429 protein-coding genes, 10 tRNA genes, 6 rRNA genes, 1 other RNA gene, 10 pseudogenes and 1 riboswitch (2 of these 457 cut by a window edge) are annotated in these 445,141 nt (G+C 67.9%); of the genes and pseudogenes, 164 read left to right on the top strand and 292 right to left on the bottom strand.

From position 1 onward, the window contains the following. Window positions 1-465: the 3' portion of a DUF6436 domain-containing protein gene (locus SK095_RS16755; RefSeq protein ID WP_320546883.1), read on the top strand. The gene continues 102 nt to the left of window position 1, outside the view; only the last 465 of its 567 coding nucleotides appear in the window; its start codon lies beyond the left edge, outside the window; the stop codon is at window positions 463-465. Between the two features lie 63 nt (window positions 466-528). Here SK095_RS16755 and SK095_RS16750 read toward each other — a convergent pair whose 3' ends face one another. Next, a complete protein-coding gene (locus SK095_RS16750; RefSeq protein ID WP_320546882.1) occupies window positions 529-1,908 on the bottom strand; it encodes an acyltransferase in 1,380 nt (459 codons plus the stop codon). Between SK095_RS16750 and SK095_RS16745 the strand changes: the two genes are divergently transcribed. Next, window positions 1,907-2,359, top strand: a complete 453-nt coding sequence (locus SK095_RS16745; protein ID WP_320546881.1) for an isoprenylcysteine carboxylmethyltransferase family protein — start codon at window positions 1,907-1,909, stop codon at window positions 2,357-2,359. The genes SK095_RS16750 and SK095_RS16745 overlap by 2 nt on opposite strands. Window positions 2,360-2,369: 10 nt before the next feature. Here SK095_RS16745 and SK095_RS16740 read toward each other — a convergent pair whose 3' ends face one another. The 11 genes from SK095_RS16740 to nrdR all read right to left on the bottom strand — a co-directional run bounded on the left by SK095_RS16740 (window position 2,370) and on the right by nrdR (window position 11,853). Beyond that, window positions 2,370-3,272 carry a ribose-phosphate diphosphokinase gene (locus SK095_RS16740; RefSeq protein ID WP_320546880.1) on the bottom strand — a complete coding sequence of 301 codons (903 nt, stop codon included), beginning with the start codon at window positions 3,270-3,272 and terminating at the stop codon, window positions 2,370-2,372. A gap of 11 nt (window positions 3,273-3,283) precedes the next feature. Further along, on the bottom strand, window positions 3,284-4,849 hold the full coding sequence (locus SK095_RS16735) for a thymidine phosphorylase family protein (RefSeq protein WP_320546879.1): 1,566 nt from the start codon (window positions 4,847-4,849) through the stop codon (window positions 3,284-3,286). Between the two features lie 69 nt (window positions 4,850-4,918). Further along, window positions 4,919-5,563: a TIGR02281 family clan AA aspartic protease gene (locus SK095_RS16730; RefSeq protein ID WP_136488711.1), complete on the bottom strand. Its 645-nt coding sequence runs from the start codon at window positions 5,561-5,563 to the stop codon at window positions 4,919-4,921. Window positions 5,564-5,617: 54 nt separating this feature from the next. After that, window positions 5,618-6,112: a phosphatidylglycerophosphatase A gene (locus tag SK095_RS16725; RefSeq protein ID WP_320546878.1), complete on the bottom strand. Its 495-nt coding sequence runs from the start codon at window positions 6,110-6,112 to the stop codon at window positions 5,618-5,620. Then, the gene (gene thiL, locus SK095_RS16720; protein WP_320546877.1) at window positions 6,099-7,079 is read right to left on the bottom strand and encodes a thiamine-phosphate kinase; all 981 of its coding nucleotides are present in this window, start codon (window positions 7,077-7,079) and stop codon (window positions 6,099-6,101) included. The genes SK095_RS16725 and thiL overlap by 14 nt, the downstream gene beginning before the upstream one ends. 10 nt (window positions 7,080-7,089) lie before the next feature. Further along, a complete protein-coding gene (nusB, locus tag SK095_RS16715) occupies window positions 7,090-7,512 on the bottom strand; it encodes a transcription antitermination factor NusB (RefSeq protein WP_320548916.1) in 423 nt (140 codons plus the stop codon). A 50-nt stretch (window positions 7,513-7,562) separates the two neighbouring features. Further along, complete coding sequence (gene ribE / locus SK095_RS16710) at window positions 7,563-8,039, bottom strand: 6,7-dimethyl-8-ribityllumazine synthase (protein WP_090306466.1); 477 nt, start codon at window positions 8,037-8,039, stop codon at window positions 7,563-7,565. A gap of 65 nt (window positions 8,040-8,104) precedes the next feature. Continuing rightward, complete coding sequence (gene ribBA / locus SK095_RS16705; protein WP_136491301.1) at window positions 8,105-9,196, bottom strand: bifunctional 3,4-dihydroxy-2-butanone-4-phosphate synthase/GTP cyclohydrolase II; 1,092 nt, start codon at window positions 9,194-9,196, stop codon at window positions 8,105-8,107. Window positions 9,197-9,232: 36 nt separating this feature from the next. After that, window positions 9,233-9,895: a riboflavin synthase gene (locus SK095_RS16700; protein WP_136491300.1), complete on the bottom strand. Its 663-nt coding sequence runs from the start codon at window positions 9,893-9,895 to the stop codon at window positions 9,233-9,235. Between the two features lie 121 nt (window positions 9,896-10,016). Next, window positions 10,017-10,174, bottom strand: a riboswitch (FMN riboswitch). 85 nt (window positions 10,175-10,259) lie between these two features. Further along, window positions 10,260-11,384, bottom strand: coding sequence for a bifunctional diaminohydroxyphosphoribosylaminopyrimidine deaminase/5-amino-6-(5-phosphoribosylamino)uracil reductase RibD (gene ribD / locus SK095_RS16695; RefSeq protein WP_320546876.1), 1,125 nt, complete (start codon window positions 11,382-11,384; stop codon window positions 10,260-10,262). Window positions 11,385-11,388: 4 nt separating this feature from the next. Then, window positions 11,389-11,853, bottom strand: coding sequence for a transcriptional regulator NrdR (nrdR, locus tag SK095_RS16690; protein ID WP_136491299.1), 465 nt, complete (start codon window positions 11,851-11,853; stop codon window positions 11,389-11,391). A gap of 111 nt (window positions 11,854-11,964) precedes the next feature. Here nrdR and SK095_RS16685 point away from each other — a divergent pair, with 111 nt between their 5' ends. From SK095_RS16685 to trxA (SK095_RS16675), 3 genes are all read left to right on the top strand, one after another. Then, complete coding sequence (locus SK095_RS16685) at window positions 11,965-12,639, top strand: class I SAM-dependent methyltransferase (RefSeq protein ID WP_320546875.1); 675 nt, start codon at window positions 11,965-11,967, stop codon at window positions 12,637-12,639. A gap of 62 nt (window positions 12,640-12,701) precedes the next feature. Further along, entirely contained in the window at window positions 12,702-13,253 is a 552-nt protein-coding gene (gene thpR / locus SK095_RS16680; protein ID WP_320546874.1) for an RNA 2',3'-cyclic phosphodiesterase, read from the top strand. Between the two features lie 100 nt (window positions 13,254-13,353). Beyond that, window positions 13,354-14,223, top strand: coding sequence for a thioredoxin (gene trxA, locus SK095_RS16675; RefSeq protein ID WP_320546873.1), 870 nt, complete (start codon window positions 13,354-13,356; stop codon window positions 14,221-14,223). Here the strand turns inward: trxA (SK095_RS16675) and SK095_RS16670 are convergent. Next, window positions 14,217-14,582, bottom strand: coding sequence for a hypothetical protein (locus SK095_RS16670; protein WP_320546872.1), 366 nt, complete (start codon window positions 14,580-14,582; stop codon window positions 14,217-14,219). The two genes, trxA (SK095_RS16675) and SK095_RS16670, sit on opposite strands and share 7 nt — an antisense overlap. A gap of 126 nt (window positions 14,583-14,708) precedes the next feature. Here SK095_RS16670 and SK095_RS16665 point away from each other — a divergent pair, with 126 nt between their 5' ends. From SK095_RS16665 to SK095_RS16645, 5 genes are all read left to right on the top strand, one after another. Beyond that, window positions 14,709-15,269 carry a DUF2796 domain-containing protein gene (locus SK095_RS16665; protein ID WP_320546871.1) on the top strand — a complete coding sequence of 187 codons (561 nt, stop codon included), beginning with the start codon at window positions 14,709-14,711 and terminating at the stop codon, window positions 15,267-15,269. Between the two features lie 70 nt (window positions 15,270-15,339). Further along, entirely contained in the window at window positions 15,340-16,044 is a 705-nt protein-coding gene (locus SK095_RS16660) for an ATP-binding cassette domain-containing protein (RefSeq protein ID WP_320546870.1), read from the top strand. 3 nt (window positions 16,045-16,047) lie between these two features. Further along, a complete protein-coding gene (locus SK095_RS16655; protein ID WP_320546869.1) occupies window positions 16,048-17,310 on the top strand; it encodes an ABC transporter permease in 1,263 nt (420 codons plus the stop codon). Between the two features lie 20 nt (window positions 17,311-17,330). Further along, a complete protein-coding gene (locus SK095_RS16650) occupies window positions 17,331-17,849 on the top strand; it encodes a DUF3299 domain-containing protein (protein ID WP_201487798.1) in 519 nt (172 codons plus the stop codon). Between the two features lie 114 nt (window positions 17,850-17,963). After that, entirely contained in the window at window positions 17,964-18,632 is a 669-nt protein-coding gene (locus SK095_RS16645) for an OmpW/AlkL family protein (protein WP_136491290.1), read from the top strand. Window positions 18,633-18,737: 105 nt separating this feature from the next. On the opposite strand, the gene SK095_RS16640 is transcribed toward SK095_RS16645, so the two are convergent. Genes SK095_RS16640 through SK095_RS16625 form a run of 4 tightly spaced genes read right to left on the bottom strand, consistent with a single transcriptional unit; the run spans window position 18,738 to window position 22,470 of the window. Continuing rightward, window positions 18,738-19,667, bottom strand: a complete 930-nt coding sequence (locus SK095_RS16640) for an NAD-dependent epimerase/dehydratase family protein (protein ID WP_320546868.1) — start codon at window positions 19,665-19,667, stop codon at window positions 18,738-18,740. Next, on the bottom strand, window positions 19,660-20,544 hold the full coding sequence (locus tag SK095_RS16635; protein WP_320546867.1) for a sugar nucleotide-binding protein: 885 nt from the start codon (window positions 20,542-20,544) through the stop codon (window positions 19,660-19,662). The genes SK095_RS16640 and SK095_RS16635 overlap by 8 nt, the downstream gene beginning before the upstream one ends. A 19-nt stretch (window positions 20,545-20,563) precedes the next feature. Continuing rightward, window positions 20,564-21,067, bottom strand: a complete 504-nt coding sequence (locus tag SK095_RS16630; protein WP_320546866.1) for a single-stranded DNA-binding protein — start codon at window positions 21,065-21,067, stop codon at window positions 20,564-20,566. 17 nt (window positions 21,068-21,084) lie between these two features. Continuing rightward, a complete protein-coding gene (locus tag SK095_RS16625) occupies window positions 21,085-22,470 on the bottom strand; it encodes an MFS transporter (RefSeq protein ID WP_136491015.1) in 1,386 nt (461 codons plus the stop codon). Between the two features lie 129 nt (window positions 22,471-22,599). Between SK095_RS16625 and uvrA the strand changes: the two genes are divergently transcribed. Further along, the gene (uvrA, locus tag SK095_RS16620) at window positions 22,600-25,434 is read left to right on the top strand and encodes an excinuclease ABC subunit UvrA (RefSeq protein WP_320546865.1); all 2,835 of its coding nucleotides are present in this window, start codon (window positions 22,600-22,602) and stop codon (window positions 25,432-25,434) included. Between the two features lie 155 nt (window positions 25,435-25,589). Here the strand turns inward: uvrA and rplQ are convergent, their stop codons facing one another. The 54 genes from rplQ to tyrS form a co-directional block, all read right to left on the bottom strand. Further along, complete coding sequence (gene rplQ / locus SK095_RS16615; protein ID WP_090350156.1) at window positions 25,590-25,979, bottom strand: 50S ribosomal protein L17; 390 nt, start codon at window positions 25,977-25,979, stop codon at window positions 25,590-25,592. A gap of 45 nt (window positions 25,980-26,024) precedes the next feature. Beyond that, entirely contained in the window at window positions 26,025-27,026 is a 1,002-nt protein-coding gene (locus SK095_RS16610) for a DNA-directed RNA polymerase subunit alpha (RefSeq protein WP_136491013.1), read from the bottom strand. 22 nt (window positions 27,027-27,048) lie between these two features. Then, on the bottom strand, window positions 27,049-27,669 hold the full coding sequence (gene rpsD / locus SK095_RS16605) for a 30S ribosomal protein S4 (RefSeq protein ID WP_136491012.1): 621 nt from the start codon (window positions 27,667-27,669) through the stop codon (window positions 27,049-27,051). Window positions 27,670-27,685: 16 nt separating this feature from the next. Further along, window positions 27,686-28,075 (bottom strand): 30S ribosomal protein S11, encoded by a 390-nt coding sequence (rpsK, locus tag SK095_RS16600; protein ID WP_003093689.1) that lies wholly within the window; start codon window positions 28,073-28,075, stop codon window positions 27,686-27,688. Window positions 28,076-28,105: 30 nt separating this feature from the next. Further along, window positions 28,106-28,462 carry a 30S ribosomal protein S13 gene (gene rpsM, locus SK095_RS16595; RefSeq protein ID WP_136491011.1) on the bottom strand — a complete coding sequence of 119 codons (357 nt, stop codon included), beginning with the start codon at window positions 28,460-28,462 and terminating at the stop codon, window positions 28,106-28,108. Between the two features lie 128 nt (window positions 28,463-28,590). Then, window positions 28,591-28,707: a 50S ribosomal protein L36 gene (rpmJ, locus tag SK095_RS16590; RefSeq protein WP_014854209.1), complete on the bottom strand. Its 117-nt coding sequence runs from the start codon at window positions 28,705-28,707 to the stop codon at window positions 28,591-28,593. Window positions 28,708-28,735: 28 nt separating this feature from the next. Next, window positions 28,736-30,064 carry a preprotein translocase subunit SecY gene (gene secY, locus SK095_RS16585; protein WP_136491010.1) on the bottom strand — a complete coding sequence of 443 codons (1,329 nt, stop codon included), beginning with the start codon at window positions 30,062-30,064 and terminating at the stop codon, window positions 28,736-28,738. After that, on the bottom strand, window positions 30,065-30,499 hold the full coding sequence (gene rplO / locus SK095_RS16580; RefSeq protein WP_136491009.1) for a 50S ribosomal protein L15: 435 nt from the start codon (window positions 30,497-30,499) through the stop codon (window positions 30,065-30,067). A gap of 3 nt (window positions 30,500-30,502) precedes the next feature. Next, a complete protein-coding gene (gene rpmD / locus SK095_RS16575) occupies window positions 30,503-30,685 on the bottom strand; it encodes a 50S ribosomal protein L30 (protein ID WP_090213051.1) in 183 nt (60 codons plus the stop codon). A 2-nt stretch (window positions 30,686-30,687) separates the two neighbouring features. Beyond that, window positions 30,688-31,188: a 30S ribosomal protein S5 gene (gene rpsE, locus SK095_RS16570; protein ID WP_136491008.1), complete on the bottom strand. Its 501-nt coding sequence runs from the start codon at window positions 31,186-31,188 to the stop codon at window positions 30,688-30,690. Window positions 31,189-31,191: 3 nt separating this feature from the next. Further along, window positions 31,192-31,542, bottom strand: a complete 351-nt coding sequence (gene rplR, locus SK095_RS16565) for a 50S ribosomal protein L18 (RefSeq protein ID WP_090306395.1) — start codon at window positions 31,540-31,542, stop codon at window positions 31,192-31,194. A gap of 10 nt (window positions 31,543-31,552) precedes the next feature. Continuing rightward, complete coding sequence (gene rplF, locus SK095_RS16560) at window positions 31,553-32,086, bottom strand: 50S ribosomal protein L6 (RefSeq protein WP_136491007.1); 534 nt, start codon at window positions 32,084-32,086, stop codon at window positions 31,553-31,555. Window positions 32,087-32,098: 12 nt separating this feature from the next. Beyond that, window positions 32,099-32,491 (bottom strand): 30S ribosomal protein S8, encoded by a 393-nt coding sequence (gene rpsH, locus SK095_RS16555; RefSeq protein WP_136491006.1) that lies wholly within the window; start codon window positions 32,489-32,491, stop codon window positions 32,099-32,101. Window positions 32,492-32,669: 178 nt separating this feature from the next. After that, window positions 32,670-32,975 (bottom strand): 30S ribosomal protein S14, encoded by a 306-nt coding sequence (rpsN, locus tag SK095_RS16550; protein WP_090350184.1) that lies wholly within the window; start codon window positions 32,973-32,975, stop codon window positions 32,670-32,672. A gap of 13 nt (window positions 32,976-32,988) precedes the next feature. After that, window positions 32,989-33,528 (bottom strand): 50S ribosomal protein L5, encoded by a 540-nt coding sequence (gene rplE / locus SK095_RS16545; protein WP_136491005.1) that lies wholly within the window; start codon window positions 33,526-33,528, stop codon window positions 32,989-32,991. Window positions 33,529-33,547: 19 nt separating this feature from the next. Next, window positions 33,548-33,862 (bottom strand): 50S ribosomal protein L24, encoded by a 315-nt coding sequence (gene rplX / locus SK095_RS16540; protein WP_136491004.1) that lies wholly within the window; start codon window positions 33,860-33,862, stop codon window positions 33,548-33,550. A gap of 12 nt (window positions 33,863-33,874) precedes the next feature. Continuing rightward, on the bottom strand, window positions 33,875-34,243 hold the full coding sequence (rplN, locus tag SK095_RS16535; protein WP_090306378.1) for a 50S ribosomal protein L14: 369 nt from the start codon (window positions 34,241-34,243) through the stop codon (window positions 33,875-33,877). A gap of 22 nt (window positions 34,244-34,265) precedes the next feature. Next, window positions 34,266-34,532 (bottom strand): 30S ribosomal protein S17, encoded by a 267-nt coding sequence (gene rpsQ / locus SK095_RS16530; RefSeq protein WP_136491003.1) that lies wholly within the window; start codon window positions 34,530-34,532, stop codon window positions 34,266-34,268. 2 nt (window positions 34,533-34,534) lie between these two features. Beyond that, complete coding sequence (gene rpmC / locus SK095_RS16525; RefSeq protein ID WP_003093720.1) at window positions 34,535-34,726, bottom strand: 50S ribosomal protein L29; 192 nt, start codon at window positions 34,724-34,726, stop codon at window positions 34,535-34,537. Beyond that, complete coding sequence (rplP, locus tag SK095_RS16520) at window positions 34,726-35,139, bottom strand: 50S ribosomal protein L16 (protein ID WP_136491002.1); 414 nt, start codon at window positions 35,137-35,139, stop codon at window positions 34,726-34,728. The genes rpmC and rplP overlap by 1 nt, the downstream gene beginning before the upstream one ends. A 14-nt stretch (window positions 35,140-35,153) precedes the next feature. Then, window positions 35,154-35,840 carry a 30S ribosomal protein S3 gene (rpsC, locus tag SK095_RS16515; protein WP_136491001.1) on the bottom strand — a complete coding sequence of 229 codons (687 nt, stop codon included), beginning with the start codon at window positions 35,838-35,840 and terminating at the stop codon, window positions 35,154-35,156. 13 nt (window positions 35,841-35,853) lie between these two features. Beyond that, a complete protein-coding gene (gene rplV / locus SK095_RS16510) occupies window positions 35,854-36,186 on the bottom strand; it encodes a 50S ribosomal protein L22 (RefSeq protein WP_136491000.1) in 333 nt (110 codons plus the stop codon). 11 nt (window positions 36,187-36,197) lie between these two features. Further along, a complete protein-coding gene (gene rpsS / locus SK095_RS16505) occupies window positions 36,198-36,473 on the bottom strand; it encodes a 30S ribosomal protein S19 (RefSeq protein ID WP_136490999.1) in 276 nt (91 codons plus the stop codon). 17 nt (window positions 36,474-36,490) lie between these two features. Next, entirely contained in the window at window positions 36,491-37,312 is an 822-nt protein-coding gene (rplB, locus tag SK095_RS16500) for a 50S ribosomal protein L2 (RefSeq protein ID WP_136490998.1), read from the bottom strand. A gap of 14 nt (window positions 37,313-37,326) precedes the next feature. Further along, window positions 37,327-37,629, bottom strand: a complete 303-nt coding sequence (gene rplW / locus SK095_RS16495) for a 50S ribosomal protein L23 (protein ID WP_136490997.1) — start codon at window positions 37,627-37,629, stop codon at window positions 37,327-37,329. Further along, the gene (gene rplD, locus SK095_RS16490) at window positions 37,626-38,228 is read right to left on the bottom strand and encodes a 50S ribosomal protein L4 (RefSeq protein ID WP_320546864.1); all 603 of its coding nucleotides are present in this window, start codon (window positions 38,226-38,228) and stop codon (window positions 37,626-37,628) included. The genes rplW and rplD overlap by 4 nt, the downstream gene beginning before the upstream one ends. A gap of 15 nt (window positions 38,229-38,243) precedes the next feature. After that, on the bottom strand, window positions 38,244-38,873 hold the full coding sequence (gene rplC / locus SK095_RS16485) for a 50S ribosomal protein L3 (RefSeq protein ID WP_136490995.1): 630 nt from the start codon (window positions 38,871-38,873) through the stop codon (window positions 38,244-38,246). Window positions 38,874-38,960: 87 nt separating this feature from the next. Beyond that, window positions 38,961-39,272 (bottom strand): 30S ribosomal protein S10, encoded by a 312-nt coding sequence (gene rpsJ / locus SK095_RS16480; protein WP_003103876.1) that lies wholly within the window; start codon window positions 39,270-39,272, stop codon window positions 38,961-38,963. A 154-nt stretch (window positions 39,273-39,426) separates the two neighbouring features. Beyond that, window positions 39,427-40,620, bottom strand: coding sequence for an elongation factor Tu (gene tuf, locus SK095_RS16475; RefSeq protein ID WP_201487805.1), 1,194 nt, complete (start codon window positions 40,618-40,620; stop codon window positions 39,427-39,429). A 30-nt stretch (window positions 40,621-40,650) separates the two neighbouring features. Next, window positions 40,651-42,771: an elongation factor G gene (fusA, locus tag SK095_RS16470; RefSeq protein ID WP_320546863.1), complete on the bottom strand. Its 2,121-nt coding sequence runs from the start codon at window positions 42,769-42,771 to the stop codon at window positions 40,651-40,653. A 30-nt stretch (window positions 42,772-42,801) separates the two neighbouring features. After that, window positions 42,802-43,272: a 30S ribosomal protein S7 gene (rpsG, locus tag SK095_RS16465; RefSeq protein WP_090313836.1), complete on the bottom strand. Its 471-nt coding sequence runs from the start codon at window positions 43,270-43,272 to the stop codon at window positions 42,802-42,804. 85 nt (window positions 43,273-43,357) lie between these two features. Continuing rightward, complete coding sequence (gene rpsL / locus SK095_RS16460) at window positions 43,358-43,729, bottom strand: 30S ribosomal protein S12 (RefSeq protein WP_090350228.1); 372 nt, start codon at window positions 43,727-43,729, stop codon at window positions 43,358-43,360. A 141-nt stretch (window positions 43,730-43,870) separates the two neighbouring features. Next, window positions 43,871-48,076, bottom strand: a complete 4,206-nt coding sequence (gene rpoC, locus SK095_RS16455) for a DNA-directed RNA polymerase subunit beta' (RefSeq protein WP_136491184.1) — start codon at window positions 48,074-48,076, stop codon at window positions 43,871-43,873. A 59-nt stretch (window positions 48,077-48,135) separates the two neighbouring features. Then, the gene (rpoB, locus tag SK095_RS16450; RefSeq protein WP_201487806.1) at window positions 48,136-52,212 is read right to left on the bottom strand and encodes a DNA-directed RNA polymerase subunit beta; all 4,077 of its coding nucleotides are present in this window, start codon (window positions 52,210-52,212) and stop codon (window positions 48,136-48,138) included. A gap of 221 nt (window positions 52,213-52,433) precedes the next feature. After that, a complete protein-coding gene (gene rplL, locus SK095_RS16445) occupies window positions 52,434-52,802 on the bottom strand; it encodes a 50S ribosomal protein L7/L12 (RefSeq protein ID WP_136491182.1) in 369 nt (122 codons plus the stop codon). Between the two features lie 76 nt (window positions 52,803-52,878). Continuing rightward, window positions 52,879-53,379 (bottom strand): 50S ribosomal protein L10, encoded by a 501-nt coding sequence (gene rplJ, locus SK095_RS16440; RefSeq protein WP_136491181.1) that lies wholly within the window; start codon window positions 53,377-53,379, stop codon window positions 52,879-52,881. A 196-nt stretch (window positions 53,380-53,575) separates the two neighbouring features. Beyond that, window positions 53,576-54,274 carry a 50S ribosomal protein L1 gene (gene rplA / locus SK095_RS16435; RefSeq protein WP_136491180.1) on the bottom strand — a complete coding sequence of 233 codons (699 nt, stop codon included), beginning with the start codon at window positions 54,272-54,274 and terminating at the stop codon, window positions 53,576-53,578. Continuing rightward, window positions 54,274-54,705, bottom strand: a complete 432-nt coding sequence (gene rplK, locus SK095_RS16430; RefSeq protein WP_320546862.1) for a 50S ribosomal protein L11 — start codon at window positions 54,703-54,705, stop codon at window positions 54,274-54,276. Before rplK ends, rplA begins: the two co-directional genes overlap by 1 nt. Before the next feature lie 115 nt (window positions 54,706-54,820). Then, entirely contained in the window at window positions 54,821-55,354 is a 534-nt protein-coding gene (gene nusG, locus SK095_RS16425) for a transcription termination/antitermination protein NusG (protein ID WP_136491178.1), read from the bottom strand. A gap of 9 nt (window positions 55,355-55,363) precedes the next feature. Continuing rightward, window positions 55,364-55,732 (bottom strand): preprotein translocase subunit SecE, encoded by a 369-nt coding sequence (gene secE / locus SK095_RS16420; protein WP_136491177.1) that lies wholly within the window; start codon window positions 55,730-55,732, stop codon window positions 55,364-55,366. A 39-nt stretch (window positions 55,733-55,771) separates the two neighbouring features. Then, a tRNA-Trp gene (locus tag SK095_RS16415) sits at window positions 55,772-55,847 on the bottom strand. 53 nt (window positions 55,848-55,900) lie between these two features. Next, complete coding sequence (tuf, locus tag SK095_RS16410) at window positions 55,901-57,094, bottom strand: elongation factor Tu (RefSeq protein ID WP_320546861.1); 1,194 nt, start codon at window positions 57,092-57,094, stop codon at window positions 55,901-55,903. An 82-nt stretch (window positions 57,095-57,176) separates the two neighbouring features. Further along, window positions 57,177-57,252 (bottom strand) — tRNA-Thr (locus SK095_RS16405). A gap of 26 nt (window positions 57,253-57,278) precedes the next feature. Then, window positions 57,279-57,352: transfer RNA gene (locus tag SK095_RS16400), tRNA-Gly, on the bottom strand. A gap of 24 nt (window positions 57,353-57,376) precedes the next feature. Beyond that, window positions 57,377-57,461: transfer RNA gene (locus SK095_RS16395), tRNA-Tyr, on the bottom strand. 119 nt (window positions 57,462-57,580) lie between these two features. Then, the gene (locus SK095_RS16390) at window positions 57,581-58,276 is read right to left on the bottom strand and encodes an SPOR domain-containing protein (RefSeq protein WP_136491527.1); all 696 of its coding nucleotides are present in this window, start codon (window positions 58,274-58,276) and stop codon (window positions 57,581-57,583) included. A 4-nt stretch (window positions 58,277-58,280) separates the two neighbouring features. Continuing rightward, window positions 58,281-59,036, bottom strand: coding sequence for a type III pantothenate kinase (locus tag SK095_RS16385; protein WP_136491526.1), 756 nt, complete (start codon window positions 59,034-59,036; stop codon window positions 58,281-58,283). Next, window positions 59,026-59,976 carry a bifunctional biotin--[acetyl-CoA-carboxylase] ligase/biotin operon repressor BirA gene (birA, locus tag SK095_RS16380; protein ID WP_320548915.1) on the bottom strand — a complete coding sequence of 317 codons (951 nt, stop codon included), beginning with the start codon at window positions 59,974-59,976 and terminating at the stop codon, window positions 59,026-59,028. Before birA ends, SK095_RS16385 begins: the two co-directional genes overlap by 11 nt. A 117-nt stretch (window positions 59,977-60,093) precedes the next feature. Then, window positions 60,094-60,209: ribosomal RNA gene (gene rrf, locus SK095_RS16375) — 5S ribosomal RNA — on the bottom strand. Between the two features lie 141 nt (window positions 60,210-60,350). Next, window positions 60,351-63,241 (bottom strand): 23S ribosomal RNA (locus SK095_RS16370). 247 nt (window positions 63,242-63,488) lie between these two features. Continuing rightward, window positions 63,489-63,564, bottom strand: a tRNA-Ala gene (locus SK095_RS16365). Between the two features lie 31 nt (window positions 63,565-63,595). Then, a tRNA-Ile gene (locus SK095_RS16360) sits at window positions 63,596-63,672 on the bottom strand. 66 nt (window positions 63,673-63,738) lie between these two features. Then, window positions 63,739-65,275: ribosomal RNA gene (locus SK095_RS16355) — 16S ribosomal RNA — on the bottom strand. The 16S, 23S and 5S rRNA genes sit together here with 2 tRNA genes alongside, the layout of an rRNA operon. Before the next feature lie 526 nt (window positions 65,276-65,801). Continuing rightward, entirely contained in the window at window positions 65,802-67,001 is a 1,200-nt protein-coding gene (gene tyrS, locus SK095_RS16350; protein ID WP_320546860.1) for a tyrosine--tRNA ligase, read from the bottom strand. Window positions 67,002-67,178: 177 nt separating this feature from the next. Between tyrS and SK095_RS16345 the strand changes: the two genes are divergently transcribed. After that, on the top strand, window positions 67,179-68,552 hold the full coding sequence (locus SK095_RS16345) for a peptidoglycan DD-metalloendopeptidase family protein (RefSeq protein ID WP_320546859.1): 1,374 nt from the start codon (window positions 67,179-67,181) through the stop codon (window positions 68,550-68,552). 3 nt (window positions 68,553-68,555) lie between these two features. After that, window positions 68,556-69,644: an anhydro-N-acetylmuramic acid kinase gene (locus tag SK095_RS16340; RefSeq protein WP_320546858.1), complete on the top strand. Its 1,089-nt coding sequence runs from the start codon at window positions 68,556-68,558 to the stop codon at window positions 69,642-69,644. A gap of 54 nt (window positions 69,645-69,698) precedes the next feature. Here SK095_RS16340 and erpA read toward each other — a convergent pair whose 3' ends face one another. The 3 genes from erpA to argC all read right to left on the bottom strand — a co-directional run bounded on the left by erpA (window position 69,699) and on the right by argC (window position 71,944). Further along, the gene (erpA, locus tag SK095_RS16335) at window positions 69,699-70,049 is read right to left on the bottom strand and encodes an iron-sulfur cluster insertion protein ErpA (protein ID WP_136491579.1); all 351 of its coding nucleotides are present in this window, start codon (window positions 70,047-70,049) and stop codon (window positions 69,699-69,701) included. Between the two features lie 147 nt (window positions 70,050-70,196). Further along, on the bottom strand, window positions 70,197-70,874 hold the full coding sequence (locus tag SK095_RS16330; protein WP_136491580.1) for a DUF6776 family protein: 678 nt from the start codon (window positions 70,872-70,874) through the stop codon (window positions 70,197-70,199). Window positions 70,875-70,909: 35 nt separating this feature from the next. Beyond that, window positions 70,910-71,944 (bottom strand): N-acetyl-gamma-glutamyl-phosphate reductase, encoded by a 1,035-nt coding sequence (gene argC, locus SK095_RS16325; RefSeq protein WP_320546857.1) that lies wholly within the window; start codon window positions 71,942-71,944, stop codon window positions 70,910-70,912. Window positions 71,945-72,082: 138 nt separating this feature from the next. Between argC and hemJ the strand changes: the two genes are divergently transcribed. Further along, window positions 72,083-72,511, top strand: a complete 429-nt coding sequence (hemJ, locus tag SK095_RS16320) for a protoporphyrinogen oxidase HemJ (protein WP_136491582.1) — start codon at window positions 72,083-72,085, stop codon at window positions 72,509-72,511. A gap of 74 nt (window positions 72,512-72,585) precedes the next feature. Further along, window positions 72,586-73,374 carry an SDR family NAD(P)-dependent oxidoreductase gene (locus SK095_RS16315; RefSeq protein WP_201487226.1) on the top strand — a complete coding sequence of 263 codons (789 nt, stop codon included), beginning with the start codon at window positions 72,586-72,588 and terminating at the stop codon, window positions 73,372-73,374. On the opposite strand, the gene SK095_RS16310 is transcribed toward SK095_RS16315, so the two are convergent. Then, window positions 73,371-74,852, bottom strand: a complete 1,482-nt coding sequence (locus SK095_RS16310; protein WP_320546856.1) for an AAA family ATPase — start codon at window positions 74,850-74,852, stop codon at window positions 73,371-73,373. The two genes, SK095_RS16315 and SK095_RS16310, sit on opposite strands and share 4 nt — an antisense overlap. 77 nt (window positions 74,853-74,929) lie before the next feature. Between SK095_RS16310 and SK095_RS16305 the strand changes: the two genes are divergently transcribed. After that, window positions 74,930-75,268: a histidine triad nucleotide-binding protein gene (locus SK095_RS16305; RefSeq protein WP_136489556.1), complete on the top strand. Its 339-nt coding sequence runs from the start codon at window positions 74,930-74,932 to the stop codon at window positions 75,266-75,268. Between the two features lie 83 nt (window positions 75,269-75,351). Continuing rightward, complete coding sequence (gene coq7 / locus SK095_RS16300) at window positions 75,352-75,999, top strand: 2-polyprenyl-3-methyl-6-methoxy-1,4-benzoquinone monooxygenase (protein WP_136489557.1); 648 nt, start codon at window positions 75,352-75,354, stop codon at window positions 75,997-75,999. 63 nt (window positions 76,000-76,062) lie between these two features. Here the strand turns inward: coq7 and speD are convergent, their stop codons facing one another. Together speD and SK095_RS16290 are read right to left on the bottom strand one after the other, a co-directional pair. Next, window positions 76,063-76,857 carry an adenosylmethionine decarboxylase gene (speD, locus tag SK095_RS16295; protein ID WP_136489558.1) on the bottom strand — a complete coding sequence of 265 codons (795 nt, stop codon included), beginning with the start codon at window positions 76,855-76,857 and terminating at the stop codon, window positions 76,063-76,065. Window positions 76,858-77,091: 234 nt separating this feature from the next. Continuing rightward, a complete protein-coding gene (locus tag SK095_RS16290) occupies window positions 77,092-77,517 on the bottom strand; it encodes an OsmC family protein (RefSeq protein WP_136489559.1) in 426 nt (141 codons plus the stop codon). Window positions 77,518-77,739: 222 nt separating this feature from the next. Here SK095_RS16290 and crp point away from each other — a divergent pair, with 222 nt between their 5' ends. Beyond that, a complete protein-coding gene (gene crp, locus SK095_RS16285; protein ID WP_136489560.1) occupies window positions 77,740-78,384 on the top strand; it encodes a cAMP-activated global transcriptional regulator CRP in 645 nt (214 codons plus the stop codon). A 63-nt stretch (window positions 78,385-78,447) separates the two neighbouring features. On the opposite strand, the gene trpC is transcribed toward crp, so the two are convergent. The 16 genes from trpC to SK095_RS16205 form a co-directional block, all read right to left on the bottom strand. Further along, the gene (gene trpC, locus SK095_RS16280; RefSeq protein WP_320546855.1) at window positions 78,448-79,251 is read right to left on the bottom strand and encodes an indole-3-glycerol phosphate synthase TrpC; all 804 of its coding nucleotides are present in this window, start codon (window positions 79,249-79,251) and stop codon (window positions 78,448-78,450) included. Continuing rightward, entirely contained in the window at window positions 79,248-80,294 is a 1,047-nt protein-coding gene (gene trpD / locus SK095_RS16275; protein ID WP_201487229.1) for an anthranilate phosphoribosyltransferase, read from the bottom strand. Before trpD ends, trpC begins: the two co-directional genes overlap by 4 nt. Next, on the bottom strand, window positions 80,294-80,887 hold the full coding sequence (locus tag SK095_RS16270) for an aminodeoxychorismate/anthranilate synthase component II (protein ID WP_320546854.1): 594 nt from the start codon (window positions 80,885-80,887) through the stop codon (window positions 80,294-80,296). Before SK095_RS16270 ends, trpD begins: the two co-directional genes overlap by 1 nt. A 12-nt stretch (window positions 80,888-80,899) precedes the next feature. After that, window positions 80,900-82,378 carry an anthranilate synthase component I gene (gene trpE / locus SK095_RS16265; RefSeq protein ID WP_320546853.1) on the bottom strand — a complete coding sequence of 493 codons (1,479 nt, stop codon included), beginning with the start codon at window positions 82,376-82,378 and terminating at the stop codon, window positions 80,900-80,902. A 262-nt stretch (window positions 82,379-82,640) separates the two neighbouring features. Next, window positions 82,641-83,321: a phosphoglycolate phosphatase gene (locus SK095_RS16260; protein WP_320546852.1), complete on the bottom strand. Its 681-nt coding sequence runs from the start codon at window positions 83,319-83,321 to the stop codon at window positions 82,641-82,643. An 11-nt stretch (window positions 83,322-83,332) separates the two neighbouring features. After that, window positions 83,333-84,007 carry a ribulose-phosphate 3-epimerase gene (gene rpe, locus SK095_RS16255; protein ID WP_320546851.1) on the bottom strand — a complete coding sequence of 225 codons (675 nt, stop codon included), beginning with the start codon at window positions 84,005-84,007 and terminating at the stop codon, window positions 83,333-83,335. 97 nt (window positions 84,008-84,104) lie between these two features. Further along, on the bottom strand, window positions 84,105-85,139 hold the full coding sequence (locus SK095_RS16250; RefSeq protein ID WP_320546850.1) for an ABC transporter substrate-binding protein: 1,035 nt from the start codon (window positions 85,137-85,139) through the stop codon (window positions 84,105-84,107). Window positions 85,140-85,168: 29 nt separating this feature from the next. After that, on the bottom strand, window positions 85,169-85,996 hold the full coding sequence (locus SK095_RS16245) for an ABC transporter permease (protein ID WP_201487234.1): 828 nt from the start codon (window positions 85,994-85,996) through the stop codon (window positions 85,169-85,171). 13 nt (window positions 85,997-86,009) lie between these two features. Then, window positions 86,010-87,260 (bottom strand): ABC transporter permease, encoded by a 1,251-nt coding sequence (locus tag SK095_RS16240; protein WP_136489594.1) that lies wholly within the window; start codon window positions 87,258-87,260, stop codon window positions 86,010-86,012. A gap of 102 nt (window positions 87,261-87,362) precedes the next feature. Beyond that, window positions 87,363-88,394, bottom strand: coding sequence for an ABC transporter substrate-binding protein (locus SK095_RS16235; protein WP_201487235.1), 1,032 nt, complete (start codon window positions 88,392-88,394; stop codon window positions 87,363-87,365). A 57-nt stretch (window positions 88,395-88,451) separates the two neighbouring features. After that, window positions 88,452-89,561, bottom strand: coding sequence for an ABC transporter ATP-binding protein (locus SK095_RS16230; RefSeq protein WP_136489590.1), 1,110 nt, complete (start codon window positions 89,559-89,561; stop codon window positions 88,452-88,454). Between the two features lie 159 nt (window positions 89,562-89,720). Further along, window positions 89,721-90,350, bottom strand: coding sequence for a response regulator transcription factor (locus SK095_RS16225; RefSeq protein WP_136489591.1), 630 nt, complete (start codon window positions 90,348-90,350; stop codon window positions 89,721-89,723). Continuing rightward, window positions 90,347-92,770 (bottom strand): PAS domain S-box protein, encoded by a 2,424-nt coding sequence (locus SK095_RS16220; protein ID WP_320546849.1) that lies wholly within the window; start codon window positions 92,768-92,770, stop codon window positions 90,347-90,349. Before SK095_RS16220 ends, SK095_RS16225 begins: the two co-directional genes overlap by 4 nt. Before the next feature lie 76 nt (window positions 92,771-92,846). Further along, window positions 92,847-93,599: a DnaJ domain-containing protein gene (locus tag SK095_RS16215; RefSeq protein WP_320546848.1), complete on the bottom strand. Its 753-nt coding sequence runs from the start codon at window positions 93,597-93,599 to the stop codon at window positions 92,847-92,849. After that, window positions 93,599-94,282 carry an N-acetylmuramate alpha-1-phosphate uridylyltransferase MurU gene (murU, locus tag SK095_RS16210; protein ID WP_320546847.1) on the bottom strand — a complete coding sequence of 228 codons (684 nt, stop codon included), beginning with the start codon at window positions 94,280-94,282 and terminating at the stop codon, window positions 93,599-93,601. Before murU ends, SK095_RS16215 begins: the two co-directional genes overlap by 1 nt. Beyond that, the gene (locus tag SK095_RS16205) at window positions 94,279-95,295 is read right to left on the bottom strand and encodes an aminoglycoside phosphotransferase family protein (RefSeq protein WP_320546846.1); all 1,017 of its coding nucleotides are present in this window, start codon (window positions 95,293-95,295) and stop codon (window positions 94,279-94,281) included. The genes murU and SK095_RS16205 overlap by 4 nt, the downstream gene beginning before the upstream one ends. Window positions 95,296-95,424: 129 nt before the next feature. On the opposite strand from SK095_RS16205, the gene SK095_RS16200 reads away from it, so the two are divergent. The 11 genes from SK095_RS16200 (at window position 95,425) to SK095_RS16150 (ending at window position 109,386) form a co-directional block, all read left to right on the top strand. Continuing rightward, complete coding sequence (locus SK095_RS16200; RefSeq protein WP_320546845.1) at window positions 95,425-98,160, top strand: LPS-assembly protein LptD; 2,736 nt, start codon at window positions 95,425-95,427, stop codon at window positions 98,158-98,160. Continuing rightward, window positions 98,138-99,433, top strand: a complete 1,296-nt coding sequence (locus SK095_RS16195) for a peptidylprolyl isomerase (RefSeq protein ID WP_320546844.1) — start codon at window positions 98,138-98,140, stop codon at window positions 99,431-99,433. The genes SK095_RS16200 and SK095_RS16195 overlap by 23 nt, the downstream gene beginning before the upstream one ends. Continuing rightward, a complete protein-coding gene (pdxA, locus tag SK095_RS16190; RefSeq protein ID WP_320546843.1) occupies window positions 99,430-100,422 on the top strand; it encodes a 4-hydroxythreonine-4-phosphate dehydrogenase PdxA in 993 nt (330 codons plus the stop codon). The genes SK095_RS16195 and pdxA overlap by 4 nt, the downstream gene beginning before the upstream one ends. A gap of 161 nt (window positions 100,423-100,583) precedes the next feature. Then, window positions 100,584-101,390: a 16S rRNA (adenine(1518)-N(6)/adenine(1519)-N(6))-dimethyltransferase RsmA gene (gene rsmA, locus SK095_RS16185; RefSeq protein ID WP_136490406.1), complete on the top strand. Its 807-nt coding sequence runs from the start codon at window positions 100,584-100,586 to the stop codon at window positions 101,388-101,390. A gap of 43 nt (window positions 101,391-101,433) precedes the next feature. Next, window positions 101,434-101,820, top strand: coding sequence for a Co2+/Mg2+ efflux protein ApaG (apaG, locus tag SK095_RS16180; protein ID WP_136490405.1), 387 nt, complete (start codon window positions 101,434-101,436; stop codon window positions 101,818-101,820). After that, window positions 101,820-102,644: a symmetrical bis(5'-nucleosyl)-tetraphosphatase gene (locus tag SK095_RS16175; RefSeq protein ID WP_136490404.1), complete on the top strand. Its 825-nt coding sequence runs from the start codon at window positions 101,820-101,822 to the stop codon at window positions 102,642-102,644. Before apaG ends, SK095_RS16175 begins: the two co-directional genes overlap by 1 nt. After that, the gene (gene glpE / locus SK095_RS16170) at window positions 102,641-102,970 is read left to right on the top strand and encodes a thiosulfate sulfurtransferase GlpE (RefSeq protein ID WP_136490403.1); all 330 of its coding nucleotides are present in this window, start codon (window positions 102,641-102,643) and stop codon (window positions 102,968-102,970) included. Before SK095_RS16175 ends, glpE begins: the two co-directional genes overlap by 4 nt. 240 nt (window positions 102,971-103,210) lie before the next feature. Continuing rightward, on the top strand, window positions 103,211-105,133 hold the full coding sequence (locus SK095_RS16165) for a PrkA family serine protein kinase (RefSeq protein WP_136490402.1): 1,923 nt from the start codon (window positions 103,211-103,213) through the stop codon (window positions 105,131-105,133). Window positions 105,134-105,222: 89 nt separating this feature from the next. After that, window positions 105,223-106,497: a YeaH/YhbH family protein gene (locus tag SK095_RS16160; RefSeq protein ID WP_136490401.1), complete on the top strand. Its 1,275-nt coding sequence runs from the start codon at window positions 105,223-105,225 to the stop codon at window positions 106,495-106,497. Then, a complete protein-coding gene (locus SK095_RS16155; protein WP_136490400.1) occupies window positions 106,494-108,053 on the top strand; it encodes a SpoVR family protein in 1,560 nt (519 codons plus the stop codon). The genes SK095_RS16160 and SK095_RS16155 overlap by 4 nt, the downstream gene beginning before the upstream one ends. 94 nt (window positions 108,054-108,147) lie before the next feature. Beyond that, window positions 108,148-109,386 (top strand): multifunctional CCA addition/repair protein, encoded by a 1,239-nt coding sequence (locus tag SK095_RS16150; RefSeq protein ID WP_136490399.1) that lies wholly within the window; start codon window positions 108,148-108,150, stop codon window positions 109,384-109,386. A 54-nt stretch (window positions 109,387-109,440) separates the two neighbouring features. Here SK095_RS16150 and folK read toward each other — a convergent pair whose 3' ends face one another. Both folK and folB read right to left on the bottom strand, forming a co-directional pair. Further along, on the bottom strand, window positions 109,441-109,983 hold the full coding sequence (folK, locus tag SK095_RS16145) for a 2-amino-4-hydroxy-6-hydroxymethyldihydropteridine diphosphokinase (protein WP_201486690.1): 543 nt from the start codon (window positions 109,981-109,983) through the stop codon (window positions 109,441-109,443). After that, on the bottom strand, window positions 109,974-110,330 hold the full coding sequence (gene folB, locus SK095_RS16140) for a dihydroneopterin aldolase (protein WP_201486691.1): 357 nt from the start codon (window positions 110,328-110,330) through the stop codon (window positions 109,974-109,976). Before folB ends, folK begins: the two co-directional genes overlap by 10 nt. Window positions 110,331-110,404: 74 nt before the next feature. On the opposite strand from folB, the gene plsY reads away from it, so the two are divergent. Next, window positions 110,405-110,974, top strand: a complete 570-nt coding sequence (plsY, locus tag SK095_RS16135) for a glycerol-3-phosphate 1-O-acyltransferase PlsY (protein WP_136490396.1) — start codon at window positions 110,405-110,407, stop codon at window positions 110,972-110,974. Here plsY and tsaD read toward each other — a convergent pair. Further along, on the bottom strand, window positions 110,971-111,996 hold the full coding sequence (tsaD, locus tag SK095_RS16130) for a tRNA (adenosine(37)-N6)-threonylcarbamoyltransferase complex transferase subunit TsaD (protein WP_136490395.1): 1,026 nt from the start codon (window positions 111,994-111,996) through the stop codon (window positions 110,971-110,973). The two genes, plsY and tsaD, sit on opposite strands and share 4 nt — an antisense overlap. A 230-nt stretch (window positions 111,997-112,226) precedes the next feature. On the opposite strand from tsaD, the gene rpsU reads away from it, so the two are divergent. The 5 genes from rpsU (at window position 112,227) to SK095_RS16105 (ending at window position 117,225) form a co-directional block, all read left to right on the top strand. Next, on the top strand, window positions 112,227-112,442 hold the full coding sequence (gene rpsU / locus SK095_RS16125) for a 30S ribosomal protein S21 (protein WP_003085057.1): 216 nt from the start codon (window positions 112,227-112,229) through the stop codon (window positions 112,440-112,442). Window positions 112,443-112,587: 145 nt separating this feature from the next. After that, on the top strand, window positions 112,588-114,498 hold the full coding sequence (dnaG, locus tag SK095_RS16120) for a DNA primase (RefSeq protein WP_320546842.1): 1,911 nt from the start codon (window positions 112,588-112,590) through the stop codon (window positions 114,496-114,498). Window positions 114,499-114,589: 91 nt separating this feature from the next. Beyond that, window positions 114,590-116,446 carry an RNA polymerase sigma factor RpoD gene (gene rpoD / locus SK095_RS16115; protein WP_201486693.1) on the top strand — a complete coding sequence of 619 codons (1,857 nt, stop codon included), beginning with the start codon at window positions 114,590-114,592 and terminating at the stop codon, window positions 116,444-116,446. 192 nt (window positions 116,447-116,638) lie between these two features. Beyond that, window positions 116,639-116,715, top strand: a tRNA-Ile gene (locus tag SK095_RS16110). Between the two features lie 174 nt (window positions 116,716-116,889). Next, window positions 116,890-117,225, top strand: coding sequence for a DUF2388 domain-containing protein (locus SK095_RS16105; protein ID WP_136490392.1), 336 nt, complete (start codon window positions 116,890-116,892; stop codon window positions 117,223-117,225). A 57-nt stretch (window positions 117,226-117,282) separates the two neighbouring features. Here SK095_RS16105 and gcvP read toward each other — a convergent pair whose 3' ends face one another. The 9 genes from gcvP to SK095_RS16060 all read right to left on the bottom strand — a co-directional run bounded on the left by gcvP (window position 117,283) and on the right by SK095_RS16060 (window position 129,167). After that, entirely contained in the window at window positions 117,283-120,153 is a 2,871-nt protein-coding gene (gene gcvP, locus SK095_RS16100; RefSeq protein WP_320546841.1) for an aminomethyl-transferring glycine dehydrogenase, read from the bottom strand. A 106-nt stretch (window positions 120,154-120,259) separates the two neighbouring features. Next, window positions 120,260-120,643, bottom strand: a complete 384-nt coding sequence (gcvH, locus tag SK095_RS16095; protein ID WP_136490390.1) for a glycine cleavage system protein GcvH — start codon at window positions 120,641-120,643, stop codon at window positions 120,260-120,262. Between the two features lie 99 nt (window positions 120,644-120,742). Further along, window positions 120,743-121,828 carry a glycine cleavage system aminomethyltransferase GcvT gene (gcvT, locus tag SK095_RS16090; RefSeq protein ID WP_136490389.1) on the bottom strand — a complete coding sequence of 362 codons (1,086 nt, stop codon included), beginning with the start codon at window positions 121,826-121,828 and terminating at the stop codon, window positions 120,743-120,745. Window positions 121,829-121,917: 89 nt separating this feature from the next. Next, entirely contained in the window at window positions 121,918-123,534 is a 1,617-nt protein-coding gene (locus SK095_RS16085) for an ABC transporter permease (protein WP_136490388.1), read from the bottom strand. A gap of 139 nt (window positions 123,535-123,673) precedes the next feature. After that, window positions 123,674-124,675 carry an extracellular solute-binding protein gene (locus SK095_RS16080; protein ID WP_136490387.1) on the bottom strand — a complete coding sequence of 334 codons (1,002 nt, stop codon included), beginning with the start codon at window positions 124,673-124,675 and terminating at the stop codon, window positions 123,674-123,676. A gap of 76 nt (window positions 124,676-124,751) precedes the next feature. Next, a complete protein-coding gene (locus SK095_RS16075; RefSeq protein ID WP_320546840.1) occupies window positions 124,752-126,002 on the bottom strand; it encodes a 2-octaprenyl-3-methyl-6-methoxy-1,4-benzoquinol hydroxylase in 1,251 nt (416 codons plus the stop codon). Between the two features lie 49 nt (window positions 126,003-126,051). Continuing rightward, complete coding sequence (gene ubiH / locus SK095_RS16070; protein WP_320546839.1) at window positions 126,052-127,248, bottom strand: 2-octaprenyl-6-methoxyphenyl hydroxylase; 1,197 nt, start codon at window positions 127,246-127,248, stop codon at window positions 126,052-126,054. Between the two features lies 1 nt (window position 127,249). Next, a complete protein-coding gene (pepP, locus tag SK095_RS16065; RefSeq protein WP_320546838.1) occupies window positions 127,250-128,584 on the bottom strand; it encodes a Xaa-Pro aminopeptidase in 1,335 nt (444 codons plus the stop codon). 19 nt (window positions 128,585-128,603) lie between these two features. Continuing rightward, window positions 128,604-129,167 carry a UPF0149 family protein gene (locus tag SK095_RS16060; RefSeq protein ID WP_320546837.1) on the bottom strand — a complete coding sequence of 188 codons (564 nt, stop codon included), beginning with the start codon at window positions 129,165-129,167 and terminating at the stop codon, window positions 128,604-128,606. 147 nt (window positions 129,168-129,314) lie between these two features. On the opposite strand from SK095_RS16060, the gene SK095_RS16055 reads away from it, so the two are divergent. The 4 genes from SK095_RS16055 to SK095_RS16040 all read left to right on the top strand — a co-directional run bounded on the left by SK095_RS16055 (window position 129,315) and on the right by SK095_RS16040 (window position 130,819). Then, entirely contained in the window at window positions 129,315-129,524 is a 210-nt protein-coding gene (locus SK095_RS16055; RefSeq protein ID WP_136490382.1) for a TIGR02449 family protein, read from the top strand. Beyond that, complete coding sequence (locus SK095_RS16050; protein ID WP_320546836.1) at window positions 129,521-129,841, top strand: cell division protein ZapA; 321 nt, start codon at window positions 129,521-129,523, stop codon at window positions 129,839-129,841. The genes SK095_RS16055 and SK095_RS16050 overlap by 4 nt, the downstream gene beginning before the upstream one ends. Before the next feature lie 31 nt (window positions 129,842-129,872). Next, window positions 129,873-130,050, top strand: a non-coding RNA gene (gene ssrS / locus SK095_RS16045) — 6S RNA. A 112-nt stretch (window positions 130,051-130,162) separates the two neighbouring features. Then, window positions 130,163-130,819 carry a 5-formyltetrahydrofolate cyclo-ligase gene (locus tag SK095_RS16040; protein WP_201486701.1) on the top strand — a complete coding sequence of 219 codons (657 nt, stop codon included), beginning with the start codon at window positions 130,163-130,165 and terminating at the stop codon, window positions 130,817-130,819. 327 nt (window positions 130,820-131,146) lie between these two features. Here the strand turns inward: SK095_RS16040 and SK095_RS16035 are convergent, their stop codons facing one another. The 4 genes from SK095_RS16035 to trxA (SK095_RS16020) form a co-directional block, all read right to left on the bottom strand. Continuing rightward, window positions 131,147-132,127, bottom strand: coding sequence for a CDP-6-deoxy-delta-3,4-glucoseen reductase (locus tag SK095_RS16035; protein ID WP_201486702.1), 981 nt, complete (start codon window positions 132,125-132,127; stop codon window positions 131,147-131,149). A 94-nt stretch (window positions 132,128-132,221) separates the two neighbouring features. Then, a complete protein-coding gene (gene ubiD / locus SK095_RS16030) occupies window positions 132,222-133,688 on the bottom strand; it encodes a 4-hydroxy-3-polyprenylbenzoate decarboxylase (protein WP_201486703.1) in 1,467 nt (488 codons plus the stop codon). A gap of 112 nt (window positions 133,689-133,800) precedes the next feature. Then, entirely contained in the window at window positions 133,801-135,060 is a 1,260-nt protein-coding gene (rho, locus tag SK095_RS16025; protein ID WP_136491241.1) for a transcription termination factor Rho, read from the bottom strand. 232 nt (window positions 135,061-135,292) lie between these two features. Then, window positions 135,293-135,619: a thioredoxin TrxA gene (gene trxA / locus SK095_RS16020; RefSeq protein WP_136491240.1), complete on the bottom strand. Its 327-nt coding sequence runs from the start codon at window positions 135,617-135,619 to the stop codon at window positions 135,293-135,295. Between the two features lie 211 nt (window positions 135,620-135,830). Here trxA (SK095_RS16020) and ppx point away from each other — a divergent pair, with 211 nt between their 5' ends. Further along, on the top strand, window positions 135,831-137,333 hold the full coding sequence (gene ppx / locus SK095_RS16015; RefSeq protein ID WP_320546835.1) for an exopolyphosphatase: 1,503 nt from the start codon (window positions 135,831-135,833) through the stop codon (window positions 137,331-137,333). 67 nt (window positions 137,334-137,400) lie between these two features. On the opposite strand, the gene ppk1 is transcribed toward ppx, so the two are convergent. Then, window positions 137,401-139,617, bottom strand: coding sequence for a polyphosphate kinase 1 (gene ppk1 / locus SK095_RS16010; protein ID WP_136491238.1), 2,217 nt, complete (start codon window positions 139,615-139,617; stop codon window positions 137,401-137,403). Between the two features lie 20 nt (window positions 139,618-139,637). Continuing rightward, window positions 139,638-140,648, bottom strand: coding sequence for a porphobilinogen synthase (gene hemB, locus SK095_RS16005; RefSeq protein ID WP_136491237.1), 1,011 nt, complete (start codon window positions 140,646-140,648; stop codon window positions 139,638-139,640). A gap of 250 nt (window positions 140,649-140,898) precedes the next feature. Between hemB and elbB the strand changes: the two genes are divergently transcribed. Next, window positions 140,899-141,552, top strand: a complete 654-nt coding sequence (gene elbB / locus SK095_RS16000) for an isoprenoid biosynthesis glyoxalase ElbB (RefSeq protein ID WP_320546834.1) — start codon at window positions 140,899-140,901, stop codon at window positions 141,550-141,552. A 58-nt stretch (window positions 141,553-141,610) separates the two neighbouring features. On the opposite strand, the gene SK095_RS15995 is transcribed toward elbB, so the two are convergent. Next, window positions 141,611-142,063, bottom strand: a complete 453-nt coding sequence (locus SK095_RS15995) for a YaiI/YqxD family protein (protein ID WP_136491244.1) — start codon at window positions 142,061-142,063, stop codon at window positions 141,611-141,613. A 229-nt stretch (window positions 142,064-142,292) separates the two neighbouring features. On the opposite strand from SK095_RS15995, the gene SK095_RS15990 reads away from it, so the two are divergent. The 4 genes from SK095_RS15990 to SK095_RS15975 are packed head-to-tail and all read left to right on the top strand — an operon-like array spanning window position 142,293 to window position 145,418. Beyond that, window positions 142,293-143,660, top strand: coding sequence for a COG3014 family protein (locus SK095_RS15990; RefSeq protein ID WP_201486706.1), 1,368 nt, complete (start codon window positions 142,293-142,295; stop codon window positions 143,658-143,660). 9 nt (window positions 143,661-143,669) lie between these two features. Next, on the top strand, window positions 143,670-144,062 hold the full coding sequence (locus SK095_RS15985; protein WP_136491234.1) for a YcfL family protein: 393 nt from the start codon (window positions 143,670-143,672) through the stop codon (window positions 144,060-144,062). 12 nt (window positions 144,063-144,074) lie between these two features. Next, the gene (gene lpoB / locus SK095_RS15980) at window positions 144,075-144,668 is read left to right on the top strand and encodes a penicillin-binding protein activator LpoB (RefSeq protein WP_136491233.1); all 594 of its coding nucleotides are present in this window, start codon (window positions 144,075-144,077) and stop codon (window positions 144,666-144,668) included. 3 nt (window positions 144,669-144,671) lie between these two features. Beyond that, window positions 144,672-145,418, top strand: coding sequence for a penicillin-binding protein activator LpoB (locus SK095_RS15975; protein WP_320546833.1), 747 nt, complete (start codon window positions 144,672-144,674; stop codon window positions 145,416-145,418). A 70-nt stretch (window positions 145,419-145,488) separates the two neighbouring features. Here the strand turns inward: SK095_RS15975 and SK095_RS15970 are convergent, their stop codons facing one another. The 5 genes from SK095_RS15970 to SK095_RS15950 form a co-directional block, all read right to left on the bottom strand. Next, the gene (locus tag SK095_RS15970; RefSeq protein ID WP_320546832.1) at window positions 145,489-147,378 is read right to left on the bottom strand and encodes an FTR1 family protein; all 1,890 of its coding nucleotides are present in this window, start codon (window positions 147,376-147,378) and stop codon (window positions 145,489-145,491) included. 107 nt (window positions 147,379-147,485) lie between these two features. Then, window positions 147,486-148,118 (bottom strand): LysE family transporter, encoded by a 633-nt coding sequence (locus tag SK095_RS15965; protein ID WP_136491701.1) that lies wholly within the window; start codon window positions 148,116-148,118, stop codon window positions 147,486-147,488. Between the two features lie 104 nt (window positions 148,119-148,222). Then, entirely contained in the window at window positions 148,223-148,981 is a 759-nt protein-coding gene (locus SK095_RS15960) for a TerC family protein (protein ID WP_320546831.1), read from the bottom strand. 6 nt (window positions 148,982-148,987) lie between these two features. Next, entirely contained in the window at window positions 148,988-149,575 is a 588-nt protein-coding gene (locus SK095_RS15955) for a mechanosensitive ion channel domain-containing protein (protein ID WP_136491699.1), read from the bottom strand. After that, entirely contained in the window at window positions 149,572-151,482 is a 1,911-nt protein-coding gene (locus SK095_RS15950) for an ATP-binding cassette domain-containing protein (protein WP_320546830.1), read from the bottom strand. Before SK095_RS15950 ends, SK095_RS15955 begins: the two co-directional genes overlap by 4 nt. Window positions 151,483-151,550: 68 nt before the next feature. Between SK095_RS15950 and SK095_RS15945 the strand changes: the two genes are divergently transcribed. Continuing rightward, a complete protein-coding gene (locus SK095_RS15945) occupies window positions 151,551-152,012 on the top strand; it encodes a TIGR02444 family protein (protein ID WP_320546829.1) in 462 nt (153 codons plus the stop codon). Here the strand turns inward: SK095_RS15945 and SK095_RS15940 are convergent. The 9 genes from SK095_RS15940 to SK095_RS15900 all read right to left on the bottom strand — a co-directional run bounded on the left by SK095_RS15940 (window position 152,003) and on the right by SK095_RS15900 (window position 160,205). Next, window positions 152,003-152,746: an AlgP family protein gene (locus tag SK095_RS15940; RefSeq protein ID WP_320546828.1), complete on the bottom strand. Its 744-nt coding sequence runs from the start codon at window positions 152,744-152,746 to the stop codon at window positions 152,003-152,005. The genes SK095_RS15945 and SK095_RS15940 overlap by 10 nt on opposite strands. An 81-nt stretch (window positions 152,747-152,827) precedes the next feature. Beyond that, entirely contained in the window at window positions 152,828-153,301 is a 474-nt protein-coding gene (gene rsd, locus SK095_RS15935; protein WP_136491803.1) for a sigma D regulator, read from the bottom strand. A gap of 197 nt (window positions 153,302-153,498) precedes the next feature. Next, on the bottom strand, window positions 153,499-153,990 hold the full coding sequence (locus SK095_RS15930) for a disulfide bond formation protein B (RefSeq protein ID WP_136491802.1): 492 nt from the start codon (window positions 153,988-153,990) through the stop codon (window positions 153,499-153,501). Window positions 153,991-154,121: 131 nt separating this feature from the next. After that, window positions 154,122-155,342, bottom strand: coding sequence for a heme biosynthesis HemY N-terminal domain-containing protein (locus tag SK095_RS15925; protein ID WP_136491801.1), 1,221 nt, complete (start codon window positions 155,340-155,342; stop codon window positions 154,122-154,124). Then, window positions 155,339-156,511 carry a uroporphyrinogen-III C-methyltransferase gene (locus SK095_RS15920; RefSeq protein WP_201485273.1) on the bottom strand — a complete coding sequence of 391 codons (1,173 nt, stop codon included), beginning with the start codon at window positions 156,509-156,511 and terminating at the stop codon, window positions 155,339-155,341. Before SK095_RS15920 ends, SK095_RS15925 begins: the two co-directional genes overlap by 4 nt. Window positions 156,512-156,562: 51 nt before the next feature. After that, window positions 156,563-157,336: a uroporphyrinogen-III synthase gene (locus tag SK095_RS15915; protein WP_320546827.1), complete on the bottom strand. Its 774-nt coding sequence runs from the start codon at window positions 157,334-157,336 to the stop codon at window positions 156,563-156,565. After that, the gene (gene hemC, locus SK095_RS15910) at window positions 157,333-158,271 is read right to left on the bottom strand and encodes a hydroxymethylbilane synthase (protein ID WP_320546826.1); all 939 of its coding nucleotides are present in this window, start codon (window positions 158,269-158,271) and stop codon (window positions 157,333-157,335) included. The genes SK095_RS15915 and hemC overlap by 4 nt, the downstream gene beginning before the upstream one ends. 114 nt (window positions 158,272-158,385) lie before the next feature. Next, window positions 158,386-159,129: a LytR/AlgR family response regulator transcription factor gene (locus SK095_RS15905; protein WP_136491441.1), complete on the bottom strand. Its 744-nt coding sequence runs from the start codon at window positions 159,127-159,129 to the stop codon at window positions 158,386-158,388. Beyond that, entirely contained in the window at window positions 159,126-160,205 is a 1,080-nt protein-coding gene (locus SK095_RS15900; protein WP_320546825.1) for a sensor histidine kinase, read from the bottom strand. The genes SK095_RS15905 and SK095_RS15900 overlap by 4 nt, the downstream gene beginning before the upstream one ends. A 152-nt stretch (window positions 160,206-160,357) precedes the next feature. On the opposite strand from SK095_RS15900, the gene argH reads away from it, so the two are divergent. The 3 genes from argH to SK095_RS15885 all read left to right on the top strand — a co-directional run bounded on the left by argH (window position 160,358) and on the right by SK095_RS15885 (window position 162,582). Beyond that, a complete protein-coding gene (gene argH / locus SK095_RS15895) occupies window positions 160,358-161,752 on the top strand; it encodes an argininosuccinate lyase (protein ID WP_320546824.1) in 1,395 nt (464 codons plus the stop codon). A gap of 92 nt (window positions 161,753-161,844) precedes the next feature. Then, on the top strand, window positions 161,845-162,300 hold the full coding sequence (locus SK095_RS15890; protein ID WP_178084098.1) for a hypothetical protein: 456 nt from the start codon (window positions 161,845-161,847) through the stop codon (window positions 162,298-162,300). 45 nt (window positions 162,301-162,345) lie between these two features. Beyond that, on the top strand, window positions 162,346-162,582 hold the full coding sequence (locus tag SK095_RS15885; protein WP_136491444.1) for a TIGR02647 family protein: 237 nt from the start codon (window positions 162,346-162,348) through the stop codon (window positions 162,580-162,582). A gap of 180 nt (window positions 162,583-162,762) precedes the next feature. On the opposite strand, the gene rnk is transcribed toward SK095_RS15885, so the two are convergent. Both rnk and cyaY read right to left on the bottom strand, forming a co-directional pair. Further along, entirely contained in the window at window positions 162,763-163,167 is a 405-nt protein-coding gene (gene rnk / locus SK095_RS15880) for a nucleoside diphosphate kinase regulator (RefSeq protein WP_136491445.1), read from the bottom strand. A gap of 295 nt (window positions 163,168-163,462) precedes the next feature. Beyond that, window positions 163,463-163,795: an iron donor protein CyaY gene (gene cyaY, locus SK095_RS15875; RefSeq protein ID WP_320546823.1), complete on the bottom strand. Its 333-nt coding sequence runs from the start codon at window positions 163,793-163,795 to the stop codon at window positions 163,463-163,465. A gap of 139 nt (window positions 163,796-163,934) precedes the next feature. Between cyaY and lptM the strand changes: the two genes are divergently transcribed. From lptM to SK095_RS15840, 7 genes are read left to right on the top strand one after another with little or no spacing between them, the layout of a single operon-like run. After that, entirely contained in the window at window positions 163,935-164,069 is a 135-nt protein-coding gene (gene lptM, locus SK095_RS15870; RefSeq protein ID WP_136491447.1) for an LPS translocon maturation chaperone LptM, read from the top strand. Window positions 164,070-164,113: 44 nt separating this feature from the next. After that, window positions 164,114-165,361 carry a diaminopimelate decarboxylase gene (lysA, locus tag SK095_RS15865; protein WP_320546822.1) on the top strand — a complete coding sequence of 416 codons (1,248 nt, stop codon included), beginning with the start codon at window positions 164,114-164,116 and terminating at the stop codon, window positions 165,359-165,361. Between the two features lie 13 nt (window positions 165,362-165,374). Further along, the gene (gene dapF, locus SK095_RS15860) at window positions 165,375-166,205 is read left to right on the top strand and encodes a diaminopimelate epimerase (protein ID WP_320546821.1); all 831 of its coding nucleotides are present in this window, start codon (window positions 165,375-165,377) and stop codon (window positions 166,203-166,205) included. Then, window positions 166,202-166,888 carry a DUF484 family protein gene (locus SK095_RS15855; protein WP_320546820.1) on the top strand — a complete coding sequence of 229 codons (687 nt, stop codon included), beginning with the start codon at window positions 166,202-166,204 and terminating at the stop codon, window positions 166,886-166,888. Before dapF ends, SK095_RS15855 begins: the two co-directional genes overlap by 4 nt. Window positions 166,889-166,939: 51 nt before the next feature. Beyond that, entirely contained in the window at window positions 166,940-167,452 is a 513-nt protein-coding gene (locus tag SK095_RS15850; RefSeq protein ID WP_320546819.1) for a tyrosine-type recombinase/integrase, read from the top strand. A 58-nt stretch (window positions 167,453-167,510) separates the two neighbouring features. Then, a complete protein-coding gene (locus SK095_RS15845; RefSeq protein ID WP_320546818.1) occupies window positions 167,511-168,212 on the top strand; it encodes an HAD family hydrolase in 702 nt (233 codons plus the stop codon). Further along, window positions 168,212-168,985 (top strand): CPBP family intramembrane glutamic endopeptidase, encoded by a 774-nt coding sequence (locus SK095_RS15840; protein WP_320546817.1) that lies wholly within the window; start codon window positions 168,212-168,214, stop codon window positions 168,983-168,985. The genes SK095_RS15845 and SK095_RS15840 overlap by 1 nt, the downstream gene beginning before the upstream one ends. 64 nt (window positions 168,986-169,049) lie before the next feature. Here the strand turns inward: SK095_RS15840 and sutA are convergent, their stop codons facing one another. The 4 genes from sutA to glnK form a co-directional block, all read right to left on the bottom strand. Further along, window positions 169,050-169,361, bottom strand: a complete 312-nt coding sequence (gene sutA, locus SK095_RS15835; RefSeq protein WP_136491713.1) for a transcriptional regulator SutA — start codon at window positions 169,359-169,361, stop codon at window positions 169,050-169,052. A gap of 221 nt (window positions 169,362-169,582) precedes the next feature. Further along, window positions 169,583-170,836, bottom strand: a complete 1,254-nt coding sequence (locus SK095_RS15830) for an ammonium transporter (protein ID WP_136491712.1) — start codon at window positions 170,834-170,836, stop codon at window positions 169,583-169,585. Between the two features lie 74 nt (window positions 170,837-170,910). Beyond that, entirely contained in the window at window positions 170,911-172,230 is a 1,320-nt protein-coding gene (locus tag SK095_RS15825; protein ID WP_136491711.1) for an ammonium transporter, read from the bottom strand. A gap of 53 nt (window positions 172,231-172,283) precedes the next feature. Beyond that, window positions 172,284-172,622, bottom strand: a complete 339-nt coding sequence (gene glnK / locus SK095_RS15820; protein WP_136491710.1) for a P-II family nitrogen regulator — start codon at window positions 172,620-172,622, stop codon at window positions 172,284-172,286. Between the two features lie 490 nt (window positions 172,623-173,112). On the opposite strand from glnK, the gene SK095_RS15815 reads away from it, so the two are divergent. From SK095_RS15815 to nhaA, 6 genes are all read left to right on the top strand, one after another. Next, complete coding sequence (locus tag SK095_RS15815; protein WP_136491709.1) at window positions 173,113-173,373, top strand: accessory factor UbiK family protein; 261 nt, start codon at window positions 173,113-173,115, stop codon at window positions 173,371-173,373. Between the two features lie 34 nt (window positions 173,374-173,407). Further along, the gene (locus SK095_RS15810; RefSeq protein ID WP_201485288.1) at window positions 173,408-174,904 is read left to right on the top strand and encodes a YifB family Mg chelatase-like AAA ATPase; all 1,497 of its coding nucleotides are present in this window, start codon (window positions 173,408-173,410) and stop codon (window positions 174,902-174,904) included. 195 nt (window positions 174,905-175,099) lie between these two features. After that, on the top strand, window positions 175,100-177,061 hold the full coding sequence (locus SK095_RS15805) for a choline BCCT transporter BetT (RefSeq protein WP_320546816.1): 1,962 nt from the start codon (window positions 175,100-175,102) through the stop codon (window positions 177,059-177,061). Between the two features lie 96 nt (window positions 177,062-177,157). Beyond that, the gene (rep, locus tag SK095_RS15800; RefSeq protein WP_320546815.1) at window positions 177,158-179,167 is read left to right on the top strand and encodes a DNA helicase Rep; all 2,010 of its coding nucleotides are present in this window, start codon (window positions 177,158-177,160) and stop codon (window positions 179,165-179,167) included. Between the two features lie 231 nt (window positions 179,168-179,398). After that, complete coding sequence (locus tag SK095_RS15795) at window positions 179,399-179,968, top strand: bacteriohemerythrin (protein ID WP_136490658.1); 570 nt, start codon at window positions 179,399-179,401, stop codon at window positions 179,966-179,968. A 354-nt stretch (window positions 179,969-180,322) separates the two neighbouring features. Next, on the top strand, window positions 180,323-181,723 hold the full coding sequence (gene nhaA, locus SK095_RS15790; RefSeq protein ID WP_320546814.1) for a Na+/H+ antiporter NhaA: 1,401 nt from the start codon (window positions 180,323-180,325) through the stop codon (window positions 181,721-181,723). 7 nt (window positions 181,724-181,730) lie between these two features. Here the strand turns inward: nhaA and SK095_RS15785 are convergent, their stop codons facing one another. Together SK095_RS15785 and SK095_RS15780 are read right to left on the bottom strand one after the other, a co-directional pair. Then, window positions 181,731-182,084 carry a group II truncated hemoglobin gene (locus SK095_RS15785; RefSeq protein ID WP_320548914.1) on the bottom strand — a complete coding sequence of 118 codons (354 nt, stop codon included), beginning with the start codon at window positions 182,082-182,084 and terminating at the stop codon, window positions 181,731-181,733. 30 nt (window positions 182,085-182,114) lie between these two features. After that, complete coding sequence (locus tag SK095_RS15780) at window positions 182,115-182,534, bottom strand: group II truncated hemoglobin (RefSeq protein ID WP_320546813.1); 420 nt, start codon at window positions 182,532-182,534, stop codon at window positions 182,115-182,117. A gap of 113 nt (window positions 182,535-182,647) precedes the next feature. Between SK095_RS15780 and SK095_RS15775 the strand changes: the two genes are divergently transcribed. Beyond that, window positions 182,648-183,586 (top strand): class I SAM-dependent methyltransferase, encoded by a 939-nt coding sequence (locus SK095_RS15775; protein ID WP_320548913.1) that lies wholly within the window; start codon window positions 182,648-182,650, stop codon window positions 183,584-183,586. 62 nt (window positions 183,587-183,648) lie between these two features. On the opposite strand, the gene SK095_RS15770 is transcribed toward SK095_RS15775, so the two are convergent. Next, window positions 183,649-189,702: a peroxidase family protein gene (locus SK095_RS15770; RefSeq protein ID WP_320546812.1), complete on the bottom strand. Its 6,054-nt coding sequence runs from the start codon at window positions 189,700-189,702 to the stop codon at window positions 183,649-183,651. A gap of 274 nt (window positions 189,703-189,976) precedes the next feature. Between SK095_RS15770 and SK095_RS15765 the strand changes: the two genes are divergently transcribed. Beyond that, window positions 189,977-191,473 carry a sensor histidine kinase gene (locus tag SK095_RS15765; RefSeq protein ID WP_136490661.1) on the top strand — a complete coding sequence of 499 codons (1,497 nt, stop codon included), beginning with the start codon at window positions 189,977-189,979 and terminating at the stop codon, window positions 191,471-191,473. A 22-nt stretch (window positions 191,474-191,495) separates the two neighbouring features. On the opposite strand, the gene SK095_RS15760 is transcribed toward SK095_RS15765, so the two are convergent. Further along, complete coding sequence (locus SK095_RS15760) at window positions 191,496-192,179, bottom strand: response regulator (RefSeq protein WP_136490662.1); 684 nt, start codon at window positions 192,177-192,179, stop codon at window positions 191,496-191,498. A gap of 475 nt (window positions 192,180-192,654) precedes the next feature. Here SK095_RS15760 and SK095_RS15755 point away from each other — a divergent pair, with 475 nt between their 5' ends. The 4 genes from SK095_RS15755 to SK095_RS15740 all read left to right on the top strand — a co-directional run bounded on the left by SK095_RS15755 (window position 192,655) and on the right by SK095_RS15740 (window position 198,221). Further along, entirely contained in the window at window positions 192,655-194,385 is a 1,731-nt protein-coding gene (locus SK095_RS15755) for a type I secretion system permease/ATPase (protein WP_201485295.1), read from the top strand. Continuing rightward, window positions 194,385-195,722, top strand: coding sequence for an HlyD family type I secretion periplasmic adaptor subunit (locus tag SK095_RS15750; RefSeq protein WP_320546811.1), 1,338 nt, complete (start codon window positions 194,385-194,387; stop codon window positions 195,720-195,722). The genes SK095_RS15755 and SK095_RS15750 overlap by 1 nt, the downstream gene beginning before the upstream one ends. 1 nt (window position 195,723) lies before the next feature. Next, the gene (locus SK095_RS15745; protein ID WP_320546810.1) at window positions 195,724-197,067 is read left to right on the top strand and encodes a TolC family outer membrane protein; all 1,344 of its coding nucleotides are present in this window, start codon (window positions 195,724-195,726) and stop codon (window positions 197,065-197,067) included. Between the two features lie 152 nt (window positions 197,068-197,219). Next, window positions 197,220-198,221: a TerC family protein gene (locus SK095_RS15740; RefSeq protein ID WP_320546809.1), complete on the top strand. Its 1,002-nt coding sequence runs from the start codon at window positions 197,220-197,222 to the stop codon at window positions 198,219-198,221. On the opposite strand, the gene SK095_RS15735 is transcribed toward SK095_RS15740, so the two are convergent. Further along, window positions 198,208-199,512: a PAS domain-containing methyl-accepting chemotaxis protein gene (locus tag SK095_RS15735; RefSeq protein WP_320546808.1), complete on the bottom strand. Its 1,305-nt coding sequence runs from the start codon at window positions 199,510-199,512 to the stop codon at window positions 198,208-198,210. The two genes, SK095_RS15740 and SK095_RS15735, sit on opposite strands and share 14 nt — an antisense overlap. Before the next feature lie 246 nt (window positions 199,513-199,758). On the opposite strand from SK095_RS15735, the gene SK095_RS15730 reads away from it, so the two are divergent. Then, complete coding sequence (locus SK095_RS15730) at window positions 199,759-200,787, top strand: RNA methyltransferase (RefSeq protein ID WP_320546807.1); 1,029 nt, start codon at window positions 199,759-199,761, stop codon at window positions 200,785-200,787. Between the two features lie 25 nt (window positions 200,788-200,812). Here SK095_RS15730 and SK095_RS15725 read toward each other — a convergent pair whose 3' ends face one another. After that, window positions 200,813-201,550 carry a DUF2780 domain-containing protein gene (locus SK095_RS15725; protein WP_320546806.1) on the bottom strand — a complete coding sequence of 246 codons (738 nt, stop codon included), beginning with the start codon at window positions 201,548-201,550 and terminating at the stop codon, window positions 200,813-200,815. Window positions 201,551-201,716: 166 nt separating this feature from the next. Between SK095_RS15725 and SK095_RS15720 the strand changes: the two genes are divergently transcribed. Continuing rightward, window positions 201,717-202,289: a xanthine phosphoribosyltransferase gene (locus SK095_RS15720; protein WP_320546805.1), complete on the top strand. Its 573-nt coding sequence runs from the start codon at window positions 201,717-201,719 to the stop codon at window positions 202,287-202,289. A 64-nt stretch (window positions 202,290-202,353) separates the two neighbouring features. Here the strand turns inward: SK095_RS15720 and SK095_RS15715 are convergent, their stop codons facing one another. From SK095_RS15715 to dadA, 5 genes are all read right to left on the bottom strand, one after another. Continuing rightward, on the bottom strand, window positions 202,354-202,776 hold the full coding sequence (locus SK095_RS15715) for a c-type cytochrome (RefSeq protein ID WP_201485303.1): 423 nt from the start codon (window positions 202,774-202,776) through the stop codon (window positions 202,354-202,356). A gap of 145 nt (window positions 202,777-202,921) precedes the next feature. After that, window positions 202,922-203,470, bottom strand: coding sequence for a cupin domain-containing protein (locus SK095_RS15710; RefSeq protein ID WP_136491455.1), 549 nt, complete (start codon window positions 203,468-203,470; stop codon window positions 202,922-202,924). A gap of 156 nt (window positions 203,471-203,626) precedes the next feature. Continuing rightward, window positions 203,627-204,703, bottom strand: coding sequence for an alanine racemase (alr, locus tag SK095_RS15705; protein ID WP_320546804.1), 1,077 nt, complete (start codon window positions 204,701-204,703; stop codon window positions 203,627-203,629). 57 nt (window positions 204,704-204,760) lie between these two features. Beyond that, window positions 204,761-205,111, bottom strand: coding sequence for a RidA family protein (locus SK095_RS15700; protein WP_320546803.1), 351 nt, complete (start codon window positions 205,109-205,111; stop codon window positions 204,761-204,763). After that, window positions 205,086-206,384 carry a D-amino acid dehydrogenase gene (dadA, locus tag SK095_RS15695; RefSeq protein ID WP_320546802.1) on the bottom strand — a complete coding sequence of 433 codons (1,299 nt, stop codon included), beginning with the start codon at window positions 206,382-206,384 and terminating at the stop codon, window positions 205,086-205,088. Before dadA ends, SK095_RS15700 begins: the two co-directional genes overlap by 26 nt. Before the next feature lie 154 nt (window positions 206,385-206,538). On the opposite strand from dadA, the gene SK095_RS15690 reads away from it, so the two are divergent. Beyond that, a complete protein-coding gene (locus SK095_RS15690; protein ID WP_136491459.1) occupies window positions 206,539-207,030 on the top strand; it encodes an Lrp/AsnC ligand binding domain-containing protein in 492 nt (163 codons plus the stop codon). A 69-nt stretch (window positions 207,031-207,099) separates the two neighbouring features. Here SK095_RS15690 and SK095_RS15685 read toward each other — a convergent pair whose 3' ends face one another. After that, entirely contained in the window at window positions 207,100-208,470 is a 1,371-nt protein-coding gene (locus SK095_RS15685; RefSeq protein WP_136491460.1) for an alanine/glycine:cation symporter family protein, read from the bottom strand. A gap of 335 nt (window positions 208,471-208,805) precedes the next feature. Here SK095_RS15685 and SK095_RS15680 point away from each other — a divergent pair, with 335 nt between their 5' ends. Further along, window positions 208,806-210,101 (top strand): FAD-binding oxidoreductase, encoded by a 1,296-nt coding sequence (locus tag SK095_RS15680; protein ID WP_320546801.1) that lies wholly within the window; start codon window positions 208,806-208,808, stop codon window positions 210,099-210,101. A gap of 50 nt (window positions 210,102-210,151) precedes the next feature. On the opposite strand, the gene SK095_RS15675 is transcribed toward SK095_RS15680, so the two are convergent. The 5 genes from SK095_RS15675 to radC all read right to left on the bottom strand — a co-directional run bounded on the left by SK095_RS15675 (window position 210,152) and on the right by radC (window position 214,299). Then, window positions 210,152-211,288 (bottom strand): MFS transporter, encoded by a 1,137-nt coding sequence (locus tag SK095_RS15675; RefSeq protein WP_320546800.1) that lies wholly within the window; start codon window positions 211,286-211,288, stop codon window positions 210,152-210,154. An 83-nt stretch (window positions 211,289-211,371) separates the two neighbouring features. After that, window positions 211,372-212,865, bottom strand: a complete 1,494-nt coding sequence (locus tag SK095_RS15670; protein WP_320546799.1) for an aldehyde dehydrogenase — start codon at window positions 212,863-212,865, stop codon at window positions 211,372-211,374. A 135-nt stretch (window positions 212,866-213,000) separates the two neighbouring features. After that, window positions 213,001-213,156: a 50S ribosomal protein L33 gene (rpmG, locus tag SK095_RS15665; protein WP_090350581.1), complete on the bottom strand. Its 156-nt coding sequence runs from the start codon at window positions 213,154-213,156 to the stop codon at window positions 213,001-213,003. A gap of 11 nt (window positions 213,157-213,167) precedes the next feature. Continuing rightward, entirely contained in the window at window positions 213,168-213,404 is a 237-nt protein-coding gene (gene rpmB, locus SK095_RS15660) for a 50S ribosomal protein L28 (protein WP_090350585.1), read from the bottom strand. Between the two features lie 220 nt (window positions 213,405-213,624). Continuing rightward, window positions 213,625-214,299: a RadC family protein gene (radC, locus tag SK095_RS15655; RefSeq protein WP_136491663.1), complete on the bottom strand. Its 675-nt coding sequence runs from the start codon at window positions 214,297-214,299 to the stop codon at window positions 213,625-213,627. 180 nt (window positions 214,300-214,479) lie between these two features. Here radC and coaBC point away from each other — a divergent pair, with 180 nt between their 5' ends. The 4 genes from coaBC to argB are packed head-to-tail and all read left to right on the top strand — an operon-like array spanning window position 214,480 to window position 219,523. Further along, window positions 214,480-215,688 carry a bifunctional phosphopantothenoylcysteine decarboxylase/phosphopantothenate--cysteine ligase CoaBC gene (gene coaBC, locus SK095_RS15650; protein WP_320546798.1) on the top strand — a complete coding sequence of 403 codons (1,209 nt, stop codon included), beginning with the start codon at window positions 214,480-214,482 and terminating at the stop codon, window positions 215,686-215,688. 6 nt (window positions 215,689-215,694) lie between these two features. After that, entirely contained in the window at window positions 215,695-216,150 is a 456-nt protein-coding gene (dut, locus tag SK095_RS15645; RefSeq protein WP_136491661.1) for a dUTP diphosphatase, read from the top strand. A 32-nt stretch (window positions 216,151-216,182) separates the two neighbouring features. Beyond that, window positions 216,183-218,600 carry a phosphomannomutase/phosphoglucomutase gene (locus tag SK095_RS21785; RefSeq protein WP_414153854.1) on the top strand — a complete coding sequence of 806 codons (2,418 nt, stop codon included), beginning with the start codon at window positions 216,183-216,185 and terminating at the stop codon, window positions 218,598-218,600. 17 nt (window positions 218,601-218,617) lie between these two features. Next, window positions 218,618-219,523, top strand: a complete 906-nt coding sequence (gene argB, locus SK095_RS15635) for an acetylglutamate kinase (RefSeq protein ID WP_136491273.1) — start codon at window positions 218,618-218,620, stop codon at window positions 219,521-219,523. Window positions 219,524-219,567: 44 nt separating this feature from the next. Here the strand turns inward: argB and SK095_RS15630 are convergent, their stop codons facing one another. The 3 genes from SK095_RS15630 to pyrE all read right to left on the bottom strand — a co-directional run bounded on the left by SK095_RS15630 (window position 219,568) and on the right by pyrE (window position 222,643). Further along, window positions 219,568-220,146 carry a DUF4124 domain-containing protein gene (locus SK095_RS15630; protein ID WP_372239893.1) on the bottom strand — a complete coding sequence of 193 codons (579 nt, stop codon included), beginning with the start codon at window positions 220,144-220,146 and terminating at the stop codon, window positions 219,568-219,570. 191 nt (window positions 220,147-220,337) lie between these two features. Continuing rightward, window positions 220,338-221,813 (bottom strand): DUF3360 family protein, encoded by a 1,476-nt coding sequence (locus SK095_RS15625; protein ID WP_320546797.1) that lies wholly within the window; start codon window positions 221,811-221,813, stop codon window positions 220,338-220,340. Window positions 221,814-222,001: 188 nt separating this feature from the next. Further along, entirely contained in the window at window positions 222,002-222,643 is a 642-nt protein-coding gene (pyrE, locus tag SK095_RS15620) for an orotate phosphoribosyltransferase (protein ID WP_136491276.1), read from the bottom strand. Between the two features lie 70 nt (window positions 222,644-222,713). On the opposite strand from pyrE, the gene SK095_RS15615 reads away from it, so the two are divergent. Next, on the top strand, window positions 222,714-223,493 hold the full coding sequence (locus SK095_RS15615; protein ID WP_136491277.1) for an exodeoxyribonuclease III: 780 nt from the start codon (window positions 222,714-222,716) through the stop codon (window positions 223,491-223,493). A 51-nt stretch (window positions 223,494-223,544) separates the two neighbouring features. Here the strand turns inward: SK095_RS15615 and SK095_RS15610 are convergent, their stop codons facing one another. Further along, a complete protein-coding gene (locus SK095_RS15610) occupies window positions 223,545-223,913 on the bottom strand; it encodes a DUF4870 domain-containing protein (RefSeq protein ID WP_136491278.1) in 369 nt (122 codons plus the stop codon). Window positions 223,914-223,956: 43 nt separating this feature from the next. Continuing rightward, entirely contained in the window at window positions 223,957-224,676 is a 720-nt protein-coding gene (rph, locus tag SK095_RS15605; protein ID WP_136491279.1) for a ribonuclease PH, read from the bottom strand. Between the two features lie 163 nt (window positions 224,677-224,839). Here rph and SK095_RS15600 point away from each other — a divergent pair, with 163 nt between their 5' ends. From SK095_RS15600 to SK095_RS15575, 6 genes are all read left to right on the top strand, one after another. Beyond that, complete coding sequence (locus SK095_RS15600) at window positions 224,840-225,703, top strand: YicC/YloC family endoribonuclease (protein WP_136491280.1); 864 nt, start codon at window positions 224,840-224,842, stop codon at window positions 225,701-225,703. A 23-nt stretch (window positions 225,704-225,726) separates the two neighbouring features. Further along, complete coding sequence (gene gmk / locus SK095_RS15595; RefSeq protein ID WP_136491281.1) at window positions 225,727-226,347, top strand: guanylate kinase; 621 nt, start codon at window positions 225,727-225,729, stop codon at window positions 226,345-226,347. A 102-nt stretch (window positions 226,348-226,449) separates the two neighbouring features. Then, complete coding sequence (gene rpoZ / locus SK095_RS15590; protein ID WP_136491282.1) at window positions 226,450-226,713, top strand: DNA-directed RNA polymerase subunit omega; 264 nt, start codon at window positions 226,450-226,452, stop codon at window positions 226,711-226,713. Window positions 226,714-226,772: 59 nt separating this feature from the next. After that, window positions 226,773-228,884 carry a bifunctional GTP diphosphokinase/guanosine-3',5'-bis pyrophosphate 3'-pyrophosphohydrolase gene (gene spoT, locus SK095_RS15585; RefSeq protein ID WP_320546796.1) on the top strand — a complete coding sequence of 704 codons (2,112 nt, stop codon included), beginning with the start codon at window positions 226,773-226,775 and terminating at the stop codon, window positions 228,882-228,884. 79 nt (window positions 228,885-228,963) lie between these two features. After that, a complete protein-coding gene (locus SK095_RS15580) occupies window positions 228,964-229,344 on the top strand; it encodes a RidA family protein (protein WP_320546795.1) in 381 nt (126 codons plus the stop codon). Window positions 229,345-229,412: 68 nt separating this feature from the next. Continuing rightward, window positions 229,413-230,147, top strand: coding sequence for a hypothetical protein (locus tag SK095_RS15575; RefSeq protein WP_320546794.1), 735 nt, complete (start codon window positions 229,413-229,415; stop codon window positions 230,145-230,147). A gap of 7 nt (window positions 230,148-230,154) precedes the next feature. On the opposite strand, the gene SK095_RS15570 is transcribed toward SK095_RS15575, so the two are convergent. Beyond that, entirely contained in the window at window positions 230,155-231,015 is an 861-nt protein-coding gene (locus tag SK095_RS15570) for an SDR family oxidoreductase (RefSeq protein ID WP_320546793.1), read from the bottom strand. 198 nt (window positions 231,016-231,213) lie between these two features. Here SK095_RS15570 and exbB point away from each other — a divergent pair, with 198 nt between their 5' ends. The 5 genes from exbB to recG all read left to right on the top strand — a co-directional run bounded on the left by exbB (window position 231,214) and on the right by recG (window position 236,406). Next, entirely contained in the window at window positions 231,214-232,131 is a 918-nt protein-coding gene (gene exbB, locus SK095_RS15565) for a tonB-system energizer ExbB (RefSeq protein ID WP_414153853.1), read from the top strand. Window positions 232,132-232,134: 3 nt separating this feature from the next. After that, a complete protein-coding gene (gene exbD, locus SK095_RS15560; RefSeq protein ID WP_320546792.1) occupies window positions 232,135-232,560 on the top strand; it encodes a TonB system transport protein ExbD in 426 nt (141 codons plus the stop codon). Next, window positions 232,557-233,306 carry an energy transducer TonB gene (locus SK095_RS15555; RefSeq protein ID WP_320546791.1) on the top strand — a complete coding sequence of 250 codons (750 nt, stop codon included), beginning with the start codon at window positions 232,557-232,559 and terminating at the stop codon, window positions 233,304-233,306. Before exbD ends, SK095_RS15555 begins: the two co-directional genes overlap by 4 nt. Window positions 233,307-233,392: 86 nt before the next feature. Next, complete coding sequence (locus tag SK095_RS15550) at window positions 233,393-234,331, top strand: hydrogen peroxide-inducible genes activator (RefSeq protein ID WP_136491345.1); 939 nt, start codon at window positions 233,393-233,395, stop codon at window positions 234,329-234,331. After that, window positions 234,328-236,406: an ATP-dependent DNA helicase RecG gene (recG, locus tag SK095_RS15545; RefSeq protein WP_320546790.1), complete on the top strand. Its 2,079-nt coding sequence runs from the start codon at window positions 234,328-234,330 to the stop codon at window positions 236,404-236,406. Before SK095_RS15550 ends, recG begins: the two co-directional genes overlap by 4 nt. A gap of 79 nt (window positions 236,407-236,485) precedes the next feature. Here the strand turns inward: recG and SK095_RS15540 are convergent, their stop codons facing one another. The 4 genes from SK095_RS15540 to SK095_RS15525 all read right to left on the bottom strand — a co-directional run bounded on the left by SK095_RS15540 (window position 236,486) and on the right by SK095_RS15525 (window position 238,031). Beyond that, a complete protein-coding gene (locus tag SK095_RS15540; RefSeq protein WP_320546789.1) occupies window positions 236,486-236,809 on the bottom strand; it encodes a DUF190 domain-containing protein in 324 nt (107 codons plus the stop codon). Between the two features lie 16 nt (window positions 236,810-236,825). Next, window positions 236,826-237,209, bottom strand: a complete 384-nt coding sequence (gene crcB, locus SK095_RS15535) for a fluoride efflux transporter CrcB (protein WP_136491348.1) — start codon at window positions 237,207-237,209, stop codon at window positions 236,826-236,828. An 85-nt stretch (window positions 237,210-237,294) separates the two neighbouring features. Beyond that, complete coding sequence (locus tag SK095_RS15530; protein WP_201485314.1) at window positions 237,295-237,675, bottom strand: helicase; 381 nt, start codon at window positions 237,673-237,675, stop codon at window positions 237,295-237,297. Between the two features lie 83 nt (window positions 237,676-237,758). Continuing rightward, a complete protein-coding gene (locus tag SK095_RS15525; RefSeq protein WP_136491350.1) occupies window positions 237,759-238,031 on the bottom strand; it encodes an HU family DNA-binding protein in 273 nt (90 codons plus the stop codon). Window positions 238,032-238,261: 230 nt separating this feature from the next. On the opposite strand from SK095_RS15525, the gene SK095_RS15520 reads away from it, so the two are divergent. After that, the gene (locus tag SK095_RS15520; protein ID WP_414153852.1) at window positions 238,262-238,813 is read left to right on the top strand and encodes a chorismate--pyruvate lyase family protein; all 552 of its coding nucleotides are present in this window, start codon (window positions 238,262-238,264) and stop codon (window positions 238,811-238,813) included. 97 nt (window positions 238,814-238,910) lie between these two features. Continuing rightward, window positions 238,911-239,801, top strand: coding sequence for a 4-hydroxybenzoate octaprenyltransferase (gene ubiA, locus SK095_RS15515; RefSeq protein WP_320546788.1), 891 nt, complete (start codon window positions 238,911-238,913; stop codon window positions 239,799-239,801). 36 nt (window positions 239,802-239,837) lie between these two features. Here ubiA and SK095_RS15510 read toward each other — a convergent pair whose 3' ends face one another. Next, complete coding sequence (locus tag SK095_RS15510; protein WP_320546787.1) at window positions 239,838-240,227, bottom strand: hypothetical protein; 390 nt, start codon at window positions 240,225-240,227, stop codon at window positions 239,838-239,840. A 207-nt stretch (window positions 240,228-240,434) separates the two neighbouring features. Between SK095_RS15510 and phoB the strand changes: the two genes are divergently transcribed. The 3 genes from phoB (at window position 240,435) to SK095_RS15495 (ending at window position 243,887) form a co-directional block, all read left to right on the top strand. Next, window positions 240,435-241,124 (top strand): phosphate regulon transcriptional regulator PhoB, encoded by a 690-nt coding sequence (phoB, locus tag SK095_RS15505; RefSeq protein ID WP_136491354.1) that lies wholly within the window; start codon window positions 240,435-240,437, stop codon window positions 241,122-241,124. Between the two features lie 63 nt (window positions 241,125-241,187). Further along, window positions 241,188-242,480: a phosphate regulon sensor histidine kinase PhoR gene (phoR, locus tag SK095_RS15500; RefSeq protein ID WP_320546786.1), complete on the top strand. Its 1,293-nt coding sequence runs from the start codon at window positions 241,188-241,190 to the stop codon at window positions 242,478-242,480. Between the two features lie 72 nt (window positions 242,481-242,552). After that, entirely contained in the window at window positions 242,553-243,887 is a 1,335-nt protein-coding gene (locus SK095_RS15495) for a hemolysin family protein (RefSeq protein WP_320546785.1), read from the top strand. Between the two features lie 77 nt (window positions 243,888-243,964). Here the strand turns inward: SK095_RS15495 and SK095_RS15490 are convergent, their stop codons facing one another. The 6 genes from SK095_RS15490 to SK095_RS15465 all read right to left on the bottom strand — a co-directional run bounded on the left by SK095_RS15490 (window position 243,965) and on the right by SK095_RS15465 (window position 251,885). Continuing rightward, a complete protein-coding gene (locus SK095_RS15490) occupies window positions 243,965-244,894 on the bottom strand; it encodes a peptidoglycan DD-metalloendopeptidase family protein (protein WP_201485317.1) in 930 nt (309 codons plus the stop codon). A gap of 128 nt (window positions 244,895-245,022) precedes the next feature. Then, the gene (gene phoU, locus SK095_RS15485) at window positions 245,023-245,739 is read right to left on the bottom strand and encodes a phosphate signaling complex protein PhoU (RefSeq protein WP_136490157.1); all 717 of its coding nucleotides are present in this window, start codon (window positions 245,737-245,739) and stop codon (window positions 245,023-245,025) included. A 145-nt stretch (window positions 245,740-245,884) separates the two neighbouring features. Beyond that, entirely contained in the window at window positions 245,885-246,715 is an 831-nt protein-coding gene (gene pstB, locus SK095_RS15480; RefSeq protein WP_136490156.1) for a phosphate ABC transporter ATP-binding protein PstB, read from the bottom strand. A 76-nt stretch (window positions 246,716-246,791) separates the two neighbouring features. Beyond that, window positions 246,792-248,408 (bottom strand): phosphate ABC transporter permease PstA, encoded by a 1,617-nt coding sequence (pstA, locus tag SK095_RS15475; protein WP_414153895.1) that lies wholly within the window; start codon window positions 248,406-248,408, stop codon window positions 246,792-246,794. An 82-nt stretch (window positions 248,409-248,490) separates the two neighbouring features. Next, window positions 248,491-250,776 (bottom strand): ABC transporter permease subunit, encoded by a 2,286-nt coding sequence (locus tag SK095_RS15470; protein WP_201485319.1) that lies wholly within the window; start codon window positions 250,774-250,776, stop codon window positions 248,491-248,493. Between the two features lie 140 nt (window positions 250,777-250,916). After that, window positions 250,917-251,885: a phosphate ABC transporter substrate-binding protein PstS family protein gene (locus SK095_RS15465; protein ID WP_136490153.1), complete on the bottom strand. Its 969-nt coding sequence runs from the start codon at window positions 251,883-251,885 to the stop codon at window positions 250,917-250,919. A gap of 214 nt (window positions 251,886-252,099) precedes the next feature. Between SK095_RS15465 and SK095_RS15460 the strand changes: the two genes are divergently transcribed. Beyond that, a complete protein-coding gene (locus tag SK095_RS15460; RefSeq protein ID WP_136490152.1) occupies window positions 252,100-252,501 on the top strand; it encodes an acyl-CoA thioesterase in 402 nt (133 codons plus the stop codon). Between the two features lie 69 nt (window positions 252,502-252,570). On the opposite strand, the gene SK095_RS15455 is transcribed toward SK095_RS15460, so the two are convergent. Next, window positions 252,571-253,668 (bottom strand): TRAP transporter substrate-binding protein, encoded by a 1,098-nt coding sequence (locus tag SK095_RS15455; protein WP_136490151.1) that lies wholly within the window; start codon window positions 253,666-253,668, stop codon window positions 252,571-252,573. Window positions 253,669-253,872: 204 nt separating this feature from the next. Here SK095_RS15455 and SK095_RS15450 point away from each other — a divergent pair, with 204 nt between their 5' ends. The 3 genes from SK095_RS15450 to SK095_RS15440 all read left to right on the top strand — a co-directional run bounded on the left by SK095_RS15450 (window position 253,873) and on the right by SK095_RS15440 (window position 256,467). Further along, a complete protein-coding gene (locus SK095_RS15450; RefSeq protein WP_201485321.1) occupies window positions 253,873-254,418 on the top strand; it encodes a TRAP transporter small permease subunit in 546 nt (181 codons plus the stop codon). After that, the gene (locus SK095_RS15445; RefSeq protein WP_320546783.1) at window positions 254,411-255,787 is read left to right on the top strand and encodes a TRAP transporter large permease subunit; all 1,377 of its coding nucleotides are present in this window, start codon (window positions 254,411-254,413) and stop codon (window positions 255,785-255,787) included. Before SK095_RS15450 ends, SK095_RS15445 begins: the two co-directional genes overlap by 8 nt. Before the next feature lie 206 nt (window positions 255,788-255,993). After that, complete coding sequence (locus SK095_RS15440; protein ID WP_320546782.1) at window positions 255,994-256,467, top strand: 2TM domain-containing protein; 474 nt, start codon at window positions 255,994-255,996, stop codon at window positions 256,465-256,467. Window positions 256,468-256,823: 356 nt separating this feature from the next. On the opposite strand, the gene aguA is transcribed toward SK095_RS15440, so the two are convergent. The 3 genes from aguA to SK095_RS15425 all read right to left on the bottom strand — a co-directional run bounded on the left by aguA (window position 256,824) and on the right by SK095_RS15425 (window position 260,444). Continuing rightward, the gene (aguA, locus tag SK095_RS15435) at window positions 256,824-257,966 is read right to left on the bottom strand and encodes an agmatine deiminase (RefSeq protein ID WP_320546781.1); all 1,143 of its coding nucleotides are present in this window, start codon (window positions 257,964-257,966) and stop codon (window positions 256,824-256,826) included. Between the two features lie 86 nt (window positions 257,967-258,052). Continuing rightward, window positions 258,053-258,934, bottom strand: a complete 882-nt coding sequence (gene aguB / locus SK095_RS15430; protein WP_320546780.1) for an N-carbamoylputrescine amidase — start codon at window positions 258,932-258,934, stop codon at window positions 258,053-258,055. Window positions 258,935-259,067: 133 nt separating this feature from the next. Further along, the gene (locus SK095_RS15425) at window positions 259,068-260,444 is read right to left on the bottom strand and encodes a glutamine synthetase family protein (protein WP_136490145.1); all 1,377 of its coding nucleotides are present in this window, start codon (window positions 260,442-260,444) and stop codon (window positions 259,068-259,070) included. A gap of 267 nt (window positions 260,445-260,711) precedes the next feature. Here SK095_RS15425 and SK095_RS15420 point away from each other — a divergent pair, with 267 nt between their 5' ends. The 8 genes from SK095_RS15420 to SK095_RS15385 all read left to right on the top strand — a co-directional run bounded on the left by SK095_RS15420 (window position 260,712) and on the right by SK095_RS15385 (window position 269,848). Next, window positions 260,712-261,464 (top strand): gamma-glutamyl-gamma-aminobutyrate hydrolase family protein, encoded by a 753-nt coding sequence (locus tag SK095_RS15420; RefSeq protein WP_320546779.1) that lies wholly within the window; start codon window positions 260,712-260,714, stop codon window positions 261,462-261,464. A 45-nt stretch (window positions 261,465-261,509) separates the two neighbouring features. Next, window positions 261,510-262,868 carry a glutamine synthetase family protein gene (locus SK095_RS15415; protein ID WP_320546778.1) on the top strand — a complete coding sequence of 453 codons (1,359 nt, stop codon included), beginning with the start codon at window positions 261,510-261,512 and terminating at the stop codon, window positions 262,866-262,868. Between the two features lie 41 nt (window positions 262,869-262,909). Then, entirely contained in the window at window positions 262,910-264,268 is a 1,359-nt protein-coding gene (locus SK095_RS15410) for an aspartate aminotransferase family protein (protein WP_320546777.1), read from the top strand. A 229-nt stretch (window positions 264,269-264,497) separates the two neighbouring features. Continuing rightward, window positions 264,498-265,595 carry a polyamine ABC transporter substrate-binding protein gene (locus SK095_RS15405; RefSeq protein ID WP_136490141.1) on the top strand — a complete coding sequence of 366 codons (1,098 nt, stop codon included), beginning with the start codon at window positions 264,498-264,500 and terminating at the stop codon, window positions 265,593-265,595. A gap of 139 nt (window positions 265,596-265,734) precedes the next feature. Continuing rightward, window positions 265,735-266,826 carry a polyamine ABC transporter substrate-binding protein gene (locus SK095_RS15400; protein WP_320546776.1) on the top strand — a complete coding sequence of 364 codons (1,092 nt, stop codon included), beginning with the start codon at window positions 265,735-265,737 and terminating at the stop codon, window positions 266,824-266,826. Window positions 266,827-266,881: 55 nt separating this feature from the next. After that, entirely contained in the window at window positions 266,882-268,033 is a 1,152-nt protein-coding gene (potA, locus tag SK095_RS15395; RefSeq protein WP_320546775.1) for a polyamine ABC transporter ATP-binding protein, read from the top strand. A 14-nt stretch (window positions 268,034-268,047) separates the two neighbouring features. Then, window positions 268,048-268,929 (top strand): ABC transporter permease subunit, encoded by an 882-nt coding sequence (locus SK095_RS15390; protein ID WP_320548909.1) that lies wholly within the window; start codon window positions 268,048-268,050, stop codon window positions 268,927-268,929. A gap of 73 nt (window positions 268,930-269,002) precedes the next feature. Beyond that, on the top strand, window positions 269,003-269,848 hold the full coding sequence (locus SK095_RS15385) for an ABC transporter permease subunit (protein WP_136490137.1): 846 nt from the start codon (window positions 269,003-269,005) through the stop codon (window positions 269,846-269,848). Window positions 269,849-269,979: 131 nt separating this feature from the next. Here the strand turns inward: SK095_RS15385 and SK095_RS15380 are convergent, their stop codons facing one another. From SK095_RS15380 to coxB, 9 genes are all read right to left on the bottom strand, one after another. Beyond that, entirely contained in the window at window positions 269,980-270,612 is a 633-nt protein-coding gene (locus tag SK095_RS15380; protein WP_136490136.1) for an SCO family protein, read from the bottom strand. Window positions 270,613-270,629: 17 nt separating this feature from the next. Further along, the gene (gene cyoE / locus SK095_RS15375; RefSeq protein ID WP_320546774.1) at window positions 270,630-271,532 is read right to left on the bottom strand and encodes a heme o synthase; all 903 of its coding nucleotides are present in this window, start codon (window positions 271,530-271,532) and stop codon (window positions 270,630-270,632) included. Window positions 271,533-271,572: 40 nt separating this feature from the next. Beyond that, complete coding sequence (locus SK095_RS15370; RefSeq protein ID WP_201485333.1) at window positions 271,573-272,640, bottom strand: COX15/CtaA family protein; 1,068 nt, start codon at window positions 272,638-272,640, stop codon at window positions 271,573-271,575. Window positions 272,641-272,728: 88 nt separating this feature from the next. Then, the gene (locus SK095_RS15365) at window positions 272,729-273,313 is read right to left on the bottom strand and encodes a hypothetical protein (protein ID WP_320546773.1); all 585 of its coding nucleotides are present in this window, start codon (window positions 273,311-273,313) and stop codon (window positions 272,729-272,731) included. Then, window positions 273,291-274,046, bottom strand: a complete 756-nt coding sequence (locus SK095_RS15360; RefSeq protein ID WP_320546772.1) for an SURF1 family protein — start codon at window positions 274,044-274,046, stop codon at window positions 273,291-273,293. Before SK095_RS15360 ends, SK095_RS15365 begins: the two co-directional genes overlap by 23 nt. A 10-nt stretch (window positions 274,047-274,056) precedes the next feature. Then, window positions 274,057-274,944: a cytochrome c oxidase subunit 3 gene (locus SK095_RS15355; RefSeq protein WP_136490131.1), complete on the bottom strand. Its 888-nt coding sequence runs from the start codon at window positions 274,942-274,944 to the stop codon at window positions 274,057-274,059. Window positions 274,945-275,002: 58 nt separating this feature from the next. Beyond that, complete coding sequence (locus SK095_RS15350; protein WP_201485334.1) at window positions 275,003-275,554, bottom strand: cytochrome c oxidase assembly protein; 552 nt, start codon at window positions 275,552-275,554, stop codon at window positions 275,003-275,005. A 25-nt stretch (window positions 275,555-275,579) separates the two neighbouring features. After that, window positions 275,580-277,181, bottom strand: coding sequence for a cytochrome c oxidase subunit I (gene ctaD / locus SK095_RS15345; RefSeq protein WP_136490129.1), 1,602 nt, complete (start codon window positions 277,179-277,181; stop codon window positions 275,580-275,582). Between the two features lie 5 nt (window positions 277,182-277,186). Beyond that, a complete protein-coding gene (gene coxB, locus SK095_RS15340) occupies window positions 277,187-278,311 on the bottom strand; it encodes a cytochrome c oxidase subunit II (protein WP_136490128.1) in 1,125 nt (374 codons plus the stop codon). A gap of 304 nt (window positions 278,312-278,615) precedes the next feature. Here coxB and SK095_RS15335 point away from each other — a divergent pair, with 304 nt between their 5' ends. Then, entirely contained in the window at window positions 278,616-279,257 is a 642-nt protein-coding gene (locus SK095_RS15335; protein WP_136490127.1) for a hypothetical protein, read from the top strand. A 46-nt stretch (window positions 279,258-279,303) separates the two neighbouring features. Here SK095_RS15335 and SK095_RS15330 read toward each other — a convergent pair. The 5 genes and pseudogenes from SK095_RS15330 to SK095_RS15310 all read right to left on the bottom strand — a co-directional run. Next, window positions 279,304-280,021: pseudogene (locus SK095_RS15330) on the bottom strand (carbonic anhydrase); the annotation flags it as partial. Between the two features lie 132 nt (window positions 280,022-280,153). Continuing rightward, entirely contained in the window at window positions 280,154-281,350 is a 1,197-nt protein-coding gene (locus SK095_RS15325) for an ABC transporter permease (RefSeq protein WP_320546771.1), read from the bottom strand. Beyond that, window positions 281,350-282,561 (bottom strand): ABC transporter permease, encoded by a 1,212-nt coding sequence (locus SK095_RS15320; RefSeq protein WP_320546770.1) that lies wholly within the window; start codon window positions 282,559-282,561, stop codon window positions 281,350-281,352. The genes SK095_RS15325 and SK095_RS15320 overlap by 1 nt, the downstream gene beginning before the upstream one ends. Then, window positions 282,561-283,247, bottom strand: a complete 687-nt coding sequence (locus SK095_RS15315; RefSeq protein ID WP_320546769.1) for an ABC transporter ATP-binding protein — start codon at window positions 283,245-283,247, stop codon at window positions 282,561-282,563. The genes SK095_RS15320 and SK095_RS15315 overlap by 1 nt, the downstream gene beginning before the upstream one ends. Further along, a complete protein-coding gene (locus SK095_RS15310) occupies window positions 283,244-284,392 on the bottom strand; it encodes an efflux RND transporter periplasmic adaptor subunit (protein WP_320546768.1) in 1,149 nt (382 codons plus the stop codon). The genes SK095_RS15315 and SK095_RS15310 overlap by 4 nt, the downstream gene beginning before the upstream one ends. Before the next feature lie 106 nt (window positions 284,393-284,498). Between SK095_RS15310 and SK095_RS15305 the strand changes: the two genes are divergently transcribed. Next, window positions 284,499-285,413: a D-hexose-6-phosphate mutarotase gene (locus tag SK095_RS15305; RefSeq protein ID WP_236574605.1), complete on the top strand. Its 915-nt coding sequence runs from the start codon at window positions 284,499-284,501 to the stop codon at window positions 285,411-285,413. Between the two features lie 111 nt (window positions 285,414-285,524). On the opposite strand, the gene rrf (SK095_RS15300) is transcribed toward SK095_RS15305, so the two are convergent. The 5 genes from rrf (SK095_RS15300) to SK095_RS15280 form a co-directional block, all read right to left on the bottom strand. Continuing rightward, window positions 285,525-285,640: ribosomal RNA gene (gene rrf / locus SK095_RS15300) — 5S ribosomal RNA — on the bottom strand. Window positions 285,641-285,781: 141 nt separating this feature from the next. Continuing rightward, a 23S ribosomal RNA gene (locus tag SK095_RS15295) occupies window positions 285,782-288,672 on the bottom strand. A 247-nt stretch (window positions 288,673-288,919) separates the two neighbouring features. Beyond that, a tRNA-Ala gene (locus tag SK095_RS15290) sits at window positions 288,920-288,995 on the bottom strand. 31 nt (window positions 288,996-289,026) lie between these two features. Beyond that, window positions 289,027-289,103, bottom strand: a tRNA-Ile gene (locus SK095_RS15285). A gap of 66 nt (window positions 289,104-289,169) precedes the next feature. Continuing rightward, window positions 289,170-290,706: ribosomal RNA gene (locus SK095_RS15280) — 16S ribosomal RNA — on the bottom strand. 312 nt (window positions 290,707-291,018) lie between these two features. Between SK095_RS15280 and SK095_RS15275 the strand changes: the two genes are divergently transcribed. Then, window positions 291,019-291,231, top strand: a complete 213-nt coding sequence (locus SK095_RS15275) for a hypothetical protein (RefSeq protein WP_320546767.1) — start codon at window positions 291,019-291,021, stop codon at window positions 291,229-291,231. 163 nt (window positions 291,232-291,394) lie between these two features. Here SK095_RS15275 and SK095_RS15270 read toward each other — a convergent pair. Further along, window positions 291,395-291,471, bottom strand: a tRNA-Arg gene (locus SK095_RS15270). A gap of 244 nt (window positions 291,472-291,715) precedes the next feature. Between SK095_RS15270 and gabD the strand changes: the two genes are divergently transcribed. Further along, window positions 291,716-293,170, top strand: a complete 1,455-nt coding sequence (gabD, locus tag SK095_RS15265; protein WP_136491430.1) for an NADP-dependent succinate-semialdehyde dehydrogenase — start codon at window positions 291,716-291,718, stop codon at window positions 293,168-293,170. A gap of 144 nt (window positions 293,171-293,314) precedes the next feature. Continuing rightward, window positions 293,315-294,595: a 4-aminobutyrate--2-oxoglutarate transaminase gene (gabT, locus tag SK095_RS15260; protein ID WP_320546766.1), complete on the top strand. Its 1,281-nt coding sequence runs from the start codon at window positions 293,315-293,317 to the stop codon at window positions 294,593-294,595. Between the two features lie 121 nt (window positions 294,596-294,716). On the opposite strand, the gene siaD is transcribed toward gabT, so the two are convergent. The 21 genes and pseudogenes from siaD to SK095_RS15160 all read right to left on the bottom strand — a co-directional run. Then, window positions 294,717-295,535, bottom strand: coding sequence for a biofilm regulation diguanylate cyclase SiaD (gene siaD, locus SK095_RS15255; protein WP_136490694.1), 819 nt, complete (start codon window positions 295,533-295,535; stop codon window positions 294,717-294,719). Window positions 295,536-295,541: 6 nt separating this feature from the next. Then, on the bottom strand, window positions 295,542-295,922 hold the full coding sequence (gene siaC, locus SK095_RS15250) for a biofilm regulation phosphoprotein SiaC (RefSeq protein ID WP_136490695.1): 381 nt from the start codon (window positions 295,920-295,922) through the stop codon (window positions 295,542-295,544). Window positions 295,923-295,943: 21 nt separating this feature from the next. Continuing rightward, window positions 295,944-296,486 (bottom strand): biofilm regulation protein kinase SiaB, encoded by a 543-nt coding sequence (siaB, locus tag SK095_RS15245; RefSeq protein WP_136490696.1) that lies wholly within the window; start codon window positions 296,484-296,486, stop codon window positions 295,944-295,946. Window positions 296,487-296,507: 21 nt separating this feature from the next. Further along, window positions 296,508-298,499 carry a biofilm regulation protein phosphatase SiaA gene (gene siaA, locus SK095_RS15240; protein ID WP_320546765.1) on the bottom strand — a complete coding sequence of 664 codons (1,992 nt, stop codon included), beginning with the start codon at window positions 298,497-298,499 and terminating at the stop codon, window positions 296,508-296,510. Between the two features lie 140 nt (window positions 298,500-298,639). Continuing rightward, window positions 298,640-299,680: an NADP(H)-dependent aldo-keto reductase gene (locus SK095_RS15235; RefSeq protein ID WP_320546764.1), complete on the bottom strand. Its 1,041-nt coding sequence runs from the start codon at window positions 299,678-299,680 to the stop codon at window positions 298,640-298,642. A gap of 62 nt (window positions 299,681-299,742) precedes the next feature. Continuing rightward, entirely contained in the window at window positions 299,743-302,658 is a 2,916-nt protein-coding gene (locus tag SK095_RS15230; RefSeq protein WP_320546763.1) for an EAL domain-containing protein, read from the bottom strand. A gap of 223 nt (window positions 302,659-302,881) precedes the next feature. Next, window positions 302,882-304,066 carry a C17 cyclopropane fatty acid synthase CfaB gene (gene cfaB, locus SK095_RS15225; protein WP_320546762.1) on the bottom strand — a complete coding sequence of 395 codons (1,185 nt, stop codon included), beginning with the start codon at window positions 304,064-304,066 and terminating at the stop codon, window positions 302,882-302,884. Between the two features lie 651 nt (window positions 304,067-304,717). Further along, window positions 304,718-305,869, bottom strand: coding sequence for a S1C family serine protease (locus SK095_RS15220; protein WP_003116645.1), 1,152 nt, complete (start codon window positions 305,867-305,869; stop codon window positions 304,718-304,720). Between the two features lie 19 nt (window positions 305,870-305,888). After that, the gene (locus tag SK095_RS15215) at window positions 305,889-306,851 is read right to left on the bottom strand and encodes a zinc metalloprotease HtpX (RefSeq protein WP_013984524.1); all 963 of its coding nucleotides are present in this window, start codon (window positions 306,849-306,851) and stop codon (window positions 305,889-305,891) included. Further along, entirely contained in the window at window positions 306,838-307,326 is a 489-nt protein-coding gene (locus SK095_RS15210) for a phosphate-starvation-inducible PsiE family protein (RefSeq protein WP_004152114.1), read from the bottom strand. Before SK095_RS15210 ends, SK095_RS15215 begins: the two co-directional genes overlap by 14 nt. Window positions 307,327-307,337: 11 nt before the next feature. Beyond that, on the bottom strand, window positions 307,338-308,366 hold the full coding sequence (locus tag SK095_RS15205; protein WP_232095202.1) for a GGDEF domain-containing protein: 1,029 nt from the start codon (window positions 308,364-308,366) through the stop codon (window positions 307,338-307,340). Then, window positions 308,363-308,983 (bottom strand): NAD(P)-binding protein, encoded by a 621-nt coding sequence (locus SK095_RS15200; protein WP_320546761.1) that lies wholly within the window; start codon window positions 308,981-308,983, stop codon window positions 308,363-308,365. The genes SK095_RS15205 and SK095_RS15200 overlap by 4 nt, the downstream gene beginning before the upstream one ends. A 4-nt stretch (window positions 308,984-308,987) precedes the next feature. Beyond that, complete coding sequence (yfdX1, locus tag SK095_RS15195) at window positions 308,988-309,896, bottom strand: heat resistance protein YfdX1 (RefSeq protein WP_021567662.1); 909 nt, start codon at window positions 309,894-309,896, stop codon at window positions 308,988-308,990. Window positions 309,897-309,917: 21 nt separating this feature from the next. After that, window positions 309,918-310,376, bottom strand: coding sequence for a small heat shock protein sHSP20-GI (hsp20-GI, locus tag SK095_RS15190; protein WP_023383117.1), 459 nt, complete (start codon window positions 310,374-310,376; stop codon window positions 309,918-309,920). An 88-nt stretch (window positions 310,377-310,464) separates the two neighbouring features. Next, window positions 310,465-312,279 (bottom strand): annotated as a pseudogene (ftsH, locus tag SK095_RS15185) (ATP-dependent zinc metalloprotease FtsH); the annotation flags it as partial. 60 nt (window positions 312,280-312,339) lie between these two features. Beyond that, window positions 312,340-312,531 (bottom strand): hypothetical protein, encoded by a 192-nt coding sequence (locus tag SK095_RS15180; RefSeq protein WP_023383119.1) that lies wholly within the window; start codon window positions 312,529-312,531, stop codon window positions 312,340-312,342. Then, window positions 312,531-315,380 (bottom strand): heat shock survival AAA family ATPase ClpK, encoded by a 2,850-nt coding sequence (gene clpK / locus SK095_RS15175; protein ID WP_182816814.1) that lies wholly within the window; start codon window positions 315,378-315,380, stop codon window positions 312,531-312,533. Before clpK ends, SK095_RS15180 begins: the two co-directional genes overlap by 1 nt. Before the next feature lie 96 nt (window positions 315,381-315,476). Next, the gene (hsp20, locus tag SK095_RS15170) at window positions 315,477-316,046 is read right to left on the bottom strand and encodes a small heat shock protein sHSP20 (RefSeq protein ID WP_182816816.1); all 570 of its coding nucleotides are present in this window, start codon (window positions 316,044-316,046) and stop codon (window positions 315,477-315,479) included. Between the two features lie 204 nt (window positions 316,047-316,250). Beyond that, window positions 316,251-316,360, bottom strand: a pseudogene (locus tag SK095_RS21780) (helix-turn-helix transcriptional regulator); the annotation flags it as partial. A 223-nt stretch (window positions 316,361-316,583) separates the two neighbouring features. Next, the gene (locus SK095_RS21775; RefSeq protein ID WP_414153894.1) at window positions 316,584-316,847 is read right to left on the bottom strand and encodes a hypothetical protein; all 264 of its coding nucleotides are present in this window, start codon (window positions 316,845-316,847) and stop codon (window positions 316,584-316,586) included. After that, window positions 316,839-317,396, bottom strand: a pseudogene (locus SK095_RS15160) (IS256-like element ISPa46 family transposase); the annotation flags it as partial. The gene SK095_RS21775 and the pseudogene SK095_RS15160, both read right to left, overlap by 9 nt. A 204-nt stretch (window positions 317,397-317,600) precedes the next feature. Here SK095_RS15160 and istA point away from each other — a divergent pair. Both istA and istB read left to right on the top strand, forming a co-directional pair. After that, a complete protein-coding gene (istA, locus tag SK095_RS15155; protein WP_320546760.1) occupies window positions 317,601-319,115 on the top strand; it encodes an IS21 family transposase in 1,515 nt (504 codons plus the stop codon). 17 nt (window positions 319,116-319,132) lie between these two features. Next, on the top strand, window positions 319,133-319,888 hold the full coding sequence (gene istB, locus SK095_RS15150) for an IS21-like element helper ATPase IstB (protein ID WP_320546759.1): 756 nt from the start codon (window positions 319,133-319,135) through the stop codon (window positions 319,886-319,888). 109 nt (window positions 319,889-319,997) lie between these two features. Here the strand turns inward: istB and SK095_RS15145 are convergent. Continuing rightward, a pseudogene (locus tag SK095_RS15145) lies at window positions 319,998-320,213 on the bottom strand (MerR family transcriptional regulator); the annotation flags it as partial. Between the two features lie 348 nt (window positions 320,214-320,561). Between SK095_RS15145 and SK095_RS15140 the strand changes: the two are divergent. The 3 genes from SK095_RS15140 to SK095_RS15130 all read left to right on the top strand — a co-directional run bounded on the left by SK095_RS15140 (window position 320,562) and on the right by SK095_RS15130 (window position 323,179). Beyond that, on the top strand, window positions 320,562-321,686 hold the full coding sequence (locus SK095_RS15140; RefSeq protein WP_320546758.1) for an alkene reductase: 1,125 nt from the start codon (window positions 320,562-320,564) through the stop codon (window positions 321,684-321,686). A 66-nt stretch (window positions 321,687-321,752) separates the two neighbouring features. Continuing rightward, window positions 321,753-322,736: an LLM class oxidoreductase gene (locus SK095_RS15135; RefSeq protein WP_320546757.1), complete on the top strand. Its 984-nt coding sequence runs from the start codon at window positions 321,753-321,755 to the stop codon at window positions 322,734-322,736. A 137-nt stretch (window positions 322,737-322,873) separates the two neighbouring features. Beyond that, a complete protein-coding gene (locus tag SK095_RS15130; RefSeq protein WP_090504762.1) occupies window positions 322,874-323,179 on the top strand; it encodes an ArsR/SmtB family transcription factor in 306 nt (101 codons plus the stop codon). Here SK095_RS15130 and SK095_RS15125 read toward each other — a convergent pair. Together SK095_RS15125 and SK095_RS15120 are read right to left on the bottom strand one after the other, a co-directional pair. After that, a pseudogene (locus SK095_RS15125) lies at window positions 323,176-323,586 on the bottom strand (IS5 family transposase); the annotation flags it as partial. The gene SK095_RS15130 and the pseudogene SK095_RS15125 overlap by 4 nt on opposite strands. A gap of 8 nt (window positions 323,587-323,594) precedes the next feature. Beyond that, window positions 323,595-324,569, bottom strand: a complete 975-nt coding sequence (locus tag SK095_RS15120) for a LysR family transcriptional regulator (RefSeq protein WP_320546756.1) — start codon at window positions 324,567-324,569, stop codon at window positions 323,595-323,597. A gap of 109 nt (window positions 324,570-324,678) precedes the next feature. Here SK095_RS15120 and SK095_RS15115 point away from each other — a divergent pair, with 109 nt between their 5' ends. Together SK095_RS15115 and SK095_RS15110 are read left to right on the top strand one after the other, a co-directional pair. Continuing rightward, window positions 324,679-325,686, top strand: coding sequence for a zinc-binding alcohol dehydrogenase family protein (locus SK095_RS15115; protein WP_320546755.1), 1,008 nt, complete (start codon window positions 324,679-324,681; stop codon window positions 325,684-325,686). A gap of 84 nt (window positions 325,687-325,770) precedes the next feature. Beyond that, window positions 325,771-326,079: a putative quinol monooxygenase gene (locus SK095_RS15110; RefSeq protein ID WP_320546754.1), complete on the top strand. Its 309-nt coding sequence runs from the start codon at window positions 325,771-325,773 to the stop codon at window positions 326,077-326,079. Window positions 326,080-326,127: 48 nt separating this feature from the next. Here SK095_RS15110 and SK095_RS15105 read toward each other — a convergent pair whose 3' ends face one another. Further along, window positions 326,128-327,033 (bottom strand): LysR family transcriptional regulator, encoded by a 906-nt coding sequence (locus tag SK095_RS15105; RefSeq protein ID WP_320546753.1) that lies wholly within the window; start codon window positions 327,031-327,033, stop codon window positions 326,128-326,130. A gap of 140 nt (window positions 327,034-327,173) precedes the next feature. Between SK095_RS15105 and SK095_RS15100 the strand changes: the two genes are divergently transcribed. Then, window positions 327,174-327,917: an SDR family oxidoreductase gene (locus SK095_RS15100; protein ID WP_090504810.1), complete on the top strand. Its 744-nt coding sequence runs from the start codon at window positions 327,174-327,176 to the stop codon at window positions 327,915-327,917. 236 nt (window positions 327,918-328,153) lie between these two features. Here the strand turns inward: SK095_RS15100 and SK095_RS15095 are convergent. Next, window positions 328,154-328,339 (bottom strand): annotated as a pseudogene (locus tag SK095_RS15095) (ISL3 family transposase); the annotation flags it as partial. 178 nt (window positions 328,340-328,517) lie between these two features. Between SK095_RS15095 and SK095_RS15090 the strand changes: the two are divergent. Next, window positions 328,518-329,507, top strand: coding sequence for a zinc-dependent alcohol dehydrogenase family protein (locus SK095_RS15090; RefSeq protein WP_320546752.1), 990 nt, complete (start codon window positions 328,518-328,520; stop codon window positions 329,505-329,507). Between the two features lie 15 nt (window positions 329,508-329,522). Continuing rightward, a pseudogene (locus SK095_RS15085) lies at window positions 329,523-329,657 on the top strand (transposase domain-containing protein); the annotation flags it as partial. Window positions 329,658-329,947: 290 nt separating this feature from the next. Here the strand turns inward: SK095_RS15085 and SK095_RS15080 are convergent. From SK095_RS15080 to rpmH, 27 genes and pseudogenes are all read right to left on the bottom strand, one after another. Beyond that, window positions 329,948-330,049, bottom strand: a pseudogene (locus SK095_RS15080) (ATP-binding protein); the annotation flags it as partial. 91 nt (window positions 330,050-330,140) lie between these two features. Then, window positions 330,141-331,763: a Tn7-like element transposition protein TnsE gene (locus tag SK095_RS15075; protein WP_182816818.1), complete on the bottom strand. Its 1,623-nt coding sequence runs from the start codon at window positions 331,761-331,763 to the stop codon at window positions 330,141-330,143. Continuing rightward, complete coding sequence (locus tag SK095_RS15070; RefSeq protein WP_000273849.1) at window positions 331,756-333,258, bottom strand: TnsD family Tn7-like transposition protein; 1,503 nt, start codon at window positions 333,256-333,258, stop codon at window positions 331,756-331,758. The genes SK095_RS15075 and SK095_RS15070 overlap by 8 nt, the downstream gene beginning before the upstream one ends. Window position 333,259: 1 nt before the next feature. Further along, window positions 333,260-334,870: an ATP-binding protein gene (locus SK095_RS15065; RefSeq protein WP_016782883.1), complete on the bottom strand. Its 1,611-nt coding sequence runs from the start codon at window positions 334,868-334,870 to the stop codon at window positions 333,260-333,262. Further along, entirely contained in the window at window positions 334,863-336,923 is a 2,061-nt protein-coding gene (locus SK095_RS15060) for a Mu transposase C-terminal domain-containing protein (RefSeq protein ID WP_182819149.1), read from the bottom strand. Before SK095_RS15060 ends, SK095_RS15065 begins: the two co-directional genes overlap by 8 nt. Before the next feature lie 13 nt (window positions 336,924-336,936). After that, entirely contained in the window at window positions 336,937-337,764 is an 828-nt protein-coding gene (locus SK095_RS15055; protein ID WP_000017067.1) for a heteromeric transposase endonuclease subunit TnsA, read from the bottom strand. A 144-nt stretch (window positions 337,765-337,908) separates the two neighbouring features. Beyond that, window positions 337,909-339,744: a glutamine--fructose-6-phosphate transaminase (isomerizing) gene (gene glmS / locus SK095_RS15050; RefSeq protein WP_320546751.1), complete on the bottom strand. Its 1,836-nt coding sequence runs from the start codon at window positions 339,742-339,744 to the stop codon at window positions 337,909-337,911. Window positions 339,745-339,762: 18 nt separating this feature from the next. Next, on the bottom strand, window positions 339,763-340,536 hold the full coding sequence (locus SK095_RS15045) for a DeoR family transcriptional regulator (RefSeq protein ID WP_201485430.1): 774 nt from the start codon (window positions 340,534-340,536) through the stop codon (window positions 339,763-339,765). Window positions 340,537-340,831: 295 nt separating this feature from the next. After that, window positions 340,832-342,199 (bottom strand): bifunctional UDP-N-acetylglucosamine diphosphorylase/glucosamine-1-phosphate N-acetyltransferase GlmU, encoded by a 1,368-nt coding sequence (gene glmU / locus SK095_RS15040; RefSeq protein WP_320546750.1) that lies wholly within the window; start codon window positions 342,197-342,199, stop codon window positions 340,832-340,834. Between the two features lie 162 nt (window positions 342,200-342,361). Then, complete coding sequence (locus SK095_RS15035) at window positions 342,362-342,796, bottom strand: F0F1 ATP synthase subunit epsilon (protein ID WP_136489670.1); 435 nt, start codon at window positions 342,794-342,796, stop codon at window positions 342,362-342,364. A 74-nt stretch (window positions 342,797-342,870) separates the two neighbouring features. Next, window positions 342,871-344,247 carry a F0F1 ATP synthase subunit beta gene (atpD, locus tag SK095_RS15030; RefSeq protein ID WP_201485433.1) on the bottom strand — a complete coding sequence of 459 codons (1,377 nt, stop codon included), beginning with the start codon at window positions 344,245-344,247 and terminating at the stop codon, window positions 342,871-342,873. 29 nt (window positions 344,248-344,276) lie between these two features. Next, on the bottom strand, window positions 344,277-345,146 hold the full coding sequence (gene atpG, locus SK095_RS15025; protein ID WP_136489672.1) for a F0F1 ATP synthase subunit gamma: 870 nt from the start codon (window positions 345,144-345,146) through the stop codon (window positions 344,277-344,279). A gap of 50 nt (window positions 345,147-345,196) precedes the next feature. Further along, window positions 345,197-346,741, bottom strand: a complete 1,545-nt coding sequence (gene atpA, locus SK095_RS15020) for a F0F1 ATP synthase subunit alpha (protein ID WP_320546749.1) — start codon at window positions 346,739-346,741, stop codon at window positions 345,197-345,199. Between the two features lie 15 nt (window positions 346,742-346,756). Then, on the bottom strand, window positions 346,757-347,293 hold the full coding sequence (locus SK095_RS15015) for a F0F1 ATP synthase subunit delta (protein WP_136489674.1): 537 nt from the start codon (window positions 347,291-347,293) through the stop codon (window positions 346,757-346,759). Between the two features lie 12 nt (window positions 347,294-347,305). Next, window positions 347,306-347,776, bottom strand: coding sequence for a F0F1 ATP synthase subunit B (locus SK095_RS15010; RefSeq protein ID WP_136489675.1), 471 nt, complete (start codon window positions 347,774-347,776; stop codon window positions 347,306-347,308). A gap of 102 nt (window positions 347,777-347,878) precedes the next feature. After that, window positions 347,879-348,106, bottom strand: coding sequence for a F0F1 ATP synthase subunit C (gene atpE / locus SK095_RS15005; protein ID WP_072325766.1), 228 nt, complete (start codon window positions 348,104-348,106; stop codon window positions 347,879-347,881). Window positions 348,107-348,170: 64 nt separating this feature from the next. Continuing rightward, window positions 348,171-348,989 (bottom strand): F0F1 ATP synthase subunit A, encoded by an 819-nt coding sequence (gene atpB, locus SK095_RS15000; RefSeq protein WP_201485435.1) that lies wholly within the window; start codon window positions 348,987-348,989, stop codon window positions 348,171-348,173. 15 nt (window positions 348,990-349,004) lie between these two features. After that, a complete protein-coding gene (locus SK095_RS14995; protein WP_201485436.1) occupies window positions 349,005-349,403 on the bottom strand; it encodes a F0F1 ATP synthase subunit I in 399 nt (132 codons plus the stop codon). 144 nt (window positions 349,404-349,547) lie between these two features. After that, complete coding sequence (locus tag SK095_RS14990; RefSeq protein ID WP_201485437.1) at window positions 349,548-350,417, bottom strand: ParB/RepB/Spo0J family partition protein; 870 nt, start codon at window positions 350,415-350,417, stop codon at window positions 349,548-349,550. Between the two features lie 10 nt (window positions 350,418-350,427). Then, a complete protein-coding gene (locus SK095_RS14985) occupies window positions 350,428-351,219 on the bottom strand; it encodes a ParA family protein (protein ID WP_136489679.1) in 792 nt (263 codons plus the stop codon). Window positions 351,220-351,236: 17 nt separating this feature from the next. Next, window positions 351,237-351,884, bottom strand: a complete 648-nt coding sequence (rsmG, locus tag SK095_RS14980) for a 16S rRNA (guanine(527)-N(7))-methyltransferase RsmG (protein ID WP_320546748.1) — start codon at window positions 351,882-351,884, stop codon at window positions 351,237-351,239. Further along, entirely contained in the window at window positions 351,884-353,776 is a 1,893-nt protein-coding gene (gene mnmG, locus SK095_RS14975) for a tRNA uridine-5-carboxymethylaminomethyl(34) synthesis enzyme MnmG (RefSeq protein WP_320546747.1), read from the bottom strand. Before mnmG ends, rsmG begins: the two co-directional genes overlap by 1 nt. A gap of 548 nt (window positions 353,777-354,324) precedes the next feature. Beyond that, window positions 354,325-355,692 carry a tRNA uridine-5-carboxymethylaminomethyl(34) synthesis GTPase MnmE gene (mnmE, locus tag SK095_RS14970; RefSeq protein ID WP_320546746.1) on the bottom strand — a complete coding sequence of 456 codons (1,368 nt, stop codon included), beginning with the start codon at window positions 355,690-355,692 and terminating at the stop codon, window positions 354,325-354,327. A gap of 64 nt (window positions 355,693-355,756) precedes the next feature. Next, entirely contained in the window at window positions 355,757-357,412 is a 1,656-nt protein-coding gene (gene yidC, locus SK095_RS14965; protein ID WP_320546745.1) for a membrane protein insertase YidC, read from the bottom strand. Window positions 357,413-357,416: 4 nt separating this feature from the next. Then, complete coding sequence (gene yidD / locus SK095_RS14960) at window positions 357,417-357,662, bottom strand: membrane protein insertion efficiency factor YidD (RefSeq protein ID WP_136489684.1); 246 nt, start codon at window positions 357,660-357,662, stop codon at window positions 357,417-357,419. Next, complete coding sequence (gene rnpA, locus SK095_RS14955; protein ID WP_136489685.1) at window positions 357,655-358,059, bottom strand: ribonuclease P protein component; 405 nt, start codon at window positions 358,057-358,059, stop codon at window positions 357,655-357,657. The genes yidD and rnpA overlap by 8 nt, the downstream gene beginning before the upstream one ends. Window positions 358,060-358,072: 13 nt before the next feature. Then, a complete protein-coding gene (gene rpmH / locus SK095_RS14950) occupies window positions 358,073-358,210 on the bottom strand; it encodes a 50S ribosomal protein L34 (RefSeq protein ID WP_090313513.1) in 138 nt (45 codons plus the stop codon). A gap of 668 nt (window positions 358,211-358,878) precedes the next feature. Between rpmH and dnaA the strand changes: the two genes are divergently transcribed. From dnaA to SK095_RS14925, 5 genes are all read left to right on the top strand, one after another. Further along, a complete protein-coding gene (dnaA, locus tag SK095_RS14945; RefSeq protein WP_201485443.1) occupies window positions 358,879-360,327 on the top strand; it encodes a chromosomal replication initiator protein DnaA in 1,449 nt (482 codons plus the stop codon). Between the two features lie 30 nt (window positions 360,328-360,357). Beyond that, complete coding sequence (dnaN, locus tag SK095_RS14940; RefSeq protein ID WP_320546744.1) at window positions 360,358-361,461, top strand: DNA polymerase III subunit beta; 1,104 nt, start codon at window positions 360,358-360,360, stop codon at window positions 361,459-361,461. A 152-nt stretch (window positions 361,462-361,613) separates the two neighbouring features. After that, on the top strand, window positions 361,614-362,714 hold the full coding sequence (gene recF / locus SK095_RS14935) for a DNA replication/repair protein RecF (protein WP_136490003.1): 1,101 nt from the start codon (window positions 361,614-361,616) through the stop codon (window positions 362,712-362,714). After that, window positions 362,711-365,131, top strand: coding sequence for a DNA topoisomerase (ATP-hydrolyzing) subunit B (gene gyrB / locus SK095_RS14930; protein WP_136490004.1), 2,421 nt, complete (start codon window positions 362,711-362,713; stop codon window positions 365,129-365,131). The genes recF and gyrB overlap by 4 nt, the downstream gene beginning before the upstream one ends. Before the next feature lie 160 nt (window positions 365,132-365,291). Continuing rightward, window positions 365,292-365,549, top strand: a complete 258-nt coding sequence (locus tag SK095_RS14925) for a hypothetical protein (protein WP_136490005.1) — start codon at window positions 365,292-365,294, stop codon at window positions 365,547-365,549. A gap of 513 nt (window positions 365,550-366,062) precedes the next feature. Here SK095_RS14925 and SK095_RS14920 read toward each other — a convergent pair. The 4 genes from SK095_RS14920 to SK095_RS14905 all read right to left on the bottom strand — a co-directional run bounded on the left by SK095_RS14920 (window position 366,063) and on the right by SK095_RS14905 (window position 369,653). Beyond that, window positions 366,063-367,382 carry a hypothetical protein gene (locus SK095_RS14920; RefSeq protein ID WP_320546743.1) on the bottom strand — a complete coding sequence of 440 codons (1,320 nt, stop codon included), beginning with the start codon at window positions 367,380-367,382 and terminating at the stop codon, window positions 366,063-366,065. A 117-nt stretch (window positions 367,383-367,499) separates the two neighbouring features. Then, complete coding sequence (locus tag SK095_RS14915) at window positions 367,500-368,366, bottom strand: Dyp-type peroxidase (RefSeq protein ID WP_136490007.1); 867 nt, start codon at window positions 368,364-368,366, stop codon at window positions 367,500-367,502. A 37-nt stretch (window positions 368,367-368,403) separates the two neighbouring features. Beyond that, entirely contained in the window at window positions 368,404-368,757 is a 354-nt protein-coding gene (locus SK095_RS14910; RefSeq protein WP_136490008.1) for a cupin domain-containing protein, read from the bottom strand. 11 nt (window positions 368,758-368,768) lie between these two features. Next, window positions 368,769-369,653, bottom strand: coding sequence for a pseudouridine synthase (locus tag SK095_RS14905; RefSeq protein ID WP_136490009.1), 885 nt, complete (start codon window positions 369,651-369,653; stop codon window positions 368,769-368,771). Between the two features lie 137 nt (window positions 369,654-369,790). Between SK095_RS14905 and ald the strand changes: the two genes are divergently transcribed. Further along, complete coding sequence (gene ald, locus SK095_RS14900) at window positions 369,791-370,915, top strand: alanine dehydrogenase (RefSeq protein WP_320546742.1); 1,125 nt, start codon at window positions 369,791-369,793, stop codon at window positions 370,913-370,915. A 28-nt stretch (window positions 370,916-370,943) separates the two neighbouring features. Here ald and SK095_RS14895 read toward each other — a convergent pair whose 3' ends face one another. Then, the gene (locus SK095_RS14895) at window positions 370,944-372,647 is read right to left on the bottom strand and encodes a sigma-54-dependent Fis family transcriptional regulator (RefSeq protein WP_136490011.1); all 1,704 of its coding nucleotides are present in this window, start codon (window positions 372,645-372,647) and stop codon (window positions 370,944-370,946) included. 56 nt (window positions 372,648-372,703) lie between these two features. Then, entirely contained in the window at window positions 372,704-373,084 is a 381-nt protein-coding gene (locus tag SK095_RS14890; protein WP_320546741.1) for a hypothetical protein, read from the bottom strand. Here SK095_RS14890 and SK095_RS14885 point away from each other — a divergent pair. The 10 genes from SK095_RS14885 to SK095_RS14840 are packed head-to-tail and all read left to right on the top strand — an operon-like array spanning window position 373,083 to window position 380,698. Continuing rightward, the gene (locus SK095_RS14885) at window positions 373,083-373,229 is read left to right on the top strand and encodes a hypothetical protein (RefSeq protein WP_320546740.1); all 147 of its coding nucleotides are present in this window, start codon (window positions 373,083-373,085) and stop codon (window positions 373,227-373,229) included. The genes SK095_RS14890 and SK095_RS14885 overlap by 2 nt on opposite strands. Before the next feature lie 8 nt (window positions 373,230-373,237). After that, window positions 373,238-373,555 (top strand): 2Fe-2S iron-sulfur cluster-binding protein, encoded by a 318-nt coding sequence (locus tag SK095_RS14880; protein WP_320546739.1) that lies wholly within the window; start codon window positions 373,238-373,240, stop codon window positions 373,553-373,555. Window positions 373,556-373,603: 48 nt separating this feature from the next. Then, window positions 373,604-374,527 carry a catechol 2,3-dioxygenase gene (locus SK095_RS14875; protein WP_320546738.1) on the top strand — a complete coding sequence of 308 codons (924 nt, stop codon included), beginning with the start codon at window positions 373,604-373,606 and terminating at the stop codon, window positions 374,525-374,527. A gap of 26 nt (window positions 374,528-374,553) precedes the next feature. Next, window positions 374,554-376,014 carry a 2-hydroxymuconic semialdehyde dehydrogenase gene (locus SK095_RS14870; protein WP_320546737.1) on the top strand — a complete coding sequence of 487 codons (1,461 nt, stop codon included), beginning with the start codon at window positions 374,554-374,556 and terminating at the stop codon, window positions 376,012-376,014. A 7-nt stretch (window positions 376,015-376,021) separates the two neighbouring features. Beyond that, entirely contained in the window at window positions 376,022-376,888 is an 867-nt protein-coding gene (locus SK095_RS14865; RefSeq protein WP_320546736.1) for an alpha/beta hydrolase, read from the top strand. Further along, window positions 376,885-377,667 carry a 2-oxopent-4-enoate hydratase gene (dmpE, locus tag SK095_RS14860; protein WP_136490017.1) on the top strand — a complete coding sequence of 261 codons (783 nt, stop codon included), beginning with the start codon at window positions 376,885-376,887 and terminating at the stop codon, window positions 377,665-377,667. The genes SK095_RS14865 and dmpE overlap by 4 nt, the downstream gene beginning before the upstream one ends. A 14-nt stretch (window positions 377,668-377,681) precedes the next feature. Continuing rightward, window positions 377,682-378,605, top strand: coding sequence for an acetaldehyde dehydrogenase (acetylating) (locus SK095_RS14855; protein ID WP_136490018.1), 924 nt, complete (start codon window positions 377,682-377,684; stop codon window positions 378,603-378,605). 13 nt (window positions 378,606-378,618) lie between these two features. Beyond that, window positions 378,619-379,659: a 4-hydroxy-2-oxovalerate aldolase gene (dmpG, locus tag SK095_RS14850; RefSeq protein WP_320546735.1), complete on the top strand. Its 1,041-nt coding sequence runs from the start codon at window positions 378,619-378,621 to the stop codon at window positions 379,657-379,659. Then, entirely contained in the window at window positions 379,656-380,450 is a 795-nt protein-coding gene (gene dmpH, locus SK095_RS14845) for a 2-oxo-3-hexenedioate decarboxylase (RefSeq protein WP_136490020.1), read from the top strand. The genes dmpG and dmpH overlap by 4 nt, the downstream gene beginning before the upstream one ends. A gap of 23 nt (window positions 380,451-380,473) precedes the next feature. Next, on the top strand, window positions 380,474-380,698 hold the full coding sequence (locus SK095_RS14840) for a 4-oxalocrotonate tautomerase (protein WP_320548908.1): 225 nt from the start codon (window positions 380,474-380,476) through the stop codon (window positions 380,696-380,698). Between the two features lie 117 nt (window positions 380,699-380,815). Here the strand turns inward: SK095_RS14840 and SK095_RS14835 are convergent, their stop codons facing one another. The 9 genes from SK095_RS14835 to glyQ form a co-directional block, all read right to left on the bottom strand. Continuing rightward, window positions 380,816-381,316: a rod shape-determining protein gene (locus SK095_RS14835; RefSeq protein WP_320546734.1), complete on the bottom strand. Its 501-nt coding sequence runs from the start codon at window positions 381,314-381,316 to the stop codon at window positions 380,816-380,818. 15 nt (window positions 381,317-381,331) lie between these two features. Next, entirely contained in the window at window positions 381,332-381,829 is a 498-nt protein-coding gene (locus tag SK095_RS14830) for a hypothetical protein (RefSeq protein ID WP_320546733.1), read from the bottom strand. A gap of 85 nt (window positions 381,830-381,914) precedes the next feature. Then, the gene (locus SK095_RS14825; protein ID WP_320546732.1) at window positions 381,915-382,397 is read right to left on the bottom strand and encodes a GNAT family N-acetyltransferase; all 483 of its coding nucleotides are present in this window, start codon (window positions 382,395-382,397) and stop codon (window positions 381,915-381,917) included. A gap of 102 nt (window positions 382,398-382,499) precedes the next feature. After that, window positions 382,500-383,675 carry a Fic family protein gene (locus SK095_RS14820; RefSeq protein WP_320546731.1) on the bottom strand — a complete coding sequence of 392 codons (1,176 nt, stop codon included), beginning with the start codon at window positions 383,673-383,675 and terminating at the stop codon, window positions 382,500-382,502. Between the two features lie 139 nt (window positions 383,676-383,814). Then, a complete protein-coding gene (locus SK095_RS14815; RefSeq protein ID WP_320546730.1) occupies window positions 383,815-384,936 on the bottom strand; it encodes a PilT/PilU family type 4a pilus ATPase in 1,122 nt (373 codons plus the stop codon). Window positions 384,937-385,005: 69 nt separating this feature from the next. Further along, window positions 385,006-385,740, bottom strand: coding sequence for a lysophospholipid acyltransferase family protein (locus SK095_RS14810; protein ID WP_136490029.1), 735 nt, complete (start codon window positions 385,738-385,740; stop codon window positions 385,006-385,008). Further along, complete coding sequence (gene gmhB / locus SK095_RS14805; RefSeq protein WP_320546729.1) at window positions 385,737-386,282, bottom strand: D-glycero-beta-D-manno-heptose 1,7-bisphosphate 7-phosphatase; 546 nt, start codon at window positions 386,280-386,282, stop codon at window positions 385,737-385,739. The genes SK095_RS14810 and gmhB overlap by 4 nt, the downstream gene beginning before the upstream one ends. Before the next feature lie 189 nt (window positions 386,283-386,471). Then, window positions 386,472-388,562, bottom strand: coding sequence for a glycine--tRNA ligase subunit beta (glyS, locus tag SK095_RS14800; RefSeq protein ID WP_320546728.1), 2,091 nt, complete (start codon window positions 388,560-388,562; stop codon window positions 386,472-386,474). Next, window positions 388,559-389,509 (bottom strand): glycine--tRNA ligase subunit alpha, encoded by a 951-nt coding sequence (glyQ, locus tag SK095_RS14795; RefSeq protein ID WP_320546727.1) that lies wholly within the window; start codon window positions 389,507-389,509, stop codon window positions 388,559-388,561. Before glyQ ends, glyS begins: the two co-directional genes overlap by 4 nt. A gap of 205 nt (window positions 389,510-389,714) precedes the next feature. On the opposite strand from glyQ, the gene SK095_RS14790 reads away from it, so the two are divergent. Together SK095_RS14790 and SK095_RS14785 are read left to right on the top strand one after the other, a co-directional pair. Then, on the top strand, window positions 389,715-390,602 hold the full coding sequence (locus tag SK095_RS14790) for a lysophospholipid acyltransferase (protein ID WP_320546726.1): 888 nt from the start codon (window positions 389,715-389,717) through the stop codon (window positions 390,600-390,602). 76 nt (window positions 390,603-390,678) lie between these two features. After that, a complete protein-coding gene (locus tag SK095_RS14785; RefSeq protein ID WP_136490034.1) occupies window positions 390,679-390,945 on the top strand; it encodes a PilZ domain-containing protein in 267 nt (88 codons plus the stop codon). A gap of 128 nt (window positions 390,946-391,073) precedes the next feature. On the opposite strand, the gene SK095_RS21770 is transcribed toward SK095_RS14785, so the two are convergent. The 9 genes and pseudogenes from SK095_RS21770 to def all read right to left on the bottom strand — a co-directional run bounded on the left by SK095_RS21770 (window position 391,074) and on the right by def (window position 399,425). Next, entirely contained in the window at window positions 391,074-391,787 is a 714-nt protein-coding gene (locus SK095_RS21770; RefSeq protein WP_414153893.1) for a methyl-accepting chemotaxis protein, read from the bottom strand. Between the two features lie 411 nt (window positions 391,788-392,198). Continuing rightward, window positions 392,199-392,729 (bottom strand): annotated as a pseudogene (locus tag SK095_RS21765) (MCP four helix bundle domain-containing protein); the annotation flags it as partial. 188 nt (window positions 392,730-392,917) lie between these two features. Continuing rightward, complete coding sequence (locus tag SK095_RS14775; RefSeq protein ID WP_136490036.1) at window positions 392,918-393,271, bottom strand: YkgJ family cysteine cluster protein; 354 nt, start codon at window positions 393,269-393,271, stop codon at window positions 392,918-392,920. Window positions 393,272-393,301: 30 nt separating this feature from the next. Continuing rightward, a complete protein-coding gene (locus tag SK095_RS14770; RefSeq protein WP_136490037.1) occupies window positions 393,302-393,625 on the bottom strand; it encodes a tetratricopeptide repeat protein in 324 nt (107 codons plus the stop codon). An 82-nt stretch (window positions 393,626-393,707) separates the two neighbouring features. Then, a complete protein-coding gene (locus tag SK095_RS14765) occupies window positions 393,708-395,159 on the bottom strand; it encodes a TrkH family potassium uptake protein (RefSeq protein ID WP_136490038.1) in 1,452 nt (483 codons plus the stop codon). 57 nt (window positions 395,160-395,216) lie between these two features. Then, window positions 395,217-396,590: a Trk system potassium transporter TrkA gene (gene trkA / locus SK095_RS14760; protein ID WP_136490039.1), complete on the bottom strand. Its 1,374-nt coding sequence runs from the start codon at window positions 396,588-396,590 to the stop codon at window positions 395,217-395,219. Further along, the gene (gene rsmB / locus SK095_RS14755; protein ID WP_320546724.1) at window positions 396,587-397,924 is read right to left on the bottom strand and encodes a 16S rRNA (cytosine(967)-C(5))-methyltransferase RsmB; all 1,338 of its coding nucleotides are present in this window, start codon (window positions 397,922-397,924) and stop codon (window positions 396,587-396,589) included. Before rsmB ends, trkA begins: the two co-directional genes overlap by 4 nt. Beyond that, on the bottom strand, window positions 397,924-398,865 hold the full coding sequence (fmt, locus tag SK095_RS14750; RefSeq protein WP_320546723.1) for a methionyl-tRNA formyltransferase: 942 nt from the start codon (window positions 398,863-398,865) through the stop codon (window positions 397,924-397,926). The genes rsmB and fmt overlap by 1 nt, the downstream gene beginning before the upstream one ends. Window positions 398,866-398,915: 50 nt before the next feature. After that, window positions 398,916-399,425, bottom strand: coding sequence for a peptide deformylase (gene def, locus SK095_RS14745; RefSeq protein WP_136490042.1), 510 nt, complete (start codon window positions 399,423-399,425; stop codon window positions 398,916-398,918). 140 nt (window positions 399,426-399,565) lie between these two features. Here def and SK095_RS14740 point away from each other — a divergent pair, with 140 nt between their 5' ends. From SK095_RS14740 to SK095_RS14725, 4 genes are all read left to right on the top strand, one after another. Beyond that, window positions 399,566-400,588 (top strand): LysM peptidoglycan-binding domain-containing protein, encoded by a 1,023-nt coding sequence (locus tag SK095_RS14740; protein WP_136490043.1) that lies wholly within the window; start codon window positions 399,566-399,568, stop codon window positions 400,586-400,588. 100 nt (window positions 400,589-400,688) lie between these two features. Beyond that, on the top strand, window positions 400,689-401,801 hold the full coding sequence (gene dprA, locus SK095_RS14735; protein ID WP_320546722.1) for a DNA-processing protein DprA: 1,113 nt from the start codon (window positions 400,689-400,691) through the stop codon (window positions 401,799-401,801). A gap of 81 nt (window positions 401,802-401,882) precedes the next feature. Further along, the gene (locus SK095_RS14730) at window positions 401,883-402,440 is read left to right on the top strand and encodes an L-threonylcarbamoyladenylate synthase (protein WP_136491370.1); all 558 of its coding nucleotides are present in this window, start codon (window positions 401,883-401,885) and stop codon (window positions 402,438-402,440) included. A 69-nt stretch (window positions 402,441-402,509) separates the two neighbouring features. Beyond that, complete coding sequence (locus SK095_RS14725; RefSeq protein WP_168772556.1) at window positions 402,510-403,352, top strand: helix-turn-helix domain-containing protein; 843 nt, start codon at window positions 402,510-402,512, stop codon at window positions 403,350-403,352. On the opposite strand, the gene SK095_RS14720 is transcribed toward SK095_RS14725, so the two are convergent. Beyond that, window positions 403,353-403,565: a hypothetical protein gene (locus SK095_RS14720; protein WP_136491372.1), complete on the bottom strand. Its 213-nt coding sequence runs from the start codon at window positions 403,563-403,565 to the stop codon at window positions 403,353-403,355. 155 nt (window positions 403,566-403,720) lie between these two features. Further along, window positions 403,721-404,695 carry an NADPH:quinone reductase gene (locus tag SK095_RS14715; RefSeq protein WP_320546721.1) on the bottom strand — a complete coding sequence of 325 codons (975 nt, stop codon included), beginning with the start codon at window positions 404,693-404,695 and terminating at the stop codon, window positions 403,721-403,723. 156 nt (window positions 404,696-404,851) lie between these two features. Here SK095_RS14715 and hemF point away from each other — a divergent pair, with 156 nt between their 5' ends. Together hemF and aroE are read left to right on the top strand one after the other, a co-directional pair. Then, entirely contained in the window at window positions 404,852-405,760 is a 909-nt protein-coding gene (gene hemF / locus SK095_RS14710) for an oxygen-dependent coproporphyrinogen oxidase (protein ID WP_320546720.1), read from the top strand. A gap of 85 nt (window positions 405,761-405,845) precedes the next feature. Then, window positions 405,846-406,664 (top strand): shikimate dehydrogenase, encoded by an 819-nt coding sequence (gene aroE, locus SK095_RS14705; RefSeq protein WP_320546719.1) that lies wholly within the window; start codon window positions 405,846-405,848, stop codon window positions 406,662-406,664. A 34-nt stretch (window positions 406,665-406,698) separates the two neighbouring features. Here aroE and SK095_RS14700 read toward each other — a convergent pair whose 3' ends face one another. Then, window positions 406,699-408,258, bottom strand: a complete 1,560-nt coding sequence (locus SK095_RS14700) for a SulP family inorganic anion transporter (protein ID WP_320546718.1) — start codon at window positions 408,256-408,258, stop codon at window positions 406,699-406,701. A gap of 109 nt (window positions 408,259-408,367) precedes the next feature. On the opposite strand from SK095_RS14700, the gene SK095_RS14695 reads away from it, so the two are divergent. Next, window positions 408,368-408,739 (top strand): DOPA 4,5-dioxygenase family protein, encoded by a 372-nt coding sequence (locus SK095_RS14695; RefSeq protein ID WP_320546717.1) that lies wholly within the window; start codon window positions 408,368-408,370, stop codon window positions 408,737-408,739. A gap of 57 nt (window positions 408,740-408,796) precedes the next feature. Here SK095_RS14695 and SK095_RS14690 read toward each other — a convergent pair whose 3' ends face one another. Both SK095_RS14690 and SK095_RS14685 read right to left on the bottom strand, forming a co-directional pair. Then, complete coding sequence (locus tag SK095_RS14690; protein WP_320546716.1) at window positions 408,797-410,020, bottom strand: CaiB/BaiF CoA-transferase family protein; 1,224 nt, start codon at window positions 410,018-410,020, stop codon at window positions 408,797-408,799. 94 nt (window positions 410,021-410,114) lie between these two features. Further along, window positions 410,115-411,296 carry an acyl-CoA dehydrogenase gene (locus tag SK095_RS14685; protein WP_201485474.1) on the bottom strand — a complete coding sequence of 394 codons (1,182 nt, stop codon included), beginning with the start codon at window positions 411,294-411,296 and terminating at the stop codon, window positions 410,115-410,117. A gap of 165 nt (window positions 411,297-411,461) precedes the next feature. On the opposite strand from SK095_RS14685, the gene SK095_RS14680 reads away from it, so the two are divergent. From SK095_RS14680 to SK095_RS14670, 3 genes are read left to right on the top strand one after another with little or no spacing between them, the layout of a single operon-like run. After that, entirely contained in the window at window positions 411,462-412,370 is a 909-nt protein-coding gene (locus tag SK095_RS14680) for a LysR family transcriptional regulator (RefSeq protein WP_320546715.1), read from the top strand. A 2-nt stretch (window positions 412,371-412,372) separates the two neighbouring features. Beyond that, entirely contained in the window at window positions 412,373-414,154 is a 1,782-nt protein-coding gene (locus SK095_RS14675; protein ID WP_320546714.1) for a sensor histidine kinase, read from the top strand. A 2-nt stretch (window positions 414,155-414,156) separates the two neighbouring features. Next, the gene (locus tag SK095_RS14670) at window positions 414,157-415,497 is read left to right on the top strand and encodes a sigma-54 dependent transcriptional regulator (protein ID WP_320546713.1); all 1,341 of its coding nucleotides are present in this window, start codon (window positions 414,157-414,159) and stop codon (window positions 415,495-415,497) included. A gap of 66 nt (window positions 415,498-415,563) precedes the next feature. On the opposite strand, the gene SK095_RS14665 is transcribed toward SK095_RS14670, so the two are convergent. After that, the gene (locus SK095_RS14665; RefSeq protein WP_320546712.1) at window positions 415,564-416,076 is read right to left on the bottom strand and encodes a hypothetical protein; all 513 of its coding nucleotides are present in this window, start codon (window positions 416,074-416,076) and stop codon (window positions 415,564-415,566) included. A gap of 185 nt (window positions 416,077-416,261) precedes the next feature. Between SK095_RS14665 and SK095_RS14660 the strand changes: the two genes are divergently transcribed. Continuing rightward, window positions 416,262-416,642 (top strand): gamma-glutamylcyclotransferase family protein, encoded by a 381-nt coding sequence (locus SK095_RS14660; protein ID WP_320546711.1) that lies wholly within the window; start codon window positions 416,262-416,264, stop codon window positions 416,640-416,642. Between the two features lie 43 nt (window positions 416,643-416,685). On the opposite strand, the gene SK095_RS14655 is transcribed toward SK095_RS14660, so the two are convergent. Continuing rightward, a complete protein-coding gene (locus SK095_RS14655) occupies window positions 416,686-417,084 on the bottom strand; it encodes a lysozyme inhibitor LprI family protein (protein WP_320546710.1) in 399 nt (132 codons plus the stop codon). Between the two features lie 344 nt (window positions 417,085-417,428). Here SK095_RS14655 and SK095_RS14650 point away from each other — a divergent pair, with 344 nt between their 5' ends. The 12 genes from SK095_RS14650 (at window position 417,429) to SK095_RS14595 (ending at window position 427,504) form a co-directional block, all read left to right on the top strand. Beyond that, on the top strand, window positions 417,429-418,385 hold the full coding sequence (locus SK095_RS14650; RefSeq protein ID WP_320546709.1) for a TAXI family TRAP transporter solute-binding subunit: 957 nt from the start codon (window positions 417,429-417,431) through the stop codon (window positions 418,383-418,385). Between the two features lie 165 nt (window positions 418,386-418,550). After that, the gene (locus SK095_RS14645) at window positions 418,551-420,575 is read left to right on the top strand and encodes a TRAP transporter permease (RefSeq protein ID WP_320546708.1); all 2,025 of its coding nucleotides are present in this window, start codon (window positions 418,551-418,553) and stop codon (window positions 420,573-420,575) included. Continuing rightward, window positions 420,572-420,964: a DUF1850 domain-containing protein gene (locus SK095_RS14640; RefSeq protein ID WP_320546707.1), complete on the top strand. Its 393-nt coding sequence runs from the start codon at window positions 420,572-420,574 to the stop codon at window positions 420,962-420,964. The genes SK095_RS14645 and SK095_RS14640 overlap by 4 nt, the downstream gene beginning before the upstream one ends. Before the next feature lie 90 nt (window positions 420,965-421,054). Next, window positions 421,055-422,473: a F0F1 ATP synthase subunit beta gene (atpD, locus tag SK095_RS14635; RefSeq protein WP_320546706.1), complete on the top strand. Its 1,419-nt coding sequence runs from the start codon at window positions 421,055-421,057 to the stop codon at window positions 422,471-422,473. Then, entirely contained in the window at window positions 422,466-422,903 is a 438-nt protein-coding gene (locus tag SK095_RS14630; protein WP_320546705.1) for a F0F1 ATP synthase subunit epsilon, read from the top strand. Before atpD (SK095_RS14635) ends, SK095_RS14630 begins: the two co-directional genes overlap by 8 nt. Further along, window positions 422,903-423,187: an AtpZ/AtpI family protein gene (locus SK095_RS14625; RefSeq protein ID WP_320546704.1), complete on the top strand. Its 285-nt coding sequence runs from the start codon at window positions 422,903-422,905 to the stop codon at window positions 423,185-423,187. Before SK095_RS14630 ends, SK095_RS14625 begins: the two co-directional genes overlap by 1 nt. Beyond that, window positions 423,184-423,462 (top strand): ATP synthase subunit I, encoded by a 279-nt coding sequence (locus tag SK095_RS14620; RefSeq protein ID WP_320546703.1) that lies wholly within the window; start codon window positions 423,184-423,186, stop codon window positions 423,460-423,462. Before SK095_RS14625 ends, SK095_RS14620 begins: the two co-directional genes overlap by 4 nt. After that, the gene (locus SK095_RS14615; RefSeq protein WP_320546702.1) at window positions 423,459-424,145 is read left to right on the top strand and encodes a F0F1 ATP synthase subunit A; all 687 of its coding nucleotides are present in this window, start codon (window positions 423,459-423,461) and stop codon (window positions 424,143-424,145) included. Before SK095_RS14620 ends, SK095_RS14615 begins: the two co-directional genes overlap by 4 nt. Before the next feature lie 4 nt (window positions 424,146-424,149). Further along, the gene (locus SK095_RS14610; RefSeq protein ID WP_090312305.1) at window positions 424,150-424,398 is read left to right on the top strand and encodes a F0F1 ATP synthase subunit C; all 249 of its coding nucleotides are present in this window, start codon (window positions 424,150-424,152) and stop codon (window positions 424,396-424,398) included. Window positions 424,399-424,408: 10 nt separating this feature from the next. Next, window positions 424,409-425,158 carry a F0F1 ATP synthase subunit delta gene (locus SK095_RS14605; protein ID WP_320546701.1) on the top strand — a complete coding sequence of 250 codons (750 nt, stop codon included), beginning with the start codon at window positions 424,409-424,411 and terminating at the stop codon, window positions 425,156-425,158. Next, window positions 425,139-426,674, top strand: coding sequence for a F0F1 ATP synthase subunit alpha (locus tag SK095_RS14600; protein WP_320546700.1), 1,536 nt, complete (start codon window positions 425,139-425,141; stop codon window positions 426,672-426,674). The genes SK095_RS14605 and SK095_RS14600 overlap by 20 nt, the downstream gene beginning before the upstream one ends. Next, window positions 426,671-427,504: a F0F1 ATP synthase subunit gamma gene (locus tag SK095_RS14595; protein WP_320546699.1), complete on the top strand. Its 834-nt coding sequence runs from the start codon at window positions 426,671-426,673 to the stop codon at window positions 427,502-427,504. Before SK095_RS14600 ends, SK095_RS14595 begins: the two co-directional genes overlap by 4 nt. A 2-nt stretch (window positions 427,505-427,506) precedes the next feature. On the opposite strand, the gene SK095_RS14590 is transcribed toward SK095_RS14595, so the two are convergent. The 14 genes from SK095_RS14590 to folE2 all read right to left on the bottom strand — a co-directional run bounded on the left by SK095_RS14590 (window position 427,507) and on the right by folE2 (window position 438,269). After that, on the bottom strand, window positions 427,507-427,809 hold the full coding sequence (locus tag SK095_RS14590; RefSeq protein WP_320546698.1) for a cyd operon YbgE family protein: 303 nt from the start codon (window positions 427,807-427,809) through the stop codon (window positions 427,507-427,509). Beyond that, window positions 427,793-427,909, bottom strand: coding sequence for a cytochrome bd-I oxidase subunit CydX (gene cydX / locus SK095_RS14585; RefSeq protein WP_320546697.1), 117 nt, complete (start codon window positions 427,907-427,909; stop codon window positions 427,793-427,795). Before cydX ends, SK095_RS14590 begins: the two co-directional genes overlap by 17 nt. 237 nt (window positions 427,910-428,146) lie before the next feature. After that, window positions 428,147-429,289, bottom strand: coding sequence for a cytochrome d ubiquinol oxidase subunit II (gene cydB, locus SK095_RS14580; protein ID WP_320546696.1), 1,143 nt, complete (start codon window positions 429,287-429,289; stop codon window positions 428,147-428,149). Window positions 429,290-429,301: 12 nt separating this feature from the next. Then, complete coding sequence (locus tag SK095_RS14575) at window positions 429,302-430,876, bottom strand: cytochrome ubiquinol oxidase subunit I (RefSeq protein WP_320546695.1); 1,575 nt, start codon at window positions 430,874-430,876, stop codon at window positions 429,302-429,304. Next, window positions 430,873-431,088, bottom strand: coding sequence for a cytochrome oxidase putative small subunit CydP (gene cydP / locus SK095_RS14570; protein WP_136491084.1), 216 nt, complete (start codon window positions 431,086-431,088; stop codon window positions 430,873-430,875). The genes SK095_RS14575 and cydP overlap by 4 nt, the downstream gene beginning before the upstream one ends. A 364-nt stretch (window positions 431,089-431,452) precedes the next feature. Continuing rightward, window positions 431,453-431,995, bottom strand: coding sequence for a putative natural product biosynthesis protein (locus tag SK095_RS14565; RefSeq protein WP_320546694.1), 543 nt, complete (start codon window positions 431,993-431,995; stop codon window positions 431,453-431,455). 73 nt (window positions 431,996-432,068) lie between these two features. Continuing rightward, a complete protein-coding gene (locus tag SK095_RS14560; protein ID WP_320546693.1) occupies window positions 432,069-432,437 on the bottom strand; it encodes a DUF2946 family protein in 369 nt (122 codons plus the stop codon). Window positions 432,438-432,445: 8 nt separating this feature from the next. After that, window positions 432,446-432,898 (bottom strand): bacteriohemerythrin, encoded by a 453-nt coding sequence (locus SK095_RS14555; RefSeq protein ID WP_320546692.1) that lies wholly within the window; start codon window positions 432,896-432,898, stop codon window positions 432,446-432,448. Between the two features lie 148 nt (window positions 432,899-433,046). Beyond that, window positions 433,047-433,631 carry a 6-carboxytetrahydropterin synthase gene (locus SK095_RS14550; protein ID WP_320546691.1) on the bottom strand — a complete coding sequence of 195 codons (585 nt, stop codon included), beginning with the start codon at window positions 433,629-433,631 and terminating at the stop codon, window positions 433,047-433,049. After that, window positions 433,625-434,971, bottom strand: a complete 1,347-nt coding sequence (locus tag SK095_RS14545) for a dihydroorotase (protein WP_320546690.1) — start codon at window positions 434,969-434,971, stop codon at window positions 433,625-433,627. The genes SK095_RS14550 and SK095_RS14545 overlap by 7 nt, the downstream gene beginning before the upstream one ends. After that, window positions 434,968-435,840, bottom strand: a complete 873-nt coding sequence (locus SK095_RS14540; protein WP_320546689.1) for a metal ABC transporter solute-binding protein, Zn/Mn family — start codon at window positions 435,838-435,840, stop codon at window positions 434,968-434,970. The genes SK095_RS14545 and SK095_RS14540 overlap by 4 nt, the downstream gene beginning before the upstream one ends. 10 nt (window positions 435,841-435,850) lie before the next feature. Then, the gene (locus SK095_RS14535; RefSeq protein WP_320546688.1) at window positions 435,851-436,711 is read right to left on the bottom strand and encodes a metal ABC transporter permease; all 861 of its coding nucleotides are present in this window, start codon (window positions 436,709-436,711) and stop codon (window positions 435,851-435,853) included. Next, the gene (locus SK095_RS14530; RefSeq protein ID WP_320546687.1) at window positions 436,711-437,376 is read right to left on the bottom strand and encodes a metal ABC transporter ATP-binding protein; all 666 of its coding nucleotides are present in this window, start codon (window positions 437,374-437,376) and stop codon (window positions 436,711-436,713) included. Before SK095_RS14530 ends, SK095_RS14535 begins: the two co-directional genes overlap by 1 nt. Then, the gene (folE2, locus tag SK095_RS14525; RefSeq protein ID WP_136491075.1) at window positions 437,373-438,269 is read right to left on the bottom strand and encodes a GTP cyclohydrolase FolE2; all 897 of its coding nucleotides are present in this window, start codon (window positions 438,267-438,269) and stop codon (window positions 437,373-437,375) included. The genes SK095_RS14530 and folE2 overlap by 4 nt, the downstream gene beginning before the upstream one ends. Before the next feature lie 91 nt (window positions 438,270-438,360). Between folE2 and zigA the strand changes: the two genes are divergently transcribed. Next, window positions 438,361-439,566: a zinc metallochaperone GTPase ZigA gene (gene zigA / locus SK095_RS14520; RefSeq protein WP_136491074.1), complete on the top strand. Its 1,206-nt coding sequence runs from the start codon at window positions 438,361-438,363 to the stop codon at window positions 439,564-439,566. Between the two features lie 3 nt (window positions 439,567-439,569). Here zigA and SK095_RS14515 read toward each other — a convergent pair whose 3' ends face one another. After that, window positions 439,570-439,923 carry an NADH:ubiquinone oxidoreductase gene (locus SK095_RS14515; RefSeq protein ID WP_136491073.1) on the bottom strand — a complete coding sequence of 118 codons (354 nt, stop codon included), beginning with the start codon at window positions 439,921-439,923 and terminating at the stop codon, window positions 439,570-439,572. A 161-nt stretch (window positions 439,924-440,084) separates the two neighbouring features. Here SK095_RS14515 and SK095_RS14510 point away from each other — a divergent pair, with 161 nt between their 5' ends. Continuing rightward, on the top strand, window positions 440,085-441,053 hold the full coding sequence (locus tag SK095_RS14510) for a CobW family GTP-binding protein (protein WP_136491072.1): 969 nt from the start codon (window positions 440,085-440,087) through the stop codon (window positions 441,051-441,053). A 126-nt stretch (window positions 441,054-441,179) separates the two neighbouring features. Here SK095_RS14510 and SK095_RS14505 read toward each other — a convergent pair whose 3' ends face one another. After that, complete coding sequence (locus SK095_RS14505; protein ID WP_136491071.1) at window positions 441,180-441,464, bottom strand: YheV family putative zinc ribbon protein; 285 nt, start codon at window positions 441,462-441,464, stop codon at window positions 441,180-441,182. Beyond that, window positions 441,461-443,545, bottom strand: coding sequence for an oligopeptidase A (gene prlC, locus SK095_RS14500; RefSeq protein WP_168772546.1), 2,085 nt, complete (start codon window positions 443,543-443,545; stop codon window positions 441,461-441,463). The genes SK095_RS14505 and prlC overlap by 4 nt, the downstream gene beginning before the upstream one ends. A 130-nt stretch (window positions 443,546-443,675) precedes the next feature. On the opposite strand from prlC, the gene SK095_RS14495 reads away from it, so the two are divergent. Continuing rightward, the gene (locus SK095_RS14495; RefSeq protein ID WP_320546686.1) at window positions 443,676-444,218 is read left to right on the top strand and encodes a gamma carbonic anhydrase family protein; all 543 of its coding nucleotides are present in this window, start codon (window positions 443,676-443,678) and stop codon (window positions 444,216-444,218) included. Window positions 444,219-444,311: 93 nt separating this feature from the next. Here the strand turns inward: SK095_RS14495 and SK095_RS14490 are convergent, their stop codons facing one another. Beyond that, window positions 444,312-445,141, bottom strand: partial view of an MDR family oxidoreductase gene (locus SK095_RS14490; protein WP_136491068.1) — the 3' portion only. It continues 154 nt past the right edge of the window; only the last 830 of its 984 coding nucleotides appear in the window; the start codon falls outside the window, past its right edge; its stop codon occupies window positions 444,312-444,314.

Below are 445,141 nucleotides of genomic sequence, written 5' to 3'. Positions count from 1 at the left end.
TTCAGCGAAACCACCGTGCTGTTCGACGCCGCCGGCCTGCGCCTGCCGGCCGAACTGGCCGGCCCGGGGACGATCCGCGTGGTGCACCTGTGGGACCCGCCCTGCCCGTGCAACGTCGGCAACCAGCAGCACCTGGCCGAACTGGTGCAGCGCTTCGCCGGCCAGGAGGTGAGCTTCCACGTCTGGCAGAAGCCCGGCAGCCGCGGCCAGCTGCCGGAGACGCTCAAGGCCCTGCAGCCGCTGCGCGAGCTGCCCGGCGCGGAACGACTGCCGGCCAGCCCGGCGGTGGCGATCTGGGATCGGGATGGCCGGCTGGCCTACGTCGGGCCGTACAGCGAGGGGGCGGTGTGCACCTCGAGCAACAGCTTCATCGAGCCGGTGCTCGAGGCGCTGCTCGCCGGCCGGCCGGTGCAGAGCACGGGCAGCCTGGCGGTGGGGTGCTATTGTCCGTGGACGAGCGAGTGATCCCGGACGCTGCCGGCGAACCGCGGAGCACGGCGCCCCGGGAACCGGCAGGGCCGCTCCGCGTCAGGCCGCCGGCGCCTTCTTGAATCTCTTCCGATAGTTGTCGAACGGCAGTTCGACATGCCGATACAGCAGATAGGCGAAGCCGATCACTATCAGCAATGCCAGCAGGGTGCCTGGCAGGGTTCCCTTCAGATAGAGCTTCCAGCCCGGCAGTTTCGAAACCCACTTCAGCACGACAAGGTGGCAGCAATAGACCGGATAGGAAAGATTGCCCACGAAGTTGTCCAGCGAAACATCCTTGGTCATGTTGAAGACCAGCGGAATGGCGGCCGCGAGAAGAACATAGAGGGCAATCTTCTTCTGCCATACCTCCAGCGGAACGAACGAGAAGACCAGGATGAACAGGGTGATCAGCGCCAGCAGGAAAAGGGCCAGCCCTTGGTGGTCCGGCAACCAGCCCGATTCCTTCATCTTCTGGCTGAACTTGTAGGACAGGCTGCCGAGCAGGAACAAGGCCAGCTCCGTCGGGAAGAATCGGTAGGACCAGGGATCATGGGACAGACCATAGTGCATGAGCACGGCTCGGAGCGCCAACGACAGGAGAAGCAGGGCGACCAGATAGAGCGGCCTGTGGATGATGAATGGCGCGATCAGGTAGAACGAGATCTCGAGCCCCAGCGACCACGCCTGCGGCACGATGAGATATTGCGCCAATGGCGCCAGCGAGGAGGCGAAGTCCGGCGTGAAGGCAACGGCGCCGTCCCGCACCTCCAGGAACAGGGTGACATCCTGGAACAGCAGGGTGCTGTTTGTCAGGGCGACCACGAGCCCGCCCAATGGCGGCAGGGCGAGCAGATTCTGCAACGACTCCAGGGGATGACCGAACGCGAAGAGCCCGCAGAACAGATAGACCGGATAAAGCCTGAAGAACCGGGACTTCCAGAAGCTGGTCGCATTCTGATAGTTTCCCGGAAAAATCATCGCGATATAGAATCCGGATATGATGAAGAAGGCCTGAACCGCCGTATCGCCACCCACGAACTTCAGGAAGGGGTGGGCAGAAAAGTGTGCCGAAACGACGGAAAGTGCCAACAATATTCTGATCAAACCCATATCGACACCCGAACTTCCCCGTATCGCGAAATGAAAAACAGGCTGTGCTCGCCTCATGCGCGCCGGTGACCTGCGGTCGGCCCGACGAGGCAGCGGCCCCACGAGAAAACCGTCGTGCGGGCGAATTGCACGCCACCGACCTTCGCCCTGCCCCGCCCTGCAGAGCCACGCATTATCCTGCAGCGTGCCGACGACTGTCAGTACCGGACGAGCATTTCCCCACGGCCGAACCTCCGCCCCCGCCCCCGCCCCAGGGCCTGACCGGGAGCCGCTGCAGGGTGCTGCACGGTCGAGAATGAACGAGACTTCACGGAGGTTGCCCACCATGCCCCTGCCGATCCCTCCGCCCGTGCTGGTGGTGCTGTTCGCCGCCGCCATGTGGCAGATCGCCGAGCACCTGCCGTTCGGCGGCTTCGCCTTCGCCGGCCAGCGACCGCTGGCGGCTCTGCTGCTGCTCGCCGGCGTCGCGCTGATGGCCGCTGCGGCCTGGACCATGCTCCGCGTTCGCACCACGGTCAATCCGCTCAGGCCCGAGCGGGCCAGCCGCCTGGTGACCGGCGGGGTATTCGCCTTCTCGCGCAACCCGATCTACCTGGGCGATGCGCTGATCCTGCTGGCCCTGGCGCTGGGCTTCGGCAACGCGATCAGCTTCCTGCTGCTGCCGCTGTTCGTTGCCGTCCTCGGGCGCTGGCAGATCGGCCCCGAGGAGCAGGCGCTCGAGCGCCTGTTCGGCGCCGCCTACCGCGACTACTGCGCGCGGGTGCGCCGCTGGCTGTAGCCCGCCGCCCTCAGCCCGGCACGCCCAGGCGGGCCAGCGCCCCGGCCAGCAGCGGCGCCACGCTCACCGCATTGCTCGGGTGGCGGATGCAGTCGCTGCTCCACACGTGGCGCACGCCGGCGGCGCGGACGCTGTCCAGCGCATCGGCGGCGAACAGCGCGTGGGTCACCGCCACGTCCACCGAGGCAGCGCCGGCGGCGAGAAGCAGCTCGGCAGCACGCGCCAGGGTGCGCCCGGAGCTGGCCACGTCGTCGAGCAGCACCACCGCGCGGCCGCGCACCTCGACCCCGGGCAGGGCGATGTCGACCTGGTGATCGCCGTGGCGCACCTTGCTGCACACGCCGCAGTCGAAGCCGTGGCCGGCGGCAGCGGCCTCGATCCACTGCCGCGACTCGGCGTCCGGGCCGATCAGCAGCGGATTCTCCAGCCGCTCGGCGATCAGCCCGGCGAGCAGCGGCGCGCCGGACAGGCTGACGGCCTCGCCGCGCGGGATCGCCTCGGACAGCGCGGCGATGCGGTGCAGGTGCGGGTCGACGGTGAGCACCGCGTCGAAATGCTCGGCGAGGAAGGCGCCGACGATCCGCTGGCTGACCACCTCGCCGGGGTGGAAGGCGATGTCCTGGCGCATGTAGGCCAGATAGGGCGCCACCAGCAGCAGGCGGCGCGCGCCGAGACGGCGCGCCTCGCCGGCGACCAGCAGCAGCTCGACCAGCTTCTCGTTGGGCCGGTCGAGGCTGCGGTACAGCACCAGGGTCTCGGCCAGCGCCCCGGCGTCCGTCAGCGGCAGGCGCAGGCGCAGCTCGTCGTCGGGGAAGCGGTGGCGCTCGATCTCGGCGCAGGACAGGCCGGCCGCGGCGGCCAGGCGACCGGCAGCCTCGCGCTCGTCGGCGAAATGCAGCAGCAGTACGCTCATCGGCGGTCTCCTCAGAATTCGACGAACAGGTGCGACAGTTCCTCGGCGCTGCCGAGGGTGAAGCCGGAGCTGCGCCGGCTGGCCTCGCGGGCGAACTCCAGGTCGGCGGAGTAGGCGGCGTAGACCCGGTACAGCGGCGCGCCGGCGGCGACCCGCTCGCCGAGCTTGAACAGCAGGTCGACCCCGGCGCCCTGCACCTTGGGCGCGCCGGCCAGGCGGGCGATGCGCGCCAGCTGCAGGTTGTCGATGGCCACCACCACGCCGCCTTCCGCCGCGGTCACCTCGAAGGACAGCGGTGCCAGCGCCGGGGCGTTGTGATCGAACGGCTTGTGGCCCTGGGCGGCGATCAGCGCCTGCATGCGCGCCAGGGCGCGACCGGAGTCGAGGATGTCGCGGGCGATGGCGTAGCCGTCACCGCCGCGCACGTCGGGATCGAACTCGAGCATGCGCCCGGCCAGGCGCAGGGCCTTCTGGCGCAGGTCGTTTGGCGCGCGCGGGTCGTTCTCCAGCACGCGCATCACGTCGCGCGCCTCCAGTACCGGACCGATGCCGCTGCCCACCGGCTGGCGACCGTCGGTGATCACCACGTCGATGGTCAGGCCCATGCGCCCGGCGACGAACTCGAACAGCTTGCGCAGGCGCTGCGCCTCGGGCATCGAGCGCACCTTGGCGGTCGGCCCGACCGGGATATCCAGCACCAGATGGGTGGAGCCGGCGGCGAGCTTCTTGGACAGGATCGAGGCGACCATCTGCCCCGGCGAGTCGATCGACAGCGGGCGCTCGACGGCGATCAGCACGTCGTCGGCCGGCGACAGCTCGCTGGTGCCGCCCCAGGCCAGGCAGCCGCGGTACTCGCGGACGATCTCCTCGAGGCGCTCGAACGGCAGCTCGACGTTGGCCAGCACCTCCATGGTATCGGCGGTGCCGGCCGGCGAGGTGATCGCCCGCGACGAGGTCTTCGGGCAGAGCATGCCGTGGGCGGCGACGATCGGCACCACCAGCATCGAGGTGCGGTTGCCGGGGATGCCGCCGATGCAGTGCTTGTCGACCACCGGGTGCTCGTGCCAGTCGAGGCGGCGGCCGACGCCGGTCATGGCGTCGGTGAGGAAGTACACCTCCTCGCGGTCCAGTTCGCCCTGGTTGCAGGCGACCACGAAGGCGGTCAGCTCGATCTTCGAGTAGCGGTGCTCGGCGATGTCGCGGACGATGGCGCGGAAGTCCTCGCGCCCCAGCCGCTCGCCGGCGATCTTGCGGTGCAGGGCCGGGATCGACGACGGCGGCTCGGCCTGGGAGATGGTCGCCGGATGGCCGTTGGCCACGCCGAGCTGGGCGAAGGCGTCCTGGGACAGGCCCAGCTCGCCGCAGTCGACGATGGCCGGGTCGTCGACCACGTTGAGGCTGGCGAGGATGCGCCGGCCGTTGGCGCGGATCTCCACCTTGGACAGCGCCTGGAAGCCCTCGGCGCGGTACACCGCACAGTCGCGGTTGAGGTAGGCGACGTTCTCGCGGTAGGTGTCGATGGCGACGCGGCGCAGCTGCAGGTTCGCGGCGCCGCAGGGGGCCGGGGTCTTCTTCATGGGGCGCTTCCGGGGGCAGACGATCCGCGGACTATGCCGCCGCGCGGTCGCCGCCGGCAAGGGCGGCGATCAGTGCTTGGCCTCCAGGCGCAGCACGCCCTGCTCCTCGCGCCAGCCGACCCGGTTGAGGAAGCTCATGCCCAGCAGCACCTCGCTGGGCGAGCCGCCGGCGACGATCGCCGCCTCGACGCCGAGCAGCTCGATGCTGCCGACCTTGACCCGGTCGAGGCTCATCCGCCAGGCCGGCACGGTGCCGCCGGCGGTGTTGACCTGCATCGGCTGGCCGCGGGTCTGGTAGTCGAGACCGAGGCGCCTGGCCTGGGCCTCGTTCATCGCCACCGAGGTGGCGCCGGTATCGACCAGGAACTGCACGCCCTGGCCGTTGACCGAGCCGGCCACCCAGTAGTGGCCGCCCAGGCCGCGGGCGATGCTCAGCTGCTGGCGCTGCGGCTCGGCGTAGCCGGCGGCGCTGTACTCGCGGGTCAGGGCGAAACTGCGCTCGACGCCGTCGACGCGCAGCACCGCGCCGCGGGCATCGGCACTGACCAGGGTGACGCCGGCCGGGCCGCTCTGCCCCGCCTTGAGCAACTGGCGCTGGCCGTCGACGGTGACCACCGCGGCGCCGGGGAACAGACCGACCACCTGCACCTGCGGCGCGGCGGCCAGCGGGCCGGCCAGCAGCAGGCCGGCGCACAGGGCGAGCAATGAACGCATGACAGAACTCCTTTTCGTCGCGGCCCCGCCGGCGGGCGGGACGTGGTTGAGGGCTCAGCCGAGCAGCCAGACCAGCCCTTGCAGCAGCCCCCAGGCGCCGATCCCGGCGAGCAGGTCGTCGAGCATGATGCCGGTGCCGCCGTGCACGTGGCGGTCGACCCAGCTGATCGGCCAGGGCTTGAGGATGTCCAGCAGGCGGAACAGCGCGAAGCCGGCTAGCAGCCAGAGCCAGCCGGGCGGTGCCAGCCAGCAGGTGATCCAGATGCCGACGATCTCGTCCCAGACGATGCCGCCGTGATCGTGCACGCCGAGGTCGCGGGATACCTTGCCACACAGCCAGCAGCCGAACAGCGACGCGAGCAGCAGGATCGCCGCGTAGCCCCAGTCCGGCAGCAGCTGCAGCAGCGGCACGAACAGCAGGCCGACCAGGGTGCCCCAGGTGCCCGGCGCCTTGCGCATGGCCCCGGAGCCGAAGCCGAAGGCGATGAACTGCCAGGGATCGCGCCAGATCGAGTCCGGCGCCAGCTCCGGGCGCTCAGGCTTGCTCATCGCCGCCTCCGAAATGCTGGTAGCCGCCGGCGGCGGGGGTGATGTCGCGACCGGCAGGGTCGAGCAGGTGCACGCCGCGGCCTTCCGCGACCCGGCCGACCACATGGAAGGCATGGCCGCTGGCCGCGAGGGCCGGCAGCGCGGCCGGCGCCACGGTGAAGGCCAGCACGTAGTCGTCGCCGCCGCTCAGCGCCAGCTGCAGCGCCCGTTCGCCCGCGGCTTCTTGCAGGGCGCCGGTCAGCGGTACCAGCGCGGCGTCGATGAGCAGCGCCACCTGCGACTCCTCGGCGATGTGCCCGCAGTCGGCGAGCAGGCCGTCGGAGACGTCCAGCGCCGCGCTGGCCAGCCCGCGCAGTGCCTGGCCGAGGGCCAGCTGCGGCTGCGGCGTCCAGTACTGCGCCAGCAGCTGCGCATCCGCAGCGCCGCGCGGCTCGCGCTCGCCGAGCACCAGCGGCAGCGCCGCGGCGGCCTCGCCGGTCGGCCCGCCGATGCACAGCAGGTCGCCGGGCCGCGCGCCCGAGCGCAGCAGGGCCTGCCCGGCGGGCAGGGAGCCGAACACGGTGACGTTGATGTTGAGCGGACCGCGGGTGGTGTCGCCGCCGATCAGGGCCAGCTGGCAGGCGCGCGCCATGGTGTCGAGGCCGCGGGCGAAGCCCTCCAGCCAGACGGGATCGGCGACGGGCAGGGTCAGCGCCAGGGTGAAGCCGAGAGGCGCGGCGCCCATCGCGGCGAGGTCGCTGGCCGCGGCGGCCAGCACGCGCTGGGCGAGCAGGAAGGGATCATGCTGTGCGGGGAAGTGCACCCCGGCGACCTGGGTGTCGGTGGACACCGCCAGCTGCTCGCCGGGCGGCAGCTGCAGCAGCGCGCAGTCGTCGCCGATGCCGCGCGCCACGCCGGCGGCCGGCGCGGCGCAGGCGGCCGCGGCGAAGAACTGACGGATCAGCGCGAATTCGCCGAGACCGGCCATGGGCGAGGGATCAGCTGCGCTTGCCGCGCACTTCGGCGCCGCGCAGGCGCGGGGCCAGCTTGTCGAGCACGCCGTTGACGAACTTGTGGCCGTCGGTGGCGCCGTAGACCTTGGCCAGCTCGATGCCTTCGTTGATCACCACGCGATAGGGCACGTCGACGCGGTTGCGCAGCTCGTAGGTGGACAGGCGCAGGATCGCCAGCTCGACCGGATCGATTTCCTCCAGCGGGCGGTCGAGGCAGGGTGCGAAGGCCTCGTCCAGCTCGCCCTTCAGGCGCGGCACGCCATGCAGGATCTCGTGGAAGTAGGCGCCGTCGACATCGCTGAAGTCGTTGTCGGTGCGGAACTGCGCTTCGATCTCGTTGAGCGACTGGCCGGCCATCTGCCAGGAGTACAGGGCCTGCAGGGCCAGGCTGCGCGCCTTCTGGCGCATGGCGATCTTGTTCGGCTTGGCGGGCTTGCCTGCCGGCTTGTCGTGCTCGCTCACTTGGCCTCCAGCTGCGCCAGCAGGCTGACCATTTCCAGGGCGGACAGCGCGGCTTCGGCGCCCTTGTTGCCGGCCTTGGTGCCGGAGCGCTCGATGGCCTGCTCGATGGAGTCGACGGTCAGCACGCCGAAGGCGACCGGCACGCCGAACTGCAGGGACACCTGGGCCAGGCCCTTGGTGCACTCGCCGGCGACGTATTCGAAGTGCGGAGTACCGCCGCGGATCACCGCGCCGAGGGCGATGATGGCGTCGAACTCGCCGCGCTGGGCGACCTTCTGGGCGACCAGCGGGATCTCGAAGGCGCCCGGCGCGCGGATGATGGTCAGCTCGCTCTCGCTGACACCGTGACGCACCAGGGCGTCGATGGCGCCCTGCACCAGGCTCTCGACGACGAAGCTGTTGAAGCGGCCGACCACCAGGGCGTAACGGCCTTTGGGGGCGATGAAGGTACCTTCGATGGTCTTCAGGGTCATGGGACGGATTCCAGATAAAGAGCCGGGGCGCCAGTGCGCCCCGAGAGGATGTGCGTTGATCGCGTTCAGTCGCAGGTCACGTATTCTACAACTTCCAGATCGAAGCCGGATATCGCGTTGAACTTCACCGGCGAGCTGAGCAGGCGCATCTTGCGCACGCCCAGGTCGCGGAGGATCTGCGAGCCGGCGCCGACGGTGCTGTAGGTGGTCGGCTCGGCCGGCTTGGCCTCGCCGAGCTGCTGCTCGACCAGCTCGAGCAGCTCGTTGCCGCTGATCGCGTGGTTGAGCAGCAGGACCACGCCGCTGCCCTGCTCGGCGACCGTCTGCATGGCCGCGCGCAGGCTCCAGCGCCCCGGGCGCTTGACGCACAGCAGGTCGCGCAGCGGGTCCATGTTGTGCACGCGCACCAGGGTCGGCTCGTCGGCCTTGATCTCGCCCTTGAGCAGCGCCAGGTGCACCTGGCCCTCGACCTCGTCGCGGTAGGTGATCAGCTTGAACTGGCCCAGCTCGCTGTCCAGCGCCCGCTCGGAGACGCGCTCGACGGTGCGCTCGTGGACCAGGCGGTAGTGGATCAGGTCGGCGATGGTGCCGATCCTGATGCCGTGCTCGGCGGCGAACTTCTCCAGCTCCGGGCGACGGGCCATGCTGCCGTCGTCGTTCATGATCTCGCAGATCACCCCGCTGGCGCCGAAGCCGGCCATGCGCGCCAGGTCGCAGGCCGCCTCGGTGTGGCCGGCGCGCGCCAGCACGCCGCCGGGCTGGGCCATCAGCGGGAAGATGTGGCCGGGGCTGACGATGTCCTCGGCCTTGGCGTCGCGGGCGGCGGCGGCCTGCACGGTGCGCGCGCGGTCGGCGGCGGAGATGCCGGTGGTCACCCCCTCGGCGGCCTCGATGGACACGGTGAACTTGGTGCCGAAACCCGAGCCGTTGCGCTGCACCATCAGCGGCAGGCCGAGGCGCTCGCAGCGCGCGCGGTCCATCGGCATGCAGATCAGGCCGCGGGCGTGCTTGGCCATGAAGTTGATGTCCTCGGCGCGCACGCATTCGGCGGCCATGATCAGGTCGCCCTCGTTCTCGCGGTCCTCGTCATCCATGAGGATGACCATCTTGCCCTGGCGGATGTCTTCGATCAGATCGGCGATGTTGTCGAGTGCCACGGGCACCCCCTTGTCAATGCTGTGGTGGAAGGGCTCTCAGCCCTTGAGGAAGCCGTGTTCGGCGAGGAACGCCTCGGTGATGCCGGCGGCGGCCGGCTCGGCGGCCTTGTCGCCGAGCAGCAGGCGCTCCAGGTAGCGCGCCAGCAGGTCGACCTCGAGGTTGACCCGGCGCCCGGCCTGGTAGTCGGCCATGATGGTTTCCTGCAGGGTGTGCGGCACGATGGTCAGCTCGAACTCGGCGCCATCCACCGCGTTGACCGTCAGGCTCACGCCGTCGACGGTGATCGAGCCCTTGAGGGCGATGTACCTGGCCAGCTCGCGCGGCGCACGCACGCGGAACTGGATGGCGCGGGCGTTATCGGCGCGCGAGACGATCTCGCCGACGCCGTCGACGTGACCGCTGACCAGGTGGCCGCCGAGGCGGGTGGTCGGGGTCAGCGCCTTCTCCAGGTTGACCCGGCTGCCGACCTTGAGGTCGACGAAGGCGGTGCGGGTGATGGTCTCGCGGCTGACGTCGGCCCAGAAGCCGTCGCCGGGCAGTTCCACCGCGGTCAGGCAGGTGCCGTTGACCGCGATGCTGTCGCCGAGCTTGACGTCGGCAAGGTCGAGCTTGCCGGTGGCGACGTAGACGCGCACGTCGCCACCCTTGGGGGTCATGGCGCGGATGCTGCCGATGGCTTCGATGATTCCGGTGAACATCAGGCCTCCCGCACCGCGCTGGGGGTATTCGCTTGCATGGTCGAACTCCTGTTTTGGTCAAAACAGGGCGCTGGACAGAAAGGGATCGCGCGGGTGCGGCCGGGCCGCCCCGTGGCAGGAATCCCGCTCTCTCTCATCCGGACTGTCACCGTCGGCTCCGGAATCGCACCGGATCTGCTGACCCTGCCGTCCCCGGTCGGGGCAAGGCAGGCGCTCGCGGGCTGGGCGCTGCGCGCCATCACCGCCGGTGGGGAATTGCACCCCGCCCTGAGAACGTCGCGGCCGTTGGCGGCCGCGCGGGACTTTGTACCACATTTTCGCCGCGGCGGAGCACGTCTGGATCGGGGATGACGCCGGCTGGCGATCAGGCCGGCACCGCGATGATCCGCCAGTCGCGGCCCACCGCGCGGATGTCGCGGATGGCCAGCTGCGGCGCCTCGGCCATGCGCTCCAGCGGCCAGTCGAGCAGCGGCCGGGCGCCGGAGCCGAGCAGCTGCGGCGCCATGAATATCTGGTACTCGTCGACCAGCCCTTCGCGGGCGAAGGCGCCGGCCAGGCGCGGGCCGGCCTCGACCAGCACCTCGTTGGCACCGGCGGCGGCCAGCTCGGCGAGCAGCAGGCGCAGGTCGACGTGGCCGTCACCGCGCGGCAGGCGCAGCAGCGCATGGCCGGCGGCGCGGTATTCGTCGGCGCGGCCGTCGTCGTCGCAGCAGGCCACCATCGCCGGGCCGGCCTGGAAGAAGGCGGCGGACAGCGGCACGCGCAGCTGGCCGTCGATCAGTACGCGCAGCGGCGGCCGGGCGGCGGCCAGCGCCGCCTGCTCGGCGTCCACCTCCAGTTCGTCGGGACGCACGGTGAGGCGCGCGTTGTCGGCCAGCACGGTGTCGGCGCCGCTGATGATCACGCTGGAGCGCGCGCGCAGGCGCTGCACCGCGGCGCGGGCGGGCGCGCCGGTGATCCACTGGCTCTCGCCGCTGGCCATGGCGGTGCGGCCGTCCAGGCTCATCGCCAGCTTGACCCGCACCAGCGGCAGGCCCTGCTCCATGCGCCTGACGAAGCCGGCATTCAGATCGCGGGCCTCCTGCTCGAGCACGCCGCTGGCCACCTCGATGCCGGCCGCGCGCAGCAGCGCCAGGCCGCGCCCGCCCACCAGCGGATTGGGGTCCTGCATCGCCGCCACCACGCGGCCGACGCCGGCCCTGACCAGCGCCTCGGCGCACGGCGGAGTGCGGCCGTGGTGACTGCACGGCTCGAGGGTGACGTAGGCGGTGGCGCCGCTCGCGCGCTCGCCGGCCTGGCGCAGGGCGTGCACTTCGGCGTGCGGCTCGCCGGCGCGCACATGCCAGCCTTCGCCGACGATCTCGCCGCCGGCGGCGACTAGCACGCAGCCGACGCGCGGGTTGGGATGGGTGGAGAACAGGCCACGGCGCGCCAGCTCGAGCGCGCGCGCCATGTAGGCCTGGTCGCAGGCCCTTGCAGCATCTTGCATGGAATCAACCCTTGCTGGGTTCGCGGGACAGGCGCTCGATTTCCTCGCGGAACTGGTCGAGGTCCTGGAAGTGGCGGTAGACCGAGGCGAAGCGGATGTAGGCCACCTCGTCGAGGCGGCGCAGCTCGTCCATCACCAGTTCGCCGACCACCCGCGACCTGACCTCGCGCTCGCCGGTGGCGCGCAGCTTGTGCTTGATGTGGGCGATCGCCTCCTCGAGGCGCTCGACGCTGACCGGGCGCTTCTCCAGCGCGCGCTGCATGCCGGCGCGCAGCTTGTCCTCGTCGAACGGCTGGCGGGTGCCGTCGGACTTGATCAGCCGCGGCATCACCAGCTCGGCGGTCTCGAAGGTGGTGAAGCGCTCCTGGCAGGCCAGGCACTCGCGACGCCGGCGCACCTGCTGGCCCTCGGCGACCAGTCGCGAGTCGATGACCTTGGTGTCGTGGGCGCCGCAGAAGGGACAGTGCATGGTGGTTCGGCCAGCGGATGGATGTGGCGGTCATGGTAACCGATGGCATCGCCAAGACAAGCCGCCGCCGGCGGGTTATAAGGGCGCCCGACCAACCGCCCGGAGCCGCCCATGCCCGTCCCGCCCGCCGAACTGCTCGACCCGCTGCGCGCCCTGCTCGGCGCCGCGCGCCTCACCGCCACCGCGCTGCCGGGCAGCGACCTGCCGGGCAGCGATCTGCGCCTGTGGCTGATCGACCCCGCCAACATGGACCGCGCCTTCGACGCCGAGGAGACCCGGCGCATCCTCGAGGAGCCGCCGTACTGGTGCTTCTGCTGGGCGAGCGGCCTGGCGCTGGCGCGCTGGCTGGCCGAACGACCCGAGTGGGTGCGCGGCCGCCGCGTGCTCGACTTCGGCGCCGGCTCCGGGGTGGCCGGCATCGCCGCGGCGCGGGCCGGCGCGGCCGAGGTGGTGGCCTGCGACCTCGACCCGCTGGCCCTGGCCGCCTGCCGCGCCAACGCCGAACTCAACGGCGTGGAGCTGGGCTACTCGACGGACTTCTTCGCCGAGGCGGACCGCTTCGACCTGATCCTGGTCGCCGACGTGCTCTACGACCGCGCCAACCTGCCGCTGCTGGACGCCTTCCTGTCGCGCGGCCGCGAGGCGCTGGTCGCCGACTCGCGGGTGCGCGACTTCCAGCATCCGCTGTACCGGCGCCTGGCGGTGCTGGATGCCTGCACCCTGCCGGATCTCGCCGAGCCCCACGAGTTCCGCAAGGTCAGCCTGTATCACGCGCAGCGCGGCTGAACGGCGGGCAGGCCGCGCTGCGCAGGGCGATACTCAGGGGACCGCCTCCCGGGAGCGCCGCCATGCCGACCGACACCCTGCGCCTGTTCTTCGCCCTGCCCTGCCAGCGTGACACCGCCGAGGCCATCTGCACCTGGCGCGACGGCCTGGGTCTGGGCGGCAAGCCGGTGGCGGCGGAGAACCTGCACCTGACCCTGGCCTTCCTCGGCCAGCAGCCGAGCGCACGCCTGGAGGAACTGCAGCTGCTCGCCGCCGCCATCGAGGCGCCTCCCTTCGAGCTGCGCCTCGACCGTCTCGGCGGTGGCCGCCAGGGCCTGCTGTGGCTGGAGCCGAGCCGGATGCCCGAGGAGCTGCCGGCGCTGGCCGGCGAACTGCAGCGGCGCCTGCTGGCCAGCGGCATCGCCCTCGACACCCGGCCGCTGCGCGCCCACCTGACCCTGGTGCGGCATGCCGGCGCCCGCCCGCGCGAGGCGCACCCCGACTTCGCCTGGCCGGTCGAGCGCTTCGTCCTCTACGCCTCGGAGAACACGCCGCGCGGCGTGCGCTACCTCGGGCTGGGCAACTGGCCGCTGGTGCCCGGGCTGCGACTGCCGCGCTTCCGGCCGCCGCACTGAGCCGTGCCCCCCGCCCTTGCTTCCCGCCGCGCGCGCCCCCACTTACCATGCACGCACTTTTCCCGTGCCTGCGCGGCAGGCACCCGCTGCGAGAGTCCCGATGAGCGCAACCCCGTACATCTTCGACGTCACCACCGCCAGCTTCGAGCAGCTGGTGATCGAAAACTCCTTCCACAAGCCGGTGCTGGTGGACTTCTGGGCCGAGTGGTGCGCGCCGTGCAAGGCGCTGATGCCACTGCTGGCGAAGATCGCCGAGGGCTACCAGGGCGAGCTGCTGCTGGCCAAGGTCAACTGCGACGTCGAGCAGGACATCGTCATGCGCTTCGGCATCCGCAGCCTGCCCACCGTGGTGCTGTTCAAGGATGGCCAGCCGGTCGACGGTTTCGCCGGCGCCCAGCCGGAATCGGCGATCCGCGCCATGCTCGAGCCGCACGTGCAGGAGCCGGCCGCGCCGCAGGCCGACCTGCTGGACAGCGCCCGCGCCCAGTACGCCGCCGGGCAGATCGCCGCCGCCGAACAGCTGCTGCAGCAGCTGCTGACCGAGGACAACCAGAACGCCGCGGCGCTGATCCTCTACGCGCGCTGCCTGGCCGAGCGCGGCGCGCTGGACGAGGCGCAGGCGGTGCTGGATGCGGTGAAGGGCGACGAGCACAGGCAGGAGCTGGCCGGCGCCAGCGCCCAGCTGACCTTCCTGCGCCAGGTCGCCAGCCTGCCCGAGGCCGCCGAGCTGAAGAGCCGCCTGGCCCAGGACGCCGGCGACGACGAGGCGGCCTACCAGCTGGCCATCCACCAGCTCGCCCGCCAGCAGTACGAGACCGCGCTGGACGGCCTGCTGCGCCTGTTCATGCGCAACCGCGGCTACGGGGACGACCTGCCGCGCAAGACCCTGGTGCAGGTGTTCGACCTGCTCGGCAAGGAACACCCGCTGGTGATCACCTACCGCCGCAAGCTGTACCAGGCGCTCTACTGATCGGCCGCCGCGCCGGTCCAGCGGTAGACCGGCGCATCGCCAGCGGCCTGTACCTCGACCTGCGGGCAGTGGCGCAGGCGCACCAGCAGGCGCTTGCCCGCCTCCTCGCCGCCGGCCAGGGCGCTCAGCTCGGCGAACAGCTGCGGACCGTCCAGCGCCCCGGCGCGGCGCAGCAGTTCCTGGGCCAGCGCCCACAGCCGGTCGCCGGCGCTGGCGGACGGCGCGGTCGCCGGCGCGGCGACCGGGTACGCCTCGTCCACCGCAGCTACCGGCAACCCGCGCAACTGCGCCCATTCCGCGCCGTCCAGCTCCACCGTCAGGTCCACCGGCCAGTCGCCGATCCGCCCGTGAATTCGCATTGCCCGCCTCCTCATGCCGATGGCGGCATGCTCCCATGCCGGCCCGTCCCCGCCAAGCGGCGCTGGCCCGCCAGGCGCAAAACTTGTTATAACGTAACCATCCTTCGAGCACCGAGAGAGAACCCCATGCGTCTGCTGCTGGTCCTGCCCTTCCTCCTGTCGCCGCTGGCGATCGCCGGCGAGCACGAACACGAGCATGCCCACGCCCATGCCAGCCTGGATCGCCACGAGCATGGCGTCGCCGCGCTGGACGTCGCGCTGGAGGGCGCAACCCTCGAACTCGAGCTGCGCAGCCCGGCGGCCAACCTGCTGGGCTTCGAGCACGCCCCGCGTAGCGCCGAGGAGCGCCAGCGTCTCGCCCGCCTGCAGGAACAGCTGGGCCGCCCCCAGGCGCTGTTCGCCCTGCCCGCCGCCGCCGACTGCCGACTGACCGGGCAGCAGCTGGACAGCCCGCTGTTCGCCGCCACCGACCATGCCCATGCGCACGATGAGCACGGCGGCAGCCACAGCGACATCAGCGTCCACTACCGCTTCGCCTGTCGCGCGCCCGCGGCCCTCGACGGCCTCGACGCGGCCCCGCTGTTCCGCGCGTTCCCCGCCACCACCCGGCTGCAGGTGCAGCTGATCGGCCCGCACGGCCAGCAGGGGGGCGAGCTGCGCGCCGGCGCCAGCCGCCTGGCGCTGTGAGCGGCCGTGGCTTGACGGCTGCGTCCCGCGCCAGTAAGCAGTCCGCTCTGTCCGCCATCCTCCGCCCCCGATGAATCCTGCGCTGATCGAGCTCGTCGACCTCGGCTTCGCCTGGCCCGGCCAGGCCGAGCTGCTGGACATCCCGGCCTTCCGCCTGGAGGCCGGCGAACGCCTGTTCCTGCACGGCCCGAGCGGCAGCGGCAAGACCACCCTGCTCGGCCTGCTCGGCGGGGTGCAGCTGCCGCAGCGCGGCAGCGTGCGCCTGCTCGGCCAGGATCTGGCGCGCCTGTCGGCCGGCGCCCGCGACCGCTTCCGCGTCGACCACAGCGGCTACATCTTCCAGCAGTTCAACCTGCTGCCCTTCCTGCCGGTGCGCGACAACGTCGCCCTGCCCTGCCGCTTCTCCGCCCTGCGCGCCGAGCGGGCCCGGCGCCGCCACGGCAGCGTCGGCGCCGCCGCCGGCAGCCTGCTCGAGCACCTGGGCCTCGACGCCAGGCTGCACGGCCGCCGCGCCGACCAGCTGTCGATCGGCCAGCAGCAGCGGGTGGCCGCCGCCCGCGCGCTGATCGGCCAGCCGGAGCTGGTGATCGCCGACGAGCCGACCTCGGCGCTGGACGCCGACGCCCGCGCGGCCTTCCTCGAGCTGCTGTTCGCCGAATGCCGCGCCGCCGGCACCAGCCTGCTGTTCGTCAGCCACGACCGCAGCCTGGCACCGCTGTTCGACCGCGAGCTGGCGCTGCAGCAGCTCAACCGCGCCAGCCACAGGGAGGACTGAGCCATGCACCTGCTGCGCCTGGCCCTGGCCAGCCTGGCCAACCGCCGCGCCACCGCCCTGCTCACCGTGCTGGTGATCGCCCTGTCGGTGGGCCTGCTGCTCGCCGTCGAGCGGGTGCGCACGGAAACCCGCAGCAGCTTCGCCAGCACCATCAGCGGCACCGACCTGATCGTCGGCGCCCGCTCCGGCTCGGTGAACCTGCTGCTCTACTCGGTGTTCCGCATCGGCAACGCCACCAACAACATCCGCTGGGACAGCTACCAGCAGATCGCCGCGCTGCCGCGGGTCAAGTGGGCCATCCCGCTGTCGCTGGGCGACTCGCACCGCGGCTACCGGGTGCTCGGCACCACGACCGACTACTTCACGCACTACCGCTACGGCCAGGACCGCGCCCTGCAGTTGGCCGCGGGCCGGCCGTTCGCCGACCTGTTCGAGGTGGTGCTCGGCGCCGAGGTGGCGCGCGCCCTCGGCTACCGGCTCGGCGACGAGATCGTGCTGGCCCACGGCGTCGGCGCGATCAGCCTGACCCGCCACGACGACAAGCCGTTCCGCGTGGCCGGCATCCTGGCGCGCACCGGCACCCCGGTGGATCGCACCCTGCACATCTCCCTGGCCGGCATGGAGGCGCTGCACGTCGACTGGCAGGGCGGCATGCCGGCGCGCGGCGCGGCGCGCATCGACGCCGACCGGGCGCGCCGGCTCGACCTCAGGCCCCAGGCGATCACCGCCGTGCTGCTCGGCCTCGACAACCGCATCGCCACCTTCGCCGTGCAGCGGGCGCTCAACGAGTATCGCGGCGAGCCGCTGCTGGCGATCCTGCCCGGAGTCGCCCTGCAGGAGCTATGGAGCCTGATGGGCACCGCCGAGCAGGCGCTGCTGGCGGTGTCGGCCTGCGTGGTGCTGGTCGGCCTGGTCGGCATGCTCACCGCGCTGCTGGCCAGCCTCAACGAGCGCCGCCGCGAGATGGCCATCCTGCGCTCGGTCGGCGCCCGCCCCTGGCAGATCGCCGCCCTGCTGCTGGCCGAGGCCCTGGTGCTGACCCTGGCGGGCCTGCTGCTCGGCCTGGCCCTGCTGTACCTGGCCATCGCCCTCGGCCAGGACTTCCTGCAGGCGCGCCACGGCCTGTTCCTGCCCCTCGCCGCCCCGAGCCCGCGCGAGTGGCTGCTGCTCGCCGCCAGCCTCGCCGCCGCCCTGCTGCTCGGCCTGCTGCCGGCCTGGCGCGCCTACCGGCAGTCGCTGGTCGACGGCCTGAGCATCCGTCTGTGACCCCCTCCTGGAGATTCGCCATGCTGCGCGCGCTGCTGCTGTCCCTGGCCCTGCTGGCCACCCCGCTGCTGGCCGAGCCGCTGCGCACCCTGAGCTGGCAGGAGCTGATCCCCGAAGGCGCGCCGCCGCCCCCGCCGCCGCAGGCCTTCCACGACCTCTCGCAGCTGGCCGACGCGCTGGCGGCGGAAAGCGGCCCGGCGGCCGCCCAGCAGTCGCCAGCCGCCCCGGTGGTCGAGGCGCTGGACGGCCAGCGGGTGCGCATCCCCGGCTACGTGGTGCCGCTGGACCTCGACGCCGCCGGTCGGGTGCGCGAGTTCCTCCTGGTGCCCTGGTTCGGTGCCTGCATCCACGTGCCGCCGCCGCCCTCCAACCAGATCGTCCACGTGCGCACCACCCAGGAGCTGGCACTCGACGACCTCTGGCAGCCGTTCTGGATCGAGGGAACGCTGCGCGTCGCGCACAGCAGCAGCGAGCTGGCCGAGGCCGGCTACCAGCTGCAGGCCGAGCGCATCCGCCCGTATGAACTGCCGCAAGAATGAGGCAACGCGTTGATATTCCTGTAGACCATTGTTGAGCTGGATCAACGCAGCCACTGCTGGCCGGCCGCTAGCATAGGCACCAGTCGATACAGAACATCTGGATGGAGTTCTCCCATGATCCGCAAGACTCTCACCGCTTCCCTGCTGGCCCTGGCCGTCGCTGCTCCCTTTGCCCAGGCTTTCGAGGCTGGTGACATCATCGCCCGCGCTGGTGCCATCACCGTCGACCCGAACGAAGACAGCTCTGCTGTGAAGCTGAATGGAGCTCCGCTCGGTGGTCAGGCCACTCTGGACAGCGACACCCAGCTGGGCCTGAACTTCGTCTACATGGTCACCGACAAGGTCGGCATCGAGCTGCTGGCCGCCACTCCGTTCGAACACAGCGTAGGCCTGAAAGGTCTGGGTGGTCTCGATGGCAGCTTCGCCGACGTCAAGCACCTGCCGCCGACCCTCAGCGCCGTCTACTACCCGCTGGACAGCAAGTCCACCGTGCAGCCCTATGTCGGCCTGGGCATCAACTACACCACCTTCTTCGACGAAGACCTGAACAGCACTCGTACCGGCCAAGGCTTCAGCAACCTCGAGCTGGACGACTCCTGGGGCCTGGCAGCCCAGGTCGGCGCCGACTTCATGCTGAGCGACAACATCATGCTCAACGCCCAGCTGCGCTGGATCGACATCGACACCGAAGCCACTGCCGATCTGGCAGGTGCTGGCAAGGTCAGCGTCGACGTCGACATCGACCCGTGGGTCTACATGGTCGGCCTCGGCTACAAGTTCTGATCCCGTCACCCCAGCGGCGATAGAAACGACAAAGGCACCGCAAGGTGCCTTTGTCGTTTCTGCCATCCCGCCCACCCGCTGCAACAGGCGCCGGACAACACCAGCTCAGCGGCCGAGCAGCCGCGCCAGCCCGTCGCGCAGCGGTGTCGGCTCGGAGAAGACGAAGCGCGCCAGCAGGCGCCGGTTGTCCGCCCGCGAGTGGCGGATATCGCCGGCACGCGCCTCGCCATGGGTCACCGGCGGCAGGTTACCGAGGATGTCCGCCAGCGCCGCCAGCAGCTGGTTGAGGCTGGTGGCGCGATCGAGGCCGACGTTCACCGCCCCCGCTTCCACCTGCGGCGCCTCCAGCGCCTGCACCAGCAGCGTCACCAGGTCGGCAACGTAGACGAAGTCGCGGGTCTGCTCGCCGTCGCCGAACACGCTGATCGGCAGGCCGGCCAGCGCGCGCTCGGCGAAGATGCTGATCACCCCGGAATACGGCGAGGACGGATCCTGGCGCGGGCCGAAGATGTTGAAGAAGCGGAAGATCGCCGGTTCCAGGCCATGCTGGCGGCGGTAGAAGTCGAGGTAATGCTCGCTGGCCAGCTTGTCCGCGGCGTAGGGGGTCAGCGGCGCCTTGGGGGTGTCCTCGTCGATGGCCGTGCCTTCGCCGTTCTGCCCGTACACCGCCGCGCTGGAGGCGAACAGCACCCGGCGCACGCCCTGCTCGCGCATGGCCTCGCACAGGTTGAGGGTGCCGATGAAGTTGCTCTGGTGGGTGCCGACCGGATCGTCCACCGAGGCCTGCACCGAGGCCACCGCCGCCAGGTGGGCCACCGCGGTGCAACCAGCCAGCGCCGCCCGCACCGCCCCGATGTCGGCCACGTCGCCCTCGACCAGCTCGAGGCGCGGGTTGTCCAGCGGCAGGTTGGCGCGCTTGCCGGTGGACAGGTTGTCCAGCACGCGCACGCGGTGGCCGCGCGCCAGCAGGGCATCGGCCAGGTGCGAGCCGATGAAGCCGGCGCCGCCGGTGACCAGGATCAGGGTATCAGACATGACGGTAGTAGCGGTCCACGACGGCCGGCAGGGCGGCGCGCCAGGCGCGCGGCTTGATGCCGAAGGTGTTGAGGATCTTCCGGCAGGCGAGCACCGCATGCTGCGGTTCTTCCGGCGCGTCGGGACGCTCGGCGTGGGCCTGCGGGGTGAAGTCCTGGGGGATGTCCGGGCGATGGCGGCGCGCCTCGGCCAGGGTGGCCTGGCCCATGGCCAGGCTGGTGGTCGCCTCGATGCCGCCATAGTGGTAGGTGCCCCACAGCGGCGCATTGCAGTCGAGCTGCTTGAGCACCGCGAGGATCACCCGCGCGGCGTCGTCCACCGGGGTCGGGTTGCCGCGTCGGTCGTCGGCGAGGCACAGCGGCTCGCCGCTCTCCGCCCACCGGAGCAGACGGCCCATGCGCCCCTCCGGACTCTCGTCGAGCAGCCAGCCGAAACGCAGCAGGATGTGCCGCGGGCAGATGGCCCGCACGCTCTGCTCGAAGTGCCATAGCGCCTGGCCGCGCAGGCTCAGCGGGTGGATGTCGTCCTTCTCGCTGTAGGCGGTGGCGCGGGCGCCGTCGAACACCTTGTAGCTGGACGGCTGCAGCAGGACGATCTCGTGGTGCAGGCACAGCTCGGCCAGGCGGTCGATGGCGCGCTCCTGGACGAACAGCCGTTCGGCCTCGATCTGCTCGGCCTGGAACCAGTCGTGGTAGTAGGCCAAGTTGACCAGCGCGTCCGGGCGCTGCTCGTCGAGCAGCACGGTCAGGCTGGCCGGGTCCCAGCCCTGCGGCGGCGGCACCGGGGCGAGGAACTCGACGTTCTCTTCAGCCCCCTGGCGCAGCAGCGCCTGTCCCAGGGCATTACCGCCGCCCAGCAGCATCAGGCGCATGCGCATGGTGATGGACTGCCTCGGCTCAGAACGGGATATCGTCGTCGAAGCTGTCGTAGTCCGGCGCCGGCTGGGCGGCCGGCTGCTGCGGGGCCGGACGCGACTCGCGCGGCGCCTGCTGCTGCGGCTCGCGCTGCGGGCGCGCCGGACGCTGGGCGTAGTCACCGCCCTCGGCGTTGCCGCCGCGGCTGCCGAGCAGCTGCATCTGGCCGCCCATGTCGACCACGATCTCGGTGGTGTAGCGGTCCTGGCCGGACTGGTCCTGCCACTTGCGGGTCTGCAGGCGGCCCTCGACGTAGACCTGGGAGCCCTTGCGCAGGTACTCGCCGGCGATCTCGGCGACCTTGCCGAAGAACACCACCCGGTGCCACTCGGTGCGCTCCTGCAGCTGGCCGGTCTGCTTGTCCTTCCAGCTGTCGCTGGTGGCCAGGGTGATGTTGGTCACTGCATTGCCGTTGGGCAGGTAACGGGTTTCCGGGTCGCCCCCGACGTTACCCACCAGAATGACTTTGTTGACTCCGCGAGCCATGACTTTCTCCTAAGGCTTCAGCACGTCGGCGCCGGATTGACCAGGCGCTCGATGGACGTGCGATCCACTTGTTGGGCATCCAGCTTGACATACAGGGCGGCCTCCTCGGCCACCACGACAGCATCGGCCACGCCGGGCACTGCCTTCAGACGCTCTACCAGCCCCGCCTCGCGCAGCGCTTCGGGCGACAGCGACAGGCGCAGACTGGTCACATACGGCGGTTCGCGCATAGTAGCAGCAAACCCCAGCCACAGGGCAGCGAGCAGCGCACAGCCGAGGAACACGGCGGCCACCCCGCCCTGCTGGAACAGCCAGCCGCCGAGCAGGCCGCCGAGGGCGGCGCCGAGGAACTGGCTGGTGGAATACACGCCCATCGCCGTGCCCTTGCCGCCGGCCGGTGCCATCTTGCTGATCAGCGACGGCAGCGAGGCCTCCAGCAGGTTGAAGGCGGTGAAGAACACCAGGGTGCCGATCACCAGCGCGACCAGGCTGTTGCCGAGCTGCCAGAAGAACAGCTCGCAGAGCAGCAGCACGCCGACCGCACCGACCAGCACGCGGCGCATCTGCCGGCGCTTCTCGCCGTAGATGATGAACGGAATCATGGCGAAGAAGCCGACCAGCAGGCCGACCAGGTAGACCCACCAGTGCTCCTCCTTCGGCAGCCCGCCCTGCTCGACCAGCGCCAGCGGCAGGGCGACGAAGCTGGCCATCAGGATGGCGTGCAGCGCGGCGATGCCGAAGTCCAGGCGCAGCAGCTGGCCATCGCGCAAGGTCGGCCACAGCGCCTGGCGGGCCACGCCGGACTCGCGGTGCTGCAGGGCGCTCTGCGGCCTGGGCACCAGCACGGCGATGATCAGGATGCCGAACAGGGCCATGCCGGCGGTGACCCAGAACAGCCCGGCCAGACCGAAGGCGCGGGTCAGCAGCGGGCCGATGACCATGGCGGCGGCGAACGACAGGCCGATGCTCATGCCGATCATGGCCATGGCCTTGGTGCGGTGCTGCTCGCGGGTGAGATCGGAGAGCAGCGCCATCACCGCCGCCGAGATGGCGCCGGCGCCCTGCAGCACCCGGCCGGCGATCACCCCCCAGATGGAGTCGGCGCTGGCCGCCAGCGCCGCGCCGGCGGCGAAGATCAGCAGGCCGACGTAGATCACCGGCAGGCGGCCGATGCGGTCGGAGAGGATGCCGAAGGGGATCTGCAGCACGGCCTGGGTCAGGCCGTAGGCGCCGATGGCCAGGCCGATCAGCAACGGCGTGGCACCGGCCAGATCCTGGCCGTAGGTCGCCAGCACCGGCAGCACCATGAACATGCCGAGCATGCGGAAGGCGAATACCGAGGCCAGACCGGCAGCCGCACGCTGCTCGGTCGGACTCATGCGCTCGGAGTGCGGATCGTGCATGACTTCACCTCGAAAAACGGGGGCGCAATTCTAGCAGCACCGCCGCCGCCGGCACAGGCGCGGCGCTTTGCCGCCCGGCAGACGGCAGCCGTATACTCCGGGCTTTTCCGCCCGCCATGCGAGGCTGCAGTGGACCAGATCCTGATCCGTGGGGCGCGCACCCACAACCTGAAGAACATCGACCTCACCCTGCCGCGCGACAAGCTGATCGTCATCACCGGCCTGTCCGGCTCGGGCAAGTCGTCGCTGGCCTTCGATACCCTGTACGCCGAGGGCCAGCGCCGCTACGTGGAATCGCTGTCGGCCTACGCCCGCCAGTTCCTGTCGATGATGGAGAAGCCCGACGTCGACACCATCGAGGGCCTGTCGCCGGCGATCTCCATCGAGCAGAAGTCCACCTCGCACAACCCGCGCTCGACGGTCGGCACCATCACCGAGATCTACGACTACCTGCGCCTGCTCTACGCCCGCGTCGGCACCCCGCGCTGCCCGGAGCACGACGTGCCGCTGGAGGCGCAGACGGTCAGCCAGATGGTCGACCAGGTGCTGGCCCTCGCCGAAGGCAGCAAGCTGATGCTGCTGGCTCCGGTGATCCGCGAGCGCAAGGGCGAGCACCTGTCGGTGTTCGAGGAGCTGCGCGCCCAGGGATTCGTGCGCGCACGAGTCGACGGCAGGCTCTTTGAGCTGGACGAGCTGCCCAGGCTCGACAAGCAGAAGAAGCACAGCATCGACGTGGTGGTCGACCGCTTCAAGGTGCGCGGCGACCTGCAGCAGCGCCTGGCCGAATCCTTCGAGACCGCCCTCAAGCTGGCCGACGGCATCGCCCTGGTCGCCCCGATGGAGGGGGAGAACGGCACGGAGATCATCTTCTCGGCGCGCTTCGCCTGCCCGCACTGCGGCCACTCGATCGGCGAGCTGGAGCCCAAACTGTTCTCCTTCAACAACCCGGCCGGCGCCTGCCCGAGCTGCGACGGCCTGGGCGTGAAGCAGTTCTTCGACCCGCGCCGGCTGGTCAACGGCGAGCTGAGCCTGGCCGAGGGCGCGATCCGCGGCTGGGACCGGCGCAACGTCTACTACTTCCAGATGCTCGGCTCGCTGGCCGCGCACTACGGCTTCAGCCTCGAAGAGCCGTTCGACGCGCTGCCGGTGGCGGTGCAGAAGCTGCTGCTGCATGGCAGCGGCCGCGAGGAGGTGGAGTTCCGCTACCTCAACGACCGCGGGGACATCGTCCGGCGCGCCCACCCGTTCGAGGGCATCGTGCCCAACCTGGAGCGCCGCTACCGCGAGACCGAGTCGAGCAGCGTGCGCGAGGAGCTGGCCAAGCTGCTCAGCACCCAGCCCTGCCCGGACTGCCGTGGCACCCGCCTGCGCCGCGAGGCGCGCCACGTGTGGGTCGGCGAGCGGACCCTGCCGGCGGTCACCGCGCTGCCGGTGGGCGACGCCTGCAACTACTTCGCCGATCTCAGCCTGAGCGGCCGGCGCGGCGAGATCGCCGCGAAGATCCTCAAGGAGATCCGCGAGCGCCTGCAGTTCCTGGTCAACGTCGGCCTCGACTACCTGACCCTGGAGCGCAGCGCCGACACCCTGTCCGGCGGCGAGGCGCAGCGCATCCGCCTGGCCAGCCAGATCGGCGCCGGCCTGGTCGGGGTGATGTACATCCTCGACGAGCCGTCGATCGGCCTGCACCAGCGCGACAACGAGCGCCTGCTGGCCACCCTCACCCACCTGCGCAACCTCGGCAACACGGTGATCGTGGTCGAGCACGACGAGGACGCCATCCGCCTGGCCGACTACGTGGTCGACATCGGCCCGGGCGCCGGCGTGCACGGCGGCCGCATCGTCGCCCAGGGCACCCCGGCCGAGGTGATGGCCCACCCCGAGTCGCTGACCGGCAAGTACCTGTCCGGCCGCGCGAAGATCCGCTACCCGGCCGAGCGCACGCCCGTCGACCGCAACAAGCTGCTGCGGCTCAAGGGCGCGCGCGGCAACAACCTGCGCAGCGTCGACCTGGAGATCCCGCTCGGCCTGTTCACCTGCGTCACCGGCGTGTCCGGTTCGGGCAAGTCGACGCTGATCAACAACACCCTGTTCCCGCTGGCCGCCCATGCGCTGAACGGTGCCGAGTCGCAGGAGGCGGCGCCTTACGCCAGCCTCGACGGCCTGCAGCACCTCGACAAGGTAGTCGACATCGACCAGAGCCCGATCGGCCGCACGCCGCGCTCCAACCCGGCCACCTACACCGGACTGTTCACCCCGATCCGCGAGCTGTTCGCCGGGGTGCCGGAGTCGCGCTCGCGCGGCTACGGCCCGGGGCGCTTCTCCTTCAACGTCAAGGGCGGGCGCTGCGAGGCCTGCCAGGGCGACGGGGTGATCAAGGTGGAGATGCACTTCCTGCCGGACATCTACGTGCCGTGCGACGTGTGCAAGGGCAAGCGCTACAACCGCGAGACCCTCGAGGTGAAGTACAAGGGCCGGAACATCCACGAGGTGCTGGAGATGACCATCGAGGAAGCGCGCGAATTCTTCGATGCGGTGCCGGCGGTGGCGCGCAAGCTGCAAACGCTGATCGACGTGGGCCTCTCGTACATCAAGCTGGGGCAGAGCGCCACCACCCTGTCCGGCGGCGAGGCGCAGCGGGTCAAGCTGAGCCGCGAGCTGTCCAAGCGCGATACCGGCAAGACCCTGTACATCCTCGACGAACCGACCACCGGCCTGCACTTCGCCGACATCCAGCAACTGCTCGACGTGCTGCACCGCCTGCGCGACCACGGCAACACCGTGGTGGTGATCGAGCACAACCTCGACGTGATCAAGACCGCCGACTGGCTGGTCGACCTCGGCCCCGAGGGCGGCTCGCGCGGCGGGCAGATCATCGCCACGGGCACGCCTGAGCAGGTCGCCGCCATGCCGCAATCGCACACCGGGCGCTTCCTCGGCCCGCTGCTGGAGCGCGACCGGGCGTAGCTCCTGCGCGGAACGCCAGCCGTACACGACAAGGCCGGGCATCAAGCCCGGCCTTGTCGCATCCGCAAGCCGCGCGCGCCGGCTCTGCCCCGGGCAGAAAACGCGGGCAACAAAAAGCCGGGCACTGGGCCCGGCTTCTTGTGAATCACCCGAACTTACTCGGCAGCTGCTTCCACAGCACCGGCAACCGGACGATCAACCAGCTCGACGTACGCCATGGGCGCGTTGTCGCCAGCGCGGAAACCGCACTTGAGGATGCGCAGGTAGCCGCCCGGACGGTTGGCGTAGCGCTTGCCCAGCTCGTTGAACAGCTTGCCGACAGCAGCCTTGGAGCGGGTGCGGTCGAAAGCCAGACGACGGTTGGCGACGCTGTCTTCCTTGGCCAGGGTGATCAGCGGCTCGGCAACGCGACGCAGCTCCTTCGCCTTGGGCAGGGTGGTCTTGATCAGCTCGTGTTCGAACAGCGACACCGCCATGTTCTGGAACATGGCATTGCGGTGTGCGCTGGTGCGGCTCAGGTGACGGCCACTTTTACGATGACGCATGATTGAAATTCCTTACCAAACCTTGAGTTCGGTTATCAGGGACGATCAGGCAGTCGCCTTGTCATCCTTTTTCAGACTTGCCGGCGGCCAGTTGTCGAGGCGCATGCCGAGGGAAAGACCGCGGGAAGCCAGAACGTCCTTGATCTCGGTCAGGGACTTCTTGCCCAGGTTCGGCGTCTTGAGCAGCTCCACTTCGGTGCGCTGGATCAGGTCACCGATGTAGTAGATGTTCTCCGCCTTCAGGCAGTTGGCCGAACGCACGGTCAGTTCCAGATCATCGACGGGGCGCAGCAGGATCGGGTCGATCTCGTCTTCCTGCTCTTCCACCACCGGAGCGCTGTCACCCTTGAGGTCGACGAACGCGGCCAGCTGCTGCTGCAGGATGGTCGCGGCACGACGGATGGCCTCTTCGGGATCCAGGGTACCGTTGGTTTCCAGGTCGAGGACCAGCTTGTCCAGGTTGGTACGCTGCTCGACACGGGCGCTTTCCACCACGTAGGCCAGGCGACGGACCGGGCTGAACGAGGCGTCGAGCTGGAGGCGGCCGATCGAACGGCTCTCGTCCTCGTCGCTCTGGCGGGCGTCGGCGGGCTCATAGCCACGGCCGCGCGCCACTTTCAGACGCATGTTCAGGGCACCGTTGTCCGCCAGGTTGGCGATGACGTGGTCACCGTTCACGATCTCGACATCGTGATCCAGCTGAATATCGGCAGCGGTGACCGCACCCGGACCCTTCTTGGAAAGGGTCAGCGTCACTTCATCACGACCGTGCAGCTTGATGGCCAGGCCTTTCAGGTTGAGCAGGATCTCGATCACATCTTCCTGCACACCCTCGATGGCGCTGTACTCGTGGAGTACGCCATCGATTTCAGCCTCAACCACTGCGCAGCCAGGCATGGAGGACAACAGGATGCGACGCAGCGCGTTGCCCAGTGTGTGACCAAAACCGCGCTCGAGAGGCTCGAGCGTGATCTTGGCGCGGGTCGGGCTGACCACCTGAACGTCGATGTGACGGGGGGTCAGAAACTCATTTACCGAACTCTGCATGGATGCACCTATTTTCTAGCTCTTACTTGGAGTAGAGCTCGACAATCAGGTTTTCGTTGATGTCAGCGGACAGATCGCTGCGAGCCGGCACGCTCTTGAACAGGCCGGACTTCTTCTCGGCATCAACTTCCACCCACTCAACGCGGCCACGCTGGGCGCACAGCTCGAGAGCCTGGGCGATACGCAGCTGGTTCTTGGCCTTTTCACGGACAGCGACGACGTCGCCAGCCTTGACCTGGTAAGACGGGATGTTGACGGTCTGACCGTTGACGGTGATGGCCTTGTGCGAAACCAGCTGGCGGGATTCGGCACGGGTGGCACCGAAGCCCATGCGGTAGACGACGTTGTCCAGGCGGCACTCGAGCAGTTGCAGCAGGTTCTCGCCGGTCGAACCCTTGCGACGGGTTGCTTCCTTGTAGTAACCGCTGAACTGACGCTCCAGCACGCCGTAGATGCGGCGGACCTTCTGCTTCTCGCGCAGCTGGGTGCCGTACTCGGACAGGCGACCACGGCGCTGGCCATGGATACCGGGGGCCGCTTCGATATTGCACTTGGATTCCAGAGCGCGGGCGCCGCTCTTCAGGAACAGGTCAGTGCCTTCGCGACGGGACAGTTTGCATTTCGGACCAATGTAACGAGCCATTCTTCACTGTCTCCTATTACACGCGACGCTTCTTCGGCGGACGGCACCCGTTGTGCGGGATCGGCGTCACGTCGGTGATGCTGGCAATCTTGTAGCCGCAGGCGTTCAGGGCACGCACGGCGGATTCACGACCCGGACCCGGACCCTTGACGTTGACGTCGAGGTTCTTCAGGCCGTACTCCAGAGCGGCCTGACCGGCGCGCTCGGCCGCCACCTGGGCAGCGAACGGAGTGCTCTTGCGCGAGCCGCGGAAACCGGAACCACCGGAAGTCGCCCAGCTCAGAGCGTTGCCCTGACGGTCGGTGATGGTCACGATGGTGTTGTTGAAGGACGCGTGGATGTGGGCGATGCCATCAACCACCGTCTTTTTGACTTTCTTACGAGGACGAGCAGCAGGTTTTGCCATGACTATATTCCTGTCGATTCGCGGATGCGATTACTTGCGGATCGGCTTGCGCGGACCCTTGCGGGTACGGGCGTTGGTCTTGGTGCGCTGACCATGAACCGGCAGGCCGCGACGGTGACGCAGGCCGCGGTAGCAGCCGAGGTCCATCAGGCGCTTGATGTTCATGTTGATTTCGCGGCGCAGGTCACCTTCGGTGGTGAGCTTGGCGACTTCGCCACGCAGCTGCTCGATCTGCTCGTCGCTCAGATCCTTGATTTTCGCCGCCGGGTTGACGCCGGTGGCGGCGCAGATGTTCTGCGCGGTGGTGCGACCGACACCATAGATGTAGGTCAGCGAGATAACAGTGTGTTTGTTATCCGGAATGTTGACGCCTGCAATACGGGCCATTCAGAAAAACTCCAATTGACAGCTATCCGCGCCCCGGAAGCCAAGAAAAGGGCGTGGATATTAACGCTGTAATAACAAATAATCAACCCGGCAGCGCACTAGCTGCCGGGCTGGTTCGCAGATCACACTCAGCCTTGGCGCTGCTTGTGGCGCGGCTCCGCGCTGCAGATCACGCGAACGACGCCTTCACGGCGCACGATCTTGCAGTTGCGGCACAGCTTCTTGACCGATGCACGAACTTTCATCACCAACTCCTCGAACCTTACGGGACGGTCAGCGCAGCATGCCGCTGCCGTAGCCCTTCAGGTTGGCTTTCTTCATCAGGGAATCGTACTGGTGCGAAACGAGGTGCGATTGTACTTGGGACATGAAGTCCATCACAACGACCACGACGATCAGCAACGAGGTCCCGCCAAGGTAGAACGGCACATTGGCCGCCACCACCAGGAACTGGGGCAGCAGGCATACGGCCGTCATGTACAGAGCACCGAACATGGTCAAGCGGGTCAGAACGCCATCGATGTAGCGCGCCGACTGCTCGCCGGGACGGATACCCGGAATGAAGGCACCGGACTTCTTCAGGTTTTCCGCCACGTCCTTCGGGTTGAACATCAGCGCCGTGTAGAAGAAGCAGAAGAAAATGATCCCTGCACTAAACAGCAGAATGTTCAACGGCTGACCGGGCGCGATCGCCTGCGCGATGTCCTGCATCCAGCCCATGCCTTCACCCTGACCGAACCAGGCACCCAGGGAGGCCGGGAACAGCAGGATGCTGCTGGCGAAGATCGCCGGAATGACGCCGGCCATGTTCACCTTCAGCGGCAGGTGGCTGGTCTGCGCCGCGAAGACCTTACGGCCCTGTTGACGCTTGGCATAGTGCACCGCGATGCGACGCTGGCCACGCTCGATGAACACCACGAAACCGATGATCGCGACGGCCAGCAGACCGATGGCAATCAGGGCGAAGATGTTGATATCACCCTGACGGGCAGACTCGAAGGACTGCCCGATCGCCGACGGCAGGCCGGCCACGATACCGGCAAAGATCAGCATCGAGATGCCGTTGCCGATGCCGCGTTCGGTGATCTGCTCGCCCAGCCACATCATGAACATCGCCCCCGCCACGAAGGTGGTGACCGCCACGAAGTGGAAACCGAAATCGGTGCTGAAGGCCACACCCTGACTGGCCAGACCAACGGACATGCCGGTGGCCTGGACCAGCGCCAGGGCAACAGTGCCGTAGCGGGTGTACTGGCTGATCTTGCGTCGACCAGCCTCACCTTCCTTCTTCAACTGCTCCAGTTGCGGACTGACCGCCGTCATCAGCTGCATGATGATCGATGCCGAGATGTACGGCATGATCCCCAGTGCAAAGATGCTCATGCGCTCCAGCGCGCCACCGGAAAACATGTTGAACAGGCTAAGAATGGTCCCCTCGTTCTGCCGGAACAGCTCGGCCAGCCGGTCAGGGTTGATGCCGGGCACCGGGATGTGCGCGCCGATCCGGTAGACGATGATCGCCATGAACAGGAAACGCAAACGAGCCCAGAGCTCGGACAGCCCGCCATTGCTGAGCGCGGAGAGAGCACCTTGCTTAGCCATTTAGTCCTCGATTTTGCCGCCAGCTGCTTCGATGGCCGCACGTGCACCCTTGGTGACGGCGATGCCCTTCAGGGTGACCGCACGTGCAACATCACCGGACAGCATGACTTTTACACGCTGCACGTTTTCGTTGATCACGTTGGCATCCTTCAGCGCCTGCAGGGTGACGACGTCGCCTTCCACCTTGGCCAGCTCGGAGGTGCGCACTTCTGCGCGATCCATGGCCTTCAGGGAGGTGAAGCCGAACTTCGGCAGACGGCGGTGCAGCGGCTGCTGGCCGCCCTCGAAGCCCGGGGCAATCTTGCCGCCGGTACGCGAGGTCTGGCCCTTGTGGCCGCGGCCACCGGTCTTGCCCAGGCCGCTACCGATACCACGGCCCGGACGCAGCTTCTCGCGACGGGCACCCGGCGCGGAACGCAGATCGTTCAGTTGCATGGATTAACCCTCCACACGCAGCAGGTAGTAGGCCTTGTTGATCATCCCGCGATTCTCGGGGGTGTCCAGGACCTCTACGGTGTGGTTGATGCGACGCAGGCCGAGGCCCTTGACGCACGCCTTGTGGTTGGCCAGACGGCCGTTCACGCTCTTGATCAGCGTGACCTTGATCTTGGCATTCGACATGATCAGAGAATCTCCTCGACGCTCTTGCCACGCTTGGCCGCCACGGAGTCCGGAGACTGCATGCTCTTCAGACCCTTGAAGGTGGCGTACACCACGTTCACCGGGTTGGTCGAGCCGTAGCACTTGGCCAGAACGTTGTGCACACCGGCCACTTCCAGGACGGCGCGCATGGCACCGCCGGCGATCACACCGGTACCTTCCGAAGCCGGCTGCATGTACACCTTGGAGGCGCCATGGGCGGACTTGATCGGGTACTGCAGGGTGGTGCCGTTCAGATCGACCTGGATCATGTTGCGGCGCGCAGCTTCCATGGCCTTCTGGATCGCAGCCGGAACTTCGCGGGACTTGCCACGACCGAAACCGACGCGACCCTTGCCATCACCCACCACGGTCAGCGCGGTGAAGGTGAAGATGCGGCCGCCCTTGACGGTCTTGGCAACGCGGTTAACCTGAACCAGCTTCTCGATGTAGCCTTCGTCGCGCTTCTGCTCGTTGTTCGCCATAACTTAGAACTCCAGCCCGCCTTCACGAGCAGCATCGGCCAGTGCCTTCACACGACCGTGGTACTTGAAGCCAGAACGGTCGAATGCCACCTGGGTGACACCGGCGGCTTTCGCGCGCTCGGCGACCAGCAGGCCAACCTTCTTGGCAGCTTCGACGTTGCCGGTGGCAGCGCCACGCAGCTCCGCGTCCAGAGTCGAGGCGCTGGCCAGGACCTTGCCGCCGTCGGCCGAGATGACCTGGGCGTACATGTGCTGGGAAGAGCGGTACACGCAAAGGCGTACGGCCTCCAGCTCGCGCATCTTCAGGCGTGCCTGGCGAGCGCGACGCAGACGGATAACTTTCTTGTCGCTCATTTGCTATGCCCTACTTCTTCTTGGCTTCTTTACGACGGACAACTTCGTCGGCGTAACGCACACCCTTACCTTTGTAAGGCTCCGGACGACGGAAGTCGCGGATCTCGGCAGCCACCTGACCAACCACCTGCTTGTCGACACCCTTGATCAGGATCTCGGTCTGGCTCGGGGTTTCGGCAGTGACGCCTTCCGGCAGTTCGTACTCGATCGGATGCGAGAAGCCGAGGGCCAGCGACAGGGTCTGACCTTTGGCCTGAGCACGGTAGCCGACGCCAACCAGCTGCAGCTTGCGCTGGAAGCCTTCGCTGACACCAACAACCATGTTGTTGACCAGGGCGCGGGTGGTACCGGCCATGGCGCGGGTCTGCTGGTCGCCGTTGCGGGCAGCGAAACGCAGCTCACCTTCTTCCTGAATCACTTCCACCGAAGGATGCACCTTCAGTTCCAGAGCGCCCTTGGCACCCTTCACCGAAAGCTGCTGACCGGCCAGCTTGATTTCGACGCCGGCGGGCAGCTTGACGGGGTTCTTAGCAACGCGAGACATGCTGACTCCCCCTTAGAACACGGTGCACAGTACTTCGCCGCCGACACCGGCAGCGCGAGCAGCGCGATCCGTCATCACACCCTTGTTGGTGGAGACGATGGAAACGCCGAGACCGCCGCGAACTTTCGGCAGCTGCTCGACAGCCTTGTACTGACGCAGACCGGGACGGCTTACGCGCTTGAGCTCTTCGATGACCGGCTTGCCTTCGAAATACTTCAGCTCGATGGACAGCTGCTGCTTGATGTCGCCGCTGACCTGGTAATCCGCGATGTAGCCTTCGTCCTTCAGAACCTTGGCGACTGCTGCCTTCAGCTTGGAAGACGGCATGCTCACCACAGTCTTCTCAGCCATCTGGGCATTACGGATACGAGTTAGCATGTCCGCTAACGGGTCCTGCATACTCATGGGCTTGATGCTCCTGAAACAAAAAAAAGCCTTTCGGCTGTATTAGCCCGCGCTCGGGCACGAATGCCGGACTCAGGCGAGCCAGACATTCTAGAGACTGATCAAAAACGAATCAAGCCCCAGAGGGGCTTGATTCGCTTGACCGGGCTCCCGGGCGGACCCGGGAGCCTTGTCTGTCTTACCAGCTGGCCTTGACCAGACCCGGCACATCACCACGCATGGCGGCTTCACGCAGCTTGTTACGGCTCAGGCCGAACTTGCGGTAGAAGCCGTGCGGACGACCGGTGATGCGGCAGCGGTTGCGCAGACGGCTGGCCGACGCATCGCGCGGCTGCTTCTGCAGGGCTACCAGGGCTTCCCAGCGCTGCTCCGGAGTGGAGTTCGGGCTGGCAATGACAGCTTTCAGCTCGGCACGCTTCTTGGCGTACTTCGCGACCGTTTGCTGACGCTTCAGCTCACGGTTCTTCATGCTCATTTTGGCCATGTTCCTACTCCAATCAGTTGCGGAACGGGAATTTGAAGGCGCGCAGCAGGGCGCGGCCTTCGTCATCGGTACGGGCGGTGGTGGTCAGGGTGATGTCCATCCCACGCAGCGCATCGATCTTGTCGTAATCGATTTCCGGGAAGATGATCTGCTCTTTCACGCCCATGCTGTAGTTGCCACGACCGTCGAAGGACTTGGCATTCAGGCCGCGGAAGTCACGCACGCGCGGCAGGGAGATGGTGATCAGACGATCCAGGAATTCGTACATGCGATCGCCACGCAGAGTCACCTTGATACCGATCGGCCAGCCCTCGCGGACCTTGAAACCAGCGATGGACTTGCGAGCATAGGTGACCACCGGCTTCTGGCCAGCGATCTTCTCCATGTCGCCCAGCGCGTTCTCGATGACCTTCTTGTCACCGATCGCTTCGCCGAGACCCATGTTCAGGGTGATTTTGGTGATGCGCGGAATTTCCATCACGTTCGCCAGCTGCAGGTCTTCCTTCAGCTTGGGAGCGATTTCGTTCCGGTAAATATCTTTCAATCGTGCCATGGTGTTTTACCTATGCTTCTCAAGCGCCAACCGGCTTCTGGGTGGACTTGAAGACACGAATTTTCTTGCCGTCTTCGACCTTGAAGCCAACGCGGTCAGCCTTGTTGGTTTCGGCGTTGAAGATCGCAACGTTGGAAACGTGCAGCGGCGCCTCTTTCTCGACGATACCGCCTTGAACGCCCAGCATCGGGTTCGGCTTGGTGTGGCGCTTGATCAGGTTGACGCCACCGACGACCAGACGGTCGTCAGCCAGCACCTTCAGCACCTTGCCACGCTTGCCCTTGTCCTTGCCGGCGATGACGATGACTTCGTCGTCACGACGAATCTTTTGCATGACGGCTACTCCTTAGAGCACTTCGGGGGCCAGGGAGACGATCTTCATGAACTTCTCGGTACGGAGTTCACGAGTCACCGGGCCAAAGATACGGGTGCCGATGGGCTCCTGCTTGTTGTTCAGCAGGACCGCGGCGTTGCCGTCGAAACGGATGATCGAGCCATCCGGACGACGCACGCCATGACGGGTGCGGACAACGACCGCGCTCATCACCTGGCCTTTCTTGACCTTGCCGCGCGGAATCGCTTCCTTCACGGTGACCTTGATGATGTCGCCAATACCGGCGTAACGACGGTGCGAACCACCCAGGACCTTGATGCACATCACGCGACGAGCACCGCTGTTATCGGCGACGTCGAGCATGGATTGAGTCTGAATCATATCTTTCTCCGACCCTTAGTCCTTAGACTTCCACGGCACGTTCGACGATTTCGACCAGGGTCCAGGCCTTGGTCTTGGCCAGCGGACGAGTCTCGCGAATGGTGACCAGGTCACCCAGGCGGCACTGGTTGCTTTCGTCGTGGGCGTGCAGCTTGGTCGAACGCTTCACGTATTTACCGTAGATCGGGTGCTTCACGCGGCGCTCGATCAGGACGGTGATGGTCTTGTCCATTTTGTCGCTGACGACTTTGCCGGTCAGCGTACGGACGGTCTTCTGAGCTTCAGCCATGATTACTTACCTGCTTGCTGGTTGAGCACAGTTTTCACGCGAGCGATGTCGCGCTTCACTTGCGAGAGCAGGTGAGACTGCCCCAACTGGCCAGTTGCCTTCTGCATGCGCAGATTGAACTGGTCGCGCAGCAGGCCGAGCAGTTGCTCGTTCAGCTGCTCAACGGATTTTTCACGAAGTTCGTTCGCTTTCATCACATCACCGTCCGCTTAACAAAGGTGGTCTCGAGCGGCAGCTTTGCAGCAGCCAGGGCGAAAGCCTCGCGAGCCAGCTCTTCGGAAACGCCTTCGATCTCGTACAGGACCTTGCCCGGTTGGATCAGGGCTACCCAGTACTCGACGCCACCCTTACCTTTACCCATACGAACTTCGAGGGGCTTCTTGGTGACAGGCTTGTCGGGGAACACGCGGATCCAGATCTTGCCGCCACGCTTGACGTGACGGGTCAGGGCGCGACGTGCGGCCTCGATCTGACGTGCGGTGAGACGACCACGGCTAACAGACTTCAGCGCGAACTCGCCGAAGCTGACCTTGCTACCGCGCTGAGCCAGACCACGGTTGTGGCCAGTCATCTGCTTGCGGAATTTTGTACGCTTGGGTTGCAGCATGTTGCGTACTCCTCTTACTTAGCAGCTTTTTTGCGAGGCGCAGGCGCTTGCGGCTTGAGCTCTTCGTGCTGGCCACCGATGACCTCGCCCTTGAAGATCCAAACCTTGACGCCGATCACACCGTAGGTGGTGTGCGCTTCGTAGGTGGCATAGTCGATGTCGGCACGCAGGGTGTGCAGGGGCACACGACCTTCGCGGTACCATTCGGTACGGGCGATTTCCGCACCGCCCAGACGACCACTCACCTGGATCTTGATGCCCTTGGCACCAATGCGCATGGCGTTCTGCACGGCGCGCTTCATGGCGCGACGGAACATCACGCGACGCTCCAGCTGCTGAGCTACGCTCTGCGCAACCAGCAAACCGTCGAGTTCCGGCTTGCGGATCTCTTCGATGTTGATGTGCACCGGCACACCCATCTGCTTGGTCAGGTCCTGACGCAGCTTCTCAACATCTTCACCCTTCTTGCCGATCACGATGCCGGGACGAGCGGTGTGGATGGTGATGCGTGCAGTCTGAGCCGGACGAGCGATGTCGATACGGCTCACGGACGCGCTTTTTAGTTTGTCCTGGAGGTATTCACGGACCTTGAGGTCGGTGAACAGGTAGTCGGCGTAGGTACGCTTGTCAGCGTACCAGACCGAGGTGTGCTCCTTGACGATGCCCAGGCGAATGCCAGTGGGATGTACTTTCTGACCCATCTGATCGACTCCGTTACTTGTCCGCAACCTTGACAGTGATATGGCAAGACCGCTTGACGATGCGATCAGCACGGCCCTTGGCGCGCGGCATGATGCGCTTCAGCGAGCGCCCTTCGTTGACGTAGACGGTGGAGACCTTCAGGTCGTCCACGTCGGCGCCTTCGTTGTGCTCGGCGTTGGCCACGGCCGATTCCAGCACTTTCTTGATGACGGCGGCGGCTTTCTTGCTGCTGAATGCCAGCAGGTTGAGCGCTTCACCCACCTTCTTCCCGCGGATCTGGTCGGCGACCAAGCGGGCTTTCTGGGCGGAGATGCGAGCGCCCGACAACTTAGCGGCTACTTCCATTTCCTTACCCCTTAACGCTTGGCTTTCTTGTCGGCCACATGACCGCGATAGGTGCGGGTAGCGGCAAACTCGCCCAGTTTGTGGCCGACCATGTCTTCGTTCACCAGAACCGGGACATGTTGACGACCGTTATGCACGGCGATGGTCAGACCGACCATCTGCGGCAGGATCATCGAACGACGCGACCAGGTCTTGATCGGCTTACGGTCGCTCTTTTCCACCGCCACTTCGACCTTCTTGATGAGGTGAAGATCGATAAACGGACCTTTTTTCAGAGAACGCGGCACTGTCGTATCCCTCTACGTTACTTGCGGCGACGGACAATCATGTTGTCGGTGCGCTTGTTGGAACGGGTCTTCGCGCCCTTGGTCGGGAAGCCCCACGGCGATACCGGATGACGGCCACCGGAGGTACGACCTTCACCACCACCATGCGGGTGGTCAACCGGGTTCATGGCGGCACCACGAACGGTCGGACGGACACCTTTCCAGCGCTTGGCGCCGGCCTTGCCCAGCGAACGCAGGCTGTGCTCGGAGTTCGAGACTTCGCCCAGGGTAGCGCGGCACTCGGCCAGGACCTTGCGCATCTCGCCGGAGCGCAGACGCAGGGTCACGTAGGCACCTTCACGAGCGACCAGCTGCACGGATGCACCGGCGGAACGCGCGATCTGGGCACCCTTGCCCGGCTTCAGCTCGATACCGTGAATGGTGGAGCCGACCGGAATATTGCGCAGCGGCAGGCTGTTGCCAGCCTTGATCGGCGCGTGGGCACCGGAGATCAGCTGGTCGCCAGCGCTCACGCCCTTCGGCGCGATAATGTAACGACGCTCGCCGTCCGCGTACTTCAGCAGGGCGATGTGGGCAGTACGGTTCGGATCGTATTCCACGCGCTCGACGATGGCGGGGATGCCATCCTTGTCGCGACGGAAGTCGACCAGACGGTAGTGCTGCTTGTGACCACCGCCGATGTGGCGGGTGGTGATGCGACCGTTGTTGTTACGACCACCGGTCTTGCTCTTCTTCTCGACCAGCGGAGCGTACGGAGCGCCCTTGTGCAGGTCGGCATTGACAACCTTGACCACGAAACGGCGGCCAGCGGAAGTCGGCTTGCACTTAACGATTGCCATGATGCACTCCTACCTTACTCAGCGGCGCCGCTGGTGAAATCGAGGTCCTGGCCCGGCTGGAGGGCGATGTACGCCTTTTTCCAGTCGTTGCGCTTACCGAAGCCACGCGCGGTGCGCTTGGTCTTGCCCTTGACGTTCAGGGTGCTGACGCGCTCGACCTTGACGCCGAACAGGCTTTCGACGGCCTTCTTGATTTCCAGCTTGGTTGCGTCGGTGGCAACCTTGAAAACGAACTGGCTCTTGCCATCGGCAAGGGTCGTGGCCTTCTCGGAGATGTGCGGGCCAACCAGCACTTTGAATACGCGTTCCTGGTTCATCCCAGCAGCTCCTCGAATTTCTTCACGGCGGACACGGTGACCAGCACCTTGTCGTAGGCGATCAGGCTGACCGGGTCGGAACCCTGCACGTCACGGACGTCGACGTGCGGCAGGTTGCGCGCTGCCAGGTACAGGTTCTCGTCGACAGCGTCGGTCACGATCAGCACGTCGCTCAGACCCAGAGTACCCAGCTTGCTTACCAGAGCCTTGGTCTTCGGCGCGTCCACGGCGAAGTCCTCAACAACGACCAGACGCTCCTGGCGCACCAGTTCGCTCAGGATCGAGCGCAGGGCGGCACGGTACATCTTCTTGTTGAGCTTCTGCGCGTGATCCTGCGGCTTGGCGGCGAAAGTCACGCCACCGGCACGCCAGATCGGGCTGCGACTGGAACCGGCACGGGCACGGCCCGACCCCTTCTGACGCCACGGCTTCTTGCCACCGCCACGCACTTCGGCGCGGGTCTTCTGGGCGCGGGAGCCCTGACGACCGCCAGCCATGTAGGCGACGACAGCCTGGTGCACCAGGGTCTCGTTGAACTCGCCACCAAAGGTACGCTCGGAGACTTCGATCGCCTGCGCACCGTTCACATTCAGTTGCATCTCTCGAATCTCCCCTTAAGCCTTGGCAGCCGGACGCACGATCACGTCACCGCCAGTGGCACCCGGGACAGCGCCCTTGACCAGCAGCAGATTGCGCTCGGCATCGACACGAACAACTTCCAGGGACTGCACGGTCACGCGCTCGGCGCCCAGGTGACCGGACATCTTCTTGCCCTTGAACACTCGACCAGGAGTCTGGCACTGGCCGATGGAACCCGGAGCACGGTGAGAAACGGAGTTGCCGTGGGTGTTGTCCTGGCCGCGGAAGTTCCAGCGCTTGATGGTACCGGCGTAGCCTTTACCCTTGGACTGGCCGGTCACGTCGACCAACTGGCCTGCCTGGAACTGCTCAACGGTGAGCTGGTCGCCAGCCTTGAACTCGCCTTCTTCGAGGCGGAATTCCAGAACGGCGCGACCGGCAGCAACGCTGGCCTTGGCGAAGTGACCGGCCTGAGCCTTGGTCACACGGGAAGCGCGACGCTCGCCGACAGTCACCTGTACGGCGCGATAGCCATCGCTCTCTTCATTCTTGAACTGGGTGACGCGATTCGGCTCGACCTCGATGACCGTAACCGGAATAGAGACACCTTCTTCGGTGAAAATGCGGGTCATGCCGCACTTACGACCGACTACACCAATAGTCATGTCTTGAACCTCTTGAGTGTACGGGGCTTTCACCCGCTATGGCCGCCCATTTCAGAGCGTTACACGACCGAAATCCGGGGATGGATTTCAGCCGAGGCTGATCTGTACTTCGACGCCAGCAGCAAGGTCGAGCTTCATCAGCGCGTCGACGGTCTTGTCGGTCGGCTGAACGATGTCGAGCACACGCTTGTGAGTACGAATTTCGTACTGATCACGCGCATCCTTGTTGACGTGCGGAGAAATCAGCACGGTGAACCGCTCCTTGCGGGTCGGCAGGGGGATCGGACCACGGACCTGAGCACCAGTACGTTTCGCGGTTTCCACGATTTCCTGGGTAGATTGATCGATCAGGCGGTGGTCAAAAGCCTTCAACCGAATACGGATTTGTTGGTTTTGCATTTTGACCTCAGACTCTATGCTATTCCCACCAAGCGGAATACGCCCGGTAAAAGGAGGCGCAATTGTACGGATGCCCCTTGGGGGTGTCAACAAATGAGCAGAAACGAGAAGGCCCCCGCACCAGGCGGGGGCCTTCTCGTTCAGAGATCGTCGATTACTCGATGATCTTGGCAACCACGCCGGCGCCGACGGTACGACCGCCTTCGCGGATGGCGAAGCGCAGGCCGTCTTCCATGGCGATCGGGGCGATCAGGGTGACAACCATCTTGACGTTGTCGCCCGGCATGACCATCTCGACGCCTTCCGGCAGTTCGCAGTTACCGGTCACGTCGGTGGTACGGAAGTAGAACTGCGGACGGTAGCCCTTGAAGAACGGGGTGTGACGACCGCCTTCTTCCTTGGACAGCACGTACACTTCGGCTTCGAACTTGGTGTGCGGCTTGATGGTGCCCGGCTTGGCCAGAACCTGGCCACGCTCGACGTCCTCACGCTTGGTGCCGCGCAGCAGGGCGCCGATGTTCTCGCCGGCACGACCTTCGTCGAGCAGCTTGCGGAACATCTCCACGCCGGTGCAGGTGGTCTTGGTGGTCGGACGGATGCCGACGATTTCCACTTCCTCGCCCACCTTGACGATGCCGCGCTCGACGCGACCGGTCACCACGGTGCCGCGGCCGGAGATCGAGAACACGTCCTCGATCGGCATCAGGAACGGCTGGTCGATGGCACGCACCGGCTCCGGAATGTAGGAGTCCAGGGTTTCCACCAGCTTGCGCACGGCGGAGGTACCCATCTCGTTGTCGTCCTGACCGTTCAGGGCCATCAGAGCGGAACCGATGACGATCGGGGTGTCGTCACCCGGGAAGTCATAGGTGCTCAGCAGGTCGCGAACTTCCATCTCGACCAGTTCCAGCAGCTCGGCGTCGTCGACCATGTCGGCCTTGTTCAGGAACACGACGATGTAGGGAACGCCTACCTGACGGGACAGCAGGATGTGCTCGCGGGTCTGCGGCATGGGGCCGTCGGCAGCGGAGCAAACCAGGATCGCGCCGTCCATCTGGGCAGCACCGGTGATCATGTTCTTCACGTAGTCAGCGTGACCCGGGCAGTCAACGTGAGCGTAGTGACGGATGGCGGAATCGTACTCGACGTGCGAGGTGTTGATGGTGATACCGCGAGCCTTCTCTTCCGGAGCGTTGTCGATCTGGGAGAAGTCACGAGCAGCGCCACCCCAGGTGTCCGCGCAGACCTTGGTCAGGGCAGCGGTCAGAGTGGTCTTGCCATGGTCGACGTGACCGATGGTGCCGACGTTGACGTGCGGTTTGTTACGTTCAAATTTCTCTTTAGCCACGACAGTGAACCTCTTGCTAAAAGGGCTGAATCAAGCTTGCTTCTTAACCAGTGCTTCGACGATGTTCGACGGAGCTTCGGCGTATTTGGAGAATTCCATGGAGTAGCTCGCGCGACCCTGGGACATGGAACGTACGTCGGTAGCGTAGCCAAACATCTCGCCCAGCGGAACTTCGGCGCGAATGACCTTGCCGGACACGCTGTCATCCATACCCTGGATCAGGCCACGACGACGGTTCAGGTCACCCATCACGTCACCCATGTACTCCTCCGGAGTCACGACCTCGACCTTCATGATCGGCTCGAGAACCTTGCCGCCGCCTTTCTGGGCCAGCTGCTTGGTTGCCATGGAGGCAGCGATCTTGAACGCCATCTCGTTGGAGTCGACGTCGTGGTAGGAACCATCGAACACGGCCGCCTTCAGGCCGATGAGCGGATAGCCGGCAACAACGCCGTTCTTCATCTGCTCTTCGATACCCTTCTGGATCGCCGGGATGTATTCCTTCGGAACCACACCACCCACGACCTCGTTGGTGAAGACCAGGCCTTCGGTGATGTTGCCCTTATCGTCCACGTCCGGAGCCGAGAAGCGGATCCAGCAGTGACCGAACTGGCCACGACCGCCGGACTGGCGAACGAATTTGCCTTCGATCTCGACGCCATCCTTGGAGATGGTTTCGCGGTAGGCCACCTGCGGCTTGCCGATGTTGGCGTCAACGTTGAACTCGCGCTTCATGCGGTCAACGATGATATCCAGGTGCAGCTCACCCATGCCGCCAATGATGGTCTGACCGGACTCTTCGTCGGTCTTGACGCGGAACGACGGGTCTTCCTGGGCCAGCTTGCCCAGAGCAATGCCCATCTTTTCCTGGTCGGCCTTGGTCTTCGGCTCGACGGCAACGTGAATTACCGGCTCCGGGAAGTCCATGCGCTCGAGGACGATCTGCTTCTCGAGATCGCACAGGGTGTCACCGGTGGTGACGTCCTTCATGCCGATCAGGGCCGCGATGTCGCCGGCGCGGACTTCCTTGATCTCGTCGCGCTGGTTGGCCTGCATCTGCACCATACGGCCGACGCGCTCTTTCTTGCCCTTGACCGAGTTGACCACCGAGTCGCCGGAAGACAGCACGCCCGAGTAGACGCGAACGAAGGTCAGGGTACCAACGAAGGGGTCGGTGGCGATCTTGAACGCCAGAGCTGCGAACGGCTCGTCGTCGGACGACTTGCGCTCGTCGACCTTCTCGTCGTCATCCGGATGAACGCCCTTGATGGCGTCAACTTCGTCCGGAGCCGGCAGGTAGTCGATCACGGCGTCGAGAACCAGCGGGACGCCCTTGTTCTTGAACGAAGAACCGCAGACGGCCGGAACGATCTCACAAGCCAGGGTGCGCTGACGCAGGCCTGCCTTGATCTCCTCGTTGGTCAGATCGCCCTCTTCGAGGTACTTGTTCATCAGCTCTTCGTTGGCTTCGGCGGCTGCCTCGACCATGTTCGAGCGATATTCGGCAGCAAGGTCAACCATCTCCGCCGGAATCTCTTCCTCGCGGTAGGTCATGCCCTTGTCTTCGTCGTTCCAGTAGATCGCCTTCATCTTGATCAGGTCGACCTGACCGACGAAGTTCTCCTCGGCACCGATGGCCAGCTGGACCGGCACCGGGGTGTGACCCAGGCGCTTCTTGATCTGCTCGACCACGCGCAGGAAGTTAGCGCCCTGGCGGTCCATCTTGTTGACGTAGACGATACGCGGAACGCCGTACTTGTTGGCCTGACGCCATACGGTTTCCGACTGCGGCTCAACGCCGGAGGTGCCGCAGAACACCACGACAGCGCCGTCGAGAACGCGCAGGGAGCGCTCTACTTCAATGGTGAAGTCCACGTGACCGGGGGTATCGATCACGTTGACGCGGTAGTTGTCGTACTGGCCGCGCGAACCCTTCCAGAAGGTGGTCACGGCAGCGGAGGTGATGGTGATACCACGCTCCTGCTCCTGCACCATCCAGTCGGTGGTCGCGGCACCGTCGTGCACTTCGCCGAGCTTGTGGTTCACGCCGGTGTAGAACAGTACCCGCTCGGTGGTGGTGGTCTTACCGGCATCCACGTGGGCGCAGATACCGATATTACGGTAGCGGTTGATAGGTGTAGTACGGGCCACGGTAGGGTCCTCGCTAGATGAATGCGCTTCTTAGAAACGGTAGTGCGAGAAGGCCTTGTTGGCTTCGGCCATGCGGTGCACGTCTTCACGCTTCTTCACAGCGGCGCCCTTGCCTTCGGCAGCGTCGATCAGCTCGCCTGCCAGACGCAGAGCCATGGACTTCTCACCACGCTTGCGCGCGTAATCCACCAGCCAGCGCATGGCCAGGGCGTTACGGCGGGACGGGCGAACTTCGACCGGAACCTGGTAGGTAGCACCGCCGACACGGCGGGACTTCACTTCGACCAGCGGAGCGATGGCGTCGAGTGCTTTCTCGAAGGTTTCCAGGGGATCGACGTTCTTGCGCTGCTTGACGGTTTCCAGAGCGCCGTAAACGATGCGCTCGGCCACGGCCTTCTTGCCGCTTTCCATCACGTGGTTCATGAATTTAGCCAGGATCTGGCTTCCGTACTTCGGATCGGCCAGGATTTCACGCTTGGCCGCTACACGACGTCTTGGCATTGATAAGCCCTCAAACGGTCTTCAGGTTAGCCCGGGACACGCCCGACCTTACTCTTATCGACTCGACAAAAATGGATTCGGAAAATTACTTCGGACGCTTGGCGCCGTACTTCGAACGACCCTGCTTACGGTCCTTCACGCCGGAGGTATCCAGCGAACCGCGCACGGTGTGGTAACGCACACCCGGAAGGTCCTTCACACGACCGCCGCGGATCAGCACGACGCTGTGCTCCTGGAGGTTGTGACCTTCACCACCGATGTAGGAAGCGACTTCGTAGCCGTTGGTCAGGCGCACACGGCAGACCTTACGCAGCGCCGAGTTCGGCTTCTTCGGGGTGGTGGTGTAAACGCGGGTGCAAACGCCGCGGCGCTGGGGGCAGTTCTGCAGCGCAGGCACGTCGCTCTTTTCAGAGACGCGCTTGCGCGGCTGGCGCACCAGCTGGTTGATAGTTGCCATCTACTAGCTCCACTGATTGTCTTGCGACACAAAAATTTCGCGAGGCGAAACGCCCCGCGAGATTAAGGGGTGCATGAGTCTAAAGAGCTTGACACCCCTCGTCAAGGCACCCCCGGCCGCCTAAGCGACCGGGGGTAGCACTCACTTTTCGCCGAAGTTGAGCAGCGCTTCGGACAGCTGGGCTTCCGCCTCGCTGGCGCTGACGCGCTGCGGCTTCTCGGCATCGCGCTTGCGCTTGCGCTCGCTGTGGTAGGCCAGGCCGGTACCGGCCGGGATCAGGCGACCGACCACCACGTTCTCTTTCAGGCCGCGCAGGTAGTCGCGCTTGCCGGTGACCGCCGCCTCGGTGAGGACGCGGGTGGTCTCCTGGAAGGAGGCCGCGGAGATGAACGACTCGGTGGACAGCGAGGCCTTGGTGATGCCCAGCAGGACGCGCTCGTACTTGGCGACGAACTTGTCCTCGACGGCCAGACGCTCGTTCTCTTCCAGCACCTGGGTCAGCTCGGCCTGGTCGCCCTTGATGAAGCTGGAGTCGCCCGACTCGCTGATCTCGACCTTGCGCAGCATCTGGCGCAGGATGGTCTCGATGTGCTTGTCGTTGATCTTCACGCCCTGCAGGCGGTACACGTCCTGGATCTCGTTGACGATGTACTTGGCCAGCGCGCTGACACCCAGCAGGCGCAGGATGTCGTGCGGGTTGCTCGGACCGTCGGAGATCACTTCGCCGCGGTTCACCTGTTCGCCCTCGAAGACGTTGAGGTGACGCCACTTCGGAATCAGCTCCTCGTACGGTTCGCTGCCGTCGGTCGGAGTGATCACCAGGCGACGCTTGCCCTTGGTTTCCTTGCCGAAGCTGATGGTGCCGCTGATCTCGGCGAGGATCGACGGCTCCTTCGGACGACGGGCCTCGAACAGGTCGGCGACGCGCGGCAGACCACCGGTGATGTCGCGGGTCTTCGAGGTTTCCTGCGGGATACGCGCAACCACGTCACCCACGTTCACCTTGGCGCCGTCGGTCAGGTTGACCAGGGTCTTGGCCGGCAGGAAGTACTGCGCGACCACGTCGGTGCCCGGCAGCAGCAGGTCCTTGCCGTTGGCGTCGACCAGCTTCACCGCCGGACGGATCTCGCGACCGGCAGCCGGACGCTCGTTGGGATCCATCACCTCGATGTTGGTCAGACCGGTCAGCTCGTCGGTCTGCCGGCGGACGGTGATGCCCTCCTCCATGCCGACGAAGGTCACGGTACCGGCCATCTCGGTGATGATCGGGTGGGTGTGCGGGTCCCACTTGGCCACGATGGCGCCGGCCTCGACCTTGTCGCCCTCCTTGACCGAGATCACCGCACCGTAGGGCAGCTTGTAGCGCTCGCGCTCGCGACCGAAGTCGTCGGCCACCGCCAGCTCGCCGGAGCGGGACACCGCCACCAGGGCGCCGTCGGCACGCTCGACGTGCTTCAGGTTGTGCAGGCGGACGGTACCGCCGCTCTTCACCTGGATGCTGTCCTGGGCGGCACTCCGGCTGGCCGCACCACCGATGTGGAAGGTCCGCATGGTCAGCTGGGTACCCGGCTCACCGATCGACTGGGCGGCGATGACGCCGACCGCTTCGCCGATGTTGACCTGATGACCGCGGGCCAGGTCGCGACCGTAGCACTTGGCGCAGATGCCGTAGCGGGTTTCGCAGGTGATCGGCGAACGCACGATCACTTCGTCGACGCTGTTCAGCTCGAGGAAGTCGACCCACTGCTCGTCGATCAGGGTGCCGGCCGGCACGATGATCTCGTCGGTGCCCGGCTTGGGCACGTCGCGGGCGATCACGCGGCCGAGCACGCGCTCACCGAGCGGCTCGACGATGTCGCCACCCTCGATGTGCGGGGTCATCAGCAGGCCCTGCTCGGTGCCGCAGTCGATCTCGGTCACTACCAGGTCCTGGGCCACGTCGACCAGACGACGGGTCAGGTAACCGGAGTTCGCGGTCTTCAGTGCGGTATCCGCCAGCCCCTTACGGGCACCGTGGGTGGAGATGAAGTACTGCAGTACGTTCAGACCTTCACGGAAGTTGGCGGTGATCGGGGTCTCGATGATCGAGCCGTCCGGCTTGGCCATCAGACCGCGCATGCCGGCCAGCTGGCGGATCTGCGCCGCGGAACCCCGCGCACCGGAGTCCGCCATCATGTACATGGAGTTGAAGGACTCCTGGTCGACCTCGTTGCCCTCGCGGTCGATGACCTTCTCCTTGGAGAGGTTGGCCATCATCGCCTTGGACACTTCGTCGTTGGCCTTCGACCACAGGTCGATCACCTTGTTGTACTTCTCGCCCTGGGTCACCAGGCCGGAGGCGTACTGGGTCTCGATCTCCTTCACCTCGGCGGTGGCGGCGTCGATGATGCGCGCCTTGGCTTCCGGGATGACGAAGTCGTTGACGCCGATCGACACGCCGGAGATGGTCGAGTAGGCGAAGCCGGTGTACATCAGCTGGTCGGCAAAGATGACGGTGTCCTTCAGACCGACCACACGGTAGGCGTGGTTGATCAGCTTGGAGATCGCCTTCTTCTTCATCGACTGGTTGACCACGTCGAACGGCAGGCCGGCCGGAACCACCTGGAACAGCAGCGCGCGGCCGACGGTGGTGTCGACGATGCGGGTGTTCCTGGTGATCACGCCGCTGTCGCGATCCTTGACCACCTCGTTGATGCGCACCTTGACCTTGGCGTGCAGGGACACTTCGCCGGCGCGGAACACGCGGTCGACTTCCTGCAGGTCGGCGAACACACGGCCCTCGCCCTTGGCGTTCACCGCCTCGCGGGTCATGTAGTACAGGCCGAGCACCACGTCCTGCGACGGCACGATGATCGGCTCGCCGTTGGCGGGCGACAGCACGTTGTTGGTCGACATCATCAGCGCACGCGCTTCCAGCTGGGCCTCGAGGGTCAGCGGGACGTGCACGGCCATCTGGTCACCGTCGAAGTCGGCGTTGTACGCGGCGCACACCAGCGGGTGCAGCTGCAGGGCCTTGCCTTCGATGAGCACCGGCTCGAACGCCTGGATGCCCAGACGGTGCAGGGTCGGTGCACGGTTGAGCAGCACGGGATGTTCGCGGATGACTTCGGCGAGCACGTCCCAGACCTCGGGCAGCTCGCGCTCGACCATCTTCTTGGCCGCCTTGATGGTGGTGGCCATGCCCTTGGCTTCGAGCTTGCCGAAGATGAACGGCTTGAACAGCTCGAGGGCCATCTTCTTCGGCAGGCCGCACTGGTGCAGGCGCAGGGTCGGGCCGACGGTGATCACCGAACGGCCGGAGTAGTCGACGCGCTTGCCGAGCAGGTTCTGACGGAAGCGGCCCTGCTTGCCCTTGATCATGTCGGCCAGGGACTTCAGCGGGCGCTTGTTGGAGCCGGTGATGGCACGGCCGCGGCGGCCGTTGTCCAGCAGGGCGTCCACGGCTTCCTGCAGCATGCGCTTCTCGTTGCGCACGATGATGTCCGGCGCGGCCAGGTCGAGCAGGCGCTTCAGGCGGTTGTTGCGGTTGATCACCCGGCGGTACAGATCGTTGAGATCCGAGGTCGCGAAGCGACCGCCATCCAGCGGCACCAGCGGACGCAGGTCCGGCGGCAGCACCGGCAGGACGGTCAGCACCATCCACTCCGGCTTGTTGCCGGAGCCCTGGAAGGCTTCCATCAGCTTGAGGCGCTTGGACAGCTTCTTGATCTTGGTCTCGGAGTTGGTCTGCGGGATTTCCTCGCGCAGGCGGCCGATCTCGTGCTCCAGGTCGATGGCGGCGAGCAGCTCGAACACCGCCTCGGCGCCCATGCGGGCGTCGAAGTCGTCACCGTGCTCCTCGAGGGCCTCGAAGTACTGCTCGTCGTTGAGCAGCTGGCCCTTCTCCAGCGGAGTCATGCCCGGATCGATGACCACGTAGCTCTCGAAGTAGAGCACGCGCTCGATGTCGCGCAGGGTCATGTCCAGCAGCAGGCCGATACGGGACGGCAGCGACTTGAGGAACCAGATGTGGGCGACCGGCGAGGCCAGCTCGATGTGGCCCATGCGCTCGCGGCGCACCTTGGCCAGGGCGACTTCCACGCCGCACTTCTCGCAGATCACGCCGCGGTGCTTGAGGCGCTTGTACTTGCCGCACAGGCACTCGTAGTCCTTCACCGGGCCGAAGATCTTGGCGCAGAACAGGCCGTCACGTTCGGGCTTGAAGGTACGGTAGTTGATGGTCTCCGGCTTCTTCACTTCGCCGAAGGACCAGGAGCGGATCATCTCGGGCGACGCCAGGCCGATACGGATGGCATCGAACTCTTCGATCTGACCCTGGTTTTTCAAAAGGTTAAGCAGGTCTTTCAAGGCCTTTCCTCCTCACGGAGCCGGCGGCAGGCTCGCCTGCCGCCGGTACGCGTCGCGGGTTATTCGGTTTCCAGCTCGATGTCGATGCCGAGCGAACGGATTTCCTTGATCAGCACGTTGAAGGACTCGGGCATGCCGGCCTCCATGCGGTGATCGCCATCCACGATGTTCTTGTACATCTTGGTCCGGCCGTTCACGTCGTCCGACTTCACGGTCAGCATTTCCTGCAAGGTGTAGGCGGCGCCGTAGGCTTCCAGCGCCCAGACCTCCATCTCCCCGAAACGCTGGCCACCGAACTGCGCCTTGCCCCCCAGCGGCTGCTGGGTGACCAGGCTGTAGGAGCCGGTGGAACGCGCGTGCATCTTGTCGTCGACCAGGTGGTTCAGCTTGAGCATGTACATGTAGCCGACGGTGGTCTTGCGCTCGAAGGCGTTGCCGGTGCGGCCGTCGTACAGCTGCATCTGGCCGCTCTCCGGCAGATCGGCCAGCTTGAGCATGGCCTTGATCTCGCGCTCCTCGGCACCGTCGAACACCGGCGTGGCCATCGGCACGCCCTTGCGCAGGTTCTCGGCCAGGGAGAGGACTTCCTGATCGCTCAGGCTGTCCAGATTCTCCTGGCGACCACCGATCTCGTTGTAGATCTGGTGCAGGAACTGGCGCAGCTCGGCGACCTTGCGCTGCTCCTCGAGCATGCGGTTGATCTTCTCGCCCAGGCCCTTGGCCGCGAGGCCCAGGTGGGTTTCGAGGATCTGGCCGACGTTCATCCGCGACGGTACGCCCAGCGGGTTGAGGACGATGTCCACCGGAGTGCCATGCTCGTCGTGCGGCATGTCCTCGACCGGCATGATCACCGACACCACACCCTTGTTACCGTGGCGGCCGGCCATCTTGTCGCCCGGCTGGATGCGGCGCTTGATGGCGAGGTAGACCTTGACGATCTTCAGCACGCCCGGCGCCAGGTCGTCGCCCTGCTGCAGCTTGCGCTTCTTGTCCTCGAACTTGTCATCGAGCAGCTGACGGCGGTCGGAGATGTAGGCCTGGGCCTTCTCCAGCTGCTCGTTCAGCGCCTCTTCGGCCATGCGCAGCTTGAACCACTGGCCGCGCTCGAGGCCGTCGAGGTACTCGTGGGTGATCGCGCTGCCCTTCTTCAGGGCGGCCGGGCCACCTTCGGCCACCTGGCCGACCAGCGCGCTGCGCAGACGCTCGAAGGTGGCGCCTTCGACGATGCGGAACTCCTCGTTGAGGTCCTTGCGGATCTCGTCGAGCTGCTGCTTCTCGATCGACAGGGCACGCGAGTCGCGCTCCACGCCGTCGCGGGTGAACACCTGCACGTCGATGACGGTGCCCTTGGTGCCGGTCGGCACGCGCAGGGAGGTGTCCTTCACGTCGGACGCCTTCTCGCCGAAGATCGCGCGCAGCAGCTTCTCTTCCGGAGTCAGCTGGGTCTCGCCCTTCGGGGTGACCTTGCCGACCAGGATGTCGCCGGCCTGCACCTCGGCACCGACGTAGACGATGCCGGCTTCATCCAGCTTGTTCAGCGCAGCCTCGCCGACGTTCGGGATGTCCGCGGTGATCTCCTCCGGGCCGAGCTTGGTGTCGCGCGACACGCAGGTCAGTTCCTGGATGTGGATGGTGGTGAAGCGGTCTTCCTGGACCACGCGCTCGGACAGGCAGATGGAGTCTTCGAAGTTGAAGCCGTTCCACGGCATGAACGCCACGCGCATGTTCTGACCCAGCGCCAGTTCGCCCATGTCGGTGGACGGACCGTCGGCCATGATGTCACCGCGCGCCACCACGTCACCCTTGCTGACCAGCGGACGCTGGTTGATGCAGGTGTTCTGGTTGGAGCGGGTGTACTTGGTCAGGTTGTAGATGTCGACACCCGCTTCGCCGGTCTCGACCTCGTCGTCGTTGACGCGCACCACTATGCGGCTGGCGTCGACCGAGTCGATCACCCCGCCACGACGGGCCACCACGCAGACGCCGGAGTCACGGGCGACGTTGCGCTCCATGCCGGTGCCCACCAGCGGCTTGTCGGCACGCAGGGTCGGCACGGCCTGACGCTGCATGTTCGAACCCATCAGCGCGCGGTTGGCGTCGTCGTGCTCGAGGAACGGAATCAGCGAGGCCGCGACGGAAACCACCTGCTTGGGTGAAACGTCCATCAGGGTGACGTCTTCCGGCGCCTTCACGGTGAATTCGTTGAGGTGACGCACGGCCACCAGCTCGTCCACCAGTTGCCCCTGCTCGTTGAGGGTCGCCGAAGCCTGGGCGATGACGTGGTTGGCTTCCTCGATCGCCGACAGGAAGACGATCTCGTCGGTCACCTGGCCGCCCTTGACCACGCGGTACGGGCTTTCCAAGAAGCCGTACTGGTTGGTGCGGGCGTAGGTAGCCAGCGAGTTGATCAGGCCGATGTTCGGACCTTCCGGCGTCTCGATCGGGCACACGCGGCCGTAGTGGGTCGGGTGCACGTCGCGCACTTCGAAGCCGGCACGCTCGCGGGTCAGACCGCCCGGGCCGAGTGCGGAGACGCGGCGCTTGTGGGTGATCTCGGACAGCGGGTTGTTCTGGTCCATGAACTGCGACAGCTGGCTGGAACCGAAGAACTCCTTGATCGCGGCAGCCACCGGCTTGGCGTTGATCAGGTCCTGCGGCATCAGGCCTTCGCTTTCGGCCATCGACAGGCGTTCCTTGACCGCACGCTCGACGCGCACCAGGCCGACACGGAACTGGTTCTCGGCCATCTCGCCGACACAGCGCACGCGGCGGTTGCCGAGGTGGTCGATGTCGTCGACGATGCCCTTGCCGTTACGGATGTCGACCAGGGTCTTCAGCACGTCGACGATGTCTTCGCGGCTGAGCACGCCCGGGCCTTCGATCTCTTCGCGACCGATGCGGCGGTTGAACTTCATGCGGCCGACCGCGGACAGGTCGTAGCGCTCGGCACTGAAGAACAGGTTGTTGAACAGGGCTTCGGCGGCATCCTTGGTCGGCGGCTCGCCGGGACGCATCATGCGATAGATCTCGACCAGCGCTTCCAGCTGGTTGGAGGTCGAGTCGATCTTCAGGGTATCGGAGATGAACGGGCCGCAGTCGATGTCGTTGGTGTACAGGGTCTCGATGCGCACCACCTGGGCCTTGGCGATCTTGGCCAGCAGGTCGACGGTCAGCTCGGTGTTGCACTCGGCGATGATCTCGCCGGTGGCCGGATGCACGATGGCCTTGGCCAGGGTGCGGCCCAGCACGTAGTCCAGCGGGACTTCAAGCAGCTTGATGCCGGCCTTCTCCAGCTGGTTGATGTGACGCGCGGTGACGCGGCGGCCCTGTTCGACGATGACCTTGCCGGTCTCGTCCTTGATGTCGAAGCCGGCGATCTCGCCACGCAGACGCTGCGGTACCAGCTCGAGGCTCAGCGACTGATCCTTGAGGTGGAACACGTTGGTGTCGTAGAAGGCATCGAGGATTTCCTCGGTGCCGTAGTTCAGCGCGCGCAGCAGCACGGAGGCCGGCAGCTTGCGGCGACGGTCGATACGCACGAACACGGCGTCCTTCGGATCGAACTCGAAGTCCAGCCAGGAGCCGCGGTAGGGAATGATGCGTGCGGAGTACAGCAGCTTGCCCGAGCTGTGGGTCTTGCCCTTGTCGTGGTCGAAGAACACGCCCGGCGAACGGTGCAACTGGGAAACGATGACACGCTCGGTACCGTTGATGATGAAGGTACCGTTCTCGGTCATCAGGGGGATTTCCCCCATGTAGACTTCCTGCTCCTTGATATCCTTGATCGCCTTGCTCGACGATTCCTTGTCGAAGATCATCAGACGCACTTTCACGCGCAGCGGCACGGCGAAGGTCACGCCACGCAGCACGCATTCCTTGACGTCAAATGCCGGCTCGCCCAGGCGATAGCCGACGTATTCCAGGGCAGCGTTGCCGGAATAGCTGATAATCGGGAAAACGGACTTGAAGGCCGCGTGCAGGCCGACGTCGCGGAGCTGCTCCTTGCTGGCGCCCGCCTGCAGGAATTCGCGATACGAATCCAGCTGGATGGCCAACAGATACGGCACATCCATGACGTCCGGCAACTTGCTAAAGTCCTTGCGGATACGTTTTTTCTCAGTGTATGAGTAAGCCATCAGCGTTCCCCAGCTTGGTCACCTGCTTGTTTGGCCTCTCCGACGGGAGTAGCCGGAAAATCGTGCAAACCCTCGGTTTGCGACCACCCTGCGGGGTGGTGATCACGTCACGGGCGGCGGGCCGTGCCAGGCCGCCCATAACGGAAAAAGGCCGGTGGCAATAGCCACCAGCCATCAGTCCGAAATCAGTTCGCGGACTGTCGACGCAATGTCGGCTCAGCTTACTTGAGCTCGACCTTGGCGCCGGCTTCTTCCAGGGACTTCTTGGCCGCTTCGGCCTCTTCCTTGGAGACGCCTTCCTTCACCACGCCCGGAGCGCCGTCGACCACAGCCTTGGCTTCTTTCAGACCCAGACCGGTCAGCTCGCGCACGACCTTGATGACGTTCACTTTCTTCTCGCCGGCATCGGCCAGAACGACGGTGAACTCGGTCTGCTCTTCGACGACAGCAGCAGCAGCGGCCGGACCGGCAGCAACGGCAGCAGCGGCGGTGACGCCGAACTTCTCTTCCATCGCCTTGATCAGTTCGACAACCTGCATCACGGACATTTCGGATACGGCGTTGATGATATCTTCGTTGGTCAGAGCCATGACTCTATTCCTGTATTGGGTGACGGCCTGAAGGCCATCTTATTGACAAAAAAGGTTGGGAAGGATCCTAGGCGCCTCAGGCAGCCTCGGCTTCCTTCTTGTCGCGAATCGCCGCCAGGGTACGAGCCAGCTTGCTGGTAGCGCCCTGGATGACGCTCATCAGCTGGGACACGGCTTCGTCGTAGGTCGGCAGGGTAGCCAGCACGTCGATCTGGTTGGCTGCGATCAGCTTGCCTTCGAAGGCAGCGCCCTTGATCTCGAACTTGTCCTGACCCTTGGCGAACTCCTTGAAGATGCGGGCGGCAGCGCCCGGATGCTCGTTGGAGAATGCGATCAGGGTCGGGCCCTTGAACACGTCGCCCAGCACCTCGAATTCGGTGCCTTGGACGGCGCGGCGAGCCAGGGTGTTGCGCACGACTTTCACGTACACACCGGCTTCACGGGCCTCTTTACGGAGTCCGGTCATGGCGCCCACGGTCACGCCACGGGCATCGGCCACGACAGCGGACAGGGCAGCTTTGGCAGCCTCGTTGACTTCAGCGACAATGGCCTTCTTGTCTTCGAGCTTAATTGCCACGGGTTTACTCCTGGATGTTACCGTTTCGCCCAGCCGGGGCCGGGCGGGTTTTGGTGTCTGATTCGGCAAACGAATCGGGAGCACCATCTGCGTAGGCTGGTGATTTAAGGCTTGCGCCGCCTACGGTCTTGGATAGCCCCCGCCAGGCAGGGACCCCAATAGGTTGGATGCGCCGGCCAGCCGGCGCATCCCTGTATCACGCGTCCAGGGAAGCCTGGTCGATCTGCAGGCCCGGCCCCATGGTGGTGCTCAGGGTCACGCGCTTCATGTATACGCCCTTGGAGGCGGACGGCTTCAGGCGCTTCAGATCGGACAGCAGGGCTTCGACGTTCTGCTTGAGGGCAGCCGGAGCGAAGTCGACTTTGCCGACGGAGGCGTGGATGATACCGTTCTTGTCGGTACGGAAGCGAACCTGACCGGCCTTGGCGTTCTTCACCGCGGTGGCCACGTCCGGGGTCACGGTGCCGACCTTCGGGTTCGGCATCAGGCCGCGCGGACCGAGGATCTGGCCCAGTTGACCCACGACACGCATGGCGTCCGGGGAAGCGATGACCACGTCGTAGTTCAGGTCGCCGCCCTTCATCTCGGCAGCCAGCTCGTCCATGCCCACGCGGTCGGCGCCGGCAGCCAGAGCGGCTTCGGCAGCCGGGCCCTGGGTGAACACGGCAACGCGCACGCTCTTGCCGGTGCCGTTCGGCAGCACGGTGGCGCCGCGCACGACCTGGTCGGATTTACGCGGATCAACGCCCAGGTTGATGGCGACGTCCACGGATTCCTTGAACTTGCTGGAAGTGGACAGCTCGGCCAGCAGGGCAGCGGCCTCTTCGAAACCGTACTGCTTGCCAGCAACAACCTTCTCGGCGATCGCCTTCTGGCGCTTGGTCAGCTTAGCCATTACACACCCTCCACGTTCAGGCCCATGCTACGCGCGGAACCAGCGATGGTACGCACGGCCGCATCCAGGTCAGCTGCTGTCAGATCGGCCTGCTTGGCCTTGGCGATCTCTTCCAGCTGTGCACGGGTAACGGCGCCCACTTTCTGGGTGTTCGGACGAGCGGAGCCACTGGTGATGCCCGCTGCTTTTTTCAGCAGCACGGCAGCCGGGGTGCTCTTGATCTCGAAGGTGAAGCTGCGGTCGCTGTAGACGGTGATGATCACCGGAGTCGGCAGACCCGGCTCCATGCCCTGGGTGCGGGCATTGAAGGCCTTGCAGAATTCCATGATGTTGACGCCGTGCTGGCCCAGGGCCGGACCGACCGGCGGCGACGGGTTGGCCTGTGCGGCCTTCACTTGCAGCTTGATATAAGCCGTGATTTTCTTAGCCATCTGCTACTCCAGTTGCGGGTACATGCGCCTTGCGGCTCCCCGGTTGCTTTTCGCGTTTTTCCCAGTGACAACAAAACCCCGCAGCCTGCGGCTGCGGGGTCGGGATCCCTTGCATTCAGGCCTTCTCGACCTGACCGAACTCCAGCTCCACCGGAGTGGAGCGACCGAAGATGAGCACGGCCACCTGGATCCGGCTCTTCTCGTAGTTGACCTCTTCGACGACGCCGCTGAAGTCGGCAAACGGGCCGTCGATGACACGCACCACTTCGCCCGGTTCGAACAGCGTCTTCGGACGCGGCTTGTCGCCGCTGTCGGCTACGCGACGCAGGATGGCCTCGGCTTCCTTTTCGGTGATCGGCGCCGGCTTGTCCGCGGTGCCACCGATGAAGCCCATGACGCGCGGGGTATCCTTGATCAGGTGCCAGGTCCCCTCGTTCATCTCCATCTGCACCAGCACGTAGCCGGGGAAGAACTTGCGCTCGCTCTTGCGCTTCTGGCCATTGCGCATCTCCACCACTTCTTCGGTGGGAACCAGAATCTCGCCGAACTGGTCTTCCATGCCGGCCAGCTTGACGCGCTCGATCAGCGAACGCATTACATGCTTTTCGTATCCCGAATAGGCATGCACAACATACCAACGCTTAGCCACAGTGCACCCTTAACCGACGATCAACGAAACCAGCCAACCCAGCAGCGAGTCCAGCGCCCACAGGAGCAGGGACATCAGCAGCACCACGGCCACCACGATCAGCGTGGTCTGGGTGGTTTCCTGGCGGGTCGGCCAGACGACCTTGCGAATCTCGGCACGCGCTTCCTTCACCAGAGCAAAGAAGGCGCCACCCTTGACGGTTTGCAGCGCAACGAAGAAGGCGCCGCCAGCCAGCACCAGAATGCCGAGCACGCGATACAGGATGGGTTCAGCTGCGAAATACTGATTCCCCACTACGGCAACCGCCACCAGCAGGGTGACGACGACCCACTTGAGGACATCGAGGCGGGAATCTTTGCTTTCAGCCTTGGCGTTCATCTGCAAGGACCTTGTGAAGGGTGCCAGATTCGAGAAATCTGGCAGGCCAGGAGGGAATCGAACCCCCAACCTGCGGTTTTGGAGACCGCCGCTCTGCCAATTGAGCTACTGGCCTGTGACTTAGTCAGGCCGGCTACTATACCGGCCCAACCGAGAAAGATCAACTACTTATTCGATGATCTTGGCAACAACGCCGGCGCCGACGGTACGACCGCCTTCGCGGATGGCGAAGCGCAGGCCGTCTTCCATGGCGATCGGGGCGATCAGGGTGACAACCATCTTGACGTTGTCGCCCGGCATGACCATCTCGACGCCTTCCGGCAGTTCGCAGTTACCGGTCACGTCGGTGGTACGGAAGTAGAACTGCGGACGGTAGCCCTTGAAGAACGGGGTGTGACGACCGCCTTCTTCCTTGGACAGCACGTACACTTCGGCTTCGAACTTGGTGTGCGGCTTGATGGTGCCCGGCTTGGCCAGAACCTGGCCACGCTCGACGTCCTCACGCTTGGTGCCGCGCAGCAGGGCGCCGATGTTCTCGCCGGCACGACCTTCGTCGAGCAGCTTGCGGAACATCTCCACGCCGGTGCAGGTGGTCTTGGTGGTCGGACGGATGCCGACGATTTCCACTTCCTCGCCCACCTTGACGATGCCGCGCTCGACGCGACCGGTCACCACGGTGCCGCGGCCGGAGATCGAGAACACGTCCTCGATCGGCATCAGGAACGGCTGGTCGATGGCACGCACCGGCTCCGGAATGTAGGAGTCCAGGGTTTCCACCAGCTTGCGCACGGCGGAGGTACCCATCTCGTTGTCGTCCTGACCGTTCAGGGCCATCAGAGCGGAACCGATGACGATCGGGGTGTCGTCACCCGGGAAGTCATAGGTGCTCAGCAGGTCGCGAACTTCCATCTCGACCAGTTCCAGCAGCTCGGCGTCGTCGACCATGTCGGCCTTGTTCAGGAACACGACGATGTAGGGAACGCCTACCTGACGGGACAGCAGGATGTGCTCGCGGGTCTGCGGCATGGGGCCGTCGGCAGCGGAGCAAACCAGGATCGCGCCGTCCATCTGGGCAGCACCGGTGATCATGTTCTTCACGTAGTCAGCGTGACCCGGGCAGTCAACGTGAGCGTAGTGACGAATGGCGGAATCGTACTCGACGTGCGAGGTGTTGATGGTGATACCGCGCGCCTTCTCTTCCGGAGCGTTGTCGATCTGGGAGAAGTCGCGAGCGGAACCACCCCAGGTCTCGGCGCAGACCTTGGTCAGCGCAGCGGTCAGCGTGGTCTTGCCATGGTCGACGTGACCGATGGTGCCGACATTGACGTGCGGTTTGGAACGTTCAAATTTCTCTTTAGCCATCGAGACACTCTCCGGTCGAGGAACTGGAAAAACTGCCCACATAGAACAAAGGCAGATATTTTCATATCTGCCTTTGTCTGTTTGGAGCTCATGAGCGGATTTGAACCGCTGACCTCACCCTTACCAAGGGTGTGCTCTACCAGCTGAGCTACATGAGCGAAGCGCTGTGCACGAACAACAAAACTGGAGCGGGTAGCGGGAATCGAACCCGCATCATCAGCTTGGAAGGCTGAGGTTCTACCACTGAACTATACCCGCGGAGCTTGCAGCTCACGCTTAATCTGGTGGAGGGGGAAGGATTCGAACCTTCGAAGTCGATGACGTCAGATTTACAGTCTGATCCCTTTGGCCACTCGGGAACCCCTCCAGAGGGTGCGGCATTCTCAACGTCTGCCCAGCCAATGTCAAGCGATTTTCATCTCTCTTGACCCTTTCGAAGCGCCGCCTGGCAGTGCGTCTCAAGTGGTGCGCATCATAAGTGCTTTTTCAGCGATGCGCAACCCCCGAGCATGAGATAAGTTGATGTTTTAGATCGGAAAAGTCGGCCTGCAGGCGTTGCACCACCGCCCCATCCACCAGGCGCTGGTCCTTTTCCGCCACCCGGACCCAGTACTCCTGGTAGATCCGCGGTAGTTCGCGCAGCTGTGGAGCGTACCCGCTGGCTCGCAGCTTGTCGGCCACGCTCACGGCAGCGTCCAGACGGGGGAACACCCCCAGCAATATGCCGTTGGCCATCTCGCCCTCGGTGATCAGGTAGCTGTCGACTCCGCGCGCCTGCAACTCGCGCAGCTGCCGCAGGGAGGCTTGTCGCGAGGCAAGGGGCGGGATGTACACCCAGTGATCGCTGCCGAACGACGCCTCGGCGGATACCACCCGGACGGCAATGTCGAGACTCAGCAGGCGCTGCTCGAGCTGGCGGGCCCTCTCCATACTATTGAAGCCGCCCAGTACCAGGCAGCGCGCGACAGACTCCTCCGAGCTTCCGCCCGTGCCGGCCATGCCTGCTGTCGCGGCAGCCTGCTGAGCCTCCGCCAGCAGGCGCAGCGACTGGGCCGGAGCAACGGCCGCGGTTGGCGTCCGCATGGACAGCGACAGCTCACCTCCGGCACTGGGCGCCAGACGATGCTGCCAGACGAAAAGACCGACATTCAGAAGCAACAACAACAGAAATACCCAGCGCATGCACTCAACTCCGCTCGATCGGACAGGCCAGCGCCAAACCGACGAATACGAGATCCGGCCGGCATTTTGACTGCGGCCAGACATCGGCAACCAAGGCGGCATCCCCTCCCGTCAGGAACACCTCGAAATCCCCGCCCAGCAATTCTCCCGCCGCAGCACACTGTTCGCGGACAAAGCCACGCAGCATCAGCAGACAGCCGCGCTCCACCGCCTCCGCCGTGGAACGGCCCGGCAGCAGCTCGCCGCCGGCCTGTGCCGCCTCGCCGTCTTCGTAGCGGATCCGCCGCGTGTGGCCGCGCAGTTGGGCACGCATCAGCGGCAGGCCCGAACAGATGTAGCCGCCCAGATGCTGCCCATCGACGCTGACGAGGTCTGCCGTCACGGCCGTCCCCAGGTCAATCACCAGACAGGCCTTGCCGGCCAGATGGTAGCCGCCAAGGATCGCCAGCCAGCGATCCAGTCCGAGACGCGCATACTCGCGGTAACCGTTGCGCACTCCGGCACACCGGACGGCAGCACTGGCCTGGAGGATACGCAGTTCGCCCCCCCTACTGACCTCGTCGAGCAACTGGCGGGTCTCTTCATCGCTGCGCACGCTGACGATCCGGCACCAGCGAAGCGGCGCCCCGTCGAGCCTATCCAGCTGAGCACGCAGTTCGGCCGCCGTTTCCGCCGTCCCTTCCAGCACGGGGTCCGCGCCGTCAGCCGGCAGCACACGCCACTTGATCCGTGTATTTCCGCAATCCAGCTCAAGAATCATGCTGCAGCCTCAGGCTCAGCTCGCCGCCGCTATACACCTGCTCGGCGCCTTCGACCAACAGCCGCAGGCCTCCGTCGCCAGATACTCCCAGCGCGGTGCCAGCCACCTCGTGCACGCCACTGATCAGGCGCACCTCCCGCCCCTGCCACAGGTGATAGCGCTCCCACTCCTGGTGAAAGGCGGCAAAGCCCTGCTCCCGATGCATGGTCAGGGCCTGCTCGAGCTGTTCGGCCAGAACGATGGCTAGCTCGTTGCGATCCACGGTGCGCCCGATCTCCCTCTGCATGGACGTCCACGCCTGATCGATGCCCTCTTCATGCAGCATGTTGGCATTGATGCCGATGCCGATCACCACATGGCAGATGTCCGCCGGATCGCCATTGAGCTCGAGCAGGATGCCCGCAATTTTCTTTCCGGACGCCAGCAGGTCATTCGGCCATTTCAGCCCAATCTCGCGCACACCTAGCTGGCACAGCGTGCGCAGCACCACCAGACCGACCACGAGGCTCAGCGCCTGCAACTGGGTGCTCGAGCGATCGATGCGGATGACCTGGGAAAAATACAGATTCGTACCATAGGGGCTCACCCAATGGCGCCCCCTCCGCCCCCGCCCCATGCTTTGCGCCTCGGCCAGGACCACATAAGGAGGCTCGAGATAGCCCAGCTGGCGTAGGGCCAAAGCATTGGTGGAGTCGACACGCTCCTCGATCAGGACCCGCTGGCGCGGTAAGCGCTGGCTGAGCAACTCAGCCGACAGCAGGCTCAGGGGCTGCTCCAGGCGGTAGCCTTTACCGCGAATCCGTTGCAGACATACGCCATAGTCCTGCTCCAGCTGCTGCAGCTGCTTCCATACCGCACTGCGGCTGATCCCCAGCTGCGCGCCCAGCGCCTCTCCGGAATGAAAGCGCCCGTCCGCCAATAGACGTAATAACTGCAAGATTTCCACCTCGTATCAGCACGCCTGCATGATGATAAACGCCAGGGACAGCAACCGCGAGTCTTGGACCGAAAAGACGAAACCCCGACCAGCGTGGCTGATCGGGGTTTCTGTATAGGTGCTTGACGATGACCTACTCTCACATGGGGAAGCCCCACACTACCATCGGCGATGCGTCGTTTCACTGCTGAGTTCGGGATGGGATCAGGTGGTTCCAACGCTCTATGGTCGTCAAGCAATTCGGTTGGGGCATCGCCATGGCGCTACCCCGAATTGGGCAAGTGATAGTGTATCAGATTCGGTAATTTGCGGTTCTGCAAGCTTTCGGCCTGTCGCACCCACTGTGATCCTGGGATCGCAGATTGTTTGGGTGTTATATGGTCAAGCCTCACGGGCAATTAGTACTGGTTAGCTCAACGCCTCACAACGCTTACACACCCAGCCTATCAACGTCGTAGTCTTCGACGGCCCTTCAGGGGGATCGAGTCCCCAGTGAGATCTCATCTTGAGGCGAGTTTCCCGCTTAGATGCTTTCAGCGGTTATCTCTTCCGAACATAGCTACCCGGCAATGCCACTGGCGTGACAACCGGAACACCAGAGGTTCGTCCACTCCGGTCCTCTCGTACTAGGAGCAGCCCCTCTCAAATCTCAAACGTCCACGGCAGATAGGGACCGAACTGTCTCACGACGTTCTAAACCCAGCTCGCGTACCACTTTAAATGGCGAACAGCCATACCCTTGGGACCGGCTTCAGCCCCAGGATGTGATGAGCCGACATCGAGGTGCCAAACACCGCCGTCGATATGAACTCTTGGGCGGTATCAGCCTGTTATCCCCGGAGTACCTTTTATCCGTTGAGCGATGGCCCTTCCATACAGAACCACCGGATCACTAAGACCTACTTTCGTACCTGCTCGACGTGTCTGTCTCGCAGTCAAGCGCGCTTTTGCCTTTATACTCTACGACCGATTTCCGACCGGTCTGAGCGCACCTTCGTACTCCTCCGTTACTCTTTGGGAGGAGACCGCCCCAGTCAAACTACCCACCATACACTGTCCTCGATCCGGATGACGGACCAGAGTTAGAACCTCAAGATTGCCAGGGTGGTATTTCAAGGATGGCTCCACGCGAACTGGCGTCCACGCTTCAAAGCCTCCCACCTATCCTACACAAGCAAGCTCAAAGTCCAGTGCAAAGCTATAGTAAAGGTTCACGGGGTCTTTCCGTCTAGCCGCGGATACACTGCATCTTCACAGCGATTTCAATTTCACTGAGTCTCGGGTGGAGACAGCGCCGCCATCGTTACGCCATTCGTGCAGGTCGGAACTTACCCGACAAGGAATTTCGCTACCTTAGGACCGTTATAGTTACGGCCGCCGTTTACCGGGGCTTCGATCAAGAGCTTCGCTTGCGCTAACCCCATCAATTAACCTTCCGGCACCGGGCAGGCGTCACACCCTATACGTCCACTTTCGTGTTTGCAGAGTGCTGTGTTTTTAATAAACAGTCGCAGCGGCCTGGTATCTTCGACCGGCATGGGCTTACTGAGTAAATCATTCACCCTCACCGGCGCACCTTCTCCCGAAGTTACGGTGCCATTTTGCCTAGTTCCTTCACCCGAGTTCTCTCAAGCGCCTTGGTATTCTCTACCCAACCACCTGTGTCGGTTTGGGGTACGGTTCCTGGTTACCTGAAGCTTAGAAGCTTTTCCTGGAAGCATGGCATCAACCACTTCGTCATCTGAAAGATAACTCGTCATCAGCTCTCGGCCTTAGGATCCCGGATTTACCTAAGATCCCAGCCTACCACCTTAAACTTGGACAACCAACGCCAAGCTGGCCTAGCCTTCTCCGTCCCTCCATCGCAGTAACCAGAAGTACAGGAATATTAACCTGTTTCCCATCGACTACGCTCTTCAGCCTCGCCTTAGGGACCGACTAACCCTGCGTCGATTAACGTTGCGCAGGAACCCTTGGTCTTTCGGCGTGGGTGTTTTTCACACCCATTGTCGTTACTCATGTCAGCATTCGCACTTCTGATACCTCCAGCGAGCTTCTCAACTCACCTTCACAGGCTTACAGAACGCTCCTCTACCGCGCATCTTGCGATGCACCCGCAGCTTCGGTGTGTGGTTTGAGCCCCGTTACATCTTCCGCGCAGGCCGACTCGACTAGTGAGCTATTACGCTTTCTTTAAAGGGTGGCTGCTTCTAAGCCAACCTCCTAGCTGTCTAAGCCTTCCCACATCGTTTACCACTTAACCACAACTTTGGGACCTTAGCTGGCGGTCTGGGTTGTTTCCCTTTTCACGACGGACGTTAGCACCCGCCGTGTGTCTCCCACGCTGACACTTCCAGGTATTCGGAGTTTGCATCGGTTTGGTAAGTCGGGATGACCCCCTAGCCGAAACAGTGCTCTACCCCCTGGAGTGATACGTGAGGCGCTACCTAAATAGCTTTCGAGGAGAACCAGCTATCTCCGAGCTTGATTAGCCTTTCACTCCTATCCACAAGTCATCCCCTACCTTTTCAACGGGAGTGGGTTCGGTCCTCCAGTCAGTGTTACCTAACCTTCAACCTGCTCATGGATAGATCGCCCGGTTTCGGGTCTATACCCAGCGACTAAACGCCCTATTAAGACTCGCTTTCGCTACGCCTCCCCTAATCGGTTAAGCTCGCCACTGAATATAAGTCGCTGACCCATTATACAAAAGGTACGCAGTCACCTAACAAAGTAGGCTCCCACTGCTTGTACGCATACGGTTTCAGGTTCTATTTCACTCCCCTCTCCGGGGTTCTTTTCGCCTTTCCCTCACGGTACTGGTTCACTATCGGTCAGTCAGTAGTATTTAGCCTTGGAGGATGGTCCCCCCATATTCAGACAAAGTTTCTCGTGCTCCGTCCTACTCGATTTCACTTCAAGGATCCTTTCGCGTACGGGGCTATCACCCACTATGGCCGCACTTTCCAGAGCGTTCCGCTAAAATCCAAGAAGCTTAAGGGCTAATCCCCGTTCGCTCGCCACTACTAAGGGAATCTCGGTTGATTTCTGTTCCTCAGGGTACTTAGATGTTTCAGTTCCCCTGGTTCGCCTCTTGCACCTATGTATTCAGTACAAGATACCCGGGTTATCCCGGGTGGGTTTCCCCATTCAGAGATCTCCGGATCAAAGTCTGTTTGCCGACTCCCCGAAGCTTATCGCAGGCTACCACGTCTTTCATCGCCTCTGACTGCCAAGGCATCCACCGTATGCGCTTATTCACTTGACCATATAACCCCAAGCAATCTGGTTATAATCGTGAATTACGACATTCGCCGAAAACTTGCGCTTGAACTCGCAAATTTTACCTTGACCTGAAAAGTGCAGTGAAAACACTCTCCAGTTCAATACTTCTATCACTTACCCAAATTTTTAAAGAACGATTCTGGCGCAAAGACCAGAAATCAATGTTTCATCCTCGAAATCGTCCACCGGACGACAGGGGTAAACACTCATTTCTGAGCTTTCGGCGATAATGGTGGAGCCAAGGAGGATCGAACTCCTGACCTCCTGCGTGCAAAGCAGGCGCTCTCCCAGCTGAGCTATGGCCCCATCTTTCGATCGGCCTGCGCACCACGACAATTGGTGGGTCTGGGCAGATTCGAACTGCCGACCTCACCCTTATCAGGGGTGCGCTCTAACCAACTGAGCTACAGACCCAATCGCCTTTCGCGAGTGAATCAAGCAATTCGTGTGGGAGCTTATGAAGAAGCTGAAGTCTTCGATTAAGGAGGTGATCCAGCCGCAGGTTCCCCTACGGCTACCTTGTTACGACTTCACCCCAGTCATGAATCACTCCGTGGTAACCGTCCCCCCGAAGGTTAGACTAGCTACTTCTGGAGCAACCCACTCCCATGGTGTGACGGGCGGTGTGTACAAGGCCCGGGAACGTATTCACCGTGACATTCTGATTCACGATTACTAGCGATTCCGACTTCACGCAGTCGAGTTGCAGACTGCGATCCGGACTACGATCGGTTTTGTGAGATTAGCTCCACCTCGCGGCTTGGCAACCCTCTGTACCGACCATTGTAGCACGTGTGTAGCCCTGGCCGTAAGGGCCATGATGACTTGACGTCATCCCCACCTTCCTCCGGTTTGTCACCGGCAGTCTCCTTAGAGTGCCCACCATAACGTGCTGGTAACTAAGGACAAGGGTTGCGCTCGTTACGGGACTTAACCCAACATCTCACGACACGAGCTGACGACAGCCATGCAGCACCTGTGTCTGAGTTCCCGAAGGCACCAATCCATCTCTGGAAAGTTCTCAGCATGTCAAGGCCAGGTAAGGTTCTTCGCGTTGCTTCGAATTAAACCACATGCTCCACCGCTTGTGCGGGCCCCCGTCAATTCATTTGAGTTTTAACCTTGCGGCCGTACTCCCCAGGCGGTCAACTTATCGCGTTAGCTTCGCTACTAAGTTCTCAAGGAACCCAACAGCTAGTTGACATCGTTTACGGCGTGGACTACCAGGGTATCTAATCCTGTTTGCTCCCCACGCTTTCGCACCTCAGTGTCAGTATCAGTCCAGGTGGTCGCCTTCGCCACTGGTGTTCCTTCCTATATCTACGCATTTCACCGCTACACAGGAAATTCCACCACCCTCTACCGTACTCTAGCTCAGTAGTTTTGGATGCAGTTCCCAGGTTGAGCCCGGGGCTTTCACATCCAACTTGCTGAACCACCTACGCGCGCTTTACGCCCAGTAATTCCGATTAACGCTTGCACCCTTCGTATTACCGCGGCTGCTGGCACGAAGTTAGCCGGTGCTTATTCTGTTGGTAACGTCAAAACTGCAGGGTATTAGCCGACAGCCCTTCCTCCCAACTTAAAGTGCTTTACAATCCGAAGACCTTCTTCACACACGCGGCATGGCTGGATCAGGCTTTCGCCCATTGTCCAATATTCCCCACTGCTGCCTCCCGTAGGAGTCTGGACCGTGTCTCAGTTCCAGTGTGACTGATCATCCTCTCAGACCAGTTACGGATCGTCGCCTTGGTGAGCCATTACCTCACCAACTAGCTAATCCGACCTAGGCTCATCCGATAGCGTGAGGTCCGAAGATCCCCCACTTTCTCCCGTAGGACGTATGCGGTATTAGCGTTCCTTTCGAAACGTTGTCCCCCACTATCGGGCAGATTCCTAGGCATTACTCACCCGTCCGCCGCTGAATCAGAGTGCAAGCACCCGTCATCCGCTCGACTTGCATGTGTTAGGCCTGCCGCCAGCGTTCAATCTGAGCCATGATCAAACTCTTCAGTTCAAATCAATTCGGGTTTTGAGAAAACCCTAAACTTGGCTCAGCAATCGCAAAAAACTCTCGAATTCACGAGTGTTACTTGTGATGCTGATAATCTTGCGACTGTCAGTCTTACCTCACAAGCACCCACACGAATTGCTTGATTCAACTTGTTAAAGAGCGTTTCGATCGATTCACTCAGCGTTTCCGCTTCGTCTCAACCGAGGCCGCGCATTCTACAGCAGCCTTTCAATCTGTCAAGCGTTTTTCGAAAATTTTCTTTTCGAATCAACCGCTTGCGCTTCAGCGAAGAACTCGACCACCGAAGCGAGGGAGATGAATCATACAGCAACCAGAGCCACTGTCAACATCTCCGAACAACGCGCCTTCAACCCGGAGACTGACGACGCCGCAGGAAAGCAACCCTGCACTTCCACCACCACCCCGATCCAAGCACTTGATTTACAAGGCTTTTCGATCAGCTTGCCGCTGGAAGTGGGGCGCATTATAGAGACATCGGCGGCGACGTCAACGCTTTTTTTGCCCGGATTCACTCGGAACGCAGCGTGACCCGCGCATAGGCCTTCTTGCCTGCCTGACACACGTAGCTATTACCCGGCACAAAGAGGAAGTCGCGATCCACCACGACGCCGTCCACCTTCACGCTGCCTGCATTGAGCATGTCGCGCGCTGTGGCTGCGTTCTTGGCCAGCCCCGCCCTGTTCAGCAACGTCGCCACCAGCATCGACTCGACCGAAACCAGTTCGACTTCCGGCAGATCCTCGGGCAGCTCGCCATCCTTGAGGCGGTTACCCGCGGAGCGATGCGCACTGGCCGCAGCGTCCTCGCCATGGAAGCGCGCCACGATCTCCTCGGCCAGCTTGATCTTGATGTCGCGCGGATTGGCGCCGCGCTTGACATCGCGACGGAATTCGTCGATCTCGCCCATCGGCCGGAAGCTCAGCAGCTCGAAGTAGCGCCACATCAGGGTGTCGGGAATGGACACCAGCTTGCCGTACATGACGCCGGGGGCTTCCTGGATGCCGATGTAGTTACCCAGCGACTTGGACATCTTCTTCACCCCATCCACGCCCTCGAGCAGCGGCATGGTCAGGATGACCTGCGACTCCTGGCCGTAGGCCCGCTGCAGCTCGCGCCCCATCAGCAGGTTGAACTTCTGGTCAGTGCCACCCAGCTCGACGTCAGCGCGCAGCGCCACGGAGTCGTAACCCTGCACCAGCGGATAGAGGAACTCATGGATGGCGATCGACTGGTTGCCGGTGTAGCGCTTGTGGAAGTCGTCGCGCTCGAGCATGCGCGCCACGGTGTACTGCGAGGCCAGGCGGATGAAGTCGGCCGGCGACAGCTGATCCATCCAGGCGGAGTTGAAGGCCACCTCGGTCTTCGCCGGATCGAGGATCTTGAACACCTGAGCCTTGTAGGTCTCGGCATTCTCCAGCACCTGCTCGCGAGTCAGCGGCGGGCGGGTGGCATTCTTGCCACTGGGGTCGCCGATCATCCCGGTGAAGTCACCGATCAGGAAGACCACCTGATGCCCCAGCTCCTGAAACTGGCGCAGCTTGTTGATGAGAACGGTGTGCCCCAGGTGCAGATCCGGCGCGGTCGGATCGAAGCCGGCCTTGATTCGCAGCGGCTGGCCGCGCTGCAGCTTGGCCACCAGTTCCGCCTCGACCAGAATCTCCTCTGCACCGCGCTTGATCAGCGCCAGCTGCTCTTCGACCGACTTCATGAAGCTGCCCATACCGACATGAAAAAAGGGGCAGCCACGATACAAGATCGGACGGAATTTACAAAGTCCGCCCAGCCGCAGCCGGGCAGAGCTCTCAAACCCGACGCGTCACATTGCCTCGAAGATCGTTTGGTTATATTTTAGGCGGTTATTACACCCCAAAGACCCCTACCCACCATGACGGATTCGTCCAGGAACACACCCCCGTACCCGAAGAGCCACCTGCTGGCGGCGAGCGGGATTGCGGCGCTGCTGAGCCTGACCCTGCTGGTGTTTCCCAGCAGCCAGGTAGAAGCCAAGAAGACCCTGCTGCCCCTCGATTTCGAGAACAGCGCCAGCATGCTGGTCGAAGAAAAGGACGCTCCCACCGCCGAACCGGTCACTTCCGCCGATGCCGAAGAGATCGTCCCCAGCCAAGCGGTGGCCAGCGCCCCCGAACCGGAGCAGGCGCGCGAGGTCAAGGTCACTGTCGCCAATGGCGACACCCTGTCCAGCATCTTCGCCAAGGCCGGCCTGCCGGGCGACACCCTGCACGACCTGCTGGGCAGCAGCCGCGAAGCCCGCCAACTGACCCAGATCAAGCCGGGCCAGGTCTTCCACGTCACCCGCGACGAGCAGGGCGGCCTCGAATCCCTGACTTCGCGCCTGAGCCAACTGGAAAGCGTGCATGTCACCCGCACAGCCAAGGGCTTCAGCGTCAAGCGCGAGCTGATCAAGCCGAGCATCCGCCAGGCCTACGCCCATGGCGTGATCGACAGCTCGCTGTTCGCCGCCACCCAGCGCGCCGGCCTCCCGCACCGCCTGGCCATGGACCTGGCGAAGATCTTCGACTATGACATCGACTTCGTCCTCGACCTGCGCGAGGGTGACGAATTCGAGGTGATCTACGAGGAGAAACAGGTCGAGGGCAAGAAAGTCGGCAGCGGCGACATCCTTGCCGCCCGCTTCACCAACCGCGGCAAACTGTACACCGCCGTGCGCTACACCGACCGCCAGGGCAAGCGTACCTATTACCGCGCGGATGGCAGCAGCATGCGCAAGGCCTTCATCCGCACGCCGGTCGACTTCGCCCGGATCAGCTCGCGCTTTTCCAACGGTCGCCGCCACCCGGTGCTGAACAAGATCCGTGCCCACAAGGGGGTCGACTACGCCGCCCCCACCGGTACGCCGATCAAGGCCACAGGCGACGGCAAGGTCATTCTCGCCGGCCGCAAGGGCGGCTACGGCAACACCGTGATCATCCAGCACGGCCAGCGCTACCGTACGCTCTACGCGCACATGAACGGCTTCGCCAAGGGCATGCGCAACGGCAGCCAGGTCAGCCAGGGTCAGGTCATCGGCTATGTCGGCACCACCGGGCTGTCCACCGGACCGCACCTGCACTACGAGTTCCAGGTCAACGGCACGCACGTCGACCCACTGAGCCAGAAGTTGCCGATGGCCGATCCGCTGGCCGGAGCCGAGCGCAAGCGCTTCCTCCAGCAGACCCAGCCCCTGCTGGCCCGCATGGACCAGGAGCGCAACACGCTGCTGGCGCTGAACAGGCAGTAGGCCATGGCGCTCTATATCGGCGTGATGTCCGGCACCAGTCTGGACGGGCTGGACGTCGCCCTGATCGAGCAGGAGCAGACCACCCGCCTGCTGGCCGCCCACTACACGCCCATGCCGGCCGACCTCGGCCGGCAGCTGCTTGAGTTGTGCCGCAGCGGCTCCGACGAGATCGTCCGTGGCGCCCTGGCCGAGCAGCAGTGGGCCGAGCTCGCCGCCCAGGCGATCAGCTTCCTGCTGCTGCAGGAAGGCCTTGACCCTCGGCAGATCCGAGCCATCGGCAGCCACGGCCAGACCGTGCGCCACGAGCCGCAGCGCGGCTTCACCGTGCAGATCGGCAACCCGGCCCTGCTCGCCGAGCTCACCGGCATCAGCGTGGTCGCCGACTTCCGCCGCCGTGACGTCGCCGCAGGCGGCCAGGGAGCGCCGCTGGTACCGGCCTTCCATGCCGCCCTGTTCGGCAGCGAGCGGCCACGCGCCATCCTCAATGTCGGCGGCTTCAGCAACCTGACCCTGCTCGCCCCGCAGCAGCCGGTGCGCGGCTTCGACTGCGGCCCGGGCAACGTGCTGCTGGACGCCTGGATCCAGCGCCAGCACGGCGAGCCCTTCGACCGCGACGGCGCCTGGGCGGCCAGCGGGACGGCGGACCCGGCGCTGCTGCAGCAGTTGCTGGCCGACGACTACTTCAGTCTGCGCGGCCCGAAGAGCACCGGCCGCGAGCGCTTCAACCTCGACTGGCTGCTGGACCAGCTGCAGACGCAGCCGCCAGTGGCAGCAGCCGACGTGCAGGCCACCCTGCTCGAGCTGACCGCACGCAGCATCGCCGCCGCCCTCAAGGACAGCCTGCCGGACGCGGAGGAACTGCTGGTCTGCGGCGGGGGCGCCCACAACCGGCGCCTGATGCAGCGCCTCGCCGAGCTGTTGCCGACCTGCACCGTGGCCGATACCGACAGCCGGGGGCTGCCGGCCGACTGGATCGAGGCGATGGCCTTCGCCTGGCTGGCGCACTGCTGCCTGGAAGGCATCCCGGGCAACTGCCCGGAGGTCACCGGCGCGCGCGGCCGGCGCATCCTCGGCGCCATCTATCCGGCCTGAGGCGCACAAACGAAAACGCCGCGCGAAAGCGCGGCGTCTTACGCTGCGGCGTCCTCAGATCGAGAACGACTGACCGCAACCGCAGGTGGTGCTGGCGTTGGGGTTCTTGATCACGAAGCGCGAGCCTTCCAGGCCTTCCTGGTAGTCCACCTCGGCGCCCGCCAGATACTGGAAGCTCATCGGGTCGACCACCAGGCTGACGCCGTCGCGCTCGACTACGGTATCGTCCTCGGCCTGCTCCTCGTCGAAGGTGAAGCCGTACTGGAAGCCCGAGCAGCCACCGCCGGTGACGAATACCCGCAGCTTGAGGCGGGGATTGCCCTCCTCCTCGATCAGACTCTTCACCTTGTTGGCCGCCCCCTGAGTGAACTGCAGCGGGGTGGGGGTGAAGGTTTCAATGCTCATGTCCGGAACTCCAGGCGCGTGGCCGTCTTGCAGCACAGTGGCGCGCATTATCGCTCACCGAGCGGAACGGTCAACTATTCTGCCGCGGCCTTGGCCGCAAGCGGTGGGCGCAGCCCAGGCTGCGCATCGGTTTGTCGATCAAGACGCCTACTGCAGCTCGGCCCAGCGGAAACTGCGCTCCAGCGGCAGGCGCTGCCCCTTGACCCGGGCCCGCAGCCGCACTTCGAGCGGCTCGAAGCCTTCGGGCAATACCAGTTCGGCGAACTGCCCGCCCTCGGGAATCGCCTGGAAATGGCGGAAGGCGAACGGCAGCCCCTCGGCGGGCACCGTCTCGGCCAGCGTCGTCAAGGACAGGTTGCGGCTGCGACCGCCCTGGCGACCGCGCAGCTCGACCAGCAGGGTGCCCTCCAGCGGTCGCTCGTCCGGACCGACCCGGCTGAGCAGGATCTGGAAGCGGAAGCGGCGCGGATCGTCGGTACTCTGCAGCTGGAAGGCGCGGATGCGCAAGCCCTCGCGGCGGCTGTCCGGGGCCAGCACCTCCTTGTAGGTGGCCAGCTCCTGCTGCAGCTGGAACACCTGCTCCTCCAGCAGCTTGATGGTCTGCCGGTTCTGCTCGCCGGCCTGGCGAGCCAGCTGTTCCCCGCTCTCCATCACCGCCAGCTGGCGGCGCAACTGCTCCAGCTCGACCGTGCGCAACTGCAGCTGCTCGGCCTGCACGCGGGCCTGCTCGAGACGCACGGCGAGCTGGCGCTGGCTCTGCCAGTGTCCCGCGTAGAACGCCGCCGGCAGCGCCAGCAGCAGCGCGAGGGGCGCCAGGCGCCGCATGGCGGCCCCCGGAGCGCCCCCGCGCCAGGAGTCCATCAGGGCAGCAGCGCCGCGTGCGACAGACCCATCCGCTCGTCGAGGCCGAACAGGATGTTCATGTCCTGCACCGCCTGACCGGAGGCGCCCTTGACCAGGTTGTCGATCACCGACAGCACCACCACCAGGTCGCCGTCCTGCGGCCGGTGCACGGCGATGCGGCAGACGTTGGCGCCGCGCACGCTGCGGGTTTCCGGATGGCTGCCGGCCGGCATCACGTCGACGAACGGCTCGCCGGCGTAGCGCTGCTCGAACAGCGCCTGCAGGTCGACGCTGCGGTCGGCCACGCGCGCGTAGAGGGTGGCATGGATGCCGCGGATCATCGGCGTCAGGTGCGGCACGAAGGTCAGGCCGACCTCGCCGCCGGCAGCGCGGCGCAGGCCCTGGCGGATCTCCGGCAGGTGGCGGTGGCCCTTGACCGAGTAAGCCTTCATGCTCTCGCCGGCCTCGCAGAGCAGCGAGCCGACGCTGGCGCCGCGGCCGGCACCGCTGACCCCGGACTTGCAGTCGGCGATCAGGCTGGAAGCGTCGGCCAGACCGGCTTCCAGCAGCGGGATCAGGCCGAGCTGGGTGGCGGTCGGGTAGCAGCCCGGCACGGCGATCAGGCGCGCGCCCTTGATCGCCTCGCGGTTGACCTCGGGCAGGCCGTAGACGGCTTCCGGGAGCAGCGCCGGCGCGCCGTGGGGCTGGCCGTACCACCGGGCCCATTCCTCGGCATCCTGCAGGCGGAAGTCGGCGGACAGGTCGATCACCCGGGTGCCGGTGGCCAGCAGCTCGCCGGCCAGGGCATGGGCGACGCCGTGCGGGGTGGCGAAGAACACCACGTCGCAGGCGCCCAGGCGCGCCACGTCCGGCACGCTGAAGCGCAGCTCGTCGTAGTGACCGCGCAGGTTGGGGTACATGTCGGCGACGCGCACGCCCTCCTCCGAGCGCGAGGTGATCACCTCCACCTGCGCCTGCGGATGCTGGGCCAGCAGACGCAGCAACTCCACACCGGTGTACCCGGTACCCCCAACAATGCCGACCTTGATCATCTCGTGTCCCCGCAGGCCATCTGTGGAAAATATAGTGCGCCATGATAAGGCCGCGGCCCGGCCCGGCCAACCGCGGGATGACGGGGCGCCCGCGCTGCGACTACCATCGGCGCCGATCTCACGCAAAAGGACTCCCGCATGCTCTACCTGTGGCTCAAGGCCCTGCACATCATCGCCGTCGTCTGCTGGTTCGCCGGCCTGTTCTACCTGCCGCGCCTGTTCGTCTACCACGCGATGAGCGAGGACGCGCCGAGCCGCGAGCGCTTCTGCGTGATGGAGCGCAAGCTGTACCGCGGCATCATGACCCCGTCGATCATCGCCACCCTGGTGTTCGGCATCTGGATGCTGGTGCTCAACCCCGGCCTGTTCGCCGGCGGCGGCTGGCTGCACGCCAAGCTGACCCTGGTGGCCCTGCTGATCGGCTACCATCACTGGTGCGGTGCCCTGCTCAAGCGCTTCGCCCGCGGCGAGAACCGCCACGGCCACGTGTTCTACCGCTGGTTCAACGAGGTGCCGGTGCTGTTTCTGCTGGCCATCGTCATCCTGGTGGTGGTCAAGCCGTTCTGAGGCCTGCCAGCGGCGCCCGCTCGGGGGTACACTGCGCGCCCCGCGCCACCGGCGCCCGGCCATGGAGACCCCGAATGCCCCGTTATGCCCTGATCACCGGCGCGTCCAGCGGCATCGGCCTGGCCCTGGCCGAAGCCCTGGCGCGCCGCGGGCACGCCCTGATCCTGGTCGCCCGCGAGCGCCCGGCGCTGGAAAGCATCGCCTGCGAGCTGAGCCAGCGCTTCGGCGTCGAGGTGATGTTCCGCGTCTGCGACCTGACCGAGCCGCTGCAGCTGTCCGGCCTGCTCTACGAGCTGGAGCAGTGCGACTACCAGATCGAGCTGCTGGTCAACAACGCCGGCGCCGCCTGCGCCGGCAGCTTCCTCGAGCAGGACTGGCAGCGCGAGCGCAAGCTGCTGGAACTCAACGTGTTCGCCCTGTCGCGCCTGTGCCACGCCCTCGGCAACGCCATGGCCCGCCGCGGCGGCGGGCAGATCCTCAACGTCGCCTCGCTGGCCGCGTTCCAGCCGGGTCCCTGGCTGAGCAGCTACTACGCCAGCAAGGCCTTCGTCCTGCACTTCTCCGAGGCCCTCGGCGAGGAGCTGCGCGGGCTCGGCGTGCAGGTCGCAGCGCTGTGCCCCGGCCCGGTGCGCACACCGTTCTGGCGCAACGCGCGCCTGGACATGCGCCCGCTGAAGAACAGCCCCTGGCTGATGAACGCCGAGCAACTGGCCCTGCTGGCCCTGCAGGGACTGGACCGCGGCCAGACGGTGATCGTGCCCGGCTGGCGCAACCGCCTGCTGGCGATCGCCGCCCAGCTCGCCCCGCGGGCGCTGGCGCGACGCCTGGCGGCCCGCCTCAACCGGCGCCTGCTGCCGCACTAGTCGGCACGCACCGTGCGCTCGGCTGCCCAGGCGCGCAGCGCCGCCAGCTCCTCGGCCATCACCACCGACAGCGGGGCGGTCTGCTGCAGGGTGGCGAGCAGCAGCGCCTGATCCACCGCACACTGCCGGGCCTGCGCCGCATACAGGGCGCTGACCACCGCCTGCTCGATCTCCGCCCCGGAAAATCCCGTGCTGGCCGCGGCCAGCAGCGCCAGGTCGAACTGCTCCGGCGCCAGCTCGCGGCGCGCCAGGTGGATGCGGAAGATCTCGGCGCGCGCCGCCTCGGCGGGCAGGTCGACGAAGAACAGCTCGTCGAAGCGCCCCTTGCGCACCAGCTCCGGCGGCAGCCGGTGGATGGCGTTGGCGGTGGCGACCAGGAACACCGGCGCCCTGCGCTCGGCCATCCAGGTCAGCAGGGTGCCGAGCACCCGCTGGCTGACCCCGCCGTCGTGCTCGCCGCTGGCCAGCCCCTTCTCGATCTCGTCCATCCACAGCACGCAGGGCGCCATCTGCTCGGCCATCCTCAGCGCCTCGCGCAGGTTGCGTTCGGTTTCGCCGAAGTACTTGTTGTACAGGCAGGCGAAGTCCAGGCGCAGCAGCGGCAGGCCCCACAGCCCGGCCACCGCCTTGGCCGCCAGACTCTTGCCGCCGCCCTGCACGCCGACCAGCAGCACGCCGCGCGGCCGGTCGGCCGCTGCGGCGGCGAAGAAGGCATCGCGGCGCTCGCCCAGCCAGCGCTTGAGGTTGTCCAGGCCGCCGACGTCGGCGAAACGCGCGGTCTCGTACTCGAAGCCGAGCACGCCGTCCATGTCCAGCAGCTGGAAACGCGCACGATTGAGCTCGGGCAGATCGTCCTGGGTGATGGCGCCGTCGTTGCAGATCACGTTGCGCGCCAAGAGGCGCGCCTCGGCATGGGCCAGGCCGCGCAGGTTCTTCACCAGCTGCTGCAGGGTGCGGTTGTCGGTACGTACCCGCGCGCCCTGGTTGCGCTCGCTCCAGCGCTGCGCTTCCTCGCGGACGATGGCCAGCAGCTCGTCCTCGCCGGGCAGCGCCAGGCTGAAGCGCGCCGCCAGGCGCTGCAGCTCGGCCGGCAGCTTGAGCGCATGGGACACCAGCACCAGGGTCGGCCCCGGCTGCCCGGCGGCCATCGCCACCTCCTTGAGCAGACGCACCAGGCGCGGGTTGTCGCCGAGAAACGGATGCAGGTCGCAGAACACGTAGAGGTTGGCGTGCGGATCGGCCTTGACCAGGCGCAGCGCCACCTCCGGCTCGCGGCTGTCGCCCTCGCCGAGCGGTTCGCCGCCGAAGCCCAGGCGCTGCACGCCCTCGGTCACCGACCACAGGTACAGCCCGAGGCCGCGGCGGACCGCCAGGCCGCTGAGGGTTTCCAGCACGCGCGGCTCGTCCCAGGACTCGACGACGATCAGGCGCACACGCGAGTCGAGCACCAGGCCCAGGTCATGGATATCGTTCTTCACACGGACTCCTTGTGGGGTGGGCGGCGGCGGGCGCAGCCGGTAAACTCGGCCCATCCGCAACCAATGGAGAGACGCCTGTGGACTGCCTGTTCTGCAAGATCGTCAACGGCGACATTCCGGCGCGCAAGCTCTACGAGGACGACCAGGTGGTCGCCTTCCACGACATCGCTCCGCAGGCGCCGGTGCATTTTCTCGTGATTCCGAAAAAGCACATAGCCACCCTTCACGATATCGGCGAAGAGGACAAGGCGCTGCTCGGCCACATCGTCCACACCGCCCAGCGTCTGGCCCGCGAGCAGGGCTGCGAGGAAGGCTTCCGCGTGGTGATGAACTGCAACGAGCAGGGCGGCCAGACCGTCTACCACATCCACATGCACGTGCTCGGCCAGCGTCAGATGCACTGGCCGCCGGGCTGATCGCACGCCCCCCTGATCCCGCGCAAGCCCGCCCGTACCGGCTTGCGCCAGACTTGCCGCCGTCGCCATTGCCGGAGGTCGCCATGACCAGCCAACGCCACTACTCCCCGGCCGATCGCCTGCTGCAGCAGGCCGACGCCGCCCTGCGCACCCTGCTGCCGTTCAGCGGCCAGCCGGGCCGCCCCTCGCCCGCCCGGAACAAGGACGAGGTCGAGCTCAACGAGGCCGAGGCCAAGCACGTCTGTGGCCTGATGCGCATCAACCACACCGGCGAGGTGTGCGCCCAGGCGCTCTACCAGGGCCAGGCGCTGACCGCGAAACTGCCGCAGGTGCGCCAGGCCATGGAGCAGGCCGCCGACGAGGAGATCGACCACCTGGCCTGGTGCGAGCAGCGCATCCGCGAACTGGGCGGCCGGCCCAGCCTGCTCAACCCGCTGTTCTACGGCCTGTCGTTCGGCATCGGCGCCGCCGCCGGGCTGGTCAGCGACCGGGTCAGCCTGGGCTTCGTCGCCGCCACCGAGGACCAGGTGGTCAAGCACCTCGACGAGCACCTGGCCCAGCTGCCGCCGGGCGATGCGCGCTCGCAGGCGATCCTCGAGCAGATGCGCGTGGACGAGCTGCAGCACGCCACCACCGCGCTGGATGCCGGCGGCCTGCGCTTCCCGGCGCCGGTCAAGGCCGGCATGACCCTGCTGTCCAGGGTGATGACCAAGGCTACCTACCGCCTCTGAAGCCGTAAGCCAAAAACGCGAAAGGGCACCCGAGGGTGCCCTTTCTGCTGCTGCGCGGCGATCTCAGTGCGGCATGTTGCGGCCGTAGAAGATCTCCAGCATCTCGTGACGCACACGCTCTTCCACCTGGGCGCGCTGCTCGGCGGAGAGGTTGTTGGTGGCGTCGCCGAACAGGTAGTTGTCCAGATCGAAGTCCTTGAGCAGCATCTTGGTGTGGAACAGGTTCTCCTGGTACACGTTGACGTCGGTCATCTGGTACGCCTCCTTGGTGTCGTCGGAGAGGTACTTCTGGATCGAGTTGATCTCGTGGTCGATGAAGTGCTTCCTGCCCTCCACGTCGCGGGTGAAGCCGCGCACGCGGTAGTCGACGGTGACGATGTCCGAGTCGAACGAGTGGATCAGGTAGTTGAGCGCCTTCAGCGGCGAGATCACCCCGCAGGTCGACACGTCGATGTCGACACGGAAGGTGGCGATGCCTTCCACCGGATGGATCTCCGGATAGGTGTGCACCGTGATGTGGCTCTTGTCCAGGTGGGCCAGGATGGTTTCCTTGAGCGGACCCGGCGACTCCTCGATCTGGCTGTCGGTGGGCTCCACCGGCTGCTCGGAGATCAGGATGGTCACGCTGGCGCCCTGCGGATCGTAGTCCTGGCGGGCGATGTTGAGGATGTTGGCGCCGATGATCTCGACCACATCGGTGAGGATCTGCGTCAGGCGCTCGGCATCGTAGACCTCGTCGATGTACTGGACGTAGGCCTGCTGGTCTTCCGGCGTCTCGGCGTAGCAGATGTCGTAGATGTTGAAGCTCAAGGTCTTGGTCAGGTTGTTGAACCCATGGAGCTTGAGTTTGCTTTTCATCACCGTCGGTAACTCCCCAGGTGTATGCGGCGTTGCCGCGGTTATGGCATGCCCGTCAGCGGCGCGCGGCAGCTGCGTAGGACGGCTTGCACCTCTTCGCCAAGGCGGTGGCTATAAAGAAGGCGCCGCGCCATCCCTCGGGATCACGCGGCGCCTCTAAAAAAATAAGCGCGACATTATGCAGATGGCAGGCTCGCTCGCCTAGAGCCTGCCGGCAGATTGTGGCCGGACGGCTCAGGCGCCCAGCTCGACGATCTCGTAGCCGTGGCTGATCTCCACCCCGCCGCGCTCCAGCATGATCGACGCCGAGCAGTACTTCTCCGCCGACAGCTCGACCGCGCGCTTGACCTGGGCCTCCTTGAGGCCGCGGCCCTTGACCACGAAGCGCAGGTGGATCCTGGTGAACACCTTCGGCTCGCTCTCGGCACGCTCGGCCTCGAGGAAGGCCTCGCAGCTCTCCACCGCCTGGCGCGACTTCTTGAGGATGCTGACCACATCGAAGCTGCTGCAGCCGCCGAGGCCGAGCAGCAGCATCTCCATCGGTCGCACGCCCAGGTTGCGCCCACCGTGCTCGGGCGGGCCGTCCATCACCACCACATGGCCGCTGCCCGACTCGCCAAGGAACATGGCCTCGCCGGCCCACTGGATGCGTGCTTTCATCAGCCTGACTCCGTGCTCGGATAAAAGGGCGACAGTCTACCATAGCCCCAGGGTGCGGCTCTTTCGTCGAGTCTGTGTGATAGGCAACGCAATTTTCGGTTATTGTCGGGGCGCCGGCTGTTAAGCTGCAGGCGTAATGCTGGCACACTCGCTGATCGGAATAACGGATCCAGATACGGCCCGGCACCTTCGGGCTCATTCTTCCACCTTTAGGGACCGGGCATGGTTGCAATCAGCCTTACACCAAAGCTCAAGAACCTCGACAAGCTGCTGGCGCACTGTCACCGCCGCCGCTACACCGCCAAGAGCACCATCATCTATGCGGGCGACCGCTGCGAAACCCTGTTCTTCATCATCAAGGGCTCGGTGACCATCCTCATCGAGGACGACGACGGTCGCGAGATGATCATCGCCTACCTCAACCCCGGCGACTTCTTCGGCGAGATGGGCCTGTTCGACCGCGAAGGCCACGAGCAGGAGCGTAGCGCCTGGGTACGCGCCAAGACCGAGTGCGAGGTGGCCGAGATCAGCTACGCCAAGTTCCGCGAGCTGACCCAGCAGGACCCGGAGATCCTCTACACCCTCGGCAGCCAGCTGGCCGACCGCCTGCGCAAGACCACCCGCAAAGTCGGCGACCTGGCCTTCCTCGACGTCACCGGCCGGGTGGCGCGCACCCTGCTCGAGCTGTGCAAGCAGCCCGACGCCATGACCCACCCCGACGGCATGCAGATCAAGATCACCCGCCAGGAAATCGGCCGCATCGTCGGCTGCTCGCGCGAGATGGTCGGCCGCGTGCTCAAGTCCCTCGAGGAGCAGGGCCTGGTCAGCGTCAAGGGCAAGACCATGGTGGTGTTCGGCACCCGCTGAAGCCATCCGCCCCGAACGAAAAGGCCGTCCCCAGGGACGGCCTTTTGCATTGCGCGCGACGGGTCAGCCCGGGAAGAACAGCCGGCGCAGCTCCTCGCCCGGCTCGGGCGCGCGCATGAACGCCTCGCCGACCAGGAAGCTCCAGACGTCGTGGCGCTCCATCAGCTCGACGTCGGCGCGGGCGAGGATGCCGCTCTCGGTGACCACCAGGCGGTCGGCCGGAATGCGCGGCAGCAGCTCCAGGGTGGTCTGCAGGCTGACCTCGAAGCTGTGCAGGTTGCGGTTGTTGATGCCGAGCAGCGGGGTATCCAGATGCGTGAGGGCGCGCTCCAGCTCCGCGCCGTCGTGCACCTCGACCAGCACGTCCAGGTCCTGCTCCCTAGCCACCTGGGCCAGCTCGACCAGCTGGCCGTCGTCCAGGCAGGCGGCGATCAGCAGCACGCAGTCGGCGCCGATGGCGCGCGCCTCGATCACCTGGTAGGGATCGATCAGGAAATCCTTGCGGATCACCGGCAGCGCGCAGGCGGCGCGCGCCTGCTGCAGGTAGGCGTTGGCGCCCTGGAAGAAGTCCACGTCGGTGAGCACCGACAGGCAGGTGGCGCCGCCGGCCTGGTAGCTGGCGGCGATCTGCGTCGGGTCGAAGTCGGCGCGGATCACCCCCTTGCTCGGCGAGGCCTTCTTCACCTCGGCGATCACCGCCGGCCGGCGCTGCGCCGCCTGCTGCTGCAGGGCGCGGGCGAAGCCGCGCGGCGCATCGGCGGCACGGGCGCGTGCCTCCTGCTCGGCCAGGCTGACTTGGGCACGGGCCTCGGCGACTTCCTCGACCTTGCGGGCGACGATCCTTTCCAGCACGGTCGGTACGCTCATGCCTGGTTCTCCACTTTGAACACGTTGGTGAACGACGCCAGCTCGTCCATCTTCTCGCGGGCCAGGCCGGTGTGCAGGGCGTCGTGGGCCAGCTGCACGCCTTCCTTGAGGCTGGTGGCGTGATCGGCGGCGTACAGCGCCGCGCCGGCGTTGAGGATGATCATGTCGGCGGCCTTCTGGCCCGCCTCGGTGCGGCGCCGGCCGAGCGCGTCGCGGATCAGCTCCAGCGACTGCGCTGCGCCCTCGACGTTGAGGCCGATCAGGCTCTGGCTCCTGATGCCGAAATCCTCCGGCTGGATCAGGTACTCGCTGACCACCCCGTCCTTGAGCTCGGCGACATGGGTCGGCGCGGCCAGGCTGACCTCGTCGAGGCCGTCCTGGGCATGCACCACCAGCACGTGCTGGCTGCCCAGGCGCTGCAGCACCTCGGCCAGCGGCCGGCACAGGGCCTTGGTGAACACGCCGAGCACCTGGTGGCGCACGCCGGCCGGGTTGGCCAGCGGCCCGAGCATGTTGAAGATGGTGCGCAGGCCCAGCTCGCGGCGCGCCGCGGCGGCGTGGCGCATGGCGCCGTGGTGGGCCGGGGCGAACATGAAGCCCACCCCCACGGTCTCGATGCAGCGCGCCACCTGCTCGGGGCTCAGGTCCAGGTAGATGCCCGCCGCCTCCAGCAGGTCGGCGCTGCCGCTCTTGCCGGACACCGCGCGGTTGCCGTGCTTGGCCACCTTGCCGCCGGCGGCGGCGACCACGAAGGCGGCCGCCGAGGAGACGTTGAAGATGTTCATGCCGTCGCCGCCGGTGCCGCAGGTGTCGACCAGCCGCTCGGCGTCGATGGTCACCGGCGCGGCCAGCTCGCGCATCACCTGCACGGCGCCGACGATCTCGTCGATGGTCTCGCTCTTCATGCGCAGGCCCATCAGGAAGGCGCCGATCTGCGCGTCGGTGCACTGGCCGGTCATGATCAGGCGCATCACGTCCTGCATCTCGGCGGTGGACAGGTCCAGCTGGTTGACCACCCGGTTGAGGGCTTCCTTGATGTCCATCAGCGCACGCCTCCGCTCTGCTTGAGGAAATTGGCCAGCAGCTCGTGGCCCTGCTGGGTGAGGATCGATTCGGGGTGGAACTGCACGCCCTCGACGTTCAGCGTCCGGTGGCGCAGGCCCATGATCTCGTCGACGCTGCCGTCCTCGAACTGGGTCCAGGCGGTGATCTCCAGGCAGTCCGGCAGGCTCTCGCGGCGCACCACCAGCGAGTGGTAGCGGGTCACGGTGAGCGGATTGGCCAGGCCTTCGAACACGCCCTGGTCCTGGTGGAACACCGGGCTGGTCTTGCCGTGCATGGCCACGCGGGCGCGCACCACCTCGCCGCCGAACGCCTGGCCGATGCTCTGGTGGCCGAGGCAGACACCGAGCAGCGGCAACTGGCCGGCGAACTCGCGGATCACCGCCAGCGACACGCCGGCCTCGTTGGGAGTGCAGGGGCCGGGGGAGACCACTATGCGCTCGGGATTCAGCGCGCGGATCTGCTCGACGCTCAGCTCGTCGTTGCGCACCACCTTAACCTCGGCGCCCAGCTCGCCGAAGTACTGCACCAGGTTGAAGGTGAAGGAGTCGTAGTTGTCGATCATCAGCAGCATGTCAGGTCCCCTTCACTCTGCACTTTGTTCGGCCAGGGCCACCGCGCGGAACATGGCGCGGCGCTTGTTGAGGGTTTCTTCCCACTCCAGGGCGGGCACCGAGTCGGCGACGATGCCGGCGCCGGCCTGCACGTGCAGCTCGCCGTCCTTGATCACCGCGGTGCGGATGGCGATGGCGGTGTCCATGTTGCCGTTCCACGCCAGGTAGCCCACCGCGCCGCCATAGACGCCGCGCTTGACCGGCTCCAGCTCGTCGATGATCTCCATGGCACGGATCTTCGGCGCCCCGGACAGGGTGCCGGCCGGCAGGATGGCGCGCAGCGCGTCCATCGCGCTGAGCTCGGGCTTCAGCTGGCCGGTGACGTTGGAGACGATGTGCATGACGTTGGAGTAGCGCTCGATGACCATCTGCTCGGTGACCTTCACCGAGCCGGTGGCGGAGACGCGGCCGACGTCGTTGCGGCCCAGGTCGATCAGCATCAGGTGCTCGGCCAGCTCCTTGCTGTCCGACAGCAGGTCCTTCTCCAGCGCCAGGTCGGCTTCCTCGCTCGCACCGCGCGGACGGGTGCCGGCGATCGGGCGCACGGTGACCAGGCCGTCCTCGACGCGCACCAGCACCTCCGGCGAGCTGCCGACCACGTGGAAGTCGCCGAAGTTGAAGAAGTACATGTACGGCGTCGGGTTGATGGTGCGCAGCGCGCGGTACAGGTCGATGGGCGCGGCCTGGAACGGGATCGACATGCGCTGGGAGATCACCACCTGCATGCAGTCGCCGGCGAGGATGTACTCCTTGATGGCGCGCACCGCGCTCTCGAAGTCGTCGTGGCTGAAGCTGGAGCGGAACGCCGGCTCCGGGCCGAGCGGCGCGGCCAGGTCGACGCCCAGGCGCGGGGTGATCGGCTGGCGCAGGCGCGCCATCAGCGCCTCGAGGCGGGCCAGGCCGGCTTCAAAGGCGCCCGCCTCGCTCGGATCGGCGAGGACGATGGCGTGCAGCTTGCCCGCCAGGTTGTCGAACACCACCACCGCATCGGAGACCATCAGCAGGATGTCCGGGGTGCCGATGGGGTCGGGATTGGGGCAGGCGCCGAGGCGCTGCTCGACGTAGCGCACGCTGTCGTAACCGAAGTAGCCGACCAGGCCGCCATTGAAACGCGGCAGGCCGGGCAGGGTCGGCACCTTGTAGCGCGCCTTGAACGCTTCGACGAAGGCCAGCGGGTCGGCGCAGTCGTGGGACTCGGTTTCCACGCCATCCACCGTCACCCGCGCCTGGTGGCCGTGCACGCGCAACACGGTGCGGCTCGGCAGGCCGATGATCGAGTAGCGGCCCCACTTCTCGCCCCCCTGCACCGATTCGAGCAGGTAGGAGTTGGGCGCGTCGGCCAGCTTCAGGTAGATGGACAGCGGGGTGTCGAAGTCGGCGAGGGTTTCGCGGGCGAGCGGGATGCGGTTGTAGCCGGCAGCGGCCAAACGCAGGAATTCTTCACGGGTCATGATCAGCCTCGGGGCCTGGAAAACGGTCGGGATGCAAAGCGCGCCGGCGAGCCGGCCAGGGACGATGTCAGGCGCGCCAGCGCCAGCGGGCCAGAGCCTTGATGACTTTCATCCACAGTTTGCAGGTGACCACCACGAATCTGATCTCTATCGGCGGGTTTGCTACGGGTAGAGCCGCACACTAGCGCAGCGTCCCCGGTGACGCAAGCAACACGGGACAGTCCGCAGGGTGGATCGCCACCCCGCGGGCCATGCGCAGACCTCAGAACAGCTCGCGCAGGTCGTCGATCACCCGCGCCGGGTTCTCCCGAGAGATCGGCTCGCCGTGGTTGTAGCCGTAGCTCAGCGCCACGCAGGTCACCCCGGCGGCATGGGCGGCACGCACGTCGTTGCGCGAGTCGCCGACGAACAGCGCCTCCGCCGCCGGCACGCCGGCCTGCTCCATCACCCACAGCAGCGCGGCCGGGTCGGGCTTCTGCTGCGGCAGGGTGTCGCCGCCGACCAGCCACCGGAAGTAGCCGTCGAGGCCCTTGTCGGCCAGCAGCTCGGGCAGGAAGCGCGACGGCTTGTTGGTGACCAGCGCCAGCGCCACGCCCGCCTCGCGCAGCCGGTCGAGGGTCTCGATTACCCCGGGGTAGACACGGGTCAGCGCGTGGTTGTCGGCGTAGGCCTCCAGGAACAGTGCCAGCGCCCGTTCGGCCAACGCCTCGTCGACGCCATCATGCTCGAGGCCGCCGGCCAGCGCGCGGCGCACCAGCACCCGCGCGCCGTTGCCGACCCACAGCCTCACCCGCTCGCGGCCGGCCGGCTCGCGGCCGAGGGCGGCGAGCGTGCAGTCGACCGCGGCGGCCAGGTCCGGCACCGAGTCGACCAGAGTACCGTCGAGGTCGAACATCGCCAGGCGCGGCAGGCGCCCGGCGAACAGCCCGTGCAGCAGGCCCATGGGCGCCGCCGTCATCCGTGGACCCTGGCCAGTTCGGCGCGCATGGCGTCGATCACCGCCTTGTAGTCGGGCTGGTTGAAGATCGCCGAGCCGGCGACGAAGGTGTCGGCGCCGGCGGCGGCGATCTCGCCGATGTTGTTCACGTTGACCCCGCCGTCGATCTCCAGGCGGATGTCGCGGCCGCTGGCGTCGATCAGCGCGCGCGCCTCACGCAGCTTGTCGAGGGTGCCGGGGATGAACCTCTGCCCGCCGAAGCCGGGGTTGACGCTCATCAGCAGGATCATGTCGACCTTGTCCATCACGTACTTCAGGCAGTCCAGCGGAGTGGCCGGATTGAACACCAGGCCGGCCTGGGCGCCGCCGTCCTTGATCAGCTGCAGGGAGCGGTCGATGTGCTCGCTGGCCTCGGGATGGAAGGTGATGTAGCTGGCGCCGGCCTCGAGGAAGTCGCCGATGATGCGGTCGACCGGCTTGACCATCAGGTGCACGTCGATCGGCGCGGTGATGCCGTACTTGCGCAGGGCGCTGCACACCATCGGGCCGATGGTCAGATTGGGCACGTAGTGGTTGTCCATCACGTCGAAGTGGACGATGTCGGCGCCGGCGGCGAGGACGTTGTCGACCTCCTCGCCCAGGCGGGCGAAATCGGCGGACAGGATCGACGGGGCGATGGCGAAGGGCTGCATGGGTACCTCGGGGCAGGAAGCCGGAAAAGGCGAAGTTTCCCGCTTCATCCCGCCCCGGGCAAGGCTTGCCGGACGACCACGCCGCCCGGCGCGCGCCTCACGAGCCCTTGCGCCAGGCGGCGAAGCGCTGCTCCAGGGCCGGGCCGTGCCGGCTCCAGAACTCGGCGTCCATGCCCACCGCGCCGGCGATGTTCTGTGCGGCGGTGGGCAGCTCGCCCGCCACCTGCGGGCTGAGCAGCGCCAGCGCCTGGCGGTTGGTCGGGCCGTAGGCGATGCGCTCGGCCAGCGCCTTCTGCTGCTGCGGCTGGCTGGCGAAGGCGACGAAGCGCCGCGCCAGCTCGCCCTTCCACACGCCCCTGGGCAGCGCCCAGTAGTCGAAGTCGTAGATGCTGCCGCCCCACACCAGCGCCAGCGGCTGCTCGGCACGGGCGGCGCTGACCCGGCCGTTGTAGGCGGCGCTCATCGCCACGCTGCCGTCGCGCAGGGCGCGGATCGGCTCCTCGCCGGTCTTCCACCAGCGGATGTGCGGCTTCAGTTCGTCGAGCTTGCGGAAGGCCCGCTCGACGCCCTCGGCGCTGCCCAGCACCCGGTAGACGTCGCGGGCCGCGACGCCGTCGGCCATCAGGGCGAACTCCAGGTTGTAGCGCGCGCCCTCGCGCAGGCCGCGCTTGCCGGGCAGGCGGCGGACGTCCCAGAAGTCAGCCCAGCCCTGCGGCGCCTGCGCCAGGCGCTGCGGGTCGTAGGCCAGGGCCATCGACCAGACGAAGATGCCGACCCCGCAGGGCTGCAGCGCACCGGGCACGAAGTCGTCCGGACTGCCCACCAGGCCGGGCTCGAGGCGCTCGAACAGGCCCTCCGCGCAGCCGCGCATCAGCTCGGGAGCCTCCACCTCGACCACGTCCCAGGAGACGTGGCTCTGCTCCAGCTGCTGCCTGAGCTTGGCGAGGTCACCGTTGTAGGCGCGGTACACCACCGCATCGCCGGTGGCCTGCTTGAACGGCTCGTAGAAGGCCCCACGCTGCGCCTCCTGGCTGGCGCCGCCGAAGGAAACCACCGTCACGTAGTCGGCCAGCGCCGGGGCCGCCGCTCCGAACAGGGCGGCCAGCAGGCCGCCCTTGCACAGCTCTCGCATCGTCACATTCCTTATGTCCATGCCGCGCCTCACTCCGGCAGCTGGGTGCGCAGGTTCTCGCTGCGTCCGCGCAGCCACTCGAGGGTCAGCAGCATCACCACCGAGAAGCCGATCAGCAGGGTGGCGGCGGCGGCGATGGTCGGGCTGAGGTTCTCGCGGATGCCGCTGAACATCTGCCGCGGGATGGTTGCCTGCTCGGGGCCGGCGAGGAACAGGGTCACCACCACCTCGTCGAACGAGGTGGCGAAGGCGAACAGCGCCCCCGAGATCACCCCCGGCGCGATCAGCGGCAGGGTGACGCGGAAGAACGCGGTCAGCGGCGGCGCGCCGAGGCTGGCGGCGGCGCGTACCAGGTTCTGGTTGAAGCCCTGCAGGGTGGCGGTCACGGTGATGATCACGAAGGGCACGCCGAGCACCGCGTGCACCAGGATCAGCGAGATGTAGCTGTTGCCCAGGCCCAGCGGGGCGAAGAACAGGTAGCTGGCCACCGCGACGATCACCACCGGCACCACCATCGGCGAGATCAGGATGCCCATCAGCAGGGCCTTGCCGCGGAACTCGCCGCGGGTCAGGCCGATCGACGCCAGGGTGCCGAAGGTCATGGCCAGCACGGTGGCGGCCGGGGCGATGATCAGGCTGTTCTTCAGCGCGCGCAGCCACTCGGCGGTGGTGAAGAACTCCTCGTACCAGCGCAGCGAGAAGCCCTGCAGCGGGTAGACCAGGAAGGTGCCGGAGTTGAACGACAGCGGCACTATGACCAGCACCGGCAGGATCAGGAACAGCAGGATCAGGCCGCAGAGGGTGCGCAGGCTGTAGTACCAGATCCGCTCGACGGGCGACATGTACGGGCTCAGCATGACGATTCTCCTCTCAACCCAGGCGCAGGCGGCCGGCGCCGACCAGCCAGTTGTAGATTGCGTAGAACAGCAGGGTGGCGGCCAGCAGCAGGCCGCCCAGGGCCGTGGCCATGCCCCAGTTGATGGTGGTGTTGGTGTAGAAGGCGACGAAGTAGCTGATCATCTGGTCGTTCGGGCTGCCCAGCAGCGCCGGGGTGATGTAGTAGCCGATCGACAGGATGAACACCAGCAGGCCGCCGGCGCCGACCCCGGCCAGGGTCTGCGGGAAGTACACGCGCCAGAAGCTGGCGAACGGATGGCAGCCGAGCGACACCGCGGCGCGCATGTAGGTCGGCGAGATGCCCTTCATCACGCTGTAGATCGGCAGGATCATGAACGGCAGCATGATGTGCACCATCGAGATGTACACGCCGGTGCGGTTGAACACCAGCTGCAGCGGCTCGTCGATGATGCCGAGCGCCTGCAGCGTGCCGTTGATCAGGCCGCCCGACTGCAGCAGCACGATCCACGCGGCGACGCGCACCAGGATCGAGGTCCAGAACGGCAGCAGCACCAGGATCATCAGCAGGTTGCTCTGCCGCGCCGGCAGGTTGGCCAGCAGGTAGGCCAGCGGATAGGCCAGCACCAGGCAGATGACGGTGATCACCAGGCCCATCCAGAAGGTGCGGGCGAAGATCTCCAGGTAGATCGCCTGGTCGGGGGTGGCCGGGGCCAGCTCGCCCAGCTCGTCGATGCGGTGGTCGAGGGCGGCCAGCAGGTAGTAGGCGGTGGTACCGCTGGCGTTGCGCTGGATCGCCTGCCAGTAGGCCGGATCGCCCCAGCGCTCGTCGATGCGCTCCAGCGCCTCGCGCCAGGAGACCGGCTCGGCGGCCAGCGGCAGCTGGCGGGCGGTCTTCGACAGCAGGCTGCGATAGCCCGACAGCTCCATGTTCAGGCGCTTGGACAGGTCGCCGAGCAGCTGCTGCTTGCGGGCGACCGGCAGCTCCTCGCCGAGGGCGCGGTAGACCGGCTCCGGCGGCAGGCCGTGGCCGTCCCAGGATTCGATGGCCGCCACCGTGCGCGGCAGGGCGCCGACCACCTCGGGGTTGTCGACGCTGCGCCAGAGCAGCGCGCCGATCGGCACCAGGAAGGTCAGCAGGAGAAACGCCAGCAGCGGCAGGATCAGCACCTGCGACTTCAGGCGGTTGAGCCGCTCGGCGCGCGCCAGGCGCTGCTTGAGGGGGAGGCCGGCGACCTCATTGGGGACGGACACTGCGCTAGCCATGGCCATGTTCAACTCCGGACAGAAGGCCGCCGCCGGCGGCCGGGCAAGACGGCGGGATGCTTCCCGCGGACGGGACGGCGCAGCGCCGTCCCGCCGAGGCTGTTACTTGGCGGCCCAGGCGTTGAAGCGCTGTTCCAGCTGCTCGCCGTAGTCGGCCCAGAAGGTCACGTCGATGGCCACCTGGTTGGCGATGTTCTCCGGAGTGGTCGGCATCAGCCCGAGACGCTCCTTGGGCAGCAGGTCGATGGCCTTCTTGTTGGCCGGACCGTAGGCGATGTTCTCCGCGTAGGCCTTCTGCTGCTCGGGCTTGACCGAGAAGGCGATGAACTCGCGGGCGGCCTGCTGATCCTTGGCGCCCTTGGGGATGGCCCAGGCGTCGAAGTCGTAGATGCCACCGTCCCAGACCATCTTGAGATTGCTCTCGCCCTGCACCGCGGCGATGCGGCCGTTGTACGCCGAGCTCATCACCACGTCGCCGGAGGCGAGGTACTGCGGCGGCTGGGCGCCGGCTTCCCACCACTGGATGTGCGGCTTGAGCTGGTCGAGCTTCTTGAATGCACGGTCGACGCCCTCGTCGGTGGCCAGCACCTTGTAGACCTCTTTCGGCGCCACGCCGTCGGCCATCAGGGCGAATTCCAGGGTGTACTTGGCGCCCTTGCGCAGGCCGCGCTTGCCGGGGAATTTCTGCACGTCCCAGAAGTCCGCCCAGCTGGTCGGCGCGGTCTTCAGCTTGTCGGCGTTGTAGGCCAGCACGGTGGACCAGACGAAGAAGCCGACGCCGCACGGCTGGATGGCGCCGTCGATGTAGTCCGAGGCCGGGCCGAACTGCGCCGGATCGAGTTCCTCGAACAGCCCCTCGTCGCAGCCGCGCGCCAGTTCCGGCGACTCCACCTCGACCAGGTTCCAGCTCACGCTGCCGGTATCGACCATCGCCTTGACCTTGGCCATCTCGCCGTTGTACTCGCCGGCGATGACCTTGTGCCCGCTGGCCTTCTCGAAGGGCTCGTAGAACGCCTTGACCTGCGCCTGCTTGTTGGCGCCGCCGAAGGAGATGGTGGTCAGATCGGCCGCCACGGCCGACAGGGTGCAACCCAGGCCCAGGGTCAGGGCCGCGAACCTCAGGGATTTCGACATTTATTCTTCTCCAGGATGCTGCGTTTGGGGGTACTTGCCACTATCGGGCCGCGATCCTTATTCCGCGCTCAGCGGATCGAGGGCGCGGACATGTTCGACCTGCCAGCCGAGCGGCACCACGTCGCCCACCGCCAGCGCGGGGTCGAGTTCGGCGATCGGCTGCTTGACGAAGAAGTTGTTCTGCCCGGCCACCTCCAAGCGCACGCGCACGTGGTCGCCCAGGTAGATGAACTCGGCGACCCGGCCGGAGAAGCGGTTGTCGCAGCCGCTGCTGTGGCCGTTGATGCGCACCCGCTCGGGGCGCACCGACAGGCTGACCAGCTCGCCCGGCTGGCCGACGCGCACCGCCAGCGCCTCGACCTGCTCGCCGCGCGGCAGCTCGACCACGCAGCGCTCGCCGTCGCGGCGCACCAGGCGGCCGTTGATGCGGTTGTTCTCGCCGATGAAGTTGGCGACGAAGGCGTTGCACGGCTCCTCGTACAGCTCGCGCGGCGGGGCGATCTGCTGGATCTCGCCCTGGTGGAACACCGCCACGCGGTCGGACATGGTCAGCGCCTCGCCCTGGTCGTGGGTGACGTAGACCACGGTGACGCCCAGGCGCTGGTGCAGGTGCTTGATCTCCATCTGCATGTGTTCGCGCAGCTGCTTGTCGAGCGCGCCGAGCGGCTCGTCCATCAGCACCAGCTGCGGCTCGAACACCAGGGCGCGGGCCAGCGCCACGCGCTGCTGCTGGCCGCCGGACATCTGCCCCGGGTAGCGCCCGGCCAGCGCCTCCAGCTGCACCATGCTCAGCGCGCGCTTGACCCGCTCGGCGATGTCGGCCTTGCCCATGCCGCGCACGCTGAGCGGGAAGGCGAGGTTCTCGGCCACGGTCATGTGCGGGAACAGGGCGTAGTTCTGGAACACCATGCCGATGTCGCGCTTGTGCGGCGGCAGCTTGTTGATCGCCCGGCCGCCGAGGAGGATCTCGCCGGCGGTGGGGGTCTCGAAGCCGGCCAGCATCATCAGGCTGGTGGTCTTGCCCGAACCGGACGGCCCGAGCAGGGTGAGGAATTCGCCCTTGCGAATGTCCAGATTGAGATCTTTGACGATCAGGTTCTCGCCGTCGTAGCTCTTCTGCACGCTACGGAAGCTGACCAGGATGTCGTTGCCTTGCGTCTCGGCCATGACCGCACCTGTAGGACTGGGTGGACTATGGCTACAGCGTAGGCAGGTGCCGGCGGCGGGCAAATCGGCGGGCAGGACGACATCGGCTAGGCCCGCCGGAAGATGTTCTGTAGGGATTGCCCTACACGGGTAGCGGTTCCATGCGCCCCCGCGCAGGCGTCAGACCAGCTTGTGCTCCATGGCGTAGCGCACCAGGTCGGCCACCGAGTGGGCGTCGAGCTTCTGCATCAGCCGCGCCTTGTGGGTGCTCACCGTCTTGCTGCTGACCGACAGCTGCTGGGCGATCTCGTTGACGCCCTCGCCGCGCACCAGGCGCTCGAACACCGAGAACTCGCGCTCGGAAAGCAGCGCGTGGGGCGGCCGCGAGTCGGTCAGGCCGACCTCGAAGACCATGCGGTCGGCCAGCGCCGGGTCGATGTAGCGGCCGCCGCCGGCGACCTTGCGGATCGCGGTGAGCAGCAGCGCCGGATCGCTGTCCTTGGTGGCATAGCCGGCGGCGCCGATCTTCAGCGCGCGGGCGGCCATCTGCGCCTCGTCGTGCATCGACAGCACGAGGATCGCCGGCGGGTTGCTCAGCGCGCGGATCCGCGGGATCGCCTCGAGGCCGTTGACCCCGGGCATGGAGATGTCGAGGAGGACCACCTCGCAGGGCGTCTGGCGGAGGATCTCCAGCAGTTGCTGGCCGTTGCCGGCCTCGCCGGCCACCGTCAGGTCCCTGGCCATGCCGATCAGCTGCTTGATGCCCTCGCGGACGATGGTGTGGTCTTCGGCCACCAGTACCCGAATCATGCCGTCTCCTTATCCTCCCGGTCGAGGGGAACCCTCACGTACAGGGTAGTGCCCTGCCCCGGGGTGCTGTCCAGCCGCAGGCTGCCGCCGAACATGGCGACCCGCTCGCGCATGCCGACCAGGCCGAACGAGCCGCTGCGCACCTGCGCCGGATCGAAGCCCGCGCCGTCATCGGCGATGCACAGCTGCAGCTCGCCGGCCTCGCGGCTGAGGCGGATCTCCACGCTGTGCGCCTGGGCATGGCGCATGATGTTGGTCAGCGCCTCCTGCAGCACGCGGAACAGCCCGGTGGCCTTACCCTCGCCGAGCGCCGGCAGCTGTTCGGGCACCTCGACCAGGCAGGGGATGCCGGTGCGCGCCTCGAAGCGCCGCGCCTGCCACTCGATGGCCGAGGCGATGCCGGCGTCGAGGATCGGCGGGCGCAGCGCGGTGGCCACGTCGCGCACCACCTGGAACAGCTGGGCGAGCAGCTTGCTCATGTGCTGCAGGCGCTGGCGCAGGTCGGCGTCGCCTTCGCCATGGGCCAGTTGGCACATGGAGAGTTCCAGCTTGAGCACGGTGAGCATCTGCCCCAGCTCGTCGTGCACCTCGCGGGCGATGCGCGCCTTCTCCTCCTCGCGCACGCTCTCCAGGTGCGCCGCCAGCTCGCGCAGCTGGGCCTGCGACTCGGCCAGCGCCAGCTCGGTGCGCTTGAGTTCGCTGATGTCCCAGACCATGCCGTCCCACACCACCCGGCCGGCCTCCAGGCGCCGCGCGGTGGCCTTGATGTCGACCCAGATCGGCGTGCCGTCGCGGGTCAGCAGGCGGCCCTGCCAGCGCCAGTCGTCGTCGGCCGCCAGCGCCGCCTGCTGGCTGCTCCAGTAGTGCTCGCGCTCGTCGGGGTGGACCAGGCTGCGGATGCCGCGCTCGGGCTCGAGCAGGGTCGCCGCCGGGTAGCCGACCAGCCCGGCGCTGCCCTCGCCGATGAACGCGATGTGCACCTCGGCGCCCGGCGCGGCTCGCTCCAGGCGGAACAGCAGGCCGGGCACGTTGCCGGCGATGCCCTTCAGACGCGCCTCGCTCTCCTCGAGGGCGGCGCGGGCGCGGCGCCGCTCGGTGACGTCGGTGAGATAGATCACCAGGTATTCGGTGTCGCGAAAACGCAGGAAGCTGAGCGACAGGTCCACCGGCAGCCACTCGCCGTCGGCGCAGCGGCAGCGGGTCTCGAAGGCCAGCGCCTCGTCGCTGGCGCGGGCGCGCTTCCACAGCGCCAGCCAGCGATCCATGTCGAGGTTCGGCGCCAGCTCGCTCAGCGGCCGCTCGACCAGGCCCCTGGCCGGGTAGCCGAGCAGCTGCTCGGCGGCGCGGTTGGCGTAGCGCAGGTGGCTGTCCCAGTTGACCCAGAGGATGCCGACGGTGCTGTGGTCGATGGAGAACTGGGCCAGGCGCAGCGCCTGCTCGGCCGACTCGCGCAGGCTCAGGTCGTGGCGGGCGACGGCCAGACGCAGCTCCAGCTCGTCGTGCTGGCGCCGCAGCCACCAGGCCGCGCCGAGCACCGCCAGCAGCAGCAGGCCGAGCAGCAGGGCCAGGCTGCGCCAGAAGCCGGCCGACTCGCCGAGACTCGTCACCGGCGGCTGCAGCCAGCGCCGCTGCACGGCCTCCAGCTCGGCGGCGGGCAGCGCGCGCAGGGCCCGGTCGATCAGCCCGGCCAGTTCCGGCAGGTCGGGGCGCACGGCGACGCGCAGCAGCAGCGGATAGCCGACCTCGCCGAGCACCGCCAGCGCGGCGAACTCGACTTCGCCGTGCAGACGGCTGTACTGCGCCTCGTCGAGCACCGCATAGCTCGCCTCGCCGGCCAGCACCTGGCGCAGCGCCTGGCGCTCGGAGCTGGCCGGGCGCAGCTCGAGGCTGCTGTGGCTGCTGCGCAGGAAGCGCTGCACCGGGCTGCCTTCGCGCACCGCCACCGGCTCGCCGCGCCCCAGGCGGTCGAGGCGGACCGCCGCGGCGCCGCTGCGCTCGCCGACGACCAGGTGCGGAATGCGCAGGTAGGGATCGGAGTAGCGCCACAGGCGCAGGCCGGCCGGGGTCTGCTGCAGGCCGGGGGCCAGTTCGATCTCGCCGCGCTGCAGCGCCGCCTCCAGCGCGGCCTGGTCGGGATAGGCATGCCAGTTCAGGTCCACGCCGAGGCGGCTGGCGAGCGCGCCCATCAGCTCGACATGGGCGCCGACCAGCTGCTGCTGGCGCTGGCGCCGCTCGAACTGGGCGTAGGGCGCCTGCAGCACGACGCCGACCTGCAGCCGCGGATGATCGGCCAGCCACTGGCGCTGCGCCGCATCCACCGCCAGCGCCGCCGGCTCGGCACGTACCGGCAGCGTCAGGCAGAGGCCGAGCAGCAGCATCGCGGATGTCAGGCAGCGAACCAGGTGGGCGGAAAGGGGCATGGCGAAGACTCCGTAGGCCGGGCACTGCGCACGGTCCGCCGCCAGCCTATCCCATCGGCCTGCGCCGCTACAGGGCTCAGCGCAGACCGTGGCGGGCGCGCACCAGCTCCCAGGCCGCCTGCAGGCGATGGCTCTGCTCGGTGGCCGCGGCCAGGCGCACCGGATCGGCGCGGCCGAGCTTGTCCGGATGGTGGCGGCTGCGCAGGCGCCGGTAGGCCTGGCGGATGGCCGCCGGCGGCGTGTCGGGGGTGACGCCGAGCAGGTCCAGCGCCGTGCGGTAGGCGTCGTCGCGGCGGACCAGCGGCAGGCCGCGCCCCAGCGCCTGGTTCTCCAGCGCCGCCAGCTGCGCCGCCGGACAGCCGAGCTGCGCCGCCCACACGCCGAGCAGGGCGCGCGCCGCCGGGGCGCAGCAGTCGCCGGCCCAGGCCATGCGCCAGGCGGCGCGCAGCACGGTGTCGACGCGCGCCGGACGCTGGCGCAGCCCCGCCAGGATGGTCTCGACGCGCGCGCCGCGACGGCCGCGCTCGAAGGCCAGCAGCGCGGCCGTCTCGGCCAGCCCGGCGCGCTGCGCCTCGCGGCGCAGCTGGCGGCGCTGGGCCACGGCGGCATGCGGGTTGGCCGCGGCCAGGCGGCCGAGCATCTGCATCAGGCGCAGGGCGTCGAGGGTGTCGTGGCCGTGGCCGGCCAGGCGCTCGCGCAGGTCCTCCCAGTCGTGCAGCTGCAGGCGACGGTCCAGCCAGTGGCCAAGCAGGCCGCCGAGCAGCGCGCCCGGCACGCTAGCCAGCACGAAGCCGGCCATGCCGCCCAGTGCGCTGGCCGGCCACAGCATCAGGGGCGCTCCGCCAGCAGGCGCTCGACCTCGTCCAGCCGCTCGCGGGTGCCGACGTCCACCCAGCGGCCGCGGAAGTGCTCGCCGCTGACCTGGCCGAGCGCCATGGCGTCGAGCAGCAGCGGCGCCAGCTTGAACGCTCCCGGCCGGCAGCCGGCGAACAGCGCCGGGTCGAGCACGGCGATGCCGCTGTAGGTCAGTCCGGGCTGCGCGCCGCGGGCGCTGACCCGTCCCTCCTGCAGGCGGAAGTCGCCCTCGGGGTGGTGCGCCGGGTTGTCGACCAGCACCAGATGGGCCAACCCGTCATGGGCCTGCCCCGCCAGCGGGCGGCGCAGGTCGGCGAAGGCGTAGTCGGTCCAGATGTCGCCGTTGACCAGCAGGAAGGGCGCCGCGCCGAGCAGCGGCAGGGCGCGGTGGATGCCGCCGCCGGTCTCCAGCGGCTCGCCCTCGGCGGAGAAGGCGATGGACACGCCGAAGCGCGCGCCGTCGCCCAGGTAGTCCTCGATCTGCTGGCCGAGCCAGGCATGGTTGATCACCAGCTCGGTGAAGCCGGCGGCGGCCAGGGCGCGGATGTGGTGCTCGATCAGCGGCATGCCGCCGACCGGCAGCAGCGGCTTGGGGGTGTGCAGGGTCAGCGGGCGCATGCGCTCGCCCTTGCCGGCGGCGAGGATCATCGCCTTCATGCCGCGGGCTCCTTGGGCAGGCCGGCGAGCAGCGCGCCGAGCGGCGCCAGTTCGGGGCGGCGGGCGATCACCGTGTCGAGGTAGGCGAAGAAGCGCGGCACGTCGCCGAGGTATTTCGGCTTGCCGTCGCGGTGGCAGATGCGCGCGAAGATGCCGATCACCTTGAGGTGGCGCTGCGCGCCCATCAGGTCGCTGGCGCGCCGGAGCTCGGCGAAGCTCTCCGGCAGCGGGATGCCCGCCTCGCCCGCCAGCTGCCAGTAGCGGCGCAGCCAGGCCTCGACGCGCGCCTCGGGCCAGCTGAGGAAGGCGTCCTTGAACAGGCAGGTGACGTCGTAGCTGACCGGGCCGAACACCGCGTCCTGGAAGTCCAGCACGCCGGGGTTGGGAGTGCTGAGCATCAGGTTGCGCGGCATGTAGTCGCGATGTACCAGCACCCGCGGCTGGGCCAGGGCACTCTGCACCAGCAGGTCGCAGGTCGCCTGCCAGGCCGCCAGCGCCTCGCCTTCGAGGGTCACGCCGAGGTGCCGGGCCAGGTACCAGTCGGGGAACAGCTGCAGCTCGCGGCGCAGCAGCGCCTCGTCGTAGGCGGGCAGCTGGCCCTCCACCGGCAGGCGCTGGAAGGCCACCAGCGCCTGCAGGGCATCCTCGAACAGGGCGTCGGCGTTGTCCTCGCCGATCACTTCCAGGTAGGTCTGCCGGCCGAGGTCGGGCAGCAGCAGGAAGCCCTGCGCCAGATCGCCGGCGAGGATCTCCGGCACGTGCACGCCGGCCTGGGCGAGCAGGCCGGCGACCCTGACGAACGGGCGGCAGTCCTCCTGCGGCGGCGGTGCATCCATGACGATCAGGCTGCGCGCGCCGTCTTCCCAGCGGAAGTAGCGGCGGAAGCTGGCATCGCTGCTCGCCGGCGTCAGGCTGGCCGGCCCCGGCACGCCCCAGCCGCGCGCGGCGAACACTTCGGGCAGGCACCCGTCCAGCCAGGCTTTCAGGCTTTCCAATCGACTATCCACGGACATCCAGGGCTCCCCTTCTACGCTAGCCGTTGCGTGACGCATTGATTTATTATCCGCGATCTTACTCCAGCCCATCGAAAGGCGTGCGGCCGCACAGGCTGTTGGCGCGCAGGAAGCCCGGACATCGACAAGATGGCACTCACTCCCCCCCTGTTCCGCAGAAAGTTCCCTCTCCTGGTCACCGGCAGCCTGCTGGCCCTGGGCTCCGCTCCGCTGCTGCACGCCGCCGAGCAGTTCGACTGCCAGGCTTCGGCCGGCGGCGGCTGGGCCTGCGCGCCGAAGAGCACGCCGGGCGCCGTGCCGCCGCGCCCCCAGGCAGCGACGACGCCCGGCGCCGCCCCGACGCCCGCCGCCCAGGCCGCAGCGCAGGCCAGCGACAACGGCGGGCGCGCCCTCGCCTCGCGCAGCGCCGACTACAGCCACCTCGACTGGGTACCGCGCGAGCGCCTGAGCCAGGCCCAGCTGGCCGAGATCGCGCCCTTCTGCGCCGGCACCTACGTCGAGCCCCGGCGCGCCGGCATCACCGACGACACGCCGATGAGCGAGGCGCCCACCTTCGTCTCCGCGCGCGCCTCGCGCTACGACCAGCAGAACGAAACCACCACCCTCGCCGGCGACGTGGTGTTGCGCCAGGGCAGCATGCAGGCCGAGGCCGACGAGGCCAGCCTGCGTCAGCTGGAGAACAAGGGCGAGCTGGCCGGCAACGTGCGCCTGCGCGACAAGGGCATCCTGGTGGTCGGCGATCGCGCCGAGCTGCAGCTGGACAACGGCGAGGCCGTGGTCGAGAACGCCGAGTACGTGGTGCACGCCGCCAAGGCACGCGGCAGTGCCGAGTACGTCAAGCGCCGCGAGGACGCCGTGGTGCGCCTCAAGGACGGCACCTACACCCGCTGCGAGCCGGGCGAGAACACCTGGCACCTGAAGGGCAACAACATCACCCTGAACCCGGCCACCGGCTTCGGCACCGCCACCAACGTGACCCTGCGGGTGAAGGACGTACCGGTGTTCTACACCCCGTACATCTACTTCCCGATCGACGACCGTCGCCAGTCCGGCTTCCTGGCGCCGAGCCTGAGCTCCTCCAGCGACAACGGCCTCACCCTGCAGACACCCTACTACTTCAACCTGGCGCCCAACTACGACGCGACCCTGTACCCGACGTACATGGTCGATCGCGGCCTGCTGATGGAAGGCGAGTTCCGCTACCTGACTCCGGGCAGCGAAGGGCAGCTGGGTGGCGCCTGGCTCGACGACCAGGACGACACCCGCAAGCGGCAGTCGGAGTACGAGGACCAGCGCTGGATGTACAACTGGCAGCACCGCGGCGGACTGGATTCGCGCCTGCTGGCCGAGGTCGACTACACCGACATCAGCGACCCCTACTACTTCCAGGATCTGGATACCGACCTGGACATCTCCAGGCCGGAGTTCCTCGACCAGCGCGCCAGCCTGACCTGGCGCGGCGACAGCTACCGCGCCCGACTGGCCGCCCACGCCTACGAGCCGACCAGCGTGGTCGACATCACCCCCTACGACCGCCTGCCGCAGTTCAGCCTGGACGGCGCCCTGCCGTTCCAGCCGGGCGGCCTGCAGCTGAGCTACGGCGGCGAGTTCGTGCGCTTCGACCGCGACCTGCGCAGCGGCAACTTCATCGACGAAAACGGCGTTGCCGAGCCCTGGTACGACAACAATGTCACCGGCCTGGCCCGCGCCAACGGCGACCGCCTGCACGTCGAGCCGGGCGTCAGCCTGCCGCTGGAGTGGACCTGGGGCTTCGTCAAGCCGTCGGTCAAGTACCTGCACACCCAGTACGACCTCAGCCTCGACAGCCTGGGCAAGAGCCAGATGGCCGCCCTCGGCCAGCGCTTCGACGACGCGCCCGACCGCCAGGTGCCGATCGCCAGCCTCGATTCCGGCCTGTACTTCGACCGCGACAGCAGCTGGTTCGGCGGCTCGCGGCAGACCCTCGAGCCGCGCGCCTTCTACCTCTACGTGCCGGAGGAGAAGCAGGACGCCATCCCGGTGTTCGACACCGCCGAAAGCACCTTCAGCTACTCCTCGCTGTGGCGCGAGAACCGCTTCTCCGGCAAGGATCGCATCGGCGACGAGAACCGCCTGTCGCTGGGCGTGACCAGCCGCTGGCTCCAGAGCAACGGCTTCGAGCGCCAGCGCATCAGCCTCGGCCAGGCCTTCCACTTCGCCGACCGCAAGGTGCAGCTGCCGGGCATCGACTACCGCACGCGCAGCGACGCCACCGCCTCGCAGTCGCCCTACGCCCTGCAGTACCTGTACCGCTTCAACCGCGACTGGCGCCTGAACTCCGACTTCAACTGGGATCCGGACACCCACCGCACCCGCTCCGGCAGCGCCATGTTCCACTACCAGCCGGAAAACGACCCGCGCAAGGTGGTCAACCTCGGCTACCGCTACCGCAACGACAGCGTGCGCTACGACCAGGCCAGCGGCCAGTGGCGCTTCGGCGGCGACTTCGGTACCCCGGGCACCCCCGGCTACATCAAGGACTACTACAAGATCCAGCAGCACGACCTGTCCACCATCTGGCCGGTCGCGCCGCAGTGGAGCGTGATCGCCCGCTGGCAGCACGACTACAACCGCAATCGTACCCTCGAGGCCTTCGGCGGCTTCGAGTACGACAGCTGCTGCTGGAAGCTGCGTCTGATCAACCGCTACTGGGTCGACTACGACGAGACCAGCCTCAACCCCGACCGCAACGACGAGGCGGATCGCGGCATTTTCCTGCAGATCGTCCTCAAGGGCCTGGGCGGCGTCACCGGCAACAAGGTGGAGTCCTTCCTCGACCAAGGCATTCAAGGTTACCGTGAACGTGAAGACCAAGCTTATCAATAACCTGCGCCCCCTCGCCCTCGGCGCCCTGCTGCTCTGCGGCACGGCCTGGGCCGAGGTGCAGCCGCTCGACCGCGTGGTCGCCATCGTCGACAACGACGTGATCATGGCCAGTCAGCTCGAACGGCGCCTCGAAGAGGTGCAGCAGAACCTGGCCCGCCGCGGCGGCGAGCAGCCACCGCGCGAGCAGCTCGCCCAGCAGGTGCTCGAGCGGCTGATCGTCGAGAACCTGCAGCTGCAGATGGGCGAACGCTCGGGCATCCGCATCGGCGACGAGGAACTCAACCAGGCGCTGGCCACCATCGCCCAGCGCAACAACCTCAGCCTCGAGCAGTTCCGCGCCGCGCTGGCCCGCGACGGCCTGTCCTACGACGAGGCCCGCGAGCAGGTGCGCCGCGAGATGATCATCAGCCGCGTGCGCCAGCGCCGGGTGGCCGAGCGCATCCAGGTCAGCGACCAGGAGGTGAAGAACTTCCTCGCCTCCGACCTCGGCAAGCTGCAGCTGTCCGAAGAGTTCCGCCTGGCCAACATCCTCATCCCGCTCGGCGAGGGCGCCTCGGCCCAGTCCATCCAGGACGCCGAGCGCCAGGCCCGCGAGATCCACGCCCAGCTGACGCGCGGCGCCGACTTCGCCCGCCTGGCCGCGGCCCGTTCCGGCAGCGAGAACGCCCTGGAGGGCGGCGAGATCGGCTGGCGCAAGGCCGCCCAGCTGCCGCCGCCGTTCGACAGCATGATCGGCGCCCTCGGCGTCGGCGAGGTCACCGAGCCCGTGCGCACGCCGGCCGGCTTCATCATCCTCAAGCTGCTCGACAAGCGCGGCGGCGACAGCGGCGTGCTGCGCGAGGAAGTCCATGTGCGCCACATCCTGCTCAAGCCCAGCGAGATCCGCAGCGATGCGGAAACCCGCCAACTGGCCGAGCGCCTGTACGAGCGCCTGCAGGGCGGCGAGGACTTCGCCGCCCTGGCCAAGAGCTTCTCCGAAGACCCGGGCTCGGCGCTCAACGGCGGCGACCTCAACTGGGTCGAGCCGGGCTCGCTGGTGCCGGAGTTCCGCCAGGTGATGGCGGACAGCCCGGTCGGCCGCGTGTCCCAGCCGTTCCGCAGCCCGTTCGGCTGGCACGTGCTGGAGGTGCTGGACCGCCGCACCAGCGACGCCAGCGGCGAGGCCCGCGAACAGCAGGCGCTCAACCTGCTGCGCAACCGCAAGTACGACGAGGAACTGCAGAACTGGCTGCGCCAGATCCGCAGCGAAGCCTACGTGGAAACCCGCCTGTGAGTGCGGCACGGCGCTTCGCCCTGACCCCCGGCGAGCCGGCCGGCATCGGCCCCGACCTGTGCCTGCTGCTGGCTCGCGCGGCCCAGCCGCACGCGCTGGTGGCCGTCGCCAGCCGCGAGCTGCTGGCCGCACGCGCCGCGCAGCTGGGGCTGGACCTCGAGCTGCTCGAAGTCGGCCCCGGCGCCTGGCCGGAAGTGCCGGCGCCGGCCGGCAGCCTGTACGTGTGGGATACCCCGCTGGCCGTGCCGGCGGTCGCCGGCCAGCTCGATGCGCGCAACGCGCCCTACGTGCTGGAGACCCTGCTGCGCGCCGGCAACGGCTGCATTGACGGCAGCTTCGCGGGGATGATCACCGCGCCGGTGCACAAGGGCGTGATCAACGAGGCCGGCATCCCCTTCTCCGGGCACACCGAGTTCCTCGCCGAGCTGACCCACACCGAACAGGTGGTGATGATGCTCGCCACCCGCGGCCTGCGCGTGGCCCTGGTGACCACCCACCTGCCGCTGCGCGCGGTGGCCGACGCCATCACCGCCGAGCGCCTGGCCCGCGTCGCGCGCATCCTCGACGCCGACCTGCGCGGCAAGTTCGGCATCGCCAGGCCGCGCATCCTGGTCTGCGGCCTCAACCCGCACGCCGGCGAAGGCGGCCACCTGGGCCGCGAGGAGATCGAGGTGATCGAGCCGACCCTCGCGCAGCTGCGCGGCGAAGGCCTCGACCTGGTCGGCCCGCTGCCGGCCGACACCCTGTTCACCCCGAAACACCTGGAGCACTGCGACGCGGTGCTGGCCATGTACCACGACCAGGGCCTGCCGGTGCTCAAGTACAAGGGCTTCGGCGCCGCGGTCAACGTCACCCTCGGCCTGCCCATCGTGCGCACCTCGGTCGACCACGGCACCGCGCTGGACCTGGCCGGCAGCGGCCGCATCGACACCGGCAGCCTGCAGGTGGCGCTGGAAACGGCGTATCAGATGAGCGCCGGCCAGGCCTGACACGCCGCTCGGACCTTCTCTCCCCGCTCCGGGAGAGGGGCCCGCCCCGCACATGGCCGATCTGGCCAGCGGGCGCTGCAGCCTGTCGGCGCGTTCGCTGTTAAACTGCGGCTCTTTTCGCATTCGCTTCGAGCTTGCGGCTTGAAGCCTGGAGCCGCCCCATGTCCGAGCTGTACCAACACCGCGCCCGCAAGCGCTTCGGCCAGAATTTCCTGCATGATGCCGGGGTGATCCACCGCATCCTGCGCGCCATCCATGCGCGCCCGGGCGAGCATCTGGTGGAGATCGGCCCCGGCCAGGGCGCCCTCACCGAGGGGCTGCTCGGCAGCGGCGCGAAGCTCGACGTGATCGAGCTGGACCAGGACCTGCTGCCGCTGCTCAGGCTGCGCTTCGGCATCGATCCCAACTTCACCCTCAACGCCGGCGACGCGCTGAAGTTCGACTTCAACGCGCTGGTGCAGGGCGAGGAGAAGCTGCGGGTGGTCGGCAACCTGCCCTACAACATCTCCACCCCGCTGATCTTCCACCTGCTCGAGCACGCCTCGATCATCGGCGACATGCACTTCATGCTGCAGAAGGAGGTGGTCGAGCGCCTGGCCGCCACGCCTGGCGGCGGCGACTGGGGGCGGCTGTCTATCATGGTCCAGTACCACTGCCGGGTGGAACACCTGTTCAACGTCGGCCCCGGCGCCTTCAACCCGCCGCCCAAGGTCGACTCGGCCATCGTCCGCCTGGTGCCGCACGCCGTGCTGCCGCACCCGGCCCGCGACCACCGCCTGCTCGAGCGGGTGGTGCGCGAGGCCTTCAACCAGCGGCGCAAGACCCTGCGCAACACCCTCAAGCAGCTGCTGCCCGCTGCCGCCATCGAGGCCGCCGGCGTCGACGGCAGCCTGCGCCCGGAGCAGCTGGACCTCGCCGCCTTCGTGCGTCTGGCCGACCAGCTGGCGCTGCAGACACAACCCGAGTGAATCGCTAAGCTTTTACTTCAGGCCGCCCCGAAACCGCATATCGATGACCACACCGGATCCGCGTTACCAGATCGACGTCAGCGTCGCCACCCGCCACCTGCCCGAGCAGTCGCTGCCCGACCAGCAGCGTTACGCCTTCGCCTACACGGTGACCATCCGCAACAGCGGCGCCCTGCCCGCCAAGCTGCTGACCCGCCACTGGATCATCACCGACGGCAACGCCAAGGTGCAGGAAGTGCGCGGCCCCGGCGTGGTCGGCGAACAGCCGCTGCTGCAACCGGGCGAAAGCCACACCTACACCAGCGGCTGCGTGCTGGCCACCCCGGTGGGCAGCATGCACGGCAGCTTCGGCATGCAGGCCGGCGACGGTCACGCCTTCGACGCGCCGATCAGCGCCTTCCGTCTGGCGGTGCCCGGAGCGCTGCACTGATGGCGCTGTACGCGGTCGGCGACGTGCAGGGCTGCCTGCAGCCGCTGCAGTGCCTGCTCGAGCGGGTCGCCTTCGATCCGGCGCGCGACCGCCTGTGGCTGGTCGGCGACCTGGTCAACCGCGGCCCGCAGTCGCTGGAGACCCTGCGTTTCCTGTTCGCCATGCGCGATTCGGTGGTCAGCGTGCTGGGCAACCACGACCTGCACCTGCTGGCGGCGGCGCACAACATCGAGCGCCTGAAGAAGGGCGACACCCTGCGCGAGATCCTCGAGGCACCGGACCGCGACGACCTGCTCGAATGGCTGCGCCGCCTGCCGCTGCTGCACTACGACGAGGAGCGGCAGATCACCCTGGTGCACGCCGGCATCCCGCCGCAGTGGACGCTGAAGAAGGCGCGCAAGCGCGCCGCCGAGGTGGAGGAGGCACTGCGCGACGACGCCCGCCTGCCGCTGTTCCTCGACGGCATGTACGGCAACGAGCCGAACCAGTGGGACGGCAAGCTGCGCGGCATCACCCGCCTGCGGGTGATCACCAACTATTTCACCCGCATGCGCTTCTGCACCGCCGACGGCCGCCTCGACCTGAAGAGCAAGGAGGGCCTGGGCACCGCACCGAACGGCTACGGCCCCTGGTTCAGCCACCCCAACCGCAAGACCCGCGGCGAGCGGATCATCTTCGGCCACTGGGCCGCCCTGCAGGGACGCTGCAACGAGCCCGGCGTCGAGGCCCTGGATTCCGGCTGCGTGTGGGGCGAAGCCCTGACCCTGCTCGACGTCGACAGCGGCGAGCGCCATACCTGCAGTTGCCACAAGGAGCAGCCATGAGCGAATTCAAGCGCATCGATCCCGCCACCGCCCACGACCTGCGCGCCAAGGGCGCGGTGGTGGTCGACATCCGCGACCCGCACAGCTTCGCCAGCGGCCACGTTCCCGGTGCGCGTCACCTGGACAACCACTCGCTGGCCGACTTCATCGCCGGCGCCGACATGGACGCGCCGCTGCTGGTGATCTGCTACCACGGCAACTCCAGCCAGAACGCTGCCGCCTTCCTCGCCCACCAGGGCTTCGCCGAGGTGTACAGCATCGATGGCGGCTTCGAGCTGTGGCGCGCCCACTACCCCGACGAAGTCGCCCGCCTGCCCCACGACTGACCGCCGGCGCATTTGTAACAACTCGCCACCTCCTCTTGTTTTCCTGCTGCGCACGCGCCAAAGCAGGTCTATGCTCAGTTCAAGAGTCTTGCAAAAGGGAAAGCCGGACCACCGGCTTCCAGGCAGGTCGTACGACCATTGGGGGGTCGAGAGAGGGGAGCAGCAGGCCGGCGCCACGCGCCAGCCCGCCCGTGCCCGCCCGAGGCCCACTTACGTACAGGCATCGAGCGAGGTGACGTCATGAGCATTTTCAGCCATTTCCAGCAACGCTACGAAACAACGCGCCAGGAAGAGTACTCCCTGCAGGAGTATCTCGACCTCTGCAAGCAGGATCCCCTGACCTACGCCAGCGCCGCCGAGCGCATGCTCAAGGCCATCGGCGAGGCGCAACTGGTGGATACCTCCACCGATCCGAGGCTGTCGCGGATCTTCTCCAACAAGGTGATCCGCCGCTACCCGGCCTTCGCCGACTTCCATGGCATGGAAGACTGCATCGACCAGATCGTCTCCTACTTCCGCCACGCCGCCCAGGGCCTGGAAGAGAAGAAGCAGATCCTCTACCTGCTCGGCCCGGTCGGCGGCGGCAAGTCGTCCCTGGCCGAGAAGCTCAAGCACCTGATGGAGCACATCCCCTTCTACGCCATCAAGGGCTCGCCGGTGTTCGAGTCGCCGCTCGGCCTGTTCAACCCTGACGAGGACGGCGCCATCCTCGAGGAAGAGTACGGCATCCCGCGCCGCTACCTGAGTTCGATCATGTCGCCGTGGGCGACCAAGCGCCTCAACGAGTTCGGCGGCGACATCAGCAAGTTCCGCGTGGTCAAGCTGTACCCGTCGATCCTCAACCAGATCGCCATCGCCAAGACCGAACCGGGCGACGAGAACAACCAGGACATCTCCGCGCTGGTCGGCAAGGTCGACATCCGCAAGCTGGAGGAATTCCCGCAGAACGACCCTGACGCCTACAGCTACTCCGGCGCCCTGTGCCGCGCCAACCAGGGCATCATGGAATTCGTCGAGATGTTCAAGGCGCCGATCAAGGTGCTGCACCCGCTGCTGACCGCCACCCAGGAGGGCAACTACAACAGCACCGAGGGCCTCGGCGCCATCCCCTACAGCGGCATCCTGCTGGCCCACTCCAACGAGGCCGAGTGGCACAGCTTCCGCAACAACAAGAACAACGAGGCGTTCATCGACCGCATCTACATCGTCAAGGTGCCCTACTGCCTGCGCGTCACCGACGAGATCAGGATCTACGACAAGCTGCTGGTCAACAGCTCGCTGGCTCAGGCGCACTGCGCGCCGGACACCCTGAAGATGCTCGCCCAGTTCTCCGTGCTGAGTCGCCTGAAGGAGCCGGAGAACTCCAACATCTACTCGAAGATGCGCGTCTACGACGGCGAGAACCTCAAGGACACCGATCCCAAGGCCAAGTCGATCCAGGAGTACCGCGACAGCGCCGGCGTCGACGAGGGCATGACCGGCCTGTCGACCCGCTTCGCCTTCAAGATCCTGTCCAAGGTGTTCAACTTCGACCCGCACGAGGTGGCGGCCAACCCGGTGCACCTGCTCTACGTGCTGGAACAGCAGATCGAGCAGGAGCAGTTCCCCGCCGAGACGCGCGAGCGTTACCTGCGCTTCATCAAGGAATACCTGGCGCCGCGCTACGTGGAGTTCATCGGCAAGGAGATCCAGACCGCCTACCTCGAGTCCTACAGCGAGTACGGGCAGAACATCTTCGACCGCTACGTGCTGTACGCCGACTTCTGGATCCAGGACCAGGAGTACCGCGACCCGGAAACCGGCGAGATCCTCAACCGCGGCGCCCTCAACGAGGAGCTGGAGAAGATCGAGAAACCGGCCGGCATCAGCAACCCGAAGGACTTCCGCAACGAGATCGTCAACTTCGTGCTGCGGGCACGGGCCAACAACAACGGCAAGAACCCCTCGTGGCTGTCCTACGAGAAACTGCGCGCGGTGATCGAGAAGAAGATGTTCTCCAACACCGAGGACCTGCTGCCGGTCATCAGCTTCAACGCCAAGGGCAGCAAGGACGAGCAGCAGAAGCACAACGACTTCGTGCGGCGCATGGTCGAGCGCGGCTACACCGAGAAACAGGTACGCCTGCTCGCCGAATGGTATCTGCGCGTCCGCAAGTCGCAGTAGTAAGCTAGAGCAAGCCCTGGTCCGCAGCGGCGCCACCCGGCGCCGCTGTGGTCTGCGCCTCGGCCTCCAGTCCCGCACGGGAGCACGCCATGAGTTACGTCATCGACCGACGACTGAACGGCAAGAACAAGAGCACGGTGAACCGCCAGCGCTTCCTGCGGCGTTACCGTGACCACATCAAGAAGGCGGTGGAGGAAGCCGTCAGCCGGCGCTCCATCACCGACATGGAACACGGCGAGCAGATCAGCATTCCCTCCCGCGACATCGACGAACCGGTGCTGCACCACGGCCGCGGCGGCCGGCAGACCATCATCCATCCCGGCAACAAGGAGTTCACCACCGGCGAGCGCATCCCGCGGCCCTCCGGCGGTGGCGGCGGCGGTTCCGGCCAGGGCAAGGCCAGCAACTCCGGCGAGGGCATGGACGACTTCGTGTTCCAGATCACCCAGGAGGAGTTCCTCGACTTCATGTTCGAGGATCTCGCCCTGCCCAACCTGGTGAAGAAGCATCTCACCGGCATCGACAGCTTCAAGACGGTGCGCGCCGGCATCAGCAGCGAGGGCACGCCCGCCCGCCTGAACATCGTGCGCACCCTGCGCTCGGCCCACGCCCGGCGCATCGCCCTGTCCGGCTCCAGCCGCAACCACCTGCGCGAGCTGAAGGCCGAGCTGGAACGGCTGAAGGTCGAGGAGCCGGACAACTTCAGCGACATCCGCGACCTGGAGGAGAAGATCGCCGGACTGCGCGCGCGCATCGAGCGCCTGCCGTTCCTCGACACCTTCGACCTCAAGTACAACCTGCTGGTCAAGCAGCCCAACCCGACCTCCAAGGCGGTGATGTTCTGCCTGATGGACGTCTCCGGCTCGATGACCCAGGCCACCAAGGACATCGCCAAGCGCTTCTTCATCCTCCTCTACCTGTTCCTCAAGCGCAGCTACGACAAGATCGAGGTGGTGTTCATCCGCCACCACACCAGCGCCAAGGAGGTCGACGAGCAGGAGTTCTTCTACTCGCGCGAGACCGGCGGCACCATCGTCTCCAGCGCGCTCAAGCTGATGCAGGAAGTGATGGCCGCGCGCTACCCGGCCCACGAATGGAACATCTACGCCGCCCAGGCCTCGGACGGCGACAACTGGAACGACGACTCGCCGGTGTGCCGCGACATCCTGCTGCGCCAGATCATGCCGTTCGTGCAGTACTTCAGCTACGTGGAGATCACCCCGCGCGAACATCAGGCGCTGTGGCACGAGTACGAGCAGGTCGCCGCGGCCTTCCCGGACAGCTTCGCCCAGCAGCAGATCGTTTCCGCCGCCGACATCTACCCGGTATTCCGCGAACTCTTCCAGAGGAGGGTCGCCGCATGAGCCCTCGAGCCAAGAAAGGCCAGCCCCTGTCCACCGGTTCGGAGTGGACCTTCGAGCTGATCCGCAGCTACGACCGCGAACTCGCCCGGCTGGCCGAGCGCTACGCGCTGGACACCTACCCGAACCAGATCGAGGTGATCACCGCCGAGCAGATGATGGACGCCTACGCCTCGGTCGGCATGCCCATCGGCTACCACCACTGGTCCTACGGCAAGCACTTCCTCAGCACCGAGAAGGGCTACAAGCGCGGCCAGATGGGCCTGGCCTACGAGATCGTGATCAACTCCGATCCGTGCATCGCCTACCTCATGGAAGAGAACACCATGTGCATGCAGGCGCTGGTGGTGGCGCACGCCTGCTACGGCCACAACAGCTTCTTCAAGGGCAACTACCTGTTCCGCAGCTGGACCGACGCCAGCTCGATCATCGACTACCTGGTGTTCGCCCGCCAGTACATCGACAAGTGCGAGGAGCGCCACGGCATCGACGCGGTCGAGGACCTGCTCGACTCCTGCCACGCCCTGATGAACTACGGCGTCGACCGCTACAAGCGGCCCTACCCGATCTCCGCCGAGGAGGAGCGGCGCCGCCAGAAGGACCGCGAGGAGCAGCTGCAGCGCCAGGTCAACGACCTGTGGCGAACCATCCCCAAGGGCGCCGGCAAGGGGCGCGCCGACGACGGCAAGCGCTTCCCGCCCGAGCCGCAGGAGAACATCCTCTACTTCATCGAGAAGCACGCGCCGCTGCTGGAACCCTGGCAGCGCGAGGTGGTGCGCATCGTGCGCAAGATCGCCCAGTACTTCTACCCGCAGCGCCAGACCCAGGTGATGAACGAGGGCTGGGCCACCTTCTGGCACTACACCCTGCTCAACGACCTCTACGACGAGGGCCTGGTCACCGACGGCTTCATGATGGAGTTCCTCCAGTACCACACCAGCGTGGTCTACCAGCCGCCGTTCGACAGCCCCTACTACAGCGGCATCAACCCCTATGCGCTGGGCTTCGCCATGTACCGCGACATCCGCCGCATCTGCGAGGAGCCGACCGAGGAGGACCGTCGCTGGTTCCCCGACATCGCCGGCAGCGACTGGCTGGCCACCCTCAAGTTCGCCATGCAGAACTTCAAGGACGAGAGCTTCATCCAGCAGTTCCTCTCGCCGCGGCTGATCCGCGAGTTCCGCCTGTTCAGCATCCTCGACGACGACCAGCAGGACGAGCTGCTGGTCGACGCCATCCACGACGACAGCGGCTACCGCACCATCCGCGATCACCTGGCGGCGCAGTACAACCTCGGCAACCGCGAGCCCAACGTGCAGATCTGGAACGTCGACCGCCGCGGCGACCGCTCGCTGACCCTGCGCCACTACCAGCACGAACGCAAGCCACTGGCCAGCTCCACCGAGGACGTGCTGCGCCACCTGCACCGCCTGTGGGGCTTCGACGTGCACCTGGAGAGCATGCAGGGCGAACAGCGCGTGAACGTGCAGCACATGCCGCCCAAGCGCGAGCGCGAGACGGAAGGCAGCCACTTCGACCTGATCGCCCGCCCGGTCTGAGACCGGGCGCGCAACCCTTGCAGCACCGCCGTCGCCCTGCGCGCGGCGGCGCGCTATCCTCTGCGCCACCCCCCCATTGCCTGCAGGACACGCCATGCAGATCTACAAGGTGGGCGGCGCCGTGCGCGACCGCCTGCTCGGCCGCCCGGTCACGGAAACCGACTGGGTGGTGGTCGGCGCCCACGCCGAAGAACTCATCGCCCAGGGATTTCGCCCGGTCGGCGCCGACTTCCCGGTGTTCCTCCACCCGCAGAGCGGCGAGGAGTACGCCCTGGCGCGCACCGAGCGCAAGAGCGGGCGCGGCTACGGCGGCTTCACCTTCTACGCCAGCCCCGAGGTCACCCTCGAGGAAGACCTGATCCGCCGCGACCTGACCATCAACGCCATGGCCGAGGACGCCGACGGCCGAGTCATCGACCCCTACGGCGGCCAGCACGACCTCGCCCTGCACCTGCTGCGCCACGTCTCGCCGGCCTTCGCCGAGGACCCGCTGCGCGTGTTGCGCGTCGCCCGTTTCGCCGCGCGCTACGCGCCGCTGGGCTTTCGCGTCGCCGAGGAAACCCTGGCGCTGATGGCCGAGATCGCCGCCTCCGGCGAACTGGCCGACCTCACCGCCGAGCGGGTGTGGAAGGAGATCGAGCGCGCGCTGATGGAGCCGCGCCCCGAGGTGTTCATCCAGGTGCTGCGCGACTGCGGCGCCCTCGAGCAGCTGCTGCCCGAGCTGCAGGCGCTGTTCGGCGTGCCGCAGCCGGCGCAGCACCACCCGGAGATCGACAGCGGCGAGCACGTGCTGATGGTCCTGCGCCAGTGCGCCGAACACGACCAGCCGCTCCCCGTGCGCTGGGCCTGCCTGCTGCACGACCTGGGCAAGGGCCTGACCGACCCGGCCGAATGGCCGCGCCACATCGCCCACGAGAGCCGCGGCCTGCGCCTGATCGAGGCGGTCAACGCACGCTGCAAGGCGCCGCGCGACTGCGCCGAGCTGGCCCTGCTGGTCGGCGAATACCACACCCACGGCCACCGCGCCCTGGAGCTGCGCGCGCAGACCCTGGCCGAGCTGTTCCAGCACTTCGACCTGTACCGCCGCCCGGAGCGCTTCGAGGCGTTCGTCGCCGCCTGCGAGATGGACGCTCGCGGCCGCCTCGGCCTCGAGCGCCAGCCCTACCCGCAGGCCGACTACCTGCGCGCCGCCGCCAGGGTGGCGCGCGGCGTGGCGGTGCAGCCGCTGCTGGAGCAGGGCTTCAAGGGCGCGGAACTGGGCGAGGCGCTCAAGCGCGCGCGCCTGGCGGCGCTCAAGGCGTTCCGCGAGGCGCAGCGCGCCAACGCGCCGTAGGGTGCGCCGCACGCGCCTTGGACTGCAGGGTGTGGCTGGCGCGCATGGCGCACCCTAGGGTGCCGGAGGCGGAAAGCTGCTGCGCAGCTCTTCCGGCGTCAGCTCCGCGCCGCGCCAGACGAAGGGCACCGGCCACAGGCGCTGCTCGCTGCGCATCGCCTGCCAGAGGGCGGCGAAACTGCGCCCCTCGGCCGGATGGCGCGCCTCGGGGGCGAGCAGGGCCAGCGGCCAGAGCACGAAGGCGTTGCGCAGGATCTCCGCGCGCGGCAGTTGCAGGCCGTCGAAGTCGCCCACCAGGTCGTCGTAGAGCAGCACGTCGATGTCCAGCGGCAGGCCCTTGCGGTCGGGCGCATAGCGGCCGTTGTCCGCCTCGATGGCCTTGAGCCGGCGATCCAGCTCGGCCAGCGGCAGCTCGGTCCGCGCCGTCACCGCGAGGTTGTAGAACGGGCCGCTGCGGATGCCCACCGCCTCGCTCTCGAACACCGGCGAACAGCGCATGTCGACGAGAAAGGCCGCCAGTGCGTCGAGGCCGGCGGTCAGATGCGCGTGGCGGCGGACATTGCTGCCCAGGCCGAGAAACACCGTGGTCAGCGGCATCCGCGCTCGATCTCCACGCCGACGCCGCCGCGCGCCGCCGGCACCGCGCCGGGCTTGGCGATGCGCAGGCGCAGCCAGCGGATGCCGAACTCGGCCATCAGCAGCGTGGCCAGGCGCTCGGCGAAGGTTTCCACCAGCTGGAAGGTGCTCTCGGCCGCGAAGGCCTGTACCCGAGCACTGACCGCCGCGTAGTCGAGCGCTGCGGCCAGGTCGTCGCCGGCCGCCGCCGGGCGGATGTCCCAGCCCAGCTGCAGGTCCAGGATCAGACACTGGCGGATGCCGCGCTCCCAGTCGTACACGCCGATGACGGTGTCGACCTCCAGGCCGTCGATGAAGACTATGTCCACGCTATCCTCTTTCGCGTCACGACAAGGTCGCGCCGCCTCGTTAGAATCGGGGCTCCACCGCAGCGGAACCGATCATGCCCTGGCTTCTGGCCATTGTTGCCTACCTGCTCGGCTCGGTGTCGTTCGCCGTGCTGCTCAGCCGCCGGCTCGGCACCGCCGATCCGCGCCTGGGCGGCTCGGGCAACCCCGGCGCCACCAACATGCTGCGCCTGGGCGGGCGCCGCGCCGCGGCCCTGACCCTGCTCGGCGACCTGCTCAAGGGCCTGCTGCCGGTGCTGCTGGCCCGCCTCCTCGAACTGCCGCCGGTGCAGCAGGCCTGGATCGGCCTGGCCGCGGTGCTCGGCCACCTCTATCCGCTGTACTTCCAGTTCCGCGGCGGCAAGGGCGTCGCCACCGCCGCCGGCCTGCTGCTCGGCCTGCACTGGCCGACCGCCCTGCTGGCGCTGGCCGTCTGGCTGCTGCTCTTCACCCTGACCCGCACCAGCTCGCTGGCCGCGCTGCTCGCCACCGGCCTCTGCCTGCCGCTGCTGGCCTGGCAGCAACCGGTCCTGCTGCTGCCGCTCGGCCTGCTCGCCGGCCTGATCGTCTGGCGCCACCGCGGCAACCTGCGCGATCTCTCCGCCGGCCGCGAACGGCATTTCTAGACCGCCGGCAGCGTCTCCATCGACCAGCGCGGCTGCACGCCGATCGCCGGGCCGTCGTGCTGGCCGGCGAGCAGACGCTGGCAGCCGGCGTAGGCGATCATCGCCCCGTTGTCGGTGCAGAAGCGCGGCCGCGCATAGAACACCTGGCCGCGCAGCTCGCCGAGCATCTTCTCCAGCGCCTGGCGCAGCGCCTGGTTGGCGCTCACCCCACCGGCGATCACCAGGCGCTTCAGGCCGGTCTGCTTGAGCGCACGGCGGCACTTGATGGTCAGCGTCTCCACCACCGCCTGCTGGAAGGCCAGGGCGATGTCGGCGCGCGCCTGCTCGAGGTCGCCGCCCTCGCGCTCGCACTGCCGCCAGGTGTTGAGGGCGAAGGTCTTCAGGCCGCTGAAGCTGAACTCCAGGCCCGGCCGGTCAGTCATCGGCCGCGGGAACACGAAGCGCCCCGGCGTGCCCTGCTCGGCCAGCCGGGCGATCTCCGGACCACCCGGATAGCCGAGGCCGATCAGCTTGGCGGTCTTGTCGAAGGCCTCGCCGGCGGCATCGTCCAGCGACTCGCCGAGCAGCTGGTAGCGGCCGATGCCGTCGACCCGCACCAGCTGGGTATGCCCGCCGGACACCAGCAGGGCGACGAACGGGAACTCCGGCGGCGTCTCCTCCAGCATCGGCGCCAGCAGATGGCCTTCCATGTGGTGCACGCCGACCGCCGGCACACCCCAGGCCAGCGCCAGCGCCTGGGCGCAGGAGGCGCCGACCAGCAGCGCACCGACCAGGCCTGGCCCTGCGGTATAGGCCACCGCATCGATGTCGGCGAAGCCGCAGCCCGACTCGGCCAGCACCTGGCGGATCAGCGGCAGCATGCGCTTGACGTGGTCGCGCGAGGCCAGCTCGGGCACCACGCCGCCGTAGACGCGGTGCAGGTCGATCTGGCTGAACAGCGCATCGCCCAGCAGGCCGCGCTCGCTGTCGTACAGCGCCACGCCGGTTTCGTCGCAGGAAGTTTCCAGGCCAAGGACTCGCATCGGGCAACCCGTGATCGTTCGCTAAACCGCGCATGATAAGCGCCCGGAGCCTGCGACACCAAGCATCGGGCGAGGGTGGCGGACCACCGGCGGGCGGCTTTTCCCGTCTGGGGGCTTGGCAGTGCGGCTGTCAAGGGGTTAATATCCGCAGCCCTTGAAAACCGGTGCCTCCCGAGCCTTTTGCAGGATTGCACCATTCATACTCGGTAATCAGTGAAGGTACGACCTGGATGCCCGCCGTCAAAGTTAAAGAGAACGAACCCTTCGACGTAGCCCTGCGTCGTTTCAAGCGCTCCTGCGAAAAAGCCGGTGTTCTGGCTGAAGTGCGTAGCCGCGAGTTCTACGAAAAGCCCACCGCCGAGCGCAAGCGCAAGGCCGCGGCTGCCGTGAAGCGCCACGCCAAGAAAGTGCAGCGCGAGCAGCGTCGCCGCGAGCGTCTGTACTGAGTTACCACTCGGACAGCAGCGTCTCGCACAACACCCGGCTCATGCCGGGTGTTTGCTTTAGCAGCACCCCGACTCCGACTTGCCCGGCAAGCCTCGGAGTTTTTGCGTTTTCCGCCGCTTCGAACCGTACAGTCACGAGCAGCCCATGGCCGGCCTGATCCCCCAGCGCTTCATCGACGACCTGCTCAACCGCACCGACATCGTCGAGGTGGTGGGCGCGCGCGTGCAGCTGAAGAAGACCGGCAAGAACTACAGCGCCTGCTGCCCGTTCCACCAGGAAAAGACCCCCTCGTTCACCGTCAGCCCGGACAAGCAGTTCTACTACTGCTTCGGCTGCGGCGCCGGCGGCAACGCCCTCGGCTTCATCATGGACCACGACCACCTGGACTTCCCCCAGGCGGTCGAGGAGCTGGCCAAGCGCGCCGGCCTCGAGGTCCCGCGCGAGGACAGCCGCCCCGGGCAGAAGCCGCGCCAGAGCGTGGACTCGCCGCTGTACCCGCTGCTCGGCGCCGCCGCCGACTACTACCGCCAGGCGCTGAAGAGTCACCCGGCGCGTCAGGCGGCGGTGAACTACCTCAAGGGCCGCGGCCTGTCCGGCACCATCGCCCGCGACTTCGGCCTCGGCTTCGCCCCGCCCGGCTGGGACAACCTGTTGAAGCACCTGGGCGGCGACAGCCTGCAGCAGAAGGCGATGATCGACGCCGGCCTGCTGATCGAGAACGCCGAGGGCCGCCGCTACGACCGCTTCCGCGACCGGGTGATGTTCCCGATCCGCGACAGCCGCGGCCGGGTGATCGCCTTCGGCGGCCGGGTGCTCGGCGACGACAAGCCCAAGTACCTCAACTCGCCGGAAACCCCGGTGTTCCACAAGGGTCAGGAACTCTACGGCCTGTACGAGGCGCGCAGGAGCAACCGCGACCTCGACGAGATCCTGGTGGTCGAGGGCTACATGGACGTCATCGCCCTGGCCCAGCAGGGCCTGCGCAATGCGGTGGCGACCCTCGGCACAGCGACCAGCGAGGAGCACATCAAGCGCCTGTTCCGCGTCGTGCCGAGCATCCTGTTCTGCTTCGACGGCGACAGCGCCGGACGCAACGCCGCCTGGCGGGCGCTGGAATCCTGCCTGCCGAGCCTGCAGGACGGCCGCCGGGTGCGCTTCCTGTTCCTCCCCGAGGGCGAGGACCCTGACAGCCTGGTGCGCAGCGAGGGCGCCGACGCCTTCCGCGCCCGCATCAGCCAGCAGGCCGAACCGCTGGCCGAGTACTTCTTCCGCCATCTCGCCGAGGAAGCCGACCCGAGCACCCTCGAGGGCAAGGCGCACCTGGCCACCCTGGCCGCACCGCTGCTGGAGAAGATCCCTGGCGCCAACCTGCGCGCCCTGATGCGCCAGCGCCTCGGCGCGATCACCGGCCTGACCGGCGAGGCGCTCACCCAGTCGTCGCCTGCCCCGGGCGGCGAGGTGCCGCCGACCGACTTCCCGACGTCCTATGCCTATGCGGACGGCATCGAGTATGCCGCAGCGACCGGCCACCCCGAGCGCCCCGCCAGCCAGGAGCGCAAGCCCTGGCAGAAGAACGACTGGAAGGGCCGCAAGGGCGAGGCGCGCCGCGAGCCGCCGGCGGTCATGCCGCCGCGCGGCGGCGCCGGCGTCGAGTCGCCGACCCTCAGCGCCCTGCGCACCCTGCTGCACCATCCGCAGCTGGCGCAGAAGGTCGAGGACGCCGGCCACTTCGCCGCCGAGGACGACACCTGGACCCAGCTGCTGGTGGCCCTGCTGGAATCGCTGCAGAAACAGCCGCAGCAGAACTCGCTGCAACTGATCGCCCGCTGGCACGGCACGGAACAAGGGCGCCTGCTCCGCGGTCTAGCGGAAAAGGAATGGCTGATCAGTCAGGACAACCTTGAACAACAGTTTTTCGACACTATAACTACCTTGGCAGCCCGCCAGCGTGAGCGCAGCCTCGAAGGCCTGTTGCGCAAAGCGCGGCACAGCGAACTCAGCGCGGAGGAAAAGCTCCGCCTGCGCGCGCTTCTCAGCCGAAGCGAAGCCCCGTGAGCCCGGGGCCATCTGGTGCCAGCCAGCCCGGATCGACTATAATGCTCGGCTTCTTTTCAGCCCGCCAAGACCTTCAGTGGATAGGGTGAACATGTCCGTAAAAGCGCAACAGCAGTCCCGCCTCAAAGAGCTGATCGCCCGTGGTCGTGAGCAGGGTTACCTGACTTACGCCGAGGTCAACGACCACCTGCCGGAGGATATTTCCGATCCGGAACAGGTGGAAGACATCATCCGCATGATCAACGACATGGGGATCAACGTATTCGAGACAGCCCCGGATGCGGATGCCCTGCTGCTCGCCGAAGCGGACACCGACGAGGCCGCCGCCGAGGAAGCCGCCGCCGCCCTGGCCGCGGTGGAAAGCGACATCGGCCGCACCACCGATCCGGTGCGCATGTACATGCGCGAGATGGGCACCGTGGAGCTGCTCACCCGCGAAGGCGAGATCGAGATCGCCAAGCGCATCGAGGAAGGCATCCGCGAGGTGATGGGCGCCATCTCCCAGTTCCCCGGCTCGGTGGAGAGCATCCTCGCCGAATACCAGCGCGTCACCAGCGAAGGCGGCCGCCTGTCCGACATCCTCAGCGGCTACATCGACCCCGACGACGGCACCCTGCCGGCCGAGAGCGACGTCGAACTGCCCACCGCCAGCGCCAAGACGGCGGCCGCGGCCGTCGACGAGGACGAGGAAGAGGAAGCCGAGGACAAGGGCGACAGCGAGGAAGAGGGCGACGGCGGCCCCGATCCGGAAGAAGCCGCCCGCCGCTTCGGCGCCGTGTCCGAGCAGCTGGAGAAGACCCGCAAGACGCTGCAGAAGCATGGCCGTCACCACGCCGAGGCGATCGCCGCGCTGGGCACGCTGGCCGAGCTGTTCATGCCGATCAAGCTGGTGCCCAAGCAGTTCGACGCCCTGGTGGCCATGGTCCGCGACGCCCTCGAGCGCGTGCGCGGCCAGGAACGCGCCATCATGCAGCTGTGCGTGCGCGACGCGCGCATGCCGCGCGCCGACTTCCTCAAGCTGTTCCCCGGCAACGAGGTCGACCTGACCTGGAGCGAGGGCCTGACCACCGGCAAGGCCAAGTACGCCGAGGCCATCGGCCGCCTGCAGGCCGACATCGTGCGCAACCAGCAGGTGCTGGTCGACCTGGAGAACGAGGTCGGGCTGACCGTCGCCGAGATCAAGGAAATCAACCGGCAGATGTCGCTCGGCGAGGCCAAGGCCCGCCGCGCCAAGAAGGAGATGGTCGAGGCCAACCTGCGCCTGGTGATCTCCATCGCCAAGAAGTACACCAACCGCGGCCTGCAGTTCCTCGACCTGATCCAGGAAGGCAACATCGGCCTGATGAAGGCGGTGGACAAGTTCGAATACCGCCGCGGCTACAAGTTCTCGACCTACGCCACCTGGTGGATCCGCCAGGCGATCACCCGCTCGATCGCCGACCAGGCGCGCACCATCCGCATCCCGGTGCACATGATCGAGACCATCAACAAGCTCAACCGGATCTCCCGGCAGATGCTCCAGGAGATGGGCCGCGAGCCGACTCCGGAGGAGCTGGGCGAGCGCATGGAGATGCCCGAGGACAAGATCCGCAAGGTGCTGAAGATCGCCAAGGAGCCGATCTCCATGGAGACGCCGATCGGCGACGACGAGGACTCGCACCTGGGCGACTTCATCGAGGACTCCACCATGCAGTCGCCGATCGACGTGGCGACCGTGGAAAGCCTCAAGGAAGCCACCCGCGAGGTGCTCGCCGGCCTCACCGCCCGCGAGGCCAAGGTGCTGCGCATGCGCTTCGGCATCGACATGAACACCGACCACACCCTCGAGGAAGTCGGCAAGCAGTTCGACGTCACCCGCGAGCGCATCCGCCAGATCGAGGCCAAGGCCCTGCGCAAGCTGCGCCACCCGACCCGCAGCGAGCACCTGCGCTCGTTCCTCGACGAGTAAGGCGCCGCCCACGGACAAGCCCCGGCACCGCAAGGACCGGGGCTTTTTCCTGCCCGCGCGCCAGGCTTGGCGCGGATGCGCGGCCACCGCTATAATCGCCGCGCTTCGCCGGTCGCCCACGCGGCCACCGGCACCTCCAGACGCGACGCCCACCGTCCTCGCGCATGGAAGCAACCCTCGAGGTTCTCCCGTGGGCCTATAGCTCAGTTGGTCAGAGCAGGCGACTCATAATCGCTTGGTCGCAGGTTCAAGTCCTGCTGGGCCCACCATACAAATCAAGGGGTCAGGCGATCAGCCTGGCCCCTTGCCGTTTTCGGGGCGGAGCTTTCCTCATCTCCCGCCCCCCCGCTCCGCAGCCGATGGACGGCACCTGCCGCCGGGAACTCCGCACCACCCTTCCCCTCTGACGGGCACACCGCCCCGGTGTTTCAGAGGAGCCCATCATGCGCCGTACCCTGCTTGCCACTGCCCTTGTCCTGCTGCCCGCCGCCGGCGCCCTCGCCGACCATGACGGACACGGCGGGGATATCGGCTGGGGCGAGATCGCCACCTCGGCGGGGACTTCCGCCTCGCTGTACTCCACCTTCAAGGACGACAAGCTGGTGCTCGCCGCCGCGGACGACGCCTCCAGCTTCGTCGCCAGCGGCGGCGCGATCCGCGGCGCCTACCTGGAGGCCGCGCTGCAGCAGATCCGCCGCGACCATCCGGGCCTCGAGGCCAGCGACGAGGAGCTGGCCGGCGCCATCCTCGCCAGCGCCCAGGACGGCAGCCCGCGCTGACGCGCCTGCCACAGACGCCGAGGCCGCCCGCGGGCGGCCTCGGCGTTCATGCCCCGCTCACTCGCGACCGGCGTCCACCGGCACGCAGGCGCAGAACAGGTGGCGGTCGCCGTAGACGTTGTCGACCCGGTTGACCGCCGGCCAGTACTTGCACGCCCGGGTGTGTGCGCTGGGGGTCACTGCCTCGGCGATGCTGTAGGGCCGCTCCCAGACGCCGGTGACGTCGGCCAGGGTGTGCGGCGCGCGCTTGAGCGGGTTGTCGTCCGCCGGCCACTCGCCGGACTCGACCTTCGCGATCTCGGCGCGGATGCCCAGCATGGCCTCGACGAAGCGGTCCAGCTCGGCCTTCGACTCGCTCTCGGTGGGCTCGATCATCAACGTGCCGGGCACCGGGAAGGACATGGTCGGCGCATGGAAGCCGTAGTCCATCAGGCGCTTGGCGATGTCCTCCTCGCTGATCCCGCTGGACGCCTTGAGCGGGCGCAGGTCGATGATGCACTCGTGGGCCACCCGGCCGTTGCGACCGCTGTAGAGCACCGGGTAGGCCTCGGCGAGGCGCGTCGCCAGGTAGTTGGCGTTGAGGATCGCCACCTCGGTGGCCTCCTGCAGCTGCGGGCCCATCAGGGCGATGTACATCCAGCTGATCGGCAGGATGCTGGCGCTGCCCCATGGCGCGGCGCTGACCGCGCCGTTGCCGGGCAGCGGGCCGTCCAGCTCCACCACCGGGTGGTTGGCGAGGAACGGCGCGAGGTGCGCCTTGACGCCGATCGGGCCCATCCCCGGGCCGCCGCCGCCGTGGGGGATGCAGAAGGTCTTGTGCAGGTTCATGTGCGCCACGTCGGCGCCGATGTCGGCCGGGCGGCTGAGGCCGACCTGGGCGTTGAGGTTGGCGCCGTCCATGTACACCTGGCCGCCGTGGGCGTGCACCAGCGCGCAGATCTCGCGGATGCCCTCCTCGAACACGCCGTGGGTCGAAGGGTAGGTGATCATCAGGCAGGACAGCCGCTCGCCGGCCGCCGCGGCCTTGGCCTCGAGGTCGGCGAGGTCGACGTTGCCGGTCCTGTCGCAGGCCACCACCACCACCTGCAGGCCGGCCATGCTGGCGGTGGCCGGGTTGGTGCCGTGCGCCGAGGCGGGAATCAGGCAGATGTCGCGCTGCGTCTCGCCGCGGCTGGCGTGGTAGTGCTGGATCGCCAGCAGGCCGGCGTACTCGCCCTGCGCTCCGGAGTTGGGCTGCATGCTGATGGCGTCGAAGCCGGTGATCGCGCACAGCCAGCCTTCCAGCTCGCCGATCATCCGCTGGTAGCCGCGCGCCTGCTCGCGCGGCACGAAGGGGTGCAGGCTGGCGAACTCGGGCCAGCTGACCGGCAGCATCTCGCTGGTGGCGTTGAGCTTCATGGTGCAGGAACCGAGCGGGATCATCGCCTGGTTGAGCGCCAGGTCGCGGCCCTCCAGCTGGCGCAGGTAGCGCAGCATCTCGGTCTCGCTGTGGTGGCTGTTGAACACCGGATGCTCGAGGAAGCCGGAGGTGCGCGCCAGATCGGCGGGAATGCCGGCAGGCAGCGCCGGGTCGTCGGCCAGCGCGGCGAGGTCGATGCCATGGTCGGCGCCGAGGAAGATCTGCGCCAGCCGCTCGACGGTGTCCAGCGTGCAGGTCTCGTCGAGGCTGAGGCCGAGCTGGCCGCGGCCGAGGATGCGCAGGTTGATCCGCGCGGCGCTGGCGCTCTCCAGGATCGCCTGCTGGGCGCCGCCGACTTCGAGGGTCAGGGTGTCGAAGAACTGCCGGTTGCGGCGGGCGATGCCGCCCTGCTCGAGTGCCGCGGCGAGGATCGCGGTGAGCCGCTGCACCCGCCCGGCGATGCGCTTGAGGCCATGCGGCCCGTGATAGACGGCGTAGAAGCCGGCCATGTTGGCCAGCAGCGCCTGCGCGGTGCAGATGTTGGAGTTGGCCTTCTCGCGGCGGATGTGCTGCTCGCGGGTCTGCAGCGCCATGCGCAGGGCGACGTTGCCGCGCGCGTCCCTGGACACGCCGATGATGCGTCCCGGCATGGCGCGCTTGAACTCGTCGCGGCAGGCGAAGAAGGCCGCGTGCGGGCCGCCGTAGCCCATCGGCACGCCGAAGCGCTGGGCGCTGCCCAGGGCGATGTCGGCGCCCAGCTCGCCGGGCGGGGTGAGCAGCACCAGGGCGAGCAGGTCGCAGGCCACGCAGGCCAGCGCCTGCTGGGCGTGCAGCTGCGCGATCAGCGGGCGCAGGTCGCGGATCTCGCCGTGGCTGTCGGGGTACTGCAGCAGCGCGCCGAACACCTGGTGCCGGCCGAGCTGCTCCGGGCTGTCGATCACCAGCTCGAAGCCGAAGCCGGCGGCGCGGGTCTGCAGCACCGAGAGGGTCTGCGGATGGCAGTTCTCGTCGACGAAGAAGCGGTTGCTGGCGCTCTTCGCCACCCGGCGGGCCATGGCCATGGCCTCGGCGGCGGCGGTGGCCTCGTCGAGCAGCGAGGCGCTGGCCAGCTCGAGGCCGGCGAGGTCGCAGGTCAGCTGCTGGAAGTTGAGCAGCGCCTCCAGGCGGCCTTGGGAGATCTCCGGCTGGTAGGGCGTGTAGGCGGTGTACCAGCCGGGATTTTCCAGCACGTTGCGCAGGATCACCGGCGGGGTGTGGGTGCCGTAGTAGCCCATGCCGATCAGGCTGGTCCACAGCTCGTTCTGTTCGGCATGGCTGCGCAGGCGGGCCAGCGCGGCCTGCTCGTCGAGCGCCGGCGGCAGCGCCAGCGGGCCGGCCAGGCGGATCGCCGGCGGCACGCTCTGACCGATCAGCTCGGCGCGGTCGGCGACACCGAGGGCGGCGAGCATGGCGCGCTGCTCGGCGGCATCGGGGCCGATATGGCGATGGAGGAAGGCTTCGGGCTGCAGCAGGTCGCTGGGGCGGGACATGGCACGGACTCCGGAACGGGGGTCCGGCCGCTCCGGCAGCCGGACAGGCGTTTGGCGCGGAGCCGGCAGCCCCGCCGGCAGGCGCGGGCCACCGGCGGGAGGGGGATCAGGCGTCGCAGCTGGCCTGGTAGGCGGCGGCGTCGAGCAGCTGGTCGAGGTCGCTGGCGCTGGCTGGCTGCAGCTTGAAGAACCAGGCGCCGTAGGGGTCGCCGTTGATGCTTTCCGGCGCGTCGGCCAGCGCCTCGTTGACCGCGATCACGGTGCCGGCGACCGGCGCGTAGATGTCCGAGGCGGCCTTCACCGACTCGACCACGCCGGCCTGCTCGCCGGCGGCCAGCGCCTTGCCGACTTCCGGCAGTTCGACGAAGACCACGTCGCCGAGGGCTTCCTGGGCGTGGTCGGTGATGCCCACGGTGACGCTGCCGTCCTGTTCCAGGCGGGCCCATTCGTGGCTGGCGGCATAACGCAGTTCGGCGGGAGTGTTGCTCATTGTTGGATTCCTTGTTCGATTCGGCGCCGGGGCGGCACCCGCGGAGAATGTGCGCTCAACAGTACAGGGACGCGGTCGGCGCGGCTACGTCCCGCGCCCTCAGATCAGCGGCTTGCCGTGACGCACGAAGCTCGGCTTGACCACCCGCACCGGGTACCACTTGCCGCGGATCTCCACCTCGGCGCGCTCGCCGGTGCCGGCCGGCACGCGGGCCAGGGCGATGGCCTTGCCGAGGGTCGGCGAGAAGCTGCCGCTGGTGATCTCGCCGTCGCCGATGCCGGCCACGCGCACCACCTGGTGGGCGCGCAGCACGCCGCGCTCCTCGAGCACCAGGCCGACCAGTTTGGTCTCGGCGCCGCCGCCGTCGCGCTGCGCCTGCAGGGCGGCGCGGCCGATGAAGTCGCGCTCGGCCGGCTGCCAGGCGATGGTCCAGGCGAGGTTGGCGGCCATCGGCGTCACCGTCTCGTCCATGTCCTGGCCGTACAGGTTGAGGCCGGCCTCGAGGCGCAGGGTGTCGCGCGCGCCGAGACCGGCCGGGGTGATGCCGGCGCCGACCAGGTCGTTGAGGAAGCCCGGCGCCTCGGCGGCCGGCAGCATGATCTCCAGGCCGTCCTCGCCGGTGTAGCCGGTGCGGGCGATGAACCAGTCGCCCTCGGCCTGGCCGTGGAACGGCTTGAGGGCGCGGATCAGCGCGGCGCGCGGCGGGGTGACCAGCGCGGCGCAGCGCTCCAGGGCGTGCGGGCCCTGTACGGCGAGCATGGCCAGGTCGTCGCGCTCGCGGATCTCGACGGCGAAGCCCTCGGCCTGCGCCTGCAGCCAGGCGAGGTCCTTGGCGCGGGTGGCGGCGTTGACCACCAGGCGGTAGCCGCCCGCGCTGCGGTAGACGATCAGGTCGTCGATCACCCCGCCCTCGGGGTTGAGCATCAGGCTGTACAGCCCCTTGCCGACCGCATCGAGGCGCGCCACGTCGTTGGCCAGCAGGCGGCGCAGGTACTCCCCGGCCTGGGGCCCGGCGACGTCCACCACGGTCATGTGCGAGACGTCGAAGACCCCGCAGTCGCTGCGCACCTGATGGTGCTCCTCGACTTGCGAACCGTAGTGCAGCGGCATGTCCCAGCCGCCGAAGTCGACCATCTTGGCGCCCAGCGCCACGTGCAGATCATGGAGGGGTGTACGCTGTCCCATGGGAACCTCTTCCGGGCCTCGAATGGCGGGCATTGTAGCCGCAAATCCGCCAGCGGACATGCGCCCGGTCAGCCCGCCGGCCGGCGCGCTCAGCCGTAGCGGCGCGCCGAGCGGCGGATCAGGCCGATCACCGGCAGCAGGCCGACCAGCACCAGGGTCAGCGCCGGCAGCGCGGCGCGCGCCCACTCGCCCTCGCTGGTCATCTCGAATACCCGCACCGCCAGGGTGTCCCAGCCGAACGGACGCATCAGCAGGGTCGCCGGCATCTCCTTGAGCACGTCGACGAACACCAGCAGCGCCGCGCTGAGTACGCCGGGCACCAGGAGCGGCAGGTAGACCCGGCCGAACAGGCGCACGCCGCCGACCCCCAGGCTGCGCGAGGCCTCCGGCAGCGACGGGCGGATGCGCGCCAGGCTGCCCTCCAGCGGGCCGTAGGCCACCGCCATGAAGCGGATCAGGTAGGCCAGCAGCAGCGCCGCCAGGCTGCCCAGCAGCAGCGGCTTGCCGGCGCCGCCGAGGGCGCCGGACAGCGGGATGACCAGGTGGCGGTCCAGCCAGCTGAAGGCCAGCATGATCGACACCGCCAGCACCGAGCCGGGCAGCGCGTAGCCGAGGTTGGCCAGGCCGACCAGCGCCTGCATGCGCCGGGTCGGCGCCAGGCGGCGGGCGAAGGCCAGCAGCAGGGCCAGGGCCACGGTGATCGCCGCGGCCAGCGCGCCGAGGTAGAGGGTGTGCAGGATCAGGCCGACGTAGCGCTCGTCGAGGTCGAAGCGCCCGCGCTGCCAGAACCAGGCCAGCAACTGCAGCACGGGGACGACGAAGGCGCAGGCGAACACCAGGCCGCACCAGGCGCTGGCGGCGAAGGCGCGGGCGCCGCGCAGGTGGTAGAGCGCCGCGCTGCGCGCACGCTCGTTGCCGGGCCGGCTGGCGCCGCGGGCGCGGCGCTCGCCCCACAGCAGGACCATCACCGCCAGCAGCAGCAGGCTGGCCAGCTGGGTGGCGCCGGACAGGCTGTAGAAGCCGTACCAGGTCTTGTAGATGGCGGTGGTGAAGGTGTCGAAGTTGAACACCGACACCGCGCCGAAGTCGGCCAGGGTCTCCATCAGCGCCAGCGCCAGGCCGGCGCCGATCGCCGGGCGCGCCACCGGCAGCGCCACCCGCCAGAACGCCTGCCAGGGCGACAGGCCGAGCACCCGCGCCGCCTCCATCAGGCCCTTGCCCTGGGCGAGGAAGGCGTTGCGCGCCAGCAGGTAGACGTAGGGATAGAACACCAGCACCAGCACCAGGATCACCCCGCCGGTGGAGCGCACCCGGGGCAGGCGCAGGCCGCTGCCGAACCACTCGCGCAGCAGGCTCTGCACCGGCCCGGCGAAGTCGAGCAGGCCGACGAAGACGAACGCCAGCACGTAGGCGGGAATGGCGAAGGGCAGCATCAGCGCCCAGTCCAGCCACTTGCGGCCGGGGAACTCGCACAGCGCGGTGAGCCAGGCCAGGCTGACGCCGAGCAGGGTCACGCCGACGCCGACGCCGAGCACCAGGCTCAGGGTGTTGCCGAGCAGGCGCGGCATCTGGGTGTCCCACAGGTGACTCCAGATCTCGCCGTCCACTTCGCCCCAGCTCAGCAGCAGGACGCTGAGCGGCAGCAGGACCAGGGCGGCGATGGCCGCGGCGGGCGGATACCAGCGGCGTTGGGCGGAATGGGCCACGCAGACTCCTTGGCAGACAGGACACGGGATCGGGCGGGTCGGATCATGCAAGTCTCATGCACAGCCATGCGCCATCCCCAAACGAAAACGCCCCGGCTGGGCGGCCGGGGCGTCGAGTATAACCAAAGGCGGACGGGAATCAGTTCCAGCCGGCGCGATCCATCAGGCGGATCGCCTCGGCCTGGCGCTTGCCGGCCACTTCCACCGGGATGCTGTCGGCCTTGAACTCGCCCCAGGCGGCCACCTCGGCGGACGGCTTGACCTGCGGGTTGGCCGGGTACTCCTGGTTGACCCCGGCGAACACGCCCTGGGCTTCGGCGCTGGTCATCCACTCCAGCAGCTGCTGCGCCTGCTCGGCGTGCGGGGCGTACTTGGTCACGCCGGCACCGGCCAGGTTGACGTGCACGCCGCGGTCGGCCTGGTTCGGCCAGAACAGCTTGGCCTTGAGGTCCGGCTTCTGCTGGTGCAGGCGGCCGTAGTAGTAGGTGTTGACGATGCCGACGTCGCACTGGCCGGCGTCGATGGCCTGGATCAGCGCGGTGTCGTCGGCGAACGGGTCGGTGGCCAGGTTGGCGACCCAGCCCTTGACGATCTGCTCGGCCTTCTCGGCGCCGTGGGTCTCGATCAGGGTGGCGGTCAGCGACTGGTTGTAGACCTTCTTGCTCGAGCGCAGGCACAGGCGGCCTTCCCAGTTCTTGTCGGCCAGCGCCTCGTAGGTGCTCAGTTCGGCCGGCTTGACCCGCTCGGTGGAGTAGACGATGGTCCGTGCGCGCAGCGACAGGCCGGTCCAGGCGCCAGTGCTGGAGCGGTACTGGCTGGGGATGTTGGCCTCGATGACCTTGGACTGCAGCGGCTTGAGCACGCCTTCCTGCTCGGCCTGCCAGAGGTTGCCGGCATCCACGGTGATCAGCAGGTCGGCCGGAGTGTTCTCGCCCTCGGCCTTCAGGCGCGCCAGCAGCGGCGCTTCCTTGTCGGTGATGAACTTGACCTTGACCCCGGTCTTGGCGGTGTACTGGTCGAACACCGGCTTGATCAACTCGTCGATGCGCGCCGAATAGACCACGACCTCGTCGGCTGCCTGCACGGTACCGGCCAGGGTGGTCAGCGCCAGGGCCGCCAGGATCTTCTTGTTTGCCTGCATGGAACACGCCTCGTAGGGGGTTGAGTTGGGCAAATGATAGTTACTAGCATTTGCCATAACAACCCGCAACATGCCTTCAGGCACGCATTTTTTGCTCCCGATCAAGCCCCTCGGCCCGCGCCAGCGCCGGCAGGTCGCCGGACAGGCCCAGCGCCTGGCGCACGAACAGGCCCTTGGCCTCGTGGTGGCCGTCCATCAGGCGCAGGCCGGCGTTGCGCAGCCAGCGCAGCGGCAGCTGGTCGGTCTGGAACAGGCGCTCGAAGCCCTCCATGGCCGCCATCATCGCCAGGTTGTGCGGCATGCGCCGGCGCTCGAAGCGCCCCAGCACGCGCGCATCGGCCAGTTGCTCGCCGCGCGCGCGGGCGTGCAGCAGCACCTCGGCGAGGGTGGCGGCGTCGAGGAAGCCGAGGTTGACCCCCTGCCCGGCCAGCGGGTGGATGACGTGGGCGGCGTCGCCGATCAGCGCCAGGCCCGGCTCGACGTAGCGCTTGGCGTGGCGCTGGCGCAGCGGCAGGCACAGGCGCGGATCGACCTGCAGCACGGCGCCCAGGCGCTGTTCGAAGGCGCGGCCCAATGCCTGGGCGAAGGCGGCATCGTCCAGCGCCATCAGCCGCTCGGCCTCGGCCGGGGTGCACGACCAGACGATCGAGCACCAGTGGCGGTCGCCGCCCCTGTCGAGCGGCAGGAAGGCCAGCGGACCGTCGTCGGTGAAGCGCTGCCAGGCGGTGGCCTGATGCGGCTGCTCGCAACGCACGCTGGTGACTATGGCCTGGTGCAGGTAGTCCCACTCGCGGGTCGCGCAGCCGGCCAGGCGGCGCACCGCCGAATGGGCGCCATCGGCGGCGACCAGCAGCGGCGTGCGCAGCTCGCGGCCGTCGGCCAGCTGCAGCAGCCAGCCGCTGCCGGAGCGGCGCAGCTGCTCGAGGCGGGCATGGGCGAGCAGCTCGACGCCGCTGTCCTGCAGCCGTTCGAGCAGGGCGTCCTGCACCACGCGGTTCTCGACGATGTGGCCGAGCACCGCGGCGTGCACGCTGGCGGCAGAGAAGTGGATCTGCCCGGTGCCGGAGCCGTCCCACACCTGCATCGCCGTGTAGGGCGCGGCGCGCCGCGCGAGGATGCCCTCCCAGGCGCCGAGACGGGCGAGGATGCGCCGGCTGGCCTCGGACAGCGCGCTGACCCGCGGCTCGAAGGGCGCGGTCGGGTCGAAGGGCGCCGGTTCCAGCGCGCCACCGTCGACCAGCAGGATGCGCAGGCCGCTGCCGGCCAGGGCCAGCGCCAGGCTGCTGCCGACCATGCCGGCGCCGACGATGATCAGGTCTGCGTGCATCGGGTGCTCCTCGCGCCCGGCCACAGCGGCGGGCGCCTGTGAAGTGGTGTCAGGGCCGGGTGCCCAGGCCCATGGCCTGGCGGGCGAACCAGTGCTTGGCCGGCGGCAGCAGGTCGAGCGCCAGCAGGCCGAGGTGGCGGACGTCGCTCAGACCGGCGCGCTGGTGGGAGAACAGCCGGGTGACCCGGTCGGAAAAGCCCACGGTCAGCGTCTGGTCGAGGCGCTGGCCGGCCAGGTAGCGCTGCAGCACGCCCAGCTCGCCGAGCGCTGCGTCATCCTGCAGCAGGGTCTCGGCCAGCGCCATGACGTCGCGCAAGGAAAGGTTGTAGCCCTGTCCGGCGATCGGGTGCAGGCCGTGGGCGGCGTTGCCGAGCACCACCAGGTGGCGGCGCACCTGCTCCTCGGCCTCGAGCAGCGCCAGCGGGTAGCTGTGCCGCGCGCCGACCCTGCGCAGGGCGCCGAGGCGGTAGCCGAAGGCCCGCTGCAGCTCGGCGAGGAAGGCGCGCTCGTCGAGCGCGGCGAGGCGCGCGGCATCGGCGTCGGGGCGGGTCCAGACCAGCGCGCAGCGGTCGTCGGCCAGCGGCAGCAGGGCCATCGGCCCGTCGCTGGTGAAGCGCTCGAAGGCCTCGCCGCGATGCGGCTCGCCGGGGGTGACGTTGGCGATCAGCGCGGTCTGCCCGTAGGGCGTGCGGCGCACGTGGATGCCCAGCTGCCGGCGCAGGTCCGAACGGCCGCCGTCGGCCAGCACCAGCAGCTCGCAGTCCAGCGGGCTGCCGTCGTCGAGGGTCAGCCGGTAGCCGCTGGTGCGCGCCTGGGCGGCGCTCACCCGCGCCGGGCAGCGCCAGTCGATGCCGGCCTCGCCATGCAGCGCCTGCCACAGGCAGTGGCCGAGCCAGGCGTTCTCCACCACGTAGCCGAGCGCCGGCACGCCCTCCTCGTCTGCCGCCAGGCGGGTGGCGCCGAAGCGGCCGCGCTCGGAGACGTGGATGCGGGTGATCGGCTCGGCGCGCCCGGCGATGGCCGGCCACAGGCCGAGGCCCTCGTAGATCAGTCGGGTGCCGAACGACAGCGCCGAGCAGCGCGCGTCGTAGCTGGGCTGGAAGCCGTCGCCGGGGGCGTGCGGCTCGATCAGGCTGATCGTCCAGCCGCGCTCGCGCGCGCCGCCCTGCAACAGGGTCAGGGCCAGGCTGGCGCCGACCAGGCCGCCGCCGACGATGGCGATGCGGCCCTTGCCGTCAGCCGCCATCTCAGGCCGCCTGGCTGCGCGCGGCAGCCATCAGCGCCTCGATCTCGGCGACCGTCTTCGGCACGCCGGCGGTGAGGATCTCGCAGCCGTCGGCGGTGACCACCACGTCGTCCTCGATGCGCACGCCGATGCCGCGCCAGCGCTCCGCGACGCTCTGGTTGTCGTGGGCGATGTAGATGCCCGGCTCGACGGTCAGGCACATGCCCGGCTCCAGCTCGCGCCACACGCCGCCGATCTTGTAGTCGCCGACGTCGTGCACGTCCATGCCCAGCCAGTGGCCGGCGCGGTGCATGTAGAACGGCTTGTAGGCCTCGCACTCGATCAGCTGGTCGACCTCGCCGGCCAGCAGGCCGAGCTCCACCAGCCCGGCGGTGATCACCCGCACGGTGGCCTCGTGGGCCTGGTTCCAGTGCTTGCCCGGGGCGATCTCGGCGAAGGCGGCGGCCTGGGCGGCGAGCACCAGCTCGTAGATGGCCTTCTGCTCGGGCGAGAAGCGCCCGCTGACCGGGAAGGTGCGGGTGATATCGCTGGCGTAGCAGTCGATCTCGCAGCCGGCGTCGATCAGCACCAGGTCGCCGTCGCGCAGCGGCGCGTCGTTCTCGCGGTAGTGGAGGATGCAGGCGTTGCGGCCGCTGGCGACGATCGAGCCGTAGGCCGGCAGCCTCGCCCCGCCCTTGCGGAACTCGTAGTCCAGCTCGGCCTCCAGGTGGTACTCGGACAGCCCGGCGCGGCTGGCCTGCATGGCGCGCACGTGGGCGCGCGCGGAGATCGCCGCGGCGGCCTTCATCACCTCGATCTCGGCCGGCGACTTGAACAGGCGCATGTCGTGCAGCAGGTGGTCGAGGGCGCCGAACTCGCTGGGCGGGGTGGCGCCCTGGCGGACCTTGCTGCGGATCGCGTTGATCCAGCCGACCAACTGGCGGTCGAACTCGGGGTTGGCGCCGAGGGCGTAGTAGACCCGCGAGCGGCCCTCGATCAGCCCGGGGAGGATGTCGTCGATGTCGTCGATGGGGAAGGCGTCGTCGGCGCCGTAGTCGCGCACCGCGCCCTCCTGGCCGGCGCGCAGGCCGTCCCACAGCTCGCGCTCGGGATTGCGCTCGCGGCAGAACAGCACGTACTCGCCGTGCTCGCGCCCGGGGATCAGCGCCAGCACCGCCTCCGGCTCGGGGAAGCCGGTCAGGTACTGGAAGTCGCTGTCCTGGCGGTAGTCGTACTCGACGTCGCGGTTGCGCACGTGCACCGGCGCGGCGGGCAGGATGGCGATGCTGCCCGGCACCATCTGCTGCATCAGCGCCTGGCGGCGGCGGGCGTACTCGGACTGGGCGATGCGGGTCATGGCGCGCCTCCTTGGCGGATCAGTGCAGGGAAGGTTTGGCGTCGTCGGCGGGCTTCACCGGCAGGCCGCCGCACTCGCTGAGCAGCAGCAGGGGCGCGACGCGCAGGTACTCCATCACCTCCATGTAGTCGTTCTCGGCGTCCTCGGACTCCTCCAGCGACTCCTCGATGCGGGCGATGGCGGCCAGGTCCTGGAGCACCTCGCCGGCCTCGGCGGACAGCTTGCCCTCGCGGGCGGTGAGGCCGAAGCCGGCGAGGAAGCCCTGGCACCACTGGCCCAGCGCCGCGGCGCGCTCGGCCAGCGGCGCCTCGTCGGCCGGCAGCAGCAACACCAGCGACAGCTCGCCGCCCTCCAGCTCGCTCTTGACCATCGCCTGCAGGCCGAGCAGGGCCTGGCGCAGGCGCTCGTCGGGGGCGGCGTCGAGCAGCTCGGCGGCGGCGGCCAGCCACAGGTCCGGGTCGAAGCCGGCGCCGGCGCAGGTGCGCCCGAGCAGCAGGCCGTGCAGCTCGGCGGGAGAGATGGACTGGCCGGAACCGGAAAGCAGGGCGGCGAAGGCGGAATAGGCGGAGGCAGGCAGGGACATGGCAGGCAGTCGGCACCGGGCGAAAGGACGGGAATCGTCGGCCAATGCTAGCACCGGCGCGCCGGCCAAGACCATCGGCAGCGGCCGGCGACCGCGCTGGTTGTGTTGTATAGTCAGACGATCATTCCGCGCCTCGAGCAAGAGCCCATGGAAGACGCCGACCTCAACGCCCTGGCGGCGAAGATCGATCAGCTGATCCACCTGGTCGAGCAGCTGAGCCTGGAAAACCACCAACTGCGGGCCAGCGAACAGCAGTGGCGCAGCGAGCGCGCACGCCTGATCGAGCAGAACGAACTGGCCCGGCACACGGTCGAATCGATGATTTCGCGCCTAAAAGCCCTGGAGCAGGACTCATGACCCAGCCGCAGACCGTCACCGTACAGATCCTCGACAAGGACTACCCCATCGGCTGTCCGCCGCAGCAGCGCGCCAACCTGGAAAGCGCCGCGCGCTACGTGGACGGCAAGATGCGCGAGATCCGCAACAGCGGCAAGGTGATCGGCGCCGACCGCATCGCCGTGCTCGCCGCGCTGAACATCGCCCACGAGCTGCTGCAGCGCGGCGCCGCGCCGGCGCAGCCGGCCGCCGGCGACACCCGCGAGCGGGTGCGCGAGCTGCTCGACAAGGTCGACCGCGCCCTGCAGGAGCGACCGCTGGAGCAACAACGGGGATGACAAGCCGGAAGTTTGCGGTAAACTCACCTCCAGCTCCCTGGTGTGTTGGCCAGTCGGTAATGTCCCTGAGCCGATTCACACAACCCGGGGGTTGCGTCTGGAAGCCGGTGTGCATGTCCGCCTGACGGAAAGCCTTAACGCTTCCTGCAACCTCCACCTTGAACTTTCGGGTTCAAGGGCTAATCCGACAGCGGCACTTCGGGGAGTCATGCCTACCTTCGGCCGTCGCCTGCGCACGGCCTGCGGCGACCGCCGCCTGCACTGCCGCTGCCCGTCCACCGACCGCCCGTCCCGGGCGGTCCGTATCCGCCAGCTTCCGCGATGATCCACGCCGACCAGCACTCCCGTCCCGCCCTGCGCCGCCTGCTGCGCGCCAGGCGCCGCGCCCTCAGCCCGGCCGAGCAGCGCCAGGCCGCCCGCGACCTGTACCGCCAGCTGGCCCAGCACCCGCTGTTCCGCCGCGCCCGCCACATCGCCCTGTACCTGCCCAACGACGGCGAGATCGACCCCGTGCACCTGCGGCGCGAGGCGCAGCGCCGCGGCAAGCAGGTCTACCTGCCGCTGCTGGCGCACTGGCCGCGCACGCACATGGTGTTCCAGCGCCTGGAGGCCGGCGAGACGCTGCGCCGCAACCGCTTCCGCATCCCCGAGCCGCAGCCCTGCCCGGCGCGCCAGCGCAAGCCCTGGGCGCTGGACCTGCTGCTGCTGCCGCTGGTGGGCTTCGACGGCGGCGGCGGCCGCCTGGGCATGGGTGGCGGATTCTACGACCGCGCCCTGGCCTACCGCCTGCGCCACCACAACTGGCAGAAGCCGGTGCTGCTCGGCCTGGCGCACGCCTGCCAGCAGGTCGACCGCCTGCCGCTGGAAAGCTGGGACGTGCCGCTGCACGCCACCGTGACCGACCGTGGCTGGCACGCCGGCTGCCGGCGCGAGGAACTGGAAGAGGCGCTCGCCGGCCAGCCGCGGCGCCAGCGCTGAGCGCGGGCGCCGCGCAGGTTCAGCGGAGGCGGGAAGGGATATCGCGGGGCGGCAGCCGACTCACGGCCACCACAGGCTCTGCGCGTAGCTGGTGGTCACCACCCCCAGGCCGAACAGGCAGACCAGCACCCACAGCAGGTCAGGTTTCTTGCGCAGTTGCATCTCGGATGCCTCTCCCTCGCAGGCAAGCAGAAGTGCGATTCGCCGCGACTGGCGAACGGGTCCGGAGTCGGACCGCGCGCATTCTCCGGCAAGCGCGGGCACCATGCAATTTGTCCATGCAACCGGTGGTCGGCTCGACTCCGCCGCGCTCCCGGCCGCCGCGATTCAGGCCGGACGCGGCGCGTAGGCGAACACGTCGGCGCGCATCTGGTGCGCGTCCATGCCGGCCTCAACCAGCGCATCCAGCGTGGCGTAGACCATCGCCGGCGAGCCGCTGGCGTACACATGCAGGCCGCGCAGGTCGGCGAAATCGGCGCGCACCGCCTGGTGCAGCAGGCCGCAGCGCCCGCTCCAGCCGTCGTCCGGCTGCGGGTCGCTGACCACCGGGTGGAGGAACAGGTTGGGCAGGCTCCGCCACTCCTCCCACACCGGCAGGCGGTAGAAGTCCTGCGGGCGGCGCACGCCCCAGTACAAATGCACCGGATGGGCGAAGCCGCTGGCGCGGCAGTGCTCGATCAGGCTGTGCATCTGCGCCAGGCCCGTGCCGGCGGCGAGCAGCAGCAAGGGACCCGCGGGCAACTCGGCCAGGTGGCAGTCGCCGAACGGCAGCTGCACGCGGGCCAGACCGTTCGCGCGGATCTCGTCGAGCAGCGCGCGGGTCGCCTCGTCGCGGGCGAGGATGTGCAGCTCCAGTTCGCGCCCGGCGTGCGGCGCCGAGGCGATGGAGAAGGCCGCCGGGCGCCCCCCGGCGCGCTCGAGCAGCAGGTACTGGCCGGCGTGGTAGCGCGGCGGCTTGCCGGCCGGGGCGCGCAGGCGCAGGCGGAACACGTCGCCGCCGAGCGCCTCGCAGGCCGCCAGCTGGCAGGCCAGCCGGCGCCGCGGCAGCTCGCCGGGGGCCAGCACGCCGTCCCAGTGCAGCACGCAGTCGGTCAGCGGCTCGGCGATGCAGGTGAACAGCTCGCCGTGGTCCAGCTCGGCGCCCTGCTGGCGCACCCGCCCTTCCACCAGCAGCGCGGCACACACGTGGCAGTTGCCGTTGCGGCAGCTCTGCGGGCAGTCGAAGCCCAGGCGCCGCGCGCCGTCGAGAATACGCTCGCCGGGTTGCAGTTCGAGGCTCAGGCCGGAGGGTTGCAGGGTGATGCGCATGGATGACTCCCGTTGCCAAGGTACTGGGTAGGGTGCGCCATGCGCACCACTACCGCCGGCGCAATCCGATGGTGCGCATGGCGCACCCTACACCTCAGTCGATGCCGAGCTGGCTCCACAGCTCGTCGACCCGCGCCACCGTCGCCGGATCGCGCTCGATCGCCCGTCCCCACTCACGGTCGGTCTCGCCGGGCCACTTGTGGGTGGCGTCCAGGCCCATCTTCGAGCCCAGCCCGGACACCGGCGAGGCGAAGTCCAGGTAGTCGATCGGCGTGTTGTCGATCAGCACGGTATCGCGCGAAGGGTCCATGCGCGTGGTGATCGCCCAGATCACGTCGTTCCAGTCGCGGGCGTCGATGTCGTCGTCGGTGACGATGACGAACTTGGTGTACATGAACTGGCGCAGGAACGACCACACGCCGAGCATGACGCGCTTGGCGTGGCCGGGATACTGCTTCCTGATGGTCACCACCGCCATGCGGTACGAGCAGCCTTCCGGCGGCAGGTAGAAGTCGACGATCTCCGGGAACTGCTTCTGCAGGATCGGCACGAACACCTCGTTGAGGGCCACGCCGAGGATCGCCGGCTCGTCCGGCGGGCGGCCGGTGTAGGTGCTGTGGTAGATCGGGTCCTTGCGGTGGGTGATGCGCTCGACGGTGAACACCGGGAAGCGGTCGACCTCGTTGTAGTAGCCGGTGTGGTCGCCGTAGGGACCTTCGTCGGCCATCTCGCCGGGATGGATATGCCCCTCCAGCACGATCTCGGCGTAGGCCGGCACCTGCAGGTCCGAACCGATGGCCTTGACCAGCTCGGTGCGCGAACCGCGCAACAGCCCGGCGAAGGCGTACTCGGAGAGGGTGTCCGGCACCGGGGTGACCGCGCCGAGGATGGTCGCCGGATCGGCGCCCAGCGCCACGCACACCGGGTAGGGCTGGCCCGGATGCTTCTGGCACCACTCGCGGTAGTCCAGCGCGCCGCCGCGGTGGCTCAGCCAGCGCATGATCACCTTGTTGCGGCCGATCACCTGCTGGCGGTAGATGCCGAGGTTCTGGCGCTCCTTGTTGGGCCCGCGGGTGATGGTCAGGCCCCAGGTGATCAGCGGCGCGGCGTCGCCCGGCCAGCAGTGCTGCACCGGGATGCGCGACAGGTCGACGTCGTCGCCTTCGAGCACCACCTCCTGGCAGGGCGCATCCTTGAGAACCTTGGGCGCCATGCTGATGACCTTCTTGAAGATCGGCAGCTTGTTCCAGGCGTCCCTGAGCCCCTTGGGCGGCTCCGGCTCCTTGAGGAAGGCCAGCAGCTTGCCGATCTCGCGCAGCTCGGGGACCGCCTCGGCGCCCATGCCCAGCGCCACCCGCCTGGGCGTGCCGAACAGGTTGCCGAGCACCGGCATGGAAAAGCCAGTGGGCTGCTCGAACAGCAGCGCCGGGCCGCCCTTGCGCAGGGTGCGGTCGCAGATTTCGGTCATTTCCAGCACGGGCGAGACGGGCACCCGGATGCGCTTGAGTTCGCCTTGCGCCTCCAGCCCACGGATGAACTCGCGCAGGTCGCGGTACTGCATGCTTGAGCCTCGGGAAGATTCGGAAGGCGGCCAGTCTAGCGCCGAACGGCATTGCCCGGAAACGACAACGGCCGGGATGGCCGGCCGTTGTGGATACTCCAGGGAGGTGCGCTTACTTGCGCTTCATCGACTGGAAGAATTCCTCGTTGGTCTTGGTGTCCTTCAGACGGTCGAGGAGGAACTCGATGGCGGCGATCTCGTCCATCGGGTGGAGGATCTTGCGCAGGATCCAGATGCGCTGCAGCTCCTCGTCGCCAGTGAGCAGCTCCTCGCGGCGGGTGCCCGAGCGGTTGATGTTGATCGCCGGGAACACGCGCTTCTCGGCGATCTTGCGATCGAGCTGCAGCTCCAGGTTGCCGGTGCCCTTGAACTCCTCGTAGATCACCTCGTCCATCTTCGAGCCGGTCTCCACCAGCGCGGTGGCGAGGATCGTCAGGCTGCCGCCCTCCTCGATGTTGCGCGCCGCGCCGAAGAAGCGCTTGGGCTTCTCCAGGGCGTGGGCGTCGACACCACCGGTGAGCACCTTGCCGGAGCTGGGGATCACGGTGTTGTAGGCGCGCGCCAGGCGGGTGATGGAGTCGAGCAGGATGACCACGTCCTTCTTGTGCTCGACCAGGCGCTTGGCCTTCTCGATGACCATCTCGGCGACCTGCACGTGACGGGCCGGCGGCTCGTCGAAGGTGGAGGCGACCACTTCGCCGCGCACGGTGCGCTGCATCTCGGTCACTTCCTCCGGGCGCTCGTCGATCAGCAGGACGATCAGGTAGCACTCGGGGTTGTTGCGGGTGATGTTGGCGGCGATGTTCTGCAGCATGATGGTCTTGCCCGCCTTCGGCGGGGCGACGATCAGGCCGCGCTGGCCCTTGCCGATCGGTGCGCAGAGGTCGATCACCCGGCCGGTGAGGTCTTCCTTGGAGCCGTTGCCGGCCTCCATCTTCAGGCGCTTGTTGGCGAACAGCGGGGTCAGGTTCTCGAACAGGACCTTGTTCTTGGCGTTCTCCGGGCGGTCGAAGTTGATGGTGTCGACCTTGAGCAGCGCGAAGTAGCGCTCGCCTTCCTTGGGCGGACGGATCTTGCCGACGATGGTGTCGCCGGTGCGCAGGTTGAAGCGGCGGATCTGGCTGGGCGAGACGTAGATGTCGTCCGGGCCGGCCAGGTAGGAGGAGTCCGCGCTGCGCAGGAATCCGAAGCCGTCCTGCAGGATCTCCAGCACGCCGTCACCGGAGATCTCCTCGCCGCTTTTCGCGTGCTTCTTCAGCAGGGCGAAGATGATGTCCTGCTTGCGCGACCGGGCCATGTTCTCCAGGCCCATCTGGTCGGCCATTTCCAGCAGTTCGGGAATCGGCTTTTGCTTGAGTTCGGTCAGGTTCATAGGATGAGGTGCAGGTTGGCGAGAAAGAAGGAAAGCTTCGAGCTTCGGGAGCCGCGCCGCGTGAATACGGCAGCTTCACTGCGAGAATTCGGGGTGAGAGGGCGGCGGCTACGGCATGCGGGAGGCAGTCTGATCGCGACTGCTAGCCGAATTTATCACTGCATTCGTGGCAGAGTCTAGCACGCAAGCAGAAAAAACCCCGTCGCGCAACGGGGTTTTTCGAACATCCGGGTCAGATGTTGCTGTCGAGGAAGGCCGCCAGCTGCGACTTGGACAGGGCGCCGACCTTGGTCGCCTCGACATTGCCGTTCTTGAACAGCATCAGGGTCGGGATGCCGCGTACGCCGAACTTGGCCGGGGTGTCCTGGTTCTCGTCGATGTTCAGCTTGCACACGGTGAGCTTGCCCTGGTAGTCCTTGGCAATCTCGTCCAGCACCGGGGCAATCATCTTGCACGGACCACACCACTCGGCCCAGTAGTCGACCAGCACCGGGCCGTCGGCCTTGAGCACGTCCTGCTCGAAGCTGGCGTCGGTAACGTTGGTGATGAATTCGCTCATGGGGGTTCTCCGTGATAATCGGATGCGAAAAAGTCGCGCCATGATAGCCCCACTCGCCGGCAACCGAAAGGCGGCGGCGATTGCCATTGGCTATGACACGCGCAGGCGGTGCCTATGGCCGGACCGGAGCCGTTGACCGCTGTCACCTGCGCCGGACGGGATTGCTCTATCATGGCAGGATTCTGCCGTTTTGCCGCGAGAAGTCCCGATCATGCCGCACACCCCTGCCCACGCCTTCCCCCTGATCGCCGCCATCGACATCGGCTCCAACAGCATCCACATGGTGCTGGCGCGGGTCGACCAGGGCGAAATCCGCCTGCTCGAGCGTCTGGGCGAGAAGGTGCAGCTGGCCGCCGGCCTCGACGAGCAGCGCAACCTCGACGAGGCGGCGATGGGCCGCGGCCTCGACTGCCTGCGCCGCTTCGCCCAGCTGATCCAGGGCCTGCCGCAGGGCGCGGTGCGCATCGTCGCCACCAACGCCCTGCGCGAGGCGCGCAACCGCGCGGTGTTCATCCGCCGCGCCGAGGAGCTGCTCGGCCACCAGGTGGAGGTGATCTCCGGCCGCGAGGAAGCACGCCTGATCCACCTCGGCGTGTCGCACAGCCTGCCGGTGGCCGAGGGCAAGCGCCTGGTGATCGACATCGGCGGCGGCAGCACCGAGTTCATCATCGGCGAGCGCTTCGAGTCGCTGCTGCGCGAGAGCCAGCAGATGGGCTGCGTCAGCTACAGCAAGCGCTTCTTCGGCGACGGCAAGCTCAGCCTGGCGCGCTATGCCCAGGCCTACACCGCGGCGCGCCTGGAGCTGATGGGCTTCGAGCAGGCGCTGCGCCGGCTCGGCTGGAACGAGGCGGTCGGCTCCTCCGGCACCATCCGCGCCATCAGCCTGGCGCTGCAGGCCGGCGGGCAGACCAACGGCGAGATCACCCCGCAGGGCCTGGCCTGGCTGAAGCGCAAGATCCTCAAGTCCGACAGCCTCGCCGAGCTGGCCATCGACGGGGTCAAGCCGGACCGCCAGCCGATCCTGCCGGCGGGCCTGGCGATCCTCGAGGCGACCTTCGACGCCCTCGAGATCCAGTCGATGATCCATGCCGAGGGCGCCCTGCGCGAGGGCGTGCTGTACGACATGATCGGCCGGCAGAGCCACGAGGACGTGCGCGAGCGCACCCTGTCGGCGCTGATGGAGCGCTGCCACGTCGACCTCGACCAGGCCGCGCGGGTGGAGGCCAAGGCGCTGTCGATCCTCGCCCAGGTCGCCGAGCCCTGGGGGCTCAACGACGACTGGCACCGCGAGCTGCTCAGCTGGGGTGCCAAGGTCCACGAGATCGGCCTGGACATCGCCCACTACCACTACCACAAGCACGGCGCCTACATCCTCGAGCACGCCGACCTGCCCGGCTTCTCGCGCCTCGACCAGGAGATGCTGGGCCTGCTGGTGCGCGGCCACCGCCGCAACATCCCGGTGGAGCGCTTCGCCGAGTTCGGCGAGGAAGGCGAGCGCCTGGTGCGCCTGTGCATCGTGCTGCGCTTCGCCATCCTGTTCCACCACATCCGCGGTACCCAGGAAATGCCCGAGGTGACCTTCCACGCCGGCCCGCGCAGCCTGGAGGCGGTGTTCCCGGCCGGCTGGCTGGCCGCCAACCCGCTGACCCAGGCCGACATCGAGGCCGAAGCGCAGTGGCTGGCGCGGGTGGGCTACAAGCTCAGCGGGCGCTGAACAGGGCGCAAGACGAAAGGGGCGACCCCGCGAGGAGTCGCCCCTTTCGTTTGCCGCGCGGATCGCCTCAGCGCGCCAGCGGGCCGCTCAGCTTCTCCACCATCAGCGCCTGGGCGTTGCGCGGGTTCTGGTTGCCGGTCGGCTGCAGGTGCACATAGCGGCCGTCGCTCTGCAGCACCCAGGCCTGGGTGTTGTCGGCCAGGTAGGCCTCCAGCTCCCGCTTGACCCGGCCGATCAGCTTCTTGCCCTCCAGCGGGAAGCAGGTCTCGACGCGCTTGTCGAGGTTGCGCTCCATCCAGTCGGCGCTGGCCAGGTACAGCTGCTCGTCGCCGTCGTTCTGGAAGTAGTAGGCGCGGCTGTGCTCGAGGAAGCGGCCGATGATCGAGCGCACGTGGATGTTGTGCGATACCCCGGGGATGCCCGGGCGCAGGCAGCACATGCCGCGCACGATCAGGTCGACCCTCACCCCGGTCTGGCTGGCCTTGTACAGCGCCTTGATCATCTTCGGGTCGGTCAGGGCGTTGACCTTGATGATGATGTGCGCCGACTTGCCCTCGCTGGCGTGCTGGGTCTCCCGCGCGATCATGTCGAGCAGGGTCTTCTTCAGGGTGAAGGGCGCATGCAGCAGCTTCTTCATGCGCAGGGTCTTGCCCATGCCGATCAACTGGTTGAACAGCTTGGAGACGTCCTCGCAGAGCGCGTCGTCCGAAGTCAGCAGGCTGTAGTCGGTGTACAGGCGGGCGTTGCCGGCGTGGTAGTTGCCGGTGCCGAGGTGGGCGTAGCGCACCAGCTCGCCGTTCTCGCGACGCAGGATCAGCATCATCTTGGCGTGGGTCTTGAAGCCGACCACGCCGTAGATCACCACCGCGCCGGCCTGCTGCAGGCGGCTGGCCAGGGCCAGGTTGGACTCCTCGTCGAAGCGCGCGCGCAGCTCGATCACCGCGGTGACTTCCTTGCCGCTGCGCGCCGCGTCGACCAGCGCGTCGACGATCTCCGAGTTGGCCCCGGAGCGGTACAGGGTCTGCTTGATCGCCAGCACATTGGGGTCCTTGGCCGCCTGGCGCAGCAGGTCGACCACCGGAGTGAACGACTCGAACGGGTGGTAGAGCAGCACGTCCTGCTTGCCGACCACGTTGAACAGCTTCTCGCTGCTCTGCAGCAGCCGGGGAATCACCGGGGTCAGCGGCGTGAACTGCAGCGCCCGCTGGCTTTCCAGGCCGGTGATGGAGAACAGCCGGGTCAGGTTGACCGGGCCGTTGACCCGGTACAGCTCGCTCTCGGCCAGACCGAACTGCTTGAGCAGGTAGCTGGTGAGGTGCTCGGGACAGTTGTCCGCCACCTCCAGGCGCACCGCGTCGCCGAAGCGCCGCGAGTACAGCTCGCCGCGCAGCGCGCGGGCCAGGTCCTCGACGTCCTCGGCGTCCACCGACAGGTCGGCGTTGCGGGTCAGGCGGAACTGGTAGCAGCCCTTGACGCTCATGCCGTGGAACAGGTCGTCGGCGTGGGCGTGGATCATCGAGGAGAGGAACACGAAGTTGTCGCCGGGGCCGCCCACCTCCTCCGGCACGCGGATCACCCGCGGCAGCAGGCGCGGCGCCGGCAGGATGGCCAGGCCCGAATCGCGGCCGAAGGCGTCGATGCCCTCCAGCTCGACGATGAAGTTCAGGCTCTTGTTGACCAGCAGCGGGAACGGGTGGGTCGGGTCGAGGCCGATCGGCGTCATGATCGGCGCGATCTCCTCGCGGAAATACTTGCGCACCCAGTTCTTGATCTTCAGCGTCCAGTTGCGCCGGCGGATGAAGCGGATCTGGTGCTGCTCCAGCGCCGGCAGCAGCACGTCGTTGAGGATCGCGTACTGGCGCTCGACCTGCTCGTGGACCAGCTCGGAAATCCGCGCCAGCACCTGGTGCGGCTGCAGGCCGTCGGCGCCGGCCAGCTCGCGGGCGAAGGCGACCTGCTTCTTCAGCCCGGCGACGCGGATCTCGAAGAACTCGTCGAGGTTGCTGGAGAAGATCAGCAGGAACTTCAGCCGCTCGAGCAGCGGCACGGACTCGTCGAGCGCCTGCTCCAGCACGCGGATGTTGAACTGCAGCTGCGACAGCTCGCGGTGGATGTACAGGCTGCTGTCGTCGAGGCCGGGTACCGCCGCGACCGACTCCGCGGTGGTCGCGACCTCGGCGACCACGGCTTCCGGCTCTGGCGCAGGCTCGGCCTCGACGGCCGGCGGAACGGAAGCCGCCACGGCTTCCGGCAATTCGCTATCGATGAGTCCTTGAGTGTTCATTGCATCTTCCCGCAGGGACGTCAGCCCTGCTTCAACTGTTGTGCCGCACGCTTGGCGAAGTAGGTGAGGATGCCATCGGCCCCGGCGCGCTTGAACGCTACCAAAGACTCGAGGATCACCGCCTCGGAAAGCCAGCCGTTCTGGATCGCCGCCATGTGCATGGCGTACTCGCCGCTGACCTGATAGACAAAGGTCGGCGCGCGGAATTCGTCCTTCACCCGACGCACGATGTCGAGGTAGGGCATGCCCGGCTTGACCATCACCATGTCGGCGCCTTCGGCCAGGTCGAGGGCCACCTCGTGCAGGGCCTCGTCGCCGTTGGCCGGGTCCATCTGGTAGGTGAACTTGTTGCCGCCCTTTAGGTTGCCGGCCGAGCCGACCGCGTCGCGGAACGGGCCGTAGTAGGCGCTGGCGTACTTGGCCGAGTAGGCCATGATGCGCACGTTGCCGTGGCCGGCCACCTCCAGCGCCTCGCGGATCGCCTGGATGCGCCCGTCCATCATGTCCGAGGGCGCCACCACCTGGGCGCCGGCCTCGGCGTGGGACAGCGCCTGCCTGACCAGCGCATCGATGGTCACGTCGTTCTGCACGTAGCCGGCGTCGTCGAGGATGCCGTCCTGGCCGTGGGTGGTGAACGGGTCGAGGGCCACGTCGGTGATCACGCCGAGCTCGGGGAAGCGCGCGCGCAGCGCGCGGGTGGCGCGCTGGGCCAGGCCGTCCGGGTTCCACGCCTCCTCGGCGAGCAGCGACTTCTTCTCCAGCGGAGTCACCGGGAACAGCGCCAGCGCCGGAATGCCGAGGGCCACCAGCTCGGCGGCTTCCTCGAGCAGCAGGTCGATGGACAGGCGCTCCACCCCCGGCATCGACTCGACCTGCTCGCGGCGGTTCTCGCCCTCCAGCACGAACACCGGCAGGATCAGGTCGTCGACGGTCAGCACGTTCTCGCGCACCAGGCGGCGGGAGAACTCGTCGCGACGGTTGCGGCGCAGGCGGGTGGCGGGGAACAGGCGATTGGCGGGGGTAAAGCTCACGGCGCACTCCAGGCCCGAAACGGGCACGCTAGACAGTCTATGAAGCAATTGTGACGGAAATGCGACAGCCTGGCCGCAGCACGAGGCGCTGCCGCAGTCGCTCCGACGCCTACCATAGCCCGCCACCGCCCTCCTCGGCCACTGACGCATGGCCGCAGAGCCCCGCTTGCGGCTAGGATGATGGCAATGCCATCGCCTGCGCCGGCCACCGCGCGCAGGTCCGTCCGACATCCCCCAAGGAGTGCCCAGAATGAGCAAGAAGGTTGCCGTGATCCTGTCCGGCTGCGGCGTCTACGACGGTGCCGAGATCCACGAGAGCGTGATCGCCCTGCTGCGCCTCAGCCAGCGCGGCGCCCAGGTGCAGTGCTTCGCCCCGGACATGGCCCAGCACCACGTGGTCAACCACCTGACCGGCCAGGAAATGGCCGAGAGCCGCAACGTGCTGGTGGAATCGGCGCGCATCGCCCGCGGCCAGGTGCGCGACGTGCGCGAGCTGAAGGCCGCCGACTTCGACGCCCTGGTGATCCCCGGCGGCTTCGGCGCGGCGAAGAACCTGTCCGACTTCGCCTTCAAGGGCGCCAGCTGCAGCGTGCGGCCGGACGTGCTGGCCGCCGCCCGCGGCTTCGCCGAGGCGCACAAGCCAGTCGGCCTGATCTGCATCGCCCCGGCGATGGCCGCGCGCATCTACGGCGCCGGCGTGCACTGCACCATCGGCCATGACCCGGACACCGCGGCCAAGCTGGCCGACATGGGCGCCGAGCACGCCGACTGCCCGGTGGAGGACATCGTGGTGGACGAGGCACGCAAGCTGGTCACCACTCCGGCCTACATGCTGGCCAGGTCGCTGGCCGAGGCCGCCAGCGGCATCAACAAGCTGGTCGACCGGGTGCTCGAGCTGGCCTGATCACCGGCAGGGGCGAATTCATTCGCCGCCAACGGCGCCAAGGCGAATCGATTCGCCCCTACAGCCGCGCCAGGGCGTTGAGCAGGCGGTCCAGCGCGTTGGCGAAGGCCTGGCGGTCCTTCTCGCCGTAGGCCGCCTGGCCGCCGCCGACCTGGCCCTGCTCGCGCAGGTCGGTGAACAGGTTGCGCACCGCCAGGCGCTCGCCCATGTTGCGCTCGTCGAACTCGCGGCCGCGCGGGTCCAGCGCCGCCACGCCCTTCTTCACCAGGCGGTCGGCCAGCGGCACGTCCGAGCAGATCACCAGCTCGCCGGGCACGGCGTGCTCGACCAGGTAGTCGTCGGCGGCATCCGGCCCGCTCGGCACCACGATCAGCCGCACGCAGGCGAACGCCGGCTTGACCTGCGCCTGGCCGGCCACCAGCACCACCTCGAACTTGCGTTTCAGGGCGAACTTCACCACCAGATCCCGCGCCGCCCGCGGGCAGGCGTCGGCATCGATCCACACGCGCATCACCAGTTGCTCCCCCGGCAAAAGACGGCAGTATGCCACCGGGCCGGGGCCGGCGATGGGCATGACAACCGATCTTTGTTAAAGTTCCCGCCGCCGCCTTGACCCTCACGAGGAATCAGGCCCCGCCGCGGCGGAGATGGCACGGAAGCCCAAAGCGCATGCCATGTGGTGACCACACCCGGCCTCGCCACGAGGCCGGGCTTTCGATTCATGGACGAGAGATCCCCCGATGGCATCCCGTACCCTTCTGGCGCTCGCCCTCTGCGCCACCCTGCCGCTGGCCGGCTGCTCGGCCTTCCGCAGCTACCAAAGCGAACTCACCCAGACCAGCCAGCACCTGTCGAGCGGCGACGTGCCCGCCGCCCTGGCCCTGCTGGAGAAGAACAACAGCTCCGCCGACAAGGACCTCCTCTACTACTTCGAGAAGGGCGAACTGCTGCGCGCCCAGGGCGACCTCGCCGGCAGCCAGGAAGCCTGGCGCAGCGCCGACCGCACCATCGTCGAGTGGGAGGACTCGCTCAAGGCCGATCCGGGCAAGCATCTCGGCACGGTCGGCAGCCTGCTGGTCAACGACAAGGTGCGCCGCTACGAGGGCTACGACTACGAGAAGGTCATGCTGACCACCCAGATGGCCCTCAGCCACCTGGCCCTCGGCGACTTCGACGGCGCCCGCACCGAGATCAAGAAGACCCACGAGCGCGAGGCGCTGATCGCCGAGCTCCGCGACAAGGAATACCTCAAGCGCGAGGAGGAGGCCAAGGAGAAAGGCATCACCGCCGAGTTCAAGGATCTGCAGGGCTATCCGGTGGAAACCCTCGACGCTCCGGAAGTGCTCGGCCTGAAGAACAGCTACCAGAGCGCCTTCAGCCACTACCTGTCCGGCTTCGTCTACGAGGCGCTCGGCGAGCGCGGGCTGGCGGCGCCCGGCTACCGCAAGGCCCTCGAACTGCGCCCGAACACCCCGCTGCTGGAGCAGGCGCTGCTCGACCTCGACGCCAGCGCCCGCCGCAAGGCCGACGAGAGCGAGGTGCTGCTGGTGGTGCAGAGCGGCCTGGCACCGAGCCGCGACTCGGTACGCATCCCCCTGCCGATCCCGACCCCCAACGGCCTGATCATCACCCCGCTGTCCTTCCCGGTGATCCGCGAGGACAACTCGACCCCGGCTCCCGCCAGCCTGGTCGTCGCCGGCCGGACGGTCGACCTGACCGAGCTGAACAGCACCTCGGCCATGTCGCGCCGCGCCCTGCGCGACGACATGCCCGGCATCATCCTGCGCACCAGCGTGCGCGCCATCAGCCGCAGCGTCGCGCAGAAGCAGCTCAACGAGGTCAATCCGCTGGCCGGCCTGGCCGTGGGCCTGGCCTCGGCCATCACCGAAGGCGCCGACGAGCGCACCTGGCGCACCCTGCCGGACCGCACACGCATCGCCCGCCTGCGCCTGAAGAAGGGCGAGCACGAGCTGAACCTTGACGGCCACCCGCTACACGTCAAGGTCGAGCGCGACTACCAGGTCATCACCCTGCGCAGCGTCGGCAACCAGCTGTTCAGCGCCGGCACCGCCACCCCCGCCAGCCCCATGCAGACCGCCGCCCGCTAAGGAGCCCCCATGAAACGCAACATTTTCGCCGCCCTCGGCCTGGCCCTGCTGGCCGGCTGCGCCACGCCGCCGCCGGCACCGGGCAGCGCGGCCAGCAAGGTGGTGTCGCTGGGCAGCATGGAGCACATCGAGGTCGGCGCCATGCGCGTCGCCCGCGAGAACGGCTTCCTCACCGTCAAGGTCGAGCTGCGCAACGACAGCCACAAGAACAAGGGCATGTACTACCGCTTCGCCTGGCTGGGCGACGACGGCTTCCCGGTCGCCGGCGAGGAAGCCTGGAAGAGCCTGACCCTGTACGGCAAGCAGGTCAGCTACCTCCCGGCCATCGCCCCGGTGCCGCAGGCCACCGACTTCCGCCTGGAAGTCCAGACCCCGGAAAACTCCGTCAACCTGTTCCGCTAAGAGAGAGTCCCCATGCCGTTCGCACGCCTGTCCCTCGTCGCCGCCTTCGCCCTGCTGGCCAGCGGCTGCGCCTCCACCTCCTCGCCGGTGCTGGGCGGTGGCAACATCAGCTACGGCGACAGCAAGGCCGTCGAGCTGGTCACCAACGAGTTCGGCTCCACCGACCTGCAGACCATCGCCGAATCCATGACCCGCTCGCTGGCCCAGTCCGGCGTGCTGCAGGGTCGCCCGGTGGTGCAGGTCTACGACGTGAAGAACAAGACCAGCGAATACATCGACACCCGCGAGATCACCACCTCGATCAAGACCCAGCTGCTCAAGTCCGGCGTGGCGCGCTTCGCCAGCGACAACGTCGACATGCAGAGCCAGGTCGACCAGCTCAAGCTGCAGAACCAGAGTGGCCTGTACAAGAACGCCACCGTGGCCAAGACCGGCAACATGGTGGCCGCCAAGTACCGCCTGGAGGGCTCGATCAGCTCCATCGTCAAGCGCAGCAACGACTACAAGGACGTGTTCTACAAGTTCAGCCTGCAGCTGGTCGAGGTCGAGAGCGGCCTGGCCGAGTGGATGGACGAGAAGGAAATCCGCAAGACCACGGAGCGCTAGAGCATGCGAGCATCGATAGCACTGATCGCGCTGGGACTGAGCCTGGCCTGCCAGGCGGAACCGAAGATCGCGGTCACCGACCTGGCCTACGAGGAGCAGGTGCGCGAACAGATCCGCACCGTCAATGCCCACAGCCATATGCAGGCCAACGGCTTCGCCACCAGCGCCACCTCCAGCTACGAGGAGGTCGAGGACGTACGCAAGTACATCGAGCGCGGCGAGCTGCGCAAGTTCACCGGCGACATCAAGGGCGAGATCCTCCGCTCCGGCCTGTTCCAGCTGGTGCAGGGGCGTCCGCACAGCGGCGTGGAGAACGGCGAAGGCCTGCACGACGTGATCCAGCGCATCGAGCTGGGCCAGTTCGAAGGGGCCGACTATGTGCTGTTCGGCAGCCTCTCGGACATCGACTTCCGCGAGGACCTCAACGACATCGCCAACACCGACAGCTACTCGAAGGTGCTCGGCCTGACCCTGGTGGCCGACTTCAGCCTGATCGACACCCGCACCCACGAGGTGACTGCGGCCTTCACCGCCATGGGCGAGGCGCAGGACGTGCGGCTGGTGAACGGCAACGACATCCGCGTCACACCCAACCGCGGCCGGGTGATCCGCGAGGTGTCGAAGTCGATCGGCGAGGACGTGACCCGTCAGCTCAAGGAGCAGCTGCTCGGCGAGTACGACGACGGCACCGACGTCCAGTCGGGGTCCGGCCAGCTGCCGCCGGACGAGCCACCGCGCATCCTGCGCTGAAACGACAAGGGCGACCCGCGGGTCGCCCTCGCTTTTGGCGCGCGGCCGGGGCTGGCCACGCCTCGGGCGTTCACGCCAGCTCGCGCCCCCGCGCGCCCAGCCGGCTGCGCCCGTAGAACACGGCGATGGCCAGCAGCGCCAGGGCCTGGGCACCGAGGCTCAGGGCGTCGGGATGGATGCCCAGCCAGTCGAGCTCGACGAAGCGCAGCGGATGCAGGCCGAACACGCCGGCCTCCTGCAGGGCGGCGACGCCATGCCCGGCGAACACCACCGACAGCGCGCAGAGCAGCACGGCGTTGATGGCGAAGAAGGTGCCCAGCGGCAGCCGCTGCGAACCGCGCAGGATCACCCAGGCCAGGCCGAGCAGCAGCACCAGGGCGGCGCCGGCGCCGGCCAGCACCATGCCGTGGCCGGCAGCGCCGGCCTGCAGCCAGAGAGTCTCGTAGAACAGGATGACCTCGAACAGCTCGCGGTAGATCGACACGAAGGCCAGCACGGCGAAGCCCAGGCGTCCGCCGCTGCCGAGCAGGCTGCTGCGGATGTGCGCCTGCCAGGCCGCGGCATGCCGACGGTCGTGCATCCATACACCGACCCACAGCAGCACCACGCTGGCGAACAGCGCCGAGCCGCCTTCCAGCAGCTCGCGCTGCGCCCCGCTGACCTCGATCACCCAGGCCGCCAGCCCCCAGCTGGCGGCGCCGGCGAGCAGCGCCAGGCCCCAGCCGAAGTGCACGCTGCGCACGGCCTGCTGCTGTCCGGTGTTGCGCAGGTAGGCGAGGATCGCCGCCAGCACCAGGATCGCCTCGATGCCCTCGCGCAGCAGGATCAGCAGGCTGGACAGGAAGCTCAGCGAAGCGGACAGGCCGTCGCCGCCGAGCAGCTCGGCGCAGCGCGCCAGTTCGGCCTTGGCGGCCTCCAGGCGCGGCGCCAGGCGGGTGGCCGGCAGGCCGTCCTGCAGGCCCTGGCGGTAGGCCATCAGCGCCCGCTCGGTGGCCTTGCGCTGCGCGCCGTCGACATTGTCCAGGGCGCTCTCCACCAGCTCGAAGCCTTCCAGGTAGGCGGCCACCGCCAGGTCGTAGGCCTGGTCGCGCTGGCCGTCGCGATAGGCGGCCAGGCTCTGTTCGAGGGTGTCGCGGGAGAAGTCGAGCAGCTGCTGGGTGCTGCGCTGCGGCTGCGGCGGCGCCGCTCGCTGGGCACGCAGGGCGGCCGCCGCGGCAGGCCCCTGCTCGGCCGCGACCTGCTGCGGGGTCTGCCCGGCCAGTTGCTCGAGGCTGAAGGTCGCCCCGCGTGCCGCAGCGGGATCGGCGCTGAAGCCGGCGACATGGCTGGCCAGATCCCAGCGCGCGCGCTCGTCGAGCTGCGCGGCGAAGGCCGGCATGTCGGTACCCTCCACGCCGAGGCCGATGCTGTTGTACAGGTCGTAGAGGCTCAGGCTGTCCATGCGCGCGGCATTGCGCATGTTCGCCGGCGGCGGCTCGAGGCCGATCCCCGCCGGGCCGTCGCCGAGCCCGCCCTCGCCGTGGCAGACGCTGCAGCGCTGGGCGAACAGCGCCGCGCCGCGCGCCGGGTCGGGAGTGATGCGCGGAGTCAGGCTGATCCGGTAGCTCGCCACCAGATCGGCGGCCAGCTGGCGTGCCTGGTCGGCCACCGCGGCGCCGTCGCGGCGCTCGCGGATGCTGTCGCCGAGGCGGGCGACGCCCTGCAGCAGGCCATCCTTGCCGGCGTTGGCCGGCAGCGCGGCGACCAGCCCGGCCAGCACGCCATGGAACTCCAGCTGCTCCTGGTATTCGCCACTGTCGACCACCTGGCCGGCGGCCACCGTGGCCGGGTAGTCGGCGCCCAGGTAGCTCAGCAGGTGCAGGGCCTGGGCGGCGCCCTCGGGTTCGGCGAGGGCCATCAGGCTGCACAGTGCCAGCACGGGCAGCAGCAGCCAGCTCAGAAATCGCTTGCGGGTAAGCATGAGTGAATCCCAAATGAGAACAAATTCCATTGCCCTTTTACGCCTCATTGCGGCGTCACTCAAGAGCCGTCCCGGCCAGCGGCTGCGACGATTCGCCGCGAAAGTCCTCAGGCCGGCGCGCGGCGCACCAGCGACAGCAACCCCGCGGCGGCGACGAACAGGCTGGCGAAGGTGCGGTTGAGCAGGCGCTGCTGGCGCGGCGTGCGCAGCAGGCGCAGGACCCGCGCGGCCAGTCCGGTGTAGCCGGCCATCACCACCAGGTCGACGGCGATCATGGTCGCCGCCATGGCCAGGTACTGGGCCAGCAGCGGACGGGCCGGGTCGAGGAACTGCGGCAGCACGGCGAGGATGAACACGATGGCCTTGGGGTTGCTGGCGTTGACCACGAAGCCGCGCAGCACCAGGGTCAGCGGCCGGCCGAGCGGGCGTCCGCCGTTCTCGGTGGCCAGCTCGCCGACCGGCGCGCACCACTGCTTCCAGCCCAGCCAGGCCAGGTAGGCGACGCCGAACCACTTGATCGCCGCGAAGGCCAGCTCGGAGGTGGCGAGGATGGCGCCGACGCCGGCGGCGACGATGGCGATCTGCAGGGCCAGCGCCAGCTGCAGGCCGATGGCGTTCCAGTAGCCACGGCGGAAGCCGTAGTTGAGGCCGCTGGACATCGAGGCGATGGCGCCGGCGCCGGGCGACAGGCTGATCACCCAGCAGGCGGCGAAGAAGGCAAGCCAGGTTTCCAGGCTCATGGGGCATTCTCCGGTAGAGGATGGCGGAAACGACGCCGGCCCATGACGGGCCGGCGCGGGTACAGCATGGCATGCGGACAGGCTTCGGCCTACCCCGCCAGCACTCAGTCCGGCAGGTCCTTGTGCAGCTTGACCGGCTCCTTGAGCTTGCGCTTCATCGCGGTGCGCATGCGGATGTTGAGCGCCTCGACGCCCAGCGAGAAGGCCATGGCGAAGTAGACGTAGGCTTTCGGCACGTGCACATCGAAGGCCTCGGCGACCAGCAGGGTGCCAACCACGATGAGGAACGACAGGGCGAGGATCTTCAGCGACGGGTGCTTCTCGATGAAGTCGCTGATGGTGCCGGCGGCCAGCATCATCACCAGCACGGCGATGATGATCGCGGCGACCATCACCGGCACGTTCGACACCAGGCCGACCGCGGTGATCACCGAGTCCAGCGAGAAGATGATGTCGATCACCGCGATCTGCAGGATCACGCTCATGAAGGCGGCCTTCTTCACGCCGCCCTCCTCGCCCGCTTCCTCCTCGCCCTCGACGCTGTGCCAGATCTCCATGGTGCTCTTGAACAGCAGGAACAGGCCGCCGAAGAACAGGATCAGGTCGCGGCCGGAGACGCCCTGGCCGAGCACGGTGAACAGGTCGGCGGTCAGGCGCATCACCCAGGCGATCGACAGCAGCAGCAGGATGCGCGTGCCCATGGCCAGCGCCAGGCCGAAGAAGCGCGCCTTGGCCTGCTGCTCCCTGGGCAGGCGGCCGACCAGGATCGAGATGAAGATGATGTTGTCGATGCCGAGGACGATCTCCAGGGCGGTCAGAGTGAGGAAAGCAACCCAGATTTCCGGGCTAGTCAGCCATTCCATGATGGTTCAGGTCTCGTTGGGGGTAGTGGTTGGAGTGAGTTGATGTTCGGTCCCGCGCCAGCGGCGCACGACCTTCTGGAAGAACAGGCTGTTGGGGATCTGCACCAGCGCGCCGCTGCCGTTCTCGGCGTCTTCCTCCAGCGTGGTGTACAGCAGGTTGATGGCGATCACCCGGCCCTTGGCGCCGGGCTTGTCCGCGGCCTCCAGCACCTCGACGCGATCGCCCAGGCGGAACGGCCCGATGGTGAAGATCAGCACCGCGCAGAACAGGTTGGACAGCACGCTCCACACGGCGAAGAAGGCCACCGCGGCCACCGCGACGAAGCCGGAGAAGGCCGCCCACAGCACGCCGGCGGACACGCCCAGGTGCTCCAGCGCCAGCATCAGCGCGCTGCCCATGATCAGCCAGCGCAGGGCGCCGCGCAGCGGCAGCAGCAACTCGCCGGGCAGGTGGTAGCGGTTGGCCAGACGGGTCAGGCCGCGCGCCACCAGGCGCTGCAGCACGTAGCCGGCGAGCAGGATCAGCAGGATCTGCCCGCCGAGCAGCAGGGTTTCGCTCCAGGCGCCCAGCCACTGCGCCAGCCAGACCTTCACGCCGCGCCTCCCAGCTCGGCTTCCAGCGCCTCCAGTTCCTCGAGGGCCAGCAGCCAGGCCTCCTCCAGCTCGGCCTCGCGGGTCTTGAGGGTCGCCTGCTCGGCCAGCAGGGTGCGCAGCTCGTCCTTGCGCGCCGCCTCGTAGAGGGCGCTGTCGCCCAGGCGGGTTTCCAGCGCGGCCAGTTTCTCCTGCACGCCGCCGAGTTCCTTCTCCAGCTTGTCGGCCGCCTTCTTGCGCGGCGCCAGCTGCTGGCGCAGGGCGGCGGCGGCCTGGCGCTGGGCACGCTTGTCGGTCCTGTCGGCGCCCGGCGCCGCCTCGACCACCGGCTGCTGGCGGGCGCGGTAGTCGACCAGCCAGCGGCTGTAGTCGTCGAGGTCGCCGTCGAAGGCCTGCACGCGGCCGTCGGCCACCAGCAGGAACTCGTCGGTGGTGCTCTTCAGCAGGTGGCGGTCGTGCGACACCACCAGCACCGCGCCCTCGAAGTCCTGCAGGGCCAGGGTCAGCGCCAGGCGCATCTCCAGGTCGAGGTGGTTGGTCGGTTCGTCGAGCAGCAGCAGGTTGGGCTTCTGCCAGGCGATCAGCGCGAGCGCCAGGCGCGCCTTCTCGCCGCCGGAGAAGTTGACCACCGGCTCGTCGCAGCGCGGCCCACGGAAGTCGAAGCCGCCGAGGAAGTCGCGCAGGGTCTGCTCGCGCTCGCCCGGAGCGATGCGCGCCAGGTGCAGCAGCGGGCTGGCCTTGGGGTCCAGCGAATCGAGCTGGTGCTGGGCGAAGTAGCCGACCGCGAGGTTCTCGCCGCGGATCAGGCGTCCGCCGAGCGGCTGCAGCTCGCCGGCCAGGGTCTTGATCAGGGTCGACTTGCCGGCGCCGTTGGGGCCGAGCAGGCCGATGCGCGCGCCGGGTACCAGCTGCAGCTTGACCTTCTCCAGCACCGCCCTGTCGCCGTAGCCGAGGCGGCCCTCGGCCAGATCGAGCAGCGGGCTGGAGACCTTGTCGGCCTCGCGGAAGCGGAAGTCGAACGGCGAGTCGATGTGCGCCGGCGCCAGTTCCTCGAGGCGCTCCAGCGCCTTGATGCGGCTCTGCGCCTGACGGGCCTTGCTGGCCTTGGCCTTGAAGCGGCGGATGAAGTCTTCCATGTGCGCGCGCTGCGCCTGCTGCTTCTCGTAGGCCTGCTGCTGCTGGGCCAGGCGTTCGGCGCGGGTGCGCTCGAAGGCCGAGTAGCCGCCGCGATAGAGGGTCAGTTTCTGCTGTTCGAGGTGCACCACGTGGTCGACCACCGCATCGAGGAAGTCCCGGTCATGGGAAATCAGCAGCAGGGTACCGGGGTAGCCTTTCAGCCAGCTTTCCAGCCAGAGGATGGCGTCGAGGTCGAGGTGGTTGGTCGGTTCGTCGAGCAGCAGCAGCTCGGACGGGCACATCAGCGCCTGCGCCAGGTTGAGGCGCATGCGCCAGCCGCCGGAGAAGTCGCCGACCGCCCGTTCCATCTGCGCGCTGTCGAAACCGAGGCCGGCCAGCAGCTTGCGCGCGCGGGCGTCGGCCGTGTAGCCGTCGGCGCTGTCGAACTCGCTGTGCAGGCGGGCCAGGGCATGGCCGTCGTGGGCCGCCTCGGCCGCCGCCAGCTCGGCCTGGATGCGGCGCAGGTTGCTGTCGCCATCCAGCACGTAGTCCACCGCGCGGCGCTCGAGGGTATCGACCTCCTGGCGCATGTGGGCGATGCGCCAGTCCGCCGGCAGCAGGCAGTCGCCGCCGTCGGCGTGCAGTTCGCCGCGCAGCAGGGCGAACAGGCTGGATTTGCCGGCGCCGTTGGCGCCGACGAGACCGACCTTCTGGCCGGGATGCAGGGTCAGCTCGGCGCCGTCGAGCAGACGCTGCGGGCCACGCTGCAGGATAAGATTCTGGAGTCGGATCATGATCGTGAGAGAGGATTCAGCGGTGGCGAAGTCTACCAGCTTCCCCCGTCCCTCGCCCGGAGGCCAGCATGCAGCAATCGTTATGGGATTTTTCCGTGGCGCTCTACGCCCGCCCGGGGGTGGCCGAGCTGTGCCTGCGCCTGCAGGACGAACGCGACGCCGACGTCTGCCTGCTGCTCGCCGCGCTGTGGCTGGAGCGGCGCCGGGTGGATGTCGCGGCGGAGCGGGTCGCCGCCCTCCGCGATCAGGCGGGGCCCTGGCAACGGACGGTCACCCTGCCCCTGCGCCGGCTGCGGCGCGCCTGGAAGGCGCCGGCGGCGGACGACCCGACGCTGGCCGAGCTGCGCCGGCAGCTGGCGGAGCTGGAACTGCAGGCCGAACGCCTGCTGCTGGAGCGGCTGCAGGCGCTGGCGGAGGACTGGCCGGCGACACCGAGCGCCGAGCCGGGCGCCTGGCTCGCGGCCCTGGCGCCCGAGTGCCGCGACGCGCTGGCGGCGCTGCGCGTCGCGGCCGGTGCTCCTCAGTCCTGAGCGGACGGCTCAGCGGCGGGTGCCGCGGCAGCCGGCTTGCGCGCCGCGCGCGGACGCGAAGTGGCCGGCTTGGCGGGCTTGCTCGCCGGCTTGGCGCCGGCAGCGGGCTTGCCGGCCGGGGCGCTGCGCTTGCGCGCCGGCTTGGCTGCAGGCGGGATGGCCGGCACCTCGGCGGCGGGCGCCGGAGCGGCTGCGGCGGCCGGCTTGGCGCTGCTGCGCCGCGTGCGCGTCGGCGCCGCGGCGGGGATCGGCGCCACGGCGGGCGCTGCGACGACGCGCGGACGCCGTGGCGCGCGCGGCTTGGTGACGGCCTGCGCTTCGGCTTCGCCGGCCTCGCGGCGGGCCAGCAGGCTGGCCACGCTCTCCTTGACCTTGCCGATGCCCTGGGCCAGGTGCAGGCTCTGCTCGGCATCGGCCTTCAGGCGCACGATGTAGTCGCGGGTTTCACCCTGGCGCTGGCGGAGGGTGTCGAGCAGCTCCTCCAGCTCGGCGATGCTCTCGCGCGCCTTGGCCTGGGCCTTGGCCTTGCCGGCGGCGGCGGCCTCCTCGAGGCGGGCGGAAGCCTTGTGCAGCTTGTCCTGGGCCTTGCTGCGCTGCTTCTCCAGCTTGGCCAGCAGCTTCTCGGCATCCACCAGCGCCTGGCTGCAGGCCTGCTCCAGATGCTCGAGCAGACTGTGGGACAGCTGCTGCAGCAGATGCAGCGGCGTGGTGACTGGCTTGTTCCTGGTCGCCATGAAATGCCTCCCGGCTATGAGTGTCCCCCCATACTAGTCCGGCGGCGACGGGGCTTCCAGAGGCTCCAGTCCTGCCGCGGCTCAGGCCTGGCCGGCCTGGCTGGTGGCCGCACCGCTGTGCACGTTGTGCAGCACCTCGATCAGGCAGTCTTCCAGCTCGAAGCGCTGCTCCAGCAACTGGCCGAGCTTCTCCAGCTCGTGAGCGACGCAGGCGCTGTCGCGGCAGTCGCCGTTGTCGCAGCGGTCGTTGAAGTCGAGCATGACCGCGGTGCTGGCCTCGAGCTGCGGAAACACCTTGGCCGCCAAGACCAGCGCTGGGCCGTCGCCGAAGGCGCGCGCCTCGCCGAGCAACTGCTCGTAGATCTCGAAATGGCCGGCGGACAGGTAGTCCATCAGCTGCGCGCAGAACTCCTCCAGCAGGGGTCCGCTGGTCTGCGGACGGGCATTGAGGGCCTGGAAGGCGCTGACCAGCTGATGCCGCTCCTGCAGCCAGCGGTCCAACAGCAGGTGGACACCACCCCAGCGTTCCTGGGCGTTGCGACAGTTCTCGAGCATGGTTTTCCTCGCTTCCCGCGTCGGTGGAGTTGTTGTGCGCATGGGAAAACGATGCCGCCCGGCATCGCTGCCGGCCCCGCGAGGACTGCCCGGCGACAGCCTCCAGCAGCGACCGGTGGCGGCCAGACTATGCCGGCCCCGCCGCTGGCAGCAAGCCATCACCGGGAAAACTTTGATACAGCCGTTTGAGGCGATTCTCAGTCGCGACGCAGCAGCTGCAGCACGGCCAGCGCGGCGAAGCCGGCGAAGGCCAGCAGGCTCCACTCGGGGATGCTCAGGCCGAGCAGGGTCCAGGTCACCTCGGCGCAGTCGGCGGTGCCGTGCAGCATCAGGCGCACGATGTCCTGGAACGGCAGCGCCTCCATCATGTACTCGAGGCTCGGCAGGCAGGCCGGCAGCTGGTCCGCTGGCAGCCCCTGCAGCCAGACCTGGCGGCCGGCCGAGGCGAGGCCGGCGGCGGCGAACAGCAGAGTCAGGCCGGCATAGACGCGCCGACCGCGACGCTGCGGGCCGTGGATGGCGGCCGCCAGGCAGGCGAGACCGACGCCGATGAACTCGATGCGCTGGACGACGCACAGCGGGCAGGGCTCGAGCCCCTCGGCATGCTCTAGGTAGAGGCCGAAGGCCAGCAGCGCGGCGCAGGCGAGGAAGGCGAGAAGGTTGAGCAGGCGGGGGTTGGCCAGCGGCATGGCGGCTCCGGTGGGAGGAAACGGAAGGCCGCTACGGTAGAGGAAAGCCGGGCGGGCTTTCAAGGCCGCCCGGCAGACGCTGGACACCACCTGTCAAGTGCGAGGCGACGACCGTCACGGCCGCCATGCGCTCAGCGCGCCGGCTGCGGCAGCGCCGGCAGTTCGCCGCCGAACAGGCCGAACCCCTCCTGCAGCAGGCGGTTGCTGCGCTCGACCTCGCCGAGGCGCGCCAGCAGGCGCGCCAGCTCGGCATAGGTCTCGACGCGCCGCTCGAGCTGCAGGCTGTGCTCGAGGTAATCGCGCGCCTTGCCCCACAGCTGGTTGCGCAGGGCCAGGCGGCCGAGGCTGAGCAGCAGGCCGGCGTCGGCCGGGCGGCCCTTCAGCCAGGACTCGGCGCTGGCCAGCTGGCGCGCCGGATCGCGCCCCTGGACCAGCCCGTAGAGGTAGGCCAGGCGCGCGTCGTAGTCGCGCTTGAGCGCGGCGCGCAGCAGCTCCTCGGCCTCCGCGCCACCGCCCAGGCGCTGCAGCAGCTCGGCATGGCAGCCCACCAGCGCCGGCTTCTGCCGCTGCGCCTGGGGCAGCTGCTGCCACGCCTGGCGCAGCGCATCCAGCGGCGCCTCGCCAGCGGCTGCGGCCTGCTCCAGCAGGGCGCGACGGGCGCGCAGTTCGAGGGCCTCCAGCTCGTCGTCCGCCAGCAGCTTCTGCCGGCGCAGCTCGGGCAGCAGCTCGCACAGCGCCGCCCAGTTGCCCAGCCGCGGCTGCAGCTGCGCCAGCAGGCGCAGGACGTGGGGATGCCGCGGGTGCTTGTCGCGGACCGCCTGCAGCACGCTCGCCGCCTCGGCATCCGCCCCGCGCGCCATCAGCAGCTGGGCCTGCACCAGGTCGACGGCCAGCGCCGCCTTCGGCTCGCGCTGGCGGGCCTCCTCGAGCAACTGGTCGGCGCTGGCGTGCTCGCCCAGCTCGCTGGCCGCGCGGGCGGCGGCCAGGTAGGGCACCAGCGGCTGCGAACTGTGCACGGCGACCCGGCGCAGCAAGCGCAGGGCATGCGACCAGCGCCCGGCGGCCAGCTCCAGCAGGCCGCGCTGGGCCGCCTGCTGCATGCGCCGCGTGCGGTTGCGCCCGGACCAGGGGTTGACCAGCCGCCCCGAGGCGCCCAGCAGGCCGAGCAGCAGGCGCACGCCGGCCAGCAGCGCCCAGAGGACCGCTCCGAGGGCGAGGAACACCCACAGGGTGGACTCGTAGCGGAAGCCCTTCCAGGCGATCAGCACGTAGCCGGCCTCCTCGGCGATCAGCAGGCCGAGCAGCGCGGCGGCGAAGATCGCGAGCAGGAACAGCAGGAAGGTGCGGTTCATTGGCTGGCCTCCTGCGCCGGCGCGCTGCCGGGCGCCGCCGGCGGCGCGGACGAGGCCTCGGGGGTCCTGGGCGCCGCGCCGGCAGCTTCCAGCGCGGCGCGCTCGCGCTGGCCGAGGTAGGCCTGTAGGGCGTTGAGCGCCGGCGTCAGGTCGGGCAGCTCGAGAGCCACCGGCTGGTTGGCCAGCTCGCCGAGACGGGTGTAGAAGGCGTGGTTCTCCGCGCTGTCCAGGCCGAAGTAGCGCTGCACCAAGCCGCGCGCCTGCTCCAGCGCGCCGCGGTAGACCTGCGGTTGGGCGTTGAGCGCCGCCCACTGTGCCTGCTCCAGGGCCAGACGCAGGGCCAGGCGCAGCTGCTCGAGGGTCTGCCCGGCGAGCAGCGGCCTGACCTCGTCGCTGGCGGTGAACTCCAGGCGCACGAAGCCGCTGACGTGCTGCCACCACTGCGCCCAGCGGCTGGCGCCGTCGCCCTCGGCAACCTGTGCCGCGGCCGGCAGCGCGCCGTCCCGCGGCTGGAATTCGGGACGCCGGGTGTTGAGGCCGGCGGCCTGCTCGCCGAGGGCGCCGAGCTGCAGGAACAGGCCGGTGCGGTCGACCGCAGGCAGGGTCTGCAGGGACTCCAGCGCACTCACCAGCCGCTCGCGGGCGGCGAAGGCGGCCGGATCGTCGTGATCGCGAAGGATCTCGTTGGCAGCAGCGAGCAGGAAGCGCGCGCTGTTGACGTCCTGCAGCGCCGCCAGGCGCAGGCTGGCCAGGCGCAGCAGGTGCTCGGCCTCGGCCAGGCGCCACTCCTGGCGGCTGGCGCCGAGCACGCGGTCGACCCGCTCGCCGAGCTGCTGCTGGCCGGCCTGCAGTTCGGCGAGCAGGCGGCGGCGCGTCTCCAGTTCGGCCGGCGCGGGCAGCTGCTCGAGCTGCCGGCTGAGCACCTGCTCGCGCTCGGCCAGCTCCTGGCCCTGGCGGTGCGCCTCGGCCATCGCCTCCTGCTGGCGGGCGTCGGCCTCCTGCAGGCCGGCGACCTGGCGCAGGCTCCAGCCGGCCACCAGCAGGGCGCCGGCGCCCAGCAGCAGGGTCAGCACGGGCAGCGCCCGGCCATTGCGTGCGGCTGCCGGCCGCGGCGGCGCAGCGGGCGTCTCGGCGGCGACTTGTTCGGTTTGCGGGGCGGGATCGGTCACGTCGGCATCCTTCTGGTCGTTTCATCCGCCCGGCAGCTCAGGCTGCCCGGCTCAGCATTTCCCGGCGCGCGGCTCGTCGGCCAGGCACGCCAGCAGCGCCGCGGCGCTCGCCCCGCGGCAGTCTCGTACATCCAGGGCACCGGCCGCGCGGGCCAGGGCGGCGACCCGCGGGCTGGGCACGAACAGCGGCAGGCGCGCCAGCGCCGGCCAGTCGGCGCCGGCCAGCGCCTGCAGGTTGGCCAGGCCCTCGCCGCTGCTGACCACCAGGCCATTGAGCGCATGCTCGCGCACCGCGCCGGCCAGCGCGCCGGCCGGATGGGCCGGCAGGCGGCGCCGATACAGGCAAAGATAGTCGACGGCCACCCCCTGCTCGCGCAAGCGCTCGGCGAGCCAGTCGCGGCCGCCCTCGCCGCGCAGGATCAGCAGCCGCGGGTCAGGCACGGCGAGCGCCTCGTGCAGCGCCGGCAGGGCCAGCAGCGCCTCGCTGTCGTCGCCCGCCTCCGGCCAACTGGCGTCCAGACCGTAGGCGTCGAGCAGCGCGCCGGTGGCGGCGCCGACGGCGAACCAGCGCTGGCGCATCGGCGGCTGCGGCCAGTAGCGGTCGAGCAGCGCCAGGCCCAGGCGGGCGGCCGGCTTGCTGACCGCCAGCACCGCGCAGTAGCGGTCGAGGTCGAGGAACACCGCGCGATGCTCCGGGGTTTCCGGGAGCGCCTCGATCTCCAGCAGCGGCAGGCAGTGGCCGAACACGCCGTGCCCGGCCAGGGTCTGCGCCAGCGCGGCGCAGTCCTCGGCCGGACGGGTCAGCAGCAGGCGCCAGTCGCTCACGGCTGGCCGGCCTCGCCGTAGACCGCGGCGAGGATGCGGTCGGCGCCCTGGGCCAGCAGCGCCTCGGCGACCTGCACGCCGAGCGTCTCGGCGGCGGCGCGCGGGGCGCGGGCCTCGGCGCGCAGCAGCGCGCCGCCGTCGGGCTGGCCGACCAGGCCGCGCAGCCACAGCTGATCGCCCTCGAGCAGCGCGTAGCAGGCGATCGGCACCTGGCAGCCGCCGTTGAGGTGCTTGTTCAGCGCGCGCTCGGCGTTGACCCGGTCGGCGGTGTCGACGTGGTGCAGCGGTGCCAGCAGGGCGTGCACCTCGGCATCGGCGCTGCGGCACTCGATGCCCACCGCGCCCTGGCCACCGGCCGGCAGACTGTCCTCGGCGCTGATGAAGGCGCGGATGCGTTCCTCGAAGCCGAGGCGGATCAGCCCGGCGGCGGCGAGGATGATGGCGTCGTACTCGCCGGCGTCGAGCTTGGCCAGGCGGGTGTTCACGTTGCCGCGCAGGAACTGGATCTTCAGGTCCGGGCGGCGCGCCAGCAGTTGGGCCTGGCGACGCAGGCTGGAGGTGCCGACCACGCTGCCGGCCGGCAGCGCATCGAGGCTGGCGAAGGTGTTGGAGACGAAGGCGTCGCGCGGGTCCTCGCGCTCGCAGATGCAGTACAGGCCGAGCCCCTCGGGGAAGTCCATCGGCACGTCCTTCATCGAGTGCACGGCGATGTCCGCCTCGTTGTCCAGCAGGGCGGTTTCCAGCTCCTTGACGAACAGGCCCTTGCCGCCGATCTTCGCCAGCGGCGCGTCGAGCAGCTTGTCGCCGCGGCTGACCATCGGCACCAGGCTGACGACCAGACCGGGATGGGCCGCCTCGAGACGGGCCTTGACGTATTCGGCCTGCCACAGGGCGAGGGCACTCTTGCGGGTGGCGATGCGGATTTCGCGAGGCATGGGCAATTCCGGATGCAGGTGAATTGCCGCGATGATAGCAGGCTCGGCGCGCCGGCTGGATCGGCCGGGCGCAAGGAAGGGGCGACGCCGGCCCGGCCGGCGCCGCGCGGGAGATCAGAGCTCGTTCATCAGCTTGCGCACCCCGGCCACGTGGCGGCGGCTGACGGTCAGCGCCTCGTCGCCGAGGCCGCGCAGGTACAGCTGGAAGTGGCCGAGGGCGGTGCGCTGCAGGCGCTCGATGCGCTCGCGGGCGACCAGTGCGTTGCGGTGGATGCGCACGAAGCGCGAGCCGAACTCCTCCTCCAGCGCCTTGAGCGGCTCGTCGAGCAGCACCTCGCCGTGCTCGTGGCGCAGGGTCACGTACTTGTGGTCGGCGATGAAGTAGATCACCTGCTCCAGCGGGATCAGGTCGATGCCCTTGCGGGTGCGCGCGCCGATGTGGCTGCGCGGGGCGCCCTGATCGGGCGCCGGGCGGCCGAGGGCGGCCAGTTGCACGCGGTTGGGCCGCTCGGCCTTCTTCAGCGCCTCCTCCAGCGCCTCCAGACGCACCGGCTTGACCAGGTAGCCCGCCGCGCTGACCTGGAACGCCTCGAGGGCGAACTCGTCGTGGGCGGTGCAGAAGATCACCGCCGGCGGCGCCTCGCGCTCGCACAACCGGGCCGCCACCTGCAGGCCGTCGAGGCCGGGCATGCGGATGTCGAGCAGGACGATGTCCGGCTTCAGCGAATCGATCAGGGCCAGCGCCTCCTCGCCGTTGCCGGCGGCAGGTTCGAGGACGCGATAGCCATCCAGTTGCCCGACCAGCCGGGCCAGGCGCTCACGCGCCAGGGGTTCATCGTCGACGATCAGGACATTCATGATGATCTGGCTTCCTGCGTGGGTCTTCCACAAGCATAGCGTAGACAGGTGAAGTGCCGTCCGTCACGGCACTCGCAGGTAAGACTCGCATCTGGCCCGAAAAGTGCCGCCAGGCGGGCCTGGATGTTGTGCAGCGCCAGGCGGGTGCCGCCGGACTCCGCCGTCTCCCCTGGCGCCAGCGGGTTGCTCACGCACAGGTGGAACTGGCCAGCGGCATACTCGGCCAGCACCTCGACCCGGCCGCCGTCGATGCGCGGCTGGATGCCGTGGATGATGGCATTCTCCAGCAGCGGCTGCAGGGTCAGCTGCGGGATCGGCAGCTCGCCCGGCACGCCGTCGATCCGCCAGTCCAGCTGCAACCGCTCGCCCAGGCGGTACTGCTCGATCGACAGGTAGCGGCGCGCCAGGGCCAGCTCGTCGCGCCAGGCCACCAGGCTGCCCGGCTTGGCCAGGCTGGCGCGGAACAGGTCGGACAGATCGAGCACCGCCTGCTCGGCCTTGTCGGCATCGACGGCGATCAGGCTGGCGATGCTGTTCAGGCTGTTGAACAGGAAGTGCGGGCGGATGCGCGCCTGCAGCGCCTCCAGCCGCGCGCGCAGCTCGGCCTGCTGCTGGCGGCGCCACTGGCTCTGCAGCCAGAAGTAGCGCAGCACCAGCCCGGACATGATCAGCGCGATCAGGCCGTGGCGCAGGTAGAGGTTGACCTGCCCCTCCAGCGGCCGCGGCGCGGCCAGGCCGAAGTGGCCGGCCGCCCAGGTGCAGGCCAGGGTCAGCGCCACCACCAGCGCGCCGCAGAGGATGCCGGCCAGCGCCTGCGGCAGGCGCATCAGCCAGGGCCGCAGGCGGCACAGCGCCGCCGCCGCGAGCAGCACGTTCCACTGCACGAACAGCGAGGTCAGCGCCAGGCGCACCCAGTCGAACGCCGGCTGCAGCGGCTCGGCCAGCACCAGCACCAGCACCAGCAGCTCGGCGAGCAGCACCAGGCTGAGCAGCGCCTCCGGCGCGCACAGCTCGGGGAGGAAGAAGTCGTCGGAGGAGGCCGGCGGGCGGGTGCCGGTGGACCAGGTTCTGCGCATGCCCGCAGTGTCGGTGCCGACCGCTCGTCCGGCAAGTCCGGCCCGCCGCCACGGTGACCGCCGTCACCGAATGCCGCTGCCGGGTTTTGCCGGGCGAGCTGCTATCATGCCCGCCACTTCCTTCACCGACGCATGCACAGCACGAGACACCGATGAGCAGCGAAAAAACCAACCAGTCCTGGGGCGGCCGCTTCAGCGAGCCGGTCGACGCCTTCGTCGCCCGCTTCACCGCCTCCGTCGACTTCGACAAGCGCCTGTACCGCCACGACATCATGGGCTCGATCGCCCACGCCACCATGCTCGAGCAGGCCGGCGTGCTGACCGTTGCCGAGCGCGACGCGATCATCGACGGCCTCACCCAGATCCAGGCCGAGATCGAGGCCGGCCAGTTCGACTGGCGCGTCGATCTGGAAGACGTGCACATGAACATCGAGGCGCGCCTGACCGACCGCATCGGCATCACCGGCAAGAAGCTGCACACCGGGCGTAGCCGCAACGACCAGGTGGCCACCGACATCCGCCTGTGGCTGCGCGACGAGATCGACGTGATCCTCGCCGAGATCACCCGCCTGCAGCAGGGCCTGCTGGCGCAGGCCGAGCAGCACGCCGAAGTGATCATGCCCGGCTTCACCCACCTGCAGACCGCCCAGCCGGTGACCTTCGGCCACCACCTGCTGGCCTGGTTCGAGATGCTGTCGCGCGACCACGAGCGCCTGGTCGACTGCCGCAAGCGGGTCAACCGCATGCCGCTCGGCTCGGCCGCGCTGGCCGGCACCACCTACCCGATCCAGCGCGAGATCACCTGCCGGCTGCTCGGCTTCGAGGCCATCGGCGGCAACTCGCTGGACGGCGTGTCGGACCGCGACTTCGCCATCGAATTCTGCGCCGCCGCCTCGCTGGCGATGATGCACCTGTCGCGCTTCTCCGAGGAGCTGGTGCTGTGGACCAGCGCCCAGTTCAACTTCATCGAGCTGCCGGACCGCTTCTGCACCGGCTCCTCGATCATGCCGCAGAAGAAGAACCCCGACGTCCCCGAACTGGTGCGCGGCAAGAGCGGCCGGGTGTTCGGCGCGCTGACCGGCCTGCTGACCCTGATGAAGGGCCAGCCGCTGGCCTACAACAAGGACAACCAGGAGGACAAGGAGCCGCTGTTCGACGCCGCCGACACCCTACGCGACAGCCTGCGCGCCTTCGCCGACATGGTCCCGGCGATCCGGCCGCGCGTCGAGGTGATGCGCGAGGCCGCGCGCCGCGGCTTCTCCACCGCCACCGACCTGGCCGACTACCTGGTGCGCAAGGGCCTGCCGTTCCGCGACTGCCACGAGATCGTCGGCCACGCGGTGAAGTACGGCGTGCAGAGCGGCAAGGATCTGGCCGAGATGTCGCTGGACGAGCTGCGCCAGTTCAGCGACCAGATCGAAGGCGACGTGTTCGCCGTGCTGACCCTGGAAGGCTCGGTCAACGCCCGCGACCACATCGGAGGCACCGCCCCGGCGCAGGTGCGCGCCGCCGTGGCCCGCGGCCGCGAGCTGCTGGCCGCGCGCTGACCCCCCGCGGCAGGCGCTCCGACCAAGGAGCGCTTGCCGTGCCCGGCATAGGCGGGTTATGAAGGAGGCCAAGGCCGCCCGGAATGCCCGCCATGCCCACCGACCGCCCGCGCTTTCGCGTCAGCGCCGACCGCCAGTCGGCCAGCCGCCGCCTGCGCTACATCGAGACCAGCCGCCCGGACGACGGCAGCTGCACCCTCTGCCGGCTGGACGAAGAGAACCCGCCGGCGCCCGACGAGACTCCCGCCATGACCGAACACAGCGCCGAGGACGATGCCGTCTTCGCCGAAGAGAAACTGATCGAGGCCATCGAGAATCAGGTCGCCGCCGGCGAGCCGGCCGCGGCCCAGGCCACCCTCAACAAGCTGACCCTGGTCGGCTACCCGCGCGAGGACGCCGTGCGCCTGATGGCGCTGATCCTCGCCCACGAGATCGAGAACATGCTGGCCGACAACCGTCCGTTCGACGGCGCCGGCTACGAGCGCATGCTGCGCGCCCTGCCCGAGCTGCCCGAGGCCCTGCAGGGCGACGCCGAGGAAGACGAATAACGACAAGCGGCAGCACCCGGCTGCCGCGACCGCACTGGAGGCACCATGCACCTGAATCCCGAGCTGATCGCCGAACTGGAACTGCTCACCCTGTTCAACCCGGACAACACCCAGGAGGGCCTCAAGATCCACCAGGACGCCGCGCCGCAGATGATCGCCGCCGGCCAGCGCCTGCACGCCAAGGGGCTGATCTCCCAGGCCGACGGCGGCTACCTGACCAGCCTCGGCCTCGACGCCACCGAGCAGCTGCGCACCGTGCTGACCATCCTGCAGCCGGCCTGATCGCCTCTGCCGTAGGCTGGAAAACGACCGCGGGCCCTTTCCACCAGCCAGCGACACGCGGCCAAGGCGGAAAACCGCTGCGCGGGTTTTCCACCCTACGCATCGCGTAGCCCAGAAAGCCAACAGCCCGCGCCGGTCTCCCGGTCGCGGGCTGTTTGCGTTCTTGCCGTCAGGCCGCCTTCAGCGCACCTCGCCGGCGGCCTCCGGCTGGTAGTCGACGCCGAGCAGGGTCAGCTTGAGGCGCTTGCCGCCGGGCACTTCCCAGTCGATGGTCTGGCCGACCGACAGGCCGAGCAGCGCACAGCCGACCGGCGCCAGCACCGACACCGTGCCCTCGGCGCCCGCCTCGTGCGGGTAGACCAGGGTCAGATGGTATTCCTTGCCGCTGGCTTCCTCGCGGCAGTGGGCGGTGGAGTTCATGGTCACCACGCCCGGCGGCACCGCGTCGAGACCGACCACCTCGGCGCGCTCGAGTTCGCGCTCCAGTGCCTCGGCGGTGGGGCCGTAGTCCTCCAGGCTGTCCAGCAGCTTCTCCAGACGCTGCAGGTCGAGACGGGTGATGGTGATGGGCGGCGACAGGCTCATGATGTCGGCAGGGCTCCTTGACGTGATCGGGAAAAAGCAAAACCCCACCCGAGCAGGCTGTGTGAAAACGTCGCAAACGTCGGCGAAGCAAAGCCGAAAGGGCGACCACGGGGGTCGACCGCTTCCAACGGCGCATCGCCCGACGCGGTGTCTTTACACAACCGGCGCAGGCGGGGTTTGCAGCGACCATACCACAGCAAGGCGAATAGGCAAGCCGGCCGGATCAATGCCCCCGGCCGCAGGAGCGGCGCGGGCGGTGTGCCCGCGCGGAGTACGGGCACGCTCCGGACGGCGCTCAGAGCGCCGAGAAGTCGACCTCCTCGCCGGCCTGCTCGCGGACCAGACGCGCCAGCATGGCCGGCAGCGGCTCGCCGCCGGCGTCGCACACCCAGCGCACAGCACTCTCGTCGTAGTCGAAGTGGAAGCCGCCGGAGCGCGCCGCCAGCCACAGCTGGCGCAGCGGCTCCTGGCGGCTGAAGATCAGCTGGCTGCCGTTGTCGAAGCGCACGGTCAGCACGCCGCCGCTGTTCTCCAGATCGACGTCCAGGTCGCTGGCGTCGAAGGCGTCTTCGACCGCCAGTTGCAGGGCGTCCACCAGGCTGTGGAAGCGGGCTTCGGTGAGGCTCATCGGCTGTTCTCCGCGGAAACTGGGTTGCATACACAAGGCCCCGCGCAGGCCGCGTCCGCCGCGCGTCCCGGCGCATAGGCAAGCCCTCGGGGGGTCGGTATACTCCGGCGCAATCGATGCTTTTACAAGGATTTCCGCCATGAAGCGCCTGCTGCTTCCGCTCCTTGCGCTGATCGTGCTCAGCGCCGGCCTCACCGGCTGCGGCCAGAAAGGTCCGCTGTACCTGCCGGGCGACAAGAACGCCGGTAGCAGCAAAGACCGCTTCGAACTCTAAGATTCCGTGCGTCCGCCTGTGGGCGGACGCCCCCAGGAGGCTGCATGCAATCCTTCGACTACCGCGACGGCCAGCTGTTCGCGGAAGGCGCGGCGCTGTCCGCGATCGCCGAGCGCTTCGGCACCCCCACCTACGTCTATTCGCGCGCCCACATCGAGGCGCAGTACCGCGCCTACGCCGATGCGCTGGCCGGCATGGAGCACCTGGTGTGCTTCGCGGTCAAGGCCAACTCCAACCTCGGCGTGCTCAACGTGCTCGCGCGCCTCGGCGCCGGCTTCGACATCGTCTCGCGCGGCGAACTGGAGCGCGTGCTGGCCGCCGGCGGCGAGCCGGGCAAAATCGTGTTCTCCGGCGTCGGCAAGAGCCGCGACGACATGCGCCGCGCGCTGCAGGTCGGCGTCCACTGCTTCAACGTCGAATCCGACGTCGAGCTGGAGCGCCTGCAGGAAGTCGCTGCCGAACTGGGCGTCAAGGCGCCGGTGTCGCTGCGGGTCAACCCCGACGTCGACGCGCAGACCCATCCGTACATCTCCACCGGCCTCAAGGAGAACAAGTTCGGCATTGCCATCGACGCCGCCGAGGCGGTCTACGTCCGCGCCGCCGAGCTGCCGAACCTCGAGGTGGTCGGCGTCGACTGCCACATCGGCTCGCAGCTGACCCAGCTCGAGCCGTTCCTCGACGCCCTCGAGCGCCTGCTGGCGCTGGTCGACCGCCTGGCCGAGCGCGGCATCACCATCCGGCACCTGGATCTGGGCGGCGGCCTCGGCGTGCGCTACCGCGACGAGGAGCCGCCGCTGGCCGGCGACTACATCAAGGCGGTGCGCGAGCGCCTGGCGGGCCGCGCGCTGGCCCTGGTGTTCGAGCCGGGCCGCTCGATCGTCGCCAACGCCGGCGTGCTGCTGACCCGCGTCGAGTACCTCAAGCACACCGAGCACAAGGACTTCGCGGTGATCGACGCGGCGATGAACGACCTGATCCGCCCGGCGCTGTACCAGGCGTGGATGGACATCGTGGCGGTGCAGCCGCGCAGCGGCGAGGCGCGCCGCTACGACCTGGTCGGGCCGATCTGCGAGACCGGCGACTTCCTCGGCAAGGACCGCGAGCTGGTGCTGGCCGAAGGCGACCTGCTGGCGGTGCGCTCGGCCGGCGCCTACGGCTTCGTGATGAGTTCCAACTACAACACCCGCGGCCGCGCCGCCGAGGTGCTGGTGGACGGCGAGCAGGTGCATCTGGTGCGCCGCCGCGAGACCCTCGAGGAACTCTACGCCGGCGAAAGCCTGCTGCCCAACTGATCCGGAGGCCGGCATGCTGCTGCGTTTCACCAAGATGCACGGGCTGGGCAACGACTTCATGGTCCTCGACCTGGTCACCCAGCACGCCCACATCCAGCCCAAGCACGTGCGCCAGTGGGGCGACCGCCACACCGGCGTCGGCTTCGACCAGCTGTTGATCGTCGAGCCGCCGAGCCGCCCGGACGTCGACTTCCGCTACCGCATCTTCAACGCCGACGGCTCCGAGGTGGAGCAGTGTGGCAACGGCGCGCGCTGCTTCGCCCGCTTCGTGCTGGACAAGCGCCTGACCGCCAAGAAGCGCATCCGCGTCGAGACCAAGAACAGCGTGATCGAGCTGAACGTGCGCAACGACGGGCAGATCACCGTGGACATGGGCGCGCCGCGCCTGGCGCCCGCGGAGATCCCCTTCGTCGCCCCGGAAGCGGCGATCGCCTACGAGGTCGAGGTGGACGGGCGCACGCTGGAGCTGGCCGCGGTGTCGATGGGCAACCCCCACGGCGTGCTGCGCGTCGCCGACGTCGACACGGCGCCGGTACACCAGCTCGGCCCGCAGCTGGAAACCCACCCGCGCTTCCCGCAGAAGGCCAACATCGGCTTCCTGCAGGTGGTCGACGCCCACCATGCGCGCCTGCGCGTGTGGGAACGCGGCTGTGGCGAGACCCAGGCCTGCGGCACCGGCGCCTGCGCCGCCGCGGTGGCCGGCATCCGCCAGGGCTGGCTGCAGTCGCCGGTGCAGATCAGCCTGCCCGGCGGCAGCCTGTCCATCGAGTGGGCCGGCCCGGGTGCGCCGGTGCTGATGACCGGCCCGGCGCTGCGCGTGTTCGAAGGCCAGGTGCGCCTGTGAGCGAGCTGCCGGAGCTGGACGCCGAACAGGTCGCCGCCTGGCTGGCGGCGCACCCGCAGTTCTTCGTCGGCCGCGACGCGCTGCTCGAGCAGCTGCTGATCCCCCACGAGGCGGGCCATGCGGTGTCGCTGGTCGAGCGCCAGCTGCGCCTGCTGCGCGAGCGCAACCACGAGCTGCGCGCGCGCCTCACCCAGCTGATGGACATCGCCCGCGACAACGACCGCCTGTTCGAGCGCACCCGCCGGCTGATCGTCGCCCTGCTCGACGCCGAGGGCCTCGAGGAGCTGGTCGCCGCGGTGGAGGACGGCCTGCGCCACGACTTCCAGGTGCCCTTCGTCAGCCTGCTGCTGTTCAGCGACAACCCGCCGGCGGTGGGCCGCTGGGTCGGCGAGCGCGAGGCCCAGCAGCGCATCGGTGCCCTGCTCGGCGGCAACAAGACGGTGTGCGGCGTGCTGCGCGCCGAGGAGCTGGCCTTCCTGTTCCCCGCCGAGCAGGTCGGCAGCATCGGCTCGGCGGCAGTCGCGGTGCTCAGCCACCAGGGCCTGCACGGCGTGCTGGCCCTCGGCAGTTCCGATCCGCAGCACTACAGGAGTTCGCTGGGCACGGTGTTCCTCGGTCACGTCGCCGAGATAGTCGCGCGCCTGCTGCCGCGCCTGGTGCCGCCGCTGCGCGCGGTGCGCTGAACGCCGCCCGGCAATCCCCCACGGGGCATCCGCAGCCCCAAGGAGCCCGCCATGCGTGCCGCCCCGGACGACTTCCACGCCTGTCGCGACCGTGCCGTTCGCGAGCTGTTCTACGCCGGCCTGCGCCTGAGCGAGCTGAGCCGCCTCGACCTGGCCCAGCTCGACCTCGCCGCCGGTCTGCTGCAGCTGCCGGCCGGGCACGGGCAGCGCCGCGAGCTGGCGCTCGGCCGCCAGGTGCGCGCCGCGCTGCAGGAGTGGCTGACGCTGCGCCAGGCGGTGGCCGTCGAGCCGGCGCTGTTCGTCGGCCGCCAGGGCCGACGCCTGACCCCGCGGGCGCTCCAGCAGCGCGTGCGCGCGGCCGGCCTGCGCGAACTGGCCGCCAGCCCGCAGCCCGCCGTCAGCCGCGAAGCCGCCGCGCCGGCGGAGCCCCCCGACGACGCCGGCAGCGAGCGGGCGCAGGCCTACGCCCGCCTCGACTTCCGCTACCTGGCGCGGGCCTACGAGCGGGCCCACCCGCGCGCCCATCGGCGCACGCCGCACGACGACGAGAGCGGCGCCGACTGAGCCCCGGCGGTATGATGCGGAAATCGACTGGAACACCCCGCCGCCGCGGAGACCGCCCTTGAGCCTGCGCCTGATCATCTTCGACCTCGACGACACCCTGTGGGACGCCCCGCCGGTGCTGGAGTCCGCCGAAACCGCGCTGCAGCGCTGGCTCGCCGAGCACGCCCCGCGCCTGGGCGACGAGGCCGGCGCGCAGATCCGCGCCAACCGCCAGTGGCTGCTGGCGCAGGAGCCGACCCTGCAGATCCGCATCAGCGAGCTGCGCCAGCGGGCGCTGCAGCGCAGCCTGCGCCAGGCCGGCTACGCCGAGGCCGAAGCCGATGCACTGGCGCAGGGCGCCTTCGCGCACTTCCTCGCCGCCCGCCAGCAGGTCGCCCTGTTCCCCGAGGTGCGTCCGACCCTCGAGCAGCTGGCCGGGCGCTTCGCCCTCGGCGTGCTGACCAACGGCAACGCCGACGTGCAGCGCATCGGCATCGCCGACTACTTCCGCTTCGCCTTCAGCGCCGAGCAACTGGGCGTGAGCAAGCCCGACCCGCGCGCCTTCCACGCCGCGCTCGCCGAAGCCGGCGTGCCGGCCGAGGCGGCGGTGCACGTCGGCGACCATCCGCGCGACGACATCGCCGGCGCCCAGGGCGCCGGCCTGCGCGCCATCTGGATCAACCCGCAGGGCAAGGCCTGGGAAGGCGAACGCGCACCGGACGCCCAGGTCGCCAGCCTCGCCGAGCTGCCGGCGCTGCTGGCCCGCTGGCAGGCGGGCTGATGGCGGGCGCTGCCCGCGCCCCGCTCGCCGCTCCGCTGCTGCCGGCTCTGGCGCTGCTGGCCGGACTGCTCGCCGGCGGCATCCAGCCGGCCGGCCTGCTGGTCGGTACGCTGTTCGTCCTCTGGGTGCTGCAGCCGCCGCGCGCCCTGCCCGCCGGCCTGTGGCTGGGCGCCAGCCTCTTGGCCGGCACCGCGCTGGCCGCCTATGCACTGCCCGGCTTCGCCCCTCTGCAACTGAGCGCGCCGCGCGCGCTCAGCGCCGACGCCGCGCCCTACGCCGTGCGTCTGCACTGGGACAAGCTGCTGCTCGGCGCCGCCCTGCTGGCCTGGTGGTGGCGCCAGCCGCGCCCGCGTCCGGCGCGGCCGCAAGCGGCCTGGCTGTGCGCCCTGGCCACCCTGCTGGCGGTACCGGCGCTGGCCCTGGCCCTCGGCGTGGTGGCCTGGCAGCCGAAGTGGCCGCCGGAGCTGGCGGTCTGGCTGGCGGTGAATCTCGGGGTGACGGCGCTGGCCGAGGAGCTGCTGTTCCGCGCCCTGCTGCAGGGCACGCTGGTCGCGCGCCTCGGCGCCGCGCGCGGCATCGCCCTGACCGCCCTGCTGTTCGGCCTGGCCCACGCGCCGTTCAGCATCGGCTTCGCCGCGGTCGCCGCCGTGGCCGGCCTCGGCTACGGCTGGCCGCTGCAGCTGTCCGGCCGGCTGTGGCCGGCGGTGCTGCTGCACGGCGCGGTCAACCTCGCGCACTTCCTGCTGCTCAGCTACCCGCTGCGCAGCCTCTGAAAACGGAAAAGGGCGATCCCGGACACTCCGGGATCACCCTTGCGCCAGCCAGCGATCGCGTGGATCAGATGGGGCGGCTGCCGTACTTGCTGTCCGGCTTCTTCGGCGGGTCGGCAACCACGTTGGATTCGATTTCCTGCACCTTGCCACCGCGGGCGAGGAACTCCTCCATCGCCCTGGCCAGCGCGTCGCGTTCCTTCTGCTTGGCCTCGATGGAGGGCAGCTCCTCGGGCTCGGCCTCCTTCTTGGTCTTCTTGGCGACCGGGGCTGCCACCTCGTCGTCGCCGTCGCCATCGTCGTCCGGGGCGGCGCCCAGCTCTTCCTCCGCCTCCTCGGCGCCCTCCAGCTCGTCCTGTTCGAGATCTTCTTCGCTCATGATCAACCCCATGCTGCTGTTCAAAGCAGAGTGTATATAGCCCAGCCACGTCGCCCGTGCGCGCCGCCGGTGCAGATTTGCCGGCCCCACCCCCGCCGTCGCCCCGCTGCGGCGGGGCCGGGAGGGCGGGCTGGCCCGTTTGCGCGCATTCTAGCGTGCCGCGAGAAAAAGCAAAGGGCACCCGCAGGTGCCCCTCGTCGCGTCTGCGGCAGCCCCGCGGATCAGCTCTTGCGAGTGAACTCCGGGTAGGCCTCCATGCCGCATTCGGCGATGTCCACGCCGGTGTACTCGTCCTCGGCGTCGACGCGCAGGCCGATCAGCGCCTTTAGGATGCCCCACATCACCAGGCTGGCGGCGAACACCCAGCCGAAGATGCAGACGATGCCGAGCAGCTGGGCGGCGAAGCTGCCCGCGTCGTTGGTCAGCGGCACCGCCAGCAGGCCCCACAGGCCGCCGAGGCCGTGCACGGAGATGGCGCCCACCGGGTCGTCGATCTTCAGCTTGTCGAGGGTCAGCACGCCGACCACCACCAGCACGCCGCCCACGCCGCCGATCAGCACCGCGGCCAGCGCCGACGGGGTCACCGGCTCGGCGGTGATCGCCACCAGGCCGGCCAGGGCGCCGTTGAGGGCCATGGTCAGGTCGAACTTGCCGAACAGCAGGCGCGCGACGATCAGCGCGGCGAGCATGCCGCCGGCCGCGGCCATGTTGGTGTTGACGAAGGCCGAGGCGACCGCGTTGGCGTTCTCGATGCTGCTGATGGCGAGCTGCGAGCCGCCGTTGAAGCCGAACCAGCCGAACCACAGGATCAGCGCGCCCAGGGTCGCCAGCGGCAGGTTGGCGCCGGGGATGGCGTTGACCTGGCCGTTGGCGCCGTACTTGCCGCGCCGCGCGCCGAGCAGCAGGACGCCGGCCAGGGCCGCGGTGGCGCCGCACAGGTGCACCACGCCGGAACCGGCGAAGTCGAGGAAGCCGGCCTGGTTGAGGAAGCCGGTGCCCCACTTCCAGTAGCCCTGGACCGGGTAGATGAAGCCGGTCATCACCACCGCGAAGGCGAGGAAGGCCAGCAGCTTCATGCGCTCGGCCACCGCACCGGAGACGATCGACATGGCGGTGGCGACGAACACCACCTGGAAGAAGAAGTCGGCGCGTTTGGCGTAGGCGGGGGCGTCGTCGCCGCCGGCGGCGACCAGGTCGACGGCGTGCTCGTCGCCGATCAGGAAGCCCAGGCTCGGCAGGAAGCCGCCTTCGGGGCTGGAGTACATGATGTGGTAGCCGACCAGCAGGTACATCACGCAGGCCACGGCGTACAGGGTGACGTTCTTGGTGAGGATCTCGGTGGTGTTCTTGGCGCGCACCAGACCGGCCTCGAGCATCGCGAAGCCGGCGGCCATCCACATGACCAGGGCGCCGCAGAGCAGCAGGTAGAAGGTGTCCAGCGCATACTGGAGCGGAATCAGAGCATTGGTATCCATGACAAAAGCCTTTTGCCGGGGGCGCTGGCGCGCCGCTGGGCGGGCGCCCGGTTTCCCGGGCGCCCGCTACGTCCTCAGAGGTTGTAGCCGCGCTCGTTGTGCTCGGACAGGTCGAGACCGACGGTCTCCTGCTCCTCGCTGACGCGCAGACCGACGACCATGTCGACCACCTTGAGGATCACGAAGGTGACGATGGCGGTGTAGACCACGGTGAACAGCACGCCCTTGAGCTGGATCCACAGCTGCAGGCCGATGTTCTCCACCTCGCCGAAGCCGCCCAGGGCCGGTGCCGCGAAGGCGCCGGTGAGGATGGCGCCGACGATGCCGCCGACGCCGTGCACGCCGAAGGCGTCCAGCGAATCGTCGTAGCCGAGCTTGCGCTTGAGGCTGGTGGCGCAGAAGAAGCACACCACGCCGGACACCAGGCCGATCACCAGGGCGCCCGCCGGACCGGCGGTGCCGGCGGCCGGGGTGATGGCGACCAGGCCGGCGACCACGCCGGAGGCGATGCCCAGCGCGCTGGGTTTGCCGTGGGTGAGCCACTCGGCGAACATCCAGGCCAGCGCGGCGGCGGCGGTGGCGATCTGGGTCACCAGCATGGCCATGCCGGCGGTGTCGTTGGCGGCGATCGCCGAGCCGGCGTTGAAGCCGAACCAGCCGACCCACAGCATGGCGGCGCCCATCAGGGTGTAGCCGAGGTTGTGCGGCGCCATGTGGGTGGTCGGGTAGCCCTTGCGCTTGCCCAGCACGATGCAGGCCACCAGGCCGGCGATACCGGCGTTGATGTGCACCACGGTGCCGCCGGCGAAGTCGAGCACGCCCCAGTCCCACATCAGCGCGCCGTCACCGGCCCACACCATGTGCGCGATCGGCGCGTAGACCAGGGTGAACCACACGGTCATGAAGATCAGCATGGCGGAGAACTTCATGCGCTCGGCGAAGGCGCCGACGATCAGCGCCGGGGTGATGATCGCGAAGGTCATCTGGAAGGTGACGAACACGCTTTCCGGGAAGGCGCCGATCAGGGCCTCCTTGGTCAGCTTGCCGAGGAACAGGTTGGAAAGGCCACCGACGAAGGAGCTGAAGTTGGTCACTCCAGCCTCCATGCCGGTGGTGTCGAAGGCCAGGCTGTAGCCGTAGACGAACCAGAGGATGCTCATCAGGCCGGTGATGGCGAAGCACTGCATCATCACCGAAAGAATGTTTCTGGAGCGGACCATGCCGCCATAGAACAGGGCCAGACCGGGAATGGTCATGAACAGGACCAGAGCCGTGGCGGTCAGCATCCAGGCTGTGTCGCCGCTGTTCAGGGTCGCTCCTTCGGCCGCCAGGGCCAGGCCCGGGCTGACGACAGACAATAGGGCTCCTAGCCCTGCGATCTTGCGCAGAGTCATGTGTTACTCCTGGGGCGTTGGGGTTCGGTGGAGTAGTAGGTAGCGCGGTGCGGTTAGATCGCGTCGGTGCCGGTTTCGCCGGTACGGATGCGGATGGCCTGCTCCAGGTTGACCACGAAGATCTTGCCGTCACCGATCTTGCCGGTGTTGGCCGCCTTGGTGATGGCGTCGATGACCGAGTCCAGCTGGTCGTCGGCGACGGCCACCTCGATCTTCACCTTGGGCAGGAAGTCGACGACGTATTCGGCGCCGCGATACAGCTCGGTGTGGCCCTTCTGACGGCCGAAGCCCTTGACCTCGGTGACGGTAATGCCCTGCACGCCGATTTCCGACAGCGACTCGCGCACGTCGTCGAGCTTGAACGGCTTGATGATGGCGGTGACTAGCTTCATGAAAGTTTCTCCCGTAATGGTGGACTTGCCCCAGGAACAACGAACCCATGACAAGTCTAAGCGCAGAGTCCGACGTTTGTAACAGGTGGCAGACGCCGCGCAGGCTGGATTCAACGTCGGCCGGCGGCTGCTGGCGAAGCACTCCCCTGCCTCGCCCTGCCCGACGCTCTTGCACCCGGGCACCGGCTGTACAGGCATAAGCAGAATCCTTGCCAGCTTTTCGCATTTGCTGTTTTTTCAGGGAGTTATCCCGCCACCCGGGCGCGCCAGGGGGGCCGCCGCCGTTTTTTGCACCATAACGGTGCGAAACGCCCGCAGCGAAGGGCAAAAAACGCCCAGCGCGCCACCATTCCCTCAGCGGAACGCACCATGGAAGTGCGCAACCGGCGCGCCGCCACGCACCCCTCTGGAACGTCGCTGCCCTGCGCGCACGTCGCAGGTGCGACGACGCCTTTGCTAGACTGGCCGCTCCCGTTGATGGAAGACCGCCATGCTGCCGCCCAAAGCCGTTCTCGACCTTCTCGCCAGCCAGACCAGCCGCCTGTTCGGCGCCGACTCGCCGCTGCCGCGCCCCGAACTGGAGGCCCAGTTCAAGGCCCTGCTGCAGGGCGCCTTCGCCAGACTCGACCTGGTCGGCCGCGACGAATTCGACGCGCAGATGGCGGTGCTGGCCCGCACCCGCGCACGCCTGGAGGCCCTCGAGGCCCGGGTCGCCGAACTGGAAGCCCGCCTGGAGCCGCCGCAGCCGTAAGCGCCGCCCCGGGACACCCGATCAAGGAGCGATCATGTCCCTCGCCATCGTCCACAGCCGTGCCCAGCTCGGCATCGACGCCCCCGCCGTCAGCGTCGAGGCCCACCTGGCCAACGGCCTGCCCTCGCTGACCCTGGTCGGTCTGCCGGAAACCGCCGTGCGCGAAAGCAAGGACCGCGTGCGCAGCGCGATCCAGAGTTGCGGCTTCGACTACCCCAGCCGGCGCATCACCCTCAACCTGGCCCCCGCCGACCTGCCCAAGGACGGCGGCCGCTTCGACCTGGCCATCGCCCTCGGCATCCTCGCCGCCAGCGGCCAGTTGCCCGCCGCCAGCCTGGAAAACCTCGAGTGCCTCGGCGAGCTGGCCCTCTCCGGTGCCCTGCGCGCCGTGCGCGGCGTGCTGCCGGCGGCGCTGGCCGCCCGCGCCGCCGGGCGCGCCCTGCTGGTGCCGCGCGCCAACGCCGAGGAGGCCGCGCTGGTCTCGGGACTGACCCTGTACGCCGCCGAGCACCTGCTGGAAGTGGCCGCCCACCTGGCCGGGCACAGCCCGCTGGCGCCCTGGACCGCCCGCGGCCTGCCGCCCCCTGCACCGATACGGGGCGACATCGCCGAGGTGCAGGGCCAGCTGGCCGCCAAGCGCGCCCTGCTGGTGGCCGCCGCCGGCCGGCACAATCTCCTGCTGAGCGGAGCGCCCGGCACCGGCAAGACCCTGCTGGCCAGCCGCCTGCCCGGCCTGCTGCCGCCGCTGACCGAGGCCGAGGCGCTGGAGGTGACCGCCATCCACTCGGTGGCCGGCCTGGCGCCGCAGGGCGGCTGGCCGCAGCGGCCGTTCCGCCAGCCGCACCACAGCGCCTCCGGGCCGGCGCTGGTCGGCGGCGGCACGCGCCCCAAGCCCGGCGAGATCAGCCTGGCCCACCATGGCGTGCTGTTCCTCGACGAGCTGCCGGAGTTTCCCCGCCACGTCCTCGACGTGCTGCGCCAGCCGCTGGAGAGCGGCGAGATCGTCATCGCCCGCGCCCAGGACAAGCTGCGCTTTCCCGCACGCTTCCAGCTGGTGGCGGCGATGAACCCCTGCCCGTGCGGCTACCTCGGCGATCCCGAGCAGCGCTGCCGCTGCACCCCGGAGCAGGTGCAGCGCTACCGCGCCCGGCTGTCCGGCCCGTTGCTCGATCGCATCGACCTGCACCTGGCCGTGCGCCGCGAGCCGACCCGCCTGCACGCCAGCGGCGAGGGACCGGACAGCGCCACGCTGGCCCGGCAGGTGGCCGCCGCTCAGGCGCTCCAGTTCGAGCGCCAGGGCTGCGCCAACGCCCACCTCGACCTGCCCGGCCTGCAGGCCCACTGCGCCCTCGCCGAGGCCGACCGCCTGTGGCTGGAGGGCGCCGGCGAGCGCCTGCGCCTGTCGCTGCGCGCCCTGCACCGCGTGCTCAAGGTGGCGCGCACCCTGGCCGACCTGGAAGGCCTCGCCGACATCCGGCGCGCCCAGCTGGCCGAGGCGCTGCAGTACCGGGCGAGCGGCGAGCCCGGCTGAGGCACCCGGCATGCATATGACAAAGCTATCAGGAGAATCTAATCCTTCATAAAAAGCTATCGAGCTGGTAGGGTGGTCGACTCCGCGGACCGCGCGGGCGCGCCGCGCCCGGGATTGGCGCTCGGCGCCGGCGCGGTCCAGTCTGTTCCGATACCCGCCCCTGGCGGCCATCCGATCACAAGGAGAGCCTGCTCCATGGAAACTTCCCCGCGCCCCGCGCGCACCCTCAACCCCCCGGTGTTCTTCGGCTCCGCCATCCTCATCTTCGCCCTGGTGCTGTTCGCCGTAACCCTGCCGCAGACCGCCCAGGCCCTGTTCGGCCAGGTGCAGAGCTGGATCGTCGGCAACGCCAGCTGGTTCTACGTGCTGGCCGTGGCGCTGATCCTGATCACCGTGGTGTTCCTCGCCGTCAGCCGCTACGGCGACATCAAGCTCGGCCCCGACCACAGCCGCCCCGACTACAGCAACACCACCTGGTTCGCCATGCTGTTCTCCGCCGGCATGGGCATCGGCCTGATGTTCTTCGGCGTCGCCGAGCCGGTGATGCACTTCGTCGCCCCGCCGGTCGGCGAGCCCAACAGCGTGCAGGCCGCCCGCGAGGCGATGAAGCTGACCTTCTTCCACTGGGGCCTGCACGCCTGGGCGATCTACGCCATAGTCGCGCTGATCCTCGCCTTCTTCTGCTACCGCCACGGCCTGCCGCTGACCCTGCGCTCGGCGCTGTATCCGCTGATCGGCGAACGCATCCACGGCCCCATCGGCCACGCGGTGGACATCTTCGCCATCCTCGGCACGGTGTTCGGCGTGGCCACCTCGCTGGGCTACGGCGTGCTGCAGATCAACAGCGGCCTCAACCACCTGTTCGGCCTGCCGGTCGGCACCGCCGTGCAGATCGGCCTGATCGTCGCGGTCACCGCGCTGGCCACCCTGTCGGTGGTCACCGGCCTGGACAAGGGCATCCGCATCCTCTCCGAGCTCAACCTCGGCCTGGCCGTGTTCCTGCTCTTGCTGGTGCTGCTGCTCGGCCCCACCGTCTACCTGCTGCAGACCTTCGTGCAGAACACCGGCAGCTACCTGTCGGAGATCGTCAGCAAGACCTTCAACCTGTACGCCTACGAGCCGACCGACTGGCTGGGCGGCTGGACCCTGCTGTACTGGGGCTGGTGGATGTCCTGGTCGCCGTTCGTCGGCATGTTCATCGCCCGCGTCTCGCGCGGGCGGACCATCCGCCAGTTCGTCTGCGGCGTGCTGTTCGTCCCCGCCGGCTTCACCCTGCTGTGGATGACGGTGTTCGGCAACGGCGCCATCCACATGATCATGCAGCAGGGCCTGACCAGCCTGGCCGCGACGGTCGACCAGGACAGCTCGCTGGCGCTGTTCGCCTTCCTCGAGCAGTTCCCCTTCGCCTCCGTGCTGTCGACGGTGGCGGTGCTGATGGTGGTGGTGTTCTTCGTCACCTCGGCCGACTCCGGCGCGCTGGTGGTCGACATGCTGGCCTCCGGCGGCAACCCGCACACCCCGCTGTGGCAGCGGATCTTCTGGGCCGGCTCGACCGGCGTGGTGGCCATCGCCCTGCTGCTGGCCGACGGTCTCAGCGCCCTGCAGACCGCCACCATCGCCAGCGCCCTGCCGTTCTCGATCATCCTGCTGGCCTCGATGTGGGGCCTGCTCAAGGCCCTGCATCTGGACGCCACCAAGCGCGTGCTGCGCCACCAGACCTCCGGCCACACCCGCCAGGCGCGCAGCCCCGGCGGCTGGCAGCGGCGCCTGCGCAACATGGTGATGTTCCCGCGCCGCGCCCACGTCAACCGCTTCCTCGATGAGGTGGTGCAGCCGGCCTGTCTGGCGGTGGCCGAGGAGCTACGCAAGCAGGGCCTGACCGGCGAAGTGCAGAGCGGCGACGACCACCGCGTGCGCCTGGAGGTGCGCCACGGCACCGAGGTCGACTTCGTCTACGAGGTGCATCCGCGCGCCTACGTGCAGCCGAGCTTCGTGATGCTCGAGGGCGACGAGGAGCGCAAGTACTTCCGCGCCGAGGTGCACCTGCAGGAGGGCGGCCAGGACTACGACGTGATGGGCTGGTCGCGCGACGAGGTGATCGACGACATCCTCGACCAGTACGAGCGGCACATGCACTTTTTGCACGTGGTGCGCTGAGGGGCGCGCCAGCCCCCCGGTCGCCGCCCCGTTCGGCGCACCGGGGCGGCCTGCTAGAATGCCGCCTTCCCCCCGCAGCCAGACACCCCTGCCCGCATGTCCCGACTCAATCCCCGCCAGCAGGAAGCCGTCCACTACATCAGCGGCCCGCTCCTGGTGCTGGCCGGCGCCGGCTCCGGCAAGACCAGCGTGATCACCCGCAAGATCGCCTACCTGATCCAGCAGTGCGGCATCGCCGCCCGGCACATCGTCGCGGTGACCTTCACCAACAAGGCGGCGCGGGAGATGAAGGAGCGCGTCGGCCACCTGCTGCGCGGCCGGGAGGGCGCCGGCCTGACGGTGTCGACCTTCCACAACCTCGGCCTCAACATCATCCGCAAGGAGCACGCCCACCTGGGCTACAAGCCGGGCTTCTCGATCTTCGACGAGAGCGACGTCAAGGCGCTGCTCGCCGACATCATGCAGAAGGAGTACCAGGGCGACGACGGCGTCGACGAGATCAAGAACCTGATCGGCGCCTGGAAGAACGACCTGATCCTCCCCGAGGAGGCGCTGGCCAAGGCGCGCAACCCGCGCGAGCAGACCGCCGCGATCGTCTACCTGCACTACCAGCGCACCCTCAAGGCCTACAACGCGGTGGACTTCGACGACCTCATCCTGCTGCCGGTCAAGCTGTTCCAGGAGCACCCCGAGGTGCTGCAGAAGTGGCGCAACCGGGTGCGCTACATGCTGGTCGACGAATACCAGGACACCAACGCCAGCCAGTACCTGCTGGTCAAGCTGCTGGTCGCCGAGCGCGCGCAGTTCACCGTGGTCGGCGACGACGACCAGTCGATCTACGCCTGGCGCGGCGCACGGCCGGAGAACCTGATGCAGCTCAAGGAGGACTTCCCCAGCCTCAAGGTGGTGATGCTCGAGCAGAACTACCGCTCGACCAGCCGCATCCTCAAGTGCGCCAACGTGCTGATCGCCAACAACCCGCACGTGTTCGAGAAGCAGCTGTGGAGCGAGATGGGCCACGGCGACGAGATCCGCGTGATCCGCTGCAGGAACGAGGAGGCCGAGTGCGAGCGCATCGCCATGGAGATCCTCACCGAGCACCTGCGCACCCAGCGCCCGTACAGCGAGTTCGCCATCCTCTACCGCGGCAACTACCAGGCCAAGCTGATGGAGCTGAAGCTGCAGCACCACCAGATCCCCTACCGGCTGTCCGGCGGCACCAGCTTCTTCGCCCGCCAGGAGGTGAAGGACCTGATGAGCTACTTCCGCCTGCTGGTCAACCCGGACGACGACAACGCCTTCCTGCGCGTGATCAACGTGCCGCGCCGCGAGATCGGCTCGGCCACCCTGGAGAAGCTCGGCAACTACGCCACCGCACGCAAGATCAGCATGTACGAGGCCAGCGACGAGATCGGCCTGCGCGAGCACCTCGACGCCCGCTACTGCGAGCGCCTGGCGCGCTTCAAGCACTTCCTCGACCGGGTGCGCCGCGAATGCGCCCAGGACGACCCGATCGCCGCCCTGCGCGGGATGATCGCCGACATCGACTACGAGAACTGGCTGCGCGAGAACAGCTCCACCGACAAGGCCGCCGAGTACCGGATGAGCAACGTCTGGTTCCTCCTCGAGGCGCTGAAGAACACCCTGGAGAAGGACGAGGACGGCGACATGACCATCGAGCAGGCCATCGCCAAGCTGGTGCTGCGCGACATGCTCGAACGCCAGCAGGAGGAGGAGGACGGCGCCGAGGGCGTGCAGATGATGACCCTGCACGCCTCCAAGGGCCTGGAGTTCCCCTCGGTGTTCATCATGGGCATGGAGGAGGAGATCCTCCCGCACCGATCGAGCATCGAGGCCGACACCGTCGAGGAGGAGCGCCGCCTGGCCTACGTCGGCATCACCCGGGCGAAGAAGAACCTCGCCATCACCTTCGCCGCCAAGCGCAAGCAGTACGGCGAGGTGATCGACTGCCTGCCGAGCCGCTTCCTCGACGAACTGCCGCCGGAAGACCTGGTCTGGGAAGGCCAGGAGGATGCCCCGGTGGAGGTCAAGGCCAAGCGCGGCAACAGTGCGCTGGCGGATATACGGGCGCTGCTCAAGCGCTGAGCATCAGGCGGCCGGGTCACCCTCGGCAGCCTCGACATCCGGGGCAGCGAACCAATCCCGCCGGCCGCACCCCGCTCCTGAGCGGGAGCCGGCCCTCGCCGGCCTGCCGCCGGATGCTTTCCGGCCCGGAGCCGCGCCTCATGCTTGCGCCCACTGGCCGCCGCGCGCCACAAGTGGTACGAAGGCATCAGCAACCACTCCGACAAACCACCCGCGAAAAAGGAAGGCCGCATGTTTCAATGGAGCCCGCGCTTCGCCATCGGCGAAGACACCGTCGACCGCGAGCATGAGCAGCTGTTCGTCATGCTCGACAAGATCGCCCGCGACATCGCTTCCGGCAACGAGAACGATCAGGAGCTGGATGCCGCCCTGGACGCCCTCCTCGACTACGCCAACAAGCATTTCGCCGACGAGGAGGAGATCATGCTGCAGCACAAGGTCGATCCCCGGCACATCAAGATGCAGCAGATGGCGCACAAGTCGTTCTTCTACGATCTCGGCAAGATCCGCAACCGCCCCGTCGACCTCGGCATCTCCCAGCACTTCGACCGGCTGGTCAGCTTCGTGACCTCCTGGCTGGTGTTCCACACCCTGCGCACCGACCAGGAACTCGGCGTCCAGCTGCGCGAGATCAAGGCGGGGCGCAGTCCCGAAGAGGCCTACGCGATCGCCGAGAACACCAACTTCAACGCCAACATCTACCGCCCGGTGGTCGAGGCGCTGGTCCACCTGTGGACCGACGCCACCGAGCGGGTGGCCTATCTGGAACAGGTCCTGGAGAACAACGGCCTCTCGGCCTGAGCGGCGCCCCGCGCGCGCTCCGCTCGGCCGGTGGACCCGGCCGCGCCAGGCAGGCCGCGCCGCGGCTGTGTAACAGGATGTGTTTCACCGCCCCGGCGCCTTGCCGGACGGGGGCGTGCATGCCTGCCGACAACCGTGCAGATCCCCAGGACATCGCTACACTTCAGTGCAGGATCGGCCCATTCGAGACAGAACGCCCGATGCCCGCAGCAGCGCCAGCCGCCCGACCCGGATGGCTGGCCATTTGCAGGCGGGCTGTGTAGGGTGAAAAACGGGTGTCCGCACTGCAGGTTGCAGGCGGACAGGTTTCTTGTGTTGGTCGGGCCGCCACACAGCCGCAGAGCATGAGCAACCATGACCCCGACCCCTTCCCGCAAGGCGCTGCCGGCTGCGCAGCGTATCGCCGACAAGGCCTTCAACGCCCTCGAGCACTTCCTGCACATCGAAGCCGTCAGCGGCATCGTCCTGCTGCTGGCCGCCGCCATCGCCCTGGCCTGGGCCAACTCGCCGGCCGCCGACAGCTACGCGCACCTCTGGCACCTGCCGCTGGGCTTCAGCCTGGGCGACTTCAGCGTTTCCCACTCGCTGCACTTCTGGATCAACGACGCGCTGATGACCGTGTTCTTCCTGGTGGTCGGCATGGAGATCCGCCGCGAGATCCACGACGGCGCCCTCGCCGACCTGCGCCAGGCCGCGCTGCCGCTGGGCGCGGCGCTCGGCGGCGTGGTCGCGCCGGCGCTCATCTACCTGGCCATCGCCGGCGGCGAGGGCCTGCGCCAGGGCTGGGCGGTGCCCACCGCCACCGACATCGCCTTCGCCGTCGGCGTGCTGGCCCTGCTCGGCAAGTCGATCCCCGGCTGCGTGCGCATCTTCCTGCTCGCCCTGGCGATCATCGACGACGTCATCGCCGTGCTGATCATCGCCCTGTTCTACTCGGGCGGTCTCGACCCGAACGGCTTCCTGATCGCCGGCGCCGGCCTGCTGCTGGTGCTCGGCTTCCAGGCCATCGGCATCGGCTCGGCCTGGGCCTACGTGCTGCCCGGCGCCCTGCTGTGGTTCGGCCTGCTGCACACCGGCGCGCACCCGACCCTGGCCGGCGTGGTGCTCGGCCTGCTGACCCCGGTGCTGCCGACGCGTGGCGAGGCTCCGCTGGACTCCGCCAGCCGCGCCCTGGAGGAATTCGCCGAGCGCGCGCGCAACGGCGAGAGCGATGCCCAGCAACTGATGCAGCCGGTCCGGCGGCTGCGCCACGCCCAGCGCGAGCTGCTGCCGCCGGTGGTGCGCGTGCAGCTGGCCCTGCATCCCTGGGTGGCCTACGGCATCATGCCGCTGTTCGCCCTCGCCAACGCCGGGGTGAACCTGGACGGCATCGACCTGAACGGTGGCGGTGCCACGGCGGTGATGCTCGGCGTCGCCCTCGCCCTGGTGGTCGGCAAGCCGCTCGGCATCCTGCTGAGCAGCTGGCTGCTGGTCCGCCTGGGCTGGTGCCGCCTGCCGGCGGGCATGAACTGGTCGTGGCTGGGGCTGATCGGCGTGCTGGCCGGCATCGGCTTCACCATGTCGATCTTCATCGCCACCCTGGCCTTCGCCGACGCCAGCCTGCTCGGCGCCGCCAAGCTGGGCGTGCTGATCGCCTCGGCGCTGGCCGCCTGTCTGGGCCTGACCCTGGGCGGCCTGCTGGTGCGGCGCGCCCGCGCCGCCAGGGCCGGCGCCAGCCGGGGCGACGACAGCTCCGCGCAGGCGCTGTCGAGCTGACCGCCGCTCAGCCGTGGCGGTTGCGGCTGGCCTGGACGATGCGCTGCGCCGGCACGCGCAGCTGCTGCATCAGGTAGGCGGCGAACTCCGGCGCGTAGCCCTGGCGGGCGACCGCCTGGGCCATGCAGTCCAGCCAGGCCTCGGCGAGCGCCTCGCCGATCGGCCACTGGGCGTGGAAGGCGGGGATCACGACCGGACCGTACTTCTCGGCGAACAGCTTCGGCCCGCCCAGCCAGCCGCTGAGAAAACAGGTCAGCTTGTCGCGCGAGGCCTCCAGGCTCTCCGGATGCAGGCGGCGCAGCTCGGCCGCGGCCGGCGACTCGTCCATGATCCGGTAGAAGTCGTCGACCAGGCGGCGCAGGCCGTCAGGCGCTGTCGAGCTGACCGCCGCTCAGCCGTGGCGGTTGCGGCTGGCCTGGACGATGCGCTGCGCCGGCACGCGCAGCTGCTGCATCAGGTAGGCGGCGAACTCCGGCGCGTAGCCCTGGCGGGCGACCGCCTGGGCCATGCAGTCCAGCCAGGCCTCGGCGAGCGCCTCGCCGATCGGCCACTGGGCGTGGAAGGCGGGGATCACGACCGGACCGTACTTCTCGGCGAACAGCTTCGGCCCGCCCAGCCAGCCGCTGAGAAAACAGGTCAGCTTGTCGCGCGAGGCCTCCAGGCTCTCCGGATGCAGGCGGCGCAGCTCGGCCGCGGCCGGCGACTCGTCCATGATCCGGTAGAAGTCGTCGACCAGGCGGCGCAGGCCGTCGATGCCGCCGGCGGCCTGGTAGGAGGCGTCGCCGACGCCGTAGGTGGGAGTGCTGCTCATCGGGCGTCCTCGGCTGCGGGGAAAGAGCGCATTCTAGCCTTTCGTCGCTCCTCGCCGGGCAGGGGGCCGCTGCGGTTAGAATGCGCGCCCCCCACCTGCGACCACCATCCGCCATGCACGCCGACGCCATCGCCACCCTGCAGCAGCAGCTCCTGACCGCCCTGGACACCGTGCCCGCCGAGGCGCGCCGCCTGTTCCACGGCCGCGGCCGGCGCTGGCCGGGACTCGAGCACGTCACCGTCGACTGGCTGCAGGGCGTGCTGCTGGTGTCGCTGTTCCGCGAGCCGGAGACGGACGGACTGCAGGCGCTGACCGCGATGCTGCTGGAGCTGGCCGACAGCGCCGCCTGGCGGCACAGCGGCGCGCACCACCTGCTGCTGCAGCACCGCTACCTGGCCGACAGCCGCATGGACTGGCTGCTCGGCGCGGAACTGGAGGAATGGCTGATCGACGAGGACGGCCTGCGCTACAAGCTCGACCTCGGCCGCAAGCAGAACAACGGCCTGTTCCTCGACATGCGCTACGGCCGGCGCTGGGTACGCGAGCAGGCCGCCGGCCAGCGCGTGCTCAACCTGTTCGCCTACACCTGCGGCTTCTCGCTGGCGGCCATCGCCGGCGGCGCCGCCCAGGTGGTCAACCTCGACATGGCCAGGGCCGCGCTCAGCCGCGGGCGCGACAACCACCGCCTCAACGGCCACGACCTGGCGCAGGTCGAGTTCCTCGGCCACGAGCTGTTCAAGTCGTGGGGCAAGGTGCGCAGGTACGGACCCTACGACCTGATCATCATCGATCCGCCGTCGTTCCAGAAGGGCAGCTTCGCCCTGACCAGCGACTACCGCAAGATCCTCCGCCGCCTGCCCGAGCTGCTCAGCGAAGGAGGCACGGTGCTGGCCTGCGTCAACGACCCCGGCATCGGCCCCGACTTCCTGATCGAGGGCATGGCCGCCGAGGCGCCGCAGCTGCACTTCGTCGAGCGCCTCGCCAACCCGCCGGAGTTCGCCGACATCCATCCCGACAGCGGCCTCAAGGCGCTGGTGTTCCGCACGGCCTAGGCCGCCGCCAGCGACGAACCCCGTGGCGGGCACGGGGTTCGCCGGCGCCGGCGGCGCCGCGGCTAGACGATGAAGTCCGTGGCGGTGAGCACCTGATGGCCGACCAGGGCCACCTGGAAGTCGCTGCCCGGATTGGCGTTCACGTTGCCATCGATCACCGTGTACTCCTGCCCGCCGATGGTCTCGTAGTGATAGGTCAGCTGCCCCGGGCCGGTGAGCGCGGCGCCGGCCGTGGCATTGAACGCGAACGCCTGGTTGCCCCAGCTGCCGGTGTTGGCATCGATGGTCGAGAAGTCCAGCTTGTCGACGCCGCTCTGGAAGTCGGTGATGACATCCCGCGCGGCCGCTCCCACGCCCGACTCGCCGATGGCGTTGAAGTCGAAGCGGTCGGCGCCCGCCCCGCCGCTCAGCACGTCGGCGCCGGCCCCGCCGGTCAGCGTGTCGTTGCCGCCGCCGCCGCTCAGCCGGTTGCCGGCGGCGCTGCCGGTGATGCTGTCGTTGCCGGAGCCGCCGATGAAGTTCTCGATGCTGCTCAGCGTGTCGCTCAGCGCCGTCGTGCTGCCCGTGCCGCCCACCACCACGCCGAACGCGCCGAGGTTCACGCTCAGGTCGGCGGTGGCCGCCGAATAGTCGACGGTATCGACGCCCACGCCGCCCTGGATGTCGTCGCGGGCATTGTCGCCGTGCAGCACGAAGGTGTCGTTGCCGCCATTGCCGAGCAGCTGGTTGGCGCCGACGGCGTCGCCGATCAGGTTGTCGCCGCTGCTGCCGCGCACGTTCTCGATGCCGGACAGCGTGTCGCTGCCGGTCTCGGCACTGAAGGCCGTGCCGGCGCCGAGGTCGACGCTGGCCGCCGCCGTGGTCGCCGACAGGTCGTAGGTGTCGATGCCGGCGCCACCCAGGTAGGCATCGTCGCCGTCGCCGACGCTCGCCCGCAGCGTGTCGTTGCCCGTGCCGCCGTCCACGGTGTCGTTGCCGGCACCGCCGGTGAGGATGTCGTTGCCGCCCAGCCCCAGCAGGATGTCGTTGCCCGCACTGCCGGACCTGACGTTGCCGGTGTCGGTCCCGGTGATGAAGGCGGTCTCCGCGGAGACGAAGCTGTAGCTGCCGAACGGATCGGCATAGCTGGAGGTCACCCGCACGCTGGTATTGCTCTGGTTGCTCAGCGTGGCCCCCGTGGCGCCGGCGATGTTGACCCAGTTGCCGTTGACCAGCCGCTGCCACTGGTAGCGGACGAAGCCGCTCATGCCGTCCGGATCGGCCAGGGTATTGCTGGCCGTGAGGCTCGCCGACGCGTTGCCGCTGGTGTAGCTGGCGATGTGCAGCGCCCCGCTGGCGGCCTCGTTGACGTTCTGCACGGTCACCGCCAGAGCCTGGGCATCCACGGCGATGCCGTCGCTGACCTGGACGATCAGCTCGTAGACGTTGTTGCCGTCGGCATCCGCCGGCGCCTCGAAGTCGGGCGCGGCCACGAAGCTCAGCACGCCGGTCGCGGCGTCGATGGAGAAGCGCGCCGCATCGGCCCCGCCGCCGATGGAGTAGGTCAGCACGCTGCCGGCATCGGCGTCGGTCGCCGTGACCGTGGTCAGCGCCGTGGCGTTCTCGGCCACGCTCAGCGCCGCCGTCTCGCCGCCGCCGTCCGAGGTGATCTGCGGCGCGCTGTTGAGCAGCTGGGCCTGGCCCACGGTGGCATCGGCGAAGCGGAAGTTCTCCACGCCGACCACCAGGTCCGTGCCGTCGCGGCCGGCCACCGTGTCGCTGATCCGGAAGGCCGTGATGGTGGCGGGGCCGGACGCGGCGACCACCGTGCGGGTGGCGAGGTCGAAGAAGATCCGCTCCACGCTGTAGTCGGCGCGGTTGCCGGCGAACACCGCGGTGTCGGCCGCGCCGGCCGTGCCGCCGTCGCCGACCGTGACGCTGTCGGCGAGATCGCTGCCCGCCACGCCGTTGCGCCACAGCCGCGTGAGCTGGCTGCCACCCAGCTCGAGGTCCTTGAAGGTGGCCGACTTGAGCATCTCGGTGAAGTGCTTGTCGAAGCCGGGGCCGGCGGCGTCGAGCAGGCCGTTGTTCTGGATGAAGCCGTCGGCACGGTGGCTGGCGCCATCGACGTAGTGATCGTAGCCGCCGGCGTAGGTGCCGATCAGGCTGTCCAGGCGGATGCCATCGCCGATCAGCAGGTCGTTGCCGCTGCCGCCGGTCAGCTGGTCGTCGCCGCTGCCGCCGATCAGCCAGTTGCCGTTGGCGTCGCCGAGGATGCGGTCGTTGCCCTGGCTGGCGATCACCCCCTCGATGCCCACCCAGGCCGGGAAGGGCGTGGTGCCGTCGATGGCGGCGATCGGGTTCTGCTGGGTCGAGAAGTCCACGCTGACGCCCTGCGGCGACCAGGCGTGGTCGCTGAAGTCGATCAGGTCGAAGCCGACGCCCTTGCCGTCGTTGCCGCGGTCGCTCTTGCCGTCGCCGCCCAGCACCTCGTCCGGGCCGCCGCCCATGGCCTGGGAGAAGGGTCCGGGACGCAGGATGTCGTCGCCGTCGAGACCGGCCGAGATGTCCTGGTCGTCGCCACCGATGATCAGGTCGTCGCCGCCGTCGCCCCACAGCAGGTCGCCGCCGATGCCGCCGTCGATGATGTCGTTGCCGTCGCCGCCATGGGTGAAGGCGTCGGTGTCGCCCTCGCCGAAGATGAAGTCGTCGCCCGCCTCGCCGGACAGCTTGTCGATGCCCACCCCGCTGTGCAGGATGTCGTTGCCCTCGCCGCCGATCACCTGGTCGACGCCGGCCGCGGCGACCGCGGTCTGTTCGCCGCTCACGTAGTCGTCGCCGGCGCCGCCATCGAGCAGGTCGCCGCCGTCGCCGCCGAGGATGCGGTCGTCGCCGTCGCCGCCGTAGATGCGGTCGATGCCGTTGCCGCCGTAGAGGATGTCGTTGCCGCCTTCGCCGTAGACGGTGTCGTCGCCGCCCCAGGCGTAGATCAGGTCGGCGTTGTCGCTGCCGACGATCACCTCGTGCGCCTCGGCGCCGCTGTTGGGCGTGCCGTCGAGGTTGAGGCCGCCGTTGATGGCGGTGGTGCCCGAGGTGGCCGCACTGTCCTCGACGCGCAGGTCGCGGACGTACTGCACGCCGTTGACGCTGACGATGGCGCCGTTGCCGGTGGTGGCGCTGCCCTTGGTGGAATAGATGCCCAGCGTCGGGTTGGCCGCCAGCACGTCACCGTACTTGTGCTCGGTCCTGGCGTTGGCCGCCGCCGTTTCCGACAGGTCGTAGTACTTGTCGGCGTAGGCGAACACGCTGCCGTTGAGGTGCTCGAGGCCGGTGTTGCGCTCGACGATGTCCTTGAACTGCTCGTTGACGATGCCTTCGCCCATCTGCAGCTGGTCGAGGCGGTACAGGTAGTAGAAGCGGTCGCCGTTCATCAGCCGGCTGATCTGGTCGGCGAACACCGTGTCGAAGGTCTCGCCGAGCAGGCCGCCGGTGACGTGCACCTCGGCCAGGCCGCCCAGCCAGGTGTCGATGTGCCGGAAGCCGTCCACCCCGTAGAGCGAGGCGTCGGTGTTCTGCAGGAAGTCCAGCGCCTGCTGGTAGGTGTAGCCCAGGGCGGCGGCGTCGCCCTCGGCGATGCTGCCGTTCTCCAGGCCGATCAGCGCCGCGGCGCGCTCGAGGTTGCCGTCGAACGAGTAGGCGGCGATGAAGTTCACCAGGTTGTCCGGGTGGATCATGTTGGCGCCGAAGTCGGCCCAGCTGGCGTACTCGCTGAGGCCGATGGCCTTGCGGAACTCGTTGAGGGTGGGGATGCCGAGGTCGCGGCTGCGGGCGATGTTGATCGCCGCCAGGTCCAGCGGCATGCCCAGCAGGCCCTGGTTGAGCGCCGGGGTGACGAACTCGTCGATCTCGTTGGCCTGCTGGTGGGTCATGCCCAGGGCGATGGCGGCCGCGCCCTTCTGCGCGAACAGCTCGGGCGACAGGAAGGCGCGCTCCAGCGCCACGCGCATCACCGCGCCGGTGATGTCGCCGTCGGGATCGATCAGGTCGATCGACTCGCGCAGCGTGCTGTGGCCGAAGCGGTAGGCCACCTGGGCGAAGTCCAGGCTGACGTCGCCCTGCTCGCCGCTGTTGTAGCCGACGAACTCGGCGATGTTGGGGGTGATGGTGCGGGCGAACTGGTCCACCGCGGTGTGCTGGTACTCCATCTCGACGGTGATCTTGGCGGCGTGGAACAGCCTGGCCTCGTCCCAGGCGATGGAGCCGTCGGCGTTGAGGTAGTTGCCGCTGGCGTCCTGGCTGGCGGTGGCCACCTGCCATTCGTGGAGCAGGTCGTGGTCGTAGGTGCCGTGCTGGTCGAGCCGCTCCTGGCGCAGGTCCTCGGCCGTGACGGCCGCCTGGATGTTGCGCACCTGGAAGTTGTGCTCCTCGTGCCAGACGTGGTGGACCGCGGTCAGGCCGATGTTCTCGTTCACCCGGCCGTCGCCGGCGATGTAGTGGTCGCCTACCGCGGCCAGCAGCAGGTCGCCGACGGCGGCACGCACTGCCGGGTCGATGGCGATCACCCCGGGACCGGCCTGCATGCTGGTCTTGATGCTGAAGTCGGCGAAGTTCACCCACAGGGCCAGCGCGCTGGCGCCGGTCAGGGTCATGGCCGGCGAGCCCGGACCCATGGCGCCGGCGGGCAGCTTGAGTTCGAGATAGCCGTCGTTGGCCCCGGCGCCGTCGACGTAGGCGAAGTCGTAGCCGGCGCCCAGCGCCTGCGCGGCCGCCTTGAGGGTGGCGATGCCGGCGGCGAAATCGGCCGCCGCGTCCGGGTTCAGCGGGTTTTCGAAATGCGCCTCGTCGAAGCGCGGGTTCATGTCGAGGATCAGCGCCTGGCCGGAATTGCCCGCCTCCGCGCCGGTCGCCACGTGCCCTGCCGCGTCGCGGTTGCGCAGGTTGGCCACGTCCTCCCAGCTCAGGTCGTCGCGGCCGGTGGCGATCAGGTGCGCGCGCAGCTCGTTGAGCGTGGGCAGGGTGGCATGGGTCGTCTCGCCGAAGGCGTTCTGCCAGGCCGCCGAGGTATTGCCGTCCAGCATGTGGGCACCGGCGTGGTAGCTCACACCGTTGTCGGTGGACACCCACTCGCGCAGCAGGTCGGTCACTTGCTGGCTGGAGCCGTAGGTCTGGCTCTGGTCGATGTAGGGCGAGGTGTGGTTGACCCACTGCGGCGTGCCGTCGGCGGTGAAGCCGCTGACGTCGGCACGGGTGATGACGATCTTGCTGGCCGGCTGGCCGGTGGTGGGATCGATGACGCCGTACAGCGGATCGTCCGGCGCCAGGTTGATGGTGATCCGGGTGCCGTCGCCGCCCTTGCCGACGAAGTCGAGGCCGTGGTCGAAGAACTGGCCGAACAGCACGAACCAGCCGTTGACCGGCGCCATGCCGGGGTTCTGCGCGCCGACGAAGAATTCGTTGCTGGCCGAACCGTCCTCGTTGACCGGGCGCTGGGCGTCCTGCTGGCCGAGCGACTCGAGCAGGCCGTAGTCGGCGACCTGGGTGAAGCCGTTGGCGTCCTTGACCAGGTGGCTGCCGCCGGGCTCGGTCTGGAAGGTCACGCCGGCCGTGGTGGTCAGCTGGCTGATCATCCGCGGCGTGTAGTCGACGACGTTCTGCACCGGCGAGGCCTCGTCGACGTCCGGGGTGGACAGGTCGTCGCCGCGCTTGGTGTAGTCCGCCGCAGCCGGGTTCGGACTGGTGGCGAACTTCAGCGCGTAGAAGGCATTCGGATCGCCGGCATCCAGCGGCCTGACGTACTGGTCGTACACCACCTGGGTGCGCTGCAGGAACGGCTGGTCGACCGCCCCCCAGGTGGCATTCACCAGGTACAGGTTGTTGTTCAGCCCGGACGGATCGCGCAGGCCCTGGGCGGCGGTCACCGCGGCATAGGACTGGCCGTAGGCGGCGATGTTGGCCGCCGGGCTGCCCAGATCCTGATAGGCAACCCCCTTGGCGTTGTACACGGTGCAGGTTCCGTCCCAGTTGATGACGGCATTGCCAGCGGCATCGTACAGGGGGCGGAAGTTGATCTGGTCCCGCATGAAGTTCAGATCGGAAATATTGAAGCGGAAAGGCTTGAGAACATAACTGGTGGCCATGATGTTTTCCCCTGGCGATTGAATCCCATAACTTCGGATCCGCCTCCGCGAGTCCGGAGTTATTCCTTGCCGGCGAACTTCACCATGTATATCCACGCCGGACTTTCGCTGCGCAAAGAGCGACTTCCCCTCCCGCCCGGACAATCGCGAAATGCGCCCCGAAGTTACCGATTAGTGCCGCATTCTTTTTTGCCCGACAGTCGTGCGCCCCATCTCCCGTATGGTGATAGTCTTCATCCGTCACCTGTCTGTAGAGTCTAGGGGCGTGCGGAAAATGGCGAAGAACGAAAAGGTCCAATCGAATTCGGCGACTTCAGGCCCGGTCGCTGCTCGGACCTTGGTCGGAGGCGCTCGCCATTCCCGCCAGGGAAATCGCGGCAGGCCGGACCTGCCGCACGGCGCCAGCCACGGCATGAGCCGCTCCACCCAGTTCCTCGTCGCCGCCGCGCTGACCCTCGGCCTGACCATGACCTTCGTCGGCAACCTGGTCAGCGCGCGGGTGCAGAGCGCCGCCCTGCAGAGCGCGGCCGAGGCCGGCGCGCTCTACATGGAGGCCTTCCTGGAACCCTACGTGCAGGAGCTGAGCAGCACCGCCACCCTCTCGCCGCAGAGCACCCGGGCGCTCGACCAGCTGACCCGCAGCCCGTCGCTCAGGCGCCACGTCGCCTCGGTGAAGATCTGGCGCACGGACGGCACCGTGGCCTACAGCACGGACAAGTCGATCACCCACCGCAGCTTTCCCATGGACGAGATCGCCGGGGCGCTGGCCGGCCGGGTGGTCACCGCCCTCGAGGATCTCGAGCAGGAGGAGAACGACTTCGAGCGCAGCCTCGCCATCCCCCTCTACGAGATCTACGCCCCGCTGCGCGCCGCCGACAGCGGCAAGGTCGTCGCCGTCGGCGAGTTCTACGAAAGGGCCGACGGGCTCGAGAAGGAAATCGGCCGGGTGCGCCGGCAGGTCTGGCTGGTGGTCGGCACCGCGACCCTGGCCATGCTGGGACTGATCTACTTCTTCGTCCGCCGCGGCGACCGGATCATCCAGCACCAGCGCATGGCGCTGAACGCGCGCGTGATCGCCCAGGCCCGCCTGCATCGCAAGAACGCCAAGCTGCAGAAGCGGATCACCAATGCCACCCACGAGTTCTGGAAGATCAACGAGCTCACCCTCAGGCGCCTCGGCGCCGACCTGCACGATGGCCCGGCGCAGCTGCTGACCCTGATCCTCATCCGCCTCGACGACCTCGCCGAACAGCTCGGCGCGGCCCATGGCACCCCCGGCGAGGAGTACGAAACGATCAGGGGCGCCGCCCAGGATGCCCTGCGGGAAATCCGCGACATCTCCCGCGGCCTGGCCCTCCCGGAGGTCAACGACCTGACGCTGCACGAGGAGCTGCAGCTCGCCGCCCAGCGGCACATGCAGCGGACCTCGACGGCGGTCGAGCTGGCGCTGGCGCCGCTGCCCCCGAGCGCGCCCCTGCCCCTGAAGATCTGCATCTACCGCTTCGTCCAGGAATGCCTGAACAACGCCTTTCGCCATGCCGATGGCGCCGGCCAGATGCTGGCCGCCAGCTATGGCAACGGACTGCTGAGCGTGCAGGTATCGGACCGCGGACCGGGGATGCCGGCGCGGGCGCCGGAGGTGGGGGGCGGCGACAATGCCCGCCTGGGCCTGGCCGGCCTGCGCTATCGGGTGGAATCGCTCGGTGGCTTCTTCACCATCGACTCGCAGCCGGGACAGGGCACCACGGTGAAGGCGCAATTCAGACTGTAGCGCGGCGCAGGATGCCGGAACTTCACGATTCCTTGGAGTCGTGCAGCGACGCCCCGAAGATCATTCGCCCCATGCTTTCGCGCTCCCAGTAACGGCGCAGGGCGGCGACCGCCTCGACGCGGTTGCGGGCATTCAACTTCTGCATGACGCAGGTCATGTAGTGTTTCACTGTCTTCTCGCTGATCGCCAGTCGCCAGGCAACTTCCTTGTTGGTCAGTCCGTTGGAAACTTCGCGAATGACCTGCTCCTCGCGGTGAGTCAGCCTGACGCCTTTCTTGTCGGCCTCCTGCCTGCCGAAGTTCTGCAGCAACTTCTTCTCCAGCGCCGGACTTATGTAGATGGCCCCCATGGCCACGATGCGGATGGCCTGCACCAGATCCGGCCCGCTGATGCCCTTGAGCAGATAACCCTTCGCCCCGGCCTCGAGCGCGCAGCAGGCATCCTCCTCCGACTCGGAGACGGTGAGCATGATGATCTTGACGGCAGGCAGGCGCGAGGCGATCGCGCGCACCGCGGCGAAGGTGTCGCCGGGCATGTTCACGTCCATCAGCAGGACATCCGGAGCGAGGCGCTCGGCGATCGACTGCGCCTCGTCGGCGCTGCCGCCCTGCTCCACCACCTTGAGATCGGCCCGCTTCCTGAGCGTGTTGACGACGCCCTCGCGCAACAGCGGATGATCGTCGACGACACCAATCCTGATCTGCATGGAAAGATCCTTCTCTAGCCCCCACCCCGACCCTCTCGGCGCCCCGCGCCCGCGGACCGCGCCGCTCGCCGGTCGCAACCGTTCGCCCCGGGCGGGACGGACGCCCGCCGGGTTGCCGGCCTTTTCTGGCAGCGTAGCAGGCCGCCGGCGCGGCGCCGCTACGCTCGTCGGCTCGCACCGCCGCAGGCGCGCTCCGCGTGCGGGCACCCCGGACTTAGGTCCGACGATTTCGCCCCGCCAAACGGCCGTCGCAGGGACCGCCAGCCCCCGCCAAGCCCTTGTTTTCACTGGACCTTCCCGCCGACCGAAGCGCAGGCAGCGGCTCCGCGCCGGCCCGCCGCGCTCGCCGCACGGCGCCTCCCGCCTAAGCTAACCCTGAAAGCCGTGACAGGGCCGTTGCGCCGCGGGACCCGCCCCGGAAGGGCCGGGCCTGCCGCACGGGATCGCCCATGATCCGCTGCCGTGGATGAGCACGATGGACCGCAAACCGAAGCCACGCTCCGAACTCGCCGAGGCCCTGTTCAGCCTGCGCCATACCTTCTACGCGCTGGCCGGCTTCAGCGGGGTCATCAACCTGCTGATGCTCACCCCAGCGGTCTACATGCTGCAGGTCTACGACCGCGCCCTGGTCAGCGCCAACTCCACCACGCTGCTGATGCTGACCCTGCTGATGGTCGGCCTGTACGTGCTGCTGGCCCTGCTCGAGACGCTGCGCAGCCGGGTGATGATCCGCGTCGGCAACCGCCTCGACATGAGCCTCAGCCGCCGGGTCTTCCGCGCCGCCTTCGAGCGCAACCTGAGCCGCGCCGGCGGCAATCCGGCGCAGGCCCTGCAGGATCTCGCCCAGGTGCGCCAGTTCCTCACCGGCAACGGCCTGTTCGCCTTCTTCGATGCGCCCTGGACGCCGATCTACCTGTCCATCGCCTTCCTCGTCCACCCCCTGCTCGGCTTCCTCACCCTGGCCGGCTCGCTGCTGCTGGTGGCGCTGACCTTCCTCACCGAGCTGGCCACCGCCAAGCCGCTGGCCGAGGCCAACCAGGCGAGCCAGGCCTCGGCCAGCTTCGCCAACAACAACCTGCGCAACGCCGAGGCCATCGCCGCGCTGGGCATGCTGCCGGCCATCGGCCGGCGCTGGTTCGCCAGCTACCTGCGCATCCTCGACAAGCAGACGCTCGCCTCGGACCGCGCCGCCTGGATCGGCGGCCTGGGCCGCTTCGTGCGGCTGACCCTGCAGTCGCTGATCCTCGGCGCCGGGGCGCTGCTGGCCATCGACGGGCAGATCACCCCGGGCATGATGATCGCCTGCTCGATCCTCAGCGGCCGGGCGCTGGCGCCGGTCGAGCAGGTCATCGGCGCCTGGCGGCCGCTGCTCGGCGCCCGCCGCGCCTGGGGCCGCCTGCGCCAGCTGCTGGAGGACTTCCCGACCCCGCCGGCGGCGATGCCGCTGCAGCGTCCGCTCGGCCTGCTGAGCGTCGAGAACCTCCACGCCGGCGCACCGGGCTCGACCCAGCCGATCATCCGCGGGGTGAACCTGCGCCTGGCGCCAGGCGAGTCGCTGGGCATCATCGGCCCCTCGGCGGCCGGCAAGTCGACCCTCGCCCGCCTGCTGGTGGGCATCTGGCCGCCCCTCAGCGGCAAGGTCCGCCTCGACGGCGCGGACGTCTTCGCCTGGAACAAGGAGGAACTCGGGCCGTGGCTCGGCTACCTGCCGCAGGACGTCGAGCTGTTCGAGGGCAGCATCGCGGAGAACATCGCCCGCTTCGGCGAGATCGACGGCGAGGCGGTCGTCCTCGCCGCCAGGCGCGCCGGCGTGCACGAGATGATCCTGCGCTTCCCCAGGGGCTACGACACCCTGCTGGACGCCGACGGCCACCCGCTGTCCGGCGGGCAGAAGCAGCGCATCGGCCTGGCGCGCGCCATCTACGGCGAGCCGAGCCTGGTCGTCCTCGACGAGCCGAACGCCAGCCTCGACGACGCCGGCGAGCGGGCGCTGCTCGAGGTCATCGCCATGCTCCGCCAGCGCCGCTGCACGACCGTCATCGTTTCGCACCGCCCCGGCACGCTCAACGCCGTCGACAAGCTCCTGCTGCTGCGCGAGGGCGTTATGCAGCTGTTCGGCCCCCGCGACGAGGTGCTCGCCGCGCTGGCGCCGGCCAGCGCGCACCCCGCCGCCAATACCCTGACCGCGGTCGGGAGGAGGGAATGATGTCCACGCTGGATTTCGGCCAGGGCAGCCCCTGCCCCGCCCCGGTCATCGCGGTCGACGACCGCAAGACCGTGCGCCGCGGCCTGGCGCTGGTGCTGGTCGCCTTCGGCGGCTTCCTGCTGTGGGCCTGGCTGGCGCCGCTGGATGCCGGGGTGGTCGCCTCCGCCACCGTGAAGGTGTCGAGCAACCGCAAGAGCATTGAGCACCTGACCGGCGGCAGCGTGGAGGCCATTCTGGTGCGCGAGGGCGACAGCGTCAGCGAGGGCCAGCCGCTGGTCCGCCTCGACGCCACCGAGGCCCGCGCCGAGCAGGGCGTGATCGGCGCCCAGTACCTCGCCGCCCGCACGATGGAGAACCGCCTGGAGGCCGAGCGCGACGACCGCGAGCAGGTCGCCTTCGATGCCGGGCTGTCGGAACGCTTCGGCGACAGCGCGGAGCTGGCCGCGGCGCTCGACCTGCAGAGGCGCCTGTTCGCCACCCGGCGCACCAGCCGCGCCGGCGAGGTCAGCATCCTGCAGGAGTCGCTCGACTCGGCGGAGAACCAGGCCAAGGGGCTGCAGCAGATCTACGCCGCCCGCGCCGCGCAGTTGCGCTTTCTCCAGCAGGAACTCGACGGCGCGCGCCAGCTGGCGGCCGAAGGCTACATCCCGCGCAACCGCATGCTCGAACTCGAGCGCAGCGCCGCCGAGCTGAACGCCGCCCAGGCGGAGAACCAGAACGAACTCGCACGCATCCGCGGGCAGGCGGCCGAGCTGCGCCTGCGCATCCTCCAGCACGACCACGACTATCGCAAGGAGATCCAGGCGCAGCTGGCCGACGTCCGCAAGGAGCGCAGCGCCCTCGCCGACCGCCTGCAGGCCCTCGACTACCAGGTCCGCCACACCGTCATCCGCGCCCCCATCGACGGCATGGTCCAGGGCCTGAACATCGCCACCATCGGCGGCGTGATCCAGCCGGGCGCCAGGATCATGGAGATAGTCCCGGCCAACGAGCCGCTGCAGATCGACGCCATGCTGCCGGTGCAGGTCATCGACCGGATGGAGCCCGGACTGCCGGTGAGCATCGCCTTCCCCGCCTTCAACCACGCGCAGACCCCCAGCATCCCCGGCCGGGTGCTGACGGTGTCGGCCGACCGGCTGATCGACGAGGAAAGCCGCCAGCCGTTCTACCTTGCCCAGATCGAGGTCACCACGGAGGGCATGGCGATGCTCGGCGCCAACCGCATCCGCGCCGGCATGCCGGCCTCGGTCACCATCCGGACCGGGGAGCGCAACCTGCTGAGCTACCTGCTCAAACCTCTCCTCGACAGGGTCGCCAGTTCGTTCAAGGAGCAGTGAGATGAACCAAGGACCGGCGCTTGCCTGCGCCCTGGGGATCGCCTGCCTCGCCCTGCCGGCCCAGGCGCTGGACCTGCGCCAGGCCTGGGACCTGCTGCAATACCAGGGGCCGATCTACCGCTCCGCCGCCAACGAGAAGGCCGCCGCCGCCGAAAACCGCGCCCTCGGCCGCGCCGGCCTGCTGCCGCAGGTCGGCCTGAGCGCCTCCGGCAGCCGGATCGACGGCAGCCAGCGGCAGCCGGACGTCTTCGGCCGCAGCCGCGACAACAACCTGGACTACACCGCCCGGAGCGCCAGCCTGCAGCTGCGCCAGCCGCTCTTCAACGGGCAGAAGCTGGCCGGCTACCGGCAGGGCGGCTACCAGGCCGACGCCGGCACGGCAGTGTTCGACGCCAAGACCCAGGATGCCGCCGTGCAGCTGGCGGGGCGCTATTTCGACGTGCTGCTCGCCCACCAGACCATCGAGCTGGCCGCGACCAAGCTGCGCGCCTTCGAGGAGCAGGTGGCCTCGACCCGCCGGCGTCTGGAGCTGGGCGATGGCACGGTCACCGACGTCGACGAGGCGGTCGCCCGGCGCGACCTGGCGAGCGCCGAACTGCTCGAGGCCCGGGACAACCTGCAGGTGACCCGGCGACGCCTGCAGGAGTTTCTCGGCGAAGCCCCCGAGCACATCGCCACCCTGCAGGAGCGCTTCGCCACGCCGCCGCTGCAGCCTGCCGAGCTCGCCGACTGGATCGCCAGGGCCGGCAGCGACAACCCCGCGGTCCGCGCCCGCCGCCTCGGCGTCGCGGTCGCCGAGCAGGAAGTGGCCAAGGCCCGCGCCGGCCACTGGCCTACTCTCGACCTGGTGCTCGGCTACACCGCGGCGGACAGCGACTCGCTGTCCACCGTGGACCAGCGCAACCGCTACGGCTCGATCGGCCTGGAAATGAACATGCCGCTGTTCAGCGGCGGCTACACCAGCGCCCGCGTGCGCCAGACCAGCGCCAGCCGGGCACAGGCGGAGGACGACCTGAGCGTCGCCCGCGAGGCCATCGTTTCCGACACCACCCGTGAGTTCCAGAGCGTGCAGAGCGGTGAGGCGCGCATCCGCGCCCTGGAGACCGCCGTCAGGTCCGGCGAGAAGTCGCTGGACTCGGTAAGGAAGGGCTTCCTCGCCGGCACCAGCACCAACGTGGACATCCTCGACGCCGAGGAACTGGTGTACAGCGCGCGGCGCGACCTGTTCGAGGCCAAGCTGCGCTACCTGCTCTCCCGGCTGCGCCTGGCCGCCCTGGCCGGAGCCCTGGGCGTCGACGACATCGACCAGGCGAACGCCTACCTGGGGCCGCGGCTGGCATTCTGAGCGGCGGCCCTGGCAAAACCTTGTAAAAACCCTTTTCTTGATCGAAACAGTCGGGCTTTCTAGGCTGGAAGCGTGACACCGGGCCCCTCTGACGGCTGACGCCGCCATGTCGGAGTCACAGTTGATGACACTTCGACTGCAAGGAGGGGCCCATGACTGCCCTACATTCGTTCCTGTTCGCCGACTTCCTCGGCACCGCCACCTGGCTGTGGCTGGCGTTCTTCGCCGTGGTGATTTCCCTGCTGGTCTTCGACCTCGGCGTGCTGCACCGCGACCAGCACGAGATCGGCGTCAAGGAGAGCCTGCTGCTGTCGGCCGGCTACATCACCGTCGGCCTGCTGTTCGCGGTCTGGGTGTGGTTCCAGAAGGGCGGCGACGCCGGCATGGACTACCTGACCGGCTTCCTGATCGAGAAGTCGCTGTCGATGGACAACGTGTTCCTGATGGCGGTGATCTTCAGCTTCCTCGGCATTCCGCGCCGCTACCAGCACAAGGTGCTGTTCTGGGGCATCCTCGGGGTGATCGTGCTGCGCGCCGTGATGATCGGCCTGGGCGCCGCGCTGATCCACCAGTTCAGCTGGATCCTCTACGTGTTCGGCGTGTTCCTGGTGCTCACCGGCGTGCGCATGCTGTTCGCCCGGGTCGACGAGACCCCGGACCTGGAGAACAACCTGCTGGTGCGCTTCCTGCGCAGCCACCTGCGCATCACCGACCGCCTGCACGAGCAGCGCTTCTTCGTGCGCCAGCCCGACGCCAGCGGCAAGCCGGTGCTGTGGATCACCCCGCTGTTCCTCGCCCTGATCCTCATCGAGTGCGCCGACGTGGTGTTCGCGGTGGACAGCGTGCCGGCGATCTTCGCCATCACCCAGGACCCGTTCATCGTCTACACCTCGAACATCTTCGCCATCCTCGGCCTGCGTGCGCTGTACTTCGCCCTCGCCGCGCTGATCCACCGCTTCGCCTACCTGAAGTACGCCCTGGCGCTGGTGCTGGTGTTCATCGGCGGCAAGATCTTCCTGGTCGGCATCATCGGCAAGATCCCGGCGGCGCTGTCGCTCGGCGTGACCCTGACCCTGCTGATCGGCGGCGTGCTGGTGTCGCTGTGGAAGACCCGCCACGCGGCCGGCGACGCCACCCGCGCTAGCCAGCAGTGACCTCGCTGGAGAAGCGCTGCACCACGTCGACCACCCGTCCGGCGCCGTCGTGGATCTGGCGGATCGCGGTGCCGGCCTCGTTGGCCAGGCGCACGCCGTCCTCTACCTGGTTCAGGCTGGCGGCCATGCCCTGCATCACCTCGCCGGCCTGCTGGCGGATCGCGCCGATCAGTTCGGTGATCGAGCCGGTGGCCTGCGCGGTGCTGCCGGCCAGGCTGCGTACCTCGGCGGCGACCACCGCGAAGCCCTGGCCGCTGGAGCCGGCGCGCGCCGCCTCGATGGCGGCGTTGAGCGACAGCAGGTTGGTCTGCTGGGCGATGTTCTGGATCGAGTCGACGATCGCCGTGATCTGCTGGATGCGCTGCTCCAGGCACTCGACCTGACTCACCGAGGTGCGTACCCGCTCGGCCAGCGCGTGCATGCGCTCGGTCGCATCGAGGATCACCCGCTGGCCGGACATCGACAGCTGCTCGGTTTCCCGGGCGATCTGGTAGGCGGTCTGCGCGCTGTGCCGCTCGGCCGCGTGGCGGCGGACCTGCTCGCTGATGTCGCTGGCGAACTTGATCACCTGGTAGGGGCGGCCCTGCTCGTCGAGCACCGGGTTGTAGGTGGCCTCCAGCCAGATCGGCTGGCCGCCCTTGGTGACCCGCTCGCACTCGCCGGAGAAGAACTGGCCGCTGCGCAGGCGCTCCCAGAAGGCGCGGTAGTCGGCAGAAGCGCGGTAGTCCGGGCGGCAGAACTGCGCGTGCGGCTTGCCGAGAATCTCTTCCAGGCGATAGCCCATGGCGGCGAGGAAGTTGGCGTTGGCATCCACCACCCGTCCGTCCATGTCGAACTGCACCACCGCCATCGAGCGGTTCAGCGCGTCGAGCAGGTTGCGCGCGTGGCTGGACTCGCGCACCCGCTCGCTGGTGTCGCTGGCGACCTTGAGCACCCGCTCGATCTGGCCGCGCTCGTCCTGCACCGGCACGTAGGTGGCCTCCAGCCAGATCGGCTGGCCGTCCGCGCGGCGACGTTCGAACACCCCGCCGAAGGATTCGCCCTGGCGCAGGCGCTCCCAGAAGTGCGGGTACTCCTCGCTCTGCGCGTAGTCCGGCGGGCAGAAATCGCGGTGGTGGACGCCACCGATCCGTTCGGCGGAGCAGCCGACCAGCTCGCAGAAGCGCTCGTTGGCGGCCCGGACGGTACCGTCCAGGTTGAACTCGACCATCGCCACGGCGCGGTCGATCGACTTGAACAGCTCCCTGTAGCGCCGCGGCTGACCGGGCAGGGAGCGGAGGAAACGTAGCATCAGACAATCCCCACGGAACGGAAGAGGTGGAAAGCACCGCGGGCTCGGCCGGTCAGCAGCAGGCCTGCCATGGCGGCAGACGGGACGTCTTTGTGCCTTTCGCCAGCGACGACAGGGCGGCGACAAAGTTGTACATAACACTTACAAATAACGAACAGATTGTACAGAAAATCCGATGGCGACGGGCGCTGCACTCCGGCGCGCGATCTGCCCGCCAGCGCGCCGTGATGCTAGGATGCGCGCCCTATGCGCATCCACGACCTGACCTCCCGCCTCGCCGCCAGCGGCGCCCAGCCCTGCCACAGCACCCGCATCCTGCGCGCCTGGCTGGCCGGCCGGCCGCTGGACAGCGGCCCGCGCAACCGCCCGGCCGCGGACTTTTTCCCGCTGTCGGTGCGCGCGGCGCTGCCGCAGCTCGACGCCGAGATCGCCGGCCTGGCCCGGCTGCGCTCCGAGCACCCCGGCGCCGACGGCTCGGCGCGCCTGCTGGTCGAACTCAACGACGGGCAGATGGTGGAGAGCGTGCTGCTGCCCCGCGACGGCCTGTGCGTGTCGACCCAGGTCGGCTGCGCGGTGGGCTGCGTGTTCTGCATGACCGGCAAGAGCGGCCTGCTGCGCCAGGTCGGCAGCGCCGAGATCGTCGCCCAGGTGGCTCTGGCGCGGCGCTTCCGCCCGGTGAAGAAGGTGGTGTTCATGGGCATGGGCGAGCCGGCGCACAACCTCGACAACGTGCTGGAGGCCATCCACCTGCTCGGCACCGAGGGCGGCATCGGCCACAAGAACCTGGTGTTCTCCACGGTGGGCGATCCGCGCGTGTTCGAGCGCCTGCCCGGGGAGCGGGTCAAGCCGGCGCTGGCGCTGTCGCTGCACACCACCAACGCCGAACTGCGCCGCGAGCTGCTGCCGCGCGCGCCGCAGATCGATCCCGAGGAGCTGGTCGCGCAGGGCGAGGCCTACGCCCGCGCGGTCGGCTACCCGATCCAGTACCAGTGGACGCTGCTCAGGGGCATCAACGACAGCGTCGAGGAAATGGACGGCATCCTGCGCCTGCTCAGGGGCAAGTACGCGGTGATGAACCTGATCCCCTACAACAGCCTGGAAGGCGACGACTTCCAGCGTCCCGACGGCGAGCGCATCGTGCAGATGGTGCGCTACCTGCACAGCCGGGGCGTGCTGACCAAGGTGCGCAACAGCGCCGGACAGGACGTCGACGGCGGCTGCGGCCAGCTGCGCGCGCGGGCCGAGGTGGTGAGGAGCCGCCGCCAGCCGCGCTGACCCGCGGCGGACGACGAGCGCCGTCTCAGGTGGCGCTGCCGCTGGCCACCGGCGTGCCGGTCGCCGGGGCCGGAGCCGGCGCACCCGGCACGCCCCAGATGCCGCCCAGGCTCTGCAGCAGCGATCCGGCCAGGCCCTGGTTGCCGAGGAACTGCAGCAGGATGGAAGCGAACTGGCCGACCAGGCTGCTTTCCATGCCCAGCCCCGTGAAGGTTCTGGCGACGCCCGCCAGGCTGTCGACCGGCGCTCCCGGCTGCGGTGCCTGGCTGGCGCCGCCGCCGAGCAGGCCGCTCAGCGCGCCCAGCCGACCGAGCATGCCGCTGGCGCCGCTGTCGGCGCCGGCGGGGTTGCCGCCCAGCAGGGCCAGCCCCGGCACCGCACCGGCCAGCTGGGCGTACTGGTCGCCGGCCAGCTGGCTCTGCGCCAGGCCGAGCAGCGCGCCGACCCCGCCCATTGCCTGCTGCGGCGTCACCTGCAGGGCGCCCAGCTGCTCGATCAGCGCCAGGGTCTGCGGATTGGCCAGACGGCCGAGGGCGGCGGCGGCCTCAGGCAGCGCCGAGGAGGCCGCGCCCGCCGGGGCGCCCGCTGGCGCCGGAGCGACCGCCTCCTGCGCCGGCGCGTTGTCGACCGGCGGCGTCACCTGCAGGGCAGGGTCCGCCGGGACCGGGGACACCCGGACGGTGTCCCCGCCGGCGGCGGCGAACGCCGGTGCGCTCGCCGCGAGCAGCAGGACGGAGAGGCTGAGAGGGCGAAGCAGGGGCATGGAACGGACCTCGAAGAAAGGAAGGCAGACCAGCCTCTGACCACGCCGCCGGCACAAATGCTGAACAGCCGGCGGAAAATCCGGCGAACGGCCCGCTGGCACGCTGCTGCACGCCGCAGGCCGGCTGTCCTACACTGAGAAGCGCCGACCGTCGCCAGGGGGTGTCATGGAGCTGCTGAAACAGAAGATCCGCGAACAGGGCGTCGTGCTGTCCGCCCAGGTGCTCAAGGTGGATGCCTTCCTCAACCACCAGGTCGACCCCGTGCTGATGCAGCAGGTCGGCGTCGAGTTCGCCCGCCGCTTCGCCGGGCAGGGCATCGACAAGGTGCTGACCATCGAGGCCTCGGGCATCGCCCCGGCGCTGATGACCGCGCTGGCCCTCGGCGTACCCATGCTGTTCGCCCGCAAGCAGCAGTCGCTGACCCTCGGCGGCGAGCTGCTGACCGCGCGGGTGTACTCCTTCACCAAGCAGGTGGAGAGCACCATCGCCGTCGCCGCCAGCCACCTCGCCGCCAGCGAGCGGGTGCTGATCGTCGACGACTTCCTCGCCCACGGCCAGGCGGCGCGGGGCCTGGCGACCATCGTCGAGCAGGCCGGCGCGCGGGTGGTCGGCATCGGCATCGTCATCGAGAAGTCGTTCCAGCCCGGTCGCGGCGAACTGGCGCGGCTCGGCTACCGGGTCGAGTCGCTGGCGCGCATCGCCTCGCTGGAGGGCGGCGCGGTGCGCTTCCTCGACTGAAGCGGCCGCCGCGCGGACACAAAAAAGCCGCCCGCAGGCGGCTCTTTCGCGATACCGGCGAAAATTACATGCCGGCCATCTTGTGGATCGCGCCCAGCAGCTCGTCGTCGGAGCAGTCGGCGCAGGTGCCCTTCGGCGGCATGGCGTTGCGGCCGGCGATGGCCGACTTCAGCAGCGCATCGATACCACCGCGCTCGCTGGCGCGGGCCTTCCAGTCGGCCGCATCGCCGATCTTCGGCGCGCCCAGCACGCCGGCGCTGTGGCAGGCGCCGCAGTACTTGGCGACCACGTCGTCGGCGCTGCGCGCACCGCCGCCGGCAGCGGCAGCCACGGCACCCACGCCCTTGCACTCCTGGCCGGCGATGCACACTTCGCCTACCGGCTTCAGACGTTCGGCGATGGCGTCATCGCTCGCGGCCTGGGCGCCAACCGCCCACAGGGCCAGCACGGCAGCCTGGGCTGCCAAGACTTTCTTGATCAGGTTCACCCTTACACCCTCTATGGCTAGTCACGCCCGGGGCGGTAGGGCCGCGCGGGCGGCGGCAGTATAACGGCAAAGCGAAGCCTGCCGAAACAACCCCGATGGTCGCAGGGCCTTGCTGCCAAAGGCCCGGCCCATCAGCCTCGGCGGGTCAGAAGTTGGCCGGCGTGGTGGCGCTGATCAGCCGGGCCGGCACGTCGAACGGATTGCGGAAACGGTGCGGCTGGTCGCTGCGGAAGTAGTAGCTGTCGCCGCTCTCGAGGATGTACACCTCCTCGCCGACGGTCAGCTCGAGGCGCCCGGCGACCAGCACGCCGGCCTCCTCGCCCTCGTGGTTGAGCATCTCCATGCCGGTGTCGGTGCCCGGGGGATAGGTCTCGTCGAGGAACGACATGATCCGGTTGGGGAACATGCGGCCGACCAGCTTCATGGTCACCGCGCCGCTGCCGATGTCGATCAGCTCGTCGGACTTGTACACCACCTGGGTCTGGTTGCCCTCCTCGAGGTCCATGGAGAAGAACTCCACCAGCGACATGGGGATGCCGCCGAGCACCTTCTTCAGCGAACTGATCGACGGGCTGACGCTGTTCTTCTCGATCATCGAGATGGTGCTGTTGGTCACACCCGCGCGCTTGGCCAGCTCGCGCTGGGACAGGCCTTTGAGTTTGCGGATCGCGTGCAGACGGGCGCCGACGTCCAAGGCTGGAGACCTCCACGGTCATTCGGGATCAGGGATGAATATGACAATGATGGCAAGCACGTTCAGTATTTACAACACGAACGCCCCGCGCGGCAGGCCGGGCGGGGTGGCGGGAGGGGGCCGGCAAGCGGGCTGCAGGCCCGCCGTGGCGAGGGCTCAGGCGGGCCCGGAGTAGTGGCGCGGCACCCGCTTGAGGTTGCAGAACAGCTGGTAGGGAATGGTCCCGGCCGCCGCCGCCACCTCGCTGGCCGGCACCTGCGCGCCCCACAGCTCGACCCGGCTGCCGAGGCCGGCCTGAGGCAGGTCGGTCAGATCGACGGTGAGCATGTCCATCGACACCCGGCCGATCAGCGCCGTGCGCACGCCGCCCACCGCCACCGGGGTGCCGCTCGGCGCGTGGCGCGGATAGCCGTCGGCGTAGCCCATGGCCACCACGCCGACGCGGGTCGGCCGGGCGCTGACGAAGCGCGCGCCGTAGCCGACCGGCTCGCCGGCGGGCAGCTCGCGCACGGCGATGATCTGCGACTCCAGGGTCATCACCGGCCGCAGGCGCGCCGCCTGGATCTGCGCCTGCTCGAAGGGTGTGGCGCCGTAGAGCATGATCCCCGGACGCACCCAGTCGCTCGGCACCTCGGGCCAGCCGAGCAGCGCCGGCGAGTTGCGCAGGCTGACCTCGCCGCCGAGCCCGGCCGTGGCGGCGCGGAACGCGGCCAGCTGCTCGGCGGTGCGCGGGCAGTCCAGTTCGTCGGCGCGGGCGAAGTGGCTCATCAGCACTATCCTGTCCACCTTGCCGCTGGCCAGCAGGCGGGCGTGGGCGGCGCGGTACTCCTCCGGATGCAGGCCGACCCGGTGCATGCCCGAATCCAGCTTCAGCCACACGTTCAGCGGCCGCGCCAGCGGCGTCCGCTCGATGGCCTCCAGCTGCCAGGCCGAATGCACCACGCACCACAGCTGGTGCTCGGCGATCAGCGCCAGCTCGTCGGCCTCGAAGAAGCCCTCGAGCAGCAGGATCGGCGCGCGGATGCCGGCCGCGCGCAGCTCCAGCGCCTCCTCGATGCAGGCCACGGCAAAGCCGTCGGCCTCCTCCGCCAGCGCCTCGGCGCAGCGCACCGCGCCGTGACCGTAGGCGTCGGCCTTGACCACGGCGAGGGCGCGGGCGCTGCCGAGTTCGCGGGCCAGACGGTAGTTGTGACGCAGGGCATCGAGATCGATCAGGGCACGGGCTGGACGCATGGCAGGTCTTCTTGTGATGAAAAAAAGCCCGGCGCAACCGGCCGGGCAAAGCAAGGGTCAGGGCAGCGCGGCCACCACGGTCATCTCGACGCGGGCGCGCGGGTCGTACAGTTTCGCCTCGACGCAGGTGCGCGCCGGTGCGCAGCCGGCCGGCAGCCAGGCGTCCCACACCGCGTTCATCCCGGCGTAGTCGGCCAGATCCTGCAGGTGGATGGTCACCGCCAGCAGGCGCGACTTGTCGCTGCCGGCCTCGGCGAGCAGGCGCTCGATGCTGGCCAGGGTCTCGGTGGTCTGCTGCTGGATGTCGCCGGCGTAGTCGTCGGCCAGTTGGCCCGCCAGGTAGACGGTGCCGTTGTGGATGACGATCTCGCTGTAGCGGGTCTCAGTGTGCAGGCGCTGGATGGGCATTGGGGGTGTTCTCCTTGGAAGAGCCGTAGCGGGAAATGTCCAGGCCCTGCGGGCTGATCTGCGGGCGCTTTTTCGCCATCAGGTCGGCGAGCAGGCGGCCGGAGCCGCAGGCCATGGTCCAGCCAAGGGTACCGTGTCCGGTGTTGAGGAACAGGTTGCGGTAGCGGGTGGCGCCGACGATCGGGGTGCCGTCCGGGGTCGCCGGGCGCAGGCCGGTCCAGAACTCGGCGCGCGCCAGGTCGCCGCCCTGCGGGTACAGGTCGCGGGTGATCATCTCCAGGGTCTCGCGCCGGCGCGGGTTGAGCGACAGGTCGAAACCGGCGATCTCGGCCATGCCGCCGACGCGGATGCGGTCGTCGAAGCGGGTGATCGCCACCTTGTAGGTCTCGTCGAGGATGGTCGAGGTCGGCGCCATGGCCGCATCGGTGATCGGCACGGTCAGCGAGTAGCCCTTCAGCGGGTACACCGGCGCCCTGATCCCCAGCGGCTTGAGCAGCTGCGGCGAGTAGCTGCCGAGGGCCAGCACGTAGTGGTCGGCGGTTTCCAGCTGGCCGTCGATCCACACGCCGTTGATGCGCTCGCCGGCATGGTCGAGGCGCTCGATGGTGCGGCCGAAGCGGAACTCGACGCCGAGGCTGCGGGCCATCTCGGCCAGTCGGCTGGTGAACAGGAAGCAGTCGCCGGTCTGGTCGTTGGGCAGGCGCAGGGCGCCGGCCAGCTTGTCGGCGACCTTGGCCAGCGCCGGCTCGACGCGGGCGATGCCGGCGCGGTCGAGCACCTCGTAGGGCACGCCGGCCTGCTCGAGCACGGCGATGTCCTTGGCCGCGGCGTCGACCTGGGCCTGGGTGCGGAACAGCTGGGTGGTGCCGAGGCGGCGGCCCTCGTAGGCGATGCCGGTCTCCATGCGCAGCTCGTCGAGACAATCGCGGCTGTACTCGGCCAGGCGCACCATGCGCTCCTTGTTCACCGCATAGCGCGAGGCGGTGCAGTTGCGCAGCATCTGCGCCATCCACAGGTACTGGTCGAGGCTGGCGGTCGGCTTGATGGCCAGCGGCGCATGGCGCTGCAGCAGCCACTTCATGGCCTTCAGCGGGATGCCCGGGGCCGCCCAGGGCGAGGCGTAGCCGGGCGACACCTGGCCGGCGTTGGCATAGCTGGTTTCCAGGGCCACGCCGTCCTGGCGGTCGACGACCACCACCTCGAACCCGGCGCGGGCCAGGTAGTACGCGCTGGCGGTGCCGACCACACCGCTGCCAAGGACCAGAACTCGCATGCTTGCCTCCCGCACCCGCCACCGCGAATGAGCTGTTGTTGTGGGCTTCGATGGGCGCAGTATAGGAACGCCGATCCAGAAATATTCACTGTTCTTCAGGCGATTTCTGGCGATAATTCTCGGCAAAAACCCATTTCACGGAGTGGCATCCACCATGAACGAGGGCATCAAGAAGGGCCGGCGCGACCTCGACCGCACCGACCGCAGCATCCTGCGCATCCTCCAGCAGGAGGGGCGGATTTCCTTCACCGAGCTGGGCGAGCGGGTCAACCTGTCGACCACCCCGTGCACCGAGCGGGTGCGCCGCCTGGAGCGCGACGGGGTGATCCTCGGCTACCACGCCAGGCTCAATCCGCAGCTGCTGCGCGCGGGCCTCTTGGTGTTCGTCGAGCTGAGCCTGGACTACAAGTCCGGCGACACCTTCGAGGAGTTCCGCCGCGCGGTGCTCAAGCTGCCGCAGGTGCTGGAGTGCCACCTGGTGTCCGGCGAGTTCGACTACCTGATCAAGGCGCGCATCTCGGAGATGGCCTCCTACCGCAAGCTGCTCGGCGACATCCTGCTCAAGCTGCCGCACGTGCGCGAGTCGAAGAGCTACATCGTCATGGAGGAGGTCAAGGAGACCCTGGCGCTGCCGGTGCCGGACTGAGCGCCCCCCGGAAACGACAATGCCCGCATCCGGAGATGCGGGCATTGCGTCACGGCGCGACTCGGAGCGTCAGGGTTTCGCCGCCAGCGACGCAGCGGCCGGCTTGGCGAAGTACTCGCGGGTCAGGCGGATCACCACCGGGCTGAGCAGCACCAGGGCGATCAGGTTGGGGATGGCCATCAGGCCGTTGAGGGTGTCGGACAGCAGCCAGGCGAAGTCCAGCTGGGCGACGGCGCCGAAGGGGATGGCCAGCACCCAGAGGATGCGGAACGGCAGGATCGCCCGGGTGCCGACCAGGTATTCCCAGCAGCGCTCGCCGTAGTAGCTCCAGCCGAGGATGGTGGTGTAGCTGAACACCATCAGGGCCACCGCCAGCAGGTACTGGCCGACGCCGGGCAGGGCGCTCTCGAAGGCCGCGCTGGACAGCGCCGCGCCGCTGGCGCCGCTGGTCCAGGCGCCGGTGGTGAGGATCACCAGGGCGGTCATGCTGCACACCACGATGGTGTCGATGAAGGTGCCGAGCATGCCGATCAGCCCCGAGCGCACCGAGCTGTGGGTGGTGCCGGCGGCCTGGGCGATGCCGGCGGTGCCCAGGCCCGCCTCGTTGGAGAAGATGCCGCGGGCCACGCCGAAGCGGATCGCCGCCATCACCGCCGCGCCGGCAAAGCCGCCGGTGGCCGCCGCCGGGTTGAAGGCGTGCTCGAAGATCAGCGCGAAGGCGCCGGGAATGGCCTCGGCGTTGAGGGCCAGCACGGTCAGCGCGGCGATGATGTAGCCCACGCACATGGCCGGCACCAGGGCCTCGGCGACCTTGCCGATGCGCTTGATGCCGCCGAGGATGACCACGCCGGTGATGACCATGGTCACCACGCCGGTGACCCAGTCCGGCACGCCGAAGGAGCCGCTCAGCGCGTCGGCCATGCTGTTGACCTGCACCATGTTGCCGATGCCGAAGCCGGCCAGGCCGCCGAACAGGGCGAAGGCGCCGCCCAGCCAGGCCCACTTCCTGCCCAGGCCGTTCTTGATCGCGTACATCGGCCCGCCGACGTGCTCGCCGCGCTCGTCCTTCTCGCGGTAGTGCACGGCCAGCACCACCTCGCTGTACTTGGTGGCCATGCCGACCAGCGCGGTGCACCACATCCAGAACACCGCGCCTGGGCCGCCGAGGAAGATCGCGGTGGCCACGCCGGCGATGTTGCCGGTGCCCACGGTGGCGGCTAGGCAGGTCATCAGCGCCTGGAACGGGCTGATCTCGCCGGAGCCGTCGTCGTCCTTCTTGCGCCCCTGCCAGAGCAGGCCGAAGGCGGTGGCGATCCTGGCCAGCGGCATGAACCTGAGACCCAGCATCAGGAACAGGCCGGTGCCGAGGATCAGCACCAGCATGGGCGGCCCCCAGACCAGGCCATTGAGACTATTCACTACAGTGTTCAGGAATTCCATCAGGGGGTTCTCTTTGCTCTTGTCGATGGGGTGAAGGCAGCGGCTGCCTTGCGCGGGGCTCCGTAGCACGGGCTGTGCCAGCGATCGCCGGCGCCTCGCGCCGCGCAGCGGTCGCAGTGATTATTCAGGCCGGGATAGCGAATCCACCAGATCAGCATCGCTGCCGAAGCGAATGACAGGCCTTTCACCTGCCTTTCTGCAGGATAACGGCAGAAAACTCCATGAAAAAATCCGCGTCTCTCCCTGCAGGCCGCAGCCGGCGGGGCGTCCGGCAGCTGTTGGTCGCCGCGCCCTGCCGGCCTATGCTGAGGGCTCAGCCACTGCCTGTTACCCAAATGCCCAGCCACAGCCCCGAGCATGCCCCATCGTGGTACGCCGCCAGCGTCAACCGTCACCTGGAGTTACCTTCACAGGCGGGGGAAACGCGCGCCGATGTGTGCATCGTCGGCGGCGGCTACACCGGCCTGAACTGCGCCATCGAGCTGGCCCGCCGCGGCTACGCGGTGGTGCTGCTGGAGGCGCGGCTGATCGGCTGGGGCGCCAGCGGGCGCAACGGCGGCCAGCTGATCCGCGGCGTCGGCCACGACGTCGAGCGCTTCCGCCCGCTGCTCGGCGACGCCGGCGTGCGCCGCCTCAAGCTGTACGGCCTGGAGGCGGTCGAGCTGGTGCGCCGGCGCATCGAGGAGTTCGCCATCGACTGCGACCTGCGCTGGGGCTACTGCGACCTGGCCAACCGCCCCGAGCACCTGGAGGGCTTCCGCCAGGCCCGCGACGAACTGCTGGAGCTGGGCTACCGCCACGAACTGCGCCTGCTGCAGCCGGGCGAGATGCACCAGGTGGTCGGCTCCGACCGCTACTGCGGCGGGCTGATCGACATGGGCTCCGGGCACCTGCACCCGCTCGAGCTGGCCCTCGGCGAGGCAGCGGCGGCGACGGGCCTGGGCGCGCGGCTGTTCGAGCGCTCGGCGGCGACACGCATCGACTACGGCGCGCAGGTGCGCGTGCACACGGCGCACGGCGTGGTGCGCGCCGACCGGCTGATCCTCGCCTGCAACGCCTATCTCGCCGGCCTGCAGTCGCAGCTGGCCGGCAAGGTGCTGCCGGCCGGCAGCTACATCGTCGCCACCGCGCCGCTGGGCGAGGAACGCGCGCGGCAGCTGATCCCCCGCGACATGGCGCTGTGCGACCAGCGCGTGGCGCTGGACTACTACCGGCTGTCGCGCGATCGCCGCCTGCTGTTCGGCGGCGCCTGCCACTACTCCGGGCGCGATCCGGCGGACATCGCCGCCTACATGCGGCCGAAGATGCTCAGGGTGTTTCCACAGCTGGCGGACGTGGCCATCGACTACGCCTGGGGCGGAATGATCGGCATCGGCGCCAACCGCCTGCCGCAGCTCGGCCGCCTGCCCGACCAGCCGAACGTCTGGTACGCCCAGGCCTACTCCGGCCACGGCCTCAACGCCAGCCATCTGGCCGCGCAGCTGCTGGCCCAGGCCATCCACGGCGAGGACAGCAGCGGCTTCGACCTGTTCGCCCGCGTGCCGCATCCGACCTTCCCCGGCGGCCCGCTGCTGCGCGCGCCGCTGCTGGCCCTCGGCATGCTCTGGGAGCGCCTCAAGGAGCGCCTATAGGGGCGAATTCATTCGCCTTGGGCGGGGCGTCGGGCGAATGAATTCGCCCCCTACACGCGCAGCTCGAAGGCGCCGCGGCGCAGGGCCAGGACCAGGAACAGCGCCGCGCCGCCGGCCAGCAGCAGCGGCAGGCCGTGACCGCTCAGCCACTGGCTGGCAGCGCCGGTGGACAGCGGGCCGAGCAGGCAGCCGGTCCCCCACAACAGGGCGATGTGGGCGTTGGCGCGCACCAGGGCGTCGTCGCGGTAGCGCGCGCCGACCAGCACCAGCGCCAGGGTGTACAGCCCGCCGGCGCTGGCCCCCAGCAGCGGCAGCAGCAGCCAGACCAGCGGCGAATGCAGCGCCAGCGGCAGGGCCAGGCTGCTGGCCAGCAGCAGCAGGCCGCAGGCGCGCAGCAGCGCAGGGCGCGGCAGGCGGTCGGCGAGCAGGCCGAGCGGCAGCTGCAGCAGGGCGTTGCCCAGCACCAGCGCGCCGAGCATGTGCAGCGCGCGGCCCTGGGCGATGCCCTCGTGCAGCAGGTACACCGGCAGCAGGGTCAGCGCCAGGGCGTCGAAGGCGGCGAACAGCACCACCGCCCAGGCGATCGCCGGCTGGCCACGGCAGAACGCCGCCAGGCCGCCGCCGGCCAGCGCCTGGTGGCCGACCTGCGGCGCGCCGCCGCGGCCGAGCAGCAGCAGGCAGCCGGCCACCAGCAGCGCGGCGGCCAGCCACAGCGCCTGGTCGCCGGCGGTACCGAGAACGCCGAGCAACAGCGGCCCGCACAGCTGGCTGAGGGCGAAACCGGTGCCGTACAGCGCCACCAGGCGGCCGCGCCAGGCGTCGCTGGCCAGCTGGTTGATCCAGCTCTCGCCGAGCACGAACACCACGGTCAGCGAGACACCCAGCAGCAGGCGCAGCAGCAACCACAGCCCGTAGTCCGGCCACAGCGCCAGCGCCGCCACGGACAGGGCGCTGAGCAGCAGGCTCAGCTGCAGGCTGCGCGGCGTGCCGCACAGGGCGGCGAAGGCGTGGGTCAGGCGCGCGCCGAGCAGCACGCCGAGCGCCGGCATGGCCGCCATCACGCCGATGGCGAACTGGCCGTAGCCCCAGGCGTCCAGGCGCAGCGACACCAGCGGCAGGCTGAGGCCCAGGGCCAGGCCGACCAGCACCACCGCTCCGGTCACCGCACAGTAGGTAGCCCAGCGCACGCCTGCCCTCCTCGCCACAACGACGCGGCCGGACCTCCCGTAACGGGAAGCCCGGCCGTCTTCAGGCCCGCCGGCCGGCGGACTTACAGCTTGACCCAGGTCGCCTTGATCTCGGTGTACTTGTCGAAGGCGTGCAGCGACTTGTCGCGGCCGTTGCCCGACTGCTTGAAGCCGCCGAACGGCGCGGTCATGTCGCCGCCGTCGTACTGGTTGATCCACACGCTGCCGGCGCGCAGCGCCTTGGCGGCCAGGTGGGCCTTGGACAGGTTGCCGGTCCACAGCGCGGCGGCCAGCCCGTAGGGGGTGTCGTTGGCGATGCGGATGGCCTCGTCGAGGTCGTCGAAGGCGATCACCGACAGCACCGGGCCGAAGATCTCCTCGCGGGCGATCTTCATGGCGTTGCTCACCCCGTCGAACACCGTCGGCGCGACGAACACCCCGCCGGTCTCGGCCAGCACCCGGCCGCCGCCGCAGCGCAGCTGGGCGCCCTCGGCGTGGCCGGCGGCGATGTAGCCGAGCACGGTATTGAGCTGCTGCTCGTCGACCAGCGCGCCGACGTTGGTCGCCGGATCGAGCGGGTGGCCGGGCTGCCAGCGCTGCACTTCCTCGAGCAGCAGGGTCATGAACTGGTCCTTGATCGAGGCCTCCACCAGCAGGCGCGAGCCGGCGGTGCACACCTCGCCCTGGTTGAAGCAGATCGCGCTGGCCGCGGCACGGGCGGCGGCGCGCAGGTCAGGGGCATCGGCGCAGACGATGTTCGGGCTCTTGCCGCCGGCCTCCAGCCACACACGCTTCAGGTTCGACTCGCCGGCGTAGATCATCAGCTGCTTGGCGGTGCGCGTGGAGCCGGTGAACACCAGGGTGTCGACGTCCATGTGCAGCGCCAGCGCCTTGCCGACCGTGTGGCCGTAGCCGGGCAGCACGTTGAGCACGCCAGCGGGGATGCCGGCCTCGACCGCCAGGCGGGCGATGCGGATCGCGGTCAGCGGCGACTTCTCCGAGGGCTTGAGCACCACCGAGTTGCCGGCGGCCAGCGCCGGGCCGAGCTTCCAGCAGGCCATCAGCAGCGGGAAGTTCCACGGCACGATGGCGGCGACCACGCCGACCGGCTCGCGGGTGACCAGCCCCAGCTGGTCGTGTGGGGTCGGCGCCACCTCGTCGTAGAGCTTGTCGATGGCCTCGGCGCACCAGCGGATGGCGCGCACCGCGGCCGGCAGGTCGACCTTCAGGGCGTCGCCGATCGGCTTGCCCATGTCGAGGGTCTCGAGCAGCGCCAGCTCCTCGTCGTGGGCCTCGAGCAGGCCGGCGAAGCGCAGCAGCACCGCCTTGCGCCTGGCCGGCGCCATCCGCGACCAGGTTCCCGCCTCGAAGACGGCGCGGGCATCGGCGACCGCCCGCTCGGCGTCGGCGCCGTCGCAGCTGGCCACCTGGGCCAGCAGGCGGCCATCGATCGGGCTGATGCAGTCGAAGGTCGCGCCGCACGCCGCCGGCGCGTACTCGCCATGGACGAAGGCCCGCCCCTCGATCTTCAGGATGCTGGCGCGGTGTTCCCATTCGATGCGGCTCGGATTGCTCATGTCCTGTGCTCCGGATGCGGTTGGTCGGAACATCATGGCCGCTGGGGGAAAAGCTGCGCAAGCCGGCGGGGAAAAATCGCCGGCAAGAAAAAACCCGCCACGAGGGGCGGGTTTCTTCTTCAAGGGCCGGATCAATTACTTGATCTTGGCTTCCTTGTAGATCACGTGCTTGCGAACGACCGGATCGTACTTCTTGATCTCGATCTTTTCGGGGGTGGTGCGCTTGTTCTTGTCGGTGGTGTAGAAGTGGCCGGTACCGGCGCTGGACACCAGACGGATCAGGTCACGCATGATGATGCTCCTTAGACTTTTTCGCCGCGGGTGCGGATTTCAGCCAGCACGGCGTCGATGCCGCGCTTGTCGATGACGCGCATGCCCTTGGCCGATACGCGCAGACGCACGAAACGCTTCTCGGACTCGACCCAGAAACGATGGTACTGCAGGTTCGGCAGGAAACGACGACGGGTTTTGTTGTTAGCGTGGGAAATGTTGTTCCCGGTAACCGGACCCTTACCGGTCACTTGACAGACTCTCGACATACCTCAGCCCTCTTGACCACATGCCCAACCCGGCATGGGTTGGCCGCTTGAATCGCTATGAATCTCAGTTTCTTCGGGGGTCTTACCGACCGCGCCAACGGCCTGAAAGGTCGGGCCCCAGAAAAGAGCGCAGTTTTATAGCAGAAAGCCGCCGCACCCGCAAGGCAGATGCAGCGCACCCGACCACCGGACGGGCAAGGAAAACAGGCCGCGCATTCTGTCAGATCCAGCCGTACTCGGCGAGCGAAACCGGCTCGCCGTCGCCGATCACGAAATGATCGAGCACCCGTACCTCGACCAGCGCCAGCGCCTCCTTGAGCTTCTGGGTCAGCTGGCGGTCGGCCTGGCTGGGCTCGGCCACCCCGGAGGGATGATTGTGGGTGAGGATCAGCGCGGCGGCGTTGTGTGCCAGGGCACGCTTGACCACCTGGCGCGGGTAGACGCTGGCGCCGTCGATCGAGCCGTGGAACAGCACCTCGAAGGCCAGCACGCGGTGGCGGGTGTCGAGGAACAGGCAGGCGAACACCTCGTGCGGCTCGTGGCGCAGGCGCGCCTTGAGGTAGTCGCGCACCGCCTGCGGGCTCTCCAGCGCCGAGTCGCGCTGCAGGCGCGCGGCCAGGTGGCGGCGGCCCATCTCCAGCACCGCCTGCAGCTGGGCGTACTTGGCCGGGCCGAGCCCAAGATGGGCGCTGAAGTCGTCCAGCCCGGCCTCCAGCAGCGGACGCAGGCCGCCGAACTCGGCCAGCAGGTGGCGCGCCAGGTCCACCGCGCTGCGCCCGGCCACCCCGGTGCGCAGGAAGATCGCCAGCAGCTCGGCATCGCTCAGTGCTGCGGCGCCCTGCGCCAGCAGCTTCTCCCGCGGCCGCTCGGCGGCCGGCCAGTCCCGGATGCTCATTCCCCACCTCCCTGTGTGCGGCGCGCCCCCATGGCGGCCGGCGCCCGCCCGGCTGCGCTGCCGGCGCGACTGGCGCTGTGCTATCTTAGCCCGCCCGATTTTCAACCCGGCGCCGGCCGTTGTGACCCCGTTCGCGACGCCGCGCAATCCACCTCCATCGCAGAATAAAAAGGCAGGCTCATGCAGCGGTTGCAGCGTAAACGCATCGTCCTGGGAGTCGGCGGCGGCATCGCCGCCTACAAGAGCGCCGAACTGATCCGCCGGCTGCGCGACCAGGGCGCCGAAGTGCGCGTGGTGATGACCCGCGCCGCCCGCGAGTTCATCACCCCGCTGACCCTGCAGGCGCTGTCCGGCCACCCGGTGTTCAACGACCTGCTCGACCCGGCCGCCGAGGCGGCCATGGGCCACATCGAGCTGGCCCGCTGGGCCGACCTGGTGCTGATCGCCCCGGCCACCGCCGACCTGATGGCGCGCCTGGCCCAGGGCATCGCCGACGACCTCCTGACCACCCTGGTGCTGGCCACCGACGCCCCGGTGGCGCTGGCCCCGGCGATGAACCAGGCGATGTGGCGCGACCCGGCGACCCAGGCCAACGCCGAGCTGCTGGTGCAGCGCGGCCTGCGCCTGTTCGGCCCCGGCGCCGGCAGCCAGGCCTGCGGCGACGTCGGCCCCGGGCGCATGCTGGAGGCCGACGAGCTGGCGCAACGCGCCGCCGACTGCTTCGAGCGCGGCCTGCTCACCGGCTGCCGGGTGCTGATCACCGCCGGACCGACCCAGGAAGCCATCGACCCGGTGCGCTACATCACCAACCACAGCTCGGGCAAGATGGGCTTCGCCCTCGCCGAGGCCGCCGCCGAGGCCGGCGCCGCGGTGACCCTGGTCAGCGGCCCGGTGCACCTGGCCACCCCGCAGCGGGTCAGCCGGGTCAACGTGGCCAGCGCCCGCGACATGCTGGCCGCCTGTGAGGCGGCGATGCCCTGCGACATCCTGATCGCCGCCGCCGCGGTGGCCGACTACCGCCCCGAGGTGGTCGCCGCGCAGAAGATGAAGAAGGACCCGGGCAGCGACGACGGCCTGACCCTGCGCATGGTGCGCAACCCGGACATCCTCGCCACCCTCGCCACCCGCGCCGACCGGCCGTTCAGCGTCGGCTTCGCCGCCGAGACCGAGAACCTGCTCGACTACGCGGCGCGCAAGCTCAGGGACAAGAACCTCGACCTAATCGTCGCCAACGACGTGGCCAACCCGAGCATCGGCTTCAACAGCGAGGAGAACGCGATCACCATCATCGACCGCCAGCTCGCGCAGAATAGTTTTCCGCAGACCAGCAAGGGCAAGATCGCCCGCCAGCTGATCGCCTTCATCGCCGAACGCTACCACCGGAACTGACTCCCGATGCACACACTGCAAGCCCGCATCCTCGATCCGCGCCTGGGCCGCGACTTCCCGCTGCCCGAGTACGCCACGCCCGGCTCCGCCGGCCTCGACCTGCGCGCCATGCTGCAGGAGGCGCTGACCCTCGAGCCCGGACAGACCGTGCTGATCCCCACCGGACTGGCCATCCACGTCGCCGACCCGGGACTGGCCGCGCTGATCCTGCCGCGCTCGGGCCTGGGCCACAAGCACGGCATCGTCCTCGGCAACCTGGTCGGCCTGATCGACTCCGACTACCAGGGCGAACTGATGGTGTCCTGCTGGAACCGCGGGCAGAGCGCCTTCACCATCGCCGTCGGCGAGCGCCTGGCCCAGCTGGTGCTGGTGCCGGTGGTGCAGGCGCGCTTCGAGCTGGTCGAGCAGTTCGACGACAGCCAGCGCGGCGCCGGCGGCTTCGGCCACAGCGGTCGCCACTGAGCGTTCTTCCACCCCTTCGCGCCGAGTCGCCCATGAAGTCGACCTCCCTCCTGCGCACCCGCCTCCTGCCGGTCGCCGCCGGCAGCCTGCTCGGCCTGCTGGCCGGCAGCGGCCTGCTGCTCCACGCCGGGCAGCAGGCCAGCACGGAAAACCGCCAGCAACTGCTCGCCGCCTGGGCCGCCGGTCCGCTCGGCGCCCTGCAGCAGGGCCTCCACCAGCTCGGCCGGGACACCCGCGACGCCGCCGGCCAGGCCGAGCTGCTCACCGCCCTGGCCGGCGACCCCGCCAGTCGAGAGGCCGCCACCCGGCACCTGCTCGCTCACCGCAGCGACCTGATCGACGCCCAGCTCAACCGGGTCGGCGCCGCCCAGATCGACGAATCGCGGGCGGCACCGCTCAACTTCGCCGCCCTCGACCTGCTGCGCCGCGCCGAACAGGGGCCACCGCCAGCCCCCGAGGCCTACCGGGTCGGCGAGCGCTGGCTGCTGTACAGCGCGGCCGCGGTCGCCGATGCCGGCGGCCGGGTGCAGGGCACCCTGCTGCTGGTACGCGACCTGCAGCAGCTGCTCGAACGCCTGCCGCCGCTGCCGGCCGAGGTCGGCGAACTGCAGCTGCTGCAGCAGTATCCCGACGGCCCGGCGCAGCTGCTGCTGGCGCGCGGCAACGGCGGCGGCGAAGCGCACAGCTGGCCGACCGCCCACCCGCACTGGCAGCTCTCCCTGCGCCCCGGCAGCGCCCTGCAGCCGGCCGCGCCGGCGCCCTGGCAGGGACTGCTGGCCGGCCTGCTGGGGCTGGCAGGTGCCCTCGGTGGCGCGGCCCTGCAGCGCCGCCGCGAACCGCCGCGACCGGCTCCCGCACCGCTCATCCCCGCCGCGCGGACACCGAGCGACGGCCTCGGCGACCTCGATGCCCTGCTGGCCACCCTGCCGACCAGCGAACCGGCCGCCAAGCCGGCCGCACCCGCACCACTGCCCGCCGGCGAACCGCTGGCGGCGGACGTCTTCGACCTGCTCGACAGCGACAGCCTGTCGCCCACTCCGATGGAGCCTCCCGCCCCGATGAACACCTCCAACGTCCCGCAACTGCCGGCCGCGATCTTCCGCGCCTACGACATCCGCGGCGTGGTCGGCGACAGCCTGACCAGCGAAACCGCCTACTGGATCGGCCGCGCCATCGGCTCGGAGAGCCTGGCCTGCGGCGAGCCCGCCGTGGTGGTCGGTCGCGACGGCCGCCTGTCCGGCCCGGAGCTGGCCGAGGCGCTGATCCGCGGCCTGCAGGACTGCGGCTGCCACGTCACCGACGTCGGCATGCTGCCGACTCCGGTGCTGTACTTCTCCACCCACGTGCTCGGCGCCCGCAGCGGGGTGATGGTCACCGGCAGCCACAACCCGCCGGACTACAACGGCTTCAAGATCGTCATCGCCGGCGAGACCCTGGCCAACGAACGCATCCAGGCCCTCTACCGCCGCCTGCAGGACGGCGACCTGGCCAGCGGCAGCGGCACGCACAGCCAGAGCGCACCGCTCGAGCAGTACCAGCAGCGCATCGTCGAGGACGTGGTGCTGGCCCGCCCGCTCAAGGTGGTGGTCGACTGCGGCAACGGCGTGGCCGGCGTCAACGCGCCGCAACTGCTCGAGGAACTCGGCTGCGAGGTGATCCCGCTGTTCTGCGAGGTGGACGGCACCTTCCCCAACCACCATCCGGACCCGGGCAAGCCGGAGAACCTCCGCGACCTGATCGCCGCGGTCAAGGCCACCGGCGCCGACCTGGGCCTGGCCTTCGACGGCGACGGCGACCGCGTCGGCGTGGTGACCAACGAAGGCGAGATGATCTACCCCGACCGCCTGCTGATGCTGTTCGCCCGCGACGTGCTGAGCCGCAATCCCGGCGCCGACGTGATCTTCGACGTCAAGTGCACCCGCGGCCTGGCCGGCCTGATCCGCGGCTACGGCGGCCGCCCGCTGATGTGGAAGACCGGCCACTCGCTGATCAAGGCCAAGATGAAGGAAACCGGCGCCCTGCTGGCCGGCGAGATGAGCGGGCACATCTTCTTCAAGGAGCGCTGGTACGGCTTCGACGACGGCATCTACAGCGCCGCACGCCTGCTGGAGATCCTCAGCCTGGACAGCCGCAGCGCCGCCGAGGTGTTCACCGACTTCCCGGTCGCCCTGTCCACCCCGGAGATCAACATCAAGGTCGGCGACGAGCGCAAGTTCGCCCTGATCGAGGCCCTGCAGCGCGACACGCAGTGGGGCGAGGCCAGCCTGTTCACTCTCGACGGCGTGCGCGTCGACTACCCCCGCGGCTGGGGCCTGGTGCGCGCCTCCAACACCACCCCGGTGCTGGTGCTGCGCTTCGAGGCCGACGACGCCGCTGAACTTTCGCGGATCCAGCAGGTCTTCCACGCCAAGCTCAAGGCCGTGGCCCCCGACCTGGACCTGCCCTTCTGACATCACTGGAGCCCAGCATGCCCCTCAATCGTGAAGCTGCCGAACAGGTAGCCAAAGTCCTCGCCGAGGCCCTGCCCTACATCCGCCGCTTCAGCGGCAAGACTCTGGTGGTCAAGTACGGCGGCAACGCCATGGAAAGCGACGAGCTGAAGACCAGCTTCGCCCGCGACATCGTGCTGATGAAGGCGGTCGGCATCAACCCGGTGGTGGTGCACGGCGGCGGCCCGCAGATCGGCGACCTGCTCAAGCGCCTGAACATCGAGAGCCACTTCATCGACGGCATGCGCGTCACCGACGCCGCGACCATGGACGTGGTGGAGATGGTCCTCGGCGGCCAGGTCAACAAGGACATCGTCAACCTGATCAACCAGCACGGCGGCAGCGCCATCGGCCTGACCGGCAAGGACGCCGGCCTGATCAAGGCGAAGAAGCTCAAGGTCACCCGCCAGACCCCGGAGATGACCCAGCCGGAGATCATCGACATCGGCCACGTCGGCGAGGTGGTCGGCGTCAACGTCGAGCTGATCAACATGCTGGTGGCCGGCGACTTCATCCCGGTGATCGCGCCGATCGGCGTCGGCGAGGACGGCGAGTCCTACAACATCAACGCCGACCTGGTGGCCGGCAAGGTGGCCGAGGCGCTCAAGTGCGAGAAGCTGATGCTGCTGACCAACACCGCCGGCCTGCTCGACAAGCAGGGCAACGTGCTGACCGGCCTGTCCACCGAGCAGGTCGACGGCCTGATCGCCGACGGCACCATCTACGGCGGCATGCTGCCGAAGATCCGCTGCGCCCTCGAGGCCGTGCAGGGTGGCGTGCACAGCGCGCACATCATCGACGGCCGCGTGCCCAACGCCGTGCTGCTGGAGATCTTCACCGACAGCGGCGTCGGCACCCTGATCAGCAACGCCCGCCAGGGCTGAGGGCCAGCGCCGCTCCTCCGGGAGCGGCGTCACCCGCTGCGGCGTCAGCGCCCGGCGCCGAGCAGCTGCTCGAGGCGCGCACGGTCGGCGGCGAACTCCGCCTCCACGCTCTTGCGCACCCCGTCCAGGCGGCGCAGTTCGCTCTCGAGGCGGCCGCGCTCGAGGCGCAGGTCCTCCATCTGCTTGAGCAGGCCCGCCGGCACGGCCTGGCCGGCGCGCTGGCGCGCGGCGGCCTGGCGCTCCAGCGAGGCCAACTGGCCGTCCACGCTCTGCAGGTTGGCATGGTTGACCCCGGCGAAGGAGTCGATGTCACGCAGACGCTGGGCGCGGGTCTGCTCGAGGTCGGCGAGGCTGGCGTAACGCTGGCGCAGCTGGGCATCGGCCTGCGCCTGGCGCGCCTGATCGGCCTGGCGGCGCAGCTCCTCGACGGTCGGCGCGCGCGGCACCACGCGGATCAGCCGCCCCTGGTCGTTGAGCACCTCGTAGCCGTTGGCCACGTATTCGGGGGGCACGCCCTGGCGGTCCAGCACCACCACCCCCTGGCGGTTCACGTAGCGATACAGCTCGGCCTGCACCGTCGTCGCGGCCAGCAGCCCCAGCAGCAGCAATAGCACGTTCCCCATCCGCATCGCTCAGCCTCTCACCTCGTTCTCCCAACCGGACAACCGCTGCCCGGAACATCGCCTGCCGATCTCGCAGGATACCCGCCCCGTCGCCGCGCCACAAAAGCGCGGGACGGGCAGAGCGTGAAGCGGTTCGGCAAAACGACAAAGGGGAGCCCGAGGCTCCCCCTTGTCTGCCGCGGAGCAGCCGATCAGGCCAGGCCGCGGAACGACTCCAGCAGCGCCGGAATGCCCGGGAACATGCCGATCGCCGCCATCACGCCACAGAGGATGAGGAACACCGCGGCCGGGATGATCCAGCGATCGCGATGGCCGAGGCTCTGGCCGCGCTCCTTGTCACCGATGAGGCCGAGATTGTCCAGCAGCATGGTCAGCGACCAGCCGAACACCGGGTTCACCAGCGCCGAGGAGAAGATCACGATGGCCGCCGACTGCGAGGTCTTGCCCTCGCGGGTCATCTGCATGCCGGCCTCCAGCAGCGGCAGGTAGACGCCGACCAGCAGGGCCACGCTGAGCACCGGCGGCCAGATCGCCAGGTCCATCGGGTAGCCCCACAGCGCGGCGATCACGCAGAGCAGGCCGGTGAGCATGGCGCCGGCCGGAATCGGCCGCTTGGCGATGGCCGCGGGCACCATGTAGGTGCCCCAGGAAGAAGTCAGGTTGCCGCCGCCCAGGGAAGTGCCGACGATCTGCCGCGCCGCGGCGATGCACATCGTGTCGTCGATGTTCATCAGCACCTTCTTGGCCTTGGGCGGATAGTTCAGTTCCTGGAAGATGCGGTGGCCGAGGAAGTCCGGCGACCACATGGCCACCGCCAGTACCGCGAAGGGCGCCACGGCGATGAAGTGCTGCAACTCCGGCAGGCCCAGTTGCCAGCCGCTGTCCTCGCCCCACCAGTAGGCCGGATTCAGGTTGGGAATGCCCGGCTCGGTCTTGAACTCGAAGGGCGCACCGAGGGCGAAGGCAATTGCCGCGGCCATGATCGCGCCCAGCGGAATGGCCAGCCAGCGCATGCGGATATGTTCGAGATAGGCATACATGACGATGGTGGCGAAGACGATCACGAAGGCCAGATAACCCATGTCGAAACCGCCGGCCCAGGCGAACAGGCTCTTGATCTGCGAGGTGACGCCGATGAAGCCCAGGTACAGCAGCAGGCCGCCGCACACCCCGTCGCTGGTCAGCCGCGCCAGCAGGCTGCCGCCCTTGCTGATGCCGAGGATGAAGCCGAGCACGCCGACCATGATGCCCAGCGCCATCGGGTGGCCACCGGAGGCGACGATCAGCGGAATCAGCGGAATCAGCGGGCCGTGGGTGCCGGCCAGGTTGGCCGCCGGGTTGAGGATGCCGGAGAACAGCACCACGAACAGCAGCGCGGCGATCAGCATCTCGTAACGGGCGTTCTCGATGACGAACTCGTTGGACAGCCCCAGTGGCGCGGCGAAGGCGGCCACCACCGCGGCGACCATGACGATCTTGCCGATGGTGGCGGCCATCGCCGGCACCCAGTCCTCCAGCTCGAAGCGGTAGTCGCGCAGCGGCAGGTTGATGCCCCAGCGCCGCGGCGACATGATCGTCAGTTCGTGCTCGAGATATTCTTCCCGCGATCCGAACTGTGATTTGGGCTTATGCAGTTCGCGGTAACTTTTCTGATTATTGTCGGTCATACGTTCAACTATTCGAAAAGGTTAGAGATGCAGGCCAGCCATGGCGCAGCCTGCGCGACTAATCTTTTTTATTCTTGTGACATGACGGCCATGTCCGTACATGACCGCCTGGCAGGCCTTGAACTGGCATGCCAATCCAAAAATGAGTTTCTAATAGTTGTTGTATGGCCTGAAACTTCGTGTACCGGTCAGATTCCGTATTGCGTGCGGTACGCCTCGACCGCCGGCAGGTGCTGGCGGAGCTGTTCATCCTGCGCCAGATAATCCAGCACCTGAGTCAGCGAGACAATGCTCACTACCGGTATACCAAAGTCGCGCTCGACTTCCTGGATCGCCGACAGTTCGCCCTGGCCGCGCTCCTCGCGATTGAGCGCGATCAGCACGCCGGCCGCCTGTGCGCCCTGCGCCTGGATGATCTGCATCACCTCGCGGATCGCGGTGCCGGCGGTGATCACGTCGTCGACGATCAGCGCCTTTCCGACCAGCGGCGCACCGACCAGGGTGCCGCCCTCGCCGTGATCCTTGGCCTCCTTGCGGTTGAAGCACCAGGGCAGGTCGCGGCCATGCTGCTCGGCCAGGGCGATGGCGGTGGCGCTGGCCAGCGGGATGCCCTTGTAGGCCGGACCGAACAGCACGTCGAAGTCGATGCCGCTGGCCTGCACCGCCTCGGCATAGAAGCGGCCGAGCTGCGCCAGGGCCAGGCCGCTGTTGAACAGCCCGGCGTTGAAGAAGTAGGGACTGGTGCGCCCGGACTTGAGGGTGAACTCGCCGAAGCGCAGCACGCCGCGCTCGATGGCGAAGCGGATGAATTCGCGTTGATATGCTTGCATGAGATGCCCGATTCCGCCAAAAAACAGGAAAGTCGGGTATCATACACACAGGTTTTTTCAGGGGCCATTTATGCGGATTGTCAGTGTCAACGTGAACGGTATGCAGGCGGCGGTGGAGCGCGGCCTGCTCGGCTGGCTGCAGAGCCAGAACGCCGACGTCATCTGCCTGCAGGACACCCGCGCCTCGTGCTATGACATGGAAGACCCCGCCTGGCAGCTCGACGGCTACACCATGTACGCCGTCGATGCCGAAGTGCCGAGCCAGGGCGGCGTCGCCATCTACTCGCGCCTGCAGCCCAAGGCCATCATCTTCGGCCTGGGCTTCGAGCAGGCCGACCGCTACGGGCGCTACCTGCAGGCCGACTTCGACAAGGTCAGCATCGCCAGCCTGCTGATGCCCAGCGGTCAGAAGGGCGACGCCGACCTGAACGCCAAGTTCAAGTTCATGGACGACTTCACCAGCTACCTGAACAAGCAGCGCCGCAAGCGCCGCGAGTACATCTACTGCAGCTCGCTGTACGTGGCGCACCAGAAGCTGGACGTGAAGAACTGGCGCGACTGCCAGCAGGCGCCGGGCTTCCTCGCCCCCGAGCGCGCCTGGCTCGACGAGGTGTTCGGCAACCTCGGCTACGTCGACGCCCTGCGCGAGGTCAGCCGCGAGGGCGAGCAATACAGCTGGTGGCCGGACACCGAGCAGGCGCAGATGCTCAACCTCGGCTTCCGCTTCGACTACCAGCTGCTCACCCCCGGCATGCGCCGCAGCGTGCGCAGCGCCCAGCTGCCGCGCCAGCCGCGCTTCTCGCAGCACGCGCCGCTGGTGGTCGACTACGACTGGACGCTGAGCATCTGAGCGGCCGCAGCGACGAAAAAGCCGACCCGCGGGTCGGCTTTTTCATGTCCGCTACCTGAGGAAGCGGATGCAGAACGGATAGCGCCAGGCGCGGCCCTCGTTGGCCTTGATCCCGCCGATCACGGTGAGCACCAGGGCGCCCACGCTGACCAGCGCGGCCAGCGGGAAGGCCACCCACGACAGGGTCGCGCAGACCAGCAGCGCCAGGCTCGCGGTGATCTGGAAGTTCAGCGCCTCGCGACCCTGGGCGTCGACGTAGGGATCGCTCTCGCGCTTGAGCTGCCAGACCAGCAGCGGGCCGATGACGTTGCCGATCATCGGCGCCAGCAGCCAGGCGAAGGCCGCGTAGTGGCAGAGCATCGCCCACTTGCGCGCCTCGGCGTCCGGGCCGGGCGGCGCCGGCAGTTGCTCGTCGTTCATCGCACACCTCCCGGACCAGGCGCCGGCCCGGCCGCAGCCGGTCTCAGTTGTCGAGCGCGGCGCGCTGCAGCTCGAACAGCTCGTCGATGCCCTTGCGCGCCAGCGCCAGCATGGCGTTGAGTTCCTCGGGCTGGAACGGCGTGCCCTCGGCGGTGCCCTGCACCTCGATGAAGCCGCCGGCGTCGGTCATCACCACGTTGAGGTCGGTGCCGGCCGCCGAGTCCTCCAGGTAGTCCAGATCGAGCACCGGCTGGCCCTGGTAGATGCCCACCGAGACCGCGGCGACCAGCTGCTTGAGCGGGTTCTGCTTCAGCGCGCCACGCTTCTTCAGGGTAGCCAGCGCATCGATCAGTGCCACAGTGGCGCCGGTGATCGACGCGGTGCGGGTGCCGCCGTCGGCCTGGATCACGTCGCAGTCGATGTACAGGGTGGTCTCGCCCAGCTTGGACAGGTCCAGCGCGGCACGCAGCGAGCGGCCGATCAGGCGCTGGATCTCCAGGGTGCGCCCGCCCTGCTTGCCGCGCGCCGCCTCGCGGTGGGTGCGCGAGCCGGTGGCGCGCGGCAGCATGCCGTACTCGGCGGTCAGCCAGCCCTGGCCCTGCCCCTTGAGGAAGCGCGGCACGCCGGCCTCGGCGCTCACCGTGCAGATCACCTTGGTATCGCCGAACTCGACCAGCACCGAACCCTCGGCATGCTTGGTGTAGTGGCGGGTGATACGGATCGGGCGCATCTGGTCGGCGGCGCGACCACTGGGACGGTTCATCGGCAGGTCCTGTCGAAGAGGGGGAAAGTGCGAACCATTATAGAGGGCCGCAGGCGTGGCGAACCACCGCCGCGATTGGGGGGCCGACGCGCCTGGGTTACACTGGCGGATCGAATCCGCGGCGCCACGGGCGCCCGCCCCCTTACCAATGCGAGGATCGCCCATGGTACACAGCATGACCGCCTTCGCGCGGGTGGAGAGCGCCGGCCCCTGGGGCACCCTGAGCTGGGAGCTGCGCTCGGTCAACCACCGCTACCTGGAGCCGCACCTGCGCCTGCCCGAGGCGTTCCGCGACCTCGAGGGCGGCGTGCGCGAGGCGCTGCGCCAGGCGCTGGCGCGCGGCAAGGTCGAGTGCACCCTGCGCCTGGCCGAGGAGAGCGCCGGCAAGGCCCTGCAGGTCGACCGCGAGCGCGCCGCCCAGGTGATCGCCGCCGCCGAGGCGGTGGCCGCGCTGATCAGCCAGCCGGCCCCGCTGAACCCGCTGGAAGTGCTGGCCTGGCCGGGCGTGCTGGTGGCCGACGCCGCCGACCCGCAGGCGCTCAACGCTGCCGCCCTGGCACTGTTCGAGCAGGCCCTGGCCGAACTCAAGGCCGGCCGCGAGCGCGAAGGCGCCGCCCTGGCCGCCCTGCTCGAGGAGCGCCTGGCGGCGATCCTCAAGGAGGTCGACAGCCTGCGCGAGCTGGTGCCGCAGATGCTCGCCGCGCAGCGGCAGAAGATCGAGAACCGCTTCGCCGAGCTGCGGGCCGAGCTGGACCCGCAGCGCCTCGAGCAGGAGCTGGTGCTGCTGGCGCAGAAGAGTGACGTGGCCGAGGAGCTGGATCGTCTGAGCACCCATGTGCGCGAGGTGCGCCGCGTGCTCAAGGCCGGCGGCGCCGCCGGCCGGCGCCTCGACTTCCTGATGCAGGAACTCAACCGCGAGGCCAACACCCTCGGCTCCAAGGCCTTCGACCCGCGCTCCACCCAGGCCGCGGTCAACCTCAAGGTGCTGATCGAGCAGATGCGCGAGCAAGTGCAGAACATCGAGTGATTCCGGTAGTGACAGAAACCCCCATGAACAGCAGCCACGGCACCCTTTACATCGTTTCCGCGCCTTCCGGCGCCGGCAAGACCAGCCTGGTCAAGGCCCTGCTCGACAGCAACGAGCAGATCCGCGTGTCGGTGTCGCACACCACCCGCAGCATGCGCCCGGGCGAGGTGGACGGGGTGAACTACCACTTCGTCGCCCGCGAGGAATTCCTCGGCATGCTCGAGCAGGACGAGTTCCTCGAGCACGCCGAGGTGTTCGGCAACCTCTACGGCACCTCGCAGCGCTGGGTCGAGCGCACCCTCGCCGAGGGCCTCGACCTGATCCTCGAGATCGACTGGCAGGGCGCCCAGCAGGTGCGCCGGCTGATGCCGCAGGCGCAGTCGATCTTCATCCTGCCGCCGTCGCAGGAGGCGCTGCGCCACCGCCTGAACAACCGCGGCCAGGACAGCGAGGAGATCATCGAGCGGCGCATGCGCGAAGCGGTCAGCGAAATGAGCCATTATGTCGAGTACGACTACGTGGTGATCAACGACCAGTTCAGCCATGCCCTGGAGGACCTCAAGGCGATCTTCCGCGCCCGCCAGTTGCACCAGGGTTCGCAGCAGAAGCGCCACGCCGAGCTGCTCGAGCGCCTGCTGCGCTGACGCCCGGACGCATTCGCCACTTCCCTAACCATTGGCGATTTTTTAGACTATCCAATCCGCCCGGCGACTGCCGGGCCCAGCCGTTGAATCACGAGGAACACCATGGCCCGCGTCACTGTTGAAGACTGCCTGGACAACGTCGATAACCGTTTTGAACTGGTCATGCTCGCCAGCAAGCGCGCCCGCCAGCTGGCGACCGGCGGCAAGGAGCCGAAGGTGGCCTGGGAAAACGACAAGCCGACCGTGGTGGCCCTGCGCGAAATCGCCGAAGGCCTGGTCGACCATGAAGTGGTGCAGCAGGAAGACATCGTCGAGGAGACTCCGCTGTTCGCCGCCTTCGAGGAAAACGGCAGCGAGGAGATCTGAATTGCCGGGTCGACGTCGCGCGCCTGAATCACCGGCACTGACCGGTCTGGAGTAATACTTTGGCCAGCATAGACGCCCTCGCCGACCGCCTCAGCAATTACCTCACGCCGGACCAGGTCAATCTGGTCCGCCGCGCCTACTACTACGCCGAGCAGGCCCACGACGGCCAGCGCCGGCGCAGCGGCGAGGCCTACGTCACCCACCCGCTGGCGGTGGCCTGCATCCTCGCCGACATGCACATGGACCATCAGAGCCTGATGGCCGCCATGCTGCACGACGTCATCGAGGACACCGGCATCCCCAAGGATGCCCTCAGCGCGCAGTTCGGCAGCACCGTCGCCGAGCTGGTCGACGGGGTCAGCAAGCTGACCCAGATGGACTTCCAGACCAAGGCCGAGGCGCAGGCCGAGAACTTCCAGAAGATGGCCATGGCCATGGCCCGCGACATCCGCGTGATCCTCGTCAAGCTGGCCGACCGCCTGCACAACATGCGCACGCTGGACGCCATGCCGCATGAGAAGAGCCGGCGCATCGCCAAGGAAACCCTGGAGATCTACGCGCCGATCGCCAACCGCCTCGGCATGCACAACACCTTCGCCGAGTTCGAGGATCTGGGCTTCAGGGCCATGCACCCGATGCGCGCCGAGCGCATCAAGCAGGCGGTGCGCCGCGCCCGCGGCAACCGCCGCGAGATCGTCGGCAAGATCCAGCAGTCGCTGGTCAACTGCCTGGCCCAAGAGGGCCTGGACGGCGAGGTCAAGGGCCGCGAGAAACACCTCTACAGCATCTACCAGAAGATGCGCGGCAAGCGCCGGGCGTTCAACGAGATCATGGACGTCTACGCCTTCCGCATCATCGTCGACAAGGTCGACACCTGCTACCGCGTGCTCGGCGCGGTGCACAGCCTGTACAAACCGTTCCCCGGGCGCTTCAAGGACTACATCGCGATCCCCAAGGCCAACGGCTACCAGTCGCTGCACACCACCCTGTTCGGCATGCACGGCGTGCCCATCGAGATCCAGATCCGCACCCGCGAGATGGAGGAGATGGCCAACTTCGGCATCGCCGCGCACTGGCTGTACAAGTCCAGCGACGAGCAGAGCCCGCGCGGTACCCACGAGCGCGCCCGCCAGTGGGTCAAGGGCATCCTCGAGCTGCAGCAGCGCGCCGGCAACTCGCTGGAGTTCATCGAGAACGTCAAGATCGACCTGTTCCCCGACGAGGTCTACGTGTTCACCCCCAAGGGGCGGATCATGGAGCTGCCCAAGGGCTCGACGGCGGTCGACTTCGCCTACGCGGTGCACACCGACGTCGGCAACAGCTGCATCGCCTGCCGCATCAACCGCCGCCTGGCGCCGCTGTCCGAACAGCTGCAGAGCGGCGCCACGGTGGAGATCGTCACCGCCCCCGGCGCGCGGCCCAACCCGGCCTGGCTCAACTTCGTGGTCACCGGCAAGGCGCGCACCCACATCCGCCACTCGCTCAAGCAGCAGCGCCGCTCCGAGTCGGTCAGCCTCGGCGAGCGCCTGCTGAACAAGGCGCTGGCCGGCTTCGACAGCCACCTGGAGAAGATCGCCGCCGAGCGCGTCGCCGCGGTGCTCGCCGAGTACCAGCTGGCCCACCGCGACGACCTGCTCGAGGACATCGGCCTCGGCAACCGCATGGCCTACGTGGTGGCCCGCCGCCTGCTGGCCGAGGAAGGCAGTGAGCAGATGCCCGGCCACGAGGGCCCGCTGGCGATCCGCGGCACCGAGGGCCTGGTGATCAGCTACGCCAAGTGCTGCACGCCGATCCCCGGCGACCCCATCGTCGGCCACCTGTCGGCCGGCAAGGGCATGGTCATCCACCTCGACAACTGCCGCAACATCAGCGAATTCCGCCACAACCCGGACAAGTGCATCCCGCTGTCCTGGGCCAAGGACGTCACCGGCGAGTTCAACGTCGAGCTGCGCGTCGAGCTGGAGCACCAGCGCGGCCTGATCGCCCTGCTGGCCACCGCGGTGGCCAGCGCCGACGGCAACATCGAGAAGATCAGCATGGACGAGCGCGACGGCCGCATCAGCGTGGTCCAGCTGGTGGTCAGCGTGCACAACCGCGTGCACCTGGCGCGGGTGATCAAGCGCCTGCGCACCATCAAGGGCGTCAGCCACATCACCCGTCTGCGCGCCTGAGGCGGCCCGCCCCCGCCCGCTTTCCCAACGCAGGGCGCCGCCCCCGGCGCCTGCCATCCACAGCCCGCAAGGAGCTCCCATGAGCAAGAGCGTCATCAGCAGCGACAAGGCCCCCGCCGCCATCGGCACCTACTCCCAGGCGATCAAGGCCGGCAACACCGTCTACCTGTCCGGGCAGATCCCGCTGGACCCGGCCAGCATGCAGCTGGTCGAGGGCTTCGAGGCCCAGGCCGTGCAGGTGTTCGAGAACCTCAAGGCGGTCTGCGAAGCCGCCGACGGCTCGCTGGCCGACATCGTCAAGCTGAACATCTTCCTCACCGACCTGGGCAACTTCGCCACCGTCAACGAGGTGATGGGCCGCTACTTCCAGCAGCCGTACCCGGCGCGCGCCGCCATCGGCGTGGCCGCCCTGCCGCGCGGCGCCCAGGTGGAAATGGACGGCATCCTGGTCCTCGGCTGATGCCCCGGCCGCGGCGCCCGCCGCCGCGGCTCCCGCTGTCCCCGTACCCTTCCGGAAAGGACGCCCGCATGCGCCATGCCCTTCCCCTGACCCTGCTGCTGTGCAGCGCCCTGCTCGGCGGCTGCGCCAGCGGCCCGGACGACATCGCCGGGACCTGGATCAACCAGAACGCCATCGACGCCGCCAGCGACAACGGCCGCCTGCGCGAGGCCCTGCTGGCCTACGGTCCCACCCTGGAATGGCGCTTCGCCCCGCAGCGCCACACCGCCTGGTCGAGCAACGGCGTCGACGTCGCCGAGGGCCACCTGGCCGGCAGCGCCGAGCGGCGCTGGCAGGTGACCTTCAACCGCGACCTGCAGGAAAGCCTCGCCCTCGACGGCGACGAGCTGGTCCAGCAGCCCAGCGCCAGCGCCCCCGAGCAGCGTTTCGTCGCCACCGCCGCGGCCGACGACGAGCTGCCCGGCCAGACCTTCGAGCAGGCGCTGTACGCCGCCCTGCTCGGCGGCGACTGGGAGATCCGCGAGGGCGACGGCCGCGACGGCCAGGTGCGCTTCCACCCGGACGGCCGCGTCGAGGGCCTGCCCGGCGTCGAGCAGTACGCCCTGTGCCTGTCCGGCGACTGCGCGACGCGCAGCGACGAGCACGAGCTGCTCTGGCTGCAGAACGCCGAGCAGGGCCGCGAATGGCTGTTCCGCCTGGAGGGCGACGAGCTGAGCATCTTCGTCGCCGACAACCAGGCGCTGCACCAGGAGCTGCCGCAGTACCGCCCCGGCCGCCGCGCCTGGCTGCTTGAGCGCGACTGAGGCCGCGCTACTCGCCGGCGTCCAGCAGCGCCGCGTAGCCCTCGCGCCAGCTCGGGTAGCGCGGCACCCAGCCCAGTGCGCGGGCCCGCGCGTTGCTGCAGCGCTTGCTGCCGGCGCGCCGGCTGGCCGACTCCGCCGCCCAGTGGCTCACCCCCAGGCGCTCGCGCAGCCAGGCGACCACCTCGGCCAGCGGCGCCGGCTCGTCGTCCACCCCCAGGTACACCGCCTCCAGCGCCACCCCGCGGGCGTCGGCCTGCAGCAGGCAGGCGAGCAGGCCGGCGGCATCCTCGGCGTGGATGCGGTTGCCGTACAGCGGCGGCACCTCTGCCACCCGGTAGCCGGCGCGCACCTGGCTGAGCAGCCAGCGCCGCCCCGGACCGTAGATGCCGGCCAGGCGCACCACGCTGGCGGGCAGGCCGCCGCCCAGCGCCAGCGCCTCGGCCTCCAGCAGCACCCGCCCCGACCAGTTCGCCGGCTGGCAGGGCGAGCTCTCGTCGACCCACTCGCCATCCTGCTGGCCGTACACCCCGGTGCTGGAGACGAACAGCAGGCGCCGCGGGCGCTGGCCGCGCTGTTCCAGCCAGCCCAGCACATGGCGCAGGCCGTCGACGTAGGTGGCGCGGTAGGCGCTCTCCTCGGAGCTGGCCGGGGTGGCGCAGTACACCAGGTAGTCCGGCGCGCAGGCCGGCCACTGCGCCGGGCAGTCGGCCTGCAGTAGGTCGGCGGCCAGCGGCAGCAGGCCGGCCGGCAGCGCCGCGACGTCGCGGCGCAGGCCGTACACCGACCAGCCCGCCGCCTGCAGCTGCAGGCCGAGGCGACTGCCGACATCGCCGCAGCCGGCGATCACCACGCTAGGGGAAACGGACATCGCGATCCTCCGGGGGAAAAGCACCGAGGATAGCGCGGCAGAGCGCTGTCGCGGCAGGCCGGATTGCCGCAGGCTGCGCCCGCAAAACCACGCATAATGATTTACAAACAAGAAACATTTGCAATAATGTCGCCCTGACTCCTGCGCGCCGGTCCTGGCGGCGCCCGCTCCCCCTATCCATCGACAGGTCCGGCCCGCATGAACGCACCCACCGCCTCCCCCTCGCCCACCCTGCTCTCTTCCCGCGTGCGCCGCCTGCCGGCCATGGCCGCGCTGCTCGCCGGCCTGCTGCTGGCGCCGGTCGCGCTCGCCGAACAGCCGGCCCCAGCGGCGACCGCCAGCGCCGCGCCGGTCGCCGCTGCAGCCCCGCAGGCCGGCCCGGTCGAGGCGGCCGCCGCCCCGATCCACGACCTGTCGCCCTGGGGCATGTACCAGGGCGCCGACGTGGTGGTGAAGGGGGTGATGATCGGCCTGCTGCTGGCCTCGGTGGTGACCTGGACCATCTGGCTGGCCAAGGGCCTCGAGCTGCTCGGCGCGCGCCGCCGCCTGCGCGGCGAGCTGGCCGACCTCAAGGGCCTGCGCAGCCTCGACGAGGCCGCCGAGCAGGCCCAGGCCAGGCACAGCTTCAGCGCGCTGCTGATCGAGGACGCCCAGGACGAGCTGCGCCTGTCGGCCAACCTGACCGAGAAGGAAGGCATCAAGGAGCGCGTCAGCTTCCGCCTCGAGCGCCTGGTCGCCGCCAGCGGGCGCAAGATGAGCACCGGCACCGGGGTGCTGGCCACCATCGGCTCCACCTCGCCGTTCGTCGGCCTGTTCGGCACCGTGTGGGGCATCATGAACAGCTTCATCGGCATCGCCAAGTCGCAGACCACCAACCTCGCGGTGGTCGCCCCCGGCATCGCCGAGGCCCTGCTGGCCACCGCCCTCGGCCTGGTCGCGGCGATCCCCGCGGTGGTGATCTACAACGTGTTCGCCCGCTCGATCGCCGGCTACAAGGCGCAGGTCGCCGACATCTCCGCCCAGGTGCTGCTGCTGGTCAGCCGCGACCTCGACCGCCAGCCGCCGGCCGCCGCGCCGCGCAGCGCCGCCACCCCGCACGTGGTCAAGGTGGGCTGAGCCATGGGCATGCACCTCAACGAGGGCAGCGACGAGCTGCAGGAATCCCACGAGATCAACGTCACCCCGTTCATCGACGTGATGCTGGTGCTGCTGATCATCTTCATGGTCGCCGCGCCGCTGGCCACCGTCGACGTCAAGGTCGACCTGCCCGCCTCCACCGCCACGCCGCAGCCGCGCCCCGAGCAGCCGGTGTACCTGAGCATCAAGGAGGACCGCAGCCTGCACCTGGGCAACGACGCGGTGCTCGCCGAGCAGCTCGGCGCCGCCCTGGACCGCCAGACCGGCGGCGACAAGGAGCAGACCATCTTCATCCGCGGTGACCAGGAGGTCGACTACGCCCGCCTGATGGAAGTGATGGACCTGCTGCGCGGCGCCGGCTACCTGAAGATCGGCCTGGTCGGCCTGGAAACGGTCGGCCGCCCATGAGCCGCGCGCGCAGCCTGCCCCGCTGGGGCCTCAGCCTGCTGCTGGTGCTCGGCGCCCACGTCGGCGTGGCCGCCTGGTCGCTGTACTGGCAGCCGCAGGCCGCGCCGGTCGAACTGCCGCCGCCGGCCATGCTCATCGAGCTGCCGCCGGCACCTCCGGCCCCACCGGCCGCGCCGCCACCGCCGCCCGAGCCGGTGCGCGCCCCCGAGCCGCCGCCGCAGCCCAGGGTGATCGAGGCGCCCAAGCCCAGGCTGGCCCTGCCGCCGCCACCGCCCAAGCCGCGCCCGCAGCCGCCCAAGCCCAAGCCGGAACCCAGACCCGAGCCCAGGCCGCAGCCGCCGCTGCCGACCCCGCCGAACCCCGCGCCGGTCGAGAGCAGTGCGCCCGCCCCGGACGCCAGGCCGGCCGCCCAGCCGAGTCCGCAGGCCGGCAGCCCGGCGCCGTCCCAGGCCAAGGCCAGCTGGCAGAGCCGCCTGCTCGCCCATCTCAACCGCCACAAGCGCTATCCCGACGATGCGCGCCGGCGCGGCCAGGAGGGCGTGGTCCGGCTGCGCTTCGTGGTCGACGGCCAGGGCAAGGTGCTGAGCTTCGAACTGGCCGGCAAGTCCGGCAGCGCCAGCCTGGACCGCGCCACCCTGCAGATGATCCGCCGCGCCCAGCCGCTGCCGGCGCCGCCGGCCGAGCTGCTGCGCGATGGCCGCCTCGAGGTGGTGGCGCCCTTCGTCTACTCGCTGGAGCGCCGCTGAAAGCGCCAGCCGCCCGCCTTGCCGCGGGCGGTTGGTTCCATTGAAGACAGCCGCTATGCTTGGGGGCATCTCAATGGATATTCGCTATGACACTCACGGAACTGCGCTATATCGTCACCCTTGCCCAGGAACAGCACTTCGGCCGCGCCGCCGAGCGTTGCCACGTCAGCCAGCCGACCCTGTCGGTCGGCGTGAAGAAGCTCGAGGACGAGCTGGGTGTACTGATCTTCGAGCGCAGCAAGAGCGCGGTGCGCCTGACCCCGGTCGGCGAGGGCATCGTCGCCCAGGCGCAGAAGGTCCTCGAGCAGGCCCAGGGCATCCGCGAACTGGCCCAGGCCGGCAAGAACCAGCTGGCCGCCCCGCTCAAGGTCGGCGCCATCTACACCGTCGGCCCCTACCTGTTCCCCCACCTGATCCCGCAGCTGCACAAGATCGCCCCCGACATGCCGCTGTACATCGAGGAAAACTTCACCCACGTGCTGCGCGACAAGCTGCGCACCGGCGAGCTGGACGCGATCATCATCGCCCTGCCGTTCCAGGAAGCCGACGTGCTGACCAAGCCGCTGTACGACGAGCCGTTCTACGTGGTGATGCCCGCCGAGCACCCGTGGACCGCGCGGGCCAGCATCGATGCCGAGATGCTCAACGACAAGAGCCTGCTGCTGCTCGGCGAGGGCCACTGCTTCCGCGACCAGGTGCTGGAAGCCTGCCCGACCACCCGCAAGGGCAGCGAGGCCCACCCGCACACCACCGTCGAGTCCAGCTCGCTGGAAACCATCCGCCACATGGTCGCCTCGGGCCTCGGCGTGTCGGTGCTGCCGTTCACCGCGGTGGACAGCCACCACTACGCGCCGGGGGTGATCGCCATCCGCCCGCTCAGCCCGCCGGTGCCCTACCGCAGCGTGGCCATCGCCTGGCGCGCCAGCTTCCCGCGGCCCAAGGCCATCGACGTGCTGGTCGACGCCGTGCGCCTGTGCTCGCTGAGCCACCCGCCGCAAGGGGCGCAGGCGGCCCAGCCGGCATGACCGAACTGGCGCGCGTCGCCGTCACCACGCTCAAGGGCGTCGGTCCGGCGCTGGCCGAGAAGCTTGCCAGGGTCGGTCTGGAGACCCTGCAGGACGTGCTGTTCCACCTGCCGCTGCGCTACCAGGACCGCACCCGGGTCACCCCGATCGCCGCCCTGCGCCCGGGCGGCGATGCCGTGGTGGAAGGCGTGGTCAGCGGCGCCGAGGTGACCATGGGCCGCCGGCGCAGCCTGCTGGTGCGCCTGCAGGACGCCACCGGCACCCTCAGCCTGCGCTTCTTCCACTTCAGCCAGGCGCAGAAAGACGGTCTCAAGCGCGGCACCCACCTGCGCTGCTACGGCGAGGTGCGCCCCGGCGCCACCGGCCTGGAGATCTACCACCCCGAATACCGCGCCCTCGGCGCCGACGAGCCGTCCGGGCGGGTCGAGCAGAGCCTCACGCCGATCTATCCGAGCACCGAGGGCCTCACCCAGCAGCGCCTGCGCGCCCTCAGCCAGCAGGCGCTGCACGCCCTCGACGGGCGCAGCCTGCCCGACTGGCTGCCGACCGAGCTGGCCCGCCAGTACCAATTGGCGCCGCTGGCCGACGCCATCCGCTACCTGCACCGCCCGCCGCCGGACGCCGATCTGGAGGAGCTCGCCGAGGGCCGCCACTGGGCGCAGCACCGCCTGGCCTTCGAGGAGCTGCTGACCCACCAGCTGTCGCTGCAGCGCCTGCGCGAGAGCATCCGCGCCCAGCAGGCGCCGCCGCTGCCCAAGGCCGTGCGCCTGCCGGCGCAGTTCCTCGCCGGGCTCGGCTTCGCCCCCACCGGCGCGCAGCAGCGGGTCGCCGCCGAGATCGCCTGGGACCTGGCGCAGGCCGCGCCGATGCTGCGCCTGGTGCAGGGCGACGTCGGCGCCGGCAAGACCGTGGTCGCCGCGCTGGCCGCCCTGCAGGCCATCGAGGCCGGCTACCAGGTGGCGCTGATGGCGCCCACCGAGATCCTCGCCGAGCAGCACTTCCTCAACTTCGGCAAGTGGCTGGCGCCGCTGGGCATCGAGGTCGCCTGGCTGGCCGGCAAGCTCAAGGGCAAGGCGCGCGCCAGCGCCCTGGAGCGCATCGCCGCCGGCGCGCCCATGGTGGTCGGCACCCACGCGCTGTTCCAGGACGAGGTGCAGTTCAGGAACCTGGCCCTGGCGATCATCGACGAGCAGCACCGCTTCGGCGTGCAGCAGCGCCTGGCGCTGCGCCAGAAGGGCGTCGACGGTCGCCTGTGCCCGCACCAGCTGATCATGACCGCCACGCCCATCCCGCGCACCCTGGCGATGAGCGCCTACGCCGACCTCGACACCTCGATCCTCGACGAGCTACCGCCCGGGCGCACGCCGGTGACCACCCTGGTGATCGCCGACAGCCGGCGCCTGGAAGTGGTCGAGCGGGTGCGCGCCGCCTGCCTGGAGGGCCGCCAGGCCTACTGGGTGTGCACGCTGATCGAGGAATCCGAGGAGCTGACCTGCCAGGCGGCGCAGAGCACCTTCGAGGAACTCTCCGCCGCCCTCGGCGAGCTGCGCGTCGGCCTGATCCACGGGCGCATGAAGCCGGCCGAGAAGGCCGCGGTGATGGAGCAGTTCAAGGCCGGCGAGCTGCAGCTCCTGGTCGCCACCACGGTGATCGAGGTCGGCGTCGACGTGCCCAACGCCAGCCTGATGATCATCGAGAACCCCGAGCGCCTCGGCCTGTCGCAGCTGCACCAGCTGCGCGGCCGGGTCGGCCGCGGCAGCGCGGTCAGCCACTGCGTGCTGCTCTACCACGCACCGCTGTCGCACCTGGGCCGCGAGCGCCTGGCGATCATGCGCGAGACCAGCGACGGCTTCGTCATCGCCGAGAAGGACCTCGAGCTGCGCGGCCCCGGCGAGATGCTCGGCACCCGCCAGACCGGCCTGCTGCAGTTCAAGGTCGCCGACCTGCTGCGCGATGCCGACCTCTTGCCCGAGGTGCGCGAGGCGGCGCAGACCCTGCTGGCGCGCTGGCCGCAGCACGTCAGCCCGCTGCTCGAGCGCTGGCTCAGGCATGGGCAGCAGTACGGGCAGGTGTGAGTCCGGAGCGCGGCTGGCCGGGGCGGAAAACACGATAGCGGCCGCTATCGTGGCCCGTTCGCGGGGAGATGAAGCGTTTTCAGGGGCTGCCGTCGCCGCTCATGCCGAACTCGATCGGCGTCTTCACGTAGAACACGTCGATCTTCTCTTCGCGCAGACGCTGGAACAGCTGCTCGGCCTCGCTTGCGGTGAGCGCCATCGTCACCTCGATGGGCTGGGCGGCCAGTTCGAAGAAGCGCGCCGAGTGCAGCCGGCCCGTATGGCCGAAGCCTTCGGCGGCGGCGATCAGGGTGGCGCCGCGGACACCGAGCCTGCGCGCCTCCTGCATCAGCCACTCGCCCAGCGGCAAGGCGCCGTGCCGGCGATCCTGCTGCGTGAAGAAGGTCAGTTGATAACCCTGCATGCGATCGCCCTCCCGGTCAGGCGGTCTTGAACAGCGCCACGGTCGCCAGACCGAGCAGCGTCATGAGCAGCGAGCCGACGACGTGCGCCGAGATGGCGGCCCCGGCCCACAGCAGCCGGCCCTGCTGGATCAGTGTGGCGACCTCGGCGGAAAAGGTCGAGAAGGTGGTCAGCCCGCCGAGGAAGCCGGTGATCACCAGCAGGCGCCACTCGGGAGCCCAGCCGGGGTGCTGGCCGAACAGGGCCAGCGCCACGCCGATCAGGTAGCCGCCCAGCATGTTGGCCAGCCAGGTGCCAGGCGGGATGGTCGGAAACAGCGCGTTGAAGGCGGTGCCCAGCCCCCAGCGCAGGATCGCGCCCAGCGATGCGCCCACGGCGATGGCCAGCAGGGATCGGATCATGCTTGCAGCTCTCCATGGTCGGCTGGTCGGCTCGCCGCGCAACGGCATCGACGGACGAGGCGCGCGCGTGCAGGAACAGCAGCGCTCACGCCGCCTGCTTCTTCTGGGGCCCGAGCAGTTGGGTCAGCCCCTGGAACCACAGCACCAGCGCCGGATTGCCGCTGATCTGGATGTCCTTGTTCTGGATGCCCTGCATGAAGGCCAGCTGGCGATTGTCGGCGGTCAGGGCGGCGAAGCCGTAGGCGGCGTTGCGGAAGGCGATGCTGAAGGCGGGCTGGGACACCGTGCCGGCTGCGCTGCGGATGCGCTGGTCCCTGACGACGAAGTGGCGGGCGATGCGGCCGTCCTGGGTCTGCAGCTGGAACACCAGGTCGCGGTCGACCAGTTGCTGGCGGAATTCGGGGTTGCGGCGGCTGGCGCCGGCCAGCAGACGACCGAGCAGCCAGAGGAGCAGGCGGAATTTCACAGCGACACCTCGCGAGTCACGCAGGGGAGCCGGAATTCTAGCGCGATGGCAGCGCCCCGGGAGCATCCCCCGGGGCGCAGGGCTCAGTTGATCGCTTCCCGCAGCGCCTTGCCCGGCTTGAAGGACACGGTGTTGCAGGCGCGGATCTTCACGGGTTCGCCGGTCTGCGGGTTCTTGCCCATGCGGGCGCCGCGGTGGCGCTGCAGGAAGGTGCCGAAGCCGACCAGGGTGACGCTGTCCTGGCGGTTCAGTGCGTCGGTGATCTGCTCGAGCACGGCGTTGAGGACGCGGTTGGCCTCTTCCTTGCTGAGGTCGGTCTTTTCCGCGACGGCGGCAGCGAGTTCCGGTTTGCGCATAGATGCCTCGTGTGAATTGTTCTTGTTGTGGCAAGGCCGCGCGCTGCATGACGCCGGCCGGACAGGCCCCGGCGCGCGGCGGACGGTCGAAGGATGGCATGCCCGCCGGAGCGGCGCCAGACCCCGAAGGCACGCCGGCACCGGCCATTGGTCGTAGATCGCGACGCCGGAGGCCCGCGGCGGGGCCGCGTGCTAGACTCGCCGCTGGTTTTCCGCTGCCGTGCCCTGCCGTGTCCCAGACTGCCTGCGCCAGCCCGCGATGGCTGGCCCCCGACCTGCTGCATCCCGCCCCCACCGCCCGCGAGCTCGACTGGCTCAACGAGCCGGGCTCGCTGACCCGCCGCCTCACCGAGCTCGGCGCCGGCCGCTTCGCCGTCGAGCCGCTGGTCGAGGGCTGGCAGATCCTGCGCGACGACGAATGCGCCGCCCTCGGCGTGGCGCCCGGCAGCGAGGGCTGGGTGCGCGAGGTCTACCTGCACGGCGCCGGGCAGGCCTGGGTGTTCGCCCGCAGCGTGGCGGCGCGCAGCGCCCTGGAGGCGCAGCCCTTCGCCCTCGACAGCCTCGGCAGCACCTCGCTGGGCCACCTGCTGTTCCGCGACCCGGCCTTCACCCGCCAGCCGATCGAGGTCTGCCGCTACCCGGCGGTGCTGCTGCCGCCGGCGGTGCGCGCGGACGGCCTGTGGGGGCGCCGCTCGCTGTTCTGCCAGGGCGCGCTGGGCGTGCTGGTCGCCGAGGTGTTCCTGCCGGCGCTGTGGCAGGCCGACGCCGCGGCGCGCAACTGAGGCGCCCCGGGGGAGCGCCACGCCGTATACTGCCCCGCTTTGCACCGGCCGAATGCGCGGCAGCGGCGGCCGGCGGTTTCGACTCCGGAGGCCCGCGATGTCCCTCTCCCTGCTCAAGCCCCTGGCGCGCCTGCACCCGCGCGCCCAGGACTTCATCGACCTGACCCGGCTGAACCGGCCGATCGGCATCTACCTGCTGCTGTGGCCGACCCTCACCGCGCTGTGGATCGCCGCCGAGGGCGTGCCGTCGCTGGCCAACCTGCTGATCTTCTCCCTCGGCGTGGTGCTGACCCGCTCGGCCGGCTGCGCGATCAACGACTTCGCCGACCGCCGCTTCGACGGCCACGTCGAGCGCACCCGCGCGCGCCCGCTGGCCAGCGGGCGGATGACTCCGCGCGAGGCGCTGGCGACCTTCGCCGTGCTGATGGCGGTGGCCTTCGCCCTGGTGCTGCTGACCAACGCGACCACCGTGTGGCTGTCGTTCGGCGCGGTGGCGCTGGCCGCGCTCTACCCGTTCATGAAGCGCCACACCTACTACCCGCAGGTGGTGCTCGGCGCGGCCTACTCGTGGGGCATCCTGATGACCTTCACCGCCGAGGCCGGCAGCCTGCCGGCGGCGGCGGCGCTGCTGTACCTGGCCAACCTGCTGTGGACGGTGGCCTACGACACCTACTACGCGATCACCGATCGCGACGACGACCTGAAGATCGGCGTGAAGTCGACCGCCATCCTGTTCGGCGAGGCCGACCGCCCGATCATCGCCATCCTCCAGGGCCTCAGCCTGCTGTGCCTGCTGCTCGCCGCGGCGCGCTTCGGGCTGGGTGCATGGTTCCACCTCGGCCTGGCGGTGGCCGCCGGCTGCTTCGCCTGGGAGTACTGGAGCACCCGCACGGGAGATGGCCAGGCCTGCTTCCGCGCCTTCCTGCACAACCACTGGGCCGGTCTGGCGATCCTCGCCGGCACCATCGCCGACTACGCCCTGCGCTGAACCCCGCCGGCACGCCGGCGGGGTACCGCCGCCCGGCTACTGGCCGGCGGCCGGGCGGGCGACGTGCCAGACGCCCATCTTGCCCTCGCCGAGCATGTCGCCCGGCTTCTGGTCCTGGATGAAGGTGTACAGCGGCTTGCCGTAGTAGGCCCACTGCCAGCTGCCGTCGGCGCGCTGCAGCGTGCTCCAGTCGTCGTTGCCCTGGGCATCGGCGGTAGCCACCAGCGGCGGCCAGTTGGTCGCGCAGGTATCGTTGCACATCGACTGGCCGGGGCTGTCCTTGTCGTAGGTGTACAGGGTCATGCCCCGGGCGTCGACCAGCATGCCGTCCTTGACCATCGCCGGTTCGGCCGCCTGGGCCTGGCCGAGCAGCGCAAGCAGGGCGCCGCCGGCCAGCGCCAGCAGGGGTGGAGGGATTCTGAGCATCGCGGCTCTCCTCGGTGGGATGGGAGGACCCGGCGACCGCGAGGACAGGCGGACGGCACGCCAGGCACCGGCTGCCGGCAGGCGCCGGCGAGCCCTTGCAGCATAGCCGAAGCCGCCCGCCGGCCCCTTCGCCGCCGCCATGTAACATCGCTGCAATAATTCCGTTATGTAATGCCGGCATCGCCACGGAATCACAGAGACAGTCCCATGGTTGGCAAATCCATCCTCATCGTTGACGACGAAGCACCGATTCGCGAGATGATCGCCGTCGCCCTGGAAATGGCCGGCTACGAGTGCCTCGAAGCGGAGAACAGCCAGCAGGCCCACGCGCTGATCGTCGACCGCAAGCCCGACCTGATCCTCCTCGACTGGATGCTGCCCGGCACCTCCGGCATCGAACTGGCCCGCCGCCTCAAGCGCGACGAGCTGACCGCCGGCACGCCGATCATCATGCTCACCGCCAAGGGCGAGGAGGACAACAAGATCCAGGGCCTGGAGGTCGGCGCCGACGACTACATCACCAAGCCGTTCTCGCCGCGCGAGCTGGTCGCCCGGCTCAAGGCGGTGCTGCGCCGCGCCGGCGCCAGCGACGGCGAGACGCCGATCGAGGTCGGCCCGCTGGTGCTCGACCCGCTCAGCCACCGCGTCACCATCGACGGCAAGCCGGCGGAGATGGGACCCACCGAGTACCGCCTGCTGCAGTTCTTCATGACCCACCAGGAGCGCGCCTACACGCGCAGCCAGCTGCTCGACCAGGTGTGGGGCGGCAACGTCTACGTCGAGGAGCGCACCGTCGACGTGCATATCCGCCGCCTGCGCAAGGCGCTCGGCGAGAGCTGCGAAAACCTGGTGCAGACCGTGCGCGGCACCGGCTATCGTTTCTCCACCAAGGGCTGACGCACGCGTCACTCCCTGGCCTTCGCCGCCCCGCCGGGGCGGCCGCTTTACAAGGATCGCAAGGTGAACCAAGACTGGCGCGGCATCCTCCTCCGCCGCCTGCTGTTGCTGCTGGGGGCCTGCCTGCTGCTCGGCCTGGTCACGGGCCAGTACGCCTGGGCGCTGGTGCTCGGCCTCGCCGGCTACCTGTACTGGAACCTGCGCCAGCTGCTGCGCCTGCACCACTGGCTGAAGAACGCCGACGAACTGCCGCCGGAAGGCTCCGGCGTGTGGGGCGAGGTGTTCGACCAGATCTACCACCTGCAGAAGCGCAACCAGCGCGCCCGCGGCCGCCTGCAGGCGGTGATCGACCGCGTGCAGGAGTCCACCGCCGCGCTCAAGGACGGCGTGGTCATGCTCGACCGCCAGGGCAACCTGGAGTGGTGGAACCGCGCCGCCGGCCAGCTGCTCGGCCTCAAGCGCAAGCAGGACGGCGGCCAGCCGATCACCAACCTGGTGCGCCATCCGCGCTTCAAGGAATACTTCGAGCAGGACAACCACCGCGAGCCGCTGGAGCTGCCCTCGCCGGTCGACGACCACCTGCGCCTGCAGCTGCAGCTGACCCTGTACGGCAACGGCGAGCACCTGATGCTGGTGCGCGACGTCACCCGCCTCCACCAGCTCGAACAGATGCGCAAGGACTTCGTCGCCAACGTCTCCCACGAGCTGCGCACGCCGCTGACCGTGCTCACCGGCTACCTGGAGACCCTGCAGGACAACGTCGACGACATCCAGCCACGCTGGCGCCGCGCCCTGCAGCAGATGCAGCAGCAGGGCGCGCGCATGCAGAACCTGCTCAACGACCTGCTGCTGCTGGCCCGCCTGGAGGCCACCGACTACCCGGCCGACAGCAAGCCGGTGGCGGTCGACCTGCTGCTGCTGTCGATCCGCGGCGACGCCCAGGCGCTGTCCGCCGACCGCCACCGCATCAGCCTGGAGGCCGACGCCACGGTCAGGCTCAAGGGCAGCGAGAGCGAGCTGCGCAGCGCCTTCTCCAACCTGGTGTTCAACGCGGTCAAGTACAGCCCGGAGGGCGGCGAGATCCGCATCCGCTGGTGGGCCGACGCCGAGGGCGCGCACCTCGCCGTGCAGGACAGCGGCCTGGGCATCGAGGCCAGGCACATTCCGCGCCTCACCGAGCGCTTCTACCGGGTCGACGCCAGCCGCTCGGCCAACACCGGCGGCACCGGCCTGGGCCTGGCCATCGTCAAGCACGTGCTGATCCACCACCGCGGCCAGCTGCAGATCGACAGCACGCCGGGCAAGGGCAGCACCTTCACCTGCCACTTCCCGCCCGCGCAGGTGGTGCGGCGCTGAAGCGGCGGCGGCGGGCTTGAAAGCCGCGCCGCCGCCTCCCATGCTATGGGCTTTCCACTGCGACAAGCCCCCATGGACCCTTCCCCTGCCTATACCGCCGCCCGCTACTTCGCCGACTTCGGCCTCGTCCTGTTCGCCCTGCTGCTGGTCCTGCTCAACGGCTTCTTCGTAGCCGCCGAGTTCGCCATGGTGAAGCTGCGCGCCACCCGCGTCGAGAGCATCGCCGCCGAGCACGGCTGGCGCGGCCACATCCTGCGCACCGTGCACGGCCAGCTGGACGCCTACCTGTCGGCCTGCCAGCTGGGCATCACCCTCGCCTCGCTGGGCCTCGGCTGGGTCGGCGAGCCGGCCTTCGCCCACCTGCTCGAGCCGCTGCTCGGCTACTTCGGCGTCGACTCGCCGGCGCTGGTGCACGCCATCGCCTTCTTCACCGCATTCTTCATCATCTCCTACCTGCACATCGTGGTCGGCGAGCTGGCGCCCAAGTCCTGGGCGATCCGCCAGCCCGAGCGCCTGTCGCTGTGGACCGCCGCGCCGCTGTACGCCTTCTACTGGGCCATGTACCCGGCGATCTGGCTGCTCAACGCCAGCGCCAACGCCATCCTGCGCATCGCCGGGCAAGGCGAGCCGGGGCCGCACCACGAGCACCACTACAGCCGCGAGGAGCTCAAGCTGATCCTCCACTCCAGCCGCGGCCGCGACGCCGGCGACCAGGACCTGCGCGTGCTGGCCTCGGCCATGGAGCTGGGCGAGCTGGAGGTGGTCGACTGGGCCAACTCGCGCGAGGACCTGGTATGCCTGGACGCCGACGCCAGCCTCGACGAGATCCTCGCCGAGATCCGCCGCCACAAGTTCAGCCGCTACCCGGTGCAGGACGCCGCGCAGCAGTTCGTCGGCGTGCTGCACATCAAGGACCTGCTGCTGGCCCTGCCCGAGCCCGGCGAGGCCGCCGCCTTCGACCTGCGCAGCCTGCTGCACCCCATCGAGCGGGTGTCGCGGCACCTGCCGCTGGGCCGCCTGCTCGAGCAGTTTCGCCAGGGCGGCGCGCACTTCGCCCTGGTCGAGGAGGCCGACGGCAAGGTGGTCGGCTTCCTGACCATGGAGGACGTGCTCGAGGTGCTGGTCGGCGACATCCAGGACGAGCACCGCAAGACCGAGCGCGGCCTGCTCGCCTACCAGCCGGGCAAGCTGCTGGTGCGCGGCGACACGCCGCTGTTCAAGATCGAGCGCCTGCTCGAGGTGAATCTCGACGACGTCGAGGCCGACACCCTGGCCGGGCTGGTCTACGACAGCCTCAAGCGCCTGCCCAGCGAGGACGAGACGCTGGAGACCCACGGCCTGCGCATCATCGTCAAGAAGATGAAGGGGCCGAAGATCGTCATGGCCAAGGTGCTCAGGCTGGACTGAACCGGCGCCCTATTCGCCCAACGCCAAAGGGCCACCCCGCGGGGTGGCCCTTGTCGTTGGCGAGCCCTGCAGTGCGGTCAGTCCTCGCCGCCGATGGCGAAGTTGGGCAGGCTGTCCACCGGCTGGGCGAACTGGAAGGGGATCGACTCCACCGCCAGGCCGACGTTGCGCTGCACCACGAAGTGCAGGTGCGGGCCGGTGCTGCGCCCGGTGTTGCCGGAGCGGGCGATGGGCGCGCCGGCGCGCACGCGCTGGCCGGGGGCGACCTGCACCGAGCCCTGCTGCAGGTGCAGGTAGACGCCCATGGTGCCGTCGTCGTGGAGGATGCGCACGTAGTTGCCGCCGGGGTACGGCGCCGCGCCGGCCTGGCTGTTCAGGGTGCCGACCACCACCCCCTCGCGGGCGGCGAGGATCGGCGTGCCCTCGGGCATGGCGATGTCCACCGCGTGGCGGCCCTTGGGCGTGAAGTGGCTGTACAGGCCGTTGGCGCCCTGGCTCTGGCGGAACGGCCCGCCCTGCCAGGGCAGCGGGTAGCGGTAGGGGCGCGGCAGCAGGCGCGGGTCGCCGAGGGCGTGGCTGAGTCTGGGCGTGTAGCGCAGCGGCTGCGCCGGGTCGCGCGGCGCCAGGGTCAGCAGGCGGATCTGGCTGCGCGGCGGCAGGATCCAGCGCAGCGGCCGGTCCGGCGCGCCGCTGGCGTTGGCGACGTCCTCCACGCGCAGCTCGACCTCCACCGGGGCGAACAGCTCGTTGTGCACCCGCAGGGTGTGGCCGCCGGCGTGCCTGACGGTGTCCAGGCGCACCCGCGCATCCGGCGCCTCGGCGCGCGGCGCCGCGCCGGGCGCGCGCAAGCCGCCGGGCTGCAGCTGGAACACCTGCGCGCCCGGGCGGGCCTGGTCGCTGTAGGTGACCACGCCGTTGGCGTCGACATGCTTGTAGATGGTCAGCGCGCCGGCCGGGGCGGCCAGGCCGGCGAGCAGGAAACCGAGCAGGAGGGAGCGGACGGTCATGATGGCACGCTGTCAGCAGGGCGGAAGACCGGGCAAGCCTACCAGCCCGGCCGGCGTCCGGGTGAGACGCGTTCGGCGCTGCCGCGAACGGATTCGCGCCGGCCTGATCTGGATCAGGCCGGCGGCGCTCAGGCCTGGTCGGCCGGACCCTGCTTGGCCAGCCCGGTGTGGCGCACGTCGGTGCCGCGCACCAGGTAGATCACCAGCTCGGCGATGTTGCGCGCGTGGTCGCCGATGCGCTCCAGCGAGCGCAGCGCCCAGATCACGCTGAGCACGCGGGAGATCGAGCGCGGGTCTTCCATCATGTAGGTGGCCAGCTCGCGCAGCGCGCTCTTGTACTCGCGGTCGACGATCTTGTCGTACTGCGCCACCGACAGGGCGAGGTCGGCGTCGAAGCGGGCGAAGGCGTCCAGCGCCTCCTGGACCATCTTGCGCACCTGCTCGCCGATGTGGCGGATCTCCACGTAGCCCTTGGGCGCCATGCCGTCCTCGCACAGCTCGATGGCGCGCTTGGCGATCTTGGTGGCCTCGTCGCCGATGCGCTCGAGGTCGATCACCGACTTGGAGATGCTGATGATCAGGCGCAGGTCGGAGGCCGCCGGCTGGCGGCGGGCGAGGATGCGCACGCACTCCTCGTCGATGTCGCGCTCCATCTGGTTGATCTGGTTGTCGACGTCGCGTACCTGCTGGGCGAGGCCGGAGTCGGCGTCGACCAGCGCGCTGACCGCGTCGCTGACCTGCTTCTCCACCAGGCCGCCCATGGCCAGCAGGTGGCTGCGGATGTCCTCCAGCTCGGCGTTGAACTGGGCGGAGATGTGATGGGTGAGACCGTCTTTGTTGATCATGTGCGAACCCTCGCTGAAACCGGATACCTGAACAGGATGGAGTGGCCCTTGGAAAATCGTGTCGGACAAGGAGGCGACGCGCAGACAGTACACGACCCGTACGGCAAGCGTCGCCGACGCAGCCCGGCGCGATTTGCCATGGCCACTAGCCGTAGCGGCCGGTGATGTAGTCCTCGGTCTGCTTCTTCGCCGGGTTGGTGAACAGGGTATCGGTATCGCCGAACTCGATCAGCTTGCCCATGTACATGAACGCGGTGTAGTCGGAGACGCGCGCCGCCTGCTGCATGTTGTGGGTGACGATGACGATGGTGTACTGGCCCTTCAGCTCGTTGATCAGCTCCTCGACCTTGAGGGTGGAGATCGGGTCGAGCGCCGAGCAGGGTTCGTCGAGCAGCAGCACTTCCGGCTGCACCGCCACGGTGCGGGCGATCACCAGGCGCTGCTGCTGGCCGCCGGAGAGGCCCAGCGCCGAGTCGTGCAGGCGGTCCTTGACCTCGTCCCACAGCGCCGCGCTCTTCAGCGCCCACTCCACGGTCTCGTCGAGCACGCGCTTCTGGTTGATGCCCTGCAGGCGCAGGCCGTAGACCACGTTCTCGTAGATGCTCTTGGGGAACGGGTTGGGCTTCTGGAACACCATGCCGACGCGGCGGCGCAGCTCGGCGACGTCGACGCCCTTGGCGTAGATGTCCTTGCCGTCGAGGCGGATCTCGCCTTCCACGCGGCAGCCGTCGACCAGGTCGTTCATGCGGTTGAAGGTGCGCAGCAGGGTCGACTTGCCGCAGCCCGACGGGCCGATGAAGGCGGTGACGCGGTTGCGCGGGATGTTCATCTGCACGTCGTACAGCGCCTGCTTGTCGCCGTAGAACAGGTTGAGGCCGGGCACCTCGAGGGCCACCGGCTCGCTGGCCAGGTCGAGGGTCTGCTTCTTGCGGCCCAGGCTGTCGAGGTTGATGCCGTGGGTGTGTTGTTGCGACATGGGGATCTCCCTACGCTCACAGTTCGGTTGCGCAGCGCGGGCCGCCGTGCGGCCCGCCGGCTGCGGCGGAAATCGGTCAGTGGTCCAGCGCCTTGTACTTCTCGCGCAGGTGGTTGCGGATGTACACCGCGCTCAGGTTGAGCAGGGCGATCACCAGCACCAGCAGCAGCGCGGTGGCGTACACCAGCGGGCGGGCGGCCTCGACGTTGGGGCTCTGGAAGCCGACGTCGTAGATGTGGAAGCCCAGGTGCATGATCTTCTGGTCGAGGTGCAGGTACGGGTAGTTGCCGTCCAGCGGCAGGCTCGGCGCCAGCTTGACCACGCCGACCAGCATCAGCGGCGCCACCTCGCCGGCGGCGCGCGCCACGGCGAGGATCATGCCGGTCATCATCGCCGGGCTGGCCATCGGCAGCACCACCTTCCACAGCGTCTCGGCCTTGGTCGCGCCGAGCGCCAGCGAGCCCTCGCGCAGGGCGCGCGGGATGCGCGCCAGGCCTTCCTCGGTGGCGACGATCACCACCGGCACGGCGAGGATCGCCAGGGTCAGCGACGCCCACAACAGGCCCGGGGTGCCGAAGGTCGGCGCCGGCAGCGCCTCGGCGAAGAACAGCTGGTCGATCGAGCCGCCCAGCACGTAGACGAAGAAGCCCAGGCCGAACACCCCGTAGACGATCGCCGGCACGCCGGCCAGGTTGTTCACCGCGATGCGGATGATGCGGGTCAGCAGGCCCTGCCTGGCGTACTCGCGCAGGTAGATGGCCGCCAGCACGCCGAACGGGGTGACGATCACCGCCATGATCAGGGTCATCATCACCGTGCCGAAGATCGCCGGGAAGATGCCGCCCTCGGTGTTGGCCTCGCGCGGCTCGTCGCTGACGAACTCCCACAGCTTGGCGAAGTAGAAGCCCAGCTTGTCGAAGGTGCCCATGGCGTTGGGCTGGAAGGCGCGCACCACCTTGCCCAGGCTCAGCTCCACCTCGCGGCCGTCGACGGTCTTGAGCACCACGCTGTCGCGATTGAACTGCTGCTGCAGGGCGACCAGCTGCTCCTCGAGCACCTTGTACTCGGCGTCCCACTGGGCGCGCTCGGCGTCCAGGTCGGCCTGCGCGGCGGCGTCCAGCCTGCCTTCCAGCTCCAGCTCGCGGGTCTGCAGCCGCAGGCGCTCGAGGCCGGCGTTGATGCGGCCGATGTCCTTCTTCTCCAGGCGGGCGATCTGCGCGTGCAGCTCGTCGACGCGCTCGATGCGCGCCTGCAGCTCGGCCCAGGCGGCGTCGCCCTGGGCGACCAGCTGGCCGCCCTCCTTGACCGCCTGCAGATAGCCGTAGAAGTTGCCCCACTCGCGGCGCTCCAGCACCGCCAGCTGCGCGGGGGTGCCCGGCTCGTGCAGCCACTCGCCGACCACCCAGCTGAAGTCGGCGCCGTACACTTCGCGGTTGCCGACCTTGAGCAGCTCGCGGGTCATGAACTCGCCGCCCTTGACGTCCACCGGCAGGCCGCTGGCGGCCAGGCGCGCGCGCGGCACTTCCTCGGCCTGCACCACCTCGCCGGCGATCAGCTTGGCCGGCTGGCCGGGGATGCGGTACTCGGCCTGCACCACGTCGGCCGGCCAGAAGTGGCCGAGGCCGCGGGTGGCGATCACCGCCAAGAGGCCGAGGGTCATGATCACGGCGATCGACACCGCGCCGCCGGTCATCCACACCCAGGGCGTGCCGCTCTTGAACCAGGTTTTCAGGTTTTGCTGTTTCACGTTCACGGACGTCTACCTTTCCAGAGCCTCAGAGCGACGCGTACTTCTTGCGCAGGCGGGTGCGGATCAGCTCCGCCAGGGTGTTCATCACGAAGGTGAAGGCCAGCAGTACCAGCGCGGCGAGGAACAGCACGCGGTAGTGGGTGCTGCCCACCTCGGACTCCGGCATTTCCACCGCCACGTTGGCGGCCAGGGTGCGCAGGCCCTCGAAGATGTTCATCTCCATGATCGGCGTGTTGCCGGTGGCCATCAGCACGATCATGGTCTCGCCCACCGCGCGGCCCATGCCGATCATCAGCGCCGAGAAGATGCCCGGGCTGGCGGTGAGGATCACCACGCGGGTCAGGGTCTGCCACGGCGTGGCGCCCAGGGCCAGGGAGCCGAAGGTCAGGCTCTTCGGCACGCTGAACACGGCGTCCTCGGCGATCGAGAAGATGTTGGGGATCACCGCGAAGCCCATCGCCAGGCCGACCACCAGGGCGTTGCGCTGGTCGAAGGGGATGCCCAGGTCGTTGGACAGCCACAGGCGCATGTCGCCGCCGAAGAACCAGTTCTCCAGGTGGCCGCTCATGCTCAGGGCGAAGGCGCCGACGCCGAGCACCACCGGGATCAGCAGCGCGGCTTCCCAGCCGTCCGGCACGCGCAGGCGGATGCCCTCCGGCAGGCGGCTCCAGATCCAGGCGGCGAGGACGATGCCGAGCGGGGTCAGCAGCAGCAGGCTGAAGATGCCCGGCAGGTGGCCCTCGACGTAGGGGGCGAGGAACAGGCCGGCGAAGAAGCCGAGGATCACCGTCGGCAGCGCCTCCATCAGCTCGATCACCGGCTTGACCTTGCGGCGCATCGCCGGGGCCATGAAGTAGGCGGTGTAGATGGCCGCGCAGATCGCCAGCGGGGCGGCCAGCAGCATGGCGTAGAAGGCCGCCTTGAGGGTGCCGAAGGCCAGCGGCGCCAGGCTCAGCTTGGGCTCGAAGTCGGTGTTGGCCGAGGTCGACTGCCAGACGTGCCTGGGCTCGTCATAGCTCTCGTACCAGACCTTGCCCCACAGCGCGCTCCACGACACTTCCGGGTGCGGGTTGTCGACCACGAAGCGCTTGAGCTGGCCGTTGCTCTCCACCAGCACGCGGCTGGCGCGCGGCGACAGGGCGGCGACCGCGGCGCCGTCGGCGACCGGCTCGGTGAGCAGGGTGCGGTGCGCGGTGCTGTGGAAGATGCCCAGGGTGCCCTTGGCGTCCAGGGCCATGAAGCCCTTGCGGCGCTCCTCGGCGAGGATCTGGGTCACCGGGCTGTCGCCCAGCTGGAAGTCGCGGATGCGGGTCAGGCTGGCCTTGCCGTCCTGGCCGCGGACCATGAACCACTGGGCGATGCCGCCTTTCGAGTCGCCGACCATCAGCGACAGGCCGCCGAGCAGCGGGCTGGCGGTGGTGATCTCGGTGCCGGCGTCGCGGGCCAGGTCGTAGCGGCCGTTCAGGCTGTTGTTGCGCAGGTCGAACACGTCGGCGGTGGCGCGGCCGTTGAACACGTACAGCCACAGGTGGCGCGGATCGATGTCCAGGGCGCGGATCGGGTCGGCGATCTGCGGCAGGTCGATGCGCCGCTCGCTGAGGCTGGTCTCGCCGGTGAACAGGTTCTCCTCGCGCTCGAGGCTCAGCACGTGCAGCTCGGCGCCGGTGGAGGCGGCCAGCAGCAGGGTCGAGTCGTTGAGGCTGACGCCGACGGTGTCCAGCGCGCGGCCCTGCGGGTCGAGGGCGATCGGCGCCTCGCCGAACGGGTACTCGACCACCGGGACGATGGTCTTGACGTTGTTCGGGTAGGACACCTTGTAGTTGTGCTGCAGCACCAGCACCTGGCCGTTGGACAGGCCCAGCGCCACGCGGCGGCTGCCCGGCTGGTCCTGGCCGACCGAGCGGATGGTCGTCCCGGCCGGCAACGGCAGGCCGACCCTGTCCAGCGCCGCGCCGTTCTGCAGGTCGAAGAACTGCACGCTGCCGGCGCGATCCAGACGCATGGCCACCTGGTTCTGCTCCTCGATGGCCAGCAGCAGCGGCTGCTCCTGCTGGGCCAGCCAGGCCGGCTGCTGGGCGTCGCGCGCCTCCAGCGAGGCGCCGCCGAAGATCGGCAGCACCACATAGGCCAGGTAGAAGAAGATCAGGGTGATGGCGGCCAGCACGGCCAGGCCGCCGATGGACACGTACCAGCGCGCCAGGCGGTCCTTGAGTGCACGCATGCGACGCTTGCGCTGCAGCGCCGGGGTATCGAAATCCAGCCGCTGCGATTTTGTGAGAGAGGTCATGGTTTCACGGGCCAAGTCATTCATGCGCACACCCTAGCGGGGCTTTATGACACAAAGATTACAGAGCGGTGACGCGGCGACGCCCGCCACTCTCGCGAGGGTGGCGGGCGTCGCTGGGGTCGGGCTGGCGCCCGGGGCGTCCGTGCCGCCTGCAAGTCGACGACTTACAGGCCCAGCTCCTTGAGGGTCTTCTCGGCGATCTTGCTCGGCAGCGGGATGTAGCCGTCCTTGACCACCACTTCCTGGCCCTGCTTGGACAGCACCAGCTTGATGAACTCGGCGTCCAGCGGGCTCAGCGGCTTGTTCGGCGCCTTGTTCACGTAGACGTAGAAGTAGCGCGCCAGCGGGAACTTGCCGGCCAGGGCGTTGGCTTCGTTGGCCTCGAAGGCTTCGCCGCCCTTCTTGGACAGCGGCACGGCCTTGACGCTGGAGGTCTTGTAGCCGATGCCCGAGTAGCCGATGGCGTTCAGGGTGCTGGAGATCGACTGCACCACCGAGGCGGAACCCGGCTGCTCGTTGACGTTGGCCTTGAAGTCACCCTTGCACAGGGCTTCTTCCTTGAAGTAGCCGTAGGTGCCGGACACCGAGTTGCGGCCGAACAGCTGGATCGGCTTGGCGGCCCACTCGCCGGTCAGGCCCAGGTCGCCCCAGGTCTTGATGTCCTTGTCGCCACCGCACAGGCGGGTGCTGGAGAAGATCGCGTCGACCTGGGCGATGTCCAGCGACTTGATCGGGTTGTCCTTGTGCACGAACACAGCCAGGGCGTCGATGGCGACCGGCACGGCGGTCGGCTTGTAGCCGTACTTCTCTTCGAAGGCCTGGATCTCGTTGTCCTTCATCGGACGGCTCATCGGACCCATGTTGGCGGTGCCTTCGGTCAGCGCCGGCGGCGCGGTGGAGGAACCGGCGGCCTGGATCTGGATGTTCACGTTCGGGTAGTTCTTCTTGTATTCCTCGGCCCACAGGGTCATCAGGTTGGCCAGGGAATCGGAACCGACGCTGGACAGGTTGCCCGACACGCCGGTGGTCTTCTCGTAGGTCGGCAGAGCCGGGTCGATGGCGGCAACCGCACTGGCGGTGGCGACGCCGGCGGCGACGAAGGTCATGGCCGCCATCAAACGCTTCAATTTCATGCCTTGCTCCTAACGGGGGAGGGGATGGTTCGGATCGGGGGCCAGTATCGGCAGGCCGCATGAACACTCTATGAAGCGTTTGTGACAATTGCATGACGACACCGGGCGTGCGGCGGGTTGCCGCGGCCGGGCCCGCCGGCGCTGTCGCTTTGCCCCGGGGCTTGGCACAATTGCCGCTGTGCACAACAACAATTCCCCGAGCCCCGCTGAAAGCATGAACGAATTCGAACAGGAAGATCCCATCCCGCAGGGCGACCTGGCCCTGCAGATCACCGCGCTGCCGCGCGAAACCAACGGCTTCGGCGACATCTACGGCGGCTGGCTGGTGGCGCAGATGGACCTGGCCGGCACCGCCATGGCCAGCCGCATCGCCGGCGGCCGGGTGGCCACGGTGGCGATCGACCGCATGGCCTTCCTGGTGCCGGTGGCGGTGGGCGCGCAGCTGTCCTTCTATACCCAGACGGTGGCCGTCGGCCGCAGCTCGGTACGCCTGCTGGTCGAGGTGTGGAGCGACGACCCGCTGACCAGCGAATGGCGCAAGGTCACCGAGGCGGTGTTCGTGTTCGTCGCCATCGACGCCAGCGGCCGCACCCGCCCGCTGGCGACGCGCGCCTGACGGCGGCCCCGGACGGCACAACGCCAGCCCGAGGGCTGGCGTTGTCGTTTCAGCAGCGCGCGCCGCGATTCAGCTGCGGATGTTGTAGATCAGCTTCTCGTTGTCCTCGGCATAGTCGCGCAGGCGCTTGAGATAGGCCTTCTGCTGCGCCCACACCTTGCCGGCGGCCGGGTCGGCGGCGGCCGCCGCCTCGACCACCTCGGCGGCCACCTCGCGCAGGCGGGCGATCACCGCATCGGGCAGGCGGCGCACCTCGACACCCTCGGCCCTGAGCTTCTCCATCGCCTCCATGTTGCGCGCGTTGTAGTCGTCGAGCATGTCGCCGTTGACGTCGCGGGCGGCGGCGCTGACGATGGCCTTGAGGTCGGCCGGCAGCTTGTCCCAGGCGGCCTGGTTGACGGTCAGCTCGAAGGTCACGTTGGGCTCCTGCCAGCCCGGGGTGTAGTAGTACTTGGCCGCCTTGTGCAGGCCGAGGGCCAGGTCGTTGTACGGGCCGATCCACTCGGTGGCGTCGATGGCGCCGGTCTGCAGGGCGGTGAAGATCTCGCCGGCCGGCAGGTTGACCACGGTGCCGCCCATGCGGGTCAGCACCTCGCCGCCCAGGCCCGGGGTGCGCATCTTCAGGCCCTTGAAGTCGTCGACCGAGTTGATCTCCTTGTTGAACCAGCCGGCGGTCTGCACGCCGGTGGCGCCGCAGGCGAAGGGCACCACGTTGAACGGCTTGTACACCTCCTCCCACAGCTGCATGCCGCCGCCGTAGTGCAGCCAGGTGTTCATTTCCTGGGCGTTGGGGCCGAACGGCAGGGCGCAGAAGAACTGCGCCGCCGGCACCTTGCCCTTCCAGTAGTAGGGCGCGCCGTGGCCCATCTCGGCGGTGCCGCGCGACACCGCGTCGAACACCTCCAGCGCCGGCACCAGCTCGCCGGCCGCGTAGACCTTGACCTGCAGGCGGCCGCTGCTCATCTCGTTGACCAGCCGGGCGAAGCGCTCGGCGCCGACGCCGACGCCGGGGAAGTTCTTCGGCCAGGAGGTGACCATCTTCCAGGTGAAGGTCTGCGCCGGAGCGGCGGCGCCACCCGGGGCACTCTCGTTCTGCTTCTGGCAGCCGGCCAGCGCGGTGGCGGCCAGGCCGACACCGGCGGCGGCGAGTATGTCGCGACGTTTCATGCAGGACTCCTTGTTGTTGTGCGGCGCTGCCATCTGCGGCGGCAGGCGTGCCTCTTGATAACACGGGCGCGGGTTGTCTCTCCAGCATAGTCGCAGCGGCTAGACTGACAGACGGTTATTCCAAATCATCCAGCAATTGCCGTCCGATCATCGCTATTGCGAGAATCGCCGGACTGACCAATTGACAACTACAAGGACCCTCCCATGTCCGACTCACCTCCTGCCCTGCTCAGGCTGGCACGCGGCATCGAGGCGCTCAACGCGCGCTTCGGCAAAGCCTGCGCCTGGCTGACCCTGTTCCTCGTCCTCGGCACCGCCGTGGTGGTGGTGCTGCGCTACGGCTTCGGCATCGGCGCCATCGCCCTGCAGGAAGCGGTGATGTACGCCCACGCCCTGGTGTTCATGGGCGCCGCCGCCTGGACCCTGCAGCGCGGCGGCCACGTGCGCGTCGACATCTTCTACCAGAAGTTCCCGCAGCCCCGGCAGGCGCTGGTCGACCTGCTCGGCCACCTGTTCCTGCTGCTGCCGGTGTGCCTGTTCCTGGCCTGGAACAGCTGGGACTACGTGGCCTCGTCCTGGGCCACCCGCGAGGTGTCCGGCGAGAGCGGCGGCCTGGCCTTCGTCTACCTGCAGAAGAGCATCATCCTGGTCCTGCTGGTCAGCCTGATGCTGCAGGCGCTGGCCGACATCATCATCTACGGCTACCGCCTGGCCGGCCGCGAGCCCTATCCGGAGGTGCACCATGGCTGAGCTGATGGCGATCCTGCTGTTCGTCAGCATCTGCGTGTTCCTCATGTCCGGCTACCCGGTGGCCTTCACCCTGGGCGGCGTGTCGCTGCTGTTCGCCGGCATCGGCATCGTCACCGGCACCTTCGACGGCAGCTACCTGCACGCCCTGCCCAACCGCCTGTTCGGCATCATGAACAACCAGACCATGCTGGCGGTGCCGCTGTTCGTGTTCATGGGCGTGATGCTGGAGAAGTCGCGGGTCGCCGAGGACCTGCTGGAATCCATGTCGCGGCTGTTCGGCACCCTGCGCGGCGGCCTGGCGATCTCGGTGTGCGTGGTCGGCGCGCTGCTCGCCGCCTCCACCGGCATCGTCGGCGCCACCGTGGTGACCATGGGCCTGCTGGCCCTGCCGACCATGCTGCGCCGCGGCTACGACCCGGCCATCGCCACCGGCACCCTGGCCGCCACCGGCACCCTCGGCCAGATCATCCCGCCGTCGATCATCCTGGTGCTGCTCGGCGACGTGATGTCCAGCGCCTACCAGCAGGCGCAGCTGAAGATGGGCATCTTCTCGCCGAAGACCGTCTCGGTGGGCGACCTGTTCGTCGGCGCGCTGATCCCCGGCCTGGTGCTGGTCGGCCTGTACATCCTCTACCTGGTGTTCGTCGCCATCACCCAGCCCAAGCGCCTGCCGGCGCTGCCGCAGGAGGAACTCGGCCCGATCGAGTGGGGCAAGCTGTTCAACGCGCTGATCCCGCCGCTGGTGCTGATCGCCGCGGTGCTCGGCTCGATCCTCGCCGGCTACGCCACCCCCACCGAGGCGGCGGCCCTCGGCGCGGTGGGCGCCATGCTGCTGGCGCTGGTCAAGGGCAAGCTGAACTTCTCCCAGATGCGCGAGGTGGCCTACGGCACCACCGAGATCAGCGCCATGGTGTTCCTGATCCTGATCGGCGCCTCGCTGTTCTCCCTGGTGTTCCGCGGCTTCGGCGGCGAGGTGCTGATTGAGGACGTGTTCAAGCAGCTGCCCGGCGGCGTACTCGGCGCCTTCTTCCTGGTCATGCTGGTGATCTTCCTGCTCGGCTTCATCCTCGACTTCATCGAGATCATCTTCGTGGTGGTGCCGATCGTCGGCCCGGTGCTGCTGGCCATGGGCCTCGACCCGGTGTGGCTGGGGGTGATGATCGCCCTCAACCTGCAGACCTCGTTCCTCACCCCGCCGTTCGGCTTCTCGCTGTTCTACCTGCGCGGCGTCACCCCGCGCTCGATCCCGACCAGCGTGATGTACAAGGGCATCGTGCCGTTCATCATCATCCAGATCCTGATGCTGGTGATCGCCTACCTGTGGCCGGACCTGATCACCTGGCTGCCGGAGGCGGTGTACGGCAAGTAAGCCTGCGCTGTAACGAGAAGGGCCGGTCAAAGACCGGCCCTTCTCGTTTGGCCTGCAGAATGCTCGCCTTTTCAGGCCGCCGCTCCGGCGAGTCAGCCATGGCGGGCCGCTTTCGGGGTCGTGACGGGTTGCTGTCGTCTTGCCGTCGTGGCGGAATGTGGCGCGCTGCGTCAGATTGGACACTCCGCAACAAAGGGATCTTGAAAATGTCGGTTCAGAAATTGCGCCTCAAACTGGGCTGGTCCCAGCAACAACTTGCCGAGGCCAGCGGCCTGAGCGTCCGCACGATTCAGCGCATAGAAGCCGGCTATCCGGCCAGTACGGAATCCCTCAAGTCTCTTGCTGCGGTATTCGAGGTCGACTTCTCAGCCCTTAATCCGGAGCAGACCATGGAATCCAGCACCCCTGATCCATCCGAACAGCAAGAGACGGAAGCGTTCAACTACGTTCGCAAACTACGAGGCTTTTATCGGCACATGGCACGCTACGCCGTGATCACGCTTACCCTGTTGGCGATCAATCTGACCGTCACGCCCAACAGGATGTGGGCACTTTGGGTAATGGGCGGCTGGGGGCTTGGTGTCCTCATGCATGCCAGCCGCGTCTTCCGTCCCGACGGATTCCTCGGCCCTCAGTGGGAGAAGCGACAAGTCGAAAAACGCCTGGGGCGTCCGCTTTGACGCGGAAGGCATCGCCTTAGACTGCGCAACCTCAGGCAGGCGATGCCTTCTCGACCCACCAGCGCGCAGGAAAACTCTCCACCGCAGGCTTCCGGCCGAAACACTATGTCCCTGCTGCGCTATGAATGCTTGCGGTCGCGCCATGCGCTCGCGACGAAAGATCCGACCTCATTCTTTTCGAGGTGACATATGCTGATATTGAGCATTGTTGCTACGGCACTACTCATTCGTTTTCCATCGCTTGCTGGCTCGATCTACAAGATATGCAGGCTCGGTAGTGGCCAAAAAGTTACCGTATTCTTGCTCTTTTCTGCCGGGCTGGTGCTCAGCGGGCTGATTGCAATACGAGTGGCCGGCTAGTTGTGGCGACTGTCACAGATAGTCCCCTCCAGATTGCGCCGCTGCGGCGCCGGCTGCTGCTGGGTGATGCAGTGGATGTTGCCGCCGCCGAGGAGGATCTCGCGGCCCGGCAGCATCACCACCTCGCGCTCGGGGAACAGGCGCTGCAGGGTGGCGGCCGCCTCGGCGTCATGCGGGTCGTCGAAGCAGGGCGCGATGATGCCGCCGTTGACGATCAGGAAGTTGATGTAGGAAGCGGCCAGGCGGATCGCCGGGTCGCGCGGCTGGCTGCCGGCGACCAGGTCGACCCCCGCGCACTCCTCGGCGGTGGCGTGCAGCGGGCCGGGGATCGGCATGCGGTGCACGACCAGCACGCGGCCGCGGGCATCGCGCACCTGCTCGAGCACCGCCAGCGCGGCGCGGCAGCGCGACCAGTTGGGATCGCGCTCATCGTCGGTCCAGGCCAGCAGCACCTCGCCGGGGCGCACGAAGCAGCAGAAGTTGTCGACGTGGCCGTCGGTCTCGTCGTTGTACAGGCCGTGCGGCAGCCAGATCACCCGCTCCACTGCCAGGTGGGCATGCAGCACCGCCTCGATCTCACCGCGGGTCAGCTGCGGATTGCGGTTGGGGTTGAGCAGGCACTCCTCGGTGGTCAGCAGGGTACCCTCGCCGTCGACGTGGATGGCGCCACCCTCCAGCACGAAGCCTTCGGCGCGGTAGCGCGCGCAGCGCTCGATCTCGAGGATCTTGCCGGCCACCTGGTCGTCGCGGTTCCACGGCGCGTACAGGCCGCCGGCGAAGCCGCCCCAGGCGTTGAAGGTCCAGTCCACGCCGCGCACCTCGCCGCGGCCGTCGACCACGAAGGTCGGCCCGGTATCGCGCACCCAGGCGTCGTCGCAGCTCAGCTCGACCACGCGGATGTCGCCGTGGGCCAGGCGCGCGCGGGCGTTCTCGTACTGCGCCGCACTGACCCCGACGGTCACCGGCTCGAAGCGGGCGATGGCCTTCGCCACCGCGGCGAAGGCCGCCTGCGCCGGCTTGGCGCCGAGGCGCCAGTTGTCCGGCCGCTCCGGCCAGAGCAGCCAGGTCTGCACATGCGGCTCCCATTCCGCCGGCATGCGGAAACCGTCGGCGCGCGGGGTGGTGTTCAGGGTGGTCATCGCGGCTACCTGTCGAGCTTGTTCGTTCCCGCGCTCCCGCATGGGAGCGCGACCGGGGACGCTCCGCGTCCCCTCTGATTCCCCGTCTATTCGGACCTGTGCTCGCCGTCCAGGGTGGCCAGCGCGCCGTACAGGTTCGGCCGGCGGTCGCGGAACACGCCCCAGGCGCTGCGGGTGTGCTCCAGCTGGTCGAGGTCGAAGCTGTGCACCAGGACGCCCTCCTCGTGCTCACCCAGCTCGGCGACCTTGGCGCCGAACGGGTCGGCGATAAACGAGGAGCCGTAGAAGGTGATGTGGTAGTCGTCCTGGTCCTCGCGGCCGATGCGGTTGCTGGCGATCAGCGGCATCAGGTTGGCGCCGGCGTGGCCCTGCTGCACGCGCTGCCAGTGGTCGCGGGAGACGATGGTCGGGTCGTGCGGCTCGCTGCCGATGGCGGTCGGGTAGAACAGCAGCTCGGCGCCCTGCAGGGCCATGGCCCGCGCGCACTCGGGGAACCACTGGTCCCAGCAGATGCCCACGCCGATCTTCGCATAGCAGGTGTTCCACACCCGGAAGCCGCTGTCGCCGGGGTTGAAGTAGTACTTCTCGTGGTAGCCGGGGCCGTCGGGGATGTGGCTCTTGCGGTAGCTGCCGAGCAGGCTGCCGTCGGCGTCGATGACGGCGACGCTGTTGAAGCGCGCCCGCCCGGCGCGCTCGAAGAAGCTGATCGGCAGCACCACCCGGAGCTCGCGGGCGACCTTGCGGAAGTGGGCGATGGCCTCGTTGCCTTCCAGCGGAGTGGCCAGCTGCAGGTAGTCGGGGTTGGGCTTCTGGCAGAAGTACGGGGTCTCGAACAGCTCCTGCAGGAGGATGATCTGCGCCCCCTGCGCCGCCGCCTGGCGCACCAGCTTCTCGGCGTTGGCGATGTTGGCGGCGCGTTCCCAGGAGCAGGCCATCTGGGTGGCGGCGACGGTGACGATGCGGGACATGGCGACCTCGTGGCGACGCGGAAGGAAGTGCCTTCAAGCTGGCAGAGGATGGCGACGGGGTCAAATGGCCAAGGCCCTGGGTCGAGAGCCGATGACGGCAGGGTGGCTGGCCACCCCGCCGCTGGCCGATGATTCAGACCGTATGCAGGTACCAGTTGTACTCGAGGTCGGAGATCGAGTGCTCGAACTCCTCCAGCTCGTGCTCCTTGCAGGCGACGAAGATGTCGATGTAGTCGGGGTTGATGTAGCGACCGAGGATCTCGCTGTCGTCCAGCGCGCGCAGGGCGTCGCGCAGGTTGTTGGGCAGGCTCTGCTCGAGCTGCTCGTAGGAGTTGCCCTCGATCGGCTCGCCCGGCTCGATGCGATGGCTCAGGCCGTGGTGCACGCCGGCCAGCAGGGAGGCCATCAGCAGGTAGGGGTTGGCGTCGGCGCCCGCCACGCGCTGCTCGATGCGCAGCGCGTCGGGGTTGCCGGTGGGCACGCGCAGGGCCACGGTGCGGTTGTCCATGCCCCAGGACGGCGCATTGGGCACGTAGAACTGCGAGCCGAAACGGCGGTAGGAGTTGACGTTGGGACAGAGGAAGGCCATCGACGCCGGCAGCGTCTCCAACACGCCGCCGATGGCGTGGCGCAGGGCGTCGTTGTCCTGCGCGTTGTCGGCGGCGAAGATGTTGCGTCCGTCGCGATCCAGCAGCGAGATGTGCACGTGCAGACCGTTGCCGGCCTGGCCCGGGTAGGGCTTGGCCATGAAGGTGGTGTCCATCTCGTGGTCGTAGGCGGTGTTCTTGATCAGCCGCTTGAGCAGCACCGCGTAGTCGCAGGCCGCGAGCGGGTCGGCGACGTGGTTGAGGTTGACCTCGAACTGCGCCGGCGCGCTCTCCTTGACGATGGCGTCGGCCGGGATGCCCTGGATGTGGGCGCCGTCGAGGATGTCGCGCAGGCAGTCGGCGTATTCGTCGAGGTCGTCGATCGAGTAGACCTGCACCGCCTGCGGGCGCTTGCCGGAGATCGGCGAGCGCGGCGGCTGCGGGCGGCCGTTCACGTTCTCCTGGTCGATCAGGTAGAACTCCAGCTCGAAGGCCGCGCACACGGTCAGGCCCATGTCGGTGAAGCGCTGCACCACCTGGCGCAGCACCTCGCGCGGATCGGCGAAGAACGGCCGGCCTTCCATTTCGTGCATGGTCATCAGCAGCTGGGCGGTAGGCCGGCGCTGCCAGGGCTCCATGCGCAGGGTGCCGGGAATCGGGAAGCACACCCGGTCGGCATCACCGATGTCGAGCCCGAGGCCCGAGCTTTCCACGGTCGAGCCGGTGATATCCAGGGCGAACAGCGAAGCGGGAAGGTTGATGCCCTTTTCGTAGACCTTGAGCAGATTGCTGCGGTCGATGCGCTTGCCGCGCACCACGCCGTTCATATCCGCGATCAGAAGGTCAACGAACTGCACCTCGGGATGTTCCGCAAGGAACTCGTTCGCTTCCTTGAGCAGAACAGCACTCGTAGCGGCCGACATGATGGAACACCTTATATCTTGTTAAAAATATCAATCACGTATGTGCTCAGTTTTGAGTCAATCCCAAAGCCAATGGCTTGTCAATAGGCCCAAATGTTGCACGATGTCAGGGCGACACGACCTCTTTCAGGGCGACGCCCGTGCCGCGAACGGCGGGCAACTGGCACCGTTCGTCGCACCTGTTCAGGCAATCCTGCAGGTGTTGTCGAATAAATCGAACAAGTCTAAGCTCGGGCCAGATCACCCACTGCGACCTACCGGTGCCCCATGTCCCGCCAGCCCCTGATCGGCGTCACCGCCTGCAGCAAGCAGATCGGCCTGCACCCCTTCCACATCGTCGGCGACAAGTACCTGCGCGCCGTGGCCGTCGGTGCCGGCGGCCTGCCGCTGGTGATCCCGGCCCTGCCCGGGCTGATCGACATCGAGGCCCTGCTCGGGCATCTCGACGGCCTGCTGTTCACCGGCTCGCCGTCCAACGTCAAGCCGCAGCACTACCAGGGGCCGGCCAGCGAGCCGGGCACCCACCACGATCCGGCGCGCGACGGCATCACCCTGCCGCTGATCCGCGCCGCGGTGGACGCCGGCGTGCCGCTGCTCGGCATCTGCCGCGGCTTCCAGGAAATGAACGTGGCCCTCGGCGGCAGCCTGCACCAGCGCGTGCACGAGGCCGGCCCGTTCATGGACCACCGCTCGGACGACGAGGCACCCGTGGAAGTACAGTACGGCCTCAGCCACCCGCTGCACGTGCAGCCGGGCGGCCTGCTCGAGCGCCTGGGCCTCGGCCCGCAGTTCGAGGTCAACTCGGTGCACGGCCAGGGCGTCGAGCGCCTGGCCCCCGGCCTGCGCGTCGAGGGTCTGGCGCCGGACGGGCTGGTCGAGGCATTCTCGGTGGAGCGGGCGCAGACCTTCGCCCTCGGCGTGCAGTGGCACCCGGAGTGGAAGGTGGCCGAGCACCCGGCCTACCTGGCGATCTTCCGCGCCTTCGGCGACGCCTGCCGCGAGCGTGCGGCACACCGCTGAGCCATGCTGTAAGGGACTACCGACTCGCAAGCAAACGAGGTCGTTATGGCTACCAAGCTGGACCGGCTGAGCAGCTGGCTGAAGGAGCACAGGATCACCGAGGTGGAGTGCCTGGTCACCGACCTCAACGGCATCGCCCGCGGCAAGATCGCGCCGACCAGCAAGTTCCTCGCCGAGCGCGGCATGCGCCTGCCGGAAAGCGTGCTGCTGCAGAGCGTCACCGGCGACTACGTCGAGGACGAGCTCTACTACGAGCTGCTCGATCCCGCCGACATCGACATGTTCTGCCGCCCGGACGAGCACGCGGTGTTCCTCGTGCCCTGGGCCGCCGAGCCGACCGCCATGGTGATCCACGACAGCTACGACAAGGTCGGCAACCCCACCGACCTGTCGCCGCGCAACGTGCTCAAGCACGTGCTCAAGCTCTACGCCGAACGGGACTGGCAGCCGATAGTCGCGCCGGAGATGGAGTTCTACCTGACCCAGCGCTGCGACGATCCCGACTACCCGCTGCAGCCGCCGGTGGGCCGCTCCGGGCGCCAGGAGACCGGCCGCCAGTCGTTCTCCATCGACGCCGCCAACGAGTTCGACCCGCTGTTCGAGGACATGTACGCCTGGTGCGAGGCCCAGGGCCTGGATCTGGACACCCTGATCCACGAGGAAGGCACCGCGCAGATGGAGATCAACTTCCGCCACGGCGACGCCCTGCAGCTGGCCGACCAGATCTTCGTGTTCAAGCGCACCCTGCGCGAGGCGGCGTTCAAGCACGGTGTCACCGCCACCTTCATGGCCAAGCCGATGACCGGCGAACCGGGCAGCGCCATGCACCTGCACCAGAGCGTGGTCGACCGCAAGAGCGGGCGCAACGTGTTCTCCAGCGAGGACGGCAGCATGAGCGAGCTGTTCCTCAACCACATCGCCGGCCTGCAGAAGCTGATCCCCGAGGCGCTGCCGCTGTTCGCCCCCAACGTCAACTCGTTCCGCCGCTTCCTGCCCGACACCTCGGCGCCGGTCAACGTCGAGTGGGGCGAGGAGAACCGCACCGTCGGCCTGCGCGTGCCGGACGCCAACCCGCAGAACCGCCGGGTGGAGAACCGCCTGCCGGGCGCCGACGCCAACCCCTACCTGGCCATCGCCGCCAGCCTGCTGTGCGGTTACGTCGGCATGGTCGAGGGCCTGCACCCGTCGCCGCAGGTCAAGGGCCGCGCCTACCAGCGGCGCAACCTGCGCCTGCCGCTCAACATCGAGGCGGCGCTGGAGGCCATGGAGCAGTCGAAGACCCTCGAGCGCTACCTGGGGCGGCGCTTCTGCCGCGGCTACGTGGCGGTCAAGCGGGTCGAGAACGAGAACTTCAAACGGGTGATCAGCTCTTGGGAACGAGAGTTCCTGCTGCTCTCGGTGTGAGCGCAGACACCCGGTCACCACTTGCATCAGGGGGAATCGCAATGACCCAGCACCGCAGCACCGCCGAGTGGCAGGCCCTCGGCCGCGAGCACCTGCTCGCCCCGTTCACCGACTACAAGCAGCTCGGCGCCAAGGGCGCGCGCATCGTCACCCGGGCCGATGGCGTGTACCTGTGGGACAGCGAGGGGCACAGGATCCTCGACGGCATGGCCGGCCTGTGGTGCGTCAACGTCGGCTACGGTCGCCGCGAGCTGGCCGACGCCGCGCACCGGCAGATGCTCGAACTGCCCTACTACAACCTGTTCTTCCAGACCGCCCACCCGCCGGCCATCGAGCTGGCCGCGGCGATCGCCGAGATCGCCCCGCCGGGCATGCAGCACGTGTTCTTCACCGGCTCGGGCTCGGAGGCCAACGACACAGTGCTGCGCCTGGTGCGCCACTACTGGGCGATCAAGGGACAACCGTCGAAGAAGGTGATCATCGGCCGCATCAACGGCTACCACGGCTCCACCGTGGCCGGCGCCAGCCTTGGCGGCATGAAGGCGATGCACGAGCAGGGCGACCTGCCGATCCCCGGCATCACCCATATCGCCCAGCCCTACTGGTACGGCGAAAGCGGTGTGATGGGGCCGGAGGAGTTCGGCGAATGGGCCGCCAACGAGCTGGAGAAGAAGATCCTCGAGGTCGGCGAGGACAAGGTCGCTGCCTTCATCGCCGAGCCGATCCAGGGCGCCGGCGGGGTGATCATCCCGCCGGAGAGCTACTGGCCGCGGGTGCGCGCGATCCTCGCCAGGCACGACATCCTGTTCGTCGCCGACGAGGTGATCTGCGGCTTCGGCCGCACCGGCGAGTGGTTCGGCAGCCAGTACTACGGCCTCGAGCCGGACCTGATGCCGATCGCCAAGGGCCTGACCAGCGGCTACCTGCCGATGGGCGGGGTGATCGTCCGCGATCACGTGGCGCAGACCCTGGCCGAGGGCGGCGAGTTCTACCACGGCTACACCTACTCCGGGCACCCGGTGGCGGCCGCCGTGGCGCTGGAGAACATCCGCATCCTGCGCGAGGAGAGGATCGTCGAACGGGTCAAGGCCGAGACGGCACCCTATTTGCAGAAACGCTGGCAGGAGCTGGCCGACCACCCGCTGGTGGGCGAGGCCCGCGGCCTGGGCATGCTCGGCGCACTGGAGCTGGTCAGGGACAAGAAGAGCCGTGCCCGTTTCGAGGGCGGCATCGGCATGCGCTGCCGCGAGCACTGCTTCCGCAACGGCCTGATCATGCGTGCGGTGGGCGACACCATGATCGTCTCGCCGCCGCTGGTGATCACGCCCGAGCAGATCGACGAGCTGGTCGCCCTGGCGCGCAAGTGCCTGGATGCCACCGCTGCCGAGGTGCGCGGCTGAACGACGGTGCGGCAACGCCGAGCGGGGCCGGCGTTGCCGCTACAGTTTCGCTGGCGGCGGTTGAGTGGCACGGCACTCCTTGCCAGACTCTGCAGCCGTGCGCTGGCCAGATGCAGCGGGGCGCGGACAGCAACGGCGCACCAGCGGACGGACCGGCCCAGCCGCCGATACAGACGGCAGCCGGCCCCGACCGGGGAAACCATTAGGAACCTTAAGGAAGCACAACCCGATGAAAGCATTCGCCAAGACCCTCCTCGCGGCCGCCCTGGCCGCCACCGTGGCCGGCGCGGCCCAGGCCGACGACAAGGTGCTGCACGTCTACAACTGGTCCGACTACATCGCGCCGGACACCCTGGCCAAGTTCGAGAAGGAATCCGGCATCAAGGTGGTCTACGACGTCTACGACAGCAACGAGACCCTGGAAGCCAAGCTGCTGGCCGGCCAGTCGGGCTACGACATCGTGGTGCCGTCGAACAACTTCCTCGCCAAGCAGATCAAGGCCAAGGTCTACCAGCCGCTGGACAAGTCCAAGCTGCCGAACTGGCAGAACCTCAACAAGGATCTGCTCAAGACCCTGGAGGTCAGCGACCCGGGCAACCAGTACGCCTTCCCCTACATGTGGGGCTCGATCGGCATCGGCTACAACCCGGAGAAGGTCAAGGCCGCCCTCGGCGACAACGCCCCGGTCAACTCCTGGGACCTGCTGTTCAAGCCGGAGAACATCGAGAAGCTCAAGGGCTGCGGCGTCAGCTTCCTCGACTCGCCGACCGAGATCCTGCCGATCGCCCTGCACTACCTGGGCTATCCGACCGACAGCCAGGATCCCAAGCAGCTCAAGGAAGCCGAGGCGCTGTTCCTGAAGATCCGCCCGTCGGTGACCTACTTCCACTCCTCCAAGTACATCTCCGACCTGGCCAACGGCAACATCTGCGTGGCGGTGGGCTACTCGGGCGACGTCTACCAGGCCAAGTCGCGCGCCGAAGAGGCCGGCGGCAAGGTCAAGGTGTCCTACAACATTCCCAAGGAGGGCGCCGGCACCTTCTTCGACATGGTGGCCATCCCCGCCGATGCCAAGAACCCCGAGGCCGCCCACGCCTTCATGAACTTCCTGATGAAGCCGGAGATCATGGCCGAGATCACCGACGTCGTGCAGTTCCCCAACGGCAACGCCGCGGCGACCCCGCTGGTGGCCGAGGCGATCCGCACCGACCCGGGCATCTACCCGAGCGACGACGTAATGAAGAAGCTGTACACCACCGTCGACCTGCCGGCCAAGGTGCAACGCGACATGACCCGCAGCTGGACCAAGATCAAGTCGGGACAGTAAGACCACGCACCGCTCCGGGGCGCCGGCGCTGCCGGCGCCCCGGACGTGCAGCACCGACCAGCGAGGTCTGCCGGTCACCCTTCCTGTCTGCCACGCGTCACGCTTTCCGGCGCTGACCGAACAACACGAGGAGCCGACCATGCAGCCCACCCTCCCCCTCCTGCCGACCCTGTTCGCCGGTCTGCTGCTCGGTGCACCGGCCATGGCCGCGCCCAGCGTGCACATCTACAACTGGTCGGACTACATCGGCGAGAACACCCTCGAGCAGTTCCAGGCCGAGACCGGCATAGTCCCGCAATACGACGTGTTCGACTCCAACGAGACCCTCGAAGGCAAGCTGCTCGCCGGCAACAGCGGCTACGACGTGGTGGTGCCCTCCAACCACTTCCTCGGCAAGCAGATCCGCGCCGGCGCCTTCCAGAAGCTCGACCGCAGTCTGCTGTCCAACTGGAACAATCTCGATCCCAAGCTGATGCAGCAGCTGGAGCGCAACGATCCCGGCAACCAGTACGCCGTGCCCTACCTGTGGGGCACCAACGGCATCGGCTACAACGTCGAGAAGGTCAGGGAAGTGCTCGGCGTCGAGCGCATCGACTCCTGGGCGGTGCTGTTCGAGCCGGAGAACATCGCCAAGCTGTCCGCCTGCGGCGTGGCCTTCCTCGATTCGGCTGACGAGATGATCCCGGCCATGCTCAACTACCTGGGTCTCGATCCCAACAGCCACGACCCCGCGGACTACGCCAGGGCCGAGGCCCGGCTGCTGGCCATCCGTCCCTACGTGACCTACTTCCACTCCTCGAAGTACATCGCCGACCTGGCCAACGGCGACATCTGCGTGGCCGCCGGCTACTCCGGCGACGTGCTGCAGGCGGCCGAGCGCGCCAAGGAGGCCGGCAAGGACATCGAGATCGCCTACAGCATCCCCCGCGAGGGCGCCAACCTGTGGTTCGACATGCTGGCCATCCCCGCCGATGCCAGGAACGTGCGCGAGGCGCACCGCTTCATCGACTACCTGCTGGAGCCGGCGGTGATCGCCACGATCAGCGAGCATGTCGGCTACGCCAATCCCAACCGCAAGGCCGGCGCCCTGATGGATCCGCAGGTGCGTGGCGACAGTTCCGTCTATCCGCCGCAAGAAGTGCTGGATCGGCTCTTTGTTTCTGCCGAATTGCCCGCTAATGTGCAGCGCCTCATGACCCGTAGCTGGACGCGCATCAAGTCCGGCCGATGACACCATTCAACCGCCCCGGCCAGATGGCCGGGATACCCAGCCTGGGGAGTATTAGATGGCGATAGCCTCCGGTGCCTACAAGAAAGCCCTGACCGGCGTCCAGCAAGCCAAGGAAGTTCTGGTCAGGATCGACCGGGTGACCAAGAAGTTCGACGAGACGGTCGCGGTGGACGATGTGTCGCTGACCATCAACAAGGGCGAGATCTTCGCCCTGCTCGGCGGCTCGGGCTCCGGCAAGTCGACCCTGCTGCGCATGCTCGCCGGCTTCGAACGACCCACCGAAGGGCGCATCTTCCTGGACGGCCAGGACATCACCGACCTGCCGCCCTACGAGCGGCCGATCAACATGATGTTCCAGTCCTACGCGCTGTTCCCGCACATGAGCGTGGAGCAGAACATCGCCTTCGGCCTCAAGCAGGACGGCCTGCCCAAGGCCGAGATCGACGCGCGCGTGGCCGAGATGCTCAAGCTGGTGCACATGACCCAGTACGCCCGGCGCAAGCCGCACCAGCTGTCCGGCGGCCAGCGCCAGCGCGTGGCGCTGGCCCGTTCGCTGGCGAAAAGGCCCAAGCTGCTGCTGCTCGACGAACCGATGGGCGCGCTGGACAAGAAGCTGCGCTCGCAGATGCAGCTGGAGCTGGTGGAGATCATCGAGCGGGTCGGGGTGACCTGCGTGATGGTCACCCACGACCAGGAAGAGGCCATGACCATGGCCCAGCGCATCGCCATCATGAACCTCGGCTGGATCGCCCAGGTCGGCACGCCGATGGACATCTACGAGACCCCGGCCAGCCGCCTGGTCTGCGAGTTCATCGGCAACGTCAACCTGTTCGACGGCGAGCTGGTCGAGGACGACGCCGACCATGCCAAGATCGCCTGCCCGCAGCTGGAGCGGCCGATCTACGTCGGCCACGGCATCTCCACCCGCGCCGAGGACAAGCGCGTCACCTATGCCCTGCGCCCGGAGAAGCTGCTGCTCAGCACGCAGAAGCCGGAGCTGGAGCATGCCGACTGCAACTGGTCAACCGGCAAGGTGCACGACATCGCCTACCTCGGCGGTCATTCGGTGTACTACGTCGAGCTGCCCTCGGGACTGGTCGTCCAGGCGTTCATGGCCAACTCCGAGCGCCATGGCAAGCGTCCGACCTGGGACGACCAGGTCTACCTGTACTGGCTCGACGACAGCGGCGTGGTGCTGCAGTCATGAATGTGCTCAAGCGCCTGCTCTCCGGCCGTCACCTGGTCATCGGCGTCCCGTTCTTCTGGCTGCTGCTGTTCTTCATGCTGCCGTTCGCCATCGTGGTGAAGATCAGCTTCGCCGAAGTCGACGTGGCCATCCCGCCGTACACCGAGATCGTCACCTGGGCCGACAACCAGCTGACCGTGCTGCTCAACCTCGGCAACTACGTGTTCCTCAGCGAGGACGAGCTGTACCTGGCCGCCTACCTCGGCTCGCTGAAGATCGCCACCATCAGCACCCTGCTGTGCCTGCTGATCGGCTACCCGATGGCCTACGCCATCAGCCGTGCCAGCAAGGAGATGCAGACGGTGTGGCTGCTGCTGATCATGATGCCGACCTGGACCGCGATCCTGATCCGCGTCTACGCCTGGATGGGCATCCTCAGCAACAACGGCCTGCTCAACACCCTGCTGCAGAACCTCGGCCTGATCGACGCCCCGCTGCAGATCCTCAACACCGACCTGGCCGTGTACATCGGCATCGTCTACGCCTACCTGCCGTTCATGGTGCTGCCGCTGTACGCCAACCTGGTCAAGCACGACCCCACCCTGCTCGAGGCCGCCGCCGACCTCGGCTGCCGCCACCTGACCAGCTTCTGGAGGATCACCGTGCCGTTGTCGAAGAACGGCATCGTCGCCGGCTGCATGCTGGTGTTCATCCCGGTGGTCGGCGAGTTCGTCATTCCCGAGCTGCTCGGCGGACCGGAAACCCTGATGATCGGCAAGGTGCTGTGGCAGGAGTTCTTCAACAACCGCGACTGGCCGGTGGCCGCCGCGCTGGCGGTGGTGATGCTGGCGATCCTGCTGGTGCCGATCATCCTGTTCAACCGGAACCAGGCGAAGGAACTGGAGGGCAAGGTATGAGCATGAGCGTTTGGCTGGTGCCGGCCTCTTCCCTGTTCAACAGCACCCAGGCGCAAGAACCGGAGGGCAAGGTATGAAGCGCTTCAGCTTCTCCGGCTGCATGCTGATCGCCGGCATGCTGTTCATCTACCTGCCGATGCTGATCCTGGTGATCTACTCGTTCAACGCCTCGCGCCTGGTGACGGTATGGGGCGGCTGGTCGCTGCACTGGTACGCCGGGCTGCTCGACAACCGCCAGCTGATGAGCGCGGTGGGCCGTTCGCTGGAGATCGCCTGCTACACGGCGATCGCCGCCACCGCGCTGGGCACCCTGGCCGCCTTCGTGCTCACCCGCATCCCGCGCTTCCGCGGCCGCACCCTGTTCGGCGGCATGGTCACCGCGCCGCTGGTGATGCCCGAGGTGATCACCGGCCTGTCGCTGCTGCTGCTGTTCGTGGCCATGGGCCAGCTGATCGGCTGGCCCGCCGAGCGCGGCCTGCTGACCATCTGGATCGCCCACACCACCTTCTGCACCGCCTACGTGGCCATCGTGGTGTCCTCGCGCCTGCGCGAGCTGGATCTGTCGATCGAGGAGGCGGCCATGGATCTCGGTGCGCGGCCATGGAAGGTGTTCTTCCTGATCACCATCCCGATGATCGCGCCGTCGCTGGCGGCCGGGGCGATGATGTCCTTCGCCCTGTCGCTGGACGACCTGGTGCTGGCCAGCTTCGTCTCCGGTCCCGGCGCCACCACCCTGCCGATGGAGATCTTCTCCGCCGTGCGCCTGGGAGTGAAGCCGGAGATCAACGCGGTGGCCAGCCTGATCCTGCTGGTGGTGTCGCTGTTCACCTTCCTCGCCTGGTACTTCACCCGCCGCGCCGAGGAGCGCCGCAAGCGCGCCATCCTGCAGGCCATGGAGGAGACGGTGAAGGGCAGCTGACGGGCTTTCTCCCGACCGTAACGCACAAGGGCCACCCTGCGGGGTGGCCCTTGTGCGTTTACCGGATCGAATGGCGCACCATCGCACACACCCTGGTGCGCATGGCGCACCCTACCGGGATTGCCGCCGCCTCACTCCTGCGAGAGCAGCTGCGGCAGCTGCAGCGCCAGCTTGGCCGGATTCAGCGGCGCGCGGATGAAGCCGCGCTGGCGGCCGTCGGGGCCGATCAGCGCCAGGTTGCCGCTGTGGTCGACGGTGTAGTGCTGCCTGGTGGTGTCGCCGGGAATGAAGGGGATGCTCACCGCGTTGGCCAGCTGCTGGATCTGCGCCAGCTCGCCGGTCAGGCCGGTGTAGCCGGCGTTGTAGTAGCCGAGGTACTGCTTGAGCTGGGCCGGGGTGTCGCGGTGCGGATCGATGCTGACCATGGTCACCTGCAGGCGCGCCAGCGCCTCCGGCGCCAGCTGGCTCTTGAGCTGGCGCAGCTCGGCCAGGGTGGTCGGGCAGATGTCCGGGCAGAAGGTGTAGCCGAAGAACAGCAGGGTCCAGCGCCCCTTGAGCTGGTCGAGCGCCTGCGGCTGGCCGTTCTCGTCGGTGAGGCTCAGCGCCGGCAGGGCGCGGCTCTGCGGCAGCAGGATGATGCCGGCGTCGGCCAGCGCCGCCGCATCGAGCTGCGACGGCGCGTTGAGCACCTTGCTGACGGTGAGGCCGAGCACCAGGGCGATGGCGGCGACGAGGAACAGGACGGTCTTGTGGATGCGGGTCATGGACTCGGCTTCGTTGGCTAGAGCGAAAGTGCCGGCAGATAGTGATCCACCAGCAGCACGATGAACAGGGCGAACAGGTAGGTAATAGAGTACTTGAAGGTCCGGATCGCGGCCTGCGGTCGGCTGTCACGGTACAGCGCCCAGGCCCAGTCGAGGAAGCGCGCGCCGAGCAGCACCGCGCCGGCCAGGTACAGCGGCCCGCTCATGTGGATGACGAAGGGCAGCAGGCTGACGGCGAACAGGATCAGGGTGTACAGCAGGATGTGCAGCTTGGTGTAGCGCTCGCCGTGGGTCACCGGCAGCATGGGGATCTCCGCCCTGGCGTAGTCGTCCTTGCGGTGGATGGCCAGCGCCCAGAAGTGCGGCGGGGTCCAGGCGAAGATGATCAGCACCAGCAGCAGCGCCTCGGCGTCCAGCCGGCCGGTCACCGCGGTCCAGCCGAGCATCGGCGGCGCCGCGCCGGCCAGGCCGCCGATGACGATGTTCTGCGGCGTGGCGCGCTTGAGGAAGCCGGTGTAGATCGCCGCATAACCGAGCAGCGAGGCCAGCGTCAGCCAGGCGGTCAGCGCGTTGGTGAAGAGCAGCAGCAGGGCCTGCCCGGCCAGCGCCAGGGCCAGGGCGAAGGCCAGCGCCGCCGCCGGCGAGACCCGCCCGGCCACCAGCGGACGCAGGCGGGTGCGCGCCATCACCGCGTCGATGCGCCGGTCGACCACGTGGTTGACCGCCGCCGCCGCGCCGGCGCACAGGCCGATGCCGAGGTTGCCGAACAACAGCACGCTCCAGGGCACGCCGCCGTCGGTGGCGAGGAACATGCCGACCAGCGCGGTGATCAGCATCAGCACCACCACCTTGGGTTTGGTCAGCTCCAGATAGTCGCGCCAGCCGGCGCGGGCCTGACGTTGCTGCACCAGTGCGCTCATGGCGTTCCCTCCCCCTCGTTGTTGTTCTTGTGCGGTTGTCCTACAGGCGCGAATAGCGCCGCAGCTCGTCGCCGCCACGGCCGATCAGGCGCAGGCCGGCCCCCTGCCTGGCCGGCGCCGCCGCGCGCAGCCGGTAGTTGACCAGCACCAGCACCAGCAGCAGGCCGGCCCCGCCGAGGTTGTGCGCCACTGCCACCGCCAGCGGCAGGTGCAGCAGCACGTTGGCCAGGCCCAGGCTGACCTGGGCGGCCAGCGCCAGCAGCAGCAGGCCGGCCAGCCCGGACAGACCACCACGGCGCAACTGCCAGGCCAGGGCCAGCAGCAGCAGGCTGACCAGCAGGGCGCCGAGGCGATGGCTCATGTGGATGGCGGTGCGCGCGTCGCTGTCGAGCTGGCCACCGAGGTAGTTGGGGCCGATGTGCTGGGTCAGGTGGAAACCGTTGGCGAAGTCCATCGCCGGCCACCACTGGCCATGGCAGGTGGGCAGGTCGACGCAGGCCACCGCCGCGTAGTTGCTGCTCACCCAGCCGCCGAGGGCGATCTGGCCGATTACCGCGAGCAGCGCCAGTCCCGCCAGCGCGCGCAGGCGCGGCAGCACGCCGGGCAGCGGCGGCAGCGCGCCGGACAGGCGCAGAGTCAGCAGGAACAGCAGGCCGAGGGTGGCGAAGCCGCCGAGCAGGTGGGCGGTGACCACCTGCGGCCACAGCTTGAGGGTCACCGTCCACATGCCGAAGGCGGCCTGCAGCAGCACCAGCGCCAGCAGGGCCAGCGGCAGCCTGAGCGGCTGGCCGGCGCGGTCGCGGCGGCGCACGGCCTGGATCGCGAGGACGAGGATCAGCAGGCCGAGGCTGCCGGCGAAGTAGCGGTGGACCATCTCGTTCCAGCCCTTCTCCGCCTCCACCGGGGCGTCCGGGAAATGCCGCTCGGCATGGGCGAGCTGTTCGGCGCTCTGCGGCACGCCGAGGAAGCCGTAGCAGCCCGGCCAGTCGGGGCAGCCGAGGCCGGCGTGGGTCAGGCGGGTATAGGCGCCGAGCATCACCACCAGCAGAGCCAGCAGCGTGGCGCAGAGGGCAAGCCGGTAACCCGGTCTTCTTGTGCTTGTCGCCATGGCAGATCCTCCCCCCGGATTCCTGCACAGCTGGTCGAAGTCGCTCCTGTCTTTGACTCTAGCAGTCCTCCGGCAGACTGCCCGGCGCTCAGCCGATCTGCGAGATCTTCAGCAGGTGGCGCAGGTCGTCGAGGATCTGCTTGCCGTCGCTGCCGACCCGATAGCGCAGCACCAGGTTGCCGTGCGGATCGACGATCCACAGCTGCGCGCCGTCCTGCGGGTAGCGCTCGACATCCAGGCCCAGGCGCTGCAGCTGCGGGTAGGCCACGCGCAACTCGGCGTCGTAGTCGGCCGGCAGCGCCGCGCCATGGGCGAGGACATGGCCGGCGCGCGGCGCCTCGCGATTGAGGCCGATATGGATCTGCCGCGCCAGGTAGACCAGCGCCCGACAGTCCGCCGCGCAGCCGTCGGCGCTGGTCACCAGCAGCACCCACCGGCGCGGCTCGTCGCCCGCCTGGATGTCCCAGCTGCCGGCCACGCCGAGGTCGGCCGGCGTCTGCCCGGTGGCGATCAGCTCGCCGTGATAGCTGCGGGCCTGCGGCACCCAGAACTGCCAGCGATACATGGCGCTGGCCAGCAGCATCGGCCCGATCACCACGGCCAGCAGGCCGAGCAGTTGCCAGCGCCCGCGACCGCGCCGCGGCAGCGGCTCAAGCGTCAGAGTGGAGCCCATCGCGCACCTCCCGTGCCTGTTTCACGCCGAACCACAGGTACATGCCGAGCAGGGTCGCCGCCAGGGCGAACCACTGCACCGCATAGCCCAGATGTTTCTCCGGCCCCGAAGCCACCACCGGCCAGTCGCCGACGTAGCTGGCCGGGCCGGGCTCGAGGCGCAATTCGTCGGCCAGCCCGTCGCGCTCCAGCTCGCCCCACAGCGCCGGAGCCTCGACCACGTTGACCAGCCGCGGCCAGCCCTCGCCCGGGGCGCCGTCGCCGAGCAGGAAGGCGCTGCCGGGCGGCCGATAGACGCTGGCCTCCAGGCTCAGCTCGCCGACCGGGGTGTCGAACGCCGGCAGCGCCGCCCGCTGCGGCCAGGGCAGCCAGCCGCGGTTGACCAGCACCCAGCGCCCGCTCGGGCGGTCGAGAAACGGCTGCAGCAGCTCGACACCGACCCGTCCGCCACGCTGGCGGTTGTCCAGCAGCAGGCTGTGCCCGGCATCGAAGGTGCCGACCAGGCGCACGCGGCGGAAGGCCGGATCGTCCAGCGCCGCCAGCTCGACCAGATCCGCGGCCGGTGCCTGGCTGCGCGCGGCCTGCTCGGCGAGCAGCTCGCGCTTCTCTCCGGCGCGCTGCAGCTGCCAGCAGCCGAGGCCGAGCAGCAGCGGCAGCAGGGCCGCGACCACCAGGGTCGGCAGCAGGCCCGGGCGGAAACGCCGGTCCCGCGGCGGGACGGCGGCAACCGACACGGCCGCACCCTCACAGCACGTAGACGAAGACGAACAGGCCGACCCACACCACATCGACGAAGTGCCAGTACCAGCTGGCCGCCTCGAAGCCGAAGTGCTGATCCGGGGCGAAATGCCCGCGCAGGATGCGGATCAGCATCACCAGCAGCATCAGCGCGCCTATGGTGACGTGGGCGCCGTGGAAGCCGGTGAGCATGAAGAAGGTGGCGCCGTAGACGCCGGAGGCCAGGGTCAGGTCCAGCTCGGTGTAGGCGTGCACGTATTCCTCGGCCTGCAGCACCAGGAAGGCGGCGCCGAGCAGCACGGTCAGCGCCAGCCAGGCCTTGAGCGCGGTGCGCCTGTCGTGGCGCAGGGCGTGGTGGGCGAAGGTCAGGGTGAAGCTGGAGGTCACCAGCAGCACGGTGTTGATCAGCGGCAGGTGCCAGGGGTCGATGATCCCCTGCGGCGGCGGATAGGCCTTGGGGTCGGGGTTGTCGAGCAGCGGCCAGCTGAACTGGAAGTCCGGCCAGAGCATGGCGCTGACGCCCTTGTCACCCGCGCCGTCCAGCCAGGGGCCGACGAACACCCGCAGGTAGAACAGCGCGCCGAAGAAGGCGGCGAAGAACATCACCTCGGAGAAGATGAACCAGCGCATGCCCCAGCGGAACGAGCGGTCCATCTGTCCGCTGTACAGCCCGCTGCGGCTCTCGTGGATGACGTTGCCGAACCAGCCGAACAGCATGTACGCCAGCAGCAGCGCGCCGACGAAGAAGATCAGCGGGCCGGCCGAGTCGGCGCGCGCCGCCTTGAGGTCGTTGAACCAGGTGCCCAGGCCGACCACCGTCACCAGCAGGCCGATGCTGGCGATGATCGGCCACTTGCTCTGCTCGGGGACGTAGTACTGCTCGTGGCTGGCCATTGTCGCTCTCCTCGGCCGCGCCGGCAGCGCGGCCTGCTGTGCATGGGGTGCGTCCCCGTCAGTCGCCTGTGCGCTGCGCCAGCGGCGGCTTCTGCGCGGTGATGTCGAACAGCGTGTAGCCCAGGGTCAGGTGCTGCACGTCGGCCGGCAGGTCGCGGTCGACGATGAAGCGCACCGGCATCTCGATGCGCTCGCCCGGCTGCAGCACCTGCTGGGTGAAGCAGAAACACTCGGTCTTGTGGAAGAACGCCGCCGCCTTGGCCGGCGCCACGCTGGGGATGGCCTGGGCGGTCATCGCATGGTCCGTCGGGTTGTGGGCGACGAACAGCATCTGGTTGACCGCGCCGGGGTGCACCACCAGCTCGTCCTGCTGCGGGTCGAAACGCCAGGTCATCCCGGCGGCGTTGGTGGCGAGGAACTGCACGCGCACGGTGCGCGCCTCGTCCACCTGCTGGCTGCCCGTGTAGGCGCCGGCGGTCTTGCCGTTGATGCCGAAGGCCTGGCACATCACGTCGTACAGCGGCACCAGGGCGAAGCCGAAGCCGAACATGGCCACCACCACCAGCAGCAGGCGGCGGACCAGGCGGCACGTGTCGGTGCTCTCGCTCATCGCAGGCTCCTCGCGCCTCGGCCACTCAGTGCAGCCGGCTGCGCTCGTCGACTTCCGGCGGAGTCTGGAAGGTGTGGTAGGGCGCCGGCGAGGGCACCGTCCACTCCAGGCCGTGGGCGCCGTCCCAGGGCTTGTCGGCCGCCTTCGGCCCGCCGCGCACGCACTTGACGACGATGAACAGGAACAGCAGCTGGGTGGCGCCGAACAGGAAGGCGCCGACGCTGGAGACCATGTTGAAGTTGGCGAACATCAGGTTGTAGTCGGGGATGCGCCGCGGCATGCCGGCCAGGCCGACGAAGTGCATGGGGAAGAAGGCCAGGTTCATGCCGACGAAGGACAGCCAGAAATGCAGCCTGGCCAGGGTCTCGTCGTACATGTGCCCGGTCCACTTCGGCAACCAGTAGTAGGTGGAGGCGAAGATGCCGAAGATCGCTCCCGGCACCAGCACGTAGTGGAAGTGCGCCACCACGAAGTAGGTGTCGTGGTACTGGAAGTCGGCCGGGGCGATGGCCAGCATCAGCCCGGAGAAGCCGCCGATGGTGAACAGGATGACGAAGGCCACGGCGAACAGCATCGGCGCCTCGAAGGTCAGCGAGCCGCGCCACATGGTGCTCACCCAGTTGAACACCTTCACCCCGGTGGGCACGGCGATCAGCATGGTGGCGTACATGAAGAACAGCTCGCCGGTCAGCGGGATGCCCACGGTGAACATGTGGTGCGCCCAGACGATGAACGACAGGAAGGCGATGGCGCCGGTGGCGTAGACCATCGAGGTGTAGCCGAACAGCGGCTTGCGGCTGAAGGTGGGGATGATCGCGCTGACCGCGCCGAACGCGGGCAGGATCATGATGTACACCTCGGGGTGGCCGAAGAACCAGAACACGTGCTGGAACAGCACCGGGTCGCCGCCGCCGGCGGCGCTGAAGAAGCTGGTGCCGAAGTGGATGTCCATCAGCATCATGGTCACCACGCCGGCCAGCACCGGCATCACCGCGATCAGCAGGAAGGCGGTGATCAGCCAGGTCCACACGAACAGCGGCATCTGCATCAGGGTCAGCCCCGGCGCGCGCAGGTTGAGCACGGTGGCGATGACGTTGATCGCGCCCATGATCGAGCTGATGCCCATCAGGTGCACGGCGAAGATGAAGAAGGTGACGCTCTCCGGCGCGTAGGTGGTCGACAGCGGCGCGTAGAAGGTCCAGCCGAAGTTGGGGCCGCCCCCTTCCATGAACAGGGTGCTGGCGAGCAGGCCGAAGGCCGCCGGCAGCAACCAGAAGCTGAAGTTGTTCATCCGCGGCAGGGCCATGTCCGGCGCGCCGATCATCAGCGGGATCATCCAGTTGGCCAGGCCGACGAAGGCCGGCATCACCGCGCCGAACACCATGATCAGGCCGTGCATGGTGGTCATCTGGTTGAAGAACTCCGGCTGGACGATCTGCAGGCCGGGCTGGAACAGCTCGGCGCGGATCACCATCGCCATGCTGCCGCCGAACAGGAACATGGCGAAGCTGAACACCAGGTACATGGTGCCGATGTCCTTGTGGTTGGTGGTCAGCACCCAGCGCATCAGGCCCCGGGCCGGGCCGTGGGCATGACCGTGGGCGTGCGTGTCGATCACTGCGCTCATGTCCGTCACTCCTTCGCCTGCTTGAACGCCGCGATCTCCTGCGGCGTGACCATGTCACCGGTGCTGTTGCCCCAGGCATTGCGCTCGTAGGTGATGATCGCCGCCAGATCGACGTCGGAGAGCTGCTTGCCGAAGGCCGCCATGGCGGTGCCCGGCTTGCCGCCGACCACGATGGCGATGTGGCCTTCCTTCGGCCCGGTGGCGATGGCCGAGCCCTTGAGGGCCGGGAACACCGGCGGCATGCCGGCGCCGGTGGGCTGGTGACAGGCGGCGCAGGCGGTCTGGTAGGCCTGCTCGCCGCGCGCCATCAGCTCTTCCAGGGTCCATTCCTTGCCGGTCAGTTCCTTCTCCGCCAGCGCCGCGGCCTTGCGTTCGGCCAGCCAGCGGTCGAAGTCCTCGCGACTCTTCGCCTCCACCACCACCGGCATGAAACCGTGGTCCTTGCCGCACAGCTCGGTGCACTGGCCGCGGTACAGGCCGGGCTGCTCGATGCGCGTCCACGCCTCGTTGACGAAGCCGGGGATGGCGTCCTTCTTCACCGCCAGCGCCGGCACCCACCAGGAGTGGATCACGTCGGCGGCAGTGACCAGGAAACGCACCTTGGCGCCGACCGGCACCACCAGCGGCTGGTCGACCTCCAGCAGGTAGTGCGCGTCCTTGGCCGCCCGGTTGTCGATCTGCGCGCGCGGGGTGGCGAGGTTGCTGAAGAACTCGACGTCCTGGCCCAGGTACTTGTAGTGCCACTTCCACTGGTAGCCGGTGATCTGGATGTCCAGGTCGGGTTCGGAATGGTCGTAGATGGCGATCAGCGTGCGGGTGGCCGGCACCGCCATCAGCACCAGGATGACGAAGGGCACCACGGTCCAGAGGATTTCCACCCAGGTATGCTCGTGGAACTGCGCCGGCTGCTGGCCGCGGCTGCGCCGGTGCATGAGCATCGACCAGAACATCGCGCCGAACACCACCACGCCGATGACCACGCAGATCCAGAAGATGGTCATGTGCAGGTCGAATACCGAGCGGCTGACCTCGGTGGCGCCCCGGCCCATGTTCACCGCCCACTCGGCCTGCGCCGGCAGCGATGCCAGCCCGAGCATGGCCCCCAGCCAGAAATGCGAATGTCGCAACATTCGGGGTCCCCTTATCGTTCTTCTTGTACCCGCCGGCTTCTTGCCTGCGACCAGGGGGCGCGGCCGTCTCGCGGCCAGCGCCGGTTCTCGCACCCTGCCCTGCTTGAGCAGCTGCCGGATCCCTTCAGCGCACACACAATCCGAGTATAGACAGGGTCCCCGGGCTGGCAATCGAACCGGAAATCGCGGGCGAGGCTGCAGCCGATCGGAAATTCGTTAGCTTGTTACAGGTCAATTGGCGCAACCGGCGATCTGCAACTATGTTGCGTTGCTGTCATCAACTGCCTCTGGAGTACTGCCTTCCATGAACATCGCCGCCCTGCGCGAACGCATCGACCAGGCCCTGCAGCACGAAACCGAACACGGCAGCCTGGCCACCGACCTGGCCGGCCGCATCGACGGCCTGCACCGCGCCATTCGCCTGCCCGAAGCGGATGCACCGGGGACCCTGCTGCGCTTCGTGCGCGCCTATGTCGACGAGGTGCCGGAGCTGGTGGAAGCGGCGGCCAGCGTGGCGAGCGAGGCCGGCATCGATGCTCAGATCAAGCCGGTGCTGCGCCTGGCCGAGGAGTTCTTCCTCAGCCCGCCGCCGGAGCTGGAGGGACATGAGGGCCTGGAAGCCCTGCTGGACGAGGCCTATCTGGCCCATCGCCTGGTGGAGGAGGTCAACGACCGCTACATCGCCCACTTCGGTCAGCCGCTGATTCCGCTGGACACCACGGTGGCCAACCTGGTGGCCCATGCGCTGATCGGCGAGCCGTTCGCCAACCAGCTCGATGCCGCGGTGCATCAGGCCAGCGAAGCCCTGCAGGACGAGCGGATCTTCGTCACCGAAACCGCCCAGGAGTACCGCGCGCAGCTGGCCGACCCGCAGCGCCTGGCCGCCTGGCAGACCTGGCCGTGCCTGTCGCGCCAGCTGGGCGTCGAGCTGCAGCTGACGGCCTGAACGACGCAGCGCCGCCGCAGGACGCGGCGGCGCTGCCCGGACGGTCTCAGCCGTTGAAGCGCGAGCGCGGGGTGGCCATCGGCACCAGGTCGCCGTCGAGCGGCAGGAAACGGCCGCTCTCCGCGTCGTAGGCGATGATCTCGCTGGTCTCGATGTTGTACACCCAGCCGTGGATGAACAGCTGGCCGCTGGCCACCCGTGCCGCCACCGACGGGTGGGTCAGCAGGTGGTTGAGCTGGGCCACCACGTTCTCCTCGGTGAGCAGCTCCAGGTGCTCCTGGCCGCAGTCGCAGCGGGCGAAGTTCTGCTCGACCACGGTGCGCGCCACCTCGGCATGGCGCAGCCAGCCCTTCACCGTCGGCATGCCTTCCAGCGACTGCGGGTTGAGCACCGCCTTCATCGCGCCGCAATCGGAGTGGCCGCAGATGATGATGTGGCGCACGCCCAGCGCCACCACCGCGTACTCGATGGCGGTGGACACGCCGCCGTTCATCTGGCCGTAGGGCGGCACCACGTTGCCGACGTTGCGGGTGACGAACAGGTCGCCCGGCGAGCTCTGGGTGATCAGCTCGGGAACGATGCGCGAATCAGCGCAGGTGATGAACATGGCCCGCGGGTTCTGCGCGGTGGCCAGCTTCTTGAACAACTCCTCCTGCTCGGGGAACACGTCGCGGCGGAAACGCTTGAAGCCGTCGACAATGCTGCTCAGGGCCTCGTCGGCGCTATCCATCATCTTCTTCTGCACGGGAACCTCTTTCACGGTCTGTACTCCGGGGCTTCGCACGCGCTGCCGGCTTGTGGCCGCAGGCGTTCGGTTGGCGATTGACTGTCTTAAACGACAGTCCGCGTCGGCGAAAAGTCACACTGTTTTACCCGGATATTTATCACAGGCCTTGTCACTCGCTGCGCAGGGCGTCCACCGGATGCAGGCGCGCGGCCTGGCGCGCCGGCGCCAGGCCGGCAGCAGTGCCGATCAGCGCCGCCAGCAGCAGGGCCGCAAGGAGCAGCAGCGGCTGCGGGCGCAGCGGCAGTCCGGACATGCCCAGTTGCAAGGCACCGAGCAGCAGAGTCATCAGCAGCAGACCGAGCAGGCCGCCGGCCAGCGCCAGCAGGGTGGCCTCGGCGAGGAACAGGCCGAGCACCTGGCGCGGACTGGCGCCGAGGGCGCGCAGCAGGCCGATCTCGGCGGTGCGCTCGCCCACCGCGGTGGTCATGATGGTGAGGATGCCGACCGCGCCGACCAGCAGCGAGATGCCACCCAGCGCCACCACCGCCGCGCTGAGGATGGCGAGGATGCGGTCGAGGCTGGCGAGCATGTCGTCCTGGGTGGTCAGGCTGAAGTCCTCGACGCCGTGGCGCTCGACCAGCAGCCGGCGGATGCCGCCGGCCAGGTGCGCGGCACTGGTGCCGGGACCATACACCACGCTGATCTCCATCAGCCCCTCGCGGTTGAACAGCGTCTCGGCCCAGTCCACCGGGATGTAGGCGACATCGTCGAGGTCGAAGCCGAGCAGTTGGCCCTTCTCCGCCATCACCCCGACCACCCGGAAGCGCGTGCCGCCGATGCGCAGCGCCTCGCCCAGCGGATTGGCGCTGCCGAACAGCTCGACGCGCAGCTTGTGGCCGAGCACGGTGACCGGCGGCGAGCGCCCGTCGCGCGGCGCCGGCAGGAACTGGCCGAGGGCGACGTGGAAGCGCCAGGCCTCGGCCAGTTGGTGGCCGCCGCCGATGACGTCGCTGCTGCGCTTGCGCGCACCGGCCTGGATGTCGCCGCTGCCCTGGATCACCGGCACCACCGCCTCGACCTGCGGCAGACGGCGCAGCGCCTCGGCGTCGGCCACCGACAGCGGACGGATGCTGGCCAGCAGGCCGCCGAAACCGCCGGTCTGGGTACGGCCTGGATGGATGGCGATGATCCGCGTGCCGAACTGCGAGAAGTTGTCCAGCACGTAGTGGCGCAGGCCCTCGCCGATGGCGGTGAGCAGCGCCACCGCGGCGATGCCGATGGCCACGCCGAGCATCGTCAGCAGGCTGCGCAGCGGCCGGCTGGTCAGCGCCGAGCCGGTCAGTTGCAGGCCGTCCTGCCAACGCATCAGCGCGCTCCCGGCGGGCGCAGCGCCTGCACCGGCGGCAGGCGCGCCGCCTGCGCCGCCGGCAGCCAGGCGAACAGCACGGCGGTGGCCAGGGCCAGCAGCAGCGCACCGAGCCGCGCCCACAGCGGCGCGCGCAGCGGGACCTCCCAGAGCAGACGCGCGATCCACAGCAGCAGCTCGCCGAGCAGCAACCCGGCCAGCGCGCCGAGCAGGGCGAGCAGCAGCGCCTCGCCGACGAACAGGCCGTGCACCTGCCGCGGCGTGGCACCGAGGGCCTTGAGCAGGCCGATCTCGGCGGTGCGCTGGCTGACCGCGATCCAGGTGACGTTCATGATCAGCACGCCGGCCACCAGCAGGCTGATCGCGGCGATGCCGGCCAGGGCCATGGCCAGGGCGCCGAGGATGTCGTCGAAGGCGGCGAGCATCGAGTCCTGGCTGATCAGGGTGACGTCCTCCTCGCCCTCGTGGCGTTCGCGGAGCAGCGCGAGGATCTGCCGCTTGCCGCTGTCCAGCAGCAGCGGACCGCGCACTTCGGCGAACACGCGGAACAGCCCCTCGCGGTCGAACAGCGCCTGGGCGCTGGCCACCGGGATGATCAGCAGCTCGGCGAAGTCCATGCCCAGCGACTCGCCGCGCTCCTCGAGCAGGCCGATCACCCGGAAGCGGCGGTCGCCGGCACGCAGCCACTCGCCCAGCGCCGGGCGCTCGGCGAACAGCTCGCGACGCAGCTTGGCACCGATCAGGCAGACCGCCTCGGCCTGGGCGAAGGGCAGTGGCGGCAGCGGCTGTCCCTGGCTGACCTGCAGCTGGCGGATGGCGAAGAACTCGCGGCTGGTGCCGAGCACCAGGGCCTCGCGGCGGCGGCCGCCGGCGCTGACCTCCAGCTGACCGGCCTGCAGCGGGGCGACCCGGCGCACCGCGGGCAGGCGGGCGATGGCCTCGGCGTCCTGCAGGGTCAGGTCGCGCGGCGCCAGGCCGGTGAGCGGCGGCACGCCGCCGGTAGTCTCCTTGCGCCCGGGCAGGACGATCAGGGTGTTGCGTCCGAGCAGCGAGAACTCGGCAAGCACGAAGCCGCGGGCGCCCTCGGCAAGGCCGGTGAGCAGGGTGACCGCCAGCACGCCGATGCCGATCGCCAGCAGCAGCATCAGGCTGCGCCGGCGATGTCCGCGCAGGGCCCCCAGGCACAGGCGCAGGGCGTCGGCCGGACGCATCAGGCCGCCCCGCCCTGCTGGCGGTCGCTGACGATCCGGCCGTCGCGCATGCCCAGGCTGCGCCGGGCGCGAGCGCCCAGGGCCGCGTCATGGGTGACGATCAGCAGGGTCAGACCGTCGCGGTTGAGCTCCTCGAGCAGCTCCACCACCTCGGCGCCGGAGTGGCTGTCGAGGTTGCCGGTCGGCTCGTCGGCCAGCAGCAACGCCGGCTGCATGACCATCGCCCGGGCGATCGCCACGCGCTGGCGCTGGCCGCCGGACAGCTCGCCGGGACGGTGCGCCACCCGGTCGCCCAGGCTCAGCCGCTCGACCAGCCGGGCACTGCGCCGGCGCCGCTCGGCAGGCTCGATGCCGGCCAGCAGCATCGGCAGCTCGATGTTCTCCAGGGCGGTGAGGCGCGGGATCAGGTGGTAGGACTGGAACACGAAGCCGATGTGGCGGCTGCGCAGCGCCGCGCGGCGGACCTCGTCGAGCGCCGCGGTCGGCTCGCCGTCCAGCCAGTATTCGCCGGCGTCCGGGACATCGAGCAGGCCCAGCACGTTGAGCAGGGTCGACTTGCCGGAACCGGACGGCCCCATCACCGACAGGTACTCGCCGGCGGCGATGTCCAGATCCACTGCCTCCAGCCCCATCACCCGCTGCTCGCCGAGGTGAAAGCAGCGCGTCACCCCGCGCAGGCGGATCATGGTGGCGGCGCTCCATTGCGGGGACTCACCGCCACCCCGTCGCCCAGCCCCTCCTGCTCCAGGCTGGCGAGGATGCGCGCGCCCTCCTCAAGGCCGGCGCGCACCTCGGTCCAGCGCCAGTTGGCCAGCCCGGTCTGCACCTCCACCGCGCGCAGCACGCCGCTCGCGGTGTCGTAACGCAGCACCCGCCGGCCGTCGAGCAGGCTCTCGCTGGGAATGCGCAATACCCCCTCGCGCTGCTCGAGGAGGATCTCGACGTCGGCGCTGTAGCCGGTGAGCAGGGCGAGTTGCGGCGGCGGCGCGCGGAAGCGCACCTCGATGTCGACGGTGCGCGCCTGCTTTTCCAGCTCGCGCACGAAGGGCGCGATGCGGCTGACCGTGCCGGCGAAGGACTGGCCGCGGAAGGCATCCAGGCTGATGCGCACCGGCATGCCGAGCGCCACGCGGGCGGCTTCCACCTCGTCGATCGGCGCCTCGACGTACAGGCAGCTGTCGTCGATCAGATCCACCGCTGGCGGCGTGGGGATGCCCGGCGGCGAGGGGGTGACGAACTCGCCGACCTCGCCGTTGATCTCCGCGACTATGCCGGCGAAGGGCGCCCGCAGGGTCTTCTGGTCGAGCAGCGCGCGCTGCAGGGCCACAGCTGCCTCGGCTTCGGCGACCTGCGCGGCAGCCGCCTCGCACTGCAGGGCGGACAGCCGCGCCTGGGTCTGCGCCCGGTCGAGCAGATCCGCCGCCGCCAGGCGGCGCTCGGCGAGGCGGCGCAGACGGGCCACCTCGCGGCCGTCCAGCTCGGCCTGAGCGCACTGGCGCACGCGCGCATTGCGCTGCAGGAGCAGGCGCGCCTCGGCCTCGGCCAGACGTGCCTGCTGGTCGTCCTGGCGCAGGCGCATCAGCACCTGACCGGCCTGCACCCGCTCGCCCTCCGTCACCAGGCGCTCGGCCACCGGCGCACCGAGGTTGAACGACAGCTGCGAGCGACGACAGGCCTTGAGGGTACCGGCGCGGCTGTTGGCCACCAGGCTCTCCACCGGCCCGCGCTGCACGGTCAGCAGCGTCACCGGCAGCGGCTGCGGCCGCTGCCACCACCACAGCAGGGCGCCCAGCGTCAGCAGCAGCGCCGCCGCGATCAAGCCCTTGCGCATGCCTGGCTCCCGGTCCACGTATCCCTTTCAGGGTAGCCCGCGCGCATGGCGCCGCCGCGAGAGGCGCGGAATAATGCGACATTGAATTACCGATCAGGACAGCCCCGTGACCCAGTCCACCCCGCATATCCGCCGCGAACAGTTCGACGACCTGCCCTGCTGGCGGGTCCGGACCGCCAACGCCGACCTGCTGATCGCCGAACAGGGCGCGCAGATCCTCAGCTATCGGCAGGGCGACGAGCCGCCGCTGATCTGGCTCAGCGAACAGGCCCGCGGCCTGCGCGGCCAGTCGGTGCGCGGTGGCGTGCCGGTATGCTGGCCATGGTTCGGCGACCTCGCGCGCAATCCCGCCGCCCTGCTCGCCCAGTATCGTGGCGAGGCCGCGCCCTTCCATGGCCTGGTGCGCAACCTGCCATGGGAATGCCGGGAAAGCGTGATCGACGGCGACGAGGCGCGTCTGCTGTTCGCCTGCCCGCAGGCGGAAAGCGGTCTGCCCGACTGGCCCCATGCCGTCGATGTGGAACTGGAGATCCGTCTTGGTGACCGTCTGCAGCTGCAACTGCGCAGCCACAACCGCGGCCAGCGTCCGGTGTGGCTCAGTCAGGCCCTGCACAGCTATTTCGCCGTCAGCGATATCCACAAGGTGAGCATCGCGGGGCTGGACGGCTCACGCTACATCGAAACCCTCGACGGCTGGCGCGAGTACCGCCAGGCAGGCCCGCTGCAGTTCGCCGGAGAAACCGACCGCATCTACCTGGACCTGCCGCCGCGTCTGGAGCTACGGGATACCGGCTGGCAGCGGCGCATCTGCCTGCAAAGCCGTAGCTCGCGTTCGGCCGTGCTGTGGAACCCGTGGATCGACAAGGCACAGCGCCTGTCGCAATTCGCTGAGGATGCCTGGCAGCGCATGCTGTGCATCGAAACCGCCAACGTGCTGGACGACTGCGTGCAACTGGCCGGCGGCGAGAGTCACAGCCTGGAGCTGTGCCTGTGGGGCGAGCCGCTGAGTTCACAAGGCTGAGGTGTACGTCAAGCCCCGACCCGTTCGGGGCTTTTCCGTGTCTGTGGAAAGTTTCTGGCGCGAAAAGACGAAACCCCGACCAGCGTGGCTGGTCGGGGTTTCTGTATAGGTGCTTGACGATGACCTACTCTCACATGGGGAAGCCCCACACTACCATCGGCGATGCGTCGTTTCACTGCTGAGTTCGGGATGGGATCAGGTGGTTCCAACGCTCTATGGTCGTCAAGCAATTCGGTTGGGGCATCGCCATGGCGCTACCCCGAATTGGGCAAGTGATAGTGTATCAGATTCGGTAATTTGCGGTTCTGCAAGCTTTCGGCCTGTCGCACCCACTGTGATCCTGGGATCGCAGATTGTTTGGGTGTTATATGGTCAAGCCTCACGGGCAATTAGTACTGGTTAGCTCAACGCCTCACAACGCTTACACACCCAGCCTATCAACGTCGTAGTCTTCGACGGCCCTTCAGGGGGATCGAGTCCCCAGTGAGATCTCATCTTGAGGCGAGTTTCCCGCTTAGATGCTTTCAGCGGTTATCTCTTCCGAACATAGCTACCCGGCAATGCCACTGGCGTGACAACCGGAACACCAGAGGTTCGTCCACTCCGGTCCTCTCGTACTAGGAGCAGCCCCTCTCAAATCTCAAACGTCCACGGCAGATAGGGACCGAACTGTCTCACGACGTTCTAAACCCAGCTCGCGTACCACTTTAAATGGCGAACAGCCATACCCTTGGGACCGGCTTCAGCCCCAGGATGTGATGAGCCGACATCGAGGTGCCAAACACCGCCGTCGATATGAACTCTTGGGCGGTATCAGCCTGTTATCCCCGGAGTACCTTTTATCCGTTGAGCGATGGCCCTTCCATACAGAACCACCGGATCACTAAGACCTACTTTCGTACCTGCTCGACGTGTCTGTCTCGCAGTCAAGCGCGCTTTTGCCTTTATACTCTACGACCGATTTCCGACCGGTCTGAGCGCACCTTCGTACTCCTCCGTTACTCTTTGGGAGGAGACCGCCCCAGTCAAACTACCCACCATACACTGTCCTCGATCCGGATGACGGACCAGAGTTAGAACCTCAAGATTGCCAGGGTGGTATTTCAAGGATGGCTCCACGCGAACTGGCGTCCACGCTTCAAAGCCTCCCACCTATCCTACACAAGCAAGCTCAAAGTCCAGTGCAAAGCTATAGTAAAGGTTCACGGGGTCTTTCCGTCTAGCCGCGGATACACTGCATCTTCACAGCGATTTCAATTTCACTGAGTCTCGGGTGGAGACAGCGCCGCCATCGTTACGCCATTCGTGCAGGTCGGAACTTACCCGACAAGGAATTTCGCTACCTTAGGACCGTTATAGTTACGGCCGCCGTTTACCGGGGCTTCGATCAAGAGCTTCGCTTGCGCTAACCCCATCAATTAACCTTCCGGCACCGGGCAGGCGTCACACCCTATACGTCCACTTTCGTGTTTGCAGAGTGCTGTGTTTTTAATAAACAGTCGCAGCGGCCTGGTATCTTCGACCGGCATGGGCTTACTGAGTAAATCATTCACCCTCACCGGCGCACCTTCTCCCGAAGTTACGGTGCCATTTTGCCTAGTTCCTTCACCCGAGTTCTCTCAAGCGCCTTGGTATTCTCTACCCAACCACCTGTGTCGGTTTGGGGTACGGTTCCTGGTTACCTGAAGCTTAGAAGCTTTTCCTGGAAGCATGGCATCAACCACTTCGTCATCTGAAAGATAACTCGTCATCAGCTCTCGGCCTTAGGATCCCGGATTTACCTAAGATCCCAGCCTACCACCTTAAACTTGGACAACCAACGCCAAGCTGGCCTAGCCTTCTCCGTCCCTCCATCGCAGTAACCAGAAGTACAGGAATATTAACCTGTTTCCCATCGACTACGCTCTTCAGCCTCGCCTTAGGGACCGACTAACCCTGCGTCGATTAACGTTGCGCAGGAACCCTTGGTCTTTCGGCGTGGGTGTTTTTCACACCCATTGTCGTTACTCATGTCAGCATTCGCACTTCTGATACCTCCAGCGAGCTTCTCAACTCACCTTCACAGGCTTACAGAACGCTCCTCTACCGCGCATCTTGCGATGCACCCGCAGCTTCGGTGTGTGGTTTGAGCCCCGTTACATCTTCCGCGCAGGCCGACTCGACTAGTGAGCTATTACGCTTTCTTTAAAGGGTGGCTGCTTCTAAGCCAACCTCCTAGCTGTCTAAGCCTTCCCACATCGTTTACCACTTAACCACAACTTTGGGACCTTAGCTGGCGGTCTGGGTTGTTTCCCTTTTCACGACGGACGTTAGCACCCGCCGTGTGTCTCCCACGCTGACACTTCCAGGTATTCGGAGTTTGCATCGGTTTGGTAAGTCGGGATGACCCCCTAGCCGAAACAGTGCTCTACCCCCTGGAGTGATACGTGAGGCGCTACCTAAATAGCTTTCGAGGAGAACCAGCTATCTCCGAGCTTGATTAGCCTTTCACTCCTATCCACAAGTCATCCCCTACCTTTTCAACGGGAGTGGGTTCGGTCCTCCAGTCAGTGTTACCTAACCTTCAACCTGCTCATGGATAGATCGCCCGGTTTCGGGTCTATACCCAGCGACTAAACGCCCTATTAAGACTCGCTTTCGCTACGCCTCCCCTAATCGGTTAAGCTCGCCACTGAATATAAGTCGCTGACCCATTATACAAAAGGTACGCAGTCACCTAACAAAGTAGGCTCCCACTGCTTGTACGCATACGGTTTCAGGTTCTATTTCACTCCCCTCTCCGGGGTTCTTTTCGCCTTTCCCTCACGGTACTGGTTCACTATCGGTCAGTCAGTAGTATTTAGCCTTGGAGGATGGTCCCCCCATATTCAGACAAAGTTTCTCGTGCTCCGTCCTACTCGATTTCACTTCAAGGATCCTTTCGCGTACGGGGCTATCACCCACTATGGCCGCACTTTCCAGAGCGTTCCGCTAAAATCCAAGAAGCTTAAGGGCTAATCCCCGTTCGCTCGCCACTACTAAGGGAATCTCGGTTGATTTCTGTTCCTCAGGGTACTTAGATGTTTCAGTTCCCCTGGTTCGCCTCTTGCACCTATGTATTCAGTACAAGATACCCGGGTTATCCCGGGTGGGTTTCCCCATTCAGAGATCTCCGGATCAAAGTCTGTTTGCCGACTCCCCGAAGCTTATCGCAGGCTACCACGTCTTTCATCGCCTCTGACTGCCAAGGCATCCACCGTATGCGCTTATTCACTTGACCATATAACCCCAAGCAATCTGGTTATAATCGTGAATTACGACATTCGCCGAAAACTTGCGCTTGAACTCGCAAATTTTACCTTGACCTGAAAAGTGCAGTGAAAACACTCTCCAGTTCAATACTTCTATCACTTACCCAAATTTTTAAAGAACGATTCTGGCGCAAAGACCAGAAATCAATGTTTCATCCTCGAAATCGTCCACCGGACGACAGGGGTAAACACTCATTTCTGAGCTTTCGGCGATAATGGTGGAGCCAAGGAGGATCGAACTCCTGACCTCCTGCGTGCAAAGCAGGCGCTCTCCCAGCTGAGCTATGGCCCCATCTTTCGATCGGCCTGCGCACCACGACAATTGGTGGGTCTGGGCAGATTCGAACTGCCGACCTCACCCTTATCAGGGGTGCGCTCTAACCAACTGAGCTACAGACCCAATCGCCTTTCGCGAGTGAATCAAGCAATTCGTGTGGGAGCTTATGAAGAAGCTGAAGTCTTCGATTAAGGAGGTGATCCAGCCGCAGGTTCCCCTACGGCTACCTTGTTACGACTTCACCCCAGTCATGAATCACTCCGTGGTAACCGTCCCCCCGAAGGTTAGACTAGCTACTTCTGGAGCAACCCACTCCCATGGTGTGACGGGCGGTGTGTACAAGGCCCGGGAACGTATTCACCGTGACATTCTGATTCACGATTACTAGCGATTCCGACTTCACGCAGTCGAGTTGCAGACTGCGATCCGGACTACGATCGGTTTTGTGAGATTAGCTCCACCTCGCGGCTTGGCAACCCTCTGTACCGACCATTGTAGCACGTGTGTAGCCCTGGCCGTAAGGGCCATGATGACTTGACGTCATCCCCACCTTCCTCCGGTTTGTCACCGGCAGTCTCCTTAGAGTGCCCACCATAACGTGCTGGTAACTAAGGACAAGGGTTGCGCTCGTTACGGGACTTAACCCAACATCTCACGACACGAGCTGACGACAGCCATGCAGCACCTGTGTCTGAGTTCCCGAAGGCACCAATCCATCTCTGGAAAGTTCTCAGCATGTCAAGGCCAGGTAAGGTTCTTCGCGTTGCTTCGAATTAAACCACATGCTCCACCGCTTGTGCGGGCCCCCGTCAATTCATTTGAGTTTTAACCTTGCGGCCGTACTCCCCAGGCGGTCAACTTATCGCGTTAGCTTCGCTACTAAGTTCTCAAGGAACCCAACAGCTAGTTGACATCGTTTACGGCGTGGACTACCAGGGTATCTAATCCTGTTTGCTCCCCACGCTTTCGCACCTCAGTGTCAGTATCAGTCCAGGTGGTCGCCTTCGCCACTGGTGTTCCTTCCTATATCTACGCATTTCACCGCTACACAGGAAATTCCACCACCCTCTACCGTACTCTAGCTCAGTAGTTTTGGATGCAGTTCCCAGGTTGAGCCCGGGGCTTTCACATCCAACTTGCTGAACCACCTACGCGCGCTTTACGCCCAGTAATTCCGATTAACGCTTGCACCCTTCGTATTACCGCGGCTGCTGGCACGAAGTTAGCCGGTGCTTATTCTGTTGGTAACGTCAAAACTGCAGGGTATTAGCCGACAGCCCTTCCTCCCAACTTAAAGTGCTTTACAATCCGAAGACCTTCTTCACACACGCGGCATGGCTGGATCAGGCTTTCGCCCATTGTCCAATATTCCCCACTGCTGCCTCCCGTAGGAGTCTGGACCGTGTCTCAGTTCCAGTGTGACTGATCATCCTCTCAGACCAGTTACGGATCGTCGCCTTGGTGAGCCATTACCTCACCAACTAGCTAATCCGACCTAGGCTCATCCGATAGCGTGAGGTCCGAAGATCCCCCACTTTCTCCCGTAGGACGTATGCGGTATTAGCGTTCCTTTCGAAACGTTGTCCCCCACTATCGGGCAGATTCCTAGGCATTACTCACCCGTCCGCCGCTGAATCAGAGTGCAAGCACCCGTCATCCGCTCGACTTGCATGTGTTAGGCCTGCCGCCAGCGTTCAATCTGAGCCATGATCAAACTCTTCAGTTCAAATCAATTCGGGTTTTGAGAAAACCCTAAACTTGGCTCAGCAATCGCAAAAAACTCTCGAATTCACGAGTGTTACTTGTGATGCTGATAATCTTGCGACTGTCAGTCTTACCTCACAAGCACCCACACGAATTGCTTGATTCAACTTGTTAAAGAGCGTTTCGATCGATTCACTCAGCGTTTCCGCTTCGTCTCAACCGAGGCCGCGCATTCTACAGCAGCCTTTCAATCTGTCAAGCGTTTTTCGAAAATTTTCTTTTCGAATCAACCGCTTGCGCTTCAGCGAAGAACTCGACCACCGAAGCGAGGGATATGAATCATACAGCAACCAGAGCCGCTGTCAACATCTCCGAACAACGCGCCTTCAACCCGGAGACTGACGACGCCGCAGGAAAGCAACCCTGCACTTCCACCACCACCTCGATCCAAGCACTTGATTTACAAGGCTTTTCGATCAGCTTGCCGCTGGAAGTGGGGCGCATTATAGAGACATCGGCGGCGACGTCAACGACTTTATTGAAATGATTCCGCCAGGAAGGCCCGAGCACATGCGTTGAGTGCACAACCGCCAGGAGCACCATATATAAAGACTGATACGGGGATACGCCGACCGCAATCGTCCCAAGCTGATGGCACAAAGCAAACAGGGGGCCTGCACCAAGGTGCAGGCCCCCTGTCGATGAATATATGGCGCATCCGGCGGGATTCGAACCCACGACCCCTGCCTTCGGAGGGCAGTACTCTATCCAGCTGAGCTACGGATGCTTGTGAGAACGGACTGGCAGACCGTTCGCAACGTGCGGCCACATGATACGCATGTTGGCCACAGCCGTCCATGGCGTCGAGGATCGTTCGCTATCCCGAACATTTCGATCCATCCGACAACCTATGTCTTTGAAAAATTTACATTTTCAATCATTGCCGTTGTTTTTTTTGCACACCCCATTGCACACACCCGTGATCGACCCTAGGATTGTTTGACATTTCGAACATCCCGCCGGAGACCGCGATGGAACTGAAAGACCCCAGCCTGTTCCGCCAGCAGGCCTACGTGAACGGTCATTGGTGCGAGGCCGACAGCGGCGCGCGGACCGACATCTTCAACCCGGCCAGCGGCGAGAAGCTGGGCAGCGTGCCGAACATGGGCCGTGCCGAGACCCGCCGTGCCATCGAGGCGGCGCGCGTAGCGCAGCCGGCCTGGCGCAAGCTGACCGCCAAGGAGCGCGCCGCCCGCCTGCGCCAGTGGTACGAGCTGATCCTCGCCAACCAGGAAGACCTGGCGCAGATCATGACCGCCGAGCAGGGCAAGCCGCTGGCCGAGGCTAGAGGCGAGGTGGCCTACGCCGCGTCTTTCATCGAGTGGTTCGCCGAGGAGGCCAAGCGCGCCTATGGCGACGTGATCCCGGCGCATGCCGCCGACAAGCGCATCCTGGTGCAGAAGGAGCCGGTCGGCGTCACCGCGGCGATCACCCCGTGGAACTTCCCGGCGGCGATGATCACCCGCAAGGCCGGCCCGGCGCTGGCGGTGGGCTGCGCCATGGTGCTCAAGCCGGCACCGCAGACCCCCTTCTCCGCCCTGGCCCTGGCCGCCCTGGCCGAGCGCGCCGGCATCCCGGCCGGCCTGCTCAGCGTGCTGCCGGCGGACGTCGCCACCAGCCGCGAGGTGGGCGCCGAGCTGTGCGAGAATCCGGTGGTGCGCAAGCTGTCGTTCACCGGCTCGACCGGCGTCGGCATCAAGCTGATGGAGCAGTGTGCGCCGACCCTGAAGAAGCTGTCGCTGGAGCTGGGCGGCAATGCGCCCTTCATCGTGTTCGACGACGCCGACCTGGATGCCGCGGTCGAAGGCGCGATGATCTCCAAGTACCGCAACGCCGGACAGACCTGCGTGTGCGCCAACCGCATCTATGTGCAGGACAAGGTCTACGACGCCTTCGCCGCCAAGCTGGCCGCCGCAGTGGCCAAGCTCAAAGTGGGCAACGGCGCCGAGGCCGGCGTGACCACCGGCCCGCTGATCGACGCCAATGCCGTGGCCAAGGTGCGCCAGCACCTCGACGACGCGCTGAGCAAGGGCGCGCGGGTGATCGCCGGCGGCAACGGCCTGGGTGGCAACTTCTTCGAGCCGACTATTCTGGTCGATGTGCCGACCAGCGCGCGAGTCGCCAAGGAAGAGACCTTCGGCCCGCTGGCCCCGCTGTTCCGCTTCCGCGACGAGGAGGACGTGATCGCCCAGGCCAACGACACCGAGTTCGGCCTGGCCGCCTACTTCTACGCCCGCGACCTCGGCCGCGTGTTCCGCGTGGCCGATGCGCTGGAGTATGGCATGGTCGGCATCAACACCGGCCTGATCTCCACCGAGGTGGCGCCGTTCGGCGGCATGAAGGCTTCCGGCCTCGGCCGCGAGGGCTCCAAGTACGGTCTCGACGAGTATCTCGAGATCAAGTACCTGTGCCTCGGCGGCATCTGATTTCGTACGAACTCCGGGCCACGGCCCGGGGTGGGTGGAGGCCGTGTTTTGTCGGCGACGGCCCTTCACCCCTCCTTTCCGGCCGGCCTGCCACCGGCAGGCCGGCCCCGACCGACGCTCCGACTGTCCTGCGTGAGTAATGCCATGAGCCAGACCAACGCCTCCCTGCTGCAACGCCGCCAAGCTGCCGTCGCCCGCGGCGTCAGCCAGATCCACCCGATCGTCGCCGAGCGCGCCGAGAACGCCACCGTGTGGGACGTCGAGGGCCGCGAGTACATCGACTTCGCCGGCGGCATCGCCGTGCTCAACACCGGCCACCTGCATCCGAAGGTGGTGGCCGCCGTCCAGGAGCAGCTGACCAAGCTGTCGCACACCTGCTTCCAGGTGCTGGCCTACGAGCCCTACATCGCCCTGTGCGAGGAAATCGCCAAGCGCGTGCCGGGCGATTTCGCCAAGAAGACCCTGCTGGTCACCTCCGGCTCCGAGGCCGTCGAGAACGCCGTGAAGATCGCCCGCGCCGCCACCGGCCGCGCCGGGGTGATCGCCTTCACCGGCGCCTACCACGGCCGCACCATGATGACCCTGTCGCTGACCGGCAAGGTGGTGCCCTACTCCGCCGGCATGGGCCTGATGCCGGGCGGCGTGTTCCGCGCCCTGGCGCCCTGCGAGCTGCACGGCATCAGCGAGGACGACGCCATCGCCAGCATCGAGCGCATCTTCAAGAACGATGCCCAGCCGCAGGACATCGCCGCGATCATCATCGAGCCGGTGCAGGGCGAGGGCGGTTTCTACGTCAACTCCAAGGCCTTCATGCAGCGCCTGCGCGCCCTGTGCGACCAGCACGGCATCCTGCTGATCGCCGACGAGGTGCAGACCGGCGCCGGCCGCACCGGCACCTTCTTCGCCACCGAGCAGCTGGGCATCGTCCCGGACCTGACCACCTTCGCCAAGTCCGTAGGCGGTGGCTTCCCGATCTCCGGCGTGTGCGGCAAGGCGGAAATCATGGACGCCGTCGCCCCCGGCGGCCTGGGCGGCACCTACGCCGGCAGCCCGATCGCCTGCGCCGCCGCCCTGGCCGTGCTCGAGGTGTTCGACGAGGAGAACCTGCTGGAGCGCTCCCAGGCCGTCGGCGAGCGCCTGAAGGCCGGCCTGCGCGAGATCCAGGCCAAGCACAAGGTCATCGGCGACGTGCGCGGCCTGGGTTCGATGGTCGCCATCGAGCTGTTCGAGGACGGCGACGTGCACAAGCCGGCCGCCGAACTGGTCGGCAAGATCGTCGCCCGCGCCCGCGACAAGGGCCTGATCCTGCTGTCCTGCGGCACCTACTACAACGTCATCCGCTTCCTGATGCCGATCACCATCCCGGACGCCCAGCTGGACAAGGGCCTGGCCATCCTCGCCGAGTGCTTCGACGAACTGGCCTGATCCCCGGCCCTCGCCACGCCCGCCCCGCGCCCTGCGCGGGGCGGGCGTTCTTCTTGCGGCTTGCCGCGCGGCGCGCAGTCGCGACCGCCGGCAACGCCAGCAGCCCGACACCGCAGGCCGATCAGATCACCCGATAGGCGCTGCCGGCCTCCCACTCGCCTGCCAGCATGCAGCGGTCGCGCCCGCTGCGCTTGGCCTCGAGCAGCGCCGCATCGGCGCGGTTGAGCACCTGCGAGTAGCCTTCCGGAGCCCGGTACTCGGCCACCCCGAAGCTGGCGGTGATCGCCAGGCGCTGCTCGCCGACCATCACCCGCAGCTCGCGCAGGGCGCCGCGCAGCCGCTCGATCAGCGGCAACGCGTCGGCCAGCACGGTTTCCGGCAGCAACAGCAGGAACTCCTCGCCTCCCCAGCGCCCGCACAGGTCGCAGCCGCGCACGCTGGTCTGCAGGGCGCGGGCGATCTCGCTGAGGGCGCGGTCGCCGACCTCGTGTCCCCAGGTGTCATTGATCAGCTTGAAGTGGTCGACGTCGATCATCGCCAGCACGAAGGCGTGCCCGCTGCGCTGGCTGCGCAGTTCCTCCTCGCGCAGGCGCTCCATCAGCAGGCGGCGGTTGGCCAGCCCGGTGAGCACGTCGCGCTGCGAGGCGGTCTTCAGCGCCTGGTTGAGGTCGCGCAGCATGTCCTGGTAGCGGTCGGAGATGCGCGCCACCTTCTCCAGCTGGCGCAGCTGGCGGTGGTAGCGTTCGGACAGCGAGAGGTTCTGCTCGCGCGCCAGCGACTGGTAACCGTCGGAAATCCGCGCGATGCGCTCGAGCCGCGACAGCTGGTCGAGGTTCTGCTGCTGCAGGCGCGCCAGCGCCTCGCGCAGCGGGTGGCCATAGTAGGCGGGGTCGCTCAGCAGGCTCTCGACCAGCAGGTCCAGTTCGCTCTCGCTGTTCATGGGCTGCTACTCGCCGTGGGCCAGGATGGCGAAGGGGAAGCTGCAGTCCTCGCGGAACTCCTCGGCCAGCTCGGCGACCCGCTCGTTGCGGCTGTCGTAGTACCAGTTGACGCTGACCGGGCGGCCGTCGCGATGGGCATCCTCGAGCAGGTCGAAGATGTCCATCAGCGCCTTGATCGAGCTGGTGTTGAGGTACAGCAGGCGCAGCTCGAGGGCCAGCGGGCGGACCTCCTCGCGCAGGAAGCGCTCGACCCAGTCGATCACCTGGCCGAACAGCTCGAAGGAGTTTTCCGGGTAGGAATCGCCCTGCATGGCCAGCACGCCAGCGCTCCAGTCACCCTGAATGGCCGGCGTGGACTGGGTTCCGTGTATGTTCAGTACAGTCATGGTCATTCCCGTGAAAAGTGATCAGATCACCGCGCGCAGGCTGAAGAAGGCGCGCCCGCCGGTCTGTTCGCGGAGCGAGGCGTGCAGCGGCCGGCTCGACTTGCGGGCGATGTCGAGCAGGCCGAGGCCGGCACCGCTGGTGCTTTCGCCGTCGCGCGGCTTGCGCAGCTGCTCCTTGTAGGCGGCCTTGAGCTGCACCTTGTCCAGCCCGGCCAGGCCCTCGACCCACTCGACCAGCTGCAGGCCGTCGGCGTGCTCCACCAGATTGCCGGCCGACACCACGTAGCGGCCGTCCTCGTCGCGGGCGATGGCCACGGTGGCCGAGGCGTCTTGATCGCTGTAGTGCATGCGGGTGGCGTAGTGGCGGATATTCTGGGTCATTTCGATGTAAACGGCGAACACGTCCATCGCCGCCGAGGGCTGCGCCTGTTCGGCCGCCAGGTAGTTGCGCAGGGCGTTGCCGATCTCCTCGATCAGGCTGCGCGAGATCGGCCCGTTGAAGCAGAGCATGATGCGCTGGCGATTGTAGTTCTCGCGCATGGCCAGCAGGTCATGTGTGTCCATGGTCACTCCTTGGTTCTGCACCTAGTCGAAACGGAAGGAAAGCACGGTGATGTCGTCCAGTTGCGGGTGCCCGCCGCGGTAGGCCTCGAGGCGGGCGACGAAGCGCTCGGCCTGCTCGGCCAATGGACGCTGGGCATGGCTGCGCAGCAGGTCGACGAAGCGCCGGCTGCCGAAGCCGAAGCCATGCTCGCCGCCGGCCTGGTCGAGGAAGCCGTCGGTGCACAGGTAGAAGGTCCAGCCCGACGGCAGCTCGATGTCCTGATTGGTGTACTCGCCCTGGCGCTTGTCGGCCAGGGCGCGGCGAGCGCCCTTGTATTCGCGCACCTCGTGGCCGTCGCTGGCGTACAGGGCGATCTTCGCCCCGGCGAAGCGCAGGCGCCGGGCGCTGCGGTCGACCCATACCAGGCCGGCATCCATGTTGGTCGCCAGGGCCCGCGACACCTGCTCCTCGCGCAGCATGCCGCGCACCGTGCGGTCGGTCTCGCGCAGGATCGCCGCCGGGTCGTCGACCCCGGCCACCGCGATGGCATGGTCGATCGCCGCCCGCGCCAGCATGGTCATCAGGGCGCCGGGCACGCCGTGGCCGGCGCAGTCGACCACGCCGAGCAGGCAGCCGCCATCGCCCTCGCGGTACACGTAGAAATCGCCGCCGACCACGTCGCGCGGCTGCCACAGCACGAAGTGACGCTCGCCCAGCGAGGCGGACAGCTGGCGGTCGGGCAGGATGGCGCGCTGGATCAGGCTGGCGTAGTCGATGGAGTCGTCGATCTGCTTGTGCGCGGCGACCATCTCGCGGTTGGCCTGCTCCAGGGCGCGGGTGCGCTCGCGCACCTTGCCCTCCAGCTCGGCGGTGTGCCGATGCACCTGGGCCGCCATGCTGGCGAAGGCCGCCGACAGTTCGCCGATCTCGTCGCCGCGCGCCGGCGGCAGGCTGGTGGCGTAGTGGCCGGCAGCGATCGCCTTGGCCGACTGCTTGAGGCTGCGCAGCGGCTGCAGCAGCAGGCGCTCCATCGCGTAGGCGAAGCCCAGCAGCAGGGCGGCCAGCAGCACCACCAGGGTGCCCAGCAGCGGCCACAGCCAGTTCTGGTCGAGCAGGCGTGCGGCGTGCAGGTCGACCGCGGTGAGCAGGTGCCAGCGCAGCGGGGCGATGTAGCTGAGCGCCAGCAGGCGCGGCTGGCCGTCGATCGGCGCGTGCAGGATCTGCACCCCGTCCGGCTCGGCCTCGGCGCGCCGCAGGGCCGCGCGCAGCGCCTCCCGCTCGGCCGGCGTGCCGAGCAGATCGAAGATCAGGCCGGCTCCGGTGGCCTGGCCGGCGCCCGAGCTGTAGGCGATGCGCGAGCGGTCCGGGTGGGCCTGGATGGCGCCGTCGGGGGCGAGGATCATCGGCGTCACCCCGTTGTCGCGGCCGACCAGGAAATCGGCGAGGAAATCGCTCAGGTCCAGACCGGTGCCGGCCAGACCGAGCACGCGGGCGCCCTCGCGCACCAGCACGTTGATCCACAGCTTGGTCTCGCCCAGCTTGTGGTCGACGTTGACGTTGAGATTGTAGGTGGCCTGGCCGCCGACGCTGGCGAAGTACCAGGCATCCTCCGGATCGGCGGGATCGAGCCGGTAGCGTGGCTGGGCGCCCGCCGCGGCCTCGGCGTCGACGAAATAGTAGCTGCGGCTGGGCTCGGCGATGACGAACCAGGACTGGTCGCGGAAGTCGCGCCGATAGCCCTCGGCCTCGGCGAAGAAGCGCGCGCGGCGCTGCGGGTCGGCCTCGTCGAGCAACCACTGGCGGGTCAGCTGGGAGTCGGCGAAGCGCCGCGCCAGGGCCAGCTCGCGGGCTACCGGGGCGAGGATGCGCTCGCGGTGCAGCAGGGTGAAGTTGCGCGCGTAGGCCTCGCCGAAATGCTGGCGAATCTCCTCCATCGCCCGCCAGCCGAGCAGGACCGCCGGTATCGAAGCCAGCATGCATGCCAGCAGCAAGGCCAGTACCGACTTGCTGCGCAGCCCCCAGTTCGCCGCCATGAAGAGTCTCCCGGCCTCCGCCGCGTCCGGCCTAGGCCGGCAAAAGTGCCATTGTGCAACCTGCCCGCGGCAGGGGTACAGCCCCGCGTCGCAAATGCCGCTCCCGCCTGCCGGGCGGCAGACGGGAGACGGTGGCGCCTTCAGGGCGCCGGGTTGGGTTGTCCGGTGTGGATGCGCTCGATGCCGGCCAGCAGCTCGTCGCCGAGCTGGAGGTCGAGACTGGCGATGTTGCTGTCCAGCTGCTCGAGACTGGTGGCGCCGATGATGTTGCTGGTGACGAACGGCCGGCTGGTGACCCAGGCCAGCGCCAGCTGCGCCGGGTCGACGCCGTGCTCGCGGGCCAGGGCGACGTAGGCGCTGGCCGCCTGGCGCGCCTGCGGGTTGTTGTAGCGCTGGAAGCGCTCGAACAGGGTCAGCCGCGCCCGCTCCGGCCGGGCGCCGTTCTCGTACTTGCCGGACAGCAGGCCGAAGGCCAGCGGCGAGTAGGCCAGCAGGCCCACCTGCTCGCGGATCGCCATCTCCGCCAGGCCCACCTCGAAGCTGCGGTTGAGCAGGTTGTAGGGGTTCTGGATCGACACCGGGCGCGGCCAGCCGCGGGTTTCGGCCAGCAGCAGGAAGCGGTGCACGCCCCAGGGCGTCTCGTTGGACAGGCCGATGTGGCGGATCTTGCCGCTCCTGACCAGCTCGTCGAGCACCTCCAGCGACTCCTCGATCGGCGTGATGTGCGCATCCGGGTCGTGCTGGTAGCCGAGCTGGCCGAAGAAGTTGGTCTGCCGGTCCGGCCAGTGCAACTGGTAGAGGTCGATGTAGTCGGTCTGCAGGCGGCGCAGGCTGCCGTCGACGGCGGCGACCAGGTTGGCGCGGTCGTGGTGCGGCCGGCCGCCGCGGATGTGGGTGATGCCGTTGCCCGGCGCCGCCGCCTTGCTGGCGATGATCCACTGCTCGCGGCCGCCATGGCGCCTGAAGTAGTTGCCGATGATGGTCTCGGTGGCGCCGCAGGTCTCGGCCCTGGGCGGCACCGGGTACATCTCCGCGGTGTCGATGAAGTTGATCCCGGCGGCTCGTGCGCGGTCGATCTGCGCGAAGCCCTCGGCTTCGCTGTTCTGCTCGCCCCAGGTCATGCTGCCCAGCGCCAGCGCGCTGACCTGGATGCCGGTCGTGCCGAGAGGGCGATAAATCATCGCAAGCTCCTGTCGATGGATGACGAAAGGGCGACAGCGTACTACCAAACGCCGACCGCGGTTCAGATGCAGAAGTCCACCGCCAGTTCGTCCTTCGCCGCGCCCTGATAGCGACGCATCAGCACGGCGAACTCGTCCGCCGGCACCGGGCGGCCGAACAGGTAGCCCTGCACCTCGTCGCAGCCCAGGCGCTCCAGCTCGGCGCGCTGTGCGGCGGTCTCCACGCCCTCGGCGATGCTCAGCATGCCCAGGCTGCGCGCCATGCCGAGGATCGCCCGGACGATGGACTGGTCGTGGCCGTCCTCGCTGATGTGGCGGACGAAGGACTGGTCGATCTTCAGCTTGTGCACCTGGAACTGCTTGAGATAGCTCAGCGACGAATAGCCGGTGCCGAAGTCGTCGATCGACAGCAGCACGCCCAGCGCACGCAGGCGCTGTACCACGGCGATGGCTGCGGCGGGATCGTGCATGGCCACGCTCTCGGTCAGCTCGAGCTCCAGGCAGTGCGGCGGCAGACCGGTCTCCTGCAGCACCTCGGCGACCAGCTCGACCAGCGCCGGGTGGCGGAACTGCGCCAGCGACAGGTTGACCGCCACCGTCGTCGCCGCCGGATAGCCGCAGGCCAGCCAGTCCTGCATCTGCTGGGCGGCGCGGCGCAGCACCCACTCGCCGATCGGCAGGATCAGTCCGCTGCCTTCGGCGATGGGGATGAACTCGGCCGGACTGATCGCCCCCAGCTGCGGGTGGTTCCAGCGCAGCAACGCCTCGGCGCCGACCAGCTCCCGGCCGTCGATGCTCATCTGCGGCTGGAAGCACAGGTACAGCTCGCCGTTGTCCAGCGCCTGGCGCAGGGCGTTCTCCAGCTGCAGGATGCGCGCCGACTGGCGCTGCATCTCGGCGGTGAAGAAGCGGAAGCCGTTGCGCCCTTCCTGCTTGGCGCGGTGCATGGCGATGTCGGCGCGCTGCGACAGGCTCTCGAAGTCGCGGCCGTCCTCGGGGAACATGGCGATGCCGATCGAGGTGGTGATCACCAGGCTGTGCTCCTCGATCCGGCAGGGCGCGGCCAGCAGCGCCTTGAGGCGCGCGGCGACGTGGGCGGCGCCCTTGGCGTCGGTATAGGGCAGCACCAGCACGAACTCGTCGCCGCCCTGGCGCGACAGGGTGTCCTCGTCGCGCAGCACCGCCTTGAGGCGCTGCGCCACCTCGACCAGGAAGGCATCGCCGATGCGGTAGCCCAGCGAGTCGTTGATGTGCTTGAAGTGGTCGAGGTCCAGGTACAGCACTGCCAGCGGCTGCTGGCTGCGCTCGGACAGGCCCAGCGCCTGTTCGCAGCGGGCGGCGAACAGCTTGCGGTTGGGCAGGTCGGTGAGCGCATCGAAATGCGCCAGGCGCTCGATGCGCTGCTCGTCCAGCTTGCGCTGGGTGATGTCTTCCTTGATCGCCAGGTAATGGGTGGTCTGGCCGGCATCGTCGAACACCGGCGAGATCAGCACCGCCTCGGTGTACTCGCTGCCGTCCTTGCGCCGGTTGACGAACTCGCCGCGCCAGGCCCGTCCGCTGGTGAGCTGCTGCCACATGTCCTGGTAGGTGCTCTGCGGCGTCTTGCCGGAGTGCAGCAGCTTGGGGTTCTGGCCGATGGCCTCCTCGAGGCGGTAGCCGGTGGCGCGGGTGAAGGCCTGGTTGGCGTACTCGATGCGCGCGTCGAGGTCGGTGATGACGATGGTGCTCGGGCTCTGTTCCACCGCCTGGCTCAGCTTGCGCAGGGTGACCTGGTCGCGGGCGCGCGCGGTGACGTCGCGCGACAGCACGACGAAACGCGGCTCGGCATCCGCCTCGCGCTGCATCATCGACACCGACAGCTCGAACCAGTGGTCGCCGTCGGCCAGCGGGATCTGGATCTGCCGGCCGGACGAGTAGCCGCAGGCCTGCGCCTCCTCCAGCGCCGCGATGCAGGAGCGCGCCGCCTCGAGCGGCAGCGCCTCGTAGACAGTGCGCCCGAGCAGCTCCGCGCTGCCGGCGGCCAGCTGCTCGCGGCGCGGGGCGTGCACCTGCAGGTAGCGGCCGTCGCGATCCAGCTCGAACAGCAGGTCGGGGATCGCCGCGAGGACCGCCTGGGAGTGCCGGCGTGCGCTGTGCAGCGCGCGGTAGGGCGCCGCGATCATGTCGACGAACACCGCGCCATAGAGCAGCAGGTAGGCGATCACCTTGTAGACGTGACCCATCAGGTTGAAGCTGTCGGTGACCCTGGCGTACAGGGTGAAGAACAGCTCGCTGAGGATCATCGCCAGCACCGCCGCGAGCAGCAGCGGCACGTTGAAGCCGCTGGCGTGGCGCAGGCGGGCGAGCAGCACGCCGACGGTCAGCAGGTGCACGACGATCACGCCGTATTCCGCCCACAGCTTGAACGCGGTGAGCCCCCGCCCGGGGATGAAGGTGGCCGGCACCCAGTGCGGCCGCCAGAGGAATACCCAGTGCACCGCCGCCACCAGCAGCAGGACGCCGAGGAGCGGCACGAAACGCTGGTGCGCCAGCGGCGACTCATCCATGCTGCCGGGCGCCGGCCAGGGCAGCCAGGCCACCAGCAGCAGGGCGCAGGCGGCCAGGTAGCGCGCCGCCAGCCAGAAATGGATGGCCTTCTGCGGGTCGCTGGGGGTCACGTAGTCGGGCATCCCCTGGAACGACAGCATGTGCGAGAAGTCGAGGATGGCGACACCGAGGAAGGCGCAGGCGAGCAGCAGGACGTTGCGCTGCGGGTGCAGACTGTGGGTATTCCAGCCGACCGCGAACACCAGCGCCGCAACGGCGATGGCGGTGGTCTCCAGCAGCATGTGCCAGGGCAGGTAGTGGTCGACGGCAGGCAGCGCCTCGCCGCCCAGCGCCAGCAGACCCATGCCGGCGAGCAGCACGAGCAGCACGCCGAGGGTCGGGCGCAGCGAATCCCGGTATTGCGGGTGAACCCGCCTCAAGCCCAACAGCACGTGCGCCTTCTCCCTGCCCCTGCCGACCAGCCGTGGCCCGGCGCCCCGCCTGCCACTGTAACGGCTGTATTCGTCGCCAATGTGACGGGCGAATGTGCCTGTCCGCCTGCCGGGCGTCAATGTCTGTCGACAGGCGCTCCGCCGATTTGCGCGCAGCGGCGGCACGCCATTTTACTGACGCCAGCGGATCAGAGCGGCCACCGCCCGCGGCACTGCGGCGAAATCAGCGGTAGAGATCCGCCCGGCTCCAGGGCAGATCGTGGGAGCCGTCGGGGCGCGGGCGCACGGCGAGGATCTGGTGCAGGTTGATCCATTCGCGCTCGAAGCCGTAGGCGCAACCGGCCAGGTACAACCGCCAGATGCGCAGGGCGCGCTCGGGCACCAGCTGGCGCGCCTCGTCCAGGCGCCGCTCGAGCCGTTCGCTCCAGAAGCGCAGGGTGCGCGCGTAGTGCAGGCGCAGGCTCTCCACGTCGACCACCTCGAGGCCGGCCTCGCTCATCCGCGCCACCGCGGTGGCCAGGTGCGGCAGCTCGCCGTGGGGGAACACGTAGCGGTCGATGAATGCGCCGCCGCCGCGCCCGACCGGGCGGCCGTCGGTGTGCCTGGCGGTGATGCCGTGGTTCATCACCAGGCCGCCGGGCTTCACCGCGCGCTGCAGGGTCTGGAAGTACAGCGCCAGGTTGGCGTGGCCGACGTGCTCGAACATGCCGACGCTGACCACCTTGTCGAAGCGGCCGTCGGCCGGCAGGTCGCGGTAGTCGAGATACTCCAGCTGCACGCGGTCCTGCAGGCCCTCCTCGGCCACCCGCTCGCGGGCCAGCCTGAGCTGTTCCCGGCTGAGGGTGATGCCATAGACCTCGGCGCCGAACTCGCGGGCGGCGAAGCGCGCCAGGCCGCCCCAGCCGCAGCCGACGTCGAGCAGGCGCTCGCCGGGCGCCAGGCGCAGCTTGCGGCACAGGTGGCGCAGCTTGGCCTGCTGGGCGGTGTCCAGGTCCTCCGCGCCGGTCTCGTAGTAGGCGCAGGAGTAGACCATGTCGCGGTCCAGCCACAGCCGGTAGAAGTCGTTGGACAGGTCGTAGTGGTAGTGGATGTCCGCCGCATCGCTCGCCTTGTCGTGGGCCGGGCGCACCGGCGGCGCGGCCTCCCGGTCGCCGAGCAGCGCCGCGGTGAGTGCATCCGCCAGCTGGATCGCCTGCTCCAGCGACCCCTGGATGTCCATCGCCCCCTCGACGTAGGCACTGCCGAGCAGGTCGAGGCTGGGATGCGCCAGGCGGGTCAGCAGCTGCGGGTCGCGCACCTCGAGGGTCACCTGCGGCTCGGGGCCGAGGTCCAGTTGGTGGCCGTCCCACAGGCGCACGCGCAATGGCAGTTGCAGCGTGCGCAGGACGGGCGGAAGCATCGCCAGCATGTCCGATCCCCCATTCATGGAAAGCCCCTTGAAGGGTAGTCCAGTCTCGGCCAGTCGTCGGCCTGGCCCGCAGCGGGGCAACCGCACCGGAAACGCCAGAGCCCGGCTGCGGCCGGGCTCTGGACAGGGTGTGGGATGCAAATAAAGTTTCATCCTAACCCTAAAAACAGAGAGAAACGTCGCGCGCTCTCCTATTCATAAAAAATCCCTTTTATATCAGTATGTTGTGAGCACTTACACCCGAGACTGGATCGTTTTGCCTTTCATGGGAGAATGATTAAGGGCGCTAAAGTATCATCCTAATTTTCGCCCAGGCTCGAAAAATACGGTAAATGGTGAAAATAAAGATTCATCCTTTTCCGATGTTGCCCGTTCCAACACGTAAGCAGTCAGTCAGAAAAAACACATAGATCCAATCCCTAGCGAGCATTGAGCTCTCTCATCCGTGCCAACTGCTCCAACCCTTGGACGCCCTAAATGCTTACCCAAAAAAATCAACACCTTCTTTTAAAAACACAATCAAAAATGACTCCCTTATATCCATTTAACCTAAACAGCCTTCCCCCCACTGCACTAGCTAGGGCTCGTAGTTCGGCGCAAGGCTGAAGTCGCTTGGCTGCTTCGCTGTGCAGATCCATGACCCACTTTCCATCAAACTCCCGGTTGTAGTTCCACAAGCATCTCGCGAGTCTTGCCGGCCCGCTCCACTAACAAGACCACAACATCTCCAACGTTCTTGTCGTCTAGCCGGGCCTGTAATGTGGTGACGTCGTCGACGGCGATACCGTCGATGCTGATAACGCGATCGCCGGGCACGATGCCGCCTGCGGTGACCTCGACGCCGACGAGCCCGGCCCTGTGCGCCGCCGAGCCCGGCGTCACGCGCAATACGAATACGCCCTTACTGCCGGTCAGCGCCTGCAGACGCGCGTTGAGCTGCTCATCCACCTCGATGCCCAGCGCCGGACGGATGTACTTGCCGGTCTTTATGAGTTGCGGCACCACGCGCATGACGGTATCGACCGGCACCGCAAAGCCGATGCCGGCCGAGGCGCCAGACGGACTGTAGATGGCGGTATTGATGCCGATCAGCCGCCCAGCCGAATCGAGCAGCGGGCCACCGGAATTGCCGGGGTTGATAGCGGCGTCGGTCTGGATCAGGTGGTCAATGGCCGGGCCACTGGCGTCGCCGGAAAGGGTGCGGTCAAGCGCCGAGACGATGCCGGTGGTGAGCGTCCAGTCGAGCCCGAAGGGATTGCCAATGGCAAAGACCTTTTGCCCCACCTTGAGATCGGCACTGGTGCCCACCGGCACCGCCGGCGGGCGCTTGAAGCCGACGCCAATCTTGAGTACCGCGATGTCGTGCGCAGGACTGGCGCCAACGAGCGCAGCCTGATAATCGCGACCGTCGGCCAGTTTGACCGTGGCAGACGATGCCCCCTGGATCACGTGGAAGTTGGTCACCACGTGGCCGGCATCGTCCCAGATGAAGCCGGAGCCGGTGCCGCGCGGCACGGAAAAGACATTGCGCGACCAGACGTCACGCACTAGTTGTGCCGTGGTGATGTAAACCACCGACCCGCGCGATTTCTCGAACAGCTCGATGGTGGTTTTTTCGTCGGCGGCCAGGTCGCCGCGCGGCGTCACCGTGCGCTCCTGCGTTTCGTGGGGACTGAACCAGGCTTCGATGGCGGGCAGGAACTGCCACAGCAGCATGAGTGCGGCGATGCAGCCAGTGATGACGAGCCAGCGCCGGATGAATCGATCCGGCGCCGGGCGGCTGTAGGGGTCGGGGTAGGTCACGTCATTCTCCATGTTGAAATCAGCGCCAAAGGCCGCCGGTGCGCCAGCGTGGCGGACGTGGTGATACGGTCACCTCGGGGACGAAACGGGCCGATGGAAACGGCGGCATCGCGGGCGGCGGAGCAAGTTCCAGCAAGCGCTCAATGCGTTCAGCCGTCGCCGGATGCGTGCGCAACCAGGAGGGTTCCGGATTGCCCCATCCGGGCAGCAGCCAGGCGCGCCAGGAGCGGCTCACCCGCTCGATCTTGGCGAGCGCCGAGGCCAGCCCGTGCGGGTCGCCGGTCAATTCGGCAGCGAGCCGGTCGGCGTCGAATTCGCGCACCCTGGACAAGCCCAACTGAGCCAGCAAGGCCAGCTGTGGCGCGACCGCCAGTAGAAGCAACGCGGGCCAATTGACTTCCGTGACTCCAAGCAATAGCGCTGGCAAGCTGAGCACGATCGCAAGCTGCCCCAACAAGGCCAGAAGATGGGTGAGCCGGCTGATGGAATCGGCCAAGCCCATGACACGCAAATCCTCGTTCGCAATATGCGCGATTTCGTGGCCGAGCACGCCGGTCAACTCGCGGGGCGTGAGGCTACGCAGCAGGCCGTCGGTCAGCGCGATGGCCGCGTGATGCTTCGAACCGGTGGCGAAGGCGTTGACGACCCCGCTGGGCACGTAGTGCGGTACCGGCACGGCAGGCAGCCCGGCCCGCGCCGCCAGTTCGCGCAACACAGCCCAAAGATCGGGCGCTTCATCCGGGTGCAGGGGGCGTGCGCCATACAGCCGCAAGGTCAGCCCGGAGGCGGCCGCCGGTTCGAGCAGCAGGGTGAACCCCGCGGCCGCAAGCGCCAGCCAAAGCCCGCCGTCACCCAACAGCAGGCTGCCAGCGACGGCGGCAATCCCGAGCAGGGTCAGCACCAACAGCGCGGTTTGCAGGCGATTGAGCCAGCGATGCCGCGCGCCGACATTCTGCGCGTGGCGCAGATCACGACTGATCATCTGAGCTTTCCCCGGCTGTCCGGTCATCGCGCTCGCGCAGCAGCCAGTAAGTCGCCCCGAGGGCCAGTGTCGCGCCTGCGAGCGCCGCGACCTTGGCGGGGCCGGTCTCCGGGTCGAGGATCACGAATTTACGCGCCAGGGCGATCAGCCCGATCAGGATCACCGTCTTGACCTGGATGATGCTGTCGCGCCGCAAGGCCACCCGCACGATGGAATGCTTGAACTCCATGGCGATGAGCAGCGTCATGATCATGCCGAACACGGTCTGGAAGACCTTGTGATCGAGCGGATTGAACGCATCAATGATCAGCAGGCTGAAGACGATCGAGATCAGCTGCAGCAGCGAGACCACGATGATCACGGCAATGATTGCGGACAGCGCGAGCGCGATCACCTGTTCGAAGCGCTCGTAGAACGTCATCACTGCCCATTGGGCGCGAAATGTTTTGATCGGGTCTGCTTGCTTTTCCTTCATCGCCACTCCTCTCAATTCTGAAATACTTGTGCACCCACAACTTGGTTGCGCCCTTGTCTTTTTGCCTGGTAGAGCGCGCTGTCCGCCTGCTGCATCACCTGCTCGACAGAGTGCAAACGGGGGTCAAGGAGAGCCACCCCCATGCTGGCGCTATAGCTGATCGACACCTCTCCACACACCACCGCTGTCGCCGCAGTGTCCTGACGAAATCGCTCCGCCCATACTTGGGCGTCTTCTATCGATGCCGCTTCCAACAACACAGCGAATTCCTCCCCCCCAATCCGGGCAGCCATGTCGGTTGCGCGAACATGTTCCCTCAACCGTGAAGCAAAGTGCTTGAGTACCTCATCGCTGCATCCGTGTCCATAGGTGTCATTGATACGCTTGAAGTGATCGATGTCGCAGAGCACAAGTGCTGCTTGTATCTCGGGGCTGCGTTTGAGGCGCTCCCATTCCAGCTGTAATCGTTCGTTAAAAGCCCGCCGGTTCGACAAGCCGGTCAAGGGGTCGGTGATCGCCATACGCAGCAACTGCTGCTCCATTTCCTTGCGAGAAGAGATGTCGAGCAGAGTGCCGACTATCAGTTGCCTGCCCGCGTCACCCAGCCAACGGCCGCGATCCAGCACCCAAATCCAAACGCCAGATCGATGACGAACGCGGTACTCGCACTCCAATCGCTCCGACGGGTTTTCTTGGTAAGCGCGCACCTTTGCCAGAACGACCGGCAAATCCTCCGGGTGAATACGCGCTTGCCATGCGGCATGGGTGGCGCCAACCTCCTCGTCGGAGGTCAAGCCGAACATCGCCAGACTGCGGGCAGAAAGCCTGAAGCTGTCGGTAGCGATATCCCACTCCCAGAATCCCAGCCCTGCGCCCTCCAGGGCGATGGCGATCCGTTCCTTGTCATCGATTTGCGCTTGTTGGCGATGCTTCAGCTCGTCACGCCTCTGGCGATTGGTACGAACAAAACGCCATAGCGCAACCGCCATGCCAATATTGGCAAGTAGCGACACCATCAGCCAAATGGTCGGCCCGTTCATGGTCTATCCCCACCTGACTCACTGAGTGTCTGCCGTAATTCCTCGATCCGGTGGTCGACTTGGTCGGCGTTGATGCCCAACATCAACAGTACCTGCTCGGCCAGTCCCAGTCCCGCAGCCAGGTACAACGAGTACAGTCTGACATTGGGCAGATTACGCAAAAGCTGGGCATCCGTTACGCGCTCAGTGGCCACCACCACGGACAAGCTCAGGCGGCGGTCGAGAACCGCCTGAGCGATACGCAGGGCCGTCTGCGGACGGGCAAACGTCAGCACCACCAGGCGGGCATGGGCCAATCCGGCGGCGGCCAGGGTGTCGAGCCGACTGGCATCGCCATACGACACCGGCGCCCCCATCGCACGCCCCGCTTCGACCCGTTGGCGGTCCGATTCCAGCAGCAAATGCGGTATGCCTGCCAGGCGCAGCGTTCGGCTCAGCAGCAGCCCGACGTCATCCGCCCCACAGATGATCACATGGTCGCGCAACGACCGCGCCCGCTCGGCGACTTCGCCTTCTTCGGCCTGCGGTGGCTGACCGAGTGCGCCCGAGCGGCTGAATCTATTGGGGCCGACTGCGAATATCGCGAGACTGACCGATGGAGCAGTCGGCCCCTTCATCACCTCAAAACAGCTTTTGGATGCGCGTCTTCAACTCGTCGAACCATCCATTGCCGCTTTTGCCACCAGCCGACTTTTGCTCAATGGACTTCACCTGATCGAAGATGGGTTTGAAGTCCTCCTTCTTGCCATAACCCAGGATTTGCGCCAGCTCGATCTCCGTGCGCACGGACGACAGCAAGGTGCTGAGCTCCTCGTTCTGCTTGGCATCGCGCTTGTCGGTCTCGGCCAGCTTTTCAGCTTTTGCTATCGCGGCTTCGGCCCGTAGCACGGGCAGAGGGAGTACAACTTGGGTGACCACCAGCGTGTTCAGTGCTCGGGCGAGCTCTGCTTTGGCTTCGTCGATCTTGCCGCTGTCGACGAGCCGTGCAGCCGACTTGATCGCTGCCGGGTACGTTGCCATGGGCAGGTTGTCGGTTTCGATCACGATTTCGCTGGCCAGATTGGCAACGATGGGCCGGGCCTTTTGCACCTCGCCATCACCCAACAACTCCCGAGACAACTTGACCGCTTTCTTTACCGATTCCACGTTGGCGTGGATATCATGGGTGATGACGCGTACATCGACCGGCGCCAAAGCAAGTTTGGCGTCGCGTGCCAATACCAGTTCCAGCTTTCCGGTGGCCAGTTCCAGCGCAGCGAGCGCCTCCTTGGTCTTATTTGCATCAAGGAGGGTCAAAGCCTCCTGGGTCTTGGTGAGCGCCGTGATGGCGTCCTGAGTGAGCTCGGAACGCTTTTTTTCGGCTTCCTGGGCGGCCTTGTCGTCTACTTGTGGCTGCGCCGCCTTGGGTGCGACAGAGGGCGCTGCAGCGCTTGGACTTGCCGCCGATTGGGCCAAAACCGGTCCACTCAGTCCGATGCAGACCGCCAGGGCAAGTGCGGAACGGATGTATTGGGGCTGTTTGATATTCATGATGTTGGACTCCAATTGAAGTTAATTGACTGAAATTTCAATCTGCTTCGGCTTGGCTTGCTCGGCCTTGACAAGCCGCACTTCCAGCACGCCGTCTTTCATCGAAGCCGTCACCTTGGTCGGATCAACGTTGTCAGGTAAGACAAAGCTGCGCACAAAGCGGCCATACGCACGTTCGATGCGGTGGAATTTCTTGCCCTGCACATCTTTTTCCAATTTGCGCTCGCCGCTGATGGTGAGCACCCCGTTCTCCGCGCTGACGCGCACGGCATCCTTGGGGACCTCCGGCAGATCCAGCTTGAGGACGTATGCGTTCTCATCCTCGCTGATGTCCACCATTGGTGCCCAGTCCGCCGTGGTCATGGCTTCATTGCCGGTATGGGCACCCTGTCGCTGGGGTGTCCGTCCCAACATCGTCGCCAGGCGGTTTTGCAATTCATCCAGTTCCCGGAAGGGGTCCCACGGAGTCAATGCAGACATATCGGTTCTCCTTACACAATGCCAACGAACTAGATGGCACACCGTTCAGAGCTGTCGGCTTACCCTGAATGGCGTCTACTACTTTTTCGTCATGAACAAGTCCTTGGGTCAATTGACGGATGTCGTTCTCGTCGAGCGTCTCCCGCGCCAGCAGCTCGCGCGCACAGCGCTCCAGCACCGTGCGGTTGGTGTCGAGAATCCGGTAGGCGCGCTCGAACACGCCCATCACGATGTCTCGGATGGCCTGATCGATGCGCGTCTGGGTCGATTCGGCCACCCGGCAGCCGCCGTGGGCCAGTTCCGGTGCGTCGAGAAAGCGTGGCCGCTGCGCCTCGAAGGCGATGTAGCCCAGACCTTCGTCCATGCCAAAGCGGGTGATCATGTCGCGGGCAATGTCGGTGGCCCGCGCCAGATCGTCCGCCGCCCCGGTAGAGAGTTCGCCGAACACCAGCTTTTCGGCGGCACGCCCGCCCAGCAGCACGGCGATCTTGTGTTCCAGGTCGGCGCGCGTCATCAGGAAGCGGTCTTCGGTGGGGCGCTGCAGCGTGTAGCCGAGCGCCCCGATGCCGCGCGGGATGATCGAGATTTTGTGTACCGGGTCGGTGCCGGGCAGCGCCAGCGCCACCAGCGCATGGCCCATTTCGTGATAGGCCACGGTTTCCCGTTCCTTGGGATTGAGCACGCGGTTCCTCTTTTCCAGGCCCGCCACGATGCGCTCGATGGCGGCGGTGAAGTCCTGCAATTCCACGGCGGACGCTTTGCGCCGGGTCGCGGCCAGCGCGGCTTCGTTGACCAGATTGGCGAGGTCCGCGCCGGAAAAGCCCGTGGTCAGCCCCGCCACCTGTTCGAGATCGACTGCCGGCGCCAACGTCACCTTCTTCACATGGACTTTCAGGATATCCAGCCGCCCCTTCTTGTCGGGCCGGTCCACCAGCACCTGACGGTCGAAGCGGCCGGCGCGCAGCAGCGCCTGGTCGAGGATTTCGGGCCGGTTGGTGGCGGCCAGGATGATGAGCCCCACCGAGCTGTCGAAGCCGTCCATTTCGGTGAGCAGCTGGTTGAGGGTCTGCTCGCGCTCGTCGTGGCCGCCGATGGGCCCGCCGGCGCCGCGCGCGCGGCCCAGTGCGTCGAGTTCGTCGATGAAGATGATGGCCGGCGCCTGCACGCGGGCCTGCTCGAACAGGTCGCGCACGCGCGCCGCACCCACGCCGACGAACATCTCGACGAACTCCGAGCCGGAGATTGAGAAGAACGGCACCCCGGCTTCACCCGCGACGGCCTTGGCCAGCAGCGTCTTGCCGGTGCCGGGCGGCCCCACCAGCAGCACACCCTTGGGGATGCGCGCGCCGAGACGGCCATAGTCCTGCGGATTCTTCAGGAAATCGACGATCTCGACCAGCTCCGCCTTGGCCTCATCCACCCCCGCGACATCGGCGAACGTCACACCGGTGTTCTTTTCCACGAACACCTTGGCGCGGCTCTTACCGATGTTGAGAAACCCGCCCATGCCCTGCTTCTCGGCGAAGCGGCGGAACAGGAAGAACCAGACGCCAAAGAAGGCTACCGCTGGCAGGATCCACGACAGCACATCGCGCAGCCAGGTGCTCTCCAACACGCGGGCATAGGGCACGTCGTACTTCGACAGGCGATCGGCAAGATCGGGTTCGACCCTCGTTGCCACGATCGTCGTCTTGCCCCGGCTGTCCGGCGACTTCAGGCGCCCGGTCACCGTACGATCCGACACCAGCACTTCGGCCACGCGACCCTCGGCCAGCGCCTTCTCGAACTCGCTGTAGGGCACCGGCTCGACGGTTTTCGCCGTCTGCCAGTAGCTCTGCAAACTCAACAACAGCAGGAGGGCAACGATCCAGTAGCCGGTATTCCATTGATTCTTTTTTTCCATGGGCCGTGTTCCTCGAAAGTCGAGTCGCCAGAGGATCAGGTGAACAGACGGGCCGCGCCGTCACGCAAACGGATGGCCAGCGAGCGGGAGGGCAGTGCCGCCGCTGATGAGCAGCCCCCACGGCGTGGCCGACCGCGGATCACGCTTGTAGACGACCGCGTGACCCGCGGCCACGACCGCCACCGCGATCGAGGCCAGGGAGGCTGCCCATGCCAGGCCGATGGGATCGGACACGGCAGCCTCTCCCAACATTAAGACGCGTCGCTCGCCGACTTCTTCTTGCGAGAGCCCTTACCCGCGTCGCCATGCGGCGCCTCGGCCGCCTTCGCGGCATCCGGCTGCTCTGGCTCGGCCGGAGTCTGCGGTGACTCATGGCGTTCGAACACCACGCGTTCGGCCTTGTCGTCCCAGCGTGCGCTGGCGTGATCGCCCTTGCCGATTCCGCCGCCGAGCATCTCGCGTGCCAGCGCGGTTTCCAGCTCGCTGCGGATCAGGCGCTTGAGTTCACGCGCACCGAACTCCGGCTTGTAGCCTTCTTCCGCGAAATGGTCGATCAAAGTCTGATCGAAGGTGAGCGTCACGCCCTGACTGGCGGCGCTGCGCGCCACGCGATCGAGCTGCAGGCCAACGATGTGGCGGATCTCCTCCTTGCCCAGCGCATGGAAGACGATGATCTCGTCGATGCGGTTGAGGAACTCGGGCCGGAAGTGGCCGCGCAGCACGTCCATCACCTCGGCCTTGGTCTTTTCGTACTCCTCGCCGGCCGCCCCGCGCGCCTTCAGCCGTCGCTGGATGATGTCCGAACCCAGGTTGGACGTGGCGATGATGATGGTGTTGGTGAAATCCACCACCCGGCCCTTGCCGTCGGTGAGGCGGCCGTCATCGAACACCTGCAGCAGGATGTTGTAGACGTCGGGGTGTGCCTTCTCGATCTCGTCGAGCAGCAGCACACTGTAGGGCTTGCGCCGCACCTTCTCGGTGAGCTGACCGCCTTCGTCGTAACCGACATAGCCCGGAGGCGCGCCCACCAGCCGCGCCACGGTGTGGCGTTCACCATATTCCGACATGTCGATGCGCAACAGGGCGTGCTCATCGCCGTAGATCGATTCGGCCAATGCCTTGGCGAGCTCGGTCTTGCCCACCCCGGTCGGGCCCAGGAACAGGAAGGTAGCCACCGGTTTGCTGCCTTCGCGCAGGCCGGCGCGAGACAGCCGCACGGCATCGGCCACGGCACGGACCGCCTCGTCTTGTCCCACCAGGCGCTCGTGCAGCCGTTGTTCCAGGTGCAGCAGCTTTTCGCGCTCTTCCACCGTCAACTCGTTGACCGGGATGCCGGTCAGGCGCGAAACGATCTGGGCCACGTGTTCCGCCTTGACTTCGGCACTGCCGGAGGCCCGCTCCCGCTCCCAGTCCTCGATCAGCTTCTTGAGCTCGGCCTCCTTGGCCTCGATGCGCTTGCCGAGCTCGGCGGCCTTGTCGTACTGCTTGCGCGCGGCCACGTAATCCTGTTCACGCCGCAGCTGGTGCAGTTCGGACTCCAGCTCCTGCACGGCCACCGGCCGGGCCGTGGCCGACAGCTTCACGCGCGCGGCCGCCTGGTCGAGCAGGTCGATGGCCTTGTCGGGCAGGAAGCGGGCGGTGATGTAGCGGTCGGACAACTCAGCCGCCGCGATGATCGCGTCCTCGGAGATGCTGACCTTGTGGTGCGCCTCGAAGGTGTCGCGCAGGCCGCGCAGAATCATGATGGTCTGCGCTACCGTCGGCTCGGGCACCGTCACCGGCTGGAAGCGCCGCTCCAGCGCGGCATCCTTCTCGATGTACTTCTGGTACTCATTGAGCGTGGTGGCGCCGATCAGGTTGAGTTCGCCGCGCGCCATCATCGGCTTGAACACGTTTGCCACGTCCAGCCCGCCTTCGCCACCACCCTGGCCGGCACCGACGATGGTGTGCACCTCGTCGATGAACAGAATCAGCTCACCCTGGTGCTCGGAGATTTCCTTCAGCACCTTCTGCACGCGCTCCTCGAACTCGCCCCGGTACTTGGCGCCAGCCACCATTGCGTTGATGTTGAGTTCCACCAGGCGCTTGTCGCGCAACGTCTCGGGCACTTCGCCCGCCACCATGCGCTGCGCCAGCCCCTCGACGATGGCGGTCTTGCCCACGCCCGGCTCGCCGATCAGCACCGGGTTGTTCTTCTTGCGCCGGGCCAGCACCTCGATGGTGGTCTCGATCTCCTGCGCGCGGCCGATCACCGGGTCGAGCTTGCCGTCGCGCGCCATCTTGGTCAGGTCGCGCGAGTACTTGTCGAGTTCTGGCGTGTTGGTCGGCGTCTCGGCGCGGCCATCCTCGGCGCCTTTGCCGACCACCTTGCTGACCTGTTGGCGCAGCGCCTGCGGCGTCAGGCCGTAGCGGCGTAGCAGGTTGGCGGCCAGACCTTCGCCTTCCTCGGCCAGACCGACCAGGAAGTGCTCCGGACCGACATAGGAATGGCCGAGTTCATTGGAGGCCACGAAGGCGCGGCTGAGCGCATCCTTCACGCGGGGCGACACGCCGATCTCGCCCTCGAATGGCTTGTCTCCGCGCTTGGCCTCGGACTCGATCTGCCGCTTGAGGTCATCGACCTTGATCTTGAACTGACCCAGGATGGTCTTGACCACGTCGCTGTCGGCCAGCGCCAGCAGCAGATGTTCGGTATCCACCTCGGAGCGGCCAAATTCGGCAGCGTGTTTGGCGGCCTCCTGCAGCAGGGCTTCCGACTGTTCGCTGATGCGGCTGGCCAAACCACTGCCGCGACGGCGCGGCGCACCCGAACCTGCGGCGGCGGGCTCGCCGAACGAGGCATCGACCACGTCATCGGTATCGGCGGCAACGGGCGTCGCGTCGTCGCCGATGCGGAAGAAATCACTGCCGAGGAAGTCCTCGAACAGGCCGCTGCGCGAGCCGAACAAGGCTTCCAGCGGCGAGACGGTGCGCTTTTGCTGGCGCACCAGTTGGCGGTAATGGTCGTCACACAACAGCATGGTGCTGTGACGACCGTTGAGATTGGCTTCCACCCGCACGGTGGCGGGTTGGCCACAGACCTGGCATTGTTTTCTGGCCATGCTGATGCTCCTGAGAAAGTTGAGGCGACGAGGCATCTCGAGCCGCGACACCTCGTCTCGTACCGGGTTTTTCTTGTGACGAACGAGCCGGCGACGTCAGCTGTTGATCGGGATCGAACGTCCCTGCTTCGGCGCGCTGACCTCGCGCTTGTCGATCGTGACCGTGAGCACCCCGTTCTTGAACGATGCCTTGATCGAATCCTGGTTGGCGTCGTCAGGCAGGTTCAAGGCGCGCTGAAAGCTGCCGTAGGAGCGCTCCACACGGTGGAAGCCACCTTCCTTCTTCTCCTGTTCCTGGCGCTTCTCGCCACGCACCACCAGCACGTCGTTGTCGAGGGTGATCTGGATGTCCTTTTCCTCGACACCGGGCACTTCCAGGGCAATCTTGTACTGCTTGTCGGTTTCCTGGATATCCAGGGCCGGCTTCAGCATGCCCGACCAATCGGATGGCAGCCGCGGCATGGCCAGCGCCGGAAAACCGAAGCCCCGGAATGCGTCATCGAACAGCCGGTCGATCTCGCGATGCAGTTGCAGGATCGGGCTGACTGGCCCGCTCGCCGCTGGCAGGTCATTGCGCTGCACCGGCAGGGAAGAGGCGGTCTGCTGCTCTTGCTGCTCGTTCTTGAACCAGTTCCAGGGAGCCAACTTCTTGAAATCGATGTCCATGTCATACCTCCAGAAAAATTGAAAAACGAGTTACTCAAGCCTTTGCCTGCTGCGACGGGCAGTGCGCCCAGGCGACACGGGCTGCTCGGATGACTTCTGCTGTTCACGCTTGCGCATCACCTCCTTCTTTGCTCCGGCTCGGGTCTGATCATTGATCCACTGATCGATTTCACTTTGACGAAACCGCCACGTCCCGCCCACCTTGAAAGCCGGAATTTCCCCGTGCGCGCGAGCCGATAAAGCGTCCGCTTGCCGACTTTCAAGTACGCAGCCAATTCATCGAGCGTGAAAATCACCTGTAGGTGCGCTTTCATCTCACCCTCTCCAATCGCGTCGCTTTGCGGTTCCGGCCAAGGAAATCCTTACAAGACTTTGCAAGATATTGCGCTTACCAGGACAAACATTAAGAGTCAATGTACAGCGATCTCCCGCCCCATTGATGCAGGTCAACTGCTCAGGCAAGGCGCAGCGGGGCGGCCTGATCAGGCCATGGACAGCGCCTGGCTCGTCAGCCTGCGTGTGCCACAGGCGCCTCGATCAAACACCGATCCTCACGTTGTAGCCGAGTGCCCGCAGCCCCTTGCTCGTCTGCATGTTCCTTGGCGGAAACTCGTCTGGGCGCGCCCAGCCGACGATTTCCCCGAGGCTGCTCAGGCCAACGTGCGGAATTGCCCAGTCGTCGCTGCGGATCGCGTTCCAGAGTCGGGCCGAAACACTTCCGTTGCCCCAGACAACGTAGTTCAACAGTATCCGTCCGGCCAACACACCTTCCCGACACCGCCGCCGAAGGCCCTTGCGGATCTCCGGCGGGAAGTCGAAGAACGGCGTGATCCGAGCCCAGTTGCGCCGCCAGGACTGGCCAATCGGTAGGTAGTCGTCATCCCACTTGGCCTCGAACTCGCCAAGGCGCAGTTCAGCCTCGTCCGCCGTGCTGGATTGGTAAATCCGCTTCAGGTCAGCCGCTACCTCGGCGCGCCGTTTCCAGGACACGTAGTTCAGACTGTGCCTGACCATGTGCACGATGCACAGTTGCACGCTGGTGTGCGGGAATACCGCCTCAATAGCCTCGGGGAAGCCCTTCAGGCCATCCACGCAGGCAACGAAGATGTCCTGCACGCCACGGTTGCGCAACTCGGTCACTACTTGCAACCAGAACTTGGCTCCCTCGCTCTGGGCGATCCACAGGCCGAGGATTTCCTTCTCGCCAGCCAGGTTGATGCCCAGCGCTAGGTAAACCGCCTTCACCCGCACGGCACCCTCGCGCACCTTGGTGTGGATGCAGTCGAGGTAGACGATGGGATAGACCGCGTCGAGCGGGCGTGACTGCCAGGCCTTCACCTCATCGGCTACGGTGCGGATTCCACGCTGACTCGGACACCCATTCCACGCACATCCGGACAGTGATTCCACGCTGATCCGGACACTCGTTCCACGAGCATCCGGACACCGATTCCACGGCCATCCGGACACTTCCCGACAGGCAGCAACGCAGGACTTCTTCACTATCATCGGCCTCTTTTTCGAAGCGAAGAGGTCGTCGTGGAGCGTCTATCCATGCGTAAAATCCGCGAGGTGCTGCGCCTCAAGTTCGACTGCGGCCTGTCCGTCCGCAAGATCGCCCGCAGCCTGGTCATCGGCCACAGCAGTGCCGGTGACTACCTCAGTCGCTTTGCCGCCAGCGGCCTCACCTGGCCCACCACGTTGTCCGATGCGGAGCTGGAGCGTCAGCTGTTTCCACCGGCACCCGTGGTGCCCAGCGAGCAGCGGCCACTGCCCGACTGGGCATGGGTGCATGCCGAGCTGCGCCGGCCCGGCGTGACCCTGGCACTGCTCTGGCAGGAGTATCGGCTGAGCCAGCCGCAGGGCTTCCAGTACAGCTGGTTCTGCGAGCATTACCGGGCCTGGGCCGGCAAGCTGGACGTGGTGATGCGCCAGGAACATCGCGTCGGCGAGAAGCTGTTCGTCGACTACGCCGGGCAGACGGTGCCGGTGATCGACCGCCACAGCGGCGAGATCCGTCAGGCGCAGATCTTCGTCGCGGTGCTCGGCGCATCCAGCTACACCTTCGCCGAAGCCACCTGGTCGCAGCAGTTGCCGGACTGGCTGGGCTCGCACGCCCGCTGCTTCGCCTTCCTCGGCGGGGTACCGGAGATCGTGGTGCCGGACAATCTGCGCAGCGCGGTGAGCAAGGCCCATCGCTACGAGCCGGACATCAACCCCAGCTACCGCGACCTGGCCGGGCACTACGGGGTGGCGGTGGTACCGGCGCGGGCCCGCAAGCCGCGCGACAAGGCCAAGGCCGAAGTCGGCGTGCAGGTGGTGGAACGCTGGATCCTCGCCGCGCTGAGGAACCGCCAGTTCTTCTCGCTGGACGAACTCAACACGGCCATCGGCGTGCTGCTGGAGCGGCTCAACCGGCGACCGTTCAGGAAGCTGCCGGGCTCCCGACAGTCGGCCTTCGAGACCCTGGATCGCCCGGCCCTGCGCCCGCTGCCGGAGCAGCCCTACGTCTATGCCGAGTGGAAGAAGGCCCGGGTGCATATCGACTACCACGTCGAGGTCGACGGGCATTACTACTCGGTGCCCTATCAGCTGGTGAAGCAGCAACTGGAGGTGCGCCTGACGGCGCGCACCGTGGAGTGCTTCCACGGCAACCAGCGGGTCGCCAGCCATGTGCGCTCCCCGCAGAAAGGTCGGCACAGCACCCAGACCGAGCACATGCCGCGCAACCATCGCGAGCATGCCGAGTGGACGCCGCAGCGCCTGGTGCGCTGGGCGGAACAGACCGGCCCCCATACGACCGACGTGATCCGCCACATCCTCGAGCGGCGCATCCATCCGACCCACGGCTACCGGGCCTGCCTGGGCATCCTGCGCCTGGGCAAGACGCATGGCGAGGAGTGCCTGGAAGCGGCTTGCCAGCGCGCACTCGGCCTCGGCGCCTGTAGCTACAGGAACCTCGAATCGATCCTGCGCCAGGGCCTCGAGCGCCTGCCGCTGGCCCAGCCGAACCTGCCGCTGCTGCCGGACGACCACGCCAACCTGCGCGGCCCCGGCTACTACCACTGATCCCGAGGACACCCACCATGCTGCACCACCCGACCCTGGACAAGCTCCAGACCCTGCGCCTGAACGGCATGCTCAAGGCCCTGAGCGAGCAGATGAAGACCCCCGACATCGACAGCCTGAGTTTCGAGGAGCGTCTCGGCCTGCTGGTCGACCGCGAACTGACCGAGCGCGAAGACAAACGCCTGAGCAGCCGCCTGCGCCTTGCCCGGTTACGCCACTCGGCTTGCATCGAGGACATCGACTACCGCGCCCCGCGCGGGCTGGACAAGGCGCTGATCCTCCAGCTGAGCAGCGGCCAATGGCTGCGCGACGGCCTCAACCTGATCATCGGCGGCCCCACCGGTGTGGGCAAGACCTGGCTGGCCTGCGCCCTGGCGCACAAAGCCTGCCGGGACGGCTACAGCGTGCGTTACCTGCGCCTGCCGCGGCTGCTGGAGGAGCTGGGCATGTCCCACGGCGATGGGCGCTTCGCCAAGCTGATGGGCAGCTATGCCAAGACCGACCTGCTGATCCTCGATGACTGGGGCCTGGCCCCGCTCACCGCCGAGCAGCGGCGCGACATGCTGGAGCTGCTGGACGACCGCTATGGCCAGCGCTCGACGCTGGTGACCAGCCAGATGCCGGTGGAAAACTGGCACGACCTGATCGGTGATCCGACCTTGGCCGACGCCATCCTCGACCGCCTGGTGCACAACGCCTATCGGATCCAGCTCAAGGGCGAATCGATGCGCAAGCAGACGAGGAAATTGACGCCGCCAGGCAGCTCGGACTAACAATGCCACCCCTGCGTCGCTGCGCTCCGACTGCCTGTCCGAATGAGCGTGGAACAGGTGTCCGGATCAGCGTGGGCTGAGTGTCCGAATGGCGTGGAATCCGCACGCTGGGAGCATCCTTGAAGTGGAGCAGTCCCCGAATCTCGGCGTGTGTCATGTCCAGCATGCGGCAACGGCGAATGAAGGACAGCCTTTCGACATGCGCTTTGCTGTAGATGCGAAAGTTGCCGTCGCTCCGGGCGGGCGAAGCGAGTAGCCCCTCCCGCTCGTAGTAGCGGATGGTTTCGACCTGGGTGCTTCTACTCGAACACCGATCACCTATCACGTCAGGCAGAAGTTTCCCATGCCGCGCGCGGGATCGCATGGTGGCGTCACACATACGGGCTGAGAAAGGTAAAACTAGATATTGACATATATCGAACTCACGAATAGTCTCAACTCGAAGCCACCCCACGTGCCTCAGGATGTGCCCAAATGCAGAAGTACAGCGATACTCGTTCGAACTACGCCCCCTCCCCCCGACAGCAGCTCCGGGATGTTGGTGAGGGTTTGCCGCTGGCGGGGGAATATCTACGTCAGCCTCAACGAAGCGCCTCTCGGGTTGTTCTGATCCCGTGGAGCCGCATCGATTTAACTTAATGCATCGATATTTCTAGATATGCAGGTAAGCGAAATGATACAGTCCGCGCTCTTCACAACCGTACAACTGGGGCCCTACAGCCTCAAGAACCGAATCGTTTTGCCACCGCTGACCCGTTCGCGTAGCTCCCAGCCTGGCAACATTCCGAACGATCTCATGGCCACCTATTACCGCCAGCGTACTGGCGCGGGATTCATGGTGACCGAAGGCACCCAGATCGAGCCTCGTGGACAGGGCTACGCCTGGACTCCTGGTATTCACAGCACCGAGCAGATTGAAGGCTGGCGCAAAATCACCGACGCCGTTCACGCCGAAGGGGGTGTGATCTTTGCTCAACTTTGGCATGTCGGCCGCGTGTCGCACACATCGCTGCAACCCGGTGGTGAAGCGCCCGTCGCGCCATCAGCCATCCGCGCGGACAACGTCAAGGTGTTCATCGAAACGGGCCCCGGCACGGGTGCACTGGCCGACCCATCGACCCCACGAGCCCTGTCCACCAAGGAGGTGAAGGAACTGGTTGAGCTCTACGCCCAAGCAGCCCGAAATGCTTTGGACGCAGGTTTTGACGGGGTGGAGCTTCACTGCGCGAACGGGTACCTGGTAAACCAGTTCATTTCGGCCCATACCAACCAGCGTGATGATGAATATGGCGGTTCGCTGCAGAACCGTCTTCGCTTCCTGCGCGAAATCACCCTCGCCGTTGCTGGTGTTGTCGGCAAGGAGCGCGTTGGCGTTCGCTTCGCCCCGCTGTTCGCGACCACAGACGAAGACCGCGTCTACCTTGGTCTGGTCGAAGAAGATCCTCATCAAACCTACATCGAGGCAGTGAAGATCCTCGAGGAAGTGGGCATTGCCTACCTGTCGCTCGCCGAAGCCGATTGGGAAAACGCACCCGAGTTGCCTGAGACGTTCCGGGAAGCTGTTCGTAAGACCTTCAGCGGCAAGATTATCTATGCCGGCAAGTACACCGCTGAACGAGGAAATCGCGTGATAAAAGCTGGCTGGGGCGACCTGATCGCTTTTGGCCGCCCCTTCATTGCGAACCCCGACCTGCCCGCTCGTATCGCCAACAACTGGCCGCTTAACCCAGTTGATCCAAGCAGCATGTACGGCGGTACCGATAAGGGCTACACCGACTACCCGACTTATAAATCCTAAACGCTCAGAGCCACGCCCCATAACTCAGGGGCGTGGCTCAGCGTTTGCTGACCGAGGAAGTTAAGCATGTACCAACCGAGCACGATCCCCTACCAAGAGCATAGGGGATTCAAACGAACCTTCAGGCAGGGTCATCTAAGCCTTGGGCTGTTCTTTCCCCTGGAGGCTTTCGAAGGTGATACACCGAGCATGCTAGATCAGGTCGCGCTGGCCAAACGTGCAGAGGCACTTGGTTTTTCGGCGCTCTGGTTTCGCGACGTCCCACTCAGGGACCCAAGCTTCGGCGATGTCGGCCAGGTTTTCGACCCCTGGGTGTATCTGGGCTACATGGCAGCCCATACAACAAAAATCGCACTAGGTACCGCCTCCATCGCCCTTACTTTGCGTAATCCCTTGCACACGGCAAAGGCCGCGGCGAGCGTCGATCAGTTGAGCGACGGCCGCTTGCTTCTAGGGGTGGCTTCGGGCGACCGTCCGGTGGAGTTCCCCGCATTCAACGTTAATCCCGAAAAGCGTGCCGAGGTCTTTCGAGAACGCTGCGAAGTGATACGCCAGACCCATAGCACCTACTTCGAGCCCATTCGCTGGAATGGCGGTGAATTGCTGGGGGCTGACCTCATCCCCAAGCCCACGACTCGTCAAATCCCACTTTTCGTGACCGGCCACAGTCGCCAGTCGTTGGATTGGATCGCGCGCGAAAGCCACGGATGGATCAACTATCCACGTCCTCCGAAAATACAGCGGATGATCGTGGATGACTGGAGACAACAGGTCATGACCGAGTGCGGCCCGGTCTACAAGCCGTTCATACAGTCGCTTTACATCGACCTCGATGCACGCCCGTCCACACCACCCTCCCCCATTCACCTAGGATTTCGCCTGGGGCGTGACCACCTGCGAACCTTGCTGGAGAAGCTCCAGGAAATCGGCGTTGACCATGTCATCCTTAACCTGAAGTATGGCAAACGCTCAGCAGTCGACGTTATCGAAGAGCTCGGCACGCACATCGTTCCGCACTTCGGCGCACAGGTGTCTGGCAAACTGAGCTGACAGGGCAATGGGACTGCAATCAGGAATCATCTTGCCTCGCGACAAACGGACCGCAGAGGTCACGTCGATGCCTTCCAATTTTCCGTGCGAACGAGGAAGATATCGTAATATCGCGAAAAATAGGTATCGAAAACCTTATGAACATTGACATCAACGAAGCCCTGAAAGCCTTGGCGAACCCGATGCGCCTTGACATCCTCAATTGGCTCAAGGATCCCAGGACGAACTTTCCCGAGCAGGAAGTCGACCCGGAAACAGTAGGCGTGTGCGTCAGCATCATCCAGGAGCGCACCGGCCTTTCGCAGTCCACTACATCGCTTTACCTCACATCCCTGCAGCGCGCGCACCTGGTAACCTCGCAGCGGATAGGCCCTTGGACCTATTACAAACGCCACGACGAAAATATCGATGCCTTTTTCAAAGTGCTGCAAGAAAAGATCTAGGTTCTGTACGAAAAGTACTGCCGTAGGCACCGCAGCGTGCAAGCCAGCGTGACCATTGCGGCAAAGCTTCTTGCCAGCTTGTCGTAGCGAGTGCCGATCCTGCGGCTCTCCTTCAGCCAGCCGAACATCCGCTCGATGATGTTGCGCTGCCGGTATTTCGGGCGGTCGAACAGCCGTGGTAGTCCCGGTTTGGGCTTGCGCTTCATGGTTCTCAGCGGAGTCACAGGCTGTATCCGGTAACGGTCGCAGTACTGGCGCAAGTGCTCGGCATCGTAGCCCTTGTCTGCCAGCAACCAGCGGCAGCGCTTGCGAGGCCGGCCTTGCTTTCCGGGGATGCGAACCTGATCCAGGAGTGCCTGAGCATTCGAGATGTCGCTGGCCTGACCCGGCGACAGCAAAAAGCGCAGTGTAGTGGTCATCCTCGGCGAGAGCAGCCGAGAGACCTTACAGGGGTTACCGGACGTTCCGACTGCGCCGTGCGAGGAGCTGGATGTACGGCGGCGCGAGTCTCCAGAGCAGAAAACTGGCTACTCAGCCACGTGTGAAGCTGAGAAACCGCAGGGCTGATCTGCTTGCGATGCGGGCACACCAGACTCAACGGTGACGCTTCGCCAGGATAATCCGGCAGCAGCACAAGCAGACGCTCTGCGGCGATATCTGCACTGACATCCAGCCAGGATTTGTAGGCGATACCTTCACCCTCCAATGACCAGCGCCGCACGACATCAGCGTCATCGCTGAACAACGGTCCCGAAACCTGCACGGTTTGCCCGCCCAGGTTCCACTTGTCGTAGACCCGGCCATTTTGCAGATAGAGCAGGCAGGAATGCTTGCTCAAGTCATCCGGTGTTTGGGGAGAACCGCAGCGTTGCACATACTCCGGCGAGGCAACCAGCACCCGCTGGTTCCGAGGTGCAAGCGGCAGTGCCACGTAGTTGGCGTCTTCATTTGGACCGTAGCGAATCGCCACGTCCACCGGGTCGCGAAACAGATTGGCCATCTGGTCCGACAGGAAAAAACGCAACGTCAATTCAGGATGCTGACGGCGGAACAGCGTCAGCCACGGCAGCAGTATGTTGCGCCCCAGATCGGACGGCGCTGTCACTTGCAGCACGCCCCGCAGCGTGGTGTTCTCACCCCGCAGGTTTTCCTTGCCTTGCTGCAGGGTCTCTAGCACTGAGTGGGCGGTGGGCAGATATTGCTCGCCCTCGGCAGTCAATCGCAGGCTGCGCGTCGTACGGGCGAATAGGCGCACGTCCAGTTCGCGTTCCAGACGTTTGATGGCGGCAGCGACCTGACCAGGCAGCAGATCAGCCTCCAGCGCCGCTGCGGTGAAACTGCCCAGCGCGGCGCTGCGGATGAATAAACCAAGATCATCGATGCGGATCATTTTCACTCCTGAAGTGAAAGTGTTGGCGCATTCTGCTTGTTTTTCTTTGTCCATGGGAAGTCGAAGATTGCCGCAAGTGAATGCATCAACCCTTCGACAGCGAGTCTCCATGAAAGCCATCAGCTTTACCCAGCACGCGTTGCCCATCGACAACCCACAAGCATTGATCGACATCAGTCTCCCGCGGCCCACGCCTGGCCCTCGGGATCTGCTGGTCGAAGTTCGCGCGGTATCAGTGAATCCGGTGGATACCAAGGTGCGCGCCGGAACTTTCACAAAAGAACCGAAAATCCTCGGCTGGGACGCCACAGGCATTGTCCGCGAGGTCGGCGCTGAAGTGACGCTGTTTCAGCCGGGCGATGAAGTGTTCTATGCCGGCTCGATTGCCCGCACCGGCAGCTACAGCGAATTCCATTTGGTCGATGAGCGGATCGTCGGGCACAAGCCTCATTCATTGAGTGCCGCCGATGCGGCAGCGTTGCCATTGACCTCGATCACGGCCTGGGAATTGTTGTTTGACCGGCTCGGTGTCGTCGAGGGTACGGGGGAGGGCAAGTGCCTGTTGATCACTGGAGCGGCTGGCGGCGTCGGTTCGATGCTGGTGCAACTGGCCCGAAAGTTGACCCGCCTTACCGTCATTGGTACCGCCTCACGCCAGGAAACCGCTGATTGGGTGCGGCAGTTGGGCGCGCATCACGTGATCGATCACAGCCAGCCACTGCTCGCACAGTTGCAAGCGCTCGGTGTGCCGGAGATCGACTATGTCGCCAGCCTAACCCACACCGAACAACACTTTGCACAACTGATCGACGTGCTCAAGCCACAGGGGCGTCTGGGTGTGATTGACGATCCCGAAACCCTCGATGTGATGCCGCTCAAGCGAAAGTCGCTGTCATTGCATTGGGAGCTGATGTTCACCCGCTCGCTGTACGAAACCCCGGACATGATTAATCAGTATCACCTGCTCAATCGGGTCAGCGCTCTGATTGACCAAGGTGTTCTGCAAACTACCGTGGGCGAGCACTTTGGTGCGATCAATGCGGCAAACATGCGTCGTGCCCATGCGCTGATCGAGAGCGGCAAGGCCCGGGGCAAGATCGTTCTCGAAGGTTTCTGATTTCACTCATCAGACGGGCTCGCCTGCGGGCCCGTTGAACCGCCTGCGGCATCACTTGCCGTTTTTTATGTTGGAGAGTTGACGATGAATACGTCCAGTAACGTGTTGGTATCAATTGCCGTGCTCAAGGCCAAGGCAGGCAAAGAACAGGCATTGAAAGAAGAATTGCTGACGCTGATAGAGCCGACCCGCGCAGAGCCGGGCAATCTCGATTATGTGTTGTTCGAGCAGCGTGACGAGCAGGGCACTTTCTACATGCGCGAGGCTTTCAGGGATCAGGCGGCGCTGGATGCGCATTTTTCGATGCCTTACTTTCAGCGATTTGCCGCCACGGCAGATGATCTGCTGCAAGAGCCGTTGCAACTGATATTCCTTGAACAGGTATCGGCCTGATCACCAAGCGGCCAACATCAATTGAGCTGATCCAACTCCAGCTGTAACTCAGCCGCAAGGAAAACGTTGCGAGTCCCGAAATGCGTCAGTCAGATGATCGAACACTAGGCGCACTCGACGTGGTACGGGCCCCTGCTGTGGGCGGTAGATGAACAAGTCCCAGGGTGGCGGGGCAAGGTCGTCCAGCACCCTTATCAACCTGCCGCTGCGGACGAAGGGGCTGGCCAGGTAGGACGGGATCTGGCCAAAGCACGCGCCGGACAGAATTGCCTCCAACTCGGTATCGGCGTCGTCGCAGATCAGCACCGGTTGCCGGGGGCTGAAGCTCTGGCCGTCGGCAAACAGCCACGGCCAGGGTCTGCCATTGCGTTGGTCGATCAACGCCGACACCGGACAGGCGTCCAGCGCCTGAGTCGAGCGCGGCACGCCGGTCCGGTTGATCAGTTCCGGGCTGGCAACCACATGCATGGGAACTGGTGCCAGTGCCTTCGCAACGTAGCGACGGTCGCGTATCAAGCCAACCCGGATACCGATGTCGATCTGAGCCTCCACCGAGTCAGTCATCTGGTCTTCCAACCGCAAGTGGAACTGCAGGTTCGGATGAGCCGCCATCAGCGGCTGCAGAAACGGAATCAGGTAGTGTCGGCCAATGGTTTGCGGTGCGGTGATCCCGATACGGCCTGAAAGCTCGGGTTCACTGCGGTGTGAGCGAAACAGTGCATCGAAGTGCTCGAGGGCCGAGCGGGCTTCCTGCGCATAGCCCTGGCCAAAGGCGGTGATGTGCACCTGCCGGGTATTGCGGTGGAACAGCGGCTCGCCCAACTCAGCTTCCAGCGCCTGAACGGCGCGCGTGACCCCCTGCGGAGAAATGCCCAACCGTGTGGCGGCTTCGCGAAAACTGCCGGACTCGGCTGCGGCGCAAAAGATCCTGACCATCTCCATGCGATTGAGCATGGGTTACCCCTTCTATTCCTGAATTAGGAATAGCTTAATCCAAAAATTTCCATTTATTGAGATTCGCTGTGGATCTACTGTGCTCGCAGGCTAGGAACATCTCCCGGTGCCATCCAGCCTGTCACGATGAGGTTCGCAACATGAGCAACAACATTTCCGGAAAAGTGGTGATCATCACTGGAGCCAGCAGCGGTTTGGGCGAAGCCACGGCCCGCCATCTGGCGGCCCTCGGGGCTCGGGTCGTCCTGGCGGCGCGTCGCAAGGACAAACTGGATGCCTTGGTAACGGAGCTGGTGGCCGCAGGTGGCCAGGCGGTTGCCTACCAGACCGATGTCACCTCCCAGGATGATATCAAGGCGCTGATCCAGGGCGCGGTGGACACCTTCGGCCGCCTCGACGTGCTGGTCAACAACGCCGGTCTGATGGCTATCGCGCCCCTGAGCGAGGGGCGTGTGGACGAGTGGGACCGCATGATCGACATCAACATCAAGGGATTGCTGTATGGGGTTGCGGCCGCGCTGCCGGTGTTCCAACAGCAAAACAGCGGTCATTTCATCAATATCGCCTCGGTCGCCGGCCTGAAGGTATTCAGCCCAGGCGGTACGGTCTACAGCGGCACTAAGTTCGCAGTTCGCGCTATTTCCGAGGGGCTGCGCCATGAGGTTGGCGGTCGTATTCGGACCACCACCATCGAGCCGGGTGCCGTCGATTCCGAGCTCAAGTTCGGTAGCTCCCACCAAGCCAGCCGCGATTTCGTGGTCGACTTCTACCAGCAGGCCATTCCTGCCGAGTCGGTGGCACGCGCTATAGCCTTCGCCATCGAGCAGCCTGCCGATGTCGACATCAACGAGATCGTGCTGCGCCCGACGGTGCAGGAGTTCTAAGCCAAGCAAGGCACCTGCGGGTGGATCTCGATGTGGAGACGCGCTGCGGTGCCGGCTACGGCCCCCGGTGTCAGGATAGTTGTCGCCTGATCGGATTCACCCAAACTGAACCCCGGGGGCGGAAAGAGCCATGCAATGCCGCGTTACTCTGCTGAACGAAAAGCTGCCCTGCTGAAGAAGCTGCTGCCACCGGTCAACCTGTCCGTGGCCGAGGTCGCCCGTGTAGTGGTCTACTGATCCCGGTCGCGAATGAGGCGAATGCGCCGGTCATGGATCAGAGGGCTGGGCTGCTGACAGCGACCACAGCGAGGCAAGTCGGCCGCTCGGGGTTCGAGGGTCAGCGTGAGGGTGTTTTCGGCGGAATGGCTGCAGGCTACGACGTCGTAGCCTGGCCAGAAAGCGGCAAGATCAATAGGATGCACGATGACAGCAGGGGGCAGGCGTTGGTGTGTTTGGCGACTGCCAATTTACCTGTTTCCCTGTCTGTCAATCCACTCTTCCCCACGATCCCGCGAAGAACCTAAATTTTCGTCACCCTTCGAGCAGCCGCAGACTTTTCCCCGCGCACTTCGAAGCCCATTCAAAAGCGAGGTATCCGTAATGGCACGCATTGTCAGAATTCATGAATACGGTGACGCCAGCGTTCTGAAGCTGGAAGATCTGGACGTGCCGGCGCCGGCAGCAAACGAGGTGCAGATTTGCGTCAAAGCTATTGGCCTGAACCGTGCCGAAGTGATGTTTCGCAACCATGCGTATCTACAGGAGGCCGAGTTCCCGAGCCGCTTGGGCTATGAGGCCGCTGGCATCGTGGTCGCAGTCGGTAGCGACGTAACCGAGACAAAGGTTGGCGATGCCGTCGCTCTAATCCCTCCATTGGATATCGCTCGCTGGGGCACCTACGGCGAACTGGCCAATGTACCGGCTCATCTGGTGGTAAAGAGCCCTGAGGGCCTGTCCTTCGAAGAGGCTGCTGCGTCCTGGATGCAGTACGTCACCGCCTGGGGGGCGCTAATCGAGCAAGCAACGTTGAAACAAGGTGACTTTGTGATTATCACCGCAGCATCAAGCAGTGTCGGTCTGGCAGCCTTCCAAATGGCTCGCATGGTCGGAGCCACATCGATTGCGATCACACGAACCCGCGCGAAAAAACAGGCCCTGCTGGATGCCGGTGCGGCGCATGTAATCGTGAGCGACGAAGAGGACATCGTAGAGCGAGTGATGGCCATCACTGCCGGGCAAGGTGCTCGTGTTGTATTCGACCCAGTTGGCGGCCCCTCCTTCGAGCCCCTAACGCAAAGCATGGCCCGTGGAGGTATTTTGTTGGAGTACGGTGCACTCAGCCCAGAGCCAACGCCTTTCCCGCTGTTTACCGTGCTGGGCAAAAGCCTAACCCTGAAGGGCTATCTCTATGCAGAAATCGTGGCCGACCCAGAAGCCCTGGAGCGTGCCAAAGCTTTTATTCTCCAAGGACTGAAGTCTGGTGCACTGCGCCCGATCATCGCCAAGACATTTGCCCTTAGCGACATCCAGGAAGCCCACCGTTTCCTTGAGGCCAATCAGCAGATCGGCAAGATCGTAGTTACTGTCTGATCGGTATTTATGGGCATGAGTTTGATCCAGTCGGCCCGTAATAATGGGCACGATCCGTATGCCTATCTCAAGGATGTGCTGACACGGTTGCCGACGCAGCGGGCGAGTGAGATTGCAGAGCTGCTGCCGCATAGGTGGCATCCGGCATAGTCGCGCAAGACGGTTTGCCCGCACGCTTACGTTCAACAGCTCAAGCACCGTCCGCCCTTCGCGGGATCGTTGCCGCCAGAGCCACACGCCGAACTTTTCCACCTTGTCGTCGCCGGCCTGCGGTCAGTCAGGCAAGCCCAGGTGCTCGTTTTCCTGCTTGATCGCGTGGTCTCGGATCGCGTGCACCCGGGAAACGGCATCCACGAACTGCCACCATCTCTTAGCTTGGCGGGGTCAAGCCAGCCGGGATGCCCGGACGGTTACGCTGGTCCGCGCCCAGTTGCAGCACCAAGGTCGGCCGCAGTGATGAAGCGGGTCTTGATGCCGCACTGCGCCGCCCGATAGCGCAGTGCGATGGCCAGATGCGTCTTGCCGACTCCCAAGGGGCCTATATCGCCTTGGCACGGCTCCGGGCAGTTTCGGGGAGGCTGCACGCAGTGCGCGACAAGATGTATCGCAGCCGAACTGCGGTGTATTCTGCAATCAGCCTAGGGCCGCGCGTATCCGCTGCTTCCAGTCGAACACCCGGGCATGGTTGGCCCCAGATGAGCTTTCTTTCGGGTGATGCACAGAGTGCAAAGGCTCACAGTACTTCGCCATGGTGCCTGGCCAACGCAACGAGCCTTTCACTGTCTCCCTCAAGATCCTGTCTATGCATTTTCCTGCCTCAACACCTGCTTTGAAGCCCATGATCCGCGTTGACATGGTCTTCCGGTTGTCTGAGGTATCTATTTCTAGAAGGTAGCGTTGATCGCCGTTTTGCAGCTTGAACCTTGCCAGCAGATAGCAGCGTGATTTTTCGTGATCAATCATGTGGTAGCTGCAACGTGGAACGGGCGGCAGAGGCCTCACTTCCAGTGCTACCAGCGCAACTCCAGACTCTTGGGTGATTTGTTCAAGAATCTCTCGGAGCAGCGAGAAGCGATCTGCAAGCCGTTCATGCTCGTCCCCATCACCCTCTCCCTCACCCAATTGTTGGAATTCTCCTGACGCTATGCTGCCCTCGCTCACAGGATCAGCCACGCCGAAGAGTTGGCTTTCTCTGCTCGGGCATTGCTCGTCGTCGACCTTCTTGCCATGACCGTTGGCACGCTCCCCGTTGTAGGCGATCTTGGTGCGCAGCTGAGCATCAAACGTGACTCCCTCAACGGGCAGATGAATCAACCTCTGCTCCTTGGCAGCAGTCGGCTCTTCGTCAGCATCCACCTCCAACTCTTTCGCTCCCGATGGCACGGATACACAGCCTGTGTTCTCTCCCCTGACGGGTAACTTGAGAGCAGGGTGATGGAAAAAAATATCACCGCGATGGCTAAACCGGAGCCCCTGAAGCTTTTCGATCTCCCAGACCAGCAATTCGTTGCTTTCCGGATCAAAGGGGCCTCGCACATCCATGGTGGTACCCGCGAGGGAAGTGGGTGCCTGAAAGTCGAACTGCCACCTGGCATACGCCGACTCTTGCAGTACCCGCTCTTGCCTTTGATTGAGGCTTTGCCAGATTGACTCGAAGGATCGCCTCACATCCTGATTCAGCAGCAGCCAACTGAAATGGTCTCTGTATCCCTTGATTTTGAGAAGCTGACTTGGGGCCCCCGTCTTCGGGGGCGTATGGATATGAACAACATCGCCCTCTCTGTAGATCGTGAAGGCCATGTCCAAGCCATTCGGTGCGAAGGCTGCACGAACGATGAAGGCTGCGTGGAAGAACATTTTTCGTGCCAGCTCGAATTTCGGCAGCCAGACGGTCAGACCATCGACCTCGAACACAAAGCATCGCTGTCCAGATATCTCAGGATTTGCAGCAAGCCTTCTGGCCAGACGTGGGCACTCACCCAACTGCCTTTCCCGCCAGGTATCTATTGCAGGAAGCACCACCGTCTTCTTGAAACCACTGGGACGATAAGGAGCCCCTTCTTCGCCAAGAAACTCGCGACCAACGGCCAAGACACACGACATCTCCTGTGCGAACCGCTGCAGCTGCAGCTGACCGTTACGCTCAAAGAGAGCCGCCAACTGCCACTGGGCCGCCGGAGTCTTGGCCCTGAAAAAATTTCCAACGGCCAGCAACCTGGATCCGTTCGGGATCTGACGAAATACTGTCCTATTCAATCCATCTTCCTATCAATCGAATGAACGCAGTGGTCAGTGGTGCCACCCTGCTTTTTTCCAATCCACAACGCTTTTCCAGCTCCCAGCGCCTAGACGTTATGCCTGTCTGTACATCCTTCAGCATCGCTGCAGTCAGGCGACGGATCTGATACTCGCCGACGGACTCGGCATAGCGATCCAGGAAGGTGCAGCAAAGAGGCAATTGATCGAGACGGTGCTCGACTGATGCCCGATGGGGTAGCTGCTGCAGGAACCAGTTGCGACTCCTGCGCGGAAGGCCCAGGTCTTCTTCGCTACCTCTACCAATCCGGATCAGCAGGCGCACCAACCTTATGTCACGCGCTCGCCAGTCGATGTGGCTGTTGTTGCCCTGTCGGCGCTGCCTGACCTGGTTCGCAACCATCAGCCAGTGTCGGTCATGACGATAGAGCCAGGCGTAACATGCCCCTGCTCCGTCTTGCCTGGCTGCCTTGGCTCCACCGTGATTAGCCAGTGCTTGCAGCCAAATGGCTCGGTACTGCTGCTTTTGCTCAAACTCAGCAGGGAGCAGCTGCACTGACCGCTCGGAGGCAAGGTCGACCTGGCGAGTCTTCGCCTCGCTGATCAGCTCGCCAGCATGCTGGCCAGGGCGCAGGCTGGTCCAGACGATCAGATGCTGCAGCGCACTGAATCCCTTGCGATGCTTCCTGAACATCGCCAACAGCCAAGGTGGAGGCTCTCCGGATGTCAGCAGACCGTTCGCAGCAAGCCAATCCCTTTGATGGGATGCCAGGATCTTCTCCCAGATGACTTCAGCCCTGACCTGCCGGCCTCGCCTGGCGCCGCACTCTGTAGCCAGGTACCGGTACAGGTTGGTCCAGCGTCCGTAGCCAGGCGATTGCACCTCTTCGAGCGCCAGCAGCTGCATAGCAGCCTTGGCGAGCCTGATAGCCTCTTCGCCCACGGGACTCACGCGAAGATCACGGGGCAGAAACAGTGGAGAGGCTGTATGAAACTCGTGCCGCTGCGCTCGACGGAACGGGATAGGTGAGTTCAGGAGCTGACAGCCATGCTCGGGACAGGCATCTATCCCTTGAATCTGCCAGCTACGCCGCCAGTAGGGTTCACCGTAGCGCGCAGCCATATCTTCAAAGCAGATCGGGCAGTAACGCAGCCAATCGGGCCACTTGACCAAGGCCGTCGAGGCCCCAGACAGACCAATCGTCGGCCGGTCGGGAGCAAGCATGGCCTGAAAAAGATCGGTACGGCGCTCCGGCGGAATGAAAGGGGCATAGAGCGGGAACAGCGTGTGATTCAGGATCATGCCTTCCGCATCCAAGCCCGTGTTGTTCGCCAACGCAGTCAGGTGTGTGGGCAGATCGGTGATCGCGGCAACCTTGCTGTCACCGAAAAGCATGTGCAGCAAGGTCTTGTGGCTGCCTATCCCCAGATGTACCCGGCACCGGGCAATACCGCTGTAAAGCAGTTCGTCCGGGTAGAGCCTGGGGAAGTACATGTCAGCTCGCTCTCAGCAGAGGCCGCAGATCGAGGATCAAGCCAGCCTGCTTGAATCTGTCATAGGCCTCGCTTTCAGGCCCATCGGCATAACGTCGGCGCAGATCCTCCTCGGATAGGCACCCCCACTCCGTCCGCTTAACTCTGGAAATGCCGGGCCTCTTGGGAGCGTCCTGCGCGAGGTAGGCCGTGGCCTTGTGAATCAGGGCCGCCAGCGGGATGTCCGGATTCTCCGCCAACAATTCATCGGCCATGGGAATGGCGATGTCCCTCGGGATTTCCATACCTTCGAGCAGGGCGGCCAACCGCTTTGCCTTGTCATCAGCCGGAGGGGCCGGTGGTTTAGGTTGGGGGACGCTATCCAGAGAGCGAGTCAGGGTCAGCAACCGTCCCTCGATCTCTGGCATCAGCAGGTCGTCATATTTGGCGATCAGCTCGGGCCTACCGCTCCGCAAGGCCGCCAGCATCGGATGGACCGGTTTGAACTCGTCCTCGAAAACCCTGCGCAGCAACAGCGGCTTAATGCACTCGACACCTGTCACTATCGCCCGGATCTGCGCCAGCGCGAACAGCTTGATGACGATGTCCATGACCCCTTGGGTGAGGTCGTACATCGTAGCCTCCAGTTCATCATCCAGCGGCGCCGCATTTCGCAGCCACTGATACTTCCAAAGCCGCTTCAACAGACGCTTCCAATGCTCGTCCCGAGGCAACCTATCCCAGCGGATGCTGCCCAACCCGGAGACCCGCCGAGCAGCCCGGAACGTGCGCTGGAAGAACTTGCTGGCCCGGTGGGTGCCGACCTGAATGATCGGAACACCGATGGTGTTCACCAGCGACACGAAGAAATTGTGCATTTTTTCGGCACCACCGGAGCGTGCCTCGTTGAGGTTCTGAACCTCGTCGATGATCAGCACTCCGAGCGTGTGCAGATTGGCCACCTGGCACATGGATGCCAGCAGACGTTTGGTACCCAGCTTCTTGCGTCCGTGGCTACGGCTGTAGTGGGTACCCAGGATCTTGTCTACTTCGTTGAAGAAGCTCAGGCACAGCTCATCCAAGTCACCGTCAATTGGGCAGTCGATCTTCAGGTAGACCAGTTGGGTGATGTTGTAATCAGGGTGATGGAGAGCTTGGGGGTACATGCCCAGAATCCGCTCCAGCGTGCGCGTCTTGCCGCAACCGGAGCAGCCGAACAGCGACAGGCTGTTGGCCGTAGAGGAGACACTCTGGTACACCGCCGCATCCAGATCCTCCTCCTCGACACGGCGATAGCCATTCTGCAGGTGCGCATACCAGGCACCGCTGGCCGGATTCCGACCGATGTACCCTTGACGGATCATCAGGCTGATCTTGCTCTCCAGCTCCAAGTGATGGCTCAGCGGCTGGAAGAAGCCGTGCAACAGGCGGGCAATCGCATGTGCCCTGAGCCGACCATCCAGAAGCGCCTCCTGCGGCTCGAAACCGGGAAGCTGCTGCAATAGATCGACCACCTCCTGCAGATCAGGAATCGGAGGCAATGCGCTGATGAGCGGATTGTCCTGATACTCGGGAAGCTGCTGCTCCTGGTAACGCGCCAGGGGAATGACTCCGCGCTGGAATTCTTCAGTCATCCTCTTCCTCCTTGAATATCAGGTCACTGAGATCTGGGAAGGCATAATCTTCCTGCTTCTCGCCCCGCAGTGGGATCACCTCGGCTGGCTTTTCCTGCTGTGCTTTATCCGGTTTGAATGCTGTTTTCTGGCGTTCCTGGCGCTTTTCCTGCTGCTTGTTCTCGCGGATCTGGGTTCCCAGATCCTTCGTGGTCATACCCGTTTTGACCGGACTGGCATCCTCTGCCTGGGCAACGATGGACTCGATCTGCTTCAGAAGATTGCCTCTCTCTACCAAAGCTTCCGCCGCCGCGTTGGTATCGCTACGCCGTTCCTCTCTGGACAGCAGCCAGACATCCCAGAAGGTCATCCCCCTGAAGCGTCGACTGCGGTCGGCAAGATCGCAAACCCAGTAGTCCTTGAGACTATTGGACGGCCGCAGGTAGATGTGGTCGGCGCTACGCGGATCGTATGCGACCGTTACCCCTGTCGGCCGGCGCCCCTGGCCTCGGTGAAACCAACCCTCCCTGATTGCTTCCTGGCAGGTGTAGAAGCAGCCGAACAGCCTGATTCCCAGCTCCGAAACCGTGGCCGACTCATGGGGCAAGAGATTTATCCGCACCAGCTCCTCGGGCGCAGTACGTAACCGGCCGGTCAAGTTGGCCAAGCCCCAGTTCCACAGCATGACCGGGATGGCTGGCAGATCGCCCGGCATACCAGAGGTTCTGTCGTATTTGCTCAAGGTATGAAAGTTGTTGTGGTAGAGGATGCCGGCAATGATGATCTGGGTGAACTCGGGCAAGGTCAGACTGGCATCAAGTCTGTAGTCGTGGCCACCCCGCTTCCGGCTGGTGGTGTCCTCGACCACACCGCTGGCATAGGGCTTGAAACGCTCCTGCACCGTCCGGAAATAACGCTCGACGATCCCCTTGGCATCTCCTCGCCTGGCCGGTGCATTCTCGATGCGAACGCCGAAGGCTTGGGAAAATGCTTCCACCTTGGTGCCATTCAGTTCGCCCTTATCGGCCAGCACCACATCCGGCAAGCCTTTGACCGGCCAGTCGCTGGCATCGATCTCCACGCTATACTGGCGGCAATACTCAACCTTGTCGGCGACCGTGTTGGCCAATGCCACCATGGCACTGACCCAGGAAGGTCCCTCGAATCCGACGTACATACCAACGACCATGCGGCTGAACACGTCGATCACCATGTAAACGACAGGCCTGCCGACGATAAGGCTGCGATCATGTTCTGAAACCAGATAGATATCGGCGATGGTGGCATCGATCTGGTAGCGGTATCCGGGCCCCAGTGCCTCGGTCGTCGATGTACTGCTGAGCGGTCGGAAGTCCTTGGCAAAATCCACTGCGGACACCCTGCATGGCAAGGTGTCGGTGAAGTGATATTCGCGCCCATAGAAGTAACGGAACTGCCCCAATGTAGGCAGTTCGGAGGTCGGCAGCTCCGTCAGAACAGCACGGAGCAGATTCAGCCCGGCGGCGTAGGCATCAGGAATGGACGGATGTTTTTCCTTGAGCAAACGTTCCTCGATGACCCGGCGAAAAATGCGCTCGATGTCCGGCGTGACATTGCTCCCTTTCCCCTCCATCACCACTCTGGGCCTGCCCAGCTTGGCCTGGTTCGGCTTTCTGCGCTTGCCACGGGCGCCCGAGTTGACATAGTCCGGCAAGAGGGCATTCCTGCACATGCCTCGCTGCCAGTAGCGCCTCAGTAACCTATACACCGTCTGATTGGTGACACCATGGCGCTCCATGATGCCTCTGACAATGAGCCCTCTGGGGCGCCGCACGAAAAGCTGGGGGTCGTGCACAAAATCCGCCAGCATTCCCCAAGCTTCATCACGCTTCTGCTGATCAAGGGAACCTTCCTCAACCTCCCGTAGGACTGTTTCCTCGAAGGGATCGGCAATGCTCTCCAGCTCCCGCTCCATGATCAGACGCTCCAGCTCTACAATCGATATCGGTTCGGGCAACGCCGTGTCCGAATCGATATCGATCCAGATTGCCTGCTCGGTACCGGACCAAAGCAGGCGCTTTCGCAGTTCCCCCATCCGGAACACCTGATTAACGGGCAACACTGCTCAGCTCCTGATGCATTTGATGAGAGTTGGCAACCAGGTCTTTCGGCTTCAGCTCCCGGTAAGGAGTGTCAAGATCGAAAAGGAAACAGTGCCGGGCCAGCAACTGGCGTAGCCAATAGAGCGCCTGACCGGCCTCCAGCTGGCCGGAGGTATCCAGTCCTTGGGCAATAGCGGTCAGCTTCCGGTCTGGGTGACGCTGAAACTCGAGCAGAAACAGCTGCTGGTAATGGGCGAGATCGTCCTGAGCGATGTCGCCTTCAGCATGGGCAGGATAGAGCCATTGGATATTGGCAAATGCCACCTTGGATACCTCGCGCTCCGTGACGATGACCCAGGGAATACCTTTTTCCTGCCAGTAGCGCCTTTCAAGCTCAAGCCTCTCGATAACTTCAGGCTTCTGCAGGTCGGTACTGTACTTGGCCTGAATCGCGATGCTCGGGCGCTGAGGATCTTCGAAATCCACCAGAAAGTCGCTGGTCAGTACCTGCGGGGTACCCTTGTAACAACCGTGGGGCAGGCCAAGCTCCTCGGCGATGCGCACCGTATCTTCGACCCGCATCGGAAACTGTTCACGGATATCGGTGACATGGGGAGACCGATCCAAGGTCAGGAAGATGGCCAGTTCAAGATCGGATAGAAGATGGTGTAAACGCCGGGTCTTGCTGCCAGGCAGGCGGTGGGAGCGACCCAGCGAGGACACGTCCCTGGTGTAGATGAACGGCTTGTAGTCTGATCCCTGGCCTTGGCCACGCCCGTCCTTGAGCCTTCTATCGATCTGGGCCTGGGTCAGCCCCTTGAATGTTCCAGACATGAGAAAGCCTGCCCCGCTGTGTCGATGACCTCAACATAGCGGATGCAGGCTCAGAATGAAACTTTATTTATACGGATGATACTTTATTTATACGGATGAACCTTTATTTGCATCCCACACAGGGGGAAAGGGCGTCGCGCGGGGTTATTCCACAGTGACGCTCTTGGCCAGGTTGCGCGGCTGGTCGACGTCGGTGCCCTTGAGCACGGCGACGTGGTAGGACAGCAGCTGCAGCGGGATGGTGTAGAGGATCGGCGCGAGCAGGTCGTGGATCGGCGGCATGGCCACCACGTGGGTGCCCTCGCCGTCCTCCATGCCGGCGCCGCGGTCGGCGAACACCACCAGCTGGCCGCCGCGGGCGCGCACTTCCTGCAGGTTGGACTTGAGCTTCTCCAGCAGCTCGTTGTTGGGCGCCACGGTGACCACCGGCATGTCGCTGTCGACCAGCGCCAGCGGGCCGTGCTTGAGCTCGCCGGCCGGGTAGGCCTCGGCGTGGATGTAGGAGATCTCCTTGAGCTTCAGCGCCCCCTCCATGGCCACCGGGTACTGCGCGCCGCGACCGAGGAACAGGGTGTGGTTCTTCTCGGCGAACAGCGCGGCGACCTGCTCGACGGTCTTGTCCATCGCCAGCGCCTCCTGCAGGTTGCCCGGCAGGCGACGCAGCGCCTCGACCAGCTCGGCTTCGGCGCCGGCGGCGAGGGTGCCGCGCACCTGGCCGAGGGCCAGGGTCAGCAGCAGCAGGCCGACCAGCTGGGTGGTGAAGGCCTTGGTCGAGGCCACGCCGATCTCCGGGCCGGCGTTGGTCAGCAGCACCAGGTCGGATTCGCGCACCAGCGAGCTGGTGCCGACGTTGCAGATCGCCAGGCTGGCCAGGTAGCCGGCCGACTTGGCGTTGCGCAGTGCGGCCAGGGTGTCGGCGGTCTCGCCGGACTGCGAGATGGTGACGAACAGCGAATCGGGCTGCACGGCGACCTTGCGGTAGCGGAACTCGCTGGCCACCTCGACCTGGCAGGGCACGCCGGTCAGCTCCTCCAGCCAGTAGCGGGCGACCATGCCGGCATGGAAGCTGGTGCCGCAGGCGACGATCTGCACGTTGCGCACCCGGGCGAACAGCTCGGCGGCCTGCGGACCGAAGGCCTGCACCAGCACGTGGTCGCTGCCCAGGCGGCCTTCCAGGGTGCGCTGCACCACCTTGGGCTGCTCGTGGATTTCCTTGAGCATGAAGTGGCGGTACTCGCCCTTCTCCGCCGCCTCGGCGCCCTCGTGGAACTGCACGGTGTCGCGCTGCACGCTGCGCCCGTCGGCATCCCAGATCCGCACGCTGTCGCGCTGGATCTCAGCGATGTCGCCCTCTTCCAGGTAGACGAAGCGGTCGGTGACCTGGCGCAGCGCCAGCGGGTCGGAGGCGAGGAAGTTCTCGCCCAGTCCCAGGCCGATCACCAGCGGGCTGCCGCTGCGCGCCGCGAGGATGCGATCCGGCTGCGCGGCGCTGATCACCGCCAGACCGTAGGCGCCATGCAGCTCGCGCACCACCGCCTTGAGCGCATCGGCCAGGTCGGGCAGGCGCTTGAGGGTGTGGTGCAGCAGGTGGACGATGGTCTCGGTGTCGGTCTGCGAGCTGAACGCGTAGCCGAGCCCCTGCAGGCGCGCACGCAGCGCCTCGTGGTTCTCGATGATGCCGTTGTGCACCACCGCCAGTGCCTCGCCGGAGAAGTGCGGGTGGGCGTTGGCCTCGCTGGGCACGCCGTGGGTGGCCCAGCGGGTGTGGGCGATGCCCAGGCGGCCGGGCAGCGGCTCGTCGGCCAGCGCCTGCTCCAGCGCGGCGACCTTGCCGATGCGGCGGCTGCGGCGCAGCTGGCCGTCCGGGCCGCAGATGGCCACCCCGGCGCTGTCGTAGCCGCGGTATTCCAGGCGCTTGAGGCCCTCGATGAGGATGGCGCTGACATTACGTTCGGCGATGGCTCCAACAATTCCGCACATGCGGGCTCTCCTTTCGATCTATCGGCTGGGGACGGCGGCGCAGATCAGCCGGATGCCGCGCGCCTGGATCTGTTCGCGCGCCGCGGGCTCGAGGCGCTCGTCGGTAATCAGGGTGTGGATGCTGCTCCACGGCAGCTCCAGATTGGGCATGCGCCGGCCGACCTTGTCGGCCTCGAGCATGACGATCACCTCGCGCGCCACCTCGGCCATCACCCTCGACAGGCCGAGCAGCTCGTTGAAGGTGGTGGTGCCGCGCGCCAGGTCGAGGCCGTCGGCGCCGATGAACAGCTGGTCGAAGTCGTAGGAGCGCAGCACCTGCTCGGCGACCTGGCCCTGGAACGACTCGGAATGCGGATCCCAGGTGCCGCCGGTCATCAGCAGCACCGGCTCCTGCTCCAGCTCGCGCAGGGCGTTGGCCACGCTCAGCGAGTTGGTCATCACCACCAGCCCGGGGCGGCGGTCCAGCTCGGGGATCAGCGCCGCGGTGGTGCTGCCGCTGTCGATGATGATCCGCGCATGCTCGCGGATGCAGGCGGCCGCGGCGCGGGCGATGGCCTGCTTGTGCGGCGACACGCTCTGGGCGTGCTCGATCACCAGCTCGTGGGGCACCGGCACCGCACCGCCGTAGCGGCGCAGCAGCAGGCCGTTGTTCTCCAGCGCGGCCAGATCCTTGCGGATGGTCACTTCCGAGGTCTGGAAATGGCGGGCCAGGGCCTCGACATGGACCTCGCCCTGCTCGGCGAGCAGGGCGAGGATGGCGTGACGGCGCTGCGGGGTGTTGCGCTTGGACATTCGCAGGTTTCGTTTCGAAAGTTTCGATTCGTAAATTATAGGTGCGAATCAAAACCCAGCACCACGCGGGCGTCAAGCTTCGCCAGACGAAACCGTCCACATCAGGAGATGCAAGCTGCCAAGGGCAGCTGTGGACAAGTCGGAGGAGGCGTTATCCACAATTCGGCAGGCCTCCAAGCAGCAACGCCCTGTGGAAAACCACGCGATGCAGTTGTCCACAGGGCGTATTGACAGGGCTCGGCGGCAGCCTGCGGACGGATTATCCACAGCACCAGCGGATGCCGAGCCCGCCGGCTCAGCTCTTGGGCTTCTTCACCGGGCGCTGCCAGCCGTCGATGTTGCGCTGGCGCGCGCGGCCGACCGCCAGGGTGCTGGCCGGCACCTCGCTGGTGATCACCGAGCCGGCGGCGGTGGTGGCGCCGTCGCCGATGGTCACCGGCGCCACCAGCGAGTTGTTGGTGCCGATGAAGGCATCCACGCCGATCACCGTGCGGTGCTTGTTGGCGCCGTCGTAGTTGCAGGTGATGGTGCCGGCGCCGATGTTGCTCTGCGCGCCGATCTCGGCATCGCCCAGGTAGGCCAGGTGGCCGGCCTTGGCGCCCTCGCCCATCACCGCGTTCTTCAGCTCGACGAAGTTGCCGACGTGCGCCCCGGCGCCCAGCACGCTGCCCGGGCGCAGGCGGGCGAACGGCCCGCAGTCGGCGCCCTCGCCCAGTTCGGCGCCGTCCAGGTGGCTGTTGGCCTTGACGATGGCGCCACGGCGCAGGGTGCTGTTGCGGATCACGCAGTTGGGGCCGATCTCGACACCATCCTCGATGACCACCCGGCCCTCGAGGATCACGTTGATGTCGATGACCACGTCGCGGCCGACCGTCACCTCGCCGCGCACATCGAAGCGCGCCGGATCGAGCAGGGTCACGCCCTGGGCCATCAGCCGGCGGGCGGCGCGCTGCTGGTAGTGGCGCTCCAGCTCGGCGAGCTGGCGGCGGTCGTTGGCGCCCTGCACCTCCATGGCGTCCTCCGGCTGCGCGGTGGCCACGCCCAGGCCGTCGGCCACCGCCATGGCGATCACGTCGGTCAGGTAGTACTCGCCCTGGGCGTTGCTGTTGGACAGGCGGCCCATCCACTCGGCCATGCGCGCGCCGGGCATGGCGAGGATGCCGGTGTTGCCCTCGCGGATGGCGCGCTGCTCGGCATTGGCGTCCTTCTGCTCGACGATGGCGGTCACCCGGCCCTCGGCGTCGCGGAGGATGCGCCCGTAGCCGGTGGGATCGGCCAGCTCGACGGTGAGCAGGGCCAACTGTTCGGCGCCGGCGTGGGCCAGCAGGCGCTCGAGGGTCGGCGCCTCGATCAGCGGCACGTCGCCGTAGAGCACCAGCACCTGCTCGGCGTCGATGAACGGCAGGGCCTGGGCCACGGCATGACCGGTGCCGAGCTGCTGCTCCTGCAGGACGAAGTTCAGGTCGGCGGCGGCCAGACGCTCGCGCACCGCTTCGGCGCCGTGGCCGATCACCACGTGGATGCGCTGCGGCTGCAGGGCGCGCGCGGTATCGATGACGTGGCCGAGCATCGGCTTGCCGGCCACCGGATGCAGCACCTTGGGCAGTGCCGAGCGCATGCGGGTGCCCTGGCCGGCAGCGAGGATGACGATTTCCAGACTCATGGGTGTACTTCCCTATGCAGCCCCAGACCTGGGCTGGAGCGAAATGAACAGAAACGGTGGGCAGCGGTGCAGACGCCACGCACCGTCGCCGAAAATAAAAAAAGGGGATAGCCAAGGCTACCCCCTTTTCTGGTGAACCGGACGACTGGGCCGCAATGCGGATCAGTGCATCGGGCCACCGAACTTCTTGCGCAGTTCCTGAATGGTCCGCAGCTGCGCAGCAGCCTCGGCCAGACGTGCGGAAGCGGTCGAGTAGTCGAACTCGGCACCCTTCTCGCTGAGCGCCTTCTCGGCAGCCTTCTGGGCTTCGAGAGCCGCAGCCTCGTCGAGGTCGGCAGCGCGGATCGCGGTGTCGGCCAGGACCTTCACCATGCTCGGCTGCACTTCGAGGAAACCGCCGGAGATGTAGTACACCTCCTGCGCGCCACCCTGCTTGATCACGCGCACCGGACCCGGCTTGAGATCGGTCAGCAGCGGGGCGTGGCCCGGCAGAATACCCACATCGCCCATGTGACCATGGGCGACGACCATTTCCACCAGCCCCGAGAACAGCTCTTCTTCCGCGCTGACGATGTCGCAGTGGACTGTCATAGCCATATTCATGCCTCGGTAAGCAGGCGGGGCTACCGGGGCAGCCGCCGCCTGGTCGAGCGCCCGTCAGGGCGCGCCAGTTACAGTTTCTTGGCTTTCTCGATGGCTTCGTCGATGCCGCCGACCATGTAGAACGCCTGCTCCGGCAGGTGGTCGAAGTCGCCATTGAGGATGCCGGCGAAGCCGCGAATGGTTTCCTTCAGCGACACGTACTTGCCCGGCGAGCCGGTGAAGACTTCGGCCACGAAGAACGGCTGGGACAGGAAGCGCTGGATCTTACGGGCGCGGGACACCAGCTGCTTGTCGGCTTCGGACAGTTCGTCCATGCCGAGGATCGCGATGATGTCCTTCAGCTCCTTGTAGCGCTGCAGCACGTACTGCACGCCGCGAGCGGTGTCGTAGTGCTCCTGGCCGATCACCAGCGGATCCAGCTGACGGGAGGTGGAGTCCAGCGGATCGACGGCCGGGTAGATACCCAGCGAGGCGATGTCGCGGGACAGTACCACGGTGGCGTCGAGGTGGGCGAAGGTGGTCGCCGGGCTCGGGTCGGTCAGGTCGTCCGCGGGAACGTAGACGGCCTGCACCGAGGTGATCGAGCCGTTCTTGGTGGAGGTGATGCGCTCCTGCAGAACGCCCATTTCCTCGGCCAGGGTCGGCTGGTAACCCACCGCGGACGGCATACGACCCAGCAGCGCGGACACTTCGGTACCGGCCAGGGTGTAGCGGTAGATGTTGTCGACGAACAGCAGAACGTCGCGGCCTTCGTCACGGAACTTCTCGGCCATGGTCAGGCCGGTCAGGGCGACGCGCAGACGGTTGCCCGGCGGCTCGTTCATCTGGCCGTAGACCAGGGCCACCTTGTCCAGAACGTTGGAGTCCTTCATCTCGTGATAGAAGTCGTTACCTTCACGAGTACGCTCACCCACGCCGGCGAACACGGAGTAACCGCTGTGCTCCATGGCGATGTTGCGGATCAGCTCCATCATGTTCACGGTCTTGCCCACGCCGGCACCACCGAACAGGCCGACCTTGCCGCCCTTGGCGAACGGGCAGACCAGGTCGATCACCTTGATGCCGGTTTCCAGCAGCTCGTTGCCGCCGGCCTGCTCCGCGTAGGACGGGGCAGCGCGGTGGATGGTCCAGCGCTCTTCCTCGCCGATGGGGCCCGCCTCGTCGATCGGGTTGCCCAGCACGTCCATGATGCGGCCGAGGGTGGCCTTGCCGACCGGCACGGAGATGCCGGCGCCGGTGTTGCTCACGGTCAGACCACGCTTGAGGCCTTCGGTGGAACCCATCGCAATGGAACGAACCACGCCGTCGCCCAGCTGCTGCTGGACTTCCAGGGTGGTGGCCGCGCCTTCGACTTTCAGCGCGTCATAGACGTTCGGCACCTGATCGCGCGGGAATTCCACGTCGATAACGGCGCCGATGATTTGAACGATACGTCCGCTACTCATATCTGGTTCCTCTGAATATTTGAACCTGTTTAAACCGCGGCAGCGCCGCCGACGATTTCCGAGATCTCTTGCGTGATCGCAGCCTGACGCGCCTTGTTGTAGATCAGCTGCAGATCCTTGATCAGCTGACCGGCGTTGTCGGTGGCATTCTTCATGGCGATCATGCGCGCAGCCTGCTCGCAGGCGTTGTTCTCGACCAGGGACTGATACACCTGCGATTCGACATAGCGAACCAGCAGGGCATCCAGCAGTTGCTGGGCGTCGGGTTCGTACAGGTAATCCCACAGGCCCTGCTTCGCGCCGTCGTCGGCCTCGGTAGCGGGAGCCAGGGGCAGCAATTGTTCAACCACCGGCTTCTGGGTCATGGTGTTCACGAACTTGTTGGACGCCAGGTACAGGCGATCCAGCGAGCCTTCGTTGAACCGATCCAGCATGACCTTGACGCTGCCGATCAGGTCGTTGACCGACGGCGCTTCGCCCAGGTGGCTGATCGCAGCGACCACGTTGCCGCCGTAGCTGCGGAAGAAGCTGGCACCCTTGCTGCCGATGACGCAGAACTCTGCCTCAACGCCGGCATCGCGCCAGTCCTTCATGTTTTTGATCAGGGCCTTGAACAGGTTGATGTTCAGGCCGCCGCACAGACCACGGTCGCTCGACACCAGGATGTAGCCGACACGCTTGACCGGACGCTCCACCATGAAGGCGTGGCGGTATTCCGGGTTGGCCTTGGCCAGGTGACCGATCACCTCGCGGATGCGCACCGCGTAGGGACGGCTGGCAGCCATGCGCTGCTGAGCCTTGCGCATCTTGCTGACCGCCACTTTTTCCATGGCGCTGGTGATCTTCTGCGTGCTCTTGATGCTCGCAATCTTGCTGCGAATCTCTTTTGCGCCTGCCATTTGACACCTTTCGGGTTAGCAGGCGGGAGCCTTGCGGCTCCCGCTGCGGCTTACCAGCTCTGAGTGGCCTTGAACTTCTCGATGCCGGCCTTCAGGCCTGCGTCGATTTCGTCGTTGAAGTCGCCCTTCACGTTGATCTTCGCCATCAGGTCGGCGTAGTCGCGGTTGAAGAAGGCGATCAGGGCCTGCTCGAAGGCGCCGACTTTCTTCACGTCGACGTCGGCCAGGAAGCCACGCTCGGCAGCGTACAGGGACACCGACATGTCGGCGATGGACATCGGCGCGTACTGCTTCTGCTTCATCAGCTCGGTGACGCGCTGACCATGCTCGAGCTGCTTGCGGGTCGCTTCGTCGAGGTCCGAGGCGAACTGGGCGAAGGCCGCCAGTTCACGGTACTGGGCCAGCGCGGTACGGATGCCGCCGGACAGCTTCTTGATGATCTTGGTCTGGGCTGCGCCACCGACGCGGGATACCGAGATACCGGCGTTGACGGCCGGACGGATACCCGAGTTGAACATGGCGGATTCCAGGAAGATCTGGCCGTCGGTGATCGAGATCACGTTGGTCGGAACGAACGCGGAGACGTCGCCGGCCTGGGTCTCGATGATCGGCAGCGCGGTCAGCGAACCGGTCTGGCCCTTCACGGCGCCCTTGGTGAACTGCTCCACGTACTCTTCGGAAACGCGGGAAGCGCGCTCCAGCAGGCGGCTGTGGAGGTAGAACACGTCGCCCGGATAGGCTTCGCGGCCCGGCGGACGGCGCAGCAGCAGGGAGATCTGGCGGTAGGCGACGGCCTGCTTGGACAGGTCATCGTACACGATCAGGGCGTCTTCACCGCGGTCGCGGAAGTATTCGCCCATGGTGCAGCCGGAGTACGGCGCCAGGTACTGCAGGGCAGCGGATTCGGAAGCGCTGGCAGCCACCACGATGGTGTTGGCCAGGGCGCCGTGCTCTTCCAGCTTGCGCACCACGTTGGCGATGGTCGACTGCTTCTGACCGATGGCCACGTAGACGCAGCGGATGCCGCTGTTCTTCTGGTTGATGATGGCGTCGATGGCCATCGCGGTCTTGCCGATCTGGCGGTCGCCGATGATCAGCTCGCGCTGGCCACGGCCGACCGGGATCATGGCGTCGACCGACTTGTAGCCGGTCTGCACCGGCTGGTCGACCGACTTACGCCAGATCACGCCCGGAGCGACCTTCTCGACCGCGTCGGTTTCCTTGGCGTTGATCGGGCCCTTGCCATCGATCGGGTTGCCCAGTGCGTCGACCACGCGACCCAGCAGTTCCGGACCGACCGGAACTTCGAGGATGCGGCCGGTGCACTTGGCGCTCATGCCCTCTTTCAGATCCAGGTAGCTGCCCAGGATCACGGCGCCGACGGAGTCCTGCTCCAGGTTCAGCGCCATACCGTAGACGCCACCCGGGAACTCGATCATTTCGCCGTACATCACGTCGGCCAGGCCGAAGATGCGCACGATGCCGTCGGAAACGCTGACGACGGTGCCTTCGTTACGGGCCTGAGCGGACACATCAAGCTTGGCGATACGCTGCTTGATGATTTCGCTAATTTCGGAAGGATTCAGTTGCTGCATGCCATGCCCCTCAAATCAGGATTTCAACGCTTCGGCCAACTGGTTCAGTTTGCCGCGGACCGAACCGTCGATAACCAGGTCACCCGCACGAATGATCAAACCGCCGATAAGGGCGGGATTGACGACCGGGGTAGGCTGGACGGTGCGATCTAGCCGCTTCGACAAGGCGGCAGCCAGAGTTTGGAGTTGTTCGGCGCTCAGTTCGTGAGCCGTCTCGACCTCGACGTCGATCGAACGCTCGGCTTCCGCCTTCAGCATCTCGAACTGGTCGCGCACGGTCGGCAGCAGTTCCAGGCGATCGTTTTCGCCCAGCGCCACCACGAAGTTGCGGAACGACTCGTCGATGCGTTCAGCGCACAGCTGAACCAGAACCTCGGCCTTGCGGTCGCGGGTCAGGGCCGGATTGCGCAGCTGGGCGATGACTTCGGGGGACTCCACGAAGGCCGCGCTCAGCGCCAGCATGTTCGACCAGGCATCGCTTTGTTTGGCTGCGGAAGCGAACTCGAAGGCGGCTTTCGCATAAGGCCGAGCAAGCGTATTGATAGTTGCCATCGCTCGCCTCGCTTAGAGTTGGGAGGCCAGTTTTGCGACCAGATCGTTGTGTGCCTTGGTGTCCACGGAGGACTCCAGGATCTTCTCGGCACCGGCGACGGCGAGGGCCGCAACCTGGGCGCGCAGCTGATCCTTGGCGCGATTCACTTCAACCTCGATTTCGGCCTTGGCACTGGCAAGCAGACGCTCGCCTTCGCCACGGGCCTGCTGCTTGGCTTCCTCGACGATCGCGTTGGCGGTCTTGTTCGCCTTGTCGAGAATCTCGGCAGCCTGCTCCTTGGTTTCACGGAGCGTCTGGGCAGCTTTTTCCTGGGCCAGTTGCAGGTCGCGCTGGGCACGGCCGGCGGCATCCAGACCTTCGGCAATTTTCTTCTGGCGGGCTTGCATGGCGGCGGTGATCGGCGGCCACACAAACTTCATGGTGAACCAGACGAAAATAGCGAAGGCAATCGTTTGACCGAACAGCGTCAAGTTAATGTTCACAGCGATTTACCTCGTGCTATCTCGTGGGTCCGGGTAGTCAGAGCATCGGCAGGCCGGACCGCGCACGGCGCGGTCCGGCCAATGATCCGCGGATGCCTGAACTTAGCCGGCAACAACGAAGATGAGGTACATCGCGATACCGACGCCGATCATCGGCACGGCGTCGAGCAGACCGGCCATCAGGAAGGTCTTGGTTTGCAGCTGGGCGCCCAGCTCCGGCTGACGGGCGGTGGATTCCAGCAGCTTGCCGCCCAGCAGGGCGAAGCCGATGCCGGTGCCCAGAGCACCCAGACCGATCATGATGGCGGCGGCGATGTAGACGAGTTCCATAACAGCTCCTGAGGTTTTCTAAAGGTTAAGGTTTCGTTGGTTAAAGCGAGGGTTGGTCCACTGTTCAGTGGTGGTCTTCGTGGGCGGCGCTCAGATACACCACTGTCAGCACCATGAAGATGAAGGCCTGCAGCGGGATCACCAGGATGTGGAAGATCGCCCAGGGCACATTCAGGGCCCACTGTGCCCAGAACGGCAGCAGGGCGATGAGGATGAACACCACCTCACCGGCGTACATGTTGCCGAACAGACGCAGGGCGAGACTCAGCGGCTTGGTCAGCAGGCCGAGGATCTCGAGGAACAGGTTGAACGGGACCAGCGACCAGTGGTTGAACGGGGTGAACGCCAGCTCCTTGGTGAAGCCGCCGAAACCCTTGACCTTGACGCTGTAGAACAGGATCAGGATGAACACGCCGAGGGACAGGCCGAAGGTGCCGTTGGGGTCGGCGGTCGGCACGATCTTGAAGTAGGGCACGCCCATCAGGTGCGCCAGGCCCGGGATGTAGTCGACCGGGATCCACTTCAGGCTGTTCATCAGGAACACCCAGACGAAGATGGTCAGTGCCAACGGGGCGATCACCGGGTTGCGGCCGTGGAAGGTGTCCTTGACCACACCTTCGACGAACTCGATGCACATTTCCACCAGGTTCTGCAGGCCGGTTGGCACGCCGGCGTTGGCACGCTTGGCGACACGGCTGAACAGGAACAGGAATACCAGGCCCATCAGTACCGACCAGCCGAGGGTATCGACGTGGACGGCCCAGAAGCCCATTGCCTTCACTTCTTCGGGAGTCTTGGCAAAGCTCCAGCCGTTGACCGGATGGGAGCCGAAGACCAGGTTCTGCAGGTGGTGCTGAATGTATTCAGCCGGTGTGTTAGCCATAAACGCCTCAATGCTCTAATGCTTCGGAAAGCCCTTCACCAGCAGGAGCGCACACGCGGAGGTGCCCAGCACCAGAGCGTAGCCGGCAAACAGCGCCGCCACGTTCAACCGCTCCACTCCTGCAAACACCAGCGCAAACAACGCTGCCGTCAGAAACAGTTTGCCCATCTCGCCCGACCAGAAGGACTGGACGATGGCCTTCACCGAACGCGCTCCGAAGTAGCGGAAGGCCTTGTACGTGAAGTACAGGTTCGGCAGAAACGCGATCATGCCGCCAAGCAGCGTGGAGTATCCGGCGACCGGTCCCTTCCACAGTCCTCCCACCGCGGCAGCCACCAGGGCCACCGCCAGCTGGGTCAGCAGCAGCGGAAACACCGCGAGGCGGTGCAGGGGGGTTTTGTTGCGAAAGTTCACCGCATGGCCCCGCTTCCGTGTTGCTGGACTGTCTGCACTGCAGACCCTGTGCCGGCAAAAATTGCGCCGGGAGTATAGGGGGGGAATCTGCCCCGTTCAACTGCCGGGTAGTGAATTAAGACCATTCGCTACGCACTGCTACTTTCAGCGGATATGCGCCAGCACGCCCTGCAGCTCGTCCAGCGAGCCGTAGCGGATCACCAGCTGGCCCTTGCCCTTGTCGCCGTGACGGATCTGCACCACCGCGCCGAGCCGCTCGGCAAGGCGCTGTTCGAGGCGGGCGATGTCCGGATCGGCCTTGGCCGGCTCCACCTCCGCCTTGCCGCTCAGCCACTGGCGCACCAGGGCCTCGGTCTGCCGCACGGTCAGGCCACGTGCGACAACGTGCCGCGCTCCTTCCGCCTGACGGGACGCCGGCAGACCGAGCAGGGCGCGGGCATGGCCCATCTCCAGATCGCCGTGGGCGAGCAGGGTCTTCACCTCCTCCGGCAGGGCGATCAGGCGCAGCAGGTTGGCGATGGTGACCCGCGACTTGCCGACCGCCTCGGCGACCTGCTGCTGGGTGAGCTGGAACTCCTGCTGCAGGCGCTGCAGGGCCATGGCCTCCTCGATCGGGTTGAGGTCCTCGCGCTGGATGTTCTCGATCAGCGCCATGGCGATCGCCGCCTCGTCGCTGACCTCGCGCACCAGCGCCGGGATGCGCTCCAGGCCGGCCAGCTGGCTGGCGCGCCAGCGCCGCTCGCCGGCGATGATCTCGTAGCGCTCGCCGTCGAGCGGCCGCACCACCACCGGCTGCATCAGGCCCTGTCGGCGGATCGACTGGGCCAGCTCCTCGAGCGCCTGCGGATCCATGTCGCGACGCGGCTGGTACTTGCCGCGCTGCAGCAGGTCCAGCGGCAGGTGCTGCAGCTCCTCGCGCGGCAGCTTGGCCGCCTGCTCCTGCAGGGCGGTGACGGTGGCGCCGCCGAGCAGGGCATCCAGACCGCGGCCCAGACCGCGTTTCTTCACAGCCATGTGCAATTCCTCAAGCGATGGTGGTGGCGCGCTGGCCGCGGCGCTGGCGGACGAGCACTTCCTTCGCCAGTTCCAGGTAGGCCTTGGCGCCGCGCGAGGCCTTGTCGTAGACCAGCGCCGGCATGCCGTGGCTGGGCGCCTCGGCCAGGCGCACGTTGCGCGGAATGGTGGTCTCGTAGAGGGTGTCGCCGAAGTGCTGGCGCAGCTGCGCGGTGACGTCGTTGGTCAGGCCGACACGAGCGTCGTACATGGTGCGCAGGATGCCCTCGATCTTCAGGTTCGGATTGAGCAGCGAACCGATGCGCTGGATGCTGTTGACCAGGTCGGAGAGGCCTTCCAGCGCGTAGTACTCGCACTGCATGGGGATGATCACCCCGTCGGCGGCGACCAGCGCGTTGACGGTCAGCATCGACAGCGCCGGCGGGCAGTCGATCAGGATGAAGTCGTAGCTGTCGCGGATCGGCGCCAGCGCCTGGCGCAGGCGCTGTTCCTTGTTCGGCAGCTCGAGCAGGCCGACCTCGGCGGCAGTGAGGTCGCGGTTGGCCGGCAGCAGCTGGTAGCGGCCGTGCTCGGAGGCCTGCATGGCCGCGGCGAGGTCGCAGTTGCCGACCAGCACGTCGTACACCGAATGCTCGAGGGCGAGCTTGTCCACACCGCTGCCGCTGGTGGCGTTGCCCTGCGGATCGAGGTCGATCAGCAGCACGCGGCGCTGCAGCGTCGCCAGCGAGGCGGCGAGGTTGACGCAGCTGGTGGTCTTGCCCACCCCGCCCTTCTGGTTGGCGATCGCGAATACTTTGGCCATGCTCGGCATCTCTCTCCTCAGGCGCAGCGGCGCAGTATCAGCAGATGGCGCTGGCCCTGGCAACCGGGCACCTGCAGCACCTGTTCGGCTTCGACGCGGAAATCCGCCGGCAGCGCGGCGAGTTCCTCGTGCGGGTACTGGCCCTTCATCGCCAGCCAGCGGGTGTCGGCGTCGCCCAGGTGGCGGGTCCAGTGGGCGAAGTCGGCCAGCGAGCTGAACGCCCGCGAGACGATGCCGGCGAAGGGTTGCACCGGGCGGAAGTTTTCCACACGGCTGTGGACAACTTCCAGGTTGGCCAGCCTCAGCTCGAGTTTCACCTGGGTCTGGAAGCGGGTCTTCTTGCCGTTGGAGTCCAGGGTGGTGAAGCGCCGCTCGGGGAACAGGATGGCCAGCGGGATGCCGGGCATGCCGCCGCCGCTGCCGACGTCCAGCCAGTCATCCCCAGCCTCGCGCACGAACGGCACGATGCTCAGGCTGTCGAGCAGGTGGCGCGAGACCATCTCGTCCGGGTTGCGCACCGCGGTCAGGTTGTAGGCCTGGTTCCACTTGATCAGCAGGGCCAGGTAGGCCAGCAGCTGTTCCTGCTGGCTGGCGGTGAGCTCGACGCCGAGTTCGGCGGCGCCGCGGAGCAGTTCGGCGGCGTGGGCGGCAGTGACGGCGGACATCAGACGTTCTGCTCCAGCTGGCGGCCGGCGCCGCGCTTCTTCAGGTGGATCAGCAGCAGCGACACCGCCGCCGGGGTGACACCGGGGATGCGCGAGGCCTGGCCGAGGGTCTGCGGGCGGGCGGTGCTCAGCTTGCCCTGGATTTCCTTGGACAGCCCGCCGATGGCGGCGTAGTCGAGGTCGTCGGGCAGCGCGGTGTTCTCGCTGGCGCGCAGGCGCTCGATCTCTTCCTGCTGGCGGTCGATGTAGCCGGCGTACTTGATGCGGATCTCCACCTGCTCGGCGACCTGCGGGTTATCCACAGCCTCGCCGGTGATCTCGGTCAGCGCCGCGTAGTCGATCTCCGGGCGCGCCAGCAGGTTGTGCAGGTTGTACTCGTGGCTCAGCGGGGTGCCGAAGCGCGCGGCGATAGCATCGCCCTGGGCGGTGCCCGGACGCACCCAGGTGCTCTTCAGACGCTGCTCCTCGCGCTCGATGCCCTCGCGCTTGGCGCAGAACGCCGCCCAGCGCCGCTCGTCGACCAGGCCCAGCTCGCGGCCCTTCTCGGTCAGGCGCAGGTCGGCGTTGTCCTCGCGCAGGATCAGCCGGTACTCGGCGCGCGAGGTGAACATGCGGTACGGCTCCTGGGTGCCGAGGGTGATCAGGTCGTCGACCAGCACGCCGATGTACGCCTCGTCGCGGCGCGGGCACCAGGCCTCGCGGCCCTGGGCGCGCAGCGCGGCGTTGGCGCCGGCGAGCAGACCCTGGGCGCCGGCCTCCTCGTAGCCGGTGGTGCCGTTGATCTGCCCGGCGAAGAACAGGCCGCCGATCACCTTGGTCTCCAGCGAGTACTTGAGGTCGCGCGGATCGAAGAAGTCGTACTCGATGGCGTAGCCGGGCCGCACGATGTGGGCATTCTCCAGTCCGCGGATCGAGCGGACGATCTGCAGCTGCACGTCGAACGGCAGCGAGGTGGAGATGCCGTTGGGATAGATCTCGTGGGTGGACAACCCTTCCGGCTCGAGGAACACCTGATGGCTGTCCTTGTCGGCGAAGCGATGGATCTTGTCCTCGATCGACGGGCAGTAGCGCGGGCCGATGCCCTCAATGATCCCCGAGTACATCGGCGAGCGGTCGAGGTTGCCGGCGATGATCTCGTGGGTGCGCGCGTTGGTATGGGTGATCCAGCAGCTGACCTGGCGCGGATGCTGCTCGCGCGAGCCGAGGAACGACATCACCGGAGTCGGGGTGTCGCCGGGCTGCTCGGTCATCACCGAGAAGTCGATGGAGCGGCCGTCGAGGCGCGGCGGCGTGCCGGTCTTCAGCCGGCCGACGCGCAGCGGCAGCTCGCGCAGGCGGCGGGCCAGGGCCAGCGACGGCGGGTCGCCGGCGCGCCCGCCTGAATAGTTCTCCAGGCCGATGTGGATAAGTCCGCCGAGGAAGGTGCCGGCGGTCAGCACCACGTTGTCGGCATGGAATTTCAGGCCCATCTGGGTAACCACCCCGCGGACCTGCTCGCCCTCGACGATCAGGTCGTCAGCGGACTGCTGGAATATCCACAGGTTGGGCTGGTTTTCCAGGATGCGGCGGATCTCGGCCTTGTACAGCGCACGGTCGGCCTGCGCGCGGGTGGCGCGCACCGCCGGGCCCTTGCGGCTGTTGAGGATGCGGAACTGGATGCCGGCCACGTCGGTGGCCTCGGCCATGGCACCGCCGAGGGCGTCGATCTCCTTGACCAGGTGGCTCTTGCCGATGCCGCCGATGGCCGGGTTGCAGCTCATGTGGCCGAGGGTTTCCACGTTGTGGGAGAGCAGCAGGGTCTTGACCCCCATGCGTGCTGCGGCCAGTGCCGCCTCGGTACCGGCATGGCCGCCACCGATGACGATCACATCAAAACGGGAAGGGAAATCCACCACGCACCTCGTGCCTGTTCGGGAAGGGAATTCGGGAAGCCGCGCAGTATAGAGGCTTCTCCGGGGTGAATGAAGCAGTGTGGACAAAAAGTAGCCAGCCGGTGTGGGCCGGACCAAGCCGGGTGATCAACAAAAAATAGAGAGAACGGATTTTTAGAAAGACTGTTTTAGAGCTTGTTATAGGTGTGCACAGAATCTGTGGATAGATCCGTTTACTCCTTGTATTTCAATGACTTGTTCACTGAATAAGATTGTACACAGGTCATCGGGAGGTCTCTGCATAACCCGCTTGGGGCTGTGTGTGGACAAGTCTGTTATCCACAGGGGCAGTTATCCACATGGATCCGATGACCTTATCGAAAGAGCAGAACTGTAGTTGTCCACAGGGCTTATCCGCACGGATTCTTGTGTGGACAAGGTCCTGTCTGAGCACGCGACCCGACGAGCGGACACGGGACGGCGCAGGGCCGGCGGAAAAACCGGTCCTGGCGCAGGAACGCAGGGAGTGACGGCCAGCCGACACCGAGGTCGGCTGGCCGGGAGAGGGGCTACTTGCCGATGCAGAAGCTGGAGAAGATCCGCCCGAGCAGGTCGTCGGGGGTGAAGGCGCCGGTGATCTCGCCGAGCGCCTGGTGGGCCATGCGCAGGTCCTCGGCGAGCAGCTCGCCGGCGCCGAGCAGGGTCAGCTGCTGGCGGCCGTGCTCGAGGCAGGCATTGGCCTGGCGCAGGGCGTCGAGGTGGCGCCGGCGCGCGCTGAAGCTGCTCTCGGTGGTCTGCTCGTAGCCCATGCAGGTCTTCAGGTGCTCGCGCAGCAGCTCGAGACCGGCGCTGCTGCGCGCCGACAGGCTGATCGTCACGTGGCCGTCGCTGCAGGTGTCCAGGCGTACTGCCTCGCCGGACAGATCGGCCTTGTTGCGGATCAGGGTGACCCGCGCCGGATCGGGGCGCCGGTCGAGGAATTCCGGCCACAGGGCGAACGGATCGGCGGCTTCCGGCGCCGTAGCGTCGACCACCAGCAGCACGCGGTCGGCCTCGCCGATGGCCTTGAGCGCACGTTCGACGCCGATCCGCTCCACCTGGTCCTCGGTATCGCGCAGACCGGCGGTGTCGACCACGTGCAGCGGCATGCCGTCGATGTGGATATGTTCGCGCAGCACGTCGCGGGTGGTGCCGGCGATGTCGGTGACGATCGCCGCCTCGCGGCCGGCCAGGGCGTTGAGCAGGCTGGACTTGCCGGCGTTCGGCCGCCCGGCGATCACCACGGTCATGCCGTCGCGCAGCAGCGCACCCTGCCCCGCCTCGCGCTGCACCGCCAGCAGCTCGCTGCGTACGCCGTCGAGCTGGCCGAGCACGTGGCCGTCGGCGAGAAAATCGATCTCCTCCTCGGGGAAGTCGATGGCCGCTTCGACGTACATGCGCAGCTCGATCAGCCGGTCGGCCAGGCGCTGCACCTTGCGCGAAAACTCGCCCTGCAGCGAGCGCACCGCGTTGCGTGCCGCCTGCTCGCTGCTCGCCTCGATCAGGTCGGCGATCGCCTCGGCCTGGGCGAGATCGAGCTTGTCGTTGAGGAAGGCGCGCTCGCTGAACTCGCCGGGGCGGGCCAGGCGCGCGCCGAGCTCCAGGCAGCGGCGCAGCAGCATGTCGAGCACCACCGGGCCGCCGTGGCCCTGCAGCTCGAGGACGTCCTCGCCGGTGAACGAATTCGGCCCGCGGAAGTACAGCAGCAGGCCCTGGTCGATCACCTCGCCATCGTCGGCAAAGAACTCGCTGTAGTAGGCATGCCGCGGCTCGGGCTCGCGGCCGCTCAAGCTGATGGCGATCGGCCGGGCGCACGGGCCGGAGACGCGGACGATGCCCACGCCGCCGCGCCCCTGGGCGGTGGCGACGGCGGCGATGGTGTCACGGACGGATTGCATGGCGGCCTCCGGAGGGTGGAAAGCAAGACGCCCCACGAGGGGGCGTCTGCAGTCAGCGGCTGATTCAGGCCTTGGCGGCCCCTTCGATCTGCCGGGTAATGTACCACTGCTGGGCGATGGACAGGACGTTGTTGACCACCCAGTACAGCACCAGACCGGCCGGGAACCACAGGAAGAAGAAGGTGAAGATGATCGGCATCAGCTTCATCACCTTGGCCTGCATGGGGTCCGGCGGGGTCGGGTTCAGGCTGGTCTGCACGAACATGCTGATGCCCATGATGATCGGCAGGATGAAGAACGGATCCTTGATCGACAGGTCGACGATCCAGCCCAGCCACGGCGCCTGGCGCATCTCGACGCTTTCCAGCAGGGTCCAGTAGAGGGCGAGGAACACCGGCATCTGCACCAGGATCGGCAGGCAGCCGCCCAGCGGATTGATCTTCTCCTTCTTGTACAACTCCATCATCGCCTGGGACATCTTCTGGCGATCGTCGCCGAACTGTTCCTTGAGCGCCTGCAGCTTCGGGGCCACCGCGCGCATGCGCGCCATGGACCTGTAGCTGGCCGCCGACAGCGGGAAGAACGCCAGCTTGATCAGCACGGTGAGGACGATGATCGACCAGCCCCAGTTGCCCAGCAGGCTGTGGATATGTTGCAGCAGCCAGAAGATCGGCTGGGCGATGAACCACAGGAAGCCGTAGTCGACGGTCAGCTCCAGCCCCGGCGACAGTTCCTCCAGCTTGTCCTGGATCTTCGGACCGGCGTACAGGGTGGCGCTGGTCTCGGCGCTGGCGCCGGCCGGCACGTTGAGCGCCGGGCCGGTGAAACCGATGATGTAGTTGCCCTGGCCGTCCTTGCGGGTGGCCACCACGTTGCTGTCGTCCTTGCTCGGCACCCAGGCGGTGACGAAGTAGTGCTGCAGCCAGGCGACCCAGCCGCCCTGCACGGTCTCGCGCAGGTTCTTGTCGTCCATGTCCTTCATGGCGACCTTCTTGTACGGCTCGTCCTGGGTCCACAGGGCGGCGCCGAGGTAGGTGGCCATGCTGGCGCCGCTGGTCGCCGACGGGTCGGCGCTGGCGTCGCGCTTGAGCTGGGCGAACAGGTTGCCGCTCCACGGCGCGCCGCTCTGGTTGTCGATGCGGTGGCTGACGGTGAAGTCGTACTGGCCGCGCTTGAAGGCGAAGCGCTTGACGTAGTTGACGCCGGCCTCGCTGAATTTCAGCTCGACCACCAGCTCGTCCTGGCCGTCGACCAGTTGGTAGGCGTTCTTCTCGCTGCTGTACAGCGGGCGGCCGCTGGCGCGGGCGTCCGGGCCGTTGGCGCCGGTCAGGCCGCTCTGCGCGACGTAGGTGCGCTCGGTGCCGTTGTCGAACAGGGCGAAGGGCACGTCGCGATTCTGCAGGCTGCGCGGATACTGCGGCAGGGCCAGCTGCACCACGTCGCCGCCCTGCGGGTCGATGGCCAGCTTGAGCACGTCGGTCTGCACCTGGATCAGCGGCGTGCTCGCTGCCGCGGCAACGTTCGCCGGAGCATTGCCCTGCTCGCCGGCTACCGGCACGTCGGCCTGGGTGGCGGCAGTCGGTACGCCGACGGCGGTCTGCGCCGGAGCGGCGGCCACGGCTGGCAGCTGCGGCTGACCGTAGTCCTCGTTCCACTTGAGGACCATGATGTAAGACACGATTGCCAGAGCGACGATCAGTATCGAGCGTTGAATGTCCATGGTTTTATTCGGCCATCGATGAGGGTCGGGACGTGCGGGACTGTGGCACCGGGTCGTAACCACCGGCATGCCAGGGGTGGCAGCGGGACAGCCGACGCAGGGTCAGCCAGCCACCGCGAGCGAGGCCATGCGTGCTGATGGCTTCGTGGGCATAACAGGAACAGCTGGGATAGAAGCGACAGCGGCTGGCCATCAGCGGACTGATGGCATAGCGATAGAACTGGATCAGGGCGAGGGCCAGTTTACGCATGGGATCCGTCGGTCGGCGGCTGTTCGGGGCGAGCTTGCGGGCTTTGCCGGTTGCGCGCCAGGCGTTTCCAGAGCTTGGCGAACTGCTGGTGCAGCTCGGGGTTGTCCAGATCGCCGAGGCCCTTGCGCGCGACCACCACGATGTCCAGACCGCCGAGCATCTCCTGATGCAGACGGAAGGAATCGCGCATGATGCGCTTCAGGCGATTGCGCTCGACGGCAAGCTTGACGCTCTTCTTGCCGATCACCAGGCCGAGGCGCGGATGATCGAGCCCGTTGTCACGGGCCAGGAGCAGTACAGACTTGCCGGGAGCCTTGCCGGTGGGGGAGTCGAAGACTGCCGCGAACTGTCGGGACGTCAGCAGTCGCTTGTCCCGGCCGAAACTCCGACTCACCACCCGTTCCGGGCAATCAGACGGTGGTCAGACGCTTGCGGCCCTTGGCGCGGCGACGCGACAGGACTGCACGACCGTTCTTGGTGGCCATACGCGCACGGAAACCGTGGGTACGGGCGCGCTTCAGATTGCTGGGCTGAAAAGTACGTTTCATGGGTCAGTTACCTGGTAATCGCAGGGCGCCGACAGGGAGCCCCAGTTAAAGAGACCGGGGATTCTAGAGAAAGCCTCGGCACAGGTCAATTTCCAACCAGCGCTCGATGGCAGTCATCCACAGCCCTCGTCGTCGCTCTTACTTCCGCTCAGTCCTGCCTCGACGGTTGACGTCCCGTTCTCGCCTGCCCGGTCGGACGGACCTCGTCCCTGTCCTCATTCGATCAGCGATGGCGCACGGTTTTCCCCTGCCGATAATTAACACAGACAAGAAAGTGTTTAAAAGATCGTTCTGGTAATGATGTATGTACAAGCCCGTTTCTGTGGATAAGTAGCCAGAGACCATTATCCACAAGGCTTGGACGAAAACTGAAGCCTGTCGAGAAGAAGTGCGGCGCGTGTGCGGCAGCTTGGGGAAAGCTGGGGATGGATGGGCATCTTGTCCACAGGCGAGTTGCCAACCGACTTTTCCCGAAGGTTCCCGATGGGTTTGCCGTGCGGTTATCCACATGGGGATGGAGGTCCCTGGCGACGGGCGGTGAAAAAACATGCGCAGCTCGGTCGTTCGCCTGCCGCAGAGCGCCAGGCATGTGGATAACTCGGCGCCTCGCCGCTACAATGTGTCCTTTGCCTGTCTATCAAGACGCTTTACCGAGCGAGGGAAACCGAGTGTCCGTGGAACTGTGGCAGCAGTGCGTGGAAGTCCTGCGCGATGAGCTGCCTTCCCAGCTGTTCAACACCTGGATCCGTCCGCTGCAGGTCGAAATGCATGGCGACGAGCTGCGCGTGTACGCGCCCAACCGCTTCGTGCTCGACTGGGTCAACGAGAAGTACATCGGCCGTCTGCTGGAACTGATGAACGAGCGCAGCGACGGCCAGGTGCCGGCGCTGTCGCTGCTGATCGGCAGCAAGCGCCCCGCGCCGCCGCGCCCGGCGCCCGCTCCGGTGGCGACGCCCGCCCCCGCCCCCGCGCCGGCCTTCGTGCCGGCCGCGGCGGAGATTGCCGCACCGGCGCTGGTCGAGGCCGTGGCCGAGGCGCCCAGCGCGCCGGCGGTGCGCACCGAGCGCAGCGTGCAGGTCGAGGGCGGCCTCAAGCACACCAGCTACCTGAACCGCAACTTCACCTTCGAGAACTTCGTCGAGGGCAAGTCCAACCAGCTGGCGCGCGCCGCCGCCTGGCAGGTGGCCGACAACCCCAAGCACGGCTACAACCCGCTGTTCCTCTATGGCGGCGTCGGCCTGGGCAAGACCCACCTGATGCACGCGGTGGGCAACCACCTGCTGAAGAAGAACCCCAACGCCAAGGTGGTCTACCTGCATTCCGAGCGCTTCGTCGCCGACATGGTCAAGGCCCTGCAGCTCAACGCGATCAACGACTTCAAGCGCTTCTACCGCTCGGTGGACGCCCTGCTGATCGACGACATCCAGTTCTTCGCCCGCAAGGAGCGCTCCCAGGAGGAGTTCTTCCACACCTTCAACGCCCTGCTCGAGGGCGGCCAGCAGGTGATCCTCACCAGCGACCGCTACCCGAAGGAGATCGAGGGCCTGGAGGAGCGGCTGAAGTCGCGCTTCGGCTGGGGCCTGACCGTGGCGGTCGAGCCGCCGGAGCTGGAGACCCGGGTGGCGATCCTGATGAAGAAGGCCGAACAGGCCAAGGTCGAGCTGCCCCACGACGCGGCGTTCTTCATCGCCCAGCGCATCCGCTCCAACGTGCGCGAGCTGGAAGGCTCGCTGAAGCGGGTGATCGCCCATGCCCACTTCACCGGCAGCGACATCAGCATCGAGCTGGTGCGCGAGTCGCTGAAGGATCTGCTCGCCCTGCAGGACAAGCTGGTCAGCATCGACAACATCCAGCGCACGGTGGCCGAGTACTACAAGATCAAGATCGCCGACCTGCTGTCCAAGCGCCGCTCGCGCTCGGTGGCGCGCCCGCGCCAGGTGGCCATGGCGCTGTCCAAGGAGCTGACCAACCACAGCCTGCCGGAGATCGGCGACGCCTTCGGCGGCCGCGACCACACCACCGTGCTGCACGCCTGCCGCAAGATCGCCGAACTTCGCGAGGAAGACGCCGATATCCGCGAAGACTACAAGAACCTGCTGCGCACCCTGACCACCTGACGGGCGCGCCCCCGCAAGCCGAGACTGAAGATGCATTTCACCATTCAACGCGAAGCCCTGCTCAAGCCGCTGCAACTGGTCGCCGGGGTCGTCGAACGCCGACAGACCCTGCCGGTGCTGTCCAACGTGCTGCTGGTGGTGCAGGGCCAGCAGCTGTCTTTGACCGGCACCGACCTCGAGGTCGAGCTGGTCGGCCGCGTGGCCCTGGAAGAGCCGGCCGAGGCCGGCGAGATCACCGTGCCGGCGCGCAAGCTGATGGACATCTGCAAGAGCCTGCCGTCCGATGCGCTGATCGACATCCGCGTCGACGAGCAGAAGCTGCTGATCAAGGCCGGGCGCAGCCGCTTCAGCCTGTCCACCCTGCCGGCCAACGACTTCCCCTCGGTGGAGGAAAGCCAGGGTTCGCTGACCTTCGCCGTGGCGCAGAGCAAGCTGCGCCGGCTGATCGAGCGCACCAGCTTCGCCATGGCCCAGCAGGACGTGCGCTACTACCTCAACGGCATGCTGCTGGAGGTCAACGCCGGCCGCCTCAGCGCGGTGGCCACCGACGGCCACCGCCTGGCGCTGTGCGCGCTGGACGCCGGCCTCGAGGCGCCGGACAAGCACCAGGTCATCGTGCCGCGCAAGGGCATCCTCGAGCTGGCGCGCCTGCTCACCGAGCCGGACGAGCCGGTCAGCATCGTCCTCGGCCAGCACCACATCCGCGCCACCACCGGCGACTTCACCTTCACCTCCAAGCTGGTCGACGGCAAGTTCCCCGATTATCAGCGCGTGCTGCCGCGCAATGGCGACAAGCTGGTCGTCGGCGACCGCCAGGCGCTGCGCGAGGCGTTCAGCCGCACCGCGATCCTCTCCAACGAGAAGTACCGCGGCATCCGCCTGCTGCTGGCCAGCGGCCAGCTGAAGATCCAGGCCAACAACCCCGAGCAGGAGGAGGCCGAGGAAGAGGTGCAGGTCGACTACTTCGGCGACGCCCTGGAAGTCGGCTTCAACGTCAGCTACCTGCTCGACGTGCTCGGCGTGATGACCACCGACCAGGTGCGCATCACCCTGGCCGACGCCAACAGCAGCGCCCTGCTGCAGGAAGCCGGCAACGACGATTCGGCCTACGTCGTGATGCCGATGCGCCTGTGATCTGCCTGGGCGGATCCTGTGGACAAGATGTGCATGTACCTGCCACAGGGTCTGCCCCGCCACGATTCATGCGTACTGTACGTGGAACACCCTGTGGATAACATTGTGTACAAGCCGTTGAGTACCCTTATCCACATCGGCGGGCACCAGCCATGTCCCTGGTCCGCCTGAACGTCAGCGGCCTGCGCAACCTGCAGGCGGTGCAGCTCGCGCCCTCGCCGCGCATCAACCTGCTGCACGGCGACAACGGCAGCGGCAAGACCAGCGTGCTGGAGGCCATCCACCTGCTCGGCCTGGCCCGCTCGTTCCGCAGCAGCCGGCTGACCCCGGTGATCCAGCACGGCGCCGAGCAGGCCCTGGTGTTCGGCGAGGTGCGCCTGGCCGACGGCCGCCCGGCCAGCCTGGGCATCGCCCGCCAGCGCAGCGGCGACAGCCAGATCCGCATCGACGGGCAGAACGCGCGCAGCGCCGCGCAACTGGCCGAACTGCTGCCGCTGCAGCTGATCAACCCGGACAGCTTCCGCCTGCTCGAGGGCGCGCCCAAGGTGCGCCGGCAGTTCCTCGACTGGGGGGTGTTCCACGTGGAACCGCGGTTCCTCGACGCCTGGCAGCGCCTGCAGGCGGCCCTGCGGCAGCGGAACTCGTGGTTGCGCCATGGTAGAATCGACGCCGCTGCGCAGGCCGCCTGGGACCGCGAACTGACACTGGCCAGCGAGGCCATCGACGCCTACCGGCGCGCCTACATCCAGGCGCTCAAGCCGGTGTTCGAGCGCACCCTGGCGCAGCTGGTGGAACTGCCGGAGCTGACCCTCAGCTACTACCGCGGCTGGGACCGCGAACGCGACCTCGCCGAGGTGCTCGCCGCCGCTCTGCTGCGCGACCAGCAGCTCGGCCACACCCAGGCCGGACCGCAGCGCGCCGACCTGCGCCTGCGCATCGGCAGTCACAACGCCGCCGACATCCTCTCGCGCGGCCAGCAGAAGCTGGTGGTCTGCGCCCTGCGCATCGCCCAGGGACACCTGGTCAACCAGGCCAAACACGGGCAGTGCGTCTACCTGGTGGACGACCTGCCCTCGGAACTCGACGAACAGCATCGTCACGCGCTGTGCCGCTTGCTGGAAGACCTCGACTGCCAGGTGTTCGTCACCGGCGTCGACGGCGAAACCCTCAAAGACGGCTGGCGCACGGACACGCCGGTCGCCATGTTCCACGTGGAGCATGGCCGTATTGAATCCTCGGGAGTGAAGGCATGAGCGAGAACAACACGTACGACTCCTCCAGCATCAAGGTGCTGAAAGGTCTGGACGCCGTACGCAAGCGCCCCGGCATGTACATCGGCGACACCGACGATGGCACCGGGCTGCACCACATGGTCTTCGAGGTGGTGGACAACTCCATCGACGAGGCGCTGGCCGGTCATTGCGACGAGATCAGCATCACCATCCACACCGACGAATCGATCACCGTGCGCGACAACGGCCGCGGCATTCCGGTGGATATCCACAAGGAAGAAGGTGTCTCCGCCGCCGAGGTCATCATGACCGTGCTGCACGCCGGCGGTAAGTTCGACGACAACAGCTACAAGGTCTCCGGCGGCCTGCATGGCGTCGGCGTGTCGGTGGTCAACGCGCTGTCCGAGCAGCTGGTGCTGACCATCCGTCGCAGCGGCAAGGTCTGGGAGCAGACCTACGTGCACGGCGTGCCGCAGGCGCCGCTGGCACCGGTCGGCGACACCGAGGGCTCCGGTACGCAGATCCACTTCAAGCCGTCGGCCGAGACCTTCCGCAACATCCACTTCAGCTGGGACATCCTCGCCAAGCGCCTGCGCGAACTGTCGTTCCTCAACTCCGGGGTGGGCATCGTCCTCAAGGACGAGCGCAGCGGCAAGGAGGAGCTGTTCAAGTACGAGGGCGGCCTCAAGGCCTTCGTCGACTACCTGAACAACCACAAGACCGCGGTCAACCAGGTGTTCCACTTCAACGTGCAGCGCGAGGAAGACGGCGTCGGCGTCGAGGTGGCGCTGCAGTGGAACGACAGCTTCAACGAGAACATCCTCTGCTTCACCAACAACATCCCGCAGCGTGACGGCGGCACCCACCTGGCCGGCTTCCGCTCGGCGCTGACCCGCCATCTGAACAACTACATCGAGGCCGAGGGCCTGGCCAAGAAGTTCAAGGTGGCCACCACCGGCGACGACGCCCGCGAGGGCCTCACCGCGATCATCTCGGTCAAGGTGCCGGATCCCAAGTTCAGCTCGCAGACCAAGGACAAGCTGGTCTCCTCCGAGGTGAAGACCGCGGTCGAGCAGGAGATGGGCAAGTACTTCGGCGACTACCTGCTGGAGAACCCCAACGAGGCCAAGGCGGTGGTCGGCAAGATGCTCGACGCCGCGCGCGCGCGCGAGGCCGCGCGCAAGGCCCGCGAAATGACCCGCCGCAAGGGCGCGCTGGACATCGCCGGCCTGCCCGGCAAGCTGGCCGACTGCCAGGAGAAGGACCCGGCGCTGTCCGAACTGTACATCGTCGAGGGTGATTCGGCCGGCGGCTCGGCCAAGCAGGGTCGCAACCGCAAGACCCAGGCGATCCTGCCGCTCAAGGGCAAGATCCTCAACGTCGAGAAGGCGCGCTTCGACAAGATGCTCTCCTCCCAGGAGGTCGGCACCCTGATCACCGCACTGGGCTGCGGGATCGGCCGCGAGGAATACAACATCGACAAGCTGCGCTACCACAACATCATCATCATGACCGATGCCGATGTCGACGGTTCGCACATCCGCACCCTGCTGCTGACCTTCTTCTTCCGCCAGCTGCCCGAGCTGATCGAGCGCGGCTACGTCTACATCGCCCAGCCGCCGCTGTACAAGGTCAAGAAGGGCAAGCAGGAGCAGTACATCAAGGACGACGAGGCCATGGAGGAATACATGACCCAGTCGGCCCTCGAGGACGCCAGCCTGCACGTCAACGACAGCGCCCCGGGCCTGTCCGGCGCGGCGCTGGAGAAGCTGGTCGGCGAATACCGCACGGTGATGAAGACCCTCGCCCGCCTGTCGCGACTCTATCCACAGGAGATCACCGAGCACTTCGTCTACCTGCCGCGGGTTGGCGTCGAGCAGCTCGCCGACCAGGTCGCCATGCAGGCCTGGATCGAACAGCTCGGCGAGCGCCTCAAGGCTGTGGAAAAGTCCGGGCAGAGCTACCAGGTCAGCCTGCGCGAGGACCGCGAGCGCCACCTGTGGCTGCCCGAGGTGCAGACCGTCGCCCACGGCCTGTCCAGCTACGTCACCTTCAACCGCGACTTCTTCGCCAGCAACGACTACCGCACCGTCACCGACCTCGGCGCGCAGCTCAACAGCCTGCTCGAGGAAGGCGCCTATGTGCAGCGCGGCGAGCGCAAGAAGCCGGTGGCGACCTTCAAGGAAGCGCTCGACTGGCTGATGACCGAAAGCACCAAGCGCCACAGCATCCAGCGCTACAAGGGCCTCGGCGAGATGAACCCCGAGCAGCTGTGGGAAACCACCATGGACCCGACGGTGCGCCGCATGCTCAAGGTGACCATCGAGGACGCCATCGCCGCCGACCAGATCTTCAACACCCTGATGGGCGACGCCGTCGAACCGCGCCGCGACTTCATCGAGAGCAACGCGCTGGCGGTGTCGAATCTGGACGTGTGATCGGCAAATCTGTGGATAATCCGGTTATCCACAGATGAGACAGACAAAACCCCGGCAGACTTGCGTCTGCCGGGGTTTTGTTTTGCCGAGCGGCGAATTGCCTCAAGTATCGACCGAACGGTGCCGAAAAATAGGGTAACCCTTGGAGAAAAAGCTACCTATGGACAACATGAACGACGCCTGGCGGTCGGGCGGCAGTGTCGCCAGCGTACTGGTCGATGCAGCCGGGCTGAGCCTGCCGGACAGCCGGGCTGTGGATATTTCGCTGCGGGCCAGCGTGGTGCTTGCGCTCAGGGTCTACAACTCACAGATTCTCGAGGGACAGTTGCGCCCGCATATCGCAATGGCGCTGGCGGCGCAGACGGTGGGCCAGGTACGCAGGATCATTGCGTCGGCCGATCGGCTGTTGCGTCGCTGAAGCCGAGGCAGAGGTTATCCACAGCGGTCAGCAAACCGATGGACAATGGCGTGGGAGCACGGCGTGAGTTCATCGAGAGCCGCGCTGGCGGTTCCGGATCTGTGATGGTCGCAGGAGGAAACCAAAGTGGCTGTGGATAAGTTCTGTCAGACATCGCTGGGCGGCCTGATCGAAGCTGGCCGTGCATGCAGCGAGACAATCCACAGGCGGTCTGCATATCGATATAGCAAATGGCTTACATGCACTGGCGGTTTTTGTTGCTGTCGCGCCTCAGGAGCGATCTCTAAGCTACAGGCATCCACCGAGCGAAAGGATGCGCCCGGAATCACGGATGATGGACCAGCGCCAGGAGGCGACCGACAGGATGTCGGATGGTCAGGAAAGAACCCGCTTCGGCGGGTTTTTTGTTGCCTGGAAAAAGCCAGCTGGTGCCTGGTCCTGCCGTCGCCGGCGCAGCCAGCCTCCCGGGGATCTGGGCCGCACCCGGCGCGGCATCGACAGCCATCCACAGGCCTATGGGGTTCTGAATCGGTACGACCACGCCGAGGGCGTGGTCAGGCGACCGGTGGCCATGAAGTGGGTCGAGCCCCATTCGGTGACCCGCTCGCGGCCGTCGAGGGTGAAGCGGGCGCGCACGCTCCAGAAATAGTGGCGCTTGCTCGCCAGCGGGCTGATCAGGGTGTGGCTCGCCCGGGGCAGGCTCTCGCCACGATAGACGATGCTTCCCGGAGCGAGCTGGCGTGCCTCGGCGATCACCAGGTCGTAGCGCACGTTGTCGACCCGTGCCATCTCCGCCGGAGCGGCCGCGATGTCGCTGGGACGCGGGAAGGCCTGCCAGCGCAGGGTCGGGCGCGTCGAGGCGACGGGTGTCCAGACCAGCTGGCGGTCGAGGAAGCTATCACCGGTCAGCTGGCCACGGTTGCGCGGCTCGAGCGGGGCGAGGCCGAACACCGAGGACAGCCAGCCGCTGCCGTGCATGCCGCGATCGGGAAACGGGTAGAGCAGGAAGACGCTGTCGTGGATGTGCGCGCCGAGGGCGGCATAGCCGCTCTGTAGGGCCTGCATCAGCGGCGCAGCGTTGTTCCTCGTCCACTCCGCGGGCAGGCGCCGCTCGCCCTGGTACAGATACTCGGCATCGCTCAGTACGCGATTGTCGCTGCTGCGGATCAGGCGTACCCGGGCCTGCATCAGCAGTTGCAGGGCACCCTTGCTGCCGCCGCTGGCAGCGCTGACCTCGCTCAGGCCGACCTCCAGCACCTGGTCGATTCCGGCTGCGGCCAGGGCGCGGTAGTCGCCCCGCTGCGTCGCCAGGCGGGTCTGCTCCGGGGCAGGACCGGCCAGTGCCCGCCCTTCGTTCACCGCCAGCTCCTCCACCTTGCGCCGCAGGGTCTCCTGGATTTCGCCGGCCTGCACGGCGGCGAGCAGGCTGCTCTCGGCGTGCCGGACACTGCTGGCGCGCGGGGCCTGCACGGCGCCGACCACGCCGCCGACCACGCCTGCGACGCCGCACAGGCCGAGACCGATGATCAGCACCGCTCCGCAGATGTCGCCACTGCAGCCGGAGTGGCCGAGTTCGCCCAGGCAGTTGAGGAAGCTGCTGCCGGCGCCGCTGGCCGCGCCCGTGGCCTTGCCGCGCACCAGTCCTTCCAGCCGGACCTCCGGGGGCCGGGGGGCGGCCACCACCGCGATCCGCCCGAGGCTGGTCTGGTAGCGGGTATCGGGCACGGTCGGCGTCAGGCTGCAGGCGGACTGCCCGAGCAGGGCGAGGATCAGCCCCGTGCTGACGAGCTTCTGCCAGGGCGATGAGATGGGGCGGCGAGCTGGTCGGCGCATGGGCGGTACCTGGCGGAAGGGAGACAGTCATCAGTCTCGACCGCGGCGGCAGGTTTTGCCCGGCAAGCGTCGTCGGTCGGCAACCCCATCCCGGCCGCAGCGGGATGAGGCGCGTGCTCAGCCCCGCACGGCGCGCAGATCCAGGCGCCCGTCGCACAGCGGCGGGCACCAGTAGTAGCCGCCGGTGGTCGGCCGGCTGAAGCGGAACAGCGCGTCGACGATGCCGTCCTCGAGGCCGGCCATGCGTCTGAGCTGGGCCTCGAAGGCGGCGAAGGAGTGGCCGAAGGCGAGGAACACCAGGCCGGCCTGCTCGCCGTCGCTGAACGGCATCGAGCGGCGCACCACGAAGGCTTCCGGTGCGAAACTCTCCTGGGCGGTGCGCTTGACGTGGGCGGACGCCGGGGCGTCCTCCAGTTCCTCGTTGTCGCTCTGCCGGCGGCCGATGATGTCGTCCTGTTCGGCCTGCGGCAGGCGCTGGAAGTGGTCGAGGTCGTGGACCCAGTGCTGGATGGCGGCGAAGCTGCTGCCGTCGGCGGCGATGGCGGCGGCGACGGCCTCCTCGCCCAGCGGGTTCTCGGTGCCGTCCTCGTAGCCGGTCAGGTCGTGACCGTCGCGGTAGCGGAAGGCATCGCTGCTCTGCACCAGGCGCAGCGCCGGCTCCAGGGTGGCGACCAGTTCGCGCCGGCGGTGCAGCAGTTCGCCGCGGTCGTCGCCGCGCAGCCAGCACCACAGCGCGTGCTGGGTCGAGGGGATGTCCACGGCAGCGCCGTCGAGCACCGGGAAGCTGTGCAGGCCGTCGATGCGACTACCGAGAGCGCGCACCAGCGCGGCGCCGCAGCCGACCACGACGGCCTCGCCGTCGGCCAGCTGGCTCAGGCGGTCGAGGGCGGCCGGCAGGGCCTCGGTGGATTCGAGGGCGAAGAACAGGTGGCAGGCCTGCGCCGGGATGGGGCTGGCGAGGATGCCGGGCTGGCAAGGCGTCATGGGCAACTCCTGTAGGCGGAAAGACGCCATCTTAACCTCACGGCGGCGCGCTTGCTCCGTCGCCGGGCGCCTCGCCGCAGTGTACCGCCAGCCACACGGTCGGCCGGTCGGCGGCGGTGGCCTCGACGCGGTGGCGCTCGCCGGCGGGGATCAGCAGGTGGTCGCCGGGCCGCAGTTCGACCGGCTCGGCCTGCGAGGCCAGGCGCAGCACGGCGTGGCCGGCGAGCAGCAGTACCCACTCGTCCCAGGCCTGGTCGTACCAGAAGCCCGGCGGGCTGGCCTGGCCGTGGGAGACGATGCGCTCGACGCGGCAGCCGGGACGCCTGAGCAGGTCGTCGAAGCACTCGTTTGCGCGGGCATCGGGCAGCGGCTGGAACAGGTTGGCGGGCATGGCGTCGCTCCTCACCAGGCGAGGCGCAGGCGGCTGGCGAATTCGCGCTCGGCGCCGCTCAGCGGGTCGCGGAAGCGCAGGCTGCGGGCCAGCAGCTTGAGCGGCCGGTCGTAGTCGTCGGGCGCGTCGGCCGGCTGCGCCACCGGGTAGAACGGGTCGTTGCAGATCGGCGCGCCGAGCGCGGCCAGGTGCACGCGCAGCTGGTGCTGGCGGCCGGTGACCGGGAACAGCGCGTAGCGCCACAGCTCGCCATGGCGCTCCAGCACTTCCATCCGCGTCTCGCTGTTCGGCACGCCGGGCGCCTCGCGCATGCGGAAGAACGGCTCGCCGCGCACCAGCCGGCTCTCGTGGCGGTACGGGAACTCGAGGTCGGGCAGCGCCGGGGCGATGGCCTCGTAGCGCTTGTCGATCTGCCGCTCGCGGAACAGCGCGTGGTAGCGGTCGCGGCTGGCCGGATTGGTGGAGAACAGCAGCAGCCCGGCGGTGTGGCGGTCGATGCGGTGCAGCGGCACCAGCTGCGGATTGCCCAGGCGGCGGGTCAGGCGCGCCAGCAGGGTCTGCTCGACGTAGCCGCCGGAAGGGATCACCGGCAGGAAGTGCGGCTTGTCGACCACCAGCAGGTGCTCGTCGTGGTGGAGGATGTCCTCGACGAAGGGGATCGGCGTCTCCCGCTCCACCTCGCGGAAGTAGTGCACGCGCAGGCCTTCGCGGTACGGGTGCTCGGGCTCCAGCATGCGCCCCTCGCCGTCCAGCACCTTGCCGCGCTGCATGCGCGACTGCCAGCTGGCGCGGTCGATGGCCGGGAAGCGCGCGCACAGGCAGTCGAGCACCGTGGTCCAGTCGCCCGGCGGCAGGTGCAGGGTGCTGGGGCGCTGGGCAGTGGACGGCTCGGACATGACGGTTCCCGGTGGGCGGCTGGCTTGCCATTAGGCCGCAGCCGCAGCGCCTCGTCAAAACCCCCGGCGTCGCCCGCCGACGGACAGTCCCGGCTGCTACGCTGAGAGCTACCACAAGAGCAGCAGGGAGAACTGCCATGCGCATCGGGGTACCCAGGGAGATCAAGAACCACGAGTATCGGGTCGGCCTGACCCCGCAATCGGTGGCCGAGCTGCGCGCCCTCGGCCACCAGCTGTGGGTGGAGACCCAGGCCGGTGCGGCGATCGGCTTCAGCGACGCCGACTACGAGAAGGCCGGCGCGCACATCGCCGCCGACGCCGAGCAGGTGTTCGCCGAGGCCGAGCTGATCGTCAAGGTCAAGGAGCCGCTGGCTTCCGAACGCGCCCGCCTGGGCCGCCAGCACACCCTGTTCACCTACCTGCACCTGGCCGCCGACCGGCCGCAGACCGACGAACTGCTGGCCAGCGGAGCCACCTGCATCGCCTACGAGACGGTCACCGATGCCCAGGGCCGCCTGCCGCTGCTGGCGCCGATGTCCGAGGTGGCCGGGCGCATGGCCATCCAGGTCGGTGCCAGCTGCCTGGAGAAGGCCAAGGGGGGGCGCGGCGTGCTGCTCGGCGGAGTGCCCGGCGTGCCGGCGGGCAAGGTGGTGATCCTCGGCGGCGGCGTAGTCGGCAGCCAGGCCGCCGCCATGGCCATCGGCCTGGGCGCCGACGTCACCATCCTCGACAAGAACATGGACACCCTGCGCCGCCTCGACGCCCTGTACGGCAATCGCATCGCCACCCGCTACTCGACCCGCGCGGCGGTGTCCGAACTGGTGCAGGCGGCCGACCTGGTGATCGGCAGCGTGCTGATCCCCGGCGCGGCGGCGCCCAAGCTGATCAGCGCCGGCATGGTGCGGCAGATGAAGGCCGGCGCGGTGCTGGTCGACGTGGCCATCGACCAGGGCGGCTGCGCCGAGACCTCGCGGCCGACCTCCCATGCCCATCCGACCTACGTGGTCGACGGCGTGGTGCACTACTGCGTGACCAACATGCCCGGCGGCGTGGCGCGCACCGCGACCCTGGCGCTGAACAACGCCACCCTGCCCTGCGTCGTCGCCCTGGCCGACAAGGGCACGCGCCGCGCGCTGGAGGAGGACGAGCACCTGCGCCGCGGCCTCAACGTCGCCGCCGGCGTGCTGACCAACCCCGGCGTGGCGGCCAGCCACCAGCTGCCCCTGGTGCCGACCGAGGAGGTGCTGCTGCGCCTGCTCTGATGTTCCACGTGGAACAGGGCGACGGGCGTCACTCGCCGGGCAGGCCGCCCTCGACCTTCTTCAGCCGGTAGGCCAGCGCCGGGCGGGTCATGCCGAGCAGGCGTGCGGCGCGCGACACCTTGTGCTGGCCGCGGCGCATCGCCTCGCGCATCAGGATGGCCTCGACCTCGTCGAGGCCGATGCCGGCGTCGAGGATCTGCTCGACCCAGTGCCGCGCCGTCTCGGCGCCGCCGGCGGTCAGTTCGCCGGCGCGCGACAGGCGCACGCCGCCGCGCTGTCCCGCCAGCGCCAGGCCGGGGAACAGCGCCTCGACGCTGATGCTCTCGTTGCTGTCGGTGAGGATCACCCCGCGCTCGATGACGTTCTCCAGCTCGCGGATGTTGCCCGGCCAGGCGTACTGCTGGCAGGCCTCCAGGGCCCGGTCGGAGAAGCCGAGGGTCTTCTTGGCGTACTGCTCGTGGAACTTCTTGAGGAAGTGCTCGGCGAGCAGCGGCAGGTCCTCGCGGCGCTCGCGCAGCGGCGGGATCTGCACCGGGAACACGTTGAGGCGGTAGTACAGGTCGGCGCGGAAGCGTCCGGCCTGCACCGCCTCGGCCAGATCCTCGTTGGTGGCGGCGATCACCCGCACGTCGATCTTGCGCGTCTGCTGGCCGCCGACCCGCTCCAGTTCGCCTTCCTGCAGCACGCGCAGCAGGGTGGCCTGGGCGCGCGGGGTCAGCTCGATCACCTCGTCGAGGAAGATGGTGCCGCCGTGGGCGCGCTCGAAGCGCCCGGCGCGCGACTGGCTGGCGCCGGTGTAGGCGCCCTTCTCCACGCCGAACAGCTCGGCCTCGATCAGGTCCGGCGGGATGGCCGCGCAGTTCACCGCGACGAACGGCTGCTCGGCGCGCGCGCTGCGCAGGTGCACGCTGCGCGCGATCACCTCCTTGCCCACCCCGGTCTCGCCGAGCAGCAGCACCGACACCTTGCCGCGCGCGGCCTTGTCGATGGTCTGGCAGATGCGCTGGTAGGCCGGCGACTGGCCGACGCCGTAGTACTGGCCGTCGTGGCTGTGCAGGCGGCTGCGCAGGGTGGCGACCTGCGACTGCAGCTCGTAGAGCTCCTCGATCACCGGGTCGTTCTTGAAGTAGGCCTTGAACTCGGCGGAGTCGGCCCACTCCTCGGCGGTCTTGCCGATCACCCGGCACTTGTCGTCGCCGCGGCCGCGGCAGCTGACTTCCTTGAAGATGATCTCGCGGCCCATGAATGCCGAGGTGTAGCTGCAGGCGTAGCCGAGCAGGGTCCAGCAGGCCGGCTGGTCCATCAGGCCCAGCTCGGTCTGGCAGATCTCCACCTCGAAGGAGTCCAGCCAGTCGATCTCGGCGTAGAAGCGGCCCTTTTCCACGTCGATGTCCACCTCGATCGGTCGCGAGCGCAGCATGCCCTTGAGCATGTGCAGCTGCGGGCCGGCGAGGAAGATGTCCAGCTCGCTGGAGTCGGGGCGCAGCTTGCGCGCCAGCTCGGCGTCCTTGAGCCCGGACTGGTAGCCCAGGCGCAGGAAGAAGCCCTTGGCGCGCTCGATGCCGAGCAGGTCGACCATCTCGCGGCGGAAGTTGGCCAGCGCCGACAGCGGCATCAGCAGCATGCGCTGCTCGCCCAGCCAGATCTTGCCTTCCTGGCTGACGAAGCGGATCTGGCTGCTGAGGTCCTGGATGTCCGGGTACTGCAGTTGCGGCTTGTACTTGATCGCCATTCGGGTGGGCCCCTTGCTTGTTGTTGTGGCGGGGAGGCGTGGCGCGCGTGGGCGGCCTATTGCTGCATGGAAACGGCTTGCCGGGAAAAAATCAACCAGATGATCAAAGAATGCGGAAATTGAGCATTTGCTGAATTTCTCCGTGCCGGGCGCCCGGGGCGGCGTGCGGCGGCGTTTGGCGCCGGCTGGCGGGCCCGGGAATTCACCAAATCATCAATTTCATCGCCACGCCATGCCTGCCTTCTGCCGTGCGACGAGCCTTTCCAGCTGCGTCGCGTGCCGCACATCAAATAAAAATCCTTTTGAATCAATGGCTTGTTATTAGTTGGCGGACCCTTGCGGGTGGTTTGGCACAGCTGTTGCTCTTGTCCTCTCGCCCGGCAAGCCAAGCTGCCGAGGCCAGCCGCACAGACAAAAACAACAGGTACGGTCGTCATGAACACTGCCATCCGTGCGCGCGCCGAACAGCGCGAGCGCCGCATCTTCTTCCCTTCCGAGCGCCCTGCCCCCGCGCCTTCCCGTTCTGGCCTGCAGCGCCTGTTCCGCCTGGCGGTCAGCGCAGCCCTGCGCCTGCGTGGCTGAGGTGCGCCATGAGCCAGACCTTCCAGATCACCGAAACCGCCAGCGGGCAGCGCTTCGCCTGCAGTGACGAGCAGAACGTACTGGCCGCCATGGAGCGGCAAGCCCGGCGCTGCATCCCGGTCGGCTGCCGCGGCGGCGGCTGCGGCCTGTGCAAGGTGCAGGTGGTCAGCGGCGAATTCGACTGCGGACGGATGAGCCGTCGCCACGTCAACGCCATCGACCGTGAACAGGGCCTGGTGCTCGCCTGCCGGCTGTTCCCGCGCAGCGACCTGGCCATCCAGCGCCCGGCATCCGCCGAGCCTGTCGTGACGACGCCGGCGCGCTAGCGGCCGGCGAAACCGTTGGACCCCACAACAAAGACAAGAGGTGTCGAGATGAAAAAAGGTGTGATGCGTCCGGGACACATCCAGCTGCGCGTTCTGGACATGGCCAAGGCCCTGGAACACTACGTCGAGCTGCTCGGCCTGATCGAGGTCGACCGCGACGAGCGCGGCCGCGTGTACCTCAAGGGCTGGACCGAGGTCGACAAGTTCTCCGTGGTGCTGCGCGAGGCCGACGAGGCCGGCATGGACTTCATGGGCTTCAAGGTGCTCGACGACGCCACCCTCGGCCGCCTGACCGAGGACCTGGTGGCCTTCGGCTGCCTGGTGGAGAGCATCCCGGCCGGCGAGCTGAAGGGCTGCGGCCGCCGCGTGCGCTTCAGCGCGCCGACCGGCCACCGCTTCGAGCTGTACGCCGAGAAGGAGCAGACCGGCAAGTGGGGCCTGTCCGAGATCAATCCGGAAGCCTGGCCGCGCGGCCTCAAGGGCATGAAGGCGACCCGCTTCGACCACGCCCTGCTGTACGGCGGCAACCTGCCGGAAACCCTGCGCCTGTTCACCGAGGTGCTCGGCTTCGATCTGGCCGAGCAGGTGGTCGACCCGCACGGCAACCGCATCGCCCAGTTCCTCACCGTCGGCATGAAGGCCCACGACGTGGCGTTCATCCAGCACACCGAGCAGGGCAAGCTGCACCACGCCTCGTTCTTCCTCGAGACCTGGGACGACGTGCTGCGCGCCGCCGACCTGATCAGCATGACCAACACCTCGATCGACATCGGCCCGACCCGCCACGGCCTGACCCACGGCAAGACCATCTACTTCTTCGACCCGTCCGGCAACCGCAACGAGGTGTTCTGCGGCGGCGACTACCACTACCCGGACCACCCGCCGGTGACCTGGACCGCCGCCGAACTGGGCAAGGCGATCTTCTACCACGACCGCGAGCTCAACGAGCGCTTCCTCACCGTCCTGACCTGATTGCCACTGCCCAACGAGACTCATCCATGAAAGAGATCAAGCACTTCATCAACGGCGAATACGTCGGTTCCGCCAGCGGCAAGCTGTTCGACAACGTCAACCCGGTCAACGGCCAGGTGATCGCCAAGATCCACGAGGCCGGCGAGGCCGAGGTCGACGCCGCGGTCAAGGCCGCGCGCGCGGCGCTCAAGGGCCCGTGGGGCAAGATGACCGTCGCCGAGCGCACCGAGATCCTCCACCGCGTCGCCGACGGCATCACCGCGCGCTTCGACGAGTTCCTCGAGGCCGAGTGCCTGGACACCGGCAAGCCGAAGTCCCTCGCCTCGCACATCGACATCCCGCGCGGCGCGGCCAACTTCAAGGTGTTCGCCGACCTGGTGAAGAACGTGCCCACCGAGGCCTTCGAGATGGCCACCCCGGACGGCACCGGCGCGCTGAACTACGGCGTGCGCCGTCCCAAGGGCGTGATCGGCGTGATCAGCCCGTGGAACCTGCCGCTGCTGCTGATGACCTGGAAGGTCGGCCCGGCGCTGGCCTGCGGCAACACCGTGGTGGTCAAGCCCTCGGAAGAGACCCCCACCACCACCGCCCTGCTCGGCGAGGTGATGAACGCCGCCGGCGTGCCGGCCGGCGTGTACAACGTGGTGCACGGCTTCGGCGGCAATTCGGCCGGCGCCTTCCTCACCGCCCACCCGGACGTCGACGCCATCACCTTCACCGGCGAGACCGGCACCGGCGAGACCATCATGCGCGCCGCTGCCAAGGGCGTGCGCCAGGTGTCGCTGGAGCTGGGCGGCAAGAACGCCGGCATCGTGTTCGCCGACTGCGACATGGACAAGGCCATCGAGGGCACCCTGCGCTCCGCCTTCGCCAACTGCGGCCAGGTCTGCCTGGGCACCGAGCGGGTCTATGTCGAGCGGCCGATCTTCGACGAGTTCGTCGCCCGCCTGAAGGCCGGCGCCGAGGCGCTGAAGATCGGCGAGCCGAACGACCCGAGCGCCAACTTCGGCTCGCTGGTCAGCCACAAGCACCGCGAGAAGGTCCTCAGCTACTACCAGAAGGCCAAGGACGAGGGCGCCACCGTCGTCACCGGCGGCGGCGTGCCGGACATGCCGGCGCACCTGGCCGGCGGCGCCTGGGTGCAGCCGACCATCTGGACCGGCCTGCCGGACGACTCGGCGGTGGTCACCGAGGAAATCTTCGGCCCGTGCTGCCACATCCGTCCGTTCGACACCGAAGAGGAAGCCATCGAGCTGGCCAACAGCCTGCCCTACGGCCTGGCCTCGGCGATCTGGACCGAGAACAGCTCGCGCGCCCACCGCGTCGCCGGGCAGATCGAGGCCGGCATCGTCTGGGTCAACAGCTGGTTCCTGCGCGACCTGCGCACCGCCTTCGGCGGCAGCAAGCAGTCGGGCATCGGTCGCGAAGGCGGGGTGCACTCGCTGGAGTTCTACACCGAGCTGAAGAACATCTGCGTGAAGCTGTGAGGCAGTCATGAACCAGCCCGTACAGAGCCCGGAAATCGGCCGCGAGATCCTCGCCGCCGGCTACCGCACCAACCTGCATGAGCAGGGCGAAGGCTTCCCGGTCCTGCTGATCCACGGCTCCGGCCCGGGCGTCACCGCCTGGGCCAACTGGCGCGGGATCATCCCGCAGCTGGCACAGACGCGCCGGGTGATCGCCCCGGACATGCTCGGCTTCGGCTACAGCGAGCGTCCGGCCGATGCGCAGTACAGCCAGCAGCGCTGGGTCGAGCATGCCATCGGCGTGCTCGACGCCCTCGGCATCGAGCAGGCCGACATCGTCGGCAACTCGTTCGGCGGCGGTCTGGCGCTGGCCCTGGCCATCCGCCACCCCGAGCGGGTGCGCCGGCTGGTGCTGATGGGCAGCGTCGGCGTGTCCTTCCCGATCACCGCGGGACTGGAGACCGCCTGGGGCTACACGCCGTCGCTGGCCAACATGCGCCAGCTGCTCGACCTGTTCGCCTACGACCGCAATCTGGTTAACGACGAGCTGGCCGAGCTGCGCTACCAGGCCAGCATCCGCCCGGGCTTCCAGGAGTCGTTCGCCGCCATGTTCCCGCCGCCGCGGCAGAACGGCGTCGACGACCTGGCCAGCGACGAGGCGGACATCCGCGCCCTGCCCCACCAGGCGCTGGTCATCCATGGCCGCGAGGACCGGATCATCCCGCTCGAGGCCTCGCTGCGCCTGGCCGAGCTGATCCCCAACAGCCAGCTGCACGTCTTCGGCCACTGCGGCCACTGGACCCAGATCGAACACGCCGGCCGCTTCGCCCGCTTGGTCGAGGACTTCCTCGCCGAGGCCGATGCCGCCGCCAACCTTCAGGAAAAATGCGCATGAACCAAGAACTGATCCAACAGCTCGGCGACGAGCTCTACCAGGCCATGCAGAGCCGCGAGGCCGTCGCCCCGCTGACCAGCCGCTATGACCTGACCATCGACGACGCCTACCAGATCTCCCTGCGCATGCTCGAGCGCCGTCTGGCCGCCGGCGAGCGGATCATCGGCAAGAAGATCGGCCTGACCAGCAAGGCGGTGCAGACCATGCTCGGCGTCAACCAGCCGGACTTCGGCTACCTGACCGACGCCATGGTGTTCAGCAGCGGCGCGACCATGCCGATCAGCGACCGCCTGATCCAGCCCAAGGCGGAGGGCGAGATCGCCTTCATCCTCAAGAAGGACCTGATGGGCCCCGGCATCACCAACGCCGACGTGCTGGCCGCCACCGAGTGCGTGATCCCCTGCTTCGAGGTGGTCGATTCGCGCATCCAGGACTGGAAGATCAAGATCCAGGACACCGTCGCCGACAACGCCTCCTGCGGCCTGTTCATCCTCGGCGACAACGCCGTCTCCCCGCGCCAGGTCGACCTGGTCACCTGCGGCATGGTGGTGGAGAAGAACGGCCAGCAGATCAGCACCGGCGCCGGCGCCGCCGCGCTGGGCTCGCCGGTCAACTGCGTTGCCTGGCTGGCCAACACCCTCGGCCACTTCGGCATCGGCCTGAAGGCCGGCGAGGTGATCCTCTCCGGCTCGCTGGTGCCGCTGGAGCCGGTCAAGGCCGGCGACTTCATGCGCGTCGACATCGGCGGCATCGGCAGCGCCAGCGTGCGCTTCGTCTGATCAGGAGCCTGAACATGAGCAAGAAACTGAAAGCCGCGATCATCGGCCCGGGCAATATCGGCACCGACCTGGTGATGAAGATGCTGCGCTCGGAGTGGATCGAGCCGGTATGGATGGTCGGCATCGACCCCGAGTCCGACGGCCTCAAGCGCGCCCGCGAGTTCGGCTTGAAGACCACCTGCGAGGGCGTCGACGGCCTGCTGCCGCACGTCATCGAAGACGACATCCGCGTCGCCTTCGACGCCACCAGCGCCTACGCCCACGCCGAGAACAGCCGCAAGCTCAACGAGCTGGGCGTGCTGATGATCGACCTGACCCCGGCCGCCATCGGTCCGTTCTGCGTGCCGCCGGTGAACCTCAAGGAGCACGTCGGCAAGCTGGAGATGAACGTCAACATGGTCACCTGCGGTGGCCAGGCGACCATCCCGATGGTCGCCGCGGTATCCCGCGTGCAGCCGGTGGCCTACGGCGAGATCGTCGCCACCGTGTCCTCGCGTTCGGTCGGCCCGGGCACCCGCAAGAACATCGACGAGTTCACCCGCACCACCGCCGGCGCCATCGAGAAGGTCGGCGGCGCGAAGGAAGGCAAGGCGATCATCATCATCAACCCGGCCGAGCCGCCGCTGATGATGCGCGACACCATCCACTGCCTGACCGAGAGCGAGCCGGACCGCGATGCCATCACCGCCTCCGTGCACGCCATGCTCGCCGAGGTGCAGAAGTACGTGCCGGGCTACCGCCTGAAGAACGGCCCGGTGTTCGACGGCAACCGCGTGTCGATCTTCATGGAGGTCGAGGGCCTGGGCGACTACCTGCCCAAGTACGCCGGCAACCTGGACATCATGACCGCCGCCGGTCTGCGCACCGCCGAGATGTTCGCCGAGGAAATCGCCGCCGGCACCATCCAACTGCCGAGCCGCGAAGCTGCACTGGCCTGAGGGGAATAGCACGATGAATCTGCAAGGCAAGCAAGTCACCCTGCACGACATGAGCCTGCGCGACGGCATGCACGCCAAGCGCCACCAGATCAGCCTCGAGCAGATGGTCGCCGTGGCCACCGGCCTCGACGCCGCCGGCATGCCGCTGATCGAGATCACCCACGGCGACGGCCTCGGCGGGCGCTCGATCAACTACGGCTTCCCGGCGCACAGCGACGAGGAGTACCTCAGCGCGGTGATCCCCCAGCTCAAGCAGGCCAAGGTCTCCGCCCTGCTGCTGCCGGGCATCGGCACCGTCGACCACCTGAAGATGGCGGTGGACTGCGGCGTGTCGACCATCCGCGTCGCCACCCACTGCACCGAGGCCGATGTCTCCGAGCAGCACATCGGCATGGCGGCGAAGATGGGCGTCGACACCGTCGGCTTCCTGATGATGGCGCACATGGCCAGCCCGGAGAAGGTGCTGGAGCAGGCCCGCCTGATGGAAAGCTACGGCGCCAACTGCATCTACTGCACCGACTCGGCCGGCTACATGCTGCCCGACGAGGTCAGCCAGAAGATCGGCCTGCTGCGCGCCGAGCTCAACCCGGCCACCCAGATCGGCTTCCACGGCCACCACAACATGGGCATGGCCATCGCCAACTCGCTGGCCGCCATCGAGGCCGGTGCGGTGCGCATCGACGGCTCGGTCGCGGGCCTCGGCGCCGGCGCCGGCAACACCCCGCTGGAGGTGCTGTGCGCGGTGCTCAAGCGCATGGGCGCCGAGACCGGCATCGACCTGTACAGGATCATGGACGTCGCCGAGGACCTGGTGGTGCCGCTGATGGACCAGCCGATCCGCGTCGACCGCGATGCCCTGACCCTGGGCTACGCCGGCGTGTACAGCTCGTTCCTGCTGTTCGCCCAGCGCGCCGAGAAGAAGTACGGCGTGCCGGCCCGCGACATCCTCGTAGAACTCGGCCGCCGCGGTACCGTCGGCGGCCAGGAAGACATGATCGAAGACCTGGCCCTCGACATGGCCAAGGCCCGCCAGACCCAGAAGGTGACCGCATGAACCGTACCCTGACCCGCGAACAGGTGCTGGCCCTGGCCGAGCACGTCGAAGGCGCCGAGCTGAATGTCCACGACATTCCGAAGATCACCAACGACTACCCGCAGATGACCTTCGCCGACGCCTACGACATCCAGTGGGAGATCCGTCGCCGCAAGGAGGCCCGCGGCAACAAGACCGTCGGCCTGAAGATGGGCCTGACCTCCTGGGCGAAGATGGCGCAGATGGGCGTGGAGACGCCGATCTACGGCTTCCTCTCCGACTACTTCAGCGTGCCGGACGGCGGCGTGGTGGACTGCTCCAAGCTGATCCACCCGAAGATCGAGGCGGAAATCTCCGTGGTCACCAAGGCCCCGCTGCAGGGCCCGGGCTGCCACATCGGCGACGTGATCGCGGCGATCGACTACGTGATCCCCACCGTCGAGGTGATCGACTCGCGCTACGAGAACTTCAAGTTCGACCTGATCAGCGTGGTGGCCGATAACGCCTCCTCGACCCGCTACATCACCGGCGGCCAGATGGCCAACCTCGAGGACGTCGACCTGCGCACCCTCGGCGTGGTGATGGAGAAGAACGGCGAGGTGGTGGAAGTCGGCGCCGGCGCCGCGGTGCTCGGTCATCCGCTGTCCAGCGTGGCCATGCTGGCCAACCTGCTGGCCGAGCGCGGCGAGCACATCCCGGCCGGCACCTTCATCATGACCGGCGGCATTACCGCCGCGGTGGCGGTGGAGCCGGGCGACAACGTCACCGTGCGCTACCAGGGCCTGGGCAGCGTCTCCGCGCGCTTCGTCTGAGTTCACCCCTGTTGCCCCGGCCGCTGGCCGGGGCTTTTTTCGCGAGGAACCGTCTCATGCCGATTGCCCATGTGCACATCATGGAAGGCCGCAGCGCGGAACAGAAGGAAGCGATGATCCGCGAGGTCAGCGAGGCGCTGGCGCGCACCCTCGACTCGCCGCTGGACCGCGTGCGGGTGCTGATCACCGAGGTGCCCAAGGATCACTGGGGCATCGGCGGCGAACCGGCCAGCAAGGTGCGCCGCTGAGCGCGCCCCTGCCCTGCTTTCAGCAAAGCCCGGCTCGCCGGGCTTTGTCGTTTCTGCGCGGTGTGTTCCACGTGGAACAGGTGCTGCGGATGCCATGGCTGTTCCACGTAGAACGCTTCAGGCTGGCCAGAGCAGGCTGCCGCCGGCCTCGGGGAAGTGCAGATGCTCGAGTTCGTGACTGTGCAGTTCCCGGCCGGTCCAGAGGTACACCTGGCGCGCGCCGGCACCCATCAGCAGCTCGACCAGCGCGCGGGTCTCGACCTGGGTCAGACCGCCCTCAAGCCGCTCCAGCGGCTGCAGCACCACCGTCGGCGCCGGGCGCAGCAGCACGGGCGGCTGGAGCCGCTTCAGCAGCAGCCGCAGGGTCTGCTCCGCTACCGCGAAGTCGGCCAGCAGGGTGCGCGGATGGCGGAAGCCGTTGACCAGCTCGACGCCCGGCTGGCCGTCCAGGGCCAGCGCCGCGTCGCCGACGGCCAGCGGCACGCGCCGGCCCTTGCCGTCGCTGCGCAGGGCCAGTAGCGGCGGCTCGCTGAGGGTCTGGCCGGACTCCACATGGAGGGCGCGCAGCAGGTCGGCCTGCAGGCGGAGGTAGAGGGTGTTGCGCAACAGGTTGAGCATGATCTTTCCGGGCAGTCAGGGGAAGCTGCGATTCGGTGACTGGCGCAGCAACTGCGCGACCCGCTGGCGCTGTTCGTCTTCACAGCTGCGCTGCTGCATGGCCCGAGCCATGAAGCCCTGCAGGGCGCCATGGGTGACGCCGATGAAAGCCAGCTGCTTTTCCGTGAAACCATGGCGGCGGGCGCTGGTGGTCAGGGTCAGGTAGTGGCCCTGCCAGTCCAGGTCGCACCATTCGGCCAGTCCGGACAGCTCGCCGACATCCATGACCTGACGGGCCACGGCCGGCGACACCGGCAGGCGCTGGCGCTCCGCCTCGTCGGCGGGCAGCACGGGGGAGCTGTCGGCGTAGCGGGCCTTGCCCCAGAACTGCTGCTGCACGGCCTGCAGGAGTTCGGTGCGGGTCGCTTCCGGCAGCAGTGCGCTCCAGGCCGGCGTGCCCAGGCTGCCGAGCAGCAGCAGGGTTGCCGCACGGGCGAAACTGCTGAGGGAGGACAGCAAGGAAGAGTGGCGCATGGACAAGTCCGTTTGTCGTAGGCGGGAGCAGCATTCTGGCTGAGCCGGCCGGTGCGTTCTGCGCGCCGGTTGGCAAGGCGCGGGCTCAGGTCAGCGGCAGACGCAGGTGGATCAGCATGATCGGTTGCTGCTGCGGACCCTGGCGCTCCTCGAGGGCGAAGGGCGTGTAGCCGAGGCGGGCGTACAGGCGCAGGGCGGCAGTGTTGGGATTGAAGCAGGACACCCGCAGCTCGCGGGCGCCGTGGCGCTCGGCGGCCAGCCGGGCCATCCGCTGCATCAGGAAGCCCGCCACGCCCTGGCGGCGTGCCTGCGCTGCCACCGCGACGTTGCCGACCCAGCAGGCGCCCTCCTCGCGCCTGTAGATGTTGGCGAAAGCCAGCACCTCTTCGCCGCGGCACACCACGCTGGAATCGCTGCGCTGGGCGATGCTGGCGGCCAGCTGTTCGACGTCGAGCGGGAAGCGGGCGCGCGGGGCGAGGTAGTACAGCTCCTCGGCACTCCGGGCAAAGCTGCAGATGGCGGGCAGGTCGGCGTCGCGGACCGGGCGGAAATCGAGATCGGTGTTCATCCTGAACTCTTGGTAGATGGGCTGTGGAAAAGTGGTTCGACGGCTTGCGCTGAAGCGTCAAACTTCTGGCTGTGGACAGTTGTTGTCCACAGCCGGGGGAGATCATTTCTGCTGGCGCAAGGCCTGGCCGGCGGTGGACAGCCGGTATTGCTGGCGGCTGCTCTTGGGCTTGTCGGGAATGGTCATCTCGATCAGTCCGGCCTCCAGCGCCGGCACCAGATACAGGGTGCGGAAGTTGGCGTCGCTCTTCAGGCCGAGGGCGTCCTGCAGGGCCTTGCGGCTCATCACCCCGTCGCAGACGCCGATCAGGCGGCGGACTTCACTGGCGACATGACCTGCAACATGACTTCTTTCTTCGTCTGCAGCATGTATGTCGACTTCACCTGTATCTCCACCTGTAACATGACCTGCGACTTCACCTGCGACAGCACTTTTCACTTCGCCTGTCGGCATGGAAAAAGTCCGCGAGGCCGCGGAACGCGGGTACTGGCGCGGCAGCGCACGGGTATAGGCGAACTCCAGCCACAGGCCGTCCTGCTCATGGCGCAGCAGTGGTTCGACCACGCCGTGGACGCGGCAGGCGCCGAGCAGACGGTCGATGCCCAGACCCCAGGCCTCGATCAGCCCGGCGCGCTGGAAGGCGCTGGCGATGTCCGGGTTGCCGGGGCGCGACAGGTGACGGGTGCGCAGACTGGCGACGCTCCAGCCATGCGGCAGGCGCGCCGGGTTCCACAGGCTGATGCGGTCGTCGTGCAGGCGGATCTGGATGGGGATGCCGCTGGCGTAGTCCTTGTGCACCAGGGCGTTGAGCAGCGCCTCGCGCAGCGCCGCCAGCGGCAGCGGCAAGGCCGCCGGCGCGCGAGGCTGCCCGTCGGGGTCATGCCGCAGGTGCGCCTCCAGCAGCGCCAGGGCGTGCTCGAACTGGGCGAACAGCGGGCCGCCGATGGCGTGCTGCTGGACCAGGCCCTGCTCGCGGTCGAAGCGGCCGACGCGGACGTAGGCACCGCCGACCAGTTTTTCCGGCTCGGCATGGAACAGCAGCACGGCGGCGCGCTTGAGGTGGAACAGCTGCAGCTGCTCGAGCAGCACGGCGCCGCTCTCCTCCGCAGCGCCGCTGCGCCGCTGGAAGTCGGCCAGTGCGTCGGCGTCGAGGTCGGCCAGGCGCAGCTGCGGCACCGCCTGGTCGTCCCAGCTGCCGCCGCTATCGGGGGGAAGGAAACGGTCGCTGGCCGCCTCGGTCGGGAGGCCTTTCCACTCGAGGTCTGCTGGTTCTTTCATCCGCGATACCCTGTTTGCGCGCGAGAGCAGCGGGCATGTTAACCAAATGGCGCGGAGGGCGGGCGGGGGCGGACGTGCTTTCGTTCAAGTTCCGCGCATGCCGCCGGGCGCCGTGCGACGGCGCCCGGCGGTCGGCGGATCAGGGGGTGATGTGCAGCTCGGCGTCGCGCATCACCTTGAGCTCGGCGTCCTCGGCGTGGAAGCCGCGGGCGAGCTTGGCGCGCAGGGTCAGGTCGGTGCGCGAGTCGGCGTGGCGCAGGGCCTCGTCGAGGCTGATGCGTCCGGCCTGCACCAGGGCATAGAGATGCTGGTCGAAGGTCTGCAGGCCGAGCTCCTGGCCGCGACCGATGGCGGCCTTGATGTCGTCGAGCTGGTCACGCTGGATCAGGTCGGCGATGTAGGGGGTCTTCAGCAGCAGCTCGACGGCGGCGACGCGCTTGGCCTCGCGCCCCGGCACCAGGCGCTGGCCGACGATCGCCTGCAGGTTGAGCGCCAGGTCGCCGAGCACCTGCTGCCGCGCCTCCTTGGGGAAGAAGTTGCAGATGCGCTCGATGGCCTGGGTGGTGTTGGTGGCGTGCAGGGTGGCGATGCACAGGTGGCCGGTCTCGCTGTAGTGCAGGGCGTGCTGCATGGCGTCGCGGTCGCGGATCTCGCCGATCATGATCACGTCCGGCGACTCGCGCAGCACGTTGAGCAGCGCCTGCTCGAAGCTGCGGGTGTCGAGGCCCACCTCGCGCTGGTCGACGATCGAGCGCTGGTGCTGGTGGAGGAACTCGATGGGATCCTCGATGCAGACGATGTGGCCGCCGCGCGAGCGGTTGCGCAGGTCGATCATCGACGCCAGGGTGGTCGACTTGCCGGAACCGGCGGCGCCGACCACCAGGATCAGGCCGCGGTCGAGCATGATCAGCTCCTCGAGCTTCTTCGGCAGGCCGAGTTCCTCGATGCCGGGAATCTGGCTCTTGATGTGGCGCACCACCATCGAGACTTCGCCGCGCTGGTAGTAGACGTTGGCGCGGAAGCGTCCGGCGCCTTCCAGGCCGATGGCCAGGTTCATCTCCAGATCGCGCTCGAACTCGGCGATCTGCTTCTGGCTCATGATCTGGTAGGCCAGCTGCTGCACGGAGCCGGGCGGCAGCGGCGCCTTGCCGATCGGCAGGCTCTGGCCCTCGCGCTTGAGCTGCGGCGGTGCGCCGACGCTGAAGAACAGGTCGGAACCGCCCTGCTCGACCATCAGGTGCAGGTAACGAAACACATCCATGCCGCTTGCCTCCTGAATCGGGAAGGAATGTGGGGCCGGCCCGGGCCGGCGCCAGGCCTCCAGTCTGCCCTATCGGGCGCGCGCCGTGCCGTTGATCTTCTGCATGGTCTCGCCGATCCAGGTCTCGGCGCGCTGGTTGAGGTCGGCCACCGCGCGCGGGCCTTCGCCCTCGGCGTACAGGGCCGGGCCGAACACCACGCTGACCGTGCCCGGATGGCGCTGCCAGCCGTCGCGCGGCCAGCACTCGCCGGCGTTGTGCGCCACCGGCAGCACCGGCACGCCGGCGGCCACCGCCACCGAGGCGCCGCTGCGCGAGAACTTGCCCATCTCGCCGGCCGGAATGCGCGTGCCTTCCGGGAAGATCAGCAGCCAGTTGCCCTGCTGCAGGCGTTCGAGGCCGACGCTGGCCACCTGCTTGAGCGCCTGCTTGGGGTTGCTGCGGTCGATGCCGATCGGCTTGAGCAGCTTGAACGCCCAGCCGTAGAACGGGATGCGCAGCAGTTCCTGCTTGAGCACCTGGGTCAGCGGTGCGAAGTGGGCGGTGAGGAAGAAGGTTTCCCAGGCGCTCTGGTGCTTGGCGAGGATCACGCACGGCTGCCGGGGGATGTTCTCCAGTCCTTCGAGGCGGTAGTCGATGCCGAGCATCACCCGGGTCAGCCACACGGCGAAGCGGCACCAGGTGCGGGCGATGAATTCGTAGCGGGCCTTCTGCGGCAGCCAGGTGGCAATCAGCAGGCTGAGGATGCACCAGATCACGGTGCTCAGGCCGAGCAGGAAATAGAACAGGGCGGTACGCAGGGTCATCGGGCGGCCTCCCCGGCCAGCAGATGGGCGGCCACGGCCGCCAGGTTGTCGAACACCTTGACGCCTTCAGGCACGCCCTTGGCCAGGGTGCGCTCGCCCTTGCCGCTGCGCACCAGCACCGGCTGGCAGGCCACCGCCTGGGCGGCGGCGATGTCGCCGGGGCTGTCGCCGACGAACCAGACGCCGTCGAGGGCGACGTCGTAGTGCTCGGCGATCTGCACCAGCAGGCCGGGCAGCGGCTTGCGGCAGGCGCAGCCCTCGTCCGGGCCGTGGGGGCAGTGGACGATCAGGCCGAGCTCGCCGCCCTGCTCGGCCACCAGCTGGCGCAGGCGCGCGTGCATGGCCTCGAGGGTGGCCTCGTCGTAGTAGCCGCGCGCCAGGCCCGACTGGTTGGTGGCCACCGCCACGGTCCAGCCGGCCAGGCTCAGGCGGGCGATGGCCGCGATCGAGCCGGGGATCGGGATCCATTCGGCAACGGACTTGATGTAGGCGTCGGAGTCCTCGTTGATGACCCCGTCGCGGTCGAGAATCAGCAGTTTCATAAGGGCGGTTTCAAGGGCGTAGGGTGGAAAACTCGCGCCGCGATTTTCCACCGGGATGGATGGTGGACAAGGCTGCGCCGTTGTCCACCCTACGCTTGGGCCCTGTGGAACAGAAGCAGAGGCAATATCCACAGGGCCGGCAATCAGGTATCTGTGGATAACGGCCGGAGCCGTTATCCACAGGGGCGGTCAGCCCAGCAGCGAGATGTCCGCCACGCCGAGGAACAGCCCGCGCAGCTGGGCCAGCAGCGCGTAGCGGTTGCCACGCACCGCGGCGTCGTCGGCGTTGACCAGCACTTCCTCGAAGAACGCATCCACCGGCGCGCGCAGGGCGGCCAGGCGCTGCAGCACGGCGTTGTAGTTGCGCGCCGCGGCCAGCGGGGCGACCGCCTCGGCGGCCTGGCTGACCGCCAGGGCCAGGGTCTGCTCGGCCGGCTCGATGAGCAGGCTGCTGCTGACCTCGCGCGGCACTTCGCCCTCGGCCTTGGCGAGGATGTTGGACACGCGCTTGTTGGCGGCGGCCAGGGTGGCGGCCTCGGCCAGCTGGCGGAACGCCTGCACGGCCTGCACGCGCTGGTCGAAGTCCAGTGGCGATGTCGGCTTGAGTGAGCGTACCGCCTGGTACACCGCCACCTCGACGCCCTCGTCCTCGTAGCGCGCGCGCAGGCGGTCGAAGATGAAGTCGAGCAGCTGCTCTCTCAGCTGCGGGCCAGTGAGCGTCTTTTGCGAGCTGCTCGTCGACATGCTGAATGCGAGCTGCTCGTTCTTGCAGATTGCTTCCCAGATGACTTCTTCAAGATCCAGATCCAGCTGCTTCTCGATCAGGATGCGCAGCACGCCCAGCGCGGCGCGGCGCAGGGCGTAGGGGTCCTTGGAGCCGGTGGGCAGCATGCCGATGCCGAAGATGCCGACCAGGGTGTCGAGCTTGTCGGCCACCGCCACGGCGGCGCCGGTCAGGGTGGACGGCAGCTCGGCCCCGGCGCCGCGCGGCATGTACTGCTCGTTGAGCGCCAGGGCCACGTCGGCCGGCTCGCCGTCGTGCAGGGCGTAGTAGTAGCCGGCGATGCCCTGCATCTCCGGGAACTCGCCGACCATCTCGCTGGCCAGGTCGCACTTGGACAGCAGGCCGGCGCGCGCGGCGCGCTCGGCGTCGCCGCCGATGCGTGCAGCGATGAGCGATGCCAGGGCGGAGACGCGCTGCGCCTTGTCGAACACGCTGCCCAGCTGGGCCTGGAACACCACGTTGGCCAGGCGCTGGTTGTTGTCTTCGAGGGCGTGCTTCTTGTCCTGCTTGAAGAAGAACTCGGCGTCGGTCAGGCGCGGGCGCACCACCTTCTCGTTGCCGGCGACGATCTGCGCCGGGTCCTTGGACTCGATGTTGGCCACGGTGATGAAGCGCGGCAGCAGCTTGCCGTTGCCGTCGACCAGGCAGAAGTACTTCTGGTTGTCCTGCATGGTGGCGATCAGCGCCTCCTGCGGCACCTCGAGGAAGCGTTCCTCGAAGGAGCAGACCAGCGGCACCGGCCACTCGACCAGCGCGGTCACCTCGTCCAGCAGCGCCGGCGGCACGATGGCCTTGCCGTTCTGCTCGCTGGCCAGCTCGGCGACGCGGGCGTCGATCAGCGCACGGCGCTCGGCGAAGTCGGCGATCACGTAGGCGCTGCGCAGGTCCTCGGCGTAGCTGGCCGGGTTGCTGATGCGCACCTCGTGGTTGGCGTGGAAGCGGTGGCCGCGCGACACGCGACCGGCCTGCTGGGTGAGGATGGTGCAGTCGACCACCTGCTCACCCAGCAGCATCACCAGCCACTGGGTGGGACGGACGAACTCCTCGCGGCGGGCGGCCCAGCGCATGCGCTTGGGAATCGGCAGCTCGTTCAGCGAAGCCTCGACGATGCCCGGCAGCAGGCTGGTGGCCGGCTGGCCGGCGATGCTCTGCACGAACTTCAGCTTCGGGCCGCTGGTGTCGACCTGCTCCAGATCGACGCCGCACTTCTTGGCGAAGCCCAGGGCGGCCTGGGTCGGCTGGCCGTCCTTGTCGAAGGCGGCCTGCACCGGCGGGCCGTCCAGACGCACTTCGCGGTCCGGCTGCTGGGTGGCCAGCTGCTCGACGAGGATCGCCAGGCGGCGCGGCGCGGCGTAGTAGCGCGCCTTGGCGTAGCCGAGACCGGCGGCCTTGAGGCCCTTCTCGACGCCGGCGAGGAACGCCTCGGCGAGGCTCTTCAGTGCCTTGGGGGGCAGCTCTTCGGTGCCCAGTTCGACCAGAAAATCTTGTGCACTCATTCCGCGGCCTCCTTCAGCTTGGCCAGTACTTCGTCACGCAGTTCGGCGGTGGCCATCGGGAAGCCGAGCTTGGCGCGCGCGATCAGGTAGCTCTGCGCCACCGCGCGGGCCAGGGTGCGCACGCGCAGGATGTACTGCTGGCGCGCGGTCACCGAGATGGCGCGGCGGGCGTCGAGCAGGTTGAAGGTGTGCGAGGCCTTGACCACCATCTCGTAGGTCGGCAGCGGCAGCTCGAGGGCCATCAGGCGGTTGGCCTCGGCCTCGTAGAAGTCGAACAGCTCGAACAGCTTGTCGACGTTGGCGTGCTCGAAGTTGTAGGTGGACTGCTCCACCTCGTTCTGGTGGAACACGTCGCCGTAGGTGACCTTGCCGAACGGGCCGTCGGAGTAGACCAGGTCGTACACCGAGTCGACGCCCTGCAGGTACATGGCCAGGCGCTCAAGGCCGTAGGTGATCTCGCCGGTCACCGGGTAGCACTCGACGCCGCCGACCTGCTGGAAGTAGGTGAACTGGGTGACTTCCATGCCGTTGAGCCAGACTTCCCAGCCCAGGCCCCAGGCGCCGAGGGTCGGCGATTCCCAGTTGTCCTCGACGAAGCGGATGTCGTGGACCAGCGGGTCGATGCCGATGGCGCGCAGCGAGCCGAGGTACAGGTCCTGGATGTTGTCCGGGTTCGGCTTGAGCACCACCTGGAACTGGTAGTAGTGCTGCAGGCGGTTGGGGTTCTCGCCGTAGCGGCCGTCGGCCGGGCGGCGCGAGGGCTGCACGTAGGCGGCGTTCCAGGTCTCGGGACCGATGGCGCGCAGGAAGGTGGCGGTGTGGAAGGTGCCGGCGCCCATTTCCATGTCGTAGGGCTGCAATACCACGCAGCCCTGCTCCGCCCAGTAGCTTTGCAGGGCGAGGATCAGGTCCTGGAAGGTGCGCACGGCAGGCGTAGTCTGGCTCACGAAATCACCTGTTCTGAGGCTTGCGTAAAGCCGGCGAGTATAACCGATGGCGAAAGCTGTGGAGGGGGCGCGTGTTGTGCGGCGTGCGCAGCTCGCCGGTTGATATGTTCCACGTGGAACATCGCCCGCCAATTCGCCGGCAGGCGGAACCAGGCCGCGGGCCGCGGGGTACAATGCCCGCTCAATCCAACCGCCGGAGAATCCCGTGGAGAAGATCAAAGGCGCCCTGGTGGTGGGCGCGCTGCGGCTGGTCGCCGCCCTGCCCTGGTCCGCCGTGCAGCGCCTCGGCGCGGCGATCGGCTGGCTGCTGTGGAAGCTGCCCAACCGCTCGCGCGAGGTGGTGCGCATCAACCAGGCCAGGTGCTTTCCCGAACTGGGCGCCGCCGAGCGCGAGGCGCTGCTCGGACGCACCCTGAAGGACATCGGCAAGACCTTCACCGAGAGCGCCTGCGCGTGGATCTGGCCGCCGCAGAAGTCGCTGGCGCTGGTCAAGGAGGTCGAGGGCCTCGAGGTGCTGGAGGCGGCGCTGACCAGCGGCAAGGGCGTGGTCGGCATCACCAGCCACCTGGGCAACTGGGAGGTGCTCAACCACTTCTACTGCAACCAGTGCAAGCCGATCATCTTCTACCGCCCGCCCAAGCAGAAGGCGGTGGACGAGCTGCTGCAGCGCCAGCGCGTGCAGATGGGCAACCGCGTGGCGCCGTCGACCAAGGAGGGCATCCTCAGCGTGATCAAGGAAGTGCGCCGCGGCGGCGCGGTGGGCATTCCCGCCGACCCGGAGCCGAGCGAAGGCAGCGGCATCTTCGTGCCGTTCTTCGCCGTGCAGGCGCTGACCAGCAAGTTCGTGCCGGGCATGCTGGCCGGACACAAGGCGGTCGGCGTGTTCCTGCATGCCATCCGCCTGGAGGACGGCAGCGGCTTCAAGGTGATCCTCGAGGCGGCGCCGGAGGACATGTACAGCAAGGACCCCGAGGTCGGCGTGGCGGCGATGAGCCGGATGATCGAGGGCTACGTGCGGCGCTGGCCGAGCCAGTACATGTGGAGCATGAAGCGCTTCAAGAAGCGCCCGGAGGGCGAGCAGCGCTGGTACTGAAACCGCCCGGGCTTGCCGCGCTGGCGCATAGCCAGTAGCGTCTGAGCTCTCCCCCGCAGACAGGACGATCCCGAACATGGAAAACCGTCGCGTGCATGTGCGCACACCGATGAAGGTTCCGCTGTGCATCGAGCATCCGCAGCATGGCAGGTTGCAGGTCATCACCCGCGACATCTCCGATGGCGGGGTGTTCGTGCTGCTCGACGAGCCCCGGGGCCTCATGCAGCCCGGCGAGCTGGTCTGCGGTCAGGTCCAGGGCCTGCCGGGAGAGGCCCCGCTGGTGCACATGCGTGTGCTGCGCTGCGAGAGCGGCGGCGTGGCGCTGGTTTTCGTCGGCGACTGAAGCCGCGCTCGGACTGCCGGGCGCCACGCGGTAATGAACAACGCCACTGCCCCGTCCAGGGGCAGCGGCGTCGCTGTTGCAGCGCATGGTGCGCCAGCCGGGGCGGCTCGGGCCCGCCCCGGTACGCTTCAGAATGCCGGGCTCGGCGCGCGGGCGGCGTGCGCTGCCGGCAGCGCCGCAGGGGCCGGCACGTGCGGGGCGTCGGCCTGGCTGTCGAGGCGGAACACCGCCATCGCCGCGGCCAGCGCCTCGGCCTGCTGCTGCAGGCTGTGCGCGGCCTGGGCGCTGTCGGTGACCAGCAGGCGGTTGACCTGAGTCGTCTGGTCCATGTCGACCACCGCGCGGCTGACCTGCTCGACTGCCGTGCTCTGCTCGCGGCTGGCGGTGCTGATCTCGCTCATGATCTGCGAGACGCGGGCGATGGCGGTGACGATCTCGGCGGTGGTGTGCCCGGCGTCGTCGACCAGCCCGGCGCCGCGCTCGACGCTCTGCAGGGTTTCGCCGATCAGCGCCTTGATGTCCCGGGCGGCCTCCGCGCTGCGCTGGGCCAGATGGCGTACCTCGTTGGCCACCACGGCGAAGCCGCGGCCCTCCTCGCCGGCCCGCGCCGCCTCGACCGAGGCGTTGAGGGCGAGGATGTTGGTCTGGAAGGCGATGCCGTCGATGATCGCCACGATGTCGGCGACCTGCCGCGAGCGGCTGTTGATGTCGCCCATGGTCGCCACCACCGCCTGCATCAGCTCGCCGCCGCGGTTGGCCACGCTGGCGGCCGAGGCGGCCAGCCGGTCGGCCTGGCGGGCGTTGTCGGCGTTCAGGCGCACGGTGGCGCCGAGCTCTTCCATGGCGGCGGCGGTAGCGGTCAGCGCGCTGACCTGCTGCTCGGAGCGCTCGCTCAGCTCGTCGCCATGCCGGGAGATCTGCGTGCTGCCGACCGACACCGCATCGGCCGACCGGCGCACCCGCGCCACGGTGTCCTGCAACTGGGCGGCCATCGCCAGCAGGGCGGCCAGGATGCTGTCGGTATGCCCGCGGGGCTGGCCGCCGACGGCCAGTTCGCCGCGACCGATGGCGGCAGCCAGTTCGCGCACCTCGTCCGGTTCGGCGCCCAGCTGGGCCAGCAGGCGCCGGGTGATCAGGACGGCCAGCAGCACGCCGCAGAGCAGGGCCGCGCTGCAGAGGATGATCATCAGCCAGGAGAAGCTCAAGGCGATCGCGGTGGCCTGCTGCGAGTCGCGGCGGATCTCGCCTTCCTGCAGGTCGATGAAGGCGTTGATGCTGGCCAGCCAGTCGCTGAAGGCCGGTGCTGCCCGTTCGAGCAGCAGGGTGCGGGCCTCGTCCGGCCGGCCGCCCTGCTGGGCGGCGATCACCGCACTGGCCAGCGGCAGGGTGCGCTGCTCGACCTCGCGGATCGCCGCGGCCAGCTCGCGTTCCTGCTGCAGCACGCCGCTGCTCTTCTGCAGCAGGCCGTCGAGCACGCGTTGCGCCTCGGCATAGTTGTCGGCCAGGCGCTGGATCTCGGCGAGGGCGGCCTGCTGCTCGGCGGTCGAGCGGGCCAGCACCACGTCACGCAGGGCGATGGCGCGGTCGTGCACGCTGCCGCGGAAGTTGATCGCCTGGCGCTGCTTGACGCTGTGCTCCTCGTTGATGGCGACCAGGCTGTTCCTGATCCCTCCCACGCGATTCACGCCGATCAGGGTGAGCAGCACCATCATCGCCAGGATGACGGCGAAGCCGAGGGCCAGACGCTGGCCGATGCTGAGTCTTCTTCTGGTAGAGGCCGGCATTGTGGAACTCCGCTGGGACAGGCTAAGTTGTACAAGTTGTGCGTACTGTACAATATCCATGCATAGGTTTGTGCACGCAAGGGCGGAGTGTGCGCAGAAGAGCGGCCGCCACGGTCCGGCGGGCCGTGACGGCTGGATGCCGACGCTGTGGTCGAGGGCGCCATCAAGCGCTTGAGGACGCGCCGGTGCTAGACCAGCACCTGGCGGGTGCTGGCGATCAGCTCGTGGACCTGCTGCTCGACCTGCGCCGGGGTGGGTGTCGCCGGTCCGCGGCCGCGCGGGCAGGGCAGGCTCGCCGTGGTGCCGAACAGGCGGCAGATCAGCGGGCGTTCGTCGTACACCTCGCAGCCCTGCGGGCCGAGGTGCACGCAGTTCCAGTCGGCCAGCGCCGCGTCATGCGCGGCGACGCTTTTCACCGGCAGGCGCGACATCTCCTCGGAGGAGGCGGTGACCGGCCCGCAGCAGTCGTGGCAGCCGGGCTCGCAGGCGAAGCCGGGGATCTGCCGACGCAGGCGGTCTATCGTGCGGCCGGTGCAGCTCATCGGCGGCCTCCTCGTGCCGTCGCCGGGGCTCTAGCCGGCACGCGGCTTGTCCAGCTTCTTCAGGAACACCGTCATCTCCTTCTCCGCCTGCTTGTCGCCGCGGGTGCGGGCGGCTTCCAGGCCCTGCTGCCAGGCGGCGCGCGCCGCGTCCGTGGCGCCGAGCGCCGCATGGGCCTTGCCCAGCAGTTTCCAGGCCGCCGAGTAGCCGGGATCGAATTCCACGCAGCGCTGCAGGTGGGGCAGCGCCTGGACGGCGTCGCCGGCATCCAGGTGGGCGTTGCCCAGGCCGAAGCGCAGCAGGGCGTTGTCGTGGCCGGCGGCCAGCAGTCTTTCCAGGGCGGCGACGGTGGTCATGGGCGTTCCCCTGCAGTGGGTGGAGATTGCGCCGCCGCTGGTGGGCGACGCGTTGTGGTCGTCCAGCCTAGCCGAGCGCGCCTCAGTAGCGCCAGAACGCCGGCGACAGCAACACGATCAGCGAGAACACCTCGAGACGGCCGAGGATCATCGCCACGCTGAGCAGCAGCTTGGCGCTGTCCGGCAGATTGGCGTAGTGGGCGGCGGCGTCGCCCAGCGCCGGGCCGAGGTTGTTCATGCACGAGGCCAGGCTGGAGAAGGCGGTGATCGGGTCGAGGCCGGTGCCGAGCAGCAGCAGCATCAGGCCGAAGAAGGTCACCATGTACATGGCGCAGAAGCCCCATACCGACTCGATCACCCGGTCGGGCACCTTGCGCCGGCCCATCTTCACCCCGAACACGCCGCTGGGGTGCAGCAGGCGCTGGATCTCGCGCTGGCCTTGGCGCACCACCAGCATGGCGCGCATCACCTTCATGCCGCCGCCGGTGGAGCCGGCGCAGGCGCCGATGAAGGTGGTATAGATCAGCAGGAACGGCAGGAAGCTCGGCCACACGCTGAAGTCGTCGACGCCGAAGCCGGTGGTGGTGAACACCGAGACCACCTGGAAGGCGGCGAAGCGGATCGAGTCGAGCGGGTCGTCGTGGTGGCTGTAGACCAGCAGCAGCGCGGTGGTGATGACGAATACCGCGGCCAGCAGCCTGAGGTAGGTCATGCACTCGGGGTCGCGCAGGTAGGCCTTCAGCGAGCGGCTGCGCAGGGCGAGGAAGTGCAGGGCGAAGTTCATCCCCGAGGCGGCCATGAAGAAGATGCAGATGGCCTCGATCAGCGCGCTGTCGAAGAAGGCGATGCTGGCGTCGTGGGTGGAGAAGCCGCCGATGGCGATGGTGGCGAAGCTGTGGCCGATGGCGTCGAACGGGCTCATGCCGGCAATCCAGTAGGCCAGCGCGCAGAGGGCGGTCAGCCCGCAGTAGATCAGCCACAGGGTCTTGGCGGTGTCGGCGATGCGCGGTGACAGCTTGTTGTCCTTCAGCGGCCCGGGCATCTCGGCGCGGTACAGCTGCATGCCGCCGATGCCGAGCATCGGCATCACCGCCACGGCGAGCACCACGATGCCCATGCCGCCCAGCCACTGCAGCTGCTGGCGGTAGTAGAGGATCGAGCGCGGCAGCGCGTCGAGGCCGGTGAGCACGGTGGCGCCGGTGGTGCTGAGGCCGGAGAAGGCCTCGAACAGCGCGTCGGCGGCGTCCATCGCCGGTCGCTCGCCGAGCAGGAAGGGGATGGCGCCGAAGGCGCCGAGGACGAACCAGAACAGCGCGGTGATCAGGTAGCCGTCGCGCACGCGCAGTTCGCCGTGGGCCTCGCGGTTGGGGAACCAGATCAGCGTGCCGGTGACCAGGGTAATGGCGAACGACCAGACGAAGCTGCGCCAGGTGTCGTCGCCGTCGTGCACGCCGAGCAGCATGGGCGGCAGGTGGGTGACGCTGAAGATCATCAGCAGCAGGCCGAGGATGCGGGAGATGACGGCGTAGTGCATGGGGCGGTCCGTGCGGCAGCGGAGCCGGCCGCGCCCGCAGGCGCAGCCGACCCGGGCTCAGAAGAAGGTCAGGCCGGCCTGGAACAGGCGCTCGACGTCGCGGATGTGCTTCTTGTCGACGAGGAACAGCAGCACGTGGTCGCCCGACTCGATGCGCGTCTCGCCGTGGGCGATCAGCACTTCCTCGTCGCGGACGATGGCGCCGATGGTGGTGCCCGGCGGCAGCGGCACGTCGGCGACCCGGCGGCCGACCACCTTGCTCGAGCGCGCGTCGCCGTGGGCGATGGCCTCGATCGCCTCGGCGGCGCCACGGCGCAGCGAGTGCACCGCGACTATGTCGCCGCGGCGCACGTGGGTCAGCAGGGTGCCGATGGTGGCCTGCTGCGGGCTGATGGCGATGTCGATCTCGCCGCCCTGGATCAGGTCGACGTAGGCCGGGTTGCTGATCAGGCTCATCACCTTGCGCGCGCCGAGGCGCTTGGCCAGCAGCGAGGACATGATGTTGGCCTCGTCGTCGTTGGTCAGGGCGAGGAACAGGTCGGCCTCGGCGATGTTCTCCTCGACCAGCAGGTCGCGGTCGCTGGCGCTACCCTGCAGGACGATGGTGCTTTCCAGGGTGTCGGACAGGTAGCGGCAGCGCGCTGCGTTCATCTCGATGATCTTGACCTGGTAGCGGGTCTCGATGGCCTCGGCCAGGCGCTCGCCGATGTGCCCGCCGCCGGCGATCACCACCTTGCGGTAGCCGTCGTCGATGCGCCGCAGCTCGCTCATCACCGCGCGGATGTGGCTGCGCGCGGCGATGAAGAACACCTCGTCGTCGGCCTCGATCACCGTGTCGCCCTGCGGCAGGATGGCGCGGTCGCGGCGGTAGATGGCCGCCACCCGGGCGTCGATGGTCGGCATGTGCTCGCGGATCTGCTTGAGCTGCTGGCCGACCAGCGGGCCGCCGTAGTAGGCGCGCACGCCGACCAGCTGCGCCTTGCCCTCGGCGAAGTCGAGCACCTGCAGGGCGCCGGGGTACTCGATCAGCCGGCGGATGTAGTTGGTCACCACCTGCTCGGGGCTGATCAGCACGTCGACCGGGATCGCCTCGTTGGCGAACAGGCCGGCGCGGGTCAGGTAGGCCGCCTCGCGCACCCGGGCGATCTTGGTCGGCGTGTTGAACAGGGTGTAGGCGACCTGGCAGGCGATCATGTTCGACTCGTCGCTGTTGGTCACCGCCACCAGCATGTCGGCGTCGTCGGCGCCGGCCTGGCGCAGCACCGTCGGGTAGGAGCCCTTGCCCTGGATGGTGCGGATGTCCAGGCGGTCGCCCAGGTCGCGCAGGCGGTCGCCGTCGGTGTCGACCACGGTGATGTCGTTGGCCTCGCTGGCCAGGTGTTCGGCCAGGCTGCCGCCGACCTGTCCCGCGCCGAGAATGATGATCTTCATCCGGTGACTGCTCCTTGCGCGCGCGCGGGGGCGGCGGCGATCTTGATCAGCTTGGCGTAGTAGAAACCGTCGTGGCCGTCGACCTGGGCCAGCAACTGGCGGCCGTGCGGCTGCCTGACGCCGAACGGGCCGGGGATGTCCAGCTCGCGCGCGCCGGGGGTGCGGGCGAGGAAGGCGCCGATCACCTCGGTGTTCTCGGTCGGCAGGCTCGAGCAGGTGGCGTAGAGCAGCACGCCGCCGACCTCGAGGGTCGGCCACAGGGCGTCGAGCAGCTCGCCCTGCAGGGCGGCCAGCGCGGCGATGTCGCCTTGCTGGCGGGTCAGCTTGATGTCCGGGTGGCGGCGGATCACCCCGGTCGCCGAGCAGGGCGCGTCGAGCAGGATGCGCTGGAACGGCTTGCCGTCCCACCACTGGCCGACGGCGCGGGCGTCGGCGGCGACCAGCCTGGCGTCGAGCCCGAGGCGGGCGAGGTTCTCGCGCACCCGCACCAGGCGGCTCTCCTCCAGGTCGACGGCAGTGACGCTGAGCGAGGGCTCGGCCTCCAGCAGGTGGCAGGTCTTGCCGCCGGGCGCGCAACAGGCATCCAGCACGCGCAGGTTGGGCGCCAGCTCGAGCAGGTCGGCGGCCAGCTGGGCGGCCTCGTCCTGCACGCTGACCCGGCCCTCGGCGAAGCCCGGCAGGGTGGTGACGTCGCAGGGCGTGGCCAGCTGCACGCCATCCGGGCTGAACGGACAGGCGCGTGCGGCGATGCCGGTGGCGGCCAGCTCGGCCAGGTAGGCGTCACGGCTGCCGTGGCGGCGGTTGACCCGCAGGGTCAGCGGCGGATGGCTGTTGTTGGCGGCGCAGATGGCTTCCCAGTCCGCCGGCCAGTGCGCCTTGAGCGCCTTCTGCAGCCAGCGCGGATGGGCGGTGCGCGCCGCCGGGTCGCGCTCCAGTTCGGCGAGCAGCGCCTCGCCCTCGCGCTGGGCGCGGCGCAGCACGGCGTTGATCAGGCCCTTGGCCGAGGACTTCTTCAGCTTGTCGACACAGCCGACCGTCTCGCCGATCGCCGCGTGGGCGGGGATGCGCGTGTACAGCAGCTGGTACAGGCCGACCAGCAGCAGCGCCTCGAGATCCGTGTCGGCGGCCTTGAACGGCTTCTGCAGCAGCTTGTCGGCGAGCAGGGACAGACGCGGCTGCCAGCGCGCGGTGCCGAAGGCCAGCTCCTGGGTCAGGCCACGGTCGCGCGGCTCGACCTTGTCCAGCTGCGCCGGCAGGGCGCTGCCCAGCGAGGCCTTGCCGGCGAGCACGGCGCCGAGGGCGCGGGCGGCGGCCAGCCGCGGATCGACGGCCATCAGGCCAGCACCTGGCCGGCGGCGAACTGCTCGCGGCGGCTGTTGTACAGGTCGGCGAAGCCCAGCGGCTTGCCGCCCGGTAGCTGCAGGCGGGTCAGGCGCAGCGCGCCCGCGCCGCAGGCCACGGTCAGGCCGTCGCGGCTGGCGGCGAGAATTTCACCCGGCGCGCCCTGCCCCTCACCGACTTCGGCGGCATACACCTTGAGCGCGGCCTCGCCGAGCGTGGTGTGGCAGACCGGCCAGGGATTGAAGGCGCGCACCAGGCGTTCCAGCTCCACCGCCGGGCGGCTCCAGTCGAGGCGCGCCTCGTCCTTGTTGAGCTTGTGGGCGTAGGTGGCCAGCGCGTCGTCCTGCACCTCGCCGTGCAGGGTGCCGGCGGCCAGCTGCGGGATGGCCGCGACCACCGCGGCGGCGCCCAGCGTGGCCAGGCGGTCGTGCAGGCTGCCGCCGGTGTCGTCGGCGGCGATCGGCGTGGTCACCTTGAGCAGCATCGGCCCGGTGTCGAGGCCGGCCTCCATGCGCATCACGGTGACGCCCGACTCGGCGTCGCCGGCCTGCACCGCGCGCTGGATCGGCGCGGCGCCGCGCCAGCGCGGCAGCAGCGAGGCGTGGCTGTTGATGCAGCCGAGAGGCGGGATGTCGAGCACCGCCTGCGGCAGGATCAGGCCGTAGGCCACCACCAGCAGCAGGTCGGGCTGCAGCGCCGCCAGCTCGGCCTGCGCTGCCGCATCGCGCAGGGTCTGCGGCTGCAGGACGGGGATGCCGTGCGTGGCTGCCAGCTGCTTGACCGGGCTGGCCATCAGCTTCTGGCCGCGGCCGGCCGGGCGGTCGGGCTGGGTGTACACCGCCACCGGCGTCAGGCCCGCGTCGAGCAGGGCCTGGAGGTGGACGGCGGCGAATTCCGGGGTACCGGCGAAGACGATGCGCAGGGGCTGGCTCATGGGCTCTCGCTCAAGAAAAAAGGCTTGCCGCGGGCAAGCCTTCCGGTGAATCAGTTGTGCTGCAGGCGATGCTGTTTTTCCAGCTTCTTCTTGATGCGGTCGCGCTTGAGGCCGGACAGGTAGTCGACGAACAGCTTGCCGTTGAGGTGGTCGCACTCGTGCTGGATGCACACGGCGAGCAGGCCCTCGGCGATCTCCTCGAACGGCTGGCCGTCGCGGTCCAGCGCCCTGATGCGCACCTTGAGCGGACGGTCGACGTTCTCGTAGAAGCCGGGGACGGAGAGGCAGCCTTCCTGGTAGGGGCCGAGGTCGTCGGTGAGCATTTCCAGTTCGGGGTTGATGAACACCCGCGGCGCGCTCTTGTCCTCGGACAGGTCCATCACCACCAGGCGCTTGTGCACGTTGACCTGGGTCGCCGCCAGGCCGATGCCGGGGGCGGCGTACATGGTCTCGAACATGTCGTCGATCAGCTGGCGCAGGGCGTCGTCGACCACCTCCACCGGCTTGGCGAGGGTGCGCAGGCGCGGATCGGGGAACTCGAGAATGTTCAGGATCGCCATATGCGTTTGTGATGCACTTGTGGAATAAATCGAAAACCGGCTGATAAGATGCCCGGCAGCTCGAAAAACGGCTTGAGGCCGCGTATTTCGCCGGCCGGCGCACGTTTCCCGTGTCGGCACATGATAAAGGGATTCACCTCATGAGGAAATCATTAGTCGCCCTGCTGCTGCTGGCGGCTGGCGGTCTGGCGCAGGCCGAGGTCCAGCTCAGGGACGGCCATCCGCAGACCTACACGGTGGCGCGCGGCGATACCCTGTGGGATATCTCCGGCAAGTTCCTGCGCCAGCCGTGGAAGTGGCCGGAGATCTGGCAGGCCAACCCGCAGGTGCAGAATCCGCATCTGATCTACCCGGGCGACGTGCTGAGCCTGACCTGGGTCGACGGCCAGCCGCGCATCGTCCTCGACCGCGGCGCCTCGCGCGGCACCGTCAAGCTGTCGCCGCACGTGCGCAGCACGCCGATGGCCGAGGCGATCCCGACCATCCCGCTGGAAAAGATCAACAGCTTCCTGCTCAGCAACCGCATCGTCGACAGCGACCTCGAGCTGTCCCAGGCGCCCTACGTGGTGGCCGGCAACGCCGAGCGCGTGGTCAGCGGCGCCGGCGACCGCATCTATGCCCGCGGCGCCTTCACCGGCGAGCAGGCCTACGGCCTGTACCGTCAGGGCAAGGCCTACAGCGACCCGCAGACCAAGGAAGTGCTCGGCATCAACGCCGACTACATCGGCGGCGGCGACGTGGTGGCCGAGGAAGGCGACATCGCTACCCTGGCCCTCACCCGTACCACCCAGGAAGTGCGCCTGGGCGACCGCCTGCTGCCCACCGAGGAGCGCTCGATCAGCTCCACCTTCGTGCCCAGCGAGCCGAGCGAGCCGATCGACGGGGTGATCCTCGACGTGCCGCGCGGCGTGACCCAGGTCGGTCAGCTCGACGTGGTCACCCTCAACAAGGGCCGCCGCGACGGCCTCGCCGAAGGCAACGTGCTGGCGATCTACAAGACCGGCGAGACGGTGCGCGACCGCATCACCGGCGAGAGCGTGAAGATCCCCGACGAGCGCTCCGGCCTGCTGATGGTGTTCCGTACCTACGACAAGCTCAGCTATGGCCTGGTGCTCAACGCCACCCGTTCGCTGGCGGTGCTCGACAAGGTGCGCAACCCCTGAGCGTCGTGAACGAAGCCCCCGCCTGCGGGGGCTTCGCGTTTCTGGCCTGACGCAGGATGCGCGCCGGCCGATGTCCTGCCGTCGATCAAGGATGATCGCCATGCCCTACCCCGCCGCCCTGCCCCCGGCCGAACTGGAAGCCCGCCTGCGCCTGCACGGTCTGCCGGCGATCGGTCCGCGGCGCTTCCGCCTGCTGATCAGCACCTTCGGCTCGGCCAGTGCCGCCCTCTCCGCTCCTGCAGCCGCCTGGCGCGCCCTCGGCCTGCCGGCGGAGGCCGCCGAGGCGCGGCGCAGCCCGCTGGTGCGCGAGCAGGCCGCCGCCGCCCTGGCCTGGCTGGAGCAGCCCGACCGTCACCTGCTGGGCTTCGACGATCCCGTCTACCCCGCCCTGCTCGCCGAGCTGCACGATGCCCCGCCGCTGCTGTTCGTCGCCGGCGACCCCGGCCTGCTCGAGCGCCCGCAGCTGGCGCTGGTCGGCAGTCGCCGCGCCAGCCGGCCGGGGCTGGACAACGCCGCATGCTTCGCCCGCAGCCTGGCCGGCGGCGGCTTCGTGGTCACCAGCGGCCTGGCGCTGGGCATCGACGGCGCGGCCCACGAGGGCGCGCTGGCGGCCGGCGGCGCCACCGTGGCGGTGCTCGGCACCGGCCTGCAGTGCCTGTATCCGCGCCGGCATGCCGGCCTGGCCGCGCGCATCGTCGCCGAGGGCGGCGCGCTGGTCTCCGAGCTGCCGCTGGCCACGCCGCCGCAGGCCGGCAATTTCCCGCGGCGCAACCGCATCATCAGCGGCCTGTCCCTCGGTGTGCTGGTGGTCGAGGCCAGCCCCTCCAGCGGTTCGCTGATCACCGCGCGGCTGGCCGCCGAACAGGGCCGCGAGGTGTTCGCCATCCCCGGCTCGATCCACCACCCCGGCGCACGCGGCTGCCACCAGCTGATCCGCGAGGGCGCCCTGCTGGTGGAAACGGTCGAGGACATCCTCGAGGCCTTGCGCGGCTGGCAGCGGGTGGCGGCCCGGCCGGCGCCGCGCCGGCCGGTCAGCGAACCGGACGAGTCGGCCCATCCGCTGCTGGCCCTGCTGCGCGCCGAACCGCAGAGCAGCGAGGCGCTGGCGATCAGCAGCGGCCTGGCGCTGCCCGAGCTGCTCGCCCAGCTCACCGAACTGGAGCTGGACGGGCGCATCGTCTGCGAGGGCGGCTGCTGGGTGTGCTGCGGCTGACCCGGCCCGTCGCCAGCCACTGCCATCGCCGGCCCGAGCGGATACACTGCGCCGCAGTTTTTCCAGCATGCGGAGGTGGCGATGGTCGGGCAGTGGCGGGTGCAGCAGGCGGCGCGGGTGGTGCGCGAGGGGGGCGTGATCGCCTACCCCACCGAAGCGGTATGGGGGCTGGGCTGCGATCCGTGGAATCCCCAGGCGGTACTGCGCCTGCTGGCGCTCAAGGACCGGCCGCTGGAGAAGGGCCTGATCCTGGTCGCCGCCGACATGGCGCAGTTCGACTTCCTGCTGCACGACCTGCCGCGGGCCTGGCGCGCCGAGCTCGAACTCAGCTGGCCGGGGCCGAACACCTGGCTGGTGCCGCACCAGGGCCGCCTGCCCGAGTGGATCAGCGGGATGCACGACAGCGTCGCGCTGCGGGTCAGCGACCATCCGCTGGTGCGCGCGCTGTGCGAGCACACCGGGCCGCTGGTGTCGACCTCGGCCAACCCGGCCGGGCGCCCGGCGGCGCGCACCCGCCTGCGCGTCGAGCAGTACTTCGGCGGTGCGCTCGACGGCGTGCTCGGCGGCGAACTGGGCGGACGCAGGAACCCCAGCCTGATCCGCGACCTGCGCACCGGCCAGGTGATCCGGCCGTCCTGAGGCGACTTGCGCGGCGCCGCGGCGCTGGCCATGCTGGCGTCCTACTGGCAGGCATCAGGGAGAGACGCCATGGACCCGCGCATCCAGCAGGTCGTCCAGCTCATAGATACGCGCATCCACTACGGCAGCGACGAGGAGCGGGCCGCGCTGAGCGTACAGGCGCTGGCCGACACGTTCGGCCTGAGCCGTTTCCAGCTGCAGCGCCTGTTCAAGCGCGACACCGGGATGACCCTGCGCGACTACCTGCAGAACCTGCAGCTGGAAAAGGCGGCGGTACGCGTAAGGCTGACGCGCGAGAGCCTGTTGTCGATAGCTCTCGGTCTCGGCTTCGGCAGCCAGCAGGCGTTCACCCGGGCCTTCACCCGCCGCTGGGGCATGCCGCCGCAGTCGCTGCGCCGCCTGCCGGCCGAGGGGCTGGCAGGCCCGGCGGTGCCGATCGGCGCCGCCATCCCGGCGCGCATCGTGCAGGCGCCAGCGCGTAGCCTGTGGGCCTGTCGCTACGTCGGCCCCTATCCGCTGGTGCCGCAGCACTGGCAGGATTTCGCCACCCGTCTGGCCGCCGCCGGCCTGCAGGCGGAAGGTCCCTTCTTCGGCATGGTCTACGACGATCCGCTGTTCACCCCGCCCGAGCGCATCCGCTACGCCTGCGCGATCGCTGCACCGGCCGCTGCTGGCGAGCCGCCGCCGGGCTGGTACCGCATCGGCCTGCCGCCCTCGCGCTTCGTGGTGTTCTCCATCCACTGCAGCTACGCGGAAGGCCTCGTTCGCCTGCGTTCGCGGGTGCATGGCTGGCTGGCCCGGAGCGGCGAGTCCTTCGGTCAGGCCGGTGGCTTCGAGTGCTACCCGCGCCTGCCGGTCGCCAGCCTCGACCAGGCGCAGCACATGGACCTGCACTGCTCGCTGGCCGGCTAGTCAGTCGCGCGGATGACGCAGGCGGGTCCAGCCGCGGCTATTGGTGTAGAAGCGTCCGCTGTCGCCCAGCAGGGCGAAGCGCGTGGCGCGCCAGGCCGCGCAGCACAGGCCGGCCTCGAGGCTGCGGACCTTGTGGAAGGCCCAGCGCCACTGGCGCAGGGTGCCTGAGCGGCGCTCGGCCGCCAACGCAGGGGTATCGTTGGACTGGGACATGCAGGACCTCCGCCTGATCGAAGCTGCCGGTCGGGGAGGGACTGGCAGCCGGTTCCTTGATGGGATGGCGAAGGACTCTAGTGGTACGCGGGTGCGAGCGTTTAACCGTTTGTGACCTGAGTCACGGCGGCGCGGCGGACGCGCCGCCGCCTGCCTCAGGGCAGCAGGATGGTCGAGCCGGTGGTCTGCCGCGCCGCCACCGCGGCCTGTGCCGCGCCGGCGTCGGCCAGGGCGTAGCGCCGGCCGATATCCACCTGCAGGGTGCCGGCGGCGATCAGCGCATACAGCTCGGCGGCCATGGTGCGCAGGCGCTCGGCGGTATCGGCGTAGCCGGCCAGGGTCGGCCGGGTGACGAACAGCGAGCCCTTCTGCGAGAGGATGCCGAGGTTGACCCCGGTGACCGGCCCGGAGGCGTTGCCGAAGCTGACCAAGAGGCCGCGCCTGGCCACGCAGTCCAGCGAGATCTCCCAGGTGTCCTTGCCCACCGAGTCGTAGACCACCGGGCACTTGGCGCCGTCGGTCAGCTCCAGCACCCGCGCACGCACGTCCTCACGGCTGTAGTCGATGGTCGCCCAGGCGCCCAGCGCCCGGGCCCGCTCGGCCTTCTCGGCCGATCCCACGGTGCCGATCAGCTTCACCCCCAGCGCTTTCGCCCACTGGCAGGCCAGGCTGCCGACGCCGCCGGCGGCGGCGTGGAACAGGATGGTCTCGCCGCCCTCGAGCCGGCCGATCTGGCGCAGCAGGTACTGCACGGTCAGGCCCTTGAGGGTCGCCGCGGCGGCCTGCTCGAAGCTCACCCCGTCCGGCAGCGGCACCAGCACGTCGGCCGGCAGGCAGTGCAGTTCGGCATACGAGCCCTGCGGGCCGGTGCAGTAGGCCACCCGGTCGCCGACCTGGAATTCGTGCACCTCGGCGCCCACCGCCTCGACCACCCCGGCGCCTTCGCTGCCCAGGCCCGAAGGCAGGTCCAGCGGATACAGGCCGTTGCGGTAGTAGATGTCGATGAAGTTGAGGCCGATGGCGTGGTTGCGCACCAGCACCTCGCGCGGGCCGGGGGCGGCGGGAGTGAAGTCGGCGTACTCGAGCACTTCGGGGCCGCCGTGGCGGCTGAGCTGGATGCGTTTGGCCATGGCCGGGCATTCTCCTTGGGAAAAACGACAGGGCGTCCATCCAAGCCTGCGCCATGGCCTGCGTCAAGCGCGAGGCGCGAAACGCGGTGGTATGCTTGCCGCCTGATTGCGCCGCCGGCCAGGGGCCGTGCGGCAGACCCGGACCCGAGGTGAAAAGTGACCGACCGTATCGCCGCCGTGAAGGCCTACCTGCTCGACCTGCAAGACCGCATCTGCGCTGCCCTCGAGGCCGAGGACGGTGGCGCGCGCTTCCGCGAGGAGGCCTGGGAGCGTCCGGGCGGCGGCGGCGGCCGCACCCGGGTGATCGAGAACGGCGCGCTGATCGAGAAGGGCGGGGTCAACTTCTCCCACGTGTTCGGCGACGGCCTGCCGCCCTCGGCCAGCGCCCACCGCCCGGAGCTGGCCGGGCGCAGCTTCCAGGCTCTCGGCGTGTCGCTGGTGATCCACCCGGAAAACCCCCACGTGCCCACCTCGCACGCCAACGTGCGCCTGTTCTGCGCCGAGAAGCCCGGCGAGGAGCCGGTGTGGTGGTTCGGCGGCGGCTTCGACCTGACCCCCTACTACGCCCACGAGGAAGACTGCATCGAGTGGCACCGGGTGGCGCGCGCCGCCTGCGAGCCGTTCGGCGCCGACGTCTACCCGCGCTACAAGGAATGGTGCGACCGCTACTTCCACCTCAAGCACCGCGGCGAGCCGCGCGGCATCGGCGGCCTGTTCTTCGACGACCTCAACGAGTGGGACTTCGACACCTGCTTCGCCTTCATCCGCGCGGTGGGCGACGCCTACATCGAGGCCTACCTGCCGATCGTCAAGAAGCGCAAGGCCACCCCGTTCACCGAGGCGCAGCGCGAATTCCAGGCCTACCGCCGCGGCCGCTACGTGGAGTTCAACCTGGTGTTCGACCGCGGCACCCTGTTCGGCCTGCAGTCCGGCGGGCGCACCGAGTCGATCCTCATGTCGCTGCCGCCGGTGGTGCGCTGGGGCTACGACTGGAAGCCCGAGCCGGGCACTCCCGAGGCGCGGCTGACCGAGTACTTCCTCACCGACCGCGACTGGCTGGCCTGATCGTAGGGGCGAATTCATTCGCCTGTCGCCGTCGAGCCGGGCGAATGAATTCGCCCCTACAGTTCCGTCTTTCCCGAGGATTCCCATGGACCGCTATTGCGTGTTCGGCAACCCCATCGGCCACAGCAAGTCGCCGCTGATCCACCGCATGTTCGCCGCGCAGACCGGCGAGCAGCTGAGCTACGAGGCGCTGCTGGCGCCGCTGGACGACTTCGCCGGCTTTGCCCGCGCCTTCTTCGTCGAGGGCCGCGGCGCCAACGTCACCGTGCCGTTCAAGGAGGAGGCCTTCCGCCTCGCCGAGATCCTGAGCGAGCGCGCCGCCCGCGCCGGCGCGGTGAACACCCTGAAGAAGCTCGACGACGGCCGCCTGCTCGGCGACAACACCGACGGCGCCGGCCTGGTGCGCGACCTCACCGTCAACGCCGGCATCGAGCTGCGCGGCCAGCGCATCCTCCTGCTCGGCGCCGGCGGCGCGGTGCGCGGCGTGCTCGAGCCCATGCTGGCCGAGCGGCCGGCCGAGCTGGTGATCGCCAACCGCACGGTGGAGAAGGCCGAGGAGCTGGCGCGGCTGTTCGCCGACCTCGGCCCGGTGGTGGCCAGCGGCTTCGACTGGATCGACGCGCCGGTCGACCTGATCGTCAACGGCACCTCGGCCAGCCTGGCCGGCGAGCTGCCGCCGATCTCGCCGACCCTGATCCGCCCCGGCCACACCGTCTGCTACGACATGATGTACGCCAAGGAGCCGACCGCCTTCAACCGCTGGGCGCAGACCCACGGCGCAGAGCGCACCCTGGACGGTCTGGGCATGCTGGTCGAGCAGGCCGCCGAGGCGTTCTTCGTCTGGCGCGGCGTGCGCCCCGACTCGGCGCCGGTGCTGGCCGAACTGCGCCGGCAACTGGCCTGAGCGCCGCGGGGCGCCATGGCGCCCCGCCCTCCCGTCAATCCTCGAAGCTCAGCGGGCAACCCTCGGCCCCCTCCAGCTTGAGCAGCTCCTCGCGCACCTGCGGGCGTGCCCGGCGCAGCACCAGCTCGCGCTCCTGCAGGCGCAGGCGGCGCGCCTCCTGGTGCAGCATCACCACCCCGGCGTAGTCGATGAAGTTGACGTAGTGGGCGTCCAGCACCAGGCGCGGCGCCCGGCTGGCCTGGATGTGCCGCTGCAGGTAGGCGCAGGCGCCGAAGAAGATCGAGCCCTCGATGCCCAGCACCTCGTGGTCGCCCTCCTGCCAGCGCTGCAGGCGCGGCTGCGAGGTGCGCTTGAGGTAGAACAGCAGCGAGGCCAGCACTCCGGCGTAGATCGCCGTCTGCAGCTCGAGCAGCAGGGTGGCCGCGCAGGTCAGCGCCATCACCGCGAACTCCGCACGGCTGACCCGCCACAGCGCGCGCAGCCCCGCCAGGTCGACCAGCCCCCAGCAGATCAGCAGGATCACCGCGGCCATCGCCGGCAGCGGGATGTGGGCGATCAGCGCCGCGCCGCCCAGGGTGAACAGCGCCACCCACAGCGCCGAGCACACCCCGGCCAGCGGGGTCAGCGCCCCGGACTGCTGGTTGAGCGCCGAGCGGGTGAACGAGCCGGCCGACAGGTAGCCGGCGAACCAAGGGCCGACCATGTTGGCCAGGCCCTGGCCGCGCACCTCGGTGTCCACCTCGAGCGGCTGCTGCGACTGCTGGGCCAGGGCGCGGGCGATCGACAGGCTGGTGACCAGGCCGAGCAGGCCGAGGGCCACCGCCGTCGGCAGCAGGTCCAGCACGCTGTCCAGCTCGAACTGCAGCGGGGTGAACGGCGGCAGGCGCCCGGCGAAGGCGGCGACCGTCGGCACCGTGGCGAACACCGGCAGCAGCCAGGCCGCCAGGCTGCCGGCGACGATCGCCAGCAGCAGCGCCGGCAGGCGCGGCCACAGCCGGCGCACGCCGAGCGCCACGCCGAGGGTCAGCGTCGCCACCGCCAGCGACGGCCAGTGCGCCTCGCGCAGGTGTTCGCCGAGCACCAGGGCGCCCTTCAGCGCGGTGGCCTGGCCGGGCAGGTCGAGGCCGAGCAGGTTGGGCACCTGGCCGAGGGCGATCACCAGCGCGGCGCCGAGGGTGAAGCCGAGCAGCACCGACTGCGAGATGAAGTTGACCAGCGCGCCGAAGCGCAGCAGGCCGAGCAGCCACTGGAACAGCCCAGCGAGGAAGCTCAGCAGCAGCACCAGGGCGACGTAGTCCGGGCTGCCCGGCGCGGCCAGCGGGCTGACGCTGGCGAAGATCACCACCGACACGGCGGCGGTCGGCCCGCCGATCAGGTGCAGCGACGAGCCCCACAGGCAGGCGACGATCACCGGCACCACCGCGGCGTACAGGCCGTATTCGGCCGGCAGCCCGGCGATCAGCGCGTAGGCGATCGACTGCGGCAGGGCGAGGATGGCGCCGGTCAGGCCGACCAAGGCGTCGCGGCCGAGGCTGTGCACGGAGACCTGTGGCAGCCAGCGCAGGAACGGCAGCAGGCTGTAGCGATGGGGCATGGGACCTCGAGACGGACGGATGGGGATTGGCCACAGGGTAGCGGATCGGCGCCGCGCCGGCCCGTCCGGGCTATCATGGGCCTCGCCCGACAACCAGGAAGGCCTCGCCATGCACGAACTCGACCCCGCCGCGATCCGCGGCTGGCACGCCCACGTCTACTTCGACGCGCAGACCCTCGAACAGGCCCGCACGCTCTGCGAGGCGGCGGCCGCGCGCTTTCCCGGCCTGAAGATGGGCCGCGTCCACGAGCGGCCGGTCGGCCCGCATCCGGACTGGAGCTGCCAGCTTGCCTTCCGCGCCGAGCTGTTCGCCGCGGTGCTGCCGTGGCTGGCGCTCAACCGCGGCGGTCTCACCGTGTTCGCCCATCCGATCACCGGCGAGGATCTCGCCGACCACCGCGACCGTGCCGTCTGGCTCGGCAGCGTGCGGCCGCTGGACCTCTCCGTGCTGCCGGAGAGCTCGGTGGTCTACGACCTCTGAACGTAAAAAAGCCGGGCACAGGGCCCGGCAAGACAATCCCGAGGGTGGGATCGACGCTCAGATGACGCCGCGTGCGCGCAGGTCGGCGATCGTCTCGCCGTCCAGGCCCAGGCGCTCGGCCAGGATCGTTTCGGTGTGCTCGCCGAGCAGCGGCGGCGCGTTGCGGTATTCCACCGGGGTGGCCGACAGGCGCAGCGGACTGGCCACCCCGGGCGCGCTGCCGGCCAGCGGGTGCGCCAGGTCGACCCGCATGCCGCGGGCCAGCACCTGCGGGTCGGCGAACACCTGCGCCAGGTCGTTGATCGGCCCGCACGGCACGCCGGCCTCCTCCAGCGCGGCGACCCATTCGGCGGTGGTCCTGAACACCGTGGCCTGGCGGATCAGCGGGATCAGCTCGCCGCGGTGGGCGACCCGCGCGCTGTTGTTGGCGAAGCGCGGATCGTCCGCCCACTCCGGATGGCCGGCGACCTCGCAGAAGCGGCGGAACTGGCCGTCGTTGCCGACGGTAAGGATGAAGTCGCCGTCGGCGGTGGGGAAATCTTGGTACGGCACGATGTTCGGGTGGGCGTTGCCCAGGCGGCGCGGCGCCACGCCGGTGGTCAGGTAGTTCAGCGCCTGGTTGGCCAGGCAGGCCACCTGCACGTCGAGCAGGGCCAGGTCGATATGCTGGCCCTCGCCGCTGGCGTGGCGGTGGTTGAGCGCGGCGAGCACCGCCACGCTGGCGTGCAGGCCGGTGAGGATGTCGGTCAGCGCCACGCCGACCTTCACCGGCCCGGCGCCCTCCTCGTCGGCGGCGCGCCCGGTCAGGCTCATCAGCCCGCCGAGGCCCTGGATCATGAAGTCGTAGCCGGCGCGCTGGGCGTAGGGCCCCTGCTGGCCGAAGCCGGTGATCGAGCAGTAGATCAGCCGCGGATTGATCGCCTTCAGGCTCTGGTAGTCGAGGCCGTAGGCGGCCAGGCCGCCGACCTTGAAGTTCTCCAGCAGCACGTCCGACTGCGCCGCCAGCTCGCGGATCAGGCGCTGGCCTTCCGGCTGGGTGAAGTCGACGGTCAGCGAGCGCTTGTTGCGGTTGGCGCACAGGTAGTAGGCCGCCTCGCGGGTGTCGCGGCCCTCGGCGTCCTTGAGGAACGGCGGGCCCCAGTGGCGGGTGTCGTCACCCGAGCCCGGGCGTTCCACCTTGATGACGTCGGCGCCGAGGTCGGCGAGCATCTGCCCGGCCCAGGGGCCGGCCAGCACGCGGGACAGGTCGAGGACGCGGATATTGGCCAAGGCGCCGGACATGGCGGAACTTCCTTGCTGGGGCGGAACAGACCTGCGGTCCGTGCCACCGGAGGGGATGGAGGGGGGATGGCGCTCGGGTCATCCCCCGTGGCGATCAGAAGAACGCCTGGATGCCGGTCTGCGCGCGGCCGAGGATCAGCGCGTGGATGTCGTGGGTGCCCTCGTAGGTGTTGACCACCTCGAGGTTGACCAGATGCCGCGCCACGCCGAACTCGTCGCTGATGCCGTTGCCGCCCAGCATGTCGCGGGCCAGGCGGGCGATGTCCAGCGCCTTGCCGCAGCTGTTGCGCTTCATGATCGAGGTGATCTCCACCGCCGCGGTGCCCTCGTCCTTCATCCGGCCCAGGCGCAGGCAGCCCTGCAGGGCCAGGGTGATCTCGGTCTGCATGTCGGCCAGCTTCTTCTGGATCAGCTGGTTGGCGGCCAGCGGGCGGCCGAACTGCTGGCGGTCCAGCACGTACTGGCGGGCGGTGTGCCAGCAGGCCTCGGCGGCACCCAGCGCACCCCAGGCGATGCCGTAGCGTGCCGAGTTCAGGCAGGTGAACGGGCCCTTGAGGCCGCGTACCTCGGGGAACATGTTCTCTTCCGGCACGAACACGTTGTCCATGACGATCTCGCCGGTGATCGAGGCGCGCAGGCCGACCTTGCCGTGGATCGCCGGGGCGGACAGACCCTGCCAGCCCTTCTCCAGCACGAAGCCGCGGATGTCGCCGGCGTCGTCCTTGGCCCAGACCACGAACACGTCGGCGATCGGGCTGTTGGTGATCCACATCTTGCTGCCGGTCAGCCGGTAGCCGCCGTCGACCTTCTTGGCGCGGGTGATCATCGAGCCCGGGTCGGAGCCGTGGTTCGGCTCGGTCAGGCCGAAGCAGCCGATCCACTCGCCGCTGGCCAGCTTCGGCAGGTACTTCTGCTTCTGCGCCTCAGTGCCGAACTCGTTGATCGGCACCATCACCAGGGAGGACTGCACGCTCATCATCGAGCGGTAGCCGGAGTCGATGCGCTCGACCTCGCGGGCGATCAGGCCGTAGCACACGTAGTTGAGGCCGCTGCCGCCGTACTCGACCGGGATGGTCGCGCCGAGCAGGCCGGTCTCGCCCATCTCGCGGAAGATCGCCGGGTCGGTGTGCTCGTGGCGGAAGGCTTCCAGCACCCGCGGCGCCAGCTTGTCGGCGGCGAACTTCTGCGCGCTGTCGCGCACCATGCGTTCCTCGTCGGTCAGTTGCTGGTCGAGCAGCAGCGGGTCTTCCCAGTTGAAGCGGGCGTTGGCAGCCATGGGTGCAATCCTCGAATGTTGTTGTGGCGCGCTGGGGCGATGTCCTGATCCTAGGCGCCCACCGGACACCCGGCAACCGAGGAATTCGCACGCTGTTGTGCTGTTCGCTCACTCCGAAACTGCTGTAGAGTCAGTTCCAACGCCCAGCCAGTGAGCCTGTCGCACATGCGTCGCAAGATCCCCAGCACCGCCGCGCTGGTCGCCTTCGAGTCGGCGGCGCGCCACCAGAGCTTCACCAAGGCCGCCGAGGAGCTGGCGCTGACCCAGAGCGCGGTGTGCCGGCAGATCGCCGCGCTGGAGGCGTTCCTCGGCGTCGAGCTGTTCCGCCGCACCCGCCGCGGCGTGCGCCTGACCGAGGAGGGCCTGTCCTACGGCCGGCGCATCGCTGCCCAGCTCGACGCGGTGGAGCGCGACACCCTGGCGGTGATGGGCCAGCAGGGCAGCACCAGCCTGGAGCTGGCGGTGGTGCCGACCTTCGCCACCCAGTGGCTGCTGCCGCGCCTCAAGGACTTCCAGCGTCTGCATCCCGAGGTCACCGTCAACCTGACCAACCGCACCCGGCCGTTCCTGTTCGCCGACACCGAGTTCGACGCCGCGCTGTACTTCGGCGACGCCGACTGGCCGGGCACCGCCGCCGACTTCCTGATGCGCGAGAACCCGGTGCCGGTGTGCAGCCCCGAGCTGGTCGCTCCGCACACCAGCCTCGACGCCCGGGCGATCGCCGCCCTGCCGCTGCTGCAGCAGACCACCCGGCCCTACGCCTGGCGCCAGTGGTTCGGCTCGCTTGGCCTGCAGGTCGAGGGCGACATGCGCGGGCCGCGCTACGAGCTGTTCTCCATGCTCGCCCAGGCCGCCATGCACGGCATGGGTGTGGCGCTGATCCCGCCGCTGTTGATCCAGCGCGAGCTGGCCGAGGGCCGCCTGATCGTGCCGCTGCAGCACGCCTACCTGAGCGACAAGGCCTACTACCTGATCGTCCCCGAGCGCAAGGCCGAGTCGGCGGCGCTGCGCGCCTTCCGCGACTGGCTGCTCGAGACGGCGCAGGCCTACCGCCGCGAGCACGGCCTGGAATGAGCATGCCGCCGACCTCCTCGCGCCAGCGCGTCGTCCTCGTCCTCCTGCTGATCCTCGCCGGCCTGGGCGTCAGCGTCTGGCTGGCCGGGCGCGCCGCGGAAAGCCGCCAGTGGCAGGAGCGCAGCGTCGAGGCGCACAACCAGCTGGAGCTGTACGCACAGTCGCTGCGCATCCTGGTCGAGCGCTACCGCGCCGTGCCGGCGATCGTCGCCCACGACAGCGAGGTGCAGGCCACCCTGCGCGCCGGCAACGACCCTCGGCAGCGCCTGCTGCTCAACCGGCGCCTGCAGCGCCTCAACGCCGAGGCCGGCTCGGCGATGCTCTACGTCCTCGACGCCCGCGGCGAGACCATCGCCGCCAGCAACTGGGACGATCCGACCAGCTTCGTCGGCAACAACTACGCCTTCCGCCCCTACTTCCAGGACGCCCTGCGCCACGGCAGCGGCCGCTACTTCGCGGTCGGCGTGACCACCGGGGTGCCCGGCTACTTCCTCTCCCGGCTGGTGCGCGACGACGACGGCACGCCGCTCGGCGTGGTGGCGCTCAAGCTGGAGATGGAGGAGCTGCAGCGCGGCTGGGTCGGCCAGCCGGGCACCCTGCTGGTCACCGACCGCCACGGCGTGGTGATCCTCGCCAACCGTCCGGCCTGGCGCTTCCGCCACCTGCAGGGCGAGCCGGGCGACCGTCCGCTGCAGCCGCCGGACGCCCGCAAGTACGCCGGCGAGACTCTGCAGCCGCTGCACCTGCAGCCGCTGCGCCAACTCGACGAGGGCGCCGTGCTGCAGCGCGTCGACGGCCCGGACGGCCGCCACGACTACCTGTGGTTGCGCCAGGCGCTGGTCGAGGACGACTGGACCCTGCACCTGCTGCACGAGGCCGGCGCGGCGGACGCCGCGGTGCGCAGCGCCGGCCTGGCCGCCGGCGGCGCCTGGCTGGCGCTGGCCTTCCTCCTGCTGTTCCTCGTCCAGCGCCACAACAACCGCCGCCTGCGCCAGCGCTCGCGCGCCGAGCTGGAGCGCCTGGTCGAGGCGCGCACCGCCGAGCTGCGCCAGGCCCAGGACGAGCTGGTGCAGGCGGCCAAGATGGCCGCGCTGGGGCAGATGTCCGCCGCCATGGCCCACGAGATCAACCAGCCGCTGACCGCCATGCGCATGCAGCTGGGCAGCCTCGGCCTGCTGCTGGCGCGCAACGACGCGCAGGCGGTGCAGACCTGCCTGGCGCGCATCGACGGCCTGCTGACGCGCATGGCCGCGCTCACCGGCCACCTGAAGACCTTCGCCCGCAACAGCCCCGGCGGTCTGCGCGAGCGCCTGCAGCCGGACAGCGTGGTCGACCACGCCCTGCTGCTGCTCGAGCCGCGCATCCGCCAGGACCAGGTGCTGGTGCTGCGCCAGCGCAATGCCGAGGCCTGGGTCGAGGGCGACGCCATCCGTCTCGAGCAGGTGCTGGTCAACCTGCTGCACAATGCCCTCGACGCCATGGTGGACAAGGACGTGCGCGAGCTGCGCATCGACCTGCGCCGCGACGGCGCCGACTGGCTGCTGAGCGTGGCCGACAGCGGCGGCGGAATCCCGGCCGAGGCGCTGGCGCGGGTGTTCGAGCCGTTCTTCACCACCAAGCCGGTGGGCGACGGCCTGGGCCTCGGCCTTGCCGTGTCCTACGGCATCGTCCGCGAGCTGGGCGGCCAGCTCGAAGCGCGCAACGCCGGCGACGGCGCGCTGTTCAGCCTGCGCCTGCCGGCCGTGGCGGCGCCGGGTACACTGCCGGCAGCGCAGCAGGAGTGAACATGCAACCGATCATCTTCATCGACGACGAGGCGCCGATCCGCGAGGCGGTGCAGCAGTGGCTGGAGCTGTCCGGGCTCAGCGTGCGCACCTGCGCGCGCGCCGAGGAGGCGCTGGCGCTGCTCGACGCCGACTTCCCCGGCGTGGTGGTCAGCGACGTGCGCATGCCCGGCATGGATGGCCTGGTCCTGCTCGAGCGCCTGCAGGCGCTCGATCCCGAGCTGCCGGTGATCATGGTCACCGGCCACGGCGACGTGCCCATGGCGGTGGAAGCCATGCGCCAGGGCGCCTACGACTTCATCGAGAAGCCCTTCACCCCCGAGCGCCTGCTCGCCAGCCTGCAGCGCGCCCTCGACAAGCGCCGGCTGGTCGGCGAGAACCGCGCGCTGCGCCGCCAGGTGAGCGAGCGCGGGCGCATCGAGGGCCAGCTGCTCGGCGTGTCGCCGGCGATGGTCGAGCTGCGCCGGCAGATCCTCGAGCTGGCGCCCACCGCGGTCAACGTGCTGATCCGCGGCGAGACCGGCAGCGGCAAGGAGCGGGTGGCGCGCTGCCTGCACGACTTCGGCCCGCGCGCGAAGCAGGCCTTCGTCGCCCTCAACTGCGCAGCGATCCCCGAGCAGCTGTTCGAGAGCGAGCTGTTCGGCCACGAGAGCGGCGCCTTCACCGGCGCCCAGGGCAAGCGCATCGGCCGCATCGAGCACGCCGACGGCGGCACCCTGTTCCTCGACGAGGTGGAAAGCCTGCCGCTGGCCCAGCAGGCCAAGCTGTTGCGCGTCCTGCAGGAGAAGAGCCTGGAGCGCCTCGGCTCCAACCGCAGCATCGCCGTCGACCTGCGGGTGATCGGCGCGGTCAAGCCCGACCTCGCCAGCGAGGTGCGTGCCGGACGCTTCCGCGAGGACCTCTTCTACCGCCTCAACGTCGCCGAGCTGCACATCCCGCCGCTGCGCGCGCGGCGCGAGGACATCCCCCTGCTGTTCGACCACTTCGCCCGCGAGGCCGCCGCCCGCCACGGCCGCGAGCCGCGCCCGCTGTCCGCCGCCGAGCTGGCGCGCCTGCTGACCCACGACTGGCCGGGCAACGTGCGCGAACTGGCCAACGCCGCCGAACGCCACGTCCTCGGCCTCGGCCTCGGCCGCGCCCCGGCGCCGGCCAGCCCCGGCCAGTCGCTGGCCGAACAGCTCGACGCCTTCGAGGCCCAGTGCCTGCGCCAGGCCTTGCAGCAGTGCCGCGGCAACATCGCCGAGGCCATGGCCCTGCTGCAGCTGCCGCGGCGGACGCTGAACGAGAAGATGCAGCGGCATGGGATCAGCAGGAGTGAGTTCGTCAGGGATGCAGAGGCCTGAGTGAAGCCGTTCAGGCTCTCCTGATTGGCGAGGGTGGCTGGCAGCCGGGCTGGCGGCGAGTTCTGTTCATATGTGCCCCAACTTCCTGGCGACGACGTAAGTGATGCCGCGCGAGAGCAGCAGACTGGAAATGGTTGGAATAACCAGGATGGTAAAGATTTGACTCCCGAAGACTCCGGCAATCGACGGGAAGAGCAGGGCGACCAGGAAGACTATGATTAGCGCCGCCGCGTCGGCGAAAAGGGCCAGCAGGATGCCGAACAACGACAGCCCGCCCATTGTGGCCATGAAGAGCAGGATGCTGACTATCCCGGTCGCCAGCATGCTCAGAACGGCGGTCCACTCCCGACCGGTATGCCAGTAGTACATTGGGCTCTTGAATTTTCTGAGCTTGCCCGGCCAGTTGCCGCGGGGGCGCTGGCTATTCTTGGGGCTATTGTTTTGGTTTTCCGGTGAGTTCATGGCGGCATTGTCCAATGTCGAATCTTCGAAGCCTTGTCTGAATTTATTGGCTTGTAACGCCGAGCCTGCGCGGGTTGTCGGCCAGTTGGCCCGGGAGGCCGAGTTGTTCGCGACCATTCACGAGCCGCTGCGTCACGGATGGTGCCAGCTGGCGTGGATGCTTGTGGCTGGAAGCATCCGCTTTGGCGCAGGACTCCATCGAGAGGGAGGAAGTATCGCCTGCCGGTGCGACACAACGCGTCGCACCGGAATGAGACAATGAGCCTCTCGCCGGCTCAGGCGGCCACAAGGAAGCAGGCGTCATGTCATCCATCTCGACAACCCATCGAGTAGCCGTTTATGGAACCCTGAAGTGTGGCCTTGCCAATCATGGCTTGCTCCGGCATGCCCGCTATCTGGGCGAGACGCTGCTCCATGACATCACCCTTTACGATCTCGGCTGGTTCCCCGGGGCCAAGTTGGAATCATCAGGTGGCATTCTGGCCGAAGTTTATGGTGTGGATGAGAGCACCCTGGCGATCCTCGATCACCTCGAAGGCTTTCGGCCGGGAGATCCGGAGCGCAGCCTGTTCCTGCGTCATCCAGTGGAAACTCCATTGGGTGAGGCTTGGGTGTATATCTACAACCATCCGGTTGACGAGTTCGAGCCGATGCGCAGCGGCTCTTGGTGGCCGGATCATTGATCGTCTGGATCTCGAGCCGGAGTGTCGTGGAGCAGCGGTGTGCTCATGGCTCGTCGATGCCCTCGATTTCAACCGCCCTCTCCCGGGTCATCTCCAGCATGCATCCCGCCCCATTGATCCTATCGATTGTCCCGCCGGTCAGGCTGCCATACAGCCCGCAATTGGCATCCCGGTACTTGATCCACAGTCGCTGTGCATCGCGCAGTTGAGTCTGCTGTTCGGGGGCGATGGCCTGCATGGCGGCCTTGTAGGCTTGATTGAGGCGGGCATCCTGCACCGTCGTTTCGTTGCCGATGCAGTTCAACATGTTGGTGGTGACGCCGCCGGAGGCGTCCATGCAGCTTGAGAAAACGGGCGAGTAGCCGTCGTCAGCGGCGAGGACTGGCGTGACGAGGCTGATGGACAGCAGAACGGGCAGGCAGCAGTGGGCGATGAGTTTCATGGCGGTTTCTCGGTCCCTGAGTTGAGGTGAAGCCGGCTGATGGGCCGGCTCGCCCGTGGATATTCCACACGTTAGCGCAAGCGCCCGCTGGCGGGCCATCGTTCCGCCGCTTGGGGAGAGCCAGCGAGCAGGCGCGCCCGCCAGGGATCGGCAGGAATCTGCCGATCCCTGTTCCATCATCGGCAAGAATCCGCCGATCCATCCCCTGCCTCTCCCCGCCAACCCCCATCCCAGAGCCATCCACCCCTTTGGCACGCCGTCTGCAATGTGACTTCACCCGGCCGGCGCGCCCCCTCGCCCGTCCGGCATTCCAAGAACAAGCACAACAAAGACGGAGAAACGCCATGACCCTGAGCAAACGCCTCGGCCTGTTCGCCGCTGCCGCCGCCCTGACTGCCAGCACCGCCAGCTTCGCCGCGCCGACCTTCATCAACGTCCTCACCGGCGGCACCAGCGGGGTGTACTACCCGGTGGGCGTGGCCCTGTCGCAGGTGTACAGCAACGGCATCGACGGCTCGAAGACCTCGGTGCAGGCCACCAAGGCCTCGGTGGAGAACCTCAACCTGCTGCAGGCCGGCCGCGGCGAGCTGGGCTTCTCGCTGGCCGACTCGGTGGACGACGCCTGGAAGGGCGTCGCGGACGCCGGCTTCAAGGCGCCGCTGACCAAGCTGCGCGCCATCGCCGGCACCTACCCGAACTACATCCAGATCGTCGCCAGCGCCGAATCCGGCATCAAGACCCTGGCCGACCTCAAGGGCAAGCGCATCTCGGTCGGCGCCGCCAAGTCCGGCACCGAGCTGAACGCGCGGGCCATCTTCAAGGCCGCCGGGCTGTCCTACGAGGACATGGGCAAGGTCGAGTTCCTGCCCTTCGCCGAGTCGGTGGAGCTGATCAAGAACCGCCAGCTGGACGCCACCCTGCAGTCCTCGGGCCTCGGCATGGCGGCGATCCGCGACCTGTCGTCGGTGATGCCGCTGAACTTCATCGGTGTGCCGGCGGAGGTGGTGGCGAAGATCGGCAGCCCGGCCTACCAGGCCAGGATGATCCCGGCCGGCACCTACGACGGCCAGAGCGAGGACGTGCCGACCGTGGCGATCACCAACATCCTGGTCACCCACGACAAGGTCTCCGACGAGGTGGCCTACCAGATGACCAAGCTGATGTTCGACAACCTCGGCCGGCTGGCCTCCTCGCACTCGGCGGCCAAGGACATCCAGCTGCAGACCGCCACGCAGAACCTGCCGATCCCGCTGCACCCGGGCGCCGAGCGCTTCTACAAGGAAGCCGGCGTGCTCCAGTAAGGCGCCGAGCCGGTCGGGGCGCCTGCGGCGCTCCGCCGGTGCATGGCCGCGGGCGTTGCGCCCGCCGCCCGCCCGCAGAGGTGCCAGCAAAGCCAGCGTGAACGCTCGCGGCAGGTTTTGTTGGCGGCTCTCGTCCCTTCCGATTTCCCGCTCCGAGGTGTCCCCATGAGCGAAAGCCAAGGTCTGCACGCCAGCCCCGGCCAGTGGCCGAAGGCGCTGTTCTACGTCGCCCTGCTGTTCTCCATCTACCAGATCGTCACCGCCGCCTTCCATCCGGTGTCCAGCCAGGTGCTGCGCGCCGGCCACGTCGGCTTCCTGCTGCTGCTGGTGTTCCTCTGCTATCCGGCGCGCGGCAGCGACCGACCGTTCCAGCCGCTGGCCTGGCTGCTCGGCCTGGCCGGCATGGCCACCTTCGCCTACCAGTGGCTGTTCGAGGCCGACCTGATCCAGCGCTCCGGCGAGCTGACCGGCGCCGACATGGCGGTCGGCGTGCTGCTGGTCGCCCTGGTGTTCGAGGCGGCGCGGCGGGTGATGGGCATCGCCCTGCCGATCATCTGCCTGCTGTTCCTCGCCTACGGCCTGTTCGGCGAGTACCTGCCGGGCGACCTGGCGCACCGCGGCTACGGCGTCGACCAGATCGTCAACCAGCTGGCGTTCGGCACCGAGGGCCTGTACGGCACGCCGACCTACGTGTCGGCCACCTACATCTTCCTGTTCATCCTGTTCGGCGCCTTCCTCGAGCAGGCCGGGATGATCAAGCTGTTCACCGACTTCGCCCTCGGCCTGTTCGGCCACAAGCTCGGCGGCCCGGCCAAGGTGTCGGTGGTGTCCTCGGCGCTGATGGGCACCATCACCGGCTCCGGGGTGGCCAACGTGGTGACCACCGGCCAGTTCACCATCCCGCTGATGAAGCGCTTCGGCTACCGCCCGGCGTTCGCCGGCGCGGTGGAGGCGACCGCCAGCATGGGCAGCCAGATCATGCCGCCGGTGATGGGCGCGGTGGCCTTCATCATGGCCGAGACCATCAACGTGCCCTACGTCGAGGTGGCCAAGGCGGCGCTGCTGCCGGCGCTCTTGTACTTCGGCTCGGTGTTCTGGATGGTCCACCTGGAGGCCAAGCGCGCCGACCTGCGCGGCCTGCCGAAGAGCGAGTGCCCGAACGCCTGGGCGGCGGTGAAGGAGCGCTGGTTCCTGCTGATCCCGCTGGTGGTGCTGGTCTGCCTGCTGTTCGCCGGGCGCACGCCGATGTTCTCCGGTACCGTCGGCCTGGCGCTGACCGCCATCGTCATCCTCGGCTCGGCGATCATCCTCAGGGTGTCCTCGTGGGGCCTGCGCATGGCCTTCTGGATCGCCCTCGGCGTGCTCTGCGCCGGCTTCTTCAGCCTCGGCATCGGCGTGGTGTTCGCGGTGATCGGCCTGCTGGTGGCGGCCTGCTGGTTCGTCAAGGGCGGCCGCGACACCCTGACCCTGTGCCTGCACGCGCTGGTCGAGGGCGCCCGCCACGCGGTGCCGGTGGGCATCGCCTGCACCCTGGTCGGGGTGATCATCGGCGTGGTGTCGCTGACCGGCATCGCCACCACCTTCGCCGGCTACATCCTCGCCATCGGCCAGGACAACCTGTTCCTCTCGCTGCTCCTGACCATGCTCACCTGCCTGGTGCTGGGCATGGGTATCCCGACCATCCCCAACTACATCATCACCAGCGCCATCGCCGCGCCTGCGCTGCTGGAACTGGGCGTGCCGCTGATCGTCTCGCACATGTTCGTCTTCTACTTCGGCCTGATGGCCGACCTCACCCCGCCGGTGGCGCTGGCCGCCTTCGCCGCGGCGCCGATCGCCCGCGAGAGCGGCTTCCGGATCAGCCTGTGGGCGGTGCGCATCGCCGCGGCCGGCTTCGTGGTGCCGTTCATGGCGGTCTACGATCCGGCGCTGATGCTGCAGGGCGACAGCTGGGGCGCGATCCTCTACATGCTGGTCAAGGCGGCGCTGGCGATCGCCCTGTGGGGCGCGGCCTTCACCGGCCACCTGCAGCGCGACCTGGCCGCTTGGGAGCGTCTGCTGGCGTTCGCCGCCGGGGTGGCGCTGATCCTCGCCCTGCCGCTCAGCGACGAACTGGGCTTCGCCCTCGGCGGCCTGTTCCTCGCCCAGCACTGCTGGCGTGCGCGCCGCGCCCTGGCGGTGGCGGCGTGATCGGCCTGTGCCTGGGGCTGGCCGGCGCGGTGTGGGCGAGCCTGCCCGTGCCGGCCTTCACCCTGGCCTGGACCCACACCATCGAGAAGGTGCGCTGGGAGGAGGACTACCGCGTCACGCCCGAGGGCCTGGTCCTCGGCGAGGCGCGGGTGAGGGGCAACGGCGCCGGCATGGAGATCCCCGACGGTGCCGAACTGCGCGACGGCAGCTGGCACTACCGGCGCCAGCTGCCGCCGCTGCAGCCGCTGCGCGTCGGCCGCACCCCTGAGGCGGGCGACTACCAGCTGTGCTTCGCCGGCGCCTGCCATGAGCTCAGCGAATGGCTCGGCCCGCCCTCGGCGGAGCGGCCGGCGCTGGAGCTGTGGAGCTGCAGCCTGCCGGTGGGCTGAACCGCCGGCGACAGCGTCACGGCAACTTGCGCAGCCCCGCCGCCATTGGCCACTATCCATGGATGGATGAACCCGGCACAGGAGAGGCGCGTGCAAGAGGTTGCCGAGGGACGGGTCAGCGCCGTGCGCGGCGCGGTGCTCGACGTGAGTTTCCCCGGGGCCCTGCCGGCGCTCGGCGAGGCGCTGGCGGTGCAGCGCGAGGACGGTAGCAGCCTGCTGGCCGAGGTGCAGGCGCACCTCGACGAGCACCGGGTGCGCGCCATCGCCCTGGCTGCCACCGCTGGGCTGCCGCGCGGGGTGGCGGTGCGTGCCCTCGGCGGTCCGCTCGAGGTGCCGGTGGGCGAGGCGCTGCTCGGCCGCCTGGTCGACGTCGGCGGCGTGCCCGGTGATCGCGGCGCCGCGCTGCCCGCCGACGTGCCGCGCCGGCCGATTCACCGCCTGCCGCCGCCGTTGGCGGCGCAGAGCGTGACCCGCGAACTGTTCTCCACCGGCATCAAGGTCATCGATCTGCTCACCCCGCTGGTGCAGGGCGGCAAGGCGGCGATGTTCGGTGGCGCCGGGGTCGGCAAGACGGTGCTGGTGATGGAGCTGATCCACGCCATGGTCGAGCGCTACCGCGGCATCTCGGTGTTCGCCGGGGTCGGCGAGCGCTCCCGCGAGGGCCACGAGATGCTCAACGACATGCGCGGCTCCGGGGTGCTCGCCCACAGCGTGCTGGTCTACGGGCAGATGAACGAGCCGCCCGGCGCGCGCTGGCGGGTGCCGTTCACCGCGCTGAGCATCGCCGAATACTTCCGCGACGAGCGCCGGCAGAACGTGCTGCTGCTGATGGACAACGTGTTCCGCTTCGTCCAGGCCGGCGCCGAGGTGTCCGGCCTGCTCGGTCGTCTGCCGTCGCGGGTCGGCTACCAGCCGACCCTGGCCGACGAGGTGGCGGCGCTGCAGGAGCGCATCGTCTCGGTCGGCGGGGTGGCGGTGACCGCCATCGAGGCGGTCTACGTGCCGGCCGACGATTTCACCGATCCGGCGGTGACCGCCCTGGCCGCCCACGTCGACAGCATGGTGGTGCTGTCGCGGCAGATGGCCGCCCAGGGCATGTACCCGGCGGTCGATCCGATCGCCTCCTCGTCGCTGCAGCTCGACGCCCTGGTGGTCGGCGAGACGCACGTCGCGGTGGCCACCGAGGTGCGCCGTGTGATCGAGCATTACCGCAGCCTGCAGGACGTCATCGCCCTGCTCGGCATCGAGGAGCTGGGCGTCGAGGACCGCCGCATCGTCGGCCGCGCGCGGCGCCTGCAGCGCTTCCTGACCCAGCCGTTCGCCGTCACCGAGGCGTTCACCGGCATGCCCGGCCGCTCGGTGGCGCTGGCCGACACCCTGGCCGGCTGCCAGGCGATCCTCACCGGCGAGTGCGACGACTGGCAGGAGCGCTCGCTGTACATGGTCGGCACCCTCGACGAGGCGCGCGCCAAGGAGCAGGCGGCGCAGCAGGGAGGCGCCCATGGCTGAGCCACTGCACCTGCTGATCGCCACTCCGCAGCGGATCCTGGTCGACCTGGCCGACGTGGTGGCGCTGCGCGGCGAGGACGCCAGCGGCAGCTTCGGCCTGCTGCCCGGCCACGTCGACTACCTCACCGTGCTGCGGTCCAGTGTGCTGCGCTGGCGCCGCGCCGGCGGCGAACTGGGCTTCTGCGCGGTACGCGGCGGCGTGCTCAGCCTCGCCGGCGGCGAGCTGCGCGTGGCCTGCCGCGAGGGCATCCTCGGCAGCCGCCTCGACGAGCTGGAGGCGCGGGTGCGCGAGGCCCGCGAGGCGCAGCACGACAGCGCGCGCCAGGCGCGGGTCGAGCACCTGCGCCTGCACACCCGCGCGGTCCGCCAGCTGGTACGCTACCTGCGTGCCGAGGGCGAGACGCCGTTCAATCCCGAGGGAGAGCCGTGATGAAGCCGGACGACCAGCCGGACCAGAGCATGGACGCCGCGGCGCGCCGCGCCGTACAGCGCGAGGCGCAGTCCCGCGACGACCCGGAGCCGTCGCTGGGCCGCCGCCTCGGGCAGATCGGCGTGCTCGGCTGGGCCATCGTGGTGCCGCTGCTGCTCGGCCTGTTCATCGGCCGCTGGCTGGACCGCCTGCTCGGCACCGGGGTGATGTTCGCCGCCGCCCTGCTGTTCCTCGGCGCCGCCCTCGGCCTGTGGTCGGCCTGGCGCTGGATGCACCGCCAATGACGGCCTGGACGCAGCTGCCGCTGGCCGCGCAGCTCGGCGTCGGCGTGCTGGTCGGTGCCCTGGTCGGCGCCCTGCACTTCGCCTCGCTGGCCCTCAACCTGCGCCTGTTCAGCGCCGGCCGCGTGCTGCCGGCGCTGGCCCTGCAGCTGCTGCGCGTGGGCCTGAGCGTGGCGGCGCTCGCCGCGCTGATCAATTTGGGCCTGGCGGCGCTGCTGGCCGGTGCGCTCGGCCTGCTGCTGGCGCGGCAGCTGACGCTGCGGAGGATGCGGCCATGATGACCTCGCCGCTGGTCAGCGAGACCCTGTTCCATCTCGGTCCGCTGCCGGTCAGCAAGGCGGTGGCGGTGACCTGGCTGCTGATACTGGCGCTGGCCGGTGGCAGCTGGCTGCTGACTCGCCGCCTGAGCCTGCGCCCGTCGCGCGGACAGGCCGTGCTGGAGCTGCTGGTCGGCACCCTCGACGAGCAGATCCGCGCCACCATGCAGGTGGAGCCGGCTCGCTACCGGCCGCTGTTCGGCAGCCTGTTCCTGTTCATCCTCGCCGCCAACTGGGCGGAGCTGCTGCCGGGGCTGGAGCCGCCGACCGCCAATCTGGAGACCGACGCCGCCCTGGCGCTGATCGTGCTGGTCGCCAGCGTCGGCTACGGCATCGCCAGCCAGGGCCTGCGCGGCTACCTGCGCACCTTCGCCGAGCCGAGCTGGGTGATGATCCCGCTGAACATCGTCGAGCAACTGACCCGCACCTTCTCGCTGATCGTGCGCCTGTTCGGCAACATCATGAGCGGCGTGTTCGTGGTCGGCATTGCCCTGTCGCTGGCAGGCCTCTTGGTGCCGATCCCGTTCATGGCCCTGGACCTGCTCACCGGGGCGATCCAGGCCTACATCTTCAGCGTGCTGGCCATGGTGTTCGTCGCCGCCGCGGTCCAGGGGCACGCCCCGCCCTCGTCAAGCAAGGAGTAGTCGCATGGACAACCTGATCCAGATCGTCAGCATCATCGCCGCCGCCGTCGCGGTGAGCTTCGGCGCCATCGGCCCGGCGCTGGCCGAGGGCCGCGCGGTGGCTGCGGCGATGGACGCCATCGCTCGCCAGCCGGAAGCCGCCGGCAGCCTGTCGCGCACCCTGTTCGTCGGCTTGGCGATGATCGAGACCATGGCCATCTACTGCCTGGTGGTGGCGGTGCTGCTGCTGTTCGCCAACCCCTTCGTGCACTGAGTCCGCGCCCATGACCCTGGACTGGTGGACCCTCGGCCTGCAGACGCTCAACGTCGTCGTGCTGGTCTGGCTACTATCGCGCTTCCTGTTCAGACCGGTGGTGCGCATCGTCGCCGAACGCCAGCAGCAGGCCGGCCGCCTGCTCGACGAGGCGGCGGCGGCCAAGGCGACCGCCGAGGCCGAACGGCAGCAGGCACAGGCCGCTCGCGAGGAGCTGGCCGCCCAGCGCGAGGCGGCGCTGGCCGCCGTGCAGCGCGAGGCCGCTGCGGCTCGCGAGCGCCTGCTCGCCGACGCCCATGCCGAGGCCGAGCGCCAGCGTGTCCAGGCCGAGGCCGCGCTGCAGGCGCAGCGCCTCGCCGCCCAGGCGCAGCTCGAGGCGCAGGCCGGCACGCTGGCTCTGGACATCGCCACGCACCTGCTGGCGCGCCTGCCGGACAGCCTGCGGGTCACGGCCTTCATCGACGGTCTGGTCGAGGGGCTGGAACAGCTCGCCCCGGCTGCCCGGCAGACCCTGTGTGCCGAGCACGGCGCGCTGACCCTGCGCGCGCCGCGCCCTTTGGCGGCGGACGAGCTGCAGCGCTGTCGCGCGGCGCTGGCGCCGGCGCTCGGCGGCGAGCCGCAGTTGCGCGTCGAGGTCGAGCCCGGGCTGATCGCCGGCCTCGAGCTGGAAGGCTCCAGCGCCGTGGTGCGCAACAGTTTCCGCGCCGACCTGGCGCGCTTGCAGCGGGAGCTGAGTCGCCATGACCTCGCCGACGTCTGATGCCCTGCCCGGCGGGGACTGGCTGGCGCGCAGTCGCGCGGCGCTGGCGCGCACGCCGCTGCACGCCGAGGCCGGCGAGATCGGCCGGGTGCTGCAGGTGGCCGACGGCATCGCCCAGGTCAGCGGCCTGCCCGGCGTGCGTCTCGACGAGCTGCTGCGCTTCGCCGACGGCAGCCTGGGCTTCGCCCTCAGCCTGGACAGCGAGCGGATCAGCGTGGTGCTGCTCGACGAGGGCGCGGCCATCGCCGCCGGCAGCGAGGTGCACGCCACCGGCGAGGTGCTGCAGGTACCGGTCGGCCCGGGCCTGCTCGGCCGGGTGGTCGACCCGCTGGGCCGCCCGCTGGACCGCGACGAACCGCTGGTCGCCGAGACCCGTCTGCCGATCGAGCGCCCGGCGCCGGCGATCATCGAACGGGCGGCGGTCAGCGAGCCGGTGGAGACCGGCGTGCTGATCGTCGACGCGCTGTTCGCCATCGGCCGCGGCCAGCGCGAGCTGATCATCGGCGACCGCGCCACCGGCAAGACCTCGCTGGCGCTGGACGCCATCATCAACCAGAAGAATTCCGAGCTGATCTGCGTGTACGTCGCCGTCGGCCAGCGCGCCGCCGCCGTGCAGCAGGCCATCGAGGCGGTGCTCGCCCATGGCGCCGCCGAGCGCTGCGTGTTCGTGGTCGCCTCGGCCGCCGCCCCGGCCGGCCTGCAGTGGGCCGCGCCGTTCGCCGGCTTCAGCATCGCCGAATACTTCCGCGACCGCGGCCAGCACGCCCTGGTGGTGATCGACGACCTGACCAAGCACGCCGCCACCCACCGCCAGCTGGCCCTGCTGACCCACGAGCCGCCGGGCCGCGAGGCCTATCCCGGTGACATCTTCTACCTGCATGCGCGCCTGCTGGAGCGCGCCGCCAGGCTGTCCGACGAACTCGGCGGCGGCTCGCTGACCGCGCTGCCGATCGCTCAGACCGAGGCCGGCAACCTGTCCGCCTACATCCCCACCAACCTGATCTCGATCACCGACGGACAGATCTTCCTCGACAGCCGCCTGGCCGCCGCGAACCAGCGCCCGGCGGTGGACGTCGGCCTGTCGGTCAGCCGGGTCGGCGGCAAAGCCCAGCCGAAGGCGCTGCGCGAGGTGGCCGGACGCCTGCGCCTGGAGTACTCGCAGTTCCTCGAGCTGGAAATGTTCACCCGCTTCGGTGGCCTCAGCGATGCGCGGGTGCGCGAGCAGATCGCCCGCGGCGAGCGCAGCCGCGCCCTGCTGGCCCAGCCGCGCTTCGCCGCCCTGCGTCTGGTCGACCAGGTGGCGCTGCTCGCCGCGCTGAATGCCGGGTCGTTCGACGCCCATCCGCCGGCGCTGCTCGGCCGCCTGCGCGCGCGCCTGCCGGCCTGGCTGGATGCGCGCGCGGCCGCGCAGGTGCAGGCCGCGCGCCAGGGCGGCGAACTGGACGAGGCGGCGCAGGCGCAGCTGGTCGAGCAGGTCGCCGCGCTGTGCCGCGAGCTGGGCGGGAGCGCGCCGTGAGCGGGCGCCTCGCCGAGGTCGGCCAGCATCTCGCCACCACCCGCGAACTCGGCGTGGTAGTCGGCGCCATGCGCGGCATCGCCGCCGCGCGCGTGCAGGAGGCCCGCCAGCACCTCGACGGCGTGCGCGCCTACGCCGCGACCCTCGGCACGGCGATCGGCGAGGCGCTGGCCCTGCTGCCCGAGCCGCAGCGGCCGGCGGCGACGGCCGACGGCCGCGCGTATACCCTGGTGCTGGCCTTGTGCGCCGAGCAGGGCTTCGTCGGCGGCTTCAACGAGCGGGTGCTGGATGCGGCGCAGGGCGCGCTGGACCGCGGCGCGCAGCTCTGGCTGCTCGGCGAGCGCGGCGAGCTGGGCGCCCGGGAGCGTGGCCTGCTGGTGGACTGGACGGCGCCGATGGCGGTGCACCTCGACGAGGTGCCGGCGCTGGCCGGGCGTCTCGGCGACGCGCTGTATGCCCGCCTCGGCAGCGGCACGGCGCAACGGGTGGCGCTGGTGCATGGCCAGCCGGGACGCAGCGAGGTGCTGGTGCGCTCGCTGCTGCCGTTCGACTACTCACGCTTCGCCGTATCGCGCCGCCGGCAGGCGCCGTACCTGACCCTGACGCCGGCGCGGCTGATCGCCGATCTGGCCGACGAGTACCTGTACGCCGAGCTGTGCGAGGCGCTGGTGCTGTCCTTCGCCGCCGAGAACGAGGCGCGCATGCAGGCGATGGTCGCCGCCCAGGGCAACGTCGAGGCGCGGCGCGACGAGCTGCTCGCCGAGTTCCGCCGGGTGCGCCAGGACGAGATCACCGAGGAGATCGTCGAACTGTCGGCGTTGCGCCTGTGAACTCAAGTCAGCTGGGCGCGCCAGAGGGCCAGATAGCCCAGGCCCATCAGCAGCCAGCCGCCCAGCGGATGGAAGATGCTGCGCCACAGCCGGCTGTACGGGTCGAAGCCGACGCCGTGGACGAAGCCGCTGCAGATGCCCCACATCACCAGCATCAGCAGCCCGTGGCTGTAGCGGCCCTCGGCGTCGAGCATGGCGGCGGGATGGATCAGCAGCACCAGCGCCAGCGGTGCGGCCAGCAGCAGGGAGCCGGCGCGGCTGATGCCGCGCCGCAGCCAGGGACGGGGCTCAGCAGCCACCCGCATCGCCCTCGTCGAGGTTCTGGGTGGTTTCCAGCCACAGCGCGTTGACAATCCCGCAGCTGCAGGCCAGCAGCACGCCGAGGATCCAGGCGAAGTACCACATCTGTCGTTCTCCTTGGCCCAGGTGGGCACTGATCGAGTAGGGTGCGTCGTGCGCACCGGAAAACCGCCGTGGCCCCATGGTGCGCATGGCGCACCCTGCGGCCTCGGCTGCAGCTCCAGGGCACGGAGCGTCGCCGCTCCGGCACGTCTTGTCGTAGGGTGCGCCGTGCGCACCGGAAAACCACCGTGGCCCCATGGTGCGCATGGCGCACCCTACGCTCGGCCACGGTTCGCGGCCTCAGTACAGCCCGTGCGGGTTGGCCTCGATGGTCTTGTCGGTCAGCCGGCCCCACATGCGCAGGTAGCTCCACAGGGTGTAGGCAAGGATCAGCGGCACGAAGATGCCCGCCACCACCAGCATGATGCCCAGGGTCTTGCGGCTGGATACCGCGTCCCACACGGTCAGGCTCGACGCCGGGTCGAGCGTCGAGGGCAGCACGAAGGGGAACAGCGCGAAGCCGGCGGTGCAGATGGTGCCGACGATGGCCAGGCTGCTGCCGAGGAAGGCCACGCCGCCTCGGTTGAGCTGCGCGCCCAGCGCGGCGAGCAGCCCGCCGGCGATGCCCAGCAGGGGCGCGGCCTGGGTCAGCGGGTAGAGCTGGTAGTTGGCCAGCCAGCCGCTGTTGTCCAGGCTCACCTGCTTGTGCAGCGGGTTGAGCGCCGTACCCAGATCGGCGAAGCCGCCGACCAGACTGAAGCCCTGGATGCCGCTGACCAGCCAGCCGCCGGCGGCGACGAAGGTCAGCAGGAACACCAGCGCGCACAGCCGGGTGGCCAGCCGCGAGCGCTGCTGCAGGTCGGCATCGGTGCGCAGCATCAGCCAGGCGCCGCCGTGGGCGCAGAGCATGCTCAGGCTGACCAGCCCGGCGAGCAGGGCGAACGGGTGCAGCAGGGCGAAGAACGAACCCTCGTAGGTCGAGCGCATCAGCTCGTCGAGGCGGAACGGCAGGCCGAGGAACAGGTTGCCGAAGGCCACGCCGAACAGCAGCGCAGGCAGAGCGCCGCCGACGAACAGCGCCCAGTCCCAGGCGCTGCGCCACTGCTGGTTCTCCAGCTTGCTGCGGTAGTCGAAGCCCACCGGACGGCAGAACAGGCCGAACAGCACCAGCAGCATCGCCCAGTACAGTCCGGAGAAGGCGGTGGCGTAGACCATCGGCCAGGCGGCGAACAGCGCGCCGCCGGCGGTGATGAACCACACCTGATTGCCGTCCCAGTGCGGGGCGATGGTGTTGATCGCCACCCGCCGCTCGTTGTCGGTGCGGCCGACGAAGGGCATCAGCGCCATGGCGCCCATGTCGAAGCCGTCGGTGAGGGCGAAGCCGATCAGCAGCACGCCGATCAGCACCCACCAGATGAGTTTCAGGGTTTCGTAGTCGAACATGGCAGTCTCTCCTCAGGCCCTGGCCGCTTGCGCGTCGGCCAGGCGCTCGAAGTGGTAGCGGCCGGTGTGCAGACTGGACGGGCCGAGACGGGCGAACTTGATCATCAGGTACATCTCGATCACCAGCAGCAGGCTGTAGAAGGCGATCAGGGCGATCAGCGAGCCCCACACGTCACCGCTGCTCAGACTGGAGGCCGACAGGTGGGTCGGCAGCACCTCGCCGATCGACCACGGCTGGCGGCCATGCTCGGCCACGTACCAGCCGGTCTGCGCGGCGATCCACGGCAGCGGCAGGCTGAGCAGCGCCCACTTGAGCAGCCAGGGCTTGCTCTCCTCGTTCTTCTTCGCCGAGGACCAGAAGGCGCAGGCGAACAGCGCCAGCATCAGAAAGCCCGAGGCGACCATGGCGCGGAAGCTCCAGAACAGGCTGAACACGTGGGGAATGGTGTCCCTGGCGGCCAGCCGGATCTGCTCGTCGCTGGCATCGACCACGTTGGCGGTGTACTTCTTCAGCAGCAGGCCGTAGCCCAGATCGTTCTTCACCGCCTCGAAGGCGGCGATGGTCTGGCTGCTCTGGTCGCCGCCGCGCAGCTGCTCGAGCAGGGCGTAGGCGGTCATGCCGTTGCGGATGCGCGCCTCGTGCTCGACGATCAGGTCCTTGATGCCCTTGACCTCCTCGTCCAGCGAACGGGTGGCGATCAGCCCCAGCGCCCAGGGGATCTTCACCGCGTAGTCGGTGCGCATCTCTTCCTGGTTGGGCAGGCCGAACAGGGTGAAGCCAGCCGGTGCCGGGTGGGTTTCCCACTCGGCCTCGATGGCGGCCAGCTTGGTCTTCTGCACGTCGCCGATCTCGTAGCCCGACTCGTCGCCGAGGATGATCACCGAGAGGATCGAGGCCAGGCCGAAGGCCGAGGCGATGGCGAACGAGCGGCGGGCGAAGCCCAGATCGCGCTTCTTCAGCAGGTACCAGCTGGAGATCGCCAGCACGAAGATCGCCCCGGTGACGTAGCCGGCCGCCACGGTGTGGACGAACTTGACCTGCGCCACCGGGTTGAAGATCAGCGCGCCGAAGTCGACCAGCTCCATGCGCATGGTCTGGTAGTTGAACTCGGCGCCCACCGGGTTCTGCATCCAGCCGTTGGCGATCAGGATCCACAGCGCCGACAGGTTGGAACCCAGCGCCACCAGCCAGGTCACCGCCAGGTGCTGCACCTTCGACAGGCGGTCCCAGCCGAAGAAGAACAGGCCGATGAAGGTCGACTCGAGGAAGAACGCCATCAGCCCCTCGATGGCCAGCGGCGCGCCGAAGATGTCGCCGACGTAGTGGCTGTAGTAGGCCCAGTTGGTGCCGAACTGGAACTCCATGGTCAGCCCGGTGGTGACGCCGAGGGCGAAGTTGATGCCGAACAGCTTGCCCCAGAACTTGACCATGTCCTGGTAGACCTGTTTGCCGGTCATCACGTAGACCGACTCCATGATCGCCAGCAGGAAGGCCAGCCCGAGCGTCAATGGCACGAACAGGAAGTGGTACATCGCGGTCATGGCGAATTGCAGACGCGACAGGTCGACGACGGCTTCCGAGATCATCTCGGCTCCTCCTCGGTGAGTGACAAAGACGGTGGCGCGCCGTGGCCCAGCAGGTGCCGGCCGACCCGCTCGCTGCCGTTCTCCGGCACGGTCGGCGCACCGAACCAGAGGGCGCGGATGGTCAGCAGGATGGCCAGCTTGAGCAGCAGGATGACGGCGAGTTCGCGCACCAGGGGGATGCGCCAGGGCGAAGAACGGGGAGGTGACGACATGCGGGGGACTCCGGGCTTCATTCGGCGGCTGACGGCGGATGTGGGCGGGGTTCCAGGCTGACGGCGACGCGGCAGCGTACGGACGGTCGCGGATTGTTGTTGGCGGGGAGGGCTCCCGGGCGACCTGAAAAAAGCCCCCCCTCGCAGGCGAGGGGGGGAGAGGGACAGACAACCACTGGGTGGTTGCAGCTGGTTGACCCGAGCCTAGTCGTGGAACCCCTAAGCTCCGGCTCGAGACAGGGCCAGTGTCGTGCCGGCGGCCGGTGTCCTCAACTGCGACAGCCTGCCACAGTGCAGCGCCGCCCCGGCGTGGTTGCGGCGGTCGGCGGGAGCGACGGCGCAGCCGTGGCAGGTTGTCGCAGGTTCACACCTTCAGCCAGCGGCGGAAGCCGGCGCCGCTGCGGGTGCCCAGCGGGCACCAGGCGAAGTCCCAGGGGGTCGGCGGCAGCTCTTCCAGTTCGACGGCCATCGGCCGGCATGCCGGACGCGCGCTGCGTTTCCAGTCGAACACCGGCGCGGCCGAGCCCTGCCAGGCCAGCACCACGCCGAGGGCCTCGCTGTGGTCGCTGACCACCCAGCGGGCGGCGGCGGCGATCATCAGCGTCTCGATGTGCTCCTCGTCGATGCGGAAGCGGTAGTCGGATTCCAGCAGCCAGCGGCAGACCTGCAGGTGGAAGGTCCAGTCGAGGATGACCTGGCGGCGGTAGGCCCAGGTCATGAACGCGCGGAAGATCCGGGTGCCGTCCGGCGGATCGAGCTTGAGCAGCGCCGGGCAGACGTCGAACAGGGTGTGCCAGTAGGGCAGCAGGCGGGCGTCGAGGTGCACGAAGCTGCGGGCATTGCCGGGGTAGTCGGGAAAGGGTTGCACGGCCGGGCGCTTGCCGGCTGCACGGGCGATTTTTTCCATGGTGGCGAATCCTGAAAGCCGTATGGGCCGACCGCGGGCGCGGTCGGATGTCGAGGGGTGACGACGGCGGCTTTCAGGGCGCGCGGGGGTTCAGCGGCGGCCAGCAGTGGCGCGGGGGAGCCTTGCAGCGTCTTTCGCGCGGCAGGCGCACGGCGTCCGGGCCGCGCCGCCGGAGCAGCCAGCTCAGGCAGAACAGCAGCGCCAGGGCGAGGGTGGCGGGATTGCAGAGGGGGCAGTTGAACGGCTGGGACGCCTCGTCGCTGGCGGGCAGGCCGCCTGCCGGAGCGTCGCCGTCGTCGGTCTGGCAGAAGGCGCCCGGCCCGAGCAGCAGCTCGAGGCCGACATGGCTGGCATGGTGGTAGCTGCAGACGAGCGCGTTGAGCAGTATGCCCAGGCACAGCGCCAGGGTCACCAGCCAGCGGTTGTCAGCGGAGCGGAGCATGCGGGGGCTCAGCGGAACAGCTTTTTCCACAGGCCCGACAGCAGCGAGCCGCTATCGATCTTCTGCACGTAGGGGACGTAGTCCCGGTCCTCCTGTTTGACGTGGTTGACCAGCCACAGGCCGATGAAGATCCGCACCTGCTCGGCGAGCTTCAGCGGGTCGCAGCCGGACTCCAGCTGGCGAAGGTACTTGTTGGCCCGGCTCTTGAAACTCTCGTGGACCTTGTGGTGCGCATCGAGCATCGGGTAGCGCGCCTTGGCCATGAGGCTTTCCTCGAAGGTGTTGTGGGAAATGGCGTAGCTCACCAACCCGTTGACGATCACCTCGATGCCTTGCGGATTGCCGCTGGCGATGACGGTGGCGAGTTCGTCGAAGTAGGCGAAGAGCCGCTTGTGCTGCTCGTCGATCACGGCGATGCCGATCTTGTAGTCGTCCGACCAGGAAAGGTTCAGGCTGTCCATGCGAATTCGTCAACTCCTTGTAGGTAACACGGAAAAGCGCTCGCGGCAGGTTACCGTTGCGTTACGGCACTCCCGGCGCGGGCGGATGTTAGCCGATAAGCCGCTGCAGAGCATGGGCAGCGGAGAATTGCACGGCCTCGCCGGGCGCTCAGGGCAGTGGGCGGGGATTGCGCCAGCGCTCGCCGGCCAGCAGCCGGTCGAACAGCTGCGGGTCCGACCACTCGGCGCGGATCTGCGTCGAGAAGCGGATCTGCGCCAGCTCGAAGGCCCCCATGCGCGGATTGAACGCATCCGCGCGGAAGCACTGCGCGTAGCCGCTCTCGGTCTCGTGGACGATCACCGAGTGCAGGCGCACGTCGCCTTCGCCGTTGGCCGTCTCGGTCTGTGCCAGCAGCGCATCGACCAGACGGAAGATCACCCGCGCCAGTTGCTCGGCGCTCGGCGACACCGGCAGGGCGATCCAGCGCTCGGAGAAGCGCTGGCAGCTGGCGATGTACTCGGGGTCGTCGCCGTCCCAGAAGCTCAGCGCGTGGTCGAAGGCGTCGATCAGCTCGCGCACGCCGCCCTTGAGCAGGCCGAAGTCGTAGACCATCTGCCCGTGGTCGAGGGCATGCGCCTCCAGCAGCAGCTCGACGCGATAGGAATGGCCGTGCAGCGAGTGCGCGCAGCGCCGGCTGGTGCAGCCGCGCACGATGTGCGCGTTCTCGAAGCGGAACAGCTTGCGGATCAGCATCGCGCCTCCCGCACGAAGCGCAGAGGCAGCCCCTGGCAGTCGTCGTCGAGCTGCCCGGCGTTCCAGGCGAGCTGGCCGGAGACCACGGTGGTGCGTACTGCATGGCGGAACTGGCGGCCGCGGAACGGCGTCCAGCCGCAGTGGGCGAGGATCGGCTCGCTGTCCACCGGTCGCGGTACGGCGAGACGCTCGACCAGCACCAGGTCGGCCCAGTAGCCCTCGCGCAGGTAGCCGCGCTGTGCGATGGCGAAGCGCTCGGCCACCGCGTGGCTGGTCAGCTCGACCAGGCGCGGCAGCGGCATCAGGCCGTCGGCGACCAGTTCGAGCAGCGCTGGCAGGGCGTGCTGGACCAGCGGCAGGCCGGATGGTGCCTGCAGGTAGGGGCGCGCCTTCTCGTCCAGGGTGTGCGGCGCGTGGTCGGTGCCGATCACGTCCAGGCGCCCGCAGAGCAGCGCCTGGCGCAGGGCGTCGCGGTCGGCGCGGCTCTTGATCGCCGGGTTGCACTTGATCAGGTGGCCGAGCGCGGCGTAGTCGCCGTCGTCGAAATACAGGTGATGGGCGCAGACCTCGGCGGTGATCCGCTTGCCGGTCACCGGGCCGGGCTGGAACAGGCTCAGTTCGCGGGCGCTGGTGATGTGCAGCACATGCAGTTGCGTGCCGTAGCGCTGCGCCAGGCTCACGGCCAGGCTGGAGGAGCGGTAGCAGGCTTCGGCGTCGCGGATCAGCGGGTGCTGGTCGGCGGGGATATCCTCGCCGTAGCGCGCCCGCCACTGCGCCTCGCGCGCGCGGATGCGCGGGGTGTCCTCGCAGTGGGCGAGCAGCATGGTCGGGCAGTCGCGGAACAGCCGCTCCAGCGAGGGCAGGTCGTCGACCAGCATGTCGCCGGTGGAGGCGCCCATGAACACCTTGACCGCCGCGACCCGCTCCGGCGCGAGCGCGGCGACGGTGTCCAGGTTGCCGTGGCTGGCGCCGAAGTGGAAGCCGTAGTTGACCTTCGCGCAGGCCGCGGCGCGGCGCTCCTTGGCTTCCAGCGCCGCCAGGGTCAGGGTCGGCGGGTGGGTGTTGGGCATGTCCATCACGCTGGTGATGCCGCCGGCCACGGCGGCGCGCGATTCGCTGGCGAAGCTGCCCTTGTGCGGCGCGCCGGGGTCGCGGAAATGCACCTGATCGTCGATCAGGCCGGGCAGCAGGAACTGGCCGGCGGCGTCGATCTCGCGGGCGGCGGCGCCTTCGATGCTGCCGGCGATCTTGTCGATGCGGCCGTTGCGGATCAGCAGGTCGGCGTCGAACTCATGCCCTTCGTTGACCAGACGGGCATTGCGGATCAGCAGGCTTTTCATGGCGCCAGCGCCTCGAGCAGGCGCTCGACGTTCTGCCGGTACATGCCCAGATAGCTGCTGGCCGGCCCCTCGGCGGCGAGGGCGTCGGAGTACAGGGTGCCGCCGACCCGCGCGCCGGCCTCGCTGGCGATCTGCTCGATCAGCCGCGGATCGCGGATGTTCTCCACGAACAGGGCGCGCATCCGCTCCTCGCGCAGCTGGCGGATCAGCGCGGCGGTCTCGGCGGCCGAAGGCTCGGCGGCACCGCTGACGCCCTGGGCGGCGCGGAACTGCAGGTTCCACTCGCGGGCCAGGTAGCCGAAGGCGTCGTGGCTGGTCAGCACCCGCCGGCGTTCGGCGGGCAGCGCTTCCAGGCGCGGGGCGATCTCGCTGCGCAGGGCGTCCAGGCGCGCCAGCCAGGCGTTGCGGCGGGCCGCGTAGTCGGCGGCGTTGTCCGGATCGATCTCGCTCAGCGCGCGGGCGATGTTGCGCGCGTAGGTCTCGGCGTTGCCGAGGCTCTGCCAGGCGTGCGGATCGGCGATGCGCCGGCCGTCCTCCTCGACCTGCAGCGGCAGCACGCCGGCGCTGGCGTCGATGCGCCGGCCGCGCGCCTCGCCGCTGGCCAGCAGGCGCTCCAGCCAGGGCTCGAAGCCCAGGCCGTTGGCGACCAGCAGGTCGGCGGCGAGGATGGTGCGCAGGTCGCGCGGGGTCGGCTCGAAGACATGGGCGTCGGCATCGGCAGCGACCAGGCTGGTCAGCACGATGTCGTCGCCGCCGATCTCGCGGGTGAGGTCGGCGAGGATGCTGAAGGTGGTGACCACCTGCGGCCGCTCGGCGGCGTGCAGGGTCAGGGGCAGGTACAGGGCGAGCAGGACGAACAGTCGACGCATGGGGCGATCCTCAGCAGGACAGGGGCGGCGGGCTGCGGCGCAGCAGGCCGTGGACCGGCCCGAGACACACCGACAGCAGGTAGGCAGCACCGGCGAGCAACACGATGCAGGGGCCGCTCGGCAGGTTGGCGTGGAAGGACAGCAGCAGGCCGAGCCACACGCACAGCGCGCCGAGAGCGGCGGCCACGCCCAGCAGCACCGGCAGGCGCCGGCTCCAGAAGCGCGCGGCGGCGGCCGGCAACACCAGCAGGCCGATCACCATCAGCGCGCCGATGGCGTGCAAGCCGGAAACCAGGTTGAGCACCACCAGGGCGAGGAACAGCGCATATGCCGGCGCGCCACGTCGGCTGACGCTGCGCAGGAACACGGCGTCCAGGCTGTCCTGCACCAGCGGGCGGTAGATCAGCGCCAGCAGCGTCAGGCTGGCGGCGGAGACCACCAGCATGCTGCGCAGGGTCGCGGCGTCCACCGCCAGTGCCGAGCCGAACAGCAGGTGCAGCAGGTCGATGCGCCGCCCGGCCAGGCCGAGCAGCAGCACCCCGCTGGCCAGCGATATCGGGTAGATGGCGGCCAGGCTGGCGTCTTCGCGCAGGCCGGTGCGCCGCGTCACCCAGGCGGCCAGCGCCGCCATGCCGAGGCCGGCGACCAGCCCGCCTGCGGCCAGCGCCGGCAGGCTCAGGCCGAACAGCCAGAAGGCCAGCGCCGCACCGGGCAGCACGCCGTGGGCGATGGCATCGCCCATCAGACTCATGCGGCGCAGCATCAGGAACACGCCCAGCGGGGCAGTGCTCAGTGCCAGCGCCACGCCGCCGGCCAGGGCGCGGCGCAGGAAGGCGAATTCGGCGAAGGGTTGCCAGAGTGGGTCGAGCATCAGGCCTCCTGCACCAGGGGCGCGCTCAGCAACTCGCGGCTCGGCCCGCAGCGGCAGCCGTCGGCGCCGACCAGCAGACAGTCCGGCAGGTGCTCGCGCACATCGGCCAGATCATGGCAGACCACCAGTTGCGTACGGCCGTCCCGCTGCCAGGCGGCGAGGCGCCGCCAGAGCAGGCGCTGGCCGGCCTCGTCGAGGGCGGCGGCCGGCTCGTCGAGCAGCAGCAGCGGCGCGTCGGTCAGCTCTAGACGGGCGAGCAGGCCGCGCTGCAGTTCCCCGCCGGACAGGGCGACCAGCGGCCGTCCGCCCAGTTCGCTCAGGCCCCAGGCGGCCAGCGCCGCATCGAGCCGCTGCCGGCGCGCGCTGCGCGGCAGGCGCGTGCGCCACAGGCCGGCGGCGACCAGCTGGGCCAGCTCGATGGGAAACTGGCGGTCGATGGCCTGTTGCTGCTGCAGGTAGCCGACTGCGCCGAGGCCCTGCGCGGCGATCCGCAGGCGCCCGGCCAGCGGCGCCTGCAGCCCGGCGAGCACCCTGAGCAGGCTGCTCTTGCCGCAGCCGTTGGCGCCGACCACCGCGGTCAGGCTGCCCGCCGCCAGGCGCAGGTCGAGCGGCGGGGTCAGCGGCCGTCCGGGCGTGCCCCACTGCAGGCCCTCGGCGCGGATCATGCCGTCTCCCTGCTCCAGCGACTCTCCGCCACCGCGTCGTGGGCGTGCAGGCTTTCGGCGTGCACCACGCGCAGCTCGAAAGCCTCCAGCCCCGGCTGGGCGAGCAGGGCGACGTGCAGGCGCCGCGCGGCGTCCTCGCAGAACATCAGGTTCTGCCCGTTGGCCAGGGCGAAGGCCTGCTCGTCGGCGCGCTTGACCGCGGTCTGCAGGGCGGTGCCCAGTGCCGCCTCGGCGCGCTCGATCAGCGCCAGCAGCGGCAGGTGTGCGGCGCCGGGGCGCAGGCGCACGCGCAGGGTCGCGCTCGAGCGCTGGCTGTGCGGGGTGGCGAGGATGCCGGCGCTGCTGCCCAGCCATTCCAGCACCGCGCCGGGCTCCAGCGGCTGGCCGGCGAAGTCTTCGGCGAAGCGCTGCTGGATCAGCTGGCGCGCCAGCGCCGCCGAGCAGGGGCAGGTCGACGAGTAGCCGATCGTCACCTCCAGGGTCACCTCCAGGCCACGGTCGTCCAGGCGAGCCTCGACCACCAGCGGATAGCCCTTCCAGCCGGCCAGCGGACTGACCAGTGCCGGGCGCCTGAGCAGCGCCTCGGCGCGGATCTCCAGGTGGGCGGCCGTGGACAGGCCGGCATGGCTGGCAAGGAACTCGCCGAGCACCCTGGCCAGCAGCGCCGGACTCAGTTCCTCCGTTTCCAGCGCCTCCAGCGCCAGGTACAGGCGCGACATGTGGATGCCGCGCGCCGCGGCATCGTCGAGGCTGACCCCGGCGCTGATCCGGGCGGCGAGGCGCTGGCCGTGCAGGACGACCGGCTGGGCGATGCCGGCCATGCCGACCCGCTCCAGCGGCAACTGGGCAGAAGAGGTTTGCGCGGCGATATCCGGCAGGCTCAGGCTGTTCATCGGCAGTCCCTTGATGGTCAGGCGGTAGAAAATGTTATGTTATAACTCAAATTTAACCAAGCACTGCCGTCTGCCATTCCGAGGTCGTCCGATGGATTCCCGTCTCCCCGTCACCGTGCTGTCCGGCTTCCTGGGCGCCGGCAAGAGCACCCTGCTCAACCACGTGCTGAAGAACCGCGAGGGCCTGCGGGTCGCGGTGATCGTCAACGACATGAGCGAGGTGAACATCGACGCCGCCGCCGTGCAGCAGGGCGTCAGCCTCAGCCGCGGCGAGGAGAAGCTGGTGGAGATGAGCAACGGCTGCATCTGCTGCACCCTGCGCGAGGACCTGCTCGAGGAGGTCGCCCGCCTGGCCGGCGAGGGGCGCTTCGACTACCTGCTGATCGAGTCGACCGGCATCGCCGAGCCGCTGCCGGTGGCCGAGACCTTCACCTTCCGCGACGAGCAGGGGCGGAGCCTCGCCGACCTGGCGCGCCTCGACACCATGGTCACCGTGGTCGACGGGGTGAACTTCCTGCGCGACCTGCGCGAGGCCGAGGCGCTCGGCGAGCGCGGCGAGAGCCTCGGCGCGGACGACGAGCGCTCGGTCACCGATCTCTTGATCGACCAGGTGGAGTTCGCCGACGTCATCCTGGTCAGCAAGACCGACCTGATCTCCGGCGCCGAGCGTGCCGAGCTGCTGGCCATGCTCGCGCGTCTCAACCCGCAGGCCGAGGTGCTGCCGATGGTCATGGGCCAGGTGCCGCTGGCGAAGGTCCTGAATACCGGACGCTTCGACTTCGAGCGCGCGGCGCAGGCGCCGGGCTGGCTGGCCGAGCTGCGCGGCGAGCACGTGCCGGAGACCGAGGAATACGGTATCGCCTCCACCGCCTGGCGCGCGCGCCGGCCGCTGCATCCGCGGCGCTTCCACGACTTCCTGCACCGCGAGTGGGACAACGGCCGCCTGCTGCGCTCCAAGGGCTGGTTCTGGCTGGCCAGCCGCCCGGCCGAGGCCGGCAGTTGGTCGCAGGCCGGCGGGCTGATGCGCTACGGCTATGCCGGGCGCTGGTGGCACGCGGTGCCGCGCGCGGAGTGGCCGCAGGACGCGGAGAGCCAGGCGGCGATCCTCGCCCACTGGCAGGATGGCTGCGGCGACCGCCGCCAGGAGCTGGTGTTCATCGGCCAGCACATCGACTTCGCCCGCCTGCACGCCGAGCTGGACGCCTGCCTGCTGAGCGAGGCGGAGATGGCTCCGGGCGAGCAGGCCTGGCTGGCGCTGGAGGATCCGTTCGGGGCGTGGCTGGAGGAGCTGGCCTGAGCCTCAGGGCTTGCGCCACTGGCCGCCGCTCTGCTTCTCGCAGAACGGCTGGAGGTAGCGGGCGTCGCTGGCCACGCCGTAGTAGTGGACGTCCTGACGGTAGGCGGCGTTGCCGGCCTGGGCGCCGCTGCATACGCCGTAGGCGCCTTCCGGGCACTGCTCGACGAACTCCACACGGATTTCCTGATCCTTCAGCTTGGGCTGGCAGAAGCCGTCGCGGAACAGGCCCTTGGGGATGCTGACGTTCTGCTGGCAGAGCTGCACGGCCACTCCCTTGCCCTGGCTGTGCACCACGCAGGCCTCGGCCAGCGCCGGCAACGGCAGGACGGCGAGCAGGATGGGCAGGATCTGGCGCATGGTCGGGCTCCGGGAGGCTGGGCGCGCGCAGTTTACCCGGCGTCGGCCGCTGTGGCGCGGGCGGCCATCGCGCTTTGCCGGCAATCCGGCGAGAATGACTCTCCGATGACCTTGTCCACAGGCCTGCACAGTTTTTCCCCAGGCTTATCCACAGGCGACCCATGCTCAAGCACATTCCCACCCATCTGATCGCCGGCCCGCTCGGCGCCGGCAAGACCACCCTGATCCGCGAGCTGCTGGCGCAGAAGCCGGAGGGCGAGCGCTGGGCGATCCTGATCAACGAGTTCGGCCAGGTCGGCCTGGATGCCGCGCTGCTGACCACCGGCGAGGACGGCATCGCTCTCGGCGAGGTGGCCGGTGGCTGCCTGTGCTGCGTCAACGGCGCGCCCTTCCAGGTCGGCCTCGGCCGCCTGCTGCGCCAGGCGCGCCCGGACCGCCTGCTGATCGAGCCGTCCGGCCTCGGCCACCCGGCCGAGCTGCTGCGCCAGCTGCAGGACGAACCGTGGCGCGAGGTGCTCGCCGTGCAGCCCAGTGTGGTGGTGCTGGATGCCGCCGCCTTGGCCGCCGGTCGCCCGCTGCCGGCGGCGCAGCAGGCCGCGCTGGGCGCGGCCGGGCTGCTGCTGCTGAACAAGAGCGAGAGCCTCGACCCCACCGCCCGCGCCCTGCTCGCCGCCCAACTGCCGTCGCGGCCGCTGCTGTGGACCAGCCAGGGCCGTCTGCCGCTCAGCGAGCTGCCGGGCATCGGTACGCACGCGCAGCCGGGTAGCGAGGAGAGCAAGTTGCCCACAGGCGCGGGCAGCCTGCCGGCACTGTGGAGCGACCCGACGCTGCCGATCTGCCAGATCCATGCAGAAGCTGGCGGCTGGAGCGTTGGCTGGCGCTGGCACCCGAGCCAGCGTTTCGACCGCGACCAGGTCGCGCAGTGGCTGGCCGCCCTGCCCTGGCGGCGCGCCAAGCTGGTTCTGCACGGCGCCGACGACGGCTGGCACAGCGCCAATGCGCTGGATGGCGCAGCGCTGGTATGGCGGGCCAGCGAGTGGCGCAGGGACTCGCGGCTGGAACTGATCTTCGCCGAAGCGCAGGATGCCGCGGCGCTGCAGGCGGGGCTGGCGGCCTGCCGGGTGGCCTGAAACGAACAAGGCGCCGACCTTACGGTGGGCGCCTTGTTCTCCGTCCCGCAGGGTGCGCCGCGCGCACCAGCGACGTTGCCGTGGCCTGTGGGTGCGCATGGCGCACCCTACCGGCGCTGCTCCGCCCTACTCCGGCTTCTTCAGCTTCGGATTGGGGAAGAACTGCACGGTCTGCACCTTGGGGTCGGCTGCCTTGGGCTTCAGCGCGCTGGTGTTGACCCGGGTCGGCAGCTCCTTGGGCACCGAGTTGCCGCGGGCGTCGAGGGTGTCGGCATAGCCGCAGGCCACGCACTGGCGGTTCGGCGTGCCGTCCTCGTCCCACATCTGGATGGTGTCCATCGCCTCGCAGGCCGGGCACACCGCGCCGGCGATGAAGCGTTTCACCGGCGCGTTCAGGTTGTACTCGCTCATGCCGCCTCCTCGCTCAGGCCGCTGTGCCGCAGCAGCGCGTCGATCGACGGCTCGCGGCCGCGGAAGTCGACGAACAGCTGCATGGCTTCCTGCGAGCCGCCGCGGGCGAGGATCGCCTCGCGGAAGGCGCGGCCGGTGGCCGGGTTGAGCACGCCCTCCTCCTCGAACCTGGCGAAGGCATCGGCGGACAGCACCTCGGCCCACTTGTAGCTGTAGTAGCCGGCCGCGTAGCCGCCGGCGAAGATGTGCGCGAAGCTATTGGCGAAACGGTTCCAGCGCGGCGGCTGGAACACCGACACCTCGTCGCGGATCGCCTGCAGCACCTCGAGCACGCCGCGGCCGTCGCCGTGGGTGGCGTGCAGCTCGAAGTCGAACAGCGAGAACTCCAGCTGGCGCAGCAGCATCAGCCCGGACTGGAAGTTCTTCGCCGCCAGCATCCTGTCCAGCAGCTCCTGCGGCAGCGGCTCGCCGCTCTCGAAGTGGCCGGAGATCAGCGCCAGGCCCTCCGGCTCCCAGCACCAGTTCTCCATGAACTGGCTGGGCAGTTCGACCGCGTCCCAGGCCACGCCGTTGATGCCCGACACGCCGGCATAGTCGACGCGGGTCAGTAGGTGGTGCAGGCCGTGGCCGAACTCGTGGAACAGGGTGGTGACCTCGTCGTGGGTCAGCAGCGCCGGCTTGCCGGGCGCGGCAGGCGTGAAGTTGCACACCAGGTTGGCCACCGGACTGATGCGCTCGCCGGCGCTGTTGCGCCAGTGGTCGCGGGCGCCGTCCATCCAGGCGCCGCCGCGCTTGTTGGCGCGGGCATAGAGGTCGAAGAAGAAGCGCCCGACCTGCGCGCCGTTTTCCGTGATCTCGAACAGGCGCACGTCCGGGTGCCAGCTGTCGAAGTCCTTGAGCTCCTCGATCTGGATGCCGTACAGGCGCTCGACGATGGCGAACAGGCCGGACAGCACCTTGTCGATCGGGAACCAGGCGCGCACCTGCTCCTGGGAAATCTCGTAGCGCTGGTGGCGCAGCTTCTCGCTGAAGTAGCCGACGTCCCAGCTGGCCAGATCAGCCACGCCGCGCTCGGCGGCGAAGGCGCGCAGTTCGGCGAGATCCTGCTCGGCGAACGGCTTGCCGCGTACGGCCAGGTCGCGCAGGAAGCCGAGCACCTGCTCGGTGGACTCGGCCATCTTGGTGGCCAGCGACAGCTCGCCGTAGTGCTGGAAGCCCAGCAGCCGGGCCAGCTCCTGGCGCAGGTCGAGGATCTCGGCCATCAGCGGGCCATTGTCGTGCTGGCCGGCGTTGGGGCCTTGGTCGGAGGCGCGGGTGGCGTAGGCGGTGTACACCTCCTCGCGCAGGGCACGGTCGTCGGCGTAGGTCATCACCGCGTAGTAGCTGGGGAACTCCAGAGTCACCAGCCAGCCGTCGAGCCCCTTGGCCTGCGCGGCCTGCTGCATCTGCGCGCGCGCCGACTCCGGCAGGCCGGCCAGCTGCGCCTCGTCGGTGATCTGCTTGGTCCAGGCCTGGGTGGCGTCGAGCAGCTGGTTGGAGAAGCGGCTGGACAGCTCGGAGAGCTTCATCTGGATCGCGCCGTAGCGCTGCTGCTCGGCTTCCGGCAGGTCGATGCCCGACAGGTGGAAGTCGCGCAGGGTGTGCTTGAGGATGGTCTGCTGGGCGACCTCGAAGCCGGCCGCCGCCGGGCTGGCGGCCAGGGCGTGCCAGGCGTCGTAGAGGGCGCGGTTCTGGCCCAGCTCGGTGTAGTAGGCCGACAGCTTGGGCAGGCAGGCCTCGTAGGCGGCGCGCAGTTCGGCGCTGTTGCACACGGCGTTGAGATGGCTGACCGGGCTCCAGGCGCGGCCCAGGCGCGCGTTCAGCTCGTCCAGCGCCAGCACCAGGCCGTTCCAGTCGGGATTGACGCCCTGGGTTTCCAGGATGCGCGCGATGGCGGCGCGGTTGTCTTCGAGGATCCGGTCGACGGCCGGCTCGACGTGCTCGGGGCGGATCGCCGAGTAGGGCGGCAGGTCGAAGTCTTGCAGCAGGGGATTGTTGGCAGTCACGGCGTTTGACCCTGGGTCGGAAGAATCACGGATCATGTTAATGACAAATGCCCGAGCGCGCAGCTCGGGCGCGGCTATCGGGGTGATCGGGGGATGGCATGCCTGTCGCCAGTTCGCCCCGTGCATGCTAAGTAGAAGGCCACGACAACTCACCAGGAGCCTTTCCATGACCATCCGCACCTACCAGGGCCATGCCCCGCAGCTCGGCGCGCGCGCCTTCGTCGATCCCAGCGCCGTGGTGATCGGCGACGTGGTGCTGGGCGACGACTGCTCGGTGTGGCCGCTGGCGGTGATCCGCGGCGACATGCACCGCATCCGCATCGGCGCGCGCACCAGCATCCAGGACGGCAGCGTGCTGCACATTACCCACGCCGGGCCGTTCAACCCGGACGGCTACCCGCTGGAGATCGGCGCGGACGTCACCGTCGGCCACAAGGTGACCCTGCACGGCTGCACCATCGGCAGCCGGGTGCTGGTCGGCATGGGCGCCATCGTCATGGACGGCGCGGTGGTCGAGGACGAGGTGGTGATCGGCGCCGGCAGCCTGGTGCCGCCGGGCAAGAAACTGGAGAGCGGCTACCTGTACGTCGGCAGCCCGGTGAAGCAGGCCCGCCCGCTCTCCGACAAGGAGCGCGCCTTCTTCACCTACAGCGCGGCCAACTACGTGAAGCTCAAGGACCTGCATCTGCTGGAGGGCTATGGCGGCTGAGTTCGCCATCGGTCCATCCGTCGGCGTAGGGTGCGCCGTGCGCACCGGGCGCAGGCGCTGATGGTGCGCACGGCGCACCCTACGGATGAGGACTCAGCGATTCACGTCCACCACCACCCGCCCGCGCACCCGCCCGGCGAGCAGTTCACCGGCGACCGGGATGGCTTCCTCCAAACCGATGGTGCGGGTGATCGGCGCCAACAGGCTCTTGTCCAGGTCGCGGGCCAGGCGGCTCCAGGCCTCGAGGCGGTCGGCGCGTGGGCGCATCACGCTGTCGATGCCGGCCAGGGTCACCCCGCGCAGGATGAATGGCGCCACCGTGGCCGGGAACTCCATGCCCTGGGCCAGGCCGCAGGCGGCCACGCAGCCGCCGTAGCGGGTGGACGCGCAGACGTTGGCCAGGGTGTGACTGCCCACCGAATCGATGGCGCCGGCCCAGCGCTCGCGGCCCAGCGGGCGGCCCGGCTCGCTGAGGCTGCCGCGCTCGATGATCTCGGCGGCGCCGAGGGCCTTCAGGTAGTCGGCCTCCTCGGGGCGGCCGGTAGACGCCACCACCCGGTAGCCCAGCCTGGCCAGCAGGGCGACGGCGAAGCTGCCCACCCCGCCGCTGGCGCCGGTGACCAGCACCTCGCCCTGCTCGGGCGTCACCCCGTGGCGCTCCAGGGCCAGCACCGAAAGCATCGCGGTGTAGCCGGCGGTACCCACCGCCATCGCCTCGGCGGCGCTGAAGCCCTGCGGCAGCGGGATCAGCCAGTCGCCCCTGAGGCGCGCCTGCTGGGCCAGGCCGCCCCAGTGCGTCTCGCCGACGCCCCAGCCGTTGAGCAGCACGGCGTCGCCGGCCTTGAAGTCGGCATGGCTGCTCTCCTCCACCACGCCGGCCAGGTCGATGCCCGGCACCATGGGGAACTGGCGCACCACCGGGC

It is taken from the genome of Pseudomonas sp. AN-1 (assembly GCF_034057115.1).
Classification (GTDB): domain Bacteria; phylum Pseudomonadota; class Gammaproteobacteria; order Pseudomonadales; family Pseudomonadaceae; genus Geopseudomonas.
Note: the sequence above shows the minus strand (reverse complement) of the source record. Positions and strands in the feature narration are given on the sequence as shown.

Bases quoted from the DNA above. Each gene is read 5' to 3' on its own strand.
- SK095_RS15205 (WP_232095202.1), bottom strand. From the start codon at position 308,366: ATGAACGGGCCGACCATTTGGCTGATGGTGTCGCTACTTGCCAATATT.
- rpsG (WP_090313836.1), bottom strand. From the start codon at position 43,272: ATGCCAAGACGTCGTGTAGCGGCCAAGCGTGAAATCCTGGCCGATCCG.
- nhaA (WP_320546814.1), top strand. From the start codon at position 180,323: ATGACCCCGACCCCTTCCCGCAAGGCGCTGCCGGCTGCGCAGCGTATC.
- folK (WP_201486690.1), bottom strand. From the start codon at position 109,983: ATGCCGCTGACCACGGTGTTTCTCGGCCTGGGCAGCAATGTCCGCCGC.
- elbB (WP_320546834.1), top strand. From the start codon at position 140,899: ATGAGCAAGAAGGTTGCCGTGATCCTGTCCGGCTGCGGCGTCTACGAC.
- SK095_RS15940 (WP_320546828.1), bottom strand. From the start codon at position 152,746: ATGGCGACCAGGAACAAGCCAGTCACCACGCCGCTGCATCTGCTGCAG.
- SK095_RS14785 (WP_136490034.1), top strand. From the start codon at position 390,679: ATGGAAAACCGTCGCGTGCATGTGCGCACACCGATGAAGGTTCCGCTG.
- SK095_RS15405 (WP_136490141.1), top strand. From the start codon at position 264,498: ATGAAAGCATTCGCCAAGACCCTCCTCGCGGCCGCCCTGGCCGCCACC.
- glmU (WP_320546750.1), bottom strand. From the start codon at position 342,199: ATGAGTCTGGAAATCGTCATCCTCGCTGCCGGCCAGGGCACCCGCATG.
- rplC (WP_136490995.1), bottom strand. From the start codon at position 38,873: ATGACTATTGGTGTAGTCGGTCGTAAGTGCGGCATGACCCGCATTTTC.
- SK095_RS15450 (WP_201485321.1), top strand. From the start codon at position 253,873: ATGTCCGACTCACCTCCTGCCCTGCTCAGGCTGGCACGCGGCATCGAG.
- rplP (WP_136491002.1), bottom strand. From the start codon at position 35,139: ATGCTGCAACCCAAGCGTACAAAATTCCGCAAGCAGATGACTGGCCAC.
- rpsJ (WP_003103876.1), bottom strand. From the start codon at position 39,272: ATGCAAAACCAACAAATCCGTATTCGGTTGAAGGCTTTTGACCACCGC.
- SK095_RS16685 (WP_320546875.1), top strand. From the start codon at position 11,965: ATGCCCGTCCCGCCCGCCGAACTGCTCGACCCGCTGCGCGCCCTGCTC.
- istB (WP_320546759.1), top strand. From the start codon at position 319,133: ATGCTGCACCACCCGACCCTGGACAAGCTCCAGACCCTGCGCCTGAAC.
- SK095_RS14820 (WP_320546731.1), bottom strand. From the start codon at position 383,675: ATGAAAGAACCAGCAGACCTCGAGTGGAAAGGCCTCCCGACCGAGGCG.
- SK095_RS15730 (WP_320546807.1), top strand. From the start codon at position 199,759: ATGCGCATCCACGACCTGACCTCCCGCCTCGCCGCCAGCGGCGCCCAG.
- gmhB (WP_320546729.1), bottom strand. From the start codon at position 386,282: ATGAAACTGCTGATTCTCGACCGCGACGGGGTCATCAACGAGGACTCC.
- SK095_RS14855 (WP_136490018.1), top strand. From the start codon at position 377,682: ATGAGCAAGAAACTGAAAGCCGCGATCATCGGCCCGGGCAATATCGGC.
- SK095_RS16345 (WP_320546859.1), top strand. From the start codon at position 67,179: ATGACGGATTCGTCCAGGAACACACCCCCGTACCCGAAGAGCCACCTG.
- dnaG (WP_320546842.1), top strand. From the start codon at position 112,588: ATGGCCGGCCTGATCCCCCAGCGCTTCATCGACGACCTGCTCAACCGC.
- SK095_RS15400 (WP_320546776.1), top strand. From the start codon at position 265,735: ATGCAGCCCACCCTCCCCCTCCTGCCGACCCTGTTCGCCGGTCTGCTG.
- trpE (WP_320546853.1), bottom strand. From the start codon at position 82,378: ATGACCCGTGAAGAATTCCTGCGTTTGGCCGCTGCCGGCTACAACCGC.
- rplF (WP_136491007.1), bottom strand. From the start codon at position 32,086: ATGTCTCGCGTTGCTAAGAACCCCGTCAAGCTGCCCGCCGGCGTCGAA.
- SK095_RS15830 (WP_136491712.1), bottom strand. From the start codon at position 170,836: ATGGATACCAATGCTCTGATTCCGCTCCAGTATGCGCTGGACACCTTC.
- SK095_RS14875 (WP_320546738.1), top strand. From the start codon at position 373,604: ATGAAAAAAGGTGTGATGCGTCCGGGACACATCCAGCTGCGCGTTCTG.
- lpoB (WP_136491233.1), top strand. From the start codon at position 144,075: ATGCCGTTCGCACGCCTGTCCCTCGTCGCCGCCTTCGCCCTGCTGGCC.
- SK095_RS16225 (WP_136489591.1), bottom strand. From the start codon at position 90,350: ATGATTCGGGTACTGGTGGCCGAAGACCACACCATCGTCCGCGAGGGC.
- SK095_RS14830 (WP_320546733.1), bottom strand. From the start codon at position 381,829: ATGCGCCACTCTTCCTTGCTGTCCTCCCTCAGCAGTTTCGCCCGTGCG.
- SK095_RS16230 (WP_136489590.1), bottom strand. From the start codon at position 89,561: ATGGCCGAGACGCAAGGCAACGACATCCTGGTCAGCTTCCGTAGCGTG.
- SK095_RS14675 (WP_320546714.1), top strand. From the start codon at position 412,373: ATGCCGCCGACCTCCTCGCGCCAGCGCGTCGTCCTCGTCCTCCTGCTG.
- SK095_RS14880 (WP_320546739.1), top strand. From the start codon at position 373,238: ATGAGCCAGACCTTCCAGATCACCGAAACCGCCAGCGGGCAGCGCTTC.
- SK095_RS15035 (WP_136489670.1), bottom strand. From the start codon at position 342,796: ATGGCTATGACAGTCCACTGCGACATCGTCAGCGCGGAAGAAGAGCTG.
- SK095_RS15355 (WP_136490131.1), bottom strand. From the start codon at position 274,944: ATGGCCAGCCACGAGCAGTACTACGTCCCCGAGCAGAGCAAGTGGCCG.
- SK095_RS15425 (WP_136490145.1), bottom strand. From the start codon at position 260,444: ATGTCGGCCGCTACGAGTGCTGTTCTGCTCAAGGAAGCGAACGAGTTC.
- SK095_RS15105 (WP_320546753.1), bottom strand. From the start codon at position 327,033: ATGCTCAATCGCATGGAGATGGTCAGGATCTTTTGCGCCGCAGCCGAG.
- SK095_RS16750 (WP_320546882.1), bottom strand. From the start codon at position 1,908: ATGGTGGGCAACCTCCGTGAAGTCTCGTTCATTCTCGACCGTGCAGCA.
- SK095_RS16040 (WP_201486701.1), top strand. From the start codon at position 130,163: ATGATCCACGCCGACCAGCACTCCCGTCCCGCCCTGCGCCGCCTGCTG.
- SK095_RS15410 (WP_320546777.1), top strand. From the start codon at position 262,910: ATGACCCAGCACCGCAGCACCGCCGAGTGGCAGGCCCTCGGCCGCGAG.
- secY (WP_136491010.1), bottom strand. From the start codon at position 30,064: ATGGCTAAGCAAGGTGCTCTCTCCGCGCTCAGCAATGGCGGGCTGTCC.
- crp (WP_136489560.1), top strand. From the start codon at position 77,740: ATGGTTGCAATCAGCCTTACACCAAAGCTCAAGAACCTCGACAAGCTG.
- SK095_RS14600 (WP_320546700.1), top strand. From the start codon at position 425,139: ATGACCTCGCCGACGTCTGATGCCCTGCCCGGCGGGGACTGGCTGGCG.
- SK095_RS15365 (WP_320546773.1), bottom strand. From the start codon at position 273,313: ATGGGCTCCACTCTGACGCTTGAGCCGCTGCCGCGGCGCGGTCGCGGG.
- SK095_RS14870 (WP_320546737.1), top strand. From the start codon at position 374,554: ATGAAAGAGATCAAGCACTTCATCAACGGCGAATACGTCGGTTCCGCC.
- dprA (WP_320546722.1), top strand. From the start codon at position 400,689: ATGCCCTACCCCGCCGCCCTGCCCCCGGCCGAACTGGAAGCCCGCCTG.
- SK095_RS15115 (WP_320546755.1), top strand. From the start codon at position 324,679: ATGAAAGCCATCAGCTTTACCCAGCACGCGTTGCCCATCGACAACCCA.
- SK095_RS15180 (WP_023383119.1), bottom strand. From the start codon at position 312,531: ATGTTGGGAGAGGCTGCCGTGTCCGATCCCATCGGCCTGGCATGGGCA.
- SK095_RS15315 (WP_320546769.1), bottom strand. From the start codon at position 283,247: ATGATCCGCCTGCGCGGGGTGACGCGCTGCTTTCACCTCGGCGAGCAG.
- SK095_RS15810 (WP_201485288.1), top strand. From the start codon at position 173,408: ATGTCCCTCGCCATCGTCCACAGCCGTGCCCAGCTCGGCATCGACGCC.
- SK095_RS15570 (WP_320546793.1), bottom strand. From the start codon at position 231,015: ATGTCCGTTTCCCCTAGCGTGGTGATCGCCGGCTGCGGCGATGTCGGC.
- SK095_RS15765 (WP_136490661.1), top strand. From the start codon at position 189,977: ATGGCGAAGAACGAAAAGGTCCAATCGAATTCGGCGACTTCAGGCCCG.
- istA (WP_320546760.1), top strand. From the start codon at position 317,601: ATGCGTAAAATCCGCGAGGTGCTGCGCCTCAAGTTCGACTGCGGCCTG.
- SK095_RS16665 (WP_320546871.1), top strand. From the start codon at position 14,709: ATGCGTCTGCTGCTGGTCCTGCCCTTCCTCCTGTCGCCGCTGGCGATC.
- SK095_RS14680 (WP_320546715.1), top strand. From the start codon at position 411,462: ATGCGTCGCAAGATCCCCAGCACCGCCGCGCTGGTCGCCTTCGAGTCG.
- SK095_RS15420 (WP_320546779.1), top strand. From the start codon at position 260,712: ATGTCCCGCCAGCCCCTGATCGGCGTCACCGCCTGCAGCAAGCAGATC.
- SK095_RS15850 (WP_320546819.1), top strand. From the start codon at position 166,940: ATGCGTGCCGCCCCGGACGACTTCCACGCCTGTCGCGACCGTGCCGTT.
- SK095_RS14555 (WP_320546692.1), bottom strand. From the start codon at position 432,898: ATGGACAGCCTGAACCTTTCCTGGTCGGACGACTACAAGATCGGCATC.
- potA (WP_320546775.1), top strand. From the start codon at position 266,882: ATGGCGATAGCCTCCGGTGCCTACAAGAAAGCCCTGACCGGCGTCCAG.
- SK095_RS15840 (WP_320546817.1), top strand. From the start codon at position 168,212: ATGGCGGGCGCTGCCCGCGCCCCGCTCGCCGCTCCGCTGCTGCCGGCT.
- SK095_RS14925 (WP_136490005.1), top strand. From the start codon at position 365,292: ATGGACAACATGAACGACGCCTGGCGGTCGGGCGGCAGTGTCGCCAGC.
- SK095_RS14610 (WP_090312305.1), top strand. From the start codon at position 424,150: ATGGACAACCTGATCCAGATCGTCAGCATCATCGCCGCCGCCGTCGCG.
- SK095_RS16625 (WP_136491015.1), bottom strand. From the start codon at position 22,470: ATGCACGATCCGCACTCCGAGCGCATGAGTCCGACCGAGCAGCGTGCG.
- SK095_RS15970 (WP_320546832.1), bottom strand. From the start codon at position 147,378: ATGCTTACCCGCAAGCGATTTCTGAGCTGGCTGCTGCTGCCCGTGCTG.
- SK095_RS15525 (WP_136491350.1), bottom strand. From the start codon at position 238,031: ATGCGCAAACCGGAACTCGCTGCCGCCGTCGCGGAAAAGACCGACCTC.
- SK095_RS15985 (WP_136491234.1), top strand. From the start codon at position 143,670: ATGAAACGCAACATTTTCGCCGCCCTCGGCCTGGCCCTGCTGGCCGGC.
- gcvH (WP_136490390.1), bottom strand. From the start codon at position 120,643: ATGAGCAACACTCCCGCCGAACTGCGTTATGCCGCCAGCCACGAATGG.
- SK095_RS15575 (WP_320546794.1), top strand. From the start codon at position 229,413: ATGCGCCATGCCCTTCCCCTGACCCTGCTGCTGTGCAGCGCCCTGCTC.
- ribE (WP_090306466.1), bottom strand. From the start codon at position 8,039: ATGACCCTGAAGACCATCGAAGGTACCTTCATCGCCCCCAAAGGCCGT.
- SK095_RS14660 (WP_320546711.1), top strand. From the start codon at position 416,262: ATGTCATCCATCTCGACAACCCATCGAGTAGCCGTTTATGGAACCCTG.
- SK095_RS14650 (WP_320546709.1), top strand. From the start codon at position 417,429: ATGACCCTGAGCAAACGCCTCGGCCTGTTCGCCGCTGCCGCCGCCCTG.
- SK095_RS16650 (WP_201487798.1), top strand. From the start codon at position 17,331: ATGCTGCGCGCGCTGCTGCTGTCCCTGGCCCTGCTGGCCACCCCGCTG.
- SK095_RS15465 (WP_136490153.1), bottom strand. From the start codon at position 251,885: ATGAAATTGAAGCGTTTGATGGCGGCCATGACCTTCGTCGCCGCCGGC.
- coxB (WP_136490128.1), bottom strand. From the start codon at position 278,311: ATGTTGCGACATTCGCATTTCTGGCTGGGGGCCATGCTCGGGCTGGCA.
- recF (WP_136490003.1), top strand. From the start codon at position 361,614: ATGTCCCTGGTCCGCCTGAACGTCAGCGGCCTGCGCAACCTGCAGGCG.
- SK095_RS15070 (WP_000273849.1), bottom strand. From the start codon at position 333,258: ATGTACTTCCCCAGGCTCTACCCGGACGAACTGCTTTACAGCGGTATT.
- SK095_RS16220 (WP_320546849.1), bottom strand. From the start codon at position 92,770: ATGCCCCTTTCCGCCCACCTGGTTCGCTGCCTGACATCCGCGATGCTG.
- yidD (WP_136489684.1), bottom strand. From the start codon at position 357,662: ATGCGTAAACTGGCCCTCGCCCTGATCCAGTTCTATCGCTATGCCATC.
- rplW (WP_136490997.1), bottom strand. From the start codon at position 37,629: ATGAACCAGGAACGCGTATTCAAAGTGCTGGTTGGCCCGCACATCTCC.
- SK095_RS14670 (WP_320546713.1), top strand. From the start codon at position 414,157: ATGCAACCGATCATCTTCATCGACGACGAGGCGCCGATCCGCGAGGCG.
- SK095_RS15130 (WP_090504762.1), top strand. From the start codon at position 322,874: ATGAACATTGACATCAACGAAGCCCTGAAAGCCTTGGCGAACCCGATG.
- SK095_RS15110 (WP_320546754.1), top strand. From the start codon at position 325,771: ATGAATACGTCCAGTAACGTGTTGGTATCAATTGCCGTGCTCAAGGCC.
- SK095_RS16655 (WP_320546869.1), top strand. From the start codon at position 16,048: ATGCACCTGCTGCGCCTGGCCCTGGCCAGCCTGGCCAACCGCCGCGCC.
- SK095_RS15965 (WP_136491701.1), bottom strand. From the start codon at position 148,118: ATGAGCCTGGAAACCTGGCTTGCCTTCTTCGCCGCCTGCTGGGTGATC.
- SK095_RS14615 (WP_320546702.1), top strand. From the start codon at position 423,459: ATGATGACCTCGCCGCTGGTCAGCGAGACCCTGTTCCATCTCGGTCCG.
- prlC (WP_168772546.1), bottom strand. From the start codon at position 443,545: ATGATCCGTGATTCTTCCGACCCAGGGTCAAACGCCGTGACTGCCAAC.
- rsmA (WP_136490406.1), top strand. From the start codon at position 100,584: ATGTCCGAGCTGTACCAACACCGCGCCCGCAAGCGCTTCGGCCAGAAT.
- rplK (WP_320546862.1), bottom strand. From the start codon at position 54,705: ATGGCTAAGAAAATCACGGCTTATATCAAGCTGCAAGTGAAGGCCGCA.
- SK095_RS14665 (WP_320546712.1), bottom strand. From the start codon at position 416,076: ATGGTCGCGAACAACTCGGCCTCCCGGGCCAACTGGCCGACAACCCGC.
- atpB (WP_201485435.1), bottom strand. From the start codon at position 348,989: ATGGCTAACACACCGGCTGAATACATTCAGCACCACCTGCAGAACCTG.
- coaBC (WP_320546798.1), top strand. From the start codon at position 214,480: ATGCAGCGGTTGCAGCGTAAACGCATCGTCCTGGGAGTCGGCGGCGGC.
- SK095_RS15780 (WP_320546813.1), bottom strand. From the start codon at position 182,534: ATGAGCAGCACTCCCACCTACGGCGTCGGCGACGCCTCCTACCAGGCC.
- SK095_RS14530 (WP_320546687.1), bottom strand. From the start codon at position 437,376: ATGATCCGCGCCGAGGGCCTGCAGTGGGGCACGCCCGGACGGCCGCTG.
- SK095_RS15950 (WP_320546830.1), bottom strand. From the start codon at position 151,482: ATGATCCGACTCCAGAATCTTATCCTGCAGCGTGGCCCGCAGCGTCTG.
- rpsE (WP_136491008.1), bottom strand. From the start codon at position 31,188: ATGGCGAACAACGAGCAGAAGCGCGACGAAGGCTACATCGAGAAGCTG.
- SK095_RS21785 (WP_414153854.1), top strand. From the start codon at position 216,183: ATGAAGTCGACCTCCCTCCTGCGCACCCGCCTCCTGCCGGTCGCCGCC.
- mnmE (WP_320546746.1), bottom strand. From the start codon at position 355,692: ATGCAATCCGTCCGTGACACCATCGCCGCCGTCGCCACCGCCCAGGGG.
- SK095_RS15720 (WP_320546805.1), top strand. From the start codon at position 201,717: ATGGAGCTGCTGAAACAGAAGATCCGCGAACAGGGCGTCGTGCTGTCC.
- SK095_RS15990 (WP_201486706.1), top strand. From the start codon at position 142,293: ATGGCATCCCGTACCCTTCTGGCGCTCGCCCTCTGCGCCACCCTGCCG.
- gabT (WP_320546766.1), top strand. From the start codon at position 293,315: ATGAGCCAGACCAACGCCTCCCTGCTGCAACGCCGCCAAGCTGCCGTC.
- cydP (WP_136491084.1), bottom strand. From the start codon at position 431,088: ATGTCGTCACCTCCCCGTTCTTCGCCCTGGCGCATCCCCCTGGTGCGC.
- SK095_RS14720 (WP_136491372.1), bottom strand. From the start codon at position 403,565: ATGTCCCAGTCCAACGATACCCCTGCGTTGGCGGCCGAGCGCCGCTCA.
- hemJ (WP_136491582.1), top strand. From the start codon at position 72,083: ATGCTCTACCTGTGGCTCAAGGCCCTGCACATCATCGCCGTCGTCTGC.
- apaG (WP_136490405.1), top strand. From the start codon at position 101,434: ATGACCACACCGGATCCGCGTTACCAGATCGACGTCAGCGTCGCCACC.
- rph (WP_136491279.1), bottom strand. From the start codon at position 224,676: ATGAACCGTCCCAGTGGTCGCGCCGCCGACCAGATGCGCCCGATCCGT.
- SK095_RS15350 (WP_201485334.1), bottom strand. From the start codon at position 275,554: ATGAGCGAGAGCACCGACACGTGCCGCCTGGTCCGCCGCCTGCTGCTG.
- SK095_RS15930 (WP_136491802.1), bottom strand. From the start codon at position 153,990: ATGCCGCTGGCCAACCCCCGCCTGCTCAACCTTCTCGCCTTCCTCGCC.
- rpmC (WP_003093720.1), bottom strand. From the start codon at position 34,726: ATGAAAGCGAACGAACTTCGTGAAAAATCCGTTGAGCAGCTGAACGAG.
- SK095_RS16205 (WP_320546846.1), bottom strand. From the start codon at position 95,295: ATGTCCGTGGATAGTCGATTGGAAAGCCTGAAAGCCTGGCTGGACGGG.
- trpC (WP_320546855.1), bottom strand. From the start codon at position 79,251: ATGAGCGTACCGACCGTGCTGGAAAGGATCGTCGCCCGCAAGGTCGAG.
- SK095_RS16155 (WP_136490400.1), top strand. From the start codon at position 106,494: ATGAGCCCTCGAGCCAAGAAAGGCCAGCCCCTGTCCACCGGTTCGGAG.
- SK095_RS14540 (WP_320546689.1), bottom strand. From the start codon at position 435,840: ATGCGTCGACTGTTCGTCCTGCTCGCCCTGTACCTGCCCCTGACCCTG.
- ppk1 (WP_136491238.1), bottom strand. From the start codon at position 139,617: ATGAACACTCAAGGACTCATCGATAGCGAATTGCCGGAAGCCGTGGCG.
- ald (WP_320546742.1), top strand. From the start codon at position 369,791: ATGCGCATCGGGGTACCCAGGGAGATCAAGAACCACGAGTATCGGGTC.
- cyoE (WP_320546774.1), bottom strand. From the start codon at position 271,532: ATGAGCGCACTGGTGCAGCAACGTCAGGCCCGCGCCGGCTGGCGCGAC.
- SK095_RS14505 (WP_136491071.1), bottom strand. From the start codon at position 441,464: ATGAGCGAGTACAACCTGAACGCGCCGGTGAAACGCTTCATCGCCGGC.
- SK095_RS16635 (WP_320546867.1), bottom strand. From the start codon at position 20,544: ATGCGCATGCGCCTGATGCTGCTGGGCGGCGGTAATGCCCTGGGACAG.
- hemC (WP_320546826.1), bottom strand. From the start codon at position 158,271: ATGCCTCGCGAAATCCGCATCGCCACCCGCAAGAGTGCCCTCGCCCTG.
- SK095_RS16060 (WP_320546837.1), bottom strand. From the start codon at position 129,167: ATGTCCCTGCCTGCCTCCGCCTATTCCGCCTTCGCCGCCCTGCTTTCC.
- hsp20-GI (WP_023383117.1), bottom strand. From the start codon at position 310,376: ATGTCTGCATTGACTCCGTGGGACCCCTTCCGGGAACTGGATGAATTG.
- SK095_RS16735 (WP_320546879.1), bottom strand. From the start codon at position 4,849: ATGAAGAAGACCCCGGCCCCCTGCGGCGCCGCGAACCTGCAGCTGCGC.
- pepP (WP_320546838.1), bottom strand. From the start codon at position 128,584: ATGACCCGCATCGCCCAGTCCGAGTACGCCCGCCGCCGCCAGGCGCTG.
- SK095_RS15510 (WP_320546787.1), bottom strand. From the start codon at position 240,227: ATGCTCAGAATCCCTCCACCCCTGCTGGCGCTGGCCGGCGGCGCCCTG.
- rpmH (WP_090313513.1), bottom strand. From the start codon at position 358,210: ATGAAACGTACTTTTCAGCCCAGCAATCTGAAGCGCGCCCGTACCCAC.
- SK095_RS15140 (WP_320546758.1), top strand. From the start codon at position 320,562: ATGATACAGTCCGCGCTCTTCACAACCGTACAACTGGGGCCCTACAGC.
- gabD (WP_136491430.1), top strand. From the start codon at position 291,716: ATGGAACTGAAAGACCCCAGCCTGTTCCGCCAGCAGGCCTACGTGAAC.
- phoB (WP_136491354.1), top strand. From the start codon at position 240,435: ATGGTTGGCAAATCCATCCTCATCGTTGACGACGAAGCACCGATTCGC.
- SK095_RS14810 (WP_136490029.1), bottom strand. From the start codon at position 385,740: ATGACCCTGCGTACCGCCCTGTTCTATTTCCTGCTCGGCCTGAGCACC.
- ubiD (WP_201486703.1), bottom strand. From the start codon at position 133,688: ATGCAGTACCGCGACCTGCGCGAGTTCATCCGTGGGCTGGAGGCGCAA.
- SK095_RS15470 (WP_201485319.1), bottom strand. From the start codon at position 250,776: ATGAATGACTTGGCCCGTGAAACCATGACCTCTCTCACAAAATCGCAG.
- SK095_RS14765 (WP_136490038.1), bottom strand. From the start codon at position 395,159: ATGCACTACGCCGTCATCTCCCGCATCCTCGGCCTGCTGCTGATGATC.
- SK095_RS15455 (WP_136490151.1), bottom strand. From the start codon at position 253,668: ATGAAACGTCGCGACATACTCGCCGCCGCCGGTGTCGGCCTGGCCGCC.
- SK095_RS15490 (WP_201485317.1), bottom strand. From the start codon at position 244,894: ATGACCGTCCGCTCCCTCCTGCTCGGTTTCCTGCTCGCCGGCCTGGCC.
- yidC (WP_320546745.1), bottom strand. From the start codon at position 357,412: ATGGACATTCAACGCTCGATACTGATCGTCGCTCTGGCAATCGTGTCT.
- SK095_RS16200 (WP_320546845.1), top strand. From the start codon at position 95,425: ATGGCACTCACTCCCCCCCTGTTCCGCAGAAAGTTCCCTCTCCTGGTC.
- thpR (WP_320546874.1), top strand. From the start codon at position 12,702: ATGCCGACCGACACCCTGCGCCTGTTCTTCGCCCTGCCCTGCCAGCGT.
- rep (WP_320546815.1), top strand. From the start codon at position 177,158: ATGTCCCGACTCAATCCCCGCCAGCAGGAAGCCGTCCACTACATCAGC.
- SK095_RS15065 (WP_016782883.1), bottom strand. From the start codon at position 334,870: ATGACTGAAGAATTCCAGCGCGGAGTCATTCCCCTGGCGCGTTACCAG.
- SK095_RS16270 (WP_320546854.1), bottom strand. From the start codon at position 80,887: ATGCTGCTGATGATCGACAACTACGACTCCTTCACCTTCAACCTGGTG.
- SK095_RS15995 (WP_136491244.1), bottom strand. From the start codon at position 142,063: ATGCGCGTGTGGATCGATGCCGACGCCTGCCCGCGGGCGGCGCGGGAT.
- rplL (WP_136491182.1), bottom strand. From the start codon at position 52,802: ATGGCTCTGACCAACGAAGATATCATCAACGCCGTATCCGAAATGTCC.
- zigA (WP_136491074.1), top strand. From the start codon at position 438,361: ATGGATTCCCGTCTCCCCGTCACCGTGCTGTCCGGCTTCCTGGGCGCC.
- trkA (WP_136490039.1), bottom strand. From the start codon at position 396,590: ATGAAGATCATCATTCTCGGCGCGGGACAGGTCGGCGGCAGCCTGGCC.
- SK095_RS16250 (WP_320546850.1), bottom strand. From the start codon at position 85,139: ATGCGAGAGCTGTGCAAGGGCGGCCTGCTGGCCGCCCTGTTCGGAGCG.
- SK095_RS15580 (WP_320546795.1), top strand. From the start codon at position 228,964: ATGAGCAAGAGCGTCATCAGCAGCGACAAGGCCCCCGCCGCCATCGGC.
- SK095_RS15725 (WP_320546806.1), bottom strand. From the start codon at position 201,550: ATGCCCCTGCTTCGCCCTCTCAGCCTCTCCGTCCTGCTGCTCGCGGCG.
- SK095_RS14825 (WP_320546732.1), bottom strand. From the start codon at position 382,397: ATGAACACCGATCTCGATTTCCGCCCGGTCCGCGACGCCGACCTGCCC.
- SK095_RS15090 (WP_320546752.1), top strand. From the start codon at position 328,518: ATGGCACGCATTGTCAGAATTCATGAATACGGTGACGCCAGCGTTCTG.
- SK095_RS16670 (WP_320546872.1), bottom strand. From the start codon at position 14,582: ATGCGAATTCACGGGCGGATCGGCGACTGGCCGGTGGACCTGACGGTG.
- SK095_RS15200 (WP_320546761.1), bottom strand. From the start codon at position 308,983: ATGAAGGGGCCGACTGCTCCATCGGTCAGTCTCGCGATATTCGCAGTC.
- SK095_RS15310 (WP_320546768.1), bottom strand. From the start codon at position 284,392: ATGCGCAAGGGCTTGATCGCGGCGGCGCTGCTGCTGACGCTGGGCGCC.
- aguA (WP_320546781.1), bottom strand. From the start codon at position 257,966: ATGACCACCCTGAACACCACCCCGCGCGCCGACGGTTTCCGCATGCCG.
- SK095_RS14920 (WP_320546743.1), bottom strand. From the start codon at position 367,382: ATGCGCCGACCAGCTCGCCGCCCCATCTCATCGCCCTGGCAGAAGCTC.
- SK095_RS15215 (WP_013984524.1), bottom strand. From the start codon at position 306,851: ATGATCAGTCGTGATCTGCGCCACGCGCAGAATGTCGGCGCGCGGCAT.
- recG (WP_320546790.1), top strand. From the start codon at position 234,328: ATGACCGAACTGGCGCGCGTCGCCGTCACCACGCTCAAGGGCGTCGGT.
- thiL (WP_320546877.1), bottom strand. From the start codon at position 7,079: ATGGCCGGTCTCGGCGAATTCGCGCTGATCCGTCAGTTCTTCGCCGCG.
- rpsU (WP_003085057.1), top strand. From the start codon at position 112,227: ATGCCCGCCGTCAAAGTTAAAGAGAACGAACCCTTCGACGTAGCCCTG.
- rnk (WP_136491445.1), bottom strand. From the start codon at position 163,167: ATGAGCCTGTCGCCGCCCATCACCATCACCCGTCTCGACCTGCAGCGT.
- radC (WP_136491663.1), bottom strand. From the start codon at position 214,299: ATGAGCATCCGGGACTGGCCGGCCGCCGAGCGGCCGCGGGAGAAGCTG.
- folE2 (WP_136491075.1), bottom strand. From the start codon at position 438,269: ATGAACAGCCTGAGCCTGCCGGATATCGCCGCGCAAACCTCTTCTGCC.
- pyrE (WP_136491276.1), bottom strand. From the start codon at position 222,643: ATGCAAGCATATCAACGCGAATTCATCCGCTTCGCCATCGAGCGCGGC.
- SK095_RS14905 (WP_136490009.1), bottom strand. From the start codon at position 369,653: ATGTCCGAGCCGTCCACTGCCCAGCGCCCCAGCACCCTGCACCTGCCG.
- SK095_RS15120 (WP_320546756.1), bottom strand. From the start codon at position 324,569: ATGATCCGCATCGATGATCTTGGTTTATTCATCCGCAGCGCCGCGCTG.
- SK095_RS16330 (WP_136491580.1), bottom strand. From the start codon at position 70,874: ATGCGGCGCCTGGCGCCCCTCGCGCTGCTGCTGGCGCTGCCGGCGGCG.
- exbB (WP_414153853.1), top strand. From the start codon at position 231,214: ATGAACGCACCCACCGCCTCCCCCTCGCCCACCCTGCTCTCTTCCCGC.
- SK095_RS16080 (WP_136490387.1), bottom strand. From the start codon at position 124,675: ATGCAGGCAAACAAGAAGATCCTGGCGGCCCTGGCGCTGACCACCCTG.
- exbD (WP_320546792.1), top strand. From the start codon at position 232,135: ATGGGCATGCACCTCAACGAGGGCAGCGACGAGCTGCAGGAATCCCAC.
- SK095_RS15445 (WP_320546783.1), top strand. From the start codon at position 254,411: ATGGCTGAGCTGATGGCGATCCTGCTGTTCGTCAGCATCTGCGTGTTC.
- rplR (WP_090306395.1), bottom strand. From the start codon at position 31,542: ATGAGCGACAAGAAAGTTATCCGTCTGCGTCGCGCTCGCCAGGCACGC.
- rplD (WP_320546864.1), bottom strand. From the start codon at position 38,228: ATGCAACTGAATGTGAACGGTGCGCAGGCGATCGAAGTCTCCGAGCGT.
- rpsD (WP_136491012.1), bottom strand. From the start codon at position 27,669: ATGGCTCGTTACATTGGTCCGAAATGCAAACTGTCCCGTCGCGAAGGC.
- cyaY (WP_320546823.1), bottom strand. From the start codon at position 163,795: ATGAGCCTCACCGAAGCCCGCTTCCACAGCCTGGTGGACGCCCTGCAA.
- SK095_RS15370 (WP_201485333.1), bottom strand. From the start codon at position 272,640: ATGGCGACAAGCACAAGAAGACCGGGTTACCGGCTTGCCCTCTGCGCC.
- argB (WP_136491273.1), top strand. From the start codon at position 218,618: ATGCCCCTCAATCGTGAAGCTGCCGAACAGGTAGCCAAAGTCCTCGCC.
- SK095_RS15670 (WP_320546799.1), bottom strand. From the start codon at position 212,865: ATGAGCAATCCGAGCCGCATCGAATGGGAACACCGCGCCAGCATCCTG.
- alr (WP_320546804.1), bottom strand. From the start codon at position 204,703: ATGCGTCCAGCCCGTGCCCTGATCGATCTCGATGCCCTGCGTCACAAC.
- clpK (WP_182816814.1), bottom strand. From the start codon at position 315,380: ATGGCCAGAAAACAATGCCAGGTCTGTGGCCAACCCGCCACCGTGCGG.
- siaC (WP_136490695.1), bottom strand. From the start codon at position 295,922: ATGACTGTACTGAACATACACGGAACCCAGTCCACGCCGGCCATTCAG.
- SK095_RS15540 (WP_320546789.1), bottom strand. From the start codon at position 236,809: ATGCAGGGTTATCAACTGACCTTCTTCACGCAGCAGGATCGCCGGCAC.
- rplE (WP_136491005.1), bottom strand. From the start codon at position 33,528: ATGGCACGATTGAAAGATATTTACCGGAACGAAATCGCTCCCAAGCTG.
- SK095_RS16385 (WP_136491526.1), bottom strand. From the start codon at position 59,036: ATGATTCTTGAGCTGGATTGCGGAAATACACGGATCAAGTGGCGTGTG.
- SK095_RS16630 (WP_320546866.1), bottom strand. From the start codon at position 21,067: ATGGCTCGCGGAGTCAACAAAGTCATTCTGGTGGGTAACGTCGGGGGC.
- SK095_RS14575 (WP_320546695.1), bottom strand. From the start codon at position 430,876: ATGATCTCGGAAGCCGTCGTCGACCTGTCGCGTCTGCAATTCGCCATG.
- SK095_RS15890 (WP_178084098.1), top strand. From the start codon at position 161,845: ATGCCCACCGACCGCCCGCGCTTTCGCGTCAGCGCCGACCGCCAGTCG.
- rsmB (WP_320546724.1), bottom strand. From the start codon at position 397,924: ATGGCCGTCGATCCGCGGCTGGCCGCCGCCCGCGCCCTCGGCGCCGTG.
- rplQ (WP_090350156.1), bottom strand. From the start codon at position 25,979: ATGCGTCATCGTAAAAGTGGCCGTCACCTGAGCCGCACCAGCGCACAC.
- SK095_RS15440 (WP_320546782.1), top strand. From the start codon at position 255,994: ATGTCGGTTCAGAAATTGCGCCTCAAACTGGGCTGGTCCCAGCAACAA.
- SK095_RS16260 (WP_320546852.1), bottom strand. From the start codon at position 83,321: ATGGGCCTGCTGCACGGGCTGTTCGCCGGGCGCCTGCCGCGCCTGGCG.
- SK095_RS14655 (WP_320546710.1), bottom strand. From the start codon at position 417,084: ATGAAACTCATCGCCCACTGCTGCCTGCCCGTTCTGCTGTCCATCAGC.
- SK095_RS16645 (WP_136491290.1), top strand. From the start codon at position 17,964: ATGATCCGCAAGACTCTCACCGCTTCCCTGCTGGCCCTGGCCGTCGCT.
- SK095_RS16105 (WP_136490392.1), top strand. From the start codon at position 116,890: ATGCGCCGTACCCTGCTTGCCACTGCCCTTGTCCTGCTGCCCGCCGCC.
- SK095_RS15905 (WP_136491441.1), bottom strand. From the start codon at position 159,129: ATGAATGTCCTGATCGTCGACGATGAACCCCTGGCGCGTGAGCGCCTG.
- rpe (WP_320546851.1), bottom strand. From the start codon at position 84,007: ATGCAGCCCTTCGCCATCGCCCCGTCGATCCTGTCCGCCGATTTCGCC.
- SK095_RS15325 (WP_320546771.1), bottom strand. From the start codon at position 281,350: ATGCGTTGGCAGGACGGCCTGCAACTGACCGGCTCGGCGCTGACCAGC.
- SK095_RS14605 (WP_320546701.1), top strand. From the start codon at position 424,409: ATGACCCTGGACTGGTGGACCCTCGGCCTGCAGACGCTCAACGTCGTC.
- aguB (WP_320546780.1), bottom strand. From the start codon at position 258,934: ATGTCCCGCATCGTCACCGTCGCCGCCACCCAGATGGCCTGCTCCTGG.
- tuf (WP_320546861.1), bottom strand. From the start codon at position 57,094: ATGGCTAAAGAGAAATTTGAACGTTCCAAACCGCACGTCAATGTCGGC.
- hsp20 (WP_182816816.1), bottom strand. From the start codon at position 316,046: ATGGACATCGATTTCAAGAAGTTGGCTCCCTGGAACTGGTTCAAGAAC.
- SK095_RS15770 (WP_320546812.1), bottom strand. From the start codon at position 189,702: ATGGCCACCAGTTATGTTCTCAAGCCTTTCCGCTTCAATATTTCCGAT.
- SK095_RS16745 (WP_320546881.1), top strand. From the start codon at position 1,907: ATGCCCCTGCCGATCCCTCCGCCCGTGCTGGTGGTGCTGTTCGCCGCC.
- SK095_RS14730 (WP_136491370.1), top strand. From the start codon at position 401,883: ATGGTCGGGCAGTGGCGGGTGCAGCAGGCGGCGCGGGTGGTGCGCGAG.
- pstA (WP_414153895.1), bottom strand. From the start codon at position 248,408: ATGACCGGCGGCGCGGTGTCGATCGCCGTGATCATGACCCTCGGCCTC.
- SK095_RS15415 (WP_320546778.1), top strand. From the start codon at position 261,510: ATGGCTACCAAGCTGGACCGGCTGAGCAGCTGGCTGAAGGAGCACAGG.
- tsaD (WP_136490395.1), bottom strand. From the start codon at position 111,996: ATGCGAGTCCTTGGCCTGGAAACTTCCTGCGACGAAACCGGCGTGGCG.
- cfaB (WP_320546762.1), bottom strand. From the start codon at position 304,066: ATGCTGGCGATGCTTCCGCCCGTCCTGCGCACGCTGCAACTGCCATTG.
- rpmJ (WP_014854209.1), bottom strand. From the start codon at position 28,707: ATGAAAGTTCGTGCATCGGTCAAGAAGCTGTGCCGCAACTGCAAGATC.
- ubiH (WP_320546839.1), bottom strand. From the start codon at position 127,248: ATGGCGGCTGACGGCAAGGGCCGCATCGCCATCGTCGGCGGCGGCCTG.
- SK095_RS14685 (WP_201485474.1), bottom strand. From the start codon at position 411,296: ATGGCTGCCAACGCCCGCTTCAACTGGGAAGACCCGCTGCTGCTCGAC.
- SK095_RS15135 (WP_320546757.1), top strand. From the start codon at position 321,753: ATGTACCAACCGAGCACGATCCCCTACCAAGAGCATAGGGGATTCAAA.
- rpmG (WP_090350581.1), bottom strand. From the start codon at position 213,156: ATGCGTGACCTGATCCGTCTGGTGTCCAGCGCCGGTACCGGCCACTTC.
- atpE (WP_072325766.1), bottom strand. From the start codon at position 348,106: ATGGAACTCGTCTACATCGCCGCCGCCATCATGATCGGTCTGGGTGCT.
- SK095_RS14910 (WP_136490008.1), bottom strand. From the start codon at position 368,757: ATGCCCGCCAACCTGTTCCAGCCGCTGCCCGATGCCCGCGCAAACGAG.
- SK095_RS15945 (WP_320546829.1), top strand. From the start codon at position 151,551: ATGCAGCAATCGTTATGGGATTTTTCCGTGGCGCTCTACGCCCGCCCG.
- dmpE (WP_136490017.1), top strand. From the start codon at position 376,885: ATGAACCAAGAACTGATCCAACAGCTCGGCGACGAGCTCTACCAGGCC.
- rsmG (WP_320546748.1), bottom strand. From the start codon at position 351,884: ATGTCCGCCGTCACTGCCGCCCACGCCGCCGAACTGCTCCGCGGCGCC.
- SK095_RS15235 (WP_320546764.1), bottom strand. From the start codon at position 299,680: ATGATTTATCGCCCTCTCGGCACGACCGGCATCCAGGTCAGCGCGCTG.
- SK095_RS15610 (WP_136491278.1), bottom strand. From the start codon at position 223,913: ATGAACGACGAGCAACTGCCGGCGCCGCCCGGCCCGGACGCCGAGGCG.
- secE (WP_136491177.1), bottom strand. From the start codon at position 55,732: ATGAACGCCAAGGCTGAAAGCAAAGATTCCCGCCTCGATGTCCTCAAG.
- rpsN (WP_090350184.1), bottom strand. From the start codon at position 32,975: ATGGCCAAAATGAGCATGAAGAACCGTGAGCTGAAGCGTCAGCAAACG.
- SK095_RS15685 (WP_136491460.1), bottom strand. From the start codon at position 208,470: ATGGAATTCCTGAACACTGTAGTGAATAGTCTCAATGGCCTGGTCTGG.
- SK095_RS16725 (WP_320546878.1), bottom strand. From the start codon at position 6,112: ATGAGCAAGCCTGAGCGCCCGGAGCTGGCGCCGGACTCGATCTGGCGC.
- SK095_RS14620 (WP_320546703.1), top strand. From the start codon at position 423,184: ATGACGGCCTGGACGCAGCTGCCGCTGGCCGCGCAGCTCGGCGTCGGC.
- trxA (WP_136491240.1), bottom strand. From the start codon at position 135,619: ATGAGCGAATTCATCACCAACGTTACCGACGCCAGCTTCGAGCAGGAC.
- atpD (WP_201485433.1), bottom strand. From the start codon at position 344,247: ATGAGTAGCGGACGTATCGTTCAAATCATCGGCGCCGTTATCGACGTG.
- rpsQ (WP_136491003.1), bottom strand. From the start codon at position 34,532: ATGGCTGAAGCTCAGAAGACCGTCCGTACGCTGACCGGCAAAGTCGTC.
- SK095_RS15700 (WP_320546803.1), bottom strand. From the start codon at position 205,111: ATGCCCATCCAGCGCCTGCACACTGAGACCCGCTACAGCGAGATCGTC.
- SK095_RS15735 (WP_320546808.1), bottom strand. From the start codon at position 199,512: ATGCTACGTTTCCTCCGCTCCCTGCCCGGTCAGCCGCGGCGCTACAGG.
- SK095_RS15975 (WP_320546833.1), top strand. From the start codon at position 144,672: ATGCGAGCATCGATAGCACTGATCGCGCTGGGACTGAGCCTGGCCTGC.
- argC (WP_320546857.1), bottom strand. From the start codon at position 71,944: ATGATCAAGGTCGGCATTGTTGGGGGTACCGGGTACACCGGTGTGGAG.
- trpD (WP_201487229.1), bottom strand. From the start codon at position 80,294: ATGGACATCAAGGAAGCCCTCAACCGGGTGGTCAACCAGCTGGACCTG.
- SK095_RS14725 (WP_168772556.1), top strand. From the start codon at position 402,510: ATGGACCCGCGCATCCAGCAGGTCGTCCAGCTCATAGATACGCGCATC.
- SK095_RS16235 (WP_201487235.1), bottom strand. From the start codon at position 88,394: ATGTCGAAATCCCTGAGGTTCGCGGCCCTGACCCTGGGCCTGGGTTGC.
- SK095_RS16175 (WP_136490404.1), top strand. From the start codon at position 101,820: ATGGCGCTGTACGCGGTCGGCGACGTGCAGGGCTGCCTGCAGCCGCTG.
- SK095_RS14700 (WP_320546718.1), bottom strand. From the start codon at position 408,258: ATGCCCCATCGCTACAGCCTGCTGCCGTTCCTGCGCTGGCTGCCACAG.
- SK095_RS15805 (WP_320546816.1), top strand. From the start codon at position 175,100: ATGGAAACTTCCCCGCGCCCCGCGCGCACCCTCAACCCCCCGGTGTTC.
- phoU (WP_136490157.1), bottom strand. From the start codon at position 245,739: ATGATCAACAAAGACGGTCTCACCCATCACATCTCCGCCCAGTTCAAC.
- SK095_RS14915 (WP_136490007.1), bottom strand. From the start codon at position 368,366: ATGACGCCTTGCCAGCCCGGCATCCTCGCCAGCCCCATCCCGGCGCAG.
- rpsC (WP_136491001.1), bottom strand. From the start codon at position 35,840: ATGGGTCAGAAAGTACATCCCACTGGCATTCGCCTGGGCATCGTCAAG.
- plsY (WP_136490396.1), top strand. From the start codon at position 110,405: ATGCCCTGGCTTCTGGCCATTGTTGCCTACCTGCTCGGCTCGGTGTCG.
- ubiA (WP_320546788.1), top strand. From the start codon at position 238,911: ATGTCCCTCTCCCTGCTCAAGCCCCTGGCGCGCCTGCACCCGCGCGCC.
- rpoB (WP_201487806.1), bottom strand. From the start codon at position 52,212: ATGGCTTACTCATACACTGAGAAAAAACGTATCCGCAAGGACTTTAGC.
- rsd (WP_136491803.1), bottom strand. From the start codon at position 153,301: ATGCTCGAGAACTGTCGCAACGCCCAGGAACGCTGGGGTGGTGTCCAC.
- SK095_RS14865 (WP_320546736.1), top strand. From the start codon at position 376,022: ATGAACCAGCCCGTACAGAGCCCGGAAATCGGCCGCGAGATCCTCGCC.
- SK095_RS14535 (WP_320546688.1), bottom strand. From the start codon at position 436,711: ATGCTCGACCCACTCTGGCAACCCTTCGCCGAATTCGCCTTCCTGCGC.
- SK095_RS15745 (WP_320546810.1), top strand. From the start codon at position 195,724: ATGAACCAAGGACCGGCGCTTGCCTGCGCCCTGGGGATCGCCTGCCTC.
- SK095_RS14590 (WP_320546698.1), bottom strand. From the start codon at position 427,809: ATGCGGGTGGCTGCTGAGCCCCGTCCCTGGCTGCGGCGCGGCATCAGC.
- SK095_RS15925 (WP_136491801.1), bottom strand. From the start codon at position 155,342: ATGAACCGCACCTTCCTGCTGTTCCTGCTCGCGATCTTCGCCGCCGCG.
- dadA (WP_320546802.1), bottom strand. From the start codon at position 206,384: ATGCGAGTTCTGGTCCTTGGCAGCGGTGTGGTCGGCACCGCCAGCGCG.
- SK095_RS21770 (WP_414153893.1), bottom strand. From the start codon at position 391,787: ATGGAAGAGCTCGGCGCCACCGTGCGCCTGAACGCCGACAACGCCCGC.
- SK095_RS16150 (WP_136490399.1), top strand. From the start codon at position 108,148: ATGCAGATCTACAAGGTGGGCGGCGCCGTGCGCGACCGCCTGCTCGGC.
- rplV (WP_136491000.1), bottom strand. From the start codon at position 36,186: ATGGAAGTAGCCGCTAAGTTGTCGGGCGCTCGCATCTCCGCCCAGAAA.
- sutA (WP_136491713.1), bottom strand. From the start codon at position 169,361: ATGAGCGAAGAAGATCTCGAACAGGACGAGCTGGAGGGCGCCGAGGAG.
- yfdX1 (WP_021567662.1), bottom strand. From the start codon at position 309,896: ATGAATATCAAACAGCCCCAATACATCCGTTCCGCACTTGCCCTGGCG.
- SK095_RS16165 (WP_136490402.1), top strand. From the start codon at position 103,211: ATGAGCATTTTCAGCCATTTCCAGCAACGCTACGAAACAACGCGCCAG.
- SK095_RS15335 (WP_136490127.1), top strand. From the start codon at position 278,616: ATGAACATCGCCGCCCTGCGCGAACGCATCGACCAGGCCCTGCAGCAC.
- SK095_RS16245 (WP_201487234.1), bottom strand. From the start codon at position 85,996: ATGCTGAGCCCGTACATGTCGCCCGTCGAGCGGATCTGGTACTACAGC.
- SK095_RS15755 (WP_201485295.1), top strand. From the start codon at position 192,655: ATGGACCGCAAACCGAAGCCACGCTCCGAACTCGCCGAGGCCCTGTTC.
- SK095_RS15750 (WP_320546811.1), top strand. From the start codon at position 194,385: ATGTCCACGCTGGATTTCGGCCAGGGCAGCCCCTGCCCCGCCCCGGTC.
- murU (WP_320546847.1), bottom strand. From the start codon at position 94,282: ATGAAGGCGATGATCCTCGCCGCCGGCAAGGGCGAGCGCATGCGCCCG.
- SK095_RS15960 (WP_320546831.1), bottom strand. From the start codon at position 148,981: ATGGAATGGCTGACTAGCCCGGAAATCTGGGTTGCTTTCCTCACTCTG.
- SK095_RS16610 (WP_136491013.1), bottom strand. From the start codon at position 27,026: ATGCAGAGTTCGGTAAATGAGTTTCTGACCCCCCGTCACATCGACGTT.
- SK095_RS14510 (WP_136491072.1), top strand. From the start codon at position 440,085: ATGCTCAAGCACATTCCCACCCATCTGATCGCCGGCCCGCTCGGCGCC.
- SK095_RS14695 (WP_320546717.1), top strand. From the start codon at position 408,368: ATGCACGAACTCGACCCCGCCGCGATCCGCGGCTGGCACGCCCACGTC.
- SK095_RS16700 (WP_136491300.1), bottom strand. From the start codon at position 9,895: ATGTTCACCGGAATCATCGAAGCCATCGGCAGCATCCGCGCCATGACC.
- SK095_RS15275 (WP_320546767.1), top strand. From the start codon at position 291,019: ATGAATCATACAGCAACCAGAGCCGCTGTCAACATCTCCGAACAACGC.
- SK095_RS14545 (WP_320546690.1), bottom strand. From the start codon at position 434,971: ATGAAAAGCCTGCTGATCCGCAATGCCCGTCTGGTCAACGAAGGGCAT.
- rplA (WP_136491180.1), bottom strand. From the start codon at position 54,274: ATGGCTAAGCTGACCAAGCGCCAGAAGGCGATCGCCGAGAAGGTTGTT.
- rpsH (WP_136491006.1), bottom strand. From the start codon at position 32,491: ATGAGTATGCAGGACCCGTTAGCGGACATGCTAACTCGTATCCGTAAT.
- rpoD (WP_201486693.1), top strand. From the start codon at position 114,590: ATGTCCGTAAAAGCGCAACAGCAGTCCCGCCTCAAAGAGCTGATCGCC.
- dapF (WP_320546821.1), top strand. From the start codon at position 165,375: ATGCTGCTGCGTTTCACCAAGATGCACGGGCTGGGCAACGACTTCATG.
- nusB (WP_320548916.1), bottom strand. From the start codon at position 7,512: ATGCGCCAGAAGGCGCGCAGCCTGGCCCTGCAGGCCCTGTACTCCTGG.
- SK095_RS15760 (WP_136490662.1), bottom strand. From the start codon at position 192,179: ATGCAGATCAGGATTGGTGTCGTCGACGATCATCCGCTGTTGCGCGAG.
- crcB (WP_136491348.1), bottom strand. From the start codon at position 237,209: ATGATCCGATCCCTGCTGGCCATCGCCGTGGGCGCATCGCTGGGCGCG.
- SK095_RS16215 (WP_320546848.1), bottom strand. From the start codon at position 93,599: ATGCTGTGGCCGGCCAGCGCACTGGGCGGCATGGCCGGCTTCGTGCTG.
- gyrB (WP_136490004.1), top strand. From the start codon at position 362,711: ATGAGCGAGAACAACACGTACGACTCCTCCAGCATCAAGGTGCTGAAA.
- SK095_RS14515 (WP_136491073.1), bottom strand. From the start codon at position 439,923: ATGCGCCAGATCCTGCCCATCCTGCTCGCCGTCCTGCCGTTGCCGGCG.
- gcvT (WP_136490389.1), bottom strand. From the start codon at position 121,828: ATGGGACAGCGTACACCCCTCCATGATCTGCACGTGGCGCTGGGCGCC.
- SK095_RS16075 (WP_320546840.1), bottom strand. From the start codon at position 126,002: ATGCACGCAGACCTGATCATCGTCGGCGCCGGCATGGTCGGCAGCAGC.
- ribD (WP_320546876.1), bottom strand. From the start codon at position 11,384: ATGCAAGATGCTGCAAGGGCCTGCGACCAGGCCTACATGGCGCGCGCG.
- SK095_RS14560 (WP_320546693.1), bottom strand. From the start codon at position 432,437: ATGCTCCGCTCCGCTGACAACCGCTGGCTGGTGACCCTGGCGCTGTGC.
- SK095_RS15385 (WP_136490137.1), top strand. From the start codon at position 269,003: ATGAAGCGCTTCAGCTTCTCCGGCTGCATGCTGATCGCCGGCATGCTG.
- SK095_RS15680 (WP_320546801.1), top strand. From the start codon at position 208,806: ATGCCCAGCCACAGCCCCGAGCATGCCCCATCGTGGTACGCCGCCAGC.
- SK095_RS15210 (WP_004152114.1), bottom strand. From the start codon at position 307,326: ATGAAGGAAAAGCAAGCAGACCCGATCAAAACATTTCGCGCCCAATGG.
- SK095_RS16730 (WP_136488711.1), bottom strand. From the start codon at position 5,563: ATGCGTTCATTGCTCGCCCTGTGCGCCGGCCTGCTGCTGGCCGGCCCG.
- argH (WP_320546824.1), top strand. From the start codon at position 160,358: ATGAGCAGCGAAAAAACCAACCAGTCCTGGGGCGGCCGCTTCAGCGAG.
- lptM (WP_136491447.1), top strand. From the start codon at position 163,935: ATGAAGCGCCTGCTGCTTCCGCTCCTTGCGCTGATCGTGCTCAGCGCC.
- SK095_RS14770 (WP_136490037.1), bottom strand. From the start codon at position 393,625: ATGACCACCGTCGCCGCCCTGGAAAGACTGCTGGCCGCCGGCCACGAC.
- SK095_RS16240 (WP_136489594.1), bottom strand. From the start codon at position 87,260: ATGGCTAGCGCAGTGTCCGTCCCCAATGAGGTCGCCGGCCTCCCCCTC.
- glpE (WP_136490403.1), top strand. From the start codon at position 102,641: ATGAGCGAATTCAAGCGCATCGATCCCGCCACCGCCCACGACCTGCGC.
- atpG (WP_136489672.1), bottom strand. From the start codon at position 345,146: ATGGCAGGCGCAAAAGAGATTCGCAGCAAGATTGCGAGCATCAAGAGC.
- SK095_RS16740 (WP_320546880.1), bottom strand. From the start codon at position 3,272: ATGAGCGTACTGCTGCTGCATTTCGCCGACGAGCGCGAGGCTGCCGGT.
- cydB (WP_320546696.1), bottom strand. From the start codon at position 429,289: ATGTTCGACTACGAAACCCTGAAACTCATCTGGTGGGTGCTGATCGGC.
- SK095_RS14690 (WP_320546716.1), bottom strand. From the start codon at position 410,020: ATGTCCGGCGCCTTGGCCAATATCCGCGTCCTCGACCTGTCCCGCGTG.
- rplO (WP_136491009.1), bottom strand. From the start codon at position 30,499: ATGCAACTGAACGATCTGCGTTCCGCGCCGGGTGCCCGTCGCGAGAAG.
- SK095_RS14645 (WP_320546708.1), top strand. From the start codon at position 418,551: ATGAGCGAAAGCCAAGGTCTGCACGCCAGCCCCGGCCAGTGGCCGAAG.
- SK095_RS15775 (WP_320548913.1), top strand. From the start codon at position 182,648: ATGCACGCCGACGCCATCGCCACCCTGCAGCAGCAGCTCCTGACCGCC.
- siaD (WP_136490694.1), bottom strand. From the start codon at position 295,535: ATGAACAGCGAGAGCGAACTGGACCTGCTGGTCGAGAGCCTGCTGAGC.
- siaA (WP_320546765.1), bottom strand. From the start codon at position 298,499: ATGGCGGCGAACTGGGGGCTGCGCAGCAAGTCGGTACTGGCCTTGCTG.
- SK095_RS15550 (WP_136491345.1), top strand. From the start codon at position 233,393: ATGACACTCACGGAACTGCGCTATATCGTCACCCTTGCCCAGGAACAG.
- nrdR (WP_136491299.1), bottom strand. From the start codon at position 11,853: ATGCACTGTCCCTTCTGCGGCGCCCACGACACCAAGGTCATCGACTCG.
- SK095_RS15060 (WP_182819149.1), bottom strand. From the start codon at position 336,923: ATGGGGGAACTGCGAAAGCGCCTGCTTTGGTCCGGTACCGAGCAGGCA.
- rpoZ (WP_136491282.1), top strand. From the start codon at position 226,450: ATGGCCCGCGTCACTGTTGAAGACTGCCTGGACAACGTCGATAACCGT.
- SK095_RS15900 (WP_320546825.1), bottom strand. From the start codon at position 160,205: ATGCGCAGAACCTGGTCCACCGGCACCCGCCCGCCGGCCTCCTCCGAC.
- rho (WP_136491241.1), bottom strand. From the start codon at position 135,060: ATGAACCTGACCGAACTCAAGCAAAAGCCGATTCCCGAACTGCTGGAA.
- speD (WP_136489558.1), bottom strand. From the start codon at position 76,857: ATGAAAAGCAAACTCAAGCTCCATGGGTTCAACAACCTGACCAAGACC.
- SK095_RS16390 (WP_136491527.1), bottom strand. From the start codon at position 58,276: ATGCGCTGGGTATTTCTGTTGTTGTTGCTTCTGAATGTCGGTCTTTTC.
- SK095_RS15320 (WP_320546770.1), bottom strand. From the start codon at position 282,561: ATGCGTCCGGCCGACGCCCTGCGCCTGTGCCTGGGGGCCCTGCGCGGA.
- rpsL (WP_090350228.1), bottom strand. From the start codon at position 43,729: ATGGCAACTATCAACCAGCTGGTGCGCCAGCCGCGCAAGCGCGTCTCT.
- SK095_RS16660 (WP_320546870.1), top strand. From the start codon at position 15,340: ATGAATCCTGCGCTGATCGAGCTCGTCGACCTCGGCTTCGCCTGGCCC.
- SK095_RS16315 (WP_201487226.1), top strand. From the start codon at position 72,586: ATGCCCCGTTATGCCCTGATCACCGGCGCGTCCAGCGGCATCGGCCTG.
- cydX (WP_320546697.1), bottom strand. From the start codon at position 427,909: ATGTGGTACTTCGCCTGGATCCTCGGCGTGCTGCTGGCCTGCAGCTGC.
- SK095_RS15100 (WP_090504810.1), top strand. From the start codon at position 327,174: ATGAGCAACAACATTTCCGGAAAAGTGGTGATCATCACTGGAGCCAGC.
- SK095_RS16050 (WP_320546836.1), top strand. From the start codon at position 129,521: ATGACCCAGCCGCAGACCGTCACCGTACAGATCCTCGACAAGGACTAC.
- SK095_RS15495 (WP_320546785.1), top strand. From the start codon at position 242,553: ATGGACCCTTCCCCTGCCTATACCGCCGCCCGCTACTTCGCCGACTTC.
- SK095_RS14565 (WP_320546694.1), bottom strand. From the start codon at position 431,995: ATGGAAAAAATCGCCCGTGCAGCCGGCAAGCGCCCGGCCGTGCAACCC.
- SK095_RS16035 (WP_201486702.1), bottom strand. From the start codon at position 132,127: ATGCGCATCACCCTGCAACCCTCCGGCCTGAGCCTCGAACTGCAACCC.
- rplB (WP_136490998.1), bottom strand. From the start codon at position 37,312: ATGGCAATCGTTAAGTGCAAGCCGACTTCCGCTGGCCGCCGTTTCGTG.
- SK095_RS15885 (WP_136491444.1), top strand. From the start codon at position 162,346: ATGCACCTGAATCCCGAGCTGATCGCCGAACTGGAACTGCTCACCCTG.
- SK095_RS15045 (WP_201485430.1), bottom strand. From the start codon at position 340,536: ATGTCCAAGCGCAACACCCCGCAGCGCCGTCACGCCATCCTCGCCCTG.
- SK095_RS14990 (WP_201485437.1), bottom strand. From the start codon at position 350,417: ATGGCTGTGAAGAAACGCGGTCTGGGCCGCGGTCTGGATGCCCTGCTC.
- SK095_RS14985 (WP_136489679.1), bottom strand. From the start codon at position 351,219: ATGGCCAAAGTATTCGCGATCGCCAACCAGAAGGGCGGGGTGGGCAAG.
- dmpG (WP_320546735.1), top strand. From the start codon at position 378,619: ATGAATCTGCAAGGCAAGCAAGTCACCCTGCACGACATGAGCCTGCGC.
- aroE (WP_320546719.1), top strand. From the start codon at position 405,846: ATGGACCGCTATTGCGTGTTCGGCAACCCCATCGGCCACAGCAAGTCG.
- rplX (WP_136491004.1), bottom strand. From the start codon at position 33,862: ATGCAAAAGATTCGTCGTGACGACGAAGTCATCGTCATCGCCGGCAAG.
- fmt (WP_320546723.1), bottom strand. From the start codon at position 398,865: ATGAGCCAGCCCCTGCGCATCGTCTTCGCCGGTACCCCGGAATTCGCC.
- SK095_RS15625 (WP_320546797.1), bottom strand. From the start codon at position 221,813: ATGACCGACAATAATCAGAAAAGTTACCGCGAACTGCATAAGCCCAAA.
- siaB (WP_136490696.1), bottom strand. From the start codon at position 296,486: ATGGACACACATGACCTGCTGGCCATGCGCGAGAACTACAATCGCCAG.
- SK095_RS15555 (WP_320546791.1), top strand. From the start codon at position 232,557: ATGAGCCGCGCGCGCAGCCTGCCCCGCTGGGGCCTCAGCCTGCTGCTG.
- SK095_RS14885 (WP_320546740.1), top strand. From the start codon at position 373,083: ATGAACACTGCCATCCGTGCGCGCGCCGAACAGCGCGAGCGCCGCATC.
- SK095_RS14775 (WP_136490036.1), bottom strand. From the start codon at position 393,271: ATGAGCTGCACCGGCCGCACGATAGACCGCCTGCGTCGGCAGATCCCC.
- lysA (WP_320546822.1), top strand. From the start codon at position 164,114: ATGCAATCCTTCGACTACCGCGACGGCCAGCTGTTCGCGGAAGGCGCG.
- gmk (WP_136491281.1), top strand. From the start codon at position 225,727: ATGAACAGCAGCCACGGCACCCTTTACATCGTTTCCGCGCCTTCCGGC.
- erpA (WP_136491579.1), bottom strand. From the start codon at position 70,049: ATGAGCATTGAAACCTTCACCCCCACCCCGCTGCAGTTCACTCAGGGG.
- rplN (WP_090306378.1), bottom strand. From the start codon at position 34,243: ATGATTCAGACTCAATCCATGCTCGACGTCGCCGATAACAGCGGTGCT.
- glyS (WP_320546728.1), bottom strand. From the start codon at position 388,562: ATGAGTGCACAAGATTTTCTGGTCGAACTGGGCACCGAAGAGCTGCCC.
- dut (WP_136491661.1), top strand. From the start codon at position 215,695: ATGCACACACTGCAAGCCCGCATCCTCGATCCGCGCCTGGGCCGCGAC.
- def (WP_136490042.1), bottom strand. From the start codon at position 399,425: ATGGCGATCCTGAACATTCTCGAGTTCCCCGATCCGCGCCTGCGCACC.
- SK095_RS16055 (WP_136490382.1), top strand. From the start codon at position 129,315: ATGGAAGACGCCGACCTCAACGCCCTGGCGGCGAAGATCGATCAGCTG.
- atpA (WP_320546749.1), bottom strand. From the start codon at position 346,741: ATGCAGCAACTGAATCCTTCCGAAATTAGCGAAATCATCAAGCAGCGT.
- gcvP (WP_320546841.1), bottom strand. From the start codon at position 120,153: ATGTCCCGCCCCAGCGACCTGCTGCAGCCCGAAGCCTTCCTCCATCGC.
- SK095_RS15795 (WP_136490658.1), top strand. From the start codon at position 179,399: ATGTTTCAATGGAGCCCGCGCTTCGCCATCGGCGAAGACACCGTCGAC.
- glmS (WP_320546751.1), bottom strand. From the start codon at position 339,744: ATGTGCGGAATTGTTGGAGCCATCGCCGAACGTAATGTCAGCGCCATC.
- SK095_RS15615 (WP_136491277.1), top strand. From the start codon at position 222,714: ATGCGGATTGTCAGTGTCAACGTGAACGGTATGCAGGCGGCGGTGGAG.
- rpsK (WP_003093689.1), bottom strand. From the start codon at position 28,075: ATGGCAAAACCTGCTGCTCGTCCTCGTAAGAAAGTCAAAAAGACGGTG.
- SK095_RS14715 (WP_320546721.1), bottom strand. From the start codon at position 404,695: ATGGCCAAACGCATCCAGCTCAGCCGCCACGGCGGCCCCGAAGTGCTC.
- SK095_RS15460 (WP_136490152.1), top strand. From the start codon at position 252,100: ATGAACGAATTCGAACAGGAAGATCCCATCCCGCAGGGCGACCTGGCC.
- SK095_RS15055 (WP_000017067.1), bottom strand. From the start codon at position 337,764: ATGTCTGGAACATTCAAGGGGCTGACCCAGGCCCAGATCGATAGAAGG.
- SK095_RS16340 (WP_320546858.1), top strand. From the start codon at position 68,556: ATGGCGCTCTATATCGGCGTGATGTCCGGCACCAGTCTGGACGGGCTG.
- glnK (WP_136491710.1), bottom strand. From the start codon at position 172,622: ATGAAGCTAGTCACCGCCATCATCAAGCCGTTCAAGCTCGACGACGTG.
- SK095_RS15015 (WP_136489674.1), bottom strand. From the start codon at position 347,293: ATGGCAACTATCAATACGCTTGCTCGGCCTTATGCGAAAGCCGCCTTC.
- SK095_RS15740 (WP_320546809.1), top strand. From the start codon at position 197,220: ATGACTGCCCTACATTCGTTCCTGTTCGCCGACTTCCTCGGCACCGCC.
- SK095_RS15815 (WP_136491709.1), top strand. From the start codon at position 173,113: ATGCTGCCGCCCAAAGCCGTTCTCGACCTTCTCGCCAGCCAGACCAGC.
- SK095_RS15600 (WP_136491280.1), top strand. From the start codon at position 224,840: ATGGTACACAGCATGACCGCCTTCGCGCGGGTGGAGAGCGCCGGCCCC.
- ctaD (WP_136490129.1), bottom strand. From the start codon at position 277,181: ATGAGCGCAGTGATCGACACGCACGCCCACGGTCATGCCCACGGCCCG.
- SK095_RS16290 (WP_136489559.1), bottom strand. From the start codon at position 77,517: ATGAAAGCACGCATCCAGTGGGCCGGCGAGGCCATGTTCCTTGGCGAG.
- SK095_RS14495 (WP_320546686.1), top strand. From the start codon at position 443,676: ATGACCATCCGCACCTACCAGGGCCATGCCCCGCAGCTCGGCGCGCGC.
- rpmB (WP_090350585.1), bottom strand. From the start codon at position 213,404: ATGTCGAGAGTCTGTCAAGTGACCGGTAAGGGTCCGGTTACCGGGAAC.
- SK095_RS14835 (WP_320546734.1), bottom strand. From the start codon at position 381,316: ATGCTCAACCTGTTGCGCAACACCCTCTACCTCCGCCTGCAGGCCGAC.
- pstB (WP_136490156.1), bottom strand. From the start codon at position 246,715: ATGTCGCAACAACACACCCACGGCATCAACCTCGACAGCCTGGGCCGC.
- dmpH (WP_136490020.1), top strand. From the start codon at position 379,656: ATGAACCGTACCCTGACCCGCGAACAGGTGCTGGCCCTGGCCGAGCAC.
- trxA (WP_320546873.1), top strand. From the start codon at position 13,354: ATGAGCGCAACCCCGTACATCTTCGACGTCACCACCGCCAGCTTCGAG.
- SK095_RS15380 (WP_136490136.1), bottom strand. From the start codon at position 270,612: ATGACCCGCATCCACAAGACCGTCCTGTTCCTCGTCGCCGCCATCGCC.
- SK095_RS14895 (WP_136490011.1), bottom strand. From the start codon at position 372,647: ATGGCGATCAAGTACAAGCCGCAACTGCAGTACCCGGACATCCAGGAC.
- SK095_RS14550 (WP_320546691.1), bottom strand. From the start codon at position 433,631: ATGCTGATCCGCAAGCTGTTCCGCTTCGAGAACGCGCACATCGTGCGC.
- SK095_RS14890 (WP_320546741.1), bottom strand. From the start codon at position 373,084: ATGACGACCGTACCTGTTGTTTTTGTCTGTGCGGCTGGCCTCGGCAGC.
- ppx (WP_320546835.1), top strand. From the start codon at position 135,831: ATGCCGCACACCCCTGCCCACGCCTTCCCCCTGATCGCCGCCATCGAC.
- SK095_RS14625 (WP_320546704.1), top strand. From the start codon at position 422,903: ATGAAGCCGGACGACCAGCCGGACCAGAGCATGGACGCCGCGGCGCGC.
- tyrS (WP_320546860.1), bottom strand. From the start codon at position 67,001: ATGAAGTCGGTCGAAGAGCAGCTGGCGCTGATCAAGCGCGGTGCAGAG.
- SK095_RS15825 (WP_136491711.1), bottom strand. From the start codon at position 172,230: ATGACTCTGCGCAAGATCGCAGGGCTAGGAGCCCTATTGTCTGTCGTC.
- rpmD (WP_090213051.1), bottom strand. From the start codon at position 30,685: ATGTCGAATGCCAAGATCAAGGTCACGCTGATCAAGAGCGTGAACGGC.
- rpsM (WP_136491011.1), bottom strand. From the start codon at position 28,462: ATGGCCCGTATTGCAGGCGTCAACATTCCGGATAACAAACACACTGTT.
- SK095_RS14630 (WP_320546705.1), top strand. From the start codon at position 422,466: ATGGCTGAGCCACTGCACCTGCTGATCGCCACTCCGCAGCGGATCCTG.
- coq7 (WP_136489557.1), top strand. From the start codon at position 75,352: ATGACCAGCCAACGCCACTACTCCCCGGCCGATCGCCTGCTGCAGCAG.
- SK095_RS14740 (WP_136490043.1), top strand. From the start codon at position 399,566: ATGAGGAAATCATTAGTCGCCCTGCTGCTGCTGGCGGCTGGCGGTCTG.
- SK095_RS16160 (WP_136490401.1), top strand. From the start codon at position 105,223: ATGAGTTACGTCATCGACCGACGACTGAACGGCAAGAACAAGAGCACG.
- SK095_RS15690 (WP_136491459.1), top strand. From the start codon at position 206,539: ATGAACGAGGGCATCAAGAAGGGCCGGCGCGACCTCGACCGCACCGAC.
- SK095_RS15630 (WP_372239893.1), bottom strand. From the start codon at position 220,146: ATGGGGAACGTGCTATTGCTGCTGCTGGGGCTGCTGGCCGCGACGACG.
- SK095_RS14815 (WP_320546730.1), bottom strand. From the start codon at position 384,936: ATGGATGTGTTTCGTTACCTGCACCTGATGGTCGAGCAGGGCGGTTCC.
- SK095_RS16640 (WP_320546868.1), bottom strand. From the start codon at position 19,667: ATGTCTGATACCCTGATCCTGGTCACCGGCGGCGCCGGCTTCATCGGC.
- dnaN (WP_320546744.1), top strand. From the start codon at position 360,358: ATGCATTTCACCATTCAACGCGAAGCCCTGCTCAAGCCGCTGCAACTG.